Here is a 453,689-nt window from a genome sequence, read left to right as displayed (position 1 = left end):
GCCCGGTGTAGGTCAGCTCGACGGCCGGGGAGCGGCCGTAGGTCCGCAGGACGCTCACACCGTCGGCCTTGAGCCGCTTCTCGTCCAGCACCCAGTCGACGCCGTCGGCCGTGACGCAGAGGTTGATGTTGGGCGGCAGCTCCTCGGCACCGCAGCGGAACACCGCCTTCTGGCCGCCCCAGGAGGCGACGCCGTCCCCGAGGGCCCAGTCGCGCGAGGCGCCGGGTATGTCGTCGGGGAGGCGGTCGACCACCTTGCCGCACTTGGCGTCGTCCGCGTGCGGGGCGGCGGAGACGCGGTGGCTGTCGACGTAGAGGAGCCCGCCGGTGACGGCGACGGCCGCGACGGCCGTCCAGATCCACATCCGGGTGGTGGGCTTCCGCATGTTCCGATCCGTTCCGTGCCGGCCCTGCCGGCCGTGCTGTCCGTCCGCCGCTGACACCGGCCAGCGTATCCGCCGTCCGAAAGCCGGTGGCCGGGGCCCCGAACGGGTCCCCGGCCACCGGTCTGCCTCCCGGTCCCCTACAGGAACGAGTTGATCTCGATCGTCTCGTCCCGGCCCGGGCCGACGCCGATCGCGGAGATCGGGGCGCCGGACATCTCCTCCAGCGCCTTGACGTACGCCTGGGCGTTCTTCGGCAGCTCGGAGAAGGACTTCGCCTTGCTGATGTCCTCGCTCCAGCCCGGCAGCATCTCGTAGACCGGCTTCGCGTGGTGGAAGTCGGACTGCGAGTACGGCAGCTCCTCGACGCGCTTGCCGTCGATCTCGTACGCCACACAGACCGGGATCTGCTCCCAGCCGGTGAGGACGTCGAGCTTGGTGAGGAAGAAGTCGGTGAGGCCGTTGACGCGGGTGGCGTAGCGGGCGATCACCGCGTCGAACCAGCCGCAGCGCCGGTCGCGGCCGGTGGTGACGCCGCGCTCGCCGCCGATGCGCCGCAGGGCCTCGCCGTCCTCGTCGAACAGCTCGGTCGGGAACGGGCCGGCGCCGACGCGGGTCGTGTACGCCTTGAGGATGCCGATGACCCGGCTGATCTTCGTCGGGCCCACGCCGGCGCCGGTGCAGGCGCCGCCCGCGGTCGGGTTCGACGAGGTGACGAAGGGGTACGTGCCGTGGTCGATGTCGAGCAGCGTGCCCTGGCCGCCCTCGAAGAGGACCACCTTGTCGTCGTCGAGGGCCTGGTTGAGGACCAGGACGGTGTCGGCGACGTACGGGGCGAGCTTGTCCGCGTAGCCCAGCAGCTCCTCGACCACCTGGTCGACGGCGATCGCGCGCCGGTTGTAGAGCTTGGTGAGCATCTGGTTCTTGACGTCCAGCGCCGCTTCGACCTTCTGGGTGAGGATCGACTCGTCGTAGAGGTCCTGGACGCGGATGCCGACGCGGTTGATCTTGTCGGCGTAGGTCGGGCCGATGCCGCGACCGGTCGTGCCGATCTTGCGCTTGCCGAGGAAGCGTTCCGTCACCTTGTCGACGGTCACGTTGTACGGCGTGATGATGTGCGCGTTTCCGCTGATCAGGAGCTTGGACGTGTCGACGCCTCGCTCGTTCAGCCCGCTCAGCTCGGAGAACAGGACCGACGGGTCGACGACGACGCCGTTACCGATGACCGGCGTGCAGCCGGGGGAGAGAATCCCGGAAGGGAGCAGGTGGAGGGCGTACTTCTGATCGCCCACGACTACCGTGTGGCCGGCGTTGTTGCCGCCCTGGTAGCGCACCACATAGTCGACGGAGCCACCGAGCAGGTCCGTCGCCTTTCCCTTGCCTTCGTCACCCCACTGAGCACCGAGCAGCACAAGTGCGGGCACGCGCGTACACCCCTTCCGGGCGGGGCATGTCCATGGTCGAGGGCGTATGAGGTGGGTTTCCGCCACGTACACCGCGACCGTCGTTGGCCGCCAACCGTCGGACCGGATGCCCCGGAATAGACGAAGCCCCTGGCGCAATAGCGCAAGGGGCTCTTGCACAAAGATGCTACCCGAGGAAGCGAGGCATGGCCGAGGTGGCGACTTCCGCGAGCTCTTCCGCGAACTCTTCCGCGAGGTCCGATCAGCTTCTGGTGGTCGTCGATCCGGTCGCCCGGCGGACGGACGGGGAGTCCGTCCGGATCGCGAAAGACGTGCTCAGCGCGGGTGCGTCGAGCACCAAGGTGTGCCTGCCGGACGACGGGGAGGAGTTCGCGCGGGCGCTGCGGCGGCGGGGGTCGCGGCGGCCCGTGGTGGTCGGCGACGACCGTGCGCTGCTGCGCGCCGTGGGCCTGCTGCACCGGCACCGGGAGCTGGCGGAGTGCGCGCTGTCCGTGGTGCCGGTGGGGCCGGTGCTGGGTCTCACCCGGTCGCTGGGACTGCCGTCGGGGGCGGTGGCGGCGGCGCGTGCGGTGCTGGACGGGGCCGAGCGGCGGCTGGACCTGCTCGTCGACGACAGCGACGGGGTGGTGCTGGGGGCGGTGGGGATTCCGCCGGTCGCCGGGCACGGGGACGAGGGCGCTCCGGCGGGCGCGCACGGCGACGCCCCGCCCGGGGCGCCGCACCAAGCGTCCGCGGCGGTGAGGCCCTGGCTGCGGACCTGCAGGTCGCTCGTACGGACGCTGGCGTCCTCGCGGCCGGTGCGGGGCGCGGCGGCACCGGGGTCGGCCGGTCCCGCCCGGCTGCGGGTGGAGGTCGACGGGGTGACGCTGGTGGACCTGGACCGGCCGGTCCAGGGGGTCTCGGTGGTGCCGGGCGCCGGCGGGGTGGCGGAGGTGGAGGTGCGGCCGGTGCCGGTGGGCGTCGCGCAGGAGCCACCGCTGACGGCGCGGGGGCGGACGGTGACCGTGTCGGGGGCGCACTTCCGGTACCGGGCGGACGCGGTGGTGTCCGGGCCGGTGGGGACACGGACGTGGGTGGTGCGGGAGGGGGCCTGGGGGCTGACGCTGCCGGCCGGGTAGGGGACGGGGGGCGGGGTGGGCTCGGGTCCGGCGGCGGGGGGTGGGGGCGGGCTCGGGTCGGCTCGGCATCCGGCTGCACGGGGTGGGCTCGGGCCCGGCGGCGCGGGGCGGGGTCGGTGGCGCGGGTCGGCTCGGGCTCGGCGCGGGGCAGGGTCCGGCGGCGCGGGGTGGACTCGGCGGCTCGGGTCGGTTCGGTCGGGGGCGCGGGGTCAGCCGTGCCCGAACCGCTTCTCCCGGTGGATCCGCCAGCGTTCCATCATCGCGGCGATCTCCTCGTCGACGAACTCGAAGAAGGCCAGCGTCTCGGCCAGGCGGCGGCCCGCCGGGGTGTCCGCGCCGAGGCTGGTCACGCCCTCGCGCAGGGCGCTCTCCCACCGCTTGATGATCGCCTCCCGGTTGGTCAGCGCCTCGTACCACTGGTCGCTGTGCACCCGGTACCGCTCCCGGCGCGAGCCCGGCTCACGCTCGCGCGAGACCATGTGCTGCTGGGCGAGGTACCGCACGGCGCCGGAGACGGCGGCCGGGCTGACCTGGAGCCGTTCGCCGAGTTCGGCCGAGGTCAGGGCGCCCGAGTCGGAGGAGAGCAGCGCGGCGAAGACCCGGGCCGGCATGCGCTGCATCCCGGCCTCGACGAGCTGGGCGGCGAAGCCCTCCACGAACTTCGACACCGCCCGCGGGTCACGCTCCCGCTCCGTCGGCTCCGCGGCTTCCCTCATGCCTCGATCATCCCTCACATCCTGACGCTTTCTTAACTTCACAAATTTCTGAAAGTACCGTACGTTCCAAAGTATGACGAAGGCAATCAGCGTCTCGGGACTCCACAAGTCGTTCGGCCCCACGCGCGCGCTGGACGGCCTCGATCTGGCCGTCGAGGCCGGTGAGGTGCACGGGTTCCTCGGCCCCAACGGCGCCGGAAAGTCCACCACCATCCGCGTCCTGCTCGGCCTGCTGCGGGCCGACTCCGGCGCGGCCCAGGTCCTGGGCATGGACCCGTGGGCGCGGGCGGTCGAGCTGCACCGCCGTCTCGCCTACGTCCCCGGCGACGTCGAACTGTGGCCCAACCTGACCGGCGGCGAGGCCATCGACCTGCTGGCGCGGCTGCGCGGCGGGCTGGACGTGCGGCGCCGGGCCGAGCTGATCGAGCGCTTCGGCCTGGACCCGACGAAGAAGGGCCGGGCGTACTCCAAGGGCAACCGGCAGAAGGTCGCCATCGTGGCCGCGCTCGCCTCCGACGCCGAGCTGCTGCTCCTGGACGAGCCGACCGCGGGCCTGGACCCGCTGATGGAGGTCGTCTTCCAGGACGTCATCGGCGAGGCCAAGGCGGCGGGCAGGACGGTGCTGCTCTCCAGTCACATCCTGGCCCAGGTGGAGAAGCTCGCCGACCGGGTGAGCATCGTCCGGCGCGGGCGGATCGTCCAGTCCGGCACCCTCGGCGAGCTGCGCCACCTGACCCGCACCACCATCGAGGCGGAGACCGAACGCCCCGCCACCGGCCTGGACGCCCTGCCCGGCGTCCACGACGTGCGGACCGGGGACGGACGCGTGCACTTCGCGGTCGACGGCGGCGAGGTGGACGGCGCGGTCCGCAAGCTCACCGAGTTCGGCATCCGCAGCCTGGTCAGCCACCCGCCGACGCTGGAGGAGCTGATGCTCCGCCACTACGACGACGCCCTGCCGGCCGCCGACCGGCACGGCACGGGCGGCGAGCGCGATGCCCGCGGCGCGGGCGGCTCGGACGGCGTGGCGCGGGGAGGCGTGCGATGACCTCCGCGACCAAGACCGCCGGCGTCGGGGCCCCGGCGCGTCCCGGGACCACCGCGGGCGGCGGCGCGCTGGCCGGCACCGGCACGCTCGTCCGCTTCGCCCTGCGCCGCGACCGCGTCCGGCTCCCGGTGTGGATCCTCGCGCTGCTGCTGGGCACCCTGTCGACCGCGAACAGCTACGCCGAGCTGTACGGCACGCCCGAGGACCGGGCGAACGCCGTGGAGACCATGGGCAGCCCGGCCGGACTCGCCATGTCCGGCCCGCGTCACTACCTCGACGACTACACCTCCGGCGCCATGCTCGGCCACCAGATGCTCGGCTTCACGGTCGTCCTGGTCGGCCTGATGAGCGTCCTGGTGATCACCCGCCACACCCGCGCCGAGGAGGAGACCGGCAGGGCCGAACTGCTGCGCTCCACGGTCGTCGGCCGGCACGCCCACCTCGCCGCCGCCCTCTCGGTCGCGGCCCTGGCCAACCTCGTCCTCGGCCTGCTGCTGGCGCTCGGCCTGGGCGGCCTCGGCATCGACGGCGTCGACGCGGGCGGATCGCTGCTGTACGGCGCGGCCCATGCCGCCGCCGGCCTCGTCTTCGCCGGCGTGGCCGCCGTCACCGCCCAGCTCACCGCGCACGCCCGCGGCGCCACCGGCACGGCCCTCGCGGTCATCGGCGCCGCCTACGTGCTGCGCGCCGCCGGTGACAGCGGCGAGAGCGGCGCCCTGTCCTGGCTCTCCCCGATCGGCTGGGCGCAGCGCACCTACGTCTACGTCGACGACGACTGGTGGCCGCTGCTGCTCTGCCTCGCCCTGGCGGCGGGGTGCGCGGCGACGGGCTTCGCGCTCTCCACCCGGCGGGACGTGGGCGCGGGCATCCGGCCGCAGAAGCCGGGCCGGCCGGTCGCCTCCCCCGCGCTCGGCACCCCGCTCGGTCTCGCCCTGCGGCTGCACCGCGGCATGCTGGCCGGTTTCGGCGCGGGCCTGTTCCTGATGGGCGCGATGTACGGGTCGATCCTCGGACAGGCCGAGGACATGCTGAAGGACATCGACCAGCTCCAGGAGGCCCTGGAACGCATCGGCGGCACCGGCATCGCCGAGGCGTTCGCCTCGATGGTGATGGTGGTCGTCGCCGTGGTCGCCGCGGTGTACGTGGTCATGGCCGCGCTGCGGGCCCGCGCCGAGGAGACGGCGGGCCGGGCCGAACCGCTGCTCGCCACCGGACTGTCGCGTGGCCGCTGGGCCGGCAGTCATCTGGCCGTGGCCATGGGCGGCGGCACGCTCGCCCTGCTGGTGGCGGGCCTCGGCTTCGGCATCGCGGGCGCCGCCTCCACGGGCGACGGCGCCCTGGTGCCCAGGCTGGTCGGCGCCGCCCTCGCCTACGCACCCGCCCTGTGGGTCACGGTCGGGGTGGCCGCGGTGCTGTTCGGCTGGCTCCCGCGGGCGAGCGCGGCGGCCTGGATCGTGCCGGTGTACGCCTTCGTCGTCGGCTACCTCGGCCAGATCCTGCGGTTCCCCGGCTGGATGAACAACCTCTCCCCCTTCGGCCACGTCCCCCGGCTCCCCGCGGCCGACCTGGACTGGACCCCGCTGCTGGTGCTGACCCTCATCGCGGCCGGTCTGGTGTGGCTGGGGCTGGCGGGCTTGAGGCGCCGGGACCTGGAGACGAAGTAGGGCCCGGGCCGTGCGGTCAGGCCGTGCGGTCACGCCGTCCGGTCAGACCTCGACGGCCAGCCCCTTCAGGCCCCGGATGACGAAGTTCGGTGTGCGCTCCGGCTCGGCGGTGGGCCGGAGCGTCGGCGCGTGCTCCAGCAGGGCGGTCATGGACGCGGCCAGTTCGATGCGGGCCAGCGGCGCGCCGATGCAGTAGTGGATACCGGCGCTGAACGAGATGTGCGGGTTGTCGCGGCGGGCGAGGTCGAGGCGGTCCGGCGCGGTGAAGACCGCCGGGTCGTGGTTGGCGGAGCCGAAGAGCATCGCCACCTCCGCGCCCCGCGGGATCGTCGTCCCGTCGATCTCGATCTCGTCCAGCACCCAGCGTTCGAAGAGCTGGAGCGGGGTGTCGTAGCGCATCAGCTCCTCCACGGCGGTCGGGACCAGGGAGTGGTCCGCGCGCAGGGCGGCGAGCTGGGCCGGGTCGCGGAACAGCGCCCACCAGCCGTTGACCGTGGTGTTCACCGTGGCCTCGTGACCGGCGTTCAGCAGCAGGGCGCAGGTGGAGACCATCTCCTGCTCGGTGAGGCGGTCGTCCTCGTCGTGGGCGGCGATCAGGGCCGAGACCAGATCGTCGCCGGGCGTCTTCCGGCGGGCCGCGATCAGTGTGCGCAGATACTCCGAGAACTCGAGCGACGCGCGCACCGCCCGGGCCGCCGTCTCCTCGGACGGGTTCAGCTCGTACATCCCGCAGATGTCCGCCGACCAGGGCCGCAGCGGGGCGCGGTCGGACTCCGGGATGCCCAGCATCTCGGCGATCACGGCGACCGGCAGCGGTTCGGCGACGTCGGTCAGCAGGTCACCGCCGCCGGCCGCGACGAGATCGCCGACCAGCTCGTCGGCGAGGGAGCGGACGTACGGCTTCAGCCGCTCCACCGTCCGGGGCGTGAACGCCTTCGACACCAGGCGCCGGATGCGGGTGTGGTCCGGCGGCTCCAGGTCGAGCATCCCGTGGTCGTTGAGCGTGTGGAAGGGCTCGTGCTCCGGGGGCGGCGGGGTGCGGCCGAACTCCTCGTGCGTGAACCGGTGCACGTAGGTCCGGCCCAGGCGGCGGTCGCGCAGCAGCGCCGAGACGTCCGCGTGGTGCGGCACCAGCCACTGGTCGCTCGGCTCGTAGTAGAGCACGCGGCCCCGTGCCCGCAGCTCGGCGTAGGCGGGGTACGGGTCGGCGACGAACGCCGGGTCCCACGGGTCGAAGCTGTCGAAGACTGCCATGGACGGACGCTAGCCGGTGACGTCCCCGCTGAACAGGGGGGTGAGCGGGGACGGGACGCCGGCCCGCCGGGGGGGGCACGCGGAGCCGCTCCGAGCGCCGCGTCAGGCCCCTCCCTGCGGTCTCCTCACCCCGGCGTCACCAGCCGCGCCTCGTACGCGAACACCGCCGCCTGCGTACGGTCGCGCAGGCCGAGCTTCACCAGGATGCGACTGACGTGGGTCTTGATCGTCGACTCGGCGACCACCAGGCGCCCGGCGATCTCCGCGTTCGACAGGCCCTGCGCGATCAGCACCAGCACCTCCGTCTCCCGCTCGGTCAGATCGCCGTAGGCCGCCTGCGCCTGGGGCATCAGACGCGGGCCGTCGGACAGCTTCGAGAACTCGGTGATCAGACGTCGGGTGATCGAGGGGGCGAGCAGGGCCTCACCGGCGGCCACCACCCGGACGCCGTCGGCGAGCTGCCGGGCCGAGGCGTCCTTGAGCAGGAAGCCGGAGGCGCCCGCCCGCAGCGCCTGGTACACGTACTCGTCGAGGTCGAAGGTGGTGAGGACGAGCACCTTCGCCGTCCCGTCGGCGGCGACGATCTCCCGGGTCGCCTCGATACCGTTCAGCTCCGGCATGCGGATGTCCATCAGGACGACGTCGGGGCCGAGTTCGCGGACCTTGGCCACGGCCTCCCGGCCGTTGACCGCCTCACCGACGACCTCGATGTCCGGCATCGCGTTGAGCAGCACCGAGAAGCCCTCACGCACCATCATCTGGTCGTCGGCGATCAGTACGCGGATCGTGCGGTCGGTCATGCGTCACCCTCGCTCGGCGCGGTGACCGGCAGGAACACCGCGACCTCGTATCCCCCGTCGTCGGTGGGGCCGGCCGTCATCTCGCCGTTCAGCATCGACACCCGCTCGCGCATGCCGGTGATGCCGTGCCCGGCGCCGGGCGAGGGCTTCACCAGCGAGGGCTCGGGCATCGGCCCGTTGACGATTCTCAGGCCCAGTCCGCCCAGGACGTAGGAGACCTCGACGCGGGCCGTGGCGCCGGGCGCGTGCCGCAGGCTGTTGCTCAGCGCCTCCTGCACGATCCGGTACGCCGACAGCTCCACCCCCGGGGGCAGCTCGCGCACCGCGCCGGTCACCGCCTTGTCCACGCTCAGTCCGGCGTCGCGCACATTGCCGAGCAGGGCGTCCAGGTCGGCGAGGGTGGGCTGGGGGGCGTCCGGTGCCTCGTAGTCCTCGGCGCGGACGACGCCGAGGACGCGGCGCAGCTCGGTGAGGGCCGCCACCGCGTTCTCCCGGATGGTGGCGAAGGCGCGCTCCAGCTCCGGCGGCGGATTCTCCACCCGGTAGGGGGCGGCCTCGGCCTGGATGGCGACCACCGACATGTGGTGGGCGACCACATCGTGCAGCTCGCGGGCGATGGTGGTGCGCTCCTCCAGCAGGGTGCGCCGGGACCGCTCGTGCGCGGTGACCGTCTGCTGCGCGGTCACCTGCCGCCGGGCGTCGCGGCGGATGTGCCAGACGGAGACCACCAGCAGGGCGAGCGCGGCGAGGGTCAGCAGCGGCGCCGAGTTGGTGCTGAAGTGGCCGCCGCCGAACAGGGTCTCCGTGACGAAGGCGTAGGCCGCGGTCAGCGCCCACATCCACGCGGCCGTGCGGGGGCGGGTGCGTATCGCCACGAGGACCAGCACCGTCAGGTGGCACATGAAGGCGCCGGGCAGCCACGGCCAGTCGCCGAAGCTGCTGCCGAGGAACCCGGTCAGCGGGGTCGCCGCCATCGACATCCAGAAGGCACCGACCGGGCGGACCAGCGTGGCCAGCACCGGCAGGGCGCACGCGAGGCCGCTCAGCATGGCGAGGAGGCCCTCGCTCTGGCCGTTGGCCACCGAGCCGCCCCAGAAGCAGAGCAGCGCGGCGAAGCCCACCACCGCGTACGGGATGCGGGTCGCGTACTGCCGGAGCCGGGCCGGGAGACGACGCGTCACCGGGCCGTCCGGGGACACGCGGGGCAGGGGGCGGTAGGCGAACGCGTCGTGGAACAGGTCCTCGCGCAGGCCGCGCAGGGCGTCCATGGCCAGCCGGTACTCGGGGCTGCGGGACCCGCTTCCGTCTCCGGAGGGCACGGTCCGCGTCTGGGTCGTCTCGGTCACGTTGTCACGGTAGGCGCCGGCGGGGTGCCCGGTCGTCACCAGTGAGAGGGGTCCTTCGGCATCCGCCTCAGGTACTACATGGACGACGGACGAGACCGTGCCGGGGCGGCCGACCGAGGGCGCCCGGCCGAGGGTGGCCGGCCGAGGGTGGCCGGCCGAGGGTGGCCGCCCCTGGACGGTCGGCCCAGGGCGCCCTCACCGGACGATCGGCCCAGGACGCCCGCGCCGGACGCCGGCACCGGGTCAGTAACCCGACGGGCGGACCAGGCCGCACTCGTACGCGTACACCGCCGCCTGCGTGCGGTCGCGCAGGCCGAGCTTCACCAGGATGCGGCCCACGTGGGTCTTCACCGTCTGCTCGGCGACCACCAGGCGCCCGGCGATCTCCGCGTTCGACAGCCCCTGGGCGATCAGGGCGAGCACTTCCGTCTCCCGCTCGGTCAGGTCGCCGACGCGTTCCTTCAGCGGGGTGCGCGGTCTGTCCCGCATCCGGGAGAACTCGGTGATCAGCCGCCGGGTCACTCCGGGGGCCAGCAGCGCGTCCCCGGCCGCCACCACCCGGACCGCCTCGGCGAGTTGGTCGGCGGAGGCGTCCTTGAGCAGGAACCCGGAGGCACCGGCGACCAGCGCCTCGTACACGTACTCGTCGAGGTCGAAGGTGGTCAGCACCAGCACCCTGATGTCCGGGCTCGCCCCGACGATGCGGCGGGTGGCCTCGATCCCGCCCAGCTCCGGCATGCGGATGTCCATGAGGACCACGTCCGGGGAGAGTTCGGCGACCTTGGACACCGCGTCCAGGCCGTCCACCGCCTGCCCGATCACCTCGATGTCGGACTGGGTGTTGAGCAGCACGGTGAATCCCTGCCGGACCATCTGCTGGTCGTCGGCGATCACCACGCGGATCACACCGGGGCTGCCGCTCGTCATGCGCTGCCGTCCTTCGGGTAGTAGTGGATGTTCGGGTCGTCGGGGGGCGGCTGGTCGGTGCCGTCCGCGGGCAGGAAGGCGGAGACCTGGTAGCCGCCGTCCGGCAGCGAGTGCGCCGTCAGGGTGCCGCCGAGCATCGCCACCCGCTCCCGCATGCCGAGCAGTCCGTGACCGGCCCCCTGCGACGGCGAGGCGCGCCGCACCGGCGACGAGTTGACGACCTCCACCCGCACTCCGGTCGGCAGGTGGGTGAGGTGGACCCAGGCGCGGGCGCCCGGCGCGTGCCGCAGCACATTGCTCAGCGCCTCCTGCACGATCCGGTACGCCGACAGCTCCACGCCCGGTGGCAGCGCCCGGCGAATACCGCTGACCTCGACGCTCACCGTCAGGCCCGCCGCCCTGGTGTTCTCCACCAGCGCGTCGACCCGGTCGAGGGTCGGCTGCGGGGCGTGCGGCGCGGTGCCCGCGCCGGGCTTGCCGGGCGCGTCGAGCGGCGCGCCCGTCTCCGGGTCCTCGGACCGCAGCACGCCCAGGACCCGGCGCAGCTCGGTGAGTGCCTCCAGCGCGTTCTCCCGGATGCCCGCGAGATTCTCCTTCAGCTCGTCCGGCGGGTCCTGGACGAGGTGCGGGGCGACCTGCGCCTGGATGGAGATCACGGACATGTGGTGGGCGACCACGTCGTGCAGCTCGCGCGCGATGCGGCTGCGCTCCTCCAGCACGGTGCGGCGGGCCCGCTCCTCGGCGGTGAGCGACGTCTGCTGCACCAGCTCGGCACGCGCCTCGCGTCGGCCGCGCAGGGCGGTGCCGAGGACGACGACGACCGCGAACAGGATGACGGCGAGCTGCCCGGTCGGCTGGTAGTTCGAAGCGCCCACCACCCCCTGGACCAGGTAGGTGGCGAGCGCGGTCAGGCCCAGCGCCTCCATGGACACCCGGGTGCGGACCCGCAGGGAGAGCAGCAGCAGGACGAACATGTGGCCGATGATCCCGGCGGCCGGCCAGGGCCAGGTGAACTTCGCACCGTCCACGATCATCTCGGCCCGCACCGCGAAGGCGCCCACCAGCATGGCGGCCAGCGACAGCCACCACGACGCGACCGGCCGCCACAGCGCGCCCACCATCGCGCCGGCCTGGGAGAGGGCGATCACGAAACCCAGTCCCGGCTCGACCCCGCCGTTGTCACTGAGCTGGGCGGCGTCCCCGAGCAGCACGCCGAGCGCGGCCAGACAGACCACTCCGTGCGGGAACCAGCGCAGCCACACCGACGGCGGCAGCGGGTCCGCCCGCCAGGTCCACAGGTCGTCGTGGAGCACCGTCAGCAGGCGCCCGATCCGGCCCGTGCCCCGCGGCCGGCTCCCCCTTCGTCTCACCTGGCCCACCCTAGACATGACGAGGACCCTCCGTCGCGGCCGATTCCGATGGGCGGTGCGTGCGGACGACCCGGCCGCGACGCCGCCCGCCGCCGCGCTCGCAGGCGCGGAAGGCGGCCCAGCAGCCCGCCAGGGCGAGCGTGAACAGCGGGAGCCACATGAGCCGCGCGGCGACCCAGCCCAGGCCGTCGGGAAGGGTGTGCAGGCCGGGGAGCCGGCCCGCGAGGAGGCCGGTGGCCGTGGTCGCCATCAGTGCCGTCTGGTGCCAGAGGAAGATCGTCATCGCGGAGAGGTTGACCAGCGCGACCGCGGCCCACACCACGGGCCCGCGCATCGCCCGGCGCAGCCGCTCGCGCAGCAGCAGGGCGAGACCGCACTGGGCCAGGCCGAAGGTGACGGCGGCCAGCGTCGGCGGGTTCAGATTCGACACCTCGGCACCCGGAACGCCGACCATCGACGCCGGGTAGCCCGCCCAGGCGACGAGCGCCGAGGTCGCCGCCGCGCCGCCGACGAGCAGGAGCCGGCCGGCGCGGCGGTGGTCCAGCTCGCCGCGGGTCCAGGCGGCTCCGAGGGTGTAGGGGACCAGCCAGCCGGCGGCCAGGTTGACCCAGCCGAGCCAGGCGGGGGCGCCGAGCCCGAAGCGCAGCAGATCCACGTGGAGGACGACGGCCAGGGGCCACAGGGGGTGCAGCCGGGCCAGGAGCGGGGTCGCCGCGGTCAGCGCGGCGAAGACCAGGAGGAACCACAGCGGAGACAGCGCCAGCTTCACCAGGGTGTGGACGGTCCCGAACTCCGCCCCCGTCAGGAGCAGCAGTCCCGCCGTCACCGTCCACAGGGTGAGGACGGCCGCGACCGGGCGGAAGAGCCGGGCCAGGCGGGCGCCGAGCCAGCGGCCGTAGGACACGCCCCGGGCGCGGGCCGACTCATAGCCCCGGGTGGCCACATGGCCGCCCACCAGGAAGAAGACGGCGAGCGTCTGGAAGACCCAGGAGACCGGGGCCAGCCAGGGCATCTCCCCCAGCGGGCTGGCCGCGCGCAGGCTCGCGCCGTCGGCGACCAGAGCCGTGACGAGCCAGTGCCCGAGGACCACGCCGAGGACGGCGAGGGCGCGCAGGGCGTCCACGGCCCGGTCCCGCTCCGCGGGGGTGGCGGCGTCGATGCGCTCGGCGGTGCGACGGAGGGCTCGGGGGATGCGCGCGACGCCGGAGGAGGCGTCCCGTCGCGGTGCGTGTGGTGATGCCGGTGGCGGGGTGATCGTGGTCCGTGGTGCCCGTATCAGGTCAGTCATGCGTCACCTCCGCGGTCTCGCCCAGGGCGATCCGGGCCAGATTCGTCAGGGAGAGGGAGCCGGGGTCGAAGTAGTCGCTGTGGCCGCCGTCGCCGGCCGCGAAGACCCGGGCCCCGAAGTCCGGGGAGAGCGGGTCGGTGCCGAAACCGACGGTGGTGCCGAAGAGATCCGCGCTCAGGTGCGGGACGTGCTCGACCCAGTCCTCGGCACCGCGTGCCGCCCATATCCGGGCCGACGGGCGCAGCGCCGCGGCGGAGTCGGCGCCGGTGCCGGGGCTGCCGACCAGGGCGATGTCGGCGACGTCGAGACCGGCGGCGGCGCGGGCGCAGACCACCGAGCCGTAGGAGTGGCAGAGGAGGGAGAGACGGGCGTCGGGGCCGGTGATCCGGCGCAGGTCGGCGACCAGGGAGCGCAGCCTCGGGGCGGCGTCGTCGGCACGGTCGGTCGTGACGACCGCGCCGCTGACGGTGTCCGGCGTCTCGTACCCCAGCCAGGCCACGACCGCCGTGCCGGTGCCGGCGGGAGCCCCTGCGGCGAGCTGCCGGTGCAGGGCGAGGGCGGCGGCGCGGAATCTGCCGTAGGTGTCGAGGCTGGTGTCGGAGCCCGGGACGAGGACGGCGACGCGGTCGGCGCGGGCGAGGTCGCCGAAGACCTCCGTGGCCAGCCCGGCACCCCGGCCGTCGAAGGCGAGCAGCCGCCGGGACGGGTCGGCCAGCGCGCGGTCGGCCGCCGCGCGGTGGTGGTCGCCGTGGGCGGCGGCCATCCGGGACGCCTCGGCGGCATTGGCCCGGTGGGCGGAGTAGGTCTGCTCCAGCGTGCCGGCCGTCGGGGCCGCGAGCGCGGCGGGCGGCGGGGCGGGGATCTCGGGGCGGGCGGCACCGGACAGCGGGAGGACCACGGCACCGCAGATGAACGCGGCGAGGACGGTGCGGCGCCACCTGCTCGCGCGCCGCCGCCAACGGACCCTCGTCCCGGGCTCCATGGCCCCTCCCCTCCAGCGCGCCCGTCCATCGGGCGCCTCTGCAAGGGAAGTTATGAATCGTCGCGGGTAACCCGCGTCCCGCTCCGGAGCTCACCTGTCGGGTAGCTCTCAGGTACTACGGGTACGCCCCGGGACCCGGATCGACGGTCCGCCTCGACCCACCGGCCCACGAGACCGACCCACCAGGCCGGTTCACCAGACCGGCCCACCAGGCCAGCTCGCCAGACCGACTAACCGGGCCGACCCACCAGGCCGGCCCACCAAACCGACTCACCAGGCCAACTGCGCGATCTCCTCCGCCACCACCGCGCACGCGTCCGCCGCCGGATCGATCAGCGGGAAGTGGCCGACGTCCTCCAGCAGCGTCAGGCCCACCACTTCACCGGCCTTCGCCGCCGCGTCGGCGTACGCCTCGGCGACCGCCTGCGGGACGTCCACGTCGGCGCGCCCCTGGACGAGGGTCGTCGCGATACCGGTGGGCAGCAGCAGGGCGGGGTCGACATAGGGCCGCCGCTCCTCGAAGTGCTCCTCGCCGCCGAGCAGTTCGAGCGCGGCGCCGCCGCACACACGCAGCTCCCGGGCGACCTCGAGGTCGGCGATCGGCGCGAGGGCGACCACTCCGCGCAGGGGCGCCGGACGGTCCAGGCGCCAGGCGGCGTCGGCGGGCAGCAGGTGCCGAGCCGCCGCCCACAGGGCGAGATGGCCGCCCGCGGAGTGGCCGGTGAGCACCGTCCGCCGCGGGTCCGCCCCCGGGAGGTGCCGTCGTACGAGCGCGGGCAGCGCGTCGAGCGCGGCGGCCACGTCGGCGAAGGTGTCGGGCCAGCGCCCGGCGACCGGTCCGCCCCCGCCGCTGCCGCCGGTTCCCTCCTGCGCCCCGCGCCGGTACTCCACGCTCGCCACGGCGAACCCCCGGTGGGCCAGGAAGTCCGCGAACGGGCTGACGTGGCGACGGTCGTACGGCGCCCGCCACGACCCTCCGTGCAGCACCACCACCACGGGGACGGGACCCCCCGGGCCCCCGGCCCCCCGCGGCGCGTAGAAGTCGATCACCTGGTCGGGGTGGTCGCCGTACCCCGCGGTGGCGTCGGGGTCGACCGCCGGATGCGAGAGGGCCGATGTCTCCTCCGCGGCGGCCCGCCCGGCAGCGGTGCCCGGTTCTGCGGCGGCGTCCGGCATGCTCCAACCTCTCAGCGACGACACGGTGTTGGCGGACCGGGGATGGGGATTCGGCCGTTGGCGGGACGGTATCAGGCCGGTGACGTGCGCGAACACGGGGATGTGACGCTGGGTGAAGGAGAAACCGGTGCGGCGGGACCGGCCCTCGGCCACCCGGGACCGGCCCTGGGCCACCCACGGGACCAGCCCTGAGCCACCCGCGGAACCGGCCCTGAGCCACCCGGCACCGACCCCCGAGCCGCCCGGCACCTACCCCACGAACTCGGGCTGCTCGTACGGCGTCCACCAGGACGTCAGCCCCCACACCCCGAGCCCCAGCGCGGCCACCGCCACGAGCGCCGCCGCCCAGGCCCGGCCGCCCAGCAGACGCAGCCCCAGCAGCCACGCGAGGGCCGGCACCAGCGCGCCCCCGAAGGCGACCAGCGGCAGGTCGACGAAGAGCACGCTCAGGTCGCGGTGCTGCTGCTCGAAGCCGCCGGTCACGCTGACGCGGGCGTTCGGCGCCCAGGCGAGCAGCGCCGCCGGGGCGCCGACCACGCCGGCGGCCAGGCATCCGGCGCAGCCACGGGTCCGGTGATCCACATCGTCCATGCCCGCGTTCACGCGCCGGAGGCCGCCGGCGGTTCCTCAGCCGGCCTCGCCCAGGGTCCGCGCCAGCACCCGCGCCGCCCGCTCCACGTCCGCGAACCCGACGTACAGCGGGGTGAAGCCGAAGCGCAGGACGTCGGGCGCCCGGAAGTCCCCGACCACCCCGCGCTCGATCAGCCGCTTCATCACGTCCCCCGCGTCGTCGCAGCGCAGCGCCACCTGGCTGCCCCGCTCGGCGTGCGCCACCGGGGTCACCGACTCCACCCGGCCGTCCGGCACGTACTCCGCCACGCAGCGCAGGAAGAAGTCCGTCAGCGCGAGGGACTTCGCCCGCACCGCCTCCACCGAGACCGCGTCCTCGTCCCACACGTCCAGCGCCGCCTCCAGGGCGAGCAGGGAGAGGATGTCCGGCGTGCCGACCCGGCCGCGCGGCGCGCCGGACGCCGGCTCGTACCCCGGCCGCATGCCGAAGGGCTCGGCGTGCGAGTTCCAGCCCGGCAGCGGGGAGTCGAAACGCGGCTGGAGGTCGCGGCGCACGTACAGGTACGCGGGCGAGCCGGGGCCGCCGTTGAGGTACTTGTAGGTGCAGCCGACCGCCAGGTCCACGCCGTGCTCGTCCAGCCCGACCGGCAGGGCGCCCGCGCTGTGGCACAGGTCCCAGACGGCGTAGGCGCCCGCCGCGTGCACGGCGGCCGTGAGCCCGGGCAGGTCGTGCAGCCGTCCGGTGCGGTAGTCGACGTGGTTGAGGAGGACGGCGGCCGTGCGCTCCCCCAGTGCCGACGGCACCTCGGCCGGGGCGACCGGCCGCAGGGCGCACCCCGTCATCCGGGCCGCCGACTCGGCGATGTACCCGTCCGTCGGGAAGGTGGTGGCGTCCACGAGGATCTCGTCCCGCCCGGGACCGCCCGCCCCGTCCTCCGCCGCCATCCGCACCGCGGCCACCAGTGCCTTGAAGACGTTCACGCTCGTCGAGTCGCCCACGACGATCTGCCCGGCCGCCGCTCCCACCAGCGGGGCGATGCGGTCGCCGATCCGCTCGGGCGCGGTCCACCAGCCGCTCTCCTCCCAGGACCGGATGCGCAGCTCGCCCCACTGCCGGCGGACGACGTCCTGCACCCGCCCGGGGACGTGCGCCGGGAGGGCGCCCAGCGAGTTCCCGTCCAGGTAGACCACGTCGTCGAGGACGAAGCGTCCGCGCAGCGCCGCCAGCCCGTCCGCCGCGTCCAGTTCCTCCGCGGCACTCTTCAGTTCAGACATACGATCGCGCCGTCCACAGCTCGGGGAACACGTTGCCGCGGGCCCGCTTCTCCAGCCAGGCCACGCCGGCGGAGCCGCCCGTGCCCGTCTTCGAGCCCATCGCGCGGCGGGTGGCGACCAGATGGTCGTTGCGCCAGCGCCACACCAGCTCGGCGACGTCGGTGAGGGCCTCGCCGAGGCGGGCCAGGTCGCCGTTCTGGTCACCGGAGTAGACGGCCGTCCAGGCGGCCTCCACCTCGGGCGCCGGCTCGTACTTCCGGGTGACGTCGCGCTGGAGCACGGCGTCCGGGATGTCGTAGCCGCGCCGGGCGAGCAGCCGGACCACCTCGTCGTACAGGCTCGGCTCGTGCAGCGCCTTCTCCAGCTCGGCGTGGACGCGCGGGGAGCCGCGGTGCGGGACGAGCATGGACGCGGACTTGTCACCGAGCAGGAACTCCAGGCGGCGGTACATCGCCGACTGGAAGCCGGAGCCCTCGCCGAGGGCGCCGCGGTAGGAGTTGAACTGGGCGGGCGTGAGGCCCGCGAGCGGCGTCCAGGAGGCGTTCAGCGCCTCCAGCTCCCGCACGGAACGCTTCAGCGCGTCCCTCGCCACGTCGGTCCGGTCCTCGCGCAGGGCACGGGCCGCGGTCTCCCACTCGTGGACGATGACGGTGAACCACAGCTCCATGACCTGGGTCGTGACCAGGAAGACCATCTCTCCGGGATCGTCGGAGAGGGTGTGCTGGAGATGGGTGAGCACGTCCGCCTTGACATAGTCCTCGTACGGCGTACTGCCCGCGAAGTCGAGATTCGGGGCGTCGTGGGACATTTCTGTCTCCTGATGGCACTCCGGGTAGCGGTCCGCCCTGCCGTTACCGGCACGGGGCCCCGGTCCCCACTCGGCATCCTCCGCAATGGTCGCAGGAAACCGCAAGGCCCGCCCGCGCACGGCGGACGGGCCGGGGTACATACGGGACGTACCGGATCTCAGCCCAGCACCTCGGCCGCCTCCGGCGAGGAGTCCTTCAGGAACTGGCTGCAGCGCTCGTACTCCTCCTTCTCGCCGATCGCCTGGGCGGCGCGGGCGAGGGCGTGCAGGGCGCGCAGGAAGCCGCGGTTCGGCTCGTGCTCCCACGGCACCGGGCCGTGGCCCTTCCAGCCGTTGCGGCGCAGGGCGTCCAGGCCGCGGTGGTAGCCGGTGCGGGCGTACGCGTACGACTCCACGACGCTGCCCCGCTCGAACGCCTCGTCGGCCAGCCGGGCCCAGGCCAGCGAGGACGTCGGGTACTTGGCCGCGACGTCGGCGGCGGAGGTCCCGCCGGCCAGCAGCTCGCGCGGGCCCGGGTCGTCGGGGAGGTGGGTCGGGGGCGGTCCCCCGAGGAGGTTCTCGTGAATGGCCATGGCACAAGTCTGCGGCATGGGCCCCGGTACGCCTGCGGCACGGGCCCGGGTACACCGGCGGCATGGGCCCCGGTACGCCGGAGCGGGTCACGCGCCTTCCCGGTCGGGAACGTCCCGCTCCCCCTCCAGCGGGGGCACCGCCACCGAGCCGTGCGTGCGGCACTGGGGCCTGCGGCAGTCCGGGGCCGGGCGGCGCACGGTGGTGACGGCGACGAGGGACCCCGCCACCAGCACGCCCGCGCAGATCAGCATGGCCGGACCGAACGCGGCGTCGAACGCCTCCGGACTCCGGTACGCCTCCTCCCCCATGCCCGTGAGCAGCGGCAGCGCGGCCACCGCGACGAGCCCGGCCGCGCGGGCCGCCGCGTTGTTGATCCCGCTGGCCAGCCCCGCGCGGGCGGTGTCCACGGACGCCAGCACGGTCGCCGTCAGCGGCGCCACCAGCGTGACCATGCCCAGGCCCAGCACCAGCAGCGCCGGCAGCACGTCGGCCGTGTACGAGGCGCCCGGCCCGACCCGCAGCATCAGCAGCATCCCGGCCGCGCACAGCAGCGGGCCGACGCTGAGCTGGAGACGCGGGCCGATGCGCTCGCCGAGGTCGCCCGAGCGCGCGGACAGCAGCAGCATCAGCACGGTGGTCGGCAGCAGCGCCGTACCGGCGGCCAGGGCCGACCAGCCGACGACGACCTGGAACTGGAGGGCGGCCAGGAAGAAGAAGCCGCCGAAGGCCGCGTAGACGCACAGGGTGACCAGGTTGACCGCGGTGAACTGGCGGGAGGCGAAGATGTCCGGCGGCATCATCGGATCGGGCCGGCGCCGCTCGACGACGACGAAGGCCACCGCCGCGGCCACCCCGGCCACGGCACCGGCCGCCACCGTCCAGGACGCCGTGCGCGCCTCGATCAGCGCGTACGTGAGCAGCCCGAGGGCCGCCGCGCCGAGGACGGCGCCGAGCACGTCGAAGCGGCCGTGGGCGCGCTCGTCCGACGACTCGGGAACGTGGCGCACGGCGACCGGCGCGCAGAGCAGGGCCAGCGGCACGTTGAGGAGGAAGACCCAGCGCCAGCCCGGCCCGTCCACCAGCCAGCCCCCGACGAACGGCCCCACCGCCGCGCCCACTCCCCCGAGCCCCGACCACAGGCCCACCGCCCGGCCCCGGTCGTCCGGATGGAAGGACGCCTGGATGAGGGCCAGCGACCCGGGCGTGAGCAGGGCTCCCCCGATGCCCTGGAGGGCGCGGGCGGCGATCAGGACGCCGGCGTTCGGAGCTAGCCCGCACAGCAGGGACGCGGCGGCGAACCAGAACACGCCGAGCACGAAGATCCGGCGCCGCCCGAAGCGGTCGCCGAGCGCGCCGCCGAGGAGGATCAGACCGGCCAGCGTGACCATGTAGGCGTTGACGGTCCACTGGAGGGCGGCGAGGTCCGTGTCGAGGTCGCGGCCGATGCGGGGCAGCGCGACGTTGACGACGGTCGAGTCCAGCAGGGCCATGCCGGAGCCGAGGACGGTGGTCAGCAGGATCCACTTGCCTCGCGGCGAGGCCAGCCGGACGTCGGGCATGTCCCAGGTATACAGCGAGCCCGGCGCTCAGGGCGCCGGGCTCGTGCGTACGGCCGAATCGGCCGGCCGTGCCGACCGGACGGGGCCGGCTGTGCGGTGCAGGCCGGAGGGGCCGGCCACAGGGGGCCGGCCGGCCGGGTGTTACTTGATCTTCTGGCCCGCCGAGCGCAGGTGGCCGCAGGCCTCCACGACGCGCGCGGCCATGCCGGCCTCGGCCAGCTTGCCCCAGGTGCGCGGGTCGTAGGTCTTCTTGTTGCCGACCTCGCCGTCGACCTTCAGGACGCCGTCGTAGTTGCGGAACATGTGGTCGGCTACCGGACGCGTGAAGGCGTACTGGGTGTCGGTGTCGATGTTCATCTTGACCACGCCGTTCTCCAGCGCGGTCGCGATCTCCTCGGCCGTGGAGCCGGAGCCGCCGTGGAAGACGAAGTTGAACGGCTTGCTGCCGGCCGGCTGGCCGTACTTCGAGGCGACGCCCTCGTTCAGCTCCTTGAGCAGTTCGGGGCGGAGCACGACGTTGCCCGGCTTGTACACGCCGTGCACGTTGCCGAAGGAGGCGGCGAGCAGGTAGCGACCCTTCTCGCCCAGGCCCAGGGCCTCGACGGTGCGGACCGCGTCGTCGACCGTGGTGTAGAGGGAGTCGTTGATCTCGTGGGAGACGCCGTCCTCCTCACCGCCGGTCGGGGTGATCTCGACCTCCAGGATGATCCTGGCGGCGCGGGCGCGCTCCAGCAGCTCCTGGGCGATGGCGAGGTTGTCGGAGAGGGTCTCGGCGGAGCCGTCCCACATGTGCGACTGGAAGAGCGGGTTCCGGCCGGCCTTGACGCGCTCCTCGGAGACCGCGAGCAGCGGACGCACGTACCCGTCGAGCTTGTCCTTCGGGCAGTGGTCGGTGTGCAGGGCGACGGTCACGTCGTACTTCTCGGCGACGATGTGCGCGAACTCGGCGAGCGCGACGGCGCCGGTCACCATGTCCTTGTTGTGCTGGCCGCCCAGGAACTCGGCGCCGCCGGTGGAGATCTGGACGATGCCGTCGCTCTCCGCCTCCGCGAAACCGCGCAGGGCCGCGTGCAGCGTCTGGGAGGAGGTCACGTTGATGGCCGGGTAGGCGAACTTTCCTGCCTTCGCCCGGTCCAGCATCTCGTTGTAGACCTCGGGAGTTGCGATGGGCATCTGTCCGCTCCTTGTATGTGCGGGTGGGCGTGGTACGTGCTTAGGCCCTGACCTAGACCATGGGGGGCGACGTCATCGTCGGCCCCATCCTTCCAGACGAACCGGGATACTCCGAGTGGACGTCCGTCCCCCGGACCTCCCCCGTCCGGGCGGGGCCTCAGTCCAGGCCCAGCTCGTCCTTGTCGTACGCGTAGCGGTACGGCACCCCCGCGCCCTGCTCGATCTTCTCGGCGGCGCCCGTCGCCCGGTCGACGATCGTGGCCACGGCGACGACCTCGGCACCGGCCTCGCGCACGGCCTCGACGGCGGTGAGCGGGGAGCCGCCGGTGGTCGAGGTGTCCTCGACGACCAGGACGCGGCGGCCCTCGATGTCCGGGCCCTCGACGCGGCGCTGCAGCCCGTGCGCCTTGGCGGCCTTGCGGACGACGAACGCGTCCAGCTTCCGGCCGCGCGCGGCGGCGGCGTGCAGCATGCTCGCGGCGACCGGGTCGGCGCCCATGGTCAGCCCGCCCACCGCGTCGAACTCCAGGTCGGCCGTCAGGTCCAGCAGCACCTGCCCGACCAGCGGCGCGGCCTCGCCGTCCAGGGTGATGCGGCGCAGGTCCACGTAGTAGTCGGCCTCGAGACCCGAGGAGAGGGTCACCTTGCCGTGCACCACGGCCTTGTCCTTGATCTGCTGCAGCAGCGCCGCGCGTACGTCCGTCATGCCCCCCAGCTTAGAGGCGGGTCCAGCGCCAGGTCGTCGTGGCCTCCAGCGGCTCCAGGGGCGTGACCAGGCGCGGGAGGGTGTTCAGGCCGTCGGGCGGCCCGGTCTGCGGCTCCACGCAGACGGCGGCCTCCTGCTCGTCGTAGACGACGACCCACTCCTCCCGGCTGGTCACCTTCAGCTCCAGGCGCTCCGGCCAGGTGAGGGTGACGTCGACGCCGTCCGGCATGCCGAAGCAGTCGTCCCAGGGGCCCGGCTTCGGGTCGATCCGGTTGCCGGTGGGCAGGTGGTCGTCGCCGCGCTCCTCCTGCCAGGCGGGGTCGAAGGCGATCTCCACGGCGGTGCCGTCGAGGGTGCGGTTGAACCAGGGGTGCCAGCCGATCTGCGCCGGGAAGGACGACTCGTACGTCTCGACGGACATCGTCAGCGTCAGCGCGTCCCCGGTCAGCGCGATCACCTGGGTGACGCGGCCGGAGTAGGGCCACGGGTCGGTGAGGTCGTAGGTGAGGACGGCCTCGTCGGCGGTGGCCCGGGCGGTGCGCCAGGCGGCGTCGCGGGCGGTGCCGTGGATGGCGTGCGGCGGGGAGTTGAGCGGCATCCGGTGGACGACGGCGCCGTCCCGGAAACGGCCCTCGCGGATGCGGCCGCACCAGGGCACCATCGGGAAGCAGCCGTAGCGCTCGCCCTGGCGGAGCAGTTCCGTGCCGCCGACGCGCAGCCCGCCGATGCGGCCGCCGTTGCCCGGCAGCACGGTCGCCTCCGCGTCACCCGCGGTCAGCGTGATGGGTTCGTTGCTCACGCCATGACCCTACTGGGACGATCAAGGGCGCGCCGGTGCGGTGGCGGCACGGCGTACGGCGGGCGCGCGGTCGCCGTCCCGCTCCGGCTCAGCGGCGCCTGCGCAGGGCGCGGCCCACGACGATCGCCGACGCCACGACCAGTGCCGCCGCCGGCGCGGCCCAGCGCAGGGGGGCGCCGGCCGCGCCCCCCTGGGGTGCGGGGACGGGGGCGTACCGGCCGCGGGGCGGGGCGTGGTCCACCTCCTCGGCGCTGCGGCCGATCATCGTGCGGCGCGCGTGCGCGGCCTCGGCGGGCGGCTCCGGGAGGTCGGGGACCACCGGGACGTCCGGCTCGCCCGGTGCGCGGGGCTCGTCGCCGGTCCCCTCCTCCTCGTCCGCGAGGGAGGACGGGGGGACCTCGGTGTCGAAGACGGAGACGTGCTCGGCCCCGGGTTCCCGCGCGGGTCCGGTCTCGGACTCCGGCTCGGACTCGGCGCCCGGCTCGGTCTCGGTCTCGGCGCCCGGCCCGGTCTCGGACTCCGGCCCGGTCTCGGACCCCGGCGCGGTCTCGGGCCCTTGCCCGGCCTCCGACCCAGCCCCGGCGCCGGCCCCGGACCCAGCCCCGGGCTCCGCCCCCCGTTCCGCCGCCACGCCCAGGTTCTCCGCGAAGCGGGTCAGCAGCCGGGTCGCCGACGCCGTCACCGCGTCGGCCGGCAGTTCGCTGACGCGGCCGTCCGCCGTGGCGGTCCCGGAGATCACGAGGGTGCAGCCGCCGTCCGCGTCGACCACCCGGAGGGTCAGCGCCAGCGCGACCGTCCCGGTACCGCGCGACTCGGTCGCCTCGCCCTCGACGGCGTACGTGCCGTCGTCCCGGGCGGTCAGGCGCAGCGTGCCGCGGTAGGTGATGGAGTGGCTGCCGACGCGCACCTTCAGCCGCCCCGCGACGGGCTCGGCGCCGGCGTCCTGCTGGAGCCCCGGAACGGCCCGCGCGACCCGGACGGGGTCGGCCAGCACGTCCCCGAGCCGCTCGGCCGGAACCGGAACGAACACCTCATGCTCCATGTCACGGCACCCTACCCAGCGGGCGCCCCGCGCACCCCCCGTCGGCGCGAAGTCGTCCGCCGCCTCAGGCGGCCCCTCCCGCGCTCCCCGGCGTCACCAGTCCCGTCTCGTAGGCCACCACCACCGCCTGGGCCCGGCTGGTCAGGCCCAGCTTGGTCATCGTCCGGTTGAGGTGGGTCTTCACCGTGGCCTCGCTGATGAACAGGCGCTCGGCGGCCTCGGCGTTGCTCAGGCCGCGGGCGACCAGTCTCAGCACCTCGGCCTCGCGGCCGGTCAGCGCCGTCAGTCCGGGCGGTGGACCGGCCTCCGACCGGGCGGGCGCACCCGCGTCCGACGCCCGCGTGAACGCCTCCACCAGCCGCCGGGTGACCGCGGGCGCGAACAGCGCGTCGCCGCCGTGCACCGCGGTGACCGCGGCCAGCAGCCGCTCGGGGCCCGCGTCCTTGAGCAGGAAACCGGAGGCCCCGGCGCGCAGGGCACCGTACACGTACTCGTCGAGGTCGAAGGTGGTCAGGACCAGGACGCGGGGCGCGGGGTCCACCGCCTCGGCGAGGATGCGCTCGGTGGCCTGGATGCCGGTCATGCCGGGCATGCGGATGTCCATCAGGACGACGTCCGGCCGGGTCCGCGCGGCCAGCTCCACCGCCTCGGCCCCGTCGGACGCCTCGCCGACCACCTCCATGCCGGGGGCGGCGCGCAGCAGTGCGGCGAGCCCGCTGCGGACGAGGAACTGGTCGTCGACGACGAGCAGCCTGATCGGTCGTCCCGGCGCCGCGTCCGGCACGCGGTCGGCCGTGGGGTCCGGTTCGGTCATTCGCGGACGGCGTCTCCCCGGCGTGCGGTCTGTACCGGCGTCGGCAGGGTCAGGCGCACGCCGAATCCCCCCTCGCTGCGCGGGCCGACGGCGATCGTCCCGCCGTAGAGCTTGGCCCGCTCCCGCATCCCGATCAAGCCGTGGCCGCCGCGCTCGGGGATTGTGGCCGGATCCACCCCCTCCCGGCCGCCCGTGCCGTGCCCGTCGTCGGTCACCGACACCGTCACCTCCCCCGCGCGGTAGGCGAGTTCCACGGCGGCCCGCGCGCCCGGCGCGTGCTTGAGCACGTTGGTCAGGGCCTCCTGCACCACCCGGTAGACGCAGAGCTGGACGCCGGGCGGCAGCGGACGGGGCGTGCCGGTGATCCGCAGCTCCACGCCGACTCCGCCTCCGCGCACCCGGGCGACCATGTCGTCGAGCTGGTCGAGGCCGGGCGCGGGGGCGCCGTCCGCGCCCTGGACGCCGTCGGCGCGCAGCAGGCCCAGCATGCGGCGCAGTTCGGCCAGGGCCTCGCCGCTGGCGCCCTCGATGGTGTCGAGCGCGTCGCGCGCGGTGCGGGCGTCGGAGTCGAAGACGAAGCGGGCCAGTCCCGCCTGGACGTTGATGACGGCGATGTGGTGGGCGACCACGTCGTGGAGTTCCCGGGCGATGCGCACGCGTTCCCCGGCCACCTCGCGCCGGGCCCGTTCGGCCTGTTCGGCGCGGAGCTGCCGGGTGAGTTCCCCGGTGCGGCGGGCGACGTGGCCGAACCGCCACAGCACCAGCGGGAAACCGACCGCCTGTCCCACCACCGACGCCATCGCCTCGGCGTCGCTGACCACCCCGGCGTAGATCCAGACGCCGGCGAGCAGCGCGGCACAGGCGGCGGCGGTGCGGGTGGGGCGCAGGGAGGCGACGGTGTAGACGGCGAGCATGGGGCCGAAGGAGCCGACCACGGGCCAGTAGCCGAGGGTGACGTAGACCGTCCAGCAGGCGTGGACGGCGAGGCAGACGGTGACGGGGGCCCGGGTGCGCAGGGTCAGCGGGAGGTGCAGCAGGGCGACGAGCGTCCAGGCGAGCGGGTCGAGCGGGGGCCACCCCTGGGCGACGGCCTCGGTGCCGAGCAGTACGGCGACGGTCGTCAGCGCCGCGGCGATCAGGCCGTCGGCCGCCAGGGAGTGCGGACGCATTGCCGCAGGGTAAGTCCACCCGCACGGAGACGGCGTCATCCTTCCGCCGTACCGCGGAAGTTGTAGGAACCGGGCGTCTACCGCGCCGGGTTGGCTCCCGTCTCCACCCGCTGCGGGATTCCGGGCCGGGCGGGACGGCCGTAGGTTCTCGGTGCGAACGATCCGCCGGGGGATGCGGCGGTCCGCCCCGGGCGTGGGGGGAGGGCGGGCCGCCGCACGGCGGCGTTCGCGGGGCGGGGGATGCACCTCGGGGGGATGCACCACGGGGGGATGCACCACGGGGGGATGCCCCTGGGGCGTACGCGCCTCGGGGGGGCGATGCGCCTCGGGGGGGCGATGCGCCTCGGGGGGGGCGATGCGCCTCGGGGGCGCGCGGGGGGATCAGTAGCGCGGGTGCACCAGTGTGGACGGCGGCAGGCCGTCGATCCGGGTGCGGGCGGTGGCGCGCGCGTCCCGCTCCAGGGACCCGGCCGTGACGGTGCGCGGGCGGGGGCCCGCCGGGTCGAGACGGAGCGCTGGGGCACCGCGGGAGGCCAGGAGGAAACCCCAGTCGCGCGGCGCCCGCCCGGTGCCGGCGGCCGTCCGGTCCGGGCCGGGCGCACGGCCGGTGTCCCGGGCGCCGACGCGGTAGGGGACGGTGCGCAGCCCGGCCGCGCGCAGCGTCGCGTCCACCGTCCAGAAGGTCCGGGGCTGCGCGAGGACGGGCCCGGCGTGCACGACGAGCCGCCCTTCGGGGGCGAGCACCCGCCGCAGCAGCCCGTAGAACTCCTGGGAGTAGAACTTGGTACCGGCCGTGACGCCCGGGTCGGGCAGGTCCGAGATCACCACGTCGTACGCGCCGGTGGGCGTCGTGCGCAGCCGGCGGAAGGCGTCGTCCGCGACGACCCGGACGCGGGCGTCGCCGAAGGCGTGCTCGTTCAGCGCGGACAGGCCGGGGTCGTGCCGGGCTAGCCGGGTGAGCCCGGGGTCGGATTCGACGACGTCGACGCGGCGCACGTCCGGGTGGCGCAGCACCTCCCGCAGGGCGAGCCCGTCGCCGCCGCCGAGGATCAGGACGCGGGCGTGCGGGCCGCTCATGGCGGGGTGCACCAGCGCCTCGTGGCGACGCCGCTCGTCGTCGGCGCGGACCCGCAGGCGGCCGTCGAGGAACAGGGCGAGGGGACGGCCGTCGGTGTCACCGGTGAGGATCACCTCCTGCGCGCCGGTCCGGACGGCCACCCGGACGTCCTGGCCGTAGACGGCGTGCCGGGCGGCGCGCTCGAAGTCGTCGGCGAGGACGGTCGCCGTGGCGAGGAGCGCCAGCACGGCGGCGTTGGCGGCCAGCAGCAGCCGGCGGGCCCGGCGGGTCATGTCCCGCCGGAACAGGCCGAGGACCAGGGCGGCGCCGACCACCGCGTTGACGGTGCCGGTGAGCAGCGCGCCCGTCAACTGGCCGAGGAAGGGCAGCAGTACGAAGGGAAAGGCCAGGCCGCCGACGAGCGCGCCGACGTAGTCCGCGGCGAACAGGTCGGCGACCGCGCCGCCCGCGTCCTGCCGGCGGACCCGCTGGATCAGCTCCATCAGCAGCGGCACCTCGGCGCCGATCAGCACCCCGATGGCCAGGGAGAAGGCGACCAGCAGCAGCCGCGGACCGTCGGCCCCCAGGCCGCCCCAGCCGCCGGTCCAGGCGCCGGTCCAGGCGAAGACGGCGTACAGGACCATCGCGCTGGAGCCTCCGACCAGGGCCAGGACGGCCTCGACCGCGCCGAAGCCGGCCGCCGCGAACCGGCGCAGCCGCTTGGCGGCCAGCGAGCCGAGGCCCATGGCGAAGACCATGACGGACAGCACGACGGACGCCTGCGTGACCGAGTCGCCGATCAGGTACGAGGCGAGGGCGACGAGTTCGAGTTCGTACACGAGCCCGCAGGCGGCGCAGACGAACACGCCCGCCAGGACCAGGAACCGCCCGACGCCCGGCCGGACCGGCAGCCGCGCGGCGGTCCCCCGGCCGCCCGGCGGAGGCGTGCCGGAGCCGCCGGAACCGCCGGAACCGCCCCAGGACGGCCGGGAGCCGGGCGGGGCGGGCACGTGCGGTTCGATCACGGGGTGACGTTACGTCACTCCCGCACTGCGCTTCGTCACCCACACGTGTGAAACCAGTGCCCTCCGGGGCGCCACAGGTTTATCCCCGACGCCCGCCCGGCCCGTCGCCGCTCACCCCGGGGTCGGGCTGAGCCGGGCCGCCGGCACCCGCACGCCCACCCGGGTGCGGGTCGCCACCAGTTGTCCGTCCTGCGGGTACGCGTGCCAGGTCCGCCAGTGCACCTGCCCCTCGTGCTGGTGGGCCAGCAGCGCGGTGAAGGCGTGCGGGCTGCCGGGGAAGACCCCGGCCAGGCCGTGCGGATGGTCGGAGACCAGGGCCAGCAGCTCCTGGGCCCGCCCCGCGAAGGAGCCCGGCGTCAGCATCTCCACCCGGGCGGCGAACTCGTACTCCCAGTCGCCCACCCGCTTGGCGACGCCCAGCGGGAGGGGGGTGCTGCTGCCCGGAATGCACGCCACCGTCTCCGAGCAGCTGCCCCGCTCCTCCTCGAGCAGCACTTGGTGGGAGGCGCCCAGCAGTCTCAACTGCAGTTTCGCGCCCGTCAGTTCGAGGTCCAGACTGGCGAGCGCGGGCAGCGGTTCGCGCCCCAGGGCCCAGGCCAGGTCTGCGGCGCGCGTGTCGGTGTAGGCGGTTTTCAGGGTCGTGAGCATGGATCGGCTCCGCAAGCACACAAGGAGAGGAAGGTGTGGGGCCTGCGCATCCCGGTCATGGCCGGGTATGCGGCCCGCTCAGCCCAGTCGGCCGGTCAGGAGGGGGGTCAACAGGTCGTCCGAGGAGCTGCGTTGGTGAGGGAGAGCGAATCATGAACTGTGGCGCCGCCACAGCGTTTTTACCCAACTTCGTGGGGTTTCCATCCCTCAGGGGGCTCCTCAGCTCAACTGTTCAACCAGGGCGTACACCCCGCCCGCGCGGCGCGCGCCGGTGCGTGGGAGCGCCCGCCGGGTGTGTCACCCGGCGGGCGCTCGTGAGAGGGAGAGAAGGCGGGGCCCGGCCCAGGAGCGGGCCCCGTGGCGGGGATGCGGTTCCCCCTGCGGGAGCTCAGCTGCCCCGTGTCAGCTGCCTCCACCGCATCCGCCGCCGCCTCCTCCCCCGCCCCCGCAGGACGACCCGCCTCCGCAGGACGACCCGCCTCCGCAGGACGAGCCGCCACCGCAGGAGTGGCTCGGGTGGTGTCCGCTGGAGGACGAACCACCGTCCCCCGCCCACCAGCTGTTCCCGCCGCCCCCGTCGGACGACCGCGAACCGCGGCTCCGCGTCCGGCGGGCCGGCGAACCGCCGCGCGCTCCGGCCAGCAGTCCGCCGACCACCAGGGCGGCGAACACGATCAGGATGAGGCCGATGACCATGGCGTCACCCTCCTTCCGATGCCGGGCTCGCGCCCGGAAGGTCCCCCGAAGCAACCCCCCGTGGGTGCCTCGCTGTCTGCGCCCGCGACGTTCGAGAAGCGTCGTCGGCGTGAAGCTCTCGTTGCGTGTTCGGGAGATGCCCCTCGCCGCCACGCGCCAAAGCAGAGTTGAGGAAGCTCAGAGCTTCGGCGCAGGATGGCCGCCATGACCTCCACGCCGCCCCCGGGCTCCAGCGCCCGTCCCTTCCTCAATCGCCGGCTCGCCGAGTTCGGGACGACGATCTTCGCCGAGATGTCCGCCCTGGCCGTGCGGACCGGGGCGATCAATCTGGGCCAGGGCTTCCCGGACACCGACGGCCCCGAGGAGGTCCGGGAGGCCGCCGTGCGGGCGCTGCGCGACGGACGCGGCAACCAGTACCCGCCCGGCCCCGGCGTCCCGGAGCTGCGCACTGCGGTCGCCGCCCACCAGCACCGCCGGTACGGCCTGTCCTACGATCCCGACACCGAGGTCCTGGTCACCGCCGGCGCCACGGAGGCCATCGCCGCCTCGCTGCTGGCCCTGCTGGAGCCCGGCGACGAGGTCGTCGCGCTGGAGCCGTACTACGACTCGTACGCGGCCTGTGTCGCCATGGCGGGCGGCACCCGCGTACCGGTGACCCTGCGCCCGCACGAGGGCGCGTTCCGCCTGGACCTGGACGAGCTGCGCGGGGCGGTCACCGACCGCACCCGTCTGCTGCTGCTGAACACCCCGCACAACCCGACGGGCACGGTCCTCACCCGCGCGGAGCTGACGGCGATCGCGGAACTGGCCGTCGAACGGGACCTGCTGGTGGTGACCGACGAGGTCTACGAGCACCTGGTCTTCGACGAGGCCGAGCACGTCCCGCTCGCCTCCTTCCCGGGCATGCGCGAGCGCACGGTCACCATCGGGTCGGCCGGCAAGACCTTCTCGTTCACCGGCTGGAAGGTCGGCTGGATCACCGCGGCGCCCGCCCTGATCACGGCGGTCCGCTCGGCCAAGCAGTACCTGACGTACGTGTCCGCGGGCCCCTTCCAGTACGCCGTCGCCGAGGCGCTCGCCCTCCCCGACTCCTACTTCACCGCCTACCGGGAGGACATGCGGGCCAAGCGGGACCTGCTGGCGGCGGGGCTGGAGGAAGCGGGATTCGGCGTCTACCGTCCCGCCGGCACGTACTTCGTCACCACCGACATCCGCCCCCTCGGCGAGGAGGACGGCGTCGCCTTCTGCCGCGCCCTGCCCGAGCGCGCGGGCGTCGTCGCCGTCCCCAACGCCGTCTTCTACGACCACCGGGAGGCGGGCGCCCCCTTCGTGCGCTTCGCGTTCTGCAAGCGGATCACGGTGCTGGAGGAGGCGGTGGGCCGGCTGAAGGCGCTGGGGGGACGGGCGGCCGGCACCTCTTCCTGAACGGCGGGAGCCCGGCCCCGGACGTCACCGTCCGGGCCGGGCTCCGCTGGGGACGGGACGGACTACTCGTCGCCCTCGTCCTTGGGCTTCTCGGCCTCGTTGACCTCCTGCTCCAGGCCGAGCTGCTCCACCAGCCACCGGTCGAACTCGATGGCGGCGCGTACCCAGCTGACCGTCGAGGAGACGAAGTGCTCCAGGCTGACGCCCATGCCGATCAGCATCTGCGCCTCGCCGATCAGGCGGACGGTGCCGTCGTCGTGGGTGTGGGAGTACACCTTCGGCCACAGGGTGCGCCGGTTCCAGTCGTCGATCGACTCGAGCAGCTGCGGCTTCTCGTCGATCTGGTGGGGCCGGTCGTAGAACGTCCGCACCGAGAAGACCTGCTGGTCGCCCTCGCCGCGGAACATGAAGTACGTACGGAACTGCTCCCACGGCGCCGCGAGGTCACCCTCGTCGTCGACGACGTACTTCAGCTCCATCTGCTCGAGGAGCTGCTTCACAAGATCCTGATCCGGGACGACGGGGCCCGCCGGTCCTTGGGGCTGCGGCTCGGGCTGCTTGCCCCCGAAGTTCGGAATCGAGGACGGGTCGATGCTCACCGTGATTTTCCCTTCGTACGGATCCGGTCATCCTCCCCCATGCGGGGAGGGGGGTGGCAAGCCCGCCGGGGGCCTGTCAGCCGTGGGCTGACATGATCCGGCCGGTCGGGTGGACGGGTGGGTCGCGTGGCGGACGGAGGCGGGGAAATGAGACCGGCACGGGGCACGGCGGGGAACACCGGCGGGGGCGAGGAGGTGCCGCGCGGGCGGACCGGATGGTGGCCGACCGCGGTCCTCGTGGCCCTGGCCGCGCTGGTGCTGCTTCCCGTCCTCATCGTCCTCGTGTCATTCGTGGCGTCCGATTCCGAGTACCCGCTCGGCGGCGGCCCCGAACAGCGTCCCTGCGCGGAGGCGCTGGGCTTCGGCGGGGCGGCGCTGCCGGACGGCGCCGAGCCGGTGGGGGCCTGCACGATGCAGGGATGGCAGGACGTCCACTACAGCGCGGCCTTCCGGATGCCGCGCGCCGGGGTCGCCGAGTGGCTCGCGCACACCTACCCGGACGCCCCCGCGCCCGAGACGGAGTTCTGCGGAGACGCCGCCGTGGACCTGTGTCTGGATCTGGACTACGCGCAGGGCCTGCCGGACGGTGTGGACGCCCACGCCGTCCAGGTGAGCGTCGAGTACGAGGACACCGGCACCGCCTTGGTGCGGTTCGCCGCGTTCACCCTGTGACACGCGCGGCCCCGAGGGGGTGCGGGGCCGCGCGCATGGGGGCTACAGCGTCTTGCCACCCGCCGCCGGCCCCACGATCAGCTCGTCGCCGAAGCGGTCCACGCGGACCGTGTCGCCGTCCTTGATCTCGCCGGAGAGGATCTCCCGGGCGAGCCGGTCGCCGATCGCGGTCTGGACCAGGCGGCGCAGCGGCCGGGCTCCGTAGGCCGGGTCCATGCCCTCGTCGGCCAGCCAGGCCAGGGCGTCGTCGGTGACGTCCAGGGTGAGGCGGCGCTCGGCGAGGCGACGGGCGAGCGCGTCGATCTGGAGCCGCGCGATCCGGCTCAGCTCCTCCTTGCTCAGCGCCGAGAAGACCACGAGGTCGTCGAGCCGGTTCAGGAACTCCGGCTTGAAGGACGCCCGGACCACCTCCAGGACCTGCTCCTTCTTCTCGGTCTCGGTGGTCAGCGGGTCGACCAGGTACTGGCTGCCGAGGTTGGAGGTCAGCACCAGGATGGTGTTGCGGAAGTCGACGGTGCGGCCCTGCCCGTCGGTGAGGCGCCCGTCGTCCAGCACCTGGAGCAGGATGTCGAAGACCTCGGGGTGCGCCTTCTCCACCTCGTCCAGCAGCACGACGGAGTACGGCCGCCGCCGCACCGCCTCGGTGAGCTGGCCGCCCTCCTCGTACCCGACGTATCCGGGCGGGGCGCCGACCAGCCGCGCGACGCTGTGCTTCTCGCTGTACTCGCTCATGTCGATGCGGACCATCGCCCGCTCGTCGTCGAAGAGGAAGTCGGCGAGCGCCTTGGCCAGCTCGGTCTTGCCGACACCGGTGGGCCCCAGGAAGAGGAACGAACCGGTCGGCCGGTCCGGGTCGGCGATCCCGGCCCTGCTCCGCCGCACGGCGTCGGAGACGGCCCGTACGGCCTCGGTCTGCCCGATCAGCCGCCTGCCCAGCTCGTCCTCCATCCGCAGCAGCTTCTGGGTCTCGCCCTCCATCAGCCGCCCGGCGGGGATGCCGGTCCAGGAGGCGACGACGTCGGCGATGTCGTCGGCGCCGACCTCCTCCTTGACCATGGTGTCGCGGGCGACCTCCTCCTCCGCCTCGGAGGCGGCCTCCAGGTCGCGCTCCAGGGCCGGGATCTCCCCGTACAGCAGCTTGCTGGCGGTGTCGAAGTCGCCGTCGCGCTGGGCGCGCTCGGCCTGCCCGCGCAGCTCGTCCAGCTTCTCCTTCAGCTCACCGACGCGGTTGAGGGACTGCTTCTCCTTCTCCCAGCGGGCGGTGAGGCCGCGCAGCTCCTCCTCCTTGTCGGCGAGGTCGCGCCGCAGCCGCTCCAGACGCTCCAGGGAGGCGGCGTCGGTCTCCTTGCCGATCGCCAGCTCCTCCATCTTCAGCCGGTCGACGGCACGCTGGAGTTCGTCGATCTCGACGGGCGAGGAGTCGATCTCCATACGCAGCCGGGACGCGGCCTCGTCGACGAGGTCGATGGCCTTGTCGGGCAGGAAGCGGGAGGTGATGTACCGGTCGGACAGACTGGCGGCGGCCACCAGCGCGCTGTCCGCGATCTGCACCTTGTGGTGGGCCTCGTAGCGGCCCTTGAGCCCGCGCAGGATCGCGATGGAGTCCTCGACGGTCGGCTCGGCCACCAGCACCTGCTGGAAGCGCCGCTCCAGGGCGGGGTCCTTCTCGATCCGCTCCCGGTACTCGTCGAGGGTGGTCGCACCGACCATGCGCAGCTCACCGCGGGCGAGCATGGGCTTCAGCATGTTCCCGGCGTCCATGGCGGAGTCCCCGCCGGCGCCCGCCCCCACCACGGTGTGCAGCTCGTCGATGAAGGTGATGACCTGGCCGTCGGAGTCCTTGATCTCGGCGAGGACGGTCTTCAGCCGCTCCTCGAACTCACCCCGGTACTTGGCCCCGGCGACCATCGCCCCCAGGTCCAGCGCGACCAGCCGCTTGTCCTTCAGCGACTCGGGCACGTCCCCCTTGACGATCCGCTGGGCGAGCCCTTCGACCACGGCGGTCTTGCCGACACCCGGCTCGCCGATGAGGACGGGGTTGTTCTTGGTCCGCCGGCTGAGCACCTGCACGACGCGCCGGATCTCCTGGTCCCGCCCGATGACGGGGTCGAGCCTGCCCTCGCGGGCGGACGCGGTGAGGTCGGTGCCGAACTTCTCCAGCGCCTTGTACTGGCCCTCGGGGTCCGCGGTGGTCACGCGGCGCCCTCCCCTCGCCTTGCGGAAGGCCTCCTGCAGCTTCTTCGCACTGGCTCCCTGCCCCTCCAGTACCTCACCGGCCGCGCCGCCCTTCGCGGCGATGCCGAGGAGCAGGTGCTCGGTGGAGAGGTACTCGTCCCCGAGTTCCTTGGCGCGGGCCTGGGCGTCGGCGACCACGGCGAGCATCTCACGGTTGGGCTGCGGCGGTGCGACCGTGGCCCCGGTGACGCTGGGCAGCGCGGCGAGGATGCGCTCGGCGCCGGAGCGCACGGCGGCGAGGTCGGCCTCGACGGCGGCGAGCAGGTCGGTGATGTTCTCGTTGTCCTGTCCCTGGAGCAGGGCCAGGAGCAGGTGGGCGGGGGTGAGGTCGGCGTGCCCCTCGGTCACGGCCCGGTTGCTCGCCGCGTTGATCGCGTCCCGGCTCCGGTTGGTCAGCTCGGCGTCCACGTTCTGGCTCTCCTCCTAGCGTCGGCCGTGGCGGTCGGCCGTGTCTCCCAGTGCTGACTCATCCAACGTACACAAAGTTGAGTCTATTCCACTCAAGGGCAGCAGGAAGTTTCGGCCAGGCCGAGAGGGGGGCGACAGTGGCGGATACCAGGAAATGTCCCCGCACAACGACAGCGGCGTCACCGTGTTCAGGTCACGGTGACGCCGCTGCCGGGGGGAAGCACCTGAGGCGATCTGTTACGACGGGGGAATCGCGTCAGGCACTGCGGGGGGTGGCCGAGATGGTCCTCACTCCGGGATCCTCCGGCTGCGCGAGCCGGTGGTCCCTCTGGTCCAGGTTCACAAAGATCATTCCGTAGCGGATGGCACACCGCACGGGCTGCGGCGCCCCCCGAGGCCGCCGCAGACACCGGTACGCCCGTACGTCACCGTCCTCGTCCAGCGTGACGACGACCGGCTCACCGAAGACGGTCACCATCAGGGAGTCACCGGGGTGGGGGATCGCGGTGACCAGGTCGATGAAGTGCCAGCCGGATCGGTAGGCGGTGGCCATCTCCCGGCGGAAGGAGCGGTCGTCAGGTGGCGTCGACATCGCGATCAGTTCCAGGAGGTGTCGTCGGTACGGTCGACACCGACCGTCACCGCAGTCGCTCCGGCACCCGCACGCACGTCACTGGACTTGCCGGCCAGGCCGCTCGCGGCCCCAAACACCACAACGGCGGAAAGAGCAGCGGCAAGTACCGAGCGAAGCATTCTCTTACTCATAGTCGGCTTCGTCCTCACTCGATGGTCTCCTCTTCCCCCGTCGGATAAGACGATGGCTCATTCAGGCACGTCATGGCCACACAATCGGTGCATCATGTTCCTGCATGTTCAGGACCCTGGGGGGTGGAAAAATGGGGACAAATGAGACAGATGCGACACATCCCCACGCCATAACCGAACTGTGTGACGAAGGCAGTCGAATTTACTTCAGCGCGCTGCGCGCCGGCCGCATCGCACGGGCGGACGTCGAGTCGGCCCCCTGCCTGATGGAGTTCGCGCTCCTCCACCCCGACCCCGACGATGCCACGTGGTTGCGCCCCGTCCCGCCCACGGTGGCCCTCGCTCAACGACTCCATCCGATCGAACGGGAGATCACGGAGCGTCGGCGCCTGTCGGTCCAGTTGGCGGACGCCTTCGAGCCGTTCATGGCCGCGAGCTCCCAGGACACCGCGTCGACCCATGCCATCACCGTTCTGGAGGGCAGGGACCGCATCAACTCGGCGTTGAATCTCGCCACCTCCGAGTGCCGTACGGAAGTGCTCACCGTGCAGCCCGGTGGCCGACGGCTGGAAAGCAACCTCCTCAAGGGCCTTGAGCGGGACAGGCCACTGATCGAGCGAGGCGTCCGGTTCCGGACCCTGTACCAGCACACCGCCCGGCACAGTCCCGAGACCCTCGCCTACGTGGACCAGATCGCCAACGGCAAGGTGGAGGTCCGCACCATCGACGAACTGGTCGAACGGCTCATCATCTGCGACGAGTCCGTGGCCTTCATCCCCACCCGCGAAGACCGCCAAGTAGCTCTGGAACTGCGCCACCCCGGGCTGGTCAGGTATCTGATCAAAGTCTTCGAGTTCATGTGGTCCCGCGCGGTGCCGCTCAAGGTGGGTACGCCCTACGAAACCGCCCCCGACGGCATCACGGACATCCAGCACTCGATCGCCAAGCTCCTGGTGGAAGGACACGTCGACGAGGCCATCGCACGCCGTCTCGGCATGAACGTCCGGACCTGTCGAGCACACATCGCCAAATTGGCCTTGGCCTTGGGCAGCGGCAGCCGAGCCCAGCTCGGTTTCCTCATAGCCCAGTCCGGGATCCTGGAGAAGGATCACTGATCGCCAGCGATGAAGAGAGCCGCACGTGACCCCAAGAGCACATCACCATGGAGCGGAGGAACTGTGTGAGGCGGGTCTGAGTCTCTATGCCCGCGCACTGCGCGAGGGGCACCTCCCCGGCGTCGAGGCGACAGCAGCTCCTTGCCTGCTCGACAAGGGCATACTCCACCCGGCGATCGAGGACCCGAGCAGACTGGAGCCCGTTCCTCCAGCCGTCGCCCTGCAACGCCTGCTGCGTTCCTCGGAGGAGCGCATCACCGTCGAACGCCGCCGCGGACAGCGGCTCGCGGACGCCTTCGAACCTCTCATGCGCCTCGACCGGCGTGCCGTCGGCGGTGAGGACGCGTCGTCCCTCAGGCTCCTCAGCACCAAGGAGCGCGTGGGCCGGGCCATCGCCGAAGCCATGGCCGAGGGCACGGAGCAACTCCTCGCCATCCAGCCGCACGACGGCCTCGTCGCACCCCCCTTCCACTACCACGAGGCGGCGTTGGAGCGGGACCAGGCGTTCCTCGACCAGGGCGGGCGGGTCCGGGCCCTGTACCAGCACACCGTCCGCCACGCTCCGTTGGTCATCGGACGCTACGAACGCCTCAGAGGGGACGTCGAGGCACGCACCCTCGACCAGGTCACCGAACGCCTCATCATCGTCGATCACACCGTGGCCTTCATCCCCGCCAACGCCGACCGCTCACTCGCCCTCGAGGTCCGCCACCCGGCGCTGGTCGCCTACTTCGTCAACACCTTCGACCGCCTCTGGCACCTCGCCACCCCCATGCACCCCCGTGCCGTCCAGCAGCCCACCCTCAACGGCATCACCCCCCGGCAGCGGGCCATAGCCGCCCTCCTCATCGAGGGCCACACCGACAACGTCATCGCCGAACGCCTCGGCATGAACGTCCGCACCGCCCGGGTCCACATCGCCAAACTCGCCGCCACGCTCGGCAGTGAGAGCCGGGCGCAGCTCGGTTACCTCATCGGGCAGTCGGGGATCCTCGACCGGGACGGATGACGGGAGAGGCCACCGTGTGCCGGGAGCCGTCCAGGCCCGCCTGGGCGATGCGCACCCCCAACTGGGTGCGGCTCGCCGCGCCCAGGGTCTCCGAGAGGCGGGCGATGTGGGCGCGGGCCGTGCGGACGCTGATGCCGAGGCGCTCGGCGATCACCGCGTCCTGGTGGCCCTCCGCGAGCAGCGCCGCGATGGACTGCTCGCGGTGGGAGATGCCCTCGATGCCCGTGTCGGGGAGCGGTGCGGTCAACGGGATCGCGAGGCGCCAGAGGCGTTCGAAGACCGTGCCCAGATAGGCGACGAGGGCGGGGTGGCGCAGCTCCAGGGCCATCGTGCGGTCGGAGTTGGCGGGGATGAAGGCGACCGTGCGGTCGAAGAGGATGAGCCGGTCCACGACCTCGTCGAGGGTGCGGGCCTCCACCGCGTCGCCCATCAGCTCCAGGTAGTTGAGCAGCCCCTGCCCGTGCCGGGCGACGTGCGTGTACAGGTCCCGCATCCGCACCCCGCGCCCTCGCAGGGCCAGCGCCCGGTGCAGGCCCTCGGACAGCTCCGCCTCCCGCCGGATGCCGCCGGGCTGCACGGTCAGGACCTCCGTCGTGCAGACCTGCGTCGCCTCGTCCATGGCGGCCTGGATGCGGGCCAGGCCGTCGAGGACCCGGATCGCCGTGCCCTCGGTGCCGGCGGGCGGCGCGGTCCGCCCGCCCAGACCGGCGTACCACTCGAACGCTTCCACGGCCGAGCCCACCCGCCGCTGGCTCGCGCTGACCTCGTCGTACACCCCGCGCAGCAGCCGGGTCATGACCTCCTGCGGAGAGGTCGGCACCAGCCAGTCCATGTCGTCGGGGTCCGGGTGCAGCAGGGCCAGTTCGAGGAGGCAGGGGACGGGCTCGGCGTCCCGGCGCGGCACCCGCCCGCGCCGTACGGCCCTGGAGTACACGCGGTCCCCGGCCGCGCACAGCCGGTCGGCACCGTGTGGATGCTCCTCAGCCCCGTGCCCGGCCATCGCCCATCCCACCCCCGGTTCCGGCTCTTTCCGCAGCGCAACTATGCGCGGCCCGGACCCGGTCCGCAACACGGCTCGGGGCGGGACGGCGGCCCGGAAGGCGGGTCGGGGCCGGTGCGCCGAGAGGTGCGGCCGGCCCCGTACCGGGGGTTACTTCAGCCCGATCTCCGCACAGTCCGCCTCGTACTTGGCCGTGCAGATGTCGGAGACCTTGTAGAAGCCGTCCGCGACGACCGTCTCCTTGATGTTGTCCTGGGTCAGGGCGACGACGGGGACCAGCTGGGCGGGGATGGCCTTGGTGGTGGGGCTGTCGACCTTGTCGCGGGCGAGGGCGTCGAACTGGATGTCCCGGCCCTGGACCCGTGCCACGGCCATCTCCGCGGCGTGCTCCGCCTCCTGCGGGTAGGACTTGTACACGCTCATGTACTGCTCGCCGGTGACGATCCGCTGCACCGCCGCCAGTTCCGCGTCCTGGCCGGTGATGGGCGGCAGGTCGGTGACGCCCGCGCTCTCCAGGGCCTTGATGATGCCGCCGGCCATGCCGTCGTTGGCGGAGTAGACGCCCGCGATGTTGTTCTTGCCGATCTTCTCGATCGCCTCGGCCATGTTCGCCTGGGCGTTCTCCGGCTTCCAGTCCTCGGTGTCGAAGGACTCGGCGATCGTCACCTTGCCGTTCAGCTCGGACAGCGCACCGGCCTTGAACTGCTTGGCGTTGGGGTCGGTGGGCGAGCCGTTCATCATGACGATCTTGTCGGAGCTGTCGGCGCCGTCGCCGAGCGCCTCGACGAGGGAGCGGCCCTGGACCTCGCCGACCAGCTCGTTGTCGAAGGAGATGTACGCGTCGATGGGGCCCTCGGCCAGCCGGTCGTAGGCGATGACCGGAATGCCGGCGTCCTTGGCCTTCTGCACGCTGTCCCCGATCGCCTTGGCGTCGACCGCGTCCAGGACGATGACGTCGACCTTCTCGTCGATCATCTGCTGCATCTGTTCGGCCTGCTTGGACGAGCTGGCCTCCGCGTTGGCGTACTTGACGTTGCCCTGGTCCCGCGTGAGGTCGGCGACCTTCGCCTTGAAGAAGGGGTAGTCGAACTGCTCGTAGCGGGTGTTGGCCTTCTCCGGGAGGAGCAGCGCCACCGTGATGTCGTCGCCCTTCGTGGGGCTCGCCCCGTCGCTGCTCTCCGAGGCGCCGAGCATGCCGCAGCCGGCGAGCATGAGGGACATGGAGGCGGCGGCCACGGATATGGCGATACGACGACGCATGCGAGGGCTCACTTCATGTGCGAATCGGGACGTGGGCACAGCAGTGCGGCCCATGTGACTGAAAAGCCAACGCTTCCCCCGCCATCGGCGTCAAGGGATACCACTTAACGAGATGGGAACAGTACGCTCCGCCCATCTCGCGGACGTCCTGGGGAGCCGGTGCGGAGATCCCTTGGAGGCGTGCGCACGGGCCGGTCACGGATGTGTCCGGCCGCGTCTCCGGCCCACGCGGCGGGCGACGGTGACGATCGGTCAGCCGCCGCCGGCCGCGACGGCCGCGAGGATCTCCTCCAGGTCGTCGACGGCCGCGTGGACGCCCTCGGTGAGGAGGGTCGCCGTCGGGTTGAGCAGGATCTCGTCGACGCCGGCCGACCGGTAGCGGGCGAGGGTGGCGGCGATCTCGCCGGGGGTGCCGGTGACGACGACGTCGGCGCGCAGCAGCTCGGCGGCCGGGTCGGCCGCGTCCGGGTCCACGCCCGCGCGGCGCAGCATGTCGGCGTAGTGCGGAACGCGCAGATGGGTGCCGGCAGCGGCCTCGGCGAGGCGGCGCGGGTCGCGGCCCGGCCGGCGCACCGCCACGTGGACGGCGGTGGCGACGCGCGGGCGTGCGGCGCGGCCCGCCCCGGCGGCGCCGGCGGCCAGCCGCGGGACGAGGACGTCGCGTACGTAGGGCGGCGGGGTCATCCAGGTGATGGCCACGTCCGCGGTCGCGCCGGCCGTCCGGGCCATGCCCGGCCGCAGCACCCCGGCGCCGACCTCGACCGGAGCGTGCGGCCCGACCGGCGGCAGCGCGCCGTGCAACCGGTGGTAGGCGCCGTCGTGGGCGACGCTCCGGCCGTCCAGCAGGGCGCGTACCGACGTCACGTACTCCCCCACCGCCGTGCGGGGGCTGCGGTACGGCTCGGGCGCGAGCCCCTCGGCGAACTCGGGGGTGCCGATGCCGTACCCGGCGACCACCGGCCGGTCGGTGAGCAGGGCGAGGGAACGGGCCTGGAGCGCGGCCTCGTAGGGGTGGCGCAGCGGGAGGAGGGTGACCGCCGTGCCCACGGGGACGGTGTGGCCCATGCCGGCCAGGTGGGCCAGCACCTGGTGCGGTTCCGCCCGGAAGGACTGGCACAGCCACAGGCGCCGGGCGCCGGTGCGGGCCACCAGCGCGGCGAAGGGGGCGACGAGTTCGGGGTGGTCGGGCTGGAGGGGGTAGAGGACCGCCGGGAGGCCGGTGCCGGGCGGCTGGTCGGGGGCGGGCGGCTGCCCGGCGGGCGGCTGGTCGGGGGCGGGTGTCGTCACGGTCGGGCTCCTGGGGCTTTCGCGGCTTCGGACGCTTCCGCGGCTTCGGTCGCTTCCTTCGTGTCCTGGTCGGCCGCCGCCGTGACGTCCGTGGTGGCCGCGGGCGCGGGGCCGGGGCGGTCGAGGGTCGCCACCAGGGCGCGCTCCGGGTCCAGGAAGCGGGCGGCGGCCTCGGCGACCTGCCGGTGTGTCACCTCGGCGAGGGCGTGCGGGTACTCGGTCAGCCAGTGCGGGTCGAGGCCGGCCGCCGCGAAGCCCGCCAGCGCGCTCGCCTCCTCCGCGCGCGTGGCGAGGGCGAACCGGGTGAAGCCGGCGGCGTAGCGCCGGGCCCGCCGGGTCTCCTCGGGAGTGGGGCCGGTCGCGGCCAGTTCCGCGAGGCAGGCGGTGACCTCCTCGGCCAGCCGGTCGGCGGTGCCGGGGGCACCGGCGCAGTCGATCTCCAGCCAGCAGCCGGCCCGGTTCTGCCGGATGCGGGCGTCCACGGCGTACGCCAGTCCGTGGCGCTCCCTGAGCCGCCGGGTGAGCCGGGAGGAGGCGTGGCCGCCCAGCACCAGCTGGGCCAGGTGCAGCGCGGGGTGGCCGGGGCCGGGGGCCGGGACGGCGGGGCCCGCGGTCAGCAGCAGCGCCTGCTCGGCCGCCGGGTCGTGCAGGGCGAGGCGCCCGGGGGCGGGGGCGCTCCGGGGGAAGGGGGGCAGGGACAGCCCGGAGGGGCCGCCCGTCCAGGCCCCCAGCTCCGCGTGGACGCGGTCCAGGACCCGGTCCGGTTCCTCACCGGTCATCAGCAGGAGGACGGCGCCCCGCGGGACGACCGCCCGGTGGTGCAGGGCGAGCAGCTCCGCCGCGGTGGGGACGGTGCCGCCGGGGGCGTCGTCGGACAGCGGGTGGGGGCCGCCGAAGGCGTGGCGGAGCTGGGCGCGGCGCAGGCGGGCGCCGGGGCCGGGCGGGGGCGGGGGCAGCCGGGTGCCGGCGGCGGCCGGCCGGTCGTAGGCCGGGCGCAGCAGCAGGTCGGCCAGGAGTTCCAGCGCGGCCGGCAGCCCTTCCGCCAGCACGCCGGCCGACCAGACCAGGTGCTCGGCGGTGACCACGGTGCTCAGCTCGGCGCCGAGTCCGGCCGCCAGATCGGCCACGGACCGCCGGTCGCGGGTGGTCGAGGCGGTGCCGAGCCCGGTGGCGAGCAGTTCCTGGGCGACGGCGAGGGTGGGTTCGGTGCGGGCGTACGGCAGGACCAGGCGCAGCTCGGCCAGGGGCGCGCCTGGCACGGTGACGACGACGGTGTCCAGGCCGTTGGGGAGGACCGTGCGCAGGGTCTCCCGGCCGGTCGGTGCCGGGCGGCGCGGGGCGGTCGTGGCCTTCATGGGGTGGCCCTCTCCAGGGTCCGGACGGTGCTGGGTGCGGTGAGCAGGGCGCGCGCGGCGGCCGCCACCTCGGGGGCGGTCACGGCGGCCAGGTGCTCGGGGACGGTGTCGGGGCCGGTGCCGTCCAGGCCCGGGAAGAGCAGTGCGGCGCGGCCGTGGGTGACGGCACGGGCGGTGAGCGAGTCGGCCTGGCGGTGGCAGGCGGCTCGCAGCACGGCCAGCGCGGGCCGCAGCTCCTCCTGGCCGGGCGGTTCGGCGGCCAGCTCGGCCAGGGTGTCCCGCCACAGGCCGACCGCCTCGTCGGTGCCGGTGCCCGGCGCCCGGCCGAGCAGGACGAGCGCGAGGTCGGGGGCGGCGGAGGCGAGCCACTGGCCCTGGTAGCCGCAGCGCACGGTCGCCGCGTCCAGCCGGGCCGTCCGGGTGAGCAGCCCGGGGAGCCGGGAACGGCGCAGGACCTCGCACAGGACGGCCTGCGCGAAGTACGTGCCCCGGTCCCGGCGGGGGTCGGCCAGGGCGTGCCCGATGGCCACACCGTCGCGGTGGTAGGGCACGGGGGCCTGGTGCCGGGGCGTCGCACCGTGGGGCCGGGCGGACGGGGACGGGGACGAGGGCACGGACAAGGACGGGGACGGGGATGCGGAGGCAGGGGCGGGGGAGGGATCAGGGGCGGTCCGGTCGGCCGGGCACGGGACCGGCAGTGGTGTCCAGCCACCGAACTCCCGCTCCACCAGTTCCGCCGTCCGCCCCGCGTCCACGTCCCCGGCCACCGAGAGCACCGCCCGCTCGGGCCGGTAGTGGCGCCGGAAGAACGCCTCCGCCTCCTCCGGCGTCAGGTCGCGCAGCTCCGCCACCGTGCCGTAGGCGTCGCGCGCACCGGGGTGCAGGGCGGCGAGGACCGTGTCCCACAGCCGGGTCCCGGCGTCCGACGCGCGTATCTCCTCGGCGACGATCGCGTTCTCGGAGCGCACGGTCGCGGGCGCCGGGGCGAAGCGCCGCAGCCGCCGGGCCTCCCAGGCCAGGATCTCGGGGAGCGCGTCGGCGGGGGCGACGGTGTGGAAGACAGTGTGGTCGCGGTGGGTCTCCGCGTTGCACATGCCGCCCGCCTCCTCGACCAGGGCGACGTGGCCGGAGTCCTCCCCGGCGCCGCGCGGGAACATCAGGTGCTCGACGAGGTGGGCCGTCCCGTGCCGGCCCGGCGGATCGTCGTCGCCGCCCGCCCGCACCGTCAGCGCCACGGCCACGAGCCCCCGCCCCGGCACCTCCTCGACCGTCAGCGGGAGGGTCACGACAGCGGCCGGTACACGGAGACGCACATCTTGCGGCTGTCGCCGCCGTCGAAGGGCTGCTCGCGCCAGCCGGAGTAGCGGGCGGACAGCTCCAGACGGGCGATGCCGGCCAGCAGGTCGAGTTCGCTGGGCCACAGGTACCGCATCACCGTGGTCGCGGACTTCGGCGGCTCCCCGTCCAGGAACAGGGTGTTGTGGACCATCATGTTCTGCGAGGCGGGCAGCACGCCGATGGACTCGATCATGGCTCCGCGCCCGGGCACGGGGTAGGTGCTGATCTCGTTCTTCTTCTGGACGTGGTAGTCGCTGGGGTCGAAGGTCTCGACGACGACGTGCCCGTCGGGCGCGGTGTGCCGGGCCACCGCGTGCATCAGGGCGATCTGCTCGTCCGGGGCGACCGCGCAGCACAGCGAGTTGAAGGGCGCGAGGACCACGTCGAAGGTCCGGCCGAGGTCGAGGGCGGCGAAGTCGGCGTGCACGGGGGTGATCCGGCCCTCGGGGTCCTTCTCGGCGAGGCGGGCGAGCATGCCCTCGGAGGAGTCGACGCCGTGCACCCGGAAGCCCTTGTCGGCCAGCGGCAGCGCCACCCGGCCGGTACCGACGCCGAGTTCGAGCACGCTCGCGCCGGACGCGGTGAGGGTGAGCAGGAAGTCGGCGATGTCCTCGAGGTCCGGGGTGGCGGGGTAGATCTCGTCGTACACCTCGGCGAGGGCGTCGCTGTAGGCGGTGGTCAGGGCGGTGCCGAGACCGCCACCGGCGGCGGTCTCGGGGGTCTCGCCGGCCTCGGTGGTCTCGGGGATCTCGGCGGTCTCGTTGGTCTCGGTGGCGGGGGCCGTGGTCGTCATCGTGCCGCTCCCGGGCTGGGGTCGAGGTTGTTCTGGGGGTGCAGCGGGTCGATGCCCGCCTCGCGCAGGGCGCGTACGACGTGCTCCGCACTCCCGGGTCCGACGGGAGCGTCGGAGGGCCGGGGGGCGTCGGCTGCTTCGGTTGCTTCGGAGGCTCCGGACGCTTCGGAAGCGTCGGAGGCTTCCGAGCCGTCGGCCAGGGCGCAGTCGATCAGCCCGGACGCCAGCGCGAACGCGCGGTGCTGGCCGAAGCTCATGCCGCTCTGGCCGGGGCGCGGGTCCTGCGGGTCCCAGGCGGCGGCGACGCCCGGCGCCAACTCCTCGGTGAACACCGAGGTGTCGGGCCCGGTGAGCGTCCCCGCGTACCGGGAGACCGCCTCCGTGACGGCGCGTTCGCCGGGACGGTGGTCGCCGTGCAGGTAGAGGACGACGGCGTCCCGGCGCGGGAAGTCCTGCGGGTCGGAGAGCACCTTGGCGTGGTAGAGCGCGGCCGCCCCCTCCAGCGCGCCGAGCGCGGCGCCCCACAGCACGACCGCCGCGTCGGCGTCCCGCGCGTGCAGGAAGATCCGGCGTACGGCGCCGGCGGGGCGGGGCAGCGGGCGGGAGCCCATGACGTAGAAGAAGCCGGGCGACAGTGCGGGCCGGGCGGCCTCCAGGGCGAGTTCGACCGTCTCACCGGGCGCGGGCGGGACGGACGGGCTCAGCAGGCGGTCGGCGGGGACACGGGCAGTGACCTCCGGGAGGCGGACGACGAGCTGGTCGCCGTCGGGCCGGCGGAGCACCTCGACGAGGCGGCCCCGGGTGGGGGTGGTGCGGTGCGGCACGGCGGCCGCGAGCCGAGCCTCCAGGGCCGGATCGCGCAGGGTGCGGCGAGGGGGCGGCCCGTCGGGGACCGCACCGCCGCGGTGGCGGCCCGCGTGCAGTTCCTCGTACAGCGCGTTGGTGAGTCGGCCGCGCAGGTCGCGGGGGCTGTCGGCGGTGACCGTACGGCCGGCCACCGAGGCCCGGCGGGCACCCGGCGCGACGGAGACGGCGTCCAGCGCCTCGGCCAGCCGGGGAGCGAGCCCCCGGTGCCGGGCGACGGGGGAGGCGTCCGGCACCGGGGAGTTCAGCAGGGCGGTGGTCATCGGTGGTCGCTCCCGTTCGAGGCGTGCGGCGTGTGCGGGGTCCGTTCCGCGGACAGGCCGAGCGTGCGCGCGGCGGCGGACGGACCGAGCAGGACGGTGCGGCCGATGCCGGCGGCGGCGCGGGCGACCGGGTTGAGGGTGGCGTGCGACTCGGCGGTGGCGATCAGCCGGTCGTACATGTGCCACCCGGCGTACGCGGCGGCCCGCTCGGGCAGTCCGGCGTCGAGCGCCAGGGCCTGGGGGCGGCACTCCAGATAGCCCTGCCAGAAGGCGGCGATCCGGGGCAGGTGGCGGCGCAGGCTCGCCGAGCCGCGCGCGACGATCTCCTCGTGCGTCAGCCCGAAGCCGGCGGTGCTCTCCTCGGGCCGCCCGGCTCCCGCCTCCGTCGGCGCGAAGACCGAGTACGTGGCGTGGAAGAGCCACTCCCCGGCGAAGGCGCCCACGTCCCGCGCGGGGTCGGCGAGCCGGAACTCCTCCCAGTCGACGAGGTACAGCTCCCCCGCGCCCTCGTCGGCCCGGATGAACTGGTCGAAGCGCAGGTCGCAGTGGGCCGGGGCGAGCGGCACGGTCCGCTCCAGGTCACGCAGCCGGTGCAGGGCGTCGACCACCTCGGTGTCGTCCTGGACGAGCTGCCAGGCGGCGATCTGGGCCATGCTCCGCTCCTGGACGGCGCTCCACGGCAGGGCCTTCAGCCAGGACAGCGGAGGCAGCGGCGCCTCGCCGGTGTCGAGGCCGTCGACGGGCCCCAGGCCGTGCAGGGTGCCGACGGCCCGTCCGGCGCTCCGGCACAGGTCGTCGTCGAAGTCGCCGTCCAGCGCCAGTTCGGCACCGGAGCGGGCGCCGGGCACCAGCCGGTGGACCATGACGCCTGCGGCGGGGTCGGCGCCGAGCAGCCCGGGCGAGCGCAGCGGCGAGGCGGGCGTCAGGCGGACGGCCAGGTCCTCGAAGCTCAGCGACCGGTCGAGTTCGGGGCAGCCGGTGCCGTCCGGCAGCGGGGTGACCGTCTTGACGAAGACCTGCTCACCGGTGGTGGTGGGGCCCGCCCAGTTGTCGTTGCGCCCGCCGAACGCGGTGGTCGCCGCCGCGTCGAGCCGGCCCAGACCGAGCCGCCGCAGCAGGGCGTTCACGGCCGGGACGGTGTCCAGTTCGGTGGGCCGGTAGCGCTGCCGCGTGCGCGGCCGTTCGGCCGTGGTGGTGGTCATGGTGTGGCTCCCCCGAGGACCGCGCGGCGGCCCTCCTCGTCGATCAGGTCAGCGATGAAGGCGGTGTAGTCGGCGAGTTCGTCGCTCCAGCCGCAGTACGCGGCGAAGTCCCGCGTGTGCGCGGCGATCCGTACGACGGCGGCCCGGCCCGTCAGTTCCCGGTCCGCGCCGGAGCCGTAGGCGTCGAGCAGCACCCTCGGCAGCTCCGGGCCGTCCAGGTGCGCCGACACCGGTACCGCCCAGTCCAGTTCGGCCAGGTCCCCCAGCAGCCAGCCCAGGTCCAGTTCGGGCCGGGCGGCGCCGAGGTCCTCGCCGGTCAGCAGCGCCACCGGTCCCCGGCGCAGGGGCGGGATCAGCGCGCCGAGGGAGGCGAAGCCGTGGACGAGGACCGTGCCGCCGGGTTCCGTCAGCTCGGCGCACCAGGAGCGCAGCCGCTCCAGGCGGGCCGGGCCCCAGACGCGCGCGGCGTGCTCGCGCAGCCGCACGACGGCGGGGGCGTGCGGGGCTGCGGCGGGGACGTGCGGTGCCGTGGCGGGCGCGTACGACGCCGTGCGGGGGGTGTGCGGGCCGGCCACGCCGCCCTCGGCGCCCCGGTCGAGGAACGACCGCAGCCGGGCGAGGGCCGGGGGCACGCCCGCCCCGTCCGGCACGGCGCTCGCGTGCAGGTCGCGCAGCGCCTCTCCCGCACCGGCCAGCGCGTGCGCCAGCAGCAGCCGGACCGCGGGGCGGGGGTCGCGCAGCCAGGCGGCGGCGGAGTACGGGCCGTCGGCGAGGTAGGCGAGGCCGCCCTCGACGGGGCGCGGCACGACCAGGCGGGCGCCCGCGGTGTGCGCGGGAACGGCCGGCGCGAGCGGTGCGGCCGGCGGGTCGTGGCGGCCCGTGCCGGGCCCGTGCCACCACTCGTGACGCCCGTCGGGGGTCCGCCGTACGCGGGTGGTGCGCAGCCCGGTCGCGAACTCCTCGACCGGGCCCGCGGTGGCCGCCGTCACGCCTCCTCCTCGTCCCGCCGCGCCCTCGCGTACGCCCCGACGCACAGGCCCATCAGTTCGGACAGCGGGGCCGCGCCCCCGTCCTCGGTCTCGCCGGTGCTCGCGCTGACCGCGGGCACGGTCGGCGCGACGACGACGCCGGGGCGGGCCCGCAGGGTCTCCAGGTGCCCCTGGACCACGGGGCTGAGCTGGGCGCCGGGCGGCAGCGAGGGCGCCACGCCGACCAGCGCGGAGGTGGACTGCAGGGCGCACAGCAGCGGGGTGTCGGTCAGGCCCAGCGCGTAACGCGCGACGAAGTGCATCGTGGCCGGGTGGACGAGGACGAGGTCGGGCCAGCGGGCCAGTTCCACGTGCGGGGCGGCACCGGGGCCGGCCTCGTTCCAGTCGTCCGTGACGACGTCCTTTCCGCACAGCGCGGATATCGCGTCCGCCGAGACGAAGCGACGGGCGGAACGGGTCAGCACGACCCGTTTCTCCATTTCCGGAAAGGTGTTGCCCAGCCAGTTGGTCCAGAAGGGCAGGAATGCCACGCCGAGCGCTCCAGTACCGACGAGGAGAACCCGCCGGAATCCGGGGTCCGCGACGCCCGTGGGGTCCGGGGCCTCCATGACACTGTCCTCCTGGAAGTGACGGGAATCAGGTGGTGTGTTGCCCGGGGAGGGACCGGTGGCCGGCACCGGCCCCTCCCCGCGGGTCACTGAACGGGGAGCCCGGTCAGCACTTCTTCTCGATGGTCTTGGCGGTCAGCGAGCCCAGGGCCGCGGCGCACTGCTGCGAGGAGCGGGCCGTGATGATGGTCGCGCGGATCGCCCACGGGATGGTCGGGCTGAACGCCGGCGCGGCGTCCTTGCCGTCGTACAGGCCCAGCTCCTCGGCGGAGGTGTAGGCGGTGTAACCCTCGAACAGGTCCTTCTCGTTCTGCGTGGTCTGCATTTTTCTCTCCCTTGTGAAAGGTGTCCGCCGCCGTTCGCTGCGGACGAGAGAAATATGGCGCACCGGAAAAGGCGTCCGCCATTGGCAATTGCGGCATGACCGCGTCCGGCATGACCGCATCGGCATTACCGAACCGGCATTGCCGCATCGGCATTGCCGCAAGCGTCAATACCGCGGGCGCGCCCGCCCACGTAGAAAGAACAGGGTGAAGACACCTGACTCATCAACCACCCAGGCCCCGCGGCCCGCGCCCCGGCCGCCGCTGCGGGCCCTGCTCGCCCACGCGCGCCCGCACCGGCGCGTTCTCCTGCTGGTCCTGGTGCTGACCCTCGCGGGCAGCGCGGCGGGGCTGGCCCAGCCGATGGTCGTCGAGTCGGCGCTCACCGCGCTGATGACCGGCACCGGTCTGCGCGACGAGATGCTGCTGATGCTGGCCCTGCTGGCCGGCTCGATCCTGCTCACCTGGTCCCAGGCCCTGGTCAGCGAGCGCACCGCCGAGAAGGTCGTGCTGGACGTGCGCCGGGGCCTGATCCACCGTCTGATCCGGCTGCGCACCGGTGAGCTGGACAAGACCGAGCCCGGCGGGCTGACCACCCGGGTGACCTCGGACAGCACCCTGGTGCAGCACGCGGCCACCAGCGGTGTCATCCAGCTCGTCGACGGCGCGCTCCACCTGCTGGCCACCATCGTGATGATGGGCATCACCAGCCTGCCGTTGCTCGGCATCACCTCGGGCGTCCTGGTGACGGTCGGTGTCGCCATGGGCGTGGTGATGCCGCGCATCCGCAAGGTCACCACGCGCGCGCAGACCTCGGTCGGCGAGATCGGCGCCGCCCTGGACCGCTCGCTCGGCGCCGCCCGCACCGTGAAGGCGAACGGCGGCGAGGCGACGGAGACCGCGCGGGCGGTGGCCGCCGCCGAGGACGCCTACCGGGCCGGCCTGGCCGGCGCCCGCTACCACGCCACCATCGCGGTGCTCTCCGCGCTGGTGGTGCAGGCGTCCTTCCTGGCCGTCATCGGCTTCGGCGGCGCCCTGGTCGCCACCGGCACCCTGGACCTGGCGGCGCTGATCGCCTTCCTGCTCTACCTGTTCAACCTCGGCGGCCCGGTGCTCTCCCTGGTCGGCGGCACCACCTCCCTCCAGCAGGGTCTGGGCGCGCTCACCCGGATCGAGGAGGTCGAGCGGATGGAGATCGAGACGGACGTCGACGAGACCCCCGCCCGCCCCGTCGGCCCGCCGCCCCGGGTCACCCTGGAGCACGTCACCTTCGCCTACCCGGACCGCGCCACCACCCTCGACGACGTCAGCCTCACCGCCCCGGCCGGCGGCGTCACCGCGCTGGTCGGCCCGTCCGGCAGCGGCAAGACCACCGTCTTCTCCCTCCTCCAGCGGTTCTACGACGTCGACTCCGGCCGCGTGCTGCTGGACGACACCGACGTCTCCACCCTCAGCCGCGCCGAGGTCCGCCGCAGGATCGCGTACGTGGAGCAGGACACCCCGATGCTGGCCGGCACCCTGCGGGAGAACCTGCTGTACGCCGCGCCCGACGCGACCGACGAGGAGGTCGAGCGGGTGCTGCGGGACACCCTGCTGGACGCGCTGGCCGCCCGGCTCCCGCAGGGCCTGGACACCCAGGTCGGCGCCCGGGGCCTCGCGCTGTCCGGCGGCGAACGCCAGCGCCTGGCCATCGCCCGCGCACTGCTGCGCCGCCCGCAGGTGCTGCTGCTCGACGAGGCGACCGCACACCTGGACGGCCTGAGCGAGACCGCGCTGCGCCACACCGTCGAACGGGCCGCCGAGCACTGCACGGTGATCCTCATCGCCCACCGCCTGTCGACGGTGACCTCCGCCGACCACATGGTGCTGCTCGCCGGCGGGCGGGTGCGCGACCATGGACGCCACGGGGAACTCCTGGGCAGGGACGAGCTGTACCGGGACCTCGCGGCCACCCAACTGACGGCCGCGGGAGCCTGAGAGGACCCCGCACTGACGTACTGACCAACCGTCAGAACCGCACAGCAAAGGAAGACCGCATGGGGCAGGACCCGGCATCCGCGTACGACGACCACGACACCTACGACGGTGACGACGACGAGGAGACGGAGGGCAAGCCCGTCCTGGAGTCCGTCGCCGAGGACGACCGCTTCGGGACCATAACCGTCCGCCTGGACACCCGGCTGGGCGAGGTCACCGTGGAGGGCGACGCGGTGCCCCGCGTCGAGCTGTACCGCGAGGAGGGCACGGAGACCGACGACCACACCCCCGTCGGCACCCGCGACGGGGACCGGCTCACGCTGACCGTCGACGGCGAGGAGGCGGTGATCAGCCCGTCGAAGGGGCGGCTGACCCGGCGTTCGTTCGCCGTGGACGTCCGGTACGCGGACCGCAGCTGGCGTCTGGTGCCCGACTCGATCCCGGGCAGCCGCCTGCTGCGCGGCGAGGAGCACGTCGGGGACTTCTCCTCCGACGGCGACGGCCAGGTGCTGGCCGAGTGGCGCGAGGGCGTGGAACCCGAGGCGCTGGACGCGGCCCTCGGCTACGCGCTGGCCGCCGCGTTCGGCACCGGCGCCCAGCCCATGTGGATGCTGGCCATGGAGGCGGTCGGCGACATGCTCCCGGGCTGAGGCCCGCCCCGCCGCACCGCGCGCAGCCCCTCCGGTCCCGCACCGGAGGGGCTGCGCCGCGTCGTGGCCCCGGAGGTCAGCCGCGGGCCCCGCGGATGTCGTCCGCGTACAGGTGCGCGACGATCGCCGCCTCGAACCGCGTGGTGAGGCCGAGCTTGCGCACGATGCTCGCGGTGTGGGCCCGCACCGTGCGCTCCGCGATCCCCAGCCGCCGGGCGAGCCGGCGGTTCTGCTCCCCCGTGGCGAGCAGCAGCAGGACCTCCAGCTCCCGCCCGGTGAGCGCGGAGAAGTCGAGCCCGGAGAGGCGGGGTGCGGAGACGTCGAGCGCGGAGACGCCCGCGGAGGCTCCACTCGTGGAGATGTCGTGCGCCTTGTCCTGTACGGCAACAGCCATGTCGTTCCCCCTGATTGTGTTCGGACGTGTCGCATTCCGTCGGCTCTTGACCGGCGTAGGACGTCGGTTGATGTCCGACGGCTCTCAGCCTGCCAAGAGCCGGGGCCCGGGACACGCCCCGGACACAGCAGCTTGCTGCACCGGCACGGCACCATCCTGCCGACCCACGCGCCGGGTCTTGACCAACGCATTACTCTGGGTGGCGATCATTTCGGTGGATTCCGCTTCGCCGCGGGCCTGACCAACCGCACCCGGCGACGAGTCCACCGGCCCGGCCAGTACGCGACGATCACGGGGGAAGGATGAAGAATGAGGGCAGCATGGGCCTGTTGGGGCTCGACGCCATGGAGGAGCGGGTCTACCGCCACTTCCTGAGGTACCCGGGGACCACGGCCGAGGACATCCACCTGCTCTTCGACGCACCGCAGCAGGACGTGCGCGCGGTGCTGGACCACCTGATCGAGCTGAGCCTGCTCAGACCGAGCGCCGGGGACGACACCCTGACGGCGGCGGACCCGGAGATCGCGGTCGGTCTGCTCACCGACCGTCGGCTGAGCGAGCTGCACCACGAGTTGCAGCAGGTGACCAGACCACGCCACCTGGTCGACGAACTACGGGCGGAACAGGGCGCGCGCCCGCCGGCGGGCGGCGGCGTGGAACGGATGACGGACCTCGCGCAGATCCGGCACCGGATCGACGACCTCGCCTTCTTCGCCCGCCGGGAGATCCTCTCGGTCGAGCCCTACCAGGCGCTCACCCCCGAGAACATCGAGCACGCGCGTCCCCTGGACGCCCGCTGCCTGCGCCGGGGCGTACGCATCCGCAACGTCGTCCTGCGGGAGGCGCTCGACGACCCCGGCACGGCGGCCTACCTGCGCGAACTCGGCTCGCTCGGCGCCGAGATACGGGTCGCCCCGGACATAGCCGAACGCGTCCTCGTCTACGACCGGCACACCGCCCTGGTGCCGACCGATCCCGGGGACACCTCGCGCGGCGCCCTCATCGCCCGGGAACCGGGGCTGGTCGCCGGGCTGTTGTCCCTCTTCGAGAAGATCTGGGAGCAGGCCACGGACCTGGACCGGGTGCTCGGCGCCCCGCCCGAGGACGAGGTGACCCTCTCCCCGGTCGAACTGGACGTCCTGCGGTCCATGTGCCGGGTCACCAAGGACGAGATCGGCGCGCGCGAACTGGGCGTCTCCCTGCGCACCTACCGCCGGCACGTGGCCGACGTGCTGCGCGTCCTGGACGCCAGCAACCGCCCGCACGCGGCCCTGCTGGCCCGGGAGCGCGGCTGGGTCTGACCGCCGGCTCCGTCAGGTCGCCCCGCTCTCCTCGGCGCACCAGGCGCGCAGGGCGGGGTCCTGAAGGGCACCGTCCGCCCACGCCCGCACCGCGGCGGGGGGCGAACCGGCGGGGGGCCGGATCCGCAGCCGGATCCGGCCCCCCGTCTCATCGAGTCGCCAGGAACGCTCCCACTCCCCGGGCAACTTGCCCAGGAGTCTGACCACGGCGGTCGCGGCGGGCGCGGTGCCCGGTCGCCTGCACACCAGCACCAGGTCCTGGAACTCCGTCTGCGTCATCTCTTCCGTCTCACTGCCAGCCGTTGACCGACGCTCTGACCGAGGGCCCGCCGCCCGCGGTCAGCGACGTGCCCAGCGGCAGTGCCACGAGCAGAGCCAGCACGAAGGTCGTCAGTCCGGTTCCGAAGATCTTGCCCATGCGCGTTGTCCCCCTGTCGTTCATGCCCCCGACTCTGCCAGCGGACGGGCGTCCCCTCCAGACGGCTCGCTGTCAGGATGCTGCACGCCACCAGGCACTTGCTGTCAGCCCGGGCGCCGCGCACACGCACGGGGGCCCGGGAGTTCCTGAGAACTCCCGGGCCCCCGGCGACGCGTCGCCGTCAGTCGGCCTGCTGCCGCTTGGGACGCCACACCACCAGCGCGCTGGTCTGCTGGACCTCCTGGTACGGCACCAGGTCCCGGCGGTACGAGGCGTGCACCGCCGCCTCGCGCTGGCGCATCGCCGTGGCGGCGCCGTCGAGGGCGTCCTGCATCTCGGCCAGGCGCGCCTGGAGCGCGGCGACCTGGTTCTCCAGTTCGATGATGCGCTTGATGCCGGCCAGGTTGATGCCCTCGTCCTGCGACAACTGCTGCACCTGGCGGAGCAGTTCGATGTCGCGGGCCGAGTAGCGCCGGCCGCGCCCGGCCGTGCGGTCCGGGGAGACCAGGCCGAGGCGGTCGTACTGGCGCAGTGTCTGCGGGTGCAGACCGGAGAGCTGGGCCGCCACCGAGATGACGTAGACCGGGGTGTCCTCGGTCAGTTCGTACGGGTTGCGTCGACGACCGTCCATTCCCGTCAAGCTCCCTTCGCGGCCTTGAACAGCTCCGCCCGCGGATCCTCGTCCGCGGTCGCCTCGCGATACGCCTCGAGCGCGTCACGAGCCTTCCCCGTCAGGTCCTTCGGAACACTCACCTCGACGGTGACCAGGAGGTCGCCGCGGGTGCCGTCCTTGCGGACCGCGCCCTTGCCCCGGGCGCGCATGGTGCGCCCGTTGGGCGTGCCCGCCGGCAGCTTCAGCGTGACGGGCGGGCCGCCCAGGGTCGGGACCCGCACCTCGCCGCCGAGGGCCGCCTCGGCGTACGTCACCGGGACGGTGACGGTGAGGTTGTCGCCCCGGCGTCCGAAGACCGGGTGCTCCTTGACGTGCACGACCACGTACAGGTCGCCCGCCGGTCCGCCCCGCTCGCCCGGGGTGCCCTTGCCGCGCAGCCGGATGCGCTGCCCGTCGGAGACCCCGGCCGGGATGCGGACCTGCATGGTGCGGGACGACTTGGCGCGCCCGGAGCCCTTGCAGACGTCGCAGGGGTCCTCGGCGATCAGGCCGCGGCCCTTGCAGTCCGGGCACGGGTCGGTGAGCGAGAAGCCGCCGCCCGAGCCCCGGGCGACCTGCCCGGTGCCGACGCAGGTCGGGCACACGCGCGGCGTGCCGTTCTTGTCGCCGGTGCCCGAACAGGCCTTGCAGGGCGCCTGCGAGGACATCCTGAGCGGGACCGTGGCGCCCTCGATGGCCTCGGTGAAGCTGAGGGTGACCTCGGACTCGATGTCCTGGCCCCGGCGCGGCTGGGTGCGCGTGCCGGCGCCCGGCCCGCCACCGGTGCGGTTGAACAGGCCGCCGAAGACGTCGCCGAGGCCGCCGCCGAAGCCACCCTGTCCTCCGCCCTGGGCGCCGCCTCCGAAGAGGTCGCCCAGGTCGAAGTTGAAGGTGCCGCCGCCGCCCGCGCCCGGCCCCGGGCGGAAGCCGCCGTTGCCGAACAGCGCGCGGGCCTCGTCGTACTCCTTGCGCTTCTTGGGGTCACCGAGGATGTCGTTGGCCTCGGAGATCTCCTTGAAGCGCTCCTCCGCCTTGACGTTTCCCTTGTTGGCGTCCGGGTGGTTCTCGCGGGCGAGCTTCCGGTACGCCTTCTTGATCTCGGCCTCGGTGGCGTCCTTGGGGACGCCGAGAACCTTGTAGTAGTCCTTCTCGATGAAGTCCTTGGTACTCATCCCCGACGTCCCTCCTCTCGCGCCTTGTCCGTCACTTCGAGCTCAGCCCTCGTCCGGGCCACCGCTCTCCTTGGTGCCGCCGTCCCCGCCGGTGTCCGCGGGGTCGGAACCGTCCTTGGCCTCGGCGCCCTCCTCGGCCTGCTTGGCCGGCTGGGCGCCGGGCTGCGGCTCGGCCACCGCCACCCGCGCGGGGCGGATGGTGCGCTCGCCGATCCGGTACCCGGGCTGCAGGATCGCCACGCACGTCGTCTCCGTGACGTCCGGGGCATAGGAGTGCATCAGGGCCTCGTGGATCGTCGGGTCGAAGGGCTCGCCCTCCTTGCCGAACTGCTGGAGGCCCATCTTGGCGATGACCGACTCCAGCGACTCCGCGACGGACTTGAAGCCGCCCACGACCTCGCCGTGCTCACGGGCGCGGCCGATGTCGTCGAGCACGGGAAGCAGCTCGGACAGGAGGTTCGCCACGGCGATCTCCTTGACCGCGACGCGGTCCCGCTCCACCCGGCGGCGGTAGTTCTGGTACTCGGCCTGGAGGCGCTGGAGGTCGGCCGTGCGCTCGTTGAGCGCCGAGCGCGCCTGGTCCAGCTGGGCCACCAGGCCCACGTTCTCGCTCGCGTCCCCGGCCGGGGCCGCCCCCTCATCGGAGGCGGCCTGCGGCTCGGCGTCTTCGGGGGTGGCGCCGGAGGGGACGTCGGGCTTCTCGTCGAAACCCGGGGTCTCCTCCGTCACGCGGCACCGTCCTTGCGCTCGTCGTCCACGATCTCGGCGTCGACGACGTCGTCGTCGGCACCCTTGTCACCGGCCTGGGCGCCCGCGCCGGGGGCCTCGCCGCCGGCGGCCTGCGCGCCCTGGGCGTCGGCGTACATCGCCTGGCCCAGCTTCTGCGAGACGGCGGCGACCTTCTCGGTGGCGGTGCGGATCTCGGCGGTGTCCTCGCCCTTGAGCTTCTCCTTCAGCTCGGCGACGGCGGACTCGACCTCGGTCTTCACCTCGCCCGGGACCTTGTCCTCGTTGTCCTTGAGGAACTTCTCCGTCTGGTAGACGAGCTGCTCGCCCTGGTTGCGGGTCTCGGCGGCCTCGCGGCGGGCGTGGTCCTCCTCCGCGTACTTCTCGGCCTCCTGGCGCATCCGGTCGACCTCGTCCTTCGGCAGCGAGGAGCCGCCGGTGACGGTCATCTTCTGCTCCTTGCCGGTGCCGAGGTCCTTCGCCGTGACGTGCATGATGCCGTTGGCGTCGATGTCGAAGGAGACCTCGATCTGCGGGACGCCGCGGGGCGCCGGGGGCAGACCGGTCAGCTCGAACATACCGAGCTTCTTGTTGTACGCCGCGATCTCGCGCTCGCCCTGGTAGACCTGGATCTGCACGGAGGGCTGGTTGTCCTCGGCGGTGGTGAAGATCTCCGAGCGCTTGGTCGGGATCGTCGTGTTCCGCTCGATCAGCTTGGTCATGATGCCGCCCTTGGTCTCGATGCCGAGGGACAGCGGGGTGACGTCGAGCAGCAGGACGTCCTTGACCTCACCCTTGAGGACACCGGCCTGGAGCGAGGCGCCGATGGCGACGACCTCGTCCGGGTTGACGCCCTTGTTGGCCTCCTTGCCGCCGGTCAGCTCCTTGACCAGCTCGGCGACGGCGGGCATGCGGGTGGAGCCACCGACGAGGACGACGTGGTCGATCTCGGACAGCTGGATGCCGGCGTCCTTGATGACGTTGTGGAACGGCGTCTTGCAGCGCTCCAGCAGGTCGGCGGTCAGCTGCTGGAACTGGGCGCGGGTGAGCTTCTCGTCCAGGTGCAGCGGGCCCTCGGCGGAGGCCGTGATGTACGGGAGGTTGATCGAGGTCTCGGTGGACGAGGACAGCTCGATCTTCGCCTTCTCGGCGGCCTCGCGCAGGCGCTGGAGCGCCATCTTGTCCTTGGAGAGGTCCACACCGTGGCCGGACTGGAACTGCTTGACCAGGTAGTCGACGACGCGCTGGTCCCAGTCGTCACCACCGAGGTGGTTGTCACCGTTGGTGGCCTTCACCTCGACGACGCCGTCGCCGATCTCCAGCAGCGAGACGTCGAAGGTACCGCCACCGAGGTCGAAGACGAGGATGATCTGCTCGTCCTTGTCGAGGCCGTACGCCAGGGCGGCGGCCGTCGGCTCGTTGACGATGCGCAGGACGTTCAGGCCCGCGATCTCGCCGGCCTCCTTGGTGGCCTGGCGCTCGGCGTCGTTGAAGTACGCGGGGACGGTGATGACCGCGTCGGTCACCTTCTCGCCCAGGTAGGACTCGGCGTCCCGCTTCAGCTTCTGCAGCACGAAGGCGCTGATCTGCTGCGGGTTGAAGTCCTTGCCGTCCAGGTTGATCTTCCAGTCGGTGCCCATGTGGCGCTTGACCGACCGGATGGTCCTGTCGACGTTCGTGACCGCCTGGCGCTTGGCCACCTCGCCGACCAGCACCTCACCGTTCTTGGCGAAGGCGACGACGGACGGCGTGGTCCTGGCGCCCTCGGCGTTGGTGATGACGGTGGGCTCGCCGCCCTCCAGAACGCTGACGACGGAGTTAGTCGTGCCCAGGTCGATGCCGACCGCACGTGCCATGGTGAATAACCTCCAGCGACTTGAGTGGAACAGGCTCAAGTGTGCACGACGCCATCGGCTGGGTCAACAGAGGTGAGTCGAGCGGACTCAACTCTTATCCGTTCCTTACACGCAATGGCGCGCTGACCTGCACTTTTTCGCTGTTTCGAGTCTGGCGAACCGGAAAAATCGCCCCTCGGGAGGACGCCGCAGGCCCCACTTCGGTTGCCCTCGACGGCTCCCGGTCGACGGTCCGCGCCCGGCCCGCCGGCCCGTACACCCGCACCCGCGACAGCGCCGCCACCGCGACGACCACCCCGCCCGCCACCCACAGCACCGCCACCCGGCCGGCCCATCCGGTGTGCACGAGGACACCCACGAGTACCCCGCAGAACGAGGCCAGGCCGAGCGTCACCGCGGCGCCCGGCGGGGTCAGCCCGAGCCGCCGCAGCCGGTGGGCGAGATGGTCGGGACCGCTCCGCAGCGGGGGCCGCCGCGCCAGCCGGCGGGAGAGGAGGACGAGGACGGCGTCGGCGCCCGCCACCGCGGTCAGCGCGAACAGCACCCCCGCGCCCGTACCGGGCTCGTGCCCCGCCCGGGTGAAGACGGCCGCCCCCGCCAGCAGGAAGCCCGCGAAGAGCGACCCGCAGGCGCCCAGCGCGACCCGCGCGGGATGCCAGTTGTGCAGCAGGAACCCGGTCAGCGCGGCCGCCAGCACACTCAGCAGCACCGCGAGCGCGTCCATCACCTCGGCGGCGGCGCAGGCGGCGACCCCGAAGGCGGTCACCACCCCCACCGTGCCGGCCACCCCGTCGGCGTGGTCGAGCCCCTGGAAGGCGGCGGCGACCAGCGCGATCCAGACCACGGCCAGCCCGCCGGCCACCGGCCCGGTCACCTCGTACGGCACCACGCACGCCGCCGCGACGGCGCTGCCGGCCACCACCCAGCGCCGCCGCAGCCGCCACACGTCGGCGGCGAGGCCGAGCGCGCCCACGGCGGTGGCCGCCACCAGCAGCCGGCCCACCGCCGGACCGAGCGGCACCACCCCCGTCCCATCGCCCACCCATGCGACCAGCCCGGTCACCAGGACGACGGCGACCCCGCCGAGCAGGGGCACGGGCCGGCGGCGACGCCGGTCGAGGAGGGCGAGGCGCAGGGCCGGCGCCCTCAGCAGCCCGGCGAGCAGGGCGGCGAGGAGGAAGGAGGCGGTGGCGGCGGTGATCCCGTAGAGCACGGGCATAAACTATGCCGACTATCACGAATTGCTATGAATTGCCCGTTCGGTACGGCGTGGCGCCGGACGCCTGACCCGGCGGAGGGCACCCGCGCGGGACGCCGCACCGCCGGTCAGGGTTGCCTCAGCGACGCAGATCACCGCACGTCCGACTACAGTGCGGCGAAGGACGGGGGTAGTCTCAGACAGACTGATTAAGTTACCGCTTAGTAATACCGATACCGAGCGGTGCTGAACGCAATACCGCCCCTTCGCAACCTCGCAGGCCCGAGGAGCCCCCAAATGCAACTCGCCGCGATCATTGTGTCGCTGGTCCTGATCGTGGTCGGCGTGGCACTGTTCGGCCGCGCCGTCCTGCAGATCTACAACTCGATGCGGCTGGGCCAGTCCGTGCCTGCCGGGACGCGGACCGACGAACCCGTTCAGCGCACCCTCACCGTGGTCCGGGAGTTCCTCGGCCACACCCGGATGAACCGCTGGGGCATCGTCGGGGTGGCGCACTGGTTCGTGGCGGTGGGCTTCTTCTCCCTGCTGCTGACGATCGTCAACGCCATCGGCCAGCTCTTCCAGGCCGACTGGATCCTGCCGGTCATCGGCGACTGGGCGCCGTACAACGTCTTCGTCGAGTTCATCGGCACCATGACGGTGCTCGGCATCCTCGCGCTGATCGTGATCCGGCAGCTCAGCCACCCGCGCAAGCCGGGCCGCAAGTCCCGCTTCACGGGCTCCAACTTCGGCCAGGCGTACTTCGTCGAGGCCGTCATCCTCATCGTCGGCGTCTGCATCTTCATGCTGCACGCCCTCGAGGGCGCCCTGCACCACGTGGACGGCTACGAGGCGTCGTTCTTCATCTCGTACCCGGTCGTCTCCGCGCTCCAGGACCTGGACCCGTCGACGCTGCAGAACCTGGTCTACTTCTTCGCCGGCCTGAAGATCGCCACCTCCTTCATCTGGATGATCACGGTCGCCCTGAAGACCGACATGGGCGTGGCCTGGCACCGCTTCCTGGCCTTCCCGAACATCTGGTTCAAGCGCGACGCGAAGGGCGGCACCGCGCTCGGCGCGCTGCTGCCGATGACCTCGGGCGGCAAGCCGATCGACTTCACCGACCCCGGTGAGGACGACGTCTTCGGTGTCTCCCAGGTCGAGCACTTCTCCTGGAAGGGCCTGCTGGACTTCTCCACCTGCACCGAGTGCGGCCGCTGCCAGTCGCAGTGCCCCGCGTGGAACACCGGCAAGCCGCTCTCCCCCAAGCTCCTGATCATGTCCCTGCGCGACCACGCGCACGCCAAGGCCCCCTACCTGCTGGCCGGCGGCGGCAAGACCATGGAGGGCGAGGAGAAGGCGTCCGAGGAGCAGCTCAAGGGCGTTCCCGCCGCCGCCCTCGCCGAGGCCGAGCGGCCGCTGATCGGCACCCTCGAGGAGAACGGCGTCATCGACCCGGACGTCCTGTGGTCCTGCACCACCTGCGGCGCCTGCGTCGAGCAGTGCCCGGTCGACATCGAGCACATCGACCACATCGTCGACATGCGCCGCTACCAGGTCATGATCGAGTCCGCGTTCCCGTCCGAGGCGGGCACGATGCTCAAGAACCTGGAGAAGAAGGGCAACCCCTGGGGCCTGGCCAAGAAGCAGCGCCTGGAGTGGCTCAAGGAGGTCGACTTCGAGGTCCCGGTCGTCGGCAAGGACATCGAGGACCTCACCGAGGTCGAATACCTCTACTGGGTCGGCTGCGCCGGCGCCCTGGAGGACCGCGCCAAGAAGACCACCAAGGCCTTCGCCGAACTCCTCCACATGGCGGGCGTCAAGTTCGCCATCATGGGCGGCGACGAGAAGTGCACCGGTGACTCCGCCCGCCGCCTCGGCAACGAGCCCCTCTTCCAGGAGCTCGGCATGGAGAACGTCATGTCCCTCAACGCCGCCTTCGGCGAGGAGATGGACGACGACGGCAAGGTGACCGAGGAGTCCCGCAAGCCCAGGTCGGCGAAGAAGATCGTCGCCACCTGCCCGCACTGCCTCAACACCCTCGGCAACGAGTACCCGCAGCTCGGCGGCGACTACGAGGTCATCCACCACACCCAGCTGCTCCAGCACCTGGTGGACGAGGGCAAGCTGGTCCCGGTCACCCCGGTCGAGGGCATCATCACGTACCACGACCCCTGCTACCTGGGCCGCCACAACAAGATCTACACGCCCCCGCGCGAGATCATCGCCGCCGTCCCCGGCGTCCGCAACGAGGAGATGCACCGCCACAAGGAACGCGGCTTCTGCTGCGGCGCCGGCGGTGCCCGGATGTGGATGGAGGAGCGGATCGGCAAGCGCATCAACAACGAGCGCGTCGACGAAGCCCTCTCCGTCAACCCGGACATCGTCTCCACCGCCTGCCCCTTCTGCCTCGTCATGCTCACGGACTCCGTGAACGGCAAGAAGAACGACGGCAAGGCCAAGGAGTCCATCCAGGTCGTGGACGTCGCCCAGCTCCTGCTGGACTCCGTCAAGACCCCGGCCGACCCGGCCGGGGACGCGGAGCCGGAGACCGAGCCGACGCCGGAGCCGGTGAAGTAACCGCTCCTTCGGTCCGTGACCGACACCCCCGGGACCCGCACGGGCCCGGGGGTGTCGTCGTGCGAGGGGTCAGGGTGCCGTCGGGGAGCACCCGTAGGGGATGTCACAGCTCGGCCGCAAAGGTCACCCGTAAAGGCCGGGCCCCGCACGTCACTCTCCGGGAACAGGTACGTTCGAAGGCGTGGCTGGATTCAGGATCGGACGCGGCCGGGACAACGGCGCTCCACACGCGCGACCGCACAACCCACCGTACGGACAGCAGGCGCCCCAGGGACCGTCGTACGGCGGTCCCGCGACGCCTCAGCCGCCGTACCCGCAGCAGCAGTACGGAGGCGGCGCACCGGGCCCGGGCGGCGCACCGTGGCCGCAGCCGCAGCACGGCGGGCACGGCGGCGGGCACGGTGAGCCCGAGTACTTCGGCGACGGCGGCTACGGCCAAGGCGGCCACGCGGGCCACGTCCCGCACGACCCGTACGCGGCCAACAACCCGGGTCACACCCAGGCGTTCACGGTCGGCGAGGACCCCTACAACCAGGGCGAGACCTACCGCGCCGGCTCGGCCCCGCCGCCCGGCCCGATCGGCCCGCGCCTGCACTGGAAGGCACTGCTGAAGGGCGTGATCCTCGCCCCCAACCAGACCTTCCTCCAGATGCGGGACTACGCGATGTGGGCGCCGGCGCTCATCGTGACCTTCCTCTACGGCCTGTTGGCGGTCTTCGGCTTCGACAACGCCCGCGAGGAGGCGATCAACGCCACCCTCTCCAACGCGATCCCGATCGTCCTGACGACGGCCGTCGCGATGGTGCTGAGCGCCTTCGTCCTGGGCGTGGTCACCCACACCCTGGCCCGCCAGCTCGGCGGCGACGGCGCGTGGCAGCCCACGGTCGGCCTCTCCATGCTGATCATGTCGCTCACCGACGCCCCGCGCCTGGTCTTCGCGATGTTCCTCGGCGGCGACGCGTCCTTCGTCCAGGTCCTCGGCTGGGCCACCTGGGTGGCGGGCGGCGCCCTGCTGACCCTCATGGTCGGCCGCTCCCACGACCTGCCCTGGCCCAAGGCGCTCGGCGCGTCCGCGATCCAGCTGATCGCCCTGCTGTCGATCGTGAAGCTCGGCACGTTCTGACGCCGTCACACACGCACGAAGGGCCCCCGGCACGCCGCCGGGGGCCCTTCTCGTACCGCGCGCCGCGAAGCGCTCAGGCGTCGAGCACCTGCCCGTCCCGCCGCACCACCGGCGGCTCCACGCTCCACGGGAAGTTGATCCAGTCGTCGGTCCGCTTCCACACGTACTCGCACTTGACCAGCGAGTGGGACTTCTCATAGATCACGGCGCTGCGCACCTCGGCGACCGTGTCCAGGCAGAAGTCCCGGACCAGCTTGAGCGTCTTGCCGGTGTCGGCGACGTCGTCGGTGATCAGGACCTTCTTGTCGGAGAAGTCGATGACGTTGGGCACGGGCGCGAGCATGACCGGCATCTCGAGCGTGGTCCCCACGCCGGTGTAGAACTCCACGTTCACGAGGTGGATGTTCTTGCAGTCCAGCGCGTACGCCAGCCCACCCGCCACGAACACCCCGCCCCGCGCGATGGACAGCACTATGTCCGGCTCGTACCCGTCGTCGGCGACGGCCTGCGCGAGTTCGCGCACGGCGACCCCGAACCGCTCGTAGGTCAGATTCTCCCGAACATCACTCATGCGCGCGTCCTGCTCATACCTGGGTCCGATGGAAGTTGAGGAAGGACCGGGAGGCGGTCGGCCCCCGCTGGCCCTGGTAACGGGACCCGTACCGCTCGCTCCCGTAGGGGTGCTCGGCCGGCGAGGTGAGCCGGAACATGCACAGCTGCCCGATCTTCATCCCCGGCCACAGCTTGATGGGCAGCGTCGCGAGGTTGCTGAGTTCGAGCGTCACGTGTCCGGAGAACCCCGGGTCGATGAACCCCGCGGTGGAGTGCGTGACCAGCCCGAGCCGCCCGAGCGAGCTCTTCCCCTCCAGCCGCGAGGCGAGGTCGTCGGGCAGGGTGACGACCTCGTACGTGCTGGCCAGCACGAACTCGCCGGGGTGCAGGATGAACGGCTCGTCGCCCTCCGGCTCCACGAGGCGAGTCAGATCCGCCTGCTCCACGGAGGGGTCGATGTGCGGGTACCGGTGATTCTCGAACACCCGGAAGTAGCGGTCGAGGCGCACGTCGATGCTCGACGGCTGCACCATGGAGTCGTCGAAGGGATCGATGCGGACCCGCCCGGAGTCGATCTCGGCCCGGATGTCCTTGTCTGAGAGAAGCACGCACCGAGGATACGCAAGGCGCGCGGAGCAGCGACAACCGCCGCCACGCCGCGCGCCCGAACCGCTCTGCGTCTGTGCTACCGCTGCTCCGCTGCCGCTGCCGCGCTACTGCTTCTGCGCAACCACGGGCACGGCACTCCGCAGCCGCGCACACCGCGGACATCGGACGAGCCGGCCGGGGCCGAGTCGCTCGGCCTGCTGCATCGGGAACGAGGCGGCGGTGAACACGTGCCCATCGGCACAGCGGACGACGGTGCGCTCCATCAAGTCCTTCAAGTCCCTTCCCCAAGAGCCGCGTCTGGCTTGCTACTACCCTGACGACAAAAGCCACAGTACGGGATGAAAGAGACGACTCTCCAGGCGGCACTCCGGCCCCCCGCACACCCTCTTCGGGGCCCCCACGGTACGCCCCAACTCGACGCCCCCGCAGCCGCATCACCCCACCCGAACGACCACTGGCCCCACGGCGCGAACACCGGGGGCCAGCGATGAGGTAGAGTGACGAAGCATCCAGGCACCGACCTCGGTCGGCGTCTCGTGCGGGTGTAGTTTAATGGTAGAACATCAGCTTCCCAAGCTGAGAGCGCGAGTTCGATTCTCGTCACCCGCTCCACGAAGAAGGCCCAGGTCAGCGACCTGGGCCTTTCTGCTGTTCATGGTGATCACTCGTCGCGTGCCAGATCCGTGCCAGAACGCTTCTCGTCGGCCTCCCGGGCAGCCTCTTCGCGGACCTTCCGGACCGTCGCGTCGAGGCCGGCGGCGACCTCCTCCTGCCGCTCCTCGTCGGAGTGCTGGTAGATCAGCGCGGTCTTCTCGGAGGACTGCCCTGCGCGCACCATCGTGTCCTTGAGGATGGCCCCGGAGCGTGTCGAGAGCGTGTGTTCGGTGTGCCGGAGGTCGTAGAAGCGGAAGCCGTCGGGGAGACCGGCGACCGTACGCGCCCGCCGCCACTTCCGCCCGAACGAGTGCGCCGGAAGGGCGCCCCCCCTTCTCACCGACGAAGACCAACCCGTCCGGCCCTTCTCAGCAAACCAGGCGAGATGTTGCCGCACCTCCTTGCGGAGGAAAGCCGGGAGGACTACGGCCCGCACGCCCGCATCTGACTTCGTCTCGCCGGGAGCGCACTGACTCTTGTCGACGGCACATATAGCGTGGTTGAGGCCAGTGGGGGTGCAGCAAGGCATACGCGTGCGTGGTCGGTCGGCGCGCCCGCCGTCGTGGTTGACTGTCGTCGGCCGAGCCTCAGACGGGGTGCATCGAGGGGTGCCGGCCGTCAGTCGGGTGTGGCAGAGCTAGGCCGTCCCTGAGCCGTCCGAGGTCGCTAGAAAGTGGCCCATGACGACCACCAGGCGCACGGGTCCACGACTCCTAAGCAGCGAGAACCCAGCTCACCAAGATCCCCGGCGAGACCCAGGGCAAAAGGAAGTGGCCCGAGTGGATCAGACTCTGCTGTCTACCTGCATCCCTACAGATGAGGGACCTGATGCGCGCACGGTTCCCTATGTTCGCGATGATCGCTTGCGTGGGCGTGACCACCTGTGCCAGCGGCCTGTGAAGAGCCGCTCAACGATCATCATCAGTACCAAGCTCGTGCCCACCATGCCGCAGCCCTGAAAGAACAGGGTGCTGAATAGTGCCTCCCGGAGGGTCATAGCAACTATGAGGCAGCCCACTACAAACGCAAGTGTGCCCACGAGTTGAAGCAGAACGTAGAGCGATGTAAGCGTGTTGCGGACACTCCCATACGACTGAGGCCGTGATTGCTCCCCATGCACGTGCACTGTCAGATGCTGATCACGTCCAGCCTGGTACACACGCCCGTCGCCCTCGGCATGGCCATACATCTGCCGCCGAGAGCCTTCCTCGTCACGCTGGCCCGGGGCCATCATCATCGTCCCCACCTGGCGCTCATCACTCGCTGATGAACTGGTTCCCGCCTGCTTGGTACACCCGGCCGTGATCACGGGCCTCGGCGTTGAAGGTGATGTTCGTTCTGTGCGAGCCGGCTTCCGTGAATCTGGATAGCAAGCTTTCGAACTCTGTCGCAGCGGCCCGGTCCTCCAGGAAGAGTGTCAGCATGCGCCCCTGCCAGGCTGACTGAAGAGCCTGACGTATGGGTTGGATCTCCGTGTCAGGAGCGGCGAGCAGCGCAGAACGCGACGTATCAAGGTCTCGTTCCAGCTCGGCAGCGGAGTCTGGGCGGAATCGGCGCCACAGATCAACGACGCCTGATCGAAGTGTCTGCCAGCCGTCCGTCGCCATGGCCGATACGACGGCCGCACCGCCTGCGCTGGCCAAGGCGATCAGCGTCGGCTCCACCAGCTTTCCTCCCCGTTTGGGCCCAGTGAATCGATCTTAGCGAGCAACTCCGGCATGCTGCACGGTACTTCACGTGTGTCGCTAGTCGTAACTGACTACCGCACATCCTGGGCGACTCGGACGACTCCCGGGGTTAGGGCGGAGGAGCGTGCCATATGCGTGCCTGATCGTGCGGGAACCACGGGGAACACCGGGGACCAGCCCAGTGCCAAGCAAGCCCCGAGGGCGCGTCACGGCAGATCAGCCAAGCAACCGGGCGTAGATCACCTTAGCTGTCAAGCTGAGAGCGCGAGTTCGATTCTCGTCACCCGCTCCATAATGAAACTCCAGGTCAGTGGCCTGGGGTTTGTTGTCGTCTAGACCAATTAGGGGTGCCGTGCCCTGCACCGAAGAGCTGTCCATTCCCCGGACGGAGTGCAAGATCCCGGTGTACATTGTGTGCGGCGCTGCTGCGGCAACGTGTCTCGCTACATCCGGTCCCGGCGTCGGAGCGAGCAATGGGCTTTTGAGAGTCACCCGCAGTTAACAGTCAGTACGCCTTTGGGCATCCGATCTGTCTCTTCTTGTCGTCGCCGGGCGGCAAACAAGGAGGGCCGACGCATGTCCAGCTCAGGCAACACGAACCGTCTGGCCAAGAAGATCCGCAACCAGACGTCACTCAGACTCTCGACTGCTTCCAGGCTCGCTCGGCAGGCCAACATCTACCTTGGTTCCTTTGTCGCAGACGCCGCCGATCTTCATCAGCGTCGACTAGAAGCACACATGGCCCATGTGTTGGCAAGCAGCTTCAAGGACCGTCAACTCAACGGTGCTCTTCTTGGAGTGCGTGAAGCGCGGCCAGATGGTGAGAGCTTGGATCTGGCCCTGGAGTCCGACATGGCGGACGAGGTTCTGCGAGAGCTCCTGCCGCGGTTCGATCACATCTACGGAGGCATCCGCGGAGTCCCCGGGCTTCGCATCCGAGGGAACGAGGACCGCGTCGTTCTCCACGACGCCCGCGGCCCGGCGCAAGTCACCGTGACCCGCTCCGATCGCGGTCGCATGCGCCTGCCGTCTGCGCGCGAGGATGAAGTGCTTCTTTGGAAGCGTAGCCCTGACGACCTCTCTCGCGACGAAAGGCAGGAGGCCGAGGAGTGGGCCGACTCGGAAGGCAGCGCGAACCTACGGGTGCGCGATCTGTTGATGAGTCGAATTCTGCGTTGCCCACGGTTGGTGAACAGAACAGCCAAGCCGCACGGGTACGCCAACTGCTACACGCATCACTCCGGCGATCTTGTCATCGAGTGGTGCTGCGGCGACACCGTGGAGACACTCTGCGCAAACCTTTTAGCTCACGGCATCGCTGACGGCCTGCCACGGGAAAATGCTTTCGAGTTGCTCTCTCCTCACTCGGCTCACCTCGGCGATCGCACAGTGATCTTGAACCGTCACGGTTCATGCCTCTACGGCAACAAGGCTTGGGATGTCGTGGACTACATCAAGAAGGGCTACGACTCATGACCTTGTCTGCGTTGGTGCTGGTAGTGCCGGCTTGCGTGGTCCTGGGTGTGGTCGCACGTTGCGGGCGAGACCTGGCAGTGCTTCGCCGCCTGGAGCGACTTCTGGAGGGCTGCGACCAGGGGCAGCGAGCTGAGGTTTGTCGAGTCCTCGCCGCCTCGTTGCACACGGCTGGGACATCGAATCCGCCGGATGCCCCACCGACCGAGGGGTCTAGGTAAATCTCTGAAGGTAGAACGTGGCCGTGAGGTTATGAGGGATGTCACGATAGAGCCCTGTCGCAGGCAATGTGCTGAGGCCGTCCATCGCTGCTTCTGCCCCACTCCTCTGCCAGGTCGCGCAAATGGTCGGCGAACAGCAGGGCGTCGATAGGTCACCTCCTCTGTTGCGAATCCCAGCTTTGGCCATCCAGCAAATCGCTGAACTGCTGATTGGACTGGGCCCCTACCGGCTCTGGCCCGGCTCAACCTGCTCGGTGTCGAGCATGACGTGATGTACGCGGAAGCAGACGACAGGGAGTCCATGGCCGACCCTCCAGCATCCGCGCCAGTCCCCTGTTGGCCTCAGTACCACCGAGGTCGCCGCGGCCGGCCCACAGTCGGCGCGCCGCGTCAACCGGAGCCGCGACTTGCACAAGGTCGGCCGCAGTGACATCCAGGGCGCAACCACGCGTGAACTGCGCGACGCGCAGTGACTGAAGGATGCAGACATGTTCGGCCGAGAGCGGGCGCTCGGCAGACGAGAAGATCGAGTTCACGCCTGTTTCAACGCGACGGCGCTCGCCGCGTGACAGTGCCACGTCGGTGGCATCCCTAGCCCGGCCTATGTCAAGTGGCGGACTCCACCGTGCGTTCCTCGACCCAGCGGGCGACAACGCTCAGGGTCGCCAGTGCTCCAGCGCCTCCTGCTCGGACCACGCCACCTCGTCTTCGTGAGCAGCAACGTTGCGCAGCATCAGGAAGGCTTCGGCGGCAGAATACTTGGCACTACAGCACCCGTCAGGCAGGAGCATGCGCCTGCCTGGAGCGCGCCAGCGCCCCGCGCCAAGGCTGCCGCCCCAACCGGCCCGCCTGCGAGGCGCCAGGGCGGGTTACAGCTTCGCGTGCTTCAGCAAGATTTGGAGATCGCTGTCACGCACCAGGGGAATCCCTTGCGGGTGCTGGTTCGCCAACGCCGAGAGTGGTACCGGCGAGCGGTACAGAGCGCGCGTGGCGCCCAGGTTGAGCACCGCTGGGAACCGCCATGGGTACTTGGCATCTCCCAGCACCTCGTAGGGCTCGCCCACGACCTCCGCGACGGCGGCCACTTCCTTCACCGGAGTGGCGAAGTAGACCCAGATGCGATCACCGGGCGACATGTGGCGTCGCCTAGCCAGCCACCACTCCCGCCGGGGAGCGGTCTTGGCAAGGTCCAGCACTCGCTCCTTGCTGGAGTAGTCACCGTCCATGGTGGTGTCCGTCGGCTTCACGATGAACAACCAGTCGCGCATGATCCGCCTTCCCTACCGTTCCCACGACTGCGGCCGCGCCGAGACGGCTGCCGCACGGTCACGCCGTCTCGCCAGCTCCTGGGGGGAGCCCGGCCACGCACCCGGGGCACCAGCCGCCGCTGTCGCGCCACGGGCGTTCTTCGTTCTGTGTGGACAGCGCCTTGGCGTGTCGGTGCAGTGTGCAGGCCAGCGCATAGGTGCTCTCTTCCCTCCGGATGACCTGGGCGTGTTCCTCGGGGTGGTCGTAGACCAGGTCCCATCCCGGGATCACAGACGGACCGAGAGCATCGACACGGCGGCGGCCGTCACTGCTGACGTGGGTGGTGCGCTCCATGCGGTTGGTCTCCTCTGTGGTGTCCCGCCCCGGCCTTCGGCGTCGCCTGGCGCCCCAGGGCGAACGGCGTGCATCGGAAGGGTGAATGTACCCCTGAGCCGTATTCGTGCGAGGTGATGTCCGCATGCGCGAGCTGATGGAGCTGTTCCCGCTCGTGGTTTCGCGCGACCCTAGCCTTAAGCGTGTACATGTCGTGTCTCGCGCATATCGGCTGTTATGCCGCCTGCAGGTGCGCGCGGCACCGGGCTACGCGTCATTCCTGTGGTACCGCTAACGCTCAAGGCATAAGGGAGCCATCGACCGGACGGCCTCCCCACACTTTGGGCCACTGTCGGCTGTGGCGGGCATCCTGGACGTTCTGATCGTGACCTGTTCGGTGTTCGGGGTCGGCATAGTCCAGGGCCATCTGGCACCCCAAGCGCCGTCGCTTCCCAAGCTGAGAGCGCGAGTTCGATTCTCTTCACCCGCTCCACGAAGAAGGCCCAGGTTGTCGACCTGGGCCTTACTTGTCGTCCAGTCCACGGGTTCACCTCATCGACTCGGCAGTACGGTGAACCCGTGACCTCCTTACCGGAAGAATCGCCGTCACTGATCGGCGAAGACGACCGCGAGGCAGCCGTGCGACGCCTGCGGGAGGCGTACGCGGAAGGGCTCATCGCACACGAGGTGTTGGACGAGCACCTTCACCAGGTGCTCAGCGCAATGACGCAGAGCGAACTCGCGTCCGCGTTGGTCTCGCTCCCGGAGGAGCAACCGGGAAGCACGGCCACGATCGCCGCCGCCGGTGGACGGATCAAGCGGCGTGGCGCGTGGCGGGTGCCTCGGGTTCTCAAGGTCGGGTCAGCATATGGAAGGGTGCGCCTGGACCTGTCCCGGGCGATCATCGAGCACCCGGTCGTCGACATCGAGCTGCAACTGGGAACCGGCGGGGCCAGGATCACGGTGCCTCGTGACGCGGTGGTCGACGTCAAAGGCTTGAGCACGGGATGGAAGGACCTGCGCTACAAGGCCCCGCGGCACCCCCGGCCCGGCGGGCCGACGATTCGAATCTCCGGGGCCATGGGCTACGGGCGCCTGAAGATCCGCCACGCCCTGCGTTGAAGCCCCATCGGGTGCTCAGGTCGGTGACCTAGGTGGCGAGCGCCGTCTCCGCAAGGCGTCGCGGCTCAGACCTTCTCCGCGCTCAGGCGCGGGTGCTCGGCCGTGAGCAGTCCGATGTCCTCCACGTCCGAAGTCAGGATCGTCACCCGGCCGGGATGCTGCAAGGCGGTCGCGCACAGCATGGCGTCGATGGCGTACTTGTGGCCTTGCAGCCCTGCCGCACGCAGCAAGTCGGCAGCGGACTGCGCGACGGTTCGGGTCACCGGCTCCACGCTCAGCCGGGACAGGGTCCACTTCAGTGCGGCGTCATTGAGCTTCGGGTGGATCACCTCGACCAGCACAGCCGCCGAGGTGATCACGGGCAGGTCCGCGTCGCGAGCCGCCGTCAGCCACTCGTGGAGTTCCCGATCACGCCGTACGGCCTTTGCCAGATCCTCGCTGTCCAGGACCAGGGCACCGCTCACGCGGTCGCCCCGGCGTTCGGCGCGCCTCCGGTCAGCCGGGCACGCTTGGCCGCCACGGCCTCGGGATCGGCGGGACCGTGCACCTTGTCGAAGTCCGCGATCAGCTCGTCCAAGTTGTCGCGCTCGATCTGCCGCTGGGCGGCCTTCTCCAGGTAGGCCGAGACGCCTCGCTTGCCGACCCGTTCACGGATCGCCTGAAGCGTGCCGGCGGTGAGCGTGACGGAGATGCCGCTGGTGGGGCCGTCGCCGGGTGGGAAGTCAACGTCGTCATCAGTCACGTGTCGAGTATGCGATTTGTTATGGCACAGCGCGGTGGGTGTGGGCGGGCCGGGCCGTGAGCGGGTAGGGGGCCCGGAGCGGGGGGTGTCTCAGCAGGCACCCGAGGTGGGTGGGGCGGTGGGGCCGATCTGGAGTGTGGTCGGGGGTGTGCAGCAGCCGCCGCTGTCGTCGTTGCGCGCGGTGTCGGGGTCGTCGTAGAGGCCGGCGCCGCCGCAGACGCCGGTCTCGGGCAGGGTCAGCTCGACACGTTCGGCGGCCTCGTGGTCGCCGGCCAGGGCGGCGGCGATGGAGCGGACCTGCTCGTAGCCGGTCAGGGCGAGGAAGGTGGGGGCGCGGCCGTAGGACTTCATGCCGACCAGGTAGATGTCCTGCTCCGGGTGGGACAGTTCCTTGACGCCGTGCGGGTAGACCGTGCCGCAGGAGTGGACGTTCGGGTCGATCAGCGGGGCCAGTGCGGTGGGGGCCTGGAGGCGTTCGTCGAGGCCGAGGCGGAGTTCGGAGAGGAAGGAGAGGTCGGGGCGGAAGCCGGTCAAGGCGATGACCTCGTCGACCGGGTCCGAACGGCGGCCGTCCTCGGCGACGAGGACCAGCCGGTCGCCGTCCCGTTCGACGGCCTCGGTACGGAATCCGGTGACGGCACTGGCGTACCCCGCCTCCACCGCCGCCGTGGCGCGCAGGCCGAGGGCGCCGCGGGCCGGGAGCTGGTCGGCCTCGCCGCCGCCGTAGGTGGCGTCGCCGATGCCCCGGCGCAGGATCCACACCGCGTGCGTGTCCGCCTCCTTCCCGGCCAGGTCGGCGAGGAGGGCGAGGGCGGTGAAGGCGGAGGCGCCGGAGCCGACGACCGCCGTGCGCTTGCCGGCGTAGCGGGCTCGGACGGCCGGGTCGGTGAGGTCGGGGACGCGGTGGGTGATGCGGTCGGCCGCCCTCCTCTCGCCGAGGGCGGGGAGGCCGTCGGCACCCATCGGGCCGGGGGTGGACCAGGTGCCGGAGGCGTCGATGACGGCGCGGGCGGTGATTCGCTCCTCGCCGCCGTCGGCCGTCTCGAGGTGCACGGTGAAGGGCTGGTCCGCGCGGCCGGAGTCGACGATGCGGTCACGGCCGGCCCGGGCCACGCCGGTGACGGTGGCGCCGTAGCGGACCTTGTCGCCGAGGGCGTCGGCGAGCGGCTGGAGGTACCGCTCGGCCCAGTCGCGGCCGGTCGGGTACGTCGTGCCGTCGGGGCGCGTCCAGCCGGTCGGGGCCAGCAGCTTCTCGGCGGCGGGGTCGGTGACCTCGGCCCAGGGCGAGAAGAGGCGGACGTGCGCCCAGTCCCGTACGGCCGTCGCGGCCGACGGGCCGGCCTCCAGCACCAGCGGTTCGATACCGCGCTCCACGAGGTGGGCGGCGGCGGCCAGACCGACCGGGCCGGCTCCGACGATCACGACGGGCGGGTTCTGCTTCTCCATGGCGGCGCTTCCTTCGATCTTCGATCGGTTGCCCGGCCCGGGGGCGGGAGGGCGGCTCGGCGGGCACCGGCCGGGCGGGTGCTGTCGGGCAGGGCTTGTTTTCGGTTATTGATTCGACGTCTATGGATGAGCTGTGGCCAGCATGGACCTTGTTTTGATGAACGTCAAGATAGACACACTTCGAAGTAGGCCCCGGCGCCTTTGGTTCGATGTGTGTCAACATAGATGGATGTCGAACGTCAAGGCGCGTCCGGAGTCCGATGCCCCCGACGCCGTGGTGCCGTGCTGCCCGCCGTTGAGCGAGCGCCCCTTCACCGCCGAGGAGGCCGAGCGGACGGCGCGGATGTTCAAGGCGCTCGGGGACCCGGTACGGCTGCGGCTCTTCTCGGCCGTCGCCTCGCACGAGGGCGGCGAGGCGTGCGTGTGCGACATCTCCGACGTCGGCGTCTCCCAGCCGACCGTCTCCCACCATCTGAAGAAGCTCAAGGAAGCCGGCCTGCTGACCTCCGAGCGGCGCGGCACCTGGGTCTACTACCGGGTCGAGCCGTCGGTGCTGGCGGCGATGGGGCAGCTGCTGGCCGTCCGGTAGCCCGGTCCGGTAGCCCGCCCGGCCACGCCCGTCGTCGCCTCCTGTGATCTGCCGGTTCGCGCGGATGTCGGTACGGACGGCGGCGACCGGACTGCGCCTGACCGCGCTCTCGCCGGGCGGCCCCCGCCCGGCGCCGCGCAGGCGGGCACGGTGCTGCCGGCGCTCGCCTGCCGCTCCTGGCGGTCGGCCTGAGCTACCCGAGCGTCGTCGCCCGGCTCACCACCGGGCCGGGCTGGTCGCCGTGCCGGGTGATCCTCCCGTGTGACGTCCCGGTCGGTGTCCGCGCTGGGTAAGTGCGGTGATCACCGCCATCGACCTCCTCATGAAGGAAGCGAACGACCAGGTGCGTACAAGACAGTTCGTAGCAAGAGCCGCGCTCTCCGCCGCGGTGGGCCTCTCGCTCCTCGGCCTCCGAGCCGATCCGGCCGCCGCCGACACCGTGAGCCCGCTGCCGATCGGCTCGTACCGGGACATGGCCGTCGACGCCGTACACCAGCAGGTCTTCCTCAGCGACCCGTTCGGTGACAGCGTCCTGGTGACCGACTGGACGGGCCAGGTGGTGAAGCAGATCGGCGGAACGGACGGCGCCTGGGGATTCGCCCTGTCCGCCGATTCCGGGACGCTGTACGTGGCCCTCCGCGACGCCGGCGCGATCGCCGCGATCGACACCGCCACCCTCGAGGAGACCGCCCGGTACGACACGGGCACCGGCGCCGGCGCCTACGCCGGCCCGACCTCCCTGGCACTGGCCGGGGACAAGCTCTGGTTCGGTTACAGCCTCGACACCTGGCGGGGTGCCATCGGCTCCCTGGACCTCGGCGGCGCCCAGCCGGTCGTCACCCGCGACCAGGGCCTCGACACCTTCCGGGGCTCGCCCCACCTGACCGTCACGCCGCAGGCCCCGGACACCCTCGTGGCGGCCGAGTCCGACGGCAACACGGCCGCCGTGGCGGTGTACGACGTGAGTGCCGGACGGGCCGACGCCCAGGCGAGGCGCGTCGACCCCGGGCCCGACGGATGCTCCAGCCTCCAGGACCTCGCCTTGACCCCGGACGGCCGGCAGGTCGTCATCGCCTGCGCCGGGGCCCACCGCCACCAGGTGCTGCGCACGGCCGACCTGGCGGACGACGGCGTCCTGACCACCAGTTGGTCGCCCGACGCGGTGGCCGTCGACCCCGCCGGCACGGTGGCCGCGGGCGTCTACGGGCCGTCCGGGCCCGACGTGCGGCTGTTCGCGCAGGGCTCCCCCACCGCCTACACCGACTGGGACTTCCCGGCGCCCTCCGACTACGCCGACACCACCCTCGTCCCCGGCGGACTGGCCTGGTCGCCCGACGGCAGCCGGATCTTCGCGGTCACCGAGACCAGCGGCACCTCCACCCTCTCCCTGCGGGTCCTGGACCACCCGCGGGTCGCCACCGCCGTCACGGTGCGGGCGCCGGCCTCCTCGCCGCGCAACCAGGACCTCACCCTCACCGGGAAGCTCGAGGCGCCCGTGGGCTTCGGCGCCGGGAACACCGTCGACATCTGGCGGATCGACGACCCCACGGCCGGCGAGGGCATGCTCATCGGCTCCGCGAGCGTCGCCGCGGACGGCACGTTCACGTACACCGACCGGCCGCGGGCCAAGGGCCAGGTCCAGTACACCGTCCAGTACTACGGCGACGCGCGGCACGCGTACGCCTACGGCTCGGTCGTGGTCGACGTCGTCGCGGACTGAGCGTCCGGGCCTCGTCGGGGGTCTCGTCGGGGCCCGGGGCGGGGCTCAGTCGCCGGACGTCCGGGTGCGGTGGGACGTCTGGGGCGACTGGGCCGCCTCCGCCTCGGCCCTGGCGTCGTCCACCGCGGCGGCGGCCTGCTTCCCGGCCTCGTCGGCGGCCGTCGCCGCGTCCAGCGAGACCGACCGTCCCGCCGGACCGAGCTGCGGGGTCGGTGCGGCCGGGGCGGCCGTCCCCTCGCCGTCCCCGGCGCCCGTCTCCCCGGGGCGCTCCGGCTCGGGCGATGCGGCGGGCGACTCGTCCCCGAAGGCGCGCGTGACGGTCCGTACCGCCTCGGTCAGCTCGCCCGGGATCACCCAGAAGGTGTTGTTGTCGCTGCTCGCCAGGTGCGGGAGGGTCTCCAGGTACTTGTAGGCCAGGACCTTCGGGTCGGCGTTGTTGCGGTGGACGGCCTGGAAGACCAGCTCCACCGCCTTCGCCTCGCCGTCCGCCCGCAGGATCATGGCCTGCTGGGTGCCCTGGGCCTCCAGGATGTCCTTCTGCCGCGTGCCCTCCGCGGTGAGGATCTTGGCCTGCCGCTCGCCCTCGGCGTGCAGGATGGCCGCGCGCTTGTCGCGCTCGGCCCGCATCTGCTTCTCCATGGCCTCCTTGATGGTGTGCGGCGGGTCGATGGCCTTGATCTCGACGCGGTTGACCCGGATGCCCCACTTGCCGGTGGCGTCGTCGAGGACGGCGCGCAGCCGCGAGTTGATCTCCTCGCGGGAGGTGAGGGTCTCCTCCAGGTCCATGGAGCCGATGACGTTGCGCAGGGTCGTCACGGTGAGCTGGTCGATCGCCTGGAGGTAGTCGGCGACCTCGTAGGCCGCCGCCCGCGGGTCCGTGATCTGGTAGTAGAGCACCGTGTCGATGTTCACCACGAGGTTGTCCTCGGTGATCACCGGCCTGGGGTCGGACGAGTAGACCTGCTCGCGCACGTCGAGTTTGGTGTTGATGCGGTCCGCCACCGGCACGACCAGGTTCAGGCCGGGCTGCAGCGTCCGCCGGTAGCGGCCGAACCGCTCGACGTTGTAGCGGCGCGCCTGCGGGACGATCCGCACGGTGGAGGCCACGAGGAAGACGACGACCAGGGCCGCCACGAGGATGGGGATGACAAGCGGGTCCACAGTGCCTCCGTCGCTCTTCGTCAGTCGTGCACGGTGTCCGTGACGTTCGTGCGGTCGTGCGGTCGTGCGCTCATCGGGTCATGTGGTCAGGCGCTCATGCGGTCATGCGCTCATGCGGTCATCGGGCCTCACGGGAGGAGTTCGCGGGGGTAGACCACGGCCGTGGCGCCCTCGATCTCCATCACGTCCACCAGCGCGCCCACCGGTATCACCAGGCTCTCGTCGTAGGCGCGGGCGGACCACTCCTCGCCGGAGAGCTTGATCAGGCCGTGCGTCGCGGTCACCTCCCGCACGACCTCGGCCCGCCTGCCGATCAGCGCGTCGCTGCCCTCACGGGTCAGGGGCTGCTGGGCCATGTGCCGCAGCGCGACGGGGCGGACGAGGACGAGGCCGGCCGTCGCCACCGCCGTGAGGGCCAGGAGCTGGCCGAGGAGACCGACGCCCACCCCGGCGACCACGGCGGCGACCAGCGCGGCACCGGCCAGCAGACCGAGGACCAGGGTCAGGGTGAAGAACTCCGCGGCACCCAGTGCCGCGGCGGCGAGCAGCCATACGTACCACGGCATCGAATCGCCCTCCTTCAGGGGCCTTCACCACCAAAGTACCTTCTGCGGCGCCGGGCAGACAGACACCGGGAAGCGGTTGTCACCGTGACCGTGCCGGGCTCGGACGCCGTGACCGTTCGGGGCCCGATGCGCCCTCCCCCGGACGGCGTACGCGCGGTGGCCCGGAGCGGGCCGGCCGGTGAGAGTGGCAGCGGCCGCGGGCGACCGGCGGCCCGTGCACACCGCCTGCCGCGAGGACGCCGATGACCCACCCCGGCACCCTGGTCCTGATCATGGCCGCGGCCGTGCTGGCTCCGCTGCTGGTGCACGCCACCGGGGGCCGGGTCCGGGTGCCGCTGGTCGTCTTCGAGATCGTCCTGGGCATCGTGATCGGTCCTCAGGTGCTGGGCTGGGCGCACCCCGACGAGGTCGTCGACACGCTGGCCGACCTCGGGCTGTCGATGCTGATCTTCCTGGCCGGTTACGAGATCGAGTTCGCGGCGGTCCGCGGTGACACGCTGCGCCGGGCGCTGTGGGCCTGGCCGGTCTCGCTGCTGCTCGGCATCGGGGTGGGCCTCCTGTTCAGCGGGGGCGAGGTGTTCGAGGCGTTCGTCGTCGGTACGGCGCTGACCAGCACGGCGCTGGGGACCGTGCTGCCGATGCTGCGGGACCGGGGGGAGCTGCGCGGGCGGTTCGGGACGGTGGTGTCCGCGTTCGGCGCGGTCGGCGAGTTCGGTCCCGTGGTGGCGACGGCGCTGCTCCTCAGCGGTCGCCGCCCGGCCGAGTCGGCGGTCCTGCTCGTCGCCTTCGGGGTGGTCACCGCGGCGGCCGTGTTCTGGGCGCTGCGCCCGCGGCCGCCGTGGTTCGGCGAGCTGGCCGAGCGGACCCTGCACAGCAGCGGCCAGTTCGCGGTGCGGTTCGTCATGCTGCTGCTCGCCTGCATGCTCGGCCTCGCCGAGGTGTTCGGCCTGGACGTGCTGCTGGGCGCCTTCGCGGCCGGGGTGCTGACCCGGATCGTGCTGCACCGGGCCGTGCCGGCGGGCAGCGACGCCGTCCTCGGCAAGGTGGAGGCCATGGGCTTCGGCTTCCTGGTGCCGCTGTTCTACGTGGTCACCGGGATCGAGTTCGACCTGGACGCCCTGCTGGACTCCCCCGCCGCCCTGCTGCTGGTGCCGGTCTTCCTGGCGCTGTTCGTGCTGGTGCGCGGTGCCCCGGTGTACGTGCTCGCCCCGAAGGACCTGCGCCGCGCCGACCGGGGGGCGCTGGCCCTGTTCGCCTCGACGTGTCTGCCCCTCGTCGTGGCGATCACCACCATCGGTGTGGACCAGGAGCTGCTCGGCACGGAGCGGGCGGCGGCCCTGGTGGGCGCCGCGATGATCTCCGTACTGGTCCTGCCGCTGCTCGCGGGACGGCTGCGGTCCCCGCGCGGCGGGACGGGCGGGAGGTCGGACGGACGGACGGCGGGACGGACGGCCGACGACGCCGAGGCGTGGTGAACGCCCGCGCTGCCCGGCGTCGCGGCCGAGTTGCCGTGCCCGCCCGATGCGAGAAGGTGGGGACGAAGGCGCGCGAAGGGAGCTTGGCGTGACGGGCGGTCCGGTCGACGACGCTGCGGTGCTCAGCGCGCTGTTCGCCGACTCGCCCCAGGGCCTGTTCGTCTTCGACGCCGAACAGAAGGTCACCCGCTACAACCCCGCCGGGCGCGGGGTGCGGAACCTGCCGGCCGAGGAGGTCGTCGGGCACGGGGTCGAGGAGTTCGCACCCGGCTTCGAGGGGGGCGAGCTGAGGGCGCTGATCGACGAGGTCCTGGCGAGCGGCGAGCCGCTGCGCAGCCGCCTGGTCCGGGGCCGCTCGCCCTCGGAGCCGCACCGGACCCTCGCCGTCGAGGTGTCCCTGTTCCCGCTGCGCGGCCCGGGGGACGGCGTCCCCGGCCTGGTCGGCGTGGTCGAGGACGTGACCGAGCGGCAGGCCGCCGCGGACCGCCTCGCCGTGCTCAGCGCCGTGCACGCGACCGTCGGGTCCACGCTGGAGGCCAGGACCACGGCGGACGAGCTGGTGCGGGCCCTGGTGCCCGGCTTCGCCGACGTGGCCTGCGTGGACCTGCTCGACGACGGTCCGGACGGGGCCGTGCGCCGCACCGGGCCCGTGCCCTCGGCGGTGCCGCTGCGCCGGGTGTCCTCCGCCCCCGCCGACGCCCGGCTGAGCCGGAAGAACGGCGACAGCCGTCCCTTCCCCTTCCCCACCCCCTTCACGCAGGCGCTCAACGACGGACAGGCCCGGCTCGTGCCCGTCTCCCCGGACGAGTCGTGGCTGGCGGCCGACCCGGACGGGTTCGCGCCGCTGCTCGCCGAGCACGTCCACTCGATGATCGTCGCGCCGCTCACGGCCCGGGACTCCGTACTCGGTCTGCTGACCCTCTACCGCGACCGGCCCGACCCCTTCGAGGAGGCCGATCTGGACGTCGCCCGGCAGGCGGCCACCACCGCGGCGGCCCACCTGGACAACGCGAACAGCTACTGTCGCGAGCACACCGTGGCCGCCGCGCTGCAGCGCCGGCTGCAACCCGGCGTGACCCCGCGCCTGTCGGCGGTGGAGACCGCCCACGTGTACCTGCCCGAGGGGGCGGGCGGCGGCTGGTTCGACGTCGTGCCCCTGTCCGGCACCCGGGTCGCGCTCGTCGTCGGGGACGTCGCCGGACACGGCATCGAGGCCGCCGCGACGATGGGCCAGCTGCGCGTCGCCCTGCGCACACTGGCCCTGCAGGACCTGGAGACCGACGAGCTGCTGACCCATCTGGACGAGGTCGCCGCCCAGCTCACGGCGGCCGGCGCGCCGACCGCCACGACGCACGTGGCGACCTGCGCGATCACCGTCTACGACCCCGTCTCCCGGCAGTGCACCGCGATCCGGGCGGGGCACCCCGCCCCGGTGGTCGTCGATCCCGAGGGTTCGCCGCTCACCGTGGACGTCCCCGAGGGCCCGCCCCTGGGCACGGGCGGCGGACGGGCCTTCACCCCGGCCGTGTTCGAGGTGGAGCCGGGCAGCCTGCTCGCCCACTTCACCAGCGGTCTCCTCGCCGCCGCCGGCGAGGACGGGGCGGCTGCCCGGCTCCACCTGGAGCACGTCCTCGCGCCCGCCGGCCGGCCCCTGCAGGAGCTGTGCGACACCGCCGTGTACCGCATGGCGCCCTCCCCCCGCGACGACGCCGTCCTCCTCCTCGCGCGCACCCACGCCCTGGCACCGGAGCAGGTCGCGGACTGGACGCTGCCCGCCGACCCCTCCGTGGTGGGCACGGCCCGCCGGCTCGTCGGCCAGCAACTCGCCGTGTGGGAACTGGACGAAGCGGTCCCCACGACCGAACTGATCGTCAGCGAGCTGGTCACCAACGCCATCCGCTACGGCCGGGGGCCGGTCCGGCTGCGGCTCGTCCGCGACCGGGGGCGGCTGCTGTGCGAGGTCACGGACACCAACAGCGCCAGCCCGCACCTGCGTCACGCCCGCGCGAGCGACGAGGGCGGCCGGGGCCTGTTCATCGTGATGCGGCTCAGCTCCCACTGGGGGGTGCGGCACGGGCGCCGGGACAAGACGATCTGGTCCGAGCAGCGCCTGGACGGTGAACGCCCGGACGCGACGGACCTGTTCGACGTCGCGGACCTCGCCGACGAGTGACGCCGTGACGGACGCCGCCCGTCCCCCGAGCACCGGGGGCGGCCCCCCGGCCCTTCAGCCGGCGCGCAGAACCCGGAACCGGCCGGGTGCCGCCGGGTCCCGGTCCACGACCTGGAGCGGCGGCCGGTCCCACTGCCACACCCCGGTGCCGGGCGGGCGACGGAAGCGGATGGGGCCGCGGGTGCCGTCTACGGCGACCTGCGGCCAGGCCGCGGCGAGGCGCGCCCGGTCGGCTCCGTGGGCGCGCAGCAGGCCGGCCAGGACCGTGACGGTGTCGTAGCCCTCGAAGGCGACGAAGGAGGGCTCCTCGCCCAACCGGTCCCGCAGGGCCGCCGCGACCCGTGTGCCGAGCGGGCCGAGTCGCCCGGGCAGGTAGCGCAGGAACGGGACCCCGGCTCCGTCGTCGCCCAGCAGCGCCGCCCACCCGGCGAACTCCGGCTGCCCGGCCGGTGCGCCGATCAGCAGTCCGGCCAGGCGCGCGTCACCGCGGACGGCGCGGACCAGCGGCACGGCCGGGTCCGGGAAGCCGGTCAGCACGAGGAGGGCGCTCGCGCCGTCGGCGGCGAGCGCGTCGCAGACGCCCGCGGGGGTGAGCGCGCGGACGTCGAGCACGGTCACGGTGGCGCCGCGCGGTGCGAGACGCTCCCGCAGGACGCGGGTTCCGGCGGTCCAGTACGCGCTCGGTTCGGCCGCCACCGCGACCCGGGTGTGGCCCGCGTCGAGGAGGAAGTCGGCGTAGACCCGCCAGCCGTGCGACTGGGGCGGCGGGATGCGCGCGACCCATGCGGTCGGCCCGTCGGTGAGGTCGTCGAGCACCGCCGAGGAGCAGAGGTACGGCAGACCGAGGGCGTCGGCCCTGGTGGCGACGGCGCGGGCGACGACGCTGTGGTACTCGCCGGCCAGCGCGGCCACCCCGAGGCCGGCCAGCTCGTCCACGGCCGCCGTCGCCCGCACCGGATCGGCGGCGGTGTCCCGGACCACCAGCTCCAGCGGCCGTCCGTCGACGCCGCCGGCCTCCTCGACCTCGGCGGCGGCCAGTTCGAGCCCGGCGAGCAGATGCCGGCCCGCCTCGGTCCAGCCGGGCCGGGTCAGCGGTGCGAGGGCGCCTATCCGGAGGGGCGCCGGTGCGGGCCGGGGCTCCGCGGGGCGCGGTGGTGGTGTCGTCATGCGCCGCAGTCTCCCCCGAACCGGGCCCGTCCTCCCCGGCTTTTCGCACCGACTCGACTTCTACAACTATGTAGAAGTTAAGCTGTCCGGGCACCGCCCCCGCACGGGCGGTGCGCTCGGACGTACAGGGAAGGGAGCACGGGGACGATGGGTGTCATCGCCTGGCTGGTACTGGGTCTGCTCGCCGGAGCGATCGCCAAGGCGATCCTGCCCGGACGGGACCCCGGGGGCTGCGTCGGCACGACGGTGATCGGCATCGCCGGCGCCTTCCTGGGCGGCTGGCTGTCGGCCGAGTTCCTCGACCGCCCGGTGCAACGGGAGTTCTTCGACGCCGCGACCTGGGCGTCCGCCGTCGTCGGCGCCCTCGTCCTGCTGATCGGCTACCGCCTGCTGTTCGGCAACTCCCGGCGCTGACCGCCCGTCCGGGCGAGCGACCGCGATCCGCGCCCCGGCCGTGTCCGGCACGACATCAAGGAAGAGCGACACATGATCACGCTGACGAAGGAAGACGGCCCGGCGGACCTGGACGGGGTGACCCACCTGTCCATCGGCGTCTCCTGGGACCCGACCGCCGGCAGCAGCGGCGGGGTGCTCGGCAAGCTGCGCCGCAGGACCGGCACCGACCTCGACCTGATCGCCGTCGCCCTGCAGGGCGGGGACCCGGTGCGCCTCGCCGGTCTGGACTCCCTCGACCCGATGGGCAACGGCTCGCTCGTGCACAGCGGCGACAACCAGACCGGGCACGGGGACGGGGACGACGAGACGGTGACCGTCGAGTTCGCCCGGCTGCCCGCCCCCATCACGTCGATCGTGTTCGTCGCCGCCGCCTACAAGAAGGGCAGTTCCTTCCAGAAGGCCCGCAACATCAGCTTCAAGGTGTACGACGCCACCGGCGGCAGCACCCAGCAGGTCGCCGACATCTGGCCCAGCCTGCTCAGCCAGGACAACGGCTGTGCCGTGGCCAAGGCCGTGCGGGTGGGCGGCTCCTGGAAGCTGGAGGTCGTCAACGAGACGGGGAAGATCAAGCAGGGCGACGAGCACGCCCTGATGCGGTTCGCGGTCAGCAAGTAGCCCTGAGGTCAGGGCCGGCGGGGCACGCCCCCTTCCCGTCGGCCGGGCCCGGCGGGGACCATGCGGCATGCGAACCGACGACTGGCGGCTCACCGAGGACGTCGACGACTTCATGGACCGTGCCGGGGACTTCCTGCGCTCGCGCCCCGGCCTGCACATCGCGGCGCTGACGGCCCTCGCGCGGCTGCGGGCCCGCGGAGCGGCCGCGTACGGGCCCGAGGCACCGCTCTTCGGCCGGCTGGAGGACGGCGGCGGGGTACGCGCCGCCTTCCACCGCCTCCCGTCGCGCGGCCTGGCCCCGACCCCCCTCACCGAGGGGCAGGCGGACGTCCTGGCCGCGCGCCTGGCGGACCTCGGCCACCGCCTCCCCTACGTCAGCGCGGAGGCCCGTACCGCCGCCGCCTTCGCCGAGGCGTGGCAGCGGCGCACCGGGGCCGTGCCCACCACGCGCGTGCGGATGCGCCTGCACCGCCTCGGCACGCTCACCCCGCCGCGGCCCGTCCCCGCGGGCCGGGAGCGGGCGGTGGGCGAGGAGGACCGGGAGCAGCTGGTGCGCTGGTGCGCGGAGTTCGCCGCGGACGTGGGCGAGGACGTCACCGTCGACGCCGGCTCCTGGGCCGGCACCCGCTTCGCCGACAAGGGCTACACCTTCTGGGAGACCCCGGACGGCACGCCCGTCTCGATGGCCGGCGCCAACCCGATGATCGCGGGGGTGGTCCAGGTGGACCCCGTCTACACCCCCGCCCGGCTGCGCGGCCGCGGCTACGCCGGTGCCGTGACGGTCGCGGTGAGCCGGGCCGCGCGGGCCGCGGGCGCCGAGGAGGTGGTGCTGTACACGAACGCGGCCAACCCGACCAGCAACGCCCTCTACCAGCGCCTCGGTTACCGTCCGGTCGCGGAGTGGACCGTCGTCGACTTCACGCCGACGGGCCCCTGAGCCGCAGGGGTTCAGGCGGGTTCGAGCCGGGGTTCCGCCTGCGGGGCCGGTGCCGCCGGGGCCGGCTCCCACCGCCGGGTGGCGCGCACGTAGCCGTGGACCACCGAGGCCGTGGCGAGCAGGAGCAGCGGACCGAAGACCCACGGGTCGCGGGCCATCTCCAGCGACAGGTAGCGGGACGACGCCAGGATCGCCGCGAACACCGCCGTCCCGTGGGCGACCAGCACGGTCCCCGACCGGTCCCAGCCGCGGTCGAACGAGCGCAGCGCCGCCTCGATGGTGACGGCGAACACCACGCCGGCGAGGAGGTCGATACCGTAGTGGTAGCCGAACCCGAGGGTCGCGGTCAGCGTGGCGACCAGCCAAAACGTTCCTGCGTAGCGCAGGAGACGCGGGCTGCGGCGGGTGTGGATGAAGATGGTGACGGCCCACGCCGTGTGCAGGCTCGGCATGCAGTTGCGGGGCGTGACCCCGTCGTAGGTCACCGGGTGGGGCGGGGCGAGCGGCGGCAGGGCGTCCGGCCAGATGGTGGCCACCGCCCACTCCTCGCCGCCGGTGCCGAAGGCGCCGGTGCCGTAGAGGAAGACCGGCCCGACCACCGGGAAGATCATGTAGACGGCCGGACCGAGCAGGCCGATCAGCAAGAAGGTGCGCACCAGGTGGTGCCGGGGGAAGCGGCGCTCGTCGGCCACGTTGCGCAGCTGGTACAGGGCGGCCACGGCCGCGGCCACCGCGAGCTGGGCGTAGACCCAGTCGAGCAGGTGGGGGCCGACCGGTGCGGTGGCCTCGACCAGGCGTCCCATCACCCAGGACGGGTTGCCGAGCGCGCGGTCGGCGGTCGCCACGTAGGGGTCGAGGACGTCCGGGCGGGTCCTGGAGGTGATCAGCAGCCAGGCGTCGCCCGTCTTGCGGCCGGCCACCAGCAGCAGCCCCAGTCCGACGCCCTTCAGCAGCAGCACCCGGTCCGGGCCGGTGCGGCGGGTGAGGGCGACCACCGCGCACCCCAGGATCACCCACAGCGCGCCGTTGCCGAAGGAGTGCCCCTCGGTCACCGTCGCTCCGGCCGCCCACCGCACCAGCGCGAAGGCGAGGTCGATGCCGATCGCGGCGCCGGCCGCCACGAACCGCTGCCGCCAGGTGAGCACCACCATCGTCAGGGCCAGACCCGCGTACAGCAGGGGCCCCGACGCGGGGGCGAACACCGCCTCCCTCGCCTGGTTGGTGAGCGGTCCCCGCTCGCCGTAGCGGCGCGCGGCGATCTCCAGCACGACGAGGAATGCGAGAGCCGCCACACCCGCCACGGCCCAGAGTCTCGCCCGTGGTTGGCGGCATATTCGTGAAAACACCCGCGGTGGCATGAATCTCAATCTTTATTCTGTTTGCTATCAATACGGCTCAATAGCAAGGAATCCGGCGAAAACGACGGGCGGTGAGCTGGGGCTGTCGTCTTCCTGTCGAAGGGAAATGTACGGGCCCGCCGACAGAAGAAGACGGGGGGATGACGAATCGGGTTCCGCGGCGGGTGCGGCGCGGAACGCGAAGCACGTCACGCCCTGGCCGGCTCCGTCTCCCAGACGAATCCGTCGGGGTCGTTGAACGGCCGGCCGGCGCCGGAGAGGACGAGCCGGTGCGAGCCGGAGCCGTCGGCGGGGACACCGGCGACCTTGGCCAGCCCGCGCCGCTTGTACAGGGACAGCTTGACGGCGCCGGCACCGGTGTCGAACTCCACGTACTTGCCGCCGAAGCTCTTGGCGACGGTGAAGCCCTGGCCGGCGTAGAAGCGCTTGCTGGCCCTGACGTCCTCGACGCCCAGCAGCAGCACGAGTTCGTCGAAGGCCCGGGTGACCGGGGCGGTGTCCTTCTTCGCGGACGTGGCGAGCTGCCAGATCGTGCCGTCGGGCGCCCGCACCACGCCGCCGTAGCCCCACAGCGACTTGGCGGCGGGCTTGAGGACGGTCGCCCCGGCGTCCACGGCGGCGGTGAACAGCGCGTCGACGTCGCCCGGCTGGGACGCCACGAGCGACAGCGTGAAGCCGCGGAAACCGGCCGTCGGGGCGTCACCGGCGCGCAGGCGCACCGTCGACGGGTCCAGCGCGAAGGCCTCGGAGTAGAACCGGGCGGCCGCCTCGGGGTCGGCCACTTCCAGGGTGAGGGAGTCGATGGCGTTCATGTCGTCGACCGTACGGACCGCCGGGTCGCCGGTGCTTCTCGAAAACTGACCGGTCCGCGCGGCCCGTGCCGGGGCGGCGGCCACCGCGTCCACGCGGCCCGGACCGGGGCCGGGCGAGGGCGGCCCGCCCCCGAAATATTCCCGGATCGGGTCACCGGAACGGCCTTTTTCGCCACAGCCCCGGCGAAGGCGGCGTGCTACTGTCGTAGGAAGTTGCAGTTGTGGTTGCCTGAAGGTTTTTTCCGACGGGGTGATCATCACGGCGACCGGAGTCCGCACAGGGTGGACTCCGAGCACCGTACCGAAGGAGAAAAAATGGCTTCCGGCACCGTCAAGTGGTTCAACTCGGAAAAGGGCTTCGGCTTCATCGAGCAGGACGGCGGCGGCCCCGACGTGTTCGCCCACTACTCGAACATCGCCGCCCAGGGCTTCCGTGAGCTGCTCGAGGGCCAGAAGGTGACGTTCGACATCGCGCAGGGTCAGAAGGGCCCGACCGCCGAGAACATCGTCGTCGCCTGACGAACTCGCAGACATCGCAGCCGGGGCCCGCACCGTGGGGTGCGGGCCCCCGCTCGCGTTTCGTTTCGCATTTCCTCGCCGCGGGACCCCGCGATGCGCTTCGCACCCCTCCGAAGCTCTCGGATCACCCGGATCGCTTCGGAGCACCTCGATGCGTTTCCCTCCGTTCCGCCGCGTTCCGCTTCATTCTCTGTTTCTCGTTTCCCGGTCCGCGTCCGCGTGAAGTACGCGCCGACAGCGGCCGAGGCCGGCTCGTTCTTGCGATTCACCGCGCGGTCCACTCGCTGCGGGACTCCCTTGATACGTGCCGTATCAAGGAAGGTTCCCCATGAACCGTGTACGCACCCATGACCGCCGGCGCTCCGGCGGCGGTCCCCGCCGCTCCCAGTCCACCGGTCGCCGGCCCGCCGCCCCGCAGGGGGAGTTCGCGCTGCCGAAGACCGTCACCCCGGCACTGCCCCCCGTCGAGTCCTTCGCCGAACTCGACCTCCCGGCGCGGCTGCTGACCGCCCTCGGCGACGAGGGCGTCACCGTGCCCTTCCCGATCCAGGCGGCGACCCTGCCGAACTCCCTGGCCGGCCGCGACGTGCTCGGCCGGGGCCGTACCGGCTCGGGCAAGACCCTCGCCTTCGGCCTCGCCCTGCTGGCCCGCACGGCGGGCCGGCGCGCCGAGTCCAAGCGCCCGCTCGGTCTCGTCCTGGTCCCCACCCGGGAACTCGCCCAGCAGGTCACCGACGCGCTGGCGCCCTACGCCCGCTCCGTGGGCCTGCGCTCGGCGACCGTCGTCGGCGGCATGTCGATCGGCCGGCAGGCCGGTGCGCTGCGGGGCGGCGCGGAGATCGTGGTCGCGACGCCCGGACGGCTCAAGGACCTCATCGACCGGGGCGACTGCCTGCTGGACGACGTCACGATCACCGTCCTGGACGAGGCCGACCAGATGACCGACATGGGCTTCATGCCGCAGGTCACCGCGCTCCTGGACCAGGTGCGCCCGGACGGGCAGCGGATGCTGTTCTCGGCCACCCTGGACCGCAACGTCGACCGGCTGGTCCGCCGCTACCTGACCGACCCGGTCGTCCACTCCGTCGACCCCTCGGCCGGTGCCGTGACCACGATGGAGCACCACGTGCTGCACGTCCACGAGGAGGACAAGCAGCGCACGACCGTCGAGATCGCGGCGCGCGACGGCCGGGTGATCATGTTCCTCGACACCAAGCACCGGGTGGACCGGCTGGTGAAGCAGCTGCTGAAGAGCGGCGTGCGCGCGGCGGGCCTGCACGGCGGCAAGTCCCAGCCGCAGCGCACCCGCACGCTCGCCCAGTTCAAGGACGGGCACGTGACGGCGCTGGTCGCGACCAACGTCGCGGCGCGCGGCATCCACGTCGACAACCTCGACCTCGTCGTCAACGTGGACCCGCCCGGCGACCACAAGGACTACCTGCACCGGGGCGGCCGTACGGCACGCGCGGGCGAGTCCGGCAGCGTCGTCACCCTGGTGACGCCGGACCAGCGGCGCGACATGGCCCGTCTCATGGCCTCGGCCGGCATCACGCCCCTGGTCACGCCGGTGCGCTCGGGCGAGGCGGAACTGTCCCGCATCACCGGCGCGCAGACCCCGTCCGGTGTTCCGGTCGTCATCACCGTGCCCGTCGCCGAGCCCGCGCGCCGCACGGCGTCGGGCGGTTCCGCCCCGTCCCGGGGCCGCGGTCGCCGCCGTGGTGGCGGTGGCGGCGCGGGCGCTCAGGACCGCACCGGGCAGAAGACCGGCGGTCAGGGCGGCGCCACCGGGCAGAGCCGCACCCGGCAGGAGGCCGCCGGCCGGCGCCGCGGCGCTCAGGCTCCCGGCGGCCAGGCCACCGGTGCCCAGGGTCGCGGCGGCCAGGGTCGGCCCGCCGGTGACGCCCCGCGCCGCGGGCCCCGGCGCCGTCCCTCCGGAGGCGCGTCGGCCTAGGGTCCGGACGCCGGAGTGTGGGGGGAATCGACAACCGACCACAACGCCGCGGACGGGCGGACCGGCTCGCGTCCGCGGCACGATCACGCCGGACGGGCCCCATGGGGCCCGGACCGTCCGCCGGCCCGGGTCGGCGAACCCGCCCGCCCCGTCCCTCTCGTGGAGGCATCATGCGCTGTGTCATCGCCCGGTACCCGTTCGACCTCACCAAGGACGGGGTGGTGGCCACGATGAAGGGCGTCAAGCCCGAAACCGTCACCGGGGAGTCCGTCACCATCGGCCGCCGCCGCTACCCCGTCAAGCAGGTGGGCGAGGTCGTCACCCGGCAGGACCGCCGCGACTTCTCCGCCGGTGAGGTCGTCCGGGCCATGGCCCGCCTCGGCTTCACCTGCCACGCCGCCCCGGGCGCCACGCCCGCGCCGTCGCCCGACGCCACGCCGGTGCAGACGGCCTCGGCGCTGCTCGGCGGCGCCGACGTCCACTACGGACAGGACCGGTCCCCGGCCGCGCCGGCTCACTCCGACGGCGTGGGCACGGCGCTCGGCCGGGCCGACGGCTCGGCCCCGGGTTCGCTCGGCGACGCCTGACGCCCGGCGGGCGGTTCGCTCGGCACGGCCGCCGACGGCGCCCGCGTCGCCGCGTCCGTCGAGGCCCCGGGCATCGAGACCCCGGGTGTCGACACCTCGGGCGTGGGCCCCTCCGCAGGGGCGTCCGAGGGTGCCCGCGACGGGGCCGGAGCGGACGGCACCGGAGCGGGATCGGCGGGCGCCGGGGCCAGCGGCACCGTCGGGCGGGCGGGCGGTGACGGGGCCGCGCGGTTCAGCGGCAGCACGATCAGCGCCGCGGCGGCTGCGGTCGCGGCGGCGCCCACCGCCGTGCGCAGCAGACGCCGGCGGGACGCCGCCCGGCGGATCGCCTCGTAGCGGCCGGGCGGCGGACCCAGGTAGTCGGCGCCGGGGCGCAGCACGACCAGCAGCGGATCGGCGTCGTCCCGCGCGAACCCCGGGTCGTCCCGGTGGTCCGGACCGTCCTGTCCGTCGTCAAGACGTGTGGTCAACGCTTCTCCTCAGGTGGACGCGGAGCAGTTCACGGGCCGCGTGCAGGTCGGCCTTGACGGTCCCCTCCTTGCGCCCGGTCAGCACGGACACCTCCCGGATCGGCATGTCGGCGTAGTAGTGCAGCAGGATCGGCACGCGCAGCCGCTCCGGCAAGGACTGTACGAGCAGCCGCACCGAGGGGTCGGCCTGCTCCGGGTGCGGGCGGACGGCGACCTCCGCCGTCACCCGGCGCACCGCCCGGCGCTCGCGCTCCAGCTTGCGCCAGTGGTCGCGGACGAGGTTGGCGGCGGTGACGTAGAGGAAGCCCCGGGGCTCCTCCACGGCCGTCCAGCGGGCCCAGAGCCGGGTGAACGCCTCCGAGGCGATCTCGTGGGCCGTCTCGTCGTCGTCGACGAGCCGGCGGCACCAGCCGGCGAGGCGCGGATACAGGGCGGCGAACAGCTCGGACGCCGCCCTGTCACGGGACCGTTTCAACGCTCTCCACTCGTGGTCGCGGTCGCGGTCGCGATCAGCTCGGCGAAGACGATCACGTTGTCCCGGTACTCCTCGCCGCTGCGCGGCCCGCCGCAGGTGATGAGCCGCAGCTCCGGACGGTCCACGTCTCCGTACACGTCGTCGGTCGGGAAGTCCGCCTTGGCCACCGTCCGCACCTCGGTGACGGCGAACCCGGCCACCGTGCCGTTCGCCAGACGCGCCTCGACCCGGTCGCCCCGGTGCAGGCGCGCGAGCCGGCGGAAGACGCCGTCCCCGTGGCTGCCGACGGTGACGTGGCCGAGGAGGACTGACGGCCCGGTCCGGCCCGGGGTCGGCGAGTGCCGGTACCAGCCCGCGACGTCGTCCTCGGTGACCGGCGGGACCTCCACCGTGCCGTCGGCCGCCAGCCCCAGCCGCATCACCGGGGTGTCCACGCCGATGGCCGGGATGCGCAGGCCGACCGGCACCGAACGGGCCAGGGGCCGCACCGCGCCGCCCGCACCCTCGGCGGGCGGCGCGGTCGTCGCGGACCGGGCGGGGGCGCCGGCGCCACGCTCCCGGCCACCGTCCGCGCCGCTCCCGGCGCCGCAGCCCGCGAGAAGCGCGGCCAGCACGACGGCGGCGAGGGCGCGCCCGGTGAGCGGGGTCATGCCCCGGTCGCCGCCCGCCGACGGCGTACGACGAAGAGGACCGCGCCGCCCGCGAGGAGCCCGGCACCGGTCCCCGCGCCGACGAGCCCGGCGCCGCCGGAGGAGGACGGCGCGTCCGCCACCCCGGTGTCGGGCGCGCCCTCGGGCACGACGGAGACCTGGCCGTCGGCGGGCGCCTCGGAGGGATCGGCCGCCGGGGCCGGCACGCTGACGGAGGGGGCCGGCGCCTCGGACGGCACGGTGCCGGGGCTCGGCGCCCGGGACGGTTCCGCGCTGGGGGTGGGGGTGGCGGTGGCCGGGGCGGCGGGGGCCGGGGTGGGGTCGTCGGCGAACGCGGGCGCGGTGCCCGCCAGGACGGCGGTGCAGGCCAGGGCCACGGCACTGAGGATGGTGCGGCGCATCGGGTCGCTCTCTCTCGTCGTTCGGCACGGGTGTCGCGTGTGTGCGGATCGGTCGGAGAGACGAGGCGGCGAAGGGGCGGGTTGTAAAGAGACGGCAAAGTCGCCGGGGAGGGGGCGGGACGACGCCGACCACGGGCCGCCCGGGCGATGTCGCCGGTGCGGCCCGTGGTCGGCGGGGGGACCACGAACGGGGACCGGTCCCGGGGGGACCGGTCCCAGAGGGTCAGGACACCGGCGCCGGGCCCACCAGCTCCGTCAGGACGTCCTCCATCGTCACGAAGCCCAGGACCGCGCCCGTCTCGCCGGTGACGGCGGCCAGGTGGCTGCCCTCGGCGCGCAGGGCGGTGAGGGTGTCGTCCAGCGGGGTGTCGATGCGGACCCGGGTCACCCGGTGGAGCGCCGAGCGCGGGAAGGGGGCGTCGCGCTCGGTGAGGCCCAGGGTGTCCTTGATGTGCAGGTAGCCGAGGACGGTGCCCCCGGGGCCGGTGACCGGGAAGCGGGAGTAGCCCGCCTCGGCGGCCAGGCGCTCCAGCTGGGCCGGGGTGACCGTGTGGCCGACGGTGCGCATCTTCGGGACCGGGACCAGGATCTCGCCGACCGGGCGGGTGCCCAGCTCCAGGGCGTCGCGCAGCCGCTCGCCGTCGGCCGGGGTGAGCAGTCCGGCCTCGCTGGCGTCCACCACCATGCGGGCCAGCTGGTCGTCGGTGAAGACGGCCTCGACCTCGTCCTTCGGCTCCACCCGCAGCAGCTTGAGGAGCGTGTTGGCGAAGGCGTTGATGCCGAAGACGACCGGCTTCAGCGCCCGGGTGAGGGCGACCAGCGGCGGGCCGAGGACCAGCGCGGTGGTCGCCGGGGCGGCCAGCGCGATGTTCTTCGGGATCATCTCGCCGATCAGCATGTGCAGATACGTGGCGAGGGTCAGGGCGATCGCGAAGGCGACCGGGTGGACCAGCGCGTGCGGCATGTGGACCGCCTCGAACGCCGGCTCCATCAGGTGCGCGATGGCGGGCTCCGCCACGGCGCCGAGCACCAGGGAGGAGACGGTGATGCCGAGCTGGGCCGTGGCCATCATCTGGGAGATGTGCTCCAGGCCCCACAGGGTCATCCGGGCGCGCTTGTCGCCCGCCTTCGCGCGCGGCTCGATCTGGCTGCGGCGCACCGAGATCAGGGCGAACTCGGCGCCGACGAAGAAGGCGTTGGTCAGCAGCGTCAGGGCGCCGATCAGAAGCTGTACGACGGTCATCGGGCGGCCTCCGGCTCCCGGTCGGCCGACGTGACCGGCGCGGGCGCGGTGATCCGCAGGCGGTCGGCACGGTGGTGGTCGACGTCCAGGACGTCGACGCGCCAGCCGTCGAGGTCGACGACGTCCCCCTTGGCGGGGATGCGGGCCAGGTGGGTGGCGACCAGGCCGGCCAGGGTCTCGTACGGGCCCTCGGGGGCGGTCAGGCCGATGCGCTCCAGGTGGTCCAGGCGCAGCGAGCCGTCGGCCTCCCAGGCGGCGCGGCCGTCGGACTCGGCGGGGGCGGGGAGCAGGTCCGGTATCTCGACCGGGTCGTGCTCGTCGCGCACCTCGCCGACGACCTCCTCCACGATGTCCTCGACCGTGGCCACGCCCGCCGTGCCGCCGTACTCGTCGATGACGACGGCCATGGTGCGGGTGGAGCGCATGCGCTCCAGGAGGCGGTCGGCGGGCAGGCTGTCCGGCACCAGCAGCGGCGCGGTGGCCAGCTCGGTGACGGGGGTGGCCCGGCGCCGGTCCGGCTCCAGGGCCAGCACGTCGCGGATGTGGACGGTGCCGATGACCTCGTCCAGGCTGTCCCGGTAGACCGGGAAGCGGGACAGGCCGGTGGCGTGCGAGAGGTTCGCGGCGTCGGCGGCGGTGGCGTGGGCCTCCAGGGCCTTGACGTCCACGCGCGGGGTCATGACGTTCTCCGCGGTCAGCTCGCTCAGGTGCAGGGTGCGCACGAACAGCTCGGCCGAGTCCGCCTCCAGGGCGCCCTCGGCGGCCGAGTGCTGGGCCAGGGCGACCAGTTCCTCGGCGCTGCGGGCGGAGGCCAGCTCCTCGGCCGGTTCCAGGCCGAAGCGGCGCACGAAGCGGTTGGCCGTGTTGTTCAGGTGGCGGATGAAGGGGCCGAAGGCGGTGGTGAAGCCGCGCTGCGGGCCCGCGACGACCTTCGCGACGGCCAGCGGCCGGGAGATCGCCCAGTTCTTGGGGACCAGCTCGCCGACGACCATCAGGACGACGGTGGAGACGACCACGCCGAGCACGGTCGCCACCGTCGAGGCGGCACCGCCCAGGCCGATCGCCGTCAGCGGGCCGCGCAGCAGCACGGCGACCGACGGCTCGGCCAGCATGCCGATGACCAGGGAGGTCACGGTGATGCCGAGCTGGGCTCCGGAGAGCTGGAGGGTCAGCGACCGTACCGCCTTCAGGGCGCCGTCGGCGCCGCGCTCACCGGACTCGGCGGCACGCTCCAGGTCGGAGCGCTCGACGGTGGTGAGGGAGAACTCGGCCGCGACGAAGAGGGCGCAGGCCAGGGTGAGGAGGAGGGCCAGCAGGAGCAGCAGGACCTCGGTCACCGTGCCACCCCGCTTCCCTCACGCGCATTCGGGGGGACTGGCGGGCCGGCCGTGGCACGGCCGGTACTGGGAGGCTCCATTACGGAACGGGACTCCTTAACGGGGTCGACGGGCGCCGGTGCCTGCCGGCCGCCCTGGGGTCACACCTCATGGTAAAGGACGAGCAAAGACAAGGGGAGTCCTGCGGCCCCTATGCTTCTACTCGCCTGTAGAGAACGGCCGGACGACTCCGGTTGTTCCCCGCACGGTCCCGTTCCCCGCACGGATTCGTTCCCCGCACGGGATTCCCGTACCGAGTTCCCCGTACGCACGTAAGGAGTGGACGCCTCGATGGTGTTCAAGCGGCAGCCAGGTTCCCTCGGCGTGGGCGGGCCCACGGTGGACACGGTGCTGGACGCGGGGGCCGTGCGGCCCGGGGGCACGCTGTCCGGCCGCGTGGAGCTGGCCGGCGGCACCGCCGGCCACGACGTCGAGCAGGTGGTGCTGGAGCTGGTGGCCCGCGTGGAGACCGCGCCCGGGGAGCCCGGGGACGGGGAGCCGGGGAGCGGGGAGCCAGGGGACGGCGCGGGTGTCGTCGCCTTCGGCCGGTACCCCGTCGGCGGTGCCTTCCGGCTGGCGGCGGGGGAACGGCGCGAGGTGCCCTTCTCGGTGCGGCTGCCCTGGGAGACACCGGTGACCGAGCTGCGGGGACGGCCGCTGGGCCTCACGCTCGGCGTGCGCGCCGAGCCGGCGGCGGGCGGCGACGGGGACCGGAGCGACCCGGCCCCGCTGAGGGTGGCGCCGCTGCCCGCGCAGGAGGCCGTGCTGGAGGCGTTCGAGCAGCTCGGCTTCGGCCTGCGCTCCGCCGCTCTGGAGCACGGTCGCATCGGCGGCACCGGACAGCGGCTCCCCTTCCGCCAGGAGATCGGACTGACCCCGTCCGCGCGCTACGCCCACCAGCTCGACGAGATCGAGCTGACCTTCCTGGCCGTCCCGGACGCCCTGGAGGTGGTGCTGGAGACCGACAAGCGCGGCGGCCCGTCCGCCGGGGGCGGCCACGACGCCCTCAGCCGCTTCACCGTGCCCCACACGGGACCGGCCGGGCCGCAGGACTGGGACGACCTCGTCGACGGCTGGATCAGGGAGTCGGTCGAGCACCGGGAGTCGTACGACTGCCACGCGGTGTTCGGCCACGAGTCTCCCGCGCCTTCCCCGCCGTCCACCCCCTCCGCGTCTTCTACAGAAGTGTAGAAGTTTTCGGCCGGTACGGCCCCGCCGCGGGCCGTCCATGCCGTAGATTCCGTGCGGACCCCCACCTCGGGTCCGCACCGCCGTACGTCACCAGGGGAGCGCCGTGTTCGGACTGAGCGAACTCGCGATCATTCTCATCGTCGTCATAGCCGTCCTCGCCGCGAAGAAGCTCCCCGAGCTGACCCGCTCGGCGGGCAAGTCGGCGCGCATCCTCAAGGCCGAGGCCCGTGCGATGAAGGACGAGGAGCGGACACCGGCCGAGGAGCGCGGGGCACCCCGCGTGATCCAGGGCGAGGCGGTCCGGCGCGAGGAGACCGACGGCACCGCGGGCGGCCGGGGCGGCGGCGACCGGGGCTGACCGGTCGGTCCCGGCTTGCCCCTCCCCGGAACGGCCGGACCTGGCCTGAGCCCCTGCCGGACCCCTGCCGGGGCTCAGTACGGGGTTCAGGCCGGACCTCAGGACGGGTCCTCCGGCACGGCGGACAGCAGGCTGTGCAGGATCGGCCCGGCCGATCCGCCGCCGGTGACGCCCTCCTCGACGACCACGGCGACCGCCACATTGCCGCGGTGGGCGACCATCCAGCCGTTGTTGTCCTGGTCGTCGGAGACCTCGGCGGTGCCGGTCTTGGCGCCGATCTCACCGGGCAGGTCGGCCAGGACGTGCGCGGTGCCGTCGGTGACGGTGGCCCGCATCAGCTCCCGCAGCTGGGTGACGACCTCGTCGGGCAGCGGCTCGGTGCGGGTGCCGTCCTCGTTCCCGGCGGTGATCGACGGCTGGTGGAACTCGCCGGAGACCGCCGTGGCCGTCACCGACGCCATGATCAGCGGGTTGGCCTGGATCCGCCCCTGCCCGATCATCGACGCGGCCTTCTCCGTCTCGTCCTTGGGCACCGGCACCGACCCGTCGTAGGTCGGGATGCCGATGTGCCACTCCTGGCCGACCCCGAAGTACGTGCGCGCGACCTCGCCCAGCTCCCCCTCGTCGAGCTTGCCGCGCAGGCTGATGAAGGCGGTGTTGCAGGACTCGGTGAAGTCCTTGCGGAAGGTGGCACCGGGGAACTCGGAGGTCTCCACGTTGTGGAACTCCTTGCCCACGGTCAGGTACTTGGGGCAGTCCACGACGTCGTCGGGCTTCACCGCGCCCTTGAGCAGCAGGGCGCTGCTGGTGACGATCTTCCAGGTGGAGCCGGGGGCGTAGGTGCCGGAGGCGGCGCGGTTGAAGCCGGCCGAGGGGGAGTTGGCGAGGGCGAGGATCTCGCCGTTGTCGACGCGCAGGGCGACGAGCGCGGCGTTCTTGCCGTCGGCCCGGCCGAGGGCCTTCTCGGCCGCCGCCTGCCAGGTGGCGTCCAGGGTGGTGCGCACGGGCTCGTCGGCGGTCGCCGGGTCGGGCTCCTTGCCGAAGGACGCCTCGGTCCGCACGGTCTCGCCGGTGGCCCGGTCGACGAGTTCCACGGTGCCGCGCGGTCCGCCGCCGTCACCGCCGGCGAGCCGGCCCAGGAGCGGGGTCACGGACGGGTACGAGCCGTCCGCGACCGAGGTCCCGTGCCGGTCGGTGACCCGCGGCGGGGTCGTCTCCTCGCGTTCCAGGCGGAACTTCTCCGCGTCGCTCAGCCGCGGGTGCACCAGCGACAGCCGCCAGTCGACCTTCCAGTCGCCGTCCTCCTGCTCGCGCAGCGGCAGCTCGGACTCGTACGTCCAGGTGCCGAGGCCGGTGATCGGCATCTTCGCGGTGAAGGGCACGGCGAGGGTGCCGTCCTCGGCCTCCCGGGCGTCCCCGGCCGCCGTCAGCCGGGGCTTGTCGATGTCCAGGCCCGCCGTGAAGCTCTGCAGCACCTTCTGGGCCGTGCCGGGGCTGGTGGTGCGGCCGGCGGCGCTGGGCAGGCGCCCGGCGGCCCAGTCGGCCAGGAAGGCCCGCGCCTGCTTCATCGCGGCGGGGTCGGGGCCGTCGTCGCCGCGCGCGAAGGGGCCGAACCCGGCGGCGTAGCAGCCGCCCGCGACGAGGGCGAGCACGACCCCGGCCGCGGCGACCGCGCGCACGCCCTTGCGGGGCCCGCGGCGGGACGGGGCGGGAGGGACGAGGTGGTCGGTGTCCGGCATCAGGGTCTCTTCCTGTCGTGGGCCGAGGTCGCCGCCGCGCCGGTCAGCCGGCGGCGAAGAAGTCGAGGATCGTGTCGGTGGCGTCCAGGGCGTCGCTGGTGGGGCCGAGCCGCTTGTCCGGGACGAAGGAGGAACCCGGCCAGGTGTGGCCGCCGCCGTGGACGACGAGGAGCTGGACGGCACCGGCACCGGCACCCGGGCCGGAGGCGTTCCGCGGACGCCAGACCGTGCGGTCGTACCCCTTCTCCTTCTCCGTGACCGGTGCGCCCGCGCCGCCCGCCTCGGCGAACGCCTGCGCCGTCTCCCGGGCCGACCGGCTCGGCAGGATCGGCTCCTTCGGGTCCGGCGGCGGCGAGGGCCAGCCCCCGATCGGGCGCACGGGGTCGTCGGCGCCGTAGACGACCATCACCGGGACGGCGCCGGTGGGCTCCACGGCGGCCGCGCCGGTGGGCAGCTGACCGGCGACCGAGGCCGCCGCGGCCACCAGGCCGGGCCGCTCGGCGGCCATGCGCAGGGCCATGGAGCCGCCGTTGGAGAAGCCGGCCACGTAGACGCGCTCGGGATCGGCCTGTTCGGTGCGGACCAGGTGCTCGATCAGCGCCTCGGTGAACCGCACGTCGAGGCCGGGGTCGGGACGCCGCGGGGTCTTCGCCGTGCCGGCGCCCCACCCGGCGTCGATGCCCTCCGGATAGACGACCAGCATGCCGCGCGCACCGGCGGCCTTCTCCAGCGCGCTCTGTTCGCGCAGTTCGGCGGCGTGCGAACCGCGGCCGTGGAAGGCGATGACGAGGGGCCTGGGCCCGTCGGCGGAGGCGGGCCGGTGCAGCAGGTACGTGCGGCTGCGGCCGTCCACGCGCAGTTCGGCGCGGACGTCCGCGGCCGCCGAGGCGGTGCCGCCGGCCCGGGTCGGGGCGCCCGCCGGGGGCGACGCGTCCGGTTGCCCGTCCCCGGTGGCACAGCCGGCCAGCGGGAGGACGAGGGCGAGCGCGAGCGCGCGGGACCACCGGCGGGGACGCAGGGTGAGGTCGTGGAGGGAGCGCATGCCCCGAGGAGAGCAACCGCACGGTCCGCCTGTCCAAGATTGATATGGATGTCGGATCGATCAATCCCCGATATGATTACTGGTCGTGGACCTGGTGCGGCACCTGGAGTGCTTCGTGGCTGTTGCAGAAGAGTCACACTTCGGGCGTGCCGCGGCCCGGCTCGGCATGGCCCAGCCGCCCCTGTCGCAGCGCATCGCGCGGCTGGAGAAGGAACTGGGCGTGCGGCTCTTCGAGCGTTCCAGCCGCCGGGTGACGATCACCGAGGCGGGCACCCTGCTCCTCGCCGAGGCCCGCGAGCTGCTGGCCCGCTCCGATGCGCTGCTGGCCACCGCGCGCCGCATCCGGGACGGCGAGACGGGCCTGCTGCGCGCCGCGCTCTCCCCCGAGTTCTCCGGCCGGACCGTCGCCGCGCTGTTGTCGGACTTCCGGCGCCGGCACTCCGGCCTGGAGCTGGAGCTGCACGAGCTGTCCACGGCGGAGCAGCTGGCCGCCTTCGCCGCCCACCGGCTGGACGTCGGCGTCATCCACCACCCCTGTGACGTCACCGGCCTGGAACTGGGCCCGGTGCTGCGCCGGGACCTCGGCGTGCTGCTGCCGCGCGGGTCCGCGCAGGCGGCGCGCGCGGAGGTGCCGCTGGCCTCGCTCACCGGATACGACCTGGTGCTCTTCCCGCGCGCCCACGCGCCCGCGGTCTACGACGACCTGCTCACCGCCTGCGCCCGGGGCGGCTACACCCCCGCCGCCGTGCGGCACGGCCAGGGCGCCAGCTTCGTACGCGGTCTGGTGCTGTCGTCCGGGGCCGTCGCCCTCGGTCCGCGCGACACCCAGCTCGCGGACCCGGCCGACCCGGACCTGGTCTGGCGTCCGCTGGCCGGGGCCCCGCTGGCCTGGCGGCACTCCGTGGCCTGGCCCAAGGGGCGCGGTGACGCCGCCGTCGACGCCTTCGCCGAGGCCGCCACCCACGCGCTGCGCACCACCGCCGACGCCCGCGCCGAGACGGCCGCCCGGCCCCTGCACCTTCGTCCGGCATCGGAGTTCTGGCTGTGAGCGACACGACCACCGCCGGGCGGCTGCACGCCGCCTTCGCCGACGCCGGGGTCACCGGCCTGCTGCACGCCGTGGACATCGACTCCGGTGCGCAGGTCGGGGCCGGGGCGGACCAGCCGGTGTGCACGGCCAGCGTCCACAAGGTGTGCGTGCTGGTGACGCTGCACGAGCTGGCGGCGGCCGGGGAGATCGACCTGACCGAGCAGGTGGAGTGCCCGCCCGCCGGGCGCACCCCCGGGCCCACGGGGCTGGCGGCCATGCTGGACCCGGTGCGGCTGTCGCTGCGCGACGCGGCGCTGCTGATGATGTCCGTCAGCGACAACACCGCCGCCGACCTGCTGCTGCGCCGGGTGGGACTGGACGCCGTCAACCGCACCACGGCCCGGCTCGGCCTCACCCGCACGCGGGCGGTGTACGGCTTCGGGGAGATGCTGGCCACCATGCGGGAGGACGCCGGACCGGCCGGCACCCGGGCGCTGACCGACCCGCACGTCCTCACCCGGCTCCGGGCCCTGGACCCGGCCCGCACCAACCGCAGCACCCCGCGGGACATGACGCGCCTGCTCACCGCCCTGTGGCGGGACGAGGCGTGCCCGCCGCAGTACGGCGCCGCGATGCGCCGGGTCATGGGCCTCCAGGTCTGGCCGCACCGCCTGGCCTCGGGGTTCCCCTTCGACGACGTCCACGTGGCCGGCAAGACCGGCACCCTGCCCACCCTGCGCAACGAGGTCGGCGTCGTCGAGTACCCCGACGGCGGGCGCTACGCCGTGGCCGTCTTCACCCGCACCGCCAACCCGGCGGCCACGCTCCCGGCGGCGGACGCGGTGATCGGCACGGCGGCGCGGATCGCGGTGGACGCGCTGCGGGCGCCCTGAGACGGCGGGCCGCGTCAGCCGTCGTTGTCCCGCCAACGTCCGCCGCTCGGTGCCGTGTCGAAGCGGGTGGCCGCCGAGGCGTTGCCGCTGAAGTCGTTGCCGGAGACCCGGCCGGCGGTCCAGGTGGCCTCGTGCGCGAGCCACAGGGCGTGGGTCTGGGTGCGCGGGTGCCCGTCGTCCCGGATCCGGTTGCCGTGGACGTAGGGGTGGGTGACGGCCGCGGCGGCGGTGAGGCCGGTGCGCGGCGTCGGGGCGTCCGGCAGGCGGTAGGCGGTGCCGGGCGCGGGGACGGCGTCGTGGGGCCAGGCGGTCCGCGCGCCGGGGCGCCGGGGGGCGAGGGTGAGCCGGGTCGCGGTGTTGTCGGTGACGACGGCGGTGACCTCGGTGTCCCCGGTGCCGGCCGTCAGCGTCTTGCCCCGGTGGCCGCCGGGGAGCCAGTCGGCGTGCGGGTCGGTCAGGGACAGCGGCCCGCAGGTCACGTCCTGGCCGCCGCGGGCCCCGGGCGCCGCGCGCCGGCCGTTGCCGCGTATCCGGTTGCCGAAGATCGCCGGCTCGTGCAGCGGGGCGTCGAGGCGGATGCCGTCCAGGCCGTTGTCGTGGATGTCGTTGGACTCCAGGACGATGTCGACGGCGGGCTCCTGGTCGCCGCCGGCCAGGTTGTGCTGCCAGTAGCCGTACCGGCCGTTGCCGCCGATCCGGTTGCCGCGGAAGGCGTACGGCCCCGGCGTGTTGCCGAGGGCGACGCCGTCGCGCGCGTTGCCGTCGATCAGGCACCCGGTGACGATGCCGCCGCGTCCGCCGACGCTGGTCGTGCCCTGCGCCGACACGTCGAATCCGGCGACGTGGTTGCCGATCATCGTGCAGGCGGTGACCAGGAGGCCGTCGGCGCCCCAGTCGGAGATGCCGTAGCGGTTGTCCTCGGTGTGGCAGGCGGTGAGGCGGATGCCGCGGGGCGGGGCCCAGTGGTCCTGCTGGAGTTCGAGGAAGATGCCGTTGGTGCCGTTGCCGTTGGCCGTGCAGTCCGTCACCGCCAGCCGTTCGACGGGTCCCCAGCCGCCGATCCCGATGCCGATGCCGGCGCCGCCCATCTCCTCGCCGGGGTCCTGCCGTCCGCACCGCTCGGCGAGCACGCCCTCGACGACGGTGTCCTGGAGGAAGTCGCAGCCGAAACCGGTGGCGGCGGTGTCGTGGATGTACAGGTCGCTGAAGCGCCCGCGCAGCACGTACTGGAGGCCGAGCCCCTTGGCCAGCACCTCGTACTCCTCGGTCCGCACCCCCGAGCCGTCGATCTCGAAGTGCGCGAAGGTGACGTCGGCGATGTGGTGGTCCCGCCCGGCACCGTGCTGGGCGGTGGTGAACCAGGCCAGCGGCACCGGCCGGTCGGGGGCGCCCGGGTTGGCGAGGGCGAAGCAGGTGGCGCCGCGTCCGGCGCCGATCAGCGAGACGCCGCTGCGCCAGAGCACCGGGCGGTCCCGGATCACGTACCGCCCGGCGGGCACCCGCACGGTGCGCGGCCGTCCGTCCTCGGCGGTGGCGTCGCCGAGCGTGTCCACCAGCTTCTGCAGCGCCGGCCCGTCGTCGGCGGTGCCGTCCCCGACCAGGCCGTACGCGTGGGCGTCGGCCGTCAGCGGCACGGTCATGGGGCACTCCTTCCACCGGCTGCGCGGTGCGGCGCCTCCGGTCCGGACACCGCCGCGCCGCCGCCCGGGTACCAGCCCGCGGCGGTCCTCAATCACGACGGGGCGGGCTGCCGTACCGCCCACCGGCGCATTCGGACATTCCTGGCGCTTTATCTCATTTGGGGGTACATAATCAGAACATGAGTACGGCAACGTATGAACTGCTGGCCGCGTCCTCGCACGCGCTCAACCTGACCATCGCCTTCATCGGCGGGCTGGTGATCGCCGGCGCGCTGATCTGGGCCGTACGCATGGGCCTGCGGGTCATGGAACGGGAATCCGAGCGCCCGCACGCCGACGAGCACGGCAAGCTCCCCGCCACCGGACCCGTCCACGAGGAACGGGAGATGCGGGAGCCCGACGAGATTCCGCTGGCGGCGGACGGCAGCCCACGGCTCATGCCGTACGAGCTGCACCACTCCGGCAGCCGCCGGGGCACGGACCAGAACCGGCGCCGCTGGCTGCCGGGGTCGAGCGGCTCCTTCGGCGGCGGAGGCCCGGGACACGTCTGACGGCGCGCACGCCGGCGGCAGGGCGGGCGCGCCCCGGCCGCCGGCGCCCCCGCCCGTGAGCGGCCGTCCCCACCCGTGAGGGAACGGCCGCTCGCGGGTGGGGGCACGCTCGTCCGTCGAGCCCGGCACCGGCCTCCACGCACCGGCCCCCCGGGACGGTGCGTCCCGCGCGCGGTGATCCGGCCGGGTCCGCGTAGGGTCACCGGCACCGGCACCCCCACGCAGCCCGAGGAGCCCCGCCGTGACGCACGCCCCCGCCCCGCAGGCCCCCGTCCCGGTGATCATCGACTGCGACACCGGCATCGACGACGCCCTGGCCCTGCTGCTGGCGGTCCGTCACCCGGGGCTCGACCTGCGGGCGGTCACCTGCGTGGCCGGCAACACCGACGTGGCGGGGGTCGTCCGCAACACCCTGACCGTGCTGGAGCGGGCCGGCGCCCCCGACGTCCCCGTCGCCCGGGGCGCCGAGCGCCCGCTGATCGAGGCCGTCCGCACCGCCCGTCACGTCCACGGTCACGACGGCATGGGCGACCTGGGCCTGCCCGCGCCCTCCCGCCGCCCCGTCGACGTGGACGCCGTGACGCTGCTGCGCCGGGAGATCCTGGCCTCCCCGCGCCCGGTCACCCTGATCCCCACCGCACCCGCGACCAACATCGCCCTGCTGCTGCGCACCCACCCCGAGGTCACCGGCAACATCGAGCGGATCGTCTTCATGGGCGGCGCGGTGGCCACCGGGAACGCGACGCCGGTCGCCGAGTTCAACGTCTGGCACGACCCGGAGGCCGCCGCGATCCTGCTGAGCGCGGGGGTGCCGATCACGATGTACGGGCTGGACGTGTTCCAGCGGGTGATCGTGCCCGGCCCGGACGTACGGCGGCTGCGCGCGAGCGACGAGCCCGGCACCCGGCTCGCCGGCGAGCTGCTCGCCCACCGCGGCCCGGCCACCGACGAGAGAGACCCCGGCGGCGGTCTCGGCGACGCGGGCGCGGTCTGCGCGGTGATCGACCCGGCGGGCCTGACCACGCACCGGCTGCCCGTGGAAGTCTGCCTGGCCCCCGGCCCGGCCCGCGGCCAGACCCTCGTCGACCGCCGGGCCCGCGTCGGCGAGGCCGAACTCCACGGCGACACCCGCGAACAGCCGCTGATCGACGTGGGACTGGACGTGGACGTACCCCGGTACGTGGACCTGTACCTGAGCGCGGTCGAACACAAGGGCGCATACACGGACGCATAGGAAACGGCGCGTCGACCGCCCCGCGGGTTCGCTTTTCGGGTGATGTGGACAGATCTATGTCATGTCGCCCGCACGCACCGCGAAGGAGACCGCGTGACCGTACGCAGCACCGCCAGCGCGCCCGACCTGTCGTCCAAGGACCCCAACTGGTGGCGGCAGGCCGTCATCTACCAGATCTACCCCCGCAGCTTCGCCGACGCCGACGGCGACGGGCTCGGTGACCTGCGCGGCATCACCCAGCGCCTGACCCACCTGGCCGCCCTGGGCGTCGACGCCCTGTGGCTCAGCCCGTTCTACCCCTCCGAACTGGCCGACGGCGGCTACGACGTCGAGGACTACCGCGACGTCGACCCGCGCCTGGGGACCCTGGACGACTTCGACGCCATGGCCGCCGAGGCCCACCGCCTGGGCCTGAAGGTGATCGTCGACCTGGTCCCCAACCACACCTCGCACCGGCACCCGTGGTTCCGCGAGGCCCTGGAGGCGGGCCCGGGTTCGGCCGCCCGCGACCGCTACGTCTTCCGCGACGGCCGCGGCGCGCGGGGCGAACTGCCGCCCACCGACTGGCAGTCCGTCTTCGGCGGCAGCGCCTGGGAGCGGGTGCCGGACGGGCAGTGGTACCTCCACCTGTTCGCGCCCCAGCAGCCCGACCTGAACTGGGAGAACGAGCAGGTCCGCGCCGACTTCCGCACCACGCTCAAGTTCTGGTCCGACCGCGGCGTCGACGGCTTCCGGATCGACGTGGCGCACGCGCTGGTCAAGGACCTGACCGAGCCGTTGCGCGACCTCGGCGCGCCCGAGCTGAGCAGCGAGGCGGCGCTCGCGGACTTCGCCCCCGGCACCCACCCCTTCTACGACCGGGACGACGTCCACGAGGTCTACCGGGACTGGCGGAAGATCTTCGACACCTACACGCCGCCCCGGATGGCGGTCGCCGAGGCGTGGGTCCCGGGCGCCCGGCGCGCGCTGTACGCCCGCCCGGACGAACTGGGCCAGGCGTTCAACTTCGAGTACCTCCAGGCCGGCTGGGACGCGGCGGAGCTGCGCGAGATCATCACCGGTTCGCTGGCCGACGCCCGCGCCGCGGGCGCCTCGGCGACCTGGGTGCTCTCCAACCACGACGTGGTCCGCCACGCCTCCCGCCTGGTGCTGCCCCCGGGCACCGACACCGACGCCTGGCTGCTGTCCGGCGGACGGGCCCCGGCCCTCGACGAGGCGGCGGGACTGCGCCGGGCCCGCGCGGCGACGCTGCTGATGCTGGCGCTGCCCGGCTCCGCCTACCTCTACCAGGGCGAGGAGCTGGGGCTGCCCGAGGTGGCCGACCTGCCCACCGAGGTGCTCCAGGACCCGATCTGGGAGCAGACCGGGCACGTCCGCAAGGGCCGCGACGGGTGCCGGGTGCCGCTGCCCTGGACGACGGACGGGCCGTCGTACGGCTTCGGCGCGGGCGCGGCCTGGCTGCCGCAGCCGCCCGGCTTCGCGGCGTACGCCGTCCAGGCCCAGGACGGGGTCGAGGGCTCGACCCTGGAGCTGTACCGCACGGCCCTGCGCCTGCGCCGCAAGCTGATCGACGGGGAGGCGCTGACCTGGGCGGAGGACGCCCCGGAGGGGGTGCTCCTCTTCGACCGCTCGCCCGGCTGGCGCTGCGTCACCAACCTCTCCGGCCGGACGGTGGACCGGCCCGCCGGTGAGGTGCTGCTGAGCAGCGCGCCGCTGGAGGGCGGCCGGCTGGGTCCCGACACGACGGTGTGGCTGGCGCTGTAGCCCGCGCACACCCCGCTCCGCGCCGGCTCACCCGGACGGCCCCGCACGCTGGTGGCGGGACGGGGGCGGTGGTGCCGTGGAGGGTGCGACCGGCCCTGAACGGCGCCGTTCGCCCCGGCCCCCAGGAGGCACCCCGATGCAGCACGCCGCGCCCGCCCGCCCCCTGCCCGCCGCCGCGCTCTCGGCGCTGCTGGCGCTGACGGCGGCCGCCTGCTCCACCGGCGGGCGGGAGGCGGACCGGCCGGCCGCGACCGCACCGGCCACCGTCCGGTCCCCGGCCGCGCTGCCGCAGGCCACCGCGGGGCCCCTGCTGACCCGGGCACAGGCGCGGGCGGCCCTGATCACGGAGGCCGACCTGGGAGCGGGGTGGGAACCGACCCGGGGCGCGGCGACCTGGCGCGACGGGCTGCTGAAGGCCGGCGCGGAGCCGCCCGACTGCGGTCGGCTGCTGGACGTCCTCTACACCGAGGACCTGTTCGGCGCCGAGACCGCGCCGCGCGCCGCCACCGCCCTCGACGAGGTGGCCGGCGGCGCCCAGATCCACTACCGGATCACCTCCCACCGCCCCGCCGACATCGACACCGCGCTGGCCTGGCTCGGCACCCTGCCGGACGCGTGCGGCCGGTTCACGGCGCGGGCCGACCGCGGTGCCGTCCGGGACGTCCGGGTCACCGGCCTGACGCTGCCGGAGGCGGGGGACGCCCGGCAGGGCCTGCGGGTGACGGTGCGGGCCGAGGACGCCGTCCTCACCGTGGACCTCGTCGCCGTACGCCTCGGCGACGACGCGATCAGCCTCACCAACGGCACCCTCGCCGAACCCGCCGACGACGCCACCCGGACGGCCGTCGGGACGGGCGCCGAGCGCCTGGCGGAGGTGCGGCGACAGGGGCGGGCCCAGGTCTAAGACCGGCCCGGCGACGCGTCCGCGGCAGGCCCGGAGTCAGCGCTCGGGTCAGCGGCCGGGGCCGGCGGTCGGGCTCAGCGGTCGGGGTCGAAGCGCCGGCGGTGGGCGAGGACGTCGCGGGCGACGGCGTAGGCACTGCGGCCGTGGGCGAAGGCGTCGGCGCGCAGACGGGCCAGGGCCTCGTCGGCGCCCACGCCCAGCTGGGCCATGATCATGCCGACGGCGCGGTACACCTCGTCGTGACCGCCGGCCAGCTCGTCCAGCCAGGCGTCCCCACCGTGGGGCAGCTCCATCAGCGCGCGCGTCATCACCCCGGCCACCAGCCGGGCCGTGCGCAACTGCGGGCCGGTCAGGCCGCCGGGCGTATCGCGGTAGAGGTCGAGGGTGCCCAGGCACACCGCGCCGCTGCCCAGCGGCAGCGCGTACACCGCCCGTACGCCGACCGCCGTCGCCTGCTGGGCGAAGACGGGCCACCGTCCGGCGTCCGCGCCGGAGGTCAGGTCGCGCGCGAGCACGACGGCACCCGCCTCGGCGGCGCTCACACACGGGCCGTCGCCCAGGGTGGCCTGGATCTCGGCCAGGTACGAAGCCCGGTCCCCGCCCGCGCACAGCGGCACCGGCACGCCGTCGCCGCGCAGGGACGCCCCCGCGTCCGCCACCGGCAGCAGCCGCACCGCCAGCCGGCACAGGCGGCCCGGCACCTCGCCGGGCGCCACGCCGCGCACCTCGGCGGCGATCGCCTCGGCGGCACCTCTCGCCTCCGGTGGCCCCCCGGGGTCTTCGCTGGGCCGCACCCGTACCGCCTCCTTCTCCGACGCGGCCGCAGGTCGGCTACCCGAGCCCGACGTGGGGAAACCCGGGCCCAGGTCCTGTCGTCACCCTCCCGCCGTCCGCCCGGAGGGCGGGCCTCGCGGCGTCAGGTGCGTGCTCTCGGCGCGCGGGGCAGACGGGAGTGTGACGACAGGACCTAGAGGGGCGGCTGGGCGGGCGCCGGGCCCAGGGTGGTGGTGCCGGGCGCCGTCCGGTGCCCCAGCCCGGTGCGGTACGCGTCCAGGGCCGCCTCCACCCGGCCGGTGCGGCGCAGCAGGTCGCCCAGGAGCCGGCAGAGGTCGGCCAGGTCCCCGGCGGCGCCCGCCCGCTCCAGCAGGCTCAGCGCACGGACGTAGTGCTCCTCGGCCGCCTCGGTGTCGCGGGCGTCCTCGGCGATGATGCCGAGCAGCCGGTGCGCGCCCGCGGCATGCACGGCGCCGCGTTCGGAGGAGAGGTCGTCCAGCACCCCGTGCAGCAGTTCGGCGGCCTCGGCCGACTTGCCGCGCCGGTGCAGCACGTCAGCCAGTTCCACGGCGACCTGGCTGCTGTAGAGGGCGGCGCGGGTGGCCGAGAGCATGTCCAGGGCCTGGCGCATCTCCGCCTCGGCGCGGGGGAGTTCGCCGTTCTGGGCGCAGACGTAGCCGCGCATCCAGTGGCAGTTGGCCAGCTCGGTGCGCAGTTGCAGCGTGCGGTACAGCTCGGCCGCCTTGGCGAGGGAGGCGTCCGCCTCGGCGAGACGGCCCTCGGCGAGCAGGGTGCGGGCCACCGAACGGTGCATGCGGGCGACCAGCGCGGGGTCGCCGACGCCGGGCGCCAGGGAGAGGGCGATCTCGGCGGCCTGCGCGGCGCGCGCGTGTGCTCCCATGTCCATGTAGGGGCCGATGGCGCTGGCGTAGAGCAGCAGCAGCGCGTCCGGGTCGTGCAGGCCGCCGCGGTTCAGCTCGTCGAGGGTGGTCTCCAGGAGGTAGACGGCGTAGCGGAGTTCCCCGGCGAGATAGTGGGCCAGGGCGCGACCGCGCAGGGCGGGGACGCGGGCGGGCAACGGGGCGCCCGCGTCGGCGAGACACCGTTCGGCCCGCTCGAAACAGTCGCGGCCGCGGGCGAGTTCGCCGGTCTCCACCGCGCACTCGCCGAGCCCGAGCAGGGCGGCGGCCCGCTCCTCGGGCAGGTCGTGCGCCTCGGCCTCGGCGAGCAGCGCGGTGTACTGCCCGGCCGCCTCCTCGGCGCCCTCGACGGCGAGCGCGCGCCGCGCCTCGGTGAGCCGGAGCCGCAGGTCGGTGGCGAGGCGTGCCGGGCGTCCGGTGGCCAGCTCCTCGTACCCCACGCCGAGCCGTCCGGCCAGGTGCCGCAGGGCCTCCTCGGAGGGACGGACCCGGCCCGCCTCCAGGGTGGATATGTAGGCGGGGGTGTACGCCGGCTCCGCGAGCTGGCGCTGGGTCATCCCGCGCTCGGTCCGCAGGCGCTGCACCCGGCGCCCGATGGTCCCCCGGTCGTCTCGGTCGCCCACTGCCAACTCCCCCTGCGGCCCTTGCCGTTCTGCCCCGGCGGCTCTAGGTTAAACCGCGGATTAAGCGCGCTTAACCGCACTGGACACGCTCGGCAGAGGACACCGTGCTCGTACGTATCCGCACCGCCCTGGGCGCACCTCCCAGGCTCTCCCGGCACTGGGAGAGGCACACCAGGGCCGTGGCCGCCGCCTTCGCCGCCGCGGCCTGCCTGCTGCTGGCCGCGAACGCGGGCCCGGCACGGCCCCCGGCCCCCGCCGTGGAGCAGGAGGTCGCGCCGGTCGCGGAACCGGTCCCGGAATCCGGCCCCGAGTCCGTGGTCACCGTGGGCCACTGACCGGCCCGCCGGGAGCCGCCTGCGGGGCCGCGCCCGTGGGCCGCGCCCGCCCCACCGCTCCGCAGCTCCACCGCCCCGCAGCTCCACCGCCCCGCAGCTCCACCGCCCCGCCGCTCCGCAGCTCCACCGCCCCACCGCCCCACCGCCCCACCGCCCCGCCGGTCAGTCCGGCAGGGCGCGCCGCAGCGCCTCGTCCAGCCGTCGCGCCAGCTCCGCGTCGCCCGGCGGATTCTCGGAGAACAGCGCCCCCAGCTCGGTGGTGAAGGTCTGGGTGAAGGCGCCGTAGAGCGGGGTGCGCGGACGGTGCACCGCCTCCCGGAGCGCGGGCAGCAGGACGTCGCGGGCGTACCGCGGGCGCCCGGCGGCGTCGCGGGGCACGGTGTCGGCGCCCTCGCCGGTCGGGGCCGCCGACGGCGTCGCGGCGGCCACCGCGCAGGTCACCGAGTCGTCCGTGTACGCCGAGGCGCGCGTCGCCGCGAAACCGGCGTCCAGCAGGCAGCGTTCGCTCTGTCTGCCGGTCAGGAACCTGATCAGGTCGGTCGCCTTGGTCGCGCGCGGGGACCCGGCCGTCACGGCGAGGTTCTGGCCGCCGAGCACGGCCCGCCCCGGCAGCGCGGTCACGCCCAGCCGGTCGTCGCCGGGGAACGACTGGTGCAGCGCGGGGTACACGTACGGCCAGTGCCGCAGGAAGGCGGTGCGGCCGGCCGCGAAGTCGCCGAGCGAGGCCGCCTCGTCGGAGATGAAGGCGCCCGGCAGGACGGTGGCCGCCTCGGTGCGGCGGCGCAGCTCGGTGATGCCCTCGGTCAGCTCCTCGACGGTGGCGTCGTAGCGGCCGTCCTCGTCGGTGAGCGCGAAGCCGTCCCCCGCGGCGGACGCGAACGCCTCCACGGCGTTGACCGTACGCCCCTCGTACCCGGCGAGCTGGGTCGTCCAGCCCTTCTCGTACCCCGGGGGCTTGTGGTCGTTCAGGGTGGCGATCAGCCGCTTCAGCTGCGGCCAGTCCAGCCCGCCCGTCAGGTCGTAGCGCTCGACGCCCGCCTGCCGCAGGTGGTCGCGCCGGTAGTAGAGCAGGCCGACGTCGCTGTTGAAGGGCGCCGCGTACACCTCGCCCCGCCAGCGGGCCGTACTGGCCACGGCCGGGATGACGTCCTCGTCGAGCAGCGACTCGGGCAGCGGGCTGATCAGGTCCGCAGCGGCGAACTCCGGGACCCAGGTGACGTCGAGGTTGACCACGTCGTAGGCGGCGCTGCCGGACTGGAGCGCGCCGAGCAATTGGCTGCGCTGCTCGTCGGCGTTGCCGGGCAGCTCGACCAGCCGGGCATGGTAGCCGGTGCCGGCCTTCTCCTGCTCCGCGTTCCAGGCGTCGATGAGGCGCTGGCGGATGCCGTTCTTGCCGGTGACGTCCCGGCCGCTGGCGACCACGATGTCGCCGGGCACCCCGGCGGTGGGGGTCGCCGCGTCCCGTCCGCTCCCGCCGCCCGCGCCGTCGCCGCCGGCGCAGGCGGTCGGCAGCAGCAGGAGCAGCGCGGCGGGGAGCACGGCGAGCCACCGGGACCCCCGTCCGCGCGCCCACCGTGCCCGCCCCGCCGGCCCCGCCCGCCCGGACCCGAGCCTCCGCTGCCGTACGACCATCAGCCCTCCCCCGTGCCGATCCGCGCGACCTCGTCGTGCAGGGCGGTGCCGAGATCGTCGTCGGCGTCCACGCAGCGGCCGCCGCTCGCCCCCGAGACCCGCGCGTCCGGTTTGCCGTCGTCGCAGGCGCCGCCCTTGAGGGAGACCATCGTGACCGGCACGTCCACCGCGCGGGCGAGGGCCAGCAGGTCGTCGAAGCGTTCGCCGCTCAGCGCGCCCGCGTCCTCGTCGTCCGTGACGAAGACGATCAGCCCCGGACGCTCGTCGCCGGCCCCCCGCTGCTCCATGGCCTCGAGCGCGTCCAGCAGCGCGTCGAGCGGGTCGGCCTCGGCGTCCCGGACCCGGACCTCGCGGTCGATGACGCGCTCGGCCTCCCGGCGGGTGTGCGGGCCGAAGCGGAGCACGGTGTCGTGGGTGTCCCCGCCGGTGCCCGAGACCTCCCACACCTCGTACTCGTCCCGGTCGCCGAGGCCGCTCAGGGACTGCTTCAGCAGGCCGGGGCCGCCGCTGGGCCCTTCCCACTGGCCGGCCATCGAGCCGGAGGCGTCCAGCAGGAACAGCACCCGGCCGGGGCCGTTGGCTCCCTTGTAGCCCTCCAGGGCCGCCTCCATGGCGTCCCGTCCGGCGGACTCGGTCAGCGGCGACGGCGCGTGCAGCGCTCCGTCGGCCTTGTCGCCGTCCAGCAGGGCCCGGTCGCCGGTGGCGGAGCGGAAGCCGTCCCGGGCGAACGCCTGCCGTCCCCCCTCGCCGGTGAGCCAGCGCCGGAATCCGTCCGCCGCGCGGTCCCGGTCCGCCGCGTCGCGGTCGGCGCCCTGCCAGCGGACGCGGACGAAGAGGGGCTCCAGGCCCGGCACGTCACCGGGGTACTGCGCCATGCGCGGGGTGCGGCGGGCGCTGTCGCAGCCCACCCCGCTCTTCAGCAGGAACTCGGGGACGAGGGCCGCGGTGCGGCTGTCGACGCCGTCGTCGTCGGGCAGCGTGCACAGCAGCTCGGCGGCGGTCGGCGAGGGCGGGCCGGGCTGGGCGACCCGGTCCTCGGCGCGGCGCAGCTCCGAGGGGGTGGCGTCGCCGGCGTCGCGGTACAGGCCGATCGTCGCGAGCAGCCCCGTGCCGGTGTGCTCGGGGTCGGGGCGGCGCACCCCGGCGGCCGGGTGCCGGGCGCGCAGGGCGTCGATCATGCGGGTGAGCGCCGGGCCGGAGCGCTCGTCGCGGGCGTCGGCGGCCAGCTCCTGGGGGACGGCGAGCACGACCGGGGAGTACGCCAGGGGCTCCTCGTCGGCGTCGAGTTCGGCGACGGCGTCGGTGTCCTGACCGGCGGTGACCCGGGCGGCGTCGGCGGGGGAGGCGGGTATCCACACGTCGGGCTGCGGGCCGACGTCCCGCTGCGGGTTGGTGTCGTCGTCCGGGGGCTCCTGCCAGGCACGGGTCTGCTTGCGCAGCGCGGTGACCGCGTCGGCGGCGCCCGCGCTGTAGACGGTGATGCCGCTGCGCCGGCAGCCGTCGTCGGTGGTGTTCCCGGCGGAGGTCAGATAGGCGTCGGCGGCGGCCCGCACGGTCGGCTCCAGGTCGGGGTCGGTGAGGACGCGCAACTCCAGGGGCGGGGCGCAGGAGGACGGGTCGCCGGCGCTCCCGGCGAATCGGTGGAAGCCGAAGCCGATCCCGGTCACGGCCACGATCAGCAGCGCCGTGCCCGCGACGACCAGCCGCCGGGTCCTGCCGCCGGGACCCGACCCCGGCAGCAGGGGGGCGAGGGCGCGGCGGACGCCGCGGGCCAGCGCTCCACGGGCCCGGCCCACCCGGCCCGGCAGCCCGGCCAGCGCCGCCCGGATCAGGGCCGTCAGCTCCCGCCCCGGCGGGGGCGGCGGTGGCGGGGGCGGTGGTGGCGGGGGCGGCGGGGTGTGCGCCGGGCGGGCGGCGAGGAGCACGTCCTCCCCGGGTTCCGCACGGCTCTCCGGCTCCCAGGCGTCGCCCCGCACGGTCCGGTGACCGGCGGCGGCCATCCGGGCCCGCAGGTCGTCCGCGAGGGTGCGGAACGACACGTCGCCGCCCGCCTCCAGCGACCGGACCAGCTCGGCGGTGAACGGCGTCGGGCTGTCGGGACCGCCCGCGTCGATGCGGTGGTTGGCCTGCACGCTCATCAGCAGCAGCAACCGCTTGTCGCGGGGCTCGGGACGGATCCAGGCGGCGTTCCCGGCGAAGCAGCAGTCGAGGACGATCACGATCCGCCGGGCCTTGCCGGCGACCAGCATCGCCTGCGCGACGCTGAACATCTGCGCGCCCGGGAAGACCGCGTGCCCGCCCGCGACCACGCGTGCGTCGCGCATCTGGAGGAACAGCTCGTCGCCCGCGTTCGGTATCGCCCCGTGCCCGGCGAAGTACAGCAGCAGGACGCCCTCGGCCTCCTGGGCGGCCTTCCACAGCTCCCGGTTGAAGGCGCCCTGGTCGGGAGAGCGGCAGACCGTGATCTCGTGCTCGCCGAAGACGCCGCCGTGCCGCAGCGCCTCCGCCAGCCGGCTCAGGTTGTGCTTGACCGCCGGCAGGTCGCCGGGCACGCCGTCCGGCGGCGCCGTGTTGTCGTACTCGGACACCCCGACCAACAGCGCCCGGTTCGCCTTCCCCCGCGGGTCGTCACCGGTCACCGGCCGCCTACCTGTCGTCGGGACGCACCGGCTCGACGTCCGCCTCGGGCGGCTCGCCGTCCTCCACCTGGCGGCGGTTGGCCCGCCAGGCGTCCACGGACCGCCTGACCTGGTCCACCACCCCCTGGAAGATCGCGCCCGCCGCTCCCCCGGTCACCGCCACGACGATGTCCATGCCGATGCCCATCGGCGCGCCGGCCTCGTCGGTCCGGCTCCGCTCATCGATGCGGAGCTGGTCGGTCCGGATCAGCTCGGCGAGCGGTTTCTCCCGTTCGAGCCATTTGTGCAGGGCCCCGATGTCGCTCTCGCGCGCGGCCTGACCCAGCCGGATCCGGATACCACGCGTCACCACCCCGTCCCCCTCAGCCATAACTCACCATCATGGCACCGCTGTTGCGCGCAGGGGAGGGTCCGTACGCCGCTCTCGTGCCGCGCACGCGGGCGCGCGCGGGGCCGACGGCGCGTCCGCTCGCGCCCGACCCGGGCCGCCACCGACGGCCCGCCGTGCCCGGCCGGCGTCAGCCTTGCGTCTGCAACCGGCTCAGCTCCCGCTGCACATGGTCCAGCGCGCCCTCGCGCCGGCCCGGCACCCGGCCCCGCAACGCGGCCAGCGCCGTGCCCAGTTCACGGGCGGCGTCGGCGTCGCGGACCCGCCCCCACTGGTGGTGGGCCCGGTCGACGGCCGCCTCCACGGCCGGTGCGCCGGGCGGCTGGCCGGCGCCCAGGCGGGTCTGGGCGACCGTCAGCCAGGCCCGGCAGCTGCGCGCCGGGTCGCCCGCGAACATCGCCAGGTCGGCCCGGACCTCGGCCCAGTGCAGCGCCTCCTCGGAGGCGGGCCCGCCCGCCTGGGCGGCGGCCCGTTCGTGCCGGGCGGCGAGCGCGTCGGCGTCCGCGTGCCGCCCCGAGCGCACGGCGTCGGCGATGACGGCGTGCGGGTCGCCCGCGACCGGTCCGGGCGCCGTCAGCACCAGATCGGCGCCGGCCGGGGTGCCGTTCGCCGCGGCCTCGGCGGCGAGCCGGGCCAGCGCCTGCTGGTGCAGCTGGTCGGCCGGCGGCCGGTGCCCGCTGCGCAGGATCGTGGCCACGGCGCGCATGTACGCCGGGGCGGCCACCGTCCGCCGCGCGGGCGGCGGCGCGACGCGCCCGAGCACGGCGTTGTTGCGCCCGCAGTCCAGCGGGTTGGCCCGCAGCCACTGCCAGGTCTCCTGGTCGGCGTGCAGATCGAGGAGCAGCGTCGTCGCGCCGCTCGGCCGCAGCCGCAGTTCCTCCTTGATCCAGTGCCAGGGCAGGGCGGTGTAGCGGACGGTCGCCGGGGTGGTGCGGGCCAGCGCGAGGTGCGGCAGCCGCTGGCGCCGGTCCAGCTGGAGCTGCCCGGCGACGTAGACGGTCAGCGGTCCCGGGGCCGCGGCGGCGGCGCGCAGCCGGGTGAGGACGGCCTGCGGCTCCAGCGGGTCGGCGAGTTCGACGACGTTCGCCGTGTCGGTGCCGGAGAGCACGGCGGGCGGCACCGCCGCCAGCACCGGGAGCACGGAGGCGGCGTCCACCAGGCACCCCTTGCCCACGGGCGACGCCGCGAGCAGCAGCACGGTTCCGGGCATGTCCCCTCCCCCTGTCGATCAGTACGGCAGCACGTTAACCGCTGCGGCTGCGAAGCGGGGCACTCAGCCGTACGCCGGCCCGGGCAGGCGCCGTACCGCGAAGACCGTGGTGTCGTCCGACAGCCGTCCCCGGCAGTGCCGCAGCGTGCCGTCCCGCACGAGCGCCACCAGCCGGGACGGAGCGGCGTTCGAGGCGTCGGCGGTGACGGCGCGGGCGACGTCGTCGGCGTGTCGGTAGAAGCGGCCCTCGGCGTCCCGCGCCTCGGTCACCCCGTCGGTGACCACGAGCAGCGTCTCCTCCGGGGCGAGGGTGTGCCGGGTGACCGGCGGCGCCTGCGGACCGGGCACGAGGTCGCCCATGCCCAGCGGCAGCCCGCCGGTGACCGGCAGGTACCGCACGCCGCCGGGTCCGGCGGCCAGCGGCGGTTCGTGGCCGAAGACGACGGCCTCGACCACGTCCGGCCGGTCGGGGGGAAACCCGATCAGCACCGCGGTGGCGAAGCGGTCGCCGTCGGCCCGGCCGAGGGCCGCGGTGTGCCCGCGGTGGCGCCGGATGCGGACCTCCAGGCGTTCGGCGACCGTGGCGAGGTCCGCCTCGTGGTAGGCGGCCTCGCGGAACGTGCCGAGCAGCGCGGCGGCCGTCTCCACCGCGCCCAGCCCCTTGCCCTGCACGTCGCCGACGAGGACCCGGGTGCCGTGCGGTCCGGGCTGGACGTCGTAGAAGTCGCCGCCGACCCGGGCCTCGCTGTCCGAGGAGAGGTAGACGGCGGCGTGGTCGAGGCCGCCCCAACCCTCCGGGATCGGACGGAGCACGGTGCGCCGGGTGGTCTCGGCGATGTCCCGCATGTGCAGCATCCGCCGCTCGCCGCCGACCCGGACCCCGGCGGCCACCACGGCGATGGCCCCGCCGAGGGAGACCAGGATCAGACCGGGCAGCCCGGTCTGATCGCGGTGCTGCCAGGTGGTGTCGGCGAGCACGTAGACGGCGACGGCGGCCACCGCGAACACGGCGGTGGCCCGGACCCCGCAGATCGCCGCGGCCACGCCGGGCACCAGGACGGTCCAGGAGACGATGTGGAACGCGCCGGTGGCGACGTCGATCGCCGCGATGGCGACGAGCATCAGCAGCGGGAACAGCCAGGCCACGCTGCGGCCGCGCACGCTGAGCAGCTCGTGCCGGGACACGGCGTCGCCCCGGCCGGCGGCCTGGACGAGCCGGCCGAGCAGCCGCCACCGGCCACGCACCGGCCTGCGGACGCGACCCCTCACGCGTGTCAGCGAAGCACGCCCCCACGCGGCCCGCATCCTGACTTGCCAGTCGGCGCGGGCAGGTGTGCGCTGGTAGGCGGGGGCGAGGCGAGAGGAGTGCTCTCATGGCTCACGCGGTACCCACACGCAAGACCTCCGCCGGAGCGGAACGGCGCGGCCGGGCGCCGGACGCCCTGCCCGACGTGTTCGGCGAGCGCACCCATCTGGTGGCGAAGTGGGCGGTACCCGTCCTGGCCGGACTGCTCTACGGGTACTGGGCGGCGTCCATCAGCCGCCGAGGCGGCCCCGTCACCGGCTGGAACCTGCTGTTCGGCTTCATGACGGCGCTCGCGTTCGTCGTCCTGTACGCCGTGGTCCGCGCCGTGGCGCAGCGGCTGCCCCGCGAGGGCCACGCGGTGCTCTGGGGCGCGTTCACGGGCAGCGCGGTCGGCTTCCTGTACTCCCGCAGCGGTGTGGCCATGTTCACCTGCGTCCTGGTGTCCTTGCTGGTCGCGGCGGCGGTGACCGGCGCGAACTTCTACCGCCATTACACCTGCGAGGACGCGGAGGGCCACCGCGTCCTCTGAGCGACCGCCCGGGACCGGGGGCGGTGGAGGGCGCGCCACGCGCCACGGGTGAACCGGGCGCAGGCACGGCGCGCGTCCGGTGCGCCGGTGCGACGCGCTCTCGGTGCGCCGGTGCGACGCGCGGGCAAGGCGCCGCCACCGCGCACGTTCGGGGCGCCGGGGGCGCCCGAATGCAGTCACCCGGCTCGCTCCCGCCGCCCCCGCGGCCTTGCCTGGAAGGGTGTCCCCACGTCCTCGCACCGCGCTGTCGGCCGTCCTGATCGTCCTCGCCTGCCTGCTCGCGCCGTGCGGCACGCTGGCCGGCTGGGCGGCGTACGGGCTGGCCGACACCGGGCGGTACGTCGCCGTCATGGCGCCGCTCGCCGGTGACCCGGACGTGCGCGAGGCGGTCGCCGACGCGGTGGGCGACGGCGTGGCCGGCGAGGTCGCGGCCGGGCCGCTGCACGGGACCGTCCGGGACTTCGTGCGGGACGCGGCACGGTCGTTCACGCGGACCGATGCCTTCCGCGAGGGCTGGAACGAGGCGAACCGGACCGTCCACCGGGCCCTGGTGCGCGCCCTGCGCGACGACCGGGCCGCCGGACGTCCGGTCACCGCCGACCTCGCCCCCGTCACCGCCCGCGTCAAGGAACGGCTCACCGAGGACCACGTGCCCTTCGCACGGCGCATCCCGGTCCGGCACACCGCGGTCACCGTGCTCCCGGCCCACGAGGCGGACCGGCTCAGGAAGGGCTACCGGGTGCTCGACGTCGCGGCCTTCTGGCTGCCGCTCGCGTCCGTCGTCTTCGCGCTCACCGGCATCGCCGTCGCCGCGTGCCGCCGGCGCGCCGTCACGGCCGTCGGGATCGGCACCGCGCTCGGCGGGGCGCTGCTGGCCCTCGCGGTCGTGGCGGGCCGCCGGGCCACCCTCGCCGAACTGCCCGGCGCGGTGGACGGCCCGGCCGCGCTCGCCGTCTACGACGCCCTCACCGAGACCCTGCGCACCGCCGCCTGGCTGCTGGTCGGCCTCGGCCTCACGGTCGCCCTGGCCTCCTGGCTCGGCGGCCGCTACGCGCACCTGCTGCGCCGCCGGCGGCCCCCCGCCCGGGCCACGGCGGACCCGGCGCCGACCCGGCCGAGCCGCGCCCGGCTCTGAACGGCGGGGCGCAACTTTCCGCCCGCCGTCGCCGTCTTCGAGTGCGAGAGAGGGTTCCCCCGCCTCCGGGGACCCGACAGCGCGCGAAGAGAACGGGCAGGCACCGCACCCTCGAGCGAAGGGCCGGACTTGGACACCGACACGGCGACCGGCGAGTGGACGGACCCCCGCGACCGGACGGCGGCCCGCCGCACCGGCGGACGGCGGTTCGGGGCCTGGTGCGCGGGTCTGCTGTTCGCCGCGGTGAGCGTGGTGGCCGGCTGCCGCGCCGCCGACACCGACGGCGTCACCCCCGTGCCGCAGCTGCTCGCCTTCCTGCCCTGGCTGCTGCTGCCGACCGGTGCCGGACTGCTGCTGACCCTGCTCGCCCGGTGGTGGACCGGCGCGGTGTGGGGGGTGGCGCTGCTCGGGCTGCTGGCCTGGTTCATCGAGCCCTACGGCAAGACCGCCGACCCCTCCGGACCGCCGCTCGCCGAGCTGCGGGTGCTCACGTCCAACGTGGAGTTCGGCCGGGGCACCGACGAACTGATCTCCGCCGTCCGGCGCGAGAGGCCCGACCTCGTGTTCGTCCAGGAGTGCGAGTACACGTGCGACGCGGCGCTGCGGCGCGAACTCGCCGCCGACTACCCCCACCGGCAGGCCGTGGAGGGCGGCGGCTCCGAGGGCTCCGTCATCCTGAGCGCCTTCCCCCTGGAACCCGCGCCGGGCGTCCGGGCCACCATGGGCATGCCCGGCGCCGTCGCCGACGTCCGCGGCCACGCCGTACGGCTCCAGCTGGCCCACCCGATGCCGCCGCTGCCGGACCAGGTCGGCCTGTGGCGCGAGGAGCTGGACGCGCTGCGCGACGCCGTCGCCGAGGACCGCGGCACCCCCACCGTCCTCGCCGGGGACTTCAACGCCTCCCAGGACCACGCCGCCTTCCGCCGCATCCTCGACACGGGGCTGAGCGACGCGGCCCGGCTGGCCGGGGCCGACCGTACGGTCACCTGGCCGGCCCGGACCGCCCCGGCGTTCGGCGTGCAGATCGACCACGTCCTGGTCTCCCAGGAGTTCGCCGCGCACCGCGCCCGGTTCCTGGACCTGGCCGACACCGACCACCGGGCGCTGGTCGTCGACCTGACGCTGCACGGGGCCGGCTGACACCGGCCCCGTACCGCTCCGGCCGGCTCAGACGCCGATGCCGCGGCCGTCCGCGCGCCACACCGCCACGACCGCCGGGCGCACGTAGGTGCCGGGTCCGTCGGGCCAGGTGCTGGCCGGCTGCTCCACGGAGGCGCCGTCGACCTCGCCCGGGTGCTGCACGGCGACCAGCACCCGCCGGTCCTGGATCAGCGGACCGCAGGTCTCCGCGCCGGTCGGCACGGTCAGGAACTGCTTCAGCTCGCCGCGCCGGTCGCCCTTGGTGGCCACGCCGAAGAGGCCGTCGTGGCTGCCGAGGGCGTTGCCGTCGGTGGACAGCCACAGGTTGCCGTGGTCGTCGAAGGCGACGTTGTCCGGGCAGGAGATCGGGCTGACCCGGTCCTTGGGGAAGCCCGCGAAGTACGTCGCCGGGTCCTCCGGGTCACCGGCGACCAGGAACAGCGACCAGGCGAAGCGGGTGGCGTCGGCCCGGTTCCAGCGCTCGGTCAGCTCCAGCACGTGGCCGTGCTTGTTGGAGTTGCGCGGGTTCGCCTCGTCGGGACCGGCGTAACCGGCCTTGCCGCGGTTGGAGTTGTTGGTGAGGGCGACGTAGACCTTGCCGGTCTTCGGCGACGGCTCGATGTCCTCGGGCCGGTCCATCTTCGTCGCGCCGACCTTGTCACCGGCGAGCCGCGTGAACACGCACACCTCTTCGGCGGTCATCCCCTCGACGTGCGAGACGGCGCCGTCCTCGGTGGCGGTGACCAGCGGGATCCAGGTGCCGCTGCCGTCGAACTCGCCGTCGCCCGGCAGCTTGCCCGTGCCGTCGATCTCGATCTCCGGGGAGTCGCCGGAGAGCTTGGCGACGTAGAGCGTGCCCTCGTCGAGCAGCGACAGGTTGTGCTCGCGCGCCCAGCGGGAGTTCCCGTGCCGCATCCGCTTGCTGCCGACGAACTTGTAGAAGTAGTCGAAGCGCTCGTCGTCGCCGGTGTAGACGACCGGGCGCCCGTCGTGGGTCAGCCGCACGGTCGCGGCCTCGTGCTTGAAGCGGCCGAGCAGCGTGTGCTTGCGCGGGGTGGAGTCGGGGTCGTACGGGTCCAGCTCGACGACGTACCCGAAGCGGTGCGGCTCGTTCGGCTCCTGGGCGACGTCGAACCGCTTGTCGAAACGCTCCCACTTGCGCTCGGTGGCGCCGGTGCCGAGGCCGTAACGCTTGTCGGTGGCCCGGCTGCCGTTGGCGAAGTACTGGTTGAAGTTCTCCTCGCCGTGCAGCGTGGTGCCCCACGGGGTGGTGCCGCCGGAGCAGTTGTTGAGGGTGCCGAGGACCTTGCGGCCGGTGCGGTCGGCGGAGGTCTTGACCAGGTCGGAGCCGGCGGCCGGGCCGGTCAGCCGGAACTCGGTGGTCGCGGTGACCCGCCGGTTGAGCCGGTGCCGCGTGACGGGCTTCAGCCGGCCGCTCCCGCGCTCCTCCTCCACGACCACGGCGGACAGGCCGTGCGCCGCCCAGGCGATCTCGACCTGCTCGCGGGTCGGGTTCTCGGGGTCGTAGTCGCGGAACATGAGCACCTCGTCGGTGTACTCGTGGTTGGCGACGAGGACCTGGCGGCCGTGCTCACCGCGCAGCGGCAGCAGCGCGAGGAAGTCGTTGTTGTAGCCGAACTGCCCGGCCTGCGCCTTCGCGCTCTGCTTCTCCGGGTCGAAGGCGGGCGCGCCGCGCAGGATCGGCTCGCCCCAGCGGATCACCACGTCCTGCCGGTACCCCTCCGGGACGGTCACGACGTCGTCGGTGTTGGGCGCGACGGGCGTGAACCGCAGCCCGCGCGCACCGTCCGCCCTCGACGGTTTCCCGTGCCCGTGTCCCTTCCCGGCCGCCGGCGCGGCCTGCGCCGACGGCGCCCCCGCCACGCCCACGGCCCCGGCGCCCGCGGCGGCCACGGTGACGACGGCGGCGGCACGCATCATGGAACGGCGGCTGAGCGCGCCGGCGATGACGTCACCGACGTACTCGTTGGAGCTGGTGTTGGGCACCTCGTGGAAGCAGGCGTCACCACACCGGAAACGGCAGGTCATGGCGGACCGGCCGCCGGGGTGCGAACCGGACGGCGTTCCGATCAACGGCAGCAGCTTGCGCACTGTGTTCTCCCCTTGAGAATCCCTGGATGCCCTGGTGTCAGCGTGACCGTAGGTGCACATACGTGCGGGAGACGGGCGCCGCGGTGAACGGCGGGTGAACCCGTGGAAGCCGGAAGGGAATTGCCGCGGCGTCTCGATCCCTCCTTGACGCGCCCGCCCTTCCGTGGCAGACCCTGCACAAGATCACAAGTCGGGGCCGCTAACCTTACGTGTCCGTCCTGGCCAGGGATCTACGGGCATCAACTCACGCGAAGGGTTGCGCACATGGGCATTCTCACTCTCCTGCGGAACGCGTTCGGCCGGTCACGCAAAGAACGGGCCGCCCAGGCGGAGGGTGCGGCTCAGGAGACGGCACCGTCGGCGATCGCGGCGGAGCCGAAGCTCCCGTCCCAGCCCACCGCACCCGCGGAACCGGCCGCGCCGGAGGCCGCCCAGGTCCCCGAGCCGCGCCAGGAGCCGGCACCGGCCGCCCCCGACGAGCACGAACTCGTCAAGGCCGCCTTCGCCAACGTCACGGTCCCGAAACCGACGGAGCCCCCGACCTCCGACTCCCGGACCGAGCCGACCCCCGCCCGCGAGCCGGCCACCGAGCCGACCCCGGAACCGAAGCCGGAACCCGAGCCGACCCCGGAACCGGAACCGAAGCCGGAACCGACACCGCAGGCCGCGACCGAGCCGGAGCCCTCGCGGAAGCCGGAAGCGACACCACAGCCCGAGCCCCCGCAGGAACCGCAGGCCGCAGCCGAGACCGCGGCCGAGCCCAGGCCGGAACCGGAACCCGAAGCCGCCACGAAGCCGGACACCGAGCCGAACGCGGAGCCCGAGGCACACCCGAACCCGAACGCCGAAACCCAGCCGGACCCCCGGCCGGAGCCGGAGCCCGAACCGACCCCGGAGCCGAAGCCGGAACCGGAGTCCGTAGCGACGCCGGAAGCGAAGCCGGAGCCTGAGCCGGAGGCCGAAGCGACCCCGGAGCCGGAGCCAAACCCGGAACCGGAGGCCGAAGCGACCCCGGAGCCGGAGACGAAGCCGGCGCCGGAGTCCGTAGCGGCCCCGGAGGCCAAGCCGGAGCCTGAGCCGCAAGGCGAAGCGGCGTCGGAGGCCGAGGCGGAGCCGAAGACCCTGCCGAAGCCGGAGGCCAAGCCGGAAGCCGAACCGGCACCGGCACCGGCACCGGCACCGGCGCCGGAAGCCGAGGCGAAGCCGGAACCGGAAGCTGCCCCCGCCCCTGCTCCCGCCCCCGTCCCTGCCACCCCCGAGCCCGCGGCCGCCGACGGCGGGCAGCCCCCGCAGGGGCCACCCGCACCCGACGACGAAAGCAGCACGGGTGGTGCGGGTGGGACCACGAAGGCCGAAGGCGAAGCCGAGGCCCCCAAGCCCGCCACCCCCGCGGCCCGCATCCGCACCCACGCCCCCGGCCTCACCTCCGCCTACAAGGCCGCCGCCGCCGCCCTCAAGAAGCACGACCTCACCGGCGCCCGCGCCAAGGTCCACCTCGTCCTCGACCGCTCCGCCTCCATGCGCCCGTACTACAAGGACGGCTCCGCCCAGGCCCTCGCCGAGCAGACCCTCGCCCTCGCCGCCCACCTGGACCCCGAGGCCACGGTCCACGTCACCTTCTTCTCCACGGAAGTGGACGGCACCGGCGACCTCACCCTCACCGACCACGAGAACAAGATCGACGAGCTGCACGCAGCGCTCGGCCGCATGGGCCGCACCAGCTACCACGCCGCCGTCGAGGCCGTCCTCGCCCACCACGCCGAGGAGGCGGACCCCGGCACCCCCGCCCTGGTGGTCTTCCAGACCGACGGCGCCCCGGACGCCAAGACCCCGGCCACCCGGGCCCTCACCGACGCGGCGGAGAACCACCCGCACGTCCACTTCTCCTTCGTCGCGTTCGGCGACCCCGAGAACAAGGCGTTCGACTACCTCCGCAAGCTCAAGACCGGCAACGCCTCCCACTTCCTGGCCGGCGAGACCCCGAAGGAGCTGACCGACAAGGAGCTCTACGAGGGCGTACTGGCCGCCTGGCGACCGTAGGGCCCACGGCGGCGGACAGGGACGCCCACCCGGCCGGGCCCCCTGTCCGCCCGCCGAAACGCGTGTGAGCCGACCTCCACCGGACCAGTAGGATTTCGCCCATGGCGGCCACTGGAACCGAGAAGCAGGGGGCGAAGGCGTACTACGTCTCGACCCCCATCTACTACGTCAACGACGCTCCTCACCTGGGCCACGCCTATACGACCGTCGCAGGCGACGTGCTCACCCGCTGGCACCGCCAGCGCGGCGAGAAGGTGTGGTACCTCACCGGCACGGACGAGCACGGTCAGAAGATCATGCGTACGGCCGAGGCGAACGGGGTCACTCCCCAGGCCTGGGCCGACAAGCTCGTCACGGAGGCATGGAAGCCCCTGTGGGAGCACCTCGACATCGCCAACGACGATTTCATCCGCACCACGCAGAAGCGGCACACCGACCGCGTCCAGGAGTTCGTGCAGGACCTGTACGACAAGGGCGAGATCTACAAGGGCGGCTACGAGGGCCCGTACTGCGTGGGCTGCGAGGAGTACAAGCTCCCCGGTGAGCTGCTCGACGGCGAGGGCGAGTACGCGGGCCAGAAGCTCTGCCCGATCCACAAGAAGCCGGTGGAGATCCTCAGCGAGGAGAACTACTTCTTCAAGCTGAGCGAGTACAGCGAGAAGCTGCTCGCCCACTACGAGGCCAACCCGGGCTTCATCCAGCCCGAGTCCGCGCGCAACGAGGTCGTGAACTTCGTCCGCCAGGGCCTCCAGGACCTCTCCATCTCCCGCTCGACCTTCGACTGGGGCGTGCCCGTCCCGTGGGACGAGAAGCACGTCATCTACGTGTGGGTCGACGCTCTGCTGAACTACGCCACGGCGGTCGGCTACAACGAGAACCCGGAGAAGTTCGAGGCCACCTTCCCCGCCGACGTCCACCTCGTCGGCAAGGACATCCTCCGCTTCCACGCGATCATCTGGCCGGCCATGCTGATGGCGCAGGGCCTGCCCCTGCCCGGCAAGATCGCCGCGAACGGCTGGCTGATGGTCGGCGGCGAGAAGATGTCGAAGTCCAACCTGACCGGCATCAAGCCGCAGGACCTGACCTCGCACTTCGGCGTGGACGCGTACCGCTGGTACTTCCTGCGGGCCATCGCCTTCGGCCAGGACGGCTCCTTCTCCTGGGAGGACTTCTCCGCCCGCTACACCAGCGAGCTGGCCAACGACTACGGCAACCTCGCCTCCCGCGTGGCGGCCATGGTCAACAAGTACTTCGGCGGCGAGCTGCCGGCCTCGGCGGCCGACGGCGAGGCGGAGCGGGCCGTCCACGAGGGCCTGGCCAAGGCGGTCGCGGAGGCGGACCGGAAGATCGGCGAGGAGCTGGACTTCCAGGGCGGCATCCTGGCCGTCTTCGACTTCGTCAAGCAGGTCAACGGCTACATCACCGAGCAGGAGCCCTGGAAGGTCGCCAAGGACACCTCCGACGAGGGCAAGGCCCGTCTGGCGACGATCCTCTACACGGCCGCGGAATCCCTCCGTGCCATGGCCGTCCTGCTCAACCCGATCATGCCGGACACCTCCCAGAAGCTCTGGGACTCCCTCGGCGCCGAAGCCTCCCTGGGCGCCCTCGCGGACCAGCGGGTCCAGGAGGCGGCGGACTGGGGCCGGCTGCCGGCCGGTTCGACCATCACCAAGGGCGCGGTGCTCTTCCCGCGTCTCGAGGAGAAGCCGACCGCGTAGAAGCGGCCCGCGTAGAAGCGAGCAGCGGACACCGCACGTCCACAGGCCCGGGAACGTCCACGTTCCCGGGCCTGTGTGCTGCGCCTTCGCCGGCTCCCCCGGCCCGGCCACCGTCGCGTTCCCGGCCGGGTGGATCGATCGGCGGGTGGGTATAGGTCCGTGGACGGCATGCCTACGGGTGGGGGCAATGGGGGAATCGGAACAGACGCGGCCGGACACGGCCACGGACGCCGCCACGATCCGTGACGAGTTCGCGCTGGAGCGTTATCGGTACCTCCTGCAGCAGATCCAGACGGTGAACGAGAACGCGCACCGTTTCCTCGCCATCTACCAGACCCTCGCCACCGCCCTCGTCACCGCGGCGCTCGCCCTCTTCGTCGGTTACCGCAAGTGGGAGCTGGCGGCGTCCACCGCCCGGGGCGGAGTGATCGGCCTGCTGACGCTGGCCACGGTCGTCGCCGCCTTCACGGGCACGCTGATCGTGGTCGGGGCACTCGCCTGGCTCGACTACCGCAACGAGGAGTGCGACATCACCGACGAGATCGTCGGGCCCGGCTTCCGCACGCGTCCCCGCCCCGGCAACTTCTTCCGCTGGTACGAGACGTATGTGGTGCTCTTCATCCTCGTGTCGGTGATCACCATGTGGGTGCTCGCTGCCGTGTTCCTCCTACCAGCGATGAGGTGACCGTCCCCCGTGACCGAGCACGCCCACACGAGCACGCCTCTGTGGCGGAACACCCTGGCCGCGCGTCCGGGCCTGGACCCGCACGCCGGAGAGCGGGAGCGGTTGCGCACGTCGTACACGGAGTTGCGGAGGAAGGCGGGCGTCCTCCTGGAGGAGAACGCCCGGAGCATGCCCGACTTCACCGTGCACGACATCAGCCACGTGGACGCGTTGTGGGAGACGGCCGACCTCGTCTGCGGCGACGAGGTCACCCTGAATCCGGCCGAGGCCTACGTCCTGGGCTGCGCGTTCGTGCTGCACGACGCGGCGATGGGGGCGGCCGCCTACGGGACGACCGTGCCCGAGGCACTGGGTGAGCGGCGCTGGCACGATCTGGTGTCGCTGGCCCACTACGAACGAGAGGGGTGCTGGCCGGACCGGGAGGAGCTGGACGCCCCGTCCGCGGAGATCGCCGAAGCCTGCGTGGCGACCGCCATCCGCGAGACCCACGCGGAACAGGCGAAGCGGCTGGTGGACCAGCCCTGGCGGTCGAGCGCGGGCAACGAGATCTTCCTCATCGAGGAAGTCCAGCTCCGGGAGTGGTACGGGCCGCTGATCGGCGAACTCGCGGCCAGTCACTGGTGGCCCGTGGACCGCCTCGCCGGAGAGTTCCGGCACCCGATCGGGTCCCTGCCCTGGCAGCCCAGCGAATGGATCATCGAACCGCTCCGGCTGGCCTGCATCCTGCGGCTCGCCGACGCCACCCAGGTCGACAGCCGGCGAGCGCCCAGCTATCTGTTCTCCCTGCGACGGCCCCGTGGTGTCTCCCGCGAGCACTGGCGGTTCCAGGAACACATCAGCCGCCCCTACCGGAAGGGCGACCGGGTCACGTACAGCTCACTGCGTCCCTTCCCTCCGCAGGACGCCACCGCCTGGTGGCTGGCGCTGGAGTATCTGCGCGGCATCGACCGCGAGCTGAAGGCCGTCGACGCCCTTCTGCACGACCTCGGCAGGGACAGGCTCGCGGCGCGCGCCGTCGCCGGTGTCGACTCCCCGGAACGCTTCGCGGAACTGTTCCGCGCGCAGGACTGGCGCCCCATCGACGCCTCCGTCAAGGTCTCCGACATCCCCGCGCTGGTCGGCACGCTCGGCGGGCAGCAGCTGTACGGGGACGAGCCCGAGGTCGCCCTGCGGGAGCTGATCCAGAACGCCCAGGACGCCGTGCTGGCCCGGCAGACGCTGCAGCCCGACTTCCCGCTCGGGCGGGTGGAGATCCGTCTGACCAGGACCGACGGGGACTGGTTCCTGGAGGTGCGTGACTACGGCACCGGCATGGACGAGGACACGTTGGTCCACGGGCTGCTCGACTTCGGCACCAGCGGCTGGAGTGCCACGAGCGTCCGCAACCGGCTCCCCGGGCTGGCCGACGGCGGTTTCCGGCCCAGCGGCCGTTTCGGTATCGGCTTCTTCTCCGTCTTCCTCCTCGGTGACCAGGTGGAACTGATCACCCGCCGCTACGACGCCTCGCTCGCGGACGCCCGTCGCCTCACCTTCGACGGCCCCTCCCACCGCCCCCTGCTCACCCCCGTCACCGGACAGGGCTGGGTGCCCGAAGGCACCACGGTGCGGGTCAGGCTCAGGATCAGCCCCTACGCGTTCAAGGGCTTGTTCAACCGGACCGACGACGAACGGCTGGCCCAGCTCGCCCAGCGTCTGGTCCTGGAGAACGCGGTGCCGATCCACACCTGGGAGCCGGGGGCGGCCGAGCCCGAGATCCTTCCGCCGTTCTCCCTGGCGACCGGGTCACCGGAGGAGGTGTTCGACCGCCTCTACCCGCCCCAGGCGGCGAAGGGGCGCGCCGGGGAGGAGAAGTTCCGCCTGCGGATGCGGGACGACTTCGTCAGCAGGGCCACGGAAGTGCGGGACGACAAGGGGCGGCGCATCGGGCTCGCCATGCTGTGGAGCAGCATGCTGCACCAGGGCCAGCGTGACTTCCCGGGCACGGTGACGGTCAACGGTTTCCTCTCCGACATCTCGGTCTCCTTCGCCGGTTACCTCGCCGGACAGCCCAGCCGGGCCTCGCGGGACAAGGCCGTGCTGGTCGCCGGCCGGGACCAGATGCGGGAGTGGATGCGCACCCAGGAACAGCGGCTGCGCGACGCCGGGCTCTTCGACGACTCGCTCCAGCTGGAACTCGCCTACACCCTGCACTGCGCCTGCCATCCGCTGGCCGACGACATCGCCTTCGCGCTGACGTCGCAGGGGGTCCTGCGCCTGCCGGAGGTGCGCGAGTGGGCGAGGCAGCGCGACGAGGTCTTCGTGGGGTTCGGCTGGCCCCTCACCTGGCGGACACGTCCGCCCGAGCTGAACCACCGGCTGTCCGGGGAACGGGTCCGGATTCCCGACAACTGCGTCTTCATCTGCCAGTACGGCTTCGCCTCACCGCTGTCGGAGGTGTTTCCCTCCACCGTCCACCGGGACACCGCCTACGAGTTCGCCCGCGACCACACCACGCTCACCTGGCAGAAGCACTGGTGGCGCATGTCGGACGACCTGTACGGACTGTTCGTGCGCGCCCTGTGCGAGACCTGGTCCTGCTCGCTGGAGTCCCTCCTGGCTCCGCTGGAACGGCGCGACTGGTCGGACAGCATCGACGTGGACGACGAGAGCCTCGGCCCCGTCCCCGGCTACCGCTTCCGCCGACCGCCGACCAGCTGAGGCCCGCCGCGTAACACGGTCGCTACAGCACGGGACCGGGAGTGTACGGCCCCCTCCCGGGGCTCGTCGCTCTGCGAGGATCGCGGTAAAAGCGGGCGGAGGGCCCGGCCGCCACACGTGGGGGGATCATCCATGGCACTCTTCGGCAACGCGCACACCGTCGACCCGGCCAAGGCGCAGCAGGACTACGCCCGGCTGCTGGGGCACGGCGAGCAGATCCACGCCGCCTACCTGCTGATCCGCGACACCATCCTGTTCACCGACCGGCGTCTGATCCTGGTCGACAAGCAGGGCATCACGGGCAAGAAGACCGAGTACCACTCGATCCCGTACCGCAGCATCACGCACTTCTCGGTCGAGACGGCCGGCCACTTCGACCTCGACGCCGAACTGAAGATCTGGCTCTCCGGCACCCAGATGCCGATCCAGAAGACCTTCACCAAGGGCGTGGACATCTACGAGGTCCAGGCGATCCTGACCCAGTTCGTGGCCCGCTAGGCGTCAGCTCCCGGACGCGTACGTCACGAAGCCCGCCCACGCCTCCGGCGCCAGCATGAGGCGCGGGCCGGCATCGCGGTACTTGGAGTCACGGACGTGGACGGTGCCGGGGGTGGTGGCGACCTCGACGCAGGAGTTCCCGTCGCCGCTGCTGCTGTAGCTGCTCTTGAACCAGGCCAGCGTGGAACCGTCCCTGGTGGGGTTGCCGCTCATGTCTCTCCCAGCCTCTGCTCAATGAAGGCCCGCGACTCCCGGGGCGTGAGCGCCTGGGCCCGGATCATGCTATAGCGCAGGTCAAGAATCCGGATCTGCTTCGGATCGGTCACGGGCCGACCGTTGAACGCTCCCTCAGAGCGTCCTACAGCCGTACCGTCCGAGAACTTCAGCACCTCGATCGAGCCACCCGTGCCGAAGTGTTCCTCGACGTCTGTCGGCATCACCTGGATCGACACGCCCCGCAACTCTCCCAGCTCCAGCAGACGTTCGAGCTGGCGACGCCACACCATTCTGCCTCCGGTCGGCCGCCTGAGCGTCGCCTCTTCCTGAACGAAGCTGAGCGTCGGCGCGGGCGACCGCTCGAACACGGAGCGGCGGGCCATGCGCGCCGCCACCATGCGCTCCGTCTCCTCGTCGGAGTAGGCGGGGAGCCACACGCCGAAGAGCGCCCTCATGTGCTCCTCGGTCTGCAACAGACCGGCGATGTTGCTGTTCTCGTACACCCCGATCTCGACCGCCCGCGCCTCCATCTGCGCCAGGTCCCGCACCTTCTTCGGATACCGGACCTTGGCCACGTCCTCCTTCATCGCCGCGAGCAGTCCCCCCGCCCCCAGCACCTCGTCCGCCCGCTCCAGGTACTCCGGACGGGGAATCCGCTTGCCGCCCTCGATCTTGTAGACGAGGTCCTCGCCGTACCCCACGGCCTTCCCGAAGTCACCGGCCCGCATCCCCACCGCCTCGCGCCGCAGTTTCAACTGCCGCCCCACGGTGGCGATCACCGCCACGCCCCACTCGTCGTCCGGGTCCACCTCCCACCCCGGCTCGTCGGCCTCGGTCCTGAGCTGGCGAACCTCGCCGTCCACCGACATACGCGCGCCCCTCCGTCGTACCGCCTCGTACCAGCCACGCCCTACCCGTGCACAACGCCCTGACAAGCCTGGACACCACCGGACAGATCCCGCCCCGCCCCCTGGGACAGTCCCCGCCGCAGCCGGCGTCCCAGCCCCCTGGGGACGGCGAAGGGCCCGCCGGGGGAGTCGCTCCTCCGGCGGGCCCTGCGTCGGTCCTGCCTACTTCGGCTGCGGCTTGCGCACCGTCAGGTGCAGCTCCCGCAGCCGGGACTCGTCCAGCTCGGTCGGCGCGCCCATCATCAGGTCCTGGGCGTTGCCGTTGAGCGGGAAGGCGATGGTCTCGCGGATGTTGGGCTCGTCGGCCAGCAGCATCACGATGCGGTCGACGCCGGGGGCGATGCCGCCGTGCGGCGGAGCGCCGAAGCGGAACGCGCGCAGCATGCCCGCGAACTCGCGCTCCACGGTCTCCGCGTCGTAGCCCGCGATCTCGAAGGCCTTGAGCATGATGTCCGGCTCGTGGTTCCGGATGGCGCCGGAGGACAGCTCCACACCGTTGCAGACGATGTCGTACTGCCAGGCGAGGATGTCCAGCGGGTCCTGGTTCTGCAGCGCGTCCATGCCGCCCTGCGGCATCGAGAAGGGGTTGTGGGAGAAGTCGATCTTCCCCGTCTCCTCGTCCTTCTCGTACATCGGGAAGTCCACGATCCAGCAGAACCGGAAGACGTTCTCCTCGAAGTGCCCGGCGCGCCGGGCGGCCTCGACCCGCACCGCGCCCATGATCTTCGAGACCTCGTCGAACTCGCCGGCGCCGAAGAACACCGCGTGACCGGGGGCCAGGGAGAGCCGCTTGGTCAGCTCCGCGACGTTCTCCTCGGTGAGGAACTTCGCGATCGGGCCGGAGAGCGTGCCGTCCTCGCCGACGCGGACCCAGGCCAGGCCCTTGGCGCCCTGCGAGACGGCGTAGTCGCCGAGCTGGTCGAAGAACTTGCGGGGCTGGGCGGAGACGTCCGGTACCGGCAGCGCGCGCACGTGCTTGCCGGCGAAGGCCTTGAACTCCGAGCCCTCGAAGACGTCGGTGATGTCGACGAGCTCCAGCTTGGCGCGCAGGTCCGGCTTGTCGGAGCCGTACTTCAGCATCGCCTCGCGGAACGGGATGCGCGGGAACGGGGAGGTGACCTCACGGCCGTTGCCGAACTCCGTGAACAGCTCCGTCATCAGCTGCTCGATCGGGCGGAAGACGTCCTCCTGCTCGACGAAGCTCATCTCGACGTCGAGCTGGTAGAACTCGCCCGGCGAACGGTCGGCGCGGGCGTCCTCGTCGCGGAAGCAGGGCGCGATCTGGAAGTACCGGTCGAAGCCGGAGATCATCAGCAGCTGCTTGAACTGCTGCGGCGCCTGCGGGAGGGCGTAGAACCGGCCCGCGTGGAGGCGCGAGGGGACGACGAAGTCGCGGGCGCCCTCGGGGGACGTCGCGGTGAGGATGGGCGTCGCCATCTCGTTGAAGCCGAGGGCCACCATCTTGCTGCGGATGGCGGAGATGACCGAGGTGCGCAGCATGATGTTGCGGTGCATGCGCTCGCGGCGCAGGTCGAGGAAGCGGTACTCCAGGCGCCGCTCCTCGTTGACCCCGTCCTCGGTGTTGATGGTGAAGGGCAGCGGCTGGGCGGCACCGAGCAGCTCGACCTCGCCCACCTCGACCTCGACCTCGCCGGTCGGCAGGTCGGGGTTGATGTTCTCGGCGCCGCGGGAGACGACCTTGCCGTCGACCCGAACGGTCGACTCCTTGGTCAGCTTGTCGAGCGCCTCGTACGCCTCCGTGCCCGGACGGGCGACCAGCTGCGTGATGCCGTAGTGATCGCGCAGATCGATGAAGAGGATGCCGCCCAGGTCGCGCCGATTGTGCAGCCAGCCACTCAGCCGGACGTCGCTGCCGACGTCAGTGGAGCGGAGCTCGCCGCAGGTGTGGGACCTGTACCGATGCATCGTCGTTCATCCAGCCTTCGCGGATCGGGAGTGGTGTTTCACGTGAAACGACCCCAGCGTTGAAACAACCCCAGCGTACCGGGCGGCCACCCCTGCGCTCCTCCCCCTTGTCTCCGGGCGAGCGGTGGCAGCGTGCGATCAGATCTTCTTAAAGTGGGGCAATGCGCACTGGTGACCCCCTGCCCGAGGTGGGGGACGTCCTCACCGCCCTGGCGACCGGCCTGTGGCACTGGAACACCGCCACCGGAGAGGTCAGGGTGGACGCGGAGGCGGCCCGGCTGCTCGGGCTGCCCGCCGAGCGCGCGCTGCTCACCGAGGCCCAGGTACGGGCCCGGCTGCACCCCGTGGACTGGAACGAGATCACCGGTGTGGTCCAGCTCGCCGTCGCCGAGGGCACCCTCGCCGAGGTCCGCATCCGGATCATGGACGAGCAGGGCCACCTGGTCCGCGTGGTGCGCAGCCGCTCCAAGCCGTCCTTCGACCCCGTACGCAAGACCTACGAGCTGACCGGCACGCTCCAGGAGGTCGCCGAGCCCACCCCGGGGACACCCGCCGGACGCAGCGCGGTCACCGGCGAGTGGCGCCGCTCGCGCGAGGCGTTCCTGCTGGACGCGGGCCGGGCGCTGGCCGAGGCGCGGTCCACGGAGGAGGTCCTGCGCGTCGCCGCGGGCCTGTCGATGCCGGGCTTCTCCCCCGACGGACTGGCGGTCTTCGGCGTCTCGGGGGACCGTCTGACGGTCGTCGGCCACCACGGTCAGCCGCACAGCGACATGAACTCGTTCGTGAACATGCCGCTGGACACGGACTACCCGGCCGCCGAGGTGGTCCGCACCGGCCGCGCCGTCTATCTGTCCTCCCCCGAGCAGTACCGGTCCCGCTATCCCCTCACCTGGCCGCTCGCCGAGCGCTACGGCCGCCGCTCCTGGGCCTTCCTGCCGCTGACGGTGGCCGGCCGCCCGATGGGCGCGTGGATGGCCGCCTTCGCCTACCCGGTGGCCTTCACCCCGGACGAGCGCTCGGTGCTGACCACCGTGGCGCGAATGCTGGCCCAGGCCCTCTCCCGGGCGGGCGCCGCCGAGACCCAGCGGGAGCTGACCGACGGGCTCCAGCGCAGCATGCTGCCCGTGCTCGGCCCGGAGATCCCCGGCATGGGCATCGCCGCCCGCTACGTCCCCACCGGCGGCGGCCTCCAGGTCGGCGGCGACTGGTACGACATGATCCCGCTGCCCGGAGGGCGCTTCGCCCTGGTCATCGGTGACGTCCAGGGGCACGACGTACGCGCCGCCGGGCTGATGGGCCAGCTGCGCATCGCGCTGCGCGCCTACGCCGCCGAGGGGCACCGGCCGGACGCGGTGCTGGCCCGTGCCTCCCACTTCTTCCACGGCCTCACCGCCTCCGAGGACGACCCCGGCGCGATGCGCTTCGCGACCTGCTACTACGCCGAGGTGGACCCGACGACCGGCACCGTGGAGAGCGCCCGCGCCGGACACCTCGACCCCGTCGTCCGGATGGCGGACGGGACGGCGCTGATCCGGGCCACCGCGGGCGGGCTGCCGCTGGGCATCGACCCGGACTCCGACTACCCGACCACCCGGCTGGCCCTGGAGCCCGGGGACACCCTGATGCTGTGCACGGACGGCCTGGTCGAGACCGGGGGCCACGACCTGCACTCCGGCTGGGACCGCCTCCGCGTGATCCTGGAGCGGCACGAGGGCGATCTGGAGGAGCTGGCCGACGCACTGGTGCAGGCCGTCCACGGGCCCTCCTCGCACCACACCACCGGCCCGCTGGCCGATCGGCGGGAGGACGACATCGCCCTGCTCCTGCTGTGCCGGCAGGGCGAGGGCTGCGGCTGCGGCGACAGCCCGGTGATCCGGACGCCGGTGCGCCGCACCATGCTGACCGTCGCCCAGGCCGAACCGGAGCGGATCGCCACCGCCCGGCAGCACCTGCGCGACCTGCTGCACGACTGGCCCAGCGCGGACCAGCTGGACGCGGCGGTGCTCCTGCTCTCCGAGATGCTGACGAACGTCCTGGTCCACACCGACGCCGACGCCCTGCTGGTCGCCGAGGTCACCGGGGAGCCGGGCGAGCGCCGCATCCGGGTGGAGGTCACCGACAGCGGCGACGACCTGCCGCACAAGCGCCGGCCGGGCGAGATGGCCTCCTCGGGGCGCGGACTGATGCTGGTCGAGATGCTCGCCGACGCCTGGGGCGTCGCCCCGCGCGGCGAGGGCAAGAGCATCTGGTACGAGGTCTACGAGTCCACGGACCCGGACCCGGACGCGGGCCGCGGCGGCGCGCCGGAGGGCGACTTCGAGCCCGCGTAGCGCCCCTGGAGTTCGTGCACGATGCCGAAGGCCGCCGCGGTCAGCGGGACGGCGAGGAGCATCCCCAGGATGCCCGCCACCGACGCCCCCGCGGTGAGCGCCAGCAGCACGATCGCCGGATGCATCTGGACGGTCCGGCTCTGGATCATCGGCTGGAGCACATGCCCCTCCAGCACCTGCACGGCCAGCACCACCCCGAGCGCCCACAGCGCGATGGCGAATCCCCGGTCGGCGAGCGCGACCAGCACGGCGACCGCCCCCGAGATGAAGGCGCCGAGGTAGGGGATGTAGGCGCCGACGAAGACCAGCGCGCCGAGTCCGACCGCGCCGGGCACCCGCAGGACCAGCAGCCCCACCGTGATGCAGACGGCGTCGATCAGGGCGATGAGGGTGGTGCCCCGCATGAACCCCTCGACGGCGCCGAAGGCCCGCCGCGCCATCGCCTCGGCCATGTCCGCCCCGGTGCGCGGGGCGAGGGCGCGCACCGTGCCCACGGCCCGGTCGGAGTCGCGCAGGAAGAAGAAGACGAGCAGCAGGGCGAGCACGGCCATGGCCAGCATCTCCCCGACGACGCTGATCCCGGTGACCACCCCGGAGGCGGCGGTGCCGCCGAACTTGCCCAGCAGCTCACGCGCGTTGGAAGCCAGGTCGTCCAGCGAGGTCCCGGCGGCGCCGAAGTGGTCGGCGATGTCCCGTGCCGCGTTCCGCAGCGAGGCGACGATCTGGTCCCCGGTCTCGATCAGCGCGGACACCACGATGTACACGGCCCCGCCGACCACGGCCACCACGGCGACACAGGTGAGGCCGGCCGCCAGCGACCGCTGCACGTGCGCCTTGACCAGCCGCCGGTGGAGCGGCCGCAGCAGCGCGGTGCCGAGCAGCGCGAGCAGCGCCGGCGTCACCGCGGTGCGGAACTCGACGCACAGCCGGATGGCGACGTAGACGACACCGCTGGCGAGCAGGATGACGACGCACCAGGCGGCGAACCGGCGCACCGGGGCGGGGAGCAGCTGCACGCCTCCCAGCCGATCACGCGCCGGGCGGGCTGTCCTGCGTGGACGGCCCGCCCGGGTGACGGATCACCGGTGCCGGTCCGCGGGGGCGGGCGTCCCCCGCGGCCGGCGTCAGGCGTCAGGCGTCCGGTCCCGCCTCCGACATGCCGTGCACGGCCGGGACGGTGCCCAGGCGGCCCTTCTGGAAGTCCTCGAAGGCCTGCATCAACTCGTCCTTGGTGTTCATGACGAACGGGCCGTAGTGGGCCATGGGCTCCCGGATCGGCCGGCCGCCCAGCAGCACGATCTCCAGGTCCGGCGTGTGCGAGTCCTGCTTCTCGTCCGCGCGGACGGTCAGCGAGCCTCCCGCTCCGAAGACGGCCGTCTGGCCCAGGCGGACCGGACGCCGCTCGGCGCCCACCGATCCGCGCCCGGCCATCACGTACGCCAGGCCGTTGAAGTCCTCCCGCCAGGGCAGGGTGACCTCGGCGCCCGGCGCGAGGGTCGCGTGGACCATCGTGATCGGCGTGTGCGTGATGCCGGGGCCCTCGTGACCGCCCAGCTCACCGGCGATGACGCGCAGCAGCGCGCCGCCGTCCGGGGAGGTGAGCAGCTGGACGCTGCCACTGCGGATGTCCTGGTAGCGGGGGGCCATCATCTTGTCCTTGGCCGGCAGGTTCACCCACAGCTGGAGGCCGTGGAAGAGCCCGCCGGACATGACCAGCTGCTCCGGCGGCGCCTCGATGTGCAGCAGGCCGGAGCCCGCCGTCATCCACTGGGTGTCGCCGTTGGTGATGGTGCCGCCACCGCCGTTGGAGTCCTGGTGGTCGAAGATCCCGTCGATGATGTAGGTGACGGTCTCGAAGCCGCGGTGCGGGTGCCAGGGCGTGCCCTTGGGCTCCCCGGGCGCGTACTCCACCTCGCCCATCTGGTCCATCATGATGAACGGGTCCAGGTGACGGTAGTTGATCCCGGCGAACGCGCGGCGCACCGGGAAGCCCTCCCCCTCGAAACCGCTGGGCGCGGTCGTGACGGTGAGCACGGGACGTGCGACGGCGTCGGCGGACGCGGATACGCGGGGCAGCGTCAGCGGGTTCTCGACGGTCACGGCAGGCATGTCGACCTCCTCGGGCGGCGTGCGCCCCACTTTAGTTGAGCGTTGAACTTCTTGCCACCCAGAACCGAGAAAGCCCGGAGGGCATTCCCTCCGGGCTCGCACGGCGCCGTCGGCGCCGCCTAGCCGTACATCCGGCGCATCGCAAAATCGACCATCTGTTCGACAGCCTTGGCGTCGAAGACCATCCGGTGCTCGCCCTCCATGTCCAGCACGAAGCCGTAGCCGGTCGGCAGCAGGTCGATCACCTCGGCGCCGGTGATCACGAAGTACTTGGACTCCTTGCCCGCGTACCGGCGCAACTCCTTGAGGCCGGTGAACATCGGGATCACCGGCTGCTGGGTGTTGTGCAGCGCCAGGAAGCCGGGGTTGTCGCCGCGGGGGCAGTAGACCTTCGACGTCGCGAAGATCTGCTGGAAGTCCTCGGCGGACATCTGACCGGTGGTGAAGGCGCGCACCGCGTCCGCGAGCGAGGGCGGGGACGGCTCGGGGTACAGCGGCGGCTGCTGTCCGTACCCACCGGACATCCCGCCGGACATCGGCTGCTGCGGCGGGGCGTACTGCTGCTGCTGTTGGCCAGCGGTCTGGTCGTAGCCGTACATGCCGCAAAGACTAGCGAGTGACGGGTCACAGATGACCGGCTCGGGGTTGCTTCTTATTACCGACGGGTAGCATCATCGTAGCTACTGCTTGGTACGCGCAGTCGGTATGTGTACAGATGCGAGGATTCAGTGCCTCGCCGATCTCTCAACGGAGCCGTCGCCATGGGGCACTACAAGCCGAATCTCCGGGACATCGAGTTCAACCTCTTCGAGGTGCTCGGCCGTGACAAGGTGTACGGCACGGGCCCGTTCGCGGAGATGGACACGGACACCGCCAAGAGCGTGCTGGAGGAGCTGACCCGCCTCTCGGAGAACGAGCTGGCCGAGTCCTTCGCCGACGCCGACCGCAACCCGCCGGTCTTCGACCCGGAGACCAACACCGCGCCGGTCCCCGCGTCCTTCAAGAAGAGCTACCAGGCCTTCATGGACTCCGAGTACTGGCGGCTCGGCCTGCCCGAGGAGATCGGCGGCACCACCTCGCCGCGCTCCCTCATCTGGGCCTACGCGGAGCTGATCCTCGGCGCCAACCCGGCCGTGTGGATGTACTCCTCCGGCCCGGCCTTCGCGGGCATCCTCTTCGAGGAGGGCAACGAGGTCCAGAAGCACATCGCCAAGATCGCCGTCGAGAAGCAGTGGGGCTCGACGATGGTCCTCACCGAGCCGGACGCCGGCTCGGACGTCGGCGCCGGCCGCACCAAGGCCGTGCAGCAGGAGGACGGCTCCTGGCACATCGAGGGCGTGAAGCGCTTCATCACGTCCGGCGAGCACGACATGTCGGAGAACATCCTCCACTACGTCCTCGCCCGCCCCGAGGGCGCCGGCCCCGGCACCAAGGGCCTGTCCCTCTTCCTGGTCCCGAAGTACGAGTTCGACTTCGAGACCGGCGAGCTGGGCGAGCGCAACGGCGTCTACGCCACCAACGTCGAGCACAAGATGGGCCTGAAGGCCTCCAACACCTGCGAGATGACCTTCGGCGACCGCCACCCCGCCAAGGGCTGGCTGATCGGCGACAAGCACGACGGCATCCGCCAGATGTTCCGCATCATCGAGTTCGCCCGCATGATGGTCGGCACGAAGGCGATCTCCACCCTCTCCACGGGCTACCTCAACGCCCTGGAGTACGCCAAGGAGCGCGTCCAGGGTCCCGACCTGGCCAACTTCATGGACAAGACGGCCCCCAAGGTCACCATCACGCACCACCCGGACGTCCGCCGCTCCCTGATGACGCAGAAGGCGTACGCCGAGGGCATGCGCGCCCTCGTCATGTACACCGCCTCCGTCCAGGACGAGATCCAGGTCAAGGAGGCGAACGGCGAGGACGCCTCGGCCGACCACGCCCTCAACGACCTGCTCCTGCCGATCGTCAAGGGCTACGGCTCGGAGAAGGCCTACGAGCAGCTCGCCCAGTCCCTGCAGACCTTCGGCGGCTCCGGGTTCCTCCAGGAGTACCCGATCGAGCAGTACATCCGGGACGCCAAGATCGACACCCTCTACGAGGGCACCACGGCGATTCAGGGCCAGGACTACTTCTTCCGGAAGATCGTCCGCAACCAGGGCGCCGCGCTGAACTCGCTCGCCGAGGACATCAAGAAGTTCCTCGCCCTCGGCACCGGCGGCGAGGAGCTGGCCGGCGCCCGCGAGCACCTGGCCAAGGCGGCCGTCGAGCTGGAGGCCATCGTCGGCGTCATGCTGACCGACCTCGCCGCCACCGAGCAGGACGTCAAGAACATCTACAAGGTGGGCCTCAACACCACCCGCCTGCTGCTCGCCTCCGGCGACGTGATCGTCGGCTACCTGCTCCTCAAGGGCGCCGCCGTCGCCGCCGAGAAGCTGCCGACCGCGTCCGCCAAGGACAAGGCGTTCTACACCGGCAAGATCGCCGCCGCGAAGTTCTTCGCCGCGAACGTCCTGCCCGGTCTCACCCTGGCCCGCAAGGTCGCGCAGGGCGTCGAGCTGGACCTGATGGAGCTGGACGAGGCCGCCTTCTAGGTCCGGCCCGGCACCTCCACCGTTTCCACACACCCTGACGAGGGCCCGCTCCCGCTCCACGGGAAGCGGGCCCTCGCACGTCGTTAAGGTGAACCCATGAGCGCACCTTCCCGCTTCGACCGCGGCCACACCGACGACCTCATGACCTTCCTGGCGGCGAGCCCCACGCCGTACCACGCCGTGGCGAACGCCGCCGAGCGGCTGGAGAAGGCGGGCTTCCGGCAGGTCGCGGAGACGGACGCCTGGGACGGGACGGCGGGCGGCAAGTACGTGCTGCGCGGCGGCGCGATCGTGGCCTGGTACGTCCCCGAGGGCGCCGAGCCGCACACCCCCTTCCGCATCGTCGGCGCCCACACCGACTCCCCCAACCTGCGGGTGAAGCCCCGCCCGGACACCGGCGCGCACGGCTGGCGCCAGGTCGCCGTGGAGATCTACGGCGGACCGCTGATGAACTCCTGGCTCGACCGCGACCTGGGCCTGGCCGGCCGCCTCACCCTGCGCGACGGCTCGACCCGGCTGGTGAACGTCGACCGCCCCCTGCTGCGCGTCCCCCAGCTCGCCATCCACATGGACCGCAACGTCTCGGCGGAGGGCCTCAAGCTCGACAAGCAGCGCCACCTCCAGCCCGTCTGGGGACTAGGCGACCCGGTCCGCGACGGCGACCTGATCGCCTTCCTGGAGGACGAGGCCGGCCTGACCCGCGGCGAGGTCACCGGCTGGGACCTGATGACCCACTCCGTGGAGGCCCCGGCGTACCTGGGCCGCGACGAGGAGCTGGTGGCCGGGCCCCGCATGGACAACCTGCTGTCCGTGCACGCCGGTACGGCCGCCCTGGCCGCCGTCGCCGCCTCCGGCGCCGGCCTGTCGTACATCCCCGTGCTGGCCGCCTTCGACCACGAGGAGACCGGCTCCCAGTCGGACACGGGCGCCGACGGCCCGCTCCTCGGCGGCGTCCTGGAGCGCTCGGTGTTCGCGCGCGGCGGCACGTACGAGGACCGGGCCCGCGCCTTCGCCGGCACCGTCTGCCTGTCCTCCGACACCGGCCACGCCGTCCACCCCAACTACGCCGAACGGCACGACCCCACCCACCACCCGCGCGTCAACGGCGGCCCCATCCTCAAGGTCAACGTCAACAACCGCTACGCCACGGACGGTTCGGGCCGCGCGGTGTTCGCCGCCGCCTGCGAGAAGGCGGACGTCCCCTTCCAGACCTTCGTCTCCAACAACGCCATGCCCTGCGGCACCACCATCGGCCCGATCACCGCCGCCCGGCACGGCATCAGCACCGTCGACATCGGCGCGGCGATCCTCTCCATGCACAGCGCACGGGAGTTGTGCGGCGCCGAGGACCCGCACCTGCTGGCCAACGCACTGGTGGCGTTCCTCCAGCCGTAGACCGCGGGCCGAAGACCGCCCCACGGCATGGGGGTTGAGGCCCGGGGTACCCGAACGGAACCGGATCGACCGGAAACCCGGAACCGACCGGATCTGACAGGGAGGCAACACTCATGGGCCTCGGCGGGTGCATCATCCTCATCGCCGTGGGAGCCATCCTCACGTTCGCGACCGACTGGGACATGCAGGGCGTCAACCTCGACCTGGTGGGTGTCATCTTCATGATCGTCGGCCTGATCGGTGTCGCGACGTTCAGCAGCATCGCCCGGCGCCGCCGCGTCGTGATGCCGCCGACCACACCGGTCGTCGAGGAACGGCCCCACACCCACACGCGGGACGGCTACCACAACGGCTACGGCGCCTGATCCCCGGGCACACCGCCCGCCGGGCGCCGGCCGCCGTCGTCCTGTCGGCCTACCGGCCGCGTCCGACGGCGCCCGGCGGGGAAGCGGTCACAGCATGAGATTCCTCGTGTACGACCGGCTCCTCGGCTTCGGCGACGACTACTGGATCGAGGACGACGACGGCAACAAGGTGTTCCTGGTCGACGGCAAGGCCATGCGGCTGCGGGACACCTGGGAGCTGAAGGACGCCCAGGGGCAGGTCCTCGTCGACATCCACCAGAAGATGCTCGCCCTGCGCGACACGATGGTGATCGAGCGGGACGGCGAGCCGCTGGCACGCATCAAGCGCAAACGGCTGTCCCTGCTGCGCAACCACTACCGGGTCTCGCTGGCCGACGGCAACGAGCTGGACGTCAGCGGCAAGATCCTCGACCGGGAGTTCGCCATCGAGTACGACGGCGAGCTGCTGGCCGTGGTCTCCCGGCGGTGGCTCACCCTCCGCGACACCTACGGCGTGGACGTCGTCCGGGACGACGCCGACCCGGCGCTGCTGATCGCGCTGACGGTGTGCGTGATCCACCTGGCGGAGAAGGAGCGGGAAGAGGAGTAGCGGGCCCGCGGTGCCCGGCCGGCGAGAACTCACCCCATGCGGCGCACGGCACGGGTGAGGAGCACCGGCACCGCCAGGTGGTGCACCGGCGCGGCCAGGGACCACAGCGCCCGGCCGGCCGGTCGCTCGTAGCGCGCGTACGTCGCCCAGAGCAGCCGCGTGTCGTCGAGGGTGACGACGTTGCGCAGGGTCAGCGACGGCGCGCGCGCCTCCAGGACGATCCGGCGCGGCCCGGCCTCCACCCTGCGCCACCCCACCACGTGCCGGGGCGAGGCGCGCGGTCCCAGCCGCAGCCCCAGCACGCCCGCCCAGCCCGTCCGGATCAGCTCGCGCAGGGCCACCGGGACGTCCTCGTAGCTGGCGCGCACCCACTCCTCGGGCGTCAGCCGGGGCAGCCCGGCGGCCGGCAGCTCGAACGCCGTCGCGAAGGGGAAGCCGGCGGGATCGACCCGGACGCGGCGGACGGCGGGGGTACCGGTACCGGTCGGTGCCATGGGCGGGATTCTAGGACGCCCCCGCGGCGGCCCGGTGACGGAACGTCACCCCCGTCCCCCGGTCGTGTCCTGCCCGTCAGCGCCGGGGGACCTCCACCCCCAGCACGCGGTCCTTCAGCGCCGGGAACTGCTCCCGGGTCCGCGCCACCTTCGCCGGGTCGAACTCCACCGTGAGCACCTCCTCGTCCGCACCGGCCCGCGCCAGCACCTCGCCCCAGGGGTCGACCACGATCGAGTGACCCGCCTGTGGCACCCCGGCGTGCGTGCCGGCCGTCGCGCAGGCGAGGACGAACGCCTGGTTCTCCACCGCCCGCGCCCGGGCCAGGAGCGTCCAGTGGGACCGGCGGCGCTCCGGCCAGCCCGCCGGGACGACGAAGGTCTCGGCACCGGCGTCGACCAGGCCGCGGAAGAGTTCGGGGAAACGGAGGTCGTAGCAGGTCGCCACGCCGAGCGTGGTCTCCGGCAGCCGGACCGTCACCAGGTCACGCCCCGCGCCCATCAGCACGGCCTCGCCCTTGTCGAAGCCGAAGCGGTGGATCTTGCGGTAGGCGGCGGCCAGGTCGCCGTCGGGGGAGAAGACGAGGGAGGTGTTGTAGAGCGTCCCGTCCCGGTCCCGTTCCGGCACCGAGCCCGCGTGCAGCCACACGCCCGCGTCGCTCGCCGCCTTCGCCATCGCCTCGTACGTCGGGCCCCGAAGCGGCTCGGCCGCCGTACCGAACTCCTCGAAGGCGAACGCGCCCGTGGTCCACAACTCGGGCAGCACGACCAGATCGGCGGCTCCCGCCCGATCCCGTACCAAAGACGCCGCGCGCCGACGGCGCGCTTCCACCGATTCGCCCTCGTTCACGGCGATTTGGATCAATGAGGCGCGCACACTACCACCGTCCTGGCATTCGAGCCGTCCACACGGGCCTACGATCGTCACACGAAAGCACTGCCGGGGTGCCGCACAGCAGCGTAACTTGGGGGTCCCTCCCGGCTCGAGCGCAGCCGAGAGCCGGGGGAGCCAAGACGCCCGCCGACCGCAGCCACCTCCCACTGGCACCGCCGCCACAACCTGCCCGTGTACCGACCGCCGAGGGGTCCCGTTCCGTGAGTCTGCATCCCACCCTCCAGCCCTACGCCGACGCCTGGACTCACTCCATCGAGGCGATATCCGAGCTGGTACAGCCGCTTGTGGAAGCAGAGTGGAACCGTCGCACACCCTGCCCGGCCTGGTCGGTGCGCGACGTGGTCTCCCACGTGATGGGCCTGGACTCCGAGATGCTGGGCGACCCGCGCCCCATCCACACCCTGCCGCGCGACCTCTTCCACGTCACCAACGACCACCAGCGTTACATGGAGATGCAGGTCGACGTCCGCCGCCACCACACGGCGCCGGAGATGACCTCCGAGCTGGAGTACATGATCATCCGGCGCAACCGCCAGCTGCGGAACGAGTCGCGGGACCCCGGTACGAAGGTGCGCGGACCGCTCGGCTCCGAGCTGACCCTGGCCGAGTCCATGCGCCGGCACGCCTTCGACGTGTGGGTGCACGAGCAGGACCTGCGCACGGCCCTCGGCCGCCCCGGCAACCTGGACTCCCCCGGCGCGCACGTCACCCGTGACGTGCTGCTCGCCGAACTGCCCGCCGTGGTCGCCGAGCGCGCGGACGCGCCGCGCAGCTCCGCCGTCGTCTTCGACGTCCACGGGCCGGTCGAGTTCCTGCGCACCGTCCGCGTCGACATCCAGGGCCGCGGCACCCTGGAGACGGCCCCCGCGCTCGGCCCCGCCGCCACCCTCGCCCTCGACTGGGAGACGTACGTCCGCCTGGCCTGCGGCCGTGTGACGCCGGAGGCGGCGGCGGACCGCATCAAGGCGGAGGGCGACCCGGACCTGACGGCGGCGATCCTGCGCAACTTCGTGGTGACGCCGTAGGTCCGCGGCCCGTCCGGCGCCCGAGGACGAGGCCGTCCGGCCGAAGCGGGGGCCGGGGGCGGCAGCTCCCGTCCCCGGCCCACTCCGCCCCGGGTGCCTACACGGGCACGTGCACCGTCTCCACCCGGCTGGCCACCAGCCGCTCCCGCTCCCGCAGCGCGGCCCGCCTGCGCAACCGCAGGATCTGCGACACCCCGACCGCCTGGAGCACGAACACCGAGGAGAACGCGACGGCGTAGTCGTCCCCGGTGGCGTCCAGCAGCACCCCCACCGCGAACAACGTCGTCATCGACGCCACGAAGCCGCCCATGTTGGTGATGCCGGACGCCGTCCCCTGCCGCTCCGGCGGATTCGCCGGCCGCGCGAAGTCGAAGCCGATCATCGACGCCGGCCCGCAGGCGCCCAGCACCGCGCACAGCACGACCAGCAGCCACATGGGCGCCCGGTCGGCCGGATAGGCCAGCGTCGCCGCCCACAGGACCGCCGTCGCCCCCACCGTGCCGAGCGCCAGCGGCAGCCGCGCCGCGTGGTGCCGGGCGATGATCTGGCCGTAGACCAGGCCGACGGCCATGTTGGAGAGCACGACCAGGGTGAGCAGTCCGCCCGCCGTGCCCCGGGACAGGCCCTGCGCCTCCACCAGGAAGGGCATGCCCCACAGCAGCAGGAACACCATCGCCGGGAACTGGGTCGTGAAGTGCACCCACAGCCCGAGGCGCGTCCCCGGCTCGCGCCAGGACAGGGCGATCTGCCGCCGTACGTACGCGGCGCCCTGATGCGGTGCCGGCTCCGGCTCGTGCCCCTCGGGGTGATCCTTGAGGAACAGCAGCAACAGCACGAAGACGACCACCCCGGCCAGCGCGCTGCCCGCGAACGCCGCCGTCCAGCCGATGCCGTGCAGCAGCCGGGCCAGGACCAGGGTGGAGACCAGATTGCCCGCCATGCCGACCAGTCCGGCGAGCTGGGCGACCATCGGCCCGCGCCGGGCCGGGAACCAGCGGTTGCCCAGCCGCAGCACGCTGATGAAGGTCATCGCGTCACCGCAGCCGAGCAGCGCCCGGGAGGCGAGCGCCATGCCGTACGACGGGGAGAAGGCGAAGCCCAGCTGCCCGACCGTGAAGAGCACGACGCCGATGCCCAGCACCTTCTTGGTGCCGAGCCGGTCCACCAGCAGGCCCACGGGTATCTGCATGCCGGCGTAGACGAGCAGCTGGAGGATGGAGAAGGTGGACAGCGCGGAGGCGTTGACGTGGAAGCGGTCGACGGCGTCGAGGCCGGCCACGCCCAGCGAGGTACGGAAGATGACGGCGACGAAGTAGACGGCGACGCCGATGCTCCAGACGGCGACCGCGCGCCGGCCGCCCGGCGGATCGCCCGGCAGGATCTTCCCGGCCGAGGTGGCCGAACTCATCGGACCTCCCCCCGGGCCAGGTGGGAGAACCAGCCCACGTGCCGGTGGACCACGCCGACCGCCGCCTCCGCGTCGCCGGAGCGCAGCGCGTCCAGGATCTCCTCGTGCTCGGCGAGGGTCTTGGCGATCCGGTCGGGGTGGGAGTGCATGACGGCGACGCCCATGCGCAGCTGCCGGTCGCGGAGCTGGTCGTAGAGGCGGGAGAGGATCTCGTTGCCGCCGCTGCGGACGATCTCGGCGTGGAAGCAGCGGTCGGTGACCGAGGCGGCGGCGAAGTCGCCGGCGGCGGCCTGCTCCTTCTGCCGGGCGAGCAGTTCCTCCAGCCGTTCCACCAGCCCCGGCGGCGCGGGCACGGCCTTGCGCGCGGCGTGCTCCTCGACCAGCAGCCGGGTCTCCACCACGTCGGCGATCTCCTGCGCGGAGACGGGCAGCACCAGGGCGCCCTTCTTCGGGTAGAGCCGGATCAGGCCCTCGACCTCCAGCCGCAGCAGCGCCTCGCGCACCGGTGTGCGGGAGACGCCGACCGCCTCCGCCAGCTCCCCCTCGGTGAGCAGGGTCCCGCCCTCGTAGCGGCGCTCCAGGACGGCTTGCTTGACGTGGGTGTAGACGCGGTCGGCCGCCGGGGGCCGCTTCACTGCCGTGGTCATGCCGACAGGATAGATACAACAGGGACGCAAGGGGGACGCCGTCCACCATGCGGACGCCGGCCACCCTTCGGGGGGACCCGGCGGTCCCGCCCCTCCGCAGGGCAACCATCCGTGCTATTCACAAGTCGCACAGATGCGGCCGTTCCCGCACCGACCACAACTCGGCCGCGTCTCAGGGGAATCAGGGATTTCACCACAATCGGGGTAGTCAACTTGATAAACGTCATTCCGGGCGCCCGCCTTCGCAGGGCCGCGGCCGTCGCACTGACCAGCGGCGCCGTCCTCGCGACCGGCGCCCTCTCCACCACGTCCGCGCAGGCGTCACCCGCACAGGCGGCACCCGCACAGGTCCCGCTCGTCCGGGAGGCGTCCGCGCGGGCGCCGCTCGCGCCGGCCGCCGCCACGCCGTCGATCGCCGCCAAGGGCGGCTTCGTCATGAACGACGCGAGCGGCGGGGCGCTCTACACCAAGGCCGCGGACACCAAGCGCTCCACCGGGTCGACGACCAAGATCATGACGGCCAAGGTGGTGCTCGCCCAGCCCAAGCTGAACCTGGACGCCAAGGTCACGATCCAGATGGCGTACAGCGACTACATCGTGTCGAAGAACGCGTCGTCCGCGCGGCTCATCGTCGGTGACAAGGTGACGGTGCGGCAGCTGCTGTACGGCCTGATGCTGCCCTCGGGCTGCGACGCGGCGTACGCGCTCGCCGACCGGTTCGGCTCGGGGAAGACGCGGGCGGCCCGGGTGAAGTCCTTCATCGGCAAGATGAACGCCGAGGCGAGGAAACTGGGGCTGAAGAACACCCACTTCGACTCGTTCGACGGCATCGGCAACGGCAAGAACTACTCCACGCCGCGCGACCTGACGAAGCTCACGAGCAGCGCGATGAAGAGTTCGACCTTCCGCACGATCGTGAAGACGAAGAAGTACACCGCCAGAACGGTCACCAGGAAGGGCGGCACCCGCACGATGGCGCCCTGGGTCAACACCAACACGCTGCTGAGCAGTTACAGCGGCGCGATCGGCGTGAAGACCGGGTCCGGGCCGGAGGCCAAGTACTGCCTGGTCTTCGCCGCGACGCGGAAGGGGAAGACCGTCGTGGGCACCGTCCTGGCGTCCACCTCCTCCGACCAGCGCGCCAAGGACGCGACGAAGCTGATGAACTACGGCTTCGCCAGGCTGAGCTGAGCCGGTCCGCCCGCCTCCGGGGCCCGTCGCACCACGCGGCGGGCCCCTTCCCGTTTCCCGCCCCGCCCTTTTGGAGCTGATGGTGATAGTGTCATTAGCACCATGCTGCTGAGTCTGGACAAGAGCGACACCCGCCCGCTGCACGAACAGGTCGCCGGCGCCGTCCGACGCGCCATCGCCGAGGGGGAGTGCGGTCCCGGGGACCGCCTGCCCTCCGCACGCGACCTCTCCGCGGCGCTGGACGTCAACGTCAACACCGTGCTGCGCGCCCTGCGCGGACTGCGGGACGAAGGACTGCTGGAGTTCCGCCGAGGGCGGGGAGTGACCGTGGCGGAGGGGGCCGGGCCCCACTCGGGGCTGCAGATCCGCGTGCGGGAGCTGGTCGCCGAGGCGGCCCGGCTGGGCTACAGCAGGACCGATGTCATCGACATGATCAGGGGGTTGCCGTGAGAGACGCGACGGTGGCGGTACGGACGACGGCGGTGCTCTGGACGGTCGGCGTCACGGCCGTACTGGCCGGGATGCCGTTCGTGGTGCGGGAGCGGCTGCCCGACCGGCTGGCGACCCACTGGGGACTCGGCTCCGAGGTGGCGGACGGGTCGATGCCGTTGTGGGCGGCGTCCCTGGTCCCGGCGCTGCTCTGGCTGGTCACGGCGGCCGGGGCCACCGTCCCGCTGCTGCGGGCCCGCGCGACGGCGGCCCGTCCGTGGACCGCCGCGGTGCTGCTGCCCACCGGCATCGTCCTGGCCGGCTCCCAGGCCGCCGTCGTCCGCGCCAACCTGGACCGCGCGGACTGGCGCGAGGCCCGGCAGCCCGGCGCGTGGATCGTCGTGGTCCTCGTCGCGGCCGTGCTCGCCGCGGTGGCCGCCTGGTTCGTCGCCACCCGGCGCGCGGCGGCCGAGGGCGGCACCGGCTCGCCCGATTCCGGTGCCCCGGCCCTGCGCATCCCCGACGACCGGCGGGTGGCCTGGTTCTCCCGGACCGTCAACCCGTGGATGCAGCTGGTGGCCGCCGTGACCGGCCTGGTGGCCGTGGGCATCCTCGTCGCCGTCGTCGGCGGCCTCGCCGACCCCGGCGGGCTGTGGGCGGCGTTCGCCGCCTGCGCCGTCGCCTCCCTGTCCTGCGCCCTGTTCTCGTCGGTGCAGGCCCGCGTCTCGGAGCGGGGCCTGGAGGTGTCCTTCGGCCCGCTCGGCTGGCCCACCCGGCGCTGGGCACCCGGCGACATCGACACCGCGCGCGCCGAGACCCGCGGACCCGCCCAGGTCGGCGGCTGGGGCTACCGCGTCAGCGGCCTCGGCACCACCGTCATGCTGCGCGCCGGGGAGTGCCTGGTGATACGCCCCCGCGGTCGCCGCACGGACTTCGCGGTGAGCGTCGACGACGCGGGGCGGGGCGCGGCCCTGCTCAACGCACTGCGCACGGACCGGAGCGCCTAGGGCTGCCTTGGGGAACGACGGAGCCGCGCGTCCCGGGTGGGACGCGCGGCTCCGTTCCTCCGTGTCGCCTGGTGCCGGCGGGGTGTCAGGCCCAGGTGAGCAGTCGCTTCGGCTGTTCCAGGATCGCCGCGACGTCGGCGAGGACCTTGGAGCCCAGCTCGCCGTCGACCAGGCGGTGGTCGAAGCTGAGCGCCAGGGTGGTCACCTGACGCGGCTTCACCTTGCCCTTGTGCACCCACGGCTGGAGCTTGATCGCGCCGACCGCGAGGATCGCCGACTCGCCCGGGTTGAGGATCGGGGTGCCGGTGTCGACGCCGAAGACGCCGACGTTGGTGATGGTCACCGTGCCGCCCTGCATGGCGGCCGGGGAGGTCTTGCCCTCCCGGGCCGTCGAGACCAGCTCGCCCAGGGACTCGGCCAGTTGCGGCAGCGTCTTGGCGTGGGCGTCCTTGATGTTCGGGACGATCAGGCCACGCGGCGTCGCGGCGGCGATGCCCAGGTTGACGTAGTGCTTGACCACGATCTCCTGCGCCGCCTCGTCCCAGGAGGCGTTGATGTCGGGGTTGCGCCTGATCGCCACCAGCAGCGCCTTGGCGATCAGGAGCAGCGGATTCACCCGCAGCCCCGCGAACTCCTTGTCCTGCTTCAGTTCCTCGACCAGCTTCATCGTGCGCGTCACGTCGACGGTCACGAACTCCGTCACGTGCGGCGCGGTGAACGCCGAGCCGACCATCGCCGCCGCCGTCGCCTTGCGCACGCCCTTGACCGGGACGCGGGTCTCGCGCGCCGTGTCGTACGACACCGGTGCCGAGGACGGCGCGGCGGGGGCGGGGGCGGGCGCCTGGGCCGCCGGCGCCGCCGACGGCTCGGGGGCCTGCGCGGCGGTCACGGCCGCGTGCACGTCCTCGCGGGTGATGATGCCGTCCGGGCCGGTCGGGGTGACCGTGGCCAGGTCGACGCCGAGGTCCTTGGCCAGCTTGCGCACCGGGGGCTTGGCGAGCGGACGCTCACGGGTGACCGGTGCGGCCGGCCCGTGGCCGTTCATCTCGGCCTGGATCGCGGCGGCCGCCGGCGGTGCCGCCTGGGCCGGGGCCTGGGCGCCCTTGCGGGGGCGGCGGCGGGTCGAGGAGGTGGCGACCCCGTACCCGACCAGGACCGGCTGGCGGCCCTCGGCTGCGGCTTCCGCCTCCGGTGCGGCCGGGGCCTCGGCCTCGCGCACCGGCTCCGCCGCGGCGCCGTCCCCGACGGCCACCGCGATGATCGACGTGCCCACGTCGACCGTGGTGCCCTCGGGGAAGTGCAGCTCGCGCACCACACCGTCGTAGGGGATGGGCAGTTCGACGGCGGCCTTCGCCGTCTCGACCTCGCACACCACCTGGCCGTCGGTGACCGTGTCACCGGGCTGCACGTACCACTTGAGGATCTCGGCCTCGGTGAGTCCCTCGCCCACGTCGGGCATCTTGAACTCGCGCACGGACGCTTCCGTCATCGTCGTCACGACCCTCTCCTCAGTACGCCAGCGAGCGGTCGACGGCGTCCAGCACCCGGTCCAGGTCGGGCAGGTACTCCTCCTCCAGCCGCGCCGGCGGGTACGGCGCGTGGTAGCCGCCGACCCTCAGCACCGGGGCCTCCAGGTGGTAGAAGCAGCGCTCCGTGATCCGGGCCGCGATCTCCGCGCCCGACCCCAGGAACACCGGCGCCTCGTGGACCACGACCAGACGGCGGGTCTTCTCCACCGAGGTCTGGATCGTGTCGAAGTCGACCGGGGAGAGGGACCGCAGGTCGACGACCTCCAGCGAGCGGCCCTCCTCGGCCGCCGCGTCGGCGACCTCCTGGCAGAGCTTGACCATCGGGCCGTACGCGGCCAGCGTGAGGTCGGTCCCCTCGCGCACCACGCGCGCCCCGTGCAGCGGGCCCGGGATCGCCTCGGTGTCGACCTCGGCCTTGTCCCAGTACCGGCGCTTGGGCTCGAAGTAGATCACCGGGTCGTCGCTCTGGATGGCCTGCTGCATCATCCAGTACGCGTCCGCCGCGTTCGACGGGGAGACCACCTTGAGGCCCGCCACGTGCGCGAACAGCGCCTCCGGGGACTCGGAGTGGTGCTCGACCGCGCCGATGCCGCCGCCGTAGGGGATGCGGATGACGACCGGCAGCTTGACCTTGCCCAGCGAGCGGGCGTGCATCTTGGCCAGCTGCGTGACGATCTGGTCGTAGGCCGGGAAGACGAACCCGTCGAACTGGATCTCCACCACCGGCCGGTACCCGCGCAGGGCGAGGCCGATGGCGGTGCCGACGATGCCGGACTCGGCCAGCGGGGTGTCGATGACCCGGTCCTCGCCGAAGTCCTTGTGCAGGCCGTCGGTGACCCGGAAGACGCCGCCGAGCTTGCCGACGTCCTCGCCCATGATCAGGACCTTGGGGTCCGACTCCAGCGCGCGGCGCAGCGACTCGTTGATCGCCTTGGCCAGCGCCATCTTTTCGGCTGCCATGTCAGACCCCCTCGGCCTCTGCGAACGACGCCTGGTAGGCGGCGAACTGGGCCCGCTCCTCGTCGACGAGCGCGTGCCCGTCCGCGTACACGTTCTCGAAGATGGCGAACCGGTCCGGGTCCGGCATGGCACGGACCACTTCGCGCACTCGTTTGCCCAACGCCTCGCTCTCCGCCTCCAGTTCCGCGAAGAATCCCTCGTCCGCGTGGTGTGCGGACTCCAGGAAGCGGCGAAGGCGCAGGATCGGGTCCTTCGCCTCCCAGGCGGCGCGCTCGTCGTCGTGCCGGTAGCGGGAGGGGTCGTCCGAGGTGGTGTGGGCGCCCATCCGGTAGGTGTACGCCTCGATCAGCGCCGGGCCCTCACCGCGCCGGGCGCGGTCCAGGGCCCAGCGGGTGACCGCGAGGGAGGCGAGGACGTCGTTGCCGTCGACGCGCACGCCGGGGAAGCCGAAGCCCTGGGCGCGCTGGTAGAGCGGCACCCGGGTCTGCTTCTCGTTGGACTCGGAGATCGCCCACTGGTTGTTCTGGCAGAAGAACACCACCGGGGCGTTGTAGACGGCCGCGAAGTTGAACGCCTCGCTCACGTCGCCCTGGCTGGAGGCGCCGTCGCCGAAGTAGGCGATCACGCCCGAGTCCGCGCCGTCCTTGGCCACGCCCATCGCGTAGCCCGTGGCGTGCAGCGCCTGCGAGCCGATGACGATGGTGTAGAGGTGGAAGTTGTTGCCGTTGGGGTCCCAGCCGCCGTTGTTCACGCCGCGGAACATGCCGAGGAGGTTGGTCGGGTCGACCCCGCGGCACCAGGCGACGCCGTGCTCCCGGTAGGTGGGGAAGACGTAGTCGTCCTCGCGGGTGGCCCGGCCGGAGCCGATCTGGGCGGCCTCCTGGCCCAGCAGCGAGGCCCACAGGCCCAGCTCGCCCTGGCGCTGCAGGGCGGTGGCCTCGGCGTCGAAGCGCCGGGTGAGCACCATGTCGCGGTACAGGCCGCGCAGCTCGTCGGGGGTGATGTCGGCGACGTACCGGGCGTACTCGGCGTAGGCGGAGTCCGCGGCGGGCTCGATCCGTTCGCCCTCGGGCGTCAGCAGCTGCACCAGCTCCGTCTCGGAGCCCTTCGCGGCAGTGGTGCTGGTCTTGCGAGTGGTGCGCTTGGCGCCGGTGGTGCCGGCCTTGCCGCCGGTCGTACCGGCCGCCTTGCTTCCGGCGCTGCGTCGCGGCTTGCGCGCGGCAGTGCTCTCGGTCACGTGTGCTCCTCCGTCGGTCCGGCCCCCGGGTTCGCCGGAAGCCAGTGCGGCTCACCTGCGGCCCGGCGGACGCACAAGGGTGGGTGCGGCCCGTTCGGGAACAGGCGTGACAGGTGCCCCGGCGAGCGCCCTGCGAACAGCACGTTACCCAGTGCTCCACATTTCTGTGAAACCCCTCCTGACCTGCGTTTTTACTCGGATTTCCAAGTAAATCGGCGAAGTGCGGGAGTTTTACTGGTCACAGCCTCGCAGGGGGCCGGAACAACGGCACGTTATCCCGGCCACCCCGGGCACGGGAAGAGTCGGTGTGTGACACTGAGCGCGTGCGCGAAGACGGAAAAATCCGGGTATTCCTGCTCGACGACCACGAGGTCGTCCGCCGCGGTGTGCACGATCTGCTCTCGGGCGAGCCCGACATCGAGGTGGTGGGCGAGGCCGGCACGGCGGCCGACGCGCTGGCCCGGGTCCCGGCCGCCCGGCCCGACGTCGCGGTGCTGGACGTGCGGCTGCCGGACGGCAGCGGCGTGGAGGTGTGCCGCGAGATCCGCTCCCGGGACGAGTCCGTCCGCTGCCTGATGCTGACCTCCTTCGCCGACGACGAGGCCCTCTTCGACGCGATCATGGCGGGTGCCTCCGGATACGTGCTCAAGGACATCCGGGGCGCCGAGCTGCTGGGCGCCGTCCGGGAGGTGGCCGCGGGCAAGTCGCTGCTCGACCCGGCGGCCACCGCGCGGGTGCTGGAGCGGCTGCGCGACGGCGGCACCCGGACGGACGACCGGCTGGCCGGCCTCACCGAGCAGGAGCGGCGCATCCTGGATCTGATCGGCGAGGGAATGACCAACCGCGCGATCGGTGAACGGCTGCACCTCGCCGAAAAGACGATCAAGAATTACGTGTCGAGCCTGCTCGCCAAACTCGGAATGCAGCGGCGTTCCCAGGCGGCGGCTTTCGTGGCCCGGCTGCAGGCCGAGAACCGCTGAGGCCACGCGGACCGGGAGGCGGACTCTTATTCGGGACTTACGTCCCCTCCTGCCGGGGCGGCCGACTCTGTCCCTCGCCCGTCCGCCCGCGCACAGTGGGGGCATGCCCTCCGACGCACAGCTCGCCGTCGGCCTGCTCGGCCGCACCGCCTACGGCCGGGCGGCCACCACCCTGCGCGCCCTGCCCTTCCTCGCCTTCGCGCGCCACATCGTGGCCGACGGCCGGGTCCTGCTGCGCATGCCGAGGAGCTGCGGGTACCACCGGGTGTGCGCGGGGAGCGTCGTCGCGTACGGCGCGGACAACCTCGCCTCCGCGGCGCCCGGGGAGAGCCTGTGGACGGTGCAGGTCGTGGGCCGGTGCGAGACGTACGAACCCAGTCCCGCCGAGATCGACCGGTTCGGCCCGGCACCGGGCCGGGTGGACGGTGAGCCGTTCGAGCCGGTCTATCTGCGGATCGAGCCGCGGTTCGGGTCGGTGTCCATGACGGAGGAGGGCGCGGGCGCGCTGTGACGGCCGGCGGGGCGGTGTGAAACGCCGCGCGCGCGTGAGGCCCCCTGCGGGGCCGCACGCGCGCGCGGGGAGTGGTTCCGGTCAGCCGCCGCCTTCGCCGCCCGGTGCGGTGGCGCCACCGGTCGGCTCGCCGCCACCGGCGCCGCCGGTCGGCTCACCACCGCCGGTGCCGCCGGTCGGCTCACCGCCGTCCGTGGGCTCACCACCGTCCGTCGGCTCACCGCCGTCGGTCGGCGTGGACGGGTCCGTCTGGCCGTCGGTCGGCTCGCCGGTCGGCTCGTCCGTCGCCGTGTAGGAGGGCGTGTACGACGGCGTGTACGGCTGGTCCCAGTCCCCGCCGGTCCCGCCGTTGCCGTTGTTCTGGCCCGTGCCCGGGTCGGTCGTCTCCTGCGTCTCCTCGTCGCTGGGCGAGGAGCTGGGCGACTCGGAACCGGGGCTCTGCGAGGTCGTCGCCGTCGGACTCTTGTCCGTGTCGGGGCCGCCCTTGCCGCCGTCGTCGTTGTTCATGGCCAGCGCCACACCGGCGGCGATGGCGATCACCGCGAGGACGGCCAGTATCCACAGCTTGCCCCGGCCGCTGCCCTTGTTGCCGTGGTTCTCGAAGCCGCCGTCGTCGCCCGCGCGGTAGCCGCCCGGCAGGATCGGCTGGGGGATCTGCTGGGTGCCGGAGGCGCCGTGCTCGGGGTGCGGCATCACCGTCGTGCCCGCGAGACCGGCGGCGGGCGTGTGCCGGCCGTCGTGCGCGGCGACCGGGCCGGTGTTCCAGGTGCCGGTGTGGCCGCCCTGCTCGTAGAGCATCTGGAGCCCGTACTGGACCAGCCCGCGCATCTCCTCGGCGGTCTGGAAGCGGTCGTCGGGCTCCTTGGCCAGCGAGCGCATCACCAGGCCGTCCAGCTCCGGCGGGCAGGCGTCGGAGGCCTCGGACGGCGGGGTCGGGATGTCCTGGACGTGCTGGTAGACCACCGACAGCGGGGTCTCGCCGGTGAAGGGCGGGCGCAGCGCGAGCAGTTCGTAGAGCAGGCAGCCCGTCGCGTACAGGTCGGAGCGGTGGTCGACGGCCTTGCCGAGGGCCTGCTCCGGGGAGAGGTACTGCGGGGTGCCCATGACCATGCCGGTCTGCGTCATCGTGGTCGACGCGCCGTGCAGGGCGCGGGCGATGCCGAAGTCCATCACCTTCACGGCGCCGTTGTTGGTGATGATGACGTTGGCCGGCTTGATGTCGCGGTGCACGATGCCGTGCTGGTGCGAGTAGGCCAGCGCCTCCAGGACGCCGGAGACGATGATCAGCGCCTGCTCGGGGCCGGGCGCCTCCGCGTTGAGGAGGAGGTCGCGGATGGTGCGGCCCTCGACGATCTCCATCACGATGTACGGCACGGACTGACCGCCGACGAAGTCCTCGCCGGAGTCGTACACGGCCACGATGGCGTGGTGGTTGAGCCCGGCCACCGACTGGGCCTCGCGCGTGAAGCGGGCCTTGGAGACCGGGTCCTCGGCGAGGTCGGCGCGCAGCAGCTTGACCGCCACGGTGCGTCCGAGCCGGACGTCCTCGGCGGCGAACACCTCGGCCATGCCGCCCCGCCCGAGTCTGCGGGTCAGCCGGTACCGGCCGTCGCCGACCAGGCCGCCGTTGCCCCAGTTCTCCGGCGCGTCAGACATACCGCCGCCAGATGCCTCGGGTTCGGACGGGCCCTGGGCGCGCTGCTGCTGTGCCATCAGTCCTCGCCGTCGTTTCTGCCCGCGGTACGCGCGGTGTTGTTACGGTCTCCGTCGGCCACGCTACAGCCTCCGCGCAAGCCTCCGGTCCGAGATGGGCTGCCGGGACCGGCATCGAGACGGACCGGTCATGAAACCCTGGTTCCGTACTGCCGTGCAAATTCCGTGTACCGGCGGTACGCCGGCTGTAACGCTTCCGCGACGCTTCTTTCGCGTACGGTCACGGAACGGGCACCGCGCTTGACGTGTCGGTGCCCTGGGGCAGACTTGGCCGGGAATAGCACTTTCGATCACGAGCGTGCGTGCCGCCGCCAACGGCGCCGACGCCAATGGGGGACGCGGAGACATGAGCCAGGACGCCGGACAGGGCCGGTACGCGGGGCAGGCACTAGCCGGCGGCCGCTACCAGCTGCGCGACTTGCTCGGCGAGGGCGGCATGGCCTCGGTGCACCTGGCGTACGACTCGGTGCTGGACCGGCAGGTCGCGATCAAGACGCTCCACACCGAGCTGGGCCGCGAGCAGGCCTTCCGCGAGCGTTTCCGCCGCGAGGCCCAGGCAGTGGCCAAGCTCACGCACACCAACATCGTCTCGGTCTTCGACACCGGCGAGGACGACCTCGGCGGCATGACGACGCCGTACATCGTCATGGAGTACGTCGAGGGACGGCCGCTCGGCTCGGTGCTCGACGAGGACGTCCGGCAGCAGGGCGCGATGCCCGCCGACAAGGCGCTGAAGATCACCGCGGACGTGCTGGCGGCGCTGGAGATCAGCCACGAGATGGGCCTGGTCCACCGCGACATCAAGCCGGGCAACGTGATGATGACCAAGCGCGGCGTGGTCAAGGTCATGGACTTCGGCATCGCCCGCGCCATGCAGTCCGGCGTGACCTCGATGACGCAGACCGGCATGGTCGTCGGCACCCCGCAGTACCTGTCGCCGGAGCAGGCCCTCGGCCGCGGTGTGGACGCCCGCTCCGACCTGTACTCGGTCGGCATCATGCTGTTCCAACTGACCACCGGGCGCCTCCCGTTCGACGCGGACTCCCCGCTGGCCATCGCGTACGCGCACGTCCAGGAGGAGCCGGTGGCTCCTTCGTCGGTCAACCGCTCGCTGCCCCCGGCCGTCGACGCGCTGGTGGCCCGCGCGCTGAAGAAGAACCCCAACGAGCGCTTCCCGAGCGCCGAGGCCATGCGCGACGAGTGCCTGCGGGTGGCGGCCTCCTTCCAGGCGGCCCCGCCGAGCATCGTGCCCGGCGCGCAGACCTCCAGCGGCGCGGGCGTCGGCTCCGCGGTGTTCCCGCCGGTCGACCAGAGCGCCCCGGCGCCCACCGGCCCGGTCCAGACGCCCTACCAGCCGACGCCGAACCCGTACGGCAGCCCCACCCCCGCGCCCTCGCCGGCGTACGGGTACCCGCAGCAGGGCGGCTACCCGACGCCCGCCGCCTCGCCCTACGCGTCGCAGCACCAGGGCGCGCAGACACCGCCGCCGTACAACCTCACGCCCTCCGCCCCCGCCGGCGGTTCCGGGGGCGGCCGCAAGTCCGGCAAGGCGCTGGTCATCGGCGCGATCACGGTCGCCGTCCTGGTCGTCGGCGGCCTGATCGGCGCGCTGACCATGAACGACGGCGGGGACGACCCCAAGGGCGGGGACCCCACCGCCGGCGGGTCGGCGTCGCCGTCGAAGGCGGCGGGCTACCGCGGGCCGGACACGACGAAGACGATCGAGAAGGACGAGTGCACGGAGCCCCAGGAGTCGTACAACGACCCTGACAAGATCAAGGTGCCGGACTTCACCTTCAAGTACATCGGCTCGGTCAAGGAGTGCTTCCAGGCCGCCGGCTGGACGATGGAGGTCGTCGACGTCGACGAGAACACCTACGGCGAGGGCTCGGTCCGGGACCAGTTCCCGGTGGCCGGCACGGACGTCGACCCCGACAAGATGCCGACGATCCAGCTCAAGGTGTCGACGGGCAACCCGCCGTCCTCCTGATCACGCGCCACGACGAAGGGCCCGGCGGCCGATGCCGCCGGGCCCTTCGTGTCGTCCGGGACGTCGAGGGACGCGTCAGCGGTCCCTAGGTTCTAGAGGTAGGGGCCGCCGGAGCGGCCGCCCGGGTGCGGCTCCTCGCCCTCCTGGCCGACGCCCGGCGGCAGCGCCCGGCGCATCTGCTCCAGCTGGGCCCGTGCGGCCATCTGCTGGGCGAACAGCGTGGTCTGGATGCCGTGGAACAGGCCCTCCAGCCAGCCGACCAGCTGCGCCTGGGCGATCCGCAGCTCCGCGTCGGTCGGGGTCACGTCGTCCGTGAAGGGCAGCGAGAGCCGCTCCAGCTCCTCGACCAGCTCGGGGGCCAGCCCGTCCTCCAGCTCCTTCACCGAACTGGCGTGGATCTCCTTGAGCCGGGCCCGGCTCGCCTCGTCCAGGGGCGCGACGCGCACCTCCTCCAGCAGCTGCTTGATCATGCTGCCGATCCGCATGACCTTGGCGGGCTGCTCCACCTGCTCGGTCACCGGAATCTCCCGGGAGTCGTCGTCTCCCCCGCCGCCGCTGAGCGCCATTCCGTCCTGGCCGACGACCAGGATCTGGGGGTTCTCCGGCGACCTGTCGTTCCTCGGCATCTCCATGCCGCCATTCTCTCGTACCCGTGGGCCTTCCCGTGGTGGTGCCCCCGCCGGGTGTTGATCCACCCTCCGGAAGTTCTCCCGCCTCTGCCGTCCCACCGCTTTCGGCGGCGCCCGGAATGCCGGGAGGATCAGTTGATGTGAGGCTTGTTCCGTCGATTTCCGCGACTGGCGATACTGCGACCGGTCCTCACCGGGAGGGGGTCACGCGCGTGACTCCATGGCTGCGCACCCTGCGAGCGACGGGGCTGGCGGGAGTAATGGGGGCGGGACTGCTGGCGGGGGTTCCGGCGGCGGCGTACGGGGCGAGTGCGGCGTACGGAGCCGGACACGCGGCGGGGTCCGCCGTGGCGCCTCTCCCCTCGGGGCCGGCCGCCGCCTCGGGGAGGCCGTCCGGCCCGGACGGCTCCGGGGACCACGGCTCCGGGGACCACGGTTCCGGGGACTCCGAGGACGACGGCCCCGGGGGAAACGGGTCGAAGAAGGGCGAGGCCGAGGAGGGCGGGCCCCGGGACGACGGGGCGAAGGGGCAGACGCGGCCCCGGGGAGAGGGCGACGGCGGCGGTCCGGGCGCCGACGGCCCCGAGGACCCACGGCCCGGCGACCGGCCGTCCCCCGCCCCGACGGGCAGCGCCGGGCGCGGTACCGCTACACCCTCCGCGTCGCCCTCGGCGTCCGGCGAGGGCACGGCCGACCCGGAGCCCTCCCGGGCCGGCAGCAGGCCGGGGGAGGGACGGCAACGGCCGGGACGGGCCGAAGAGCCCGGCGCCGAGCACGACGAGACGGCCGGGAACGCCGCTCACCGGGCCGGGGACGAGGGCGGGGACCCGGCCGACGAGCCGGCCGGCGCCGTGCCGTCCCGGAACACCGCCCCGGCACCCTCCGCCACCCCGTCCCGGCCGCAGGCCGGCACGCACGCCGAGCAGACCGCCGGCGTGCCGCAGGTGCTGCCGCTCGGCACCGGCCTGGTCCTGGTCGGCCTGGGACTGGCCCTGGCCTTCGTCGGTCTCCGGCTGCGGCGCGGCTGAGCCGGCCGCCCTACGGGGTGACCAGCAGGACCTTTCCGATGTGCCCGCTCTCCTCCACGACCCGGTGGGCGTCGGGGGCCTCGCTCATCGGCAGCTCACGGTCCACGATCGGGCGGACATGACCCCCGGCCAGCAGCGGCCAGACGTGCTCGCGGACGGCCGCCACGATCGCCGCCTTCTCCTCCAGGGGGCGGGCACGCAGCGAGGTCGCGCTGACGGCGGCGCGCTTGGCGAGGAGCGCGCCGATGTTCAGCTCGCCCTTCCGGCCGCCCTGCATCCCGATGATCGCGAGCCGGCCGTTGACGGCGAGGGCCTGGACGTTGCGGTCCAGGTACTTGGCGCCCATGTTGTCGAGGATGACGTCCGCGCCCGCGCCCGCGGTGGCGTCCTTGATCTCGGCGACGAAGTCCTGTTCGCGGTAGTTGATCAGGATGTCGGCGCCCAGTTCGGCGCAGCGCGCCAGCTTCTCCCCGGTGCCCGCCGTCACGGCGACCTTCGCGCCGACGGCCTTGGCCAGCTGGATCGCCATGGTGCCGATGCCGCTGGAGCCGCCGTGCACGAGGAGCGTCTCGCCCGGACGGAGGTGGGAGACCATGAAGACGTTGGACCAGACGGTGCAGACCACCTCGGGCAGCGCCGCCGCCTCCCGCAGGCCGACGCCTTCCGGCACCGGCAGCAGCTGACCGGCCGGCACGGCGACCTTCTCCGCGTAACCGCCGCCGGACAGCAGCGCGCAGACCTCGTCGCCGACGGACCAGCCGGAGACGCCGGGACCGAGCGCGGCGACGCGCCCCGAGCACTCCAGACCGGGGTAGGGGGAGGCGCCCGGCGGGGGGTCGTAGAAGCCCTGGCGCTGCATGATGTCGGCGCGGTTGACGGCGCTGGCCGCCACCTCGACCAGGACCTCGCCCTCGCCGGGCACCGGGTCGGGGACCTCGGCCCAGGCCAGTGCCTCGGGGCCGCCGGGTTCGGAAATCGTGATCGCATGCATGGGGGCGACGCTACTCCCCGGCCGTGGTTCCGGCCCCCGCACCCGGCCGGACCCGGGTCCCGGGACCGAGCCCTCTCCGCCTCTCGGCCGGGACGCCCTCGGACTTCGGGACCATCCGCTCGAAATGCGCGTGCGTCACCGATGAGTTTGCGCGACGGTAAAGGTCTCCCCATGCGTAGCCCAAGAACGCGCAGTCGAAGAACGTCGAAGAACGCGGAAGGACCTCCACGCATGAGTACGCACACGTCCGGACTCGCGATCGAGACGGCGGGGCTGGTGAAGACGTTCGGCGAGACCAGGGCCGTGGACGGTGTCGACCTCGCCGTGCCCGCCGGCACGGTCTACGGCGTCCTCGGCCCCAACGGCGCCGGCAAGACCACCACGGTGAAGATGCTCGCCACCCTCCTGCGGCCGGACGGCGGCCAGGCCCATGTCTTCGGCCACGACGTCGTGCGCGAGGCGGACGAGGTGCGCGGCCGGGTGAGCCTCACCGGGCAGTACGCCTCCGTGGACGAGGACCTCACGGGCGCCGAGAACCTGATCCTGCTGGGCCGGCTCCTCGGTCACGGCAAGACGGCCGCGCGGCAGCGGGGCGATCAGCTGCTGGAGGCCTTCGGACTGACGGAGGCGGCGGCCAAGCAGGTCAAGCACTACTCCGGCGGGATGCGGCGGCGCATCGACATCGCCGCCTCCATCCTGAACACCCCGGACCTGCTCTTCCTCGACGAGCCGACCACCGGACTCGACCCGCGCAGCCGCAACCAGGTGTGGGACATCGTGCGCGCGGTCGTCGCCCAGGGCACGACCGTGCTGCTGACCACGCAGTACCTGGACGAGGCCGACCAGTTGGCCTCGCGGATCGCCGTCATCGACAAGGGCCGGGTGATCGCCGAGGGCACCAAGGGCGAGCTGAAGGCGTCCGTCGGGGCCGGCTCCGTGCATCTGCGGTTGCGGGACGCGGACCAGCGGCCCGAGGCCGAGCGGCTGCTGCGGGACCTGCTGATCGCCGAGGTGCAGCCGGAGCACGACCCGGTGGCGCTGACCGCCCGGCTCGGGGTGGCGGCGAGCGACACGGCCGCCGACCAGGCCGCCAAGGCCCTCGGCGAGCTGGCCCGGGCCGGCATCACCGTCGACAGCTTCTCCCTGGGGCAGCCCAGCCTGGACGAGGTCTTCCTGGCCCTGACCGGACACGACACCGGCCAGGGCACCGGCTCCGGCTCCGGGCCCGACACCGACAGCGACACGAAGGACGAGGTGGCGGCATGAGCACGGCCACGAGCACCGAGAGCAAGGAGCTGTCCGCGGTCAGCACCGAGTCGCTGGCGGCCCTGCTGGTCGCCAAGGAGCGGCCGCCGCGGCCCAGTGCCCTGTCCACGTCGCTGACGTTCGGCTGGCGCGCGATCCTCAAGATCAAGCACGTGCCGGAGCAGCTCTTCGACGTCACCGCCTTCCCGATCATGAACCTGCTGATGTTCACGTACCTCTTCGGCGGTGCGCTGGCGGGCTCGCCCGGCGACTACATCCAGTTCGTGCTGCCGGGCATCCTCGTGATGTCGGTGGTGATGATCACGATGTACACCGGGGTGTCGGTGAACATCGACATCGAGAAGGGCGTCTTCGACCGCTTCCGCTCCCTGCCCATCTGGCGGCCCTCGGCGATGGTCGGGTACCTGCTCGGCGACGCGCTGCGCTACACGATCGCGTCCGTGGTCATGCTGGTCGTCGGACTGCTCCTCGGCTACCGGCCGGACGGCGGCTTCGGCGGGGTGGTCGCCGGGATCGCGCTGCTGCTGGTCTTCTCGTTCGCGTTCTCGTGGATCTGGACGATGTTCGGGCTGATGCTGCGCACCGAGAAGTCGGTGATGAGCGTCAGCATGATGGTGATCTTCCCGCTCACCTTCCTGTCCAATGTCTTCGTCGACCCGAAGACGATGCCGGGCTGGCTGCAGGCGTTCGTCAACAACAGCCCGATCACCCACCTGGCGTCCGCCGTGCGCGGGCTGATGGCGGGCGACTGGCCCGGCACCGAGATCGCCTGGACGCTGGGCTGGGCCGGTGCCCTGCTGCTGGTCTTCGGCCCCGTCACCATGCGGCTGTACAACCGCAAGTAGCCACCGTGAGCAGCCCGTCCGGTACGACGTCGGCGCCCCGCGAGCCCGGTGGCTCGCGGGGCGCCGCGCACCTGGGGTCCTGTCAGTCGCGGGGCAGCGGACGGGCGTCCGGGGCCACGTGGGTGGCCGGCGTCGCCCGCACGATGGTGATCAGACGGTCGGTCAGCTGCAGTTCGCCGACGGCCGGGTCGTCGTAGCCGAGCACCCGGTGCCCGCGCAGGACGCTGACGACCAGATCGGCCACGTCCCGCGGTTTCTTGCCCGCCTCGGACTTTATGACCGGCCGCTCGACGAGGTCGAGGCCGCTGCCCTGGCTGATCAGGTCCTCCATGACCATGCCGGCGGCGGGGCTGAGCACCGAGAGACCGAGGAGGCGGCCCGCGGCGCTGGCGCTGGTGATCACGGCGTCGGCGCCGGACTGCTTCAGCAGCGGCGCGTTCTCCTCCTCACGGACCGCGACCACGATCTTCGCGGCGCGGTTGAGCTGCCGGGCGGTGAGCGTGACCAGGACGGCCGTGTCGTCGCGCTGTGTGGCGATGATGACCTGCTTGGCCCGGTACAGCTCCGCCCGGTTGAGCACGTCACTGCGCGTGGCGTCGCCGACCACGCCCGCGTAGCCGTGGGCCGTCGCGGCCTCGATGGCCTTGCCGCTGGGGTCGACCACGACGACCTGCTCCTTGCGCAGCCCGGTCGCGCAGACGGTCTGGATGGCCGACCGTCCCTTGGTCCCGAAGCCGACGACGACGGTGTGATCGCGCAAGGTGGACCTCCAGCGGTTCAGGCGCCACTCCTCCCGAGTGCGCTCGGTGAGGGCTTCCAGCGTGGTGCCGACCAGGATGATCAGGAACAGCACGCGCAGGGGCGTGATGACGAAGATGTTGGTCAGCCGGGCGGCGTCGCTGACGGGGGTGATGTCGCCGTAGCCCGTGGTGGAGAGGGTGACGGTGGCGTAGTAGAAGGAGTCGAGGAGGTCGACGGAACCGTCGGAGTTGTCGTTGTAGCCGTCGGCGTCGGCGTAGACGATGAAGGCCGTCACCACCAGGACCACCAGGGCCAGGGAGAGCCGCTTGCCGACCTGGCGGATCGGGTGCTCGACCAGCTTCCTCGGGAGTTTCACCCGGTGGGTCACGAGGTGTTCGTCCGCCTGGCGGGCGATCGCGTCCTGGCCCGGAAGTTTCACGTGAAACACACTCCGATTCCGCCGGTGGTCCAGGGCAGGTCGAGCACTTCGGTCTCCTGGCCGCTCCGCGCACCGCCCGGGGGCACGACGGCCAGGGCGTCGGCGGCGGCCATGCCGCGCAGCATGGCCGGGCCGTTGTAGTGCAGGGGCGCGGCCCGGTCACCGCGCAGGACCACGGGGACGAGCCGCGTGTCGTGCGGGTGCCCGTGCACGCCGTCGTCCAGCGGCAGCGTGTAGGGCTCGGGCGCCGGGCGGGCGGCGAGGGTGCGCAGCAGCGGCTCGGCGAGGGTGAGCAGTCCGGAGACCGCGGCGAGGGGGTTGCCGGGCAGGCCGACGAGGTGCTGGTCCTCCTTGAGGCGCGCCAGCAGCATGGGGTGGCCGGGGCGCACCTTGACGCCGTCCACCAGGAGGTCGGCTCCGACGCGCTCCAGGACGGGGTGCACATGGTCGACGGGGCCCGCGGCGGTGCCGCCGGTGGTGACGATCAGGTCGGCGTCGGAGGCCGTGACGGCGCGGTGCAGGGCCCCGGCGTCGTCCCCGATCCGGCAGACCGTGCGGACGTCGGCGCCCAGGGCGCGCAGCCAGGGCGGCAGCATCGGGCCGAGCGCGTCCCGGATGAGGCCGTCGTGCGGCAGCCCCCCGGTGAGCAGCTCGTCGCCGAGGACCAGGACGTCGACGCGGGGCCGGGGGACCGCGGTGAGGGTGTCGTACCCGGCGGCCGCCGCGAGGCCCAGCACGGCGGGCGTCACCACGGTGCCGACGGGCAGCAGGTGGTCGCCGCCGCGGCACTCCTGGGCGCGCGGGCGGATGTCCTGGCCGTGCACCACCTCGCGGGTCGGGTGCAGACGTCCTCGTTCGTCGGTGCGGCCGTGCTCGCTGCGCAGCACCGCGGTGGTCTCCGCGGGGACACGGGCGCCGGTGGCGATGCGGACGGCCTCTCCGTCGGTCAGGGGGTCGGGCTCGGCGTGGCCCGCCAAGGCGCCCTCGTCACGCACCGTCCAGGGGGCGGGACCGGAGACCGCCCAGCCGTCCATCGCGGAGGTGTCGAAGGAAGGCAGGTCGGTCAGGGCGGTGAGCGGGGCGGCCAGGGTGAGGCCGAGGGCCGCGTCGAGGGGCGCGTGGACGGGGTCGCGGCGGGCGGCCCGGACGGCGGCGCGGCCCGCCCGCTCGGCGATCGCGCGGGCTTGTGGCCACGGGGTCGCGCGGTGGCGGGAGTCGCCGGTGCGGTGGGGGGCACCGGAGTCGCGGGGACTTTGGCGGCGCGGGTCGCCCGAGGGCGGGGTCTGCGCGGGCGCGGCCGGCCCGTCGGGGGCGCCGCGCGCGGGGCCGCCGTTCTCCTTCACGAGGGCGAGCGCCTCCTCGACGTCGAGGTCTTCGGCTTCCTCGCCGGTCCGGGTGCCGGGGGAGGACATCAGGCGTCCGGGCGGGTGTCGGGGGTGGCGTCGGGAGCCACGTCGGGCTCGCCCGCCGGGCTTTCGGCGGCCGCCGCCTCCTGCGCCCAGCGCTGGGCGAGGGCGGCCGCCTTGCGGGCGGTCTCGGCGACGGCCTCGGTGCCGCCCCCGGCGCGGCCGGCCGCATAGCCGACGAGGAAGGTGGTCAGCGGTGCCGCGGGCCTGGCCACCCCGTGCGCGGCGTCCCGGGCGAGGTCGAGCAGGAGGCGGGTGTCGACGTCGAGGTCGATGCCCAACTCGTCCTTGGCTGCGGAGATCCATTCATCCAACACGTGACCATGCTCCCTGATGCGTGCCCTTGCGGCGGCGATGTCGTCCCAGGTGTCGCAGTCGAAGGAGGCGACGGCGTCGGGGACCCGGACGATGCGGAGTGCGCCGGTGAGCCGGCGCAGGGGCAGCCCGGCGAGGTCCGCCCGGCTCGCCCCGTCTGCCCGCTCCCGGGTGAGCGCGGCCAGTGCGCGGCGCAGCGCGGTCGCGCGGTAGGCGGCGACGAGGGGCTGGTCCCGGCCGTCGGCGTCGGTGACCAGCGCGCCGTCGGCGTCGCTCGCGGCGAGGGCCGACAGCAGGCGGCCGACGGTGGTCCCGGCCAGGAACGGAAGGTCGGCGGAGAGGACCACGACGTGCTCGGCCGTGGTGCGGGCGAGGCCGGCGGCGAGGGCGGCCAGCGGTCCGCCGCCGGGCGGGTCCTCTCGCGCCCAGGTCACCGGGCGGGCGGTGGACCGCGGGTCGGACACGACGACGGTGGTGCGCGCTCCGGCGCAGGCGGCGAGCACCCGGTCCAGCAGCGCCCGCCCGCCCACGCTCAGGCCGGGTTTGTCGGCACCGCCGAGCCGCCGGGCGGCGCCACCGGCGAGCACGACGGCGTCGTACCCGGCGCCGTGGGCGCCCGGCGCGGGCTCGGTGCCGGCGCCGGGGGCACCGGAGGGCTCGTACGCGGTCACCCCCCGAGTATGCGTCCCTGCGCGATCACAGGGAACGTGGGGGAGCCCGCGCGATCAGTGTGGGGGCGGCGGCACCACCGACGGCGCCGCTGCCACCGGCGTCACAGTGTCCGCAGGAGCACCGCCGGTTGTTCCACGCAGTCCGCCACGTACCGCAGGAAACCGCCCGCGGTGCCGCCGTCGCACACCCGGTGGTCGAAGGTCAACGACAGCTGCACGACCTGACGCACCGCCAGCTCGCCCTCGTGCACCCAGGGTTTGGGGACGATGCGGCCGACGCCGAGCATGGCGGCCTCGGGGTGGTTGACGATCGGTGTGGAGCCGTCGACGCCGAAGACCCCGTAGTTGTTCAGGGTGAAGGTGCCGCCGGTCAGTTCGCCGGGGGTCAGCCGTCCCGCGCGGGCGGCCTCGGTCAGCCGGGCGAACTCCGAGGTCAGTGCCTCGGCGTCCCGCGCGTGCGCGTCCCGCACCACCGGGACGACCAGTCCCCGGTCCGTCTGCGCCGCGAAGCCGAGGTGGACGTGGTCGAACCGGACGATCTCCCGGGCCTGGGTGTCGACCGTGGAGTTCAGCTCGGGGAAGCGGGCCAGGGCGGCCGTGCAGATGCGGGCCAGCAGGGCGACCAGGGAGATCTTCGGTCCGCTCGCCGCGTTCATGGCGGCGCGGGCACGCATCAGCTCGGTCGCGTCGGCGTCCACCCAGCAGGTGGCGTCCGGGATCTCGCGCCGGCTGCGCGCGAGCTTGTCGGCGACGGCGCCGCGCACCCCCTTGAGCGGGATGCGGACGTCACCCGGCGGCACCGCGGACCCGGCTGACCCGGTGGCCCCGGTGGCCACGGCACCCGCGGTGGCCGCGAGGGCCTGCTCGCGGACCGTTCCGTCCGGGTGCGCGCCGGCCTCCCGCGCCGCACGGCCGCCCTGGGCCGCGGCGGCGCGCAGGGCGTACTCCACGTCCGCCCGCAGGATCAGTCCGTCCGGTCCGGAGCCGGTCAGCTCACGCAGATCCAGGTCGTTCTCCCGGGCGAGCCTGCGCACCAGCGGGGAGATCACCGGAACCGGTCCGTCCACCGGCTCGGCGGCACGCACCCGGCCGTTGGCCCGCCCGGGCACCCCCGCACCGGACGACCCCGCGCCCGCCGTCCCCGAACCGGCCGTCCCCGAACCCGCCGTCCCCGACCCGGCCGTCGCCCCGGACGCGCGCCCCTGCGGACGCACCCGGCGCCGACGGGCGGGTGCCTCCGAGGTGCCGTACCCGACCAGGACGTTGCCCGAGCCCTCGGACCGCCGCTCCCCCGCGCCGGGCTGTTCCCCGGCCCGCGCCGCACCGCCGTCGGTGCCCGGGTCCGCCGCCGGGCGGTGGCCCTCGGCGCCCTCGCCCACCGCCACCGTCAGCAGCGGCGCCCCGACCGGCAGCTCCGCGCCCTCCTCGCCGAAGCGGGCGGTGACCACGCCGCCGTAGGGACAGGGCACCTCCACCATCGCCTTGGCCGTCTCGACCTCGACGACCGGCTGGTCGACGGCGACGACGTCGCCGACCTGGACCAGCCAGCGCACGATCTCGGCCTCGGTGAGCCCCTCACCGAGGTCCGGGAGCTTGAACTCCAGCACCTGTGCCATCAGCTTTCGGCCTCCCACTGCAGGCGCCCCACGGCGTCCAGGATCCGGTCCACACCGGGCAGGTGGTGACGCTCCAGCATGGGCGGCGGATACGGGACGTCGAACCCGGCCACCCGCAGCACCGGCGCCTCCAGATGGTGGAAGCAGCGCTCCGTGACCCGGGCCGCGATCTCCCCGCCCGGGCCCCCGAAGGAACCCGACTCGTGGACGACGACCGCGCGTCCCGTCCGCCGCACCGAGGCGCACACCGTCTCGTCGTCGAACGGCACCAGGGAGCGCAGATCGACGACTTCGAGGTCCCAGCCCTCGGCCCGGGCCGCCTCGGCCGCCTCCATGCAGACGGCCAGCGACGGCCCGTACGTGATGAGTGTGGCGCTCCGGCCGGAGCGACGCACCACCGCGCGGCCTGTCGGTTCAACGGGCGTCGGCTCCTCGGGGTTCCAGGCGTCCTTCGACCAGTACAGCCGCTTGGGTTCCAGGAAGACCACCGGGTCGTCGGAGGCGATGGACTCGCGCAGCAGCCCGTAGGCGTCGGCGACGGTCGCGGGCGTGACGACATGGAGCCCCGGAGTCGCCATGTAGTACGCCTCGGACGAGTCGCTGTGGTGCTCGACGCCGCCGATGCCGCCGCCGTAGGGGACGCGGATGGTCAGCGGCAGGGGCATCCTGCCGCGCGTGCGGTTGCGCATCTTGGTGACATGGCTGACGACCTGCTCGAACGCCGGGTAGGCGAAGGCGTCGAACTGCATCTCCACGACCGGCCGCAGCCCGTACATCGCCATGCCCACGGCGGTGCCGAGGATGCCGGCCTCGGCGAGCGGGGTGTCGGTGCAGCGGTCGTCGCCGAACTCCTTGGCGAGTCCGTCGGTGACCCGGAAGACGCCGCCGAGGGTGCCCACGTCCTCGCCCATGACGTGGACGCTCGGGTCGGCGGCCATGGCGTCGCGCAGCGCGCGGGTGAGGGCCTGCGCCATGGTGGCCGGCTTGACGGCGACGGTGGTCATCGGTGTCCCCCTTCGGGCGCCCCGGACGCGGCGCCGGTCTCCGCCTCGGCCTCCGCCGCCAGCTCCGCCCGCAGCAGCTCCCGCTGCTCGCGCAGTTGCGGGGTGGGCTCGGCGTAGACGTGGTCGAACAGGTCCATCGGGTCCAGCTCGGGGTCCTGGTTCATGCGGGCGCGCAGGTCGGCGGCCATCGCCTCGGCGCCCTCGCGGACGGCGGCGACGCCCTCCTCGTCGAGCAGGCCGCGCTCGGTCAGCTCCCGCTCCAGCAGCTCGATCGGGTCGTGCCGGCGCCAGGTCTCCACCTCGGCGTCGCCCCGGTAGCGCGTCGCGTCGTCGGCGTTGGTGTGGGCCTCCACGCGGTACGTGATCGCCTCGACCAGCGTGGGGCCGCCGCCCGCGCGGGCGCGCCGCACGGCGTCGGACAGGACCTCGTGCACCGCGGCCGCGTCGTTGCCGTCGACCAGGCGGCCCGGCATCCCGTAGCCGACGGCCTTGTGGGCCAGCGACGGGGCGGCGGTCTGCTTGGCGAGCGGGACGGAGATCGCGAAGCCGTTGTTCTGCACCAGGAAGACGACCGGCGCCTGCCAGACGGCGGCGAAGTTCAGCGCCTCGTGGAAGTCGCCCTCGCTGGTGCCGCCGTCGCCGACCATGGCCAGCGCGACCACGTCGTCGCCCTTGAGGCGGGCGGCGTGGGCGAGGCCCACGGCGTGCGGCAGCTGGGTGGCCAGCGGCGTGGACAGCGGCGCGACCCGGTGCTCGTAGGGGTCGTAGCCGGTGTGCCAGTCGCCGCGCAGCAGGGTGAGGGCCTCGACGGGGTCGACGCCGCGGGAGACGACGGCGAGCGTGTCGCGGTAGCTCGGGAAGAGCCAGTCGCGCTCCTCGAGGGCCAGCGCGGCGGCGACCTCGCATGCCTCCTGACCGGTGCTGGAGGGGTAGACGGCCAGCCGGCCCTGCTTGGTCAGCGCCGTGGCCTGCGCGTTGTAGCGGCGGCCGTGGACCAGCCGGGCGTACAGCGTGCGCAGCAGCTCGGGGTCGGCCTGCTCGGCGGCCTTCGTGCCGAGGACGCGGTACGGCTCCGCGTCGGGCAGCAGCGGCGCGGGGTCGGTACGGGGCTGCCAGGCGGGCGGCGGTGTGGGCCGGTACGCGCCCCGCTGCTCCATGACCGTCATGACGGCACCTCCTCGTGGGAGCGGCTTCGGACTCGCCACGGGTGTGACGGGCCTCACCTACCGATTGTTCGGTCGCCGGCACATTTTGGCTACACGCGACCCCAGGCTGTGGACAAACGGTTCTCCACAGCCTGAGATGGACGCAGTACGTCCATCGTGGGAAGGCGGGGGGACATGGCAGCTGAACAAATGGCCGAACGCCCGGACGGCGACGGCGCCCCCGAGGACCCGGCCGCCCCGCCCCCGCGCCCGCTGGACGCCATCGACCAGGACATCCTGCGCATGCTCCAGGCGGACGGCCGCGCCTCGATACGGTCGGTCGCCGAGCGGGTCCACGTCTCGCGCGCCAACGCCTACGCCCGCATCAACCGCCTCGTCGAGGACGGCGTCATCCGAGGCTTCGGCGCCCGCGTCGACCACGAGCGGGCGGGGCACGGCACCTCGGCGTACATCACCCTGAAGATCGTCCAGAACACCTGGCGCACGGTCCGCGCCGAGCTGCGGCAGCTCCCCGGCGCCTCCCACATCGCCCTGGTGGGGGGCGACTTCGACGTCCTGCTCCTGGTGCACACCCCCGACAACCGGGCCCTGCGCGAGCTGGTGCTCACCCGCCTCCAGGCCATCCCGGAGGTGCTCAGCACCCGCACCCTGCTGGTGTTCGAGACCGAGGACCTGGAGCCGCAGGGCTGACCGTCGCGGCCACGGACGGGTGGCCGCCTCAGGTCGCCTTGCGCAGCCCCCCGAACACCAGCCGCGCCACCGCGTCGACCACCTCGCGCTCGCCCGCGCCGCCGCTGCCGCCCCGGCCGTCGGGACCGTCGGGCCGGTACCACTCGACGATCGAGTTGATCATGCCGAAGACCAGGCGGGTCGCCAGCCGCACCTCCACGTCGGCGCGCACGTCCCCCTCGGCCGCCGCCGCCCTCAGCAGATCGGCCACCCGGTGGTCGAACTCGCGCCGCCGCTCCAGCGCCCACCGCTCGGTGCCGGTGTTGCCCCGCACCCGCAGCAGCAGCGTCACGTACGGCAGTTCGGCCATCAGCACCTCGACCATGCGCCGCACGACGTACTCCAGCCGCTCGGCGGCGGGCCCCACGCGCGCCTGCTCCTCGTCGAGGATGCCGAAAAGCTCGTCCAGGGCCCGGCTCACGGCCCGGCGCAGCAGCTCCTCCTTGCCGGTGACGTGGTGGTAGATCGACGACTTGGAGATGCCGGCCGCCTTGGACAGGTGCTCCATGGAGGTGCCGTCGTAGCCGCGTTCGATGAAGACCTGCACGGCGACGGAGAGCAGCGTCTCGGGCGTGTAGGTGTCGCGCTTGGCGGTGGTCATGAGGTGCCGCCCTCCTGCTTGTCGCAGGCGTACGCGTGACGGTAGAGCGCCAGGGAGGGCGCGTACCGGCCCGTGGGCGCGCACGCGTGCAGGTTGTCGAGGAGTTCGCAGGCCCAGCCGCCGCCGAGTCTGCGGCTCCATTCCAGCGGGCCGAGCGGGTAGTTGACGCCCAGGCGCATCGCGGTGTCGATGTCCTCCTCGGTGGCCACGCCCTTGGCGACCGCCTCCACGGCGAGGTCGATGATCCGCGCCACCGTGCGCGCCACGATCATCCCGGGTACGTCGCCGATGACGCTGACCTTCTTGCCGAGCGCCTGGAACAGGCCGGTGGCCTGGGCGACGGTCTCCGGTGAGGTGGAGTGCGCGGCGGACAGGGCGACGCGGGTCGCCGCGCGGTAGTCCAGCGCCAGGTCGAAGTAGACGACGTCCCGGAACTCGACGGAGGTCTGCCCGTCGGCGAGCACCAGCTGTCCCCCGCTCGGCAGGACGAAGCGGGTGCCCTTGTCCTCGTCCTCGTGGCGCACCTCGATCCCCGCCTCGCGGACCATCGCGACCAGCTCGGCGGCCGGCCCCAGGCCGCCCTCGACGACGACGTACGCGGGCGGGTCGGCGGGCTCGGCGGTGTGCGGCTCGGGCCGCCGGGCGCCGTCGCGGTAGTCGTACCAGCCCTGTCCGCTCTTGCGGCCGAGCCTGCCGGACTCCACCAGGCGCCGCTGGGCCAGCGACGGCGTGAAGCGCACGTCCTGGAAGAACGCCTGCCACACGGAGTGGGTGACGGACTCGTTGACGTCCTGCCCGATGAGGTCGGTCAGCTCGAAGGCGCCCATCCGGAAGCCGCCCGACTCGCGCAGCACGGCGTCGATGGTGGCCGGGTCGGCGCCCTGGTCCTCGTGGATCGCGAAGGCCTCGGCGTAGAAGGGGCGGGCGACGCGGTTGACGATGAAGCCGGGGGTGTCGGCGCAGGCGACCGGGGTCTTGCCCCAGGCGCGGGCCGTCTCGTACGCGCGGGTGGCGCAGGCGACGTCGGTGGCGAAGCCGGAGACCACCTCCACCAGCGGCAGCAGGGGAGCCGGGTTGAAGAAGTGCAGGCCGACGAAGCGGCCCGGGACGCGGAGCGCGCCGCCGATGGCGGTGACGGACAGGGAGGAGGTGTTGGTGGCGAGCAGGCAGTCGTCGCCGACGACGTCCTCCAGCGCCCGGAACAGCTCCTGCTTGACGTCCAGCCGCTCCAGCACCGCCTCGACGACCAGGGCGCAGTCGGCCAGCTCGGCCAGGTCCTCGGCGGGCCGGAGCCGGGCGCGGGCCGCGTCCCGCTCGGCGCCGGTCAGGCGTTCCTTCTCCACGAGCCGGTCGAGCCGGGCGCCGATCGCGTCGGCCGCCTCCCGGGCCCGGCCGGCAGCGGCGTCGTACAACCGCACGGGGTGGCCCGCGACCAGCGCCACCTGGGCGATGCCCTGACCCATGGTGCCGGTGCCGACGACGGCGACGGGGCTGCTGAGGTCGAGTGCTGTCATGTGCGCGATCCTCCCGCACGGGGTTTTCCACAGATGCGGCGGTCCCCCTTGTCCCGACCGATCGTTCGGTTACTCTAGCCGTGTCCGCCTGTTTCCGCCCAGGTTTCCCCCAGGTCCCGGACATTCGACACGGAGTCGACAGCGCGTCCGGAAGAGACGAGGAGTTGGTCCCGCATGGCCGCCGAACTCACCGCGCACCAGCTGATCGACCGGCACCGGCCGACCCTGGACCAGGCGCTGGAGACGATCCGCACCCGCGCGTACTGGTCCCCCCACCCCGAGCACCCCAAGGCCTACGGGGAGAACGGCAGCCTGGACACGGCCGCGGGCAAGGCGGCCTTCGACGCCCTGCTCGGCACCCGCCTCGACCTCGGCCAGCCCGGCACCGACGGCTGGGTCGGCGGCGAGGTCTCCCCGTACGGGATCGAGCTGGGCGTGGAGTACCCGCACGCGGACCTCGACGTGCTGCTGCCCGCGATGAGGGCCGGGCAGCGGGCGTGGCGGGACGCGGGAGCGGAGGCCCGCGCGATGGTCTGCCTGGAGATCCTGAAGCGGATCGCGGACCGCACGATGGAGTTCGCCCAGGCGGTCATGCACACCTCCGGGCAGGCGTTCATGATGGCGTTCCAGGCGGGCGGCCCGCACGCCCAGGACCGCGGCCTGGAGGCCGTGGCGTACGCGTACGCGGAGCAGTCCCGCACGCCCGACACGGCCGAGTGGACCAAGCCGCAGGGCAAGCGCGACCCGCTGGCGCTGACCAAGCGGTTCACGCCGGTCCCGCGCGGTATCGGCCTGGTGATCGGCTGCAACACCTTCCCGACGTGGAACGGCTACCCGGGCCTGTTCGCCTCCCTCGCCACCGGCAACGCGGTCCTGGTCAAGCCGCACCCCCGCGCGGTGCTGCCGCTCGCGCTCACCGTCCAGGTCGCCCGCGACGTGCTCGCCGAGGCCGGCTTCGACCCGAATCTGGTCGCGCTGGCCGCCGAGCGCCCCGGTGAGGGCATCGCCAAGACCCTGGCCACCCGCCCCGAGATCCGGATCATCGACTACACCGGCTCCACCTCCTTCGGCGACTGGCTGGAGGCCAACGCCCGCCAGGCCCAGGTCTTCACCGAGAAGGCCGGCGTCAACACGGTGATCATCGAGTCGACCGACGACTACCGGGGCATGCTCGCCAACCTGGCGTTCTCGCTCTCCCTCTACAGCGGCCAGATGTGCACCACCCCGCAGAACCTGCTGATCCCCCGCGACGGCATCCGCACCGACCAGGGGGCCAAGACCTACGACGAGGTGACCGCCGACCTCGCCCGCGCCGTCGACGGCCTCCTCGGCGACGACGCCCGCGCGAACGCGCTGCTCGGCGCCCTCGTCAACCCGGACGTCAAGGCCCGCCTGGAGGCCGCCGCCGGACTCGGCGAGGTCGCCCTCGCCTCCCGCGAGGTGGCCAACCCGGAGTTCCCGGACGCGGTCGTGCGCACCCCGGTGATCGTCAAGCTGGACGGCGCCAAGCCCGCCGACGAGGCCGCCTGGACCAGCGAGTGCTTCGGCCCCGTCTCCTTCGCCGTCGCCGTCGACTCCGCCGCCCACGCCGTGGAGATGCTGCGCCACAGCGTCCGCGAGAAGGGCGCGATGACGGTGGGCGCGTACACGACCGACCCGGAGGTCGAGGAGTCCGTGCGGGAGGCCTGCCTGGAGGAGGCGGCCCAGCTCTCCCTCAACCTCACCGGCGGGGTGTACGTCAACCAGACGGCCGCCTTCTCCGACTTCCACGGCTCGGGCGGCAACCCGGCGGCCAACGCCGCCCTGTGCGACGGCGCGTTCGTCGCGAGCCGCTTCCGGGTGGTGGAGGTCCGCCGGCCCGCCTAGGACCGCCGGTCAGGACACACGCGGTGCGCCCTCCTGGGCGCTCCAGTGGTACAGCGTCATGGCGACACTGGTCGCCAGGTTGTAACTGGAGACCTGGGGGCGCATCGGCAGCGCCACCAGGTGGTCCGCCCGCGCGCGCAGCTCCCGCGACAGCCCGCTGCGCTCGGAGCCGAAGGCGAGCAGCGCGTCGTCCGGCAGCTTCAGCCCGCGGAGGTCCTCGCCCTCGGGGTCCAGCGCGAACAGCGGCCCGGACGGCAGCTCGGCCACCTCCAGTCGCTCCACGGCGGTCGCGAAGTGCAGCCCCGCCCCGCCGCGCACCACGGTGGGGTGCCACGGGTCGAGCGTCCCGGTCGTGACGACACCGGTGACCCCGAAGCCGGCGGCCAGCCGGATCACCGCCCCGGCGTTGCCCAGGTTGCGCGGCTGGTCCAGCACCACGACGGGCGACCGGCGGGGCGTGTGCGCCAGCGCCCGCAGTCCCGCCTCTCGCGGGGGCCGTACGGCGAGGGCGGCCACCGCGGTGGGGTGCGGGCGCGGCACGAGCGAGGCGTACGCCTCCCGCGTCACCTCGGTCAGCAGCCCGTCCAGGACGCCCCGCACGTCGGGCGCCAGTTCGTCGGCGAGGGCCAGGGCCGCCGTGCGGTCGGCCGTGACGGCCACGGGGACCTCCGCGCCGAAGCGCAGCGCGTGCTTGAGGGCGTGGAAGCCGTCGAGCAGCACGCACGGGCCGGCGTACCGGCGCCAGACGGCGAGCGGATCGGGATCGGTCATGCCCGGAAGCCTACGTGCGCGCGCCGGGGGTCCCCCTCGTCCCCGGCCCCCGCACCGGCGGCCCCGTCGGAGCCGGCCCGCGGACCGGGCACCGCGGCCGCGCCGCCGGCTCCGTCCTGCTTCCCCCGCGCCCGCCGGCCCGCCAGGCGGCCCGGCAGCCGGTCCCGCCCGCGTGCCGCCCAGCCGCCCAGCCGGCGCAGGAAGGAGGTCGGCAGGAAGACCGCGTCGGCGGCGATCATCGCCAGTGAGAAGAACGGCAGCCCCAGCACCACGGCGATCACCGCGTGCTCGGTCATCATCACGGCCAGCAGCACGTTCTTGACCCGCCGGTTGAACAGCGTGAACGGGAAGGCGACCTGCACGACGACCGTGCCGTAGGTGATGAGCATGACCATCGTGCCGCTGGACGACAGGGCGTCGGAGAGCGCGGGCCACGGCGAGAAGTAGTCCAGGTGCAGCGGGTAATAGACCGCGGTGCCGTCCTGCCAGCGCGAGCCCTGGATCTTGTACCAGCCCGCCGTCGCGTAGATCAGACAGGCCTCGGCCATGATCACGACCAGGGCGCCGTTGTGCACCACGTTGGCGACCACGTCGAGGAGGATGCGCGGCTGGCCGTCGCCCACACCGTTCCCGGTGCCGCGCCCCACGGCCCACCACAGGCCCTGCGCCACCCACACCGTCCACAGCAGCGCCGGGACGAACCAGTCTCCGTCCAGCCCGCCCGCCAGGGTCACCGTGAGCAGCAGGAACCCGAACACGCACCACAGCACCGGCCCCACCCGGTCGGCGACCCGCTCGCCGCGCGCCCGGGCCTCGTCCGCGCGCCGCGCCCGGCGGGCGTCCAGCGACCAGACCCGGCCGCAGCGGGTGAGGACGAGGTAGATGCTCATCAGGTGCAGGACGTTGTCGCCGCCGTCCCCCATGAAGACGCTGCGGTTCTGCAGCGAGAGCACGCCGACCATGAAGAGGACGGACATCGTCCGGGTGCGCCAGCCCAGCAGGAGCAGCACGCTGCTGAGGACGGCCAGCGCGTAGACGATCTCGAACCAGGCCCGCCCGTCCGACCACATCAGCGCCGTGAAGGCGCCGTTGTCCGCGATCAGCTGCTCGGCGAGGTCGTGGCCCCAGGGGCTCTCCGGGCCGTACAGCTCGTGCCGGTGGGGCAGTTCGCGCAGCAGGAACAGCAGCCAGGTGGCGCTGAAGCCGATGCGGATCACGGCCGTCTGGAAGGGACCGAGGGCCGCGCCGGTGACGCGGGCGATGCCGCGGGTGACGGCCGGGAGAACGCGGTTCACGCGGCGCCCTCCCGCGGGTCGCCGGAGCCGGACACCGTCCACCAGGGCAGCTCGCGCACGGTGGGCCGGTCGGAGACCTTCTCGCCGCTCCACGAGGGCGGCTCCACGTTGGTGGTCCGGGAGCGGTACTGGACGCGCTCGACCACTCCGCCGGGTCCGGCGGCGTCGTTGCGTTCCAGGCGCAGGACCGCGATGCGCCGCAGATAGGACTCGGAGAGCGTGCCGCGCAGGCCCACCGCGCGGTCGTCGGAGTCGTGGGTGGCGACGAAGAAGTCCCAGGCGCGCCGCAGTTCGTTCTGCTGGGTGTGGCTGGGCACCGGATTGCCGTCGATGGCCCGGCCGTCCTCGGCGGACAGGTCGTACCAGCCGGTCGTGCGTATCTCGCCGTCCGCCGTGCTCACCTCGGCGCGGACCTGGACGGAGATGTTCTGCTGGAGGGGGTTGGGGGCGAAGAGCTTCCAGTTCTGCTCGAACTCCGGGAAGACCCACTCGTCCACCGCGGCGCCGTGCTGCTTGGTGAGGGTGTTCGACGGCGCCACGTGCAGGAAGACCAGCCCCAGGTGGGCGCAGACGGCGACGGCGACGACCGCGAGGGCGACCAGGGCACCGACCTGGTAGCGCGGGGAGAGCGCGGCGACACCGGTCGGGAGTTCCACCGGCTCCACGGGCTTCACCTGCTCCGCGGTGGCGGCCGTGGCCGGCGCGGTCCCGGACGCGGACGCGGGCTCCGCGGTCCCCGCCGAGGGACCGGACTCGGCCGCGTCCCGCACCGGACCGGACTCGGCCGGTCCGCTCACGGGAGGGGGCTCGGCCGTCTCGCTCGGGGAACGGGGGCCGGCCGGCCCGCTCGCGGGAGGGGGCTCGGCGGTCTCCCCGGAGGCACCGCGCACGGCTCCCGGTCCCGCCGCCTCCTCGGGCGCCCCGGAGGCCCCACCGGTGCCGTCCCCGGTGCCCCCGCCGCCCGGTCCGGCCGGGTGCTCCCGCCCGCCCGGCCCCTGCCGGGCGCCCGAGCCTGTGTCGTACGCGTCCATTCCGCCCCGTTCCGGTCCCGATCCTCAATCCGCCCGCCCCGCCGGGGCGTCCGCGCACCACTCGTGCGGCTGCCCGGCGACGTTCGAACGGGAACGGTACTCAGGACCGGCCGCCCGCACAGCCCCCGGCGGACCGGCCGCACCGTGGCCGTCGCCACACCGGCGGGACAGGCCGGGACTCGTCCTAGAGGACGTGCCCCGGCTCGCCCTTGCCGTCGACGACGGGGCGTCCGGACGCGGCCCACACCTGCATGCCGCCGTCGACGTTCACCGCGTCGACGCCCTGCTGGACCAGATACATGGTGACCTGCGCCGAGCGGCCGCCGGAGCGGCAGATGACGTGGACCCGGCCGTCCTGCGGCGCGGCTTCGGTCAGCTCACCGTACCGGGCCACGAAATCGCTGAGGGGAATGTGCAGCGCCCCGGCGGCATGGCCCGCCTGCCACTCGTCGTCCTCGCGGACGTCCAGCAGGAAGTCGTCGTCCTTGAGATCCGCGACCTCGACCGTGGGCACACCAGCTCCGAAACTCATGTCCCAGACGCTACCGGAACCGGTGCGCCCGGCCGGTCGGTCCGCGACCCCCTGGGACCCCGCTACTGCCCCAGCAGCCCCGCCAGCTCGGTCTCCCGCTCCCGCACCTGGGTCGCCAGCTGCTCGGCGATCTCCTCCAGCAAGCGGTCGGGGTCCTCCGGGGCCAGCCGGAGCATGGCGCCGATCGCGCTCTCCTCCAGCTCCTTGGCGAGCAGCGTGAGCATCTCCTTGCGCCGGTCGAGCCATTCGAGGCGGGCGTACAGCTCCTCGGCCGGGCTCGGGCGCCGCTGGGGCACGGGGCCCGCGGCCCACTCCTCGGCCAGCTCGCGCAACTGGGCCTCGTCGCCGCGCGCGTAGGCGGCGTTGACGCGGGTGAGGAACGCCTCGCGCCGCACCCGCTCGTCCTCCTCCTGCGCCAGGTCCGGGTGGGCCTTGCGGGCCAGGTCGCGGTAGAGCCTGCGGGCCTCCTCGCCGGGCCGCACCCGCTGCGGCGGGCGCACCGGCTGGTCCGTGAGCATCGCCGTGGCCTCCGGGAACAGGCCGTCCCCGTCCATCCAGCCGTTCAGCAGCTCCTCGACGCCCGGGATCGGCATCAGCCGGGCCCGCGCCTCGTCGGCCCGCCGCCGGTCCTCGGCGTCGCCCGTGCGGGCCGCCCGCGCCTCCAGGATCTGCGCCTCCAGCTCCTCCAGGCGGGCGTACACCGGGCCGAGGCGCTGTTCGTGCAGGCGCGAGAAGTTCTCGACCTCCACCCGGAAGGTCTCCAGCGCGATCTCGTACTCGATGAGTGCCTGCTCGGCGGCCCGTACGGCCTTCTCCAGCCGTTCCTCGGGACGCGGCGCACCCCCCTGCTCGGGCTCAGCTTCCGGCGTCGTCACCCGTCCAGCCTAGGGCCTGCGGGCACCGGGGGCCGCCCGCGCGCCCCCGGCCCCTTCGCTCACACCCCGAGTTCCGCCGCGACCCGGCCCGTCCGCACCGCGGCGACCAGCGCGGCGTGGTCGGCCTCGGTGCGGTCGGCGTAGGCCACGGCGAAGGCGGCCACCGCCTCGTCCAGTTCGCCGTTCTTGCCGCAGTAGCCGGCGATCAGCCGCGGGTCGGCGCTGTGCGCGTGGGCACGGGCCAGCAGGGCTCCGGTCATGCGGCCGTAGTCGTCCATCTGGTCGGCGGCCAGGGCGGTGGCGTCGACGCTGCCCTTGCGGTTGCGGAACTGCCGGACCTGGAAGGGCCGCCCGTCGACCGTGGTCCAGCCCAGCAGGATGTCGCTCACGACCTGCATCCGCTTCTGCCCCATGACCACCCGGCGGCCCTCGTGCGCGACCTCGGGGGCGTCGAACCCGGCGGTCGCCAGATGGGGCAGCAGCGCGGAGGGCCGGGCCTCCTTCACCTGGAGCACCAGCGGTTCGCCCCGGTGGTCCAGCAGCAGCACGACGTACGACCGCGTGCCGACGCTGCCGGTGCCGACGACCCGGAAGGCGACGTCGTGCACGGCGTACCGGGCCAGCAGCGGGAGCCGGTCCTCGGAGAGGGTCGCCAGGTAGGGCTCCAGGGCGCCGGCGACGGTGGCGGCCTCCTCGTCCGGCACCCGGCGCAGCACCGGCGGGGCGTCCACGAAGCGCCGCCCGCCGTCCTCGGTGGGCTCGGTCGACCTGGCGGCGAAGCGTCCGCTGGTGTTGGCGCGGGCCTTCTCCGAGACCCGCTCCAGGGTGCCGAGCAGGTCGTGGGCGTCGGTGTGGGAGACCAGTTCCTCGTCGGCGATGGCGTTCCAGGCGTCCAGCGCGGGGAGCCTGGCCAGCAGCCGCATGGTGCGGCGGTAGGCGCCGGCCGCGTCGTGGGCGGCGGCGCGGCAGGTGTCCTCGTCGGCGCCGGCCTCCCGGCCCGCCAGGACGAGCGAGGCGGCGAGCCGCTTGAGGTCCCACTCCCAGGGGCCGTGGACGGTCTCGTCGAAGTCGTTCAGGTCGATGACGAGTCCGCCGCGGGCGTCGCCGTAGAGGCCGAAGTTGGCGGCGTGCGCGTCACCGCAGATCTGGGCGCCGATGCCGGTCGCCGGCGTGCGGGCCAGGTCGTACGCCATCAGCCCGGCCGAGCCGCGCAGGAAGGCGAACGGTGTGGCCGCCATCCGCCCGGCCCGGATCGGGGCGAGGCCGGGTATCCGGCCCCGGTTGGACTCCTCCACGGCGGTCACCGCGTCCGGGCGGGAGCCGTCCAGGTCGAGCGCGGCGTGCGCGGAGCGCGGGACGCGGGTGCGCAGCGCCTTGCCCTCCGCCTTCGGCGAACCGCCGACGGGCCACCGCGCGAACCCGGGCACGACCGGTACCCGGGCGGTGCCCGGGCGCCCTTCCACCGCACCGGCCCCTTCCGCCGCACCGGCCCCGTCCACCGCGTCCCCCGCGTCCCCCGCGTACGCCGCCCCGCGCGTCCCCGTCATCACCTCGGCCATCCCGGCCACCCTCCCCGTCCTCGTACCTGAGCCATCCCGCCCGCCCGAACCACGACCACGCCGCACCCCGGGCACACACCCGAACCACGACCACGCCGCACCCCGAGCGCACACCCGAGCCACACCCGCCGCCGCACCCCGGGCCACGTCCACGCCCGCGCCTCGCGCCGCCCACCGGCACGGCTGCGCGGGGCCCGACCGCGCCCGGAACCGACCGCGCCGGAAGCCCGGCGCGACCGGGCCCGGCGCCGCCCGGCCCGGTCCGCCCGGCGTCGACGCGCCACGACCGTACTCCGGTACGAACCGCCCGTACACGCCGCCTCCCCGGCGGGACGCGGCCCCTGGAAAGGCCGCTCGTGCGGGCCGCCCGCCCCGCATAACGCCGAGGAGAGGGCGAAACAGGAGGTGCCCCGGCACCCACCTCGGCGCCTACGGTTTCCAGCGATCACCACGGAGCGCGCCCGCCGGAGCAACGACAACAGCCTGCCCCGCGCCGGCGGGCGCCCCCGTCCCCGACGTCCCGGATTCCGCACGTCCCCGTCGGCACCTCCCGGGGACGCCCCACCGAGGAGACCGAGGAACCGCCATGACCTCCGACACCCCCACCTCCCCCGCCGCCCCGGACGGGCCCGGCCCCGCCCCCGAGCACGGCGTCAGCCGCAAGACGCTGCTGCGGGCGGCCGTGGCCGCCGGCGCCGCCGTCCCGCTGATCGCCACCGGCTCGATCGCGCTGGCCCGGGACGCCGCCCGCACCTCGGCCGGCCGCACCCTGCCGCCGACCCCGTTCTGCGACGACGGCGACGATCCGACGCCCGACCAGATGGAGGGCCCCTACTTCAAACCGAACTCCCCGCTGCGCACCGATCTGGTGCCCGCGGGAGCCCCCGGCACGAGGCTGACCGTCAGCGGCTACGTCTTCGGCCGCAACTGCGTCCCGCTGTCCGGCGTGCTCCTCGACTTCTGGCAGGCCGACGACGCCGGCGCCTACGACATGGCCGGGTACCGCTTCCGCGGCCACCAGTTCACCGGCGCCACCGGCGCCTTCACCCTGCGCACGATCGTCCCGGGCCTCTACCCGGGCCGCACCCGGCACATCCACGTCAAGGCGCAGGCCCCCGGCGAACCCGTGCTGACCACCCAGCTCTACTTCCCCGGCGAGCCCCGCAACAGCACGGACGCCCTCTTCGACCCCGCGCTGCTGATGAACGTCCGCGGCGCCGGCGGCGGCAAGGAGGCCACCTTCGACTTCGTCCTGAACGTGGACGGCGGCCCGGGCCCCGACCCGACCGACCCGCCCACCGAGCCGCCGGGCGGCACCTGGACGGCCGGCCGCTCCTACACGGCGGGCGACCGCGTGACGTACGGCGGGAGCGCCTACCTCTGCCTCCAGGCGCACACCTCGATGGCGGGCTGGGAGCCGCCCCACGTGCCCGCCCTGTGGCGCCGCGAGCCCTGAGACCTTCCTCACAGCACGGCGCACCACACCGCACCGAGCGCGCCCGAGCATGCGGAAGCCCCCCAGGTCCGAGACCTGGGGGGCTTCCGGCTGGTGCGCGAGGGGGGAGTTGAACCCCCACGCCCTTGCGGGCACTGGAACCTGAATCCAGCGCGTCTGCCTATTCCGCCACCCGCGCATTGGGTGTGTCTTCCGGGCCTTTCCTTGCGGTCCGGCGCCTTCCGACACGAGAACATTAGCACGCTGTACGGGGTGGATTCACATCCCTTCCCCCGCGGGACGACCGGGGGGAACCGGGACGCCCGCCCTCCTTCGGGCACTCGTCCCGGCCCCGGTCCGTTCACGTATCAACCTCGTACCGGTCCGGCGCATCTCCCCAGGAGCCGGTGGGGGTCCACGGTCCGGTGCGGGACACTGGTCCGCGGCCGCCTCTACGATCCTGGGCATGAGTACCGGGAGGCGTCGACACCCGTCGACCGGGCCGACAGGGGGAACCAGCCGATCGACCGGCGCGTGGATACGATCAGTAAGCAGTACCAGGTGGACAGTGCGCGCGTGAGCGATGCGCACGCGGGAAGTACGCAGGAAAGCAGTACGCAAGGCAGCGGACAGGACGGCAGCGACGGAGGAGGTGCCCCATGGGAGTCCTGAAGAAGTTCGAGCAGCGTCTCGAAGGTCTGGTCAACGGCACCTTCGCGAAGGTGTTCAAGTCCGAGGTGCAGCCCGTGGAGATCGCGGGAGCACTGCAGCGCGAGTGCGACAACAACGCGACCATCTGGAACCGGGACCGCACCGTCGTCCCCAACGACTTCATCGTGGAGCTGAGCACGCCCGACTTCGAGCGGCTCAGCCCCTACTCCGGCCAGCTCGGCGACGAGCTCGCCGGCATGGTCCGCGACTACGCCAAGCAGCAGCGCTACACCTTCATGGGGCCGATCAAGGTCCACCTGGAGAAGGCGGACGACCTCGACACCGGCCTGTACCGGGTCCGCAGCCGCACGCTCGCCTCCTCCAGCAGCCACCAGGGCGGACCGGCCCCGGCCGGCCCCGCCGCGCCTCCCGCCCCGACCGGACGTCCCGGCGCACCCGGCGGCGGCTACGGCTACCCGCCGGCCGCGCCCGCGGGCGCCCCGCCCATGCCCTCCGCGCCGCCGCCCGGCGGCCGCCCCGGCGGTTACGGCTACCCGCAGCCCGCGGGCGGCCAGCAGCCCCCGGCCGCACCCGCGGCCGGCGGACGCACCCGCCACTGGATCGAGATCAACGGCACCCGCCATCAGATCTCCCGCGCGACGCTCGTCCTCGGCCGCAGCACCGAGGCCGACGTGCGGATCGACGACCCCGGCGTCTCCCGCCGGCACTGCGAGATCCGGACCGGAACGCCCTCGACGATCCAGGATCTCGGGTCCACCAACGGCATCGTGGTGGACGGGCAGCACACCACCCGCGCTACGCTCCGCGACGGCTCGCGGATCGTCGTGGGCAGCACCACCGTTATCTACAGGCAAGCCGAAGGGTGATCCGGGGGCAATGTCAGAGCTGACCCTCACGGTCATGCGGCTGGGTTTTCTCGCCGTACTGTGGCTGTTCGTGATCGTGGCCGTGCAGGTCATCCGCAGCGACCTGTTCGGTACGCGGGTCACCCAGCGCGGAGCACGACGCGGCGCCGACCGGCCGCAGCAGACCGCCGCACGCCAGGGACAGGCGCCTCCGCCGCAGCGCCAGCAGCAGAGCGGCGGCCGGGGACGCCGGGGCGCCCCCACCAAGCTGGTCGTCACGGAGGGCACCCTCACCGGCACCACCGTTGCCCTCCAGGGCCAGACCATCACGCTCGGCCGGGCACACGACTCGACGATCGTGCTGGACGACGACTACGCCTCCAGCCGCCATGCCAGGATCTACCCGGACCAGAACGGCCAGTGGATCGTCGAGGACCTGGGCTCCACCAACGGCACGTACCTGGACCGGTCCCGGCTGACGACCCCCACACCGATTTCGCTGGGTGCGCCGATCCGCATCGGCAAGACCGTCATCGAGCTGCGGAAGTAGTGCTACACCAATGATTGAGCGCGAGCGGAGCGAGCACGCAGCGGCGGCCGGCACCCCGGGCCCCGGCGCGCTCCCGACCGGAGGGTGGGCAGTGTGGCTCGACACGACCGGCTGTACCCGGAGCAGCCGACGGGCGAGGTGGGCATGAGTCTGTCACTGCGCTTCGCCGCCGGATCGCACAAGGGCATGATCCGGGAGGGCAACGAGGACTCCGGTTACGCCGGCCCCCGCCTGCTCGCCATCGCCGACGGCATGGGCGGCCAGGCCGCCGGTGAGGTCGCCTCCTCCGAGGTGATCTCCACCATCGTCGCCCTCGACGACGACGTGCCCGGCTCCGACGTGCTCACCTCCCTCGGCCACGCCGTCCAGCGCGCCAACGACCAGCTGCGGCAGATGGTCGAGGAGGACCCGGCCCTGGAGGGCATGGGCACCACCCTCACCGCCCTGCTGTGGACCGGCCAGCGCCTCGGCCTCGTCCACGTCGGCGACTCCCGCGCCTACCTGCTGCGCGACGGCGTCCTGACCCAGATCACCCAGGACCACACCTGGGTGCAGCGCCTCGTCGACGAAGGCCGGATCACCGAGGAGGAGGCGGGCACCCACCCGCAGCGCTCCCTGCTGATGCGGGCGCTCGGCAGCGGCGACCACGTCGAACCCGACCTGTCCATCCGCGAGGTGCGGGCCGGCGACCGCTACCTGATCTGCTCCGACGGGCTCTCCGGCGTCGTCTCCCACCAGACGATGGAGGACACCCTCGCCAGCTACCAGGGGCCGCAGGAGACCGTGCAGGAGCTGATCCAGCTCGCGCTGCGCGGCGGCGGCCCCGACAACATCACCGTCATCGTCGCCGACGTCCTCGACCTGGACACCGGCGACACCCTCGCCGGGCAGCTGTCCGACACCCCGGTCGTGGTCGGCGCCGTCGCCGAGAACCAGGCGCAGTTCGGCGACAACGGCATCATGCAGACCCCGGCCGGCCGCGCCGCCGGCCTCGGCCGCCAGGGCGGCCGGCACGGCGGCGGGGAGTTCGGCCCGCCCGGCAGCGGCGACACCACCGGCTTCGTCCCGGTCGGCGACTTCGACGAGTACGGCCCCGACGACTTCACCAAGCCCCGCAAGAACCGCAGGTGGCTGAAGAGATCCCTCTACACCGCCCTCGCCCTCGCCGTGATCGGCGGCGGCGTGTACGGCGGCTGGCGCTGGACCCAGACCCAGTACTACGTGGGCACCAAGGGCGACCACCTCGCGCTGTACCGGGGCATCAGCCAGGACCTCGCCTGGGTCTCCCTGTCGAAGGTCCAGAAGGAACACCCCGAGATCGAACTCAAGTACCTGCCGCCCTACCAGCAGAAACTGGTCGAGGACACCATCGTCGAGGGCGACCTCGCCGATGCCCGGGCCAAGATCGAGGAGCTGGCGGTCCAGGCCTCGGCCTGCAAGAAGCAGGCCGAGCGACGCTCGGCGCAGACCGAGAGCGACGCCAAGACGGGCGACGAGGGCCAGGCCGGAGGGACCACGGGGGCGAGCCCCGCGGCCTTCACCAGGGCCACACCGAGCCCGAGCACGTCGGGTACGCCCAAGTCGCCCGAATCGTCCGAGTCCCCGTCCACCACCGCACCCACCCCAGGCCCCGGCCCGACCCTCTCGGAGGAAGAGCAGAAGGTCGTCTCGCTGTGCGGTAAGCAGTAGGCAAGCAGTGAGAGGCCCTGTCACACGATGAGCAGCACTAGCAACTCGCCGACGCACCACACGTCAACGATCGGCGCCATCGGCGCGCCGAGCCGGCGCAACACCGAACTGGCACTCCTGGTCTTCGCCGTCCTCATCCCGGTCTTCGCCTACGCCAACGTGGGGCTGGCCATCAACGACGAGGTGCCCGCGGGCCTGCTGAGCTACGGCCTCGGCCTCGGCCTGCTGGCCGGCGTCGGCCACCTGGTCGTGCGCAAGTTCGCGCCGTACGCGGACCCGCTGCTGCTGCCGCTGGCCACCCTGCTCAACGGACTCGGCCTGGTCGCCATCTGGCGCCTGGACCAGTCCGAACTCCTCCAGAGCATCAAGCAGGCCGGCACCGCGGCGCCCCGCCAGCTGATGTACACCGCGATGGGCATCGCCCTGTTCGTCGCCGTGATGATCTTCCTCAAGGACCACCGCGTCCTGCAGCGCTACACCTACATCTCCATGGTCACCGCGCTGTTCCTGCTGCTGCTCCCGCTGGTGCCGGGCCTCGGCAAGAACATCTACGGCGCCAAGATCTGGATCCAGGTCGGCTCCTTCTCCATCCAGCCCGGCGAGTTCGCCAAGATCGTCCTCGCGATCTTCTTCGCCGGCTACCTGATGGTGAAACGCGACGCGCTGGCCCTCGCCAGCCGCCGCTTCATGGGCCTCTACCTGCCCCGCGGACGCGACCTCGGCCCGATCCTGGTCGTGTGGATGGTCTCCATCCTCATCCTGGTCTTCGAGACCGACCTCGGCACCTCGCTGCTGTTCTTCGGCATGTTCGTGATCATGCTGTACGTGGCCACCGAGCGGACCAGCTGGATCGTCTTCGGTCTGCTGATGTCCGCCGTCGGCGCCGTCGGCGTGGCCACCTTCGAGCCGCACATCCAGCAGCGCGTCGACGCCTGGCTCGACCCGATGCGCGAGTACACGCTCTCCCGCGCGGGCCAGGTCGGCCACTCCGAGCAGGCGATGCAGGCCCTGTGGGCCTTCGGGTCCGGCGGCACCCTCGGCACCGGCTGGGGCCAGGGCCACTCCGAGCTGATCCGGTTCGCCGCCAACTCCGACTTCATCCTCGCCACCTTCGGCGAGGAGCTGGGCCTGGCCGGCCTCATGGCGCTGCTCCTGCTCTACGCGCTGATCGTCGAGCGCGGCGTGCGCACCGCCCTCGCCGCCCGCGACCCCTTCGGCAAGCTGCTCGCCATCGGTCTGTCCGGCGCCTTCGCCCTCCAGGTGTTCGTCGTCGCCGGCGGTGTGATGGGGCTCATCCCGCTCACCGGTATGACGATGCCGTTCCTGGCGTACGGCGGTTCGTCCGTCATCGCCAACTGGGCGCTGATCGGCATCCTGCTGCGCATCAGCGACACGGCCCGCAGACCCGCACCCTCGGCCCCCGCGAACCCTGACGCCGAGATGACCCAGGTGGTCCGCCCGTGAACAAGCCGCTGCGCCGCATCGCGATCTTCTGCGGCCTCCTCGTCCTCACCCTGCTCGTCCGGGACAACTGGCTCCAGTACGTGCAGGCGGACGACCTCAAGGAGGACGAGCACAACCGCCGTGTCGCCATCGAGCGGTACGCGACCCCCCGCGGCGACATCATCGTCGACGGCAAGGCCATCACCGGACACGCCACCACCGAGGGCGACTTCAAGTACAAGCGCACCTACAAGGACGGCGCCATGTGGGCGCCCGTCACCGGCTACGTCTCCCAGGCCTACGGCGCCACCCAGCTCGAGGCGATCGACGACGGCATCCTCACCGGCAACGACGACCGGCTCTTCTTCCGCAACACCCTCGACATGATCACCGGCAAGAAGCGCGAGGGCGGCAACGTCGTCACCACCCTCAACGCCGCCGCCCAGAAGGCCGCCTACGACGGCCTGAAGAAGCAGGGCGGCAAGGGAGCCGTCGTCGCGATCGAGCCGTCCACCGGCAAGATCCTGTCGATGGCCTCCTACCCCTCGTACGACCCCTCCGCGATCGCCGGCGGCGGCGAGGCGGACGGCGAGGCCTGGAACAGGCTGCAGAAGAAGAACAACCCCGACGACCCGATGCTCAACCGGGCCCTGCGCGAGGTCTACCCGCCCGGCTCCACCTTCAAGGTGCTCACCGCGGCGGCGGCCCTGGAGCACGGCCTGTACGACTCGGCCGACGGGAAGACCGACTCCCCGCTGCCGTGGACCATGCCCGGCACCACCACCGAGCTGCCCAACGAGGGCGACCTCCCGTGCGAGGACGCCAGTCTGCGCGAGGCGCTGCGGGTCTCCTGCAACACCGTCTTCGGCAAGATCGGCGCCGACCTCGGCAACGACGAGATGCTGGAGACGGCGAAGAAGTTCGGCTTCACCGAGGAGCAGTTCGTCCCCGTCCGCTCCAGCGCCTCGGTCTTCTCCGACGACATGAACGCGTCCCAGACCGCGCTGTCGGCGATCGGCCAGTACAACACCGCCGCCACCCCGCTGCAGATGGCCATGGTCACCTCCGCCATCGCCAACAACGGCACCCTGATGAAGCCGTACATGGTCGACGAGCTCCAGGCGCCCAACCTCGACACCATCGAGAAGACCGACCCGGAGAAGATGAGCGAGCCGCTGTCCGCGGACAACGCCCAGATCCTCCAGGACATGATGGAGACCGTCGTCGAGGACGGCACGGGAACCAACGCGAAGATCGACGGCGTCACCGTAGGCGGCAAGACCGGCACCGCACAGCACGGCGTCGACAACAGCGAGAACCCCTACGCCTGGTTCATCTCCTACGCCAAGGGCGAGGACGGCAGCTCGCCCGTCGCCGTCGCCGTGGTCGTCGAGGACGAGAACGCCAACCGCGACGACATCTCCGGTGGCGGACTCGCGGCGCCGATCGCGCGGAACGTGATGGAGGCCGTGCTGGAGAGCAAGAAGTGACGACGGGTTGAACACGACGTGACTCCGGTCACGTCCCCTTCACATTGGCGCACGTTGCGATACCGGTCCTGTATCGGGTATCGGGCTTGGCCAGGTCACCCGGAGTGAGCCGGGTACGGTAGGCCGGACGGCAGCCACCGACCGTACAAGCATGCCGGTCGGGACCGACGGAGAGGGCTGGTAGGTAACCATGGAAGAGCCGCGTCGCCTCGGCGGCCGGTACGAGCTGGGCCCAGTGCTCGGCCGTGGTGGCATGGCGGAGGTTTACCACGCTCATGACACCCGGCTCGGACGCCAGGTGGCGGTGAAGACACTGCGCGCGGACCTCGCGCGCGACCCGTCCTTCCAGGCCCGCTTCCGCCGGGAGGCCCAGTCGGCCGCCTCGCTCAACCATCCCGCGATCGTGGCGGTCTACGACACGGGCGAGGACTACATCGACAACGTGTCGATCCCGTACATCGTCATGGAGTACGTCGACGGCTCCACGCTCCGTGAGCTGCTCCACTCCGGCCGCAAGCTGCTGCCGGAGCGGACGCTGGAGATGACCATCGGCATCCTCCAGGCGCTGGAGTACTCGCACCGCGCAGGCATCGTCCACCGCGACATCAAGCCCGCCAACGTCATGCTGACCCGCAACGGCCAGGTCAAGGTCATGGACTTCGGCATCGCCCGCGCCATGGGCGATTCCGGCATGACCATGACGCAGACGGCCGCGGTCATCGGCACCGCCCAGTACCTCTCCCCCGAGCAGGCCAAGGGCGAGCAGGTCGACGCGCGTTCCGACCTGTACTCCACCGGCTGCCTGCTCTACGAGCTGCTGACGGTGCGGCCGCCGTTCGTCGGCGACTCCCCGGTGGCGGTCGCCTACCAGCATGTGCGCGAGGAACCGCAGGCGCCGAGCGTCTTCGACCCCGAGATCACGCCCGAGATGGACGCGATCGTGCTGAAGGCGCTGGTCAAGGACCCCGACTACCGCTACCAGTCGGCCGACGAGATGCGCGCCGACATCGAGGCCTGCCTCGACGGCCAGCCCGTCGGCGCCACCGCCGCGATGGGCGCCATGGCCGCCGGCGGCTACGGCGCCTACCCCGACGACCAGCCGACGACCGCCCTGCGCTCCGACGCGGGCGCGGGCGCCACGACCATGCTGCCGCCGACGAACCCGGACGACGGCGGCTACGGCTACGACGAGCGCCCCGACCGGCGGCGCCAGCAGCCCCGCAAGTCCAACGCCTCCACGATCTTCCTGGTCCTGGCCGGCGTCCTGGTCCTGGTCGGCGCGATCCTCATCGGCATGCAGCTCTTCGGCGAGGACGGGGGGCCGAGCAACGACAAGGTCGAGGTGCCCGCCTTCGTCGGCCAGACCAAGGCGGACGCCCAGCAACTGGCGGACAACGCCGACCTGGAACTGTCCTTCAAGCAGCAGCCCTGCGAGGACCAGCCCAAGGGCAACGTCTGCTCGCAGAACCCGACGCAGGGCACCTCCGTGCAGAAGCAGTCCAGCGTCGAACTGGTGGTCTCCACCGGCGCGCCGAAGATCGCCGTGCCGAACGTGATCGACAAGAACGTCGACGAGGCCAAGCAGCAGCTGGAGGAGAAGGGCTTCGAGGTCGAGACCAAGCAGACCGAGTCCTCGCAGGACGAGGGCACGGTCCTCAGCCAGGACCCCGACCCGGGCAGTGAGCTGGAGAAGGGCTCCACGGTGACCCTGGAGGTCGCCAAGGCCGAGGAGCGGGCGACGGTGCCGGACGTCGTGGGCCGGTCCTGCGACGAGGCCACGTCGCAGATGGAGAACAACGACCTCCAGGCCACCTGCACCGAGCAGCCGACCAACGACCCCAACCAGGTCGGCAAGGTGATCTCCACCACGCCGCAGGGCGGGCAGCAGGTCGACAAGGGCTCGCAGGTGACGATCGTCGTGGGCAAGGCCGTGGAGAAGACCAAGGTGCCGGAGGTCCGCGGCGGTACGCTCGCCCAGGCCCGGCAGACCCTCCAGCAGGCCGGCTTCACGAACGTCCAGGTCCAGCCGGGCGCGCCCGGTGACGACAACGCGACGGTCGTCGCCATGAACCCGCAGCCCGGCACCGAGGTCGACGACCCGGCCGCCACGCAGATCACGCTCACCACGTTGGGCGGCGGCGGCAACAACGGCGGCAACAACGGCGGTGGCGACAACGGCGGCTTCATCGGCGGCCTGCGCGGCGACGACTGACCCGCCCGCGGGACCACGAACGCCGGAGCCCCGGGCCCTCGAGGGAGGGACCGGGGCTCCGGCGTTCTCGCTGCGGCGGTACGGCGCCTATCGCAGTTCCTTCGGCGGGGTCCGCTCCCCGTCCACCTTCTCCGTGCGGACCAGCTCGCCCCACACCACGTACCGGTACCGGCTCGTGTAGACCGGCGTGCAGGTCGTCAGGGTGATGTAGTGGCCGGCCTTCTCCTTGCCGGACTCCTTGGGGATCGGGTCGAGGACCCTGACGTTGTACTTCGAGGTCTCCGGCAGGACCGCGTAGGTCTTGTAGACGTACCAGGTGTCCTTCGTCTCGAAGACGATCGGGTCACCCTTCTCGATCTTGTGAATGTTGTGGAACTTGGCGCCGTGGCCGTCCCGGTGCGCCGCCAGGGAGAAGTTGCCCTTCTCGCCGGAGGTGGGGAGCGCGGACTTCACCGGGTCGGTGTAGTAGCCGGCGACGCCGTCGTTGAGGACCTTCATCGACGTGCCCTTCTCCACCAGGATGTCGCCGTCGCCCATGGCGGGGACGTGCAGGAAGCCGATGCCCGCCTTGGTGTCCAGGGCCCCCGGGCCGTCCGCGCCGACCCGGTCCTGGGCCCAGTCGTCCCTGACCCGGTCGGCCTGCTTGTCCGCGGCGCGGTCGGCGACCACGTTCGTCCACCACAGGGAGTAGACGACGAACAGGCCCAGCACCAGGCCCGCGGTGATGAGGAGTTCGCCGAAGACGCTGACGGTCCGGGCGACGATCCGCCCGGCGCGTCCGCGGCGGCGTGCCGCGGGCTCCGGTGGGCCGTCCGTGCCGGACTGCTCTTCGTGCTCGGTGTCGGTGGTCGCTGCCACTGGTCATCCGCCCTTAACTGACGAGCGCATCCGGCTTGCCCTTGCTGCGCGGCCGTTCCTCGACCATCTTGCCCCAGACGATCATCCGGTACTTGCTCGTGAACTCCGGCGTGCAGGTCGTGAGGGTGATGTAGCGGCCGGGACCGGTGAAACCGGACTGCTTCGGGACCGGGTCGAGGACGCTGATGTTGCTCGGGGACGTCACCGGCAGGATCGACGCCATCTTGTAGACGAAGTACTCGTCCTGCGTCTCCACGACGATCGGGTCGCCCGGCTGGAGCCTGTTGATGTACCGGAAGGGCTCGCCGTGTGTGTTGCGGTGGCCGGCCAGGCCGAAGTTGCCCGTCTTCGCGTCCGGCATCGCGGTCTTCAGCGCGCCCTCGGCGTAGTGCCCGACCATGCCCCGGTCCAGGACCTTCTTCTCGTCGATGCCCTCCGCGATCGGCACCACGACGTCCAGCTTGGGGATGTGCAGCAGCGCGAAGCCCTGCCCCGGCTCGAAGGCGCCCGGGCTGCGCTTGCCGTTCGCCCAGTCCTCCTGGAGGTTGCTGGCCGCCTTGTCCGCCTGCGCCTGGGCACGGACGTTGGTCCACCACAGCTGGTACGTGACGAACAGCAGCATCAGCACGCCGGTGGTGATGAACAGCTCTCCCATCACCCGGCTGGCGATCACCGCGGCGCTCGGTCTGCGGGCCCGGGCCCGGCGGCGCGCCTCCACGCGCGACAGAGGGGCCTTCGGCGCCTCGTCCGTCCCGGGAGCCACTCCCGTGCCCCGCGGGGCGGCACGGCGCCCGTGACGCCGTTTGGCGGCCTTTCTGCGGGCCGCGCGCCCGCCGGTCGGCGGTGGCACGGCGGAGGCGCCCGCCGGTGTCGGGTCGGACGACGGTGCCGGGTCCGGTGCCGTCGCCGGAGGCGGAACCCGCAGCGCCACCGTCTCGTCGTCCAGCGGCGGCCGGGGCGTCGGGCCGGGAGCCGGGCCCGGGCCCTCGTACCAGCCGTCCCAACCGCCCCCGAACGCACCGGAATCCCCGTACGGCTGCCCGTACGAGGATCCCTGGTCACCGGCCCTGCCGGAGTCGCGCTCGGGGCGCAGCGCGGTCACGCCGTGGCCCTGCCCACCACCGGGGCGAGCCCCGCCGACCTCGCCACCGCGTCCTGGTCGCCGCACTCCGCCAGCCAGTTGGCCAGCATCCGGTGCCCGTGCTCGGTGAGCACCGACTCCGGGTGGAACTGCACGCCCTCGACGGGGAGTTCCCGGTGACGCAGGCCCATCACGATGCCGTCGTGGGTGCGGGCCGTCACCTCCAGCTCCGCCGGGACCGTGGCCGGCTCGGCCGCCAGCGAGTGGTATCGGGTCGCCGTGAAGGGCGAGGGCAGGCCGGCGAAGACGCCCTTGCCCGCGTGCTCGACCGGCGAGGTCTTGCCGTGCAGCAGCTCCGGCGCCCGGTCCACCACACCGCCGTAGGCCACCTGCATCGACTGCATGCCGAGGCAGACGCCGAAGACGGGGACGCCGGTCGCCGCGCAGTGCCGGACCATGTCGACGCAGACCCCGGCCTGCTCGGGCGCGCCCGGCCCGGGGGACAGCAGCACGCCGTCGAAACCGTCCTGGGCGTGGGCCGTCGACACCTCGTCGTTGCGCAGCACCTCGCACTCGGCACCGAGCTGGTAGAGGTACTGGACCAGATTGAAGACGAAGCTGTCGTAGTTGTCGACGACGAGGATGCGCGCGCTCACTGGTTGTCCACCGTCACATCGTTGAAGGGAAGCAGCGGTTCGGCCCACGGGAAGACGTACTGGAAGAGGACGTAGACCACGGCCACCACCAGGACGAGCGAGAGCAGCGCCTTCACCCACGCGTTCCCCGGCAGATGCCGCCAGATCCAGCCGTACATGCCGTCCCTTCCGTCGCACCGCGGCACCGCACTCACGCCGCACCGCACCAGACTAACGGCGCGGGGCCCTCCGGAAAGGCGTCAATCCACAGGCTGGGCGTAGTGCAGGTCCGCCGTGCCCGAGTAGCCCGGCAGCGTCGCCGTCCCGTCGTCCTCGACCTTCCAGCCGAGCCCGTAGACGTTGACGTAGACCATGTAGTTCTGGATCGCGGGGGACGCGGCCAGCGCCTTCTTCAGCTTCTCCGGGTCGCCGACCGCCTGGATCTTGTACGGCGGCGAGTAGACGCGGCCCTGGAGGATCAGGGTGTTGCCCACGCACCGCACCGCGCTGGTGGAGATCAGCCGCTGGTCCATGACCTTGATGCCCTCGGCGCCGCCCTGCCACAGGGCGTTCACCACCGCCTGGAGGTCCTGCTGGTGGATCACCAGGTAGTCCGGCTGGGGCTCCGGGTAACCCGGGAGCTTGGCGGTGGCGTCCGGCGGGGCGTCGTCGAGCGTGACGGATATCGCCTCGCCCTTCAGTTCCTGTGTGCCCGCCTTCTTCTCCAGCGCCGCGAGTTCGTCGTCCTGCGACTTCGTGCGTCCGTCGTCGCGTTCGGCGAGCGATTCGATGTCCTCGCGCAGGGCGGCGTTGGACTCCTCCAGTGCGCCGTTGTCCCGGCTGCGCTCGTGGATGAGATCGGACAACTTGAGCAAAGAGGCATCCGTACGGATATTGGTGCCCTTCGCGGTATCGAAGCTGGTGAAGAAAATAAGGCCCGCGAGCGCGAAGACGGCCGCCGTCAAGACCCGCACGGGCCGGAAACGCGGCCTGCGGGCGGGGCTGGATCCCGCCTGGGGGGAGTCGGCAGAATTGCTCAACGTACCCTTATCTCCTTCGGCGCCACGGAAGCACTACGCTAACGGACGCCCGGGGGAGCGCTCCAAGTCCCCGACCCCGTTCCCTGCGCGGCCACGCAGCGCATCGACAGGAGAGACCCTCGTGCCGAAGTCACGTATCCGCAAGAAGGCCGATTACACGCCGCCGCCCTCGAAGCAGGCGACCAGCATCAAACTGACGAACCGCAGCTGGGTCGCCCCGGTCATGCTGGCCATGTTCGTCATCGGTCTCGCCTGGATCGTCGTCTTCTACGTCACCGACGGTTCACTGCCGATCGACTCCCTGGGCAACTGGAACATCGTGGTGGGCTTCGGTTTCATCGCCGCCGGATTCGGTGTCTCCACGCAGTGGAAGTAGTCCGCGACCCGCGCGGAACAGCTCTCCCCAGGGCTATCCACTGAGTTATCCACAGGCGCTGTCCACACGGTGGGGAAAAGAAAGACGATCTGTGGATAACCCCCTGGGCATTGACGCCGGTGTGACGGAAGTACCGGCACCCGAAAACACGTTCGCCCCCTGCCTGACCTGCGGAAACACGGGTCAGTGACAGGGGGCACACCTGTTCCCGCACACTGTGCACAAGATCCGCCACCGACTGTGGACAACTGGCGCTCAGGTGAGCTGGGCGGTCCTCAACAGGGTCAGTCCGACGACGACCACCAGGACCAGCGCACAGGTGCCGTACTGCACCAGCGTCCGCCGCTCGCGCGGGGCGTGGAGCATGGCGAAGCCGATCGCGGCGCCGGCGACCAGACCGCCGACGTGGGCCTCCCAGGCGATGTCGGCCCAGGTGAAGGTGAAGACCAGGTTGATCGCCAGCAGGATGACGACCGGGCGCATGTCCGCGTTGAGACGGCGGACCAGTGCGGCGGTGGCACCGAAGAGCCCGAAGATCGCGCCGGAGGCACCGAGCGACGGCTGGTTCGGCTCGGCGATCAGGTAGGTCAGGGCGCTGCCCGCCAGTCCGGAGCAGAAGTAGAGGGCGAGGTAGCGGGCCCGCCCCAGGGCGCCTTCGAGGGGGCCGCCCAGCCACCAGAGGCTGAGCATGTTGAACAGGATGTGCATAGAGCTGCCGTGCAGGAACATCGCGGTCAGCAGCCGGTACCACTGGCCCTCGGCGACGCCCTCCACCGGGCCCGGGAACGTGATGTAGGCCCGTCCGAGCATCTCGAACTGCTGGGTGAAGCGATCGCCGACGGAGAGCTGGACCAGGAAGAGGGCCAGATTGACGCCGATGAGGATCTTGGTGAGAAGGCGCGGGTCGGCGGCGATGGTGCCGCCGGCCAGGGTGCGCGGCCGGGACGCGGCCGGCGCCGGTCCACCGCCGGTGCGCCCGCTCGCGCAGTCCGGGCAGTGGAAGCCGACCGAGGCGTTGACCATGCAGTCCGTGCAGATGGGGCGTTCGCAGCGGGTGCAGCGGATGCCCGTCTCGCGGTCCGGGTGGCGGTAGCAGCCCGGCAGGCTCCGCGCTTCCGGTGGGCCGGCTGCCGCGTGGTCCATGGCTTCCCCTCGGTCGTCCTGCGAGCGGTGTCCCGTCGCTGCCCTGTCGCTGTGCGGCAACGCACCGCCCCGCCCATCTTTACGGATGAGCGGGGCGTTTGGTTCCTTCCGGCCGGGCCGGTCAGCCCTCGCGGGTCTCGATCACGACCGACTCGATGACCACGTCGTTGACGGGTCGGTCGGTGCGGGGGTTGGTCGGGGTGGCGGCGATCGCGTCGACGACCTTCTGGCTCGCCGCGTCGGCCACCTCACCGAAGATCGTGTGCTTGCGGTTCAGCCACGTCGTGGGGGCGACGGTGACGAAGAACTGCGAGCCGTTGGTGCCCGGGCCCGCGTTGGCCATGGCCAGCAGGTAGGGCCTGTCGAAGGCGAGGTCGGGGTGGAACTCGTCCTCGAACTGGTAGCCGGGGCCGCCGGTGCCGTTGCCCAGCGGGTCGCCGCCCTGGATCATGAAGCCGCTGATCACCCGGTGGAAGACCGTGCCGTCGTAGAGCCGGTTCGTGGACTTCTCACCGGTCTCGGGGTTGGTCCACTCCCGCTCGCCCTGGGCGAGCTCGACGAAGTTCCTGACCGTCTTCGGGGCGTGGTTCGGCAGGAGCCGGACCTGGATGTCGCCCTGGTTGGTCTTCAGGGTGGCGTAGAGCTGCTCGGCCACGATGTGCCTTCCGTCGTCTTGTCGTGCGCCCCGATCCTCGCACGGCGACGGCCGTGGACGCCGTCGGGCGGGTGGTTCCTGCTCCGATTCGGCGATACCGGTTGCGGGAACCCGGGCGGGCACTCCGGCGAGTGTTCCCGGGTCGCGCGCGCGGGGCGCCGATTCGTGGCATTGTCGTCGGCAGGCTCATGTTGCCCGGTATTCATCCGTTATTGAGGTTGATCGACGCTTGTCGGCAACTTCATCACCACGCGCTCCGGACGTCACGAAGACACCGCCCGTGACCCGGATGCCCGCCCTCACATGCCCGGCGGTGCGGGCGCAGGCATGATCCGTAAAAGGGTGGAAAGTCGAATTACCGTACGCCACCGAGGAGGAGGAACCCGTGACCCGCATCGACAGCGTGCGCGCCGCGACCGGTTCGGCGAAGGACAGCGTGCTGCACGCCGCGGAAGTGGTGGCGCCCTACGCCGACACGGCCAAGGACAGGGCCGCCCACTACGCACAGGAGGCGCGCGTACGGCTGGCGCCCAAGGTGTCGCAGGCCGCGTGCCAGGCGCGACTTCAGTACGGCACGCATGTCGCGCCGCGGCTGGAGCAGGCCCGCACGCATGTGCCGCCGAAGGTGGACGCGGCCGCGCAGGAAGCCGCCGTCCGTACGCGTCTCGCCGCCCGGCAGGCGGCGGACTATTCCAGGCCCAGGATCGAGCAGGCGGTGGCCGCGGCCGGGCCCGTCCGGGACGAGGCCGCCGCGCGGGGTGCCGCCGCGCTCGCCGCGCTGCGGGGCCAGGTGACGGCCAAGGAGATCCAGAAGCTGACGCGCAAGCACCAGCGCCGCGCTCGGGCCGGCCGCGTCGCCAAGGTCCTGGCGGTGGTGGGGGTCGTCGCCGGCGGCGCCTTCGCCGCGTGGAAGTGGTGGGACAAGCAGGCCAACCCCGACTGGCTGGTGGAGCCGCCGGAGGCGACCGAGGTCGCCGAGTCGGGACGGCTGACCTCCGTGGACGGCACCGGTGACACCGTCCTCGACCCCGAGGTCCAGGCCAAGCAGGCGCAGGACGAGGCGGAGGAGGGCGGGGAGACCCGCTGACGTTCGCCGGACGGTCCCGGCGCGGACCGACATCGCCGCGGGGCGGGGAACTTCATGGTCTCCCGCCCCGCGGCGATGTTTCACGTGAAACGGCGACTCAGCGGCCGTAGCGGCGTTCCCTCAGGGAGTAGGAACGCAGGGCCCGCAGGAAGTCGATCTCGCGGAAGTCCGGCCAGTAGGTCTCGCAGAAGTGGACCTCCGCGTAGGCGGACTGCCAGAGCAGGAAGCCGGAGAGGCGCTGCTCGCCGGAGGTGCGGATGATGAGGTCGGACTCGGACCGCGTCTTGGAGTACAGGTGCTTGGAGATGTGCTCCATGGTGAAGGTCTCGATGAACTCGTCGATGTCCCCGCCCTGGGCGCTGTGCTCCGTGAGCGCGGACCGTACGGCGTCGACGATCTCCCGGCGGCCGCCGTACCCCACGGCGACGTCGACCTTGGTGCCGCCCTTGCGGCCCTGGGTGGCGGCGGTGGCGGTCTTGAGGCGGCTCGCGGACTCAGCGGGCAGCAGGTCCAGGGCACCGACCGCCTCGACGGGCCAGGGGTTGCCGGGTGCGGCCAGCCGCTCGACGACCTCGGCGATGATGTCGATGAGCGGGGTCAGCTGCTCCTCGGGCCGGTGCAGGTTGTCGTCGGAGAGCATGAACAGAGTGACGTGCTCGATCTGCGCGGAGTCGCACCAGCGCAGGAAGTCCAGCACCTTCGCGGCGCCGGCGCGGTAGCCCTCGCGCGGGTCGTCGATGCCCGACATCTTGGCCCAGCGGCGGTTGCCGTCGAGCATGATGCCGATGTGCTGGGGGCGTGGGCGGCCCTCCAGCTCTCTGACCAGCCGCTTCATATAGAGCGCGTCGAGAGCGGCCCGTACCTTCGCCCGCATGGTCTACCCCTTCCACCTCGTCGGCAGCGACCGGACAGCTGCGACGGCGATGAGCCACGTGGCACCGCCCCGCAGGGGTGTGGCGCTGGTGCCCTGTGGGGTGACGATATCAAGAGCAGACAGCGCCCCCGGGTGCTCGGCGGGGCGCCGGGAGGTCGGTGCGGGTTTCCGGACCGCGTCCGTTCCGCGCACGGGCCCCGGCGGGGCCGGTCGACCAACTGCGGTACCCGGCAAGGAGGTTGCCGACCTGCGCCGCGCCGGGGCGACGGCGCGTGCGGGCGGGTGTCCCCCGTCACTGCCCGAAGTCGTACCGTCACGGGCGGCGGCCGGTTATCTTCCCTTGGTGGCGAGCCCTACCAGGGCTTTTGCGTGACATGAGCCAGGGGGAGCTCGTATGACGACGACCGCGCCGCACACGGTGCGCTGCAACATTCTCGGGACACTGGAGATCTGGGCCGACCGGCACCGGATACGGCTCGGGGGGCCCATCCAGGAACGCGTTCTGGTCACTCTGCTGCTGGAGCCCGGGCGGGTGGTGCCGGTCACCCGGCTCGTCCAGACCGTCTGGGACGACGATCCGCCGGCGACGGCCGTCCACCAGATCCGCAAGGCCGTCGCCGATCTGCGCCGCCGCATCCCGGAGGGGGCCTCCCTGGTCGTCACCGACGGCCCCGGTTACCGCGCCGTCGTGGACGACGACCAGCTCGACCTGAGCCGCTTCCACCGGCTGACCGCCCAGGCCCGGCGGGACGTCGCCGCCGGTCTGACGGACCAGGCGGCCGACCGGCTGTGCGAGGCGCTCGCCCTGTGGCGGGGCTCCGTCATGGCGGGACGCGGGGGCACGGCGCTCACGGCGGCGGCCACCGCCCTGGACGAGCGGCGGCTGACCGCGACCGAGCAGCTCTACCAACTGCGGCTGGACCGGGGCGAGGCCGGTGAACTCATCGGCGACCTGCGCGCCCTGGTCGCGGAGCACCCGCTCTGCGAGAACCTGCGGGGCCAGCTGATGCTCGCCCTGTACCGCTCCGGGCGGGCCGCGGAGGCGCTGGAGGAGTACGGCAGGGCCCGCGCCCTGCTCGTCGAGGAGCTGGGCATGGACCCGGGGCCGCGCCTGACCAGGCTGTACGAGGCGATCCTGCGCGACGCCGAGGAGCTGGCCGCCCCCGAGCAGCCCGCCGCCCCGGCGCCCGCGCCGCCCGCCGCGCCGCAGCCGCCGGCGCCGCTGTCCCCGTCCACGCTCCCGTACGACCTGACCGACTTCACCGGTCGGGAGCGGGAGCTGGGGCAACTGCTCGCGGGCGCGCAACGGCCCTCGGACGGGACCCGGATCGTGGCCCTGGACGGCATGGGCGGCAGCGGCAAGACCTCCCTGGCGGTGCGGGCCTCGCACCAGCTGGCGGAGGCGTATCCGGACGGGCGGCTCTTCATCAACCTGCGCGGCTACTCGCCGGTCGAGAAGCCCGTGCAGCCGTCCGCCGCGCTCGGCGCGCTGCTGCGCACACTGGGCGTGCCGGACCAGCGCGTGCCGGAGGACGAGTCCGGCCGCACCGCCCTGTGGCGGGCCACCCTGGCCGAGCGGCGGGTCCTGCTCCTGCTCGACAACGCGCTCGACGCCGCGCAGGTGCTGCCGCTGCTGCCGGCCTCACCGGGGTGCCTGGTCATCGTCACCAGCCGGGCCCGGCTGGTGGAGCTGGACGGCGCGGAGTGGATCCACATCGGGGTGATGCGGCCGGAGGACAGCACGACGCTGCTCGCGGAGACGCTGGGCGACGAGCGGGCGGCGGCCGAGCCGGAGGCCGTCGCCGAACTGGCCGAGCTGTGCGGGCAACTGCCGCTGGCGCTGCGGATCGCCAGCGCCCGGCTGTGCAACCGCTCCCGCTGGACCGTGCAGTACCTGGTGGACCGGCTGCGGGACGAGCGGCGGCGGCTGGGCGAGCTGAGCGCCGGGGACCGGAGCGTGGCGGCCACGATCCAGCTGTCGTACCAGATGATGGAGGAGCGGCACCGCACGGCGTTCCGGCTGATCGGGCTGCACCCGGGCACGGACGTGGACGTGCAGTCGGTGGCCGCCCTCCTGGGCACGGACCGGTGGGACGCGGAGGACATCCTGGAGCGGCTGCTCGACGTGCACCTGGTGCAGCAGCAGAAGATGGGGCGCTACGGCCTGCACGACCTGGTGCGCAGCTTCGCGCAGACGCTGCGCACGGAGGGCACCGCCGAGGCCGACCGGGCCGCGGTCGAGCGGGTCGTCGACTACTACGTCGCCGCCTCCGAGCAGGCCTGCACCGTGCTGTTCCCGGGCCGGGCCCGGCACGCCCCGGGGCTGCCGCCGACGACGGCCGAGCTGCCCGCGCCGAAGGACGCGGCCGAGGCACGGGCGTGGTTCGCGCGGGAGCACCGGGCGCTGCTGTCGGCGGTGGGGCTCTGCCACGAGCGGGGACTGGACCGGCAGACCGGGTTCCTGGCCCGCAATGTCCTCTTCCATCTGCATCTGCGCAGCTACTTCGAGGAGTACGAGACGGTCGCCCGGTACGCGGTGGAGTCCGCGCGGCGGCTGGGCGAGCCGTGGGCGCTGCGGGCCGGGCTGTCCAATCTGGTGTCCTCGCACTGGAAGACCGGCCGCTTCCGGGACGGTCTGGCGGCGGCCGAGGAGGCGCTGGGGCTCGCGCGTTCCTGCGGCGACCGGCACGGGGAGGCCGTCAGCCTCGACCAGCTGGGGCTGCTGCACAGCAGCCTCGGTCATCTGGCCGAGGGGCGGGACCACCTGATCCGCAGCATCGCCCTGCACGAGAACGCGATGCGCAAGGAGATGGCGCTGTGCAATCTGAGCACCGTGTACGCGTGGCTCGGGCAGTACGAGAAGGCGGCCGAGGTGGCCGAGGAGGCCATTTCCCTGCACCGCTCGGACGGTGATCCGGCCGTGCACGTCATGGCCCTCAACGACCTGGCCGTCGCCCACCTCGGGCTGGGCGCGCCCGAGGCGGCCGCCCGCTGTGTGGAGCGGGCGCTCGACCGCGGTGACGAGTCGGCGCTGCCCGAGGAGATCGCGCTGTCGCTGGCGCTGGCCGCCGACGCCGGGCAGCGTCTGGGCCGGGCCACGCCCGCGTACGAGGAGCGGGCCCTGGCCCTGGTGCGGACCCGGGGCACGACGCTGCGGCGCTGCCAGATCGAGAACATCGTCGGCCGGCTGCACCGCCATCGAGGCGCGTACGCGCAGGCCCTGGCCCTGCACGAGCACGCCGCGCACTGGGCGGAGGCCATCGAGTACCGGGTGGAACTGGCGCGGGCCTTCGACGGCATGGCCAGGACCATGAAGGCGCTCGGTGACGCGGCCGGGGCGGCGCGTCACCGTGAGCGGGCGGACCTGCTGTTCGACGAGATGGGGATGCCGGAGCCGGCGCGTTAGTCGATCGGCGCGACGGGGGCCGGGGCGTCCGGACCGTTGTGGTTGGTGGCCTGGACCGTGCGCGGCGCGGAGCCGTCGCGGACGTCCTGGTGGGCCTGGCCCTGGGCGAGTATGACGGCGAAAAGCGCCGCGCCGATGGCGATGAGGGCGGCCGGCTTGCTGCGCATGTGCGTGACTCCCTGTGGCGGCTGACGTGCGAGGTCGCGTCCCCGGCGGGCTCCGTTCCCGGCCCCGTCGGCGACATGACCATGGTGGCGAGCGCCGCTCCCGAACCGATACCGAGCGGATACCGCCCGAACACGCTGCGTGTCCGCCCCGGTCCCGGCCGCGCTCCCCGACCCGCCGGTCAGGTGATGACGATCTCCCGCTCGAAGCGCCGGCCGACCGCCCGCAGGCGTTCCTCGCACACCGCGCGGGTGTCCCCGGTCAGCACGGCGGCGGCCAGGAAGTCGGAGGAGATCTCGGCGGGACCGAGGCGCTGGCCGGGCCGCGCGAAGACCCCGTAGAACTCCACGTACGGCTCGCTCGGGGGCCGCGGTACGGCGCGGACCTCGCCCGGCCGCTTCATGATCAGGGCCTGGCCGGCCATGCGCAGCGGGCGGAGCAGCGCGCCGGGCGGGAGCCCGTCCAGGGCGGGCAGCGGCAGCCCGGCCTCGGCGCGGGCCGCGTACTCCACGGGGTGGACCTCGTACACGGCCTTCAGTACGTCGCGGATGCGGCCGCCGGGGGGCCGGCAGGCGATCTCGCACAGGACCAGCCGGTCGTCCGGGGTGTGGAAGATCTCGGCGTGGAAGGCGGTGTCGGCGGGTGCGCCGAGCACGCGCAGCAGTCGGTCGGTCAGGGCGACGAGCCGCGTGGCGACCGGGTCGTCCGGGTCGAGGGTCAGGTCGATGCGGGCGCCCCGGTCGGTCCGGTAGGACGCGAGGTCGTACTGGTACTGCGAGGGGCAGGACAGCACCGTGCGCCCGCCCGCGACCAGGCCGTCCACATGGCACATCCGGCCCGGCACGTACGCCTCCAGGAGCACGTCCTCGCGCGGTGCCGCGCCGGCCGGGAACTCCCGCCGGAGGTGGTCGGCCAGTTCCTCCTCGGTGCGCACGATGCGCAGGCCGATCGAGCCGAAGCCGTCACGGGCCTTGAAGACCAGGGGCAGGCCGTGGAGGCGGGCGAAGGCGCGGACGTCGTCCGCGGTGCCGGGCACGGTGTGCGCGGCCACCTCGATGCCGGCCTCGGCGGCCAGGCGCTTCATCAGCACCTTGTCGCGGAAGGGCAGCACGTCCTCGCGGCGCGGCCCCGGCAGGCCCAGCCGCTCGCGCAGCAGGGCGGCGCGCAGCAGCTCGGCCTCGTGGTGGGCGATGACCCGGGTGACCCCGTGCCGCCGGGCGAGGGCGAGGGCGCGGCGGGTGATGTCCTCGTCGTCGTCGAAGCTGTCGACGATCTCCAGGTGCCGGTAGCCGCCGTGTCCTTCCGGCACCTGTTCGCCGCCGCGTTCGACGCAGTCCCGGGCGGCGATCATCACGACGCCGCCGTCGTGGTCGGCGAGCCAGCGGTCGTAGGGGAAGGGGTCGAGCGGGAACCGGTGCAGTACGAGGACGCTCACGCGTCACCTCCGGGGTGCTGGGGGCGTGCGGGGCCCGTCGGGGCGGGCGGGGTGCGGGGGCGGGGCGGGTCGCCGTCGGGCGCGGGGGCGGGGTGCGGGGGCGGGGCGGGTCGCCGTCGGGCGCGGGGGCGGCCGGTTCTCAGGGGACCGCCGCCGGGGACCGCCGGGGCGGGAGGCGGTGGGCGATGGTGGCCGTGCGCCAGGGCTCCGGGCGGGTGACCCGCTCTCCGGCGAGCGCGCGGAACAGCCAGGTCTCCGGGTCGAAACCGGCCGCCGCCCGCAGGAGTTCGCCGCCGTGGCGGCCGGTGCCGGTGCCGGACCCCACGATGCGGGGCCCGTCCGCGCCGAGCACCAGCGTGACGTGGGCGAGGCCGCACTGGAAGTCGGCCAGGTCGAGCAGCGCGCCGGCGGCCGAACGGAGTTCGGCGACCTGCCGGTTGCCCACGGGCGCCGGGCAGACCTCGGTGACGAGGGCGCCGGCGGACCGGCGGTTGGTGACGGCGAGCATGTGGTGGAGGCCGTCGACCGTGAGGGCGTACACGACGAAGAGCGGGCCCTCGACGAACTCCTCGACCAGGAAGGGACCGTCCCCGTCGCGGGTGGCGGCCCGCCACTCCGTCAGGTCGCCGGGTTCCGACAGCAGGGCGGTGCGGCCGTCCGGGGAGCCGCAGTGCCGTACGACCGCCGGGAGTCCCGTCTCCCGTACGGCTTCGGCGGCCTGGGCGGCCGACGCCGTCTCCCTGCTGCGGGCGGCGAACCGGCCGTCCTCCCGCAGCAGCCGGCGCAGCGCGACCGGGTCCGTCAGCCGCCGCACGGACCGCGCGCTGGTCAGGGCGAGTCCGGTCGCGTCGGCGTCCTCCAGCGCCGCCAGCCGGGCCCGGCCGTCCCCGGTGTGCAGGACCCGGCCGATGCGGTGGCGGTGGGTCAGGCTCCGCACCTCGGCGGCGGGGTCGGCCGGGTGGCCGGAGGCGGAGTCCGGCAGCCGCCAGACACGGAATCCGGCGGCCCGGGCCTTGGCCGCCGTCTCGGCTCGGGCGCCGACGAGGAGCAGCCGCCGGGAGTCACCGGGACGTTGCATGGGAGCGCCCGTCTGTGAGGTGGGGAGGGTGGGAAAGTCGAGGGTCCTTATCGGGTGCCGGCGGGCCGGTCGGCCGGTTCGTCCGCGAGGACGCCGCCGGTGGCCCAGTGGCCGCGTGGCACGTCCCGCACGAGGACGGTGACGGCCTCCCGCGGGCAGCCGGCGACGCGGGCGGTGGTCCGGGTCAGTTCGGCCACCAGCTCGGCGCGGGCGGCGCGGTCGTTGCCCTGCCACCAGTCGACGGTGATCACCGGCATGGCGTTTCTCCTTGTTCCACGGGGGCGGACGGTGGTGCGGGGGCGGGGGAGCCCCACTCGCTGAGGTAGCGCTCGCCGGTGTCGGGCAGCACCGTCACGAGGGTCTTCCCGGCGTACTCGGGCTTGGCGGCCAGCTCCGCGCAGGCGTGCACGGCGGCGCCGGAGGACACCCCGGCGAGGACGCCCTGGCGGCGCGCGAGGGCGCGGGCCGCCGCCATCGCGTCCTCGTCGGAGACGGTGACGATCCGGTCGATGAGCGACACGTCGGTGGCGGCGGCGACGAAACCGCCGTTGAGGCCGGGGATGCGGTGCTGTCCGGCCGTGCCGCGCGAGAGCACCGGCGAGTTCTCCGGCTCCACGGCGACGATCCGCACCGCGGGGTCGCGTTCCTTGAGGTACCGGGCGATGCCGGTCAGCGTGCCGCCGGTGCCGACGCCGCAGACCAGGACGTCGATCTCGCCCGCGGTGGCCGCCCAGATCTCCGGGCCGGTGGACGCGTAGTGGGCCCGCACGTTGTCCGGGTTCTCGTGCTGGCGGCAGAACCAGGAGCCGGGGGTGGCCGCGTGGATCTCCTCGGCCCTGGCGATCGCGCCGGGGTAGCCCGCGTCCCGCGGCGTGCGCACCACCTCGGCGCCGAGCGCGCCGAGCAGGGCGATCCGCTCGGCGGTGGCGCTGTCGGGCAGCACGATCACACAGCGGTAGCCGCGCGCGGCGGACAGCGCGGCCAGCGCGATGCCGGTGTTGCCGGAGGTCGCCTCGACGACCGTCCCGCCGGGCGGCAGCTCCCCGCGCTCCTCGGCGGCACGCAGCATGAACAGGGCCGCCCGGTCCTTGATGCTGGAGAGCGGATTGGCCGACTCCAGCTTCGCCAGCACCCGTACGTCGTCGGGGACACCGGCCGGCCGCAGCCGCACCAGCGGCGTCGAGCCGACCAGATCGTCGATGCCGTCCGCGACGGCCGGGCGCCCGGCGGGCACGGTCCGCGTGGCGCTCACCGGTCCCCCTCCATCCGCACGGTCAGCCGGGTGGCGACCAGCTCCTCGCAGAGCAGGACCGCCTTGGCGGTGTCCTCGGCGGTCACGGCGACCATCCCGAGGCGGTCCCAGTTGTCCCGCGCCGCCCGGACCACGGAGCCCTTGCGCGCCGCGATGTCCACGACCAGCACGTCGGGGTGGGCGCGCAGTTCGGCGACGCCCGTGACCTCGGCGACGGTGCCGGGCCGGCCGGTGACGCCGCGCGCGCAACCGGCGGCGCGGGCCTCGGGCCGCCCGTCGAGCGGGTCGACGAGCCCGAACGGCCAGGCGATCGCGTACCGCGTGAGGTCGATGCCGTACGCGGCCTCGACGAGGGTCTGGATGTGGCCGCCGCCGTTGCGGTTGTGGCCCTCGATGACGAGCGGCCCGCGCGGGGAGAGCCGTATCTCGGTGTGGCCGGGCCCGTCCTGGACGCCCATCGCGTCGAGGAACGCGGCGACGGCCTCCTCGACGGCCCGCTCGTCGTCCGGGTCGAGCCGGGCCGGCAGGGCGTGGCCGAGTTCGGCGAAGTGCGTCTCGTCGACCAGTTTCTCGGTGATGGCGACGACGACGTGGCGGCCGGCGAAGCTGAAGGTCTCGACGCTGAACTCGGGGCCCGGGATGTACTCCTCGATGAGGTAGTCGTGGACCTCGTAGAGCGTGGTGCCCCGGTCGACGCCCGCGTCGCGCACGGCGCCCACCCGCTCCCACACCGCGTCCACGTCCTCGGGCCCGGACACCTTGAAGATCCCGAAGCCCGCCGTGAGGTCGACCGGCTTGACCACGAAGGGGTAGCCGTGCGCGCGGCCGAAGGCGGCGAGGCTGTCCCGGCCGGTCAGCGGCTCGGCGCCGATGGCGAACCGCGGCGCGACCGCCGCCAGGTGACGGCGCATCGCCAGCTTGTCCCGCAGCAGCCGGGCCGTCTCGTACCCGGTGCCGCCGAGGCCGAACAGGTCGTTGACCCGTCCGGCGATCTCCAGACCCGGTTCGGTCAGCGAGATCGCGGCGCTGAAGTTCCACAGCTGGTGGGCGGCCCTGGCCAGCGGCTCCACGACCGTCCAGTCGGTGAAGTCGGCGATGAAGGTGACGTCGGCGAGACGGACCTGCTCGGGGTCGAACTTGTCCTTGTGCTGGATGAGGATCACGTTCAGGCCGAGGTCCCTGGCGATGCGCAGGGGTTCGGTGAGGTGGCCGAGGACCAGCAGCGTCCGCTCGGGCACCATCGGCCGGTCGGGCTCCTTGTGCACGGCGTTGACCAGCTCCGACCGGCGCGTCACCCGCAGGAGGGCCTGGGCCTCGCGGGCCCGCCGCCGGGCCTGGTCCGCGTCGGCGCCCGTGACGACGACGAAGCCGTGCCTGCTGCCGGAGTGCACCGTGACGGGGAGTTCGTCGCCGGGACCGAACGGGAAGTGCAGGTCGTGGACGTGGTCCAGCTCCTCGACGGCGTCCAGTCCCTCGACCCGCTCGACCGTCCCCGGCTCCAGCTGGAAGAAGGAGATCGCGCCGGTCCGCCCGGCGGGGCGGGGTGCGCAGGGCCGGCCGGCCAGGGCCTCGAAGACGGCCGCCTCGATGTCGTAGCCGGTGGCGAGGCGGATCAGGTGGGGGATGCGGTCGCCGCCCAGCCGGGCCTGGGACTCGACGACGCGGGGTCCGTCGGCGGTGAGGATGATCTCGGTGTGGGCCGGTCCGAAGCGGTGCCCGGCGGCGTCCAGGAGCGAGGTGACCAGCTCTGCGGCCGCGCGGGCCGTCTCCGCCGGCAGCGGCGCCGGGAAGAGCTGCCCGGTCTCCACGAACAGCGGTCCCTCGGTGACCTGCTTCTCGGTGATGCCGACCACGTGGTGGACGCCGTCGGCGCTGAGCGTCTCCACGCTGAACTCCGGACCGGACAGGAACTCCTCGACGATCACCGGACCGTCGTAGCCGAAGGCGGCCAGCTCCCGCCGCCACTGCTCCAGCTCCCGCGGGCCGGACAGCCGGCGCACGCCCGCGCTGCCCTGGAGCCGGGTCGGCTTGGCGACGGCCGGGTAACCGAAGCCGTCGAGGATGCCGGGCACCTCGTCCGGGTGTCCGGCGACGGCGGTGCGGACCGGGGAGAGCCCGTGCTCGGCGAGCAGGCGGCGCATGGCCGCCTTGTCGTTGAGCGCGCGCACGGCGTCGGGCGGGTTGAGGGCGAGCCCGAGGGCGTGCGCCTCCTCGGCGGCGGGCAGCATCGTGGACTCGCGGCCCAGGTGCAGCACGTGCGCCACGTCGTGGGCGAGGGCGGTCTCGCGGACCAGGGCGCGCAGGGCGGCCTCGTCGTCGAAGTCGGTCAGGAGCAGCTCGGCGGAGTGCCGGGCCACGTCCCGCAGGTAGTCCTCCGACTGGAGCGCCGGGTCCCAGACGGACCACACCTCGAATCCCGCGGCGACGGCCTTCTCCACCAGCTGCCGGTAGGGCTGGACCATGAGGATCCGGCGGTTCTCGGTCACTGTGCGTTGTCCTTTTCCGGGAGTTCGGGGATCGCGGCGGCCGCGGCCCGGGCGTCCTGGGCCCGGAACAGCGACCGGTAGAGCACGATGGCGCCGGCACCGAAGACGCCGAAGAGGCCGGCCATCCCCCAGTCGGGGACGACGGCGCTGACCGTCACGCACAGCGAGCCGACCAGCAGTCCGAGGCGGACCTGGAGGCCGTACGCCGCCATGTACTTGGTGCGCGACTCGTCGGGCACCGAGTTGGCCAGCAGGGTCTGCTTGACCGGGGCGCTCATCAGCTCGCCCGCCGTCACCACGAAGGTCGCGGCGATCAGCGTCCAGGCGTCGCCGCTGACCGCCCAGACCATGTAGCCCGCCGTGAACACGGCGACGCCGGTCACCAGGCGCCGCCGCTCGTCGGTCCTGCCCAGCAGCCGCCCCACCCACAGGGCGCAGCAGACGATCAGCAGGGTGTTGACGGCCCGCATGATGCCGAGCATGTTCACGCCGTTGACGTCCACCCGCCAGGAGCCGACGTGGAACAGCTCCTGCGGCGTGAAGTCCTCGCCGAGCCGCACCGCGATGGACGACGAGATCTGCACCTCCACGGAGCGGACCAGCAGCGCGGCCAGGGCCAGGCGCAGGAAGAGCCGGTCGCGTACGACCGAGACGTAGCCGGTCAGAGCGGACTTCACGCCCCGGGGGTGGGCGACGCCGCCGGCGGGCGCCGTCTCCGAGACGCCGAACCAGGTCACCGCGGTGACCGCGCACAGCATCACGGCGGCGGCGGTCAGGAGGTGGAAGAAGTAGCCGTGGTAGAGGAAGCCGCCGACGAGCGAACCGAGCATGAAGGCGACGTTGGTGCACCAGTAGTTGATGGTGTAGACGCCGGTGCGGGTCTCGGGGGTGGTGAGGTCGACCAGCATGGCGTCGTTCGCGGGCAGCGCCACGCCCGCGCAGGAGGCGGCGGCCAGGTACAGGACGTACATGACGACGCCGTCGCCGTTCCCCACGGGGGAGGCGACGAGGGCGAGGCCCGCGTAGGACAGGCCCGCGCCCAGCTCGCCGGCGAGCAGGACGGGGCGGCGGCCGTAGGTGTCGGAGAGGTGACCGCCGACGAGGTTGCAGGTGATGGCCGCGGCGGAGACGGCCAGGGTCATCAGACCGGCCGTGGCGACGCCGTACAGCTTCGCGAAGTGGATCACCATCAGCGGGACCAGCATGATGTCGAAGAACCGCTGGACGAACGCGATGACGATGCGCAGCCGCAGCGTGCGGTGCAGCTCCCTGAACCTCACCGCTCGGCCTCCTCGTCCGCCGCGTCGGGCCACCAGCTCAGGTAGCGCTCGCCGGTGTCGGGGAAGACGGCCACGACGGTGGCGCCCGCGAGGTCGTGCCGGCGGGCCAGCACGGCGCAGGCGTGGGCGGCGGCGCCGGAGGAGACGCCGACCAGCAGTCCGCTGCGGGCGGCGATGTCCCGGGTGGCGGCCGCGGCGTCCGCGTCGTCGACGGCGACGACCTCGTCGATCAGGGCGGTGTCGGTGACGGGGCTGATGAAGCCGCCGTTGAGACCGGGGATGCGGTGCGGGCCGGGCTCGCCGCCGGACAGCAGTGCCGAACCGGACGGCTCCACGGCGACGATCCGGAGGTCCGGGTTGTGTTCCCGCAGGTGGTGGCCGATGCCGGTGAGGGTGCCGCCGGTCCCGACCGAGCAGACCAGGACGTCGACGCGGCCGCCGGTGTCCCGCCAGATCTCGGGGCCGGTCGTCGTGCGGTGGGCGCGGACGTTGTCGGCGTTGGTGTGCTGGCTCGCGTACCAGGCGCCCGGCGTCCGGGCGGCCAGCCGCTCGGCGTGCTCGACGCAGCCCGCGAAGCCGAGGGTGTGGTCGGTGAACTCGACGCGGGCGCCCAGCAGGCGCAGGGTGGCGACCCGTTCCCGGGTGGCGTTGTCCGGCAGCACGATCACACAGCGGTAACCGCGCGCGGCGGACAGCGCGGCCAGCGCGATGCCGGTGTTGCCGGACGTGGACTCGACGACCGTCCCGCCCGGCCCCAGCTCCCCGCGCTCCTCGGCGGCCCGCAGCATGAACAGGGCCGCCCGGTCCTTGATGCTGGAGAGCGGATTGGCCGACTCCAGCTTCGCCAGCACCCGTACGTCGTCGGGGACACCGGCCGGCCGCAACCGCACCAGCGGCGTCGAGCCGACCAGCCCTTCGATGCCGTCCGCGATGTTCTCGGCCGGGCCGGCGGCGGGGCTGTCGGTGGAGCGGTCGGTGGCGTTCTCGGCGATGGCCGCGGTCACGGTGTCGTCCTCGGGGTCGGGGCATGGGGCGGTACGGAGGGGGTGCGCCGGGGCGCGGTGGGACGTCCGGGCGCCCTCGGGAGCCGGGGCGCGGCGCCGCTCGGCACCGGCACGGGAGCCGGTCCGGACGTGGCCGGTCCGGACGGGGCCGGTCCGGGTGCCGGTCCGGACGGAGCCGGCACGGGTGCCGGTCCGGGCGGGGCATCGCCCGGGGGACGGCGCCCGCTCACCACGACCCCGCCGAGGCCGTGGCCGCGAACAGGTCCTCGTCGAGGAGCGGGGGGCTGCCCGCCGGACGCACCCGCGCGGTGGGCGCCAGGACCTTCGCGTACGCGGGCACGTCCCTGACCACCAGGGCCTGGGCGCCGACGACCGCGTGGTCGGCGACGGTCACCGGGCCGAGCACGGTGGCGCCCGTGCCGAGGACGACGCCGTCGCCCACCCGGGGGTGCCTGCGCTCCCCCGCGGGGCGCCGTACGTCGGTCCACCAGCCGACGGCGCCGAGGGTCACCTGGTGGTAGATCGTCACGTCGGCACCGACCTGCGCGGTCTCGCCGATGACCACGGCCGCACCGTGGTCGATGAAGACCCGGCGGCCCAGTTCGGCGCCGGGGTGGATCTCGACCCCGGTGGCGCGCCGGGCGGCGCGGGCGAGCAGACGGGCCGTCAGACGCCGGCCGCGACGGTGCAGCCGGTGCGCGACGCGGTGCGTCCACAGGGCGGGCAGCGCCGGGTGCAGCAGCGCTTCGCGGCGGTTGCGGACGGACGGGTCACGCTCGACGACCACACCGAGGTCCTCGCGCATCGTGCGCAGGAGGCCCGGCTGTTCTCGTTCCGGCATGAGGGCTCCGTAGTCGTTGCGGGGGCGAGGGCTGGTCGGTGGGCGAGTGCGGATCGGTGCGCGGGCGGGTCGGTGCGCGGACGCGTCGGTGCGCGGGCGGCGGCTCAGGCGGGCACGTCGACCGGCTGCCGCACCGCGGCGAAGACCGCGTCGAGCAGGCCGCCGAGCGCCCCGACGGCGGCCGGATCGGTGAACTCCCCGTCGGTCACGGGCAGCTCGCCCGCCCGGCCGAGCGCGACCGGCTCGTGGTCCACCACGAGGGCTCCGCAGCGGCTCAGCACACCCCGCAGCGCGGGCTGCGCGTCCACCCCGCCGCGCGCGCCGGGCGAGGCGCTGAGCAGGGCGACGACCCTGCCGGTGAGCGGGCTGGCGCCACCGGGCCGCGACAGCCAGTCCAGGGCGTTCTTCAGGGCGCCGGACATCTCGCCGTTGTACGAGGGGGTGCTGACGATCAGCGCGTCCGCGCCGCGCACCAGCTCCTTGGCCTCCCGTACGGCGGCCGAGCCGTCGCACCGCTCGACGTCACCGTCGTACAGCGGCAGCAGCCCCACGGAGAGCATCGCCACCTCGTGCGGCCCGTCGGGGCCGGCGGGCCGCTCCCGCACCAGGCGTCGCACGGTGCGCAGGGCGGTGGTGTTCAGGGAGTCCCGGCGCAGACTCCCCGATACGAGAACGATCTTGGTCACGGCGGCTCATCCTCTGCGGGTCTCGACTGCCGCCAGCGTGACCGCCCGCGATACCGCTCCGGTCCCGGCCCGGTCCCGTGCCGGTGCGGAACAGGACCGGAAGGAATCGGGTACGCCCCCGCACCACAGTCGGTGATCTCGGACGCACGACTTTCCTGGTCCGCCACCCATTGATCACCACATTGCGGGGGGCAATGCACATGAACACCGAGAGTGCGCTCATACCGGGCCCGGAGCCGGTCCCGGAGGCCGCGGACACCGGCCTGCCCGGACTCCTGGCCCACCAGGCCCGGCTGCGGCCCGGGGAGACGGCCGTCGCCTTCGGTGCCGAACGGCTCTCCTACCGCGACCTGTTCGACGCGAGCCGGCGTCTGGCCGCCCGGCTGGCCGGCCTCGGGGTCGGCGCCGAGGACCGCGTCGGCCTGTTCACGGAGCCGTCCACCGAGCTGATGACCGGGGTCTGGGGCATCCTCACCGCGGGCGCCGCCTACCTGCCGCTCTCCCCCGACTATCCGGAGGACCGGCTCCGCTACATGATCGAGGACTCCGGTACGAGGGTGATCGTGACCCAGGACCGGCTGCGGGACCGGCTCGCCGCCCTGGCCCCCGCGGGCACCGTCATCGTCACCCCGGCCGACGCCCCGGTGACCGGGACCGCCGCCGCGCACCCCACCGCGGCCACCGCGGCCCTCGCCGGTCCCGCCGCCCCGTCGCCCGACCACCTGGCGTACGTCATCTACACCTCGGGCAGCACCGGCAGGCCCAAGGGGGTGCTGATCGAGCACCGGTCGGTCGTGAACCAGCTGCGCTGGCTCGCCGCCGAGGGCCACCTCGGCCCGGACGTCACCGTGCTCCAGAAGACGCCGATGAGCTTCGACGCCGCCCAGTGGGAGATCCTCGCCCCGGCGACCGGCGCCCGTGTCGTCATGGGCGCTCCCGGCACGTACCGCGACCCGGAGGCGATCACCGAGGCGGTCAGGACGCACGGCGTCACCGCCCTGCAGTGCGTGCCGACGCTGCTCCAGGCCCTCCTCGACACCGAGGGCTTCTCCTCCTGCACCTCCCTGACCAGGGTCTACTCCGGCGGCGAGGCCCTCACCCACCGCCTGGCCCGCGCCTTTTGCGAGCAGCTGCCCGGCGTCGCCCTCGTCAACCTCTACGGCCCGACCGAGACCACCATCAACGCCACCGCCCACCGGGTCGACCCGGCCCGGCTCGGCAACGGCGACGACTGCACCGTCCCCATCGGGCTCCCCGTCGACGGCGTCACCGCGTACGTCCTGGACGAGGAGATGGCCCCGGTCGGCGTCGGCGAGACCGGCGAGCTGTACCTGGGCGGCGTCCAGGTGGCCCGGGGCTATCTGGACCGCCCCGACCAGACCGCCCGCGCCTTCGTGCGCTCCCCCCTCGAACCGGGCGGGCGGCTGTACCGCACCGGTGACGTGTGCCGGTGGAACCCGGACGGCACCCTGCAGTTCGCGGGCCGCACCGACAGCCAGGTGAAGCTGCGGGGCCACCGCATCGAGCTGGAGGAGGTCGCCTCCCGCGTCGAGGAGCACACCTGGGTGCGCCGGGCCGCCGCGGTCGTCACCGACGACCCCCGCACCGGCCGTCCCTCCCTGGTCGCCTGCGTCGAGCTGAACCCGAGGACGGCGGCGGTCATGGACCAGGACGTACGCGGCGAGCGCGGCGCCCACCACCAGTCGAAGGCGTCGAAGCTCCAGGTCAAGGCGCAGCTGTCCAACCCGGGGCTGCGTCCCGCCGACCGCCTCGCCGGCCGCCCCGTCGTCAAGCTGCCCGGCCGCACCCCGACGCCCGAGCAGCGGCGCGAGGTCTTCGCCCGCAAGACCTACCGCTTCTACGAGGGCGGCCCGGTCACCCGCGACGACCTCCTGGCCCTGCTCGCGCCCCGCCCCCGGCACGGGCGCTCCCGCCCCCTGGCCGACCTGACCCTGACCGAACTGGGGGTGCTGCTGCGCTGGTTCGGCCAGTACCGCAGCGAGGAGCGACTGCTGCCCAAGTACGCGTACGCCTCACCGGGCGCCCTCTACGCGACCCAGCTGTACGTGGAGTCGGGCGGCGCCGCGGGCCTCGCGGCCGGCGTGTACTACCACCACCCCGTCGACCACACCCTGGTGCGCGTCGGCGAGGGCACCGGCCACTGCCCGGCGGACGGTCTCCTGGTGCACTTCCTCGGCCGGACCCGGGCCATCGAGCCCGTCTACAAGAACAACATCCGGGAGGTCCTGGAGTTCGAGGCCGGTCACATGCTGGGCGTCTTCGAGGAGATGCTCCCCGGTCACGGCCTGGCCATCGCGCCGCTCGGCCACTTCCCCGCCGTCCACTCGGCCCTGGACGTCGCCGAGGAGGACCACTACCTCGGCACCTTCACGATCACCGCCGCCGACGGCCGCCCGCCCCAGGACCCGACCGAGCTGTACGTGCAGGCGCACGGGGACCGCGTGGCGGGGCTGCCGCACGGCCTGTACCGGTACGCGGACGGCACGCTGGAACGCCTCGGCGACGAGGTGGTCGAGGCCCGGCACGTCATCGCGATCAACCAGGGCGTGTACGGGCGGGCGGCGTTCGGCATCAGCGCCGTCAGCCGCGCCGCCGAGCCCTGGCTGGAGTACATCGCCCTCGGCACCCGCCTGCACCACCTCCAGCGCGTCCCGGGCTTCGGCCTCATGTCCTCCGGCTACTCCTCCCGGTCCGGTCACCCGCTGCCGGCCGCCCGCCGCCTCGACGACCTGCTCGCCGCCGCGGGCCGGGCGGGCGGGGCCTCGTACTTCTTCGTCGGCGGCCGGGTCAGCGAGCGGCAGGCCGCGAGCGAGGGCATGTACGAGGACTCCGTGCACACCAAGGGCCCGGCCGAGATGATCCGCGACGAACTGGCCCGCTTCCTGCCGGACTTCATGGTCCCGGGCCGGGTCCTCGTGCTGGACTCCCTGCCGCTGACGGCCAACGGCAAGGTCGACACCAAGGCCCTCGCCGCCTCGCCCGAGGTGGCCGCCGCCCGGCCCGCCGGTCCGTACGTGGCTCCCGCCGGACCGACCGAGGAGTGGCTGGCCGAGGCGTGGGGCACGGCACTGAAGTACCCGGACGTGTCGCAGGTGTCGGCGGAGGACGACTTCTTCGCCTGCGGCGGCAACTCCCTGGTCTCGGTGGCGCTGATCAACAGGATCAACCGGCACTTCGGCACCCGCCTCGCCCTCCAGGTGATCTTCGAGGCGCCGCGGCTCAGGGATCTGGCGGCCCGCATCGACGACGACGCGCCGGCCCCCGCCTCCCGTCTCGTCCCGCTCGCCCGCGAGGGCGGCTTCAGCCCCGTCTTCTGCTGGCCCGGCCTCGGCGGCTACCCGATGAACCTGCGGCTGCTGGGCCGCACGGCGGGCGTCGACCGCCCCGTCCTCGGCATCCAGGCGCACGGCATCAACGCGGACGAGACCCCGTACGGCACGATCCGGGAGACGGCGCGGGCCGACATCGCCGAGATCCGCCGGGTCCAGCCCTACGGCCCGTACACGCTGTGGGGGTACTCCTTCGGCGCCCGCGTCGCCTTCGAGGCGGCCTGGCAGCTGGAGGAGGCGGGGGAGAAGGTGGAGAACCTGCTCCTCATCTGCCCGGGCAACCCGAAGGTGCGCGGCGGGACCGCCCGCGGCCGGGAGGTCTCCTACACCGACCCGGCGTACGTGACGATCCTCTTCTCCGTCTTCACCGGCACCATCGAGGGCCCGGACCTCGACGCCTGCCTCGCCGCCACCCGCGACGAGGACGGTTTCGTGGCGTACGTCCACCGGCTCGTGCCCGCGCTGGACGAGGCGACGATCCGCCGCATCACCCGCATCGTCGCCACGACGTACGAGTTCGACTACACCTTCCGCGAGCTGGCCGAGCGCACCGTCTCCGCGCCGGTGACCGTCTTCAAGGCACGCGGCGACGACTACTCCTTCCTGGAGGGCAGCTCCGGCTACTCGACGGCGCCCCCGACCGTCGTCGACCTCGCCGGCGACCACTACGGAGTGCTGAAGGAGGAGGGTGTGGGGGAGTTGGCGGCGCGCGTCCGCGAGGTGATGCTGCCGACGCTCTGAGCCGGGCCCCGCACGACGAAACGCCCTCCGGGAGGATGTCCCGGAGGGCGTTCGGCCTGCTGTGGAGCCTAGGGGAGTCGAACCCCTGACATCTGCCATGCAAAGACAGCGCTCTACCAACTGAGCTAAGGCCCCTGGAGCGGCTTCCGACCGGAACGCGCACGCACCGGTGGGTGCCGCAGACAAGAGTACCGGGTCGCCCCCCGTATCTCACAAATGATTGGGGGTCCCCGGAAACGACCACGCTCCGTAAGATGCTCGGCGTGGTTCGCTGGAGCGAACTGCGGTTTTTGGGGAAGCGATGGGGAGACGCAATGGACGCCGCACAGCAGGAAGCCACCGCAAGAGCGCGGGAACTGCAGCGGAACTGGTACGGGGAGCCACTGGGGGCGCTCTTCCGTAGGCTCATCGACGATCTTGGCCTCAACCAGGCTCGTCTCGCGGGGGTTCTGGGACTGTCCGCGCCGATGCTGTCGCAGCTGATGAGCGGCCAGCGGGCGAAGATCGGGAATCCCGCGGTGGTCCAGCGGGTGCAGCTGCTGCAGGACCTGGCGGGGCAGGTCGCGGACGGCAGCGTGAGCGCGGCCGAGGCGACGGAGCGGATGGACGAGATCAAGAAGTCGCAGGGGGGGTCGGTGCTGAACAACACCACGCAGACGACGAGCGGTTCGGGGGCGCCCACGGTCAAGCGGGTGGTGCGCGAGATCCAGTCGCTGCTGCGCTCGGTGGCGGCGGCCGGGGACATCATCGAGGCGGCGGACGCGCTCACGCCGACCCACCCCGAGCTGGCGGAGTTCCTGCGGGTGTACGGCGCGGGCCGCACCTCGGATGCGGTCGCGCACTACCAGTCCCACCAGAACTGACCCCGGGTCCCGGCCGCCGCTCGGGGGTGCGGCGGCCGGGCCGGGGAGTGGCGGCGACAGGTCCCAGGGGAGGAGCGGCGCACGGCCATGGGTGAGGTCTTCGCGGGCCGGTACGAGCTGGTCGATCCGGTCGGCCGGGGCGGGGTGGGCGCCGTCTGGCGTGCCTGGGACCACCGGCGCCGGCGGTACGTTGCCGCAAAGGTGCTCCAGCAGCGGGACGCGCACGCGCTGCTGAGGTTCGTGCGGGAACAGGCCCTGCGGATCGATCACCCCAACGTGCTCGCGCCCGCGAGCTGGGCCGCCGACGACGACCAGGTCCTGTTCACCATGGACCTGGTGGCGGGCGGTTCGCTGGTCCACCTGGTCGGGGACTACGGCCCCCTGCCGCCGGCGTTCGTGTGCACGCTCCTCGACCAGCTCCTGGCGGGTCTGGCCGCCGTGCACGCCGAGGGCGTCGTGCACCGGGACATCAAACCGGCCAACCTGCTGCTGGAGGCGACCGGGACCGGCCGGCCCCGGCTGCGGCTGTCCGACTTCGGCATCGCGATGCGGCTGGGCGAGCCCCGGCTGACCGAGACCAACCTCGTGGTGGGGACGCCGGGTTACCTGGCCCCGGAGCAGATGATGGGCGCGGAGCCGGACTTCCCGGCCGACCTGTTCGCGGTGGGGCTGGTCGCGCTGTACCTGCTGGAGGGGGCCAAGCCGGACGCCAAGGCGCTGGTGCAGTATTTCGCCGAACACGGGACGCCGCCGGCGCCGCAGGGGATTCCCGAGCCGCTGTGGCAGGTCGTGGCGGCGCTGGTGCAGCCGGACCCGGCGGCGCGGTTCCGTACGGCGACGGGGGCGCGCAAGGCGCTGGCCGCGGCGGCGGAACTGCTGCCGGAGCCCGGCCCCGACGACGAGCTGATCGAGATCTTCGACCAAGTCGGCCCGCTGCCCCCCGGGTTCACCGCCGACGGCCCCCTCGTCCGGGCCACCGGCCTGAACCGCACGCCACCCTCCGCCCACGGCCCGGCCACGCCGCCCTCCCCCCACGGCCCGGCCACGCCACCCTCCCCCCTCGGTCCGGTCACGCCGCCCTCCGCCCACGGTCCGGGCACGCCACCGGCGCCCCGTTCCGACTCCCCGCCCCTCGCGGCCCCTCCGCCGGCTCCCCCTTCCGGCCGCCGATCGGCACCCGGGGACGGCGACCCGTCCGGTACCGCCCCACCGGCCACAGACCGCGCCCCCGAGCCGTCGACCGGCTCGGCCCACACCCCGACACCGCCACCCGGCACGCCGTCGCCCTCACCCACCCCCCTCACACCCTCCTCCGACGGGCGGCCGGCACCCCCACCCGGCAACCCGACCGGCCCCGGCACCCCATCACCGGGCACAGACCCCGCCCCCGAGCCTCCGAACAGCCCGGCACACACCGGAACACCGCCACCCGGCACGCCATGGTCCTCGCCGGGCCCCCTCGCACCCCCCTCCTCGGCGTCCGTACCGTCCCCGGGCGGCCTCCCCCCTTCCCCGGTCCCGACCGGGACGCCACCGCTGTCCGACCGGGAGCCGGTCACCCCGCGGGCCGTACGCGCCACCCCGCCGCCCCCGCCGAGCACAGCGCCCGGCGTCGACGCCGCACCGCCCGCCTCCGGTGGCGCGGCCCCTCCCCCCGCCCGCACCCCGGCGCCCCCGGACCCCACGCCATCGACTCGGGCGCACCCGCCGCACACACCGGCAGCGGACCAGGGCGCCCCCAGCGCCCTCGGCGGCGGACCCTCACCCCGGCGGCCCGGCACACCGGGCGCCCCGCACCCCGCCGCCACGCCTTCGTCCTCGCCGGACTCCCCGGCCCGGCCCGCCGAGGCCGCCATGTCGGAGACGGGCAGCTTCCGGCTGCCGCCCCCGCGGGCCTCGGCCGCCGCCCCGCCCGCGCCTCCGCACCACGGCGCGCCGCTCGCGGACCCGCACCCGCCGCACCCGCCCGCACGTCAGCGCGACCTCGACCCCGCACCGCAGCGCGACCCCGACACCGTGACCGCCCCGTACACCGCCCGGAACCCCCGGGAGACCGCGCCGGTGTCCACGCCCCCACCGGCACACGCCCCTGCCCCGACCCCCGTCCCCGCGCGACCGCAGCACCGAGCCGCCCGGCGTCGGCGCCGCCGGAGCGGCGGGCCGCCGACCCGCGTCGCGGTGCCCGTGCTGCTGCTCGCGCTGGTCTGTTACGCCGTGGGCTTCTGGGCCCTGGCCCGGCTCTGACCCGGCCCGCCTACGCCCCGCCGGGCCCGCGGACCCCGCGGGCCCCGCGCCGGGCCACCGCCGTCCACACCCCGAGGCCCAGCAGCAGGGCGCTGCCCGTGCCGATCCCGCCCACGGCGACCGCCTTCAGGGCGAGGTCGTCGTCCGTGCCCCCGGCCCCCGGTGCCGCCGCCCGCTCCGTCACCGGGACCTCGAAGACGCCCCGGGGCCGCGGCTCCCCCGCGTACTCGGGCCCGGTCCGCGAGGCTCCCTCCAGCCGTACGCGCAGGGTCAGGGCGAAGGGGCCCTCGCCGAAGTCGTCGGCCACCTGGGCGGCGAGGTGCACCACCAGGTAGTACGCCCCGGCGAACCGCATCGCGGCGACCTGTCCGTCGGCCGCGTACCGGTTGGCGTAGGCGACCGGCGGCAGGGGAGCGAGGCCGACCGCGGTCTCCCGGCCGGTGTAGCCCTTGGCGGCGTCGTCGACCTCGCCGCGCACGGGATTGTGGAGGGCCAGGCGCAGGGCGGCCGTGGCATAGCCGGAACGGTCGCCGGAACCGCCGAGTTCGGCCGTGGCGTGCAGCCGGCGGCCCCAGTCGACCGGCACCCGGTAGAAGAGGGTCTGTCCGGGACGGATGTCGTCGCGCCAGGCGCCCGGTCCCATCGGGGTCGCGTCGGCGAAGCCGTCACCGCCCGCCCGGCGTTCCGCTTCACCGGCCACGGGTTCGGGGGAGGCGGAGTCCCAGGACTCCGGCGCCTCGCTCGCGCCGGCCTCGCGGGGGCGGGGCTCGGTGACGGCGCTCAGCTCCAGGTCCCAGTCCTGCGGCGGCGAGTCCTCGGGCCGGCTCCGCTCGACGGTCACGTAGTACGTCCCGGGCTCCTGGCACCGGGTCCCGCCGGGATCGGTCTCGCGCACCGCCCAGGCGGTGACCGGCCGGGGACTGCGGGCCGCGCCGAAGGTCGCGCTGTCCGAGGAGCAGGAGGTGCCGTCGGCGTCCTGGACCGACACCCGGACGCCGTCGACCGCGGTGACCTCACCGGTGCCGGGTACGGCGGTGACGGCGACATAGGCGTCCGAGGCGGCGTCCAGGTCGAGCCGGTAGTAGAGGGTGCCGTCGCGCGGCAGGGAACTGCGGTACGTGGCCCCCGGTTCCAGCGGTACGGCGTCCGAGGGGCCGCTCGCGCCCTCGACGCGCCGGGCGTCGCCGTCGAAGGCGTATCCGGCGGGGGCACCGGCCGCCGACGCCGTGGAGCCGGGCAGTACGGCCGTGGTGAGCAGGGCGGCGGTCGTGGCCAGGACGGCGGAGACCGCGGTCACCCGCGTCGTCCGCCCGCTCCGCGCCCCCGCACGCTGCCGCCGTCGGCCACCGCACCGCCGTCCCCTCACCCGCCACCCCTCGCGCTCGTCGGCGCTGTCGCCGCCGCTTCGGACCGGACCGGAGTCCATCCTGCCGCGCGCGCCCGTACTCCCGCGCCCCCGCCGGGAATTCGGGGAGTTCCGGGCAACACAAAACCCCGACCGCTGGACGGCCGGGGTCTGTTCAGAACCGGATGTCGGTCGTACTCACGAACCCGTGGGCACGGAGTCAGTCGCCTCCGTCCACAGATCCTGCTCGGCGCGATCCGCCTGGATCTGGCGGTACACGAGGAGCCCGCCGATGGCGGCCAGTGCGACCAGGAGAAGCTTCTTCACCGCGCGACCTCGTCTTTCCTTGACGTAGGGGACCTCTGGCGCCCGACTATACACACCGGCCGATACCGATCGGTTACCTGCGTCGGCGGCCGACTCCGGGTCTCCGGAGCCTCGGAGAAGCGGGCGGAGACGGCCCGGCGGAACATGATCACGTCCTCACGGACAGCCACATCCGCCCCCTTTCCTCCCGGTTTTCGACCTTTTCAGCCTCTTTGCGGCCATCCGGGTGGTGTTCATCAGAACATCGCCGCGCCACGGGCGTCGGTCCATCACTTCGCGGGGCTCATACACATCATGAGGAAAGTACGCAAATCGCCCAACCCGAAAGTGAGGGGTTATGGCCCGGAACAAGGTCATGACGCTGTGGACCACCATCGTCACCGCCTTCCTCGCGCTGTGCACGGCGCTCGGATTCGTCACGACGACGGCCTCGGCCGCCGTACCGCAGAGCGGCACGCACAGCAACACGGAGAGCGCCTCGCCCGAGACGGCACCCACGGTGGCGATCCCACGGCCCCGGTCCCGCACCGGCTCCCTGCCCCCCACGATGAAACAGCGCATCCGCGCCGAGGCCCACGGCAAGGCCCCCAGTTGCCGCCACCGCCCCGCCGGCGACGCCACGGCCACCGCCACCGGTCTCCTCTGCGACGACGACACCGCCGAGTCCGAGACCCGGCACCCCGCCCTCCAGCACACCGCCCCGATCCAACGCTGATCCGCCCCGCGCACCACCGAACCGACCGGCGATCTGCGTACCGCACCACACGCCAGAAACGGCCCGGCCGCTCCTCGGAGCAGCCGGGCCGCCGCCGTTCCGGGCGACGGCCACCGGGAGAGACCCGGCTCACGACCCCGACTCATCAAGTCCTCTTGAGGAGTCGTACGCTGGGCGGCACCAACCCCGCACCCGGAACCGGTGAGTGCCCGTGCCCAAGGCGTACGAAGTCATCGCGGACGACCTGCGGCGCTCCCTCCGCGAGGGAGAGCGGAAGCCCGGCGACCGCCTGCCCTCGGAGACGGACCTCGCCCGGCACTACGGGCGCAGCGTGCCGACCGTGCAGAACGCGCTGCGGCTGCTGAGCGACGAGGGCCTGATCGACAAGCACCACGGCCGGGGCACCTTCGTGCGCCGCCCCCGCACCCCGGCGGTCCGGGACAACAGCCGGCACCAGTGGGAGAAGGACCGCGCCCGCACCCCCCTCGCCACCCGGGCCGCGACCGGCGCCACCGAACGCGACACCGGCCTGCACCCCGACGACCTCGTCTTCCACGCGGAGTACCGGGAGATCGGGGCGTCCGCCGAACTGGCCGGGGCCTTCGGCGTCCCCGAGGGGACCGTGCTGCTGCGGCGCACCTACCGGACGCGCTACGCGGCCGAGTCCGCCCCCTTCAGCCTCGTGACCTCCTACCTGGTCCGCGACATGATCGCCGCCAACCCCGACCTGCTGGACGAGTCCAGGGAACCCTGGCCGGGCGGCACCCAGAACCAGCTCCACACCGTGGGCATCGAAGTGGACCGTGTCGAGGAGCGCTTCACCGCCCGCCCGCCCACGCCGGAGGAGGCCGCGGCCCTGGACCTGCCGCCGGGGACCTCGGTGATCCTGCTCCGCAAGACCTCGTACGACGTCGACGGCCGCGTGGTGGACGTCTCCTACGTCACGCTGCCCGGCGACCGCACGGAACTTCTGTTCACCACTCGACTGGAAAGGTGGTGAGTGCCGCCGTGAGCAGGCGCGTCATCATCGTCACCGCCGTCCACGGCCCCTCGGCCCCCTTCCTCCCCGAGGCCCACCGCTCCCTGTGCGCACAGGAGTTGCCCGAGGGCTGGGAATGGCGCTGGGTGATCCAGGAGGACGGGCGGACCGACGACGTACGGCCGCACGTGCCCGACGACCCGCGCGTCGTCTTCCGGCAGGGCAGGGCGGGCATGCAGGGCGGCCCCGGTGTGGCGCGCACCCTCGCCCTGTCCCACGCGGACGGGCCGTACGTGAAGATCCTGGACGCTGACGACCAGCTCCCTCCGGGGGCCCTGGCCCGCGACCTGGCCGCCCTGCAGGCCGACCCGACGCTCGGGTGGGCCACGTCCCGGGTGCTGGACCTGCTGCCCGACGGCTCGACGGCCGGCTTCCCGGGCGATCCCGAGCACGGGCCGATCGAACGCGGGGAGGTCCTCGACTTCTGGAAGGCCAACGGCTACCGCGCCCAGGTCCACCCGGCGACGCTCCTGGTACGGCGCGACCTGCTGCTCGCGCTGGGGGGCTGGATGGCCCTGCCGGCCTCCGAGGACACCGGCCTGCTGCTGGCGCTCAACTGCGTGAGCCGGGGATGGTTCTCCCAGGAGGTGGGCCTCCTCTACCGCAAGTGGGAGGGCCAGGTGACCGGCCAGGCGGCCCACGTCGCCCCGGACGAGCGTGACGCCCGCATGGCGGTGGTCGAAGCCAGGGCCCGGGCCCTGGCCTCCCTCAGCTGGCACTTCCCCCCGGACATCCCCGCCGCGCGGTAACCGACCGCGCCCCTGATCAGGGAAGCGTCTCCGCGTCGACCCGGGAGAAGACCAGATCGCTCTCCTCCACCACCGGCCCCCGCCACCGCACCGGGACGCCCAGGGCGGTGCCGCGGGCCGAGGGGTAGCTCTCGGGGGCGTAGTCGTTGGCCAGCCGGTACACGTGGAAGCCCGCGTCGCGCATCACCGCCAGCAGGTCGTCGACGCGGTCCCCGAGCCGGGCCATGCGCTCGGGCGTCACCTCGACGCAGATCTCCGCGTCCGGCCGCAGTCCCCGCAGCATCGGCGCCAGCCCGCGCACGACGCCGCCCTCCGCCCCCTCGACGTCGATCTTGATCACCCGGGCGCTCGCGATCTCCGCCGGATCGAGCAGCTCCGGCAGCGGACGGGCCCCGATCTCGAACGTGGACTCGGCCGGACCGTCGTACGGAACGATGCTGTTCGCCCCCGTGTTGCGGGAGCTGGCCAGGACGAAGGTGAGGGTCCCGCGGCTGTCGGAGACGGCGGCGTTGACCGCCCGCACGTTCGCGCAGTCGTTCAGCCGGACGTGCTGCGCCAACCGCCGGTGGAGGACGGGGGACGCCTCGATCGCCACGACCCGGCCCGCGTCGCCGACCAGCCGTGACGCGAGGACGCTGAAGACGCCGATGTTGGCCCCCACGTCGACGAAGGCGTCCCCCGGCCGCAGCCGGCGCCGCAGCCACGCCGTCAGGTGCGGTTCCCAGACGCCGAAGAGATAGAGGTACCGCTGGATCAGGTCCTGCGTGTCCACGGCGAACCGGTCACCGGAACGCACCCGGACCACGCGCCGGCGCGGATGCTCGCGCAACCACGGGTTCAGCACCCGTCCGGCGAGCACCGCCTTCCCGACCGTGCCGGGGGCGCCGCGCACGTACCGGCTGCCCAGGGTGACCAGCGTCCGGGAGACGATGTTCCCCGGGCCACCCGGCCCACCCGGCCCGCCCGCGGTGATCAGTCCTCCCGCACGACGGTGATCGCGGCGGCGGGGCACCCCTCGACCGCCTCGCGCACCCGCGGCACGTCGAGGGCGCGCTCCCGCCCCGGTATCACGGCACCGAGCCCGTCCACCTGGGTGAACACGGACGGGGCCCGGTGGACGCAGTCGCCGGAGCCGTAACACTGCTCGGGATCGACGGAAATCCTCATACGCCCTCCAGCGGCGGTCGGATGCGAAGCCAACACGACGTGCCTGCCCGCCCGCCGGCCTTCCGAATCCGCCTGCCTCGCTTGCCTGTTGAGCAGGGGATCATAAGATCGACCGGCAATCCCGTGACACGGCGACTGGGGGACGGTGTGGGGACCGGCGGGCAACTCGTGACGATCGCGGCCGTGCTGGTCGGCGCGCTGACCACGCACCTCACCAACCACCTGATGGAGCGGAGCAGGAACCGCCACCGGCTGCTGACCCGCTGGGACGACAAGAAGGTCGACGCCTACGGGGAGTACGTGGACGCCGCCAAGATGCGGATCGCCGCGTCCGTACGGCTGTACGAGGCCAGGGAGAACCTGCGCGAGGACCACCGCCCGGAGGAGGAACTCCGCGAGGACCTGGCCGAGGCCGGCCGGCGCTGGGGATCGGCCTTCGAGCGGGTCATGCTGCTCGGCGGTGACGAGGCCATCGAAGCCGGGCACGAGCTGAACAAGCTGGTCGCCGAGATCGACTGGCAGGCCACCGGCCGCATCACCGGCACCCTGGAGGAGTGGCGGGAGCGGCACCGGGCCGCGTTCCGGGCGATCAACGCCTTCCACGAGGAGGCCCGCACCGACCTCGGCATCCGGGGCAGCGTCACCGGCGACCGGCACCCCGAGCGCGACCTGCTGCTGCCGTCCGCCCGCCAGGTGCCCGCCCGGCGCACTTCCGACCGGCAGGCGTCCGCCGGGGACTGACCGCAGCCGCCCGGACCGCGCGACCACCGGCATGCTTCGGCACCGGTCCCTCCCCTCGTGGGGACCGGTGCCCAACCATGCCGGCGGCGTGCTGAACGCCGTACCGAACGGAATGGGCAGGGCCGTCGAAAGCTGACCGAGAACGTGCGGCGGTACGCAACGGCTCCGGGAACCGCGGGCCGCTGACCTGTCCTGGTGCCGGCCGATCGCCTCGCCACTGCGACGCGATCCTGCCAGTTGAGGTCGCCCACGAGGAGGGTCCGGAGCCGTGACAGTGACGTAGCCGCAGGTCAGGCGTATAGAGTGAGTTTTCCGGTCCGGACGTCCAGGTGCGGGGGAAGTAAGGAGTGGAGACCTTGAGTTTCGACTCAGGGGCACGCACGGCCTTCGCCGAACGTCTCGCACTGCTGTACAGGGAGGCCGGCAACCCTCCCCTCAAACGCGTCTCCGAAGCGGTCGTCCGGCTCCAGCGCGTCGACGAGCGCGGGCGGCCGGTCCGGGTCTCCGCCCAGCGGATCAGCGACTGGCGGCGGGCCAAGAACGTCCCCGCCCAGTTCCCCGCCCTCGCCGCGGTGCTGCACGTCCTCATCCCCCAGGCCCGGCGCGCGCGGCCCGATCCGATCACCCCGGGGCTGTACGACCTGGCCCAGTGGCAGCGCCTGTGGGAGCGGGCGGTGGCCGACCCGACCGGCGAGCGCGCGACGCCGGCTCCCGGCGAGGAGGAGCACCCGCCGGACCGGGCCCCGGGCGGCGTCTGCCCCTACCGGGGACTGGCCGCCTACCGGCAGCAGGACGCCGGCTGGTTCTTCGGGCGGGAGCGGAGCACGGCCGCCTTCGTCGCCCAGCTGCGCGCGGCCGAGAACACCGGCGGCCTGGTGATGCTCGTGGGCGCCTCGGGAGCGGGGAAGTCCTCCCTGCTCAACGCCGGACTGGTGCCCGCCCTGCGCGACCGTTCGCCGGACGGGGGCACGGGACCGCCGAGGACGGTGCTCCCACTGGTCCCGGGCGCCGATCCGCTCGGGGAGCTGTCCGGCCGCATACCCGGGCTCGCGTCCGTGGTCGCCGCCGGCCGCAGGGACGGGGCGGAGCCGGGCGGCGCGGAGTTCGAGCGCGCGGTCCGCGCGGCGTTCACGGCCTGGGCCCGGGACACGACGGCGGCCCCGGTCCCCGCCGCTTCCCCACCTCCCGGCCCCGCTGCCCCGTCTCCCGGCCCCGCGTCGCCTTCGCCCGGTCCGTCCACGTCACCTCCGCCCGGCCCCTCCGCGTCACCGCCCGCGGAACCCGCCGAGGCCACCGAGGTCACCGAGGTCACCGAGGTCACCGAGGTCACCGAGGTCACCGAGGCCATCGCGGCGGCCCGGCCGGTCCTGATCGTGGACCAGTTCGAGGAGGTCTTCACCCTCTGCGCGGACGAGTGGGCCCGGCGCGCGTTCATCCGCGTCCTCCAGGCCGCCTGCACACCCGGCGCCGACCCCGACGACCCGGCGCCCGTCCAGATCGCCCTCGGCCTGCGCGCCGACTTCTACGAACAGTGTCTGCGCCACCCCGAACTGGCCGACGCCCTGCAGCACCGGCACATGGTGCTCGGGCCGCTGACCGCCGCGGAACTGCGCGAGGCGGTGACCGGCCCGGCCAGGGCCGTGGGCATGGAGCTGGAACCGGGACTGGCGGAACTGATCGTCCGGGAGGTCGGTACCGACGGCCCGCACGGCACCCACGACGCGGGCGTCCTGCCGCTGCTGTCCCACGCCCTGCTCGCCACCTGGCAGCGCCGCAAGGCGGGCCGGCTGACGCTGGCCGGCTACCGCGCGGCCGGCGGCATCCAGGGCGCGGTGGCCGCCACCGCCGAGCGGGCCTGGTCGGGCCTGGACCCGGCGGCCCGCGACGCCGCCCGGCTGCTGCTGCTGCGGCTGGTCCGGGTGAGCGAGGACACCCAGGCCACCCGCAGGCGGGGCACCCGGCGCCGGCTGGCGGAGGAGTCCCGGGACCCGGCCAAGACCGAGGAGTCCCTGGAGGCACTGGTCCGCGCCCGGCTGGTGACCCTGGACGCGGACACCGTGGAGATCACCCACGAGGCACTGCTGCACGCCTGGCCGCGGCTGCGCGACTGGATCGAGGAGGACCGCGCCGGCAACCTGCTGCGGCAGCGGCTGGAGGAGGACGGCCGGGCCTGGGAGGAGTCGGGCCGCGACTCCTCACTGCTCTACCGGGGCTCCCGGCTGGAGCAGGCCCGCGGCTGGGCGGAATCCGCCGCCGGCACCTTCCTGACCCGCGGCGCGGTGGACTTCCTGGCCGCCGCGGGCAGGCTGCGCCGGCGCACCGTCCTGATCAGGCGGGCCGCGGTCGCGTCCCTGGTCGTCCTCGCGCTGCTCGCGGTCGGTTCGGCGGTGCTCGCCTGGCAGCAGCGCAACGACGCGGTGTTCGAACAGGTGGTCGCCGAGGCGGACCGCGTCCAGTACACCGACCCGTCGCTGTCCGCCCAGCTCGACCTGGCGGCGCACCGCCTGCGGCCCGACGACGAGGACGTGCGCAACCGGCTGATCTCGATCGTGAACGCGCCCCTGGCCACGCCGCTCCTCGGCCACTCGGGAGCCGTCTACCTGACCACCTTCAGCCCGGACGGCCGGACCCTGGCGACGGCCAGCTACGACCGGACCGTCCGGCTGTGGGACGTCTCGGACCCCGCCCGCCCCGAACCGCTGGGCAAGCCCCTCACCGGTCACACCAGCTGGGTGAGCACCGCGGTGTTCAGCCCCGACGGCCGCACCCTGGCCAGTGCCTCGGACGACGGCACGATCCGGCTGTGGGACGTGTCGGATCCCGCCGCCCCGCGCCCGCTCGGTGATCCCCTGCCCGGTCACGGCGGCACCGTCTACCTGCTCGCGTTCAGCCCGGACGGGCGCACCCTCGCCTCCGCCCACGACGATCACGCCGTACGCCTGTGGGACGTGGCCGCCCCGGACCGGCCCCGGGAGCTGGGTGCCCTGACGGGTGCCACCGCGGCGGTGCGTTCGGTGGCCTTCAGCCCCGACGGGCGGACGCTGGCGGCCGGCGGCGACGACGAGACGGTCCGGCTCTGGGACGTCACCGACCGGGACCGGCCGCGGACCGTCGGCGATCCGCTGACCGGCCACACCGGACTGATCCACTCCGTCGCCTTCAGCCCCGACGGCCGCACCCTCGCCAGCGGCGCCGCCGACGACACCGTACGGCTGTGGGACGTCACCGACCCGCACGACGCCTCGCGGATCGGCTCGCCGCTCACCGGCCACACCGGTCCCGTCTGGTCCGTGGCCTTCAGCCCCGACGGCGACATGCTCGCCGCGAGCAGCGCGGACAGCACGGCGAGCCTGTGGAACGTCAGCGACCCGGCCTACCCCTCGCAGATCGGCGTGGAGCTGGCCGGCAGCAGCGGGGAGATGTACGCGCTGGGATTCAGCCCGGACGGCCGCACCCTCGCCACCGGCAGCGGGGACAGCAAGGTCCGCCTGTGGTCCCTGCCGACCTCGGACATGATCGGCCGCATCGGCGCGTTCCGCCCGGACGGTCACGTGCTGGCCACCGCCGCCCGCGACGGGCGGGTGCGGCTGTGGAACGTCGCCGACCCCACGCGGCCCGTGCCGCTGGGCGAACCCTTCAGGCCGGGGGAGGGCGACATCCGGTCGCTGGTGTTCTCCCCGGACGGCGCCACCCTCGCCGTGCTGGCGGGCAGCCGCGCGATGCAGCTGTGGGACGTCACGGACCCGGCCCGGCCCACCGCCCACGGCCCCCCGGTGGAACTGCGCACCCGGTACGCGGGCCCCGACACCCTGGCCTTCAGCCCCGACGGCCGCACGGTGGCCACCGCCCAGGACGACCGCAGCGTCCAGCTCTGGGACACCGCGGACCCGGCCCGCCCCCGCCCTCTCGGCGAGCCGCTCACCGGCCACACCGGCTACGTCAACACCCTCGCCTTCAGCCCCGACGGCCGCACCCTCGCCAGCGGCGCCGCCGACGACACCGTACGGCTGTGGGACGTCACCGACCCGGCCCACGCCACCGGTTCCGACACCGTGGGCACGGGCCACCTCGGACCCGTCAACACCCTCGCCTTCAGCCCGGACGGCACCACCCTGGCCAGCGGCAGCGACGACGGCACCGTCCGGCTGTGGACCCTCGCCGGACCGGGCCGCCCCTCGCCGACCGGCGAGCCGCTGACGGGGCACACCGACTCGGTCGTGTCACTGACGTTCAGCCGGGACGGAGCCACCCTCGCCAGCGGCGCCAACGACAACACCGTGCGCCTGTGGGACGTCAGCGCGCCCGCCGACGCCTCCCCGATCGGCGAGGCGATGAGCCCCAACGCCAAGGCGGGCGGCTTCCTCTCCTTCAGCCCCGTGCGGCACATGCTCGGGGTGTCCAGCGGCACGGACAGCGTCCGCCTGTGGAACCTGGACGTGGACGACGCCATCGACCGCATCTGCTCGGCGACCCGGGGCGTACTGACCGAGGAGAAGTGGCACGAGTACCTGCCGCGCCTGTCGTACGAGCCACCGTGCGACCCGTGACTCCTTCCCGCCCTCCACCCGTCCTTGTTAGCCTGGCCACAGCCCGGTCGCCGGTGCATCCCCCGTCGCCGGCGGCCGGGCGCACACGAAGAAGACCCCCAGCCGTTTCCGACTGGGGGTCTTCTCGCTGGTGGGGCTAACAGGATTTGAACCTGTGGCCTCATCCTTATCAGGGATGCGCTCTAACCAACTGAGCTATAGCCCCGCCGCGCTCTGCGGTGTGTGTCCCGCGCGCTGACTCCTGAAGATTAGCGCACGAGGCGGGCAGTCCCAAAATCGGTTGGCGCGGGGCCGGTGGGCGAGGATCACTCGTCCTCGGCGAGCGTCAGCTCCACACCGCCGACGAAGCCGGCCGACAGGTTGTAGATGAACGCGCCGAGGGTCGCCAGGGCGGTGGCGAGGACGACGTCGATGACGGCGATGACCGTGGTGAAGAGCAGCACGTTGGGCAGCGACAGGAAGGACTGCAGGTCGAAGCCGTTGGACTCGTTGGAGCCGGTCGCCTCGGAGATGGTGCCGCCGACGGTCGAGAAGACGCCCATGGCGTCCATGACCATCCACAGCACGGCCGCGGCGACGATGGTGCAGATGCCGAGGGCGATGGAGAGCAGGAAGCTGACCTTCATCACCGACCACGGGTCGGCCTTGGCCACCCGCAGGCGCGCCTTGCGGACGCGGGGCGTGGTGCGGGCGCCGGTGCGCGGGCGGCGCACGGCGGCGGCGTTGCCGCCCTGGGTCTGGTAGGCCTGCGGCGGGTGGTACGGCCCGCCGGGCTGCTGGGGCTGCCGCTCCCCCGGCAGCGGCGAGGCCGCCTGCTGGGTCTGCCGGCCCCGGGTGTCCGTCACATTTCCCCCCTGGGAATGCGTCTGGGACGAGCTGCCCGAGTGCGAGTCGGCCGCTCCGTCTTCGATCTTGCGCAGTTGAGTCGTGTGCGGATCCGCCGCACGCGTGGCGGAGCCACGGCCGCCCCCGTCCGTTTCCGTACCCCTGGAGGTACCGGCCGATCCGGCGCCCGTGGCTCCGCTCACGATGACTCTCTCCTCGTGCTACTCGGCCGAGGGCGCCTCACCCTCGTCCGTGCCGGTGGTCGCGGCACCCTCGGCGGACTCGTCGACGGCCACGTCGCCGTCGACCTCCTCCGCCTCGCGTCCCGCCTCGGCGTTGCGTGCGATGCCCACGACGGCATCGCGCTTGCCCAGATTGATCAGTTGGACGCCCATGGTGTCACGGCCCGTCTCCCTGACCCCGCTGACTCGCGTGCGAATCACACCGCCCGAGAGTGTGATGGCGAGGATCTCGTCGTGCTCCTCGACCACCAGCGCCCCCACGAGCGATCCGCGGTCCTCGACGATCTTGGCAGCCTTGATGCCGAGGCCGCCGCGACCCTGGACGCGGTACTCGTCGACGGAGGTCCGCTTCGCGTAACCGCCGTCGGTGGCAGTGAACACGAACGTACCGGCTCGAACAACATTCATCGAGAGCAGCTCGTCCCCTTCGCGGAAACTCATGCCCTTGACGCCCGAGGTGGCACGTCCCATCGGACGCAGCGTGTCGTCCGAGGCGGTGAACCGGATCGACTGTGCCTTCTTGCTGATCAGCAGCAGATCGTCCTCGGCCGAGACGAGTTCGGCGCCGATCAGTTCGTCATCGGTTCCGTCCTCCTGCTCGCGCAGGTTGATGGCGATGACACCGCCGGAGCGCGGCGAGTCGTAGTCCTTCAGCGGCGTCTTCTTCACCAGACCCGCCTTGGTGGCCAGGACCAGGTAGGGCATCGCCTCGTAGTCGCGGATCGCGAGGATCTCGGCGATGGACTCGTCCGGCTGGAAGGCCAGCAGGTTGGCCACGTGCTGACCGCGCGCGTCCCGGCCGGCGTCGGGCAGCTCGTACGCCTTCGCCCGGTAGACGCGGCCCTTGTTGGTGAAGAACAGCAGCCAGTGGTGCGTGGTCGACACGAAGAAGTGGTTGACGATGTCGTCTTCCTTGAGCTTCGCGCCGCGCACGCCCTTGCCGCCGCGCTTCTGGGCGCGGTAGTCGTCGGTCTTGGTGCGCTTGATGTAGCCGCCCCGGGTGACCGTGACGACGATGTCCTCCTCGGCGATCAGGTCCTCGATGGACATGTCGCCCTCGTACGGCACCAGCTTGGTCTTGCGGTCGTCGCCGTACTTCTCGACCAGCGCCGCCAGCTCCGCGCTGACGATGCCGCGCTGGCGGACCGGGGAGGCCAGGATCTCGTTGTACTCGTTGATCTTCGCCTGGAGTTCGTCGTGCTCCTGGACGATCTTCTGCCGCTCCAGGGCCGCCAGGCGCCGCAGCTGCATCTCGAGGATCGCGTTGGCCTGGATCTCGTCGATCTCCAGGAGGTCCATCAGGCCGCCGCGGGCGATCTCGACGGTGTCGCTGCGCCGGATCAGCGCGATGACCTCGTCGATGGCGTCCAGGGCCTTCAGCAGACCGCGCAGGATGTGCGCGCGCTCCTCCGCCTTGCGCAGCCGGAAGCGCGTGCGGCGGACGATGACCTCGATCTGGTGGTTCACCCAGTGGCGGATGAACGCGTCCAGGGAGAGGGTGCGCGGCACGCCGTCGACCAGGGCCAGCATGTTGGCGCCGAAGTTGGTCTGCAGGTCGGTGTGCTTGTACAGGTTGTTCAGGACGACCTTGGCGACCGCGTCCCGCTTGAGGACGATCACCAGACGCTGGCCGGTGCGCGAGGAGGTCTCGTCGCGGACGTCGGCGATGCCGCCGATCTTGCCGTCCTTCACCAGGTCGGCGATCTTCTGCGCGAGGTTGTCCGGGTTGGTCTGGTAGGGCAGCTCGGTGACCACCAGGCACTGGCGGTTCTGGATCTCCTCGACCTCGACGACCGCCCGCATGGTGATGGAGCCGCGCCCGGTGCGGTAGGCCTCCTCGATGCCCTTGCGGCCCACCACCAGGGCGCCGGTCGGGAAGTCGGGGCCCTTGATGCGCTCGATCAGCGCGTCCAGCAGCTCCTCGTGCGAGGACTCGTAGTGGTCCAGGTACCACTGGGCGCCGGCCGCGACCTCGCGCAGGTTGTGCGGCGGGATGTTGGTCGCCATGCCGACCGCGATACCGGCCGAGCCGTTGATCAGCAGGTTCGGGAAGCGGGCCGGCAGGACGGTCGGCTCCTGGGAGCGGCCGTCGTAGTTGTCCGTGAAGTCGACGGTCTCCTCGTCGATGTCGCGGACCATCTCCATCGACAGCGGCGCCATCTTGCACTCGGTGTAGCGCATGGCCGCCGCCGGGTCGTTGCCCGGCGAGCCGAAGTTGCCGTTGGAGTCGACGAGCGGCATCCGCATCGACCACGGCTGGGCCAGGCGGACCAGGGCGTCGTAGATGGAGGAGTCACCGTGCGGGTGGTAGTTGCCCATGACGTCGCCGACGACGCGGGCGCACTTGTAGAAGCCGCGCTCGGGCCGGTAGCCGCCGTCGTACATCGCGTACAGCACCCGGCGGTGGACGGGCTTGAGGCCGTCGCGGACGTCGGGCAGCGCGCGCGAGACGATGACGGACATCGCGTAGTCGAGGTACGAGCGCTGCATCTCCGTCTCGAGCCCGACGGGCTCGACACGCATGGCGAGGGCGTCACCCTCGGGCGTCGTCACAGGGGTGTTCTCGTCGGTCATTGCTGGTGAAGGTCCTTCCTGGTGCGGTCAGCTGAGACCGACTCAGATGTCGAGGAAGCGGACGTCCTTGGCGTTGCGCTGGATGAACGCGCGCCGGGCCTCGACGTCCTCGCCCATCAGCACCGAGAACAGGTCGTCGGCCTGCGCGGCGTCGTCGAGGGTGACCTGGCCGAGGACGCGGTGCTCCTGGTCCATGGTCGTGATGCGCAGCTCCTCGGCGTTCATCTCGCCGAGACCCTTGAAGCGCTGCACGGAGTCCTCGCGGATGCGCTTGCCGGCGTTGCGGCCCATCTCGATCAGCGCGTCGCGCTCGCGGTCGGAGTACGCGTACTCGAAGTCGTCCCGGCCCCACTTGATCTTGTAGAGCGGCGGGCGGGACAGGTACACGTGCCCGGCCTCGACCAGCGGCCGCATGAAGCGGAAGAGGAAGGTCAGCAGCAGGGTGTTGATGTGCTGGCCGTCGACGTCGGCGTCCGCCATCAGGATGATCTTGTGATAGCGGAGCTTCTCGATGTCGAAGTCCTCGTGCACGCCCGTGCCGAACGCGGAGATCATCGCCTGGATCTCCTGGTTCTGCAGGATGCGGTCGATGCGCGCCTTCTCGACGTTGAGGATCTTGCCGCGGATCGGGAGGATCGCCTGGTACTGCGGGTTGCGGCCAGACTTGGCCGAGCCGCCGGCGGAGTCGCCCTCGACGATGAAGATCTCGCACTTGGTCGGGTCGTTCGACTGGCAGTCGGACAGCTTGCCCGGCAGCGACGCCGTCTCCAGCAGGCCCTTGCGGCGCGTCAGGTCGCGGGCCTTGCGGGCCGCCACGCGCGCGTGGGCCGCCTGGATGCCCTTGCGGATGATGTCCGCGGCCTCGTTCGGATTGCGGTCGAGCCAGTCGGTCAGGTGCTCGTAGACGACCTTCTGGACGAAGGTCTTCACCTCGGTGTTGCCGAGCTTCGTCTTGGTCTGGCCCTCGAACTGGGGCTCGCTCAGCTTCACCGAGATGATCGCGGTCAGACCCTCGCGGATGTCGTCGCCCGTGAGGTTGTCGTCCTTCTCGCGCAGCAGCTTCTTGTCGCGCGCGTACTTGTTGATCAGCGAGGTGAGCGCCGCGCGGAAGCCCTCCTCGTGGGTGCCGCCCTCGTGGGTGTGGATGATGTTGGCGAAGGAGTAGACACCCTCGGTGTAGCCGCCGTTCCACTGCATGGCGACCTCGAGGGACAGGTTCTTGTCCTTGTCCTCGGCCTCGAGGTCGATCACGGTGGGGTGCACCAGCTCTCCCTTGCGGGAGTTGAGGTACTTCACGAAGTCGACGATGCCGCCCTCGTAGTGGTACGAGACGCTCTTGACCTCGTGCTTCTCGTCCTCACCGGCCTCGTCCGCACCGGCGGTGGCCTTGGCCGACTCGCGCTCGTCGGTGAGGTTGATCCTCAGGCCCTTGTTGAGGAAGGCCATCTCCTGGAAGCGCCGGGAGAGCGTCTCGAAGGAGTAGTCGGTGGTCTCGAAGATGTCGCCGTCGGCCCAGAAGGTGACCGACGTGCCGGTCTCCTCGGTGGCCTCGTGCCGGGCGAGCGACGCCGTGGGGACACCCAGCTTGTAGTCCTGGGTCCAGCGGTAGCCGTCGGTCTTGACCTCCACCGCGACCCTCGTGGAGAGGGCGTTGACGACGGAGACGCCCACACCGTGCAGACCACCGGAGACCGCGTAGCCGCCGCCGCCGAACTTGCCGCCCGCGTGCAGCACGGTCAGCACGACCTCGACGGCGGGCTTGCCCTCGGAGGGGACGATGCCCACCGGGATGCCGCGGCCGTTGTCGACGACGCGGACACCGCCGTCGGCGAGGATCGTGACGTCGATCGTGTCCGCGTGACCGGCCAGCGCCTCGTCGACGGAGTTGTCCACGACCTCCTGCACCAGGTGGTGCAGGCCGCGTTCACCGGTCGAGCCGATGTACATACCGGGTCGCTTGCGGACCGCGTCCAATCCCTCGAGGACGGTGATGGCACTGGCGTCGTACGAGGCGGCGGCCTCGTCGCCCGAGGCGCTCACCACGTCGTTCACGCCGGTGTCGGTGGACGGGTTGTTCTCGTTGGGGTTGCCGGAATCGGCCACGAAGCGCCCTTTCTGGCACAGCACGAGCCAGGCTCGTCGGCGGGTTGCCGGAGCGGCTGCGGCATGTTGCGTTGGTAAGCCTTGATCAGCGTTGCTCAGCTAGTCCCGGACGGTCCCCACGGTCGGGGCGGGATTGTCTTCCATTCTACCGGTAGCACTGACACTGATGGGGGTTTGCCGGTACCTGAGTCCGCATGTGCCGCCCTCAACCGGCCTCGTCCGACTCCCGATATGCGGATGGGGGCCCCAGGAGGCTCACGACGGCACTCAGCGCTTCCGGGCGTCAACCCTTTGCTACTTGGGAGTCAGGACCCGATTCGCAACCGCGTGCGGTGGTACGACGAAGCGGGCGCCAACGGCTCACACCGGCCGTTGACGCCCATTTATGTGAGGTACATCACTGCCGCGTCACCCGCTTCTGACGGGCCGCCAGACCGCTGGCCGGCCCCCGGCGTCACCCGTAGGTGTCGCCCGGTCCCTGGCTGCCGGGCGCGCGCAGCGGGCCGTACCGGCGGGCGGCACCGCCCGGGCCACCGGGTCCGAGCACCTTGATCAGCCGTACCGACCCGTGGCCGAGGTCCTCGTTGAGGCGGGCCACCAGCGTCGGCGCGAGCAGCCGCAGGTTCGTCGCCCAGGCCGTCGAGTCGCAGCGGATGACCAGCACCCGCTCGTCCTCGTCGTACCGCTCCGGCACACAGTGCTTGGCGACGTCCTCGCCGACGATCTGCGGCCAGCGGCCCATGACCCCGCCCACCGCGGCCGGCGTCTCCCAGCCTCGCTCGGTGATCAGGCGGTTGATCGCCGAACCCAGCGCCATCGGGTCACGGCCGTCGGCGCGCGCCCCCGAGCGCAGCCCGCCGCGGCGGGCCTGCTTCTTCTGCTGCGCCGCGTCCCCGCGCGCGCGTGCCGCCTCGCGCGCCGCCCGCAGCGCGACGCGCGCGAGGTCGACGCCGGACGGCTCGGCGCCACCGCCCCGGCCCGGGCCGCCGGGCGGCTGTCCGGGGCCCTGCCCGGAAGGCGAAGGCTCCGCCGGGGTCGGTCCGTCCGCGCTCATGCGCGCTCCACCGTGCCCTCCGCCACCGAGAACCGCGCGCCCGCCAGTACGTCCGGCACGTCGTCGTCGACCGCGGCCGTCACCAGCACCTGTTCGCCCGGCGCCACCAGCTCGGCCAACCGTTCCCGGCGCCGCGCGTCCAGCTCGGCGAAGACGTCGTCCAGGACCAGGACCGGCTCGTTGCCCTCCGCCCGCAGCAGGTCGAAGGAGGCCAGCCGGAGCGCCAGCGCGTAGGACCACGACTCGCCGTGGGACGCGTAGCCCTTGGCGGGCAGCGACCCGAGCTTCAGCAGCAGGTCGTCCCGGTGCGGCCCGACCAGCGTGACGCCCCGCTCGATCTCCTGCTTGCGGGCCTCGCCGAGCGCGGTCATCAGCTGCGCGTACAGGTCCTCGCGGGTGTGCGCCTCGCCGGGCGCCGACGGCTTGTACTCCAGGGCGAGGGGTCCGCCGCCGGGGGCCAGCTGCTCGTACGCCTTGTCGGCCAGCGGCTGCACGGCGGCGATCAGGTCGAGGCGCTGGGCGAGCAGTTCGGCGCCGGCGCGCGCGAGGTGCTGGTCCCAGACGTCCAGGGTGGACAGGTCCATCGTGCGGCCGCCGTGCCGGCGGGCCAGCGCGGCCGACTTCAGCAGGGTGTTGCGCTGCTTGAGGACGCGGTCGTAGTCGGAGCGCACGCCCGCCATGCGCGGGGAGCGGGCGGTGATCAGCTCGTCCAGGAAGCGGCGCCGCTCCCCGGGGTCGCCCTTCACCAGGGCGAGGTCCTCGGGCGCGAACAGGACGGTGCGGACGATGCCGAGCACGTCGCGTGGTCTGACCTGCGAGGACCTGTTGATGCGGGCGCGGTTGGCCTTGCCCGGGTTCAGCTCCAGCTCGATCAGCTGCTGCCGCTCGCCCTGTCTGACCTGCGCGCGGATCACGGCGCGCTCGGCGCCCATGCGCACCAGGGGGGCGTCGGAGGAGACCCGGTGGCTGCCGAGGGTGGCCAGGTAGCCGACGGCCTCGACGAGGTTGGTCTTGCCCTGCCCGTTGGGGCCGACGAAGGCGGTGACGCCCGGGTCCAGCGGGACCTCGACCCGGGCGTACGAACGGAAGTCGGCCAGCGACAGGTGCGTGACGTGCATGAGCGTGCGCCGACCTCCCTACCTTCGGATACCGTCCCTCGGGCGGTGGCCCTCGGGACTCCTGCCTACTTCTTCTCGACCGCGTGGCCGCCGAACTGGTTGCGCAGCGCGGCGATCATCTTCATCTGCGGCGAGTCGTCCTGCCGGGACGCGAACCGCGCGAAGAGCGAGGCCGTGATCGCGGGCAGCGGCACGGCGTTGTCGATCGCCGCCTCCACAGTCCAGCGTCCCTCACCGGAGTCCTGTGCATAACCCCGGAGCCCGTCCAGGTGCTCGTCGTCGTCGAGGGCGTTGACGGCCAGGTCGAGCAGCCAGGAGCGGATCACGGTGCCCTCCTGCCAGGAGCGGAAGACCTCGCGGACGTTGTCCACGGAGTCGACCTTCTCCAGCAGCTCCCAGCCCTCCGCGTAGGCCTGCATCATGGCGTACTCGATGCCGTTGTGGACCATCTTGGCGAAGTGGCCCGCGCCGACCTTGCCGGCGTGCACGGCGCCGAAGTCGCCCTCCGGCTTGAGGGCGTCGAAGACCGGCTGCACCCGGGCGACGTGCTCCGCGTCGCCGCCGTACATCAGCGCGTAGCCGTTCTCCAGGCCCCACACGCCGCCGGAGACGCCGCAGTCGACGAAGCCTATGCCCTTGGCGGCCAGCTCCTCGGCGTGCTTCTCGTCGTCCGTCCAGCGGGAGTTGCCGCCGTCCACGACGATGTCGCCGGGCTCCAGCAGCTCGCCGAGCCGGTCGATGGTGGCCTGGGTGGCCTCACCGGCCGGGACCATCACCCAGACCACGCGCGGGCCCTCGAGCTTGCCCACCAGCTCTTCCAGGCTGTGGACGTCGGCGAGGTCGGGGTTGCGGTCGTATCCGACGACGGTGTGGCCCGCGCGGCGGATCCGCTCGCGCATGTTGCCGCCCATCTTGCCGAGGCCGACGAGACCGAGCTCCATCAGTTGCGTTCCTTAGGTGTGCGAGGTGGCGGGGCGGCACCCTCCGGACCGGCCGGATGCGTGCCGCGGCACTTTCGTACCCGCCCCGAGCCTAAACCCGGACGTCCGTGCACAGCTGTGGGCATACGCGCTCATGCGTACGCCCTCACCTGCGGGTTTGTCCTCGGGTTGTCCTCAGCCTGTGGACAACCGGGCGTCGGCCCCTTGCCGTCGCCGAGGGATCAGCCGCTCAGCCGCACCGGCATGATCAGGTACTTGTACGCCTCGTCCGCCTCGGCGTCCAGGGCCGGCTTGCCGCTGAGCAGCGCCGGCTTCGTGGACGTCGTGAAGGAGAGCTGGGCCACCGGCGAGTCGATCGCGCTGAGGCCGTCCAGCAGGAACGTCGGGTTGAAGGCGATCGAGATGTCGTCGCCCTCCAGCTGGGCGTCGACCCTTTCCACAGCCTGTGCGTCGTCGCTGGAGCCGGCCTCCAGGATCAGCACGCCCTGCTCGAAGCTGAGCCGCACCGGGGTGTTGCGCTCCGCGACCAGGGCCACGCGCTTGACGGCCTCCACGAAGGGGGCGGTCTCGATCACGGCGACGCTGTTGAACTCCGTCGGGAAGAGCGTCTTGTACTTCGGGAGGTCGCCCTCCAGCAGGCGCGTGGTCGTCCGGCGGCCCGCGCCCTCGAAACCGATCAGGCCCTCGCCCGCGCCCGAGCCGGACAGCGCCAGGATCACCTGGTCACCGCTGGTCAGCGCCTTGGCGGTGTCCTGGAGGGTCTTGGCGGGCACCAGGGCGACCGCGGAGACCTCCGGGTTCTCCGGCTTCCACAGGAACTCGCGGACCGCGAAGCGGTAGCGGTCGGTGGAGGCCAGGGTGACCGAGTCGCCCTCGATCTCGATGCGCACACCGGTGAGCACGGGCAGCGTGTCGTCGCGGCCCGCGGCGATGGCGACCTGCTGCACGGCCGCGGCGAAGACCTCGCCGGGGACCGTGCCGGTGGCCTCCGGCATCTGCGGCAGCGCCGGGTACTCCTCCACCGGCAGGGTGTGGAGGGTGAACCGCGAGGAGCCGCAGACCACCGTCGCCCGTACACCGTCTGTGGAAATCTCCACCGGCCGGTTGGGGAGGGCGCGGGAGATGTCGGCGAGCAGCCGGCCGGAGACGAGGACCGTGCCCTCCTCCTCGATCTCGGCCTCCACCGACACTCGCGCGGAGACCTCGTAGTCGAAGCTGGACAGGCTCAGCTGCCCCTCCTCGGCCTTCAGCAGCAGGCCCGCGAGGACCGGCGCCGGCGGACGGGCCGGGAGGCTGCGAGCCGCCCAGGCCACTGCCTCCGCGAGTACGTCGCGTTCCACCCGGATCTTCACTGTTGCCGCCTCCTGCTGTTGCCGGCGCTTCTCGCCCTGCCTGGCTTTCGTCGTCTGACTCGGTGTCGTCGGCCCCTCTGCGGGGCAGGACACCGGAGAACAGTCTGACGCACCCCACTGACAGTAGGTGCCCTTCGGGGTCAAGTCGTGACGAGGGGCGGTCGGGCTCGAGAGGGCGAGTTGTGCACAGGACCCGCTTCGAAACGAATTCCGCTCTCTCTCTAGTCGGGAGTAGTAGTAGGGCCTGTGGATACCGTGGATAACCTCGTTTTCCCAGGTCAGAGCACGAATTTTGTCCACCGGGCCTGTGGGCGGCGCCCGTGGACAACCGGGCGTATCTGTGGAGAACAGAAAGTTCTGCACACTCCGTGCACAGGGAGGGCCGACTTCTCCCCAGGGCCGTCCCCAGCTTTGCCCGTCTTTCCCACAGCCCCCTGCGGCACCTCTGTGTGACGCCTTTCACTCGACGCGGTGAGAGGGCGCGTCGCGTTGCCGAACAGTGGACAGCCATGTGGAGAAGCTGGGGATCACTGGGGACAACCGGCTCCAGCCTGTGGGTTGTTCGTGGACAACTCGATGCACAGCTTGTGGAAGACCGCTTCGTCCACAGGCTGTGGAGATCGTTCGTCCACGAATCCACAGGCGGTTGACCTGCCCTGATGGTTCCTCACCACCCTGGCCTGTGGACAGGATCGGGACAACTTCCCAGTCCCCAAGGTGTGGACGGAAAAAAGTCACCGAATCTGTGGAGGGCGGCCGTAACCCGGCAGGTAATCGAACAGCGGGCGGCCGGGTCGGGTGGCCGTCGCACGGCCGTCGCGCGTCCGTCACGCGTCCGTGGGGCGGCGGTGGCCGTCGCGGAGGCCGGTACGGAGGGCGTTGCGGGCGCCGGAGCACGACGCGGGCACGGGGCCGGCGCGGGCACGGCGGGCCGATGCGAGCACGGAGGCCCTGGCGCGGCACGGCGGGCCACGCCGCGCACAGCGGGCGGCCGCGGGCACGGGAAAGGCGCCCCAGGGGTCCTGGGGCGCCTAGGGGGCCAGGGGCCGGTGCCGGAGGTGCTCAGCCGTTCTTGATGCGGTTGGTCAGCTCGGTCACCTGGTTGTAGATGGAGCGCCGCTCGGCCATCAGATTGCGGATCTTGCGGTCGGCGTGCATCACCGTCGTGTGGTCCCGGCCGCCGAACAGCGCGCCGATCTTCGGCAGGGACAGGTCCGTCAGCTCACGGCACAGGTACATGGCGATCTGCCGCGCCGTCACCAGCTGGCGGCCGCGCGAGCTGCCGCACAGGTCCTCCACCGTGAGGCCGAAGTAGTCGGCCGTCTCGCTCATGATGGCCGTCGAGGTGATCTCCGGCGTCGAGTCCTCACCGCCGGGGATCAGGTCCTTGAGGACGATCTCCGTCAGTCCGAGGTCGACCGGCTGCCGGTTGAGCGACGCGAAGGCCGTCACCCGGATCAGCGCGCCCTCCAGCTCGCGGATGTTGCGCGAGATCCGCGAGGCGATGAACTCCAGGACCTCGGGTGGGGCGTTGAGCTGCTCCTGCACCGCCTTCTTACGCAGGATCGCGATGCGCGTCTCCAGCTCGGGCGGCTGGACGTCGGTGATCAGGCCCCACTCGAAACGGTTCCGCAGCCGGTCCTCCAGCGTGACCAGCTGCTTCGGCGGCCGGTCGCTGGAGAGCACGATCTGCTTGTTGGCGTTGTGGAGGGTGTTGAAGGTGTGGAAGAACTCCTCCTGCGTCGACTCCTTGTCCGCGAGGAACTGGATGTCGTCGACGAGCAGGATGTCCATCTCGCGGTAGCGCTTGCGGAAGCTGTCGCCCTTGCCGTCGCGGATGGAGTTGATGAACTCGTTGGTGAACTCCTCGGAGCTCACGTACCGCACGCGCGTGCCGGGGTAGAGGCTGCGGGCGTAGTGCCCGATCGCGTGCAGGAGGTGCGTCTTGCCGAGCCCGGACTCGCCGTAGATGAAGAGCGGGTTGTACGCCTTCGCGGGGGCCTCGGCGACGGCGACGGCCGCCGCGTGCGCGAAGCGGTTGGAGGCACCGATGACGAAGGTGTCGAAGAGGTACTTCGGGTTCAGCCGTGCCGTCGGCTCGCCCGGACCGGTCGCCGGCGCGGGCTGCGCGGCCAGCGGGCCGGGGGCGCCGGTGGCCGGGCCGGGGCCGACCGGACCGCCGCGGTGCACGTGGCCGGAGCCGGACGGCGGCTCGGGCAGGTCCCGGCGGGGGCCGCGCTGGTCGTAGTCGCCCCGCTGCGGCTCGTAGTCGCCGCGCGGCTTGTCGTAGTCCGGCCGGGGCTGGCCGTGGTCGCCGCGCGACTGTTCGTAGTCGCGGGCCTCGTACTCGCCGCCGCGGTCGTACTCGCTCCGCTTGTAGTCACCGTGCTGCGAGTCGTACGACGGGCGTTCCGAGGGGCGCTCCGGCGACTGCGGGCGGTAGTTCTGCCCGTACGAGTCCTGCGGGTACGGCTCCTGGTCGTAGCCCTCCTGGGGCGGCGAGGCGTACGGGTCCCGCTCCGGGAAACCGAGGCGCTGCTGCTGCCAGCCGTAGTCGTCCTGCTGCGCCGGCCGCGGCCAGGAGCCGGGCTCGGGGCGCTGGTACTCCTGCGGATAGGCGGGGCGCGCGGTGGGGAGCTGCTCGGCGCGGTGGCGGCCGTACCCCTCGTAGTCGTCCCGGCCGCCCTGGCCGCCCTGGCCCTGGCCCGGAGCGGGGAGCTCGGGCTCCTCGTAGCGGGGCTGGGGGCGGGCGGGCGGCGCCTGCGGTGCGGGAGCGGGGGGCGCGGGCTCGCCGGCGGTGTCGTCGACGGTGATCGCGATGCGGATGGGGCGGCCGCACTCGCGGCTCAGGGTCTCGCTGACGACCGGGGCCAGGCGGCCCTCCAGTACGCCCTTCGCGAATTCGTTCGGCACGGCGAGCAGCGCGGTGTCGGCGACCAGCGCGAGGGGCTGGCAGCGCCGGATCCAGTGCTCGTCCTTCGACTCGACGCCCTGGCCGCGCCCCTCCCCGAGGAGTTGCTCCAATACGCGTGGCCACACTGCGGCAAGATCGGCAGGTACGTCAGCCACAGGGCACGCTCTCTCACGAGTCCCTCGAAGGTGTGATTCGGGGACGGGTCGGGATGAAACTCGGGTGGGGCAGGGATAAGGGAACGAATCGGAGTCCAGTCACGGTAGTCAGCGTGGCCGGTAGGGTTCAAGTTGTTGTCCCCAGCCTGTGGACAAGTGTCTCCCGGTCACCGTTGGTTTGACCGAATGGCGCAGTCCCACGTACCGTAACCAGGTCGAGTTGTCGATGGCTGCTGCCGCCTGCCTCCGATGGGCACAGGTCACGTCCAAGGTGATCGAAAAGCGGTGCACTCGGGCGTAACGCGAGCTACTCGTGGGCGCACGGTGACAGCCAGGACGGCACCCCGCCAACCACGATTCTTTCTGGAGCCCCCGAGTGAGCAAGCGCACCTTCCAGCCGAACAACCGCCGTCGCGCCAAGACCCACGGCTTCCGGCTGCGGATGCGCACCCGTGCCGGCCGCGCGATTCTCGCGTCCCGCCGCAGCAAGGGTCGCGCCCGTCTGTCCGCCTGATCCGGTCAGGTCATGACATCGTGCTGCCCACCGAGAACCGGCTGAGGCGGCGCGAGGACTTCGCGACCGCGGTACGACGAGGTCGCCGGGCCGGACGCCCGGCCCTGGTCGTCCACCTTCGAAGCGGTGCCACGGACCCGCACGCGCCTGGGGAGAGCGCTCCCCCGACACGTGCGGGTTTCGTCGTGAGCAAAGCCGTGGGTGGCGCGGTGGTCCGCAACAAGGTGAAGCGCAGGCTTCGCCATCTGATGCGCGACCGGATCGACCTGTTTCCCCCCGGTAGCCTGGTAGTCGTACGAGCGCTGCCCGGTGCGGGTGACGCCGACCATGTACATCTGGCCCGAGACCTGGACGCCGCCCTCGCGCGGCTGATGGGAGGGGGCGCGCGATGAAGTACCCGCTGCTGGCTCTGATCAAGCTGTACCAGTGGACGATCAGTCCTCTGCTGGGGCCGGTGTGCAAGTACTACCCGTCGTGTTCCCACTACGGCTACACGGCCATCGACCGGCACGGTGCTCTCAAAGGCACGGCGCTCACCGCTTGGCGCATCCTGCGATGCAATCCGTGGTCGCTGGGTGGCGTGGACCATGTTCCGCCGCGCAAACGCCCGCGGTGGCACGAAATGCTGCGTGACGCATGGCGTGCACGCAGGGGCGGGACCTCCGCCGCCGAACCGGCCAACGAGGGGCAGGCTTCTCCCGCGAGTCAGCCCAGTCCCTCGAGTCCGGCCGCAGAGACACCGTCCCATGCCCAAGGAGCATGATTAGTGGACACGATTGCCAGCCTCTTCAGTTTCATCACCTGGCCCGTCTCCTGGGTCATCGTCCAGTTCCACAAGGTGTACGGCGCCATCTTCGGCCCTGACACCGGATGGGCCTGGGGCCTGTCCATCGTGTCCCTGGTGATCCTCATCCGCATCTGCCTGATCCCGCTCTTCGTGAAGCAGATCAAGGCGACGCGTGGGATGCAGACGCTCCAGCCGGAGATGAAGAAGATCCAGGAGCGCTACAAGAACGACAAGCAGCGTCAGTCCGAAGAGATGATGAAGCTGTACAAGGAGACGGGCACCAACCCGCTCTCCTCGTGCCTTCCCATCCTGGCGCAGTCCCCGTTCTTCTTCGCCCTGTACCACGTCCTCAACTCGATCGCGTCGAACGACACCATCGGCGTGATCAACAAGGACCTGCTGCAGAGCGCCCAGCAGGCGCACATCTTCGGGGCCCCGCTGGCCTCCAAGTTCTTCAGCAGCGAGAGCGAGGTCGCCGCTCTCAACGCCTCGCTGACCGACGTCCGGGTCGTCACCGCGATCATGATCGTGCTGATGTCCGCGTCGCAGTTCTTCACCCAGCGCCAGCTGATGACGAAGAACGTCGACACCACGGTGAAGACGCCGTTCATGCAGCAGCAGAAGATGCTGATGTACGTCTTCCCCATCATGTTCGCCGTCTTCGGTGTGAACTTCCCCGTCGGTGTCCTCGTCTACTGGCTGACCACCAACGTGTGGACCATGGGTCAGCAGATGTACGTCATCCGCAACAATCCGACGCCGGGTTCCAAGGCCCAGTCCGCCTACCTGGAGCGCCTGCTCAAGCACGTCACGGCCACCGGCAAGACCCGCGGCCGCGGTCAGCGGTCCATCGTCAAGGCCATCGTCGCCAAGGGCCGGGACCGCAACGAGTTCGAGCGCAAGTTCATCAACGGTCTGAACAAGGCGGGCCTCGCCGCCCAGAACGACGGCACCGTGGTGAAGAGCGAGGCCGCCGTCGCCGCCCAGAGCACGGACGGCGGCACCCCCGGCACCGCCGGCGCACCCAAGCGCCAGCAGCCCAAGCGGCAGAGCAAGGCACAGCGCCAGTCCGCGAAGCCGGCCGGTGAGTCCGCCGGTGACGCGGAGGCCAAGACCTCCCTCAGCAAGTCCGACGAGCCGGAGGGCGGCCAGCAGGGCGCCAAGCCCGCCGGTTCCGCCAACAAGAAGCCCGCGCAGAAGCCCGGCGGCGGTGGCCGCAGCAAGGCCCAGTCCGGACAGCGCAAGGGCCCGCAGCGGCCCAAGTCCCCGTCGAAGAAGTAAGAAGGAGTCCATCCCGTGACGGAAGGCACCACCTCCGCCGCTGCCGAGGGCGCAGACACCCTGACCCGCCTCGAGCAGGAGGGCGAGATCGCCGCGGACTACCTGGAGGGTCTGCTCGACATCGCCGACCTCGACGGCGACATCGACATGGACGTCGAGGCCGACCGCGCCTCCGTCTCGATCATCAGTGACACCAACAGCCGGGACCTGCAGAAGCTGGTCGGCCGGGACGGTGAGGTGCTGGAGGCTCTGCAGGAGCTCACGCGTCTGGCCGTGCACCGGGAGACCGGCGACCGCAGCCGGCTGATGCTCGACATCGCGGATTACCGGGCCAAGAAGCGCACCGAGCTCTCCGAGCTGGGTGCCAAGGCCGCCGCCGAGGCCAAGAGCAGCGGCGAGCCCGTGCGGATGAAGCCGATGACCCCGTTCGAGCGCAAGGTCGTGCACGACGCGGTCAAGGCCGCGGGGCTGCGCAGCGAGTCCGAGGGCGAGGAGCCGGAGCGCTTCGTCGTCGTGCTTCCCGCCTGATCGGCCCCCACGTTCTCCGGCCCCGTCTGTTGCGCAGACGGGGCCGAATTTTGTCAGCCTGATAGTTCTGGTGGTTCTGGCAGCGGCGCACAGCGCGCCGGTGCCGTACGGAAGGACGGTCCCCTCGTGACGGAGGCAGCGGAGCTTCCCCCTGTGCCCGAGCAGGCACGCGACGTGTTCGGGGCTCGGTACGCGGACGCGATCCGCTACGCGGAGCTGCTCGCCGAAGCGGGTGTGAAGCGCGGCCTGATCGGCCCACGTGAGGTTCCCCGCCTGTGGGAGCGGCACCTGCTGAACTGCGCGGTGCTCTCGGAGGTCGTGCCCGAGGGGGTGACGGTGTGCGACGTCGGGTCCGGCGCGGGACTGCCCGGAATCCCGCTGGCGCTCGTCCGGGACGACCTGAAGATCACCCTGCTGGAGCCCCTCCTGCGGCGCACCAACTTCCTGACCGAGGTCGTGGAGCTTCTGGGCCTGGACCATGTGACCGTGGTGCGCGGCCGGGCCGAGGAAGTCATGGGCAAGCTGCCGCCGGTCCATGTGGTGACGGCCCGCGCCGTTGCTCCGCTGGACCGCCTGGCCACCTGGGGCATTCCCCTGCTGCGCCCGTACGGCGAGATGCTCGCCCTCAAGGGCGACACGGCCGAGGAGGAGCTGAAAGCCTCGGCCACGGCGCTCAGCAAGCTGGGCGCCGTGGAAACCTCGATCCTGCACGTGGGCGAGGGAGTCGTGGATCCCATGTCCACCGTGGTGCGTGTCGAGGTCGGTGAGAGCCCGGGTGGCGTGCGTTTCGCCGCCAAGCGCGCCAAGGCGGCGCGGACCGGTCGAGCACGGCGACGTCGCGGGTAGCGGTACTCCACACAAGCTGCCCTCCCTGCGCGATCCGGAGTGTCGCGGCTGATCGGCTTCGGCGGCGCTGCATCGTGTTTCACGTGAAACGTCGCTCACTGCTGCACGGCATCATCAGTCGCGGCCGCGCTGCGGCCGACCCTCGCGACCGAAAGCCTCTCGGGTCGCTCGGAGAGGGCACGGAGTTGTCCACAGAGGTGGATTTCTCCACAGAACAACAGGCCTCACTGGTTCATGGCACCGAAGACATGGGAGGCTCTGTTCATTGCGAGCCTGAAGTCGAGGAGAGTGAATCCTTGCGGTCCGACGCCAATATCGCGGGACCGATGACCGATCCGGTCCCCGGTCCCCGTGTCGAGTCGACGGGGGCGGATGTTTCACGTGAAACACCGCCGCCGATGGACGACACTCCGATCGGTCGTGCTGCCCAATTGGCGGTGGAGGCTCTGGGCCGCGCCGGCGAGGGACTGCCGCGGCCTGAGCAGACCAGGGTCATGGTGGTCGCCAACCAGAAGGGCGGTGTGGGCAAGACGACGACGACCGTCAATCTTGCCGCGTCGCTCGCGCTGCATGGGGCTCGGGTCCTGGTCGTGGACCTCGACCCGCAGGGCAATGCCTCCACCGCCCTCGGCATCGATCACCACGCCGAGGTTCCGTCCATCTATGACGTCCTGGTCGAGAGCAGGCCGCTCTCGGAAGTGGTTCAGCCGGTCCCCGACGTCGAGGGACTCTTCTGTGCGCCCGCCACGATCGATCTCGCCGGTGCGGAGATCGAGCTGGTGTCCCTGGTGGCACGTGAGAGCCGGCTCCAGCGGGCGATCCAGGCGTACGAGCAGCCGCTGGACTACATCCTGATCGACTGCCCGCCGTCGCTCGGTCTGCTGACGGTCAATGCGCTGGTCGCAGGGCAGGAAGTCCTGATCCCGATCCAGTGTGAGTACTACGCGCTCGAAGGACTGGGCCAGCTGCTGCGCAACGTCGACCTGGTCCGGGGGCACCTCAACCCCACCCTGCACGTGTCGACGATCCTGCTCACCATGTACGACGGCCGGACGCGGCTCGCGTCCCAGGTCGCCGACGAGGTGCGCAGCCACTTCGGCGATGAGGTGCTCCGGACGAGCATTCCCCGCTCGGTCCGCATTTCCGAGGCCCCCAGCTATGGACAGACGGTCCTGACCTACGATCCAGGATCGAGTGGTGCCCTCTCCTATCTGGAGGCGGCGCGAGAGATCGCGCTCAAGGGGGTGGGCGTCGGCTATGACGCGACGCACGCCCACATCGGCGCACAGAATGACCCGAACATGGTGGAGGGGATCCAGTGAGTGAGCGACGGAGGGGGCTGGGCCGTGGTCTGGGCGCACTGATCCCCAATGCTCCGACGGAGAAGTCGGTGGCGTCGGCAGCGCTGGGGAACGCGGGTCTCGCGTCCCCGGCCGCGATGCCCCTGGTGCCGAACGACCGGGGAGTCGCCGCGGCGAAGGTGACCACCCTGCCGCCGGTTTCACGTGAAACAGACGGGGCAGCGGCGGCCGGTTCGGAGCCGGGCGGAGGAGACGGGCTCAGGGTGCCCGTGGGGGCTCACTTCGCGGAGGTCCCTCTCGACGCCATCACGCCGAACCCGAAGCAGCCGCGTAAGGACTTCGACGACGACGCGCTGTCCGAGCTCGTCACCTCCATCAGGGAGGTCGGTCTCCTTCAGCCGGTCGTGGTACGTCAGACCGGCCCCAGCCGCTACGAGCTCATCATGGGTGAGCGGCGCTTCCGGGCCTGTCGCGAGCTGGAGATGGAGAGCATCCCGGCCATCGTCCGTGCCACGGACGACGAGAAGCTTCTCCTGGACGCCCTGCTGGAGAACCTGCACCGGGCTCAGCTGAATCCCCTCGAAGAGGCTGCCGCCTACGACCAGCTCCTCAAGGACTTCAACTGCACCCACGATCAGCTGGCCGACCGCATCGGGCGCTCCCGCCCCCAGGTCTCGAACACCCTGCGTCTGCTGAAGCTGTCTCCGAAGGTGCAGAACCGGGTGGCCGCCGGGGTGCTCTCGGCCGGTCATGCCCGGGCGCTGCTCTCCGTGGAGGACCCCGAGGAGCAGGACCGGCTGGCCCACCGGATCGTCGCCGAGGGGCTTTCGGTGCGCTCGGTCGAGGAGATCGTTACCCTGATGGGCTCCCGCCCGCAGAAGCCCCAGCGGGCCAAGGGGCCGCGGGCCGGCTCGCTGGTCTCCCCGGCGCTCTCGGAGCTGGCGACCAGGCTTTCGGACCGCTTCGAGACCCGTGTGAAGGTCGATCTCGGGCAGAAGAAGGGCAAGATCACCGTCGAGTTCGCCTCCATGGAGGACCTGGAGCGGATTCTCGGAAGTCTCGCTCCCGGTGAGGGGCCCGTGCTGCAGAAGGGCCTCGAGGACGACGAAGCCGAAGAGTCCGGCTCCTGAGTCATCGGTGAGTGGCGCGCCGCGTGGTGCTCCACTCACCCACAGGGCGGGTCGTGTCCCGGTGCAGACCGGAACACGACCCGCCCTTTGCGGTCCGCCCGTGCCGAGCGCAGCCCTTCGTGGATACGATGCGAACGGGATGGCGCAAGCACCGGGCAGCACCTCTGAGAGGAAGGCAGGGGCCATGCGAACCATGGGCCGGACCGGACTGGTGAGCGCGGGCTTGGGGCTGGGCGCGGTCGGTGGGTTCATCGGCAGCCTGCTCAGGGAACGGAGCGCTTTGACAGCCGCCCGCGACGCGGCGGGCGAAGGAAGCGAGGAACAGCCTTCATGGGGCGCCGGCTCGTACCGCTCACGCTGGACAACCTTCAGGACCTCCCCCAGCGCTGTCGCTCGTGCGTCTTCTGGGAGCTGGACCCCGTCAGCGGCGAAGCCGCGGTAAAGGCGGGCACGCCCGGTCTGGAGAAGGAGTCCTGGATCTCCGCCGTCCTGCTGGACTGGGGGTCATGCGGTCGCGTGGTCTATGTCGACGATGTGCCGGTGGGCTTCGTCCTCTATGCGCCGCCTGCTTATGTGCCGCGTTCCATGGCTTTCCCCACCAGTCCCGTCTCGCCGGACGCGGTGCAGCTGATGACCGCCTTCGTGATGCCCGGCTATCAGGGTCAGGGGCTGGGCCGCGTGATGGTGCAGACGGTCGCCAAGGATCTGTTGCGTCGAGGCTTCAAGGCGATCGAGGCGTTCGGCGACGCCCGCTGGAAGGAGCCGGCCTGCCTCCTGCCCGCAGACCATCTGCTGGCCGTGGGCTTCAAGACCGTACGCCCGCATCCCAGCCATCCGCGGCTACGACTGGATCTGCGCTCCACGCTCTCCTGGAAGGAAGACGTGGAGCTGGCTCTCGACCGTCTTCTGGGGGCCGTACAGAAGGAACCGGCGCTGCGGCCGCTGTGACAGAGGCGCAGTGCCGGGCGCGCAGGCACAGCGAAGGGGCCGACCCGCACGGGTCGGCCCCTTGGTGTTTCACGTGAAACGTTACTCGGCGATGAAGTCCTCGAGGTCGCGGACGATCGCGGCCTTCGGCTTGGCGCCGACGATGGTCTTGGCGACCTCGCCACCCTGGTAGACGTTCAGCGTCGGGATGGACATGACGCCGTACTTGGCCGCCGTACCCGGGTTCTCGTCGATGTTGAGCTTGACGACCTCGATCTTGTCGCCGTACTCGGCGGCGATCGCCTCGAGGGACGGCGCGATCTGGCGGCACGGACCGCACCAGGCGGCCCAGAAGTCCACCAGGACGGGCTTGTCGCTCTTGAGGACGTCCTGCTCGAAGGAGTCGTCGGTCACTTGCTTCAGGGTGCCGGCCACGGCGGGCTCCTTAACTGGTTGGTGCGTGGGGTGGGTGGGTCAGACGGCGGCGGTCTTCTCGGGCTCGGCCTTGTCCTCGTCGGTGAGCGCGGCGAGGAAGCGCTCGGCGTCGAGGGCGGCGGAGCAGCCGGTGCCTGCGGCGGTGATCGCCTGGCGGTAGGTGTGGTCGACCACGTCACCGGCGGCGAAGACACCGGTGAGGTTGGTGCGGGTCGACGGGGAGTCGACCTTGAGGTAGCCCTCCGGGTCCAGGTCCAGCTGGCCCTTGAAGAGCTCGGTGCGCGGGTCGTGGCCGATCGCGATGAACAGACCGGTCACGGGCAGGTCCGACAGCTCGCCGGTCTTCACATTGCGCAGCTTCAGGCCGGACAGCTTCTGGTCGCCCTGGACCTCGGCGACCTCGCTGTCCCAGACGAAGGTGATCTTGGGGTCGGCGAAGGCGCGCTCCTGCATCGCCTTGGAGGCGCGCAGGGTGTCACGGCGGTGGACGATCGTCACGGACTTGGCGAAACGGGAGAGGAACGTGGCCTCCTCCATCGCGGTGTCACCGCCACCGATCACGGCGATGTCCTGGTCCTTGAAGAAGAAGCCGTCGCAGGTCGCGCACCACGAGACGCCGCGTCCGGAGAGCGCGTCCTCGTTCGGTAGACCGAGCTTGCGGTGCTGGGAGCCGGTGGTGACGATGACGGCCTTGGCCCGGTGGACCGTCCCCGCGGTGTCGGTGACGGTCTTGATCTCGCCGGTCAGGTCGACGGCGACGACGTCGTCCGGCACCAGCTCGGCGCCGAAGCGCTCCGCCTGGGCGCGCATGTTGTCCATGAGCTCGGGGCCCATGATGCCGTCCTGGAAGCCCGGGAAGTTCTCCACCTCGGTGGTGTTCATCAGCGCGCCGCCCGCGGTGACGGCGCCCTCGAACACCAGCGGCTTCAGCGACGCGCGCGCGGTGTAGAGCGCCGCCGTGTAGCCGGCGGGCCCGGAGCCGATGATGATCACGTTTCGGACGTCGCTCACGGCTTCATTCCTCGTCTCTGGACTGCGTCTTCAGGGCCGGGTGGAGCCCTCTCGGTGCTCTCACCCCACCCAACGGATCCTAAGGGGCGCGCATTCCCGCTGTGTCCGGGCACACGGCATCACACGAGAGACGAGGACCGAGCGCGTGTTCAGGAACGGGTGTAGGACTGCTTCAGCAGCACCTTGGCCTTGCCGACCGCGGGCTGGTCCACACACGCCGACTCGACGATGTAGGCGGTGACCCGGCTGTCGTTCGTGGCGTCCGGCACCACCACGAGCAGCGCTTCCTTGCCCTTGTAGACGCCTTCCTGGGTGGCGATCGCCGCGTCGTCCCGGCCGATTCCCCGCTGGACGCACTCGGGAACCGTCGGCTGTGTGAAGACGTGGTTCTCGGCGCCGGTCTCGGACTCCATGCCGAAGCTGCGCGGAGTGCGCGGACCGTTGCGGGTGCTCGGGTCGTCGGAGACGAGTCCGGCGACCTGCTCCTTGAGTTTCGCCTCGGAGAAGGTGTCCGCGAGCGCGGTCTGCTGTCCGTGGGCCGTGTCGTCGGCCGGGTCGCCGGCGGTGAGGGACGAGACGATGACGGAGCCGAGTCCGAGCGTGGCAGCGGCGGCCACGGCGCCGAGTACGGCGACCCTGCGGCGTCCCCCTCGCCGCCGTTCCTTGCGCCCGGGTCCGGTGGTGGAGGGACGGGCGCTGCCGGTCGGACGGTCCGCGGGGGGCGGTGTTTCACGTGAAACATGCGCGCCGCCGCTGTCGTCGCCCGGCACGATCGGCGGTGCTTCGGCGGCGAGGGCGGCGTCGATCCGGGCGACCACGTCGTCGGGCATCCGCGACGGCACCGGCAGTGTGCCGAGCAGTCCCTGGATCTCCTCCAGGGACGCGTACACCTCCGCGCACTGCTCGCAGCTCTCCAGGTGCCGTCGCAGGCCCGTGGTCCGGGACGGTGGGAGCAGGCCCTCGGCGAGGTCGGAGATCTCCGCGACGTCCGGGTGCCCGGTCATATCTGTCGTCGACGACGTCACGCTCGTCCACCTCCGCCCTTCACTGCGGCTGAATCGCTCGGTCCCGTGTCCTGCGTGCCCGCCCGGTGCGGCCCCGCTGCCGGTGGGACGGATGGCCCCGGAGTCCGGTTCCGTTCGTCGTCGGCTTTCCCGCCCCGGCCGGCCTTCCCGGCCCCGCCACTGCCGTCCGGGCGCAGGTGGGTCAGCAGCGGGAGGAGTCTGGCTCTGCCGCGGGCGCAGCGGCTCTTGACCGTGCCGGTGGGCACGTCGAGGATGCGGGCCGCCTCCGCGACGGGATAACCCTGCATGTCCACCAGGACGAGAGCAGCCCGCTGGTCGGCCGGCAGGGTGCCCAGCGCCTCCAGCAGCTGACGGTGCAGGTCGTTGCGTTCGGCCGGGGCGGATGCCGATTCGTGCGGCTCCAGGAGCTGGTCGAGCCGTTCGGTGTCGTCGACGGGAGCGGTTTTGCGCGAGGCGGCCTTGCGGGCGCGGTCCAGACAGGCGTTGACGGTGATCCGGTGCAGCCAGGTGGTGACGGCCGCCTGGCCGCGGAAGGTGTGGGCGGCCCGGTAGGCGGAGACGAGCGCGTCCTGGACGGCGTCGGCGGCCTCCTCGCGGTCTCCCAGCGTCCGCAGGGCCACGGCCCACAGACGGTCGCGGTGACGGCGGACGATCTCCCCGAAGGCGTCGGGGTCCCCGGCGACATGGCGAGCCAGGAGGTCCTGATCGCTGACGTCGTCATGGTTCGCGCTGTCCGCCATCACACCCCCCTTCGCACGGCAGGCCCCTCAGCTGGTCACCTTGATGTCCGCCAGGCGGCCGCGCCACTGACCGTCCGATTGCATCGGCAGGTCGGTGAGCCACACCAGGAGGTACCGGCTCTGCAGAGCCTTGCCCGGCTTGAGTTCCACCGTCGTCCCCGAGCCTTCGGCGACCTTGCTGTACGCGTCGAAGGAGGCCGGCTCCGTGGTGGCGTCCTTGCCCGCGCTGCGCAGCTCGACGGACGTGCTCCCGACGAAGGAGACGGTCACCTTCCCGACCTGCTGGACCTTGCCGAGGTCCACGATCACGCCGACCCCTGACTTGAGGCGGCCGAAGTCGGAGCTGTAGTAGTAGTCGGTCTGCCAATAGGTCGACGGACTGTCGTCGTAGACGTTCTTTATCTGGGACGGCTTCTCGGACTGATCGCCGAAGGGGTCGAAGTCGCGGGCGCCGACGATGGAGACCGGCTTGCCGGCCACCGGTGCCTTGGGTCCCTTGTCGCCGCCGTCCGTCGTCTGCGTCTGGTTCTGGTCGTCGGCCTTGCCGCCCCGCTCCATGAGCGCGTCCGCCAGCTGCCAGCTGCCCAGACCGAGCGCGGCGATCAGCAGGGCCGAGACGCTCCACTTCAGCGCCTTGCCTGTACGGCTCTGCAGCGGGGGCGGCGGGGTCGGAACCGGCTGGGTGGCACCGGGACGCGGCGCCGGACGTCCGTAGGCGCCCTGCTGGTACGCGGTGCGCTGGTACTCGGGCGGGGTGGTGTACACGGGCTCCGGCGGCCGGATGCGGGGCATCTCGCCGATCGCCTTCACCAGCTCCTCCGGCGTGGTGCACGGGGACTCGTGGCGGGAGGCGGTGGCGCCGTCGTTGGCGAGCGCCCGCATGGCCAGCTCGGACAGCCCGCGGTGGACGCCCGCGCGTACCTGGTCCGGCGGGATGAGCCCGATGTCCTTGGGCAGCCCCGCGAGACCGTGGGCGTCGCTCTCGTACGGCCAGCGCTGGGTGAGCGCGGCGTACAGCAGGGCACCGATGGCCTCGGTGTCGGTGCGCTGAGGGGTGTCGGAACTGATGCCGCGCAGTGCGGCGTTGACGGCGAGCCCGCGGATCCGCCACTGGCCCGTCGACGTCCGCAGGACCGCGTTGGGGCTCAGGCGCAGATGGGCGAGGCCCTCGCGGTGGGCCGCCGCCATGGCCGACGCGACCTGACTGACCATCTGGTAGGCGTCGTACACCTCCAGCGGGCCGGAGGCGAGCAGCGCGGTCAGCTCGGTGGCGTCGGGGAGCCACTCGTGGACCACGTAGACGAGGTCGTTCTCCTCGACGGCGTCGAGGACCTGGACGAAGCGGGGATCGCCGAGCAGCGCGGAGGAACGCGCCGCGGCCAGCACGGAGCGGGCGCGCGTGTGGTCCGAGGGGAGGATGTGGACCCCGACGGCGCGGCGGAGCTTCTCGTCGACGGCCCGCCAACTGCTGAAGCCGTCCAGACGGGTGACGCACTCCTCGAGGCGGTAGCGTCTGGCGAGCTTGTGCCCGCTGTGCAGTTCGGGAGGCGAGGCCTTGCCGGGTTCCTCGCTCGTCGGGTTCCCCTGTGCCTCGTCGCTGTCCGTGTCCCGCTCCCGGTTGTTGGCCACCCCGTCGGCCGTGGACTGGTCCGCCTGTGCGGTCAGCGGCTCGTCACCGCTGTTGTCTGCCACGTCGACGGCAGCTGTGCTCCGTTCCGCCACCGTCGTTCTGCCTCCCCATTCGCTGCGCGCCGACCGGCTCCCGATGCGCGCGGTCCGACGCCGAACCCAATTGTGCCCACAGTCCGCCGCTATGCACGACACACGGGGGCGAACGATGGTTGTGCGCCTACCCCCGCTCTCAACGTCCCAGGCGGCCGCGCACCATGCCGACCAGCGAGTTGACTTCCTCGATCCGCATGCGCCGGGCCGCGACGAAGAAGACGCCGAAGAGCAGCACACCGCCGGCCAGCAGCGCGGCGAACGATCCCAGCACGCCCAGGCCGAGCGTACGGCTGATCCCGTAGCAGGCCGCGCCGCTGATCAGGGCGGCCGGCACGGACGCGATGCACAGCCGGGCGTAGGTCCGCAGCACCCGTGCGCCGTCCAGGTCCCCGCCGAGCCGCTTGCGCAGCCTGCGCCAGGCGACGCCCACGCCGATCACGTAGGCGAGGCCGTAGGAGGCGGCCATGCCGACGACGGCCCAGCGCGAGGGCAGCAGCAGGTAACAGAGTCCGGAGGCGGCGGCGTTGACCACGGCCACGATGACGGTGTTGTAGAAGGGCGTCCGGGTGTCCTCGTAGGCGTAGAAGGCGCGCAGGACGACGTACTGGACGGAGTACGGGATGAGGCCGAGGCCGAAGGCCATCAGCATGTACCCCATGTTGGTGGCGGCGCCCGTGCCCGAGGAACCGAAGATCAGGGTGCACATCGGGATGCCGAGGGCGACGAAGCCGAAGGAGACCGGGACGATCGCGACGGCCGTCGTGCGCAGACCCTGGGAGATGTCGTCCCGTACCGCGCCGCCGTCCTCCTCGGCCGCCGAGCGGGAGATGCGGGGCAGCAGGGCGGCCATCAGGGACACGGTGATGATGGCCTGCGGCAGGCCCCAGATCAGCTGGGCGTTGGCGTAGGCGCTGTAGCCGGTGCCGGCGAGGTCGGTGTCCGTCACCGAGGCCGTGGCCAGCTGGATGACGACGAGGGCGCCCGCCTGGTTGGCGAGGACGAAGAGGATCGTCCACTTGGCGAGCATCGCGGCCTTGCCGAGGCCGTGGCCCTTCCAGTCGAAGCGCAGCCGCAGCTTGAAACCGGTCTCGCGCAGGTACGGGATCATCGCCAGGGCTTGGACCACGAGGCCGAGGAGGATACCGATGCCGAGGAGGCGCTCGCCCTCCGGCGGGATGGACTCGACGGTCATGCCGGAGTCGGCGGCGGTGCCGTAGACCCAGAGGAACATGCCGAGCGTGACGATGATGACGATGTTGTTCAGGACCGGGGTCCACATCATCGCGCCGAACCGGCCGCGGGCGTTGAGGATCTGCCCCATCACCACATGGACGCCCATGAAGAAGATGGACGGCAGGAAGTAACGGGTGAAGGTGACGGCCGTCTCGTTGGCCGCGGCGTTCGAGGCGACCGGGTTGGACAGGGCGCGCACCAGCAGGGGAGCCGCGAGCATGCCGAGCGCGGTCAGGAGCCCCAGGGCGACCATGACGAGGGTCAGGAGCCGGTTGGCGTAGGCCTCGCCGCCGTCGTCGTCCTCCTTCATGGCACGGACGAGCTGGGGGACGAAGACCGAGTTGAGTCCGCCGCCGACCGTCAGGATGTAGATCATCGTCGGCAGCTGGTAGGCGATCTGGAACGACTCACCCAGCAGCGCGAGGCCCAGAGCCGAGACGATCATCGCCGACCGGATGAACCCGGTCAGCCGCGACACCATGGTGCCCGCCGCCATCACGGCGCTCGACTTCAGCAGGCCCCCCGCGCGTCCGCCCTTCTTGGGCGCCGCGGCCGGCGGGGGCGCCGGGGCGGGCTCGGGCTCCTGGAGAGGAGCCTCGGCCGCTTCCGGGGTGGGCGCCACCGCGTACTGGCCCGGCGCGGGCGCCGCGTGCTGCTGCCCGTACACCGGTGGCTGTCCGCCGTACTGGCCGGGTGCCGGGGCGTTCCCGTACGGGGCGGGCCCCTGCGGGGTGCCGTACTGGCCGGGCTGCTGGGGCGCACCGCCGTACTGGCCCGGTGCGGGCGCCGGCGCGGGTACGGAGGCGTGGTCGTCGTACGACGGGTGGCCGCCGCCCTGCTGCTGGTCGCGGAAGAGGTGGGCGAAGGCGTCCGGCTCGTGGCGCTGCTCGCCTGCCTGGGTGACCAGGTCGTCGACACCGACGAACTGGGTGGTGCGCGGGTCGTCCCCGTACGGCAGGTACTGCGTCGGGCCCTCCGGCTCGGGGGCCGGGGTCTGGGCCCAGACGCGGGGGTCGGGGGCGTAGGGCGACTGGGCGGGCTGGGAGTACAGCGGCTGCTGCGGGTGGGCGCCCGGCGGCGGTGGAGGGTGTGCAGCGCGGTCGTAGAGTGCCTCGGAGACCGGGTCCTGGGCGGAGAGGTCCTGCGCCCGGTAGGGATCCTGGTCGTAGGCGTCCTGGAGGTACATGTCCGCGTGCGGCTGCGGCGGTGTCTGTCCGGGGTCGGAAGGCGGACCCTCGGGGTGACCCGAGCCGTCCGCGGTCCGACCGCGGTCACCGTCGTACGGCGCGTTCATGGTTACCCCACCTCATCGTCCCGGGCCGGCCGGCCACGACATCCTCAACGGTCCACTCTCTCACCCGTGCCGGACGGGTCGGCGCTTTCCGCTGGGGTGTCCGGTGTCGGGTCACTCGGCTGCTCCGGGTCGCCTGCCCGGGAGCGTGCCCCGGACTCCTCCTCGGGACGCCCGTCGGTGCCCTCCTGGTTCTCCGGCCCGTCCTCGGAGTCTTCGGGGGCCTCGGCCGCCGCGTCCGAGCCGTCGCTTCCGTTGTTCTCAGCCTTCTCAGCCTTCTCAGCCTTCTCGGCGTTCTCGGCCTCGCGGGCAGCGGCCCGCTTGCGCTGGGTGTACATCCGGAAACCGGCGAGGACAAGCAGCAGGACACCGCCGCCGATGACGAGCATCACGGTGGCCGTGATCTCGGTGACCTTCACGTCGAAGGTGACGGGATCGCCGTACTTGCGCCCGTCCGCCGTGTACAGCTGGGCGATCACCGTCGCCCGTCCGTTGGCGTTGGCCGACGTGGTGAACTTCACCGACTGGCTGTGGCCGCCGGAGACCGAGATCGGCTGCTCCTCGTAGTCGGCGCCGTCGATCTCCAGACGGGTGGGGTTCGTGGAAGTGAGCCGAAGGACCAGCGGTCCGACATCCTGCACCAGGTTGTTCTGAACCGTCACGGGAATCGTGGCGCTGCGGCCGGAGAGCTTCGTCTCCGACTTGTCGATCAGTCTGACCCGGCCGGTCAGCCCGTCGAGGTAGGACTTCACCCCCGAGCGGAAGGACGCCGCCTCGTCGGCCCGGCCGCGCCAGGAAGCCGACATCTCCCGGTTGAGCGCGCGTCCGAAGGGGGTCGCCACCCGGGACGGGTCCGACAGGACGACCTTGAAGTTGTCGAGGGTGTCCTGGGTCCGCGCGATCTGCACGAACGCCGACCGGGGAAGCTCCTTCCTGCGCAGGGCCGAGGGGTAGGAGGAGGCCGACGGGACCTTGGTGGTCGCCTCCGGGTCCGGCTTGGCCGCGGCGGCCGCCGACAGCTTCTGGGACTCGGACCAGGTGCCGCCCTGCAGTGCCCGCAGCGCCTCGGCCATCGCGCGGGCCTGGCTGCCGGAGGGCATCCGCTGCGGGGCGACGACGACGCTGCGCTGCTCGCTCGTCTGGTGGTTCAGCGCGAGGCTCTGGGCGAGGAAGCGCTGGACCGCGAGCGTGGAGGAGGACGCCTTGGCCAGGTCGCCCTCGAACGCCGTGGACAGCCGGTCGTCCGCGACGACGGCCGTCGTGCCACCGCCGATGGGCCGGGCCGCCGAGGGCGTGTACGGCAGACCGCTGGTCTCCTGGAGGCTGTCACTGCGGGCGATCACCTTGTCGGCTCCCGCGGAGGTGGCGACCTTGACGATCGAGCGGTCGATCGCGCCGTCCACGGGCCAGGCGAAGTCGGTGCTCGGCTTCACGTGGAGGATCGGGTCGACCGTGTTGTGGATGACGTCCGTGGCGCTCTTGAGCTGATTCAGGGAGCCGGTCACGTCGGTGCCGTTGTGCGCCAGTGACGCCAGATCCGGGTCGGCGAACGGGAGGGAGACCACCTCCTTGTCCGCCACCGCGTCCTGCAGGTCCGCGAGCCACTGCTTGGCCACGTCCTGGTGGGTGCCGGCGACCGTCCTGTCGCCGTCGCGGACGCTGTAGTTCCCCGTCATCGCGTCGACGGACGCCAGCAGGTCGGGATCGACGACCCAAGTCACGTCGAGGTCCTTGCCGAGCGTCACCATCTGGTTGAGGCGACCCCCCGGGGAGATCTCCTTGGCCAGGTCGTCGTTGAGGAAGACGGGTGTCTGTTCCTCGTTCGCGCCGGTCTCGGCGGCCATGTGTGTGGTCGAGACGAGCGGCCACAGAGCGGTCGTCTTCGTCGTGGTGCCGGCCTCGTCGGGCTGCCAGGGGAGGAAGGTCCGCTGGATGCCGAGGATCTGCTCCCACGGCTGCGAGGAGGTCTGTCCGGAGAGGGACACGGCGAACTCGTAGACGCCGTCGTCTCCGAGGTCGAGGTCGTCGACCGGCACGGAGATGTTGAAGTGCTCGGCGACACCGGGGGTGAGCTTGGAGAACTTCTCGGAGTACTTGTCGTCGATCTCCGGCGCGACGGTGCCCTGGAGGTCGTCGCCGTCCCTGGCGATCGCGTCGATGGAGGAGCGGGTGTTGATCTCGGCACCCAGGCGCAGGCCCACATGGGCGTCGGTGACGGTCTGCTTGCCGTTGTTGGTCACGGTGCCGGACACGGTCACCGTGTCGCCGTCGGTGGGCGCCGAAGGGGTGAGCGAGTCGACGGCGACGGCCACGGAGCCCGCGTCGCCGTCGGCCTTCGCGGTGGGCTGCCCGTCTGCGTGCGCCGGGCCCGCGGTCGGCAGCTGGACCAGGCCGGCCAGCAGTGGCGCACCCGCGACCAGCGCCGTGGTGCGCCGTAGCCACCGGCGGGCAGGTGAGGGACCGCTCCCCTGGAAGTCTGCCGCCTCGGCCACGCGCTCGCCCGTCCCTCGTCGTCGTCAGTGGTCGTCGGAATGTGCGTCCACGCATGGTAACGATGCGCGCTGAGGGTAAGTGCCGCGGCGTACGCCACAAGATCGGCGGCGGAGCACGGCCGTCCTGTATATGCGCGTATGGAGGGAGGGGCGCTGAGGAGCGGGGTTCGGTGCGCGCTCCATGGGGGCGCGGCGGTCCGCGCGAGCCACGTACCCTGTTCTGTTGTGCCGAACGCCAACGAAGCCAACCTCAGTGCCCCCGCCCAGGAGCAGCGCCGCGCGGTCAGCGAGCTGCTGCGGGTCGCGCCAGTCGCCGACGAGCTCGCCCGCCGTTTCCAGGAGGCCGGGTTCTCCCTCGCCCTGGTCGGCGGCTCGGTCCGGGACGCGTTGCTCGGCCGGCTCGGCAACGATCTGGACTTCACGACCGACGCCCGCCCACAGGACGTGCTGAAGATCGTGCGGCCCTGGGCGGACGCGCTCTGGGAGGTGGGGATCGCCTTCGGCACGGTCGGCGCGCAGAAGGACGGTTACCAGATCGAGGTGACCACGTACCGGTCGGAGGCGTACGACCGCACCTCGCGCAAGCCGGAGGTGTCGTACGGCGACTCGATCGAGGACGATCTGGTCCGCCGGGACTTCACGGTGAACGCGATGGCCGTCGCGCTGCCGGAGAAGAAGTTCATCGACCCGCACGGTGGCCTGGACGACCTCGCCGCCCGTGTCCTGCGCACCCCCGGCACGCCCGAGGAGTCCTTCTCGGACGATCCGCTCCGGATGATGCGGGCCGCCCGCTTCGCCGCGCAGCTCGACTTCGAGGTGGCGCCGGAGGTCGTGAAGGCCATGACGGACATGGCCGGGCGCATCGACATCGTCTCCGCCGAGCGGGTCCGGGACGAGCTGAACAAACTGATCCTCTCCCCCCACCCGCGCAAGGGACTGTCCCTGCTGGTGGAGACCGGGTTGGCCGAGCGCGTCCTTCCCGAGCTGCCGGCCCTGCGACTGGAGCGGGACGAGCACCACCGGCACAAGGACGTCTACGACCACACGCTGATCGTCCTGGAGCAGGCGATGGCGCTGGAGGAGGAGGGACCCGACCTCACCCTGCGGCTGGCCGCGCTGCTGCACGACATCGGCAAGCCCCGCACGCGTCGCTTCGAGAAGGACGGCCGGGTCTCGTTCCACCACACGAGGTGGTCGGGGCGAAGATGACGAAGAAGCGCATGACCGCGCTCAAGTACTCCAACGAGCTGGTGAAGGACGTCTCGCGCCTGGTCGAGCTGCACCTGCGCTTCCACGGTTACGGCACCGGCGAGTGGACGGACTCCGCGGTCCGCCGGTACGTCCGGGACGCCGGTCCGCTGCTGGACCGGCTGCACAAACTGACCCGCTCGGACTGCACGACCCGCAACAAGCGCAAGGCCTCGGCGCTCTCGCGTGCCTACGACGGACTGGAGGAGCGGATCGCGCAGCTCCAGGAGCAGGAGGAGCTGGACGCGATCCGTCCGGACCTGGACGGCAACCAGATCATGGAGATCCTCGGCATCCGACCCGGGCCGGCCGTGGGACAGGCGTACAAGCACCTGCTGGAGCTGCGCCTGGAGAACGGGCCGATGGAGCACGACGCCGCGGTGGCCGCACTCAGGGAATGGTGGGACACCCAGCAGCGGTGAGTATGCGAAGAAACGGAAGAGGGGTCATGTTTCACGTGAAACATGACCCCTCTTCCGTTTGTGCGCCCGGTGACGGACCTACTTCACTTCCTTGAGGCAGAGAACCACCCGGTGGCTGCTGCTACCCGTCTGGTAGTAGGAGATCGTCGCCTCCTTGACCGCCTTGCACTTGCTGTCGTCGCTGGTGTTGTCGAACTTCTCGACCACCTCGAACTCGGCGTCACTCGAGGAGCAGTCGACGGTCTTGAGGTCCGGGCTGATCTGCGTGCCCTCGTTGTGCATGCAGTCGCCCACCGCGGTGGTCTCGGCGTCCGACTGCCCCAGGTACCACTTGACCCCGCCGATCGCGAGCGCCACCACGATGACGCCGACGATGCTCAGCAGCTTCTTCTTGAACCCGTTGGAGCGGGAGGGCGGCGGCACGGGCGCGCCGGGCGGGGGGAAACCCGGCTGGCCGGCCTGCTGCGGGAAGCCCTGCTGGCCCTGCGCGTAGGGGTTCATGCCCTGCGTCTGCTGCGGAGCGGTCGGCTGGCCCTGTGCGAACGGGTTGCCCTGGGGCGGCGGAGTGGTCACTGGGTTCCCCCTGAAGAGATAGGTGCGTGTCGCGAACATGTCGCGAATAAGACGCACGTAAGCTATCGCTCCCCACTGACATCTCCGTAGCCCAGTGGGGCTTCGTGGCACTGATGTGACACTTACTGGCGATCAAAGCGGGTCATAGCCGCAGCAACCGCTCCGTAGATCACGGTGACTGTCACGATCAGCGTGACCGAGCGGCCGTCCGGGGGCAGCATCAGGGCGGCCACCCCGGCGGCGCCGACGAAGGCGACGTTGAACAGGACGTCGTAGACGGAAAAGATCCGGCCACGGAAGGCGTCGTCGACCGAGGACTGCACCACCGTGTCCGTGGCGATCTTCGCCCCCTGGGTCGTCAGCCCGAGGACGAACGCCGCGACGAGCAGGGGCGCGGTGGCGAACGGCAGGCCGAGCGCCGGCACCAGCACCGTGGCGATACCCGCGCACACGGCCATCCAGCGGCCGGGCCCGAGCCGCCCCGCGGCCCAGGGAGTGATCACGGCGGCAGCGAAGAATCCCGCGCCGGAGACACCCAGCGCGAGCCCGAGCAGGGCCAGCCCGTCGTCCGTGTCCGAGGTCAGGGCGTACCGGCACAGCATCAGCAGCATGACCAGCAGGGCGCCGTAGCAGAACCGCATCAGCGTCATGCCCGCGAGCGACCAGGCGGCCTCCCGGCGCGCGGGCGCGGCGAGATGACGTACCCCGGCCACCAGATCGCGGGCGGTGACGGCGAGCGCCGACGCCAGGCGCGGCGCCCGCGTACGGTCGGGGCCCAGCAACTCCACGGCGATGCTGAGCGACGCCAGGGCGCCGCAGAGGTACAGGGCGGCCCCGAGCAGCACCACGGCGGCGTCGGAGTCCGCCACCACCAGGCGCACGACGAAGGCGAGGCCGCCGCCCGCCGTGGCGGCCAGGGTGCCGGCGGTCGGGGAGAGCGAGTTGGCGATCACCAGACGTTCGGCGTCGACCACCCGCGGCAGCGCCGCGGACAGGCCCGCGAGGACGAAGCGGTTGACGGCGGTGACGCAGAGCGCGGAGACGTAGAAGAGCCAGTCGGGCACGGAGGCGACCATCAGGACGGCCGTCGCCGAGGCCAGTACGGCGCGCAGCAGGTTGCCGTAGAGGAAGACCTGCCGGCGGCGCCAGCGGTCCAGGAGGGCGCCGGCGAAGGGGCCCACCAGGGAGTAGGGCAGGAGCAGGACCGCCATGGCCGAGGCGATCGCGGCGGGCGAGGTCTGCTTCTCCGGGGAGAAGACGACATAGGTGGCGAGCGCGACCTGATAGACGCCGTCGGCGCCCTGGGAGAGCAGGCGCACGGCGAGCAGGCGCCGGAAGCCCTTCAGGCGCAGCAGGACGCGCAGGTCACGGACGACGGCCATGGGGCACAGCCTCACATACGGGAAAGGTCCCCGGGTCACGCGACCCGGGGACCTCCGACGTGCCGGAGCCGGCGCTCGTCAGCGCTCGACCTCGCCGGCGATGAACTTCTCGACGTTGGCGCGGGCCTCGTCGTCGAAGTACTGGACCGGCGGGGACTTCATGAAGTAGCTCGACGCCGACAGGATCGGGCCGCCGATGCCGCGGTCCTTGGCGATCTTCGCGGCGCGCAGGGCGTCGATGATGACACCCGCGGAGTTCGGGGAGTCCCAGACCTCGAGCTTGTACTCCAGGTTCAGCGGGACGTCACCGAAGGCGCGGCCCTCGAGGCGGACGTAGGCCCACTTGCGGTCGTCGAGCCACGCGACGTAGTCGGACGGGCCGATGTGGACGTTCTTCTCGCCGAGGTCCCGGTCGGGGATCTGCGAGGTGACGGCCTGCGTCTTGGAGATCTTCTTCGACTCGAGGCGGTCGCGCTCGAGCATGTTCTTGAAGTCCATGTTGCCGCCGACGTTCAGCTGCATCGTGCGGTCCAGGATGACACCCCGGTCCTCGAACAGCTTCGCCATGACGCGGTGCGTGATGGTGGCGCCGACCTGCGACTTGATGTCGTCGCCGACGATCGGGACGCCCGCCTCGGTGAACTTGTCCGCCCACTCCTTGGTGCCGGCGATGAAGACCGGGAGGGCGTTGACGAAGGCGACCTTGGCGTCGATGGCGCACTGGGCGTAGTACTTCGCCGCGTCCTCGGAGCCGACGGGCAGGTAGCAGACGAGGACGTCGACCTGCTTGTCCTTGAGGACCTGGACGATGTCGACCGGCTCCTCGGCGGACTCCTCGATGGTCTCGCGGTAGTACTTGCCGAGACCGTCGAGGGTGTGGCCGCGCTGGACCTGGACGCCGCTGTTCGGCACGTCGCAGATCTTGATCGTGTTGTTCTCGGAGGCGCCGATGGCGTCCGCCAGGTCCAGGCCGACCTTCTTGGCGTCCACGTCGAAGGCGGCGACGAACTCGATGTCACGGACGTGGTAGTCGCCGAACTGGACGTGCATCAGGCCCGGGACCTTGGACGCCGGGTCGGCGTCCTTGTAGTACTCGACGCCCTGCACCAGCGATGCGGCGCAGTTGCCCACACCGACGATGGCTACGCGAACCGAACCCATTCCGGTTGCTCCCTGTGTGTACGAGTGAGGCCCTGACTGGGCGCTCACGTGGCGGTGTCGCCGGGCGTATCCGGCCGGGGGTCGTCCCCGGGCCGGGGCAGGCCGCCCGTCGCTCCAGATGTCGTGTCCTGTTGAGCGGTCCCCTCCGCGGCGGAACCCCTCAGGTCCCGCCCCGCCCGCTCGCTCTCGATGAGCTCGTTCAGCCAGCGCACCTCGCGCTCCACGGACTCCATTCCGTGGCGCTGGAGCTCGAGCGTGTAGTCGTCGAGTCGCTCCCGGGTGCGGGCCAAGGAGGCCCGCATCTTCTCCAGGCGCTCCTCCAGCCGGCTGCGCCGGCCCTCGAGAACGCGCATGCGCACGTCACGCGACGTCTGGCCGAAGAACGCGAAGCGAGCGGCGAAGGTCTCGTCCTCGTACGCGTCCGGGCCCGTCTGTGACAGGAGCTGCTCGAAGTGTTCCTTGCCGTCGGCCGTCAACCGGTAGACGATCTTGGCGCGCCGCCCCGTGAGGGAGGCCGCGGCCTCGCCGACGTTCCCCGGCTCCTCGATCAACCAGCCGTTGGCGACCAGCGTCTTGAGGCAGGGGTAGAGCGTCCCGTAGCTGAACGCCCGGAACACACCCAGTGATGTGTTGAGTCGTTTGCGCAGCTCATAGCCGTGCATCGGGGATTCGCGGAGCAGGCCGAGTACGGCGAACTCGAGGATGCCGGAACGCCGGCTCATCGTCGCCTCCTCTCGCCCTTATGCCGCGCTGATGTATCGACTCGATACATCAGCACGATAGAACGAGCTTCCGTGCGCGACAAGAGGGGGATCGGTGAACGGGATCACATCAGGGTTTCATCACGAGCAAGTTGCCTGATTTGAGATGAACTTCGGGGCTCGGGGGTTTTGACGGTGCGTAGTCTGTGCGCCATGCAGACCACCGGGAACCGAGTGACGCCTGGGGGCGTCCCTGTCCCTGGTGCAGTACGGGTGAATGCGGAAGGGACCGCATCCGTACTTCGGGGGGACCGGAAACCAGCCGCCTTTACCAGGCGCGCAAAGGTGCGCCTGCCCGAGGAGTAGTCGTTCGATGAGCGAGCACCGTCGCAAACCGCCGCAGCCGCAGGGAGGCGGACGTGCCGCGGCCCGACGCGGCCAGTCCGGCTCGTCCTCCGGCCGCCGCGCGGCACCGCGGGGCGCCACAGGGTCTCCGTCCGGCTCGTACGGTCAGGACGGCGAGGAGCGTCCGTACGGCAGCCGTGCCGAGGCCCGGCGCGCGGCACAGCGGAGCGGAGGCGGCCGACGCAGAGCGGCCGAGCCCGGTCGAGGTGGCCGGCGGGCCGCTCCCGGCGGCGCGGGCCCCGGGCGGGGCCGGGCGGCCGCGAGCGGCAAGAAGCGGTTGATCGACTACCCGCGCCACGACAAGGACGGGTGGCGCCGCTGGATGCCCTCCTGGAAGCTCGTCGCCGGGCTGTGCATCGGCTTCTTCGGCGCCGGGGTGGCCGCCGCGGGGCTCGCCTACGCCATGGTGCAGGTTCCCGACCTGGCCAAGACAGCCACGGCGCAGAACAACGTCTACTACTGGGCCGACGGCTCGCAGATGGTCGCCACGGGCGGTGAACGGAACCGCCAGATCGTGAGTCTCCCGCAGATTCCCGAGGCGATGCGCAACGCCGTCATCTCCCAGGAGAACAAGACCTTCTACTCCGACAGCGGCATCGATCCCAAGGGCATCGCCCGGGCCGTGTTCAACATGGCCAAGGGCGGCGACACGCAGGGTGGCTCCACCATCACCCAGCAGTACGTGAAGAACGCGATGCTGAACGACCAGTCGCAGACCATCTCCCGCAAGGTCAAGGAGATCTTCGTCTCGATCAAGGTCGGCGCCGAGGAGCCGAAGGACACCATCCTCGAGGGCTACCTGAACTCGGCGTACTACGGCCGCGGCGCCTACGGTATCCAGGCGGCGGCCCGTGCCTACTTCAACGTGGACGCGGTCGACCTCAATCCCGGCCAGTGCGCCTTCCTGGCGGCGACCCTCAAGGGCGCCACCTACTACGACCCCGCGGGAGCGACCGCGATCGACCCGGCCGCGACTCCGGAGGCCAACCGCGGGCGGGCTCAGCGGCAGATGCAGGACACGCTCGACAAGATGGTTGAGTACGGGCATCTGAGCCAGGAGGAGCGGGCGAAGTACCCCGACCTCCCCGAGGTCAAGAACCCGCAGTCGAACTCGCAGCTGGGCGGCCAGATCGGCTATCTCGTCAGGCTCGCCAAGTCCTCCGTGGTCAAGAACGGCGTGGTCACGGAGCAGCAGCTGGAGAAGGGCGGCTACTCGATCTACACGACCTTCGACAAGAAGAAGGTCGAGGACCTCGAGAAGGCGGTCCAGAAGGTCTACAAGGAGAACATCGACCCCGAGAAGCGGCCTGAGAAGGACACCCACGTCCAGTTCGGCGGGGCCTCCGTCGACCCCGAGACCGGGGCCATCCGGGCCATCTACGGCGGTGAGGACGCGACCAAGCACTTCACCAACAACGCGGACGTGACCGGTGCCCAGGTCGGTTCGACGTTCAAGCCCTATGTGCTCGCGGCGGCGATGAAGTGGGGCGTGCGGGACCCCGAAGGCCCCCCGACCCAGGCGCAGGACGAACGAACCGTCGTCTCCCCGCGGAGCCTCTACAGCGGCGAGAACGACTTCAAGGTCAAGGAATACGACGGGACGGTCTGGAAGAACGAGAAGGGCGAGCAGTGGCTCCAGGAGAATGACGGCGAGCTGTCGGTCGGTGAGGCGCCCGACTACATGATCGACCTCAGGGAGGCCATGCGGGAGTCGGTCAACTCGGCCTACGTGCAGCTCGGCATGGATGTCGGCCTCGACAAGGTCGAGGAGGCGGCTGTCGACTCCGGACTTCTCAAGGACAGCCTGGCGGGTACGTCCTACCCGTCCTTCTCCCTCGGTATCTCCGACCCCAGCGCGATCCGCATGGCGGGCTCGTACGCCACCTTCGCGGACAGCGGCAAGCAGCGTGATCCCTTCTCGGTCACCAAGGTGACGAGCAAGGACGGCACGATCTACACGCACAAGGTCGAGACCAAGCAGGCCTTCACCGCGCAGGTCGCGGACAACGTGACCGACGTTCTGAAGACCGTCGTCGAGGACGGTACGGGTACGAACGCCCAGCTGCCCGGTCGTGAGGTGGCCGGCAAGACCGGTACCACCGACGGAAACAAGTCCGCGTGGTTCGTCGGCTACACCCCGCAGCTGTCGACCGCCATCAGCATGTTCCGTTACCCGGACGACGAGACCATCAAGAACCGCACGTTCCTGGAGATGTACGGAACGGGCGGCCAGAAGCAGATCCACGGTGCCTCGTTCCCCTCCATCATCTGGAAGGACTACATGGAGGACGCGCTGAAGGGCACCAAGCCGCTGAAGTTCCCGAAGCCGGAGCCCATCGGAGAGGTCGTCAACGACGCCCCGCCGCCGAGTCCGTCTCCCTCGCCCTCTCAGAGCGAGGAAGAGACGAGCCCGTCGCCGTCTCCGTCGCCGAGCCAGAGCGAGACCACCAGTCCCTCGCCCTCACCGAGTGACACCTGTGGCGTCTGGGATTGGAATTGCGACAACGGGAACAACGGTGGCAATGACAGTGCCGGGAACGATTCGGGTGGCTCGGAGACCAGTCCGTCCCCCTCGCCCTCGTCCAGTCCTACAGGAGGTGAAGAGGACGACAGCAGAGGCAATCAGAACGGCGGACTCTTCGCCGGGCCGAACGGCTAGGCGCAGAAAAGCACCGCATGGGCGTTTCACGTGAAACACCCGCATGTTTCACGTGAAACAGGGGCCGCCGCACCCGCGAGGGTGCGGCGGCCCCGGCCTTTTCCCAGACGCGTACGGCAGGATGTGCCCCATGCCCAGTGCAGAATCGACGCCAGCGAGCGTGCGCGAGCCGGATTCGGTGTGGCCGACCAGGGAGGATGCGGTCGCCGCAGCCGGTAGTGAGCTGATCGGCGGTCCCCTCGGCCGCCGGGCCCTCCTCGGGACGTCCTGGTGGACGCCTGTGCGGGTGATCGCGCTCGTGGCGATCGGCATGTTCGCCCTCGGCCTGGTCCAGAAGGCGCCCTGCTACAACGGCGCCTGGTTCTTCGGCGCCAGTTCCCAGTACACGCACGCGTGCTACTCGGACATCCCGCACCTGTACCAGGGGCGGGGGTTCGTCGATGACCTGGTGCCGTACTTCGACAAGCTCCCCGGTGACATGGAGTACCTCGAATACCCGGTGCTGACCGGTGTGTTCATGGAGGTCGCGTCCTGGCTCACGACCGGCAGCGGCAGCATCCAGCACCAGGAGCAGTGGTACTGGATGGTCAATGCCGGGATGCTCATGGTGTGCGCGGTCGTCATCGCCGTCTGTGTGACCCGCACCCATGCGCGGCGCCCCTGGGACGGCCTCCTGGTCGCCCTCGCCCCCGCCTTCGCGTTGACCGCCACCATCAACTGGGACCTGCTGGCGGTCGCCCTGACGTCCGCCGCCGTCCTGATGTGGTCGCGGATGCGTCCGGTGGCCTTCGGCGTCCTCCTGGGCCTGGCCACGGCGGCCAAGCTCTATCCCTTCCTGATCCTGGGACCACTGCTGGTGCTGTGCTGGCGGGCCGGCAGATGGCGAGAGTTCGGGAAGGCGCTGGGAGGCGCGGCGGTCGCCTGGCTGGTGGTGAATCTGCCGGTGATGCTCTTCGCCTTCGACGGCTGGTCGAAGTTCTACACCTTCAGCCAGGAACGGGGCGTCGACTTCGGGTCCTTCTGGCTGATCCTGGTCCACAACACCGACAACCCGCCCAGCACGGAGACCGTCAACACCCTCGCCACGCTGCTGATGCTGCTGTGCTGCGGCGCCATCGCCGCACTCACCCTCATCGCACCGCGCCGGCCGCGGTTCGCCCAGCTCGCCTTCCTGATCATCGCGGCCTTCATCCTCACCAACAAGGTCTACTCACCGCAGTACGTGCTCTGGCTGGTGCCGTTGGCCGTGCTGGCCCGGCCGAAGTGGCGTGACTTCCTGATCTGGCAGGCGTGCGAGGTCGCGTACTTCCTCGGCATCTGGATGTACCTCGCCTACACGACCAGCGGCGACGCCCACAAGGGGCTGCCGACGGACGGCTACCACTGGGCCATCGGCGTGCATCTGCTGGGCACGCTGTTCCTGTGCGTGATGGTCGTGCGGGACATCCTGATGCCGGACCGGGACCCGGTCCGCCAGACCGGCGACGACGACCCCTCCGGAGGGGTGCTCGACGGCGCGCGGGACGTGTTCGTCCTGGGCCCCGCGGCTCGAACCGGACAGCACTCGGCCCACTTCGAGGGGCCGCTGGTGCGATGGGGCGCGGGCCGACAGACGGGCGGTTCGCTCTCGGCGAACGAGTAACCGCCGACGGACGGGCAGGACGCTAAAAGGCCGTGCACGGGAGCCCCCGTGCACGGCCTTTTCGCTCTTCCCGCTAGCGGTCGAGGATGCGGTCGAACTGCGTGGTGGTGTGGCGCAGGTGGGCCACCAGTTCGTCGCCGACCGTCGGCTCGGGCGCGTCCGAGGGAACGAACAGGATGGAGACCTGCATGTGCGGCGGCTCCGCGAACCAGCGCTGCTTGCCGCCCCAGACGAACGGCGAGAGATTCCGGTTGACCGTCGCCAGGCCGGCCCGGGCGACGCCCTTGGCCCGCGGCATGACGCCGTGCAGCGCCTTCGGAGCCTCCAGGCCCACGCCGTGCGAGGTACCGCCCGCCACGACCACCAGGAATCCGTCGGAGGCCGCCTTCTGCTGCCGGTAGCCGAAGCGCTCCCCCTTGGCGACGCGCGTGACGTCGAGGACGGCGCCCCGGTACTCGGTGGCCTCGTGGTCCCCCAGCCACAGCCGGGTGCCGATCCGGGCCCGGAAGCGGGTCTGCGGGAACTGCTGCTGGAGGCGCGCCAGCTCGTCCGCCTTGAGGTGGCTGACGAACATCGTGTGCAGCGGGAGCCGCGCCGCACGCAGCCGGTCCATCCAGCCGATGACCTCCTCGACGGCGTCCGAGCCGTCGGTGCGGTCCAGGGGCAGGTGGATGGCGAAACCCTCCAGCCGGACGTTCTCTATGGCGGCGTGCAGCTGCGGCAGGTCCTGCTCGCTGATGCCGTGCCGCTTCATCGAGGACATCACCTCGATGACCACACGTGCGCCCACGAGGCCGTACACGCCGTCCACGGACGACACCGAGCGCACGACCCGGTCGGGCAGCGGCACCGGCTCCTCGCCCCGCCGGTAGGGCGTGAGCACCAGCAGATCGCCGCCGAAGAAGTCCTTGATCCGGGCTGCCTCGTACGTGGTGCCCACGGCCAGTACGTCCGAGCCCAGCCGCGTGGCCTCCTCCGCCAGCCGCTCGTGCCCGAAGCCGTAGCCGTTGCCCTTGCAGACCGGGACCAGCCCGGGGAACTGCTCCTGCACGTGCTTGTGGTGCGCCCGCCAGCGCGCGGTGTCGACGTAGAGGGTGAGCGCCATGGCCGGACCTGGAACCTTTCTCGTGGCTGTCAGAGGTGCGGGTGGGGATGTGCGGTGGATCAGCGGCGCGACATGTAGATGTCGAGCGCCTTGTGGAGCAGCTTGTTCAGCGGGAAGTCCCACTCACCGAGGTACTCGGCCGCCTGCCCGCCCGTGCCGACCTTGAACTGGATCAGGCCGAAGAGGTGGTCGCTCTCGTCGAGCGAGTCGGAGATGCCGCGCAGGTCGTAGACGGTGGCGCCGAGCGCGTAGGCGTCGCGGAGCATCGCCCACTGCATGGCGTTCGACGGGCGGACCTCGCGGCCGATGTTGTCGGAGGCGCCGTAGGAGTACCAGACGTGCCCGCCGACGACCAGCATGGTCGCCGCCGACAGGTTCACCCCGTTGTGCCGGGCGAAGTACAACCGCATGCGGTTGGGGTCCTCGTTGTTGAGGGCCGCCCACATGCGCTGGAAGTACGACAGCGGACGCGGCCGGAAGCGGTCGCGCACGGCCGTGATCTCGTACAGGCGCTGCCATTCCTCGAGGTCGTGGTAGCCGCCCTGGACCACCTCGACACCGGCCTTCTCGGCCTTCTTGATGTTGCGGCGCCACAGCTGGTTGAAGTTCTTGTGGACCTCTTCCAGGGAGCGGTTGGCCAGCGGCACCTGGAAGACGTAGCGGGGCTGGACGTCGCCGAAGCCGGCGCCGCCGTCCTCGCCCTGCTGCCAGCCCATGCGGCGCAGCTTGTCGGCCACCTCGAACGCGCGGGGCTCGATGTGGTCGGCCTCTATGTCACGCAGGCGCTTGACGTCCGGGTCCTGGATGCCCTTCTTGATGGAGGCCGCGTCCCAGCGCCGGATGATCACCGGCGGTCCCATCTTCACCGAGAAGGCGCCCTGCTGCTTCAGGTGCGCCAGCATCGGCTCCATCCACTCCTGGAGGTTCGGCGCGTACCAGTTGATGACCGGTCCCTCGGGGAGGTAGGCGAGGTAGCGCTTGATCTTGGGGAGCTGCCGGTAGAGGACCAGGCCGACACCGACCAGCTGACCGGTCCGGTCGTCGAACCAGCCGAGGTTCTCCGAGCGCCATTCCGCCTTCACGTCTGCCCAGGCCGGGACCTGCATGTGACTCGCCGCCGGAAGGCTCTGGATGTACGCCAGATGCTGCTCGCGGCTGATGGTCCTCAGGGTCAGGCTCATTCGGGGCGCTCCTCGGGCTGGTGTGTCCCCATGGGTACAGGGGCTCCGGCTCTCGCGCGAAGCCTACTGCGCCCTGTGAGCGCCCCGTCCGGCGTACGGGTGTCGGAGGGTCTTCGGTGGACGGGCCGAGACGGGCTCAGCCGAAGAAGCCACCGTGGTTGATGCCGAAGAACAGACCGAGCGCGGAGCCTCCCAGTGCCAGGACCAGGCCGAAGCGCTCACGCGTCGTCACCGAGATGAGCTGCCCGTACCCCGCGGTCAGGACGCCCAGCAGTCCTGCCCAGGAGGTCAGGACGTGGAGCCCGCGGAAGCTCGCGGTGGCCAGGGCGAGCACGGCCAGGACCAGGCCCACGGCCAGCAGGGTGTCCTGGAGGGGGTGCGGTTTGCCGTCGGTGGCCAGCAGGCCGGTCCGGGGCTTGGCGGGTCGCATGATCTGTGCCATGGGGAACCTCCTGCCGAAGGCAGTGTGTTTTCGCCCTCACATCCGCTGAGTACCGATTGTGTCCCCTCACCGCCGGATTTCAACCGCAGGCGGGTGGGCGGGTACTCTGTACCTTCTGCACTGGTGTCTTCTGCCGTCCACGGCCGGGCGCCTCCTCGGAGGAAGCCCGATTGTCAGTGGGTACTGGTTTACTCGTTGATGCCGGTGCCAACGCATCGCAACCCTCCTGCCACGGAACGACCGTGGCCGCTGAGTCCAAAGGAGGTGGGTTCCACATGCGTCACTACGAGGTGATGGTCATCCTCGACCCCGATCTCGAGGAGCGCTCTGTCTCCCCGCTGATCGAGAACTTCCTCTCCGTCGTCCGTGACGGCGGCGGAAAGGTCGAGAAGGTCGACACCTGGGGCCGTCGTCGTCTCTCGTACGAGATCAAGAAGAAGCCCGAGGGCATCTACTCGGTCATCGACCTGCAGGCCGAGCCTGCGGTCGTCAAGGAGCTCGACCGCCAGATGAACCTGAACGAGTCGGTCCTCCGGACCAAGGTCCTCCGTCCCGAGACCCACTGAGCCCTCGGCTCAGCTGATCCCGGGATCCGAGTAGCAGCAACCAAGCAGCCAGAGCAAACCCGCCGAGAGGTTCCCCCATGGCAGGCGAGACCGTCATCACGGTCGTCGGCAATCTTGTCGACGACCCCGAGCTGCGCTTCACCCCGTCCGGTGCGGCCGTCGCGAAGTTCCGTGTCGCGTCGACCCCCCGCACCTTCGACCGCCAGACCAACGAGTGGAAGGACGGCGAGAGCCTCTTCCTGACCTGCTCGGTCTGGCGCCAGGCGGCGGAGAACGTCGCCGAGTCGCTCCAGCGAGGCATGCGCGTCATCGTGCAGGGCCGGCTGAAGCAGCGGTCCTACGAGGACCGCGAGGGCGTCAAGCGCACGGTCTATGAGCTGGACGTCGACGAGGTCGGCGCCAGCCTGCGCAACGCCACGGCCAAGGTCACCAAGACCTCCGGCCAGGGCCGGGGCGGCCAGGGCGGTTACGGCGGCGGTGGCGGCCAGGGTGGCGGCGGCTGGGGCGGCGGCCCCGGCGGCGGCCAGCAGGGCGGCGGCGCTCCGGCCGACGACCCCTGGGCGACCGGCGCTCCCGCCGGCGGCCCGCAGGGCGGCGGCCAGGGTGGCGGCGGCTGGGGCGGTGGCTCCGGCGGCGGTGGCGGCTACTCGGACGAGCCCCCCTTCTAGGGGCTCCACCCACACTTCTTGATCACACAGGAGAAACATCATGGCTAAGCCGCCTGTGCGCAAGCCGAAGAAGAAGGTCTGCGCGTTCTGCAAGGACAAGGTCACGTACGTGGACTACAAGGACACGAACATGCTGCGGAAGTTCATTTCCGACCGCGGCAAGATCCGTGCCCGCCGCGTGACCGGCAACTGCACCCAGCACCAGCGTGACGTCGCCACGGCCGTGAAGAACAGCCGTGAGATGGCGCTGCTGCCCTACACCTCCACCGCGCGATAAGGGAAGGGTGACCGACTCATGAAGATCATCCTCACCCACGAGGTCTCCGGCCTCGGTGCCGCGGGCGACGTCGTCGACGTCAAGGACGGTTACGCTCGCAACTACCTGATCCCGCGGAAGTTCGCCATCCGCTGGACCAAGGGTGGCGAGAAGGACGTCGAGCAGATCCGTCGTGCTCGCAAGATCCACGAGATCCAGACCATCGAGCAGGCCAACCAGGTCAAGGCCCAGCTCGAGGGTGTGAAGGTCCGTCTGGCCGTCCGCTCCGGCGACGCCGGTCGTCTCTTCGGTTCCGTCACCCCGGCCGACGTCGCTTCGGCGATCAAGGCCGCCGGTGGTCCCGAGGTCGACAAGCGCCGCATCGAGCTGGGCTCGCCGATCAAGACCCTGGGCGCTCACGAGACGTCCGTGCGTCTGCACCCCGAGGTTGACGCCAAGGTCAGCATCGAGGTCGTCGCTGCCTGAGCTTCGCTCACGCTGACGCGATGAGATGGGGCCGCACCCCCGGTCGGGGGTGCGGCCCCATCTTTGTTCGGGCGCGTTTCACAGGCAGCCATGTTTCACGTGAAACGGTCGCTGCCGCACAAGGAAACGCTCAGCGCGTCGCACCTGTGACGACCCAGCGGCCCGAGCGGGTCCGCAGCCAGAGGGTGACCAGGCGCATCGCCATCATGAGCGTCATGGCGGCCCACAACGCGGTGAGCCCACCGCCGAGGGCCGGAACGAGCAGGGCCGCAGGAGTGAAGACCGCCAGGGTGAGCAGCATGGCCCAGGCGAGGTAGGGGCCGTCTCCGGCGCCCATCAGGACACCGTCCAGGACGTACACCACTCCGCAGATCGGTTGGGAGACGGCCACGATCACCAGCGCGGGCAGGGCGGCGTCCTTGACCGCCGCGTCGCCCGTGAAAAGGGGCAGGAACGCGGGACGGGACAGCACCACCAGCAGTCCGAGCGCCAGGCCGACCGCGACACCCCACTCGACCATCCGTCGGCAGGCATCGCGGGCGCCCTGGGCGTCACCCGCTCCCAGGTAGCGCCCGATGATGGCCTGTCCCGCGATCGCGATGGCGTCGAGAGCGAAGGCGAGCAGGCTCCACAGCGACAGGATGATCTGGTGGGCCGCGATGTCCGCGTCGCCGAGGCGAGCCGCGACGGCCGTGGCGATCATCAGGATCGCCCGCAGGGAGAGGGTACGCACGAGCAACGGCACCCCGGCCTGAGCGGAGGCCCTGATCCCGGCGATGTCGGGACGCAGGGAGGCTCCGTGCCGGTGCGCGCCGCGGACCACCACCCAGAGGTAGACCGCCGCCATACCGCACTGGGCGATGACCGTGCCCCACGCGGAGCCGGCGATTCCCAGGTCGGCACCGTAGACGAGCACGACGTTGAGGACGGCGTTGGCCATGAATCCGGCTACGGCCACATAGAGCGGGGTCCGGGTGTTCTGCAGCCCGCGCAGGACACCGGTGGCGGCCAGCACCACGAGCATGGCGGGGATGCCGAGGGCGGAGATCCGCAGATAGGTGATGGCGTACGGGGCCGCCGTGTCGGAGGCGCCGAAGAGATCCACGAGCCAGGGTGCGGTGGGCAGGACGACGGCGATGACCGCGGCGCCGAGCAGCAGTGCCAGCCAGATACCGTCCATGCCCTGTCGGATGGCGGACTGCAGGTCGCCCGCGCCGACACGGCGGGAGACTGCCGCCGTGGTGGCGTAGGCGAGGAAGACGAAGACGCTGACGGCCGTGGTCAGCAGGGCGGAGGCGATGCCGAGTCCGGCGAGTTGTGCGGTGCCGAGGTGGCCGACGATCGCACTGTCGGCGAGCACGAAGAGGGGTTCGGCGACGAGCGCGCCGAAGGCCGGCACGGCCAACGCGATGATCTCTCGGTCGTGCCGGCGCCGGGCGGTTCGGGAGCGCTCGGGTGCCTGTGTCATGAGCACCAATCTAATCGTCCACAGGTAAGACATGCAAAGCTTTTGAGACCCTTACTTACCCTCTCGTCGCGCGCACGTCCGGACACAGTTCGAAGTGATCTTGGCCCGACCGGAAAAGTTTTTCTTCTGCACAGGGCGTGGACGACAAAAGAGCAGATCAGAGCGGTTTCTTGGATCGACGCGAGGGCTTGTTCACAGGGCTGTCCACCGGGTCGTGCACAGGTTTCGGCGAGTTCTCCACAGCATCTGGCCCGTCGTCCACATGGCCTGTGGATAACCAGATTGGCTGACGGTGCCCGCGGGCCTACGGTTGTCCGGCGCCTGCTCCGTCCGCCGGCTTGTGAACCCTCACAAAACCGACGCGCCAGAACCGGAGTTGGGCGTCTTATTTGTCAGTGTCGTGCCGTAGAAATGAGAGGCACGGCGAGGTCCGCTCGGCGGACGGGAGGAGGTGGCTCGGTGAGCATTTCCGAGCCCTTGGACGACCCGTGGGCCGACAGCGGTCCCAGCGATCGTCTGCCCGCTTCCCGCCGTCGCGGTGACAGTGGACGCGGCCGCGACGAGCAGCACGAGCGCGGTCCGGACAGCGGTGGGTGGGACGGCGGCGGGCCGTCGTTCGAGCGGGTGCCGCCGCAGGACCTGGACGCCGAACAGTCCGTGCTCGGTGGCATGCTCCTGTCCAAGGACGCCATCGCCGACGTCGTCGAGATCCTCAAAGGCCACGACTTCTACAAGCCGGCTCACGAGACGGTCTACCAGGCCATCCTCGACGTCTACGCCAAGGGCGAGCCCGCCGACCCCATCACGATCGCGGCCGAACTCACCAAACGCGGTGAGATCAACAAGGTCGGCGGCGCCTCGTACCTGCACACTCTCGTCCAGACCGTACCGACGGCGGCGAACGCCGCGTACTACGCGGAGATCGTGCACGAGCGTGCCGTGCTGCGCCGCCTGGTCGAGGCCGGTACCCGGATCACCCAGATGGGATACGCGGCCGACGACGATGTCGACGAGATCGTCAACCGTGCCCAGGCCGAGATCTACGCCGTCACCGAGCAGCGCACCAGCGAGGACTACCTGCCCCTCGGCGACATCATGGAGGGCGCGCTCGACGAGATCGAGGCGATCGGCTCGCGCAGCGGCGAGATGACCGGCGTACCGACGGGCTTCACGGACTTCGACTCCCTGACCAACGGTCTGCACCCGGGCCAGATGATCGTCATCGCCGCGCGTCCCGCGATGGGAAAGTCGACCCTGGCGCTGGACTTCGCACGGGCCGCGTCGATCAAGAACAACCTGCCGAGCGTGATCTTCTCGCTCGAGATGGGGCGCAACGAGATCGCGATGCGTCTGCTGTCCGCCGAGGCCCGCGTCGCCCTTCACCACATGCGCTCCGGCACCATGACGGACGACGATTGGACCCGTCTGGCCCGCCGGATGCCCGATGTGTCGGCCGCCCCGCTCTACATCGACGACTCGCCGAACCTGTCGATGATGGAGATCCGCGCCAAGTGCCGTCGGCTCAAGCAGCGCAACGACCTCAAGCTGGTCGTCATCGACTACCTCCAGCTGATGCAGTCCGGTGGATCCAAGCGCGCCGAGAGCCGTCAGCAAGAGGTCTCGGACATGTCCCGGAACCTCAAGCTCCTGGCCAAGGAGCTGGAGATCCCGGTCATCGCGCTCTCCCAGCTGAACCGTGGACCCGAGCAGCGCACCGACAAGAAGCCGATGGTCTCCGACCTGCGTGAGTCCGGTTCCATCGAGCAGGACGCCGACATGGTCATCCTGCTTCACCGTGAGGACGCCTACGAGAAGGAGTCGCCGCGGGCCGGCGAAGCCGACCTGATCGTGGCGAAGCACCGTAACGGTCCGACGGCGACGATCACGGTCGCCTTCCAGGGCCACTACTCACGTTTCGTGGACATGGCCCAGACCTGATCCCCGCGGCGGCCGGGGGAAATCAGCTCGACGCGGGGAGCGTCGGCCGCTGGACTGGGGGCATGACGACATCTCAGGAAACGCTGCTCCCCGCCACGCGCCGGGCCCTGCTGCACCGGATCGCCGTGGCCCAGACGGAAGGACGGGCGCCGTCGCTCGTCGCGGCGGTCGTGCGTGACGGCCGGGCCGTCTGGCACGGTGCGCGGACCTCGGTGGAGGGTCACGGACCGGACGAGCACGTGCAGTACCGGATCGGCTCGATCACCAAGACGTTCACCGCCGTGCTGGTGCTCCGGCTGCGCGACGAGGGCGCGATCGACCTCGGCGACCCGCTGGAGAAGCACCTGCCGGGTACGGGGGCGGGGGAGGCCACCATCGCCGAGTTGTTGGCCCACTCCGGCGGTCTGGCCGCGGAGTCGCCCGCGCCGTGGTGGGAGCGGACGCCGGGGTCGCTGCGGCCCGAGCTGGCCGACGTGCTGGGCAAGCAGCCGCTCCTCCACCCGGTGGGGCGTCGCCACCACTACTCGAACCCCGGCTACACCGTGCTCGGGGCGCTGGTCGAGAAGGTGCGCGGCGCGGCCTGGGAGGACGTGCTGCGGCAGGAGGTGCTGGACCCGCTGGGCCTGGACCGTACGTCCGGGCAACCGCGGTCACCGCACGCCGGCGGCTGGGCGGTGCACCCCTGGGCCGACGTGATGCTGCCCGAGCCGATCGAGGACCTCGGGCGGATGGCCCCGGCCGGTCAGCTCTGGTCCACCACGGGGGACCTGGCCCGGTTCGCCGTCTTCCTGACGCAGGGGGACGACAGGGTGCTGAGTGCCGCGTCCGTACGGGAGATGCGGGCGCCGGCGGCGGCCATGGAGGCAGCGGACATCGCCGACGGATCGGCGTACGGGCTGGGGCTGCAGATCCAGCACCGGGACGGCCGGCTGCTCGTGGGTCACTCCGGATCGCTGCCCGGTTTCCTGGCCAACCTCACGATCAGCGTGGAGGACGACGTCGCCGCCGTAGTGCTGGCCAACTGCACGTCCGGTCCGCTGCTGGCGGGCGTCGGCGCCGACCTCGTCCGGATCGTCGCCGAGGCGGAACCCAGAATCCCCGCGCCGTGGACTCCGCTGACGGAGGCCGATCCCTCCTGCCTGGAGCTGACCGGTCAGTGGTACTGGGGCACCCACGCCTTCGCGCTGCGGCTGACGGCCGACCAAGGGGTTTCGCTGGAGCCGCTGTCCGGTGCCGGTCGCCGCTCGCGGTTCCGGGCGAACGGCGACGGCACATGGACCGGGTTGGAGGGCTACTACGCCGGGGAACTGCTGCAAGCCGTGCGGCGCCCGGACGGAGCCGTGAGCCATCTGGACCTGGGGTCCTTCGTGTTCACACGACAGCCGTACGACGAGGGCGCTCCCGTGCCGGGCGGGGTGGACCCGCAGGGATGGCGCGGGATCGGCTAGGTCTCTCGTCCAGCCGGGGAACCGGGCCCTGTTTCACGTGAAACAGGGCCCGGTGTCTCCTCACAGTTGAAGCTTGAAGCCCGTGTGCGAGGCAGAGAAGCCAAGACGCTCGTAGAAGCGGTGAGCATCGCTGCGTGTCTTGTCGGAGGTGAGCTGCACCAGGTGGCATCCCTGTCGACGTGACTCGTCGACCGCCCACTCGATGAGCTGGGTGCCCAGACCACTGCCGCGCTCGTCGGCGTGGATGCGCACCCCTTCGATGATCGACCGGACGGCTCCGCGCCGGGACAGTCCGGGCACGATCGTCAGTTGGAGGGTGCCGACCACACGGCTGCCGCGGACGGCGACGACGAGGTGCTGGTTCGGGTCACCGCTGAGCCGTTCCAAGGCGGCCAGGTATGGACTCAGATCGTCCGGGGACTCGCGCTGGGCTCCCAGAGGATCGTCGGCGAGCATCGCGACCACCGCGGGGAGGTCGTTCTCCGTGAGGGGCCGTATCTCAAGATCTGTCATGGCCGCACCCTATGCAGGGAGGTTCACGCGGGCACCGGCGTCTTGAGGGTCTCGACGACCCGGACCAGCGGAGCCAGGTCAGGATTGGCGGCGGCTTCGTCGAGGGCCTCGCGCAGGGCGGCCTCATTGGTGGGCCGGGCCTCGTCCAGCAGCTTGAGGCCGGCCGCGGTGACGTTGGTGTAGATGCCGCGGCGGTCGGTGGGGCACAGGTACCGCTCGAGCAGCCCCCGGTCCTCGAGGCGGGTGACCAGGCGCGTGGTGGCGCTCTGGCTGAGGACGACGGCGTCCGCGACCTGCTTCATCTGCAGATGCCCGCCGTCGCCGTCGTGCTGGCGGCTGAGCACGTCGAGCAGGGAGTACTCGCGCACGCTCAGATCGTGGCCGGCCTGCAGGGCCCGCTCGATGTGGGCCTCGATCCTCCCGTGCAGCAGGGAGAGGGCGCACCAGCCCTGGGAGAGGGCGGTGAGCGCGGGATCCGTCGCTGTCATGTGTTCCTCCGTCCCGGAGCGGCTGACACCAGGGTAGACCAAGGCCGCAATTGCCCCCGGTTGCAATTAGCCCGCGCATGCAACTATTGTGAACGCACGCAAAGCGCTCCTGCAATCGTCTGGGAAGGTGTCCCCCTCCATGCCTCTCGCGCTTCTGGCCCTCGCGATCGGGGCCTTCGGTATCGGAACCACCGAATTCGTGATCATGGGCTTGCTGCCCGAGGTCGCGAACGACTACGGGGTCTCCATCCCCACCGCCGGCTTCCTGGTGACCGGGTACGCCCTCGGCGTGATGTTCGGCGCCCCACTGATGACCGTTCTCGGCACCAAGGTCCCGCGCAAGCGGATGCTGATGCTGCTGATGGGCCTCTTCATCGTCGGCAACCTGCTCTCCGCCCTGGCACCCGCCTTCGCCGTCATGCTGGCCGGCCGCGTCGTCGCCTCCCTGGCGCACGGAGCCTTCTTCGGCATCGGCTCGGTCGTCGCGGCCGATCTGGTCGCCCCGCACAAGCGGGCCGGAGCGATCGCGATGATGTTCACGGGCCTGACCGTCGCCAACGTCGTCGGTGTGCCCCTGGGCACGCTCGTCGGGCAGTCCGTCGGCTGGCGCGTCACCTTCGCCGTCGTCGCCGCGATCGGTGTCGTCGGCCTGGCCGGTGTCGCCAAGCTGGTCCCCGACCTCCCCAAGGCGGAGGGCGTGCGGCTGCGCCACGAACTGGCCGCGTTCAAGAACGTCCAGGTGCTGCTCGCGATGGCCATGACCGTTCTCGGCTTCGGCGGTGTCTTCGCGGCCATCACCTACATCGCGCCGATGATGACCCACGTCGCGGGATTCGCCGACGGTTCGGTCACCTGGCTGCTGGTCCTCTTCGGCCTCGGTATGGTCGGCGGCAACCTGGTGGGCGGCAAGTTCGCCGACCGGGCTCTGATGCCCATGCTGTACGTCTCCCTGGGCGCCCTCGCCGTCGTCCTCGCGCTCTTCACGCTCACCGCGCACGACAAGATCGCCTCGGCCGTGACCGTCTTCCTGATCGGCGCCCTCGGTTTCGCCACCGTCCCGCCGCTGCAGAAGCGGGTCCTGGACCACGCCCACGGCGCCCCGACGCTGGCGTCGGCCGTGAACATCGGCGCCTTCAACCTCGGCAACGCGCTCGCCGCCTGGCTCGGGGGCGTCGTCATCGGCGCCGGCTTCGGCTACACCGCCCCGAACTGGGTCGGTGCCGTGCTCGCCGCCGCCGCTCTGGTTCTCGCCTTCCTCTCGGCCGCCCTCGAACGGCGCGAGACCGCCGCGAGCAGGACCGTCGCGGGCTCCCTGCCCGTCGAACGGCCGACCACCACCGTCCACCACTGAACGACCCGGCCGCCGGGCCGGGGCCAGGGCCGTCCCCGTGCCCCTGCGGTCGATCCCGCCTCGACCTCACCGAGGCATCGCACCAGCTCAGCACCAGCCAAGGAGAACCCCTCATGACCACCACCGCTGTCGCCCCCCTGACCGTCCAGGACGCCGAAGCCCTCGTCACCACCGCCCACCGTGCCGCCGAGGCCGCCGGGGTCGCGGTCAGCGTCACCGTCCTGGACGCCGGCGGCCACCTGCTGGCCTTCCGGCGCGACGACCGGGCGGTGCTGATCTCCGGGGAGACCAGCACCCGCAAGGCCTACACGGCGCTCCAGCTGGACGCCCCCACCGCCGACCTCGTCGACGCCGTGCAGCCTGGAGGGCTTTTCCACACCCTGCCCACCGCGCTCGACCGGCCGTTGCTGTTCATCGCGGGCGGCGTGCCCGTACACCGCGACGGCCGGCTGATCGGCGCGATCGGGGTCGGTGGCGGCGCGCCCGAGCAGGACCACGCCTTCGCCACGACCGCCGTGGAGAAGCTCGGCTGACGGCAGCCCGCGCACACGAGGCCGGTTCCCCGGGACGTCACCGGGAACCGGCCTCACGCGTGTCGCGACGTACGGGACGGGTCAGCCCGCTGCCACCGTCAGCGGAGCGAACCGCCGCTGCCAGTCGCCCGGCAGCTCCGTGGTGCCGTACGTCATGACCGCGTTGGTGGCGACGGAGGACAGCCCACGCTCCCGCACCCAGGCCAGCAGCTCCTCGTGCCGTACGTCGATGTCCGTGCGGAGCGGCCGGTCGGTGCGGTCGGCCAGGGAGGCGACGAGCGCCTTGGCCGTCGTGGTGTCACGGGCGATGAGAGGGCCCACGACATGGGTGTCCATGTTGGGCCAGGCAGCGGCGTACCCGATGATCTCCCCGCCTTCCTCGGCGACCCGGAGCTGATCGGCGAACGCGGGCAGCCGTGTGATGACGTGGGTGCGGTCGGTGCCGAACACCTCCTCGTCGAGCCGGAGGATCGCGGTGAGGTCCTCCGCCGTGGCCGGGCGGGTGGCGACCGCGGGCTCCCGCCCGTCGGGGACGAAACGACCGCGCACCATCTCGGCCCGGCCGGTGGTCTTGAACCCCAGCTCCTCGTAGAGGGGCTGGCCGTACGGGGTGGCGTGCAGGGTGAGCGGAGTGGGACCCAGCGCACCGACGATGTGGCGCATCAGCCGGCGTCCCACACCCCGGCGGGCGTGTCGCTCGGCGACCAGCACCATGCCGATGGCGGCGAGGGAGGGACGGCCGTGCGGTCCGTACTCCGTGACGGTGCACGCGGTGACGAGTCCGCCGTCGGGGTCGTCGATGCCGTAGCCCTTTCCGGCGGTGAGGAGGAAGCCCCACTTGTGCTCCTCACGAGGCCACCCACGGTCCTCGGACAGGTCGGCGCAGGCGGTGAGGTCGCGGAGCGTCAGACGGCGGATCGGCAGCGAGGCGAGGGAAGGTGTCGACACGCAGGTCAGGCTGTCCGACGCCGGCCCCCGGCGTCCACCGCTTTCCGCGGAACGCGCGAGCTTTTGGCCACCGCGGGCGACGGCCGGGTCAGCCCAGGTCGGGTGCGTGCATCGCTCGCACGCCCTCGATGTTGCCGTCCAGATAGTGCCGCAGGGAGAGCGGCACGAGGTGGACCGAGGCGATCCCGACGCGAGTGAAGGGCACCCGGACGATCTCGTACTCACCGGCGGGTTCCTCGACTTCGGGGCCGTGCCGCAGGGACGGGTCCATGGACTCCAGGCGGCAGACGAAGAAGTGCTGCACCTTCACGCCGGTGGCCCCGCCGTCCTCACCGATGTGCTCCACCGTGTCCACGAAGCAGGGGACCACATCAGTGATCTTGGCGCCGAGTTCCTCGTACACCTCGCGGTGCAGGGCGTCCACGACGGTGGCATCGTCCGGCTCGACCCCGCCTCCGGGCGTGACCCAGTAAGGATCGACACCCGGCTTGGTGCGCTTGATCAGGATCAGGTGGGCACCGTCCAGGAGAACGGCGCGGGCGGTGCGCTTGACCACGGGTCGGACGGTCATGGGAGAAATGTGGCCCGGCTGGTTCCACGTGAAACATCACGGGTGCCAGGTGTTCCAAGGGGCGCTCAGCCCCAGTCCGCGGCCGCGCGCAGCAGCCATTCGTGGGCTCGGGCGATGTGCGGCATCGCCAGCGTGCCGGTGCGGACCACCAGGAAGTACGTCCGCAGCGGTGGCACCGCGGGGTCGTGAAGGGCGACGACTTCGCCCCGCGCCAGCGCCTCGGCGCACAGATACCGGGGCAGCACGGCGAGCCCGGCGCCCGCGACGGTGCAGGCGAGCACCGCGCGCAGGTCGGAGGCCACGACCGTGCCCGAGGCCGCCGGGCGGGCGTCGAAGACGGTCGCCCAGTAACGGGCGACGAAGGGCAGCGACTCGTGCACCTCGACCACGGGGATGTGCTCCAGGTCGGGTGCGCCGGTGCGGTGGGGCCGTACGGCGCCGGTCCCCTCCGCCCAGTGGGGCGCGGCGACCAGGATGTGCTCCTCGTCGCAGAGCGGGGTCGCCGTGAGCAGTGCGCCGCGCGGCCGGGCCGTCCCGATGGCCAGATCGTGATGCCCGGCCGCCAGGCCCTCCAGCGTCTCCTCGGCGGTCCCGAACGAGGCGCGCAGGGCGAAGCCCTGCCCGTCCTCACCGGTGAGCCTCGTGAGCGCGGGCAGCGCCCGCTCGGCGGTGAACTCCGGAGGCCCGGCCAGATGCAGGGTGCGCAGCGAGGAGCCGTCGTCCAGCCCGGTCTCGGTGATCTCGACCAGCGCGTCGAGATGCGGGGCGGCCTTGTGGGCGAGTTCGTCGCCGATGGTCGTCGGGGTCACACCGCGGGCCTGGCGGAGGAACAAAGGGCGCCCGAGCTGCCGCTCCAAGGTGCGGATCTGAGAGGTGACCGCCGGCTGGGAGAGGCCGAGCAGGGCCGCGGCGCGCGTGAAGGAACCGGCCCGGTGCACGGTCACGAACGTGCGAAGCAAGGCCAGATCCACCAGAGCCCCCCTCTTCTGTTCTCCGGCGACCCCCCGGCCGCGCTCAACTATAAATATGTCGATAGGTCGCTGTCGCTACTGTGATTGGACACTGACAGACAGTCAACTAGCCTGAATCGCGCGGTTCTTCGCGCGCGAGAACCGGAGGACGGTCCGAGCCACGAGGGGGGAGGCTCGGACCGTCCGTCGCGTCCGCCCGTCGGCGGGCCGCGATGCGGTCAGCCGGCCGATTCCTCGAGCGCGCGCAGCAGGTCGGACACCAGGTCCTCGGGGTCCTCGGCGCCCACCGAGAGCCGGACGAAGCCCTCCGGCACCGCGTCGCCGCCCCAGCGCCCGCGCCGCTCGGCCGTGGAGCGCACCCCGCCGAAGCTCGTCGCGCCCTCGACGAGCCGCAGCGCGTCGAGGAAGCGATCGGCACGCTCACGCGTCGGCAGCGTGAAGGAGACGACGCACCCGAAGCGCCGCATCTGCTGCGAGGCGACCTTGTGCGAGGGGTCGTCGGGCAGCCCCGGGTAGCGCAGGCCGCTGATCTCGGGCCGCGCACGCAGCGCCTCGGCCACCTTGAGCGCGGTCGCGTTCTGCCGGTCCGCACGCAGCTGGAGGGTGGCGATCGAGCGGTGCGCGAGCCACGCCTCCATCGGCCCCGGGATCGCGCCGACGATCTTGCGCCAGCGCCGTACGGCTGCCATCGCTCCGGCGTCGCGACCGGCGACGTAGCCCAGCAGGACGTCGCCGTGCCCGGTGAGCTGCTTGGTGCCGCTGGCCACCGAGAAGTCCGCCCCCAGGTCCAGGGGGCGCTGCCCGAGGGGCGTGGCGAGCGTGTTGTCGACGGCCACCAGGGCGCCGCGCGCGTGCGCCGCCTCGGCGAGCCGCCGGACGTCGCAGACGTCCAGCCCGGGGTTGGACGGTGTCTCGATCCACAGCAGCCTCGCCCCGTCCAGCACGTCGAGCTGGGCGTCCTCGGCGGTGGGGGCGGTGCGCACCTCGATGCCGTACGCCTCCAGCTGGGCGCGGACCAGGGGCAGCGCCTGGTAGCCGTCGTCGGGCAGGACGACCGCGTCCCCGGTACGAAGCTGTGAGAAGAGCACCGAGGAGATCGCGGCCATGCCGGAGGCGAACACCAGCGTCTCGACGTCGTCCTGCCCGGGTGCCTCCAGTTCCCCGATGGCACGCTCGAGATGGGTCCAGGTCGGGTTCTCGTCGCGTCCGTAGGTGTACGGGCCGGTCGGCTCCCCCGGCAGGTGGAAGTGGGCGGCGAAGACGGGACCGGGCAGCGTCGGCTCGTGCTTGACGGGTTCCGGCAGCCCGGCCCGCACCGCGCGGGTGCCGTCGCCGACGCCCGGGTGGCTTCCGTCCGTGTCCGCCACGTTCTGGTCGCTGGTCGCGGAATCGCTCATGCCGCTCGTCCTCTCACCTGCTCGCGCACTGCGGCGAGCAGTCCGGCGCTCGCCGCCTCCACCATCTCAAGGCACTCCTCGAAGCCGTCCGCGCCCCCGTAGTACGGATCCGGCACGTCGAGGTCGCCGTGGTCGGCGGCCGGGTCGTAGGAGCGCAGCAGCCGCACCTTGTCCGCGTCCCGCTCGGTCGGCGCCAGGCGGCGCAGCGTCCGCAGATGACCCGCGTCCAGGGCGATGACGAGATCGAGCCGGGCGAACCAGGAGGGATCGAACCGGCGGGCCGTGTGGTCCAGGGAGTGACCGTTCTCCTCGAGGACGGCCATGGTGCGAGGGTCGGCGCCCTCGCCGTCGTGCCAGCCGTCGGTGCCCGCGCTGTCGACCTGGACCAGGCCGTCCAGCCCTGCCTCCGCCACGTGGGCGCGGAAGACGGCCTCGGCCATCGGGGAGCGGCAGATGTTGCCCGTGCACACGAAGCAGACGCGGTAGGTCATGGGATCAGTCCTTGTCGGGCAGGAACGCGTTGAGGGCCCAGGAGACGACCGAGACGATCAGTCCGCCGAGGACGGCGGTCCAGAACCCGTCGACGTGGAAGCTCAGGTCGAGCTTGTCGGCCAGCCACGAGGTGAGCAACAGCATCAGCGCGTTGACCACGAGGGTGAACAGGCCGAGGGTCAGGATGAACAGGGGGAAGGTCAGCACCTGCACGATGGGCTTGACCAGCATGTTGACCAGGCCGAACACGAGGGCGACGACGATCAGGGTGAGGGTCTTCTCGCCGGTGCTGCCCCCGGTCAGCGTGATCTTGTCGAGCAGCCACACGGCGACCGCCAGGGCCGCCGCGTTGGCGATCGTCTTGACTAGGAAATTCTTCATGTGTCTGATCGTGGCAGACGCGATCGGAAACGAACGGTGAGGCAGGGGCGGACGAGGCGATGAAGGCATTCCGGCTGGACGAACTGGAGGCGGAGCGCGCCGCCAACGACGGTGCCTACCTGCAGTTCCTGCGTGAGCGGAACATGTCGGTCGGTCTGTACGCCCTCGACGCGGGCACGTCCGACCCCCAGCAGCCGCACAACCAGGACGAGGTGTACTTCGTGGTGAGCGGCCGGGCCGCGATCACCGTGGGCATGGAGACCACCCAGGTCGCCCGCGGCAGTGTGGTCTACGTGCCGGCCGGCGTCGCCCACAAGTTCCATCACATCAGCGAGGACCTGCGGGTTCTGGTGGTGTTCTCTCCGCCCGAGAGCTGAGCGGCGTCTCCGGGATCCCTAGGGGATCGGTCAGGGGGAGACAAGGGGCGCGGGCACCCTGCCGGGGCCCGCGCGGCCCTAGCATCGGGTGCAGGACATTCAGGTGCTTCCCGGCGGACCCCGGGCTCCCCGGCAGCCGAGGGGCCCGCACCCGATCGGGCGGAGAGGTAAGGACGAGGGCGATGCGAGAGATCTTCACAGGACTGCCGTGGTGGGTGAAGTGGATCGCGGTGCCGGTCATCGCCCTGGTGGTGTTCGGCGGATTGATCGCCAGCGTGGTCGGCTTCGTGATCGGACTGCTGTTCAAGCTGCTGCTCTTCGTCGCGCTCGTCGGCGGACTGATCTACGTCGTACGCAAGTTCATGTCGAATTCATCGTCCCGCAGCGACTGGTGAGGTCTGTGGGACACCGGTGGCGGTAACAGGAATCGCCGGTTCCCTCGCGCGAGGGAAGTTTGCCGCGGGGACCGTCTGCGGGCGGTGACCGGCGATTAGAGTCCGGATCTCGACGCGGGGGCGACCCCGCGAGCGGCGTACCCCCCCACCCGTGTTCCCCGCACGGGGCTGCCCCCTCGCGTTCCGGGAGTGACCCTTGGCCACGGCTGACACCGCATTTGTCCCGCTGCACGCCTTGCCCGCGCAGCCCCGAGCGACGCCCCGGGCGCCGTCCCCACCCGCCTCCGCGGACCCTCCCTCGGCCACGCTCATCGGATCCGTGCAGCGGGCGATGCGCCTGCTGGAGTGCGTCGCCGGCCACGAGTACGGAGCCCCGGCCAAACAGCTGGCCCGGGAGACCGGGCTGGCGCTGCCCACGGCGTACCACCTGCTGCGCACCCTGGTGCACGAGGGCTACCTGCGCCGGGAGAAGGGGCTGTTCTTCCTCGGCGAGGCCGCCGAACGGCTGAGCAGCAGAGGGGCCCAGCAGAAACGTCGCAGCACGGTGGTCGACGCGTTGGCCCGCTGGCGCGACGCGATCGGCGTTCCCGTGTACTACGCCATGTACCGCGACGGCGAGATCGAGGTCATGTGCGTCTCCGACACCCCGGGCAATCCGGCCGTGGAGGAGTGGGCGGACTTCCGCGAGACCGGACACGCGCACGCCATCGGGCAGTGCCTGCTCTCGCAGCTGGACGAGGAGGCCCGCCGCGATCACCTGGACCGCTACCCGGTGCGCCCCGTCACGCCGTACACGGTGCGTGATGGCAATGCCCTGCTGAAACGGCTGGAACGCATGCGCCGGATGGCTCCGGTGATCGAACGCCAGGAGTACGCCCTGGGGACGGTCTGCGCGGCGATCCCCCTCACGGTCGGCACCACGGCCGCCACCATGGCCATTTCCCTGCCCCTCCACCAGGCCGATCGGCTGCTGCCCGCGGCGCAGCGGTTGCAGGACGAAGTGGGACGGCTCCTGGGATCGCTGACGCTCTCTATCAGTATCTGAAAACTCACTCCTTGTGATCTGGTGTGTACGTTGAGCAAGATGCCACCAGTGTTAGAGGTTTGATTCCCGGACAGTCGACGGCGAATGACGGGTGTGCGATGGGCGAGTCCGTACAGGCAGAGGTCATGATGAGCTTTCTCGTGTCCGAGGAGCTCTCGTTCCGCATCCCCGTGGAGCTGCGTTACGAGACCTGTGATCCCTATGCCGTGCGACTGACCTTCCATCTGCCCGGGGACGCGCCGGTGACCTGGGCCTTCGGTCGAGAGCTGCTGGTCGACGGGGTGGGCCGGCCGTGCGGTGACGGTGATGTCCGCATCGCGCCCGTCGACCCGGAGCCGCTCGCCGAGGTGCTGATCCGCCTTCAGGTCGGCCACGACCAGGCGCTGTTCCGCTCCTCGGCGGCTCCCCTGGTGGCGTTCCTCGACCGCACCGACAAGCTGGTGCCACTGGGGCAGGAGGGGGCACTCGCCGACTTCGACACCCACCTCGACGAGGCTCTGGACCGCATCCTGGCGGAAGAGCAGAGCGCGGGCTGAACCGTTACGGCAGCAGCTCCTGTGCGTGCCGTAACGCTTCACCGCTGCGGGCGCCGCTGGTTCAGCGCTTGCGGCGCCGGCCCCGCCCGCCGCGTGCGGGCGCCACGCCCGTCGGCTGTGCTGCCGGGCGGTCCGCGGGCCGGTCGGCCGACACGACCAGCGCCGCGAGCGCGGTGGTGACCGGGACGGAGGCCACCAGGCCGATCGACCCCACCAGAGTGCGGACGATCTCCTCCGCGACCAGCTCGCTGTTGGCCACCGTCCCGACGCCGCTCTGCGCGATGGAGAACAGGAGCAGCAGCGGCAGGGCGGCGCCCGCGTAGGCGAGCACCAGGGTGTTGACGACCGAGGCGATGTGGTCGCGGCCGATACGGATGCCGGCGCGGTACAGCCCCCGTCGGCCCAGCGTGGGGTTGGCCTCGTGCAGTTCCCAGACCGCCGACGTCTGGGTGACGGTCACGTCGTCGAGCACGCCGAGCGAACCGATGATGACTCCGGCCAGCAGCAGACCGCTCATGTCGATCGTCGGATACAGACCGTGGATGAGGCCGGTGTTGTCGTCCGTGTTGCCGGTCAGCGCGGCCCAGCCGATGAACAGCGACCCGAGCACGCCGATCAGCACCAGGGAGATGAGCGTGCCCAGTACGGCCACCGATGTGCGGGCCGACAGACCATGGCACAGATACAGCGCGATCAGCATGATGGCGCTGGACCCGATCACCGCCACCAGCAGCGGGTTGGAGCCCTGCAGGATGGCGGGCAGGATGAAGAAGTTCAGCAGCAGGAAGCTGACGGCCAGCGAGATCAGGGCCATGAGACCCCGCAGCCGCCCGACGACCACGACCGCGAGGGCGAAGATGCCGGCGAGCAGCGCCATGGGGACCCGGCGGTTGATGTCGGTCACCGAGTACTGCAGGTCCTCGGGTGCGGAGGGCTCGTAGGCGACGACGACCTTCTGCCCCTCGCTCAGTTGCCGTGACTGGTCCGGCTGCACGATCTCGTCGAACGTGCGGCCCTTGTCCTTGCCGCTGTCGACCCGGATCGTCGCCCGCTTGCACTCGCCGTTCGCCTGCTGCACCGCGGAGGAGCCCTCGGCGGTGGACGTGTCGCCGGTCGGCGGTACGCCGGAGGCGTTGACGGACTGGCAGCTCAGCTCGACCACCTTGGTGACCGTGCCCTGTTGGGTCTGCCGGTCGAAACCGACCCCCGTGCGTTCGTGCGGCGGGGCTCCGCCCGGCCACAACACCGCGAGCCCGACCAGCACGGCCGCCGCGAACGGGATGAGGACCGCGGCGATGACCTTCCGCAGATGGCGGGAGACGGGTGCCGCCGGGCCGTGGCTGTGCGCGTGCGCGTGTCCGTGACCGCCGGCGCCCGTGCCGTGAGCACCGGGTGAGGCCGGGCCGGATTCACGGCCGTCGCCGTGCCCGGTGCCCGCTCCTCGGCGGGGATCGTGCGGGGGGAAGGGGGGCTGCTGCGGTGTGGTCACCGGCCGATCATCGCAAGAACCAGGGGGGCCCTCTGTTCACCGCGCCCGAATTGACGCTAGCGTGGAGGCACCTTTGTACACGCGGGAGCTCGGAGCACCGGGCTGAGAGGGCGCTGACCTCCGTCCCAGCAATGTTTCACGGGAAACATCACCGAAGCCGAGTGATGTTCCCCACGAAGCGTTCGCAGACGGAAGCCGCTGCGTCGACCGCCGAACCTGTTACCGGGTAATGCCGGCGTAGGGAGTAGGTCTCATGACCATCAAGGACACACGCACGCCTGCCTCCACGCAGAACTCCGCCCAGGAGGAGACCGCTGAGGTCGGGAAGTCCATCGGCTGGCACAAGGCGTACGTCGAGGGCTCACGCCCCGACCTGCGCGTGCCGGTCCGTCAGGTGCACCTCACCAACGGGCGGTCGGTCACGCTGTACGACACCTCGGGCCCGTACACCGACCCGCACGTCGACACCGACGTCCGCCGGGGACTGCCGCCGCTGCGGGAGAACTGGATCATCGCCCGCGGCGACACCGAGGAGTACGCGGGCCGTCCCGTCCGCCCCGAGGACGACGGGATCAAGCACACCTCGCCGCGTGGCGGCCTGCGCAATCTCGACGCGGTCTTCCCCGGCCGCCCCCGCCAGCCGCGCCGCGGGCGCGGCGGCACCGCGGTCACGCAGCTCGCGTACGCGCGCCGCGGAGAGATCACGCCGGAGATGGAGTACGTCGCCCTCCGGGAGAACGTGGCGCCGGAGGTGGTCCGCGAGGAGATCGCGGCGGGCCGTGCCGTGCTGCCGGCCAACGTCAACCACCCGGAGATCGAGCCGATGATCATCGGCAAGCGGTTCCTGGTGAAGGTCAACGCCAACATCGGCAACTCGGCGGTGACCTCCTCCATCGAGGAGGAGGTCGAGAAGATGACCTGGGCGACCCGCTGGGGCGCCGACACGGTGATGGATCTGTCCACCGGCCGCAACATCCACACCACGCGCGAGTGGGTGCTGCGCAACTCCCCCGTCCCCATCGGCACGGTGCCGCTCTACCAGGCACTGGAAAAAGTCGACGGCCGGGCCGAGGAGCTGACCTGGGAGATCTACAAGGACACGGTCATCGAGCAGGCCGAGCAGGGTGTGGACTACATGACGGTCCACGCCGGGGTGCGTCTGGCGTACGTACCGCTGACCGCGAACCGCAAGACGGGCATCGTCTCGCGCGGTGGTTCGATCATGGCGGCGTGGTGCCTGGCGCACCACAAGGAGTCCTTCCTGTACGAGAACTTCGAGGAACTCTGCGAGATCCTCGCCTCCTACGACGTCACCTACTCGCTCGGTGACGGACTGCGGCCGGGCTCCATCGCGGACGCCAACGACCAGGCGCAGTTCGCGGAGTTGCGCACGCTCGGGGAACTCAACACGATCGCCAAGCGCCACAACGTGCAGACCATGATCGAGGGCCCGGGCCACGTCCCGATGCACAAGATCAAGGAGAACATCGACCTCCAGCAGGAGATCTGCGAGGAGGCTCCGTTCTACACGCTCGGTCCGTTGACGACCGACATCGCGCCCGCCTACGACCACATCACCTCCGGCATCGGCGCCGCGATGATCGCCTGGTGGGGCACGGCCATGCTCTGCTACGTCACGCCCAAGGAGCACCTGGGCCTGCCCAACCGCGACGACGTCAAGACCGGCGTCATCACCTACAAGATCGCCGCCCATGCCGCCGACCTCGCCAAGGGGCATCCGGGTGCCCAGGAGTGGGATGACGCGCTGTCGGACGCCCGGTTCGAGTTCCGGTGGGAGGACCAGTTCAACCTGGCCCTCGACCCGGACACGGCAAGGGAGTTCCACGACGAGACGCTGCCGGCCGAGCCTGCCAAGACGGCCCACTTCTGCTCCATGTGCGGGCCGAAGTTCTGCTCGATGAAGATCAGCCAGAGCATCACGGAGCGGTTCGGCGGCGCGGCCGCCGAAGGAGCCTCGCCCGAGGAGGTCGCCGAGGGGATGCTCCAGAAGTCGCGGGAGTTCGCGGCGAGCGGCAACCGGGTGTACCTGCCGATCGCCGACTGACCTCGACCGGCGCGATCCCCGTGCCCACGGCACGGGACATCGCGCCCGGCAGGCGTCCGCGCCGCCGCGCAGCCGTGGCGCGGACCACTGCCGCCGCGCGGGCGGGCGCCCGTTGCCGTCGCCCGCCCGGAGGCGGCTACTCGGGCCGGTGCTCCGGGCCGCCGAAGTCCGGGCTGCTGTAGTCCGGACTCGAGTAGCTCGGCCGCGGTCCCGTCGCGGGGCCTTCGCCGGGACTCGTGAACCCCGGACGGCCGTAGCCGAGGTGCGGCATCCGGCTCGTCGGTGCCGACGGTCCCGTCGGATGCAGCGCCGTGGCGCCCGGATCGGCCAGTGCCTCCCGCAGGAACGGCAGGATGCCGCGCTCCAGCAGGGCGTTGTGCCAGGCGTCCCGCGCCCGGGCCACCTCCTCGTCGAGTTCGCCGTAGAAGGCGGATTCGGCGAAGGGGCGGTTGCGCAGTGCGGTGAGCAGCAGGCCGACGGCGGCGACGAGGATCGCCACCGCGGTCACGGCGCCGAACACCCACCCGGTGGTGAGCATGGTCTGCGCGAAGGTCTGCCCCGGGTCGAGCATCTTCAGGAGGTAACCGACGAGCAGGAAGATCGCCGCGGCGGTGCCGGCCAGGACGGGTGCCAGGACGGCGACGACGGCGACGGCCCCCGCGCCGGTCGCCTCGGCGACCTCGCCCATGGTGGCGGCGAGGCCCGTCCCGCCCGTGCCCTGCTCCTCGGAGCCGGACCCGCGCGCGGCCGGTGCCCGGTCGGACGGCGCCGGGTGGCGCAGTTCCTCGCGGACCTTGACGTAGTGCTGGTACTCGGTGGCGGCCGCCCCGGTGATCAGAGCGGTGGCGTTGAGCGCCATGGTGCGCAGTTGTTCGGAGTTGAGCCGCCGTCCGACGGCGGCCAGCTCCGGGCGGTGTGGTGCGGAGCGCAGCGCCTCGTCGAGGAGCCGCTCGTACTCCTGGCGGTCCTCGTGCGGCAGGTGCTGCGGAACGCTGTTCATGTGCATCCCCCGATGCTCCGTAGGGCTTGGGGCTCGCATGCCAACGAGCCGTCGGGCAGAAACGGAGGGGAGCCTGCTACGGATAAGCCGATGGTAGAGCGGTGACGGTGCGCGGTGACAGGGGGTTTCCAGAAATTGGGTGCCGACCTGTACGGACACCGCCGCCGAAAGAAGCGTCCGGCGAACGGTCAGGCGTCCAGCGGCAGTTGCTGGACCAGCAGCTTTCCGGCCATGGTCACGCCGCCGTCCATCGCGATGGCCAGCCCGTCCGCGTAGACGTGCGGTCCTTCGACCACGGTGCGGGTGTCGTCCTCGCCGTCCTCGGAGCCGACCTCGCCCAGCAGGTAGGGGATGGGGCTGTGGCCGTGCACGATCCGGGTGCCGCCGTAGGTGTCCAGCAGGTGCCGGACGGCGTCGGCGCCGCCCTCGTCGCGGAAGGAGAAGCGCTTGGTGAACTTGCGGAACAGGTCCCACACCTCTTCCGCGTCGTTGCGCGTGAGCGTCTCGCGGACGGTGTCGTTGACCTCTTCGATGGAGCGGCCGTAGTCGAGGTAGGTGGTGGCGTCCGAGTGGACCAGGAGGTGGTCGTCGACCTCTTCCATGGCGTCGAGCCGGGCCATCCACTGCAGATGGTGGTCCTGCAGGCGGTCCATGTCGGTCTTCTGGCCGCCGTTCAGCAGCCAGGCGGCCTGGAAGGTGGCGGTGCCCGCGCCGGAGTTGACCGGCGTGTCGCCGAACCGCTTGGCGCCGAGGAGCAGCAGCTCGTGGTTGCCCATCAGGGCCTTGCAGTAGCCGCCGGCCGCGGCCGCCTCGGCGGACAGCCGCATCACCAGGTCGATGACGCCGATGCCGTCGGGGCCGCGGTCCGTGAAGTCGCCGAGGAACCACAGCCGCGTGGTGCCGGCGCACCACTGGCCGTTCGCGTCGATGAGGCCCTTCTCCTGCAGGGCGGCCACCAGCTCGTCGAGGTATCCGTGCACGTCGCCGACCACGAAGAGCGGGCCCTGGCCCGTGGCGGACTGCGTCACCTGGACCGGGCCGGGATCGACGCTCACCTGGACCGTGTCACCCCGACGGATGACGGGAAGGTCGCGCTGAGTGGGCGTGTACCCCTCCGGAAGGGCCTCGTCGTACCCCTCCTCGGACGGCGGTACGGTCTCGCTCGCCTGCGGCCCGGGGGCGGCGTACGGAGCGGCCTCATGGACGTACGCGGGTACCCGGAAGTCGCGCACCGTCGCCGTCCGCTGCACCTCGGGTCCCTGACCGGCCCCCTGAGTCATCGACCCCTCCACCATCGCGCCGCATCTGCACCGCTTCGGACTGCCTGGTCGCAGCGGCCCGCGGTGTGTGGGCCCATCATAGGAATGCGGATCGCGCTGTGTGATGACCCAGGGGTGGTGAATCAGAACAGGACTCCGGTTCACCGCGGCTTTCGCCCCGATTGGGCCCGGCTTCGCCCGTCCGCAACGGTGGCACGGCCGTCCTCCGGACGCGCCGGACGGCGACCTACTCGCGCTCGGGAGAACGCGGCGGGCTGACCGTCGTCCGAGGCGGACGGCGCTGCGAGGACGTACGCACGATCAACTCGGTCGGTATCACCTGCTCGACCGGCTGGTCCGGGCCGAGCCCCTCGATGGCGTCGATCAGTACCTGGATCACCGCCGTACCGATACGGCGGGGCTTCAGTGAGAGCGTGGTGATGGGCGGCTCGGTGCTGGCGTACACGGTGGACTCGCTGCAGCAGACCAGCAGCAGGTCCTCCGGGACGCGCAGTCCGTAGCGACGGGCGGCGGCGAGCAGGTCGGTGCCGTTCGGGTCGAAGAGGCCGTAGACGGCGTCGGGCCGGTCGGGGCGGGCGAGCAGCCGGTCGGCGGCGACGGCTCCGGCGCACGGGTCATGGGCCGGATAGGCCTCGTAGACGGGGTCCTGGCCGACGCGTTCGCACCAGCGCAGGTAGGCGGTGGTCGACAGATGGGTGTACGTGTCGGTGGTGGTGCCGGTGAGCAGGCCGATCCGGCGGGCGCCCGCGTCGGCGAGGTGGTCGAGGATGCCCAGGACGGCGGCCTCGTGGTCGTTGTCGACCCAGGCGGTGACGGGGAGGGTGCCGGCCGGACGGCCGTCGGAGACCACCGGTAAGCCCTGGCGCACCAGCTCGCTGACGACCGGGTCGTGGTCCGAGGGGTCGATGACGACCGTGCCGTCGAGGGCGACGTTGGACCACACGTCGTGACGGGAGGTCGCCGGGAGGATGACGAGGGCGTAGCCCCGGGCGAGCGCGGCGGACGTGGCGGCGCGCGCCATCTCGGCGAAGTACGCGAACTCGGTGAAGGTGAAAGGTTCATCCCCGTACGTCGTCACGGTCAGGCCGATGAGTCCGGACTTGCCGGTGCGGAGCGTGCGGGCGGCGGCCGAGGGCCGGTAGCCCAGTCGGTCCGCGACCTCGCGCACATGGCGCCGGGTGGCATCCGGGAGTCGGCCCTTGCCGTTGAGGGCGTCGGAGACGGTCGTGATGGATACGCCGGCGGCGGCGGCCACGTCCCTGATGCCCGCCCGGCCCGGCCGGCTGCCTCGACGTGAGGTTTCCGCGCGGCTCACCTGATGCTTCCCTGCTGCTGTCATGGCGAGCCGATAGTAGGGCTCATGGGGTGGGGTAGTGCGGACGCATATGCACGCGTTGACAGTCACGTTTCTGCAAGATCATTAAGCGGTAATAGCCTCTGATTGCAAGCCAGTTGGCGACTGACACCCCAGTATCTGACGTGTCGACCTGTGAGGGCCTGCCGCGTGGTCGATGTTGCGAAGAGGTCTCAACTCACCTGCACGAGGGATGCGCGCCACGGCGCGAGCCACCGGCGCGTAGATATATGTGCGGCGCGCCCCCCGAAACGTGCGCCTTCGTGTCCTGATGCCCTTGTTGCCAGTGTGACGGATGAGGTCTGGCCTCACCTATACGCAGCGGCGCCCAATCCTCTTAAGGTGAGAAGTATTCGATGCCGGTGGTGGACATGAGGAGGACTGCGGTGAGCGAGACGAGCCCCAAGCTGCGCGCCGAGCTGGAGGGTATTCCCACCTACAAGCCGGGCAAGCCCGCCGCGGCCGGTGGGCCGGTGGCCTACAAGCTCTCCTCCAACGAGAATCCGTACCCGCCCTTGCCGGGTGTGATGGAGACGGTGACGGCGGCGGCCTCGTCCTTCAACCGGTACCCGGACATGGCCTGCACCTCCTTGATGAGCGAGCTGTCGGACCGGTTCGGAGTCCCCCTCTCGCACCTGGCCACCGGCACCGGATCGGTCGGTGTGGCCCAGCAGCTGATCCAGGCGACCTCCGGCCCGGGCGACGAGGTGATCTACGCCTGGCGTTCGTTCGAGGCGTACCCGATCATCACGCAGATCAGTGGCGCGACCTCCGTGAAGGTGCCGCTGACGCCGGGCGACGTGCACGACCTGGACGCGATGGCGGCCGCGATCACCGACCGCACCCGGCTGATCTTCGTCTGCAACCCCAACAACCCGACGGGCACGGTGGTGCGGCGGGCCGAACTGGAGCGGTTCCTGGACCGGGTGCCCAGCGATGTCCTGGTGGTCCTCGACGAGGCGTACCGCGAGTTCATCCGCGATCCCGAGGTGCCGGACGGCTGCGAGCTGTACCGCGAGCGTCCCAACGTCTGCGTGCTGCGGACCTTCTCCAAGGCGTACGGCCTCGCCGGCCTGCGCGTGGGATTCGCCATCGCCCACGAGCCGGTGGCGGCTGCGCTGCGGAAGACGGCGGTGCCCTTCGGAGTGAGCCAGATCGCCCAGGAAGCGGCCATCGCGTCGCTGCGTGCCGAGGACGAGCTGATCGGGCGGGTCGGTTCGCTCGTGTGCGAGCGCACGCGCGTGGTCGGCGCGCTGCGCTCGCAGGGCTGGACCGTGCCGGAGACCCAGGCGAACTTCGTGTGGCTGCGGCTGGGGGAGCGCACGGTCGCCTTCGCGGAGGCGTGCGAGCAGGCCGGTGCGGTCATCCGGCCGTTCCCGGGCGAGGGTGTGCGGGTGACGGTCGGGGAGAGCGAGGCGAACGACATCTTCCTGAAGGTCGCGGAGGAGTTCCGCAAGGAGCTGTAGGACGGCTGTGGCGCGTCCGTCACAGCGGCGGCCGGCGCGCGTCGTTCCGGCCTTACTGGCCTACGTGGTCGATGACTTCGACGCGTATCGGGTCGCCGTCGCGCACCGTAGCCAGGAGGCGGGGATCGCCATCGAGGCGGCCCAGGACGTTGCAAGGACTCGCGAGGCGGCATTCGTCGCCTCGCGAGAGGGGCGTGGGCCCGTACGGCAGGGCCAGGGCGTCGCCGTCGGTCCAGAAGGCGACCGTGCCGGGATCGACGACCTGCCGGGCGTCCGTTTCACGTGAAACCGACACACCTGTGTCGAAGTACACCTCCTCACCCCAGGTGTGGGCGGAGGCGGTGAGCGGCAGGGCCTCGAGGAGTGCCTGCGCCGTCGGGGTGTCGTCGAGGGCCGCGGTGAGGTGACCCGCAGGCCATGAGATCCGTATGTCCATGAGGGCGAATTCAACAAGATGTTGAAGTTCCCGCCAAGGGGTTGACGTCACAGGGGACCCCCCTTCCGGTGTCGAAAAGCTGTACGTCATAATTGCTTGTGAATGTGAACGCGTTCACAAGCGTGTCCCGGTTGCGCCCGAGTTAGGTGTGACATACACGCACAAACTGCCGCCGACCACGGCGAGTGGCGATGCAAGGAGAGTGACGACGTGGACATGGCTCTGGCGCCGGAGACGCTGGCGCGCTGGCAGTTCGGCATCACGACCGTCTACCACTTCCTGTTCGTCCCCCTGACGATCTCGCTGGCCGCTCTGACGGCCGGACTGCAGACCGCCTGGGTGCGTACCGAGAAGGAGAAGTACCTCAGAGCGACCAAGTTCTGGGGCAAGCTCTTTCTGATCAACATCGCCATGGGTGTCGTCACCGGCATCGTGCAGGAGTTCCAGTTCGGCATGAACTGGTCCGACTACTCCCGCTTCGTCGGCGATGTCTTCGGCGCTCCGCTCGCCTTCGAGGCGCTGATCGCCTTCTTCTTCGAGTCGACCTTCATCGGCCTGTGGATCTTCGGCTGGGACAAGCTGCCCAAGAAGATCCATCTGGCGTGCATCTGGATGGTCTCGATCGGCACCCTGCTGTCGGCGTACTTCATCCTGGCGGCCAACTCCTGGATGCAGCACCCGGTCGGCTACCGGATCAACGAGGAGAAGGGCCGGGCCGAGCTCACCGACTTCTGGGCCGTCCTGACCCAGAACACCACCCTCAACCAGGTCTTCCACAGCTTCTCCGCGGCCTTCCTGACGGGCGGCGCCTTCATGGTGGGCATCGCCGCCTTCCACCTGATGCGTAAGAAGCACATCCCGGTGATGCGGACCTCGCTCCGCCTCGGCCTCGTCACCCTGGCGGTCGGTGGAATCCTCACCGCGGTCAGCGGCGACACCCTCGGCAAGGTCATGTACGAGCAGCAGCCGATGAAGATGGCCGCCGCCGAGGCGCTGTGGGACGGCGAGGAGCCGGCGCCCTTCTCCGTCTTCGCCTATGGGGACGTCGACGAGGGGCACAACAAGGTCGCCCTGGAGATTCCCGGGTTGCTGTCCTTCCTCGCCCACAGTGACTTCGACTCGTACGTGCCCGGCATCAACGACACCAACAAGGCCCTCCAGGAGCAGTTCGGCCCCGGGGACTACAAGCCCATCGTCCCCGTCGCCTACTGGGGCTTCCGCTGGATGATCGGCTTCGGCATGGCCTCCTTCTCCCTCGGCCTGCTGGGCCTGTGGCTGACGCGGAAGAGGTTCCTGCTGCCGGACGCCCTGCGGACGGGGGAGGACGAGGTGCCGCATCTGGTCCTGCTGCGCAAGCCGCTCGGCACCAGGCTCAGCCGGATGTACTGGCTCCTGGCGCTGTGGACGATGGCGTTCCCGCTGATCGCCAACTCCTGGGGCTGGATCTTCACCGAGATGGGCCGTCAGCCCTGGGTGGTCTACGGCGTCATGCAGACCCGCGACGCGGTCTCCCCCGGTGTCTCCACGGCCGAGGTCATCACGTCGATGTCCGTCTTCACCCTCCTGTACGCCATCCTCGCCGTCATCGAGGTCAAGCTGCTCGCCAAGTACGTCAAGGCCGGCCCGCCGGAGCTCACCGAGGCCGACCTCAACCCGCCCACGAAGATCGGCGGCGACCTCCGTGACGCCGACAAGCCGATGGCCTTCTCGTACTAGGCCGAGGGAGCCGCACTGTCATGGAACTGCACGACGTCTGGTTCGTTCTCATCGCGGTCCTGTGGACCGGCTACTTCTTCCTGGAGGGCTTCGACTTCGGGGTCGGCGTGCTCACCAGGCTGCTCGCCCGGAACCGGGCCGAGAAGCGGGTGCTGATCAACACCATCGGTCCCGTCTGGGACGGCAACGAGGTGTGGCTGCTCACGGCCGGCGGCGCGACCTTCGCCGCCTTCCCGGAGTGGTACGCCACGCTCTTCTCCGGCTTCTACCTCCCCTTGCTGGCCATCCTGGTCTGTCTGATCGTCCGGGGCGTCGCCTTCGAGTACCGGGTGAAGCGCCCCGAGGAGCGCTGGCAGCGGAACTGGGAGACCGCCATCTTCTGGACCTCGCTGATCCCGGCGTTCCTCTGGGGCGTCGCCTTCGGCAACATCGTCCGCGGCGTGAAGATCGACCGGGAGCTGGAGTACGTCGGGTCGGTGTGGGACCTGCTCAACCCGTACGCGCTCCTCGGCGGTCTGGTCACCCTGACCCTGTTCACCTTCCACGGAACGGTGTTCACGGCGCTCAAGACCGTCGGTGAGATCCGGGAGCGGGCCCGCACCCTGGCCCTGCGCGTCGGTGTCGTCACGGCCGTGCTCGCTCTCGCCTTCCTGCTCTGGACGCAGTTCGCCAGCGGGGACGGCAAGAGCCTGGTGGCGCTCGTGGTGGCCGTGGCCGCCCTGGTCGTCGCGCTGTCGGCGACTCAGGCCGGGCGAGAGGGCTGGGCGTTCACCCTGTCGGGCGTCACCATCGTGGCGACCGTGGCGATGTTCTTCCTGACGCTCTTCCCGAACGTCATGCCGTCCACGCTCGACGCGGACTGGAGCCTCACCGTCACCAACGCGTCGTCCAGCCCCTACACCCTGAAGATCATGACCTGGCTCGCCGCGGTCGCCACGCCTCTCGTTCTGCTCTACCAGGGCTGGACGTACTGGGTGTTCCGCAAGCGGATCGGCACCCAGCACATCGCCGAACCCGCGCACTGAGTCCGAGGGGTGTTTCACGTGACACGGTGTCCCGTTCCACGTGAAACACCCCCTCCGGACGGGAGGGCATGTTTCACGTGAAACCCATCGATCCACGTCTGCTGCGCTACGCCCGCGCCACCCGCCTCTTCCTGTTGGCGGTCGTCGCGCTGGGCGCCCTCGGGGCGGGCCTGCTCGTCGCCCAGGCGATGCTCATCGCCGAGGTGGTGGTGGGCGCCTTCCAGCGGGACATGTCGGCAGCCGAACTCCGCACCCCTCTGCTGCTCCTGGTGGTCGTGGCCTGCGGTCGCGCACTGGTCGGCTGGCTCACCGAACTGGCGGCGCACCGGGCGAGCGCCGCGGTGAAGTCCGAGCTGCGCGGCCGACTGCTGGAGCGGGCCACCGCGCTCGGCCCGGGATGGCTGGGCGGACAGCGGACGGGGTCGCTGGTCGCCCTGGCCACGCGTGGAGTCGACGCCCTCGACGACTACTTCTCGCGCTACCTCCCCCAGCTGGGACTCGCGGTGGTCGTCCCCGTCGCGGTGCTCGCCCGCATCGTCACGGAGGACTGGGTCTCGGCGGCCATCATCGTCGGCACCCTGCCCCTCATTCCGATCTTCATGGTGCTGATCGGCTGGGCGACGCAGTCCCGGATGGACCGCCAGTGGCGGCTGCTGTCCCGGCTGTCCGGGCACTTCCTGGACGTGGTCGCCGGACTGCCGACGCTGAAGGTCTTCGGCCGGGCCAAGGCGCAGGCCGAGTCGATCAGGCGCATCACCGGTGAGTACCGGCAGGCGACCATGCGGACCCTGCGGATCGCCTTCCTGTCGTCGTTCGCGCTCGAACTGCTGGCCACACTCTCCGTGGCGCTCGTCGCCGTCACCATCGGCATGCGGCTCGTCCACGGCGACATGGCCCTATACGACGGCTTGGTCGTGCTGGTGCTCGCGCCCGAGGCATATCTGCCACTGCGGCAGGTGGGCGCCCAGTACCACGCGGCGGCCGAGGGACTCGCCGCCGCGGAGGAGATCTTCTCCGTGCTGGAGCGGCCGGTACCGGCCACGGGGACCGGCACCGTGCCGACCGGCGGCGCCCTGGCGTACGAAGGCGTGACTGTCCGCTATCCCGGACGTGCCACGGATGCCGTGACGGACGTGAGCTTCACCGTCGAACCCGGGGAGACGGTCGCCCTGGTCGGTCCGAGCGGAGCGGGCAAGTCCACGCTTCTCAACACCCTGCTCGGATTCGTGAGCCCCACCGGGGGACGCGTCCGCGTCGGGGGCCGCGACCTCCACGACCTCGACCTGGAGCAGTGGCACGCCCGTGTCGCCTGGGTGCCGCAGCATCCGCACCTGTACGCCGGCACCATCGCCGAGAACGTACGGCTGGCGCGGCCCGAAGCCGACGACGAGGCCGTACGGCGGGCGCTGCGGGACGCGGGCGCGCTGGCGTTCGTGGAGGCGCTGCCCGAGGGTACGGCGACCGTGCTCGGGGAGGGCGGCAGTGGTCTGTCCGCCGGTCAGCGTCAGCGGCTGGCCCTGGCCCGGGCGTTCCTCGCCGACCGGCCCGTGCTGCTGCTGGACGAGCCGACGGCCGCCCTGGACGGTGCCACCGAGGCCGAGGTCGTGACCGCCGTGCGCCGGCTGGCGGAGGGCCGGACGGTGCTGCTGGTCGTGCACCGGCCGGCTCTGCTGGAGGTGGCCGACCGAGTGGTGCGGCTGGAAGAGCCCACCGGCTCCGCAACGGTCCGCGGCGTCCCCGACGTGTCACCGGTCTCGCTGCCTCGGACCGAGACCGCTCACGCGCCTGCGGGGGCGGTGCCGGGTGATCCGTCCGACGGTGCGGAGAGCGGGGGCGGCGTCCTCGCCAGGGTGCGCGCCATGTCGGCGGCCCGGCGCGGGCGGCTGGGGCTCGCGTTGCTGCTCAGCAGCCTGGCCCTGGGCAGCGCCGTCGGTCTGATGGCCACCTCCGGCTACCTGATCTCGCGGGCGTCCGAACAGCCACCGGTGCTGTACCTGATGGTGGCCGTGACGGCGACGCGTGCCTTCGGGATCGGGCGCGCCGTGTTCCGTTACGCGGAGCGTCTCGTGTCCCACGACGCGGTGCTGCGGATGTTGGCCGACACCCGCGTCGCCGTGTACCGGCGACTGGAGCGGCTGGCCCCCGCCGGTCTGCGTCTTACCCGCCGTGGCGACCTGCTCTCCCGGCTGGTCTCCGATGTCGACGCCCTGCAGGACTACTGGCTGCGCTGGCTGCTGCCCGCCGGCTCCGCCGTGGTGGTCTCCGCCGCCTCCGTCGGCTTCACCGCCTGGCTGCTGCCGGAGGCGGGCGCCGTGCTCGCCGTCGGCCTGCTGGCGGCCGGGGCCGGGGTCCCGCTGCTCACCGGAGCCGTGGCGCGACGGGCCGAGCACAGGCTGGCGCCCGCCCGCGGGGTGCTCGCCACCCGGGTGACCGACCTGCTGACCGGCACCGCCGAACTGACCGTCGCCGGTGCTCTGCCCGCACGCGCCGCCGAGGCGCGCCGGGCCGACGGCGTGCTCACCCGGATCGCCTCGCGCGCCGCCACCGCCACGGCTCTGGGCGACGGCCTCACCGCGCTGATCTCCGGCCTGACCGTCGCCGGCGCCGCCCTCGTCGGCGTCCAGGCGGTCGCCGACGGCAGGCTCACCGGCGTGGCCGTGGCCGTCGTGGTGCTCACTCCGCTGGCCGCCTTCGAGGCCGTACTCGGACTGCCGCTGGCCGTGCAGTACCGCCAGCGCGTCCGCAGGAGCGCGGAGCGCGTGTACGAGGTGCTCGACGCCCCCGAGCCCGTGCGGGAGCCGGAGACGCCCCGGCAGGCACCCGCGTCGCCGTTCCCGGTCGTCCTCGAGGGACTGGCCGCCCGGCACGCCGGGCAGGGCCGGGACGCGCTGGCAGGCTTCGACCTGACCCTGGCGCAGGGCCGCCGTGTCGCCGTGGTCGGCCCGTCCGGGTCCGGCAAGACGACGCTGGCCCAGGTCCTGCTGAGGTTCCTCGACGCGGACGCCGGTTCCTACTCCCTGGCCGGTGTGGACGCCTACGCCCTGGCCGGTGACGACGTGCGGCGGCTCGTCGGGCTGTGCGCCCAGGACGCGCACCTCTTCGACAGTTCGGTGCGGGAGAACCTGCTCCTGGCCAGGAGGGAAGCCACCGACGGCGAACTGCGCGACGCGCTGGAACGGGCCCGGCTGCTGGAGTGGGCCGACGGCCTCCCCGACGGGCTGGACACCCTGGTCGGCGAACACGGGGCCCGGCTCTCCGGCGGCCAGCGCCAGCGGCTCGCTCTCGCCCGGGCGCTGCTCGCCGACTTCCCGGTTCTGGTGCTGGACGAGCCCGCCGAGCACCTGGACCTGCCGACCGCCGACGCGCTCACCGCCGATCTGCTGGCCGCCACCGAGGGCCGTACGACTCTGCTGATCACGCACCGGCTGGCGGGTCTCGAGGCCGTGGACGAAGTGATCGTGCTGGACGAGGGCCGGGTCGTGCAGCGGGGGACCTACGCGGAACTGGCCGCCGTGCCGGGTCCGCTGCGGGCCATGGCCGAACGGGAGAAGGCGTCGGAGCTGCTGGTGGGGGCCCGATGACCGGCAGACCGGCCCCGACTCACCGGGATGCCGCGGGACCGGGGCCCGAGATCGCCGAAGATCTTGAATTCCGACTTTCCTGTTCAAAAGGGTCTCATTAGGCTCGGGCCATGCCCCCAGTACCGCCGTCCGGACCACCGCCGCCCCGCCGGGGAGCCTCGGCCGAGCTCCTGGCCCGGGTGCCGAAGCTGCTGGACGCGATGCGTTCCGTCGGCAGCGGACTGGAGCTGCGCGACACGCTGAACCGGATCTGCCGGACGGCGGCCGACCTCGCGCACGCCCGGTACGCGGCCATCGGCGTGATCGACGCGGAGGGCGACGGCCTCGCCGAGTTCGTGCACCACGGCGTCGACGAGGCGACCGCCCGCCGGATCGGGCACCTGCCCGACGGACGCAAGGGGCTGCTGGGCTCCCTCGTCCGGGACCCGGGGCCGGTCCGCCTCACGGATCTGACCGAGGACCCGCGGTCCTGCGGCTTCCCCGAGCACCACCCGCCGATGCGGAGCTTCCTCGGCGTCCCCATCCACGTACAGGGGGAGGTCTTCGGCAACCTCTACCTGACCGACAAGCGCGCCGGGGAACCGTTCGACGAGTACGACCTCGCGATGGTCCGGGTGCTGGCCACCGAGGCCGGTATCGCGATCGGCAACGCGCGGCTGTACGAGGCCGCCCAGCAGCGCGAGCGCTGGATCGACGGGTCGGTCGCCGTCACCACGGCGCTGCTCTCCGGCGGTGACATGGACGAGGCGCTCCAAGTCGTCGCCGAACAGGCCCGCCGGCTCTCCGGGGCGAGAGCGGGCATCGTGCTGCTGCCGGCCGAGGGAGGCGGCCTGGAGATCGTGGCCGTCGCCGCCCACCACCCCACCGGCGCCCTCGGCAAGGTCATCCCGTCGGACAACGGCATCGTCGCCGAACTGCTGGCGGGGCGAGCGGTGTTCGTGGACGACGCCGCCACCGATCCGCGCATGGAGGCCGGGCCGGTGCGCGGCTACGGGCCGATCATGCTGCTGCCCCTGTGCCGGGACGGACGCGTCCTCGGAGGTCTCGTCATGCCCCGCGCACGCGGTGATCGCCCGTTCACCCGGGCGGAGCGCGCGCTCGGCGACCGGTTCGCCTCGCAGGCCGCGCTGGCCCTGATGATGGCCGACGCCCAGCGGGACCGGGAGCGGCTCGCGGTGTACGAGGATCGCGACCGCATCGCCCGGGACCTGCACGACCTCGTCATCCAGCGGCTCTTCGCCACGGGGATGATGCTGGAGAGCGCCCAGCGCAGGACCTCGGTGCCCGAGGTGCGGGACGGCGTGGGCGGCGCGGTCGACGAACTCGACGTCACCATCCAGGAGATCCGCTCCGCGATCTTCGCGCTGCGCCGGCCCGACGAGGCGCCCGAAGGGCTGCGCACCCGCGTGCTGCGCGAGATCACCATGGCGGCCGTCCCTCTCGGGTTCACGCCCTCGCACCGCTTCGTCGGCCCCGTCGACACCGCCGTCGGCGACCTGACCGGCAAGAATCTCATCGCCGCGCTGCGCGAGACCCTCTCCAACGCCTTCCGGCACGCCCACGCCACCCGGATCGAGGTGGTCGTCGATGCCACGGTGACGCTCGCGGACGGTCGTCCGGGCGTGCGGCTGACCGTCGCGGACGACGGTGTGGGCCTTCCTCGGGGCGGTCGGCGCAGCGGACTGCGCAACCTGGAGCGCCGGGCCGAGACCGTCGGCGGCACCAGCGGTACCGGGCCGGGCATCGGGGCGGACGGCGGCGGCACGACGGTGCTGTGGGAGGCCCCGTACTGACTCCCGTACCGGCTCCCGTACCGACCCCCGTCACCGCCGTGTTGCCCCATGTGCAGCAGCGGCACTGCGCCGTGTGCAGCAACCGGTCCCCCAGTCGTACGACGTGAACGAGACCCCGCGCCCCTGTCCGGTCCACGATCGCTGCCATGCGCTCACCTCGCCGCCGTCCTCTGCTGATTCCGGTGCTGTTGTGCGCGCTGGCCGTGCTGGCCGCCCGCCCCACGGACACCACCGACGAGAACGGCGGTGCCGGCGCCGGCACCGATGTGGCGCGGCTGTACGCGGAGGCGGCCAAGGCCACCCGGCAGTACGAGGACGGGCGGCGCGCGGCCGAGGCGCAGCGGTCGAAGGCCCTGGACTACGAGAAGCGGCTCGACCGGCAGCGACAGAAGATCGACGCCATGCACGAGGACCTGGGCCGGATCGCGAGCGCGCAGTATCGGGGCGCGGGAGGTCTGCCGCTCACCGCGCAGATGATCCTGGCCGACGACCCCGAGGAACTGATGCGCGGTCAGCGAGCGCTCGCCCGGGCGGACCTGGCCGTGAACAACGCCATCGGCCGGAGCCTGCGGGCCGAGGCCCGGCTCGCCGCCGACGAGGCGAAGGCGCAGGCCGCCTGGCGGGCGCTGGAGGAACGCAACGACCGTCTGGCCGCGCTGAAGAAGGAGATCGAGGCCAAGCTCGAGTCCGCGCGGTCACGCCTGGAGGGGGAAGCGGACGCCTCGGTCGCGGCCGGCTCCTGCCCCGGCGCGGTCCGCCTGGACCGATCCGACGAGGGTCTCGACCGGTCCTGGGTCGCACCGGTGCAGACGTACGACCTCTCGGCGGCCTTCGGCAGTGGCGGCAGCCGGTGGGCGAACGGGCACACCGGTCAGGATTTCGCGGTGCCGGTGGGGACGCCGGTGCGGTCGGTCGGGTCGGGGCGAGTGGTGAAGGTGTCCTGCGGTGGGGCGTTCGGCATCCAGGTCGTGGTCCAGCACGCCGGCGGCTACTACACGCAGTACGCCCATCTCGCGGCGGTCGCCGTCGACCAGGGCGACCGGGTCCGTGCCGGTCAGTGGGTCGGACAGTCGGGGAGCACCGGCAACTCCACCGGTCCGCACCTGCATTTCGAGGTGCGGGTGACACCGGAGATGGGCTCGGCCCTGGATCCGGTCCGGTGGCTGTCCGAGCGCGGTGTGTCGCTCTGACGGCGCCGGGTGCGCGCGGGCGGAGCGCTAGGGCAGCTCCGCCAGGATCCGCTCGATGACCACGGCCACCCCGTCGTCGTTGTTGGCGACCGTCCGCCCGGAGGCGGCGGCGATCACGTCCGGATGCGCGTTGCCCATGGCGTACGACCGTCCCGCCCAGGTGAGCATCTCGACGTCGTTGGGCATGTCACCGAAGGCGACGACCTCCTCGCGCGAGATGCCCCGCTCGGCGCAGCACAGCGCCAGGGTGCTGGCCTTGGAGACGTCCGGACCGCTGATCTCCAGGAGGGCGCTGGGGCTGGACCGGGTGACGTTGGCGCGGTCGCCGATGGCGAGGCGGGCGACGGCGAGGAAGCCGTCGGGGTCCAGCTCGGGGTGGAAGGCCAGGATCTTGAGGATGGGCTCGGTGGCGGCACGACCACCCGGCGCCAGGATCTCCTCGGCGGGCAGGAGGTCGTCGGGGACCTCCATGTGCAGCTTGGGATAGGCCGGCTCCTGGTGGAAGCCGTACGTCTGCTCGACCGCGTACACGGTGCCGGGGGCCGCCTCGCGCAGCAGCCGTACGGCGTCCAGCGCGTTCTCCGGGGCCAGCTCCCGGACCTTCACGAACCGGTGCGCACCGGGCCCGCCGTGGAGGTCGACCACGGCGGCGCCGTTCCCGCAGATGGCGAGCCCGTGCCCATGGACATGGGCACTCACGACGTCCATCCAGCGGGCGGGCCGGCCGGTGACGAAGAAGACCTCGATCCCCGCCTTCTCCGCGGCGGCCAGCGCCGCGACCGTGCGAGGGGAGACCGACTTGTCGTCCCGCAGCAGGGTGCCGTCGAGGTCGGTGGCGATCAGCCGCGGACGGAGCACGGCGGCAGGGGGCTCGGGCTGTCGGGTCGCTGAGGTCACCCGGTCATTGTTCCGCATATGCCTGCACGCCCGTGCGCGACTCCGCACATATGTGAGCCACGGCTCTCATGCCCGCAGCTGTGCCAGGGCCTCCATGGCGATCCGCTCGAAGACCTTCTCGTCGGCCGTGAAGTCCGAGTCCGGGATCGGCCAGTGGACGACGAGTTCGTCGAAGCCCAGATCACGGTGGCGTCCGGCGAAGTCGACGAAGGCGTCCACGGACTCGAGCGGCCGGCTGCGGTCCGGCGTGAAGCCGGTGAGCAGCACCCTGTGCAGCTCGCTCACGTCCCGGCCGATCGCGGCACAGGCGTCCGCGAGCTTGTCGGCCTGTGCCCGCAGGGCCCGGTCCGACTGCTCGGGGGTGCCGTGCTCGAAGAGCTTCGGGTCACCGGTGGTCACCCAGGCCTGCCCGTACTGCGCGGCGAGCCGCAGCCCGCGGGGCCCGGTCGCGGCCACCGCGAACGGCAGTCGGGGCCGCTGCACACACCCCGGAATGTTCCGGGCTTCATGAGCCGAGTAGAAGTCGCCCTCGTAGGACACGGCGTCCTCGGTGAGCAACCGGTCCAACAGCGGAAGGAACTCGGCGAACCGGTCGGCCCGCTCGCGCGGCGTCCACGGCTCCTGGCCGAGCGCGGTGGCGTCGAAACCGGTGCCGCCCGCTCCTATGCCGAGCGTGATCCGGCCGCCGGAGATGTCGTCCAGGGAGATCAGCTCCTTGGCGAGCGTGACCGGGTGCCGGAAGTTCGGCGAGGTGACCAGGGTGCCGAGCCGCAGTCGCTCCGTGACGGCCGCGGCGGCGGTGAGGGTGGGGACCGCGCCGAACCACGGGCCGTCCCGGAAGCTCCGCCAGGAGAGGTGGTCGTAGGTGTACGCGGTGTGGAAGCCGAGCTGCTCGGCACGCGTCCAGGCCGAACGGCCACCCTCGTGCCAGCGGCGGTACGGCAGGATCACGGTGCTCAGGCGCAGACTCATGCCTTCGAGCCTATGCGCCCGGACCGCGTTTCACGTGAAACCTCCGCGGGCGTCACCGTACGCGGCTGCTCAACCACGGGGTGAGAAGGAAGATCGGTACGAACTCCTTGTGTGCGCGGTCGCCCGGCAGCGGCACGATCAGTCGATAGCCGGGCGGGAAGCGGCGCGCCCGGACGTGGGCGAGGCCGCCGAACACGGAGTGCAGGAAAGCCGGAACGTCCTCGCGAGGGATGTCGGGGCACTCCACACCCTCGACATCGATCAGGGCATCGCCCTCGTGGAAGAGCCGCACGCTCACCCGGGGCCCTCCGCCGAATTCGACGAAGGCCTCGTGGGGGAGGGAGCCGTCGGCGTCGACGACCACACCGACGCCCGCGGCGCTGTGGCGGGAAGTCTGGTCCGCGCCGATGTCGTCGGTGACCTCGATCTCCAGCGCGTACTCCTCGGCGATGGCGCGGAGGGCGGTGACGGCGGCCTGCGTGGTGGGCAACTGCTCCATGCCACCGATCTTGAGGGAGGGACGCCGTGGGGGAAAACGCAGGTGCGGCGGGCGCCTGCCCGGGCCGCCGACTCGCGGACCGCCGATTCGGAGTCCGCCGACTCGGGATACACCGACTCGGGGTCCCCGACTCGCGGTCCACCGAGAGACGCGCATCACGCGAAAGATTGCGTTCCGTAGGTTTGATCCACAGTCAAGTGCGGTTATCCACAGGCGGATTGGGCCTCCCTGTGGAAACTAGAGCGGCGGCTTCACCCGCGCGAGCCTCCTCAACGCCCCTGGGAGGACACGGGAGATGAAGTGGGCGCCGCGTGCCTCCGGAGTCACCGGCACCACGGGCCGGTTGTGCACCACCGCCTCCAGGACGGCGGCGGCGACCTTCTCCGGCGGGTAGTTGCGCAGCCCGTAGAGTCGTGCCGCGCGCCGCTGCCGCCGCTTCTCCTCGTCGGCGTCCACGCCGGCGAAGTGCGCCGTCGACGTGATGCCGGTGTTGACGAGACCCGGGCAGATCGCCGTGACCCCGATCCCCTGCTCGGCCAGCTCGGCGCGCAGGCACTCGCTCAGCATCAGCACGGCCGCCTTGGAGGTGCCGTAGGCGGGCAGCGCCCGGGAGGGCTGGAACGCCGCCGCCGACGCGATGTTGACGATGTGGCCGCCCTGCCCGCGAGCGACCATCCGGCCGCCGAACAGCCGGCAGCCGTGGATCACGCCCCAGAGATTGACGTCGAGGACCTTCTTCCAGTCCTGCGGGGTGGTGTCGAAGAAGGACCCGGACAGACCGATCCCGGCGTTGTTCACCAGGACGTCCACCACGCCGTACTCGGCGTCGACCCTGGCGGCGAGCTTCTCCATGGCCTGTTCGTCGGAGACGTCGGTCGTCTCCGCCCAGGCGGCCGTCGCACCGACCAGCCGGGCCAGCTCCGCGGTGTGAGCGGCCGCACCGGCGTCCCGGTCGACCGCCACCACGCGCGCGCCGGCCTCGGCGAACGCCAGCGCCGTCGCCCGTCCGATGCCGCCGCCCGCACCCGTGACCAGCACCAGCTGCCCGGTGAAGCGGTCGGCGTGTCTGCCGCTTGCCGCGGTTCCGGGGCGACCGCGGTCGACGGCGGTGACGAACTCCGCGATCCAGTCCGCCAGCCGGTCCGGCCGGGTCCTCGGCACCCAGTGCTTGGCGGGCAGCGTGCGACGGGTCAGCCGCGGCGCCCACTGTTCCAGTCCGTCGTAGAGCCGCTCGGAGAGGAAAGCGTCCTCCAGCGGGGTGATGAGCTGCACGGGGGCGTGTGCGTGTGCGTCCCCGCGCGGGCGGCGCAGCCGGCGCCGGACGTTGTCCCGGTACAGCCACGCCCCGTGTGCCGCGTCCGTGGGCAGCGAGGAGGTCGGGTAGTCGTCGCCGGGTACCTTCTCGACGCGCCGCAGGATGCCCGGCCAGCGCTTGCCGAGCGGACCGCGCCAGGCCAGTTCGGGCAGGACCGGCGTGTGCAGCAGGTACACGTACCAGGACTTGGCGCCCTGTCCGAGGAGCTGGCCGACCCGGAGCGGGGTGGGGCGCCTCAGGCGCTTGTCGATCCAGTGCCCGAAGTGGTCCAGCGACGGCCCGGACATCGAGGTGAAGGACGCGATGCGGCCACGGGTCCGTTCGACCGTGACGAACTCCCAGGACTGCACCGATCCCCAGTCGTGGCCCACCAGGTGCACGGGCCGGTCGGGACTGACGGTGTCCGCGACGGCCAGGAAGTCGTCCGTCAGCTTCTCCAGGGTGAACCCGCCGCGCAGCGGGCTCGGCGCGGTGGACCGGCCGTGGCCCCGCACGTCGTAGAGGACCACGTGGAAGCGGTCGACGAGGCGGGCGGCCACCTCGGACCAGACCTCCTTGCTGTCCGGATAACCGTGCACCAGGACGACCGTGGGGCGCAGCGGGTCCCCCAGTTCGGCCACACACAGTTCGACCCCGCCCGAGCGCACCCAGCGCTCCCGCGCACCGTCCAGCACCGTGAACTCCCCTCGCCCGCCGACGTCGCCGAATCTCCCAGTTGTTAGACCCAGCGTCAATAGGTCGTGCCGGGCGGGGCCCGGCCCTGCGTTCCGTAGCTCTCAGGCACGGCATCCCCTACGGGCCCGTACTACTCGAGTCTGACGCGAAGACGGCTCTCCGGTCTGACGACCGCAGTGGCGCCCGTCACTACTGTCGTGGATGTGACTGTGATCGCGACCGAAAGCCTGAGCAAGCGGTTCCCCCGGGTGACCGCGCTCGACCGGCTGTCCGTGGACGTCGGACCCGGTGTGACCGGACTCGTCGGTGCCAACGGCGCCGGCAAGTCCACCCTGATCAAGATCCTGCTGGGTCTGTCCCCCGCCACCGAGGGCCGGGCGGAAGTGCTCGGACTCGACGTGGCCACCAAGGGCGCCGACATCCGCGAGCGGGTCGGCTACATGCCGGAACACGACTGCCTGCCGCCCGACGTCTCCGCCACCGAGTTCGTCGTCCACATGGCACGCATGTCCGGCCTGCCGCCCACCGCCGCCCGCGAGCGCACCGCCGACACCCTGCGACACGTCGGACTGTACGAGGAGCGGTACCGGCCCATCGGTGGCTACTCGACCGGCATGAAGCAGCGCGTGAAGCTCGCGCAGGCCCTCGTCCACGACCCCCAGCTGGTCTTCCTCGACGAGCCGACCAACGGCCTCGACCCGGTCGGCCGCGACGAGATGCTCGGCCTCATCCGCCGTATCCACACCGACTTCGGCATCTCGGTCCTGGTCACCTCGCACCTGCTGGGCGAGCTGGAACGCACCTGCGACCACGTCGTGGTCGTGGACGGCGGCAAGCTGCTGCGCTCCAGCTCCACCACGGACTTCACCCAGACCACGACCACCCTCGCGATCGAGGTCACCGACACCGACGCGCACCCCGACGGCACCCGCGCGGTCCGCGACGCGCTCCACGCCCGGGGCGTGACGGTCCAGGACGGCAGCGGCCTGCCCGGCGCCGGCCACGTCCTGCTGCTCACCGCGGAGGGCGAGGAGACCTACGACCTGGTCCGGGACGTCATCGCCGACCTCGGCCTCGGCCTGGTGCGCATGGAGCAGCGGCGGCACCACATCTCGGAGGTCTTCAAGGACAGCGACGCGGAACGGAAGGAGGCGGTCGGCCATGGCAACTGAGCAGTCCGTAGCCCCTGCGGCGGGTGACCAGACCCGCATCCACAACATCGGCTACCGAAACTACGACGGCCCCCGCCTCGGCCGGGCCTACGCCCGCCGCTCGCTGTACTCGCAGTCCCTGCGCGGTGCCTACGGCCTCGGCCGCTCGGCCAAGTCCAAGGTCCTGCCGATGCTGCTGTTCGTGGTGATGTGCCTGCCCGCGGCCATCATGGTCGCCGTGGCCGTCGCCACCAAGGCGAAGGAGCTGCCGCTGGACTACACGCGCTACGCCATCGTCCTCCAGGCCGTCATCAGTCTCTACGTCGCCTCGCAGGCCCCCCAGTCCGTCTCCCGCGACCTGCGCTTCAAGACCGTGCCGCTGTACTTCTCGCGGCCCATCGAGACCACCGACTACGTCCGCGCCAAGTACGCCTCGCTGGCGTCGGCCCTGTTCATCCTCACCGCGGCACCGCTCGTGGTGCTGTACGTGGGCGCGCTGCTCGCCAAGCTCGACTTCACGGACCAGACCAAGGGATTCGCACAGGGACTCGTCTCCGTGGCACTGCTCTCGCTCCTCTTCGCCGGCCTCGGCCTGGTCGTCGCGTCGGTGACCCCGCGCCGCGGCTTCGGCATCGCGGCCGTCATCGCCGTCCTGACCATCACCTACGGCGCGGTCTCCACGCTCCAGGCCATCGCGGACGTCCAGGGCAGCACGGGCGCCGTCGCCTGGATCGGGCTCTTCTCGCCGATCACCCTCATCGACGGCGTGCAGTCCGCCTTCCTGGGCGCCACCTCGGCCTTCCCCGGCGGGATCGGCCCGAGCAACGCCGAGGGCGCGGTCTACGTCCTCGTCACCCTGGGCCTGATCGCCGGCGCCTACGGCCTGCTGGTGCGCCGCTACAAGAAGGTGGGACTGTGAGCACCCTCAGCATCGACCACGTCTCCCGCTGGTTCGGCAACGTGGTCGCCGTCAACGACATCACCATGACGATCGGCCCCGGGGTCACCGGCCTCCTCGGTCCCAACGGCGCGGGGAAGTCCACTCTCATCAACATGATGGGCGGCTTCCTCGCCCCGTCCACCGGCACCGTCACACTCGACGGACAGCCGGTCTGGCGCAACGAGGCCATCTACCGGCACATCGGGATCGTCCCCGAGCGTGAGGCGATGTACGACTTCCTCACCGGCCGCGAGTTCGTCCTCGCCAACGCCGAGCTGCACGGCCTCGGGGCGAAGGCGGCCCAGGAGGCACTCGCCACCGTGCAGATGGAGTACGCGCAGGACCGGAAGATCGCCACGTACTCCAAGGGCATGCGGCAGCGCGTGAAGATGGCCAGCGCTCTCGTGCACAACCCCTCCCTGCTGCTGCTCGACGAGCCGTTCAACGGCATGGACCCGCGCCAGCGGATGCAGCTGATGGACCTGTTGCGGCGCATGGGTGACGAGGGCCGCACGGTGCTGTTCTCCTCGCACATCCTCGAAGAGGTCGAACAGCTCGCCTGGCACATCGAGGTGATCGTCGCCGGCCGGCACGCGGCCAGTGGCGACTTCCGCAAGATCCGCCGCCTGATGACGGACCGGCCGCACCGCTACCTGGTGCGCTCCAGCGACGACCGGGCACTCGCCGCGGCGCTGATCGCCGACCCGTCGACGTCCGGCATCGAGGTCGACCTGTCCGAGGGTGCCCTGCGCATCCAGGCCGTCGACTTCGGCCGGTTCACGGCGCTGCTGCCGAGGGTCGCGCGCGACCACGGCATCCGGCTGCTGACGGTCTCGCCGTCCGACGAGTCCCTCGAGTCCGTCTTCTCGTATCTCGTCGCGGCGTAGGAGGCCGAAGAATGTACGACCCCACAGTCGCCCGGCTCACCTACCGGGCCCTGCTCGGCCGACGCCGGGCCCTCATCCTGGGCGCCCTGCCGCTGCTGCTCCTCGTCATCGCCGTGGCGGTGCGCGCCCTGGCCGGAGCCGACGACCAGACCACGGCCGACGTGCTGGGCGGGTTCGCGCTCGCCACCATGGTGCCGATCATCGGCGTCATCGCCGGCACCGGAGCCATCGGTCCGGAGATCGACGACGGCTCGGTGGTGTATCTGCTGTCCAAGCCCATCAAGCGGCCGACGATCATCTTCACCAAGCTGATCGTCGCCGTCGCGGTGACGATGGTCTTCTCCGCCGTGCCCACCCTCCTCGCCGGCCTGATCCTCAACGGCAACGGCCAGCAGGTGGCCGTCGCCTACACCATCGCCGCGCTCGTCGCCTCGATCGCCTACGCGGCGCTCTTCCTGCTGCTGGGCACCGTCTCCCGGCACGCCGTGGTGTTCGGGCTGGTCTACGCCCTCGTCTGGGAGGCCCTGTTCGGTTCGCTGGTCCCCGGGGCCCGCACGCTGAGCGTCCAGCAGTGGTCGCTGGCGGTGGCGCAGAAGGTGGCCGAGGGCAACCTGGTCACCTCCGACGTCGGTCTGCCGACCGCGACGGTGCTGCTGGTCGCGGTCACCGTGGCCGCCACCTGGTACGCCGGTCAGAAGCTGCGGTCGTTGACGCTCGCCGGGGAGGAGTGATCGGCCGACGGCCCTGACGGTGCCTTGTCCTCGGCCCGGGCGCAGGGGCCGGGGCGAGGAGAGGCGGGAGCGGGGGCGAGCCGGGGGACACGGCGTCGGCGGTAAGGCGCCGTACGTCCGCTTTTAATAGGTGGCGCCCGGCTTTCCGTACCGGCACTGTGGTGCGTGCACGAGGCCGGACGGCGCCGACGAACCGGGTGGCCGCTTCGAGCACGCCAGCCGTCTCACGGGAGACCTGGCGTGGGCCGCCCGGACGGGGACGCCGGCGCCGTCCGGACCGTGTGCCTGGCTGCTCGCCGCACGCGGGGCCGCCCACCGCACACCGCGAGACCCCTGCCGCCACCGCCGGCGAAGTACTCGGAGACGGCGGCCCGGCCGCCGACCGGCCCGACCGCGGTCGAGACAGGGCCGGGAAGCGAGCCGGGCACCGAGCCGGAGACCACCGACGGCCACGTCAGGCCGACAGCCGCTCCAGCACCGCCGCGATGCCGTCCTCGTCGTTGGAGGACGTCACCTCGTCGGCCACCGCCTTCAGCTCCTCGTGGGCGTTGGCCATCGCCACGCCCCGGGCGGCCCAGCCGAACATGGGGACGTCGTTGGGCATGTCACCGAAGGCGATCGTGTCCGCGGCCTTCAGACCGAGCCGACGGGCGGCCAGCGACAGCCCGGTGGCCTTGGACAGCCCCAGGGGGAGCAGCTCGACGATGCCGGCGCCCGCCATGGTCACCGTGACGAAGCCGCCCGCGGTGCGCCGGGCGGCCTCGGCCAGCTCGTCGTCCGACAGGGTCGGGTGCTGGATGTAGATCTTGTTGAGCGGCGCCGACCACAGGTCCGAGGCGTCGGTGAAGGGCACCGCCGGGAGGTTGCCCCCGACCGAGTAGCCCGGGCCGACCAGGACGTCGCCGTCCAGGCCGTCACGGCTCGCCGCCAGGTAGAGCGGACCGGTCTCCGCCTCGATCTTGGCCAGCGCCACCCCGGCCAGCTGACGGTCCAGGGTGACCGAGGTGAGCAGGCGGTGCTCCCCGGCGTGGTAGACCTGTGCGCCCTGACCGCAGACGGCCAGTCCGTCGTAGCCGAGGTCGTCGAGGATGTGCCGGGTCCACGGGACGGCGCGGCCGGTGACCACGATGTGGGCGGCGCCCGCCGCGGTGGCCGCGGCGAGCGCGTCCCGGGTGCGCCGCGAGACGGTGTCGTCACTGCGCAGCAGGGTGCCGTCGAGGTCGGTGGCGATCAGCCGGTACGGGAAACCCGCCGGGGTGCCGCTGCCGGAAGCCGCCGTGACGGAGCCGGTGTCGCTCACTTGGCCACCGGTTCCAGGACCTCCCGGCCGCCCAGGTACGGGCGCAGCACCTCGGGTACGCGCACCGAACCGTCGGCCTGCTGGTGGTTCTCCAGGATCGCCACGATGGTGCGCGGCACGGCGCACAGGGTGCCGTTGAGCGTGGCCAGCGGGCGCACCTTCTTGTCCTCGCGGACGCGGATCGACAGCCGGCGGGACTGGAACTCGGTGCAGTCCGAGGTCGAGGTCAGCTCGCGGTACTTGCCCTGGGTCGGGATCCACGCCTCGCAGTCGTACTTGCGCGAGGCCGAGGCGCCCAGGTCGGCGGAGGCCACGTCGATGACCCGGAAGGGCAGCTCGAGGGAGGTCAGCCACTGCTTCTCCCACTCCAGCAGGCGCTGGTGCTCGGCCTGCGAGTCCTCGGGGAGGACGTAGGAGAACATCTCGACCTTGTCGAACTGGTGCACACGGAAGATGCCGCGGGTGTCCTTGCCGTGCGAGCCCGCCTCGCGGCGGAAGCAGGGCGAGAAGCCGGCGTAGCGCAGCGGCAGGCGCTCGGCGTCGATGATCTCGTCCATGTGGTACGCCGCCAGCGGGACCTCGGACGTGCCCACCAGATACAGGTCGTCCTTGTCGAGGTGGTAGACGTCCTGCGCCGCCTGGCCGAGGAAGCCGGTGCCGGCCATCGACTGGGGGCGGACCAGAGCCGGGGTCAGCATCGGCGTGAAGCCGGCCGCCGTGGCCTGCGCGATCGCCGCGTTCACCAGGGCCAGCTCCAGGAGCGCGCCGACACCGGTGAGGAAGTAGAAGCGGGAGCCGGAGACCTTGGCGCCGCGCTCGACGTCGATGGCGCCGAGCAGCTGGCCCAGCTCCAGGTGGTCCCGGGGCTCGAAGCCCTCGGCCGCGAAGTCGCGGTGCGTGCCGTGCGTCTCCAGGGTGACGAAGTCCTCCTCGCCGCCGACGGGGACGTCGGGGTGGACGAGGTTGCCGAGCCGCTGGAGCAGCTCCTGGGTCTCGGCGTCGGCCTTGTCGCGCTCGGCGTCGGCGGTCTTGACGTCGGCCGCGAGCTGGCTCGCGCGCTTCAGCAGCTCGGCCTTCTCGTCCCCGGTGGCTTTGCCGATGAGCTTGCCGAGGCCCTTCTGCTCGGCGCGCAGCTCGTCGAAGCGCACGCCGGACGACCTGCGCCGCTCGTCGGCAGAGAGGAGGGAGTCGACGAGCGCGACGTCCTCTCCACGGGCGCGCTGGGACGCGCGCACACGGTCGGGGTCCTCACGGAGCAGGCGAAGGTCAATCACGCGGTCAAGGCTACCGGTGTGCGGTGACGGGTCTCGACTCACTCTTGCCGATCGCGGGCCCCGCGTTCCCTTATGCGGGTATTGCCCGGTGTGTACGCGCCTCGCGCCCCGTGGGGCCGCGAGTCAATAAAAGGTGCGGCCCTCCCTGGAAAGTGCCATGCGAGGGACGGCTGGTTGACTGGATTTCCTTGTGGAGAACGGGACTTGGGGACTCGGTGTCCACCGCGATCCACAGCCCGGGAAAGTTATCCACAGGCTGTGCGAAAGATCTGTGGATGCTCGGAATTGATCATTCCAAATTCCGGGAAGGCGTTGGTCCAAACCCTCTCCGGGCCCACTTTCGAGTGGAAACCGGGCGCACGGTGTCACTCCGGAGGATGGCGGGCAAGAAACAGGTGGACGAAGGGTGACCTGCGGCTCTGTGGACGAGGTAGGGGGCTGTAGGGGGATTTGTCGACTGCGTGGTGGTTCGTTGTCGACTTGTCCCCAGGTCGAGAAGCGGACCTGTGGATAACTCCTGTGGATAACGAAAATCAGCAGGTACGACGTTCGGCTGACCGATTCTCGCCGGTCAGAAACGGCCGTCCTGGCAGCGCGCCACCCAGTCGGCCGCCGCGACGAACTCCTCGTCCGACGTACCGGGCCGCAGCGGGTCCACGTCCGCCGGCGTGACCTCCGCACGGGGATACGACCCGAGGTACCGCACCTGGAGGCAGGACCGCTTGAGACCCATCAGGGCATCGGCGACCCGACGGTCGGAGATGTGCCCCTCGGCGTCGATGCAGAAGCAGTAGTTGCCGATGCCGGCACCGGTGGGGCGGGACTGGAGCAGCATCAGGTTGATGCCCCGGGTGGCGAACTCGCCCAGCAGATCGCGCAGGCCACCGGGGTGGTCGTCACGCTGCCACAGCACGACGGACGTCTTGTCGGCGCCGGTCGGTGCCGCGGGCCGGGCCGGACGGCCGACCAGTACGAAGCGCGTCTGGGCGTTCTCCGCGTCGTGGATGTCGGACTCCAGCACCTCCAGGCCGTAGGGGCCCGCGGCGAACTCGCCGGCGAAGGCCGCGTCGTACCGGCCCTCCTGCACCAGGCGGGCGCCGTCCGCGTTGGACGCGGCGGACTCCCAGGCGGCGTCCGGGAGGTGGGCCTTGAGCCAGTTGCGCACCTGGGGCTGGGCCGCCGGGTGGGCGGTGACCGTCTTGATGTCGGAGAGCTTGGTGCCGGGCCGGACCAGCAGCGCGAAGGTGATGGAGAGCAGCACCTCGCGGTAGATCATCAGCGGCTGGCCGGCGACCAGCTCGTCGAGGGTCGTGGTGATGCCGCCCTCGACGGAGTTCTCGATCGGCACGAACGCGGCCTCGGCCTCACCGGTGCGCACCGCGTCGAGTGCGGACTGGACGGACACGTACGGGACCAGCTCGCGGGTGGCCGTCTCCGGGAGTGTGCGCAGGGCGACTTCGGTGAAGGTGCCTTCGGGACCGAGATACGCGTAACTGGCTGGCATGTCCTCACCCTAATGGGCCCCGGGAGAGGCGGCTCACCCGTCTCGTACAAGCCCCTCCCCGGGGTGAAGCGCCCCCGGTTTCACCCCTCCAGCAGCCGCTGGCCCACGTACTCTCCCTCCGCGGCCCCGCCCGGCACCGCGAACAGGCCGCTCGCCTCGTGCCGGATGAACTGCGATAGGGCGTCCCCCCGGTCCAGCTTGCGCTGCACCGGCACGAAGCCGCGCAGCGGGTCGGCCTGCCAGCAGATGAAGAGCAGACCGGCGTCCGGGACGCCGTCCGCGTCGAAACCGTCGTGGTAGGAGAAGGGGCGCCGGACCATGGCCGCGCCACCGTTCTGGTCGGGGCGGGTGATCCGGGCGTGGGCGTTGATCGGGACGACCAGCTTCCCCGCGGCGTCCGTCTTCTCCAGGTCCATCTCGGTCGTCTCGGTGCCCCCGGTCAGCGGAGCCCCGTCGGACTTGCGGCGCCCGATGACCTCCTCCTGCGCCTGGAGCGAGAGCTTCTCCCAGTCGTCGAGGAGCATGCGGATGCGGCGTACGACGGCGTAGGAGCCGTTCGCCATCCAGGCCGGCTGGTTCCCGCCGTCCGCACCGGGGTCGCCGGGGACGAAAACGCGCTTCTCGAAGTCGGTGTCGGACGGCTTCGGGTTGCGGGTGCCGTCGACCTGGCCCATGAGGTTGCGGGCCGTCATGGGGTGGGCGGTGGCTCCCGGCGAGCGGTTGAAGCCGTTCATCTGCCAGCGGACGCGGGCGACCGACCCGGCGTCCTTCTGGATCGCGCGCAGGGCGTGGAAGGCGACCAGGGCGTCGTCGGCGCCGATCTGCACCCAGAGGTCGCCGTTGCTGCGGTTCTTGTCGAGGTGGTCGGAGGAGAAGTCGGGGAGCGGGTCGAGGGCCACCGGGCGCTGCTTCTCCAGGCCGGTCCGTGCGAAGAAGCTGTGCCCGAAACCGAAGGTGACCGTCAGCGAGGAGGGCCCCGCGTCCCGGGCCACGTCCGTGTCGCCCGACCCGGCCGGTTCCCCCGCCATCAGCCGCCGCGCGGTGTCCGACCAGCGACGCAGCAGCGCCGCGGCCTCCTTGCGGTCGGCGCCCGCCGCCAGGTCGAACGCGATCAGATGGCCACGGGCCTGCATCGGCGTGGTGATGCCGGGCTGATGTTTCCCGTGAAACATCACCTGCTCGCTGCCCACCGAGGTGAGGGGGGTGGCCGCGGAGGAGGGAGCGGCGGCGTATCCGGCGGCGGCACCCGCCGTGCCCAGCACCAGCCCGGTGGCGCCGGCGGTGCCGAGCAGCCGTCGTCGTGAGATGCCCTCGCGGGTGGTGTCCTGGAGGTCGGTGGGCCCGGTCCCGCCGGACGTCCCACGGGGGGCGCCGGAGACACGGGCCTCCGGCTTGGACTTGTCAGCCATGGTGCGGTTCAGCCGATCTGCGCGTTCTTGGAGACGGTCACCTGGTCGATGTCGGAGGTCCGTACGGTCACGGTGACCTCCCAGTCACCGGCGATCGGGATCTGTACTCCGCTCGCCGACCAGTGTCCGGTGGTGATGTGGTCGGGGACGACGGGCAGCGGCCCGATGTCCTTGGCCTGCTGGGTGAAGGCGACCTTCACCTCGGGGACGTCGAAGGCGCTGCCGTCGGGACGCTCCACGTAGAGGTGCAGGGCGTTGGCGCCGACGCGGGCGGGGTCGAGTTCCACGCGTACGACGCCCTTGCCGTTCCGGCCGCCGGTGTCGAAGGGCATGTCCAGGGTCACCGCACCGGTGGAAGGGGCGGCGGGGGCGGTGGAGGAGGCGCCGGCGGCCTTGGCCTCCTGCTCCGTCCGGCCCGGTTCGGTCTGGGTCAGTACGGTGGTCACGGCGAGCAGGACGACGGCGACCCCGGCCTCGGCGAGTACGGAGCGCCGCAGTCCGGAGCGCTGGGGGTCGGCGTCGCGTTCCTTCTTCTGCCGGGCCGCGTCCATGGCGGCACGCTGCCGGGCGAGCTGGGCGGCACGCCGGGAGTCACCCGCCTCGGCCGTCCCGGTTGTCCCGACGGTCGCCGCGGATGCCTTCGCCGTGCCGGAGGTCCCCCCGACGGCGGCCTTCCGCGCCGACTGCCCCCGCTCGTCCTTCCGGGCCCCCTCCCGCTGACGGACCACCGCCGGCCCGGCCTCCGCCAGCCGCGCCGTCCAGCGCCGCGAGAGGTACGCGATGCCTACCAGTACGACCACCAGCCCGATCTTGGCGAGGAGCCACTGCCCGTACCGGGTGTCGGTGAAGGCGCTCCAGGAGCCGAGCTGGCGCCAGGACTGGTAGGTGCCGGTCGCGACCAGCGCCACCACACTGCCGAAGGCCACCCGGGAGAACCGGCGTACGGCGCCGGCCGGGACCGGTGACTCGGCGGACGCCCGGTACAGGGCGACCAGCAGGGAGACGAGGCCGCCGAGCCAGGCGGCGACCGCGAGCAGGTGGACGACGTCGACCGGCATGGCGATGCCCGCCTGGAGGCCGACGGAGGCGTGCTCGGACATGGCCCACGTCGCCGCGAGGCCCGCCGCCACCACGGTCCCGCCGACCGCGAGCCCGAAGGTGAGGTCCCGCTTCTCCTCGTCCTCCCGCTTGTCGTAGGCCCCGAAGAGCACCGCGACGAACAGGGCGGCCGCCGCGAGCAGCAGCAGCCTGGAGACCAGCGCCGCGCCGGACTTGGTCTGCAGCACCTCGCCGAGCAGGCCCAGGTCGAAGACGTCGCCGAACGTCCCGGAGCCGGTGTAGGAGCCGCGCAGCAGGAGCAGCAGCAGGGTGGCGGAGGTGAGCGCCAGCCATCCGGAGACGACGAGCCGTTGCACGGCCCGTACTCCCGAGGCGCGCGGCCAGCAGGCGAGGACGAAGGCGGCACCGCCCACCAGCACCACGAAACCGGCGTACGACACGTACCGGCCGAGCCCGTACAGCCAGCCGACGGCCCCACCGCCCGGGTCCGTGCCGTAGACGGAGACGGAGGTGTCGGACGGGGCGCCGATGGAGAAGGTGTAGGCCCCGGCGACGGGATGGCTGTCCGCGGAGACGACCTGGTAGGTCACCGTGTACGTGCCGTCGGGGAGCCCGGAGTGCAGCCTCACGGAGTACGTGGTGCCGCCCGTGCCGGACGGCCTGCCCTCGTCGACGCGCTTGCCCTTGGGGTCCAGGACGCGCAGTGAGTCGTCGTCCAGGGAGACCGACTCGGAGAACGTCAGCGACACCTGGGCCGGCGCCGTGTCGACCACCGCCCCCTGCTGGGGATCGCTGCCGGTGAGCGCGGCGTGCGCGGAGGCCGGCCCGGCGGCGGCGAGCAGCGCGCAGGCCGCGGCCAGGAGCAGCAGCACCACGGTCCGGACGCGCGGGGCGATGGTCTGCGTCAAGGTGGTCCCTCCCTCAGTGTCCGGCGTGTTCGGATGGTGCGGAGTGCTCGGAGCCCTCGGAGTGCCCTGAGCCCTCGGTGTGCTCGGAGTGTGCGCTGGTGGGCCGGTACGTGGCCGCCTTCACGGGGACCTCGACCGTCACGGGGTCGGAGTGGGCGAAGTGCAGTTCGACGGAGACCGTCTCACCCTCTTCGAGCCGCTGCGTCAGCTTCTCGAACATCAGGTGGTTGCCGCCGCTCTCCAGCACGAGTTCGCCGTGGGCGGGGACGGGGAGGCGGTCGACCTCCTTCATCGTCCCGTCGACGGTCTCGTGCACGGTGACGTCACCGGCTTCGCTCGTCACGGAGGTCAGTTGGTCCTCGGTGTCACCGTCGTTGGCGATGGTGAGGAAGCCCGCCGCCATCGAGTCCGAGACCGGCTGAGGTATGTAGGCGGCGCCGACGGAGAGTTCGGCGCCCGACGAACCCGAGTCGGAACCGCCGCAGCCCGCCAGGACCAGCGCGCCGATCACCGTGGCGGCGGCGAGGCCGGGGCGGCCCCCTCGTCCCCTCGCGGCCCTGACGCGCCTCACGGGTTCTCCCCCTTGATGAGCTTGGGGAGGTCCTTGGTGTAGTCCTCGACGGTGGCGTCCTCGCCGTAGAGCACATAGCCCGCGTCGGACTTCGGGGAGAAGGCGACGACCTGGGTGCCGTGCGTCGAGACGATCTTGCCGTCCTTGTCCTTGGTCGGCGGGTCGATGGAGATGCCGAGGGTGCGGGCGCCGGCCTGGACGGTGTCGAAGTCACCGGTGAGGCCGACGATCTGCGGGTCGATGCCCTTGAGCCACTTGCCGAGTGCGGCCGGGGTGTCCCGCTCCGGGTCGGTGGTGACGAACACGACGCGGAGCTTGTCCTGCTCGGCCTGGGGCAGCTGCTTCTTGGCGACCGCGATGTTGTTCATGGTCAGCGGGCAGACGTCGGGGCAGTGGGTGTAGCCGAAGTAGATCAGGGTGGGGCTGCCGGCGGTCCGCTCGCGGAGGTCGTACTCCTTGCCCTGGGTGTCGGTGAGGACCAGGTCGGGCTTCTCGAACGGCTTGTCGAGGACGGTGGCGGCCTGCCGGCTGCTGTCCTCGGACACCATGGTGACCGGCTTGTCGCTCTCGGCGCCGCTGCCGCACGCGGACAGGGTCAGGGCGGTGGCGGCGAGCAGGGCGGCCGCGGCGAACTTCTTCTTGCGCATAGGAAAATGTCCCAGATGTGAGGTGCTCGGATGCGCGCCGGGCCCGTCGCGGTGACGGGTGCCCGGCGCGCACCGGACGAGAGGATGTGCCGGCGCGGTCACGTCGGCACACCGGTGCGGGCGTGGTTACGCCGCGGCACCGCTGTCGCGCCGGCGGCCCGCCAGCACGCCGTAGGCGACGCCCGCGGCGCCGACGACGATGCCGACGATGCCCAGGACGCGGGCGGTGGTGTCACTGCTGTCGCCCGAGCCGGAGCCGGACGCGGCGGAGTCGGCGGCCGTGTTCTGCGCGGCCGCCTCGGTGTCGTCGCCGGCCTTGGCGTCCGACGCGCCGTGGGCGTCGTCCTCGGCGGCGGACAGTTCGAGGACGGGAGCCGGGGTCTCGGGCTCCTCCTGGCCCTCCTGCGGCACCTCGATCCAGCGCACGACCTCCTTGTTGGAGTACGTCTGGATCGCCTTGAACACCAGCTGGTCGGTGTTCTCGGGCAGCGCGCCGAGGGAGACGGAGAACTTCTGGAAGTAGCCGGGCTCGATGCCCTTGCCCTCGGCCGTCCAGGTCACCTTGGTGACGACCTCGGTGAGCTGCTTGCCGTGCGACTCCAGGGGCTTGTCGAGCTTGGACTTGGTGACCTCGGCCTTCCAGCCGGGCACCGGCTGCGGCATCACGGACGCCAGCGGGTGGTCGGCGGGGAAGTTGATCTCCAGCTTGGTGGTGGAGGCGTTGTCGCGCTCGTTGGGGACCTTGAAGCCGACGGTCGCGTAGCCGCCCTTGGCGGCCGTGCCCTCCGGCTGCACGCTGACGTGCGCGAAGGCGGGGGCGGACAGGGCGAGGACGGCGATGCCGGAGACGGCGCCGGCGGCGGCGATACGGGAAGCCTTCATGGACGGGTACTCCGCTTCGAATGGGCCACCGCTACGGAGGCGGTGACGGATGTCGGACCACGGGAGGACGCGCGCACGCGCGTGTGTGCCGCACGACGGCGGCCCCTCCGTGCTCCGGCCGACGGGCGGAGACCCGTGGGGGCGCGGCCCGCGAGGTGAAGACCCCTCCGGGCGGCGGCCCGCGGCGGCGAGCGGTGGCGGTGGTCGCGTCGTGTCAGGCGGCGAGGGCGAACACGCCGCTCGGCGGACCGCGCCTGATCACCGTGTGCTGGAGCGCGGCGGTACGCGGTCGCGGCGGCTCGGACCGGGCGGAGCGCGCCGGGCGCGGGCCCGTCCCCGGGGCCGCGGCGAGTCCGGTGTGCAGGGCGCGCACCAGACGGAGCGCCGCGCGCAGGGCGCGGACGAACGCCGCCTCGGCCATGGAGTGGGCGGACTGCGCCGACAGTTCGACCAGTCGCGCCAGCGCCAGGTCGCCGCGGCGCAGCAGCCATCCGGCGGCCAGGGCGGCGAGGAGGTGACCCAGCAGCATCGGCAGGGACGGCAGCAGGGAGGCCGACGAGCCGGACAGGGCGTCGGCGGGGTGAGCGCCGCCCGCGTGCGCGTCGGCGACCGGGGCGACCCGGGCGTCGGTGAGGATGCGCTGGGCCTCGGCCGGGCTGATGGCCGCCGCGGTGGTCCCGCAGACCAGCCGTGCGGCCTGCTGGACGAGAGAGGCGTCGGACAGCGCACCGGTACCGCCCGCGGCCGTGCCGGCCGTCGTCGTCGCGGCGGTGCCGTGCTGGCCCAGCCCGAAGAGGCTGTGCAGGGCGGTCTGGCCGACGGCGAGCAGTACGGCGATGCCGGGCAGTGAGCGTTCGCGTCCGGCGAGGGGTACGGCGACCACGACCACCCCGAGGAATCCCGCGGCCAGCGACCACAGCGGCACGCCGGCGCAGGAGGCCAGGGTGTGCCCCGCCGCGGCCAGCACGACGCAGACCGCGGCGAACACCGCGGCCCGCAGGAACCGGAGATCGTTTCCGGAGCGCGCCGTTGGCGGGTGGGGGGCAGTCATGGCGGCCTCATCATCGCACTGGTGCCCCCCGCTCCGTACGGCAGGTCCACAAGATGCCGTACGACCTGAAGGGGCCGGAAGCGACCTGAAGCGACCGGGAAGATCACTCTTGGGTGCGATGTCGCCCCACATACACCGATCGGCGGGGGTGACGCATCCGCCGTACGGGCGGTCCGGCGTGTACACCGCGCTTACGGCCGGGTACCCGGGGCAATACGTAACGGTATGTCGAGCCGCGGCCGGGAGGCTGGAGCATGAGCATCTGGTGGTCACTCCATCTGCGGCGCGAGGCTGCGAGCGTGCCCCTGGCCCGCCGCCTGCTGATCGGCACCATGGAGACCGCGGGCGTCGACCCGGACATCTCCTTCGACCTGTCCGTCGCGCTGAGCGAGGCCTGCGCCAACGCCGTGGAGCACGGCGGTGCCGAGGAGCCGGGCGGCCCCTGCGAGGCGTACCGCGTCACGGCCTACCTGGACGGCGAACGCTGCCGCATCGAGGTCTCCGACACCGGCCCGGGCTTTCCCGCCGGCGGCGCCGGGGCGGGCGGGCTGCCTCCGGCGCCGCCGGAGGAGGCGGAGAGCGGACGGGGACTGTGCCTCATCCGGGAACTCGCCGACCACGTCCACATCGGGAGCACGCCGGGCCGGTCGGGGTCCGTGGTGAGCTTCGACAAGGTCCTCAAGTGGCGGGAGGACGCGCCTCTGGTGGCGGTATGACCTCGTCCGCACGACCGACGGCCGGGCACCTCAGGGGTGCCCGGCCGTCGGTCGTGTGCGGCTCGCCTCAGCCCTTCAGGGCCGCCATCCACTCCTCGACCTCGTCCGACCGGCGCGGCAGCCCGGCGGACAGGTTCCGGTTGCCGTCCTCGGTGACGAGGATGTCGTCCTCGATGCGGACGCCGATGCCCCGGTACTCCTCGGGCACGGTCAGGTCGTCGGCCTGGAAGTACAGGCCCGGCTCGACGGTGAGGACCATGCCGGGCTCCAGCGTGCCGTCGACGTAGGTCTCCACGCGCGCGGCGGCGCAGTCGTGGACGTCCATGCCGAGCATGTGACCGGTGCCGTGCAGCGTCCAGCGGCGCTGCAGACCCAGCTCCAGCACGCGCTCGACCGGGCCCTCGACCAGACCCCACTCGACGAGCCGCTCGGCGAGCACCCGCTGGGCGGCGTCGTGGAAGTCGCGGTACTTGGCGCCCGGCTTGACCGCCGCGATGCCCGCCTCCTGGGCGTCGTACACGGCGTCGTAGATCTTCTTCTGCAGCTCGCTGTAGCGGCCGTTGATCGGCAGCGTGCGGGTGACGTCGGCCGTGTAGTACGTGTGCGTCTCCACGCCGGCGTCGAGCAGCAGCAGGTCGCCGGAGCGGACCGGGCCGTCGTTGCGCACCCAGTGCAGGGTGCAGGCGTGCGGGCCGGCGGCGCAGATGGAGCCGTAGCCGACGTCGTTGCCCTCGACGCGGGCGCGGAGGAAGAAGGTGCCCTCGATGTAACGCTCGCTGGTCGCCTCCGCCTTGTCGAGGACCTTCACGACGTCCTCGAAGCCGCGCACGGTGGAGTCGACGGCCTTCTGCAGCTCGCCGATCTCGAACTCGTCCTTGACCAGGCGGGCCTCGGAGAGGAAGACGCGCAGCTCCTCGTCGCGCTCGGCGGTGACCTTGTCGGTCAGCGCGGCCTCGATGCCGGCGTCGTGGCCGCGCACGACCCGCACGGGGCCGGTGGCCTCGCGCAGGGCGCCGGCCAGCTCGCGCACGTCGGAGGCGGGGATGCCGTACAGCTTCTCGGCCTCGGTGAGGGAGTGGCGGCGGCCGACCCACAGCTCGCCCTGGCCGTCCAGCCAGAACTCGCCGTTCTCGCGGTCCGAGCGGGGCAGGAGGTAGATCGTGGCCCGGTGGCCGTCGCCCTCGGGCTCCAGGACCAGGACGCCGTCCTCGGTCTGGTTGCCCGTGAGGTACGCGTACTCGACCGAGGCGCGGAAGGCGTACTCCGTGTCGTTGGAGCGGGTCTTCAGATTGCCCGCGGGGATCACCAGGCGCTCGCCGGGGAAGCGGGCGGACAGCGCGGCGCGGCGGGCGGCGGTCTCGGCGGCCTGGGGGATCGGCTCCAGGTCGCGCAGCTCGGTGTCGGCCCAGCCGGACTTCATGTTCTCGGCCAGCTCGTCGGACACGCCCGGGTACAGGCCGTTCTTGCGCTGCTTGATCGGCTCCTCGGTCTCGTCCGGGTTCTCCGGGTTCTCCGGGTTCTCCGGGGTGAGCTCCTCCGCCACGGTCATCCTCCTAGATACGGCACTGGACCATCCCCCATCGTACGGTCGTACGGAAGGGGGCCCAGGGCCGAAGGGCCTGTTACACGGAGGCGCTACCGTCCGTTATGCGTGACGGACCCGGCGTAGGTGTCCGTTAATCGAACCGTGTTCGTCAATCGAACCGCACCGCGAGCAGGACCACGTCCTCCGCGGACTCCGCCTCGGCCTTCCCGTCCGGCAGCACGGTGCGCAGGACGTGTTCGGCCACGGCGTCCGGGTCCTGCCGCGCGGCCCGGGGGACCCCGGCCGCCGCCGCGTGCAGGCGGGCGAACGCGCGGTCGGCCGTGTCGCCGGTGCGGCGCAGCAGTCCGTCGGTGTACAGCAGAACCGTCTCTCCGGGCTCGGCCTGCACCTCCACGCTCGGCGCCTCCCAGCAGGCGAGCATGCCCAGCGGCGCGGAGACGGAGGTCTCGACGTACTCGGTGCGCCGTTCCCCGATCAGCAGCGGCGGGCTGTGTCCGGCGCCGGCCAGGGTGATCCGGCGCAGCGCGGGCTCGCAGTAGCCGAACAGGGCGGTGGCCGAACGGGCGGGCTCGGTGAGCCGCAGCAGCAGCTCCAGGTCGGAGAGGACCGCGACCGGGTCCTCGCCCTCCATCACGGCGTACGCCCGCAGGGAGGCGCGCAGCCGGCCCATCGCGGCGACGGCGCTGGGCCCGGACCCGGTGACGGACCCGACGGCGAGTCCGAGGGCGGCGTCCGGCAGCGGCAGGGCGTCGTACCAGTCGCCGCCGCCGCGCGGCCCGGTGCGGTGCCGGGCGGCGAGCCGCACACCGGGCACCCTCGGGAGGCGGGAGGGGAGCAACTCCTCGGCCAGGGTCGCCATGGAGGCCCTGGTGCGCTCGACCTCCAGGAGCCGGGTCAGGTGCGGGACGGCGCTGCGGGTGTAGAGGCCGGCGAGATGGCGCTGCCGGTCGTCCGGCTCGGCCGGCTCGTCGTAGAGCCATACGGCCGCGCCCAGGCGGCCGGCGTCGGCGCTCCCGGAGCCCTCGGCGCGCCGAACGGCCTCGGTGCCTCCGGCGCCGTCCCCGGCCTCGGAGGTCAGGGCCAGCGCGTAACTGGCGGCGTAGCCGAGGCGGGCGGCGACCTCGCGGTGGCGGGGGTCGAGATTCTCCTCGGCGAACAGGTCGGGCCGGGCGAGTCCTTCCTCGCCGACCGGCAGCCCGTCCAGGATCCGCCCGTGGGACAGGGCGCTGCGGGGCACCGTCTCGATGTGGCCGAGGTCGGCGCGGGCGAGCCCGAGCCCGACGGTGGTCTCCGGGCCGAGTCCGTCGGCCGGTTCCAGCGCGACGAGTCCGCGCCGGGCGCCCACCAGGGCGGCTCCGGCGCGCAGCAGTTCCTGGAGTCCGTCGGCCAGGGAGTCCGTACGGATCAGTCGTTCGGTCAGTTCGTGCAGGGTGGTGAGGTCCGAGACCCAGCCGGCGAGCCGGTCCTGGAGCAGCATGCCGGGGGCGCAGGGGGTGCCCGGGGCGTCCGTGACGTCGGCCGCGTCCGGGGCGTTGTGCGGCGCGGTCGGCGACGTGCTCGCGGCGGCGGACGCGACAGTGTGTGCGGGGGACGGAACCGTTGAATCGATTCCGGCCACTTTCGCAGGGTGCGGGGCGTTCATGGCGTCCGGCTTTCCGACCGGCGCTTACTGCTCAAAAGCATCGCAAACCCCCATGTCATTCTGCGCCGCCAGCAGTGTCTCCACATGTACACGCACTCGTAAGGAGATGTCCAGCATTGTCCTGCTGGGATTCCTGGTGTCCGTGGGGCGGGAGTGTCCTCCTGTCCGACCTCTTGCGGAAATGTGAAATTGGCTTGAAACTGCCCCAGAGGACGCCTTGTTGCGGTCGACTGGGGGTGCTTTACGGAGCGTCACAGCGGTCGTGATGGGTACGTACTCCGGGAAGGCCAGGGGTGGTTGGGACCACCCGGAACCTGGCGACGGACCCGGGCGTCCTATCCACCGACGACCGTGCCCCATCCTCCCGTGGCGGAGGCGGAGAGAAATACGCGCGACGGCAAAACGCCAGACTTCGCCACCCCCGCGCCACGCCCATGCTTTTGATGGACGCAGTGCGGACGTACCGTCCCGGACGCAGTCAGTGCTCGGCCCTCAGGGCTTCTCCTTGCCCTCGGCGGAGACGTCGTCGGCGGAAGATGGCCCCTCGACAGGGGTGTGATGCGCCACCAGCTACGCACAGCGAAGAGATCGACACATGGTGATGTGACCTCGGTGTTGCCAGGCGTGCAACGGAAAGGAACGAGCGCTCATGCGCGAGATCCTCGGAAGGCGACGCAGGCTCTTGTCCCAGCACGACGACGGGCGGCCTGAGCTCATCGAAGCGGCCCTGACCTACGCGACGCGATGGCGATGGCCCGTGCTCCCGGGCGTGGCGGCGGACCCACGGGCGCGCTCGCGCTGCGGCTGTCCCGACCCCGAGTGCACGGTGCCGGGCGCGCACCCCTTCGACCCCGGGCTGCTCGCGGCCACCACCGACGCGCGCATGGTGCGCTGGTGGTGGGCCAACCGGCCGGCCGCGCCGATCGTCCTGGCCACCGGGGGCAGCGCCCCGTGCGCCGTCTCCCTGCCCGCCCTGCCGGCCGCCCGGGCGCTGGCCGCGCTCGACCGCGCCGGCATCCGGCTCGGTCCGGTCGTCGCCTCGCCCACCCGCTGGTCGCTGCTGGTGCGGCCGTACACCATGGAGCAGCTCGGCGAGCTGCTGTACGCCAAGGACTTCGTCCCCGGCTCCCTGAGGTTCCACGGGGAGGGCGGCTACATCGCGCTGCCGCCCTCCGAGACCGGCCCGGGCGCCGTCCGCTGGGAGCGGGCGCCGCTGCCCGGCTCTTCCTCGCCCTGGGTGCCCGATGTGGAGGCCGTGGTCGACGCGGTGGTCGACGCCCTCACTCGTACGGGTGTGAGCGCGCCCGAGTTGTAGGGGTGTCCGGCGCGCGCGGAGGGCCGGGCCCGCTCGCCGTCGCTATCGTCCGCCCATGCCGCTTCACGCAGGGGAGCACCGCGCCGGCCGGCGACGCGTGCCGGACCGGAGGTACCGCGCCGCCGGTCCGTACCGCTTCGCCGGGCGACGGCGCGCCGGCGGGCGGCACCGGCCGGCCGGGGCCCACCGCCCGTGGGCGGGCCGGGGCGCGCCGGACCGTCTGCGACTGCGGTTGTACGGACTCGTCGGTGTCGTGGTGTGCGCGGTCGTACTGCCGTTCGCGGTGGCGTCCGCGGGCCCCTCGGACGACGCGGCGGAAGCACCGGCGGCGGTACCCCTCCTCGCGCGCGGCGGCGACGGCGAGGCGCCCGACGAGGACCGTGCGGCCGGAGCCGCCGGGGCCGGGCGGCGCGGGACGGACGCGCACACCGGTCCGGCGTCCGACGGGGCCGAACCCCACCGCTCCCCGTTGCCCGCGGGACCGGCCACCGCGGTGCGCTGCGGACCCGAACTGACCTCCCCCGAGGGCGTCGAGGCCCAGACCTGTGTCCTCACCCAGGGCACCCGCACCGGCACACGGACCTGGGCGCGGACCTACTACCGCAACGCGACCGGAGACCCCCTGGAGGCCGTGCTCAGCCTCTTGGCGCCCGACGGGGGCAGTGTGCGGATGCGCTGCGCGGTCGGTGCGGAGGACGCGCCGGGCACCTGCGAGACGCCCAGGAAACCGGTGCGGGGCCGTCCCGCGGCGTACGCGGCGGTCGCCGAGTTCGCGGGCCGGGCCGGGTACGGGCCGCTGCTGCTGCGTACCGGGAGTAACGGGGGCGGCGGGGCGGCCGACGGCGGTGCCGGTACCCGTACCGGAGCCGGTGACGCCGACGGCGGTCCGGGCAACTGACCGTACGGAACGGGGAGTTGGCGGGCGGTCGCGGTGCGTGTGCGGCCGGCCGCATGGAAAGACCCGGTTGCTGGCGACGGGGGATGCACCAGCAACCGGGCTACTCGAACGGTAACAAGAGATCGGCGGTTAGCAAATTCGATCTCCTGTTTTCCGGTCATCGACTGGCCTGTTCGCGGCGGGAGTTGTGACCGGAGTCACGCGCCGGTCGGGCCGGGACCCCGGCTGACCGGTCGGTCAGCCGGGCGGACCGGGGCGCGAGCGGGTCAGCTGAGGGTGACCTGCCGGTTGGTCAGGCCGCCGCGTGCCCGGCGCTCGTCGGCGCTGAGCGGGGCGTCCGTCGCCAGGGCCTCGGCGAGGCGCTCGGCGAACTCGGCCGCCGGCTTCTCGATGTCCTGCGCCGTGACCTCGCTGGGCAGGTCCCACACCGGGACGGTGAGCCCGTGCGCCCGGAAGGAGCCGACGAGACGGGTGCCCTCGCCGAGCGACGACCGGCCGGCCGCGTGCAGCCGGGCGAGAGCGTCCAGAAGCCGCTCCTCCTCGTGCGGCATGACCCAGCGCAGGTGGTTCTTCTCCGGCGTCTCGCACCAGTAGGCGCTGTCCACGCCCTGGAGCCGGACGGTCGGGATGGCCGCGGCGTTGGCCCGCTCCAGGGAGGCGGTCACCTCCGGGGTGGCGTTCTCCGGGTCCGGCACCCAGAACTCGAAGCCCGCGTGCACCTCCGGCCGGAACGCGCCCTCGGGATCGAGCAGGTCCTGCAGCCGGGGACCGTCGGCCGGCGCGCGACGCCCCTGCACCGGGGTGCCCGGCTGGGCCGTCAGCGCCCGCCGGAGGGTGTCGGCGAGGTCGCGGCTGAGGTCGCCGGACGCCGTGTCGTTCTGCAGGCCGAGCAGGACGGAGCCGTCGTCGCGGCGCAGGGCCGGCCAGGCCATCGGCAGCACCGTGGCCAGGGTGACGGAGGGGACGCCCTCGGGCAGGCCGTCCTTCAGGGTCAGCTCGACGGTGGCCGCCGGGACCAGCTCGCGCAGGGCCACCCAGTCGCACTCGCCGGGAAGCCCTTCGAACGGGCGCTGCACCAGCTCGGTGGTGGCCTGTGCGGCGGCACGGCCGTGGCAGGCCTTGTAGCGGCGGCCACTGCCGCACGGGCAGGGCTCGCGGGCGCCGACCACCGGGAGTTCACCGTCGGTGAGCTGCGGCCGCCTGGCCTTCGTCTGGGGTCGCTTCTTGGCCATCGTGGGTGTCTCCCGGTTGCGGCTCCATCTCGTACGGGCGCGAGCCTAGCCGTTCCCGCCGCGGCTCACGGGACCCTGTGGACAAGGGGCCGACTGTGGAGGGCGCGGGCGGCGCCGGGCTTCGGGCGACGGCCCCGGATGGCCCCGGAGGGGGGTCCCGGGGGCCCGTGCGCGCCGGGGCGCGGCCCGGCGGGGCCCCAGGGCGGTCACCGGCACCGGCGTACGCCGAGGCCGGCGCGCGGACGGCGGCGACCCCGCGACGGCCCAGCGGTGGCCCCACGGCGACCCCGCGACGGCCCCACGGCGGCCCCACGGCGACCCCGCGACGGCCGCCGGTCAGCCCACGTCGTCGAAGGCGTCCGCGAAGTCCAGCCCGGGGATCTCCGACACCGCCGGTGCCGCGATCCGGGAGGCGAAGTCGTCCCGCCGGTGCCCGGCGTCGGGGTCGTACACGTCCTCGTGGACGACGACCCAGACCGTCACCTCTCCGCGGGCGTCGTCCCGCACACCCCAGTCGTCGGCCAGCGCGGTGATGATGTTCAGCCCGCGTCCGCCGTGCGCGGTGACCGAGGGGGTCGCCGGCGCGGGACGGGTCGGCCCGCCGCCGTCCGTGACCTCCACGAGGAGCCGCCCGGCGGCGTCCACCTGCCAGGCGGCGCGCACGTCGCCGTCCCCGGCCAGGGCGTCGCCCAGCGGCCGGCCGTGCTTGCACGCGTTGCTCAAAAGCTCCGAAAGGACCAGTACGGCGTCGTCGATGACCGATTCCGCCACACCGCCGCCGCGCAACTGCTCGCGCATCCGGCGCCGTGCCTTCCCCACGCCCGCAGGGCCATGGGGAACGGCCATGCTCGACGACGTGGGCACTTCCTGTGCCACCACCAACGCCACCCCCGAGACCTCCTTCGCCCCACGCCACGGTGTGGATGCCCTTCTGGCCTGAACCGGAAACCGGCCGGTCGCCGTCCAGTGACGCATTCGACACGGTCGAACACGCACCGAACGCGCCGGAGCACTCCCCGTAATCGTGTGGCTGGATTTCGTCGGTGTGGCCGACACCGGAGGATGGGGCAGCGGGGGCGCCGGGTCAAGGTTCCCGGACGAATCAGCGGCCGAGGTGGTCCAGCACCGCGCGCGGCCGGTTGGTGATGATGGCGTCGACTCCCAGGTCGGCGCAGAGATCGACGTCCTCGGGCTCGTTCACGGTCCACACGTGCACCTGATGGCCGGCTCGTTTCAGGCGCTCCACGTAGGCGGGGTGATTGCGCACGATGCGGATCGAGGGGCCCGCGATCCGGACACCGGCGGGCAGCCGGCCGTCGCGCAGCCGGGGCGAGACGAACTGCATCAGGTAGACGGTCGGCAGCGTCGGCGACGCTGCCCGCACCCGGTGCAGCGAGCGGGCCGAGAAACTCATCACGCGCACCGGGGACTCGGCGGCCGAGGCGGGGGCGTCCAGCCCGAACCGCTTCAGGAGCAGCAGCAGCCGCTCCTCCACCTGACCCGCCCAGCGCGTGGGGTGCTTGGTCTCGATGGCCAGCTCCACGCGCCGCCCGGCGTCGGCCACCAGCTGGAGCAGCCGCTCCAGGGTCAGCACGGAGGTCTCCTCCCGGTCCTCGGGCCGGTGTTCCCAGTCGGGCTGCTCGTCGCGCGTGCGCCAGAACTCCCGGGTCCGGCGGGCGCCGAAGTCGAGGGCGGCCAGGTCGGCGAGCTCCAGCGCGGAGACCGCGCCGCGTCCGTTGGACGTACGGTTGACGCGCCAGTCGTGCACGCAGACCAGATGGCCGTCCGCGGTCAGGCGGACATCGCACTCGAGGGCGTCCGCTCCGTCCTCGATCGCCTTCCGGTAGGCGGCCAGGGTGTGCTCGGGAGCATCCTCGGAGGCGCCCCGGTGGGCGACGACCTGAATCCGGTGCTGTCGTGCGTGGGTCACCGCGTCATGGTGCCACCGCGCGCGGGTATACGTGCCACGGAGCCGTCGAGGTCATCGCCACCACATCCGTTTAGTCTGAGATGTCTGACATAAAGGCCGTCCCCGGACCCACAGCAACCGCTTATGGTGCTCTGACGGCCCGTGGGAAAAGCTGATGGCATACGAAAACACCGCACATCCGCGCTGCTCCGGTCGGGAAGCAGCCGTGGGCCGGAAGACCGCCGTGGAACGAGGAGAGAAGCTGTGAGCACCGAGAACGAGGGCACCGCGGTACCCCCGGCCCCGTCCGCGCCTCCCGTGCCGGTGGACTCTCCCGCAGCCTCCCCGCAGCCGCCCGCGCACCACCCGGACGCCCGGCCGCCGTCGGCCCCGGCCTCCCCGGCGCCGCAGGACGGTCAGGCGTCCACCGCCGACGCCGGGGCGCCGCACCCGCCCCACCCGTCGTCCGCTGCCGCCCACGATCCGGCGGCTCCCCAGGGGCCCGGCGTGACGCACAGCGCCCCGGACGCCTCCTGGCCGCCGCCCCCGCCGCCGGGCACTCCCTCCTACGGCGACGGCGGTCACGGCGGCGCTCAGTACGGTGACGGCCAGTACGGCGGTGGTCAGTACGGCGGCAGCGGGGGTCAGTACGGCGGCGGTGGCTGGGGCGCCTCGTACCAGCCGCCCGCTCCGAAGGCGGGCCGCGGCCGCGGCGGACTGGTCGCCGCGCTCCTGATCGCCGCGCTGGTGGCGGGCGGGCTCGGCGGCGGCCTCGGGTACACGCTGGCGAAGAACAACGACGAGTCCGGCTCCACCACGGTCTCCGCCTCCGACACCGGCGGCTCCGTCAAGCGCGACGCGGGCACGGTGGCCGGCGTGGCCGCCGGGGCGCTGCCCAGCACGGTCACCATCCAGGCCGAGGGCAGCAACGGCGAGGGCGGCACCGGCACCGGCTTCGTCTTCGACAAGCAGGGCCACATCGTCACCAACAACCACGTGGTGGCGGAGGCGGTCGACGGCGGCAAGCTCAGCGCGACCTTCCCGGACGGCAAGAAGTACGAGGCGAAGGTCGTCGGTCACGCCCAGGGCTACGACGTGGCGGTCATCAAGCTCGAGAGCGCCCCCTCGGACCTCAAGCCCCTCCCCCTCGGCAACTCCGACAAGGTGGCCGTCGGCGACTCCACGATCGCCATCGGCGCCCCCTTCGGGCTGTCCAACACGGTGACCACGGGCATCATCAGCGCCAAGAACCGCCCCGTGGCCTCCAGCGACGGCAGCGGCAGCAGCAAGGCCTCCTACATGAGCGCCCTGCAGACCGACGCGTCGATCAACCCGGGCAACTCCGGCGGCCCGCTCCTCGACGCCCAGGGCAACGTCATCGGCATCAACTCCGCCATCCAGTCCACGAGCAACGGCGGCTTCGGCACCGGCCAGGCCGGTTCGATCGGCCTGGGCTTCGCCATCCCCATCAACCAGGCCGAGTTCGTCGCCAAGCAGCTGATCAAGACCGGCAAGCCGGTGTATGCCAAGATCGGCGCCTCCGTCTCCCTGGAGGAGACGGCGAACGGCGCCAAGCTCACCGAGCAGGGCGTGAACGGCTCGGAGCCCGTCGAGCCGGGCGGCCCCGCCGCCGACGCCGGCCTCAAGCCCGGCGACGTCATCACCAAGCTCGACGACCGCGTGATCGACAGCGGCCCGACCCTGATCGGCGAGATCTGGACCCACAAGCCCGGCGACGAGGTCACCGTCACCTACGAGCGCGGCGGCAAGGAACGCACCACCCAACTCACCCTGGGCTCCAAGGTCGGCGACGACTGACCCCACCCCCCACGCGCCGACCCGCTACCCTGGTCCCGCGCCGCCGATCACGAGCGGCGCGGGGTGGGTTGCCCGAGCGGCCTAAGGGAACGGTCTTGAAAACCGTCGTGGCGCAAGTCACCGTGGGTTCAAATCCCACACCCACCGCAGTGAGTTGACGGCCCCCGACCAGGTACGACGGTCGGGGGCCGTCGGTGTGTCCGGGTCGGGCGGGGCGGGGGCCGTCAGGGGCGGTGGCCGGTGAGGCGGGCCGCGGAGGCGATGGTGGCGCGGGCCTCGCGTTCGGTCAGGCCGGTGTCGAGGGCCGCCTCGACCAGGGGGTCGACCAGGGCCGCCCCGAGGCCGTCCTCGTAGGCGCGGCAGGCCGCCCAGAACAGGCGGGTGTTGCGCTGGCCCTCGTGGGCGGAGCGGACGAACTGGACAAGTCCGCGACCGTGCGCGTCGGTCGCGGTGTGGGCGGGGGCGGGCCGGTGCGGGCGGCGTGGCGGCGGGAGCAGCAGGCGCAGGAGGGCGGGCGGGCAGGCCGCGGGGGCGAGGTGGTCCGTGCCGGGGGCGGCGGTGTACGCGCCGTGCCGGGTGCGTGAGCCCGGACCGACCAGGTAGCCGCCGGCGCCGCGGATGTCGATGCCGGGGGCCAGGCGGCCCGCGGAGTTCGGGACGACGACGTCGGGCGGGCCACTCAGCCACAGGTGGCGGCCGCCGCTCGGGGTGAGGACGACGACCGTGGGCGGGATGGTGAACAGGTGGCGCAGGGCCAGTTCGCGCAGGGCGGTCGGGGAGTCCGTCTCCGACGTGGTGTCGAGGTCCACGCCGATGAGGTGGTGCGGGGGCAGACCGCAGGCGATGCCGTAGCCGGTGGCCCAGGGGGCGGCGGCGAACAGCTCGCGGATGCGGGCCGGGTCGGTGGAGGCGTCGTAGACCCCGTGGCCGGGGCGGCCGCACTCGCCGTGGCAGGGGGCCGGGGCCGGGGCGTCGCGGTGGGGGGAGCGGAGGGCCGGGAGCTTCGTCCGGGACAGGGGGATGACGGCCAGACCGCGTTCGGCGGCTGACAGGGCGTGTGCGAGGGCCAGCGTCGTGGCCTGCCGGTCGGTGGTGGCCATGGGTCTAGTTTCGTACGTGCGTTCGAAAAAGGGAAGGGTGGGCGGGAGCGACGCGCCGGAGGGCCGGGCGTGGGCGGAAAAAGTGCCGGAACGCTTCACCTCTTGCGGCGCTTGGGGTGGAGATGTCCGTAGCTGCCCTGGCCTGGGAGGGAAGGGAAGCAAAGGGGTTTATCGACTTGTCATCACGCTTGAGAGCGAATCGGATCTTCCGGGGTGGTTCGCCGGGGTTCGGTGGGCAATTCTGATCACGCGACGTCGTGCACAGCGTCGAGGCGGTCGGCCAACTGCCTCGGCACCGGATCGAGTTCAGAACCGCTTCACGCAACTTCACGCAGGTCCAGGCAGCTTCACGTACTTATCGCGCCTTCGGCTGACAGCCGGTGCGCACGTGTTCTGGAGGAAAAACATGGCAAGCATCCGTACCGCCCGCGTCGTCGCCGCCGTCGCCGCCCTCCCGCTCGCCGCCGCTCTCTTCGGTGGCATCGCGACGGCGGACAACGGCGCCCTCGCGGACGACGGATCGAACGCGACCGCTTCGGAGGCCTTCGCCGGCATCCTCGGCAGCGGCGTCGGTGGGGACAACAACGGCAACTCGTCCACCACCCAGCAGCAGGCGGTCGGCTCGGGGGCCTCGAACCAGAGCAACACCGCGCAGGTCGACGGTTCCGCGTTCACGGCGATCAACCAGGGCAACGAGAACGTGGCCGTCAGCTTCTCCCCGCTGTGGTGGTGAGCTGAGGGGCCGGGAGCGGGTGCGCTCCCGAGCCCGGCCCCTCAGTGACCGTGCGGGTGTGCTTCATGGGGTCGCAAGGCGTCTGGGCGGCGGTGGACCGGTTCTTCCGGTACCGCCGCCCAGGCGTTTTCACGTGTGCGGGGTCCTCGGACGGCCCGGGGCGGCGGGGCTCCCCCAGGGGTGAACCCGCAGTACCCCTCCTCCCCTCGTCCACCTACAGGAGGTGCACCCGGCACCACCCCTACAACCTGAGGCGGACGCGGCTTCGGGACCTGCGGCCGATCCGCGGGGCGGCCCCTCGCTCATAGCGTTGAGTCATGACCACACCCGTCTGCACCAGCGCTTCGAACGCCGCCACCGCCACGGCCCCGGCCAGGGTTCCGGCCAGGGCCACGGCACGGACGCAGACCTTCCCGTACCCGTCCTTCTCGTCGTACGTGAAGGCCCGCCGGCCGGTGCTGCTGCGCACCGCCCGGTCGCTCACCGCGAACCCGAGCGACGCGGAGGACCTGCTGCAGACCGCGCTGACCAAGACCTACGTGGCCTGGGAGCGCATCGAGGACCACCGCGCCCTCGACGGCTATGTGCGCCGGGCGCTGGTGAACACCCGGACGTCGCAGTGGCGCAAGCGCAAGGTCGACGAGTTCGCCTGCGACGAGCTGCCCGAGCCGGAGCCCGTGCCGGCCGGGGACGACCAGGCCGAGCGCCAGGCCCTGCACGACGCGATGTGGCGGGCGATCATGAAGCTGCCCGCCCGGCAGCGCGCGATGGTCGTCCTCAGGTACTACGAGGACCTCAGCGAGGCCCGGACGGCCGAAGTGCTCGGTGTCTCGGTGGGCACGGTGAAGTCGGCGGTGTCCCGGGCGCTGGGCAAGCTGCGCGAGGACCCCGAGCTGGGTTTCGTCCGGTCCTGAGCGCTCCGCGGGACGACCCCCGCGGAGCGGCGCCCACTGATCGATCACCCGGGAGTAGTGACATACCGCGTGGTATGTGCGCAGAATCAGCGCAACCCTTGCCGCCGCGTAGGCAATGTCGCCCCGGGAGGACACCGTGCTGAGCACGATGCAGGACGTACCGCTGCTGATTTCCAGGATCCTGGCCCACGGGTCGACCATCCACGGCAGCTCTCAGGTGACCACCTGGACCGGTGAGGGCGAGCCGCACCGCCGCTCCTTCGCCGAGATCGGCGCGCGTGCCGCACAGCTGGCGCACGCCCTGCGCGAGGACCTCGCCGTCGGCGACGACGAGCGCGTGGCGACCCTCATGTGGAACAACGCCGAGCACGTCGAGGCGTACTTCGCGATCCCCTCGATGGGCGCGATCCTGCACACCCTCAATCTGCGCCTCCCGCCCGAGCAGCTGGCCTGGATCGTCAACCACGCCGCCGACCGCGTCGTGATCGCCAACGGCTCCCTGCTCCCGCTGCTGGCCCCGCTGCTCCCGCACCTGAAGACGGTCGAGCACGTCGTCGTCAGCGGCCCGGGCGACCGCTCCCTGCTGGAGGGGGCCTCGGTCCGGGTGCACGAGTACGAAGACCTGATCGCCGGGAAGCCGACGGCCTACGACTGGCCCGAGCTGGACGAGCGGGCCGCCGCCGCCATGTGCTACACCTCCGGCACCACCGGCGACCCCAAGGGCGTCGTCTACAGCCACCGTTCCATCTACCTGCACTCCATGCAGGTCAACATGGCCCAGTCGATGGGCCTGACCGACGAGGACACCTCGCTGGTCGTGGTCCCGCAGTTCCACGTCAACGCCTGGGGACTGCCGCACGCCACCTTCATGACCGGCGTGAACATGCTGATGCCGGACCGCTTCCTGCAGCCCGCCCCGCTCGCCGAGATGATCGAGGGCGAGAAGCCGACCCACGCCGCCGCCGTCCCCACCATCTGGCAGGGACTGCTCGCCGAGCTGACCGCCAAGCCGCAGGACGTGTCCTCGCTCACCCAGGTCACCATCGGCGGCTCCGCGTGCCCGCCCTCCCTGATGGAGGCGTTCGACGCGCTGGGCATGCGGGTCTGTCACGCCTGGGGCATGACGGAGACCTCCCCGCTCGGCACGGTCGCCCGCCCGCCGGCCCACGCGATCGGCACCGACGAGGAGTTCGCCTACCGCCTCACCCAGGGCCGCTTCCCGGCCGGCGTCGAGGCCCGCCTCACCGGCCCCGGCGGCGAGCGCCTGCCCTGGGACGGCGAGTCCGCCGGTGAGCTGGAGGTGCGCGGCAACTGGATCGCCGGCGCCTACTACAACGGCCCGGGCGCCGAGCCGCTGCGTCCGGACGACAAGTTCAGCGAGGACGGCTGGCTGAAGACCGGCGACGTCGGCACCATCTCCCCCGACGGCTTCCTCACCCTCACCGACCGCGCCAAGGACGTCATCAAGTCCGGCGGCGAGTGGATCTCGTCCGTCGAGCTGGAGAACGCGCTGATGTCCCACCCGGACGTCGCCGAGGCCGCCGTCGTCGCCGTCCCCGACGACAAGTGGGGCGAGCGTCCGCTGGCCACCGTGGTCCTCAAGGAGGGCGCGCGCGTCGGCTTCGAGGAGCTGCGCGCCTTCCTCGCCGAGGACGGCAAGATCGCCAAGTGGCAGCTCCCGGAGCGCTGGACGGTGATCGAGGCGGTGCCGAAGACCAGCGTCGGCAAGTTCGACAAGAAGGTGCTGCGCAGGCAGTACGCCGAGGGCGGGCTGGACGTCACCCGGCTCTGACCGGCGCGGACGGCTTCACGCCGGGGGCGGCCGCCGGGGGCGGCCGCCGGGGGCGCCCCCGGCGCGAGGCCGGCGGGCTGCCGTGCGTCTCCCGGCCGCCCGTCGCCCGCCGGCCGCCGTTCGCCGCTCGCCGGCCGCGCGTCTCCCGGCCCGCTGCTGGGCCGGGGGCTCCCGCCGCCTGCCGGGCCGCGCGGCTCCCGCTCCCTGCCGGGTCGCGGGCCTCCCACCCGTCGCCGGGCCGCGGGCCTCCACGCGCTGCCGGGCCGCAGGTCTCTCTCCCCGCCCGGCGGTCACACCTCACCGCTCACGCCGGACCGCCGTCACCGCCCACCCCAGCACCAGCCAGACCCCCGCCACCGCGCAGACCCCGCCCCAGCCCCAGTGGCCGTACGCGGGGCCCGCGAGGGCCGAGGCGAGGGCGCCGCCCGCGAAGCCGGAGACGACGTACGCGGTGTTGGCGGTGGCCGGGGCGGAGGTGGTGGTCAGGGCGAGGGTCTGGTTGGCGACGTGGGAGGCGACCAGCGCGGCGTGCACCAGGACCGCCGCCGCGCACAGGGCCGCCATCACCTGCCCGCCCAGCCAGAACAACGGCACCGACACGGCCGCGACCAAATACGCGGACCGCACGACCTTGGCGGCCCCGAACCGGTCGACCAGGCCGCCCGCGAGCGGTGCGACGACGCTCGCCGCCAGCCCGAACAGGCCGAACAGCCCGGCCGCCGCCGTGGTCATGCCGTACCCGTCGTCACCGGCGAGGAGCAGCGCCAGCGAGGTCCACAGAGCGCTCCACGCGCCGTACATCCCCGCCTGCCGCACACACGCCCGCCACAGGTCCGGCGAGTGCCGCACCACCCCGGGCAGCGCGGCCAGACCCGCGAACAGCGGGCCCCGTCGCCGCGGGCGCTCCACGGGCAGGACGTACGCGGTCGCCAGTCCCAGGACGGCCGTCAGGACGGCGGCGCCCACGAACACCGAGCGCCAGCCGAAGGCCTGCCCGGCCAGTCCGCCCAGCACCCGGGCCGCCACGACGCCGGTGAACAGGCCCGCGACGACGGCCGCGACGTGGCGGGCCCGCCGGTCCGCGGGGGCGCGCTCGGCGACCAGCGGCACCAGGAGCTGCGGTACGACGGTCGCCGCCGAGGCGACCAGGACCGCCGCCGCGAGCGCGCCGGTCCCGGCCGACGCGGCACCGGCGACCAGGGCGGCCGCCGCCACCAGCGCCAGGACGCCGACCAGACGGCGCCGGTTCACGCTGTCCCCGAGCGGGGCGAAGAACAGCAGCCCGGCGGCGTACCCGAGCTGCGCGACGGAGGCCAGCCAGGCCACCGCCGAGGGGGTGGAGCCGAAGTCGTGGGCGATGAGGGGGAGCAGCGGTGCCGCGAGGTAGATGTTGGCGGCCGTGACGGCGGTGCACACCGCGATCAGGGGGAGGAAGAGACGGGAGACGCGGGCGGCGGGTCCCTCCGGTGCGCCGCGGGTCGTGCTCTGCGGCGTGGTCCCGGTGGCGGCTGACGGTGACGACATGAGCGGAGCTACTCCCTAGAGCGTGCGCCAAGTAATAACCAACTAGTTGGTTGCAGACAACTCGTGGAGTCTGCTCGACATTCCCGCATGCTGTCAACCAAACGGTTGGTTATGGCTCGAGCCCCGCTACCCTGTCCCTATGGCAGCAAGGGACCCCGAGGCGACCAAGGCCCGGATCTTCGAGGCGGCGGTCGCCGAGTTCGCCCGCCACGGCATCGCCGGCGCCCGCGTCGACCGCATCGCGGCCGAGGCCAAGGCCAACAAGCAGCTGATCTACGCCTACTACGGCAACAAGGCCGAGCTGTTCGCGTCCGTCCTCGAGAAGAAGATGGTCGACCTCGCGATCTCGGTCCCCGTCGACCCGGACGACATCGAGGGCTGGATCGACCGGCTGCTGGACTACCACGCCGCCCACCCCGAGCTGCTGCGCCTCCTGTTCTGGGAGGGCATGGAGTACGGCACCGCCGAGCTGCCCCACGAGGCCGAACGCCAGGACCACTACGCCCGCAAGGTCGCCGCCGTGCGGGACGGGCAGCGGCGCGGCGTGGTCACCGACGCCGTCCCGGCGCCCGACCTGCTCTTCCTGCTGGTCGCGATGGCCAACTGGGCCTCGGTGATGCCGCAGATGAAACGCATCCTGGTCGGCGGGGAGGACGCCGACGCCGACCGCCTGCGCTCCTCGATCAAGAGGGCGGCCCGCCTGATCGTCGACGGCTAGGGCGGCCCTCCCGCGCGAACGGGCCGGGACCGGGGGCCTCAGTTGGTCCCGATCCGCGCCAGCAGCTCGACGATCCGGGACTGCACCTCTCCGCTGGTGGAGCGCTCCGCCAGGAACAGCACGGTCTCGCCCGAGGCCAGCCGCGGCAGGTCGGCCTGGTCGACGGCCGCGGTGTAGACGACGAGCGGGGTGCGGTTGAGCTGCCCGTTCGCGCGCAGCCAGTCGATGATCCCGGCGTGTCCCTCCTGGCGCCGCTCGATCTGCATCAGGTCCATCACGACGAGGTTGGGCCGGAACTGTCCCGCCAGCGCCACCGCGTCGGCGTCGCTCGCCGCCCGCGCCACCTGCATCCCGCGCCGCTCCAGCGTCGAGGTCAGCGCCAGCGCGATCTCCGCGTGCTCCTCGATCAGCAGGACGCGCGGCGGGTGCTGCTCGCTGTCGCGCGGGGCGAGCGCCTTCAGCAGTACGGCGGGGTCGGCGCCGTAGGCCGCGTCGCGCGAGGCCTGTCCGAGCCCGGCCGTGACCAGCACCGGCACCTCGGCGGCCACCGCGGCCTGGCGCAGCGACTGGAGCGCCGTACGGGTGATCGGCCCGGTCAGCGGGTCCACGAACAGCGCGGCGGGGAACGCCGCGATCTGCGCGTCGACCTCCTCGCGCGAGTTCACGATCACCGGCCGGTAGCCGCGGTCGCTGAGCGCCTGCTGCGTGGAGACGTCCGGTGCGGGCCACACCAGCAGCCGGCGCGGGTTGTCCAGCGGCTCCGGGGGCAGCTCGTCGTCCATCGGCTGCGGACGCGGCGGGTCGGCGACCTCCACGGCGCCGCCGGGACCGTCCAGCGGCTCGGGGCCCTCGGCGGCGTTCCGGTCCGGGGCGCCTATGGCGTAGGACCGTCCGACGCCCTCCGTCCCCGGCGCCCGCCGCGGCTGACCACCGGTCAGGGTCGGCTGCTCCTGGGGCTGGGGGCGTCCCGCGCCCGGGGACTGCTCCGGGCCCTGCGGCTGGGGCTGGGGCTCCGGCCGGTTCGGCGACTGCGCGGCGGCGGGCTGGTCGGGGGACGGGTGGGGCCGGGCCGTCTGGTCCGCGCGGGCGGCCGCCGGTTCGGGCGGCGTACCCAGCTTGCGGCGCCGGCCGGAGCCGCCCGGCTGGTGCGGGGCGGGGGTGGCCGAGGGCTGCTGCACCTGGACGGCCTGCCGGTTGAAGGGCACGCCCTGGCCCAGCGTCCGCACGCTGATCGCCCGTCCCTGGGTCGAGTTCGGGTCGACCGGGGCGGACGCCTCGGCGGGCAGCGGTTGTGCGGTGCGCGGGGCGGGAGGGTTCTCGGGCGGCAGCGGGGTGCCCCGGCTCGGCGTGGACACCGGGACGTCCTGCGTCGGCGTCGGCGCCGGTGCCGGGGGCACGGGGGGAGTCCCGGGGCCGGTGGCGCCGTCGGACGGTGCGGGCGTGCTCGCGCCCGGCGCGGCAGGGGACGGCACGGGGGTGCCGGGTGCCGGCGCGGCGGCGTTCGCACCGGCGCCCGGCACGTCCGCGGCGGCCGCGGGCCAGGGCTGCGGGGCCGGCGGGGCAGGGATCGGCTGGGCGGGGTGGGGCTGCCCGGGGGCGGGGTGACCGGCGGGGGTCTGCCCGGGGGCGGGCGGCCCGGGGACGGGAGGGGCACCCTCGGCACGCGCGCCGGCGGTCCCGGGCACCCCGGCACGGGCGGCGTCGGCCGATGCGGGGGTCCCCTGACCGGGGGCGTCCTGCGCAAGCGGGGGCGCGCTCTGGACACCCTGGGCGGCAGCCGTCGGCGCCGGGCCGCCCTGCGGAACCTGCGTCGGGGGTCCGGTCTGCGGAACCTGCGGAGGGGGCCCGGCCTGCGGAAGCGGGTGCCCCGCCTGGGCGGGAGCCGCCGGCGCCGGACCGCCCTGTACCGGGCCGCCCTGTACCGGACCGCTCTGCGTCGGACCCCCCTGTACTGGCCCGCCCTGCGGCGCCCCGCTCATCGTCGCCTCCGTCTGCGCGGCAGCCCCGGCCCGGCGGCGCCGTCCGGTGGGCGCCTCGGCCGGGTGCGGCTGCGGCGGAGTGTGGTCGTCGGCCTGGTCGTGCGGCACGGCGTCGTGCCGGCCGTCGTCGACGAGGGCGTCACCGGCCGGCGCCGGTGCGGGCCCGTGCCCAGGGACCTGCGCGGGCACCCGGACCTGCCCCTCCGGTGCCGGTGCCGAGGCAGGTGCCGACGACGCCGGCGGCGGCGCCGTGGCGCCCACGGGCTCCGTCGCTCCCGTCACGCCGTGCGGCTGGGCCGGGGCGTCGGACGGGCGGTCGGCGTCGGCGGGCGGCAGGGCGAACACCTGGCGCGGTGCCGCCTCCTGCGCGGCGGCGCGCTCGTTGGCGGAGGCCAGGGCACGCCGCCGACGCCCGGTCGGCCGGTCCTCGCCGGGCGGGTCCGTCTCACCGGCCTGCGCGGGCAGGGCCGGGGGCAACGCCTGCTGCGCGGCACCGTCGCGCCGGGCACGCCGCCCGGACGGCGCGGGCACGCCCTGCGGCGGTACGGTCCCGCCCAGACCGGTGTTGGAGGCGGCGGCCCCTCCACCGTGTTCGCCGGCCATGACGACGGCGCCCTCGGAGACCCCGGCGGGCGGCACCGGCCGCTGCGCGACGTCCGCGTCGGCTCCCGCGTCCTCCGCCGGGCGACCGCGTCGGCGCCCCGTGCCGCCGGACCCCTCACCGGGACCGGCCTGTGCCGGGACCGGCAGCGGCGCGGAGGAGACCTGGGCGGCCGGCTCCTGTCCCGCCGGTGCCGAGGACGGCTGCGCGCCCTGGTCCGGCGCCTGGGCCGCACGCCGCCTGCGCCGTCCCGTGGGAGCGGTCGCCGTGCCCTCGGGACCGGCACCCGGCCCGGCGTCCTCGGGCGCCGCGCCCGTGACCTCGCTCTCCAGGAACGCGTCGACGGACGACCGCCGCGCACGCCGTCGTCCGCCACCGGAAGCCGCTTCGGCACCCGCGCCCTCGGGGCCCGGCGCCGGCGCCGGCTCGGACGCCGGACCCGGGTCCGTGACGGCCCCCGCCCCGCCCCCGATCGGCACCTCCAGCACGTACGCGCTGCCGCTCATCCCCGGCACCTCGTGGGTCTGCAGCACACCGCCGTGCGCCCGCACGATCCCGCGCACGATCGGCTCGTGCACCGGGTCTCCCCCGGAGTACGGCCCGCGCACCTCGATGCGTACGACCTCGCCGCGCTGCGCCGCCGCGACCACGACGGTGTTGTCCAGGTAGCCGCCGGTCGCCGACACGGGCGAGTTGCCGGTGGCGTCGACGCCCGCGACGTCCGCGACGAGGTGCGCGAGGGCGATGGCGAGCAGCCGGTGGTCGACCTCCGCCTCGATGGGCGGCGCGTGCACGGCGAACTGCACCCGGCCCGGACCGATCAGTTCGACGGCGCCGTCGACACCGGAGGCGACGACCGCGTCGAGCATGACCTTGGTGCGGGCGACGTTCTCGTTGCCCACGTCGAGGCGCTGGTAGCCGAGGACGTTGTCGATGAGCGTGGTGATGCGCGAGTAACCGGCCGACAGGTGGTGCAGCACCTGATTGGCCTCCGGCCACAACTGCCCGGCGTCGTCCGCCGCCAGCGCGGCCAGCTCCCGGCGCAGTTCGTCCAGGGGGCCGCGCAGCGAGCCGCCGAGGAGGGTGAGCAGCTGCTCGTGCCGGGCGGCGAGGGCCTCGTAGCGGTCCTTCTCCCGTTCACCGAGCGCGGCGTAGCGGTCCGCGTCGGCGGCCACCTCCTCCGCGTGCTTCTCCCGCAGCTCCTCCAGCTCCGTGACGTGCTGCTGGCGCAGCGCGGTCAGCTCGGAGGCGTGCTCCTCGGCGAGGCGCTCCAGTTCCTCGGCGTGCCGCCGCTCCGCCTCCTCGTGCTCCTTGACGAGCGCGTCGTAGGGGCGCCGGTCGGTGAAGGTCATCACGGCGCCGACGAGCTGGTCGCCGTCGCGCACGGGAGCGGTCGTCAGGTCGACCGGCACCTGGTCGCCGCTCTTGGAGAACAGCACCTGCCCGCGCACCCGGTGCTTGCGCCCGGAGCGCAGCGTGTCGGCGAGCGGCGACTCGTCGTACGGGAAGGGGGAGCCGTCGGCCCGCGAGTGCAGGACGAGGGTGTGCAGCTCGCGGCCGCCGAGGTCACTGGCGCGGTAGCCGAGTATCTGGGCGGCGGCCGGGTTGACGAGGACGATCCGCCCGTCGGTGTCGGTGCCGACGACGCCCTCGGCGGCGGCCCGCAGGATCATCTCGGTCTGCCGCTGCGAACGGGCGAGTTCGGCCTCGGTGTCGACGGTGCCGGAGAGGTCGCGGACGACGAGCATCAGCAGTTCGTCGCCGGTGTAGCCGTAGTTGTCGTAGGCCTGCTGGCCGGTCTCCAGGTTGGCGCTGGTGACCTCGACCGGGAACTCGGAGCCGTCGGTGCGGCGGGCGATCATGCGCCGGGGCTTGGTGCGGGCCCGCGGGTCGATGTGGTCCGGCCGGCGCATCGACCCGGGGATGAGCCGGGAGTCGAACTCCGGCAGGAGGTCCAGCAGCCCGCGCCCGACCAGCGCGGTGCCCGGCGTCTCGAACGCCTCCAGCGCGATGGTGTTGGCGTTGACCACGGTGCCGTTGGCGTTGACCAGGACCAACGCGTCGGGCAGCGCGTCCAGTATGGCTGCGAGGCGAGCAGCGCCTCGGGATGGCCTGCTGCTCACGAGACGCTTCCCTCCTGTTACCGCACCTTGCCGACCGCCTGGGCCATCTTGCCAACCGGCCCGCGACGTGTCACGCGAGGGAGTCTAAGGGTTGGGGCCCGGCGGGCGGTGCGGGACGGGACGGAGGTCGCACGCGGGACTGACGTAGAACGTGTGACCGAGGTCCCCGCGCTCCGCCCTCGTCCGTCGCCCGGGGCGGGGCCGGCTACGACCCTCCCGGCGCCGTCACCTCGGGCAGCAGCGGCACCATGCGGTCCCAGCGGGAGATCTCGCAGCCGTCGCGGCGGTCGTAGGTGACGTCGACCGGGCGGCCGGCCCAGGTGCCCGTGACGTGCGCGGTGGCCGGGCCGCCGTACTGCATGGTGCAGACGCTGCCCTCGGGCACCGGCGCGAAGGCGTCCTGTCCCCAGCGGGTGTCCCGCTCGACGACGGCACACGCGCCGGCCGGGTCGGGGTGGGTGCCGCCGGCGGGGGCGCAGGACAGCTCGTACGTCCCGTCCAGGTCCGCGCCGGCGTCCCGGACGGTGACGGTCAGGTGGTCCGTGGCCGGGGCGCCCGGGCCGACGGCCGGTGCCGGGGACGGGAGGTGCGGGCCGGCTGCCGCGGCCGGGTGCGCGGACAGGGCGGCGAGGCTCGCGACGGACAGGGCGGCGGCGCCGAGGAGGCGCGCGGCGGGGAGTCGGGTGACCTGCAACATGACCTGACTAACGCGCCGGCCCGCCGGACGTTGCGCGGCCGGCCGGCCGGGCGCCCGCGCACACGCCGTGAGGCGTCGTAAGGCTTTGCCCTGCGGCCCGCCCGCCTAGTACCGTAGGGGTCGATTGGTGACAGCGCGCTCTACTGTGTCATCATCGGCACGCACCACTCGCGCTCGCACGCGAGGGGTGAGGTTGTCTGGAGGCGTCGCCTAGTCCGGTCTATGGCGCCGCACTGCTAATGCGGTTTGGGTTTTAAAGCCCATCGAGGGTTCAAATCCCTCCGCCTCCGCACCGAACACCGAAGCCCCGGCCCACTCGGCCGGGGCTTCGGTGTTTTCGCAGGTCACAAGGGGTGTGGCCAATGGATTTCACATGACGGCGGCAGTCATGTAATGTTCTTCCTGTCGCCGCGAGCGGGCCGGAAGGGCCGGGAGCGGCGGTAGAACTGAAAAGACAAGCACTCGTAGCTTAACGGATAGAGCATCTGACTACGGATCAGAAGGTTGCAGGTTCGAATCCTGCCGAGTGCACAGTGAGCCAGAGGCCCCGGAGAAATCCGGGGCCTCTGGCGTTCCCGTGACAGGTGTTCCGATGGCCGCCGACGACGGCGCCCGGACCGGGCGCACCTGCGGTGGCTCGGTCCGGGCGATCAGCAGCCAACGGTCAGCGGTCTGCAGTCATGCGGCGGCGTGCGGCGAGGACCGCGCCCGCGCCCAGTGCCACGGCCACGGCGCTCGCGGCGCCGAGCGGGGCCAGCGCCGGGGAGGTGCCGGTCTGGGCGAGGGTGCCCCCGGTGGCGGCGGTGGTGCCGTAGGTGCCGGTGCCGGCCGTCCGGGTCGTCGGTGTCGTCGGCGTCGTCCGTGCCGTCGTCACCGGCTGTCCGGCGGCGCCGCCCTGGGGGGTGGTGCCCGGCCCGGCGGTGGCCGGTCGCTGGTCGTCGTCCTTGCCGGTCTGCCCGGGGTCGGCGTCGTCGACCGGGCCGGGGTCGCTGCCGGCGGGCAGGAGTTCGAAGTCGTAGCGCTTCATCGGGCCCAGGACGCAGGGCCGGTACGCGCTGGAGGCGTCGGCGGCGAACAGGGCGAAGGCGCCGGCGGACGCGGCATCGGGGGCGACGGTCATGCGCAGCTTCACGTCGCTGCGCTCGCCCGGCGCCATGGTGTCGATGTGGGCGATGTGCTCCGGCTCGTCGCCGTTCAGGGCGTGCCAGCCCGAGCCGTTGGACCACTCGACCGCCAGCCGGCTCTTCTCGCCGCCGCGCTCGCCGTCCACGTGGACGAAGGCCAGCGGGTCCACGGTCAACGTGCGCTCGGTCCCGTTGGTGACGCGCAGGGTGAAGTCGACGGTCGTACCGGCGACGACCTCGGACGGCAGTCCCACCGCCAGTGAGGTCAGCCCGGTCTCGCGGACGCACTCCTCGGCGGTGCCCAGCGCTTCCTCGGCGGCCTCCTTGGCCGCGAGCGCGTCGTCGAGGGCCTTCTTGAGCACGCTGTACTCGCGCACCGCCGCCACCCTGGCGTCGTCCAGCGCGGTCCGGGCCGCCTCGGCCGCGGCGTCGGCCTTCTCCTTGGCCTCGACCGCCTTCGCGAGGTCGGCCTCGGCCGTCTCGAGGGCCTTCTCGGCCTCGGCCTTCTCGGTCTCGCCCTGGGCGGCCTCGACCGCGGCCTCGGCGTCCCGGACGGCCTTCTCGGCGGCGGTCTCGGCGGCGGCGGCCTCCTCGGCCGCCTTGTCGGCGGTGATCGTCGCCGCCTTGAGCGGGTGGGTGTCGGAGTCCAGCGCCTCCAGCGTGGCCTTGACCTTCTCCTGGCCCTCCTCCTTGGCGGCCAGGGCCTTCTCGTACGCCTTCTGCGCGTCGGCGGCGGCCTTCTTCAACTCCGCGTACGTCGGCTGGTTCTGCGTCTGGGCTGCGGGTGCCCCGGCGGCGAGTGCCGGAGCGGCGGTGAACAGGGCGACGGGCGTGGTCACCGCGACGGCGACGGCCACGGCGAGGGAACGGCGGAGCCTCACGGATTGCCTTTCATGGGGCAGTGACAGTGGGGGCCGGCTGCCGGAGGAAATGTGCAGAGGGCAGCCTGAACATGTGACGAGTCTATGATCAACAGGCGTGCGCGTGCCGGGGAATACGGCGGCACAGGTCTGTTGCAGGCTCGTCGCAAGGCCGCACCGCGCGGTGATGTCCGCCCCGACTGTGTCTAGGGTGTGCCCATGTTGCGACGACGCGTCTCCATATCCGACAGGCCGACCGCCACCCGGCCGAGCCTCGACGGAGGCATCCGGTGAACAAGCCGCTGAGGGCCGTGGCGATCTTCTGCGGGCTGCTGGTGCTCGGCCTGCTGATCCGCGCGAACTGGCTGCAGTACGTCCGGGCGCCGGAACTCGCCTCCGACACCAAGAACCGGCGGGTGCAGATCGAGCAGTTCTCCACCCCGCGCGGCGACATCATCGTCGGCGGACGGGCCGTCACGGGCTCCACCGAGACCGAGGGCGACCTCAAGTACAAGCGCACCTACGTCAACGGGCCGATGTACGCGCCGGTGACCGGATACGCCTCGCAGGCCCAGGGCATGACGCTGCTGGAGAAGACCTACGACGGCATCCTGACCGGCAAGGACGACCGGCTGGCGTTCCAGCGGTTCGCCGACATCGTCAGCGGCGAGGGCCGGCGGGCCGGTTCCGTGGTCACCACCATCGACCCGAAGGCGCAGAAGGCCGCCTGGGACGGGCTGACCGACCTGAAGGGCGCGCGGGGAGCGGTCGTCGCGCTGGACCCCCGTACGGGCAAGGTGCTGGCGCTGGTGTCGGCGCCCTCCTACGACGCGTCGACGTTCTCCGGCGGCACCTTCAACGAGTCCGACCGCTTCGTCGCGCTCGGCAAGGACAAGAGCAAGCCGCTCGCCAACCGCGCCCTGCGCGAGACCTACCCGCCGGGCTCCACCTTCAAGATCCTCACCGCGGCGGCCGCGCTGGAGCACGGCGTGGTCAGCGACGTCGACGCGCGCTCGGACGCCGAATCGCCGTACAAGCTGCCGCAGTCGACCAACAAGATCGGCAGCGAGGCCGGTGACGCGGTCTGCAACAAGGCCTCGATGAAGGTCGCGATGCAGCACTCCTGCAACAACGTCTTCCTCGACGCCGCGGCCGAGCTGGGCCAGGACAAGATGCGCGAGACGGCCGAGAAGTTCGGCTTCAACGAGGACGTCTACTCCGAGGAGTTCGGCGACCTGCTCGCCACCAAGAGCCTCTACCCCGAGGACCTCGACAAGCCGGGCACCGCGCTCACCGGCATGGGACAGGGCAGCCTGACCAGCACGCCGATGCAGATGGCGATGGTCACCGCCGCGCTGGCCAACGACGGCAAGCTGATGCAGCCCTACATCGTCGACGAGGTCAAGGGACCGGACCTCGGCACGCTGGAGAAGACCGAGCCCGCGGTGATGAGCGAGGCGGTGTCCGCCGAGACCGCGCAGAAGGTCCAGCAGATGATGGAGTTCACCGCCAAGGAGGGCAGCGCCAAGCGCGCCCTGATCGACGGCATCACGGTCGGCGGCAAGACGGGTACCGCGCAGCGCGGTGTCGACGTGGACGACGAGGTGCCGTACGGCTGGTTCGTCTCCTACGGCAAGAAGGACGACGGGTCCTCCGTCGCCGTGGCCGTCTTCATCGACCCGACCGACATGGACATCTCCCGTGCGGACATCTCCGGTGGCCGCCTCGGCGCGCCCATCGCCCGCAAGGTGATGGAGGCGGTCCTGAAGCCGTGAGGCGGGAAGGCGGGGCGGTCAGGACCGGGCGGCGTCGTACGCCTCGCGTGACCGCTCCACCGCCGCCATCCGGCGCTCCGTCCAGCGGGCGAGGCCGCGGACCTGTTCGGCGGCCTCCCGGCCGAGGCCGGTGAGGGAGTAGTCCACGCGGGGCGGGATGACGGGCCGGGCGTCCCGGTGGACCAGGCCGTCGCGCTCCAGGGTCCGCAGGGTCTGCGCCAGCATCTTCTCGCTGACCCCGCCGATCTCCCGGCGCAGCGCGCCGAACCGGTAGGGCCGGTCCAGCAGGGCGATCAGGACCAGGGTGCCCCAGCGGCTGGTCACATGCTCCATGACCAGGCGCTCCGGGCAGGCCGCGTCGCTTCCCATCATGCTCATACCGTACGTCGAGGCGGGCACTGACCTCTGGTGAGTGCCCGCCTCGGCGTCGCCCGGGGGCGCCCGGGTGCGTCCGGGCTCGGCCGTGTTGTCAGTGGTGCCCCCTACGCTCGGCAGGGATGGCACAGACGTGGAAGTGCTCGGGGCTGCGGTGGGCGGCGGACGGCCCCGTGCTGACGTGGGTCGGGGGGCGGCACAGCGCGCTCGTCCGGGGCGGGAGGGTGGCCTTCGGCGTCGCCGAGGGGGGTGTGCGCACCTGTGTGGGGGCGCGGGGGCACCCGTGTCCGCTGCGGGCCGGCGTGTCGGGGCGGAGCACCGGGGCGCGGTGCGAGGAGTGCGCGCGGCTGGACCGGGCGCACTCCGTGGCCGCCGACACCAGGGCGGACGATCCGCGGCCGTACCGCGTCTATCTGGCGTGGTTCGGCCCGGGCCTCGTCAAGGTCGGGATCACCGCGTACGAGCGGGGTGCCGCCCGGCTGCTGGAGCAGGGTGCCGTCTGCTTCAGCTGGCTGGGTCACGGGCCGCTGATGGCCGCCCGGCGGACCGAGGAGCTGCTGCGGGCCGCGCTGGGGGTGCCGGACCGCATCCCGTACGCGCACAAGCGGGCGGTGCGGGCCGGGCTGCCCCGGTCGCCGCGGGAGCGGGCGGCCGAGATCGCGGAGCTGCACGCGCGGGCGGTGGCGCTCGGCGGCCGGCCGGAGTCGTTGACGCCGGCGCCGTTCCGGGGCGTGGACCACGCGGCCGTCTTCGGCCTGGCGGAGGAGGGGGCAGGCGGCCCGGGCGCCGTCGGGGAGGTGACCGGGCTGGTGGCGGGCGGTGCGATCGGGGGCGAGCTGGTGGCCGCCGCGGGGCCCGATCTGCACCTGGCGACGGAGCGCGGGGTGGTCGTGCTCGACACGCGGCTGATGACCGGGTGGGAGCTGGTGCCGACCGAGGGGGAGCCGTGCGCCGTGCCCGTGCGGGAGTTCAGGGACGCGGCGGCCGGGGTGCAGGACGGTCTGTTCTGACCCCTTGTCCCCGGGGCGCGCCGGGCGCGATCGTGGCGTCATGAGTGATCACGAGGCCGGGCGGGTCCGCCGGTTCTGGGAGGGGCTCGGGCTGCCCGGGCTGGTCGACGTGCACACGCATTTCATGCCCGAGCGGGTGCTGCGCAAGGTCTGGGCCTACTTCGACGCGCTCGGGCCGCTGACCGGCGGCGTCGCATGGCCGATCACCTACCGGCAGGAGGAGGACGAACGCGCCGGGCTGCTCCGGGAGTTCGGGGTACGGGCCTTCACGGCCATGCTCTACCCGCACAAGGCGGGCATGGCCCGGTGGCTGAACGACTGGGCGGTGGACTTCGCCCGCCGGACACCCGACTGCCTGCACACCTCCACCCTCTTCCCCGAGCCGGGCGTCGAGTCGTACGTCCGCGAGGCCGTCGAGGCGGGGGCGCGGGTCTTCAAGGCGCATGTGCAGGTGGGGGCGTACGACCCGGCCGACGAGCTGCTCGACCCGGCGTGGGGCGTGCTCGCCGAGGCGGGGACACCGGTGGTGATCCACTGCGGTTCGGGACCGGCGCCCGGCAAGCACACCGGGCCCGAGCCCGTCGCCCGCGTCCTGGCCCGCCACCCCCGGCTGCGGCTGGTCGTCGCGCACCTCGGCATGCCCGAGTACGAGGACTTCCTGGACCTCGCCGAGCGGTACGGCGAGGTGCGGCTGGACACGACCATGGCGTTCACGGACTTCAGCGAGCGGCTCGCCCCCTTCCCCCGCCGGGCGCTGCCCCGGCTGGCGGACCTCGGCGACCGCGTCCTGCTCGGCTCCGACTTCCCCAACATCCCCTATCCCTATCTGCACCAGCTGCACGCCCTGGAACGGCTGGAGCTGGGGGACGAATGGCTGCGCGGGGTGTGCCACGACAACGCGGCCCGGCTGTTCGGCCTGCCCGGGCGCTGACGGCGGCCGCCGGGTGATGACGGCGCCCCGGGTGCCGACGGCGGCCCCGGGTGCCGACGGCGGCCGGCCGTGCCCGTGAGGCCGCTGTGGGTTTCTCAGAGAAATCACAGCTTGGGGAAAGGACCCTCTCAGAGCGCCCCGCCAGGGTGTCCGGTATGACCACGACCTCGCCCCAGGGGCGCACCGAACTGCTGAGGCCGGACGGGAGCCCCGTCCGGGTGCTTGTAGTGGACGACGAGCTGTCCATCACCGAACTGCTGTCCATGGCCCTGCGCTACGAGGGCTGGCAGATCCGCAGCGCCGGGGACGGGCACGGCGCCCTCCGGACCGCCCGCGAGTTCCGGCCCGACGCCGTCGTGCTGGACATGATGCTGCCGGACATGGACGGGCTGAGCGTGCTGGGGCGGCTGCGCCGCGACCTGCCGGACGTGCCGGTGCTGTTCCTGACCGCGAAGGACGCGGTCGAGGACCGCATCGCGGGGCTGACGGCCGGCGGGGACGACTACGTCACCAAGCCGTTCAGCCTGGAGGAGGTCGTCGCCCGGCTGCGCGGACTCATCCGCCGCACCGGTGCCGCCGACCGGCGCTCCGACTCCGTCCTGGTCGTCGGCGACCTCACCCTCGACGAGGACAGCCACGAGGTGACGCGGGGCGGCGACGGCATCCACCTCACCGCCACCGAGTTCGAGCTGCTGCGCTTCCTGATGCGCAACCCGCGGCGCGTGCTGAGCAAGGCGCAGATCCTGGACCGCGTGTGGTCGTACGACTTCGGCGGGCAGGCCAACGTGGTCGAGCTGTACATCTCCTACCTGCGCCGGAAGATCGACGCCGGACGCGAGCCGATGATCCACACCCGGCGCGGCGCCGGCTACCTGATCAAGCCCGCCGCGTCATGAGCGGACGGCGACGACCGCGGCCGCGGACCCTGCGGACGCGGCTCGTCGTCGCCTCCGTGGCACTGATCGCGGTGGTGTGCGCGGTGATCGGCACGGTGACGACGGTGGCGCTGCGCTCGCATCTGTACGACCAGTTGGACAAGCAGCTGCACGAGGTCGCGATGCGGGTGTCCGGCTTCGGGCCGCCGGGCGAGCCCGAGGTGGGCGGCGGGGGCCCGCAGCGGATGGACCTGGACGAGTTCGTCACGCACGGACCGCAGCCGCGCCGCACGATCGTCGCCGAGGTGCGCGACGGCGCCGTCCTCGACGCCAAGTACGGCATGAAGGACGACGAGAGCACCGACTTCAGCGGCACCACCGCGGTCTCCCTCACCGAGGCGGAGCGCGCCGCGCTGGCCTCCGTCCCGCGCGACGGCGACCCGCACACCGTCGAGATCGGCGACCTCGGCGACTACCGTGTGGAGTACCGGGACGGCTACTACGCCGCGGTCCCGACCTCCGAGGTCACCGGCACCATCAGCACCCTGATCATCGTCGAGGCCAGCGTCACCGCCGCCGGCCTCGTCGCCGCCTCCCTCGCCGGGACGGTCATCGTCGGCGTCGCCACCCGCCCCCTGCGCAGGGTCGCCGCCACCGCCACCCGGGTCTCGGAACTCCCCCTGCACACCGGCGAGGTGAACCTCGACGAACGCGTCCCGGAGTCCGAGTGCGACCCGCACACCGAGGTCGGCCGGGTCGGGGCCGCGCTCAACCGGATGCTCAACCACGTGCACGGGGCCCTGCACGCCCGCCAGGAGAGCGAGACGCGGGTACGGCGGTTCGTCGCCGACGCCAGCCACGAACTGCGCACGCCCCTCGCCTCCATCCGCGGCTACGCCGAACTCACCCGCAGGGGGCGGGAGCAGGTCGGCCCCGACACCCGGCACGCGCTGGGCCGCATCGAGTCCGAGGCCGGGCGGATGACCCTGCTGGTCGAGGACCTGCTCCTGCTGGCCCGCCTGGACGCCGGACGGCCGCTGGAGTTCGGGCAGACCGACCTCGTACCGCTCGTCGTGGACACCGTCAGCGACGCCCGCGCGGCCGGGCTCGACCACCTCTGGCGCCTGGACCTGCCCGACGAACCGGCGATCGTCTCGGCGGACGCCGCCCGGCTCCAGCAGGTGCTGGTCAACCTGCTGGCCAACGCCCGCACCCACACCCCGCCCGGCACCACCGTCACCGCGCGTGTACGACGCGACGGCGCCTGGCTGTGCGTGGACGTGGAGGACAACGGGCAGGGCATCCCCGCCGAGTTGCTGCCGCACGTCTTCGAACGGTTCGCGCGCGGTGATTCCGCGCGGTCCCGCGCGACCGGGTCGACCGGCCTCGGCCTGGCCATCGTGCAGGCCGTGGCGGCCGCGCACGGCGGCGCCGTGACCGTCGGCAGCGTGCCCGGACGCACCGTCTTCACCCTGCACCTGCCGGCCCCGGCGAGCGCCCCGGCGCCCTCACAGGCACAGCACAGCGTCACCACACGGGCGCGACAGGGGAGTTGAGAAGAGTCGGTCGCATGCGAACCGACTCTTCTCCCGGCTCCCTGCCGGCGCGGGAGCATCTCCCGGCCGCAGGAGCCGGTACGCCTGTCCTGGACGTAGTGATCCCCGTCTACAACGAGGAGAAGGACCTCCGGCCGTGCGTGCTGCGGCTGCACGACCACCTCACCCGGACCTTCCCGTACGGGTTCCGCATCACCGTCGCGGACAACGCCTCCACCGACGCCACCCCGCACGTGGCCGCCCGGCTGGCGGCGGAACTGCCCCGGGTCGTCTCGCGCCGACTGGAGCAGAAGGGCCGGGGCCGGGCCCTGCGCACCGTCTGGTCGGCCTCGGACGCCCCCGTCCTCGCCTACATGGACGTCGACCTGTCCACCGACCTCAACGCCCTGCTGCCGCTGGTGGCACCGTTGATATCCGGTCACTCGGACCTGGCGATCGGCTCCCGGCTCGCCCGCAGCTCACGCGTGGTGCGCGGGGCCAAGCGGGAGTTCATCTCCCGCTCCTACAACCTCATCCTGCGCGGCTCCCTCCAGGCCCGCTTCTCCGACGCCCAGTGCGGCTTCAAGGCGATCCGCCGGGACGTGGCCCGGGTGCTGCTGCCGCTGGTGGAGGACACCGGGTGGTTCTTCGACACCGAGATGCTGGTGCTCGCCGAACGCGCCGGGTGCCGCATCCACGAGGTGCCGGTCGACTGGGTCGACGACCCCGACTCGACCGTGCACATCGTGAGGACGGCGACCGAGGACCTCAAGGGCGTGTGGCGGGTCGGCAAGGCGCTGGCCACCGGTTCGCTGCCGCTGGACCGGCTGGCCCGGCCGTTCGGTGACGACCCGCGCGACCGGGAGCTGACCGGCGTACCGCAGGGCCTGGCCCGGCAACTCGTCGGCTTCTGCGTCGTCGGCGCCCTGTCCACCCTCTTCTACCTGCTGCTCTACAGCGGCTTCCGTCTCTTCGCCGGCGCGCAGCTCGCCAACGCGCTCGCCCTGCTGGTCTCGGCGGTCGCCAACACCGCGGCCAACCGGCGGCTAACCTTCGGCGTGCGCGGTCGGGGCGGTGCCGTGCGGCACCAGGCGCAGGGACTGGTGGTGTTCGGCATCGGCCTCGTGCTGACCAGCGGTTCGCTGGCCGCCCTGAACGCGGCGACCGCCGACCCGGACCACTCCACCGAGCTGGCGGTGCTGATCGCCGCCAACCTCGCGGCCACCGTGCTGCGCTTCCTGCTCTTCCGCGCCTGGGTGTTCCCGGACACCGCGCCCTCGGCGCCGGCGACGGCCGGACCCCGGCGGCATCCGGACGTCCACCGCACCCGCGGTGACGAGACGGTACGGCTCCAGCCGGTGAGCCCCGCCGACGGCGAACCGGGGAACGGACGATGACCGGACCCCGTCTGTGGCGCGGCCGTCCCGAGGACCCCCGCTGGGTGCGCCCGGCCTTCCTCGGCCTGCTGCTCGCCACCGCCGTGCTCTACCTGTACAACCTGAGCGCCTCCGGATACGCCAACTCCTTCTACTCGGCGGCCGTGCAGGCGGGCAGCCAGTCCTGGAAGGCGTTCTTCTTCGGCTCGCTCGACGCGGCGAACGCCATCACCGTCGACAAGCCCCCGGCCGCGCTGTGGCCGATGGCGCTGGCAGTGCGGATCTTCGGGCTCAGCTCGTGGTCGATCCTCGTCCCCGAGGTGCTGATGGGGGTCGCGACGGTCGCCGTCGTGTACGCGGCCGTACGCCGCCGCTTCAGCCCCGCGGCCGGCCTGATCGCCGGTGCGGTGCTGGCCCTGACGCCCGTCGCCGCGCTGATGTTCCGGTTCAACAACCCGGACGCGCTGCTGGCGCTGCTGATGTCCGTGGCCTGCTACCTGGTCGGGCGCGCGCTGGAGGACGGCCGGACCAAGTGGCTGGTGTGGGCGGGCGTCGCGATCGGCTTCGCCTTCCTGGCCAAGACCCTCCAGGCCTTCCTGATCCTGCCCGCCCTGGCCGCCGTCCACGGCGTCTGCGCGCCGGTGCGGCTGAGGAAGCGGCTCGGGCAGCTCGCGCTGGCCACCGTCGCCCTCGTGGTCTCCGGCGGCTGGTGGGTGGCGGTCGTGGAGCTGTGGCCGGCGTCGTCCCGCCCGTACATCGGCGGCTCGCAGAACAACAGCTTCCTGGAGCTGACCTTCGGCTACAACGGCCTCGGCCGGCTCAACGGCGAGGAGACCGGCAGCGTCGGCGGGGGCGGCCCCGGCGGCGGGAGCGGTGGCCAGTGGGGCGAGACCGGCTGGGACCGGATGTTCAACTCCGAGATCGGCGGCCAGATCTCCTGGCTGCTCCCGGCGGCCCTGATCCTGCTGGTCGCGGCACTGGTCGCGGTGCGCCGCGGCGGCCGTACCGACGCCGCCCGTGCGTCCCTCCTGGTCTGGGGCGGCTCGCTGCTGATGACCACGGTCGTCTTCAGCTACATGGCGGGCATCTTCCACCAGTACTACACGGTGGCGCTCGCGCCGTACCTGGCGGCCGTGGTCGGCATGGGCGCGGCCACGCTGTGGGAGCGGCGGGAGCGGGCCTGGGCCTGCCTCGCCCTCGCCGCGGCCGTCACGGCGACCGCGGCCTGGGGATACGTGCTGCTGAACCGCACGCCCGACTATCTGCCCTGGCTGAAGTGGCCGGTCCTCGTCGGCGGCCTGGTCGCCGCGCTCGGGCTGGTCTTCGCCGGGCGGCTGGGACGGCGGGCCGCGCTCGCGGCGGCGGGGCTCGGAGTCCTGGCGTCGCTGGCCGCGCCGACGGCCTACACGCTGAGCACCGTGCGGGAGGGCCACAGCGGCTCCATCGTCACAGCCGGTCCGTCCGGCGCGAGCATGATGGGCGGTCCGGGCGGAGGCGGCGGCCGGGGAGGCGGCTTCCCCGGCGGCGGGAACGCTCCCGGTCAGGGCCAAGGCGGCCCCGCCACCGGCGGATTCCCCGGCGGCGCACCGGGCGGCAACGGTCAGGCACCACCCGACGGCCGGACAGCCCCCGACGGCCAGAACGGCCAGGACGGTCAGGACGGCCAGAACGGTCGCCCCGGCCAGAACGGCCTGACCGGCGAGGGCGGCCCCGGCGCAGGGCCCGGCGCAGGCGCCGGCATGGGCGGGCTGCTCAACGGTGCCCAGGTCGGCTCCGAGGCGAAGAAGCTGCTGGAGACCGACGCCGACGACTACACCTGGGCCGCCGCCGCGGTCGGCGCCCAGAACGCCGCGAGCTACCAGCTCAGCACCGGGGAGCCCGTGATGGCGATCGGCGGCTTCAACGGCACCGACCCCGCCCCGACGCTCGCCCGGTTCAAGGAGTACGTGGCGGACGGCCGCATCCACTACTTCATCGGTGGAGGAACGGGAGGCGGCATGGGCGGCGACTCCGGCACCGCGTCCCGGATCTCCTCCTGGGTCGAGGCCAACTTCGAGAAGGTCACGGTCGGTTCGGCCACCTTCTACGACCTGACCCGGCCGACCACCTGACCCCCCGACCACCTGACCGACCGACCACCCGACCGACCGGAACAACGTCCGCTGTACAGCGTATAGGGCTGCCTATACGCTGTACAGCATGACGACGTCCTCACCCGAACAGGGACAGGAGCAGGAGCCGGGCGCGGCGCGGACCGAGCCCACCGTCCAGGGCCACCCCCAGCGCTGGCTGATCCTCGCTGTGATCAGCCTCGCCCAGCTGACCGTGGTGCTGGACAACACCGTGCTGAACGTGGCCATCCCCTCCCTCACCGACGAACTGGGAGCGGCCACCTCCGACATCCAGTGGATGATCAACGCCTACTCGCTGGTGCAGTCCGGCCTGCTGCTCACGGCGGGCAGCGCGGCCGACCGCTACGGCCGCAAGAAGATGCTGACGGCGGGACTGGCGCTGTTCGGTCTGGGCTCGCTGGCGGCCGGCCTCGCGGACAGCACGGGCCAGTTGATCGCGGCGCGGGCCGGCATGGGGGTCGGCGGCGCGCTGCTGCTGACGACCACGCTCGCCGTGGTGATGCAGATCTTCGCGCCGGAGGAGCACGCCAAGGCGATCGGCATCTGGAGCGCCGTGAGCGCGCTCGGCTTCGCCTGCGGGCCGCTGATCGGCGGCTTCATGCTCGACCACTTCTGGTGGGGCGCCATCTTCCTGATCAACCTGCCGGTCGTCGCGCTGGGCCTGGTCGCGGTCGTGACCCTGGTCCCCGAGTCGAAGAACCGGCAGGGCGACCGCCCCGACCTGCTGGGCGCCCTGCTCTCCACGATCGGCATGGCCGCGCTGGTCTACGCGATCATCTCCGGTCCCGAGCACGGCTGGACCTCGGGCCGGGTCCTGGCCACGGCGGCCGTCGCGGTCGGCGTGCTCGCGCTCTTCGCCTACTGGGAGAGCCGCGTCCCGTATCCCATGCTCGACCTCTCCTTCTTCCGTAACCAGCGGTTCACGGGCGCGGTCGCCGGGCTGATGCTGATCACCTTCGGCATGGGCGGTGCGCTGTTCCTGCTCACCCAGCACCTGCAGTTCGTGCTCGGCTACGACCCGCTGCGGGCGGGGCTGGCGACCGCGCCGCTCGCCGGGACCGTGGTGGTCCTGAACTTCTCCGGCATCGCGGCGAAATGGCTGGTCAAGCTCGGTACGCCGGTGGCGGTGATGCTGAGCATGGTGTTGATGTCGGCGGGCCTGGTGGCCATCGCCACCCTGACCGGCACGGGCTACCCGGGCACGCTGCTGGGGCTGCTGCTGATCGGCGTGGGATGCGCCCTCGGCAACCCGGCCATGGCGCACGCCATCATGAGCTCGATCCCGCCGGCCAAGGCCGGGGTCGGCGCGGGGATCAACGGGACGCTGGCGGAGTTCGGCAACGGTCTCGGCGTGGCCGTGCTGGGCGCAGTCCTGAACTCGCGGTTCGCGGCGCTGGTGCCGGTCGCGGCGACCTCGCTGCCGGCCGCGCTGGCCTCGGCGGACGGGGCGGCCGAGCGTGAGCGGGTGATCGGGGCGTTCTCCTCCGGGCTGGAGAGCAGCCAGTTGGTGGGGGCGGTGGCCGTACTGGCTGGCGGGGCCGTCGCCGCGCTGCTGCTGCGCAGGGCGGAACGGGCGGGCGTGTGAGGGCCCGGGGGCCGGGCGCCCGCGCGGTCGCCGGCGCGTGCCGGCCGGGTGCGTCCGCACGGCCGGGCCGGGCGTCGACCCTGCCGTGCGCCCCCGCACGGGCGCCTAGCATGACCGGCATCGGTGAGCGAGGTAGGTGCGTATGACGAAGGCGGGCCGGGGGGCGCGGGCCAGCGTGTGGCTGGTCGACGAGGGGCGGCGCGGTGGTCGGCGCGGTGGGCAGCCGTCCGGGCTGGACCGGGAGCGGATCACCGAGGCCACGGTCCGGCTGCTGGACGCCGAGGGCCTGGCCAAGTTCTCCATGCGCCGCCTGGCCGCCGAGCTGAACGTCACTGCCATGTCCGTCTACTGGTACGTGGACACCAAGGACGAACTGCTCGAACTCGCCCTGGACGCCGTCTTCGGCGAGCTGCGCCGCCCCGACCCGGACACCGGTGACTGGCGGGAGCAACTGCGCGCCCTGGCCCGGGAGCACCGCTCGCTGCTGGTGCGCCACCCCTGGATGTCCCCGCTGGTCGGCACCTACCTCAACATCGGGCCGCGCTCGATGGAGTTCTCCCGTGCGGTGCAGCGCGTGATGCGGCGCAGCGGACTGCCCGCGTACCGGCTGACCGGCGCCATCTCCGCGGTCTTCCAGTTCGTGTACGGCTACGGCACGATCGAGGGCCATCTCTTCGCGCGGGCGGCCGGGAGCGGGATGAGCCCGGACGAGTACTTCCAGGACTCCATGAGGGCGGTGGCCGAGTCGTCGGACACCGCACCGGACGTCATCGCGGAGTCCCGGGCCATCATGTCGGCCCGCGGCGGTGAGACGGTCGCCGAGATGCTGGACCGGGACTTCGAGTTCGCCCTGGACCTGCTGGTGGCGGGCATCGAGGCGATGGTGGCACGGGACTGACCCGGCCCCCGGTCCCGCCTCCGGGCGTCAGTCGTCCGACGCCAGCCGGGCCGGGAAGCCGCCCGTCGCCACCGGACCCCACCGCTCCGGTGTCACGCGGATGATCGACTTGCCCTGCGTGACCATGGCCTGCCGGTACTCGTCCCAGTCGGGGTGCTCACCGGCGATGTTGCGGTAGTACTCCACGAGCGGCTCCACCGAGTCGGGGCTGTCGACGACCTCCGCCGTGCCGTCGACCTGGACCCAGGGGCCGTTCCACTCGTCGCTGAGCACGATGAGGCTGACCCGCGGGTCGCGCCGCGCGTTGCGGGTCTTGGCCCGTTCGGGGTACGTGGAGACCACGATCCGGCCCGAGTCGTCGACCCCGCAGGTCAGCGGTGACCCCTGAGGGCTGCCGTCGGCCCGGCGGGTCAGCAGGACCGCCCGGTGCCGGGGGCGCACGAAGTCCAACAACTCGTCCAGGGAGACACGGGTGTTCGTCGCGATGTTCGGTGCCATGCGGCCAGCCTAGGTCCTGTTGCCACACTCCCGTCTGCCTCGCGGGCGGACGACGGGAGTGTGACGACAGGACCTAGGCCGCCGCCTCGCCGCCCGCCCCGCCGCCGGGTCCGGTCGCCGTACCGCTCTCCTCCCGCAGCGCCTCCGCCAGGTCGTCGTAGACCGGCACGTCCCGGCGCAGGCCGGACAGTTCCAGGACGCGACTGGCCACGCCGTGCGGCGCGGCCACCACCCGCAGCCGGGCGTGGCCGGGCAGGCGGCGGCGCACCTCGTCGAGCAGGCGGACGCCCTGGGAGTCCATGAAGCGGGTCCCGGACAGGTCCAGGACGAGGAAGCGCAGGCCGCTCGCGTGGTGGTCCACGGCGGTCATGATCAGCGGGAGCAGCCCCGCGGCATTGCAGAAGTCGATCTCCTGGGGCAGCGCGAGTACGGCGTAGCCGGGTGGATCACACGGCTCGCACGGTCGGGGAAGGAAGGTCAAGGCTCTCACCTGGCAGACGTCCGTCCGGCTTCCGGCAAGGCCGCTTCCTGACCCGTCCCTATTCCACCACGCCCGCGTCCGGATGCGGAAGGCGGCCGGTCGGTGCGTCGACCGGGCGTCACCGGGGCGCAACCGAGCAGCTAGAGTTCTGTACGTCCTGTGCTCGCAGTCAGGAATGTGCTGCGGAGCTCTCCTGCGCACGGCCGCCCGGTCGTGCACGCCGAAGAGGTTCGTGGTGGCTGCGTCCGAATTTACTGATTTGCCGCGTTTTCCGGCGGGCTTCGAGCTGGCCGAGGCCCTGACGTCGGCGGCTCGGCAACTGCACGGAACCGGCTCCCCGCACGACGCCATGAACGCGGCCGTCCAGCTCGCGGTACGACTGCTGCCCGAGGCCGAGCACGCCGCCATCTCCGAGATCCAGCGCGGCCGGCTGCGCACCCTCGCCTGGACCGACGAGGTCGTACGCTTCGACGCCGACTCCCGGCACGGGAGCCGCGAGCCGATCCCGGACCGGGACCGCCTGTGGACCACCCCCGTGGTGCGGACGGACGACAGCGAGGCCGACGGCGGCGCCGACGCCCTGTCCGGACTCGGCCTGCGCTCGGCCCTGTCGCTGAGGCTGCGCGCCGACCGGCGGCGCCTGACCGTGCTGACGGTCTACGCCCGCAAACCGCAGGCGTTCGACGACGAGGCCACCCGCATCGGCAGGCTGTTCACCGCGCACGTCAGCCTCGCGCTCGACTCGGCGACCGTACGGGAGCAGCTGACCGAGGCGATGCGCACCCGGGACCTGATCGGCCAGGCCACCGGCATCCTCATGGAGCGCCTGAACATCGACGCGGCCGGCGCCTTCGACTCCCTGGTGAAGGCGTCCCAGCGGGAGAACGTGAAACTGCGCGATCTCGCCCGCCGCATCGTCGACGCGAACAGCGGTGCGAGCGGCCGAGGCGTGGGAGAGCGGTGACGGGTTATCCGTACGGGCATGACCTCGGAGACCTCTGAGACGCTCGACCAGGCGATGGCCCGTAGCCAGGGGCTCGACACCCTGCTGCGGGACCTGACCGACCGCGCTGTCGGCCGGGTCCCGGGAGCCGCCGCATGTTCGGTCACCGTGCGCCGCGCCGACCGGCTGATGACCCTGGCCGGCAGCTCCGGGCTCCCCAGCGGCCTGGACCTCAGGCAGTACGAGAACGGCTCGGGGCCCTGTGTGGACGCCGCCGAGACGGGGAGCCCCCGGTACTCCGCGGACCTGGCGGAGGAGACCCGCTGGCCCGCGTACACGGAGTACGCGCTGGCCACCGGCGTGCGCTGCGTGCTGGCCCTGCCGCTGGCCATCGACGGCGAGACGGGCGCCGCGCTCAACTTCTACGGTCTGCGGCCGCACTGCCTGGCCGACGGGCGGGAGGAAGCCCGCGTCTTCGCCGAGCGGGCCGCGGACGCGGTGAACGAGGCCCTGCGCGTGGAACGGCGGCAGGCGTCGGCCGCCGACGTGCGTACCGCGCTGCTCTCCCGCAGCGTCATCGACCAGGCGGTGGGCATCCTCATGGCCCGGGAGCGGATCGACGCCCACCTGGCCATGGAGCGGCTGCGCCGGGCCTCGCAGCACACCAACGTCAAGCTCCGCGACCTGTGCGACGAACTGGTCGCCCGGGCCTCCGGCGGTGCCTCACGCCGCCGGCAGTGACTCCCCCTGCACCGCCTGGATGTCCAGCTCGACCCTGAGGGTCGTGCCGATCGCGGCGATGCCGGCCTGGAGGACCTGGTTGTAGTTCATGGCGAAGTCCTCGCGCCGCAGCTCCGTGGTGGCGCGGAACGCGGCCCGGGTGCCGCCCCACGGGTCGGCGCCGGTGCCGAGGTAGGACAGGTCCAGGTCGACCGCGCGGACCACGCCGTGCAGGCCCAGCTCGCCGTGGACGGTCCAGCGGTCGGGGCCGGCCTCGGTGACGCCGGTGGAGCGGTAGGTGATCTCCGGGAACCGCTCGGTGTCCAGGAAGTCGGCGGAGCGCAGGTGGGTGTCGCGCATGCCGTTGCCGGTATCGATGGAGGCCGCCCTGATCACCGCCTCCACCCGGGACTTGGTCACGTCGTCCGGAGCGATCTCGACCGTGCCGGCGAAGTCCGTGAAGCGGCCGTGCACGCTGGAGATGCCCAGGTGCTGGGCGACCGCGGCGACGCTGGAGTGCGCCGGGTCGATGGTCCACGGCCCCGGCGGCGGCAGTTCGGTACCGCCCTGGCGGGCCAGCGTCACCGTGCCGACCTCGGCCCGGCCGCTCGCGGTGACGATCGCGCTGGAGGCGGCCGGCGCGTAGCCGACGGCGGTGACGATCACGGTGTACGCCCCGGGCGCCAGCGCGGTGGTGTCCCGCACGGTGCCCTCGGTGTCCGCCTCGGCGCGCAGCACCTGCGTGCCGGTCATGTCGGTCACCGTGACGACCGCGTGCGACACGGCCCATCCGTCCCGCGTTCGGATCCTCGCGGTCAGTCCCATCCCGTTTTCTCCCTGCAAAGGCTCAGAAAGTGGTCATGAAGAAACCGGCCCGTGGTGGGCGGGCGCACCTCCGCTCAGAGCGCGCACGCCACCACGGGCCGGGGTCGGGTCACTCGCCGGGGTGGGCGAGTTCGATGTCGTGGCCGTCGGCACCGGGGCCGGCGACCGTCAGGGACGTCGCCACCGGCGGGTAGCCGGTTGCGATCACGGTGTACTCACCGGCGTCCAGGTCGGTGAAGGCGTACGCCCCGTCCGCGCCGGTGGTGGCCGTGCCGACCACGTTGCCCGCCGCGTCGACCAGCGTGACGCGGGCGTCGGCCAGCGGACCGTGCGGCGCCCGCACGACGCCCTGGACCTGCGCTCCGGCCTGGAGGTCGACCTCCACGCGGGTGACACCGGCGCCGCCCACCTCGACGGGCAGGGCGCGCGGCCGGTAACCGGCGGCGTTCACCGCGACGGTCACCGTGCCCGGCACCAGCTCGGTGAAGGCGAAGTCGCCCGCCTCGCCGGTGGCGGCGGTGGCCAGCAGGTCACCGCGCACGTCGGTGACGATCACCATCGCGTCCTTGACCGGCAGCCCGCTCTCCACGGCCCGCACCAGGCCGGTGAGCCCGCTGGTGCCGCTGAGCAGGATGTCGTACGCCACCGGCTCGTCGTTGACGACGATCGTCGACGCCTGCGGCTGGAAGCCGTCGGCGGAGGCGATCAGGACGTACGAGCCCGCGCCGGGTGCGTCGACCGCGTAGGAGCCGTCGGCCTGGGCGACCGAGCGGCCCAGCTGCCGGCCGCCCAGCGAGATCAGGGTCACCGCGGCCTGCGGGACCGGCGCGGACTCGGCGCCGCGGACGAAGCCGCGGACCGGGACGCCGCCCGAGACGGGTGCCGTGGGCTCACCGGTGCCGGCCGCGGTGGCGACGGCGGCGAGCCGCTGCGTGGCCTCGGGCTGGGCGCCGGAGTCGGTGGCGGACGTGCCCGGGGCGGCGGCCGCGACACCGGCCGGGACCGGCTCGGCGGTGGCCCGGGCGGCCTCGGCCGGGGCCGGGGCGGCGGGGGACGCGGTCTCTGCGGTGGCCTCCGCCGCCTGCGCCAGGGCGCCGGACGTGCGCAACGGGACCTCCTTGATGAAGAGGGTGATGAGGAACGCGATCAGGGCGATCGGCGCGACGATCAGGAAGATGTCGGCGATGCCGTGCCCGTAGGCGCTCTCCAGCCACTCGCGGATGCCGGGGGGCAGCAGGTCCATGTCGGGGATCGAGCTGCCGCCCGCGGCCTTGGCGGCCGCCGCCTGCTCCTGCGGGCTGAGCGAACCGATGGTGTCCGAGGCGTAGTGGCTGATCCGGGTCGACATCACGGAGCCGAGCACCGAGACGCCCACCGCGCCGCCGAGGGACCGGAAGAAGGTGACGACGGAGGACGCGGCACCCAGGTCGCTCGGGGCCACCTGGTTCTGCGTGCAGAGCACCAGGTTCTGCATCATCATGCCGACGCCGAGGCCCATCAGCGCCATGTAGACGGCGATGTGCCAGTAGGGGGTGTCGTACCGCATGGTGCCCAGCAGGCCCAGGCCCGCCGTCAGCAGCACACCGCCGGCCAGCAGCCAGCCCTTCCACTTGCCGGTCTTGGTGATGATCTGACCGGAGACGGTGGAGGAGACGAACAGGCCGCCGATCATCGGGATGGTCATGACGCCCGACATGGTCGGGGACTTGTCCCGGGCCAGCTGGAAGTACTGGCTGAAGTAGACGGTGCCCGCGAACATCGCGATACCGACGAACAGCGAGGCCAGCGAGGCCAGGGTGATGGTGCGGTTGCGGAACAGGCGCAGCGGGATGATCGGCTCGCTGGCCTTGGACTCGACGAACAGGAAGATCAGCGTCAGCACGATCGCGCCGCCGACCATGGCGCCGGTCTGCCACGACATCCAGTCGTACTTGTCGTCCGCGAAGGTGACCCAGACGAGCAGCAGGCAGACGGCCGCGGTGACGAAGAAGGCGCCGGCCCAGTCGACCTTGACCTTCCGCTTGACCACGGGCAGGTGCAGCGTCTTCTGCAGCACGATCAGCGCGAGGATCGCGAAGGGCACGCCGACGTAGAGGCACCAGCGCCAGCCGAGCCAGCTGGTGTCGGTGATGACGCCGCCGAGCAGCGGACCGCCGACGGTCGCTACGGCGAAGGTGGCGCCCAGGTAGCCGGAGTAGCGCCCGCGCTCACGCGGGGAGATCATCGCGGCCATGATGATCTGCGCCAGGGCGGACAGACCGCCGGCGCCCAGGCCCTGGATGGCCCGCGCGGTGATCAGCATCGCGGGGTTCTGCGACAGACCGGCCACGACGGAGCCGACGACGTAGACGATCAGGGCTATCTGGACCAGGGCCTTCTTGCTGACCAGGTCCGCGAGCTTGCCCCACAGGGGAGTGGAGGCGGTCATCGTCAGCAGCGAGGCGGTGACCACCCAGGTGTAGGCGCTCTGACCGCCGCCCAGGTCACCGATGATCTCGGGCAGGGCGTTGGTGACGATGGTCGAGGACAGGATGGCGCAGAACATGCCGAGCAGCAGCCCGGACAGCGCCTCCATGATCTGCCGGTGCGACATCGGAGCGTCTCCGGCGGAGCCTCCCCCGTGCTTGGCATGAGCCCGCACACCGGCTGGTGTGGTCGTTGCCATGGACTTCCTTTGCTTACTTGGTGGTGGTCGCGGGTGTACGGGTGGTCTGTTCGACCTCGGGTGGTGCGGGGGGCCGGGCCGGTGCGGACCGGCAGTCGTCGAAGCTCGCCCTGAGCCTGGTCATCAGCCGGGTGAGCTGACCGACCTCGTCGTCGGTCCAGTCGCTCAGCCGGTGGGCCAGCAGCTGGGTCGTCCGCTCCGACAGCTCGTCGAGCTGCGCCTGGCCCGCGGGCGTCAGGCGCAGGATGCGCGAGCGCTTGTCCGCGGGGTCGGGGGAGCGTTCGATCCAGCCCCGGTCGGCGATGTGCGCGACGTGGCGGCTGGTCACCGACATGTCCACGGCCAGCAGCTCGGCGAGCTTGCTGATGCGCATGTCCCCGTGGCGGCCGAGGAGGGTCAGTACGGCGGCGGATCCGCCGGGGCAGTCGGCCGGCAGGATGCGGCCCATCTCCCGTTTGACGGCGCCGAAGGCGCTGAACTGTCGGATCAGCTCCTCGTACTGCGCCCTCTCGGCCATGCGCACCTCCCGCATTTGTTGCTTAGGGCAACCATAGAAGCGGTTGGTTGCTACAGGCAAACAAAAACGGTCATGCCGCCATAAAAAGTTGGCAAAGGCAAGTATTGCGAAAGTAAACGTGCAGGTGGCGGGCGGTGCGCGGGGTCAAAGGGTGTGTGGAGCCCCGCACTTGGGCCTCGCCGACGCATTCGCTAGTGTCTCGGGCCATGGCTAACAACCAGGGCCCCCAGGGCAACCACGACCCCGCCGGCAGCACTCAGATGTTCCGCGCGTTCGTCGACGACGCCCCCCAGTCCCGGCAGGCGGCCGCCGCAGCCTCCTCCGGCCCCCGCATCGGCCTGATCGTCGGTGTCGTGGTCGCCGTGGCGGTCGTCGCGGCCGTGGCCTGGCTGGCGCTGGCGTAGCGCCCGGAGCACAACCGGCGCCCCGGGCGGGCGCGCACACAGGACGGCGACCGCCGCGCACCCCCCGAGGGGACGCGGCGGTCGCCGGAGTGTCCGGGGTCCGCCCCGGCAGCCGAAGCGCGCCGGAGGGGACTCAGTCGGAGATGAGGCCCTCGCGCAGCTGGGCGAGGGTGCGCGTCAGCAGCCGGGAGACGTGCATCTGCGAGATGCCGACCTCCTCGCCGATCTGCGACTGGGTCATGTTGGCGAAGAAGCGCAGCATGATGATCCGCCGCTCCCGGGGCGGCAGCTTGGCCAGCAGCGGCTTGAGGGACTCGCGGTACTCCACGCCCTCCAGCGCCGTGTCCTCGTAGCCGAGGCGGTCGGCCAGCGAGCCCTCGCCGCCGTCGTCCTCAGGGGCCGGGGAGTCCAGCGAGGAGGCGGTGTAGGCGTTGCCCACCGCGAGGCCGTCGACGACGTCCTCCTCGGAGACGCCGAGCACCGCGGCCAGCTCGCCGACGGTCGGGGAGCGGTCCAGCTTCTGCGACAGCTCGTCGCTGGCCTTCGTCAGGGCCAGGCGCAGCTCCTGGAGCCGGCGCGGGACGCGCACCGACCACGAGGTGTCCCGGAAGAACCGCTTGATCTCGCCGACGACGGTCGGCATGGCGAAGGTCGGGAACTCCACGCCCCGCTCGCAGTCGAAGCGGTCGATCGCCTTGATCAGGCCGATGGTGCCGACCTGGACGATGTCCTCCATCGGCTCGTTGCGCGAGCGGAAGCGGGCCGCCGCGTAGCGCACCAGCGGGAGGTTGAGTTCGATCAGGGTGTCCCGGACGTAGGCACGCTCGGGGCTGTCCTCGTCGAGGGCGGCGAGCCGCAGGAACAGGGAGCGGGACAGGGTGCGGGTGTCGATGGCCTCCGGGGCCGCGAGGGCCTGGGCCGGCACGGCGTCGAGCGTCGGTACGGCGTCGACGGCCTGACCATCGTCGATCGAGTCGATGGAGCCGACGGGGCCGAGCGCCTCGAGCGTGTCGGGCGCGGTCTCGCTCTCCGCGAGCGCGAGCACCTTCGAGCTGCCCTGGTCTGCGGACATGCCACCCCCTTTGGGTCGCGGGACGGTCACGGCGCACGCTCCCGGGACGGGAACGCAGCCTTCACCTGAATACCGGAGCCCGAGCCCCGGCAAACGCGTCTCCGGCAGAATGTCACATGTCGGCAACGCGCTGTAGTGACATGTCGACATCCGAGACGCGAATTCCCCCTGGAAACAGGGGGTCTGACGGGCTTTCGGCCCGATTCCGCCCGCAACGGCCCTGCTGGGCGATTCGCTCGCCCCGGTGACTGTTCGCTCGCGCCTTCGAATGCTTCCCGCGCTGTCGGGAGACTACGCCTCGATGCGGTTGGCAGACCTCAACCGCTGGAAACTGCGCGCCAGCAGCCGCGAGACGTGCATCTGCGAGACGCCGAGTTCCGCGCTGATCTGGGACTGGGTCAGATTGCTGTAGTAGCGCAGCAGCAGGATCCGCTGCTCCCGTTCCGGGAGCTGGACGAGCAGGTGTCGGACCAGATCGCGGTGCTCGACCCCGTCCAGGGCGGGGTCCTCGTACCCGAGCCGGTCGAGCAGCCCGGGCAGCCCGTCGCCCTCCTGGGCCGCCTCCAGCGAGGTGGCGTGGTACGACCGTCCCGCCTCGATGCAGGACAGCACCTCCTCCTCGGTGATGCGCAGCCGTTCGGCGATCTCGGCGGTGGTCGGGGAGCGCCCGAAGGCGGTCGTCAGGTCCTCGGTGGCGCTGTTGACCTGCACCCACAGCTCGTGCAGCCGACGCGGTACGTGCACCGTGCGGACGTTGTCCCGGAAGTACCGCTTGATCTCGCCGACGACGGTCGGCATGGCGAAGGTCGGGAACTGCACGCCGCGTTCGGGGTCGAAGCGGTCGATGGCGTTGATGAGCCCGATGGTGCCGACCTGGACCACGTCCTCCATCGGCTCGTTGCGGGAGCGGAAGCGGGCGGCGGCGTAGCGCACCAGCGGCAGATTCGCCTCGATGAGCGCCGCGCGCACCCGGTCGTGCTCCGGTGAGCCCGGCGTGAGCCCCTTCAGCTGGCCGAAGAGCACCTGGGTCAGGGCCCGGGTGTCGGCGCCCCGGCTGCGCTGCTGCGTGGTCTCCCGCGCGGGCGCCTCCGTGGCCTGGGCGGGCGGCGCGGGCGGTGCTTGAGGCGCAGTACTGGCCGGCACGGTCAACTCCACCTCGTGATCGTCAACTCTTCCGTCACTCATCCGTCAAAAGCGGTCATAGCATCACAAGACATGTGCACTGTGTGCAAGCACCTCATAACGTCGTGTTGAGTGAACGAACGCAGATCGGCCCCGCACCGAACAGGTGCGGGGCCGATCTGCGCGACAGGATCTAGAACTCGTAGTCGGCGATCACCCAGGTGGCGAACTCCCGCCACAGCGCGACGCCCGCCTGGTGCGCGGGGTGCTCCAGGTAGCGCTTGAGGGCGTCGGCGTCGTCCACGGCCGAGTTGATGGCGAAGTCGTAGGCGATGGGCCGGTCGCTGATGTTCCAGGCGCACTCCCAGAAACGCAGCTCCTCGATCCGGTCGCCGAGCGCGCGGAACGCCTCGACGCCCTCCACGACGCGCGGGTCGTCGCGCTCCACGCCGTCGTCGAGCTTGAACAGCACCAGGTGGCGGATCATCACTTTCCTCCGTTGGCGGCCCAGGTCATGAAGTCGCCCACGGCGCCCGCCGCGTCGGAGATGCCCTGGAAACCTATCTGGACGTAGTCGGCGGCCTTGGCCGGATCCGTGATGATCACATACAGCACGAAAACCACGAGTGCGTAGACGGCGATCTTCTTCGCGTTCACCGCCACCGCGGCCTCCCCTGTCCCTTGTTGCACGCCTTTCGATCGCACATGATCGCACGAAGGGTCCCGTCTTTCGACGGGTCCGGGCAGTGCGCGGGCGGCGGGACGGCTAGCCGAAGAGGATCTCGCCCACGGTCTCGCACCAGTGCCGCACCTGGTGCCGCCGTCGGCAGAACCGCTTCGGGCGCCTCCACCGGCGCCTGTCCAGCGGTCGGTTGCACTGCAAGCACCGCCTCGTACGGATCACGTCCCCCACCCCCGCCGGACACCGTAGCGGCCTCTGTCGCGGCCCGGCGTGCGGAACGCCCCGAGGGGCCCGGTCCATTGGACCGGGCCCCTCGGGAACCAGCGGTAGCGGAGGGATTTGAACCCTCGGTGACTTGCGCCACACTCGCTTTCGAGGCGAGCTCCTTCGGCCGCTCGGACACGCTACCGAGACAGACCTTACAGCACAGTGGCGCATGGTTCGAAATCGGTATTCGGGGCGGTCAGCGGTCGCGGAAGAACTCGGTGAGCAGCCGGGCGCAGTCGTCCGCGAGGACGCCCTCGATCACCTCGGGCCGGTGGTTGAGCCGCCGGTCGCGCACGACGTCCCACAGGGAGCCGGCGGCGCCCGCCTTGTCGTCGCGGGCGCCGTAGACGACGCGGTCCACCCGGGACTGCACCAGGGCGCCCGCGCACATCGTGCAGGGCTCCAGGGTGACGACGAGGGTGCACCCGGCCAGCCGCCACTCCCCGAGCGCTTCGGCCGCCCGGCGAATGGCGAGCACCTCGGCGTGGGCCGTGGGATCACCGCCGGCCTCGCGCTCGTTGTGCCCGGCGGCCAGCACCGTCCGTCCGTCCGGCGCCAGCACGACCGCGCCGACGGGCACGTCACCGCCGCGTGCCGCCCGCCCGGCCTCGGCCAGGGCGAGCCGCATCGCCGCCTGCCACGGATCGCGCACCGGGTCGGGCGGCCCGGGGAGCCCCGCCCGTTCCTCTTCCACGTCCCGTCCCGTCAGCGCACGGTCTCCAGCACCTCGGAGGCGCCCAGCGCCTCGGCGATCTCACCGACCGCGTCCCCGGACATCGAGCGCAGCTCCTTCTCGCTCAGGCCCAGGTCGTCCAGCACCTCGGCGTCGCCGACCGGTCCGTGCGGCACGGCCTCGCCGGCACCGGCGGCCGCGTCACCGCCGTCGGCGGCGTCCTCGTCGTCGTCGGCATCGCCGTCCTCGGTGCCGTCGAGGTCGAGGGCGTCGAGGACGTCGTCGTCACCGGGTTCCCGGCCGAGCAGCTCGTCGGTGAGCAGGATCTCGCCGTAGCTGCTGCGGGCGGCAGCGGCGGCGTCCGACACATAGATACGGGGGTCGTCCTCGCCGTCCACCCGGACGACTCCGAACCACGCGTCCTCCTGCTCGATCAGCACGAGCACCGTGTCCTCGTCGGGAGAGGCTTCCCGGGCCAGGTCGGCCAGATCCGACAGGGTCTCCACATCGTCGAGCTCCGTGTCGCTCGCTACCCATCCGTCTTCGGTGCGCGCGAGCAGTGCGGCGAAGTACACCGTGACTCTCCCACTGGTCATAGGCGTGCCGGTTGGGGGTCCCCCCGGCGGAGGCTGTGGGCGGGGGAGCGGTGCTCCGAGCCCCACCCACTCGGAATCGTGGCAGAAACGCGGCCGTCAGGGGACGTCTTCGACGCCCTGTGTCCGGCTGTTTTGACCGGGGACCCCGGCTGGTCGCCACCACGTGCGGATCGTACGCGGATTTCTCCCGTCACCCGCGTACGCCCATCCGGCCAACACCGGCGCGGCGCGCGATCTTCCCCCGCCGGGCGGCGGATCTACCAGCGGAAGGTGCGCATGCGCATCGCGTGGCGCAGCCGGGCGGTCTTGGCGCGGCGCGGCTGCACGCGGTCCCGCAGCTCCCGGGCCTCCGCCAGGTCCCGCAGGAACTGGGCCCGCCGTCGTCGGCGCTCGCCCTCCCGCTCCAGCTCCGCACTCCGCTCCGTACCCCGTCCCGTCCCCGGCTCCTCGCCGCGGGACGGTGTCTCGTGGAAGTTCCGGTCAGGCACAGTCTCACCACCCAGCGTCCGTCCCTCCCACCTTCCCCCGACCGGCCGGTTTGACTCCAGCGAGCGAGTGACGCGCCCGCCCGGGGGCCCGGTTACTGTGGTGGACATGCGTCTCCACGTCGTCGACCACCCCCTGGTCGCCCACAAGCTCACCACGCTGCGCGACCAGCGCACCGACTCCGCGACCTTCCGCCGCCTCGCCGACGAACTGGTCACCCTGCTCGCCTACGAGGCCACGCGGGACGTGCGCACCGAACAGGTCGACATCCACACGCCGGTCGCGCAGACCACCGGCGTCAAGCTCTCCCACCCGCGCCCGCTGGTGGTGCCGATCCTGCGCGCCGGTCTCGGCATGCTGGACGGCATGGTCCGGCTGCTGCCGACCGCCGAGGTCGGCTTCCTGGGCATGGTGCGCAACGAGGAGACGCTGCAGGCCTCCACCTACGCCACCCGCATGCCGGACGACCTCTCCGGCCGTCAGGTGTACGTCCTGGACCCGATGCTGGCCACGGGCGGCACCCTGGTCGCGTCGATCCAGGAGCTGATCAAGCGCGGCGCCGACGACGTGACGGCCGTGGTGCTGCTCGCCGCTCCCGAGGGCGTCGAGCTGATGGAGCGCGAGCTGGCCGGCACCCCGGTGACGGTGGTGACGGCCTCGGTCGACGAGCGTCTCAACGAGTTGGGCTACATCGTCCCGGGCCTCGGCGACGCGGGCGACCGCATGTACGGCGCGGCCGAATAAGCCGTCCCTCAGCAGCCCTTCTTCTCCGCGGCGGGCGTCGGCTGCGGCGCGGCCAGTGCGGTCAGCGCCGCGTCGGCGTCCGCGGGCTTCGCGAGCCCCTTGAAGCCGTCGCCGATCAGCAGATCGACCTCGGCGCCCTCGCGCGCCGCCTCGGTACGGCGTTCGGCGCCGGGCAGCTGGGTGCCGAGCACGGCCAGCGAGCCCTTCGCGGAGGCGGCCGGGCCGAGCAGGAGCCCGGCCCCCTTGATCTTCTTGTCGTACTCCTTGGGCGCGTTGCTCACCTCGCCGACGCGGAAGCCGCGCTTCTTCAGCTCGTCGGCGGTCTTCTGGGCGAGGCCGCCGCGGGTCGTCGCGTTGAACACGTTGACCGTCACCTGGGCCGGCTTCGGCGGCTTCACGGCCGCGGGCACGGCGCTCGCCCTGGCGGTGGGACAGTCCGCGGCGGCGCCGACGGCGGTGGCCTTGTCCCCGCCGGTGAAGACGTCGATCAGCTGGAGCGTGCCCCAGCCGAGCACCCCGAGGACGGTGACACAGGCGACGGCGACGACCGCGAGCCGGCCGCGACGCCGGGCCGGTCGCATCCGTGGGTACCGGTCCCCCGTGATCTTGTACTGGCCGCCCATGCCAGGGGGAGTGAGCATGCTCATGGGCGCAGCGTAGTGCGCTGCGGCGGCGATGCCTATTAGATGATCAGTCGACGTTCCGCCGTTCGGCGCGATGCAACCCGAAAGGGTCAAACCGCGGCGGCACGGGGCCCGTCAGTCGAGTTCCAGCACCCGCGCGTGCAGCACCTGACGCTGCTGGAGCGCCGCGCGCACCGCGCGGTGCAGCCCGTCCTCCAGGTACAGGTCGCCCTGCCACTTCACGACGTGCGCGAAGAGGTCGCCGTAGAAGGTGGAGTCCTCGGCGAGGAGCGTTTCCAGGTCGAGCTGGCCCTTGGTCGTCACGAGCTGATCGAGGCGGACCGGGCGCGGCGCGACGTCCGCCCACTGCCGGGTGCTCTCCCGGCCGTGGTCGGGGTACGGCCGGCCGTTTCCGATGCGCTTGAAGATCACACGGAAAGCCTACCGGCCGGAACGTCGAGGGCGCAGCCATGGCGGCGGAGTGCGGCGCTGGAAATGACGCCGTAAACAGGGTCAAAGGGTGCCGGGCGGAGACGGCGGAGCCGCCTCCGCCCCTCTCGGCGGGCCCTGGGTCAGTCCCGCCTCCCCTCACGGGCCGGTGGCCGGGGTTCCCCCGGGGCCTGCGGTCTGCCGGTGTCGGACTTCGGGGAGCGGCGGGCGCCCTCGGCGCGCAGAAGGGCGCGCAGGACGGCGTAGGGGTCGTGGGGCATGGGTGTTCCCTCGTTCCGTGGGTCGGTGGTTCCTGCGGTGGGTGCGGCCGGGTCGGCTCAGCAGCGCAGGACGACGGAACGGCGGGAGGGCGGGGGCCCGCTCGCCACGGCGGGCACGAGCACGGGAGCGCGCGGACCGGTCACCGGCGCCGCCGCACCCTGCGGACCGACGGCGCGGTGGGCACCGCGCACAGGGGTGCGGGACACGGTGTCGAGGTGGTCGTACTCGCCGCCGGCGCCACCGCTCACGCCCGCCGTCGGCGCGGGGAGTGCCGTCCGGGCCGTGGCGTGGGCGCAGGGCACGACGAGGACGAGCAGCAGGACGAGGACCCGCAGCCACGCGCCACGGCGCCCGACGGCGTGCCGTGCGGCGCTCACGCCGGTCCGTCCCTCCGCACGGTCACAGCTCGTGCGGGACCCGGCGGGCGCGCCGGCGCAGGCCCACGGCCGTGACGATCTCGACCACGCCGACGACCACCAGCCACCAGCCGCCGACCAGCATCAGGACGGTGGCCGACTCGACCGGGGAGTCGATCAGCACGATGCCGGCGACGACGGTGACGACACCGAGGAAGACGTGCCAGCCGCGCGCGGGCATCGCGGGGTCGTGGACGGCGGCGACGATCTGCGTGACGCCCCGGAACAGCCAGCCGATGCCGATCCACAGCGCGAGCAGCAGCACCGACTGCAGGGGTCCGCGGAAGCAGAACAGACCGAGCAGGATCGACACGGCACCGCTGATGAAGGCCAGGACCCGCAGGGAGGTCGTGCGGTGTGTGCCGAAGGCGGCGGCCAGCTGGAGCACGCCGCTGATGACGAGGTAGAGGCCGAAGAGCACGCCGGCGGCGAGCAGGGAGGCGCCCGGCCAGACCAGGACCAGCACGCCCAGGACCAGGGAGGCGGCTCCCGTCAGCAGCACGGTCTGCCAGGCGGTGCGGGACAGCAGGTGCAGGGGGCCCTCGAAGGGCGGCTCCGGCTCGTGGTCGCGCTCGTGCCGGCCGGCGGTGCGGGTGTGCACCCCGCGATCGTCGTACGGCTGGCTACCGGGAGCGCCGCTCGGTGGCTCGGTCATGCTCCATGCTGGGAACGGCCACGCGAGCCGTGCCACTCGAGCGGGGCTGACAGGCTGACGGCACGGGCGTCCGCCGGGGACCGGCGTCTTCTTCGCGCCCGGCGCGGGTGTGGGCCGGGGGTGGGTGCGCAGCCCGGCGCTACGGGGTGCCTCCCCCACTCTCGGCTTCGCTCGAGCGGGAGGTGCCCCCACCGCCCACCCGTGCCGCCCCAGCGGCACGACTGCCCGCAGCTCAGCGTGGACAGTCGGCTCAGGCTGCACGGCGGGGTAGCCGCGTACGGCGGGGAGGGGACGTGTCGGGGGGTGTCCGCCCGCAGCGGTTGGCGCGTCAACGCCCCCGGCTTCTGTGGCCGACCGATTTCGCGCCGTTCCGAGGACGGACACCCCCCGGCGCGGCCCCGTCCCACCCCCCAACGGATCGCGCTACGCGCACCCCCACCGAACCCGCAGCGGCGCCGCAGGCATCCCACCCACACACCCGCACAGGCCGCCGCAGGCACCCCACCCGCTCAACCGCCGGAGGCCTTCGCCTTCGCCGCAGCCTTGGCCTCCTGCTTGTACGCCCGCACCTTCGTCAGCGACTCCGGCCCGGTGATGTCGGCCACCGACCGGAAGGAGTCCGCCTCCCCGTACGCCCCCGCGGCCTCGCGCCAGCCCTCCGGCCGGACACCGAGCTGCTTGCCCAGCAGGGCGAGGAAGATCTGGGCCTTCTGCTTGCCGAAGCCCGGCAGCTCCTGGAGCCGCTTCAGCAGCTCCTTGCCGCTGTCGACGCCCCGCCACACCGCCTCGGCGTCACCGTCGTACGTGTCGACGAGGTACCGGCACAGCTGCTGCACCCGGCCCGCCATCGACCCGGGGTAGCGGTGCACCGCCGGCTTCTCCGAGAGCAGCGCCGCGAAGGCGTCCGGGTCGTACGCGGCGATGTCGTGCGCGTCCAGGTCCTCCGCGCCCATGCGCCGGGCGATGGTCGACGGCCCCTTGAACGCCCACTCCATGGGCACTTGCTGATCGAGCAGCATGCCCACCAGCGCGGCGAGCGGACTGCGGCCGAGCAGCTCGTCGGCCTCCGGGTCCTGGGCGAGGTGCAGTGTGACGTCCATGCCCCCGATGATCGCAAGCAACGCCTCAGGTCGCGCGCCAGTACCCCAGCGCGTTCACCCGCTGCTTGGGCACACCCAGCTCCTTACGGGCGTACGCGGACAGCGCCCGGGTCGTCACCGTGTCGCAGGCGATCCACACGTACGGCTCGGGGGTGGCCCGCAGCAGCTCCGGCAGCTCCTCCTTCACCCGCGCGACCAGATGCGCGCCCGCCTCCCGGCGCGGCACCGTGCGGACGTCGTGCCGGCCGGGGTCGGTGCGCATCGGCAGGCCGTCCTCCGCGCCGCCGCCCTCGAACCAGACGGTCGCGGGCGTGTCCCCCATCGCGTCGAGCAGCGAGTTGAGCGCGGGCAGCGAGGCCGGGTCCGCGACCGCGAAGACCCGGGAGGGAAGGGGCCGCGGGACCTCGAACCCCGTGCCCTGGACCGTCGCCTCGACGGTGTCCCCCGGCTTCGCCGCCCGCGCCCAGTCACTCGCGCACCCCTCGTGCAGCGCGAACTCCATGCCGAAGGTGCCGGCCACCGGGTCCGGGTCGACCAGCGTGTACGCCCGCTGGTGCGGCTTGCCCGCGTTGTCGAACCACAGCCGCACCCACATCGTCGGGTGCACACCGGTCGCCGCCAGCATGCCGCCGTCACTCAGGCGCAGCCGCCGGTAGTCCGGCGTCACGTCCTCCACGTCGGTCACGGTGAACTCGAAGTCCTTGCCGCGCATCAGCTTGAGGACCGCGCCCTCCCAACCCCGCCCCTGCCCCATCGTTTCTTCACCCTTCACGTACTATTCGGCCACGACGACAGACTTAGGTGAGCCTAACCTAAAGGAAAGTAGAGGCACAGGGGTGAGCGCCGAGACCTACCGCGACGCCTGGGGAATCCCGCATCTGCGCGCGGCCACCGCGGGCGAACTCGCCCGTGCCCAGGGCCGGGTGACCGCCCGCGACCGCGCCTGGCAGCTGGAGGTCGAGCGCCACCGCGCCCAGGGCACCTCCGCGTCCTTCCTCGGCCCCGGGGCCCTGTCCTGGGACCGCCTCGCCCGCCGTGCCCGCCTCGCCGACACCGCCCGCCGCTGCTTCGCCGCCCTGGAGGACAAGGACCCGGAGACCGCCGCCTGGGTACGGGAGTACACCGACGGCGTCAACGAGGGACTCGCCGCCTGCGACGCCCCCGAGTTCGCGCGGACGGGCCTCGCCCCCGGCCGCTGGGAGCCCTGGACCCCGCTCGCCGTCTGGCTCGCCACGCACATCCTCTTCGCCGGCTTCCCGGCCAAGCTCTGGCGCGAGCACATCACCGCCCACCTCGGCCCGGACGCCGTGGCCCTCTTCGCCACCGACGGCCCCGGCACCGCCGGCAGCAACGGCTGGCTGGTCTCCGGCGAACGCACCGTCACCGGACACGCGATCGTCGCCGGCGACCCGCACCGCTTCATCGAGGACCCCGGCGTCTACCAGCAGATCCACCTGTCCTGCCCGGAGTTCGACGTCGTCGGCCTCGCCGTGCCCGGCGTCCCCGGCATCGCCCACTTCGGCCACACCGGCACCGTCGCCTGGGCCATCACCAACGCCATGGCCGACTACCAGGACCTCTACCGGGAACGGCTGCGCCGCACCGGCGCCGGCGTCGAGGCGCTCGGCCCCGACGGCACCTGGCACCGCGCCGCCCGGCACACGGAGACCATCCACGTCGCGGGTGAGGACTCCGTGGAGGTCGAGGTCATCGAGACCGACCGCGGCCCGGTGATCGCCGGCGGCCCCGAGGGCCTCGACGACGGCACCCCGGCCGCCCTCAGCCTGCGCTACCCGCCCCGCGTCACCGCCGACCTCGGCTTCGGCGCCCTGCTGCCGCTGCTGCGGGCCCGCCGGGTCGCCGACGTGGACCGCGCCCTGGACGCGTGGGCCGAACCGGTCAACGTGGTGCAGGCCGCCGACACCGAGGGCGGGCTGCTGCACCGGGTCGCGGGCCGCGTCCCGGTGCGGGCGACCGCGAACCGCCTGCGTCCGGTGCCCGCCTGGGAACCCGGCCACGAGTGGACCGGCTGGCACACCCCGCCCCGCGCCGGCCTCACCGACGGCGTCGCCGTGATGGCCAACCAGCGCGGCCCGGCCACCCCGCTCGGCGTCGAGTTCGCCCCGCCGCACCGCGCCGACCGCATCGCCGCCCTGCTCGCCGGCAAGGAGCGCTGGTCGGCGGCGGACATGCCCGCGCTCCACACGGACACCCACCTCGCCTCGGCCGGCCCGCTCCTGGACCTCGTCACCGCCCTGGACGGCCTGAGCCCCGGAGCCGCCGCCCTGCGCGACCGTCTCCTCGCCTGGGACCGGCACATGGACGCCGACAGCGCGGACGCGGCGGCGTACGCGGCGGTCCGCGGGGCCGTCGTACGACACCTCGCGGCCCACCCGGCCCTCGCCCCCGCGGCCGTGCCGCCCGCCTACCCCGAGGTGCTCCAGCCGTGGCTCGCGCTCGTGCCGCGCATCGCGTACGCCCTCGAACACCTGCTGCGCGCGGAGGACCCGTACGGCATCGACCGCGCCGAAGCCGTCCGCGCCGCGCTGGAGGAGGTGGCCGCCGAGCCCCCCGCCGGCACCTGGGGCGACACCCACCGCCTCGCCCCCTGGCGGGCCCTGCCGGACACCTCCGGCAGCCCGGAGCCCGGCCTCTCCGGCGACCACGACTGCGTGCTGTGCACCTCCGCGGTGCCCGGACTCACCGACCGTGCCGCCCGCGGCCCGGCCGCCCGCTACGTCTGGGACCTGGCCGACCGGCGGCGCAGCGGCTGGGTGGTGCCCCACGGCGCCTCCGGCGTCCCCGGCTCACCCCACCACCGTGACCAGCAGCCCCTGTGGCTCGGCGGCGAACTCGCCCCGGTGGTCACCGACTTCGACCGGCTCACGAAGGAAACCGATGACTGACCCGCACCCGGCCCCCGCCCCGTCGCCGTACACCGCGCGCACCGCCGTCCACGAGCAGGGACTCGACGGCTTCGGGACCGTCCGCGTCCTCCCCCTCGACCCCGCCGCGGACGCCGGGGTGATCCACCGCTGGGTGAGCGAGGAACGCGCGGCCTTCTGGGGCATGACCGGCCTCACGCCCGGTCAGGTCGCCGACGTCTACGCCCACATGGACACGCTCGACACCCACCACGCCTACCTGGTGGTGAAGGACGGCGATCCGGTCGCGCTGTTCCAGACCTACGAACCCGAGGCCGACCGGGTGAGCGAGTGCTACCCGGTCCAGCCCGGCGACATCGGCGTCCACCTGCTGCTCGCGCCGGCGGGTCCGGAGGGCGCGCGTCCCGGCTGGACGGCCGCGCTCGCCTCAGCCCTCATGGCGTACGTCCTGGTGGGCCTGGACCGGCAGCGGATCGTGGTCGACCCCGACGTGGACAACGAGAAGGCCATCGCCCGCTTCCTCAAGCAGGGCTTCACCGCCGGCCCGGCCGTCGTGCTGCCCGAGGTGGACCTGCCGGAGGTGTACCTGCCGGAGAAGAAGGCGCAACTGGCCTTCCTCCGCCGGGAGGTAGCCTTCCCGGCGTGACGCCCCCGCCGACCGCCGAGGATCTGATCACGCACTACGGGCTGGAGCCCATCCCCCGGGAGGGCGGCCTGTTCCGCCGCACCTGGGCCGGCCCCGAACGCCCGGACGGGCGCCCCGCCGGCACCGCCATCGTCGCGCTGCTGACCGCCCGCCCGGGCGACTTCTCCGCGCTGCACCGCCTGCCGTCCGACGAGACCTGGCACTTCTACCTCGGCGACCCGCTGGAACTGCTGCTCCTCGGCCCGGACGGCGGCACCCGCACGGTGGTGCTCGGGCCGGACGTGCTGGGCGGACAGCACGTGCAGTTCACCGTGGAGGCCGGGACCTGGATGGGCGGCCGGGTGGGGGCGGGCGGCGCGTGGTCGTTGTTCGGCTGCACGATGGCTCCTGGTTTCACCTACGGGGACTACGAGCACGGCGACGCGGCCGACCTGACGGCGCGCTACCCGGCCGAGGCCGGGCGGATCGTGGCACTGTGCCGCCCATGACGCCCTCCACCCCTCTCCTCGACGGTCAGGTCGCCCTGGTCACCGGTGCGGGCGGCGGCATCGGCCGGGGGATCGCGCTGCGCCTCGCCGAGGAGGGCGCGGCGGTGGCGGTGCACTGCCGTACCTCCGTGGCGGCGGCGCGGGACGTGGCGGAACGCGTCCGGGAGCGCGGCGGACGCGCCGTCGTCCTGCGCGCCGACCTCACCGACGAGGACGCTTGCCGGCGCCTGGTCGAGGAAGCCGCCGACTGGGGCGGCGGGCGGCTCACCGCGCTGGTCAACAACGCGGGCGTGCAGCCGCTGCGGGAACTGCCCGGCATGACGGCCGCCGAGTGGCGGGAGGTCGTCGACACCAACCTCACCGGCGTCTTCGCGTGCACCCAGGCCGCCGCCGGGATCATGCGGGGCCAGGACGGCGGCGGCTCCGTCACTCACATCGCGTCCATCGAGGCGGGCGCCCCCGCCCCCTCCCACGCGCACTACAGCGCCTCCAAGGCGGCGGTCGTGATGCACGCCCGTTCGGCGGCCCTGGAGTACGGGCCGTGGGGGATCAGGGTCAACTCCGTCTCGCCCGGCCTCGTCGACCGGGACGGTCTCGCCGAGTCCTGGCCGGAGGGCGTGCGGCGGTGGCGGCGGGCGGCGCCGACGGGACGGCTGGGCCGACCCGAGGACGTGGGCGACGCGTGCGTGTTCCTCGCGTCACGGCTGGCGTCGTGGATCACCGGCCACGACCTCGTGGTGGACGGCGGGGTGACGGCACGTCCGTCGTGGTGAGGAACTGGCCCACGACGCGCTGAGGCCACCGGTACGTCGGCGAGGTGCGGGCCGGGCCCGGGCGAGCGGGCCCGCACGTCGCCGAACGGTCGGGCGTCCGCTGAGCGGCACGGCCGCCGCGTCCGTACGTATCCCCGAGGCAGTGGGTCCCGACGACGGAGATGCGACGTGAGGCGTGGCGGCGGAGCGCGTACCGGACACCGGCTACGGCGACGGTGGGCAGCACGGGGCCCGCACCGGACACGGGACCCGTGGACGCGGCGCGGGGCGTGGGCGAGGCGCGGGGCGTGGGCGTGGGCCCGGCGCGCGGCGTGGACCCGGCGCCGGGCGTGGGGATCTCGAGCGCCGCGCCGCGCGGCGCTCCCGGGCCTCCTCGCGCTCCTGTTCGTCCTCGGCGTCGCCGGCGCCGGACCGGCGTCCGCGCACGCCGCCCTCCGCTCCACGGACCCCGGGGACGGCAGCATCTTCCGGTCGGCCCCGCGCCACGTCACCCTGACCTTCACCGAGTCGGTCGGCCTGCGCGACGACTCCTTCCGCGTCCTCGACCCCGGCGGCCACCGGGTGCGCACGGGAGCGGCCGGCCGCGCGGAGGGCCGTTCCGACACGGCCCGCGTCACGTTGGCGGGCGACCTCGGCGAGGGTACGTACACCGTGGCCTGGCGGGTGGTGTCGGCCGACAGCCACCCCGTCTCCGGCGCCTTCACCTTCTCGGTCGGCAAGCCCTCCGCGACGTCCGCGGCGGTGGACCCCGGCCCCGCCGAGGACCCCGCGACCGCGGCCCTCCACCACCTCGCCCGCTATCTCGCCTACCTCGCCGCCGCCCTGCTCATCGGCGCAGCCGCCTTCGTCGCCCTGTGCCGCCCGCCGGACCCCGCCGCGCTGCGCCGTCCGCTGGTGGCGTCCTGGTGGACCCTGCTGGCCTCCACCACCGCCCTGCTGCTGCTCAGGGCCCCGTACGAGGCGGGGACGGGACCGTCGGCGGCCCTCGACGTCCGGGCCCTCGGCGACACGGTGTCGACCCGGCCGGGCGCGCTGCTGCTGGCCAGACTGGCGCTGCTGGTGGCCGTGGCGTTCTTCCTCACCCGGACCGTCCGCGCGGGCCGGCACCGCGAACGCTCCCCCGGTTCCGTCGCGGTGGGCGCCGCGCTCGCCGCCGGTCTCGCCCTGACCTGGGCCGCGGCCGAGCACGCCTCCACCGGCCTCCAGGTCCCGGTCGCGATGACCTCGTCCGTGCTGCACCTGCTGGCCACCGCCGTCTGGCTCGGCGGCCTCGTCGCCCTCCTGCTGACCCTGCGCTGCGCCGCCGACGCCGCCACGGTCGCCCGCTTCTCCCGCGTCGCCCTCACCGCCGTCACCGTCCTGGTCGTCACCGGCGTCTACCAGTCCTGGCGCGGCCTCGGCTCGTGGCAGGCGCTCACCGGATCGCCGTACGGCAGGCTGCTGCTGGCCAAGCTGGCGGCGGTCGCGGTGCTGCTGACCGCGGCGGCGGTCTCGCGACGGTGGACGGCGGCACTGGCGGCCTCCGGGACGGCCGTACGGGAACGGGAGCGCGCGCCCGAGAGGGTGCCGGAACCAGTGGGCGGGCCGCCCGGAGTCGGGGGCCCCGGCTTTCCCGACCCCGGGACCCCGGAGGCCGGGGTCGGGGAGCCCGCCCCGGAGCCGTCCGGGCCGGTGCCACCGCCAGGAACCGCCGGGGACGCACACCGCCGGGGCCTGCGCAGGTCCGTCCTCGTCGAGGCCGGCGTCGCGGCGGTCGTGCTGGGCCTCACCACCGTGCTCACCAGCACCGTGCCGGGCCGCGCGGCGGCCGAGGCGGCGCGCACCGCACCGGCGGGCGGGGTGCTGCCCGCGTCCGTCACCACGATCCCGTTCGAGATCGGCGCCTCGGGCCGGGGCTCCGTCCAGATCACCCTGGACCCCGGCCGCACCGGCGACAACGCGGTGCAGGCCGTCGTCTTCGGGCCGGACGGCAGCCTGGCCGCCGTACCCGAACTGCGCCTCTCCTTCACTCTGCCCGACCAGGACGTCGGGCCGATCGACGCCCGGCTCGTCGACCGGGGCGGCTACTGGAGCGCCAACTCCCTCACCCTCCCGCTCCCCGGCACCTGGACGATGAGGACGACGGTCCGGGTGTCGGAGATCGACCAGGTGAGCGAGTCGAGGCGGATACGCATCGAGAGATAGACCTCCTCTCCATCGCGGCGGCCCTCGGCGTGATCACCCTGGTCTTCCAGCACGGCTGGTTCGGGGTGCAGCCCGGCCCGGTGGAGGCGGTCATCCCGGTCATGATCGTCGTCTTCGCCGCCTTCGTCCTCAGTCCGAGCCGGATGCTCCAGCAGTTCGGCCCGGGCCTGGCGACGGCGATCCTCCTGGACGCCGCGCTGATCCGCTGCCTGGTGGTCCCCGCGGTCATGCACCTCCTGGGCGACCGCGCCTGGTGGCTCCCGTCGCCCCTGGCCCGGCACCTGCCGAAGGTACGGCTTGAGTCGGAGTCCGGTTCGGAGCCGGCGCCGGCGCGGTGAAGGGGGAGGGGGCGCCCCTCACGAGGGCCGGGATGAACGACGGCCGCGAACGGCTTCTTCCCTCCAGGGACGACGACCGGGCGGGCCACGGCCCGCGGGAGAGGAGAGGAGAACCGATGAGCCTTCGTCAGTTCGAGTACGCCCTGGCCGTGGCCGAGAAGGGCTCGGTGACCGCGGCGGCGGAGGCGCTGCGCGTCGCCCAGCCCTCGGTGTCCCAGCAGATCCGCGGACTGGAGCGGGAGCTGGGTGTGGAACTGTTCGCCCGTACGCCGACCGGGCTGGTGCCCACCGCCGTCGGCCGGGCGTTCCTGCGGGACGCCGAGGCCGCGGTGAGCGCCGCCCGGCGGGCCCGGGCCACGGCACGGGCCGGGGCCGAGGAACTGGTGGGCGAGCTGGTGGTCTCCGCACAGCTGGGCCTGGGCACGCGGCAGCTGCCGGGTGCGCTGGGCGCCCTGCGCCGCCGCTTCCCACGCCTCGAGGTCACCGTCTTCGAGGAACCGAACTCCGCCGAGCTGGAGCGCCTGTGCCGCCGGGGCGTCCTGGACCTCGCCCTGATGGCGGCGTGCGAGCGGAGCCCCGCCGACGCCCACCACCTCGGCGACGAGGAGTTCGTCGCGGTGCTGGGCGCCGGACACCCGCAGCTCGCCGCGGACCGGGTCGAGCTGAGCGCGCTGAAGGGGGAACCGTGGGTGCGGTTCGACCGCGACAGCGTCCTGGACGGCGTACTGCTGAACGTGCTGCGCGACACCGACCCGGCGCCCGTCACGGCCGCCCGCGTCTCCCAGACGGCGACGGCCGTGCGCTGGGCCGCCCACGGACTGGGGGTGGCGCTGGTGCCCGCCTCGGTGGTGCCCCGTGACCACCGGCACCTCGTCCGCCCGGTCCTCCCGGCCGTGTCCCAGCCCGTCATCGCCGTGCTCCGCCAGGGCGCGGGCCCGGCGGAACAGGCCCTGCTCACCTTCCTGCCGACGCCGTTCCCTTCCCGTCCTTTCCCTGACAACCGAGGCGAGCACAGACATCACCCACGCATTAATTCCGCGAAACCACTTCTCGAAATCACTGCATGAAATTCTCGACGGAGATCCGGTGTCAGCCCCTGGGGAATTCTCCGCCGTCCACGAAGATGTTGCTTCCGGTGAGCCAGCCCGCCCGGTCGGACGCGAGGAACAGCACCGCGTCGGCGATGTCGCCGGGCCGGCCGTCGCGCCCCAGCGGTGTGGTGGTGCCCGGTCCCGGGCCCTCGGACAGCCGCGCCCACTGCGCACGCGTCGCCTCGCCCCCGGGCGTGGTGACCCGGCCGGGGCTCACCGTGTTGACCCGGACGCCGGCCGGGGCCAGCTCCGCGGCCATGCCCCGGCTGTAGTTCTCCAGCGCCGCCTTCGCCGCCTCGTAGTGCAGGAACGGCGGCAGCGCGGCGGGGACCGCGGCCGAGGAGACGTGCACGATCACGCCCGAACGCCGCTCCCGCATCCCCGGTGCCAGCAGCGCGTCCAAGCGCACCGCCGCCAGGAAGTTCAGCTCCAGCGCCGCCCGCCACTCCTCGTCGGGGATGTCCAGCGCGCTCCGGTACGGCTGGGCACCGCCCGCGTTGTGGACCAGGACGTCCACGCCTCCGAGCACGTCCCGCGCCGCCTGCGCGAGCACCTCCGCGCCGGCCGGGGTCCCCACGTCGGCCGTGACGAACGCGGCCCCCTCCGGCGCCGTGCCCGCCGCCGACCTGGCGGCCGTCAGCACCTTCGCGCCCGCGTCGAGGAACTGCCGCACGACGGCCGCCCCGATCCCCCGGGTGCCACCCGTGACCAGCACTCGCTTCCCCGCGAATTCTTTCTCTCCATATCCGGTCCCGCTCGGGTTCTCGTTCTCGGCCATGCCGCATTCCCTACCGTCGTGAGCGTGAATCGAGGCGATCACCTCGTCGGTCGGCTTCACGCTACGACCGAAAAAGAAAGGGAGGCAAAGACGAAATGTGAGCGGGGGGCATAGGAAATCCCTATACCGGCGCTGTCGCTGTCGCTGTCGCTGTCGCTGTCGCTGTCGCTGCCGCGTGCTGTCGCTGTCGCCGTCCGTCGGTGGTCGCTGGGGCCACTGCGCTGTGCCGGTGCCACCGGGGAGGTCACCCGAGACGCGCGGGCGCCGGCACCACACACGTCGAAGGGCCCCACCGCGAACGGTGGGGCCCTTCGACATCGTGCCCGGTGAGGCACTGGCGGAGGATACGAGATTCGAACTCGTGAGGGGTTGCCCCCAACACGCTTTCCAAGCGTGCGCCCTAGGCCTCTAGGCGAATCCTCCGCCGAGAACATTACATGACGTCGGGGAGTGCTCGCGAACTCGTTCTCCGGCGCCCGGATCGGGTAACCTGTGGCACAGCCCCTCACGCGGCGCTATCTGACTGAACTCCCCCAGGGCCGGAAGGCAGCAAGGGTAGGTTGGCTCTGGCGGGTGCGTGGGGGGCGCTTGCGTTCGCGGGGGTGGCCGGGGTCACCGGGGCGGCGGCTTCGCGGGCGGTCCGGTTGTCGGTGGGCGCCTATAACCTCGTATGCGTGTCGTCTCTCGCGCTCTACCGCCGTTACCGCCCGGAGTCCTTCGCCGAGGTCATCGGTCAGGGGCATGTCACCGACCCGCTGCAGCAGGCGCTGCGGAACAACCGGGTCAATCACGCGTACCTCTTCAGTGGTCCGCGCGGCTGCGGCAAGACGACCAGCGCCCGCATCCTGGCGCGCTGTCTGAACTGCGAGCAGGGCCCCACCCCGACCCCGTGCGGCGAGTGCCAGTCCTGCCGGGACCTGGCGAGGAACGGGCCGGGCTCCATCGACGTCATCGAGATCGACGCCGCCTCCCACGGAGGTGTGGACGACGCCCGTGACCTGCGCGAGAAGGCGTTCTTCGGGCCCGCCTCCAGCCGGTACAAGATCTACATCATCGACGAGGCCCACATGGTCTCGCCGCAGGGCTTCAACGCTCTGCTGAAGGTCGTCGAGGAGCCCCCGGAGCACCTCAAGTTCATCTTCGCGACCACCGAGCCCGAGAAGGTCATCGGCACCATCCGTTCGCGGACCCACCACTACCCCTTCCGCCTGGTGCCGCCCGGCACCCTGCGCGACTACCTCGGCGAGGTCTGCGGCAAGGAGGGGATCGCGATCGAGGACGGCGTGCTTCCCCTGGTGGTGCGGGCCGGCGCGGGTTCCGTCCGTGACTCCATGTCGGTCATGGACCAGCTGCTCGCGGGCGCCGGCGCCGACGGTGTGACGTACGACATGACGACCGCCCTGCTCGGCTACACGGACGGCTCGCTGCTGGACTCCGTCGTCGAGGCGTTCGTCACAGGGGACGGCTCGGCCGCCTTCGAGGTCGTGGACCGGGTGATCGAGAGCGGCAACGACCCGCGGCGCTTCGTCACCGACCTGCTGGAGCGCCTGCGTGACCTGGTGATCCTCGCCGCCGTGCCCGACGCCGCCGAGAAGGGGCTGATCGACGCCCCCGCCGACGTCGTCGAGCGGATGCAGGAGCAGGCGCGGTCGTTCGGCGCCGCCGAGCTGAGCCGCGCCGCCGACATCGTCAACGAGGGGCTCACCGAGATGCGGGGCGCCCACTCGCCCCGCCTCCAGCTGGAGCTGATCTGCGCGCGCGTGCTCCTGCCCGCCGCGTACGGAGACGAGCGTGCGGTGATGGCGCGCCTCGACCGGATCGAGCGTGGTGTGCAGTTCTCGGCGGGTGCGGGCGCGCCCGCCATGGGATACGTCCCCGGGCCCGAGACGCATGCCGGCGCCGCGGCTCCGGCTCCCTCGTCCGCCGCTCCGGTTCCGCCGGGCGGCGGGCCCGCCGCCGCGCGGGCGGCGGTACGGGGGCCCGGGGCCGGTGGCGCCCCCACGCCGGCCGGCCGGGGTGGTGCGGCTCCGGAGTCGGCTCCCGGTGCCGGTGCCGGTGCCGGCGTCGGTGCTGGTTCCGGTTCCGGTTCCGGTCTCGGGGAGGGCGGTGGCCAGGTCGGTGGGGGCTCGCCTCAGACCCCGCCCGCGCCCGTCACCCCTGCGGCGCCTCCCACCGCCCCCGCCCCCGCGGCCACGCCCGCTCCCGTGCCCGACGCGGCTCCGGCCGCCTCGGCGCCCGCGCCCGGTGCCTGGCCGACCGCGACCCCCGCCGGCGGCGGGCGGCGGCCCGGAGGGTGGCCCACGGCGGCGCCCGCGGGCAGCGGACAGCCCCGTAACCCGGCCGCCTCCGGTCCGGCGGCCGGTCCCGCCGCGCCTCCGGCCGCCGCTCCCGCTCCCGCGCCTGCCGCCGCCGCACCCGCCGGTCCGCCGCCTGGGTCCGGAGTCGACCCCCGTCAGCTGTGGCCCAACATCCTGGAGGCGGTGAAGAACCGCCGCCGGTTCACCTGGATCCTGCTCAGCCAGAACGCGCAGGTGACCGGCTTCGACGGCACCACCCTGCAGATCGGCTTCGTCAACGGCGGCGCCCGGGACAACTTCCTGAGCAGCGGCAGCGAGGACGTGCTGCGGCAGGCCCTGGCCGAGCAGTTCAACGTGCAGTGGAAGATCGAGGCGGTCGTCGACCCCTCCGGCGGCTCGGCCCCGCCCCCGGCCGGCCCCGCCGGTGGTTACGGCGGCCCCGGTGGCGGACCGGGCGGCCAGGGGAACGGCGGCTTCGGCGGAGGCGGCGGCTTCGGCGGTGGCGCGCCCGCGCAGCGCCCGTCGGCACCCGCACCCGCCGCCCACCCTCCGGCCTCCGGCCCTGCCCCCGCCTCCAGCGCCGCCGCGCCCGCACCCGCCGCCCCCGCACCCGCGCCCAGACCCCCGGCCCCGGAGCCGCGCCCGGTCTCCCCGGAGGACGACATCCCCGAGGACGACGACCCGGACCTGGACGAGTCGGCACTCTCCGGCAAGGAGCTGCTGGTACGGGAGCTGGGTGCGACCGTGCTCGAGGAGATCGCGAACGAGTAGCGGGACCGGGGAGCGGGACACGAGAGCGGGACCGGGGAGCGGGCGACGAACGGCCCGGGTCCTGCGGGCGGTGCCTGGAGGAACACACAAGGGCTCGCGTCCCGCCCCTTCGGAAGCCCGCACAAAGCGCACCCGCGCGTTCCCATTAGGCTGACCCCGTGAAGGTCCTTGTCATCGGCGGCGGCGCCCGCGAACACGCCCTGTGCCGTTCCCTGTCCCTCGACCCCGACGTCACCGCGCTGCACTGCGCACCCGGCAACGCCGGCATCGCCGAGGTCGCCGAACTGCACCAGGTCGACGCCCTCGACGGCGCGGCCGTCACCGCGCTGGCCACCCGGCTCGGCGCCGAACTGGTCGTCGTAGGCCCCGAGGCGCCCCTCGTCGCCGGGGTCGCCGACGCCGTGCGCGACGCGGGCATCCCGGTCTTCGGCCCGTCCGGGGAGGCCGCGCAGCTGGAAGGCTCCAAGGCCTTCGCCAAGGACGTCATGGCCGCCGCCGGCGTACCCACCGCCCGTTCGTACGTCTGCACGAACGCGGACGAGGTCGACGCGGCCCTCGACGCCTTCGGCGCCCCCTACGTCGTCAAGGACGACGGACTGGCCGCCGGCAAGGGCGTCGTCGTCACCGACGACCTGGAGGCGGCCCGCGCCCACGCGGCGGCCTGCGACCGCGTCGTCATCGAGGAGTACCTGGACGGCCCCGAGGTCTCCCTCTTCGCCATCACCGACGGCGAGAACGTCCGCCCGCTCCAGCCCGCCCAGGACTTCAAGCGCGCCCTCGACGGCGACCAGGGCCCCAACACCGGCGGCATGGGCGCGTACTCGCCCCTGCCGTGGGCCGACCCCAAGCTGGTCGACGAGGTCGTGGAGAGCGTCCTCCAGCCGACCGTCGACGAGATGCGCCGCCGCGGCACCCCGTTCTCCGGGCTCCTGTACGCGGGTCTGGCGATCACGTCCCGCGGTGTCCGCGTGATCGAGTTCAACGCCCGTTTCGGCGACCCCGAGACCCAGGTCGTACTGGCCCGGCTCCGGACGCCGCTGGCCGGCCTGCTGATGGCCGCCGCCACCGGCAACCTCGCGGACCTGGAGCCGCTGCGCTGGAGCGACGACGCGGCCGTCACCGTGGTCGTCGCCTCCCACAACTACCCCGGCACCCCGCGCACCGGTGACCCGATCACCGGCCTCGACGAGGTCGCCGCCCAGGACGCCCCGCACGCCTACGTCCTGCACGCCGGCACCCGGCGCGAGGGCGACGCCGTGGTCAGCGCCGGCGGCCGCGTCCTGTCCGTCACCGCCACCGGGACCGACCTCACCGAGGCCCGCGACCGCGCCTACCGGGCCGTCGCCCGCATCGGCCTCGACGGCTCCCAGCACCGCACGGACATCGCGGCGAAGGCGGCGGACGCGTAACCGGGGAGACCCGCGCGACACACCGCAGCCGCCACCGCACCCCCACCGCGCCCGCACCGCACTCGCACGAACCCGACAGGCCCCGGCTCCGTCCCAGAAGCCGGGGCCTGATCCTTGCTGTCCGTCATCCACCTTTCCCCAAAGCCATTCCATCGAGTGACCGATGGGCCATACGGCTGACGGGTGCCCCGCCCCCAACTAGGGTGCCGCGCAAGCGTTCCGGCACTTGGCCCACCGGCATTGCGATGTCAGTGGCGGGTGCCACAGTGGGGTGGGTGAGCAAGAGCGGGAGAGCAGCAGGACAGCCCTGGACGGACAGACCAGCGAGGAGGGGGTGAGGTCCGGCCGTGACCGGTATCGGTGGTGGAGTGGAGCTGGGCGCGCAGGCCGCGCGTTCCCGGGCGCTCGCCGTGCTGCGCGTCCGCAGCCGGGCGCTCGCCGTCGCCCTGTTGCCCGCCGCCGCCGCCGTGATCCTGCTCGCGGGCGGCTCGACCGGGCACCTGGTGGGCGGGGGCTGGGACGCCGCCCGCTGGGCCGTGTCCGTGCTCGCGCTCCTGGTCCTGGCGGCCACCGCCGCGGTCGCCCTGGTGGTCGCCCGCGCCCGGCCCGCGGTCACCCCGACGGTCGCGGTCGCCGAGGAGTCCGCCCCGGATCTCTACCGGATGGTCCGTGACCTGGCCGACCGGCTCGACGTCCCCGCTCCCTCCGCGATAGCCCTCACGCCGGACTGCGACAGCTGGCTGGAGGACCGCACCCATCCGGCGCACGGCCCGCCGCCCGCCCGGGACGACGACGACCTGTCCGACCCGGTCGGACCCGCCCGGCGCCGCAGCGCCGCCGCGCCGGTCCTAGTCATCGGATCGCCCTTCCTGTGGTGGATGCGGGTCGGGGAGCTGCGCGCCGTCCTCGCCCCGGTCGTCGCGGGCACGGGACCCGCCGCGCACCCCGACATAGCCGCGGCCCGTCGCTTCATACGCGGCCTGGACGCCGCGGTGGCGGCGACCTCGACGGACGGGCGCGGGCCGCTGGCCCGCGCGGCGCGCGGAGGCATCGGCGGGGTGTCCCGGCTCCTGCTGCGCGGCTGCCGCGTGCACGCCGCCGAGATGGAGCGCGGGGTCGCGGCGGCCGCCGCCGAGCGTGCACAGGCTGTGGACTACGGTCTGCGGATCGTCGCGCAGGAACAGGTGGGGCTCGCCTACGCGGGCTGGGACCGGCTGCTGACCCGGGTGGCCCTGCCCGCCTGGCGGATGGGCCGGTGGCCCTCCCGGCTGGACGTGGGCGTCGTCGCCGCGCTCACGGAGCTGTCCCGCCGCGACCGCCTGGCCGAGGGCTTCGCCTCCCGGCTGGGTGAGCGTCCCGCGTGCGACCTGCTGGAGGAGCCCGGGCTGATGGACGAGGCGGTCTCGCTCCTCGCCGCGCGTCTCTTCCACGGTGGGCCCGCCGAGACCGGCCCGGACTGGGCGCCGGTCGGGTGGGAGGAGTATCCCGAGGAGGTCGTCGACCGCGCCTGGCGCACGGACGCGGCCCGTCTCCACCGGGTCCTGGACACCCTGGGCGTCCGCCGTGCCGCCGAGGGCGCCGCGCCCGGCACGGACGGCCCGACCCTGTCCCGGGTCCTCGACCACCTCACGACCACGCCCGCCGAAGCCCCCGTCCCCGCCCGCGACCCGGCAGCCGACGCGGACCCCGACGCCACCCCGGACACCGACGCCACCCCGGGCACCGCCCACCACGCCACCCCGGGCACCGGTACCGCCACCCCTGACGACCAGGCCACCTCCCACCCCCAGGCCGCCACCGCCTCGGACCCCCAGGCCGCCACCGCCTCGGACCCCCAGGCAGCCACTGCCCCCGACCCCCAGGCCGCCACCACCCCAGACCCCCAGCCCCTCACCACCCCCGACGACCAGCCCGCCGACGCCCCCGCCACCCCCGGCAGCGCTGACCACAGCAACGACGGGAACGGCACCGAGGATGACGACGACGACGACCTAGCCGGCACCACCCCCCGGGGCGCCGCCCTCGCCGCCGGCCTCAGTGCCCAGCTGGCCCGCGAGGAGGCGCGGACGCAGGCCCTGGCCTCCGGGACCGCGCCCCCGCCCCCCGGGACGGCGAGCGGACCGGCCGCCACCGGCACCGCCCTCTGGGACGACCGGGCCCTCCCCCTCCTCCCGCTGCAGCCCCCGCGCACCGGCCGCGAGATCCTCACCGCCCACATCACCGCGATGGTGTGCTGCGCGGCGATGGACACTGCCGGCGCGACCCCCGGCCTCGACTGGCTCGACGGACCGACCCTCCTGGTCGACGGCGCCCGCCGCGCCGACCTGGCCCCGCACGTCCGCAGCCTGGTGGAGACCGGCGACCCGGCCCCGCTGCGCGCCTGGCTGTCCGACCTCGGCGTGCGCCCCGAGAAGCCGGTGCGTCTCGTCTGACCCGAGGGCGGACACCGAGCCGCACCGGGGACCGTACCGCCCCACCATGAAGCGGAGGTCTGAATTCCACTTTCGGCCACTTCGCGACGAACAGTGACAGCACGCGCGCGAAATGTGATGTGCTGGGACCGATCGCGCACATGGCAAAGGCGTTCGTCATACGCACGACCACGGGGGCACGAGGGAGGGGACTGTCCCATGGGGCCCGAGCAGATTCGCCGCTGGGAGTCGGGCGCACTCGCGCACGCCGTGACGGATCCCTTCGGCCAGGGGCCCGTCCCCTGGCTGCGCGGCGGTGAGACCTACTTCGGCGACACCGGCCAGGTCGTCGCCTGGTACGCGGACCCGGACGCGGCCGACCCGGACGGCACCCCGGGCACCCGCCGCGGCGGCGCCCCCGGGGCGCGGACCCGCGACCGGCGCACCGACGTCGTCGGCCCCCGCGCCGCCGACGACGTCCGCCGCCAGATCAAGGGCTTCACCGCCACCGGAGCCGCCGCCCCCGGCGAGGCCATCGACTTCCACATCACCGTCGACCCACCGCAGGAGTTCAGCGTCGACGTCTACCGCATCGGCCACTACGGCGGTGACGGCGCCGCCAAGATCACCACCAGCCCCCGGCTGTCCGGCATCGTCCAGCCCCCGCCCCTGACCGCCGACCGCACCGTCTCCTGCCACCACTGGTGGCTCTCCTGGCGGCTGCAGATCCCGTCGTACTGGAACATCGGCGCGTACGTCGCCGTCCTCACCACCGCCGACGGCTACCGCTCCCACGTCCCCTTCACGGTCCGCGACGACCACCCCGCCGACCTGCTCCTCCTCCTGCCGGACGTGACCTGGCAGGCGTACAACCTGTACCCGGAGGACGGCCGCACCGGCGCCAGCCTCTACCACGCCTGGGACGAGGAGGGCCGCCTGCTCGGCGAGGCGGACGCCGCGACGACCGTCTCCTTCGACCGGCCGTACGCGGGCGCCGGCCTGCCCCTGCACGTCGGGCACGCCTACGACTTCATCCGCTTCGCCGAGCGCTACGGCTACGACCTGGCCTACGCCGACGCCCGCGACCTGCACTCCGGCCGCATCGACCCCACCCGCTACCGCGGCCTGGTCTTCCCCGGCCACGACGAGTACTGGTCGGTCCCCATGCGCCGCACCACGGAACTCGCCCGCGAGCACGGCACCTCCCTGGTCTTCCTCTCCGCCAACACCATGTACTGGCAGGTCGAGCTGGGCCCGTCCCCCTCCGGGACCCCCGACCGCCTCCTGACCTGCCGCAAGCGCAAAGGCCCCGGCAAGCCGGTGCTGTGGCGGGAGATCGACCGCCCCGAGCAGCAGCTCCTCGGCATCCAGTACGCGGGACGCGTCCCCGAACCGCACCCGCTGATCGTCCGCAACGCTGGCCACTGGCTGTGGGAGGCCACCGGAGCCCACGAGGGCGACGAGATCGAGGACCTGGTGGCGGGCGAGGCCGACCGCTACTTCCCGCGCACCGCGCTCCCCGCGCACGACGAACGGGTCCTGCTCGCGCACAGCCCGTACACCGACGCGGACGGCGCCCGCCGCCACCAGGAGACGTCGCTGTACCGGGCGCCGTCGGGCGCGTGGGTCTTCGCGTCCGGCACGTTCGCCTGGTCCCCGGCCCTGGACCGTCCGGGCCACGTCGACCCGCGCGTCCAGCGGGCCACCGCCAACCTCCTGGACCGCATCTGCAAACGGGACTGACCCGCGCACGGACCCGCACCCCGGCCCGACCCGCCGTCCCCGACGACCCGCCCGTACGGGACAATCGGAGCATTGGACCAAACCACGGGGAGGAACCGTGTCCGGATTCGTCGAAAAGCCCGAGCCGATCCAGGTTCCGGGCCTGGTGCATCTGCACACCGGCAAGGTGCGCGAGCTGTACCGGAACGAGGCGGGCGACCTCGTGATGGTCGCCAGTGACCGCATCTCCGCCTACGACTGGGTGCTGCCGACCGAGATCCCCGACAAGGGCCGGGTCCTCACCCAGCTCTCCCTGTGGTGGTTCGACCAGCTCGCCGACCTGGCCCCCAACCACGTGCTCAGCACCGAGCTGCCCCCCGGCGCCCCCGCCGACTGGGAGGGCCGCGCCCTGGTCTGCAAGTCCCTGCGGATGGTCCCCGTCGAGTGCGTGGCCCGCGGCTACCTCACCGGCTCGGGGCTGGCCGAGTACGACCGGAGCCGTACCGTCTGCGGCCTCGCCCTGCCCGAGGGCCTGGTCGACGGCTCGGAGCTGCCCGCCCCGATCTTCACCCCGGCCACCAAGGCCGAGGTCGGCGAGCACGACGAGAACGTCTCCTACGAGGAGGTCGCCCGCCAGGTCGGCGCGGACACCGCCGCCCGCCTGCGCCAGGCCACCCTCGCCGTCTACTCCCGGGCCCGGGACGTCGCCCGCGACCGCGGCATCGTGCTGGCCGACACCAAGTTCGAGTTCGGCTTCGACGGCGACGACCTGGTCCTCGCCGACGAGGTGCTCACCCCGGACTCCTCCCGCTTCTGGCCGGCCGACCAGTGGGAGCCGGGACGCGCCCAGCCGTCGTACGACAAGCAGTTCGTCCGGGACTGGCTGACCTCGGCGGAGTCCGGCTGGGACCGGAAGAGCGAGCAGCCCCCGCCCCCGCTGCCCCAGCACGTCGTGGACGCCACCCGCGCCAAGTACATCGAGGCGTACGAGCGTCTGACCGGCCTGAGCTGGTCCTAGACCAGCGCGGACACGAAGAAGCCCCCGGCCGGAACCGGGGGCTTCCTCATATGGAGCGAACGACGAGGTTCGAACTCGCGACCTCAACCTTGGCAAGGTTGCGCTCTACCAACTGAGCTACGTTCGCACTCCGCGCCGTGGATTTCTCCGTGGCGCGACAGCCACTATACCCAACCGCGCTCCCTCGCGAGCCGCACCGCCGCGTGCCGGTTCTCCGCGCCGAGCTTGGTCGCGGCCGACGACAGGTAGTTCCGCACGGTTCCCTCGGCGAGCGCGGCCCGCTCGGCGATCTCCGCCACGGGCGCCCCGTCGGCCGCGTGCTCCAGCACCTCGGCCTCCCGCGCGGTCAGCGGCGAGTCCCCGGCGGAGATCGCGTCGGCCGCCAACTCCGGGTCGACATAGCGGTTTCCGGCGTGCACGGTGCGGATCAGCTCGGCGAGCCGCTGGGCGCTGACCGTCTTGGGCACGAACCCGCGCACCCCCGCCGCGAGCGCCCGCTTCAGATGGCCGGGCCGCCCGTGACTGGTCACGATCAGCACCTTGCAGCCGGGCAGCTCGGTCCGCAGCGATGTGGCGACCTTCACACCGTCCGCGCCGGGCATCTGCAGATCCAGCACGGCGACGTCCGGCGCGTGCGCGCGTGCCATCGCCAGCGCCTCCGGTCCGGTGGCCGCCTCGGCGACCACGACGAGGTCCTCCTCCAGGGACAGCAGGGCGGCGAGCGCTCCCCGGATCAGATGCTCGTCGTCGGCGAGCAGGACCCGTACGGCCGTCGTCACGAGGCGACCTCCAGGCCGTCCCGGGCGGGCGACGGCAGCGGCACCTCGGCCCTGAGCCGGAACAGGCCCTTGCCGGCGGCCCCCGCCTCCAGCGTCCCGCCCACCGCGGAGAGCCGCTCCCGCAGCCCCGCGAGCCCGGAGCCCCCGGTCGCCGGGGCGGGCGCCTGCGCGCCGGCCGAGGGGCCGGCCGCCTCGGCGACCCCGTCGTTCTCCACCGTCAGCACCACATGTCCTTCCGCCATCAGCACCTGTACGGCGACCCTCTTCGCGTCCCCGTGCCGCAGCACGTTCGTGGTCGCCTCCCGCACCACCCAGCCGAGCGCCGACTGCACCTCGGCGGGCAGTCCCGCCGTCTCGTCGCGGACCTCCGCGGCGATGCCCGCCGCCGACAGCACGCCACGGGCGCCGGCCAGTTCCACCTCGAGCGCGGCCTCCCGGTAGCCGCGTACGACGTCGCGCACCTCCCGCTGCGACTCCTGCGCGATGCGCTGCACCTCGATCATCTGCTCCACCGCCTCGGGCCGTCCGCGCCGGGACAGCTGGACGGCCAGTTCGCTCTTGAGGGCGATCACGGCCAGGTTGCGCCCCATCACGTCGTGCAGGTCCCGGCCGAAGCGCAGCCGTTCCTCGGCGACGGCGAGCCGGGCCCGGGTCTCCTTCGCCTCGTCGAGCGTGTAGACCACGTTGAGGAGCCAGACGGAGAGCACGGCGGTGAAGGAGAGGAAGCCCCCGGCCGCCAACAGGACGCAGGCCACGATCAGCGCGGCGAGCCACTCCATGCCCACGAGGTACGACACGACCCCCGCGCCGACCGCGAAACCGCAGACCAGGCCGGTGACCCGGCGCCTTCGGTGGGGCACGCACAGGGTCATGACGCCGATGCCGAAGCCGTGGATGCCCACGAAGACGCCGAGGGCGGCGGCGTCGACGTCCGCGCCGCCCGGGCCGTGCTCCGCGACGGCGACCGCGGGGACCCCGAGGACCGCCGTGACGGTGACGAGCGTCCACAGCTCCCGCACGGGCTGCGCACGGCGTCCGCGCACCCAGTCCAGCGCCCGGGAGGCGGTCACCATGCACACCACGGCATGCGTGACCACCATGAGGGACAGCACCGTCGCCAGCCGCGGCCCGACCTGGCCGTAGGTCGACAGCCCGATGCCGGCGATCTCGCTCAACGCGAAGAAGTGGAACGACCACCGGGTGTACGTCTCCACCTTCTCCGGCGTGTCCTTCCGCCGCCACCATCCGCCTGGCCTGCGCATCTGCCCGCCGTCCCCGCTCGCCCCGCTCGTCAGTGCCGTGGCTCCCAGCGGAACCACCGCCGTACAGCAAACACCGCGACCACGGTCCAGGCCACCGCCGTCATCATGGCACCGAGCGCCTCGTACGCCGACAGGTCGCCGGTCCAGCCGCCGCGCACGAGCGTGACGACGGGCGTGAGCGGCAGCAGCTCGCAGACGGAGGCCAGCCGGTCGGGGAAGAGGTCCAGCGGCACGAACATCCCGGAGCCGAGCATCGAGACGAACGTGAACGGCAGGGGCGTGATCTGGGCGCTCTCCCCGGTGCGGGTGAAGCCGGCGGTGACCGCGGCGAGCGCGGCGCACATCACGAGGCCCAGCAGCAGGCCGACGACGGCGAGGTGGGGTGCGGACGGCACGGACAGGTCCAGCAGCACGGCGCAGCCCACGGCGAGGACCACGCTCTGCACGAGCCCGCTGAGCACCGCCGGGAACGCGGAGCCGCTCAGGATCTCGGCGTCCCGCAGCTCACCGGTGCGCAGCCGCTTGAGGACGAGTTCCTCGCGCCGCACGACGAAGACGCCGACGAGGGCGGAGTAGACGGCGAACAGCAGCGAGAAGCCGATCGCGGCGGGCAGGACCATCGTCCCGGTGGTCAGTCCGGCCTCGGCGAGGTCCATCTCCTGGGACGCCGAGTAGACGCTGAACGGCAGCACCAGCGGCACGAACAGCGCCGCGAAGACGGTGCCCTTGTTCCGTCCCAGCAGGGTCAGTTCGGCACGGGCGAGGGCGGCCATCCGGCTCATCGGTGTGGTGACCGTGCCCTTGGCGGTGCCCGCCGTGCGGGCCGGGGATCCGGTGGCGCTCATGCCGCGTGCTCCTTGTTCGTCGTCGCCTCGTCCGCACCGGCCGAAGCCCGCCCGGCCGAAGCCCGCCCGGCGGCACCGGGGCCGGCGGTCGCTTCCTTCGCGGACGCCTCCTTCGCGATCCCCAGGAACGCCTCCTCCAGGGACGCCGACCGCACGTCCAGGCGGCGCAGTTCCACCCCGGCCTGCGCGGCCCACACCAGCAGTCCGGTGGCGGCGCGCTGGAGATCGCGGGTGCGGAGCCGGACCAGCCGCCCGTCGACCTCGTGGTCGCCGACGCCCAGTTCGTCGAGCGGCGGCAGATCACCCACGAAGTAGCCCTCGGGCAGCTCGAAGGTGATCCGGGAGGGCTGGGCGGCGGTCACCTCGGCCGGGGTCCCGGTGGCGGCGATCCGGCCCTCGTGCATGATCGCGAGCCGGTCGGCGAGGTTCTCGGCCTCCTCCAGGTAGTGCGTGGTCAGCAGCACCGTCGTGCCACCGTCGCGCAGCGCGCTCACCAACTCCCAGGTGTCCCGGCGCCCTTCGGCGTCCAGGCCGGTGCTGGGCTCGTCCAGGAAGAGCACCTCGGGGTCGCCGAGCAGCGCGAGCGCCAGGTCCAGGCGGCGCCGCTGGCCCCCGGACAGCTGTTTCACGCGGACACCGGCCTTCGCCTCCAGCCCGACCAGGGCCAGTACCTCGGCCGGCGGGCGGGCCCCGCTCACACAGCCGGCCCACATCCGCGCCGTCTCCGCCACGGTCAGCTCGGACGGGAAGCCGCCCTCCTGGAGCATGACCCCGGTGCGGGGGCGTACGGCGGCCCGCTCGGTGTACGGGTCGTGCCCGAGGACGCGCACCCGCCCGCCGGCCGGAGCGGCGAGGCCCTCCAGCAGTTCGACCGTGGACGTCTTGCCGGCGCCGTTGGTGCCGAGCAGGGCGAAGATCTCTCCGCGGCGCACCGAGAAGTCGATCCCCCGCACGGCCTCGAACCCGCCCCCGTACACACGTCGCAGGTCGGTGACCTCAATCACGTGTTCGTGTCCGTTCGATTGCATGCCCCCAGCATTCCGGTGTTCCGGACCGGGGAACAGTGCGGGCCGTCATCACCGGCCATGACAAATGTCAGACGGGGCCGGCCCGCGGCGGCATCGGACGGAGACCGCCGGGGCGCACGAAAAGACCCCGGTCCGTGGAGGACCGGGGTCTGATTCCCGAGCGGACGACGAGGCTCGAACTCGCGACCTCAACCTTGGCAAGGTTGCGCTCTACCAACTGAGCTACGTCCGCATTGCCGCCGACCGGCCTTCACCGATCGGTGCGAGCACCAGCCTACCTGATCCAATCGAGTGGTCGGTACGGCGGTGCAGAGCGGGTGACAGGAATTGCACACTGCGCCTTCCCCCTGGAAGGGGGATGTTCTACTACTGAACTACACCCGCATGTTCCGTGAGCTGGGCTTTTCGGCCTCGCCCCTCGGCGTGCTCCAGACTTTAGCTGATCACCCGGGGTGTCGCGCAAGTCGGTTGCCGGGAGGGGCGGCTGAGCGTCCGTCGGTCCCTCCCGGACCGGGACGCGGCTCACTGCGCCGCGGCGAACGCCTCGTACACCTTCTTCGGGATGCGGCCCCGCGCGGGCACGTCCATCTTGTTCGCCTGGGCCCACGCGCGGACCGCCGCCGGGTCGGGGGCGACCTCCGTCTGCCGGTACGCCTTGCCGGACCGCGACCGCTTGCGGCCGGCCGACACGTACGGCTCGAGGGCCTTGCGCAGTTTCCGCGCGTTGGCTTCGTTCAGGTCGATCTCGTACATCCGTCCGTCGACTCCGAAGGCGATCGTCTCCGCCGCTTCCGAGCCGTCGATGTCGTCAAAGAGAGTGACCACGACACGCTGCGCCACGAATATCGGTCCCTTCGTGCGGCATCTCCGCGATGACGTGCCGAGACGCCTCGATGATGCCGACTGTTCGTCTGTAATTGGGCAAAGTATCGGCTAATGACATTTCATTTGTACAGTGCCCGGCATTGCAATGGGAAGACCGACTAAATCTGCCCGCGTGTCCGCGCGCAATAGGAGGTGGGGGTTGATCCGGGATCTTTCCCGAAGCTTTTCGCAGTCACCTCCTTCCGATGCCCGATCGTGACAGGGCTCACGTAGTTTCCTCCAAGGCTACGCGCGTAGAAATTTTGTACGGGTAGTCTGAAGGAACCTGCTCAGCACCACACACCGGGAGTGCCAGTGGCACGCGTCGTAGTCGACGTCATGCTCAAGCCGGAGATCCTCGACCCCCAGGGCCAGGCGGTGCAGCGCGCACTGCCGCGGCTGGGTTTCGAAGGGATCTCGGACGTCCGTCAGGGAAAGCGATTCGAACTGGAAGTGGACGGGCCGGTCGACGACGCCGCCCTCGCCCGCATCCATGATCTTGCGGAATCCTTCCTCGCCAACACCGTGATCGAGGACTTCACCGTCAAGGTCGAGTCCGAGGACGTGGTCGCGGGGGCCGCGAAGTGACCGCTCGTATTGGCGTCGTCACTTTCCCCGGCTCTCTCGACGACCGCGACACCCAGCGCGCGATCCGCGTCGCCGGCGCGGAACCCGTCGCCCTCTGGCACAAGGACAAGGACCTCAAGCAGGTCGACGCCGTGGTGCTCTGCGGCGGTTTCTCCTACGGCGACTATCTGCGGGCCGGTGCCATCGCGCGCTTCTCGCCGGTGATGGACACCGTCATCGACCAGGCCAAGGCCGGGCTCCCGGTCCTCGGTATCTGCAACGGCTTCCAGATCCTCACCGAGGCGCACCTGCTCCCCGGCGGCATGCTGGGCAACGACCACCTGCACTTCATCTGCCGCGACCAGAAGCTGCGGGTGGAGAACGCGGACACCGCCTGGACCGGCGACTACACCGCCGGCCAGGAGATCCACATCCCGCTGAAGAACATGGACGGCCGCTACGTCGCCGACCGGCGGACGCTGGACGAGCTGGAGGGCGAGGGCCGGGTCGCCTTCCGCTACCTGGACGTCAACCCCAACGGTTCGCTCAACGACATCGCCGGCATCACCAACGCCGCCGGCAACGTCGTCGGCCTGATGCCGCACCCCGAGCACGCCGTCGAGCCGCTGATCGGCACCGGCCGCACCGACGGCCTCCCGTTCTTCACCTCGATCCTCAAGAAGCTGGTCAACGCATGAGCCGGACGCCTCTGGACACGGTCGAGCACGCGGCCGCGACCCCCGACGTCGAGCTGCCCTGGGCCGAGCTGGGCCTGAAGAAGGACGAGTACGAGAGGGTCGTGGAGATCCTCGGCCGCCGCCCCACCGGCGCGGAGCTGGCCATGTACTCGGTGATGTGGTCCGAGCACTGCTCGTACAAGAGCAGCAAGGTCCATCTGCGCCAGTTCGGCGAGAAGGCCCCCGAGTCCGACGCGATGCTCGTCGGCATCGGCGAGAACGCCGGTGTCGTCGACGTCGGCCAGGGCTACGCGGTCACCTTCAAGGTCGAGTCGCACAACCACCCCTCGTACGTCGAGCCCTACCAGGGCGCGGCCACGGGCGTCGGCGGCATCGTCCGCGACATCATCGCGATGGGCGCCCGTCCCGTCGCCGTCGTGGACCCCCTGCGCTTCGGCGCCGCCGACCACCCCGACACCAAGCGCGTCCTGCCCGGCGTCGTCGCCGGCATCGGCGGCTACGGCAACTGCCTGGGCCTGCCCAACATCGGCGGCGAGGTCGTCTTCGACGCCTGCTACCAGGGCAACCCGCTGGTCAACGCCGGTGCCATCGGCGTGATGCGGCACGAGGACATCCACCTCGCCAAGGCGTCCGGCGCCGGCAACAAGGTCATCCTCTACGGCGCCCGCACCGGCGGCGACGGCATCGGCGGCGCGTCGATCCTCGCCTCCGAGACCTTCGACGACGCCAAGCCCTCCAAGCGCCCCGCCGTCCAGGTCGGCGACCCCTTCCAGGAGAAGCTCCTCATCGAGTGCACCCTGGAGGCGTTCGCCGAGAAGCTGGTCGTCGGCATCCAGGACCTGGGCGCCGCGGGCCTGTCCTGCGCCACCAGCGAGCTGGCCTCCAACGGCTCCGGCGGCATGCGCGTCACCCTGGACGACGTCCCCCTGCGCGACTCCACGCTCTCGCCGGAGGAAATCCTCATGAGCGAGTCGCAGGAGCGCATGTGCGCGGTGGTCGAGCCCGGCAAGGTCGACCGCTTCCTGGAGATCTGCGAGAAGTGGGACGTCATCGCCACCGTCATCGGTGAGGTGACCGACGGCGACCGCCTGGAGATCTACTGGCACGGCGGCAAGATCGTCGACGTCGACCCGCGCACGGTCGCGCACGAGGGCCCGGTCTACGAGCGCCCTTACGCGCGCCCCGAGTGGCAGGACGCCCTCCAGGCCGACGACGCGAACAAGCTGCCCCGGCCGGAGACGGGCGAGCAGCTCAAGGAGCAGGTCCTGAAGCTGGTCGGGTCCCCGAACCAGGCGTCCAAGCAGTGGATCACCCAGCAGTACGACCACTTCGTGCAGGGCAACACCGTGCTCGCCCAGCCCGAGGACTCGGGCATGATCCGCATCGACGAGGAGTCCGGCCTCGGCGTCGCCATCGCCACCGACGGCAACGGCCGCTACGCCAAGCTCGACCCGTACACGGGCGCGCAGCTGGCCCTGGCGGAGGCCTACCGCAACGTGGCGACGACCGGCGCGAAGCCGCTGGCCGTCTCCGACTGCCTGAACTTCGGCTCGCCGGAGGACCCGGCGGTCATGTGGCAGTTCGCGGAGGCCGTGCGCGGCCTGGCCGACGGCTGTCAGCAGCTCGGCACCCCGGTCACGGGCGGCAACGTCTCGCTCTACAACCAGACCGGCGAGGCCGCCATCCACCCGACCCCGGTGGTCGCGGTCCTCGGCGTCATCGACGACGTGGCCCGCCGCACGCCGGTCGCCTTCCAGGAGGAGGGCCAGCTGCTGTACCTCCTCGGCGACACCCGCGAGGAGTTCGGCGGTTCGGCCTGGTCCCAGGTGATCCACGACCACCTCGGCGGACTGCCCCCGAAGGTCGACCTGGAGCGCGAGCGCCTGCTGGGCGAGATCCTGATCTCCGCTTCTCGCGACGGCATGATCGACTCCGCGCACGACCTGTCCGACGGCGGCCTGGTCCAGGCGGTCGTCGAGTCGGCGCTGCTGGGCGGCAAGGGCGCGCGTCTGGTCGTACCGGACGGGCTGGACGCCTTCACCTTCCTGTTCTCGGAGTCGGCGGGCCGCGCGGTCGTCGCCGTCCCGCGCTCGGAGGAGGTCCGCTTCAACGACATGTGCGGTGCGCGGGGCCTGCCGGCCACCCGCATCGGTGTCGTGGACGGCGACGCGGTCGAGGTCCAGGGCGAGTTCACGCTGCCCCTGACCGAGCTGCGCGAGGCCCACGAGGCGACGATCCCGGGGCTGCTGGCGTAGTCGCAGGTCCCCGAGAGCCCGAGGTCCCGTCCGGTTCCGGGCGGGACCTCGGCGTTCCCGGCGCTTCAGCGCACGTAGCTCTTGAGGATCTCGGTGTCGAGTTCGATGCCGACCGGGTCCGGGAGCACCAACGTCTCGCCGAACTTCGTGACGCGGGCGTCCCGGTAGCCGCCGACCCGCCGGTCGGGGCTGCTGTGCACGGTGACGGTGCCGTTGTCCCGGTCGATCAGCAGGTACAGGGGGATGCCGGCCTGCCCGTACGCCGCCGGCTTCTCGTGCCGGTCCCGTCGGTCGGTGTCCGAGTCGTACGAGGTGACCTCGACGACCATCAGTGCCCCGTCCGGCTCGGCCCACTCGCCGTGTCCCGCGAAGTGGGCCTCGGGCGCGAGCACGGCGTCCGGCCGTGCCCTGCTCTGCCGGTACGCGTCGACCCGCAGGCCTTGTGTGGCGTACAGATCCAAGTCGGGCCGGGCCTGCATACAGCGCTTGGCCAGCCAGGACACGATGGTGTTGTGGTCCCCGTCCGTCACCGGCTTGACCTCGATCCGTCCGTCGATGAACTCCAACGTGACGGTCTCGGGGGCGGCGGAAGCGATCGTTTCGAACTCATCCACCGACATCTGAGACGTGTGCTCGGCCATAACCGTCATGTTGCACCCCCTTCCAGGTGCGGACCAGTGTTTCCGGGGCTGCGGCGTCCCGGACTGCCTTTCGCAGCCAGACACACGTACGGGTGACTCTTGCGCGAGATTACGTAGCTACGTAATCTCGTACGCGTGGAGCGACTGGAACAACGCGTGGCCGACCTCGAACGGCGCCTCGCCGCCCTGGAGGCCGCCGGCCGGCCCGTACCCCGCACCGAGGAGGGTGACCTCTGGGCCCTGGAAGGGCTGAAGGAGCAGCTCACCGAGCTGGGGGCGGAGGCAGGCGGCGTCCTGTTCACCGGCTCGGTACGCCTGCCGTCCGGCGAGCAGTACGCCTGGCAGCACGGCGCGCTCACCGACGGCCTGATGGACGCCGACTGGGCCGAGTCCGCCGACGTGTTCGCCGCGCTCGGGCACCCCGTCCGGCTGCGGCTGCTGCGCGAGATCCTCGGCGGCCGGCGCACCGCCACCGAGCTGGCCGAGCTGGAGGGGATGGGCACGACCGGCCAGATCTACCACCACCTCCGCCAGCTCACCGGCGCCGGCTGGCTGCACACCACCGGCCGGGGCCGCCACGAGGTGCCGGCGGGGCGGGTCGTGCCGCTGCTGGTGGCGCTGTCGCTCGCGCGGAACTGACCGGGACCGTCACGAGCAAGGGGGAACGATGTCCGTACGCAAGATCGCCATGACCGCCTTCCGGGTGCTGCAACTCGCCTTCCTGGCCCTGGTGGCCGCCGATGTCGTCCTCGACCTGACCCATCCGTTCTGGCTGAACTTCCTGCCGCTGGTCCTGGCGTACGTCCTGGTCGCCGTGGTCAACCGCTGGGGCGGCGGCGCACCCGACGCCCCGGGCGTCGCCCGCGAACCCGTCGAGACCGGCCCGCCCGTCACCGGCCGCTGGTCCGCGCTGAACAGCCCCGCCGACCGCACCCCGAGCCACGGCGTCCACGCCTACGGCCAGACCTTCGCCATCGACCTCGTCGCCGAGCCGGAGCCCGGCGCCCGCCCCGGCTTTCGCGCCCTGTGGCCGCTCGCCCGGCGCAACCACCACTTCCCGGCGTTCGGGGCCCCGCTCCTCGCGGTCGCCGACGGCACGGTGGTACGGGCCGACGACGGCCAGCGCGACCACCTGAGCCGCACCTCGCTGCCCGCACTGCTGTACCTGATGCTCGTCGAGGGCTCGGCGCGCGAGCTGGCCGGTGCCCGGCGCATCGTCGGCAACCACCTCGTCCTCGACCTCGGCGGCGGCACGTACGCGATGTACGCCCATGTGCGGCGGGGTTCGTTCGCCGTCCGCGAAGGCGACCGGGTCCGCGCCGGCCAGCTGCTCGCCCGGTGCGGCAACTCGGGCAACTCCACCGAGCCGCACGTCCACTTCCAGCTGATGGACGGTCCCGACCCGGACACCGCCCGGGGCGTCCCCTTCACCTGGCGCGGCGTCGGCGTCCCGCGCAACGGCGAGGTCTTCGACGTGCCGGAACCGGCGGCCACCGCGCCCTCCGGCTCCCCGGCGTCGCCGGTGTCCCGGCCTTCCGGCGCCTAGGCACCTGTTAGTTTCGTCGGCGGTCGCGGCGGCGACGGGGCCGACGGGGGACGGGGACGGGGGAAACGGGTGCGAATACCGGACGGGGTGCGCAGGACGGTCAACGTCGTGCTCTGCCTGGCCGCCGTGGTGGCCGTCGGCTGGAGCGGCCGGGAGATCTGGCTGGTGTGGGACGGCCGCCGGCAGATCGACGCGGCCTGCGCCGGGCTCGTCCCGGCGGGCCGGGTGCTGGCCCTCTCCGAAGCGGGCGGCACCATAACCCACCGCGCCCTGGACGAGGACAGCTTCGACCCGGACACCGGGATCGCGCACGACTGCGAGATCTTCAGCACGGAGGCGGGCGAACGGGCGGGCACCGACACCGGTATCCGCTGGTTCTTCACCGCCCGGATGGGCGTCCTGCCGGCCGACCGGCCCCAGGTCGCCGACTCCCCGCACGAGAACCTGCTCGACCTGCTCGGCGGGACCACCTACCCACCGCAGCCCCTGGGCGGCGGCATCGCCGGCCGGGTGACCGGTTCCTCGGTCACCGTGCAGCTGCCGTGCGAGGAGGGGAAGGCCGGGGACCGGCCCGTGCGGGCCCTGTGGGCGCGGGCCGAACTCAACACGCGCGGCGGAAGCCGGGCGGGCGGTCGGGACCGCGGCATCCTCGCCGAGACGGCCGTGCTCACCGCCAACAACCTCGCCGACCGGCTCGGCTGCGCCGACCGCCTGCCGGACGCTCCGGACGACGTGCCCGCCCCGCCCGCGGGGCCCGTCCCGGCGACGCGGGCCGAGGGCACGTGCGCCTGGTACGGGAAGAGCGGCCTCGCCGACCGGTCGCCGTACCCGGACGAGGTCCTGGAGAGCCGTACGGACGACCGGGTGTGGGACGAGCACTGCGGCCTCGTCCTCGGCTTCGGCCGCGCGGACGCGGTCTACTACGACGAAGCCGACGAAGCCGACGAAGCCGACGAGGACGGCGAGGACGGCGAGCACCGCCGGGTCAGCAGCCCGGACACACCGGGCGAGTGGTTCGTCTCCCTCCACACCTACGCCGGTCCGGTCGCCGAGGACCTCCGTCTCACCGCCACCGACGACGGCGAGCCCGTGGAGCCGGCCACCCCCGGGAAGGCGGGCCGCAGCGCCACGGACCCGGTCTGGTGGGCTTCCTCCGTCTGCGACGGCCGCCCCCAGATCCACACCATGACCCTCGCCCGCGGCTACGCCGAGCTGGTGGAACCCCGGACGGAGGACCTCTTCCGCGCCTACGTCGACGACGTGACCACCCGCCGTGGCTGCACGGACGTCGTCCTCCCCGACCACTCCACGTTCCGCGCCGACCGGGACCAGGCGTAGGGCCTGCTGACCGGACCCCCGGCGGCCCGCGCGGGGTCGCTAGGCTCACCGCCATGCCGCCCGCCAGGAAACGCCCCCGCGCCTACGACCCCGCCCGCACGCGCACCGCCGTACTGGCCCAGTTCGGCAACGTACGGGCCGCCGTCCGCACCCTCACGCCCGAACAGCTCGCCCTGCCGACCCGGCTCGGCGACTGGACCGTGCGGGAGCTGGTCGCGCACGTCGGGATGGCCCTGACGGCCGTGGACCGGCTGCTCGGCGAGCCCGAGCCCGCGCGGCAGGACGGGCGGCTGCTCGACTGGCCGTTCGCGATCGCCGCCGACGCGGACGCCATCGCCGCCACCGCCCGGCGTCTGGCGGCCGAGCACCCCGACCTCGACGCCCACCTCGCCGAGGTCGAGCGGCGCTTCACCGACCGCCTCGACGCCCACCCCGGCACCCGCCTGCTGCCCACCAGCGCCGGCGCCCTCCCGCTGGCCGACTACATCGTCACCCGCACCGTCGAACTGGTCGTCCACACCGACGACCTGAACGCCGCCGTGCCCGGCCTCGACATCCCCTGCGACCGGCAGGCGCTGGCGGCCGCGACCCGGCTGCTGGCCGACGCCCTCGCCGTGAAGGCGCCCGGCGGTTCGACGGAGGTGCGCGTCCCGCCGTACGCCGTGGTGCAGTGCGTCGAGGGGCCCCGGCACACCCGGGGCACCCCGCCCAACGTCGTCGAGACCGACCCGCTGACCTGGGTCCGGCTGGCGGCCGGACGGCTGGCCTGGAAGGACGCCGTGGCCGAGGCGAAGGTGAGCGCGAGCGGCGAACGGGCCGACCTCGGGGGCCTGCTGCCGCTGCTCGGCTGAGCGGGCGGGGGAAAAAGAAAAGGGCGGCAAGGGGGAAGGGAGGGGGGCGGGAGGGGAGGTGCGGAGGAGGGGAACCAGATGCTCCGCACCTCCGTCGAATCGGCATGTACAGGCAGAAGCAGCAGCGAAGCGTTCCCCCGACCGGACACCGGACCGGCCGCGTGAGGCCCCTGGCCCTCGTCGCCGTCGCCGCGCTGGCGCCGCTCGCCGCGGCCTGCGGCACCGAGAAGGCCGACGGCGGCAGCGGCTCCGTCGGCGCCGGTGAACCCGTCACCGGCGTGCCGTGGAGCATCGACTCCGTCACCGTGGACGGCACCACCCACAAGGCGCCCGGCTCCGCCCGGGTCGTGATCCACGAGAGCGGGGAGGCGTCCGGCAGCACCGGGTGCAACACCTTCAGCGCCCGCGCCGAGGTCGACGGCGAACGCGTCCGGCTCAGCGACCCCATGTTCACCGAGAAGGGCTGCGCGGACACGCCCCCGGACTTCGAGAAGTCCCTGGGGCGGACCCTCGCCACCTCGCTCACCGCCAGGACCGAGGGCGACCGCCTCACCCTCACCACCTCCGACGGCGACACCGTCGAACTCAGCAAGCCGAAGGACGCCTCCTTGTACGGCACGGAGTGGACCATCACGCAGGCCGAGGGCAAGGCCCGCGCCCGGCTCACCTTCGACAAGGACGCGAAGACGGTCACGGGCCGCCTCCCCTGCAACCACGTCAACGCGAAGGCCACGGTCGGCGACGGCCACCTCACCCTGGGCACCCCGGCGACGACCCGAATGATGTGCGAAGGCTCACTCATGGACGTCGAGAAGCGGATGCTGGGCTTCTTCGAGGGCCGGGTCAACTACCGCATCGATCATGAAACCCTCACGCTGACCAGCGAAGACGGCGAGACCCTGCGGGCCTACGCCGATCGGTGACCCGCGGGTGAGCCGTTGTCCCCAATTCGGACCAGTGGTCGACCTCGCCTACACTCGGAGGCGTGCCACGTGGTGACGGTCGACTCAATCACGATCTGCTTCCCGGCGAGAAGGGCCCCCAGGACGCTTGCGGCGTCTTCGGTGTCTGGGCCCCGGGCGAAGAGGTCGCAAAGCTCACGTACTTCGGGCTCTACGCCCTCCAGCATCGGGGTCAGGAATCCGCGGGAATCGCGGTCAGCAACGGCTCCCAGATCCTCGTCTTCAAGGACATGGGCCTCGTTTCCCAGGTCTTCGACGAGACCTCGCTCGGTTCGCTCCAGGGTCACATCGCGGTCGGACACGCCCGCTACTCGACCACCGGCGCCTCCGTGTGGGAGAACGCCCAGCCGACGTTCCGTGCCACCGCGCAGGGCTCCATCGCGCTCGGGCACAACGGCAACCTCGTCAACACCGCCCAGCTCGCCGAGCTGGTCGCCGACCTGCCCAAGCAGGACGGCCGCTCCACGCGGGTCGCGGCGACCAACGACACCGACCTGGTCACCGCGCTGCTCGCGGGCCAGGTCGACGAGGACGGCAAGCCGCTGACCATCGAGGAGGCGGCCGGCAAGGTGCTGCCCCAGGTGCGCGGTGCCTTCTCCCTCGTCTTCATGGACGAGCACACCCTCTACGCGGCCCGTGACCCGCAGGGCATCCGCCCGCTGGTCCTCGGCCGCCTGGAGCGCGGCTGGGTGGTCGCCTCCGAGTCCGCCGCCCTCGACATCTGCGGCGCCTCCTACGTCCGCGAGATCGAGCCGGGCGAGTTCGTCGCCATCGACGAGAACGGCCTGCGCACTTCCCGATTCGCGGAAGCGAAGCCCAAGGGCTGTGTCTTCGAGTACGTGTACCTGGCCCGCCCGGACACCGACATCGCCGGCCGGAACGTGTACCTCTCGCGCGTCGAGATGGGCCGCAAGCTGGCAAAGGAAGCCCCCGCCGACGCCGATCTGGTCATAGCGACCCCGGAGTCCGGCACGCCCGCCGCGATCGGGTACGCCGAGGCCTCCGGCATCCCCTTCGGCAACGGCCTGGTGAAGAACGCCTACGTCGGCCGGACCTTCATCCAGCCCTCGCAGACCATCCGCCAGCTCGGCATCCGCCTGAAGCTGAACCCGCTGAAGGAAGTCATCAAGGGCAAGCGGCTGGTCGTCGTCGACGACTCCATCGTCCGCGGCAACACCCAGCGGGCCCTGGTCCGCATGCTCCGCGAGGCCGGCGCCGCCGAGGTCCACATCCGGATCTCCTCCCCGCCGGTGAAGTGGCCCTGCTTCTTCGGCATCGACTTCGCCACCCGCGCCGAGCTCATCGCCAACGGCATGAGCATCGACGAGATCGGCACCTCGCTCGGCGCCGACTCCCTGGCGTACATCTCCATCGACGGCATGATCGAGGCGACCACCATCGCCAAGCCGAACCTGTGCCGCGCCTGCTTCGACGGCGAGTACCCGATGGAGCTCCCCGACCCCGAGCTGCTCGGCAAGCAGCTCCTGGAGACCGAGCTGGCCGCCGGGCCCGCCGCGACGGCCGCCGCCGACGCCATCCGTCGCCCGTAGCGCCGCCCGCACCACCTGCCGTACGACACAAAGGTTCTCATCGTCATGTCTGACACAACTGGTGCCAGCTACGCAGCCGCGGGCGTCGACATCGAGGCGGGCGACCGCGCCGTCGAGCTCATGAAGGAGTGGGTGAAGAAGACGCGCCGCCCCGAGGTCCTCGGCGGCCTCGGCGGCTTCGCCGGCCTCTTCGACGCCTCCGCCCTCAAGAACTACGAGCGTCCCCTGCTCGCCTCCGCCACCGACGGCGTCGGCACCAAGGTCGACATCGCCCGGCAGCTGGGCGTCTACGACACCATCGGCCACGACCTGGTCGCCATGGTCATGGACGACATCGTGGTCTGCGGCGCCGAGCCGCTGTTCATGACCGACTACATCTGCGTCGGCAAGGTCCACCCCGAGCGCGTCGCCGCGATCGTGAAGGGCATCGCCGAGGGCTGCGTGCTGGCCGGGTGCGCCCTGGTCGGCGGCGAGACGGCCGAGCACCCGGGCCTGCTGGGCGCGGACGACTTCGACGTCGCCGGCGCCGGTACGGGCGTCGTGGAGGCCGACCGGCTGCTGGGCCCCGACCGTATCCGCAAGGGTGACGCGGTCGTCGCCATGGCCGCCTCCGGTCTTCACTCGAACGGGTACTCGCTCGTCCGCCACGTCCTGCTGAACGAGGCCGGCCTGTCGCTCGACGCCCACCTGGACGGCCTCGGCCGCACCCTGGGCGAGGAGCTGCTGGAGCCGACCAAGATCTACTCCCTGGACTGCCTGGCCCTCACCCGCACCACCGAGGTCCACGCCTTCAGCCACGTCACCGGCGGCGGCCTCGCGGCCAACCTGGCCCGCGTGATCCCCGACGGCCTGCACGCGACCGTCGACCGCTCCACCTGGACCCCGGGCGCGATCTTCGACCTCGTCGGTACGACGGGCAACGTGGAGCGCCTGGAGCTGGAGAAGACCCTGAACATGGGTGTGGGCATGATCGCGATCGTGCCCGAGGAGTCGACGGACGTGGCGCTGGCGACCCTGGCCGACCGCGGTGTGGACGCCTGGGTGGCCGGTGAGATCACCGACCGTGGCGACCACGGGACCGGCGCCGCCCTCGTCGGCGACTACGCCGCCTGAGCGACCGCGGTACCCGCGGGTAGCACAGAACCCGGTCGGTGACATGAGTCACCGACCGGGCGGGTGTTCAGTGCGAGGTCAAGCGCCGCGACGTTGTTGCGGGGACTGGCCGTCCTCGTCCTCGTCGTCGTCCTCGTAAAGGTCGGCGTACCGTGCGTACACGTCGTCGTCCTGCTCATCGTCTTCGAACCGCTCGCCGTTAGGCGGTTGCGGACTCGACGTCGATGCGCCCAGCTCCTCGGCCAGGCGGGAGAGATCAGTCCCACCGCTGTTGTACTTCAGCTGGCGGGCGACCTTCGTCTGCTTGGCCTTGGCCCGGCCGCGCCCCATGGCTCGACCCCCTCAACGACGGGGCTCGACGGCCCCAGAGTCTTGACACGCGTTCATGGTCCGGAACGGGCTCTCCGTGGAGAGACCGGTCCGTAGGGCTCCCACGGTACCTGAGCCCACGCCCATACGGTACGTCGCCCGCAGGACGTGGACACTTCCGAGACCGTCGAGGCGCCCCGTCCTCGCTGGTCAAAGGCGATTTTAACCACCTTTCGACGGTCGACCCGCCGGGATAAGTGAGAGTTCTCTCCAACCGCCCCCCGGCGGGTACCGCTCAAACCTTCGAAGGCGTCCGCCGAAGACCTCGGCGGCGGCACGGATCACCGCCGGGCGCGTGCCTCCGCCATCCGCTGCTCGGCGATCCGGTCGGCCGCGGCGGCCGGCGGGATACCGTCCTCCTTCGCACGTGCGAATATGGCCAGCGTGGTGTCGTAGATCTTCGCGGCCTTCGCCTTGCACCGGTCGAAGTCGAAGCCGTGCAGCTCGTCGGCGACCTGGATGACCCCGCCGGCGTTCACCACGTAGTCCGGCGCGTAGAGGATGCCGCGGTCGGCGAGGTCCTTCTCCACGCCCGGGTGGGCGAGCTGGTTGTTGGCCGCGCCGCAGACCACCTTGGCGGTCAGCACCGGCACGGTCTCGTCGTTCAGGGCGCCGCCGAGCGCGCACGGGGCGTAGATGTCCAGGTTCTCCACCCGGATCAGCGCGTCCGTGTCGGCGACCGCGACCACCGACGGGTGGCGCTCGGTGAGGGAGCGCACCACGTCCTTGCGCACATCGGTGACGACGACGTGGGCGCCCTCGGCGAGCAGGTGCTCGACCAGGTGGTGGCCGACCTTGCCGACGCCCGCGATGCCGACGGTGCGGTCGCGCAGCGTCGGGTCGCCCCACAGGTGCTGGGCGGCGGCCCGCATGCCCTGGTAGACGCCGAAGGAGGTGAGGACGGAGGAGTCGCCGGCGCCGCCGTTCTCGGGGGAGCGGCCGGTCGTCCAGCGGCACTCGCGGGCCACGACGTCCATGTCGGCGACGTAGGTGCCGACGTCGCAGGCGGTGACGTACCGGCCGCCGAGGGAGGCGACGAACCGGCCGTAGGCGAGCAGCAGCTCCTCGCTCTTGATCTGCTCCGGGTCGCCGATGATCACGGCCTTGCCGCCGCCGTGCTCGAGGCCGGCCATGGCGTTCTTGTACGACATGCCGCGCGCGAGGTTCAGCGCGTCGGCGACCGCTTCCGCCTCGTTCGCGTACGGGTAGAAGCGCGTACCGCCGAGCGCGGGGCCCAGGGCGGTGGAGTGGAGGGCGATGACGGCCTTGAGACCGCTGGCCCGGTCCTGGCAGAGCACGACTTGCTCATGACCCCCCTGGTCCGAGTGGAACAGGGTGTGCAGTACATCAGCAGGTGCGCCGGTTACGTCGGTCACGGTGGTGACTCCTGTGTAGGTGCGGCGGGTGGAGACCTGTCCCCAAGGGGTGGCGGGGACTGTGGCACGAGATTAGAGCCTGTCGGCGTCCCCCCGCCGCACAGTGCTCAGGATCACCTCCGCACGGAGTACGGGCGTGCGACGATTTGCCGAGGTTCCCGCGCGTTTGTGATCGGTTCCGGCAGGTTTTCGGGGCGGTGCGCGGGGGAGGGAGCAGGCGTGCCCAAGGTGTCCTCGGTGATCGTCCCCTACGCGGCGTACCTGCGCGTGTACGAGCCGCTGGCCGCGTTCCCCGACGACGAGCGCGCCCACTGGACCCGTTACGCGCGCCGCACCGACCTGCCCTCCTACCAGGACGAGCTGCGGCGTTCCCTGGCCGACCTGCTGCCCACCCCGCCCGTGGCGGTCCCGGTGCACGAGAGCGCCGACGCCTTCGTGACCGAGGTGGACGGCGTGGTCTGCGTCTGCCCCTGGCGGACCCGGCTGCGCGGCTGGCAGGCCCTGGGCGAGCTGGCCGAGGACTTCCCGGAGCCGGTGCTGGACGCCCTGATCCCCCCGGTCGTCCGCCGCCAGAGCGCGCTCGACTACGAACGGTGGCGGGAGCGCAACCCGGACGCCCGGCCCTGGATCCGCACCGCGACCTGGCAGGTGCCGATCAACTGGTTCGTGCTGGTCTCCGACGGCGAGCGGGAGTACGACCGGGGCGGCGACGGCGAGGGGACCGCAGCGCCGATGCTGCGCTACCGGACGCCGATGGTGCAGGCGCGCCGACGGGTGGCGCGGGGCCTGAGGGCGCTCAAGGAGGCCGTGGACGAGGGGCCGCTCATCGACGGCCTGGTGGACGTGGGGCGCTGGCTGGAGGAGTTCCATCCGCGCTCCCTGGTCGAACTCGACTACGGCGGGCTCGTGCACGCCCTGCCCGCCGGCGAGTTGGAGGACGACCACTCCGCGGCGGACGTGGCCGAGGGGATCGAGGCGCTGCGGCACGGGGACGGGGCCGCGGCGGGGGCGGCGTACGGGCGGCTGGTGGAGCGCTGGCGGGCGGTCCGGGACCGCCGGTCGGCGAACTGACGTTTGACGTACCGCCCGATGTGAGGTTTCGTCTTCCGATCCGACACGCGCCCGGTGTGGGCTGATGTTTCGTCAACAAGGGACGTAGGTCCCGATCCGGGCGTAAGTGTCAAGCGTGACGGACCGCACGTACATCACTCTTGCGCCCGTTCCCCCTCCTCATGCCAAAATAGGACAAGGAGCCCGGGGAGGGCTCGTTCCGTCCCGTTGTGATGCACTGTGGGCGGAATCCTGGGTTTGCACGCTTTGGGGGGTCTGGTGACGCCTGATCGTCCTGTGACTGATCGTCACAGTGGCGTGACTGTCCGCTATGGCATGGTCCATCGGCTTCCGTCGCTGATGAACACCTGGGAGGGCAATTCCATCGGTTTGGCCGACGCGGCTGGACAGATGGTGTAGTTGTAGTGCCGAGGACAAGCCGTTCGTCCTATAACCGACTCGACTCGCGTCCGCCATTTCGGGCAACGCGGGTCAAGGTGCAGAATTTAGAGGAAAGAACCGAGAAGGTTCGGTTCTCCCGAGGAGGCCGCTCATGACCGCTCGCACCCCTGATGCCGAGCCGCTGCTGACCCCGGCTGAGGTCGCCACCATGTTCCGCGTCGACCCGAAGACGGTCACGCGCTGGGCGAAGGCCGGCAAGCTCACGTCGATCCGCACGCTCGGCGGGCATCGCCGCTACCGCGAGGCCGAGGTCCGCGCTCTGCTCGCGGGCATTCCGCAGCAGCGCAGCGAGGCCTGAACAACCGCATAACCGGGCAGAACGGCTGGTCCCCCAACCCGCCGAGCCGCTCGTGATCACAGCTCCACACGGCGCCGTTCCTGCCCCAACAGGGTGCGTCGTCGATCGCGCTGGACTCCGCCGGGTCCAGCGCGATCTTTTTTGTGTGCGGTCCTGTGCCTGGTGAGGGGCCCTGGGCGGCCCTCTGTGCGCGGCCTTGTCGGACTCTGGGGAGGGGTGTCGGAACGGCTGTGCGCAGGCTGGGGGACCCCTGGGGAAGCTGGTGCAATTGCACATATTAAATTGACCAGTTGTAGGGGAGCCGTAAGTGCCACTGTTTCAAAAACTCATGCGGTGACACCCGTCACAGGACGCGGCGCTTGTTGGGCGCGGCACGGGTGCGCTAATGGAGGGTCGCGTTCCAGGAGGCCCTCGATGCAAGGGCGTTGAGGCCGGCGGGGTTCACGCGGGGGACGCGGTCTCCTCCTCGACGTCCTCTTGACGGTCCGCCGGGAACTGCGGGGCGGGTGAGTCCAGCGCCAGTCGCAGCAGCCGGTGGCAGATCGGACAGTGGCGGGTCAGATGACGGTACGACGACGCGGCCGCCAGGTGCGCGCGGAGCAGCGCGCGCGTCTCGTGCCTGACCGATGCCGCCATACGCCACCTCCGGGGCCGTACAGGGACGTTCCCTGTCTTTGGAGTACCGAGCGAATGTGACGCCGTCAAGGCCGCGAGAGAGGCGCTGAGAGCTTTCCGGGGCGCAGGGGACGGAAGAGCGTGGAGGGAGCACGAGAAGAGGCCCGCACCGATCGGTGCGAGCCTCTTTTTCTGCGGTCCTGACGGGATTTGAACCCGCGGCCTCCACCTTGACAGGGTGGCGAGCACTCCAAACTGCTCCACAGGACCAGGTTTCGCGGCGCCCACGCGACAAAGTCGCTCAGGGATTCTGCTGCGTTGCGCTGCGAGAAGAGACTTTACAGGAGGGTGGCCCCCGGGTCGAACTCACCCTCCGTGCACCTCTCGTCACCGGTGGCGGCCTACGGTGCCAGCGCGTCGATCGCCTTCACGATCCGCTTGTCGGAGACGGGGTACGCCGTGCCCAGCGCGTGCGCGAAGTAGCTGACCCGCAGCTCCTCGATCATCCAGCGCACGTCCAGGACCTGCTGCGGAACGGGCCGGCCCTGCGGCATCTGCTCCAGCAGCCAGGCGTACTCGTCCCGCATCTCGTGGACCTTCTCCATCCGGGACGTGTCCCGCTGGACGGCCGTCGGCATCTGCTGCAACCGCCGGTCGGCGGCGACCAGATAGCGCATCAGGTCCGGCAGCCGCCTGATCCCCGCCTCCGTGACGAAGCCCGGCTTCACCAGCGCGTCCAGCTGCCCCCGCACGTCCTGGAGGTTAGCCAGCAGCGCGGGGCTCCGTACGGCCTTCAGACGGCGCTCACAGGCCTGCCAGGCGGCCAGCACCTGCTGCACCTGCCCCACGGCGCGGACGGTCGTGTCGACGATCTCCGCGCGGACCTTGTCGTAGAGCTTGCGGTAGGACTCCTCGTCCCACGCCGGACCGCCGAAGTCGGCGATCAGCTTGTCGGCCGCGGCCATGGCGCAGTCGTCGAACAGCGCCTGGACGGAACCGTGGGGATTGGCGGACAGGTTCAGCTTCTGCTGGTTGGTCAGCTTCTCGGACGCGAACTTCGCCGGGTTGACCGGGATGTTGCGCAAGATCAGCCGGCGTGTGCCCTTCCACATCGCCTGGGCCTGCTCGGCCTCGGTGTCGAAGAGCCGTACGGACACCGTGTCGCCGTCGTCGACCAGCGCCGGATACGCCTTCACCGGCTGGCCCGCCCGGCGCGTCTCGAAGACCCGGGACAGCGTGCCGATCGTCCAGTCCGTCAGACCGGAGCGCTCCAGCGACTCGCCGCCGCTGCGTACGGCGGTGGCCGCCGCGGCCTGCGACAGCGCCTTGCGCGCCTTCGGCCGCAGCCGCAGCCGCAGCGCCTCCAGGTCCTTGTCCTCGGCCAGCTTGCGGCGCCGCTCGTCGACGATCCGGAACGTGATCTTGAGGTGGTCCGGGACCTTGGCCCAGTCGAAGTCCTCCGCCTCGAACGGCACCCCCACCATGCGCTTCAGCTCCCGCGCCATGGTCACCGTCAGTGGTTCCTGCAGCGGCACCGCCCGCTCCAGGAACTTCTGCGCGAAGTTCGGGGCCGGTACGTAGTTGCGGCGGATCGGCTTGGGCAGGGACCGGATCAGCTCCGTGACCACCTGCTCCCTGAGGCCCGGGATCTGCCAGTCGAAGCCCTCGTCCGTGACCTGGTTGAGCACCTGGAGCGGAATGTGGACGGTCACGCCGTCCGCGTCCGCGCCCGGCTCGAACTGGTACGTCACCCGGAACTTCAGCGGCCCCTGGCGCCAGGAGTCCGGATAGTCGTCCTTGGTGACCGCCCCCGCCTTCTCGTTGATGAGCATCTCGCGCTCGAAGTCGAGGAAGTCGGGCTGCTCGTGCCGCTTGTGCTTCCACCACGAGTCGAAGTGGGCGCCCGAGACGACGTGTTCGGGCACCCGCTGGTCGTAGAAGTCGTACAGCGTCTCGTCGTCGACCAGGATGTCCCGGCGCCGGGCGCGGTGCTCCAGCTCCTCGACCTCGGTCAGCAGCTTGCGGTTGTCCGCGAAGAACTTGTGGTGCGTGCGCCAGTCGCCCTCCACCAGGGCGTTGCGGATGAACAGCTCGCGGCTGACCTCCGGGTCGATCCGCCCGTAGTTCACCTTGCGCTGCGCCACGATCGGCACGCCGTACAGCGTGACCTTCTCGTACGCCATCACGGCCGCCTGGTCCTTCTCCCAGTGCGGCTCGCTGTAGGTGCGCTTGAGCAGGTGCCCGGCGAGCGGCTCGACCCACTCGGGCTCGATTTTCGCGTTGACGCGGGCCCAGAGCCGCGAGGTCTCCACCAGCTCGGCGGACATCACGAACCGCGGGGGCTTCTTGAAGAGCGCCGAGCCCGGGAAGATCGCGAACTTGGCGTTCCGCGCGCCCAGGTACTCGTTCTTCGCGCCCTCCTTCACGTCCTTCATGCCGACGTGGGAGAGCAGGCCCGCCAGCAGCGACACATGGACGCGGTCCTCGGGGGCGTCCTCGTCGTTGAGGTGGATGCCCATCTGCTTGGCGACCGTGCGCAGCTGCGTGTAGATGTCCTGCCACTCGCGGATGCGCAGGAAGTTGAGGTACTCCTGCTTGCACATCCGGCGGAAGGACGACGAACCGCGCTCCTTCTGCTGCTCGCGGACGTACCGCCACAAGTTGAGGAAGGCGAGGAAGTCGCTGGTCTCGTCCTTGAAGCGGGCGTGCTGCTGGTCCGCCTGCGCCTGCTTCTCGGCCGGCCGCTCGCGCGGGTCCTGGATGGACAGGGCCGCCGCTATGACCATGACCTCGCGGACACAGCCGTTCTTGTCGGCCTCCAGCACCATCCGGGCCAGCCTCGGGTCCACGGGCAGCTGCGCCAGCTTGCGCCCGGTCTCCGTGAGCCGCTTGCGTACGTCCTTCTGCGCGGGGTCGAGCGCGCCCAGCTCCTGGAGGAGCTGCACACCGTCACGGATGTTGCGGTGGTCCGGCGGGTCGATGAAGGGGAACTTCTCGATGTCGCCGAGGCCGGCCGCGGTCATCTGCAGGATGACGGAGGCGAGGTTGGTGCGGAGGATCTCCGCGTCCGTGAACTCCGGGCGGGCGTGGAAGTCGTCCTCGCTGTACAGCCGGATGCAGATGCCGTCGGAGGTTCGTCCGCAGCGGCCCTTGCGCTGGTTGGCGCTGGCCTGCGAGATCGGCTCGATCGGCAGCCGCTGCACCTTGGTGCGGTGGCTGTACCGGGAGATCCGGGCGAAGCCGGGGTCGATGACGTACTTGATGCCCGGCACGGTCAGCGAGGTCTCGGCGACGTTGGTCGCCAGAACGATCCTGCGGCCGGTGTGCTGCTGGAAGACGCGGTGCTGCTCGGCGTGCGAGAGCCGCGCGTACAGGGGCAGCACCTCGGTGAATCTGTACTTCTTCTTCTCCAGCGCGTCGGCCGTGTCCCGGATCTCCCGCTCGCCGGAGAGGAAGACGAGGATGTCGCCCTTGCCCTCCGCCATCAGCTCCTCGACGGCATCGGTGATCGCGGTGATCTGGTCCCGGTCGGCGTCGTCGCCGTCCTCCTCCAGTAGCGGCCGGTACCGCACCTCCACGGGGTAGGTCCGCCCGCTGACCTCGATGATCGGGGCGTCGCCGAAGTGCCGGGAGAAGCGCTCGGGGTCGATGGTCGCCGAGGTGATGACGACCTTGAGGTCCGGGCGCTTGGGCAGGAGCTGCGCCAGGTACCCGAGCAGGAAGTCGATGTTGAGGGACCGCTCGTGCGCCTCGTCGATGATGATCGTGTCGTAGGCGCGCAGCTCGCGATCGGTCTGGATCTCGGCGAGCAGGATGCCGTCCGTCATCAGCTTGATGAAGGTGGCGTCCGGGTTCACCTGATCGGTGAACCGCACCTTCCAGCCCACGGCCTCACCCAGCGGGGTGTCCAGCTCGTCCGCGACCCGCTCGGCGACGGTGCGAGCGGCGATCCGCCGGGGCTGGGTGTGCCCGATCATGCCGCGCACGCCGCGTCCCAGCTCCACGCAGATCTTCGGGATCTGCGTGGTCTTCCCGGACCCGGTCTCGCCGGCGACGATGACGACCTGATGATCACGGATGGCGGCCGCGATCTCGTCCTTCTTCTGGCTGACGGGCAGCTGCTCGGGGTAGGTGACGGCGGGCACGCGCGCCCGGCGCTCACCGATGCGCTGCTCGGCCTTGGCCACCTCCGCCTCGATCTCGGCGAGAACGGCGGCCCGGGCCTCCGGCTTACGGATCTTCCGTGCACCCTCCAGCCTCCGACCGAGCCGATGCGCGTCGCGCAGCGACAGCTCGGTCAGCCGGGGGGCGAGAGTGCCGAGAGTGGGGGCGGGATGCGTAGACATACGGGTTCCAGGATCTCATCACACGGAAAAACCTGGCGAACGCTTTTGTCCGCCGGACGCAACGCCGGGCGCGGGCCGGTACGGGCAGGGCTCGGGCCGGACACGGCAGACCGGACACAACAAGGCCCCGATCCGAAGATCGGGGCCTTTGCTGTGGCTGGGGCCGGGGTCGAACCGGCGACCTATCGCTTTTCAGGCGATCGCTCGTACCAACTGAGCTACCCAGCCGCGAGGTTTCACGTGAAACCTCAGCGGTCCTGACGGGATTTGAACCCGCGGCCTCCACCTTGACAGGGTGGCGAGCACTCCAAACTGCTCCACAGGACCAAGCTTCGTACGACAGTGTCGCACATGTACTGCGTGCCCCCAACGGGATTCGAACCCGTGCTACCGCCTTGAAAGGGCGGCGTCCTAGGCCGCTAGACGATGAGGGCTATCGGCCCGCCTGGGCGCTTCGCAGCGCGTCGGGGACGTGAGAAGCATATGGGATGGCGGGAGCTATCGCCAAAACGGTTTACGGAGAGGCCGGGGAAGGGGCCGCGGGCGTGCGGCTCCTCCCGGTGGGCGAGGGCCCGGTTCCGGTCGGGGACGGGGTCGCTCCGGGCTGGTTCTCCTTGGGGAGGTGGCGGCTGACCTCGGCCGTCGTCAGCCCCAGACCGCCGAGCTTGATCTCGTCCCAGGCCTGGAGGCGCCGGCTGTCGCGGTCGAAGTAGAGGATCGACGCCTGGATGGGGTCGGGGTACTCGCCCTCGACCGCGCGCAGGCCGCTGCCGCCGGTGGAGCCCTCGATGCGCAACCGGGTGCCGTACTTCATGACCTCCATGTCCTCGCGGTGCAGGTGGCCGGCGAGCACCAGCGGCACCTCGCCGTCGACCTCCCGGGCGGCCGACGGCTCGTGGGCGACGGCGACGTCGACGGGGGTGCCGGCCGCGTGCTGGTCGCGCAGGGCGGAGGCGAGGCGGGCACCGGCCAGTTCCTGGGACGCCTCGGCGCCGTCCGACTGGGAGCGGTCGGGGGTGTACTGCGGGTCGCCGATGCCGGCGAAGCGCAGGCCGGCGACGGTCCGGGCGCGGCCGTCGTCCAGCACGTGCACGTTCTTCAGGCCCTCGAGGTACTTCTGGGTGACGCGGGAGTCGTGGTTGCCGCGGACCCAGACGTAGGGGGCGTCGAGGTCCTCGATGGGGTCCAGGAAGCCGTTCTCGGCGGCCGTGCCGTGGTCCATGGTGTCGCCGGAGTCGACGATCACATCGACCTTGTACTGCTCCACCAGCGAGGCGATGATCTTCCAGCTCGCCGGGTTCAGATGGATGTCGGAGACGTGCAGGACGCGGATCGTGGTCGGGTCGGGCTGGTAGGCGGGGAGCGTCGAGGTGACGTCGTAGAGCTTGGTCACGTTCGTCACCAGGCGGGCCAGTTCCTTCTGGTAGACGTCGAACTCGGTGACGATGCTGCGCGCGTCGCCGACCAGGGAGGGCGCGGAGGAGAGCAGGCCGGAGAACCTGGGCTCCAGGACCGAGTCGGGGTTCCAGGTCGCGTAGGCGGTGCCGCCGGAGGCGACCAGGAGGGTGAGGGCGAGCCCGCCGGCGGCCAGGGCGCGCCGGGGGCGGCGGTAGACGACGAGGCCGAGGGCGGTGGCGCCGCTGACGACGGCGACGCAGGAGCGGACGGCGAGGTCGAGCGTGCCGTGCTCGACGTCCTGGGCGACCTCGTCCTGGAGGCCGGAGAGGCGCTCGGGGTGGTCGACCAGGGCCTGGGCGCGGTCGGGGTCGAGCTGGTCGACGTTGACGTCGAGACGGACGGGGGCGACGTGGCTGTCGAGTTGCAGGGCGCCCAACGGTGAGACGTTGATCTTCGTGCCGCCGCTGATGGAGGGGCGCAGCGTCATCGTGGTGTTCATGGGGCCGACGGGTACGCGGACGTCGCCCACGACCAGCAGGCCCAGCCAGGCGCCCAGCAGGACGACGGCGACGAGGCCGACGGCACGGGTCCAGGGGCGGGACCGCGGGGTGAGCCCGGGCGTCGCGGCCGCCCGGCGGCGGGCGCGGTGGCGGCGGACGAGGGCGCGCGGCGCGTTGCGGATGCTGTTCATCACCTCGGCCAGGACGTGCGGGACTGCGGCGGAGACGCGAGCCATTGGTCCCGTATGCCCAAGGCCCGGCGCGGGTATGCGGGCGGGCGCCGCGGCGCGGGGCACCGGCGGCGCCCGGCGTGCGGCTTCGGGGTGGCCCGTGTCGTACCTCACGGTCGTACCCGACAATGGGCCTGTGCTGGAGATGACGCGCGAGGAGTTCGAGGAACTGGTCGCCGAGGCGCTGGACCGGATTCCGCCGGAGCTGACGCGGCTGATGGACAACGTCGCGGTGTTCGTCGAGGACGAGCCGCCGGCCGACGATCCCGAGCTGCTCGGGCTGTACGAGGGGACGCCGCTGACGGAGCGCGGGGAGTGGTACGCGGGCGTGCTGCCGGACCGGATCACCATCTACCGGGGGCCGACCCTGCGGTTCTGCGAGACGCGGGACGACGTCGTCGCGGAGACCGAGGTCACCGTGGTGCACGAGATCGCGCACCACTTCGGGATCGACGACGCGCGGCTGCACGCGCTCGGGTACGGGTGAGCGGGTCCGTGGGGGCGTGACGCGTCCGGGTACGGGGAGCGCATCCGTGCGGGTGTGACGCGTCCGGGTACGGGGGGTGCCCCCGTGCCGGTGTGACGCGCTCGGGTCAAGTCCGACTCGCCGGACGCGTGTCCTCTTGTGGGTGAGGGGAGTTGGGCACGGCGACTCCTTGACCCCCGGAGGTGGCCGCCCGTGCGCCCCTTGTACGTACCCGTTCGTCTGGCCGCCACCGCCGTGGCCGTCGTCGCCGCCGCCGGCTGCATGAGCGTCGGCGACGACGCGTCCGGCGGGGGCGCCACGCCGTCGCACTCCGCCGGTGAGCGTGGCGGTGCGGCCCCGGACGGCGCTTCCGCGGTGGGCGGCAACGCCGGGTACGGCGCGGCCGCGGCCGACGAGGGGCGCGGGCGCGGCAAGGACAAGACGGGCGGGGGCAAGGGCAAGGGCAAGGGCGGGGACGACGAGGGCCGGGGCGACCGCGAGGACGGCGCGGGTCCGGACGCGTCGCCGTCCGTCGGGCCGCCCGCCGGCGCGACCCGGACGCCGCCGGCGCAGGGCGGGGGCGGCGAACCCGCGCCGACCCGGACACCGCCCCCGCAGCAGCCGACGCGGACGGCCGAGCCGGAGCCGACGCCGACCGAGGAGCCACCCCCCACGCCGACGCCGGAGCCGACGACCGCGGAGCCCTCCTCGTCGGCGCACGAGCCCCCGGGCACACAACTGGCCTGGCGGGAGCCGGCGCCGACGGCCGGGGCGCCGGTGTAGGCGATCACCGGACAATGGCGCTGAGCTGGGCATGTGCCGGCCGTGCGTCGCTCGGTTTGCCTTCCGGGGTGTGGGGTGCGTATGGTGGTAGATCGTTTGATCCCATTTGCCCGGCGCCACCGCAGAGCGCGCCGTGTGGCGCGTACTCTCCTTTGCCGTGGTGGACCGCATCGAGGCGGTCGTATTGCGAATCGCGATTCACGGAGTTGACGGGCGCGTGCCGACGAGAGACTCCGGAAGGTTTCGCATTCGCATGTCCATCATCAGTACTGATCACGTCGTCGTGCCCGAGAACGCCGACATCCCCGAGGCCGTCGAGAACGCCGGGACCGAGGCCGTCGAGGCCGCTCCCGAGACGACCTTCGCCGACCTGGGCCTGCCCGAGGGCATCGTGCGCAAGCTCGCGCAGAACGGCGTGACCACCCCCTTCCCGATCCAGGCCGCGACCATCCCGGACGCCCTGGCCGGCAAGGACATCCTCGGCCGGGGTCGCACCGGCTCCGGCAAGACCCTCTCCTTCGGTCTGCCGACCCTGGCGCAGCTGGCCGGCGGCCGCACCGAGAAGCACAAGCCCCGCGCCGTCATCCTCACCCCGACCCGCGAGCTGGCCATGCAGGTGGCCGACGCGCTCCAGCCGTACGGCGACGTCGTCGGCCTGCGGATGAAGGTCGTCTGCGGCGGCACCTCGATGGGCAACCAGATCTACGCCCTGGAGAAGGGCGTCGACATCCTGGTCGCCACCCCGGGCCGGCTGCGCGACATCATCAACCGCGGCGCCTGCTCCCTGGAGAACGTGGAGATCGCGGTCCTCGACGAGGCCGACCAGATGTCCGACCTGGGCTTCCTGCCCGAGGTCACCGAGCTGCTCGACCAGGTCCCGGCGGGCGGTCAGCGGATGCTGTTCTCCGCGACCATGGAGAACGAGATCAAGACCCTGGTCGACCGGTACCTGAAGGACCCGGCCCTCCACGAGGTCGACGCCGCCCAGGGCGCCGTGACGACCATGTCGCACCACATCCTGGTCGTGAAGCCCAAGGACAAGGCGCCGGTCACCGCGGCCATCGCCTCCCGCAAGGGCCGCACCATCATCTTCGTCCGCACCCAGCTGGGCGCCGACCGCGTCGCCGACCAGCTGCGCGAGTCCGGCGTGAAGGCGGACGCCCTGCACGGCGGCATGACCCAGGGCGCGCGCACCCGCACGCTGGCCGACTTCAAGGACGGTTACGTCAACGTCCTGGTCGCCACCGACGTCGCCGCCCGCGGCATCCACGTCGACGGCATCGACCTGGTCCTGAACGTGGACCCGGCCGGCGACCACAAGGACTACCTGCACCGCGCCGGCCGTACGGCGCGCGCGGGCCGCACCGGCACCGTCGTCTCCCTCTCCCTGCCGCACCAGCGCCGTCAGATCTTCCGGCTGATGGAGGACGCGGGCGTCGACGCCACGCGCCACATCATCCAGGGCGGCGCGGCCTTCGACCCGGAGGTCGCCGAGATCACCGGCGCCCGGTCGATGACCGAGGTCCAGGCCGAGTCCGCGGGCAACGCGGCCCAGCAGGCCGAGCGCGAGGTCGCCCAGCTCACCAAGGAGCTGGAGCGGGCCCAGCGCCGCGCCGGCGAGCTGCGTGAGGAGGCGGACCGACTGGTCGCCAGGGTCGCGCGCGAGCGGGGCGAGGACCCCGAGGCGGTGCTGGCCGAGGTCGCCGCCGCCGCGACCGAGGCTCAGGCCGAGGTCGTGGTGCCCGAGCAGCCCGGCGCCCGGGACGTGGAGAAGGCCGAGCGGAGCGGCGGCCGGGACCGTTCCTTCGACCGCCGTGACGACCGCAACGAGCGCCGTGACGACCGTGGCGGCCGTTCCTTCGAGCGCCGTGACGACCGTGGCGGTTTCCGCCGCGATGACCGTCGTGACGACCGCGGTGACCGTGGCGGCTTCCGCCGTGACGACCGCAACGACCGTCGTGACGACCGTGGCGGCCGTTCGTTCGAGCGCCGTGACGACCGCGGTGGCTTCCGTCGGGACGACCGTCGTGACGACCGCGGTGGCCGTTCGTTCGAGCGCCGTGACGACCGTGGCGGCCGTTCGTTCGAGCGCCGTGACGACCGCGGTGGCTTCCGCCGCGATGACCGTCGTGACGACCGCGGTGACCGTGGCGGCTTCCGCCGTGACGACCGCAACGACCGCCGTGACGACCGTGGCGGCCGTTCCTTCGAGCGCCGCGACGACCGTGGCGGCCGCTCCTTCGAGCGTCGTGACGACCGCGGTGGCCACCGCGGCAGCGACCGTCCGTTCAACCGTGACCGCCAGGGCGACCGTCCCGGCTTCCGCTCCGGCGGTCACGACCGCCCGTACGGTCGCCGCGACGACCACCGTGGCTCGTCCTTCGGTCGTCGTGACGACAAGCCGCGCTGGAAGCGCAACGGCTGATCCTCCGGCCGACGCCGAGCGGTAGTACCGAGCGCCGTGGCCCCCACCCTCACCGGGTGGGGGCCACGGCGCTTCCGTCTGCCCGTGCGTCGCACCGATTTCCGGCCACAGAGTGACGCATGTCACGTCGACTCTCTGGGAATTGCTGGGGGCATGACAGATGACGCCAAGGCGAGCGGGCTCTCGGACGAGGAACGGCTGGCCCAGCTCGGCTACACCCAGGTTCTGGCCCGCCGCATGTCGGCGTTCTCCAACTACGCGGTCTCCTTCACCATCATCTCGGTGCTCTCGGGCTGCCTGACCCTCTATCTCTTCGGCATGAACACGGGCGGTCCCGCCGTCATCACCTGGGGCTGGGTCGCCGTGGGCCTGATGACCCTCTTCGTCGGCCTGGCGATGGCCGAGATCTGCTCGGCGTACCCGACCTCGGCGGGCCTGTACTTCTGGGCCCACCGCCTGGCACCGGCCCGGACGGCCGCCGCCTGGGCCTGGTTCACGGGCTGGTTCAACGTGCTGGGCCAGGTCGCGGTCACCGCCGGCATCGACTTCGGCGCCGCGTCCTTCCTCGGCGCCTACCTGAACCTCCAGTTCGGCTTCGAGGTCACCCCGGGCCGCACGATCCTGCTCTTCGCGGCCATCCTGGTCCTGCACGGCTTGCTGAACACCTTCGGCGTCCGCATCGTCGGCCTCCTCAACAGCATCAGCGTCTGGTGGCACGTGGTCGGCGTCGCGGTGATCGTCGGCGCGCTGACCTTCGCGCCGGACCACCACCAGTCGGCGTCCTTCGTCTTCGGCGAGTTCGTCAACAACACCGGCTGGGGCAGCGGCGTCTACGTGGTCCTCATCGGGCTCCTGATGGCCCAGTACACCTTCACCGGCTACGACGCGTCCGCCCACATGACCGAGGAGACGCACGACGCGTCCACGGCCGGCCCCCAGGGAATCGTCCGCTCCATCTGGACCTCCTGGATCGCCGGCTTCGTCCTCCTCCTCGGTTTCACCTTCGCCATCCAGTCCTACGAGGGCGCCCTGACGTCGCCCACCGGCGCGCCGCCCGCGCAGATCCTGCTCGACGCGCTCGGCGCCACCGCCGGCAAGCTGCTCCTCCTCGTCGTCATCGGAGCCCAGCTGTTCTGCGGGATGGCGTCGGTGACGGCCAACAGCCGCATGATCTACGCCTTCTCCCGCGACGGCGCGCTGCCCTTCTCGCACGTCTGGCACACCGTGAACCCGCGCACCCGCACCCCGGTCGCCGCCGTCTGGCTGGCCGCACTCGGCGCACTCGCCCTGGGCCTGCCCTACCTGATCAACGTCACCGCGTACGCGGCGGTGACCTCGATCGCCGTCATCGGCCTCTACATCGCCTACGTCATCCCGACCCTGCTGCGGGTGCGCAAGGGGGCCGCCTTCGAGCGGGGACCGTGGCACCTGGGCCGCTGGTCGCAGCCGGTGGGCGTGATCGCGGTCAGCTGGGTCTGCGTCATCACGGTCCTGTTCATACTGCCGCAGGTCTCCCCGGTCACCCCGGAGACCTTCAACTACGCCCCCGTCGCCGTCCTCGTCGTCCTCGGCTTCGCGGCGACCTGGTGGCTGGCCTCGGCCCGCCACTGGTTCCTCAACCCCGACCACGAACGCACCCGGGCCCGCGCGGCGGCCCGCGCGAACGCCCCCGAGCCGGTGGACCCGTAGCACCGCCGGCCGACGCGTCCACGACGCGGCCGTGACCCGGATACCCGATCGGCGTCCCGGCCGCGTCGGGCTATGCTCGGTGTGGCAACATCACGCAACACCGCGCAACACCCCCTGGGCCCTTAGCTCAATTGGCAGAGCAGTGGACTTTTAATCCATTGGTTGTGGGTTCGAGTCCCACAGGGCCTACCCGTGCGGACGGGACCGTCGGACGGCGGTCCCGTCGTCGTTTCCGGGGGCGCGCCGACCTGCCGCCCGCCCGCCTCAGCGGAGTTCGCCCATGCCCCTGCCGTACGTCCTCCTCTCCGCCGCCGTCTCCCTCGACGGGTACCTGGACGACACCGGCCCCGAACGGCTCCTGCTCTCCTCCCCGGCCGACTTCGACCGCGTCGACGAGGTGCGCGCGTCCGTCGACGCGATCCTCGTCGGTGCCGGCACGATCCGCGCCGACAACCCGCGGCTGCTGGTGAACTCCGCCGAGCGGCGGGCCGCCCGGGTCGCGGCGGGGCGGACGGAGTACCCCCTCAAGGTCACCGTCAGCGCCACCGGCGAGCTGGACCCGGCGGCACGGTTCTGGCACACGGGCGGGGACAAGGTGCTGCTCACCACGGACGAGGGCGCCCGGCGGGCCCGGACCCTCGGTCTCGCCGCCGACGTCGTGCCGCTCGGAGCGGCGTTCGACTGGCGCGCGGCGCTGGAGCACCTGCACGACCGGCGGGGCGTGCGGCGGCTGATGGTCGAGGGCGGGGGGACCGTGCACACCCAGCTGCTGCGCCGGGGACTCGCCGACGAACTGCAGCTCGTCCTCGCGCCGCTGCTCGTGGGCGACCCGGACGCGCCCCGGCTGTTCGGGCCCGGCGGGTACCAGAGCGGCCGGCTCAGGCTGGTGGAGTCGCGGCGCATCGAGGACGTCGTACTGGCGCGGTACCTGCCGACGGCGCCCGGCACCGGCGACCGGGTGGCCGCCGCCGACCGGCACTGGCTGGCGCTCGCCTGCGAGCTGGCCGAGCTGTGCCCGCCCTCGCGGACCGCCTTCAGCGTGGGGGCGGTCGTGGTCGCCGCCGACGGGACGGAGCTGGCGCGCGGGTACTCCCGGGAGGGCGGCGACCCCGCCGTGCACGCGGAGGAGGCCGCGCTCGCCAAGATCACCCCGGACGACCCCCGGCTCGCCGGGGCCACCGTGTACTCCAGCCTGGAGCCGTGCGCCCGCCGCGCCTCCCGGCCGGTCCCGTGCGCCCGGCTGATCCTCGACGCGGGGGCGCGCCGCGTGGTCACGGCCTGGCGCGAGCCGGACACCTTCGTGCCGGGGGCGAACGGCAGCGGAGTGCTCGCCGCGGGGGGTGCCGTCGTCGTCGTACTGCCGGAGTACGAGGAGCGGGCGAAGGCGCCGAACCGCCATCTGGAGGGGTAGGCGCATACGCGTGTGCGCCGGACCCCCGGGATGACGTACACTGGAGACACAACGACGCGGGGTGGAGCAGCTCGGTAGCTCGCTGGGCTCATAACCCAGAGGTCGCAGGTTCAAATCCTGTCCCCGCTACTGAAGGCCGAAGGCCGGAATCCGAAAGGGTTCCGGCCTTCGGTGCGTCCGCGTCCCCTCCCGTGTCCTCACCTCCGTGCGTTCACCCGTTCGGTCCGCACGGCTCGCCGCCCCCGAGCGCCCCGGGAAACCTGGAGCACGGGACGACAGGCGGCGTGGACGTGCGGGGTGGCGGGAGACGAGTGGTGCGGCCAGGTGACGTGGACGGCGAGGGAGCGCACGCCAGGGCCGGCGGCCGGCTCCCCGGCGATCCCGTGCCCGACCCCGGCCTGGGCGACGCCTCGGAGGTCCCGCCGGCCGCGGCCGGACGGCGCCGCCGGAACCGGTACGGGCGCGTCCTGGTGCGCCTGCTGCCGGCGCTGCTGATCGTCATCGCCGTCCTGTACGACAGCTTCACCCCCCGGTACTTCACCGCCGGTCCCCTCTACACGGCGGCGCCACTGGTCGCCGCGGCCGTCTACTCCCGGCGTGGGACGGTCCTCACCGGGATCACCGTGGTCGCCGTCGTCGTCGGACTCCAGCTGCGCAAGGAGGTCATCCACTACGTCGACTCCCTCACGGAGCTGATCACCATCGCGACGGTGGCCGTGCTCGCCGTCTTCGTCAACGCCTTCGTCCGCCGCGCCGGCGAGCAGCTCGTCTCCGTCCGCGAGATCGCCGAGGCCGCCCAGCGGGCGGTGCTGCCCGAACCCGCCGAGCGGATCGGCGGGTTCGAGATCGCCGCCTGCTACGAGGCCGCGCAGGCCGACGCGTTCATCGGCGGCGACCTCTACGCGGTGCAGGACAGCCCGCGCGGGGTCCGGCTCGTCGTCGGTGACGTGCGGGGCAAGGGCATGGGCGCGGTGGCCGCCGTCGCCGTCGTGATCGGCGCGTTCCGGGAGGCCGCCGAGCAGGAGGCGACGCTGGAGGCGGTGGCGCAGCGCCTGGAGCGGGCGCTGGCCCGTGAGGGCACCCGGCGCGACGGCCTGGACGCCTTCGAGGGCTTCACCACCGCCGTGCTCGCCGAACTCCCGCACGGCGACGGGGTGGTGCGCATCCTCAACCGGGGACATCCGCCGCCCCTTCTGCTGTACGCCGACGGCACCCTGCACCCGCTGCCCGCCCGGGAGTCCGCGCTGCCGCTCGGGATGGGGGAACTGGGCGTGTGGCCCGACCGGGCGGAGCAGGCGCCGTTCCCCGCCGGGGCGACGCTGCTGCTCTACACCGACGGGCTGTCGGAAGCCCGGGACGCCGAGGGCGAGTTCTACGATCCGCACGAGCGGCTGGCCGGCCACGTGTTCCGGCATCCGGCGGACCTGCTCGACGCGCTCGCCGAGGACGTGCGCCGGCATTCCGGCGGCGGCATGGCCGACGACATGGCGCTGCTCGCCGTACGGCGCCCCTGATCACGCCCGGTGACGGAGCAAGCGCCCTCCGCATAACAACTGACACACCGTCAGGTGGGGCGGATGCGGAAAGTGATGCTGAAGGTCGGTCAACTCGCCCGGTTTTCACCGTGCGTGAGGCGTGTGTCCGCCCGGATTTCGTTAATGATCAAGCGGAACGGCTTGGAATCCGAGCCCCGCGTCTATTAACGTTCGATAACGCAGCGCGGTCGTCCCAGCCGTCACAGAAGGCGGCTCCGTGCGCACGCGCCGAATCCCGTAAGGGAACCGGGGAACCACCACTTGGGGTGAATCGGGCGTGACCCGCCGTGTCTCCACGGCTGATCACGCGCGTAGGAGACCTTCCTGCTCCGAACCCGTCAGCTAACCCGGTAGGCGAAAGGAAGGAAAGGAGTACGCCCACGTGGCGTCCAACCGGCCTGCCCCCGAGGCCCCGTTCGTGCCCAGCCGGCACGACACCGACACCTTCGGCTACGACGTCCACCGCGCCGAAGAGGGCCCCTGGGAGGAGTGGAACCCCACCGCGGAGTCCATCCGCCCCGTGCGCGGCCGGCACCGCGTCGCCAAGCAGCGCGGCGGACTCGCCCGCAGCTCCACCGTCCTCGGCGTCGGTGTCATAGCCGCCGTCGGCGCGGGCGGGATGGCCAGCGCGCAGACCGGCAAGCCGCCGGTGTCGATCTCCATGCCGGACCTGCCCAACGTCGGCTCGCTCATCTCCGACGAGGAGCCCGAGCCCGAGGGGTCCGCCACCCCGCTCAGCGGCATCGCCGCGGCCTCCGCCGGCACCGGGCAGGAGAGCGGCGCCGACGCCGGCGAGTCGCTGCGCGCCCGCATCATGGCGCAGGCCGAGCAGCAGCAGGCCCAGGTCGAGAGCAAGGCCGCCGCCCAGGCGCAGGCCGCCGCCGAGAAGGCCGCCGCGGAAGCGGCCGCCAAGGCGGAGAAGGAGGCCAAGGCCAAGGCCGCCGCCGCCAAGAAGAAGGCGGAGGAGGAGGCCGCGAAGAAGGCCGAGGCCGAGCGTCTCGCGAAGCTGGCCAAGCAGTTCACGCTGCCGACCTCCTCGTACACGATCTCCTCGACCTTCGGCCAGGCAGGCCCCTACTGGGCCTCCGGCCACCACACCGGCCTCGACTTCGCCGCCCCCACGGGCACGCTGCTCAAGGCGGTGCACAGCGGCACCATCACGTCGGCCGGCTACGAGGGCTCCTACGGCTACAAGACCGTGCTCACCCTCGACGACGGCACCGAGATCTGGTACGCCCACCAGTCCTCCATCAACGTCAGCGTCGGCCAGAAGGTCACCACCGGCGACGTCATCGGCCGCGTCGGCGCCACCGGCAACGTCACCGGCGCCCACCTCCACATGGAGGTCCACACGGCCGGCGGCGGCAGCCTCGACCCGTTGGCATGGCTGCAGAGCAAGGGCCTCACCCCCTGAGCCACGCCGCACACGCCGATCGCCCCTCCTGATCCCCGGCGGTCCTGACGGCGACCCCCCGACGTCAGGGCTGCCGGTTTACGGGAACTTTGCCCCGCTTACGGAATCGCGGGGTCCGCCGGGCTCGTTGACGCGGTACATGACTTCTCTGCGCAAGCTCGGCTCCTCCGACCTGGAGGTCTTCCCCCTCGCCCTCGGCGGCAACGTCTTCGGATGGACCGCGGACCAGGACACCTCCTTCGCCGTCCTGGACGCCTACACGGCGGCGGGCGGCAACTTCATCGACACCGCCGACTCCTACTCCGCCTGGGTCGACGGCAACAGCGGCGGCGAGTCCGAGACCGTCCTCGGCAAGTGGCTCGCGGCCCGCGGCAACCGGGATGACGTCGTCCTCGCCACCAAGGTCAGCCAGCACCCCGAGTACCCCGGGCTGAGCGCCGCGAACATCAAGGCCGCCGCCGACGCCTCGCTGCGCCGCCTGGGCACCGACCACATCGACCTCTACTACACCCACTTCGACAAGCCCGAGGTGCCGGTCGAGGAGATCGTCGGCGCGCTCGACGAGCTGGTGCGGGCGGGCAAGGTCCGGCACATCGCCGCCTCCAACATCTCCGCCGAGCGGCTCGCCGCCTCCCTGGACTTCTCCGACCGTGAGGGCCTCGCCCGGTACGTGGCGATCCAGCCGCACTACAACCTGGTCTCGCGGGACACCTACGAGGGCGGGCTGCGCGACCTCGCCGAGCGGGCCGGGCTGGCCGCCGTGCCCTACTACGCCCTCGCGGCCGGCTTCCTCACCGGCAAGTACCGGCCCGGTGCCACCGTCGACAGCCCGCGCGCGGGCGGTGCCGCCCGGCACCTGGAGACCGAGCGGGGCCGCCGGGTCCTCGCCGCCCTGGACGAGATCGCCGGGGCCCACGACGCCCCCGTCGCCACGGTCGCCCTGGCCTGGCTGGCCGCTCAGCCGACGGTGGCCGCGCCGATCGCGTCCGCGCGCACGGTGGAGCAGCTGCCGGCGCTGCTCGGGGTGGCGGAACTGACCCTGTCGGAGGACGAGGTCCGGCGGCTGACGCAGGCCTCGGCCTGAGGACCCGCCGTCGGCCCCCGGCGGGCCGGGGCCGGTGAGGTCACGGCCGGCGGGGCAGCGGCTGGCGGTGGGCCGGGTGAGCCGACGGGTACGCGGGCCGGTTACGGACGTGAGCGGGGAAGGGCGCCGGTACCCAGGCCGGGGTGAACGCCGGGGCCGCGGGAGCCGGGTGGCCGTGGCCGTACCCGCCGTACGGGGCCACGGGTGCGAATCCGCCCGGCCGGGCCGCGTACCCGTATCCGGCGTACGCGGCCGCCGCGTACCCGTACCCGTATCCGTACCCGGCGTGGGAGCCGGGCGTCCCGTACCCCGGCCAGGGGGTGACGGGCGGTGGTGCCGTCGCCCGTGCGGCGTGGTCCAGCGCCGGGCGGGCCACGTCGCGGCGGTGCCACAGCGCGTCCAGCAACTCCCGCTCCCGTACGGCGAAGTCGGGGCCCGCCCGGCCCTTGCGACCCCGCTGCCGCAGGAACGCCAGTGAGGTCGCGTACGCCTCGTACTGCGCCACCGCCCGCGCCGCCTGCTTCCCGGCGTGCCGGCGGGCGTACTGCCGGGCGAGGCGGCGGGCGTGCATCGAGGCGAGCGTGTGCGGCTCCGCCGGTGCCAGCCAGCCGGCCATGACGTAGGCGGGAAGCTCCTCGCGCACGGTGCGCAGTTCGCGCTGCCGCGTCCAGATCACCAGCCAGGTCAGCAGGCCGAAGCAGGGCACCATGAACGCGCCGTACACGGCGAGGAAGCCGTACTCGCCGAACGCGGCCGAACCGTTCCACAGCGCGTGCATGCCCATCGCGAGCAGCAGGCCGGCCAGCGGGAGCAGGGCGCGCCGCAGGTGGTGCCGGCCGGTGGACAGCGCGGCGATGCCGAAGCCGATGCCGGTGAGCACGGTGAAGAGCGGGTGGGCGAAGGGTGACATGACGACGCGGACGAAGAAGGTCGCCGCGGTCACGGAGGCGAAGCCGCTGTCCCCGGTGAGCTGGTCGGTGCCGAAAGCGTTGCCCAGGTAGAGGATGTTCTCGGTGAAGGCGAAGCCGGTGGCGGTGACGCCCGCCGTGACGACGCCGTCGACGATGCCGGTGAAGTCCCGCCGGCGGAAGAGGAAGACCAGGAGGACGGCGGCGGCCTTCGCGGACTCCTCGACGACCGGCGCTATCACCGTGGCGCCCAGGGTGTCCGCGCCGGCCGGGTCGGCGGTGGCCGTGGCTATCCAGCGCGTCGCGAAGCTGTTGGCGATGATCGCTATCAGGGCGGCGGCGCAGGCGCCCCAGGCGAAGCAGAAGACCAGGTTCCGCCAGGGGCCCGGCTCCACCCGGTCGAGCCAGCGGAACGCGGCTATGAGCAGCGGCACGGGCAGCACCGCGAGGCCGAGTCCCACCAGGAAGCCCTGGGTGCCGGTCTGTTCGCGCACCAGGGCCAGGATCACCAGGCCGGAGATGGCCAGCAGCGTGGTCAGGGCCCCGTAACGCACCCAGCCGCGCTGCCACCAGTGCGGACGCGGTGGATTCGTCGGATACGGGGGACAGGTGGCCACGGCATGGACCCTAACCGGTGGGGGGCTGCTCCTGATGACGATCGCCGTGCTGTACGCGGCGGAAGAGCAAGTCGTTCACCACATGACCCTTGTCCAGTCCCTGGCCCTCGAAACGGGTCAGCGGGCGGTGGGCCGGGCGCGGCGCGAATCCGCCGCCGGGCACGGTGTTCTCGAAGTCGGGGTGCGCGGTGAGCACCTCGAGCATCTGCTCGGCGTACGGCTCCCAGTCGGTGGCGCAGTGCAGGACGGCCCCCGGAGCGAGCCGGGTCGCGGCCAGGGTGAGGAACTCCGGCTGGATGAGGCGGCGCTTGTGGTGCCGCTTCTTGGGCCAGGGGTCGGGGAAGTAGACGCGCAGTCCGGCGAGGGAGTCGGGGGCGAGCATCTCCCGCAGGAGGATGATCGCGTCGCCGTTGCCCACCCGGATGTTGGACAGCCCGTTCCGCTCCGCGAGACCGAGCAGGTTGCCCTGGCCGGGGGTGTGGACGTCCACGGCGAGGATGTTGGTCTCCGGGTCGGCGGCGGCCATCTGGGCGGTGGCCTCGCCCATGCCGAAGCCGATCTCCAGGACGACGGGGCGGCCGTTGCCGAACAGCTCGCCGAGGTCGATGACCCGCTGCCCGTCGATGTCCAGTCCCCACAGCGGCCACAACCGCTGCAGGGCGTCCGCCTGCCCGGTGGTCACCCGGCTCCGGCGGGGCTGGAAACTCCGGATCCGCCGCTCGAAGTGCGAGCCGGCGGGATCGGCCTTCGGGCCGTCGGGGAACCGGGGCTCGCCCTTGGCGCGGGCGTGCCTCAGGGAGTCACCGGGGTCACCGGGATGCGGGGCTGGCTGGGGAGCGTCGGAGGCGCTGCGGAAATCAGACACAGTGCTCCCGATTTTACGGCCGCACGGTCTCCTCCAGCATGGCCAGGGCCCGCCGGCCCACCTCCCGGCCGATGGGGAGGGAGGCCGTCGCGGCGGGCGACGGGGCGTTCAGGACGTGCACCGTGTGGGCGGCCTCGCGGATCAGGAAGTCGTCCACCAGCGTCCCGTCCGCCAGCACCGCCTGCGCCCGCACCCCGGCGGGCGCCGCCACCAGGTCGTCCTCCGTCACCGCGGGCAGCAGCCGGCGCACGGCCGTGGTGAACGCGGCCTTGGACAGCGATCGCCGCAGCTCGCCCGCCCCGTACCTCCAGTGCCGCCGCGCGATCCGCCACGAACCCGGCCAGGCCAGCGTCCCGCCCAGCTCGCGGGGCCGCACCACGCCCCAGCCGTACCCCTCCCGGGCGAGGGCCGGCACCGCGTTGGGCCCGATGTGCACGCCCCCGTCGATCCCCCGGGTCAGATGCACCCCGAGGAAGGGGAACGCCGGGTCCGGCACCGGGTACACCAGGCCCCGGACCAGCTCCGGTCGCGCCAGCTCGTAGTACTCGCCCCGGAAGGGGACGATCCGCATGCCGGGGTCGTCGCCGGTGAGGCGGGCGATCTCGTCGCAGTGCAGCCCGGCGCAGTTGACCATGACGCGGGCGCGGAGCACGTCCCCGGAGCGGGTGCGGACGGCGACCCCGAGGCCGGGGCGGCGGTCGACGTGCCGCACCTCGGCGCCGTAGCGGATCTCCGCGCCGGAGGCGTGCGCCAGCTGCCGGGCCACGGCCACGTAGTCGCAGACGCCGGTGGTGCCGACGTGGATGGCGGCCAGGCCCCTGACCTCCGGCTCGTGCTCCGGGATCTGGGCGGCGCCCAGCTCGCGCACCGGTATGCCGTTCTCCCGGGCGCGCTGGACCAGGGCGTGCAGGCGGGGCAGCTCGGCCCGCTCGGTGGCGACGATCAGCTTGCCGGTGACGGCGTGGGGGATGCCGTACTCGGCGCAGAACTTCACCATCTCCGCCGCGCCCCGCACCGCGTACCGCGCCTTGAGGGAGCCCGGCCGGTAGTAGACGCCGCTGTGGATGACGCCGCTGTTGCGGCCGGTCTGGTGACGGGCCGGACCCGGCTCCTTCTCCAGCACCGTCACCCTGGTGCCCGGAGCGGCGCGCGTGATCGCGTACGCCGTCGACAGGCCGACGATCCCGCCGCCCACCACCAGCACGTCGCAGTCGTGTCCGGCGCCGCGCGCGCTCGCGGTCCTCACCTGTGCCATCTCCCGGCCCACCTCCCGGTTCCGATAGTGCACTGCGCCACTGACAATGCCTTCAAACCCGGGAGCGGCGTCTCGGAACGCGGTCGCTCACGCCGTGGTCATCAGCAGCGGTCGGGCGCGCTCGCGCAGCTCGGCCACGCGCGGCTCGTCGCCGTACGGCTCCAGGCGGTGCAGGAGGTCCCTGACGTACTCGGTGGTGCGGGCCGAGGAGATGCGGCCGGCGACCTCCACCGCCCGCACGCCCTGCTCGCAGGCCGCGTCCAGGTTGCCGGACTCCAGCTCGGCCACCGCCGAGACGACGAGCCTGAGGCCGTGCGAGCGGACGAACTCCTCCGTCGGCTTCGACAGGGCCTGCTCGGTGAAGCGGCGGACCTGGCGCGGGGCCTTCAGGTCGCGGTAGCACTCGGCCGCGTCGGCGGCGAACCGGTCGTAGGAGTAGAAACCCAGCCACGTCGGGTCGCTGTCGCCGGGACGGGCGCGCTCCAGCCAGCTCTCGGCGGCCTTCAGGGCGGCGCCCGCCGCCGGGGCGTCGCCCGCGCGCGCGTGCGCGCGCGCCTCGACCAGGCGGAAGAAGCTCATGGTGCGGGCCGTGGCCAGTCCGCGGTTGCGTTCGAGTGCGGCCTGGGCGAGGTCGACGCCCTCGTCGCCGAAGCCGCGGTAGGTCGCCTGGAGCGACATGGAGGCGAGCACATAGCCGCCGAGCGGCACGTCGGCCGCGGCGCGGGCCAGGCGCAGCGCCTGGATGTAGTACCGCTGGGCCGCCTCCTGCTGGCCGGTGTCGAAGGCCATCCAGCCCGCCAGGCGCGTCAGTTCGGCCGAGGCGCCGAACAGGGCGCGGCCCACCTCGTCGGAGTAGGAGCCGAGGAGCAGGGGCGCCGCCTCGACGCGTAAGCACTCGGGGACCATCGACGAACGCCAGTCGCCGCCCCCGTACTTGGAGTCCCAGCGCCGCGCGTCCTCGGCGGCCTCCCGCAGTTTCTGCACATCGCTGTGGCCGACTTTGAGCGGTGCGCCGGAGCCCTCGGCCGGGCTCGCCTCGCGCGCCACCGAGCTGTCGGCCGGGGTTATCAGCCATCGGGAGGCGGGCGTCGCGTACGCGCTCACGGCGAACGAGCCGGCCAGGGACTGCCAGATGCCGCCGCCGGCCCGGCGTCCGGCGAGGTCGAGCCGGTACAGCTCGGTGGCGGACCGGACCGCCTGGCCGACGTCCCGGGGGAAGGCGAGGCCCACCTCGGGGGCGGGGTCCGCGTCAGCCAGGCCGATCTCGTGCAGCGGCACCGGGCGGCCGAGCTTCTGGCCGATGGCCGCGGCGATGAGGTGCGGAGCCGCACCCTGCGGCACCATGCCCTTCGACACCCAGCGCGCCACCGACGTCTTGTCGTAGCGGAGCGTCAGACCGCGCTGAGCACCTAGGTCGTTGACCCGCCGGGCGAGGCCGGCGTTGCTGATTCCCGCGAGGGCGAGAACGGCGCCGAGTTTTTCGTTCGGCCCGCGTTGCTCCCTGGACATGCGCCACCCCTCGACACAGACGGCTGCCGCGCTGGCATAACCACGCGGCATTCGTAAACCCAGCGTAGTTCGCCGCATCCCATGCGTTAAGAGGCATTGTTCCGGATGGCGGGATTGTGGTCCGTACTCAAGTGCGGTGTCTGTACTGTCCGTTGCCGCGTGCTCCCGGTGTGTGGCCGTGCGCCCGGCCGTGCGCTCTTCTCCGGCCACACCGGGAGCGGTTCCATGGGCGGTGCGTGGGTCGGCCCGCTGTACTGGATCCAGTGGGCTGGGGGAACACCGCCGCCTACATCCCCGCGGGCGGCGGACCGGTCCGGGGGGTGTGCCTCGCCTCCCGGGCCGCGCGCCGCGGGTCGGTGCGCAAAGCCTGTACGGAGCGTGTTCGAGCGTGTTCTCGTAACGTCGAATTGGCTGAAAATCGTCCCCGGTGTTTCCGGGTGCCGACGCCCTCACCATGGGAGTTGAGGGCGCGTTGGGTGGCCAAGGGGCGCGTTGCGGGGGCGCATTCGCGTCGACTTCACGCCTGCCGGGCAGGCAGTCGGCCTTCGCGGGTGAACACCCGCGGGGGCGCATTCATGGGAGCACATGCGGCTCCGCCGCTGCTCCGCGGCGCGCCCTTCATGGCAGCATGGGACCAGTTCGTACGGTGCACTGGTTGTCCCCAGCCTGTGGAGGCGTCGATGCGGTGGTTGGTGGGGTGGAGCAGCGCCGCCGTGGGGGCAGCCGGGATCGCCGGCGCGGCCGGCGCGGCCGGCTCCGCCGGCGCCACCGGGTACGACGGCGAGACCGTGCAGCCGGTCGGATCCCAGCTGTTGTGGGGCGATCCCGACCCCCTGTGGGCGGTCGGCGACTGGCGCCCCGACGAGGTGCGCGTCGTCACGGCGGACCCCCAGACCCGGATCGCGGTCCTCGGCATCTGCGGTGCGAGCGACGAGCAGTTGCGGGTAGGGCTGTTCGCGGCGCGCGGGGGCGCGTTGCGGCATCTGACGGCGTGGCCGGGGAGTTACACGGCCGTCGTCCAGGTCGGTCGGCGGATCACCGTCTGCGGTGACCTCGCGGGCGCCCGGCCGGTCTTCCACGCCCCGTGGGCGGGCGGCACCGCGTACGCGACGGCGGCGCTGCCGCTGGCCGACCTCGTCGAGGCCAACCTCGACTTCGGGCACCTGGCCGCGCTGCTGGCCGCGCCCGACGTGCCCGCCGCGCTGGACGACTCCACCCCGTACGACGGCGTGAAGCGCGTACCGCCCGGGCACGCCCTGATCCTGCGCGCCGGGTCGCGCGAGGTCGCCGGGTACGAGCCGGTGGCCTCGCTCGCCGTGGCCGCGCCCGCCGCCGACCCGGACCGTGCGGTGGACGCCGTGCGGGACGCCCTGGTGGAGGCGGTGCGCACCCGTCTCGCCGCGCCCCGACACGTCCCCGGCGACGGCATCGATCCCGGCCCGGTCCCGGGCATGGGGCCCGCGGAACGGCGTGCCGCGCGCGGGATGCCGGTGCCGGGGATCGGCGCCGACCTGTCCGGCGGACCGGCCTCGGGGACGCTGGCGCTGCTGGCCGCCGGGCTGCCCGGGATGCCCGGGACCGTGCTGGGGCACGGCACCGGCGCGGGGGAGCGGCTGCTGGCCGTCACCTTCAACGACCTCGCGGTGGGCGGACAGGAGGCCGAGGTGGCGCGGGCCGGGGCGCTCGCGGCCAACCCGCGGCTGCACCACGTCGTCGTCACCGGCGGCGAGGAGACGCTGCCGTACGGCGTGCTCGACGGGCCGCTGACCGACGAACCCGGCTCCTCCCTGGTCGCCGCGGCCCGGCACCGGGCGCGGCTCGCCGCGGGCAGCGCGGACCACTTCACGGGGTACGGGGCGCGGCAGGTGCTGGACGCGCACCCGGCGCGCCTCGCCGACCTGCTCATGGACCGCAAGCGGCGCCATCTCGTACGGCCGGTCGCCGCGATGGCCAAGGCGGACGGTTCGGTGCTGGTCCCCGCGCGCGTGTACGCCGCGGCGCGCCGGCTGGCCCGGACGCCGTACCGGACCGGTCTCGAGGTGCTCTCCGAGCGGCTGCTGCGGCGTCGCTTCGACGAGCCCGGCGACGGGGCCACCGACGCGTCGCTGGCCGTGCTGACCTGGGCGGGGCCCGGGCCGGCCGCGCGGTGGCTGACGGGAGAGGCACTGGCTGAAGTATCGGTTCGCCTGCAGACGTCCTCGCAGCGGTCCGGGGTGGGGCCGGGGCAGCGGCCGGGTGACTTCCGCGCCCGGGCGGCGCTGGCGCGGCTGGCGGCGGACGTGCGGGTGCTGGAGCAGGCGGCCGAGATCCGCTTCCAGCGGCTGCACACGCCGTTCCTCGACAACCAGGTGGTCCGCGCGTGCCGGGCCCTGCCGGAGGCGCTGCGGGTGCAGCCGGGGGCGCGGGCGTCGATCCTGCGGACGGTGCTGGAGGGCGCCGGGGTCAGCGAACTGCCCGGCGGGTGGGGGGCGCCGACGCAGGCGGTGGCCGCGTCGGCGGCGCGGGCGGGGCTGCGGGTCGCGGCGGACTCCCTGATGAGCCTGTTCGACACGCCGCTGCTCGCGGAGGCGGGGCTGGTGGAGGCGCGGGTCGTGCGCAAGGCGGTGCGGTCGGCCGCGGCGGGTGAGGCGCTGCCGTTGGACGGGCTGGCCGATCTGGTCTCGCTGGAGCTGTGGCTCCGTCGTCTGCTCGCCCGCCGCGGGACCTGTTGGACGGGGACGCCGGCCCGGCAGCGGGCGGTGCCGGCGGGTATCGCGCCGCAGCGGGGGGCGTTGGGTGGGGCGGGGGCCGTGGTGCGGCGGGGGTGACGGGGCCTCCGGCGGGTTCGTGGGGGGCCTGCGGTGGTCTGTGCGGTGCGTGGTGCGGGTGCGTGGGTGCGTGCGGGTGTGTGGGTGGGGTGCCTGCGGCGGCCTGTGCGGGTTCGTGGTGGGGTGCCTGCGGCGCCGCTGCGGGTTCGGTGGGGGTGCGCGTAGCGCGTGCGGTGGGTGGTGGTGCGGGGCCGCGTCGGGGGGTGTCCGTCCTCGGAACGGCGCGGAATCGGTGGGCTACGGGGGTGATCGGCGCGGACGCGCCAACCGCTGCGGGCGGACACCCCCCGACACGTCCCCTTCCCGCCGTACGCGGCTACCCGTCCGCGGTGCTACGCGCAGGTGAACCGTGACTCCGCCCAGTCGGCGAGGGCGATGTCGTCGAGGTGGTTGTGGGGTTCCACGACCAGCGACACGCTGTCGCGTCCCGTGAGGTCGACGTGGACGGGCACGGCCGGGTCCCCGCCCTTGACCATGTCGGACTTCCACAGCAGGTCGCCGTCGGCGTACACGGAGAAGTAGACCTTGCCGAGCTTCAGGGTCACGTCGTCGATGCCGGCCAGCGCGTCGTAGGACGAGCAGGAGCGGTTCAGGTCGATGACGGCGGTGGAGCGGCCGTGCACCGTGACGCCGTGCGCGTACTGCTCACCGCCGATCGAGAGCGCCGAGCGCTGCCATACCCAGGTGCTGTCGGACAGCCGCATCTCGGGGCCGGTGCCGTCGCCGGTGACGTCGTACGCCAGCTCGCTCCACTGGTAGACGGCCGGGGCGGGCGGTGGGGTCGGTGTCGGCGTCGGTGTCGGGCTGGGAGTCGGCGTGGGGGTGGGGGTCGGCGTGGGGGTCGGTTCCGGTGTCGGGGTGGGGGTCGGTGTGGGGGACTTGGGCTCGGGGGTGGGGGTCGGGGGTGGCTCGGGAGCGGCCACGGGTGGGCGTGGGCGCGGTGGAGGTGCAGGGGTGGGGGTGTCCGGGGCCGGCTGGGCCACCGGGGAGGAGGCGGGCGGGGCCGCCTTCGGGGGCTGTTCGGCCGGGGTGTCGTCGCCGACCAGGGCGAAGACCAGCGCCGCCGCGGCGGCCACCGCCACCACACCGGCCGCTATGCCGGCCTTCACCGGTGCGCCCAGCCCCTCGGAGGCGGCGGTACCGCCCCCCGCTCCCGAACCCGACGCGGCCGCCGCGCCCGCGGCACCCGCGCCCGCGCCGCCGGCGATGAGCCCCGCTGCCTTGGCGTACCCGGCGGCGCCGAACCAGCCGATGACGGCGACGGGCACCACGGCCGGGATGCCGCTCGCGACTTCCTGAATCTGACTGGCCGCCAGCCGGCACCGGGCGCACTCCTCGAGGTGCTTGCGCAGCCCTCGTTCGGCCCGGATGCGCAGACGGCCGCGCGCGTAGGTGCCGAGCTGGTCGGCATAGCGGGCGCACTCCTCGTCGGAGGCGAGCGTCTCGCTCACGTGGGCCTGGAGGTACGCCTGCTTCAGGCCCTCCCGGGCGCGGCTGGCGAGCACCCGGGTGCCGTTGGCGTCCAGCCCGAAGAGCACGGCCACCTCGCTCGGCGACTCGTCCTCGACCTCGGTGTGCCACAGCACGGCCTGCCACCGCTCCGGCAGCGACCGGAAGGCCCGCATGGCCATGGACCGCTCGGCGTCGTGCATCGCCCGGACGTCGGCGCCCAGCTCCAGCGTGTCGTCGTCCGGCACCTTGGCGGTCTGCGCGGCCTGCGCGGCGAACACCGCGAAGTCGTCGACCAGCTGCTCCCGCCCGGCCGACCGGGTCCAGCCGGCGGCGACCCGGCGGACGGCGGTGAGCAGGTAGGCGCGTACGGCGTGCTCCGGGCCCGAGCCGCCGCGCACCGCCTGGAGCATGCGGGCGAAGACCTCGGCCGTGAGGTCGTCCGCGGTGTGGGCGTCGCGGCAGCAGGTACGCGCGTACCGGCGCACCGCGTCCGCGTGGCGCCGGTACAGCTCCTCGTAGGCCGAGTCGTCGCCCGAGCGCATCCGCCCGATCAGCTCCGCGTCGGACTCCGGCAGCTCACGCGGTGGAGGAAGGATTCCCCCGTCGTCCGCGTCGAGCCGTGGCGGCAGGGCGCTGTCCTCGTGCAGCCCGCGCTGTAGGGGGACGGCGCCCTCGGCGGGGACGGCGCGGTCGCCGGGGCCGCCCTGGCCCGGCACCTGCGGTGGATCACCGCGGCCCGTGCCGTCCTCGCCGAGTGATCCGTCCCGCTCGTCAACGCTCATCGCGGATAGCCCCCGCCACCTGCCCGGCCAGTCTCGAACACCGGGTCAGCGTGCCACAGGGGCTTTTGGTGAGGACAGCAGCGTGCGCACCATCACTCGTCTGTGCGGACTTCCCGGCTCCCGGCAATAACGCTCAGCCGTTCGGGGAAGGAGAAGGCGTCGCCCCGAGCCGAGCGGGTCACGCGGAAAGCCCGCGCGCACCGCCCGACCGCCCGCAGGCCCCCTCACGTGGCCGGGCGGGACCGCAGTCCTTCCAGCAGGATGTCCAGCAGCCGGGCCGAGGCCGCCGCCTGATGCGCCGCGTCCGGCAGCGAGGGCGCCGCCGTCGCGATCACCAGCAGCACGTCCGACACCGAGACGTCCGGCCGCAGCTCACCCGCCGCCCGTGCCCGCTCGACGAGCCGGCCCACGACCTCCAGCAGCGCCGCGACGCCGTCGTCGTCCGTCACGGACACCGGCGCGCCGACGGACCCGGCGCCCGCGGGACCGGTGGCCTCGGACACCAGCCGCAGCTCGCCGACGCCCGGCTGGACCCGCTGCTGCGGCACCCTCGCTTCGCCCGCGACCGTCTCGCCCCCCACGGCCTCGTCGTCACCGCCGTCGGACACCCCGACGCGCAGCACCTGCGGCGGCAGCAGCCGGCCGGCGCCCGAGGCCACCGACGTCCGCAGGAAGCGCGACAGCGCCGACCACGGCTCGTCCTCCTGACCGAGCGCGGCCCTGGCCTGATCGGTGAGCCGGGCCGTCTCCTCCTCGGCTATTCGCCGCACCAGCACGTCCTTGCTGGGGAAGCGCCGGTACACGGTGCCGACACCGACCCGCGCGCGCCGGGCCACGTCCTCCATCGGCGCGCCGTACCCCAGCTCGCCGAAGACCTCGCGCGCCGCGCGCAGCACGTGCTCCAGATTGCGCTGGGCGTCCACGCGCAGCGGCGCGGTCCGCGCTCCGTCCCCGCGTGCGCCGCCCGGTGCCGCGCTCATCGCGCCACCGGGCGCGACGGTGGACGCGGACGACCAATGAGAGCCCTGAACATGCATAGACAATCCCCCGGTAATGACGTCTCCCCCCGGAGACTCTCCCCGCCATCGAAAGCCGGAGTGCGCGGAACAGACCCGGTCCCGGTCCGTCTGTCGCGGACCCGGTGAGCACATCCCCCTACGCTCCGTGGGGAAGAACATAGTTGAGAGGGGGTCAATTCAGAAGGGGCAGGTTCCGCACGCTGCGCCCCTCGATCGGAGTACGGATCGTATACGCCCGGAATGTGCCGCCCTCCGGCTCCGCCGCCACCCCCACTGACCTGCGGGTCCACCCCGCGCCGCGGCGCCCGGGCGCACCGCCCGCCGCCGCCCTCCGCGGTCACACAAATCGCCGAGCCTGTGGACAAACGCAAGCGGCGGGTGCGTCATGGGATGGTGAAGGAACGTGCGCGCATTCTCGTTGTCGGCGGCGGCTACGTCGGGATGTACACGGCCCTGCGCCTCCAGCGGAACCTCAGAGGCGAACTGCGGCGCGGCGACGCGGAGATCACCGTCGTCACCCCCGACCCCTACATGACGTACCAGCCGTTCCTCCCGGAAGCCGCGGCCGGCTCCATCTCCCCGCGGCACGTCGTCGTGCCGCTGCGCCGCGTCCTCGACCAGTGCGACGTCGTCATCGGCGAGGTCCGCTCCATCGACCATGCGGCGCGCACCGCCACCGTCACCACCCTCGCCACCGAGGAGGGCGCGGGCGCCCGCGGACTGACGTACGACGAACTCGTCCTCGCGCCCGGCTCGGTCTCGCGCACCCTGCCCGTCCCCGGCCTCGCCGACCACGGCGTCGGCTTCAAGACCGTCGAGGAGGCCATCGGCCTGCGCAACCACGTCCTCGAACAGATGGACATCGCCTCCTCCACCCGCGATCCCGCCCTGCGCGACGCCGCCCTCACCTTCGTCTTCGTCGGCGGCGGCTACGCGGGCGTCGAGGCGCTCGGCGAGCTGGAGGACATGGCCCGCTACGCCGCGCGGTACTACCACAACGTCACTCCCGACGACATGAAGTGGATCCTCGTCGAGGCATCCGGGCGCATCCTCCCCGAGGTCGGCGAGGAACTGGGCCGCTACACGGTCACCGAGCTGCGCCGCCGCAACATCGACGTACGCCTGCACACCCGCCTGGAGTCCTGCGCGGACCGCGTCGCCGTCCTCAGCGACGGCTCCCGTTTCCCCACCCGTACGGTCGTGTGGACGGCCGGGGTCAAACCCCACCCGGTCCTCGCCGCCACCGACCTGCCCCGCACCGAGCGCGGACGGCTCAGGTGCACCGCCCAGCTGTCCGTCGACGGCGTCCCGCACGCGTGGGCCGCGGGGGACGCCGCCGCCGTCCCCGACGTCACCGCCGCCGCGCCCGGCGCGGAGTGCGCCCCCAACGCCCAGCACGCCGTCCGCCAGGCCAGGGTCCTCGGCGACAACGTCACCCACGCCCTGCGCGGCGAGCCCCTGGAGACGTACGAGCACAAGTACGCCGGTTCCGTCGCCTCCCTCGGCTTCCACAAGGGCGTCGCCCACGTCTACGGGCGCCGGCTGAAGGGCTACCCCGCCTGGTTCATGCACCGCGCCTACCACCTCAGCCGCGTCCCCACCGTCAACCGCAAGGCGCGCGTGCTGGCCGAATGGGCCCTCGCCGGACTCTTCAAGCGGGAGATCGTCTCGCTGGGCTCACTCGAACATCCGCGAGCGGAGTTCGAACTCGCGGCCGGTGGAAAGCCTCCTCAGGAACCTCCGAAGAACCCGAAGGGGTAGTCCTGACCGGACTCAGGAACTCCCCCGGCAGGTCCGGCGTCTGACGGATGCCGGCCCGTCCGCACCCTGCCAGACTGGTCCACCACCGCGGGCGCGCCGCCGTTCGCGCGGTGCGGCCCCGGGACTCCGGCCGGTCCCGGTCCCTCCGGTCCTCGGGCCGCCGACAACTACACGAGGCAAGGACACGAGGCAAGGATTCGTGAACTTCACGCGCTGGAGCGCCCGGCTCCCCGGAACGCAGCGCCGCGCCGCAGCGCGGACCGACCCGCCGCTCACCCCGGACCGCCGGCCGGACGGCTCCGTACCCGCCGCCCGCGCCGAACAGCTGACCGACGAGGCCCCGCCCGTCCCCGCCGTCGACGACCTGCCCGTACGCGACGTCCTCGACCGCGTCCCGGCGCTCGTGGCCCTGGTCCACGGCCCCGACCACCGTCTCGCCTACGTCAACGACGCCTACGCCGGCGCCTTCGGCCCCCGCCCCCTGGGCGAACGGGCCCGCGAGGCCCTCCCGGAACTCGCCGAACTCGGCCTCTTCCCCCTCCTCGACCAGGTCCAGCGCAGCGGCAGACCCCGCACCCTGAAGTCCCGCAAGGCCCCCGACGGCCGCTCCTACACCTTCACCTGCACCCCGGTCACCGAGCCCCACGACGGCGACGGCGACCGCGGTGTCCTCGTCTTCGCCACCGACGTCACCGACCACGCCGAGGCCGCCGCCCGCCTGCGCGCCAGCGAACGCCGCCAGCGGGAGACCGCCGTCACCCTCCAGCGCTCCCTGCTCCCGCAGGAGCTGGAGGAGCCCGACGACCTGCGCGTCGCCGCCACCTACCACCCGGGCGGCACCGAGGCCGCCGTCGGCGGCGACTGGTACGACGTGATCACCCTCGGCGGCGGCCGCACCGCCCTCGTCATCGGCGACGTCATGGGACGCGGCGTCCGCGCGGCGGCCGTCATGGGCCAGCTCCGTACGGCGGTGAGGGCCTACGCCCGTCTCGACCTGCCCCCGCACGAGGTGCTCCAGCTCCTCGACGGCCTCGCCACCGAGATCGACGCCAACCAGATCGCCACCTGCGTCTACGCCATCCACGACCCCAACGAGGGCCGGCTGGTCTACGCGTCCGCGGGCCATCTGCCCATCCTGGTCCGCGACCACGAGGGCACCGTCCAGCGCGCCGACGAACCCACCGGCCCCCCGCTCGGCACCGGCGGCTGGATCCACACCTCCGGCTCGATCGCCCTGGCCCCCGGTTCCACCGCCGTCCTCTACACCGACGGCCTGGTGGAGCGCCGCGACGAGGACCTGGACGAGGGCATCGCCGCCCTGGAACGCGCCCTGTCCGGCGCCACCGGCAGCCCCCAGGTGATCTGCGACCGCCTGGTCCGCTCGGCCGGCGTCACCCCGGACCACGACGACGACGTCGCCGTCCTCGTCCTCCAGCACCCCGCCCGCAAGGGCGCCGAGGCCGAGCGCTTCCGCAACGCCGCCCTGGAGCTGCTCGGCGGCGTCGAAGCGGCCCCCCGCGCGCGTGCCTTCGCCTCGGGCGTCCTCACCAGCTGGCGCTTCCCCACCGACCTGCACGACCTGGGCGTCCTCGCCACCAGCGAACTGGTCGCCAACTCCCTCCAGCACGGCACGCCCCCCATGCGGCTGCGGCTGCGCCGCACCGACCGCCGCCTGATCATCGAGGTCACCGACGGCGACGACCACCTGCCCAGACGCCGCCGCGCGGAACCGGGCGACGAGTCGGGCCGGGGCATCGCCATCGTCGCGACGATCGCCTCCAACTGGGGCTCCCGGCGCACACCCGGCGGCGGCAAGGCGGTCTGGTGCGAATTCCTCCTGCCCAAGCCGTGAGGCCGTGACGGGGCACCTGCCCGCCACGGCCTCACGACCACGACCTCACGCTCCGGCCCGGGTCACGCCTCCGCCGCCGCCACCGCGTCGGCGGGCGTCCCGCCCTGGGTGACCACCCGGCTGCGCGCGAGCGACGGCTGGTTCTGTACGTCCGTGAGCTGCCGCCCCAGCCGCACCGCCAGCACCGTGATCCCCAGCGAGAAGAGCGTGAACACCACGATGTACGGCGCGTGCAGCGAGGCCCCGAGCGGCCCGCCCACCGCCGGGCCGATGGCCAGCGCGAGCTGCTTCACCAGGGCGAAGGCGGAGTTGTACTGCCCGGCGAGACCGGTCGGCGCCAGGTCGGCGACCAGCGGCGCCAGCGTCGGCGACAGCATGGCCTCACCCAGCCCGAACAGGGCGTACGTCGAGATGAACGCGGCCGTCGCCATCGCCTGACTGCCGTGCCCCAGCCCGGCGTATCCGGCCACGGCCCATGCCACGGCCCAGATCAGTCCCACGGCCGCGATCACGCGCGACCGCTTGCGGCGCTCCACGAACTTCAGCACCGCGAACTGCGCGATCACGATCATCAGCGTGTTCGCCGCCAGCGCGGTCCCCAGCGCGGAGGTGGAGATGCCCGCCGCCTCGACACCGTAGGCGCTCAGCCCCGACTCGAACTGGCCGTAGCAGGCGAAGAAGAGGACGAAGCCCAGCACGCACAGCTGCACCATGGCCCGGTTGCCGAGCAGCTGCTTCCAGCTGCCCCCGGCGGACTGCCCGGGCGCCTCCCCGACGTGCGGCGCCCGCGGCGTCCGCACCGTCGCCATCACCGCGACCAGCACCAGGAACATCGCCGCCTCGATCGCGAAGAGCAGCGTGAACGAGGACGCCTTCGTGGTGTCGACCAGATGACCGCCGATGAGCCCGCCGACACCGAGCCCCAGGTTCTGCAGGAAGAACTGCATCGCGAACGCCCGCGACCGCGTCTCGGCCGTGGAGCAGTCCACGATCATCGTCGCCAGCGCCGGCTGCATCACGGCCTGCCCGGCGCCCAGCGCGGCGGCGGACAGCAGCACGGTGGCCGCCGAGGCCGACAGCCCGAGGCTCAGCGCTCCGAGCGCGGCGGTGACCAGGGCGACCAGCAGAACCGGCAGCGGGCCGCGCCGGACGATGGCCCGCCCGGCGAACGGCAGCACGATCAGCGCGGCCACGGCGAAGACGGCGAGCACGAGACCCGCCGTCACAGAACCCAGTCCCCGTACCTGCGCCACATAGACGTACAGGTAGGGGACCGTGAAGCCGAGCCCGAACGCGCTGAGTGCGTTGCCCACATGAATCCGGCGCATCGCTGCGCCCATCGCCCTGGTCACGTTCACCCTCTCCGGATCGATCGCCCCAGCCGTTAAGGCTGAAGACTTAGAAGCTAAAGTTCGAAGGTAAAGAGTACACAGCGAAGGACTTCAAGGCAAAGCAGTGCCATGCCATACTGCGGCCATGGGCGACACCTCCGGCGCCGGCGAGCCGACACTCGAAGAACAGATCGCCGCCTATCAGCGCGAGTTCCAGGACCTCGACCCCCAGGTCGAGAAGATCGTCTCGGCGCTCTCCCGGCTGAACCGCCGTATGAACGTCGCGTACGGCCGGCAGACCGCCGAGCTGGGCATCAGCA

General features: G+C 72.5%; 392 protein-coding genes, 18 tRNA genes, 1 other RNA gene, 3 pseudogenes and 2 riboswitches (2 of these 416 cut by a window edge). Of the genes and pseudogenes, 175 read left to right on the top strand and 239 right to left on the bottom strand.

Annotated features, from left to right (window positions below; genetic code table 11):
• Together ACFZP7_RS18705 and ACFZP7_RS18700 are read right to left on the bottom strand one after the other, a co-directional pair.
• On the bottom strand, window positions 1-385 hold the 5' portion of the coding sequence (locus ACFZP7_RS18705; RefSeq protein ID WP_019324938.1) for a DUF3515 family protein. The gene continues 107 nt to the left of window position 1, outside the view; 385 of the gene's 492 nt are visible here — the first part of the coding sequence; the start codon lies at window positions 383-385; its stop codon lies beyond the left edge, outside the window.
• Between the two features lie 137 nt (window positions 386-522).
• On the bottom strand, window positions 523-1,806 hold the full coding sequence (locus tag ACFZP7_RS18700) for an adenylosuccinate synthase (protein WP_030972881.1): 1,284 nt from the start codon (window positions 1,804-1,806) through the stop codon (window positions 523-525).
• Window positions 1,807-1,991: 185 nt separating this feature from the next.
• Here ACFZP7_RS18700 and ACFZP7_RS18695 point away from each other — a divergent pair, with 185 nt between their 5' ends.
• Window positions 1,992-2,924 (top strand): diacylglycerol kinase family protein, encoded by a 933-nt coding sequence (locus tag ACFZP7_RS18695; protein ID WP_385634892.1) that lies wholly within the window; start codon window positions 1,992-1,994, stop codon window positions 2,922-2,924.
• Between the two features lie 209 nt (window positions 2,925-3,133).
• On the opposite strand, the gene ACFZP7_RS18690 is transcribed toward ACFZP7_RS18695, so the two are convergent.
• A complete protein-coding gene (locus ACFZP7_RS18690) occupies window positions 3,134-3,640 on the bottom strand; it encodes a GbsR/MarR family transcriptional regulator (RefSeq protein WP_019324935.1) in 507 nt (168 codons plus the stop codon).
• A gap of 73 nt (window positions 3,641-3,713) precedes the next feature.
• On the opposite strand from ACFZP7_RS18690, the gene ACFZP7_RS18685 reads away from it, so the two are divergent.
• A complete protein-coding gene (locus ACFZP7_RS18685) occupies window positions 3,714-4,688 on the top strand; it encodes an ATP-binding cassette domain-containing protein (protein ID WP_385634890.1) in 975 nt (324 codons plus the stop codon).
• Window positions 4,685-6,352: an ABC transporter permease gene (locus ACFZP7_RS18680; protein ID WP_385634888.1), complete on the top strand. Its 1,668-nt coding sequence runs from the start codon at window positions 4,685-4,687 to the stop codon at window positions 6,350-6,352. Before ACFZP7_RS18685 ends, ACFZP7_RS18680 begins: the two co-directional genes overlap by 4 nt.
• Window positions 6,353-6,394: 42 nt before the next feature.
• Here ACFZP7_RS18680 and ACFZP7_RS18675 read toward each other — a convergent pair whose 3' ends face one another.
• The 21 genes from ACFZP7_RS18675 to ACFZP7_RS18575 all read right to left on the bottom strand — a co-directional run bounded on the left by ACFZP7_RS18675 (window position 6,395) and on the right by ACFZP7_RS18575 (window position 28,713).
• Window positions 6,395-7,606: a cytochrome P450 gene (locus ACFZP7_RS18675; protein ID WP_127435816.1), complete on the bottom strand. Its 1,212-nt coding sequence runs from the start codon at window positions 7,604-7,606 to the stop codon at window positions 6,395-6,397.
• A 125-nt stretch (window positions 7,607-7,731) separates the two neighbouring features.
• On the bottom strand, window positions 7,732-8,406 hold the full coding sequence (locus ACFZP7_RS18670; protein ID WP_019324931.1) for a response regulator transcription factor: 675 nt from the start codon (window positions 8,404-8,406) through the stop codon (window positions 7,732-7,734).
• Window positions 8,403-9,752 carry a sensor histidine kinase gene (locus ACFZP7_RS18665; protein WP_239471353.1) on the bottom strand — a complete coding sequence of 450 codons (1,350 nt, stop codon included), beginning with the start codon at window positions 9,750-9,752 and terminating at the stop codon, window positions 8,403-8,405. Before ACFZP7_RS18665 ends, ACFZP7_RS18670 begins: the two co-directional genes overlap by 4 nt.
• Window positions 9,753-9,995: 243 nt before the next feature.
• Window positions 9,996-10,679, bottom strand: coding sequence for a response regulator transcription factor (locus ACFZP7_RS18660; protein WP_019324929.1), 684 nt, complete (start codon window positions 10,677-10,679; stop codon window positions 9,996-9,998).
• Entirely contained in the window at window positions 10,676-12,067 is a 1,392-nt protein-coding gene (locus ACFZP7_RS18655; protein ID WP_385634886.1) for a sensor histidine kinase, read from the bottom strand. Before ACFZP7_RS18655 ends, ACFZP7_RS18660 begins: the two co-directional genes overlap by 4 nt.
• Window positions 12,060-13,337, bottom strand: a complete 1,278-nt coding sequence (locus ACFZP7_RS18650) for an acyltransferase (RefSeq protein ID WP_385634884.1) — start codon at window positions 13,335-13,337, stop codon at window positions 12,060-12,062. The genes ACFZP7_RS18655 and ACFZP7_RS18650 overlap by 8 nt, the downstream gene beginning before the upstream one ends.
• Window positions 13,330-14,319, bottom strand: coding sequence for an alpha/beta hydrolase (locus ACFZP7_RS18645; RefSeq protein WP_355162320.1), 990 nt, complete (start codon window positions 14,317-14,319; stop codon window positions 13,330-13,332). Before ACFZP7_RS18645 ends, ACFZP7_RS18650 begins: the two co-directional genes overlap by 8 nt.
• Before the next feature lie 270 nt (window positions 14,320-14,589).
• Window positions 14,590-15,495, bottom strand: a complete 906-nt coding sequence (locus tag ACFZP7_RS18640; RefSeq protein WP_385634882.1) for an alpha/beta hydrolase family protein — start codon at window positions 15,493-15,495, stop codon at window positions 14,590-14,592.
• Between the two features lie 249 nt (window positions 15,496-15,744).
• Window positions 15,745-16,086 (bottom strand): hypothetical protein, encoded by a 342-nt coding sequence (locus ACFZP7_RS18635; RefSeq protein WP_125537931.1) that lies wholly within the window; start codon window positions 16,084-16,086, stop codon window positions 15,745-15,747.
• Between the two features lie 36 nt (window positions 16,087-16,122).
• Window positions 16,123-17,340 (bottom strand): kynureninase, encoded by a 1,218-nt coding sequence (gene kynU / locus ACFZP7_RS18630; protein WP_125771414.1) that lies wholly within the window; start codon window positions 17,338-17,340, stop codon window positions 16,123-16,125.
• Window positions 17,333-18,148: a tryptophan 2,3-dioxygenase family protein gene (locus ACFZP7_RS18625; RefSeq protein ID WP_019324921.1), complete on the bottom strand. Its 816-nt coding sequence runs from the start codon at window positions 18,146-18,148 to the stop codon at window positions 17,333-17,335. Before ACFZP7_RS18625 ends, kynU begins: the two co-directional genes overlap by 8 nt.
• A gap of 158 nt (window positions 18,149-18,306) precedes the next feature.
• Entirely contained in the window at window positions 18,307-18,720 is a 414-nt protein-coding gene (locus ACFZP7_RS18620) for a DUF3151 domain-containing protein (RefSeq protein ID WP_019324920.1), read from the bottom strand.
• Window positions 18,721-18,807: 87 nt separating this feature from the next.
• On the bottom strand, window positions 18,808-20,280 hold the full coding sequence (locus ACFZP7_RS18615; RefSeq protein ID WP_385634879.1) for an MFS transporter: 1,473 nt from the start codon (window positions 20,278-20,280) through the stop codon (window positions 18,808-18,810).
• A gap of 141 nt (window positions 20,281-20,421) precedes the next feature.
• Window positions 20,422-21,453, bottom strand: coding sequence for a class II fructose-bisphosphate aldolase (gene fbaA / locus ACFZP7_RS18610; RefSeq protein ID WP_030972854.1), 1,032 nt, complete (start codon window positions 21,451-21,453; stop codon window positions 20,422-20,424).
• 157 nt (window positions 21,454-21,610) lie between these two features.
• A complete protein-coding gene (gene pyrE / locus ACFZP7_RS18605) occupies window positions 21,611-22,159 on the bottom strand; it encodes an orotate phosphoribosyltransferase (protein WP_019324917.1) in 549 nt (182 codons plus the stop codon).
• Window positions 22,160-22,169: 10 nt separating this feature from the next.
• Complete coding sequence (locus tag ACFZP7_RS18600) at window positions 22,170-22,958, bottom strand: aldose 1-epimerase (protein WP_385634877.1); 789 nt, start codon at window positions 22,956-22,958, stop codon at window positions 22,170-22,172.
• A gap of 88 nt (window positions 22,959-23,046) precedes the next feature.
• A complete protein-coding gene (locus tag ACFZP7_RS18595) occupies window positions 23,047-24,000 on the bottom strand; it encodes an SRPBCC family protein (RefSeq protein ID WP_385634875.1) in 954 nt (317 codons plus the stop codon).
• A 64-nt stretch (window positions 24,001-24,064) separates the two neighbouring features.
• Entirely contained in the window at window positions 24,065-24,814 is a 750-nt protein-coding gene (locus tag ACFZP7_RS18590; protein ID WP_210903754.1) for a response regulator transcription factor, read from the bottom strand.
• Window positions 24,811-25,983, bottom strand: a complete 1,173-nt coding sequence (locus tag ACFZP7_RS18585; RefSeq protein WP_371847759.1) for a sensor histidine kinase — start codon at window positions 25,981-25,983, stop codon at window positions 24,811-24,813. The genes ACFZP7_RS18590 and ACFZP7_RS18585 overlap by 4 nt, the downstream gene beginning before the upstream one ends.
• A gap of 381 nt (window positions 25,984-26,364) precedes the next feature.
• Window positions 26,365-28,065 (bottom strand): polyamine aminopropyltransferase, encoded by a 1,701-nt coding sequence (locus ACFZP7_RS18580; RefSeq protein WP_385634873.1) that lies wholly within the window; start codon window positions 28,063-28,065, stop codon window positions 26,365-26,367.
• 111 nt (window positions 28,066-28,176) lie between these two features.
• The gene (locus ACFZP7_RS18575; protein WP_019324910.1) at window positions 28,177-28,713 is read right to left on the bottom strand and encodes a DUF2617 family protein; all 537 of its coding nucleotides are present in this window, start codon (window positions 28,711-28,713) and stop codon (window positions 28,177-28,179) included.
• Between the two features lie 891 nt (window positions 28,714-29,604).
• Here ACFZP7_RS18575 and ACFZP7_RS18570 point away from each other — a divergent pair.
• Window positions 29,605-30,834, top strand: a complete 1,230-nt coding sequence (locus ACFZP7_RS18570; RefSeq protein WP_019324908.1) for a pyridoxal phosphate-dependent aminotransferase — start codon at window positions 29,605-29,607, stop codon at window positions 30,832-30,834.
• Between the two features lie 62 nt (window positions 30,835-30,896).
• Here ACFZP7_RS18570 and ACFZP7_RS18565 read toward each other — a convergent pair whose 3' ends face one another.
• A complete protein-coding gene (locus ACFZP7_RS18565; RefSeq protein WP_031017283.1) occupies window positions 30,897-31,433 on the bottom strand; it encodes a YbjN domain-containing protein in 537 nt (178 codons plus the stop codon).
• 147 nt (window positions 31,434-31,580) lie between these two features.
• Between ACFZP7_RS18565 and ACFZP7_RS18560 the strand changes: the two genes are divergently transcribed.
• Window positions 31,581-32,105 carry a hypothetical protein gene (locus ACFZP7_RS18560; protein ID WP_193449339.1) on the top strand — a complete coding sequence of 175 codons (525 nt, stop codon included), beginning with the start codon at window positions 31,581-31,583 and terminating at the stop codon, window positions 32,103-32,105.
• Window positions 32,106-32,147: 42 nt separating this feature from the next.
• Here the strand turns inward: ACFZP7_RS18560 and clpB are convergent, their stop codons facing one another.
• Entirely contained in the window at window positions 32,148-34,748 is a 2,601-nt protein-coding gene (gene clpB / locus ACFZP7_RS18555) for an ATP-dependent chaperone ClpB (protein ID WP_031017288.1), read from the bottom strand.
• Window positions 34,749-35,004: 256 nt separating this feature from the next.
• The gene (locus ACFZP7_RS18550; RefSeq protein ID WP_019324905.1) at window positions 35,005-35,340 is read right to left on the bottom strand and encodes a hypothetical protein; all 336 of its coding nucleotides are present in this window, start codon (window positions 35,338-35,340) and stop codon (window positions 35,005-35,007) included.
• 304 nt (window positions 35,341-35,644) lie between these two features.
• Between ACFZP7_RS18550 and ACFZP7_RS18545 the strand changes: the two genes are divergently transcribed.
• Window positions 35,645-36,628, top strand: a complete 984-nt coding sequence (locus ACFZP7_RS18545) for a helix-turn-helix transcriptional regulator (RefSeq protein ID WP_078855373.1) — start codon at window positions 35,645-35,647, stop codon at window positions 36,626-36,628.
• A 25-nt stretch (window positions 36,629-36,653) separates the two neighbouring features.
• Window positions 36,654-37,637 (top strand): LuxR C-terminal-related transcriptional regulator, encoded by a 984-nt coding sequence (locus ACFZP7_RS18540; RefSeq protein WP_030972834.1) that lies wholly within the window; start codon window positions 36,654-36,656, stop codon window positions 37,635-37,637.
• Here the strand turns inward: ACFZP7_RS18540 and ACFZP7_RS18535 are convergent.
• From ACFZP7_RS18535 to lxmA, 11 genes are all read right to left on the bottom strand, one after another.
• On the bottom strand, window positions 37,600-38,637 hold the full coding sequence (locus tag ACFZP7_RS18535) for a helix-turn-helix transcriptional regulator (protein ID WP_030972832.1): 1,038 nt from the start codon (window positions 38,635-38,637) through the stop codon (window positions 37,600-37,602). The two genes, ACFZP7_RS18540 and ACFZP7_RS18535, sit on opposite strands and share 38 nt — an antisense overlap.
• A 150-nt stretch (window positions 38,638-38,787) precedes the next feature.
• A complete protein-coding gene (locus ACFZP7_RS18530; protein ID WP_203612801.1) occupies window positions 38,788-39,897 on the bottom strand; it encodes a sugar ABC transporter substrate-binding protein in 1,110 nt (369 codons plus the stop codon).
• Between the two features lie 252 nt (window positions 39,898-40,149).
• Entirely contained in the window at window positions 40,150-41,184 is a 1,035-nt protein-coding gene (gene lxmJ / locus ACFZP7_RS18525; protein WP_192341984.1) for a F420-dependent peptide dehydroalanine reductase LxmJ, read from the bottom strand.
• On the bottom strand, window positions 41,181-42,539 hold the full coding sequence (locus ACFZP7_RS18520; RefSeq protein ID WP_385634870.1) for a M16 family metallopeptidase: 1,359 nt from the start codon (window positions 42,537-42,539) through the stop codon (window positions 41,181-41,183). The genes lxmJ and ACFZP7_RS18520 overlap by 4 nt, the downstream gene beginning before the upstream one ends.
• Window positions 42,536-43,825 carry a M16 family metallopeptidase gene (locus ACFZP7_RS18515; protein ID WP_385634868.1) on the bottom strand — a complete coding sequence of 430 codons (1,290 nt, stop codon included), beginning with the start codon at window positions 43,823-43,825 and terminating at the stop codon, window positions 42,536-42,538. The genes ACFZP7_RS18520 and ACFZP7_RS18515 overlap by 4 nt, the downstream gene beginning before the upstream one ends.
• Window positions 43,822-44,670, bottom strand: a complete 849-nt coding sequence (locus ACFZP7_RS18510; protein ID WP_137961283.1) for a bifunctional 2-polyprenyl-6-hydroxyphenol methylase/3-demethylubiquinol 3-O-methyltransferase UbiG — start codon at window positions 44,668-44,670, stop codon at window positions 43,822-43,824. The genes ACFZP7_RS18515 and ACFZP7_RS18510 overlap by 4 nt, the downstream gene beginning before the upstream one ends.
• On the bottom strand, window positions 44,667-45,797 hold the full coding sequence (locus ACFZP7_RS18505) for a T3SS effector HopA1 family protein (protein WP_385634866.1): 1,131 nt from the start codon (window positions 45,795-45,797) through the stop codon (window positions 44,667-44,669). Before ACFZP7_RS18505 ends, ACFZP7_RS18510 begins: the two co-directional genes overlap by 4 nt.
• Window positions 45,794-46,999, bottom strand: coding sequence for a class V lanthionine synthetase subunit LxmK (gene lxmK, locus ACFZP7_RS18500; RefSeq protein WP_385634864.1), 1,206 nt, complete (start codon window positions 46,997-46,999; stop codon window positions 45,794-45,796). The genes ACFZP7_RS18505 and lxmK overlap by 4 nt, the downstream gene beginning before the upstream one ends.
• On the bottom strand, window positions 46,996-47,988 hold the full coding sequence (locus ACFZP7_RS18495) for a hypothetical protein (RefSeq protein ID WP_385634862.1): 993 nt from the start codon (window positions 47,986-47,988) through the stop codon (window positions 46,996-46,998). The genes lxmK and ACFZP7_RS18495 overlap by 4 nt, the downstream gene beginning before the upstream one ends.
• The gene (gene lxmD / locus ACFZP7_RS18490) at window positions 47,985-48,596 is read right to left on the bottom strand and encodes a peptide terminal cysteine decarboxylase LxmD (protein ID WP_031017315.1); all 612 of its coding nucleotides are present in this window, start codon (window positions 48,594-48,596) and stop codon (window positions 47,985-47,987) included. Before lxmD ends, ACFZP7_RS18495 begins: the two co-directional genes overlap by 4 nt.
• A gap of 106 nt (window positions 48,597-48,702) precedes the next feature.
• Window positions 48,703-48,921 carry a lexapeptide family class V lantibiotic gene (gene lxmA, locus ACFZP7_RS18485; RefSeq protein ID WP_019324892.1) on the bottom strand — a complete coding sequence of 73 codons (219 nt, stop codon included), beginning with the start codon at window positions 48,919-48,921 and terminating at the stop codon, window positions 48,703-48,705.
• Window positions 48,922-49,126: 205 nt separating this feature from the next.
• Between lxmA and ACFZP7_RS18480 the strand changes: the two genes are divergently transcribed.
• Both ACFZP7_RS18480 and ACFZP7_RS18475 read left to right on the top strand, forming a co-directional pair.
• Window positions 49,127-50,896, top strand: coding sequence for an ABC transporter ATP-binding protein (locus ACFZP7_RS18480; protein ID WP_136235867.1), 1,770 nt, complete (start codon window positions 49,127-49,129; stop codon window positions 50,894-50,896).
• A gap of 59 nt (window positions 50,897-50,955) precedes the next feature.
• Window positions 50,956-51,546: a hypothetical protein gene (locus ACFZP7_RS18475; protein WP_355514963.1), complete on the top strand. Its 591-nt coding sequence runs from the start codon at window positions 50,956-50,958 to the stop codon at window positions 51,544-51,546.
• A 76-nt stretch (window positions 51,547-51,622) separates the two neighbouring features.
• Here ACFZP7_RS18475 and ACFZP7_RS18470 read toward each other — a convergent pair whose 3' ends face one another.
• On the bottom strand, window positions 51,623-51,940 hold the full coding sequence (locus ACFZP7_RS18470; protein WP_078855243.1) for a response regulator transcription factor: 318 nt from the start codon (window positions 51,938-51,940) through the stop codon (window positions 51,623-51,625).
• Window positions 51,941-52,260: 320 nt separating this feature from the next.
• Here ACFZP7_RS18470 and ACFZP7_RS18465 point away from each other — a divergent pair, with 320 nt between their 5' ends.
• Window positions 52,261-53,241 (top strand): LuxR family transcriptional regulator, encoded by a 981-nt coding sequence (locus ACFZP7_RS18465; protein ID WP_031017318.1) that lies wholly within the window; start codon window positions 52,261-52,263, stop codon window positions 53,239-53,241.
• A gap of 12 nt (window positions 53,242-53,253) precedes the next feature.
• On the opposite strand, the gene ACFZP7_RS18460 is transcribed toward ACFZP7_RS18465, so the two are convergent.
• The 7 genes from ACFZP7_RS18460 to ACFZP7_RS18430 form a co-directional block, all read right to left on the bottom strand.
• Window positions 53,254-53,520, bottom strand: a complete 267-nt coding sequence (locus ACFZP7_RS18460) for a hypothetical protein (protein ID WP_019324887.1) — start codon at window positions 53,518-53,520, stop codon at window positions 53,254-53,256.
• A gap of 10 nt (window positions 53,521-53,530) precedes the next feature.
• The gene (locus ACFZP7_RS18455; RefSeq protein WP_158101628.1) at window positions 53,531-53,683 is read right to left on the bottom strand and encodes a hypothetical protein; all 153 of its coding nucleotides are present in this window, start codon (window positions 53,681-53,683) and stop codon (window positions 53,531-53,533) included.
• Window positions 53,684-53,840: 157 nt separating this feature from the next.
• Window positions 53,841-54,290 carry a heat shock protein transcriptional repressor HspR gene (locus ACFZP7_RS18450; protein ID WP_019324885.1) on the bottom strand — a complete coding sequence of 150 codons (450 nt, stop codon included), beginning with the start codon at window positions 54,288-54,290 and terminating at the stop codon, window positions 53,841-53,843.
• 5 nt (window positions 54,291-54,295) lie between these two features.
• On the bottom strand, window positions 54,296-55,483 hold the full coding sequence (gene dnaJ / locus ACFZP7_RS18445; protein WP_019324884.1) for a molecular chaperone DnaJ: 1,188 nt from the start codon (window positions 55,481-55,483) through the stop codon (window positions 54,296-54,298).
• Between the two features lie 42 nt (window positions 55,484-55,525).
• Window positions 55,526-56,212 (bottom strand): nucleotide exchange factor GrpE, encoded by a 687-nt coding sequence (grpE, locus tag ACFZP7_RS18440; RefSeq protein ID WP_220671826.1) that lies wholly within the window; start codon window positions 56,210-56,212, stop codon window positions 55,526-55,528.
• Window positions 56,209-58,065: a molecular chaperone DnaK gene (gene dnaK, locus ACFZP7_RS18435; protein ID WP_019324882.1), complete on the bottom strand. Its 1,857-nt coding sequence runs from the start codon at window positions 58,063-58,065 to the stop codon at window positions 56,209-56,211. The genes grpE and dnaK overlap by 4 nt, the downstream gene beginning before the upstream one ends.
• Window positions 58,066-58,159: 94 nt before the next feature.
• Window positions 58,160-59,278: an MraY family glycosyltransferase gene (locus ACFZP7_RS18430; protein WP_385634859.1), complete on the bottom strand. Its 1,119-nt coding sequence runs from the start codon at window positions 59,276-59,278 to the stop codon at window positions 58,160-58,162.
• 282 nt (window positions 59,279-59,560) lie between these two features.
• On the opposite strand from ACFZP7_RS18430, the gene ACFZP7_RS18425 reads away from it, so the two are divergent.
• Both ACFZP7_RS18425 and ACFZP7_RS18420 read left to right on the top strand, forming a co-directional pair.
• A complete protein-coding gene (locus tag ACFZP7_RS18425) occupies window positions 59,561-61,843 on the top strand; it encodes a (Fe-S)-binding protein (RefSeq protein ID WP_385634856.1) in 2,283 nt (760 codons plus the stop codon).
• A gap of 181 nt (window positions 61,844-62,024) precedes the next feature.
• Entirely contained in the window at window positions 62,025-62,966 is a 942-nt protein-coding gene (locus ACFZP7_RS18420; RefSeq protein WP_031017326.1) for a Yip1 family protein, read from the top strand.
• Between the two features lie 73 nt (window positions 62,967-63,039).
• On the opposite strand, the gene ACFZP7_RS18415 is transcribed toward ACFZP7_RS18420, so the two are convergent.
• Together ACFZP7_RS18415 and dcd are read right to left on the bottom strand one after the other, a co-directional pair.
• A complete protein-coding gene (locus ACFZP7_RS18415; RefSeq protein ID WP_019324878.1) occupies window positions 63,040-63,537 on the bottom strand; it encodes a phosphoribosyltransferase in 498 nt (165 codons plus the stop codon).
• 13 nt (window positions 63,538-63,550) lie between these two features.
• Window positions 63,551-64,126: a dCTP deaminase gene (gene dcd / locus ACFZP7_RS18410; protein WP_019324877.1), complete on the bottom strand. Its 576-nt coding sequence runs from the start codon at window positions 64,124-64,126 to the stop codon at window positions 63,551-63,553.
• Between the two features lie 539 nt (window positions 64,127-64,665).
• Here dcd and ACFZP7_RS18405 point away from each other — a divergent pair.
• A tRNA-Gly gene (locus tag ACFZP7_RS18405) sits at window positions 64,666-64,739 on the top strand.
• A gap of 49 nt (window positions 64,740-64,788) precedes the next feature.
• Here ACFZP7_RS18405 and ACFZP7_RS18400 read toward each other — a convergent pair.
• Together ACFZP7_RS18400 and ACFZP7_RS18395 are read right to left on the bottom strand one after the other, a co-directional pair.
• Window positions 64,789-65,247: pseudogene (locus ACFZP7_RS18400) on the bottom strand (site-specific integrase); the annotation flags it as partial.
• Window positions 65,248-66,037: 790 nt separating this feature from the next.
• A complete protein-coding gene (locus ACFZP7_RS18395; protein WP_385634854.1) occupies window positions 66,038-66,445 on the bottom strand; it encodes a hypothetical protein in 408 nt (135 codons plus the stop codon).
• Between the two features lie 600 nt (window positions 66,446-67,045).
• On the opposite strand from ACFZP7_RS18395, the gene ACFZP7_RS18390 reads away from it, so the two are divergent.
• Window positions 67,046-67,945 (top strand): hypothetical protein, encoded by a 900-nt coding sequence (locus ACFZP7_RS18390; RefSeq protein WP_385634853.1) that lies wholly within the window; start codon window positions 67,046-67,048, stop codon window positions 67,943-67,945.
• Between the two features lie 1,087 nt (window positions 67,946-69,032).
• Here the strand turns inward: ACFZP7_RS18390 and ACFZP7_RS18385 are convergent.
• Window positions 69,033-69,431, bottom strand: a complete 399-nt coding sequence (locus tag ACFZP7_RS18385) for a hypothetical protein (RefSeq protein ID WP_385634851.1) — start codon at window positions 69,429-69,431, stop codon at window positions 69,033-69,035.
• A gap of 58 nt (window positions 69,432-69,489) precedes the next feature.
• Window positions 69,490-69,765, bottom strand: a complete 276-nt coding sequence (locus tag ACFZP7_RS18380; protein ID WP_109204673.1) for a hypothetical protein — start codon at window positions 69,763-69,765, stop codon at window positions 69,490-69,492.
• Between the two features lie 558 nt (window positions 69,766-70,323).
• Here ACFZP7_RS18380 and ACFZP7_RS18375 point away from each other — a divergent pair.
• The gene (locus ACFZP7_RS18375) at window positions 70,324-70,866 is read left to right on the top strand and encodes a DUF1707 domain-containing protein (protein ID WP_109204851.1); all 543 of its coding nucleotides are present in this window, start codon (window positions 70,324-70,326) and stop codon (window positions 70,864-70,866) included.
• Between the two features lie 65 nt (window positions 70,867-70,931).
• Here ACFZP7_RS18375 and ACFZP7_RS18370 read toward each other — a convergent pair whose 3' ends face one another.
• The 3 genes from ACFZP7_RS18370 to ACFZP7_RS18360 form a co-directional block, all read right to left on the bottom strand.
• Window positions 70,932-71,330, bottom strand: coding sequence for a type II toxin-antitoxin system VapC family toxin (locus tag ACFZP7_RS18370; protein ID WP_385634849.1), 399 nt, complete (start codon window positions 71,328-71,330; stop codon window positions 70,932-70,934).
• Complete coding sequence (locus ACFZP7_RS18365; protein WP_385634847.1) at window positions 71,327-71,608, bottom strand: hypothetical protein; 282 nt, start codon at window positions 71,606-71,608, stop codon at window positions 71,327-71,329. The genes ACFZP7_RS18370 and ACFZP7_RS18365 overlap by 4 nt, the downstream gene beginning before the upstream one ends.
• Before the next feature lie 90 nt (window positions 71,609-71,698).
• Entirely contained in the window at window positions 71,699-73,054 is a 1,356-nt protein-coding gene (locus ACFZP7_RS18360; protein ID WP_385634845.1) for an NAD(P)-binding domain-containing protein, read from the bottom strand.
• A gap of 229 nt (window positions 73,055-73,283) precedes the next feature.
• Between ACFZP7_RS18360 and ACFZP7_RS18355 the strand changes: the two genes are divergently transcribed.
• Both ACFZP7_RS18355 and ACFZP7_RS18350 read left to right on the top strand, forming a co-directional pair.
• Window positions 73,284-73,643: a helix-turn-helix transcriptional regulator gene (locus ACFZP7_RS18355; protein ID WP_216882262.1), complete on the top strand. Its 360-nt coding sequence runs from the start codon at window positions 73,284-73,286 to the stop codon at window positions 73,641-73,643.
• A 298-nt stretch (window positions 73,644-73,941) separates the two neighbouring features.
• Window positions 73,942-75,363 carry a YncE family protein gene (locus ACFZP7_RS18350; RefSeq protein WP_385634843.1) on the top strand — a complete coding sequence of 474 codons (1,422 nt, stop codon included), beginning with the start codon at window positions 73,942-73,944 and terminating at the stop codon, window positions 75,361-75,363.
• 45 nt (window positions 75,364-75,408) lie between these two features.
• Here the strand turns inward: ACFZP7_RS18350 and ACFZP7_RS18345 are convergent, their stop codons facing one another.
• A complete protein-coding gene (locus ACFZP7_RS18345) occupies window positions 75,409-76,524 on the bottom strand; it encodes an SPFH domain-containing protein (protein WP_109204668.1) in 1,116 nt (371 codons plus the stop codon).
• Between the two features lie 128 nt (window positions 76,525-76,652).
• Window positions 76,653-77,090, bottom strand: coding sequence for an NfeD family protein (locus ACFZP7_RS18340; protein ID WP_019324843.1), 438 nt, complete (start codon window positions 77,088-77,090; stop codon window positions 76,653-76,655).
• Between the two features lie 242 nt (window positions 77,091-77,332).
• Here ACFZP7_RS18340 and ACFZP7_RS18335 point away from each other — a divergent pair, with 242 nt between their 5' ends.
• Together ACFZP7_RS18335 and ACFZP7_RS18330 are read left to right on the top strand one after the other, a co-directional pair.
• Window positions 77,333-78,565 carry a cation:proton antiporter gene (locus ACFZP7_RS18335; RefSeq protein WP_385634841.1) on the top strand — a complete coding sequence of 411 codons (1,233 nt, stop codon included), beginning with the start codon at window positions 77,333-77,335 and terminating at the stop codon, window positions 78,563-78,565.
• Between the two features lie 88 nt (window positions 78,566-78,653).
• A complete protein-coding gene (locus tag ACFZP7_RS18330) occupies window positions 78,654-80,738 on the top strand; it encodes a SpoIIE family protein phosphatase (protein ID WP_385634839.1) in 2,085 nt (694 codons plus the stop codon).
• A gap of 54 nt (window positions 80,739-80,792) precedes the next feature.
• On the opposite strand, the gene ACFZP7_RS18325 is transcribed toward ACFZP7_RS18330, so the two are convergent.
• Window positions 80,793-81,905 carry an ABC transporter substrate-binding protein gene (locus ACFZP7_RS18325; RefSeq protein WP_385634837.1) on the bottom strand — a complete coding sequence of 371 codons (1,113 nt, stop codon included), beginning with the start codon at window positions 81,903-81,905 and terminating at the stop codon, window positions 80,793-80,795.
• A gap of 147 nt (window positions 81,906-82,052) precedes the next feature.
• Between ACFZP7_RS18325 and ACFZP7_RS18320 the strand changes: the two genes are divergently transcribed.
• From ACFZP7_RS18320 to ACFZP7_RS18310, 3 genes are all read left to right on the top strand, one after another.
• Window positions 82,053-82,319: a GlsB/YeaQ/YmgE family stress response membrane protein gene (locus ACFZP7_RS18320; RefSeq protein WP_019324839.1), complete on the top strand. Its 267-nt coding sequence runs from the start codon at window positions 82,053-82,055 to the stop codon at window positions 82,317-82,319.
• Between the two features lie 72 nt (window positions 82,320-82,391).
• The gene (locus ACFZP7_RS18315) at window positions 82,392-82,976 is read left to right on the top strand and encodes a TerD family protein (protein ID WP_062131009.1); all 585 of its coding nucleotides are present in this window, start codon (window positions 82,392-82,394) and stop codon (window positions 82,974-82,976) included.
• Between the two features lie 67 nt (window positions 82,977-83,043).
• Window positions 83,044-83,913: a GNAT family N-acetyltransferase gene (locus ACFZP7_RS18310; protein WP_385634835.1), complete on the top strand. Its 870-nt coding sequence runs from the start codon at window positions 83,044-83,046 to the stop codon at window positions 83,911-83,913.
• Window positions 83,914-83,924: 11 nt separating this feature from the next.
• Here ACFZP7_RS18310 and ACFZP7_RS18305 read toward each other — a convergent pair whose 3' ends face one another.
• Both ACFZP7_RS18305 and ACFZP7_RS18300 read right to left on the bottom strand, forming a co-directional pair.
• Window positions 83,925-85,271, bottom strand: coding sequence for a phosphatase PAP2 family protein (locus tag ACFZP7_RS18305; protein ID WP_247693870.1), 1,347 nt, complete (start codon window positions 85,269-85,271; stop codon window positions 83,925-83,927).
• A gap of 188 nt (window positions 85,272-85,459) precedes the next feature.
• Window positions 85,460-86,083: a glyoxalase gene (locus ACFZP7_RS18300; protein ID WP_029393100.1), complete on the bottom strand. Its 624-nt coding sequence runs from the start codon at window positions 86,081-86,083 to the stop codon at window positions 85,460-85,462.
• A 315-nt stretch (window positions 86,084-86,398) separates the two neighbouring features.
• Between ACFZP7_RS18300 and ACFZP7_RS18295 the strand changes: the two genes are divergently transcribed.
• The 3 genes from ACFZP7_RS18295 to ACFZP7_RS18285 all read left to right on the top strand — a co-directional run bounded on the left by ACFZP7_RS18295 (window position 86,399) and on the right by ACFZP7_RS18285 (window position 89,140).
• Window positions 86,399-86,602 (top strand): cold-shock protein, encoded by a 204-nt coding sequence (locus tag ACFZP7_RS18295; protein WP_019324834.1) that lies wholly within the window; start codon window positions 86,399-86,401, stop codon window positions 86,600-86,602.
• Between the two features lie 328 nt (window positions 86,603-86,930).
• Entirely contained in the window at window positions 86,931-88,553 is a 1,623-nt protein-coding gene (locus ACFZP7_RS18290) for a DEAD/DEAH box helicase (RefSeq protein ID WP_019324833.1), read from the top strand.
• 170 nt (window positions 88,554-88,723) lie between these two features.
• Complete coding sequence (locus tag ACFZP7_RS18285; protein ID WP_030972687.1) at window positions 88,724-89,140, top strand: SCO5918 family protein; 417 nt, start codon at window positions 88,724-88,726, stop codon at window positions 89,138-89,140.
• Here the strand turns inward: ACFZP7_RS18285 and ACFZP7_RS18280 are convergent.
• The 6 genes from ACFZP7_RS18280 to ACFZP7_RS18255 all read right to left on the bottom strand — a co-directional run bounded on the left by ACFZP7_RS18280 (window position 89,068) and on the right by ACFZP7_RS18255 (window position 93,716).
• Complete coding sequence (locus ACFZP7_RS18280) at window positions 89,068-89,610, bottom strand: hypothetical protein (protein ID WP_385634832.1); 543 nt, start codon at window positions 89,608-89,610, stop codon at window positions 89,068-89,070. The two genes, ACFZP7_RS18285 and ACFZP7_RS18280, sit on opposite strands and share 73 nt — an antisense overlap.
• The gene (locus ACFZP7_RS18275; RefSeq protein ID WP_019324830.1) at window positions 89,594-90,085 is read right to left on the bottom strand and encodes an RNA polymerase sigma factor; all 492 of its coding nucleotides are present in this window, start codon (window positions 90,083-90,085) and stop codon (window positions 89,594-89,596) included. The genes ACFZP7_RS18280 and ACFZP7_RS18275 overlap by 17 nt, the downstream gene beginning before the upstream one ends.
• Complete coding sequence (locus ACFZP7_RS18270) at window positions 90,082-90,735, bottom strand: class F sortase (RefSeq protein WP_109204660.1); 654 nt, start codon at window positions 90,733-90,735, stop codon at window positions 90,082-90,084. The genes ACFZP7_RS18275 and ACFZP7_RS18270 overlap by 4 nt, the downstream gene beginning before the upstream one ends.
• Complete coding sequence (locus tag ACFZP7_RS18265) at window positions 90,732-91,136, bottom strand: hypothetical protein (RefSeq protein WP_031017386.1); 405 nt, start codon at window positions 91,134-91,136, stop codon at window positions 90,732-90,734. The genes ACFZP7_RS18270 and ACFZP7_RS18265 overlap by 4 nt, the downstream gene beginning before the upstream one ends.
• 223 nt (window positions 91,137-91,359) lie before the next feature.
• Window positions 91,360-92,379: a hemolysin family protein gene (locus tag ACFZP7_RS18260; RefSeq protein ID WP_019324827.1), complete on the bottom strand. Its 1,020-nt coding sequence runs from the start codon at window positions 92,377-92,379 to the stop codon at window positions 91,360-91,362.
• Window positions 92,376-93,716, bottom strand: a complete 1,341-nt coding sequence (locus ACFZP7_RS18255; RefSeq protein WP_030972678.1) for a hemolysin family protein — start codon at window positions 93,714-93,716, stop codon at window positions 92,376-92,378. The genes ACFZP7_RS18260 and ACFZP7_RS18255 overlap by 4 nt, the downstream gene beginning before the upstream one ends.
• 330 nt (window positions 93,717-94,046) lie before the next feature.
• Between ACFZP7_RS18255 and ACFZP7_RS18250 the strand changes: the two genes are divergently transcribed.
• Both ACFZP7_RS18250 and ACFZP7_RS18245 read left to right on the top strand, forming a co-directional pair.
• Complete coding sequence (locus tag ACFZP7_RS18250; protein WP_385634830.1) at window positions 94,047-94,946, top strand: sporulation protein; 900 nt, start codon at window positions 94,047-94,049, stop codon at window positions 94,944-94,946.
• A gap of 103 nt (window positions 94,947-95,049) precedes the next feature.
• Entirely contained in the window at window positions 95,050-95,304 is a 255-nt protein-coding gene (locus tag ACFZP7_RS18245) for a twin-arginine translocase TatA/TatE family subunit (RefSeq protein WP_019324824.1), read from the top strand.
• Window positions 95,305-95,402: 98 nt separating this feature from the next.
• On the opposite strand, the gene ACFZP7_RS18240 is transcribed toward ACFZP7_RS18245, so the two are convergent.
• Window positions 95,403-97,043 carry a penicillin-binding transpeptidase domain-containing protein gene (locus tag ACFZP7_RS18240; protein ID WP_385634828.1) on the bottom strand — a complete coding sequence of 547 codons (1,641 nt, stop codon included), beginning with the start codon at window positions 97,041-97,043 and terminating at the stop codon, window positions 95,403-95,405.
• A 43-nt stretch (window positions 97,044-97,086) separates the two neighbouring features.
• Window positions 97,087-98,085, bottom strand: a complete 999-nt coding sequence (locus ACFZP7_RS18235; protein WP_385634826.1) for an alpha/beta hydrolase family esterase — start codon at window positions 98,083-98,085, stop codon at window positions 97,087-97,089.
• Between the two features lie 115 nt (window positions 98,086-98,200).
• On the opposite strand from ACFZP7_RS18235, the gene ACFZP7_RS18230 reads away from it, so the two are divergent.
• Complete coding sequence (locus ACFZP7_RS18230; RefSeq protein WP_260612036.1) at window positions 98,201-99,133, top strand: LysR family transcriptional regulator; 933 nt, start codon at window positions 98,201-98,203, stop codon at window positions 99,131-99,133.
• On the top strand, window positions 99,130-100,008 hold the full coding sequence (locus ACFZP7_RS18225) for a serine hydrolase (protein ID WP_019324820.1): 879 nt from the start codon (window positions 99,130-99,132) through the stop codon (window positions 100,006-100,008). The genes ACFZP7_RS18230 and ACFZP7_RS18225 overlap by 4 nt, the downstream gene beginning before the upstream one ends.
• Before the next feature lie 14 nt (window positions 100,009-100,022).
• Here ACFZP7_RS18225 and ACFZP7_RS18220 read toward each other — a convergent pair whose 3' ends face one another.
• Complete coding sequence (locus tag ACFZP7_RS18220) at window positions 100,023-101,648, bottom strand: right-handed parallel beta-helix repeat-containing protein (RefSeq protein ID WP_385634824.1); 1,626 nt, start codon at window positions 101,646-101,648, stop codon at window positions 100,023-100,025.
• Window positions 101,649-101,827: 179 nt separating this feature from the next.
• Between ACFZP7_RS18220 and ACFZP7_RS18215 the strand changes: the two genes are divergently transcribed.
• The 4 genes from ACFZP7_RS18215 to ACFZP7_RS18200 all read left to right on the top strand — a co-directional run bounded on the left by ACFZP7_RS18215 (window position 101,828) and on the right by ACFZP7_RS18200 (window position 106,101).
• A complete protein-coding gene (locus ACFZP7_RS18215) occupies window positions 101,828-102,199 on the top strand; it encodes a DUF6479 family protein (RefSeq protein ID WP_164286999.1) in 372 nt (123 codons plus the stop codon).
• 241 nt (window positions 102,200-102,440) lie between these two features.
• Complete coding sequence (locus ACFZP7_RS18210; RefSeq protein ID WP_355514783.1) at window positions 102,441-103,433, top strand: nucleoside hydrolase; 993 nt, start codon at window positions 102,441-102,443, stop codon at window positions 103,431-103,433.
• A gap of 93 nt (window positions 103,434-103,526) precedes the next feature.
• The gene (locus ACFZP7_RS18205; protein WP_385634822.1) at window positions 103,527-105,197 is read left to right on the top strand and encodes a glycoside hydrolase family 13 protein; all 1,671 of its coding nucleotides are present in this window, start codon (window positions 103,527-103,529) and stop codon (window positions 105,195-105,197) included.
• A 136-nt stretch (window positions 105,198-105,333) separates the two neighbouring features.
• Complete coding sequence (locus ACFZP7_RS18200) at window positions 105,334-106,101, top strand: hypothetical protein (protein WP_385634820.1); 768 nt, start codon at window positions 105,334-105,336, stop codon at window positions 106,099-106,101.
• Window positions 106,102-106,175: 74 nt separating this feature from the next.
• On the opposite strand, the gene ACFZP7_RS18195 is transcribed toward ACFZP7_RS18200, so the two are convergent.
• Window positions 106,176-106,895 carry a GAF and ANTAR domain-containing protein gene (locus ACFZP7_RS18195; protein ID WP_031017408.1) on the bottom strand — a complete coding sequence of 240 codons (720 nt, stop codon included), beginning with the start codon at window positions 106,893-106,895 and terminating at the stop codon, window positions 106,176-106,178.
• A 173-nt stretch (window positions 106,896-107,068) separates the two neighbouring features.
• Window positions 107,069-108,418 carry a tetratricopeptide repeat protein gene (locus ACFZP7_RS18190; protein WP_385634818.1) on the bottom strand — a complete coding sequence of 450 codons (1,350 nt, stop codon included), beginning with the start codon at window positions 108,416-108,418 and terminating at the stop codon, window positions 107,069-107,071.
• A 104-nt stretch (window positions 108,419-108,522) separates the two neighbouring features.
• Here ACFZP7_RS18190 and ACFZP7_RS18185 point away from each other — a divergent pair, with 104 nt between their 5' ends.
• Complete coding sequence (locus ACFZP7_RS18185; RefSeq protein WP_107053310.1) at window positions 108,523-108,753, top strand: hypothetical protein; 231 nt, start codon at window positions 108,523-108,525, stop codon at window positions 108,751-108,753.
• A 162-nt stretch (window positions 108,754-108,915) separates the two neighbouring features.
• Here ACFZP7_RS18185 and ACFZP7_RS18180 read toward each other — a convergent pair whose 3' ends face one another.
• The 5 genes from ACFZP7_RS18180 to ACFZP7_RS18160 all read right to left on the bottom strand — a co-directional run bounded on the left by ACFZP7_RS18180 (window position 108,916) and on the right by ACFZP7_RS18160 (window position 115,927).
• Window positions 108,916-110,292, bottom strand: coding sequence for an extracellular solute-binding protein (locus tag ACFZP7_RS18180; protein ID WP_385634816.1), 1,377 nt, complete (start codon window positions 110,290-110,292; stop codon window positions 108,916-108,918).
• Window positions 110,293-110,384: 92 nt separating this feature from the next.
• Complete coding sequence (locus tag ACFZP7_RS18175; RefSeq protein ID WP_385634815.1) at window positions 110,385-113,024, bottom strand: substrate-binding domain-containing protein; 2,640 nt, start codon at window positions 113,022-113,024, stop codon at window positions 110,385-110,387.
• A 7-nt stretch (window positions 113,025-113,031) separates the two neighbouring features.
• Window positions 113,032-113,394 (bottom strand): hypothetical protein, encoded by a 363-nt coding sequence (locus ACFZP7_RS18170; RefSeq protein WP_062131080.1) that lies wholly within the window; start codon window positions 113,392-113,394, stop codon window positions 113,032-113,034.
• A 148-nt stretch (window positions 113,395-113,542) separates the two neighbouring features.
• Window positions 113,543-114,622, bottom strand: coding sequence for a hypothetical protein (locus ACFZP7_RS18165; RefSeq protein WP_385634813.1), 1,080 nt, complete (start codon window positions 114,620-114,622; stop codon window positions 113,543-113,545).
• Between the two features lie 63 nt (window positions 114,623-114,685).
• Window positions 114,686-115,927: a PP2C family protein-serine/threonine phosphatase gene (locus ACFZP7_RS18160; protein WP_385634811.1), complete on the bottom strand. Its 1,242-nt coding sequence runs from the start codon at window positions 115,925-115,927 to the stop codon at window positions 114,686-114,688.
• Window positions 115,928-115,995: 68 nt separating this feature from the next.
• Here ACFZP7_RS18160 and ACFZP7_RS18155 point away from each other — a divergent pair, with 68 nt between their 5' ends.
• The 3 genes from ACFZP7_RS18155 (at window position 115,996) to ACFZP7_RS18145 (ending at window position 118,732) form a co-directional block, all read left to right on the top strand.
• On the top strand, window positions 115,996-116,457 hold the full coding sequence (locus ACFZP7_RS18155; RefSeq protein WP_030977737.1) for a hypothetical protein: 462 nt from the start codon (window positions 115,996-115,998) through the stop codon (window positions 116,455-116,457).
• Window positions 116,458-116,677: 220 nt separating this feature from the next.
• On the top strand, window positions 116,678-117,592 hold the full coding sequence (locus ACFZP7_RS18150; RefSeq protein ID WP_385634809.1) for a hypothetical protein: 915 nt from the start codon (window positions 116,678-116,680) through the stop codon (window positions 117,590-117,592).
• Between the two features lie 129 nt (window positions 117,593-117,721).
• Window positions 117,722-118,732, top strand: a complete 1,011-nt coding sequence (locus ACFZP7_RS18145; RefSeq protein ID WP_031017423.1) for an endonuclease/exonuclease/phosphatase family protein — start codon at window positions 117,722-117,724, stop codon at window positions 118,730-118,732.
• 27 nt (window positions 118,733-118,759) lie between these two features.
• On the opposite strand, the gene ACFZP7_RS18140 is transcribed toward ACFZP7_RS18145, so the two are convergent.
• Window positions 118,760-120,844: a PhoX family protein gene (locus ACFZP7_RS18140; protein WP_385634807.1), complete on the bottom strand. Its 2,085-nt coding sequence runs from the start codon at window positions 120,842-120,844 to the stop codon at window positions 118,760-118,762.
• Between the two features lie 264 nt (window positions 120,845-121,108).
• On the opposite strand from ACFZP7_RS18140, the gene ACFZP7_RS18135 reads away from it, so the two are divergent.
• The 5 genes from ACFZP7_RS18135 to ACFZP7_RS18115 all read left to right on the top strand — a co-directional run bounded on the left by ACFZP7_RS18135 (window position 121,109) and on the right by ACFZP7_RS18115 (window position 128,482).
• The gene (locus tag ACFZP7_RS18135; RefSeq protein WP_385634805.1) at window positions 121,109-122,884 is read left to right on the top strand and encodes a VWA domain-containing protein; all 1,776 of its coding nucleotides are present in this window, start codon (window positions 121,109-121,111) and stop codon (window positions 122,882-122,884) included.
• 101 nt (window positions 122,885-122,985) lie between these two features.
• Window positions 122,986-124,602, top strand: coding sequence for a methionine--tRNA ligase (gene metG, locus ACFZP7_RS18130; protein WP_385634803.1), 1,617 nt, complete (start codon window positions 122,986-122,988; stop codon window positions 124,600-124,602).
• Window positions 124,603-124,789: 187 nt separating this feature from the next.
• Window positions 124,790-125,287 carry a hypothetical protein gene (locus ACFZP7_RS18125; protein WP_385630014.1) on the top strand — a complete coding sequence of 166 codons (498 nt, stop codon included), beginning with the start codon at window positions 124,790-124,792 and terminating at the stop codon, window positions 125,285-125,287.
• A 9-nt stretch (window positions 125,288-125,296) separates the two neighbouring features.
• Window positions 125,297-127,984 (top strand): ATP-binding protein, encoded by a 2,688-nt coding sequence (locus tag ACFZP7_RS18120; RefSeq protein WP_164287761.1) that lies wholly within the window; start codon window positions 125,297-125,299, stop codon window positions 127,982-127,984.
• 132 nt (window positions 127,985-128,116) lie between these two features.
• Window positions 128,117-128,482 carry a PH domain-containing protein gene (locus ACFZP7_RS18115; RefSeq protein WP_019324799.1) on the top strand — a complete coding sequence of 122 codons (366 nt, stop codon included), beginning with the start codon at window positions 128,117-128,119 and terminating at the stop codon, window positions 128,480-128,482.
• A gap of 3 nt (window positions 128,483-128,485) precedes the next feature.
• Here the strand turns inward: ACFZP7_RS18115 and ACFZP7_RS18110 are convergent, their stop codons facing one another.
• The 3 genes from ACFZP7_RS18110 to aspS all read right to left on the bottom strand — a co-directional run bounded on the left by ACFZP7_RS18110 (window position 128,486) and on the right by aspS (window position 131,532).
• Window positions 128,486-128,695 carry a DUF397 domain-containing protein gene (locus ACFZP7_RS18110; RefSeq protein ID WP_031017433.1) on the bottom strand — a complete coding sequence of 70 codons (210 nt, stop codon included), beginning with the start codon at window positions 128,693-128,695 and terminating at the stop codon, window positions 128,486-128,488.
• Window positions 128,692-129,567: a helix-turn-helix transcriptional regulator gene (locus ACFZP7_RS18105; protein WP_046249809.1), complete on the bottom strand. Its 876-nt coding sequence runs from the start codon at window positions 129,565-129,567 to the stop codon at window positions 128,692-128,694. The genes ACFZP7_RS18110 and ACFZP7_RS18105 overlap by 4 nt, the downstream gene beginning before the upstream one ends.
• Before the next feature lie 201 nt (window positions 129,568-129,768).
• Window positions 129,769-131,532 (bottom strand): aspartate--tRNA ligase, encoded by a 1,764-nt coding sequence (gene aspS, locus ACFZP7_RS18100; protein WP_019324796.1) that lies wholly within the window; start codon window positions 131,530-131,532, stop codon window positions 129,769-129,771.
• 161 nt (window positions 131,533-131,693) lie between these two features.
• On the opposite strand from aspS, the gene ACFZP7_RS18095 reads away from it, so the two are divergent.
• Window positions 131,694-133,862, top strand: coding sequence for a SpoIIE family protein phosphatase (locus ACFZP7_RS18095; protein WP_019324795.1), 2,169 nt, complete (start codon window positions 131,694-131,696; stop codon window positions 133,860-133,862).
• Here ACFZP7_RS18095 and ACFZP7_RS18090 read toward each other — a convergent pair.
• The 3 genes from ACFZP7_RS18090 to ACFZP7_RS18080 form a co-directional block, all read right to left on the bottom strand.
• A complete protein-coding gene (locus ACFZP7_RS18090; protein WP_030973903.1) occupies window positions 133,790-134,878 on the bottom strand; it encodes an AI-2E family transporter in 1,089 nt (362 codons plus the stop codon). The genes ACFZP7_RS18095 and ACFZP7_RS18090 overlap by 73 nt on opposite strands.
• A gap of 115 nt (window positions 134,879-134,993) precedes the next feature.
• Window positions 134,994-135,971 carry a pirin family protein gene (locus ACFZP7_RS18085; RefSeq protein WP_385634800.1) on the bottom strand — a complete coding sequence of 326 codons (978 nt, stop codon included), beginning with the start codon at window positions 135,969-135,971 and terminating at the stop codon, window positions 134,994-134,996.
• Between the two features lie 119 nt (window positions 135,972-136,090).
• Window positions 136,091-136,570, bottom strand: a complete 480-nt coding sequence (locus ACFZP7_RS18080) for an SseB family protein (RefSeq protein ID WP_019324792.1) — start codon at window positions 136,568-136,570, stop codon at window positions 136,091-136,093.
• Window positions 136,571-136,732: 162 nt separating this feature from the next.
• On the opposite strand from ACFZP7_RS18080, the gene ACFZP7_RS18075 reads away from it, so the two are divergent.
• From ACFZP7_RS18075 to ACFZP7_RS18060, 4 genes are all read left to right on the top strand, one after another.
• Window positions 136,733-138,559 (top strand): acyl-CoA dehydrogenase, encoded by a 1,827-nt coding sequence (locus ACFZP7_RS18075; protein ID WP_019324791.1) that lies wholly within the window; start codon window positions 136,733-136,735, stop codon window positions 138,557-138,559.
• Window positions 138,560-138,655: 96 nt separating this feature from the next.
• The gene (locus ACFZP7_RS18070; protein WP_086876395.1) at window positions 138,656-139,954 is read left to right on the top strand and encodes a M18 family aminopeptidase; all 1,299 of its coding nucleotides are present in this window, start codon (window positions 138,656-138,658) and stop codon (window positions 139,952-139,954) included.
• A gap of 113 nt (window positions 139,955-140,067) precedes the next feature.
• On the top strand, window positions 140,068-140,319 hold the full coding sequence (locus ACFZP7_RS18065) for a DUF6458 family protein (RefSeq protein ID WP_019324789.1): 252 nt from the start codon (window positions 140,068-140,070) through the stop codon (window positions 140,317-140,319).
• Window positions 140,320-140,413: 94 nt separating this feature from the next.
• On the top strand, window positions 140,414-140,908 hold the full coding sequence (locus tag ACFZP7_RS18060) for an LURP-one-related/scramblase family protein (protein WP_385634798.1): 495 nt from the start codon (window positions 140,414-140,416) through the stop codon (window positions 140,906-140,908).
• A gap of 29 nt (window positions 140,909-140,937) precedes the next feature.
• Here ACFZP7_RS18060 and ACFZP7_RS18055 read toward each other — a convergent pair whose 3' ends face one another.
• Together ACFZP7_RS18055 and ACFZP7_RS18050 are read right to left on the bottom strand one after the other, a co-directional pair.
• Complete coding sequence (locus ACFZP7_RS18055) at window positions 140,938-141,402, bottom strand: hypothetical protein (protein ID WP_031017444.1); 465 nt, start codon at window positions 141,400-141,402, stop codon at window positions 140,938-140,940.
• Between the two features lie 76 nt (window positions 141,403-141,478).
• Entirely contained in the window at window positions 141,479-142,276 is a 798-nt protein-coding gene (locus tag ACFZP7_RS18050) for a carbon-nitrogen family hydrolase (protein WP_385634796.1), read from the bottom strand.
• Window positions 142,277-142,494: 218 nt separating this feature from the next.
• Here ACFZP7_RS18050 and ACFZP7_RS18045 point away from each other — a divergent pair, with 218 nt between their 5' ends.
• Window positions 142,495-143,319: a maleylpyruvate isomerase family mycothiol-dependent enzyme gene (locus ACFZP7_RS18045; RefSeq protein ID WP_029393089.1), complete on the top strand. Its 825-nt coding sequence runs from the start codon at window positions 142,495-142,497 to the stop codon at window positions 143,317-143,319.
• 97 nt (window positions 143,320-143,416) lie between these two features.
• Here the strand turns inward: ACFZP7_RS18045 and ACFZP7_RS18040 are convergent, their stop codons facing one another.
• Both ACFZP7_RS18040 and ACFZP7_RS18035 read right to left on the bottom strand, forming a co-directional pair.
• Window positions 143,417-144,727, bottom strand: a complete 1,311-nt coding sequence (locus ACFZP7_RS18040) for a nitrate/nitrite transporter (RefSeq protein ID WP_136235843.1) — start codon at window positions 144,725-144,727, stop codon at window positions 143,417-143,419.
• Window positions 144,724-145,374: a GntR family transcriptional regulator gene (locus tag ACFZP7_RS18035; protein WP_029393088.1), complete on the bottom strand. Its 651-nt coding sequence runs from the start codon at window positions 145,372-145,374 to the stop codon at window positions 144,724-144,726. The genes ACFZP7_RS18040 and ACFZP7_RS18035 overlap by 4 nt, the downstream gene beginning before the upstream one ends.
• Before the next feature lie 213 nt (window positions 145,375-145,587).
• Between ACFZP7_RS18035 and ACFZP7_RS18030 the strand changes: the two genes are divergently transcribed.
• From ACFZP7_RS18030 to ACFZP7_RS18020, 3 genes are all read left to right on the top strand, one after another.
• Window positions 145,588-146,565 carry a D-alanyl-D-alanine carboxypeptidase family protein gene (locus ACFZP7_RS18030; RefSeq protein ID WP_164287769.1) on the top strand — a complete coding sequence of 326 codons (978 nt, stop codon included), beginning with the start codon at window positions 145,588-145,590 and terminating at the stop codon, window positions 146,563-146,565.
• A gap of 102 nt (window positions 146,566-146,667) precedes the next feature.
• Window positions 146,668-147,015 carry a GntR family transcriptional regulator gene (locus tag ACFZP7_RS18025; RefSeq protein WP_019324781.1) on the top strand — a complete coding sequence of 116 codons (348 nt, stop codon included), beginning with the start codon at window positions 146,668-146,670 and terminating at the stop codon, window positions 147,013-147,015.
• Entirely contained in the window at window positions 147,012-148,001 is a 990-nt protein-coding gene (locus tag ACFZP7_RS18020; protein WP_385634794.1) for a DUF1648 domain-containing protein, read from the top strand. The genes ACFZP7_RS18025 and ACFZP7_RS18020 overlap by 4 nt, the downstream gene beginning before the upstream one ends.
• Before the next feature lie 85 nt (window positions 148,002-148,086).
• Here ACFZP7_RS18020 and ACFZP7_RS18015 read toward each other — a convergent pair whose 3' ends face one another.
• Genes ACFZP7_RS18015 through pdhA (ACFZP7_RS18005) form a run of 3 tightly spaced genes read right to left on the bottom strand, consistent with a single transcriptional unit; the run spans window position 148,087 to window position 151,727 of the window.
• Window positions 148,087-149,490, bottom strand: a complete 1,404-nt coding sequence (locus ACFZP7_RS18015) for a dihydrolipoamide acetyltransferase family protein (RefSeq protein WP_385638477.1) — start codon at window positions 149,488-149,490, stop codon at window positions 148,087-148,089.
• A gap of 19 nt (window positions 149,491-149,509) precedes the next feature.
• Window positions 149,510-150,490, bottom strand: a complete 981-nt coding sequence (locus ACFZP7_RS18010; RefSeq protein ID WP_078494794.1) for an alpha-ketoacid dehydrogenase subunit beta — start codon at window positions 150,488-150,490, stop codon at window positions 149,510-149,512.
• A gap of 1 nt (window position 150,491) precedes the next feature.
• On the bottom strand, window positions 150,492-151,727 hold the full coding sequence (gene pdhA / locus ACFZP7_RS18005; protein WP_031017458.1) for a pyruvate dehydrogenase (acetyl-transferring) E1 component subunit alpha: 1,236 nt from the start codon (window positions 151,725-151,727) through the stop codon (window positions 150,492-150,494).
• Between the two features lie 323 nt (window positions 151,728-152,050).
• On the opposite strand from pdhA (ACFZP7_RS18005), the gene ACFZP7_RS18000 reads away from it, so the two are divergent.
• Both ACFZP7_RS18000 and ACFZP7_RS17995 read left to right on the top strand, forming a co-directional pair.
• Window positions 152,051-152,707, top strand: coding sequence for a response regulator transcription factor (locus tag ACFZP7_RS18000; RefSeq protein ID WP_019324776.1), 657 nt, complete (start codon window positions 152,051-152,053; stop codon window positions 152,705-152,707).
• Between the two features lie 103 nt (window positions 152,708-152,810).
• Window positions 152,811-153,218 (top strand): hypothetical protein, encoded by a 408-nt coding sequence (locus tag ACFZP7_RS17995; RefSeq protein ID WP_109204639.1) that lies wholly within the window; start codon window positions 152,811-152,813, stop codon window positions 153,216-153,218.
• 81 nt (window positions 153,219-153,299) lie between these two features.
• On the opposite strand, the gene ACFZP7_RS17990 is transcribed toward ACFZP7_RS17995, so the two are convergent.
• The gene (locus tag ACFZP7_RS17990; protein ID WP_037899713.1) at window positions 153,300-154,931 is read right to left on the bottom strand and encodes a protein kinase domain-containing protein; all 1,632 of its coding nucleotides are present in this window, start codon (window positions 154,929-154,931) and stop codon (window positions 153,300-153,302) included.
• A 346-nt stretch (window positions 154,932-155,277) separates the two neighbouring features.
• Between ACFZP7_RS17990 and ACFZP7_RS17985 the strand changes: the two genes are divergently transcribed.
• The gene (locus ACFZP7_RS17985; RefSeq protein ID WP_031017462.1) at window positions 155,278-156,921 is read left to right on the top strand and encodes a protein kinase domain-containing protein; all 1,644 of its coding nucleotides are present in this window, start codon (window positions 155,278-155,280) and stop codon (window positions 156,919-156,921) included.
• A 92-nt stretch (window positions 156,922-157,013) separates the two neighbouring features.
• On the opposite strand, the gene ACFZP7_RS17980 is transcribed toward ACFZP7_RS17985, so the two are convergent.
• The gene (locus tag ACFZP7_RS17980) at window positions 157,014-157,553 is read right to left on the bottom strand and encodes a bacterial proteasome activator family protein (RefSeq protein ID WP_030973930.1); all 540 of its coding nucleotides are present in this window, start codon (window positions 157,551-157,553) and stop codon (window positions 157,014-157,016) included.
• A 344-nt stretch (window positions 157,554-157,897) separates the two neighbouring features.
• Here ACFZP7_RS17980 and ACFZP7_RS17975 point away from each other — a divergent pair, with 344 nt between their 5' ends.
• The gene (locus ACFZP7_RS17975) at window positions 157,898-158,578 is read left to right on the top strand and encodes a hypothetical protein (protein ID WP_385634793.1); all 681 of its coding nucleotides are present in this window, start codon (window positions 157,898-157,900) and stop codon (window positions 158,576-158,578) included.
• Between the two features lie 10 nt (window positions 158,579-158,588).
• Here the strand turns inward: ACFZP7_RS17975 and ACFZP7_RS17970 are convergent, their stop codons facing one another.
• Entirely contained in the window at window positions 158,589-159,569 is a 981-nt protein-coding gene (locus ACFZP7_RS17970; protein WP_385634792.1) for an NAD(P)H-quinone oxidoreductase, read from the bottom strand.
• A 231-nt stretch (window positions 159,570-159,800) separates the two neighbouring features.
• On the opposite strand from ACFZP7_RS17970, the gene ACFZP7_RS17965 reads away from it, so the two are divergent.
• A complete protein-coding gene (locus ACFZP7_RS17965) occupies window positions 159,801-160,835 on the top strand; it encodes an ATP-binding cassette domain-containing protein (protein ID WP_385634791.1) in 1,035 nt (344 codons plus the stop codon).
• The gene (locus ACFZP7_RS17960; RefSeq protein WP_019324769.1) at window positions 160,832-161,680 is read left to right on the top strand and encodes an ABC transporter permease; all 849 of its coding nucleotides are present in this window, start codon (window positions 160,832-160,834) and stop codon (window positions 161,678-161,680) included. Before ACFZP7_RS17965 ends, ACFZP7_RS17960 begins: the two co-directional genes overlap by 4 nt.
• 82 nt (window positions 161,681-161,762) lie before the next feature.
• On the opposite strand, the gene ACFZP7_RS17955 is transcribed toward ACFZP7_RS17960, so the two are convergent.
• The 6 genes from ACFZP7_RS17955 to pdhA (ACFZP7_RS17930) all read right to left on the bottom strand — a co-directional run bounded on the left by ACFZP7_RS17955 (window position 161,763) and on the right by pdhA (ACFZP7_RS17930) (window position 169,038).
• The gene (locus ACFZP7_RS17955) at window positions 161,763-162,860 is read right to left on the bottom strand and encodes a TrkA family potassium uptake protein (RefSeq protein WP_031017469.1); all 1,098 of its coding nucleotides are present in this window, start codon (window positions 162,858-162,860) and stop codon (window positions 161,763-161,765) included.
• Entirely contained in the window at window positions 162,857-164,272 is a 1,416-nt protein-coding gene (locus ACFZP7_RS17950) for a molybdopterin molybdotransferase MoeA (RefSeq protein WP_109204636.1), read from the bottom strand. Before ACFZP7_RS17950 ends, ACFZP7_RS17955 begins: the two co-directional genes overlap by 4 nt.
• The gene (locus tag ACFZP7_RS17945) at window positions 164,272-165,252 is read right to left on the bottom strand and encodes an NTP transferase domain-containing protein (protein WP_210903394.1); all 981 of its coding nucleotides are present in this window, start codon (window positions 165,250-165,252) and stop codon (window positions 164,272-164,274) included. The genes ACFZP7_RS17950 and ACFZP7_RS17945 overlap by 1 nt, the downstream gene beginning before the upstream one ends.
• Before the next feature lie 101 nt (window positions 165,253-165,353).
• The gene (locus ACFZP7_RS17940) at window positions 165,354-166,868 is read right to left on the bottom strand and encodes a dihydrolipoamide acetyltransferase family protein (protein ID WP_385634790.1); all 1,515 of its coding nucleotides are present in this window, start codon (window positions 166,866-166,868) and stop codon (window positions 165,354-165,356) included.
• Window positions 166,868-167,872 carry an alpha-ketoacid dehydrogenase subunit beta gene (locus ACFZP7_RS17935; RefSeq protein WP_031017477.1) on the bottom strand — a complete coding sequence of 335 codons (1,005 nt, stop codon included), beginning with the start codon at window positions 167,870-167,872 and terminating at the stop codon, window positions 166,868-166,870. The genes ACFZP7_RS17940 and ACFZP7_RS17935 overlap by 1 nt, the downstream gene beginning before the upstream one ends.
• The gene (gene pdhA / locus ACFZP7_RS17930; protein WP_109204634.1) at window positions 167,869-169,038 is read right to left on the bottom strand and encodes a pyruvate dehydrogenase (acetyl-transferring) E1 component subunit alpha; all 1,170 of its coding nucleotides are present in this window, start codon (window positions 169,036-169,038) and stop codon (window positions 167,869-167,871) included. The genes ACFZP7_RS17935 and pdhA (ACFZP7_RS17930) overlap by 4 nt, the downstream gene beginning before the upstream one ends.
• A gap of 189 nt (window positions 169,039-169,227) precedes the next feature.
• On the opposite strand from pdhA (ACFZP7_RS17930), the gene ACFZP7_RS17925 reads away from it, so the two are divergent.
• Window positions 169,228-169,728, top strand: a complete 501-nt coding sequence (locus ACFZP7_RS17925) for an Lrp/AsnC family transcriptional regulator (RefSeq protein WP_031017480.1) — start codon at window positions 169,228-169,230, stop codon at window positions 169,726-169,728.
• A 28-nt stretch (window positions 169,729-169,756) separates the two neighbouring features.
• Here ACFZP7_RS17925 and ACFZP7_RS17920 read toward each other — a convergent pair whose 3' ends face one another.
• Both ACFZP7_RS17920 and ACFZP7_RS17915 read right to left on the bottom strand, forming a co-directional pair.
• Window positions 169,757-170,368: a TetR/AcrR family transcriptional regulator gene (locus ACFZP7_RS17920; protein WP_385634789.1), complete on the bottom strand. Its 612-nt coding sequence runs from the start codon at window positions 170,366-170,368 to the stop codon at window positions 169,757-169,759.
• Window positions 170,365-171,882 carry a 3-hydroxyacyl-CoA dehydrogenase gene (locus tag ACFZP7_RS17915; RefSeq protein WP_355514715.1) on the bottom strand — a complete coding sequence of 506 codons (1,518 nt, stop codon included), beginning with the start codon at window positions 171,880-171,882 and terminating at the stop codon, window positions 170,365-170,367. Before ACFZP7_RS17915 ends, ACFZP7_RS17920 begins: the two co-directional genes overlap by 4 nt.
• 174 nt (window positions 171,883-172,056) lie before the next feature.
• Here ACFZP7_RS17915 and paaN point away from each other — a divergent pair, with 174 nt between their 5' ends.
• The gene (gene paaN, locus ACFZP7_RS17910; RefSeq protein ID WP_385634788.1) at window positions 172,057-173,748 is read left to right on the top strand and encodes a phenylacetic acid degradation protein PaaN; all 1,692 of its coding nucleotides are present in this window, start codon (window positions 172,057-172,059) and stop codon (window positions 173,746-173,748) included.
• A 9-nt stretch (window positions 173,749-173,757) separates the two neighbouring features.
• Here paaN and ACFZP7_RS17905 read toward each other — a convergent pair whose 3' ends face one another.
• The 6 genes from ACFZP7_RS17905 to ACFZP7_RS17880 all read right to left on the bottom strand — a co-directional run bounded on the left by ACFZP7_RS17905 (window position 173,758) and on the right by ACFZP7_RS17880 (window position 179,811).
• A complete protein-coding gene (locus ACFZP7_RS17905; protein WP_127444064.1) occupies window positions 173,758-174,519 on the bottom strand; it encodes an RNA methyltransferase in 762 nt (253 codons plus the stop codon).
• On the bottom strand, window positions 174,516-175,814 hold the full coding sequence (locus ACFZP7_RS17900; RefSeq protein WP_385634787.1) for an HTTM domain-containing protein: 1,299 nt from the start codon (window positions 175,812-175,814) through the stop codon (window positions 174,516-174,518). Before ACFZP7_RS17900 ends, ACFZP7_RS17905 begins: the two co-directional genes overlap by 4 nt.
• The gene (locus ACFZP7_RS17895) at window positions 175,811-176,845 is read right to left on the bottom strand and encodes a DUF5819 family protein (RefSeq protein ID WP_385634786.1); all 1,035 of its coding nucleotides are present in this window, start codon (window positions 176,843-176,845) and stop codon (window positions 175,811-175,813) included. Before ACFZP7_RS17895 ends, ACFZP7_RS17900 begins: the two co-directional genes overlap by 4 nt.
• 184 nt (window positions 176,846-177,029) lie before the next feature.
• Window positions 177,030-177,359 carry a rhodanese-like domain-containing protein gene (locus ACFZP7_RS17890; RefSeq protein ID WP_019324755.1) on the bottom strand — a complete coding sequence of 110 codons (330 nt, stop codon included), beginning with the start codon at window positions 177,357-177,359 and terminating at the stop codon, window positions 177,030-177,032.
• An 80-nt stretch (window positions 177,360-177,439) separates the two neighbouring features.
• Window positions 177,440-178,252 (bottom strand): hypothetical protein, encoded by an 813-nt coding sequence (locus ACFZP7_RS17885; RefSeq protein ID WP_019324754.1) that lies wholly within the window; start codon window positions 178,250-178,252, stop codon window positions 177,440-177,442.
• A gap of 59 nt (window positions 178,253-178,311) precedes the next feature.
• A complete protein-coding gene (locus tag ACFZP7_RS17880; protein ID WP_385634785.1) occupies window positions 178,312-179,811 on the bottom strand; it encodes a DUF2252 domain-containing protein in 1,500 nt (499 codons plus the stop codon).
• 586 nt (window positions 179,812-180,397) lie between these two features.
• Here ACFZP7_RS17880 and ACFZP7_RS17875 point away from each other — a divergent pair.
• Window positions 180,398-181,267: a carbohydrate-binding protein gene (locus tag ACFZP7_RS17875; protein WP_385634784.1), complete on the top strand. Its 870-nt coding sequence runs from the start codon at window positions 180,398-180,400 to the stop codon at window positions 181,265-181,267.
• A 91-nt stretch (window positions 181,268-181,358) separates the two neighbouring features.
• Here the strand turns inward: ACFZP7_RS17875 and ACFZP7_RS17870 are convergent.
• Window positions 181,359-181,445 (bottom strand) — tRNA-Leu (locus tag ACFZP7_RS17870).
• A 460-nt stretch (window positions 181,446-181,905) separates the two neighbouring features.
• Between ACFZP7_RS17870 and fhaA the strand changes: the two genes are divergently transcribed.
• From fhaA to pknB, 6 genes are all read left to right on the top strand, one after another.
• Window positions 181,906-182,784 carry an antibiotic biosynthesis regulator FhaA gene (fhaA, locus tag ACFZP7_RS17865; RefSeq protein WP_019324751.1) on the top strand — a complete coding sequence of 293 codons (879 nt, stop codon included), beginning with the start codon at window positions 181,906-181,908 and terminating at the stop codon, window positions 182,782-182,784.
• A gap of 10 nt (window positions 182,785-182,794) precedes the next feature.
• Window positions 182,795-183,313, top strand: coding sequence for an antibiotic biosynthesis regulator FhaB (gene fhaB / locus ACFZP7_RS17860; RefSeq protein WP_019324750.1), 519 nt, complete (start codon window positions 182,795-182,797; stop codon window positions 183,311-183,313).
• A gap of 144 nt (window positions 183,314-183,457) precedes the next feature.
• On the top strand, window positions 183,458-185,002 hold the full coding sequence (locus ACFZP7_RS17855; protein ID WP_030973969.1) for a Stp1/IreP family PP2C-type Ser/Thr phosphatase: 1,545 nt from the start codon (window positions 183,458-183,460) through the stop codon (window positions 185,000-185,002).
• A 27-nt stretch (window positions 185,003-185,029) separates the two neighbouring features.
• Window positions 185,030-186,466: an FtsW/RodA/SpoVE family cell cycle protein gene (locus ACFZP7_RS17850; RefSeq protein WP_029393084.1), complete on the top strand. Its 1,437-nt coding sequence runs from the start codon at window positions 185,030-185,032 to the stop codon at window positions 186,464-186,466.
• Window positions 186,463-187,935, top strand: a complete 1,473-nt coding sequence (locus ACFZP7_RS17845; RefSeq protein WP_019324747.1) for a penicillin-binding protein 2 — start codon at window positions 186,463-186,465, stop codon at window positions 187,933-187,935. The genes ACFZP7_RS17850 and ACFZP7_RS17845 overlap by 4 nt, the downstream gene beginning before the upstream one ends.
• A gap of 190 nt (window positions 187,936-188,125) precedes the next feature.
• The gene (gene pknB, locus ACFZP7_RS17840) at window positions 188,126-190,147 is read left to right on the top strand and encodes a Stk1 family PASTA domain-containing Ser/Thr kinase (RefSeq protein WP_125537874.1); all 2,022 of its coding nucleotides are present in this window, start codon (window positions 188,126-188,128) and stop codon (window positions 190,145-190,147) included.
• Between the two features lie 87 nt (window positions 190,148-190,234).
• On the opposite strand, the gene ACFZP7_RS17835 is transcribed toward pknB, so the two are convergent.
• The 5 genes from ACFZP7_RS17835 to ACFZP7_RS17815 all read right to left on the bottom strand — a co-directional run bounded on the left by ACFZP7_RS17835 (window position 190,235) and on the right by ACFZP7_RS17815 (window position 193,761).
• Window positions 190,235-191,005, bottom strand: coding sequence for a class E sortase (locus ACFZP7_RS17835; RefSeq protein WP_385634783.1), 771 nt, complete (start codon window positions 191,003-191,005; stop codon window positions 190,235-190,237).
• Window positions 191,006-191,018: 13 nt separating this feature from the next.
• Entirely contained in the window at window positions 191,019-192,107 is a 1,089-nt protein-coding gene (locus ACFZP7_RS17830) for a class E sortase (RefSeq protein WP_385634782.1), read from the bottom strand.
• Window positions 192,104-192,742, bottom strand: coding sequence for an aminodeoxychorismate/anthranilate synthase component II (locus ACFZP7_RS17825; protein WP_019324743.1), 639 nt, complete (start codon window positions 192,740-192,742; stop codon window positions 192,104-192,106). Before ACFZP7_RS17825 ends, ACFZP7_RS17830 begins: the two co-directional genes overlap by 4 nt.
• Window positions 192,739-192,900, bottom strand: a complete 162-nt coding sequence (locus ACFZP7_RS17820; RefSeq protein ID WP_019324742.1) for a hypothetical protein — start codon at window positions 192,898-192,900, stop codon at window positions 192,739-192,741. Before ACFZP7_RS17820 ends, ACFZP7_RS17825 begins: the two co-directional genes overlap by 4 nt.
• Window positions 192,901-192,981: 81 nt before the next feature.
• Window positions 192,982-193,761: a DUF881 domain-containing protein gene (locus ACFZP7_RS17815; RefSeq protein ID WP_210903410.1), complete on the bottom strand. Its 780-nt coding sequence runs from the start codon at window positions 193,759-193,761 to the stop codon at window positions 192,982-192,984.
• Window positions 193,762-193,882: 121 nt separating this feature from the next.
• On the opposite strand from ACFZP7_RS17815, the gene crgA reads away from it, so the two are divergent.
• Window positions 193,883-194,137: a cell division protein CrgA gene (crgA, locus tag ACFZP7_RS17810; protein ID WP_019324740.1), complete on the top strand. Its 255-nt coding sequence runs from the start codon at window positions 193,883-193,885 to the stop codon at window positions 194,135-194,137.
• Between the two features lie 255 nt (window positions 194,138-194,392).
• On the opposite strand, the gene ACFZP7_RS17805 is transcribed toward crgA, so the two are convergent.
• The gene (locus ACFZP7_RS17805; RefSeq protein ID WP_136235834.1) at window positions 194,393-195,280 is read right to left on the bottom strand and encodes a rhomboid family intramembrane serine protease; all 888 of its coding nucleotides are present in this window, start codon (window positions 195,278-195,280) and stop codon (window positions 194,393-194,395) included.
• A gap of 121 nt (window positions 195,281-195,401) precedes the next feature.
• A complete protein-coding gene (locus tag ACFZP7_RS17800) occupies window positions 195,402-195,935 on the bottom strand; it encodes a peptidylprolyl isomerase (protein WP_136235833.1) in 534 nt (177 codons plus the stop codon).
• 385 nt (window positions 195,936-196,320) lie between these two features.
• On the opposite strand from ACFZP7_RS17800, the gene ACFZP7_RS17795 reads away from it, so the two are divergent.
• Window positions 196,321-197,022, top strand: coding sequence for a DUF5324 family protein (locus tag ACFZP7_RS17795; protein ID WP_019324737.1), 702 nt, complete (start codon window positions 196,321-196,323; stop codon window positions 197,020-197,022).
• Between the two features lie 97 nt (window positions 197,023-197,119).
• Here ACFZP7_RS17795 and ACFZP7_RS17790 read toward each other — a convergent pair whose 3' ends face one another.
• The gene (locus ACFZP7_RS17790; protein ID WP_220672159.1) at window positions 197,120-197,896 is read right to left on the bottom strand and encodes an isoprenyl transferase; all 777 of its coding nucleotides are present in this window, start codon (window positions 197,894-197,896) and stop codon (window positions 197,120-197,122) included.
• A gap of 394 nt (window positions 197,897-198,290) precedes the next feature.
• On the opposite strand from ACFZP7_RS17790, the gene ACFZP7_RS17785 reads away from it, so the two are divergent.
• The gene (locus tag ACFZP7_RS17785) at window positions 198,291-201,302 is read left to right on the top strand and encodes a BTAD domain-containing putative transcriptional regulator (RefSeq protein ID WP_385634781.1); all 3,012 of its coding nucleotides are present in this window, start codon (window positions 198,291-198,293) and stop codon (window positions 201,300-201,302) included.
• Here the strand turns inward: ACFZP7_RS17785 and ACFZP7_RS17780 are convergent.
• The 10 genes from ACFZP7_RS17780 to ACFZP7_RS17735 all read right to left on the bottom strand — a co-directional run bounded on the left by ACFZP7_RS17780 (window position 201,299) and on the right by ACFZP7_RS17735 (window position 211,529).
• A complete protein-coding gene (locus ACFZP7_RS17780) occupies window positions 201,299-201,469 on the bottom strand; it encodes a hypothetical protein (RefSeq protein WP_019324734.1) in 171 nt (56 codons plus the stop codon). The genes ACFZP7_RS17785 and ACFZP7_RS17780 overlap by 4 nt on opposite strands.
• Window positions 201,470-201,648: 179 nt before the next feature.
• The gene (locus ACFZP7_RS17775) at window positions 201,649-202,902 is read right to left on the bottom strand and encodes a hypothetical protein (protein ID WP_031017517.1); all 1,254 of its coding nucleotides are present in this window, start codon (window positions 202,900-202,902) and stop codon (window positions 201,649-201,651) included.
• Window positions 202,903-203,041: 139 nt separating this feature from the next.
• Complete coding sequence (locus ACFZP7_RS17770; RefSeq protein WP_385634780.1) at window positions 203,042-203,980, bottom strand: hypothetical protein; 939 nt, start codon at window positions 203,978-203,980, stop codon at window positions 203,042-203,044.
• Between the two features lie 47 nt (window positions 203,981-204,027).
• On the bottom strand, window positions 204,028-204,237 hold the full coding sequence (locus ACFZP7_RS17765) for a 4-oxalocrotonate tautomerase family protein (protein WP_019324731.1): 210 nt from the start codon (window positions 204,235-204,237) through the stop codon (window positions 204,028-204,030).
• Entirely contained in the window at window positions 204,228-205,232 is a 1,005-nt protein-coding gene (gene cysK, locus ACFZP7_RS17760) for a cysteine synthase A (protein ID WP_385634779.1), read from the bottom strand. The genes ACFZP7_RS17765 and cysK overlap by 10 nt, the downstream gene beginning before the upstream one ends.
• Window positions 205,229-207,718 carry an ATP-grasp domain-containing protein gene (locus ACFZP7_RS17755; RefSeq protein ID WP_385634778.1) on the bottom strand — a complete coding sequence of 830 codons (2,490 nt, stop codon included), beginning with the start codon at window positions 207,716-207,718 and terminating at the stop codon, window positions 205,229-205,231. The genes cysK and ACFZP7_RS17755 overlap by 4 nt, the downstream gene beginning before the upstream one ends.
• Complete coding sequence (locus tag ACFZP7_RS17750; RefSeq protein WP_385634777.1) at window positions 207,715-208,998, bottom strand: MFS transporter; 1,284 nt, start codon at window positions 208,996-208,998, stop codon at window positions 207,715-207,717. Before ACFZP7_RS17750 ends, ACFZP7_RS17755 begins: the two co-directional genes overlap by 4 nt.
• Window positions 208,995-209,930: a PLP-dependent cysteine synthase family protein gene (locus ACFZP7_RS17745; RefSeq protein WP_175438192.1), complete on the bottom strand. Its 936-nt coding sequence runs from the start codon at window positions 209,928-209,930 to the stop codon at window positions 208,995-208,997. Before ACFZP7_RS17745 ends, ACFZP7_RS17750 begins: the two co-directional genes overlap by 4 nt.
• 298 nt (window positions 209,931-210,228) lie before the next feature.
• Window positions 210,229-210,843: a serine O-acetyltransferase EpsC gene (gene epsC / locus ACFZP7_RS17740; protein ID WP_030971351.1), complete on the bottom strand. Its 615-nt coding sequence runs from the start codon at window positions 210,841-210,843 to the stop codon at window positions 210,229-210,231.
• Window positions 210,844-210,947: 104 nt separating this feature from the next.
• Window positions 210,948-211,529, bottom strand: a complete 582-nt coding sequence (locus ACFZP7_RS17735) for an NADPH-dependent FMN reductase (protein WP_385634776.1) — start codon at window positions 211,527-211,529, stop codon at window positions 210,948-210,950.
• A 194-nt stretch (window positions 211,530-211,723) separates the two neighbouring features.
• On the opposite strand from ACFZP7_RS17735, the gene ACFZP7_RS17730 reads away from it, so the two are divergent.
• Complete coding sequence (locus ACFZP7_RS17730) at window positions 211,724-215,620, top strand: amino acid adenylation domain-containing protein (protein ID WP_385634775.1); 3,897 nt, start codon at window positions 211,724-211,726, stop codon at window positions 215,618-215,620.
• Between the two features lie 62 nt (window positions 215,621-215,682).
• On the opposite strand, the gene ACFZP7_RS17725 is transcribed toward ACFZP7_RS17730, so the two are convergent.
• Window positions 215,683-215,755 (bottom strand) — tRNA-Ala (locus tag ACFZP7_RS17725).
• Between the two features lie 179 nt (window positions 215,756-215,934).
• Here ACFZP7_RS17725 and ACFZP7_RS17720 point away from each other — a divergent pair.
• A complete protein-coding gene (locus ACFZP7_RS17720; RefSeq protein WP_030971354.1) occupies window positions 215,935-216,483 on the top strand; it encodes a DNA-binding protein in 549 nt (182 codons plus the stop codon).
• Between the two features lie 87 nt (window positions 216,484-216,570).
• The gene (locus ACFZP7_RS17715; RefSeq protein ID WP_385634774.1) at window positions 216,571-218,727 is read left to right on the top strand and encodes a protein kinase domain-containing protein; all 2,157 of its coding nucleotides are present in this window, start codon (window positions 216,571-216,573) and stop codon (window positions 218,725-218,727) included.
• A gap of 10 nt (window positions 218,728-218,737) precedes the next feature.
• Here the strand turns inward: ACFZP7_RS17715 and ACFZP7_RS17710 are convergent, their stop codons facing one another.
• Both ACFZP7_RS17710 and ACFZP7_RS17705 read right to left on the bottom strand, forming a co-directional pair.
• Window positions 218,738-220,024 (bottom strand): hypothetical protein, encoded by a 1,287-nt coding sequence (locus tag ACFZP7_RS17710; protein ID WP_385634773.1) that lies wholly within the window; start codon window positions 220,022-220,024, stop codon window positions 218,738-218,740.
• Window positions 220,025-220,270: 246 nt separating this feature from the next.
• The gene (locus tag ACFZP7_RS17705; protein WP_003999697.1) at window positions 220,271-220,399 is read right to left on the bottom strand and encodes a DLW-39 family protein; all 129 of its coding nucleotides are present in this window, start codon (window positions 220,397-220,399) and stop codon (window positions 220,271-220,273) included.
• A gap of 337 nt (window positions 220,400-220,736) precedes the next feature.
• On the opposite strand from ACFZP7_RS17705, the gene ACFZP7_RS17700 reads away from it, so the two are divergent.
• The 3 genes from ACFZP7_RS17700 to ACFZP7_RS17690 all read left to right on the top strand — a co-directional run bounded on the left by ACFZP7_RS17700 (window position 220,737) and on the right by ACFZP7_RS17690 (window position 222,902).
• Window positions 220,737-221,114, top strand: coding sequence for a DUF6344 domain-containing protein (locus ACFZP7_RS17700; protein ID WP_385634772.1), 378 nt, complete (start codon window positions 220,737-220,739; stop codon window positions 221,112-221,114).
• Window positions 221,115-221,325: 211 nt separating this feature from the next.
• Window positions 221,326-222,114 (top strand): GntR family transcriptional regulator, encoded by a 789-nt coding sequence (locus ACFZP7_RS17695; protein ID WP_385634771.1) that lies wholly within the window; start codon window positions 221,326-221,328, stop codon window positions 222,112-222,114.
• Between the two features lie 8 nt (window positions 222,115-222,122).
• The gene (locus tag ACFZP7_RS17690) at window positions 222,123-222,902 is read left to right on the top strand and encodes a glycosyltransferase family 2 protein (RefSeq protein ID WP_385634770.1); all 780 of its coding nucleotides are present in this window, start codon (window positions 222,123-222,125) and stop codon (window positions 222,900-222,902) included.
• A gap of 16 nt (window positions 222,903-222,918) precedes the next feature.
• Here ACFZP7_RS17690 and ACFZP7_RS17685 read toward each other — a convergent pair whose 3' ends face one another.
• Together ACFZP7_RS17685 and ACFZP7_RS17680 are read right to left on the bottom strand one after the other, a co-directional pair.
• Window positions 222,919-223,794 (bottom strand): FkbM family methyltransferase, encoded by an 876-nt coding sequence (locus ACFZP7_RS17685; RefSeq protein ID WP_385634769.1) that lies wholly within the window; start codon window positions 223,792-223,794, stop codon window positions 222,919-222,921.
• Window positions 223,795-223,874: 80 nt separating this feature from the next.
• Window positions 223,875-224,069, bottom strand: coding sequence for a ferredoxin (locus ACFZP7_RS17680; RefSeq protein ID WP_019324718.1), 195 nt, complete (start codon window positions 224,067-224,069; stop codon window positions 223,875-223,877).
• A gap of 168 nt (window positions 224,070-224,237) precedes the next feature.
• Between ACFZP7_RS17680 and ACFZP7_RS17675 the strand changes: the two genes are divergently transcribed.
• The gene (locus ACFZP7_RS17675; protein WP_046250570.1) at window positions 224,238-224,810 is read left to right on the top strand and encodes a hypothetical protein; all 573 of its coding nucleotides are present in this window, start codon (window positions 224,238-224,240) and stop codon (window positions 224,808-224,810) included.
• A gap of 347 nt (window positions 224,811-225,157) precedes the next feature.
• Window positions 225,158-229,357, top strand: a complete 4,200-nt coding sequence (locus ACFZP7_RS17670) for a hypothetical protein (RefSeq protein WP_385634768.1) — start codon at window positions 225,158-225,160, stop codon at window positions 229,355-229,357.
• A 128-nt stretch (window positions 229,358-229,485) separates the two neighbouring features.
• Here ACFZP7_RS17670 and ACFZP7_RS17665 read toward each other — a convergent pair.
• The 9 genes from ACFZP7_RS17665 to dnaA all read right to left on the bottom strand — a co-directional run bounded on the left by ACFZP7_RS17665 (window position 229,486) and on the right by dnaA (window position 242,635).
• Window positions 229,486-229,562: transfer RNA gene (locus ACFZP7_RS17665), tRNA-Ile, on the bottom strand.
• 100 nt (window positions 229,563-229,662) lie between these two features.
• Entirely contained in the window at window positions 229,663-230,385 is a 723-nt protein-coding gene (locus tag ACFZP7_RS17660; protein ID WP_086024753.1) for a DUF3566 domain-containing protein, read from the bottom strand.
• Between the two features lie 18 nt (window positions 230,386-230,403).
• Window positions 230,404-232,998 carry a DNA gyrase subunit A gene (gene gyrA, locus ACFZP7_RS17655; protein ID WP_019324714.1) on the bottom strand — a complete coding sequence of 865 codons (2,595 nt, stop codon included), beginning with the start codon at window positions 232,996-232,998 and terminating at the stop codon, window positions 230,404-230,406.
• Window positions 232,999-233,040: 42 nt separating this feature from the next.
• The gene (gyrB, locus tag ACFZP7_RS17650; RefSeq protein WP_176603948.1) at window positions 233,041-235,101 is read right to left on the bottom strand and encodes a DNA topoisomerase (ATP-hydrolyzing) subunit B; all 2,061 of its coding nucleotides are present in this window, start codon (window positions 235,099-235,101) and stop codon (window positions 233,041-233,043) included.
• Window positions 235,102-235,555: 454 nt separating this feature from the next.
• Window positions 235,556-236,155, bottom strand: coding sequence for a DUF721 domain-containing protein (locus ACFZP7_RS17645; RefSeq protein ID WP_385634767.1), 600 nt, complete (start codon window positions 236,153-236,155; stop codon window positions 235,556-235,558).
• Window positions 236,152-237,273 carry a DNA replication/repair protein RecF gene (gene recF / locus ACFZP7_RS17640; protein WP_031017576.1) on the bottom strand — a complete coding sequence of 374 codons (1,122 nt, stop codon included), beginning with the start codon at window positions 237,271-237,273 and terminating at the stop codon, window positions 236,152-236,154. The genes ACFZP7_RS17645 and recF overlap by 4 nt, the downstream gene beginning before the upstream one ends.
• A gap of 65 nt (window positions 237,274-237,338) precedes the next feature.
• Window positions 237,339-238,214 carry a phosphogluconate dehydrogenase (NAD(+)-dependent, decarboxylating) gene (gene gnd, locus ACFZP7_RS17635; protein WP_019324710.1) on the bottom strand — a complete coding sequence of 292 codons (876 nt, stop codon included), beginning with the start codon at window positions 238,212-238,214 and terminating at the stop codon, window positions 237,339-237,341.
• A gap of 221 nt (window positions 238,215-238,435) precedes the next feature.
• On the bottom strand, window positions 238,436-239,566 hold the full coding sequence (dnaN, locus tag ACFZP7_RS17630) for a DNA polymerase III subunit beta (RefSeq protein WP_030971386.1): 1,131 nt from the start codon (window positions 239,564-239,566) through the stop codon (window positions 238,436-238,438).
• Between the two features lie 1,062 nt (window positions 239,567-240,628).
• Window positions 240,629-242,635, bottom strand: a complete 2,007-nt coding sequence (gene dnaA / locus ACFZP7_RS17625) for a chromosomal replication initiator protein DnaA (protein ID WP_385634766.1) — start codon at window positions 242,633-242,635, stop codon at window positions 240,629-240,631.
• A gap of 376 nt (window positions 242,636-243,011) precedes the next feature.
• Between dnaA and rpmH the strand changes: the two genes are divergently transcribed.
• The 9 genes from rpmH to ACFZP7_RS17580 all read left to right on the top strand — a co-directional run bounded on the left by rpmH (window position 243,012) and on the right by ACFZP7_RS17580 (window position 249,970).
• Entirely contained in the window at window positions 243,012-243,149 is a 138-nt protein-coding gene (gene rpmH / locus ACFZP7_RS17620; RefSeq protein ID WP_003956500.1) for a 50S ribosomal protein L34, read from the top strand.
• Window positions 243,150-243,169: 20 nt separating this feature from the next.
• The gene (rnpA, locus tag ACFZP7_RS17615; RefSeq protein WP_078855569.1) at window positions 243,170-243,541 is read left to right on the top strand and encodes a ribonuclease P protein component; all 372 of its coding nucleotides are present in this window, start codon (window positions 243,170-243,172) and stop codon (window positions 243,539-243,541) included.
• Window positions 243,538-243,912, top strand: coding sequence for a membrane protein insertion efficiency factor YidD (gene yidD, locus ACFZP7_RS17610; RefSeq protein WP_078494784.1), 375 nt, complete (start codon window positions 243,538-243,540; stop codon window positions 243,910-243,912). Before rnpA ends, yidD begins: the two co-directional genes overlap by 4 nt.
• Window positions 243,913-243,915: 3 nt before the next feature.
• Window positions 243,916-245,217, top strand: coding sequence for a membrane protein insertase YidC (gene yidC, locus ACFZP7_RS17605; protein WP_019324706.1), 1,302 nt, complete (start codon window positions 243,916-243,918; stop codon window positions 245,215-245,217).
• 15 nt (window positions 245,218-245,232) lie between these two features.
• Complete coding sequence (locus ACFZP7_RS17600) at window positions 245,233-245,745, top strand: R3H domain-containing nucleic acid-binding protein (RefSeq protein WP_019324705.1); 513 nt, start codon at window positions 245,233-245,235, stop codon at window positions 245,743-245,745.
• Between the two features lie 126 nt (window positions 245,746-245,871).
• Window positions 245,872-246,591, top strand: coding sequence for a 16S rRNA (guanine(527)-N(7))-methyltransferase RsmG (gene rsmG / locus ACFZP7_RS17595; protein ID WP_029393070.1), 720 nt, complete (start codon window positions 245,872-245,874; stop codon window positions 246,589-246,591).
• Window positions 246,592-246,839: 248 nt separating this feature from the next.
• Window positions 246,840-247,913 carry a ParA family protein gene (locus ACFZP7_RS17590; RefSeq protein ID WP_385638474.1) on the top strand — a complete coding sequence of 358 codons (1,074 nt, stop codon included), beginning with the start codon at window positions 246,840-246,842 and terminating at the stop codon, window positions 247,911-247,913.
• A complete protein-coding gene (locus ACFZP7_RS17585; protein ID WP_385634765.1) occupies window positions 247,910-249,022 on the top strand; it encodes a ParB/RepB/Spo0J family partition protein in 1,113 nt (370 codons plus the stop codon). Before ACFZP7_RS17590 ends, ACFZP7_RS17585 begins: the two co-directional genes overlap by 4 nt.
• 330 nt (window positions 249,023-249,352) lie before the next feature.
• Window positions 249,353-249,970: a GNAT family N-acetyltransferase gene (locus tag ACFZP7_RS17580; RefSeq protein WP_019324701.1), complete on the top strand. Its 618-nt coding sequence runs from the start codon at window positions 249,353-249,355 to the stop codon at window positions 249,968-249,970.
• 81 nt (window positions 249,971-250,051) lie between these two features.
• Here ACFZP7_RS17580 and trxA read toward each other — a convergent pair whose 3' ends face one another.
• The 7 genes from trxA to ACFZP7_RS17545 form a co-directional block, all read right to left on the bottom strand.
• Window positions 250,052-250,384: a thioredoxin gene (gene trxA / locus ACFZP7_RS17575; protein WP_019324700.1), complete on the bottom strand. Its 333-nt coding sequence runs from the start codon at window positions 250,382-250,384 to the stop codon at window positions 250,052-250,054.
• A 39-nt stretch (window positions 250,385-250,423) separates the two neighbouring features.
• Complete coding sequence (gene trxB, locus ACFZP7_RS17570) at window positions 250,424-251,395, bottom strand: thioredoxin-disulfide reductase (protein ID WP_019324699.1); 972 nt, start codon at window positions 251,393-251,395, stop codon at window positions 250,424-250,426.
• Window positions 251,396-251,544: 149 nt separating this feature from the next.
• Window positions 251,545-252,399, bottom strand: a complete 855-nt coding sequence (locus ACFZP7_RS17565; protein ID WP_385634764.1) for an anti-sigma factor family protein — start codon at window positions 252,397-252,399, stop codon at window positions 251,545-251,547.
• A 17-nt stretch (window positions 252,400-252,416) separates the two neighbouring features.
• Window positions 252,417-253,160: an RNA polymerase sigma factor SigM gene (gene sigM / locus ACFZP7_RS17560; protein ID WP_030971399.1), complete on the bottom strand. Its 744-nt coding sequence runs from the start codon at window positions 253,158-253,160 to the stop codon at window positions 252,417-252,419.
• Window positions 253,161-253,187: 27 nt separating this feature from the next.
• Window positions 253,188-254,882, bottom strand: a complete 1,695-nt coding sequence (locus tag ACFZP7_RS17555; protein ID WP_270883342.1) for a protein kinase family protein — start codon at window positions 254,880-254,882, stop codon at window positions 253,188-253,190.
• A gap of 139 nt (window positions 254,883-255,021) precedes the next feature.
• Window positions 255,022-257,412 carry a murein biosynthesis integral membrane protein MurJ gene (gene murJ, locus ACFZP7_RS17550; RefSeq protein ID WP_046251751.1) on the bottom strand — a complete coding sequence of 797 codons (2,391 nt, stop codon included), beginning with the start codon at window positions 257,410-257,412 and terminating at the stop codon, window positions 255,022-255,024.
• Window positions 257,413-257,456: 44 nt separating this feature from the next.
• Window positions 257,457-259,901, bottom strand: a complete 2,445-nt coding sequence (locus ACFZP7_RS17545; RefSeq protein WP_385634763.1) for a DUF6049 family protein — start codon at window positions 259,899-259,901, stop codon at window positions 257,457-257,459.
• A 225-nt stretch (window positions 259,902-260,126) separates the two neighbouring features.
• Between ACFZP7_RS17545 and ACFZP7_RS17540 the strand changes: the two are divergent.
• A pseudogene (locus tag ACFZP7_RS17540) lies at window positions 260,127-261,571 on the top strand (CCA tRNA nucleotidyltransferase).
• Between the two features lie 78 nt (window positions 261,572-261,649).
• On the opposite strand, the gene ACFZP7_RS17535 reads toward ACFZP7_RS17540, so the two are convergent.
• The 4 genes from ACFZP7_RS17535 to ACFZP7_RS17520 all read right to left on the bottom strand — a co-directional run bounded on the left by ACFZP7_RS17535 (window position 261,650) and on the right by ACFZP7_RS17520 (window position 265,409).
• Window positions 261,650-262,144 carry a hypothetical protein gene (locus ACFZP7_RS17535; protein WP_062131315.1) on the bottom strand — a complete coding sequence of 165 codons (495 nt, stop codon included), beginning with the start codon at window positions 262,142-262,144 and terminating at the stop codon, window positions 261,650-261,652.
• Between the two features lie 122 nt (window positions 262,145-262,266).
• Window positions 262,267-263,526, bottom strand: coding sequence for an MFS transporter (locus ACFZP7_RS17530; RefSeq protein WP_385634762.1), 1,260 nt, complete (start codon window positions 263,524-263,526; stop codon window positions 262,267-262,269).
• A 78-nt stretch (window positions 263,527-263,604) separates the two neighbouring features.
• Complete coding sequence (locus ACFZP7_RS17525; protein WP_019324690.1) at window positions 263,605-264,687, bottom strand: inositol-3-phosphate synthase; 1,083 nt, start codon at window positions 264,685-264,687, stop codon at window positions 263,605-263,607.
• A gap of 44 nt (window positions 264,688-264,731) precedes the next feature.
• A complete protein-coding gene (locus tag ACFZP7_RS17520) occupies window positions 264,732-265,409 on the bottom strand; it encodes a PadR family transcriptional regulator (protein WP_019324689.1) in 678 nt (225 codons plus the stop codon).
• A gap of 352 nt (window positions 265,410-265,761) precedes the next feature.
• Between ACFZP7_RS17520 and ACFZP7_RS17515 the strand changes: the two genes are divergently transcribed.
• Window positions 265,762-268,452 carry a transglycosylase domain-containing protein gene (locus ACFZP7_RS17515; protein WP_385634761.1) on the top strand — a complete coding sequence of 897 codons (2,691 nt, stop codon included), beginning with the start codon at window positions 265,762-265,764 and terminating at the stop codon, window positions 268,450-268,452.
• A 121-nt stretch (window positions 268,453-268,573) separates the two neighbouring features.
• The gene (locus ACFZP7_RS17510; RefSeq protein WP_385634760.1) at window positions 268,574-270,094 is read left to right on the top strand and encodes a glycosyltransferase family 87 protein; all 1,521 of its coding nucleotides are present in this window, start codon (window positions 268,574-268,576) and stop codon (window positions 270,092-270,094) included.
• A gap of 73 nt (window positions 270,095-270,167) precedes the next feature.
• On the opposite strand, the gene ACFZP7_RS17505 is transcribed toward ACFZP7_RS17510, so the two are convergent.
• From ACFZP7_RS17505 to ACFZP7_RS17495, 3 genes are all read right to left on the bottom strand, one after another.
• Window positions 270,168-271,199 (bottom strand): alanine racemase, encoded by a 1,032-nt coding sequence (locus tag ACFZP7_RS17505; RefSeq protein WP_019324686.1) that lies wholly within the window; start codon window positions 271,197-271,199, stop codon window positions 270,168-270,170.
• Window positions 271,200-271,258: 59 nt separating this feature from the next.
• On the bottom strand, window positions 271,259-272,380 hold the full coding sequence (gene femX / locus ACFZP7_RS17500) for a peptidoglycan bridge formation glycyltransferase FemX (protein WP_019324685.1): 1,122 nt from the start codon (window positions 272,378-272,380) through the stop codon (window positions 271,259-271,261).
• Between the two features lie 136 nt (window positions 272,381-272,516).
• Window positions 272,517-272,822, bottom strand: coding sequence for a hypothetical protein (locus tag ACFZP7_RS17495; RefSeq protein ID WP_019324684.1), 306 nt, complete (start codon window positions 272,820-272,822; stop codon window positions 272,517-272,519).
• A 275-nt stretch (window positions 272,823-273,097) separates the two neighbouring features.
• On the opposite strand from ACFZP7_RS17495, the gene rpsF reads away from it, so the two are divergent.
• The 4 genes from rpsF (at window position 273,098) to rplI (ending at window position 274,798) form a co-directional block, all read left to right on the top strand.
• Window positions 273,098-273,388: a 30S ribosomal protein S6 gene (gene rpsF / locus ACFZP7_RS17490; RefSeq protein WP_019324683.1), complete on the top strand. Its 291-nt coding sequence runs from the start codon at window positions 273,098-273,100 to the stop codon at window positions 273,386-273,388.
• A 77-nt stretch (window positions 273,389-273,465) separates the two neighbouring features.
• Window positions 273,466-274,056, top strand: a complete 591-nt coding sequence (locus tag ACFZP7_RS17485; protein WP_030971419.1) for a single-stranded DNA-binding protein — start codon at window positions 273,466-273,468, stop codon at window positions 274,054-274,056.
• A gap of 40 nt (window positions 274,057-274,096) precedes the next feature.
• A complete protein-coding gene (gene rpsR, locus ACFZP7_RS17480; RefSeq protein ID WP_003949403.1) occupies window positions 274,097-274,333 on the top strand; it encodes a 30S ribosomal protein S18 in 237 nt (78 codons plus the stop codon).
• A gap of 18 nt (window positions 274,334-274,351) precedes the next feature.
• Window positions 274,352-274,798: a 50S ribosomal protein L9 gene (gene rplI, locus ACFZP7_RS17475; protein ID WP_003975023.1), complete on the top strand. Its 447-nt coding sequence runs from the start codon at window positions 274,352-274,354 to the stop codon at window positions 274,796-274,798.
• Window positions 274,799-274,928: 130 nt separating this feature from the next.
• Here rplI and ACFZP7_RS17470 read toward each other — a convergent pair whose 3' ends face one another.
• Window positions 274,929-276,266 (bottom strand): MATE family efflux transporter, encoded by a 1,338-nt coding sequence (locus tag ACFZP7_RS17470; RefSeq protein WP_030971421.1) that lies wholly within the window; start codon window positions 276,264-276,266, stop codon window positions 274,929-274,931.
• Between the two features lie 459 nt (window positions 276,267-276,725).
• Here ACFZP7_RS17470 and dnaB point away from each other — a divergent pair, with 459 nt between their 5' ends.
• Window positions 276,726-278,204: a replicative DNA helicase gene (gene dnaB, locus ACFZP7_RS17465; RefSeq protein WP_029393057.1), complete on the top strand. Its 1,479-nt coding sequence runs from the start codon at window positions 276,726-276,728 to the stop codon at window positions 278,202-278,204.
• A 62-nt stretch (window positions 278,205-278,266) separates the two neighbouring features.
• Complete coding sequence (locus ACFZP7_RS17460) at window positions 278,267-279,652, top strand: serine hydrolase domain-containing protein (RefSeq protein WP_385634759.1); 1,386 nt, start codon at window positions 278,267-278,269, stop codon at window positions 279,650-279,652.
• Between the two features lie 60 nt (window positions 279,653-279,712).
• Here ACFZP7_RS17460 and ACFZP7_RS17455 read toward each other — a convergent pair whose 3' ends face one another.
• Window positions 279,713-280,165, bottom strand: coding sequence for a GNAT family N-acetyltransferase (locus ACFZP7_RS17455; RefSeq protein ID WP_019324678.1), 453 nt, complete (start codon window positions 280,163-280,165; stop codon window positions 279,713-279,715).
• Window positions 280,166-280,188: 23 nt separating this feature from the next.
• Window positions 280,189-280,653, bottom strand: a complete 465-nt coding sequence (locus ACFZP7_RS17450; RefSeq protein WP_019324677.1) for a MarR family winged helix-turn-helix transcriptional regulator — start codon at window positions 280,651-280,653, stop codon at window positions 280,189-280,191.
• A 139-nt stretch (window positions 280,654-280,792) separates the two neighbouring features.
• Between ACFZP7_RS17450 and ACFZP7_RS17445 the strand changes: the two genes are divergently transcribed.
• Both ACFZP7_RS17445 and ACFZP7_RS17440 read left to right on the top strand, forming a co-directional pair.
• Window positions 280,793-282,004 carry an MFS transporter gene (locus ACFZP7_RS17445; protein ID WP_385634758.1) on the top strand — a complete coding sequence of 404 codons (1,212 nt, stop codon included), beginning with the start codon at window positions 280,793-280,795 and terminating at the stop codon, window positions 282,002-282,004.
• A gap of 113 nt (window positions 282,005-282,117) precedes the next feature.
• Window positions 282,118-282,537, top strand: coding sequence for a heme-binding protein (locus ACFZP7_RS17440; protein WP_062131345.1), 420 nt, complete (start codon window positions 282,118-282,120; stop codon window positions 282,535-282,537).
• Window positions 282,538-282,618: 81 nt separating this feature from the next.
• Here ACFZP7_RS17440 and ACFZP7_RS17435 read toward each other — a convergent pair whose 3' ends face one another.
• The 6 genes from ACFZP7_RS17435 to ACFZP7_RS17410 form a co-directional block, all read right to left on the bottom strand.
• Window positions 282,619-283,485, bottom strand: a complete 867-nt coding sequence (locus tag ACFZP7_RS17435; RefSeq protein WP_385634757.1) for a GNAT family N-acetyltransferase — start codon at window positions 283,483-283,485, stop codon at window positions 282,619-282,621.
• Window positions 283,486-283,573: 88 nt separating this feature from the next.
• Complete coding sequence (locus ACFZP7_RS17430) at window positions 283,574-284,056, bottom strand: NUDIX domain-containing protein (RefSeq protein WP_019324673.1); 483 nt, start codon at window positions 284,054-284,056, stop codon at window positions 283,574-283,576.
• A gap of 65 nt (window positions 284,057-284,121) precedes the next feature.
• Window positions 284,122-285,027 (bottom strand): LysR family transcriptional regulator, encoded by a 906-nt coding sequence (locus tag ACFZP7_RS17425; RefSeq protein WP_385634756.1) that lies wholly within the window; start codon window positions 285,025-285,027, stop codon window positions 284,122-284,124.
• A gap of 218 nt (window positions 285,028-285,245) precedes the next feature.
• Window positions 285,246-286,424: a cystathionine gamma-lyase gene (locus ACFZP7_RS17420; protein ID WP_220670775.1), complete on the bottom strand. Its 1,179-nt coding sequence runs from the start codon at window positions 286,422-286,424 to the stop codon at window positions 285,246-285,248.
• Entirely contained in the window at window positions 286,421-286,915 is a 495-nt protein-coding gene (locus ACFZP7_RS17415) for a low molecular weight protein-tyrosine-phosphatase (RefSeq protein WP_385634755.1), read from the bottom strand. The genes ACFZP7_RS17420 and ACFZP7_RS17415 overlap by 4 nt, the downstream gene beginning before the upstream one ends.
• A 4-nt stretch (window positions 286,916-286,919) precedes the next feature.
• Complete coding sequence (locus ACFZP7_RS17410) at window positions 286,920-287,297, bottom strand: phage holin family protein (RefSeq protein ID WP_019324669.1); 378 nt, start codon at window positions 287,295-287,297, stop codon at window positions 286,920-286,922.
• A 59-nt stretch (window positions 287,298-287,356) separates the two neighbouring features.
• Between ACFZP7_RS17410 and ACFZP7_RS17405 the strand changes: the two genes are divergently transcribed.
• The 4 genes from ACFZP7_RS17405 (at window position 287,357) to ACFZP7_RS17390 (ending at window position 289,650) form a co-directional block, all read left to right on the top strand.
• On the top strand, window positions 287,357-287,674 hold the full coding sequence (locus tag ACFZP7_RS17405) for a cupin domain-containing protein (protein WP_019324668.1): 318 nt from the start codon (window positions 287,357-287,359) through the stop codon (window positions 287,672-287,674).
• A 182-nt stretch (window positions 287,675-287,856) separates the two neighbouring features.
• A complete protein-coding gene (locus ACFZP7_RS17400; protein ID WP_019324667.1) occupies window positions 287,857-288,069 on the top strand; it encodes a DUF5326 family protein in 213 nt (70 codons plus the stop codon).
• Between the two features lie 319 nt (window positions 288,070-288,388).
• Window positions 288,389-289,114, top strand: a complete 726-nt coding sequence (locus ACFZP7_RS17395) for an IclR family transcriptional regulator (protein ID WP_019324666.1) — start codon at window positions 288,389-288,391, stop codon at window positions 289,112-289,114.
• A gap of 98 nt (window positions 289,115-289,212) precedes the next feature.
• Window positions 289,213-289,650, top strand: coding sequence for an SsgA family sporulation/cell division regulator (locus ACFZP7_RS17390; RefSeq protein WP_030971441.1), 438 nt, complete (start codon window positions 289,213-289,215; stop codon window positions 289,648-289,650).
• 61 nt (window positions 289,651-289,711) lie between these two features.
• Here the strand turns inward: ACFZP7_RS17390 and ACFZP7_RS17385 are convergent, their stop codons facing one another.
• A complete protein-coding gene (locus ACFZP7_RS17385) occupies window positions 289,712-291,139 on the bottom strand; it encodes a YibE/F family protein (protein ID WP_385634754.1) in 1,428 nt (475 codons plus the stop codon).
• A gap of 71 nt (window positions 291,140-291,210) precedes the next feature.
• Window positions 291,211-291,400, top strand: a riboswitch (TPP riboswitch).
• Between ACFZP7_RS17385 and thiC the strand changes: the two genes are divergently transcribed.
• Entirely contained in the window at window positions 291,393-293,204 is a 1,812-nt protein-coding gene (gene thiC, locus ACFZP7_RS17380; RefSeq protein ID WP_127444090.1) for a phosphomethylpyrimidine synthase ThiC, read from the top strand. Its footprint overlaps the riboswitch before it by 8 nt.
• Window positions 293,205-293,340: 136 nt before the next feature.
• Here the strand turns inward: thiC and ACFZP7_RS17375 are convergent, their stop codons facing one another.
• The 3 genes from ACFZP7_RS17375 to ACFZP7_RS17365 form a co-directional block, all read right to left on the bottom strand.
• Complete coding sequence (locus tag ACFZP7_RS17375) at window positions 293,341-294,210, bottom strand: hypothetical protein (RefSeq protein ID WP_030971445.1); 870 nt, start codon at window positions 294,208-294,210, stop codon at window positions 293,341-293,343.
• A gap of 182 nt (window positions 294,211-294,392) precedes the next feature.
• Window positions 294,393-295,499: a metallophosphoesterase family protein gene (locus ACFZP7_RS17370; RefSeq protein ID WP_385634753.1), complete on the bottom strand. Its 1,107-nt coding sequence runs from the start codon at window positions 295,497-295,499 to the stop codon at window positions 294,393-294,395.
• Between the two features lie 211 nt (window positions 295,500-295,710).
• The gene (locus ACFZP7_RS17365) at window positions 295,711-296,823 is read right to left on the bottom strand and encodes a LacI family DNA-binding transcriptional regulator (protein WP_078494782.1); all 1,113 of its coding nucleotides are present in this window, start codon (window positions 296,821-296,823) and stop codon (window positions 295,711-295,713) included.
• A 401-nt stretch (window positions 296,824-297,224) separates the two neighbouring features.
• Between ACFZP7_RS17365 and hisC the strand changes: the two genes are divergently transcribed.
• Window positions 297,225-298,304, top strand: coding sequence for a histidinol-phosphate transaminase (gene hisC, locus ACFZP7_RS17360; RefSeq protein WP_385634752.1), 1,080 nt, complete (start codon window positions 297,225-297,227; stop codon window positions 298,302-298,304).
• Window positions 298,305-298,356: 52 nt separating this feature from the next.
• On the opposite strand, the gene ACFZP7_RS17355 is transcribed toward hisC, so the two are convergent.
• Entirely contained in the window at window positions 298,357-298,740 is a 384-nt protein-coding gene (locus tag ACFZP7_RS17355; RefSeq protein WP_385634751.1) for a cyclophilin-like fold protein, read from the bottom strand.
• Window positions 298,741-298,950: 210 nt separating this feature from the next.
• Here ACFZP7_RS17355 and ACFZP7_RS17350 point away from each other — a divergent pair, with 210 nt between their 5' ends.
• The 5 genes from ACFZP7_RS17350 to ACFZP7_RS17330 all read left to right on the top strand — a co-directional run bounded on the left by ACFZP7_RS17350 (window position 298,951) and on the right by ACFZP7_RS17330 (window position 308,045).
• Window positions 298,951-300,456: a cytochrome ubiquinol oxidase subunit I gene (locus tag ACFZP7_RS17350; RefSeq protein WP_030971452.1), complete on the top strand. Its 1,506-nt coding sequence runs from the start codon at window positions 298,951-298,953 to the stop codon at window positions 300,454-300,456.
• 20 nt (window positions 300,457-300,476) lie between these two features.
• Complete coding sequence (cydB, locus tag ACFZP7_RS17345) at window positions 300,477-301,481, top strand: cytochrome d ubiquinol oxidase subunit II (protein ID WP_385634750.1); 1,005 nt, start codon at window positions 300,477-300,479, stop codon at window positions 301,479-301,481.
• Window positions 301,482-301,558: 77 nt separating this feature from the next.
• Entirely contained in the window at window positions 301,559-305,062 is a 3,504-nt protein-coding gene (cydD, locus tag ACFZP7_RS17340) for a thiol reductant ABC exporter subunit CydD (RefSeq protein WP_385634749.1), read from the top strand.
• A 110-nt stretch (window positions 305,063-305,172) separates the two neighbouring features.
• Window positions 305,173-306,855: a GAF domain-containing sensor histidine kinase gene (locus ACFZP7_RS17335; RefSeq protein WP_109204605.1), complete on the top strand. Its 1,683-nt coding sequence runs from the start codon at window positions 305,173-305,175 to the stop codon at window positions 306,853-306,855.
• Between the two features lie 146 nt (window positions 306,856-307,001).
• Complete coding sequence (locus ACFZP7_RS17330) at window positions 307,002-308,045, top strand: peptidoglycan DD-metalloendopeptidase family protein (protein WP_385634748.1); 1,044 nt, start codon at window positions 307,002-307,004, stop codon at window positions 308,043-308,045.
• A 27-nt stretch (window positions 308,046-308,072) separates the two neighbouring features.
• On the opposite strand, the gene ACFZP7_RS17325 is transcribed toward ACFZP7_RS17330, so the two are convergent.
• From ACFZP7_RS17325 to ACFZP7_RS17310, 4 genes are all read right to left on the bottom strand, one after another.
• Window positions 308,073-308,960 carry an HAD hydrolase family protein gene (locus tag ACFZP7_RS17325; RefSeq protein ID WP_029393052.1) on the bottom strand — a complete coding sequence of 296 codons (888 nt, stop codon included), beginning with the start codon at window positions 308,958-308,960 and terminating at the stop codon, window positions 308,073-308,075.
• A 48-nt stretch (window positions 308,961-309,008) separates the two neighbouring features.
• Window positions 309,009-309,914 (bottom strand): LLM class flavin-dependent oxidoreductase, encoded by a 906-nt coding sequence (locus ACFZP7_RS17320; protein ID WP_019324650.1) that lies wholly within the window; start codon window positions 309,912-309,914, stop codon window positions 309,009-309,011.
• 52 nt (window positions 309,915-309,966) lie between these two features.
• On the bottom strand, window positions 309,967-310,413 hold the full coding sequence (locus tag ACFZP7_RS17315; protein ID WP_385634747.1) for a hypothetical protein: 447 nt from the start codon (window positions 310,411-310,413) through the stop codon (window positions 309,967-309,969).
• 237 nt (window positions 310,414-310,650) lie between these two features.
• Complete coding sequence (locus ACFZP7_RS17310) at window positions 310,651-312,402, bottom strand: SDR family oxidoreductase (protein WP_385634746.1); 1,752 nt, start codon at window positions 312,400-312,402, stop codon at window positions 310,651-310,653.
• A 210-nt stretch (window positions 312,403-312,612) separates the two neighbouring features.
• Between ACFZP7_RS17310 and ACFZP7_RS17305 the strand changes: the two genes are divergently transcribed.
• From ACFZP7_RS17305 to ACFZP7_RS17290, 4 genes are read left to right on the top strand one after another with little or no spacing between them, the layout of a single operon-like run.
• Window positions 312,613-313,575: an ABC transporter ATP-binding protein gene (locus tag ACFZP7_RS17305; protein ID WP_019324647.1), complete on the top strand. Its 963-nt coding sequence runs from the start codon at window positions 312,613-312,615 to the stop codon at window positions 313,573-313,575.
• Window positions 313,565-314,473: a membrane protein gene (locus tag ACFZP7_RS17300; protein ID WP_019324646.1), complete on the top strand. Its 909-nt coding sequence runs from the start codon at window positions 313,565-313,567 to the stop codon at window positions 314,471-314,473. Before ACFZP7_RS17305 ends, ACFZP7_RS17300 begins: the two co-directional genes overlap by 11 nt.
• Window positions 314,470-315,381, top strand: coding sequence for an ABC transporter ATP-binding protein (locus ACFZP7_RS17295; RefSeq protein WP_030971470.1), 912 nt, complete (start codon window positions 314,470-314,472; stop codon window positions 315,379-315,381). The genes ACFZP7_RS17300 and ACFZP7_RS17295 overlap by 4 nt, the downstream gene beginning before the upstream one ends.
• A gap of 11 nt (window positions 315,382-315,392) precedes the next feature.
• Entirely contained in the window at window positions 315,393-316,112 is a 720-nt protein-coding gene (locus ACFZP7_RS17290; protein WP_019324644.1) for an ABC transporter permease, read from the top strand.
• 454 nt (window positions 316,113-316,566) lie between these two features.
• Here ACFZP7_RS17290 and ACFZP7_RS17285 read toward each other — a convergent pair whose 3' ends face one another.
• The 9 genes from ACFZP7_RS17285 to ACFZP7_RS17245 all read right to left on the bottom strand — a co-directional run bounded on the left by ACFZP7_RS17285 (window position 316,567) and on the right by ACFZP7_RS17245 (window position 326,717).
• Window positions 316,567-317,412, bottom strand: coding sequence for an HAD family hydrolase (locus ACFZP7_RS17285; RefSeq protein ID WP_030971473.1), 846 nt, complete (start codon window positions 317,410-317,412; stop codon window positions 316,567-316,569).
• Entirely contained in the window at window positions 317,409-318,686 is a 1,278-nt protein-coding gene (gene serS, locus ACFZP7_RS17280) for a serine--tRNA ligase (RefSeq protein WP_037822049.1), read from the bottom strand. Before serS ends, ACFZP7_RS17285 begins: the two co-directional genes overlap by 4 nt.
• Before the next feature lie 571 nt (window positions 318,687-319,257).
• Window positions 319,258-320,190 carry a prephenate dehydratase gene (gene pheA, locus ACFZP7_RS17275; protein WP_030971475.1) on the bottom strand — a complete coding sequence of 311 codons (933 nt, stop codon included), beginning with the start codon at window positions 320,188-320,190 and terminating at the stop codon, window positions 319,258-319,260.
• Between the two features lie 80 nt (window positions 320,191-320,270).
• Window positions 320,271-321,599, bottom strand: coding sequence for an iron uptake transporter deferrochelatase/peroxidase subunit (gene efeB / locus ACFZP7_RS17270; RefSeq protein WP_385634745.1), 1,329 nt, complete (start codon window positions 321,597-321,599; stop codon window positions 320,271-320,273).
• Between the two features lie 8 nt (window positions 321,600-321,607).
• Entirely contained in the window at window positions 321,608-323,566 is a 1,959-nt protein-coding gene (locus ACFZP7_RS17265) for a copper resistance CopC/CopD family protein (RefSeq protein WP_385634744.1), read from the bottom strand.
• A gap of 13 nt (window positions 323,567-323,579) precedes the next feature.
• On the bottom strand, window positions 323,580-324,137 hold the full coding sequence (locus tag ACFZP7_RS17260; protein ID WP_385634743.1) for a copper chaperone PCu(A)C: 558 nt from the start codon (window positions 324,135-324,137) through the stop codon (window positions 323,580-323,582).
• Complete coding sequence (locus ACFZP7_RS17255; protein WP_030971482.1) at window positions 324,134-324,784, bottom strand: SCO family protein; 651 nt, start codon at window positions 324,782-324,784, stop codon at window positions 324,134-324,136. Before ACFZP7_RS17255 ends, ACFZP7_RS17260 begins: the two co-directional genes overlap by 4 nt.
• A gap of 126 nt (window positions 324,785-324,910) precedes the next feature.
• Window positions 324,911-325,666 carry a YcnI family protein gene (locus ACFZP7_RS17250; protein ID WP_385634742.1) on the bottom strand — a complete coding sequence of 252 codons (756 nt, stop codon included), beginning with the start codon at window positions 325,664-325,666 and terminating at the stop codon, window positions 324,911-324,913.
• Between the two features lie 214 nt (window positions 325,667-325,880).
• Complete coding sequence (locus tag ACFZP7_RS17245; protein WP_046248310.1) at window positions 325,881-326,717, bottom strand: hypothetical protein; 837 nt, start codon at window positions 326,715-326,717, stop codon at window positions 325,881-325,883.
• Between the two features lie 254 nt (window positions 326,718-326,971).
• On the opposite strand from ACFZP7_RS17245, the gene ACFZP7_RS17240 reads away from it, so the two are divergent.
• Window positions 326,972-327,433 carry an ATP-binding protein gene (locus tag ACFZP7_RS17240; protein ID WP_385634741.1) on the top strand — a complete coding sequence of 154 codons (462 nt, stop codon included), beginning with the start codon at window positions 326,972-326,974 and terminating at the stop codon, window positions 327,431-327,433.
• A 67-nt stretch (window positions 327,434-327,500) separates the two neighbouring features.
• Here the strand turns inward: ACFZP7_RS17240 and ACFZP7_RS17235 are convergent, their stop codons facing one another.
• Both ACFZP7_RS17235 and ACFZP7_RS17230 read right to left on the bottom strand, forming a co-directional pair.
• Complete coding sequence (locus tag ACFZP7_RS17235; RefSeq protein WP_385634740.1) at window positions 327,501-328,976, bottom strand: aminopeptidase P family protein; 1,476 nt, start codon at window positions 328,974-328,976, stop codon at window positions 327,501-327,503.
• 151 nt (window positions 328,977-329,127) lie between these two features.
• Window positions 329,128-330,621 carry a PP2C family protein-serine/threonine phosphatase gene (locus tag ACFZP7_RS17230; RefSeq protein WP_385634739.1) on the bottom strand — a complete coding sequence of 498 codons (1,494 nt, stop codon included), beginning with the start codon at window positions 330,619-330,621 and terminating at the stop codon, window positions 329,128-329,130.
• 649 nt (window positions 330,622-331,270) lie between these two features.
• Here ACFZP7_RS17230 and ACFZP7_RS17225 point away from each other — a divergent pair.
• Both ACFZP7_RS17225 and ACFZP7_RS17220 read left to right on the top strand, forming a co-directional pair.
• The gene (locus tag ACFZP7_RS17225; protein WP_192341927.1) at window positions 331,271-331,936 is read left to right on the top strand and encodes a bifunctional DNA primase/polymerase; all 666 of its coding nucleotides are present in this window, start codon (window positions 331,271-331,273) and stop codon (window positions 331,934-331,936) included.
• Window positions 331,937-331,991: 55 nt separating this feature from the next.
• Window positions 331,992-332,834 carry a hypothetical protein gene (locus ACFZP7_RS17220; RefSeq protein ID WP_385634738.1) on the top strand — a complete coding sequence of 281 codons (843 nt, stop codon included), beginning with the start codon at window positions 331,992-331,994 and terminating at the stop codon, window positions 332,832-332,834.
• A gap of 266 nt (window positions 332,835-333,100) precedes the next feature.
• Here ACFZP7_RS17220 and ACFZP7_RS17215 read toward each other — a convergent pair whose 3' ends face one another.
• The 3 genes from ACFZP7_RS17215 to ACFZP7_RS17205 form a co-directional block, all read right to left on the bottom strand.
• Window positions 333,101-334,066: a DUF5926 family protein gene (locus ACFZP7_RS17215; RefSeq protein ID WP_385634737.1), complete on the bottom strand. Its 966-nt coding sequence runs from the start codon at window positions 334,064-334,066 to the stop codon at window positions 333,101-333,103.
• A gap of 336 nt (window positions 334,067-334,402) precedes the next feature.
• Window positions 334,403-335,041: an ATP-binding protein gene (locus ACFZP7_RS17210; RefSeq protein ID WP_037899749.1), complete on the bottom strand. Its 639-nt coding sequence runs from the start codon at window positions 335,039-335,041 to the stop codon at window positions 334,403-334,405.
• Window positions 335,042-335,168: 127 nt separating this feature from the next.
• Window positions 335,169-335,996: a glycerophosphodiester phosphodiesterase gene (locus ACFZP7_RS17205; protein ID WP_125773146.1), complete on the bottom strand. Its 828-nt coding sequence runs from the start codon at window positions 335,994-335,996 to the stop codon at window positions 335,169-335,171.
• A gap of 243 nt (window positions 335,997-336,239) precedes the next feature.
• Between ACFZP7_RS17205 and ACFZP7_RS17200 the strand changes: the two genes are divergently transcribed.
• Window positions 336,240-337,793: a S1C family serine protease gene (locus tag ACFZP7_RS17200; RefSeq protein WP_385634736.1), complete on the top strand. Its 1,554-nt coding sequence runs from the start codon at window positions 336,240-336,242 to the stop codon at window positions 337,791-337,793.
• A 62-nt stretch (window positions 337,794-337,855) separates the two neighbouring features.
• Window positions 337,856-337,940 (top strand) — tRNA-Ser (locus ACFZP7_RS17195).
• A 77-nt stretch (window positions 337,941-338,017) separates the two neighbouring features.
• Here ACFZP7_RS17195 and ACFZP7_RS17190 read toward each other — a convergent pair.
• Window positions 338,018-338,893 (bottom strand): bifunctional DNA primase/polymerase, encoded by an 876-nt coding sequence (locus tag ACFZP7_RS17190; RefSeq protein WP_385634735.1) that lies wholly within the window; start codon window positions 338,891-338,893, stop codon window positions 338,018-338,020.
• A 406-nt stretch (window positions 338,894-339,299) separates the two neighbouring features.
• Here ACFZP7_RS17190 and ACFZP7_RS17185 point away from each other — a divergent pair, with 406 nt between their 5' ends.
• The 3 genes from ACFZP7_RS17185 to ACFZP7_RS17175 all read left to right on the top strand — a co-directional run bounded on the left by ACFZP7_RS17185 (window position 339,300) and on the right by ACFZP7_RS17175 (window position 342,332).
• Complete coding sequence (locus ACFZP7_RS17185) at window positions 339,300-339,626, top strand: hypothetical protein (protein WP_086878792.1); 327 nt, start codon at window positions 339,300-339,302, stop codon at window positions 339,624-339,626.
• A 317-nt stretch (window positions 339,627-339,943) separates the two neighbouring features.
• A complete protein-coding gene (locus ACFZP7_RS17180) occupies window positions 339,944-340,540 on the top strand; it encodes a SigE family RNA polymerase sigma factor (RefSeq protein WP_019324622.1) in 597 nt (198 codons plus the stop codon).
• Window positions 340,541-340,655: 115 nt separating this feature from the next.
• Window positions 340,656-342,332, top strand: coding sequence for a long-chain fatty acid--CoA ligase (locus tag ACFZP7_RS17175; RefSeq protein WP_385634734.1), 1,677 nt, complete (start codon window positions 340,656-340,658; stop codon window positions 342,330-342,332).
• Between the two features lie 297 nt (window positions 342,333-342,629).
• Here ACFZP7_RS17175 and ACFZP7_RS17170 read toward each other — a convergent pair whose 3' ends face one another.
• Window positions 342,630-343,856 (bottom strand): MFS transporter, encoded by a 1,227-nt coding sequence (locus tag ACFZP7_RS17170; protein WP_125537830.1) that lies wholly within the window; start codon window positions 343,854-343,856, stop codon window positions 342,630-342,632.
• A 139-nt stretch (window positions 343,857-343,995) separates the two neighbouring features.
• On the opposite strand from ACFZP7_RS17170, the gene ACFZP7_RS17165 reads away from it, so the two are divergent.
• Window positions 343,996-344,574 carry a TetR family transcriptional regulator gene (locus ACFZP7_RS17165; protein WP_385634733.1) on the top strand — a complete coding sequence of 193 codons (579 nt, stop codon included), beginning with the start codon at window positions 343,996-343,998 and terminating at the stop codon, window positions 344,572-344,574.
• A 38-nt stretch (window positions 344,575-344,612) separates the two neighbouring features.
• Here the strand turns inward: ACFZP7_RS17165 and ACFZP7_RS17160 are convergent, their stop codons facing one another.
• Window positions 344,613-349,277 carry a PAS domain-containing protein gene (locus tag ACFZP7_RS17160; protein ID WP_385634732.1) on the bottom strand — a complete coding sequence of 1,555 codons (4,665 nt, stop codon included), beginning with the start codon at window positions 349,275-349,277 and terminating at the stop codon, window positions 344,613-344,615.
• 205 nt (window positions 349,278-349,482) lie between these two features.
• Entirely contained in the window at window positions 349,483-349,974 is a 492-nt protein-coding gene (locus ACFZP7_RS17155) for an SSI family serine proteinase inhibitor (protein ID WP_046250538.1), read from the bottom strand.
• A 199-nt stretch (window positions 349,975-350,173) separates the two neighbouring features.
• Between ACFZP7_RS17155 and ACFZP7_RS17150 the strand changes: the two genes are divergently transcribed.
• A tRNA-Ser gene (locus tag ACFZP7_RS17150) sits at window positions 350,174-350,264 on the top strand.
• A 168-nt stretch (window positions 350,265-350,432) separates the two neighbouring features.
• Window positions 350,433-350,505: transfer RNA gene (locus ACFZP7_RS17145), tRNA-Arg, on the top strand.
• 133 nt (window positions 350,506-350,638) lie between these two features.
• Here ACFZP7_RS17145 and ACFZP7_RS17140 read toward each other — a convergent pair.
• Window positions 350,639-351,979 (bottom strand): hypothetical protein, encoded by a 1,341-nt coding sequence (locus ACFZP7_RS17140; RefSeq protein WP_385634731.1) that lies wholly within the window; start codon window positions 351,977-351,979, stop codon window positions 350,639-350,641.
• 269 nt (window positions 351,980-352,248) lie between these two features.
• On the opposite strand from ACFZP7_RS17140, the gene ACFZP7_RS17135 reads away from it, so the two are divergent.
• A complete protein-coding gene (locus ACFZP7_RS17135) occupies window positions 352,249-353,733 on the top strand; it encodes a penicillin-binding protein 2 (RefSeq protein ID WP_019324595.1) in 1,485 nt (494 codons plus the stop codon).
• A gap of 18 nt (window positions 353,734-353,751) precedes the next feature.
• On the opposite strand, the gene ACFZP7_RS17130 is transcribed toward ACFZP7_RS17135, so the two are convergent.
• A complete protein-coding gene (locus tag ACFZP7_RS17130) occupies window positions 353,752-354,111 on the bottom strand; it encodes a helix-turn-helix domain-containing protein (RefSeq protein ID WP_029393043.1) in 360 nt (119 codons plus the stop codon).
• Window positions 354,112-354,230: 119 nt separating this feature from the next.
• Here ACFZP7_RS17130 and ACFZP7_RS17125 point away from each other — a divergent pair, with 119 nt between their 5' ends.
• The 8 genes from ACFZP7_RS17125 to ACFZP7_RS17090 all read left to right on the top strand — a co-directional run bounded on the left by ACFZP7_RS17125 (window position 354,231) and on the right by ACFZP7_RS17090 (window position 364,450).
• Window positions 354,231-355,118, top strand: coding sequence for a DUF2797 domain-containing protein (locus ACFZP7_RS17125; RefSeq protein ID WP_162602197.1), 888 nt, complete (start codon window positions 354,231-354,233; stop codon window positions 355,116-355,118).
• Window positions 355,119-355,158: 40 nt separating this feature from the next.
• Entirely contained in the window at window positions 355,159-356,049 is an 891-nt protein-coding gene (locus ACFZP7_RS17120) for an amidohydrolase family protein (protein ID WP_019324592.1), read from the top strand.
• Between the two features lie 155 nt (window positions 356,050-356,204).
• Window positions 356,205-356,945 carry a response regulator transcription factor gene (locus ACFZP7_RS17115; protein WP_019324591.1) on the top strand — a complete coding sequence of 247 codons (741 nt, stop codon included), beginning with the start codon at window positions 356,205-356,207 and terminating at the stop codon, window positions 356,943-356,945.
• Entirely contained in the window at window positions 356,942-358,480 is a 1,539-nt protein-coding gene (locus ACFZP7_RS17110) for a sensor histidine kinase (protein ID WP_385634730.1), read from the top strand. Before ACFZP7_RS17115 ends, ACFZP7_RS17110 begins: the two co-directional genes overlap by 4 nt.
• A gap of 14 nt (window positions 358,481-358,494) precedes the next feature.
• A complete protein-coding gene (locus ACFZP7_RS17105; protein WP_385634729.1) occupies window positions 358,495-359,856 on the top strand; it encodes a glycosyltransferase in 1,362 nt (453 codons plus the stop codon).
• Entirely contained in the window at window positions 359,853-361,946 is a 2,094-nt protein-coding gene (locus tag ACFZP7_RS17100; RefSeq protein WP_385634728.1) for a glycosyltransferase family 39 protein, read from the top strand. The genes ACFZP7_RS17105 and ACFZP7_RS17100 overlap by 4 nt, the downstream gene beginning before the upstream one ends.
• A gap of 88 nt (window positions 361,947-362,034) precedes the next feature.
• Window positions 362,035-363,552 carry an MFS transporter gene (locus ACFZP7_RS17095; RefSeq protein WP_125537824.1) on the top strand — a complete coding sequence of 506 codons (1,518 nt, stop codon included), beginning with the start codon at window positions 362,035-362,037 and terminating at the stop codon, window positions 363,550-363,552.
• Window positions 363,553-363,694: 142 nt separating this feature from the next.
• On the top strand, window positions 363,695-364,450 hold the full coding sequence (locus ACFZP7_RS17090; RefSeq protein ID WP_385634727.1) for a TetR/AcrR family transcriptional regulator: 756 nt from the start codon (window positions 363,695-363,697) through the stop codon (window positions 364,448-364,450).
• 27 nt (window positions 364,451-364,477) lie between these two features.
• Here ACFZP7_RS17090 and ACFZP7_RS17085 read toward each other — a convergent pair whose 3' ends face one another.
• Together ACFZP7_RS17085 and ACFZP7_RS17080 are read right to left on the bottom strand one after the other, a co-directional pair.
• Entirely contained in the window at window positions 364,478-364,948 is a 471-nt protein-coding gene (locus ACFZP7_RS17085; RefSeq protein WP_030979229.1) for a PPOX class F420-dependent oxidoreductase, read from the bottom strand.
• Between the two features lie 73 nt (window positions 364,949-365,021).
• Window positions 365,022-365,429, bottom strand: a complete 408-nt coding sequence (locus ACFZP7_RS17080) for an STAS domain-containing protein (protein WP_046250208.1) — start codon at window positions 365,427-365,429, stop codon at window positions 365,022-365,024.
• Between the two features lie 259 nt (window positions 365,430-365,688).
• Here ACFZP7_RS17080 and ACFZP7_RS17075 point away from each other — a divergent pair, with 259 nt between their 5' ends.
• Together ACFZP7_RS17075 and ACFZP7_RS17070 are read left to right on the top strand one after the other, a co-directional pair.
• A complete protein-coding gene (locus ACFZP7_RS17075; RefSeq protein WP_175462603.1) occupies window positions 365,689-366,393 on the top strand; it encodes an ANTAR domain-containing protein in 705 nt (234 codons plus the stop codon).
• Window positions 366,394-366,411: 18 nt separating this feature from the next.
• Window positions 366,412-367,113: a GAF and ANTAR domain-containing protein gene (locus ACFZP7_RS17070; protein ID WP_046250207.1), complete on the top strand. Its 702-nt coding sequence runs from the start codon at window positions 366,412-366,414 to the stop codon at window positions 367,111-367,113.
• Here ACFZP7_RS17070 and ACFZP7_RS17065 read toward each other — a convergent pair.
• The 3 genes from ACFZP7_RS17065 to ACFZP7_RS17055 form a co-directional block, all read right to left on the bottom strand.
• Window positions 367,096-367,917 (bottom strand): YceI family protein, encoded by an 822-nt coding sequence (locus ACFZP7_RS17065; protein WP_030979219.1) that lies wholly within the window; start codon window positions 367,915-367,917, stop codon window positions 367,096-367,098. The two genes, ACFZP7_RS17070 and ACFZP7_RS17065, sit on opposite strands and share 18 nt — an antisense overlap.
• 109 nt (window positions 367,918-368,026) lie before the next feature.
• On the bottom strand, window positions 368,027-370,582 hold the full coding sequence (locus ACFZP7_RS17060) for an MFS transporter (RefSeq protein ID WP_193516415.1): 2,556 nt from the start codon (window positions 370,580-370,582) through the stop codon (window positions 368,027-368,029).
• Window positions 370,583-370,595: 13 nt separating this feature from the next.
• Window positions 370,596-371,099, bottom strand: a complete 504-nt coding sequence (locus ACFZP7_RS17055; RefSeq protein ID WP_019324578.1) for a MarR family winged helix-turn-helix transcriptional regulator — start codon at window positions 371,097-371,099, stop codon at window positions 370,596-370,598.
• A gap of 206 nt (window positions 371,100-371,305) precedes the next feature.
• On the opposite strand from ACFZP7_RS17055, the gene ACFZP7_RS17050 reads away from it, so the two are divergent.
• The gene (locus ACFZP7_RS17050) at window positions 371,306-371,503 is read left to right on the top strand and encodes a hypothetical protein (RefSeq protein ID WP_029393039.1); all 198 of its coding nucleotides are present in this window, start codon (window positions 371,306-371,308) and stop codon (window positions 371,501-371,503) included.
• 133 nt (window positions 371,504-371,636) lie between these two features.
• On the opposite strand, the gene ACFZP7_RS17045 is transcribed toward ACFZP7_RS17050, so the two are convergent.
• From ACFZP7_RS17045 to ACFZP7_RS17010, 8 genes are all read right to left on the bottom strand, one after another.
• Window positions 371,637-372,575, bottom strand: coding sequence for an RNA polymerase sigma factor SigF (locus tag ACFZP7_RS17045; protein WP_019324576.1), 939 nt, complete (start codon window positions 372,573-372,575; stop codon window positions 371,637-371,639).
• 291 nt (window positions 372,576-372,866) lie between these two features.
• A complete protein-coding gene (locus ACFZP7_RS17040; protein ID WP_031017799.1) occupies window positions 372,867-373,760 on the bottom strand; it encodes an RNA polymerase sigma factor SigF in 894 nt (297 codons plus the stop codon).
• 130 nt (window positions 373,761-373,890) lie between these two features.
• On the bottom strand, window positions 373,891-374,184 hold the full coding sequence (locus ACFZP7_RS17035) for a Dabb family protein (protein WP_019324574.1): 294 nt from the start codon (window positions 374,182-374,184) through the stop codon (window positions 373,891-373,893).
• On the bottom strand, window positions 374,184-374,360 hold the full coding sequence (locus ACFZP7_RS17030) for a hypothetical protein (RefSeq protein WP_030979209.1): 177 nt from the start codon (window positions 374,358-374,360) through the stop codon (window positions 374,184-374,186). Before ACFZP7_RS17030 ends, ACFZP7_RS17035 begins: the two co-directional genes overlap by 1 nt.
• A 343-nt stretch (window positions 374,361-374,703) precedes the next feature.
• Window positions 374,704-374,788: transfer RNA gene (locus ACFZP7_RS17025), tRNA-Ser, on the bottom strand.
• A gap of 54 nt (window positions 374,789-374,842) precedes the next feature.
• Window positions 374,843-375,274, bottom strand: coding sequence for a tRNA adenosine(34) deaminase TadA (tadA, locus tag ACFZP7_RS17020; RefSeq protein WP_031017801.1), 432 nt, complete (start codon window positions 375,272-375,274; stop codon window positions 374,843-374,845).
• A 77-nt stretch (window positions 375,275-375,351) separates the two neighbouring features.
• Window positions 375,352-375,894 carry a hypothetical protein gene (locus ACFZP7_RS17015; RefSeq protein WP_019324571.1) on the bottom strand — a complete coding sequence of 181 codons (543 nt, stop codon included), beginning with the start codon at window positions 375,892-375,894 and terminating at the stop codon, window positions 375,352-375,354.
• Between the two features lie 278 nt (window positions 375,895-376,172).
• Window positions 376,173-376,403: a hypothetical protein gene (locus ACFZP7_RS17010; protein WP_385634726.1), complete on the bottom strand. Its 231-nt coding sequence runs from the start codon at window positions 376,401-376,403 to the stop codon at window positions 376,173-376,175.
• A gap of 106 nt (window positions 376,404-376,509) precedes the next feature.
• On the opposite strand from ACFZP7_RS17010, the gene upp reads away from it, so the two are divergent.
• On the top strand, window positions 376,510-377,145 hold the full coding sequence (gene upp, locus ACFZP7_RS17005) for a uracil phosphoribosyltransferase (RefSeq protein WP_029393037.1): 636 nt from the start codon (window positions 376,510-376,512) through the stop codon (window positions 377,143-377,145).
• An 8-nt stretch (window positions 377,146-377,153) separates the two neighbouring features.
• On the opposite strand, the gene ACFZP7_RS17000 is transcribed toward upp, so the two are convergent.
• The 7 genes from ACFZP7_RS17000 to ACFZP7_RS16970 form a co-directional block, all read right to left on the bottom strand.
• Window positions 377,154-377,768, bottom strand: a complete 615-nt coding sequence (locus tag ACFZP7_RS17000; protein ID WP_046250100.1) for a LytR C-terminal domain-containing protein — start codon at window positions 377,766-377,768, stop codon at window positions 377,154-377,156.
• A 135-nt stretch (window positions 377,769-377,903) separates the two neighbouring features.
• Complete coding sequence (locus ACFZP7_RS16995; protein WP_003999914.1) at window positions 377,904-378,200, bottom strand: type II toxin-antitoxin system VapB family antitoxin; 297 nt, start codon at window positions 378,198-378,200, stop codon at window positions 377,904-377,906.
• 140 nt (window positions 378,201-378,340) lie between these two features.
• Window positions 378,341-378,478, bottom strand: coding sequence for a hypothetical protein (locus tag ACFZP7_RS16990; protein ID WP_019324567.1), 138 nt, complete (start codon window positions 378,476-378,478; stop codon window positions 378,341-378,343).
• 57 nt (window positions 378,479-378,535) lie between these two features.
• Window positions 378,536-378,856, bottom strand: a complete 321-nt coding sequence (locus ACFZP7_RS16985; RefSeq protein WP_385634725.1) for a hypothetical protein — start codon at window positions 378,854-378,856, stop codon at window positions 378,536-378,538.
• A gap of 22 nt (window positions 378,857-378,878) precedes the next feature.
• Window positions 378,879-379,550, bottom strand: a complete 672-nt coding sequence (locus tag ACFZP7_RS16980; protein ID WP_031017807.1) for an HdeD family acid-resistance protein — start codon at window positions 379,548-379,550, stop codon at window positions 378,879-378,881.
• Between the two features lie 509 nt (window positions 379,551-380,059).
• Window positions 380,060-380,650, bottom strand: a complete 591-nt coding sequence (locus ACFZP7_RS16975; RefSeq protein WP_031022610.1) for an HhH-GPD-type base excision DNA repair protein — start codon at window positions 380,648-380,650, stop codon at window positions 380,060-380,062.
• 25 nt (window positions 380,651-380,675) lie between these two features.
• Complete coding sequence (locus ACFZP7_RS16970) at window positions 380,676-381,404, bottom strand: siderophore-interacting protein (RefSeq protein ID WP_019330635.1); 729 nt, start codon at window positions 381,402-381,404, stop codon at window positions 380,676-380,678.
• Window positions 381,405-381,486: 82 nt separating this feature from the next.
• Between ACFZP7_RS16970 and ACFZP7_RS16965 the strand changes: the two genes are divergently transcribed.
• The 7 genes and pseudogenes from ACFZP7_RS16965 to ACFZP7_RS16935 all read left to right on the top strand — a co-directional run bounded on the left by ACFZP7_RS16965 (window position 381,487) and on the right by ACFZP7_RS16935 (window position 389,031).
• Window positions 381,487-383,556, top strand: a complete 2,070-nt coding sequence (locus ACFZP7_RS16965; protein WP_385634724.1) for a penicillin acylase family protein — start codon at window positions 381,487-381,489, stop codon at window positions 383,554-383,556.
• Complete coding sequence (locus ACFZP7_RS16960; RefSeq protein ID WP_385634723.1) at window positions 383,549-384,181, top strand: GNAT family N-acetyltransferase; 633 nt, start codon at window positions 383,549-383,551, stop codon at window positions 384,179-384,181. Before ACFZP7_RS16965 ends, ACFZP7_RS16960 begins: the two co-directional genes overlap by 8 nt.
• Window positions 384,178-384,669: a cupin domain-containing protein gene (locus ACFZP7_RS16955; protein ID WP_019330638.1), complete on the top strand. Its 492-nt coding sequence runs from the start codon at window positions 384,178-384,180 to the stop codon at window positions 384,667-384,669. Before ACFZP7_RS16960 ends, ACFZP7_RS16955 begins: the two co-directional genes overlap by 4 nt.
• Window positions 384,666-385,442, top strand: a complete 777-nt coding sequence (locus ACFZP7_RS16950) for an SDR family NAD(P)-dependent oxidoreductase (RefSeq protein ID WP_125537817.1) — start codon at window positions 384,666-384,668, stop codon at window positions 385,440-385,442. Before ACFZP7_RS16955 ends, ACFZP7_RS16950 begins: the two co-directional genes overlap by 4 nt.
• Before the next feature lie 381 nt (window positions 385,443-385,823).
• Window positions 385,824-387,626, top strand: coding sequence for a copper resistance CopC/CopD family protein (locus tag ACFZP7_RS16945; RefSeq protein WP_385638471.1), 1,803 nt, complete (start codon window positions 385,824-385,826; stop codon window positions 387,624-387,626).
• Window positions 387,623-387,964: pseudogene (locus tag ACFZP7_RS16940) on the top strand (MMPL family transporter); the annotation flags it as partial. The gene ACFZP7_RS16945 and the pseudogene ACFZP7_RS16940, both read left to right, overlap by 4 nt.
• Before the next feature lie 116 nt (window positions 387,965-388,080).
• A complete protein-coding gene (locus ACFZP7_RS16935; RefSeq protein WP_385634722.1) occupies window positions 388,081-389,031 on the top strand; it encodes a LysR family transcriptional regulator in 951 nt (316 codons plus the stop codon).
• A gap of 22 nt (window positions 389,032-389,053) precedes the next feature.
• On the opposite strand, the gene ACFZP7_RS16930 is transcribed toward ACFZP7_RS16935, so the two are convergent.
• Entirely contained in the window at window positions 389,054-389,833 is a 780-nt protein-coding gene (locus ACFZP7_RS16930; protein ID WP_385634721.1) for an oxidoreductase, read from the bottom strand.
• A gap of 335 nt (window positions 389,834-390,168) precedes the next feature.
• Window positions 390,169-390,256, bottom strand: a tRNA-Ser gene (locus tag ACFZP7_RS16925).
• A gap of 73 nt (window positions 390,257-390,329) precedes the next feature.
• Between ACFZP7_RS16925 and ffs the strand changes: the two genes are divergently transcribed.
• From ffs to ACFZP7_RS16895, 6 genes are all read left to right on the top strand, one after another.
• Window positions 390,330-390,428, top strand: an RNA gene (gene ffs / locus ACFZP7_RS16920) — signal recognition particle sRNA small type.
• A gap of 79 nt (window positions 390,429-390,507) precedes the next feature.
• A complete protein-coding gene (locus ACFZP7_RS16915; protein WP_385634720.1) occupies window positions 390,508-392,901 on the top strand; it encodes a DNA polymerase III subunit gamma and tau in 2,394 nt (797 codons plus the stop codon).
• Between the two features lie 158 nt (window positions 392,902-393,059).
• The gene (gene purD, locus ACFZP7_RS16910; RefSeq protein WP_030977956.1) at window positions 393,060-394,310 is read left to right on the top strand and encodes a phosphoribosylamine--glycine ligase; all 1,251 of its coding nucleotides are present in this window, start codon (window positions 393,060-393,062) and stop codon (window positions 394,308-394,310) included.
• Window positions 394,311-394,657: 347 nt separating this feature from the next.
• Window positions 394,658-396,742, top strand: a complete 2,085-nt coding sequence (locus ACFZP7_RS16905) for a hypothetical protein (protein ID WP_385634719.1) — start codon at window positions 394,658-394,660, stop codon at window positions 396,740-396,742.
• 198 nt (window positions 396,743-396,940) lie between these two features.
• On the top strand, window positions 396,941-398,464 hold the full coding sequence (locus tag ACFZP7_RS16900; protein ID WP_355163202.1) for a N,N-dimethylformamidase beta subunit family domain-containing protein: 1,524 nt from the start codon (window positions 396,941-396,943) through the stop codon (window positions 398,462-398,464).
• Between the two features lie 97 nt (window positions 398,465-398,561).
• Window positions 398,562-399,461, top strand: a complete 900-nt coding sequence (locus ACFZP7_RS16895) for a phosphoribosylaminoimidazolesuccinocarboxamide synthase (protein ID WP_127443442.1) — start codon at window positions 398,562-398,564, stop codon at window positions 399,459-399,461.
• 51 nt (window positions 399,462-399,512) lie between these two features.
• On the opposite strand, the gene ACFZP7_RS16890 is transcribed toward ACFZP7_RS16895, so the two are convergent.
• The 8 genes from ACFZP7_RS16890 to ACFZP7_RS16855 form a co-directional block, all read right to left on the bottom strand.
• Window positions 399,513-399,588: transfer RNA gene (locus tag ACFZP7_RS16890), tRNA-Gly, on the bottom strand.
• Between the two features lie 37 nt (window positions 399,589-399,625).
• Entirely contained in the window at window positions 399,626-400,240 is a 615-nt protein-coding gene (locus tag ACFZP7_RS16885) for a response regulator transcription factor (RefSeq protein WP_019330654.1), read from the bottom strand.
• Window positions 400,237-401,502 (bottom strand): sensor histidine kinase, encoded by a 1,266-nt coding sequence (locus tag ACFZP7_RS16880; protein WP_385634718.1) that lies wholly within the window; start codon window positions 401,500-401,502, stop codon window positions 400,237-400,239. Before ACFZP7_RS16880 ends, ACFZP7_RS16885 begins: the two co-directional genes overlap by 4 nt.
• Window positions 401,503-401,531: 29 nt before the next feature.
• Window positions 401,532-402,347 carry an ABC transporter permease gene (locus ACFZP7_RS16875; RefSeq protein ID WP_385634717.1) on the bottom strand — a complete coding sequence of 272 codons (816 nt, stop codon included), beginning with the start codon at window positions 402,345-402,347 and terminating at the stop codon, window positions 401,532-401,534.
• The gene (locus tag ACFZP7_RS16870) at window positions 402,344-403,375 is read right to left on the bottom strand and encodes an ABC transporter ATP-binding protein (protein ID WP_385634716.1); all 1,032 of its coding nucleotides are present in this window, start codon (window positions 403,373-403,375) and stop codon (window positions 402,344-402,346) included. Before ACFZP7_RS16870 ends, ACFZP7_RS16875 begins: the two co-directional genes overlap by 4 nt.
• 159 nt (window positions 403,376-403,534) lie before the next feature.
• Window positions 403,535-403,607: transfer RNA gene (locus ACFZP7_RS16865), tRNA-Gly, on the bottom strand.
• Between the two features lie 80 nt (window positions 403,608-403,687).
• A tRNA-Gly gene (locus tag ACFZP7_RS16860) sits at window positions 403,688-403,759 on the bottom strand.
• 138 nt (window positions 403,760-403,897) lie between these two features.
• Window positions 403,898-404,215 carry an Lsr2 family protein gene (locus ACFZP7_RS16855; RefSeq protein WP_019330658.1) on the bottom strand — a complete coding sequence of 106 codons (318 nt, stop codon included), beginning with the start codon at window positions 404,213-404,215 and terminating at the stop codon, window positions 403,898-403,900.
• 339 nt (window positions 404,216-404,554) lie between these two features.
• Between ACFZP7_RS16855 and purS the strand changes: the two genes are divergently transcribed.
• From purS to purL, 3 genes are read left to right on the top strand one after another with little or no spacing between them, the layout of a single operon-like run.
• The gene (gene purS, locus ACFZP7_RS16850; protein ID WP_003974895.1) at window positions 404,555-404,827 is read left to right on the top strand and encodes a phosphoribosylformylglycinamidine synthase subunit PurS; all 273 of its coding nucleotides are present in this window, start codon (window positions 404,555-404,557) and stop codon (window positions 404,825-404,827) included.
• Window positions 404,824-405,504, top strand: coding sequence for a phosphoribosylformylglycinamidine synthase subunit PurQ (gene purQ, locus ACFZP7_RS16845; RefSeq protein ID WP_019330659.1), 681 nt, complete (start codon window positions 404,824-404,826; stop codon window positions 405,502-405,504). Before purS ends, purQ begins: the two co-directional genes overlap by 4 nt.
• A complete protein-coding gene (gene purL, locus ACFZP7_RS16840; protein WP_037823461.1) occupies window positions 405,501-407,759 on the top strand; it encodes a phosphoribosylformylglycinamidine synthase subunit PurL in 2,259 nt (752 codons plus the stop codon). Before purQ ends, purL begins: the two co-directional genes overlap by 4 nt.
• A gap of 65 nt (window positions 407,760-407,824) precedes the next feature.
• On the opposite strand, the gene ACFZP7_RS16835 is transcribed toward purL, so the two are convergent.
• On the bottom strand, window positions 407,825-408,409 hold the full coding sequence (locus tag ACFZP7_RS16835; RefSeq protein WP_385634715.1) for a Uma2 family endonuclease: 585 nt from the start codon (window positions 408,407-408,409) through the stop codon (window positions 407,825-407,827).
• 147 nt (window positions 408,410-408,556) lie between these two features.
• Between ACFZP7_RS16835 and ACFZP7_RS16830 the strand changes: the two genes are divergently transcribed.
• The 7 genes from ACFZP7_RS16830 to purM all read left to right on the top strand — a co-directional run bounded on the left by ACFZP7_RS16830 (window position 408,557) and on the right by purM (window position 415,760).
• The gene (locus ACFZP7_RS16830) at window positions 408,557-409,039 is read left to right on the top strand and encodes an ArsR/SmtB family transcription factor (RefSeq protein ID WP_385638468.1); all 483 of its coding nucleotides are present in this window, start codon (window positions 408,557-408,559) and stop codon (window positions 409,037-409,039) included.
• 28 nt (window positions 409,040-409,067) lie between these two features.
• Complete coding sequence (locus ACFZP7_RS16825; RefSeq protein ID WP_385634714.1) at window positions 409,068-409,946, top strand: M23 family metallopeptidase; 879 nt, start codon at window positions 409,068-409,070, stop codon at window positions 409,944-409,946.
• Window positions 409,947-410,015: 69 nt separating this feature from the next.
• Entirely contained in the window at window positions 410,016-411,284 is a 1,269-nt protein-coding gene (locus ACFZP7_RS16820; protein WP_385634713.1) for a hypothetical protein, read from the top strand.
• Window positions 411,285-411,337: 53 nt separating this feature from the next.
• A complete protein-coding gene (locus ACFZP7_RS16815; RefSeq protein WP_385634712.1) occupies window positions 411,338-412,135 on the top strand; it encodes a sterol carrier family protein in 798 nt (265 codons plus the stop codon).
• Window positions 412,136-412,239: 104 nt separating this feature from the next.
• Window positions 412,240-413,058, top strand: coding sequence for an META domain-containing protein (locus ACFZP7_RS16810; protein ID WP_385634711.1), 819 nt, complete (start codon window positions 412,240-412,242; stop codon window positions 413,056-413,058).
• A 62-nt stretch (window positions 413,059-413,120) separates the two neighbouring features.
• The gene (gene purF, locus ACFZP7_RS16805; RefSeq protein WP_031021890.1) at window positions 413,121-414,647 is read left to right on the top strand and encodes an amidophosphoribosyltransferase; all 1,527 of its coding nucleotides are present in this window, start codon (window positions 413,121-413,123) and stop codon (window positions 414,645-414,647) included.
• Between the two features lie 45 nt (window positions 414,648-414,692).
• A complete protein-coding gene (gene purM, locus ACFZP7_RS16800; protein WP_019330668.1) occupies window positions 414,693-415,760 on the top strand; it encodes a phosphoribosylformylglycinamidine cyclo-ligase in 1,068 nt (355 codons plus the stop codon).
• 78 nt (window positions 415,761-415,838) lie between these two features.
• Here purM and ACFZP7_RS16795 read toward each other — a convergent pair whose 3' ends face one another.
• A complete protein-coding gene (locus ACFZP7_RS16795; RefSeq protein WP_019330669.1) occupies window positions 415,839-416,090 on the bottom strand; it encodes a DUF3073 domain-containing protein in 252 nt (83 codons plus the stop codon).
• 320 nt (window positions 416,091-416,410) lie between these two features.
• Window positions 416,411-417,505 carry a Glu/Leu/Phe/Val dehydrogenase dimerization domain-containing protein gene (locus tag ACFZP7_RS16790; RefSeq protein WP_029394572.1) on the bottom strand — a complete coding sequence of 365 codons (1,095 nt, stop codon included), beginning with the start codon at window positions 417,503-417,505 and terminating at the stop codon, window positions 416,411-416,413.
• Window positions 417,506-417,724: 219 nt separating this feature from the next.
• On the opposite strand from ACFZP7_RS16790, the gene ACFZP7_RS16785 reads away from it, so the two are divergent.
• Complete coding sequence (locus tag ACFZP7_RS16785; RefSeq protein WP_385634710.1) at window positions 417,725-418,576, top strand: hypothetical protein; 852 nt, start codon at window positions 417,725-417,727, stop codon at window positions 418,574-418,576.
• Between the two features lie 532 nt (window positions 418,577-419,108).
• Window positions 419,109-419,315, top strand: a complete 207-nt coding sequence (gene bldC / locus ACFZP7_RS16780) for a developmental transcriptional regulator BldC (RefSeq protein ID WP_003949541.1) — start codon at window positions 419,109-419,111, stop codon at window positions 419,313-419,315.
• Window positions 419,316-419,756: 441 nt separating this feature from the next.
• On the opposite strand, the gene ACFZP7_RS16775 is transcribed toward bldC, so the two are convergent.
• From ACFZP7_RS16775 to ACFZP7_RS16745, 7 genes are all read right to left on the bottom strand, one after another.
• Complete coding sequence (locus tag ACFZP7_RS16775; protein ID WP_385634709.1) at window positions 419,757-419,951, bottom strand: DUF6274 family protein; 195 nt, start codon at window positions 419,949-419,951, stop codon at window positions 419,757-419,759.
• A gap of 174 nt (window positions 419,952-420,125) precedes the next feature.
• Window positions 420,126-420,200: transfer RNA gene (locus ACFZP7_RS16770), tRNA-Asp, on the bottom strand.
• Between the two features lie 131 nt (window positions 420,201-420,331).
• On the bottom strand, window positions 420,332-424,276 hold the full coding sequence (hrpA, locus tag ACFZP7_RS16765) for an ATP-dependent RNA helicase HrpA (protein ID WP_086875612.1): 3,945 nt from the start codon (window positions 424,274-424,276) through the stop codon (window positions 420,332-420,334).
• A 154-nt stretch (window positions 424,277-424,430) separates the two neighbouring features.
• A tRNA-Phe gene (locus tag ACFZP7_RS16760) sits at window positions 424,431-424,504 on the bottom strand.
• Between the two features lie 24 nt (window positions 424,505-424,528).
• Window positions 424,529-424,603: transfer RNA gene (locus tag ACFZP7_RS16755), tRNA-Asp, on the bottom strand.
• A gap of 34 nt (window positions 424,604-424,637) precedes the next feature.
• Window positions 424,638-424,710: transfer RNA gene (locus tag ACFZP7_RS16750), tRNA-Glu, on the bottom strand.
• An 80-nt stretch (window positions 424,711-424,790) separates the two neighbouring features.
• Window positions 424,791-426,410: a metallophosphoesterase gene (locus ACFZP7_RS16745; RefSeq protein WP_210904280.1), complete on the bottom strand. Its 1,620-nt coding sequence runs from the start codon at window positions 426,408-426,410 to the stop codon at window positions 424,791-424,793.
• Window positions 426,411-426,540: 130 nt separating this feature from the next.
• Between ACFZP7_RS16745 and ACFZP7_RS16740 the strand changes: the two genes are divergently transcribed.
• From ACFZP7_RS16740 to ACFZP7_RS16695, 10 genes are all read left to right on the top strand, one after another.
• Window positions 426,541-426,891: a metallopeptidase family protein gene (locus tag ACFZP7_RS16740; RefSeq protein ID WP_019330675.1), complete on the top strand. Its 351-nt coding sequence runs from the start codon at window positions 426,541-426,543 to the stop codon at window positions 426,889-426,891.
• A 192-nt stretch (window positions 426,892-427,083) separates the two neighbouring features.
• The gene (locus ACFZP7_RS16735; protein WP_127440852.1) at window positions 427,084-427,653 is read left to right on the top strand and encodes a hypothetical protein; all 570 of its coding nucleotides are present in this window, start codon (window positions 427,084-427,086) and stop codon (window positions 427,651-427,653) included.
• A gap of 253 nt (window positions 427,654-427,906) precedes the next feature.
• Window positions 427,907-430,078, top strand: coding sequence for a DEAD/DEAH box helicase (locus ACFZP7_RS16730; protein WP_365789946.1), 2,172 nt, complete (start codon window positions 427,907-427,909; stop codon window positions 430,076-430,078).
• A gap of 153 nt (window positions 430,079-430,231) precedes the next feature.
• Entirely contained in the window at window positions 430,232-431,767 is a 1,536-nt protein-coding gene (locus ACFZP7_RS16725) for an amino acid permease (RefSeq protein WP_385634708.1), read from the top strand.
• Window positions 431,768-431,883: 116 nt separating this feature from the next.
• Window positions 431,884-431,956 (top strand) — tRNA-Lys (locus ACFZP7_RS16720).
• A 91-nt stretch (window positions 431,957-432,047) separates the two neighbouring features.
• On the top strand, window positions 432,048-433,178 hold the full coding sequence (locus tag ACFZP7_RS16715; protein ID WP_385634707.1) for a dihydrofolate reductase family protein: 1,131 nt from the start codon (window positions 432,048-432,050) through the stop codon (window positions 433,176-433,178).
• 55 nt (window positions 433,179-433,233) lie between these two features.
• Window positions 433,234-433,307: transfer RNA gene (locus ACFZP7_RS16710), tRNA-Met, on the top strand.
• 200 nt (window positions 433,308-433,507) lie between these two features.
• Window positions 433,508-434,692, top strand: coding sequence for a PP2C family protein-serine/threonine phosphatase (locus ACFZP7_RS16705; RefSeq protein ID WP_322501085.1), 1,185 nt, complete (start codon window positions 433,508-433,510; stop codon window positions 434,690-434,692).
• Between the two features lie 237 nt (window positions 434,693-434,929).
• Window positions 434,930-435,084, top strand: a riboswitch (cyclic di-AMP (ydaO/yuaA leader).
• Window positions 435,085-435,095: 11 nt separating this feature from the next.
• The gene (locus ACFZP7_RS16700; protein ID WP_030978082.1) at window positions 435,096-436,127 is read left to right on the top strand and encodes a M23 family metallopeptidase; all 1,032 of its coding nucleotides are present in this window, start codon (window positions 435,096-435,098) and stop codon (window positions 436,125-436,127) included.
• Between the two features lie 139 nt (window positions 436,128-436,266).
• Window positions 436,267-437,211: an aldo/keto reductase gene (locus ACFZP7_RS16695; RefSeq protein ID WP_031021901.1), complete on the top strand. Its 945-nt coding sequence runs from the start codon at window positions 436,267-436,269 to the stop codon at window positions 437,209-437,211.
• A gap of 40 nt (window positions 437,212-437,251) precedes the next feature.
• On the opposite strand, the gene ACFZP7_RS16690 is transcribed toward ACFZP7_RS16695, so the two are convergent.
• The 4 genes from ACFZP7_RS16690 to ACFZP7_RS16675 all read right to left on the bottom strand — a co-directional run bounded on the left by ACFZP7_RS16690 (window position 437,252) and on the right by ACFZP7_RS16675 (window position 442,365).
• On the bottom strand, window positions 437,252-438,736 hold the full coding sequence (locus tag ACFZP7_RS16690) for a PrsW family intramembrane metalloprotease (protein ID WP_385634706.1): 1,485 nt from the start codon (window positions 438,734-438,736) through the stop codon (window positions 437,252-437,254).
• A gap of 10 nt (window positions 438,737-438,746) precedes the next feature.
• Window positions 438,747-439,532 (bottom strand): tRNA (guanosine(46)-N7)-methyltransferase TrmB, encoded by a 786-nt coding sequence (gene trmB / locus ACFZP7_RS16685; protein WP_086875621.1) that lies wholly within the window; start codon window positions 439,530-439,532, stop codon window positions 438,747-438,749.
• Window positions 439,533-439,614: 82 nt separating this feature from the next.
• Window positions 439,615-440,856 carry an L-2-hydroxyglutarate oxidase gene (lhgO, locus tag ACFZP7_RS16680; protein WP_385634705.1) on the bottom strand — a complete coding sequence of 414 codons (1,242 nt, stop codon included), beginning with the start codon at window positions 440,854-440,856 and terminating at the stop codon, window positions 439,615-439,617.
• 87 nt (window positions 440,857-440,943) lie between these two features.
• Entirely contained in the window at window positions 440,944-442,365 is a 1,422-nt protein-coding gene (locus tag ACFZP7_RS16675) for an MFS transporter (RefSeq protein WP_019330686.1), read from the bottom strand.
• 680 nt (window positions 442,366-443,045) lie between these two features.
• On the opposite strand from ACFZP7_RS16675, the gene ACFZP7_RS16670 reads away from it, so the two are divergent.
• The gene (locus tag ACFZP7_RS16670; protein ID WP_385634704.1) at window positions 443,046-445,172 is read left to right on the top strand and encodes an asparagine synthase-related protein; all 2,127 of its coding nucleotides are present in this window, start codon (window positions 443,046-443,048) and stop codon (window positions 445,170-445,172) included.
• Between the two features lie 332 nt (window positions 445,173-445,504).
• Here the strand turns inward: ACFZP7_RS16670 and ACFZP7_RS16665 are convergent, their stop codons facing one another.
• Complete coding sequence (locus tag ACFZP7_RS16665; RefSeq protein ID WP_385634703.1) at window positions 445,505-447,406, bottom strand: sigma-70 family RNA polymerase sigma factor; 1,902 nt, start codon at window positions 447,404-447,406, stop codon at window positions 445,505-445,507.
• A 224-nt stretch (window positions 447,407-447,630) separates the two neighbouring features.
• Window positions 447,631-448,443 carry a TetR/AcrR family transcriptional regulator gene (locus ACFZP7_RS16660; protein ID WP_086876093.1) on the bottom strand — a complete coding sequence of 271 codons (813 nt, stop codon included), beginning with the start codon at window positions 448,441-448,443 and terminating at the stop codon, window positions 447,631-447,633.
• A gap of 372 nt (window positions 448,444-448,815) precedes the next feature.
• Between ACFZP7_RS16660 and ACFZP7_RS16655 the strand changes: the two genes are divergently transcribed.
• Both ACFZP7_RS16655 and ACFZP7_RS16650 read left to right on the top strand, forming a co-directional pair.
• On the top strand, window positions 448,816-450,186 hold the full coding sequence (locus tag ACFZP7_RS16655) for an NAD(P)/FAD-dependent oxidoreductase (protein ID WP_385634702.1): 1,371 nt from the start codon (window positions 448,816-448,818) through the stop codon (window positions 450,184-450,186).
• 199 nt (window positions 450,187-450,385) lie between these two features.
• Complete coding sequence (locus ACFZP7_RS16650; RefSeq protein WP_046250297.1) at window positions 450,386-452,038, top strand: SpoIIE family protein phosphatase; 1,653 nt, start codon at window positions 450,386-450,388, stop codon at window positions 452,036-452,038.
• A gap of 62 nt (window positions 452,039-452,100) precedes the next feature.
• Here the strand turns inward: ACFZP7_RS16650 and ACFZP7_RS16645 are convergent, their stop codons facing one another.
• Entirely contained in the window at window positions 452,101-453,378 is a 1,278-nt protein-coding gene (locus ACFZP7_RS16645; protein WP_029394578.1) for an MFS transporter, read from the bottom strand.
• 136 nt (window positions 453,379-453,514) lie between these two features.
• Here ACFZP7_RS16645 and ACFZP7_RS16640 point away from each other — a divergent pair, with 136 nt between their 5' ends.
• Window positions 453,515-453,689 carry the 5' portion of a MarR family winged helix-turn-helix transcriptional regulator gene (locus ACFZP7_RS16640; RefSeq protein WP_385634701.1) on the top strand. 374 nt of this gene lie beyond the right edge of the window, so the window shows 175 of its 549 coding nt (coding positions 1-175); it begins with the start codon at window positions 453,515-453,517; its stop codon lies off the right edge, out of view.

This window comes from Streptomyces sp. SudanB5_2050, from assembly GCF_964272335.1.
GTDB classification, from domain to species: domain Bacteria; phylum Actinomycetota; class Actinomycetes; order Streptomycetales; family Streptomycetaceae; genus Streptomyces; species Streptomyces rochei.
The sequence above is the reverse complement of the archived record's forward strand: the minus strand, read 5'-3'. Positions and strand labels throughout refer to the sequence as shown.

What these genes read in the sequence shown, in the direction of transcription:
- ACFZP7_RS18695 (WP_385634892.1), top strand. Translation starts at nt 1,992, where the DNA reads ATGGCCGAGGTGGCGACTTCCGCGAGCTCTTCCGCGAACTCTTCCGCG.
- ACFZP7_RS18690 (WP_019324935.1), bottom strand. Translation starts at nt 3,640, where the DNA reads ATGAGGGAAGCCGCGGAGCCGACGGAGCGGGAGCGTGACCCGCGGGCG.
- ACFZP7_RS18685 (WP_385634890.1), top strand. Translation starts at nt 3,714, where the DNA reads ATGACGAAGGCAATCAGCGTCTCGGGACTCCACAAGTCGTTCGGCCCC.
- ACFZP7_RS18680 (WP_385634888.1), top strand. Translation starts at nt 4,685, where the DNA reads ATGACCTCCGCGACCAAGACCGCCGGCGTCGGGGCCCCGGCGCGTCCC.
- ACFZP7_RS18675 (WP_127435816.1), bottom strand. Translation starts at nt 7,606, where the DNA reads ATGGCAGTCTTCGACAGCTTCGACCCGTGGGACCCGGCGTTCGTCGCC.
- ACFZP7_RS18670 (WP_019324931.1), bottom strand. Translation starts at nt 8,406, where the DNA reads ATGACCGACCGCACGATCCGCGTACTGATCGCCGACGACCAGATGATG.
- ACFZP7_RS18660 (WP_019324929.1), bottom strand. Translation starts at nt 10,679, where the DNA reads ATGACGAGCGGCAGCCCCGGTGTGATCCGCGTGGTGATCGCCGACGAC.
- ACFZP7_RS18655 (WP_385634886.1), bottom strand. Translation starts at nt 12,067, where the DNA reads ATGTCTAGGGTGGGCCAGGTGAGACGAAGGGGGAGCCGGCCGCGGGGC.
- ACFZP7_RS18650 (WP_385634884.1), bottom strand. Translation starts at nt 13,337, where the DNA reads ATGACTGACCTGATACGGGCACCACGGACCACGATCACCCCGCCACCG.
- ACFZP7_RS18645 (WP_355162320.1), bottom strand. Translation starts at nt 14,319, where the DNA reads ATGGAGCCCGGGACGAGGGTCCGTTGGCGGCGGCGCGCGAGCAGGTGG.
- ACFZP7_RS18640 (WP_385634882.1), bottom strand. Translation starts at nt 15,495, where the DNA reads ATGCCGGACGCCGCCGCAGAACCGGGCACCGCTGCCGGGCGGGCCGCC.
- ACFZP7_RS18635 (WP_125537931.1), bottom strand. Translation starts at nt 16,086, where the DNA reads ATGGACGATGTGGATCACCGGACCCGTGGCTGCGCCGGATGCCTGGCC.
- kynU (WP_125771414.1), bottom strand. Translation starts at nt 17,340, where the DNA reads ATGTCTGAACTGAAGAGTGCCGCGGAGGAACTGGACGCGGCGGACGGG.
- ACFZP7_RS18625 (WP_019324921.1), bottom strand. Translation starts at nt 18,148, where the DNA reads ATGTCCCACGACGCCCCGAATCTCGACTTCGCGGGCAGTACGCCGTAC.
- ACFZP7_RS18620 (WP_019324920.1), bottom strand. Translation starts at nt 18,720, where the DNA reads ATGGCCATTCACGAGAACCTCCTCGGGGGACCGCCCCCGACCCACCTC.
- ACFZP7_RS18615 (WP_385634879.1), bottom strand. Translation starts at nt 20,280, where the DNA reads ATGCCCGACGTCCGGCTGGCCTCGCCGCGAGGCAAGTGGATCCTGCTG.
- fbaA (WP_030972854.1), bottom strand. Translation starts at nt 21,453, where the DNA reads ATGCCCATCGCAACTCCCGAGGTCTACAACGAGATGCTGGACCGGGCG.
- pyrE (WP_019324917.1), bottom strand. Translation starts at nt 22,159, where the DNA reads ATGACGGACGTACGCGCGGCGCTGCTGCAGCAGATCAAGGACAAGGCC.
- ACFZP7_RS18595 (WP_385634875.1), bottom strand. Translation starts at nt 24,000, where the DNA reads ATGGAGCATGAGGTGTTCGTTCCGGTTCCGGCCGAGCGGCTCGGGGAC.
- ACFZP7_RS18590 (WP_210903754.1), bottom strand. Translation starts at nt 24,814, where the DNA reads ATGACCGAACCGGACCCCACGGCCGACCGCGTGCCGGACGCGGCGCCG.
- ACFZP7_RS18585 (WP_371847759.1), bottom strand. Translation starts at nt 25,983, where the DNA reads ATGCGTCCGCACTCCCTGGCGGCCGACGGCCTGATCGCCGCGGCGCTG.
- ACFZP7_RS18575 (WP_019324910.1), bottom strand. Translation starts at nt 28,713, where the DNA reads ATGCTCACGACCCTGAAAACCGCCTACACCGACACGCGCGCCGCAGAC.
- ACFZP7_RS18570 (WP_019324908.1), top strand. Translation starts at nt 29,605, where the DNA reads ATGGCCGCCATGACCTCCACGCCGCCCCCGGGCTCCAGCGCCCGTCCC.
- ACFZP7_RS18560 (WP_193449339.1), top strand. Translation starts at nt 31,581, where the DNA reads ATGAGACCGGCACGGGGCACGGCGGGGAACACCGGCGGGGGCGAGGAG.
- ACFZP7_RS18550 (WP_019324905.1), bottom strand. Translation starts at nt 35,340, where the DNA reads ATGTCGACGCCACCTGACGACCGCTCCTTCCGCCGGGAGATGGCCACC.
- ACFZP7_RS18545 (WP_078855373.1), top strand. Translation starts at nt 35,645, where the DNA reads ATGGGGACAAATGAGACAGATGCGACACATCCCCACGCCATAACCGAA.
- ACFZP7_RS18535 (WP_030972832.1), bottom strand. Translation starts at nt 38,637, where the DNA reads ATGGCCGGGCACGGGGCTGAGGAGCATCCACACGGTGCCGACCGGCTG.
- ACFZP7_RS18530 (WP_203612801.1), bottom strand. Translation starts at nt 39,897, where the DNA reads ATGCGTCGTCGTATCGCCATATCCGTGGCCGCCGCCTCCATGTCCCTC.
- ACFZP7_RS18520 (WP_385634870.1), bottom strand. Translation starts at nt 42,539, where the DNA reads ATGAAGGCCACGACCGCCCCGCGCCGCCCGGCACCGACCGGCCGGGAG.
- ACFZP7_RS18510 (WP_137961283.1), bottom strand. Translation starts at nt 44,670, where the DNA reads ATGACGACCACGGCCCCCGCCACCGAGACCAACGAGACCGCCGAGATC.
- ACFZP7_RS18505 (WP_385634866.1), bottom strand. Translation starts at nt 45,797, where the DNA reads ATGACCACCGCCCTGCTGAACTCCCCGGTGCCGGACGCCTCCCCCGTC.
- lxmK (WP_385634864.1), bottom strand. Translation starts at nt 46,999, where the DNA reads ATGACCACCACCACGGCCGAACGGCCGCGCACGCGGCAGCGCTACCGG.
- lxmD (WP_031017315.1), bottom strand. Translation starts at nt 48,596, where the DNA reads ATGGAGGCCCCGGACCCCACGGGCGTCGCGGACCCCGGATTCCGGCGG.
- lxmA (WP_019324892.1), bottom strand. Translation starts at nt 48,921, where the DNA reads ATGCAGACCACGCAGAACGAGAAGGACCTGTTCGAGGGTTACACCGCC.
- ACFZP7_RS18475 (WP_355514963.1), top strand. Translation starts at nt 50,956, where the DNA reads ATGGGGCAGGACCCGGCATCCGCGTACGACGACCACGACACCTACGAC.
- ACFZP7_RS18470 (WP_078855243.1), bottom strand. Translation starts at nt 51,940, where the DNA reads ATGGCTGTTGCCGTACAGGACAAGGCGCACGACATCTCCACGAGTGGA.
- ACFZP7_RS18465 (WP_031017318.1), top strand. Translation starts at nt 52,261, where the DNA reads ATGGGCCTGTTGGGGCTCGACGCCATGGAGGAGCGGGTCTACCGCCAC.
- ACFZP7_RS18460 (WP_019324887.1), bottom strand. Translation starts at nt 53,520, where the DNA reads ATGACGCAGACGGAGTTCCAGGACCTGGTGCTGGTGTGCAGGCGACCG.
- ACFZP7_RS18455 (WP_158101628.1), bottom strand. Translation starts at nt 53,683, where the DNA reads ATGAACGACAGGGGGACAACGCGCATGGGCAAGATCTTCGGAACCGGA.
- ACFZP7_RS18450 (WP_019324885.1), bottom strand. Translation starts at nt 54,290, where the DNA reads ATGGACGGTCGTCGACGCAACCCGTACGAACTGACCGAGGACACCCCG.
- dnaJ (WP_019324884.1), bottom strand. Translation starts at nt 55,483, where the DNA reads ATGAGTACCAAGGACTTCATCGAGAAGGACTACTACAAGGTTCTCGGC.
- dnaK (WP_019324882.1), bottom strand. Translation starts at nt 58,065, where the DNA reads ATGGCACGTGCGGTCGGCATCGACCTGGGCACGACTAACTCCGTCGTC.
- ACFZP7_RS18425 (WP_385634856.1), top strand. Translation starts at nt 59,561, where the DNA reads ATGCAACTCGCCGCGATCATTGTGTCGCTGGTCCTGATCGTGGTCGGC.
- ACFZP7_RS18415 (WP_019324878.1), bottom strand. Translation starts at nt 63,537, where the DNA reads ATGAGTGATGTTCGGGAGAATCTGACCTACGAGCGGTTCGGGGTCGCC.
- ACFZP7_RS18390 (WP_385634853.1), top strand. Translation starts at nt 67,046, where the DNA reads ATGTCCAGCTCAGGCAACACGAACCGTCTGGCCAAGAAGATCCGCAAC.
- ACFZP7_RS18385 (WP_385634851.1), bottom strand. Translation starts at nt 69,431, where the DNA reads ATGCGCGACTGGTTGTTCATCGTGAAGCCGACGGACACCACCATGGAC.
- ACFZP7_RS18380 (WP_109204673.1), bottom strand. Translation starts at nt 69,765, where the DNA reads ATGGAGCGCACCACCCACGTCAGCAGTGACGGCCGCCGCCGTGTCGAT.
- ACFZP7_RS18360 (WP_385634845.1), bottom strand. Translation starts at nt 73,054, where the DNA reads ATGGAGAAGCAGAACCCGCCCGTCGTGATCGTCGGAGCCGGCCCGGTC.
- ACFZP7_RS18355 (WP_216882262.1), top strand. Translation starts at nt 73,284, where the DNA reads ATGTCGAACGTCAAGGCGCGTCCGGAGTCCGATGCCCCCGACGCCGTG.
- ACFZP7_RS18340 (WP_019324843.1), bottom strand. Translation starts at nt 77,090, where the DNA reads ATGCCGTGGTACGTATGGCTGCTCGCCGCCGCGGCACTGGGTGCCGCG.
- ACFZP7_RS18335 (WP_385634841.1), top strand. Translation starts at nt 77,333, where the DNA reads ATGACCCACCCCGGCACCCTGGTCCTGATCATGGCCGCGGCCGTGCTG.
- ACFZP7_RS18325 (WP_385634837.1), bottom strand. Translation starts at nt 81,905, where the DNA reads ATGACGACACCACCACCGCGCCCCGCGGAGCCCCGGCCCGCACCGGCG.
- ACFZP7_RS18320 (WP_019324839.1), top strand. Translation starts at nt 82,053, where the DNA reads ATGGGTGTCATCGCCTGGCTGGTACTGGGTCTGCTCGCCGGAGCGATC.
- ACFZP7_RS18315 (WP_062131009.1), top strand. Translation starts at nt 82,392, where the DNA reads ATGATCACGCTGACGAAGGAAGACGGCCCGGCGGACCTGGACGGGGTG.
- ACFZP7_RS18310 (WP_385634835.1), top strand. Translation starts at nt 83,044, where the DNA reads ATGCGAACCGACGACTGGCGGCTCACCGAGGACGTCGACGACTTCATG.
- ACFZP7_RS18305 (WP_247693870.1), bottom strand. Translation starts at nt 85,271, where the DNA reads ATGCCACCGCGGGTGTTTTCACGAATATGCCGCCAACCACGGGCGAGA.
- ACFZP7_RS18300 (WP_029393100.1), bottom strand. Translation starts at nt 86,083, where the DNA reads ATGAACGCCATCGACTCCCTCACCCTGGAAGTGGCCGACCCCGAGGCG.
- ACFZP7_RS18295 (WP_019324834.1), top strand. Translation starts at nt 86,399, where the DNA reads ATGGCTTCCGGCACCGTCAAGTGGTTCAACTCGGAAAAGGGCTTCGGC.
- ACFZP7_RS18290 (WP_019324833.1), top strand. Translation starts at nt 86,931, where the DNA reads ATGAACCGTGTACGCACCCATGACCGCCGGCGCTCCGGCGGCGGTCCC.
- ACFZP7_RS18285 (WP_030972687.1), top strand. Translation starts at nt 88,724, where the DNA reads ATGCGCTGTGTCATCGCCCGGTACCCGTTCGACCTCACCAAGGACGGG.
- ACFZP7_RS18270 (WP_109204660.1), bottom strand. Translation starts at nt 90,735, where the DNA reads ATGACCCCGCTCACCGGGCGCGCCCTCGCCGCCGTCGTGCTGGCCGCG.
- ACFZP7_RS18265 (WP_031017386.1), bottom strand. Translation starts at nt 91,136, where the DNA reads ATGCGCCGCACCATCCTCAGTGCCGTGGCCCTGGCCTGCACCGCCGTC.
- ACFZP7_RS18260 (WP_019324827.1), bottom strand. Translation starts at nt 92,379, where the DNA reads ATGACCGTCGTACAGCTTCTGATCGGCGCCCTGACGCTGCTGACCAAC.
- ACFZP7_RS18250 (WP_385634830.1), top strand. Translation starts at nt 94,047, where the DNA reads ATGGTGTTCAAGCGGCAGCCAGGTTCCCTCGGCGTGGGCGGGCCCACG.
- ACFZP7_RS18240 (WP_385634828.1), bottom strand. Translation starts at nt 97,043, where the DNA reads ATGCCGGACACCGACCACCTCGTCCCTCCCGCCCCGTCCCGCCGCGGG.
- ACFZP7_RS18235 (WP_385634826.1), bottom strand. Translation starts at nt 98,085, where the DNA reads ATGCGCTCCCTCCACGACCTCACCCTGCGTCCCCGCCGGTGGTCCCGC.
- ACFZP7_RS18220 (WP_385634824.1), bottom strand. Translation starts at nt 101,648, where the DNA reads ATGACCGTGCCGCTGACGGCCGACGCCCACGCGTACGGCCTGGTCGGG.
- ACFZP7_RS18215 (WP_164286999.1), top strand. Translation starts at nt 101,828, where the DNA reads ATGAGTACGGCAACGTATGAACTGCTGGCCGCGTCCTCGCACGCGCTC.
- ACFZP7_RS18200 (WP_385634820.1), top strand. Translation starts at nt 105,334, where the DNA reads ATGCAGCACGCCGCGCCCGCCCGCCCCCTGCCCGCCGCCGCGCTCTCG.
- ACFZP7_RS18170 (WP_062131080.1), bottom strand. Translation starts at nt 113,394, where the DNA reads ATGGCTGAGGGGGACGGGGTGGTGACGCGTGGTATCCGGATCCGGCTG.
- ACFZP7_RS18165 (WP_385634813.1), bottom strand. Translation starts at nt 114,622, where the DNA reads ATGCCCGGAACCGTGCTGCTGCTCGCGGCGTCGCCCGTGGGCAAGGGG.
- ACFZP7_RS18160 (WP_385634811.1), bottom strand. Translation starts at nt 115,927, where the DNA reads ATGCGGGCCGCGTGGGGGCGTGCTTCGCTGACACGCGTGAGGGGTCGC.
- ACFZP7_RS18155 (WP_030977737.1), top strand. Translation starts at nt 115,996, where the DNA reads ATGGCTCACGCGGTACCCACACGCAAGACCTCCGCCGGAGCGGAACGG.
- ACFZP7_RS18135 (WP_385634805.1), top strand. Translation starts at nt 121,109, where the DNA reads ATGGGCATTCTCACTCTCCTGCGGAACGCGTTCGGCCGGTCACGCAAA.
- metG (WP_385634803.1), top strand. Translation starts at nt 122,986, where the DNA reads ATGGCGGCCACTGGAACCGAGAAGCAGGGGGCGAAGGCGTACTACGTC.
- ACFZP7_RS18125 (WP_385630014.1), top strand. Translation starts at nt 124,790, where the DNA reads ATGGGGGAATCGGAACAGACGCGGCCGGACACGGCCACGGACGCCGCC.
- ACFZP7_RS18115 (WP_019324799.1), top strand. Translation starts at nt 128,117, where the DNA reads ATGGCACTCTTCGGCAACGCGCACACCGTCGACCCGGCCAAGGCGCAG.
- ACFZP7_RS18110 (WP_031017433.1), bottom strand. Translation starts at nt 128,695, where the DNA reads ATGAGCGGCAACCCCACCAGGGACGGTTCCACGCTGGCCTGGTTCAAG.
- ACFZP7_RS18105 (WP_046249809.1), bottom strand. Translation starts at nt 129,567, where the DNA reads ATGTCGGTGGACGGCGAGGTTCGCCAGCTCAGGACCGAGGCCGACGAG.
- aspS (WP_019324796.1), bottom strand. Translation starts at nt 131,532, where the DNA reads ATGCATCGGTACAGGTCCCACACCTGCGGCGAGCTCCGCTCCACTGAC.
- ACFZP7_RS18095 (WP_019324795.1), top strand. Translation starts at nt 131,694, where the DNA reads ATGCGCACTGGTGACCCCCTGCCCGAGGTGGGGGACGTCCTCACCGCC.
- ACFZP7_RS18085 (WP_385634800.1), bottom strand. Translation starts at nt 135,971, where the DNA reads ATGCCTGCCGTGACCGTCGAGAACCCGCTGACGCTGCCCCGCGTATCC.
- ACFZP7_RS18080 (WP_019324792.1), bottom strand. Translation starts at nt 136,570, where the DNA reads ATGTACGGCTACGACCAGACCGCTGGCCAACAGCAGCAGCAGTACGCC.
- ACFZP7_RS18075 (WP_019324791.1), top strand. Translation starts at nt 136,733, where the DNA reads ATGGGGCACTACAAGCCGAATCTCCGGGACATCGAGTTCAACCTCTTC.
- ACFZP7_RS18070 (WP_086876395.1), top strand. Translation starts at nt 138,656, where the DNA reads ATGAGCGCACCTTCCCGCTTCGACCGCGGCCACACCGACGACCTCATG.
- ACFZP7_RS18065 (WP_019324789.1), top strand. Translation starts at nt 140,068, where the DNA reads ATGGGCCTCGGCGGGTGCATCATCCTCATCGCCGTGGGAGCCATCCTC.
- ACFZP7_RS18060 (WP_385634798.1), top strand. Translation starts at nt 140,414, where the DNA reads ATGAGATTCCTCGTGTACGACCGGCTCCTCGGCTTCGGCGACGACTAC.
- ACFZP7_RS18055 (WP_031017444.1), bottom strand. Translation starts at nt 141,402, where the DNA reads ATGGCACCGACCGGTACCGGTACCCCCGCCGTCCGCCGCGTCCGGGTC.
- ACFZP7_RS18040 (WP_136235843.1), bottom strand. Translation starts at nt 144,727, where the DNA reads ATGAGTTCGGCCACCTCGGCCGGGAAGATCCTGCCGGGCGATCCGCCG.
- ACFZP7_RS18035 (WP_029393088.1), bottom strand. Translation starts at nt 145,374, where the DNA reads ATGACCACGGCAGTGAAGCGGCCCCCGGCGGCCGACCGCGTCTACACC.
- ACFZP7_RS18025 (WP_019324781.1), top strand. Translation starts at nt 146,668, where the DNA reads ATGCTGCTGAGTCTGGACAAGAGCGACACCCGCCCGCTGCACGAACAG.
- ACFZP7_RS18015 (WP_385638477.1), bottom strand. Translation starts at nt 149,490, where the DNA reads ATGACGGAAGCGTCCGTGCGCGAGTTCAAGATGCCCGACGTGGGCGAG.
- ACFZP7_RS18010 (WP_078494794.1), bottom strand. Translation starts at nt 150,490, where the DNA reads ATGGCAGCCGAAAAGATGGCGCTGGCCAAGGCGATCAACGAGTCGCTG.
- ACFZP7_RS17995 (WP_109204639.1), top strand. Translation starts at nt 152,811, where the DNA reads ATGCCCTCCGACGCACAGCTCGCCGTCGGCCTGCTCGGCCGCACCGCC.
- ACFZP7_RS17990 (WP_037899713.1), bottom strand. Translation starts at nt 154,931, where the DNA reads ATGGCACAGCAGCAGCGCGCCCAGGGCCCGTCCGAACCCGAGGCATCT.
- ACFZP7_RS17985 (WP_031017462.1), top strand. Translation starts at nt 155,278, where the DNA reads ATGAGCCAGGACGCCGGACAGGGCCGGTACGCGGGGCAGGCACTAGCC.
- ACFZP7_RS17980 (WP_030973930.1), bottom strand. Translation starts at nt 157,553, where the DNA reads ATGGAGATGCCGAGGAACGACAGGTCGCCGGAGAACCCCCAGATCCTG.
- ACFZP7_RS17970 (WP_385634792.1), bottom strand. Translation starts at nt 159,569, where the DNA reads ATGCATGCGATCACGATTTCCGAACCCGGCGGCCCCGAGGCACTGGCC.
- ACFZP7_RS17965 (WP_385634791.1), top strand. Translation starts at nt 159,801, where the DNA reads ATGAGTACGCACACGTCCGGACTCGCGATCGAGACGGCGGGGCTGGTG.
- ACFZP7_RS17960 (WP_019324769.1), top strand. Translation starts at nt 160,832, where the DNA reads ATGAGCACGGCCACGAGCACCGAGAGCAAGGAGCTGTCCGCGGTCAGC.
- ACFZP7_RS17950 (WP_109204636.1), bottom strand. Translation starts at nt 164,272, where the DNA reads ATGTCCTCCCCCGGCACCCGGACCGGCGAGGAAGCCGAAGACCTCGAC.
- ACFZP7_RS17940 (WP_385634790.1), bottom strand. Translation starts at nt 166,868, where the DNA reads ATGGCACAGGTGCTGGAGTTCAAGCTCCCGGACCTCGGTGAGGGGCTC.
- ACFZP7_RS17935 (WP_031017477.1), bottom strand. Translation starts at nt 167,872, where the DNA reads ATGACCACCGTCGCCGTCAAGCCGGCCACCATGGCGCAGGCCCTCACC.
- pdhA (WP_109204634.1), bottom strand. Translation starts at nt 169,038, where the DNA reads ATGACGGTCATGGAGCAGCGGGGCGCGTACCGGCCCACACCGCCGCCC.
- ACFZP7_RS17925 (WP_031017480.1), top strand. Translation starts at nt 169,228, where the DNA reads ATGGCCGAACGCCCGGACGGCGACGGCGCCCCCGAGGACCCGGCCGCC.
- ACFZP7_RS17920 (WP_385634789.1), bottom strand. Translation starts at nt 170,368, where the DNA reads ATGACCACCGCCAAGCGCGACACCTACACGCCCGAGACGCTGCTCTCC.
- ACFZP7_RS17915 (WP_355514715.1), bottom strand. Translation starts at nt 171,882, where the DNA reads ATGACAGCACTCGACCTCAGCAGCCCCGTCGCCGTCGTCGGCACCGGC.
- paaN (WP_385634788.1), top strand. Translation starts at nt 172,057, where the DNA reads ATGGCCGCCGAACTCACCGCGCACCAGCTGATCGACCGGCACCGGCCG.
- ACFZP7_RS17905 (WP_127444064.1), bottom strand. Translation starts at nt 174,519, where the DNA reads ATGACCGATCCCGATCCGCTCGCCGTCTGGCGCCGGTACGCCGGCCCG.
- ACFZP7_RS17895 (WP_385634786.1), bottom strand. Translation starts at nt 176,845, where the DNA reads ATGGACGCGTACGACACAGGCTCGGGCGCCCGGCAGGGGCCGGGCGGG.
- ACFZP7_RS17880 (WP_385634785.1), bottom strand. Translation starts at nt 179,811, where the DNA reads ATGGCCGAGGTGATGACGGGGACGCGCGGGGCGGCGTACGCGGGGGAC.
- ACFZP7_RS17875 (WP_385634784.1), top strand. Translation starts at nt 180,398, where the DNA reads ATGACCTCCGACACCCCCACCTCCCCCGCCGCCCCGGACGGGCCCGGC.
- fhaA (WP_019324751.1), top strand. Translation starts at nt 181,906, where the DNA reads ATGGGAGTCCTGAAGAAGTTCGAGCAGCGTCTCGAAGGTCTGGTCAAC.
- fhaB (WP_019324750.1), top strand. Translation starts at nt 182,795, where the DNA reads ATGTCAGAGCTGACCCTCACGGTCATGCGGCTGGGTTTTCTCGCCGTA.
- ACFZP7_RS17855 (WP_030973969.1), top strand. Translation starts at nt 183,458, where the DNA reads ATGAGTCTGTCACTGCGCTTCGCCGCCGGATCGCACAAGGGCATGATC.
- ACFZP7_RS17850 (WP_029393084.1), top strand. Translation starts at nt 185,030, where the DNA reads ATGAGCAGCACTAGCAACTCGCCGACGCACCACACGTCAACGATCGGC.
- pknB (WP_125537874.1), top strand. Translation starts at nt 188,126, where the DNA reads ATGGAAGAGCCGCGTCGCCTCGGCGGCCGGTACGAGCTGGGCCCAGTG.
- ACFZP7_RS17820 (WP_019324742.1), bottom strand. Translation starts at nt 192,900, where the DNA reads ATGTACGGCTGGATCTGGCGGCATCTGCCGGGGAACGCGTGGGTGAAG.
- ACFZP7_RS17805 (WP_136235834.1), bottom strand. Translation starts at nt 195,280, where the DNA reads ATGGACCACGCGGCAGCCGGCCCACCGGAAGCGCGGAGCCTGCCGGGC.
- ACFZP7_RS17790 (WP_220672159.1), bottom strand. Translation starts at nt 197,896, where the DNA reads ATGCGGGCGAAGGTACGGGCCGCTCTCGACGCGCTCTATATGAAGCGG.
- ACFZP7_RS17785 (WP_385634781.1), top strand. Translation starts at nt 198,291, where the DNA reads ATGACGACGACCGCGCCGCACACGGTGCGCTGCAACATTCTCGGGACA.
- ACFZP7_RS17780 (WP_019324734.1), bottom strand. Translation starts at nt 201,469, where the DNA reads ATGCGCAGCAAGCCGGCCGCCCTCATCGCCATCGGCGCGGCGCTTTTC.
- ACFZP7_RS17770 (WP_385634780.1), bottom strand. Translation starts at nt 203,980, where the DNA reads ATGCAACGTCCCGGTGACTCCCGGCGGCTGCTCCTCGTCGGCGCCCGA.
- ACFZP7_RS17765 (WP_019324731.1), bottom strand. Translation starts at nt 204,237, where the DNA reads ATGCCGGTGATCACCGTCGACTGGTGGCAGGGCAACGACCGCGCCGCC.
- epsC (WP_030971351.1), bottom strand. Translation starts at nt 210,843, where the DNA reads ATGCCGGAACGAGAACAGCCGGGCCTCCTGCGCACGATGCGCGAGGAC.
- ACFZP7_RS17730 (WP_385634775.1), top strand. Translation starts at nt 211,724, where the DNA reads ATGCACATGAACACCGAGAGTGCGCTCATACCGGGCCCGGAGCCGGTC.
- ACFZP7_RS17720 (WP_030971354.1), top strand. Translation starts at nt 215,935, where the DNA reads ATGGACGCCGCACAGCAGGAAGCCACCGCAAGAGCGCGGGAACTGCAG.
- ACFZP7_RS17715 (WP_385634774.1), top strand. Translation starts at nt 216,571, where the DNA reads ATGGGTGAGGTCTTCGCGGGCCGGTACGAGCTGGTCGATCCGGTCGGC.
- ACFZP7_RS17700 (WP_385634772.1), top strand. Translation starts at nt 220,737, where the DNA reads ATGGCCCGGAACAAGGTCATGACGCTGTGGACCACCATCGTCACCGCC.
- ACFZP7_RS17680 (WP_019324718.1), bottom strand. Translation starts at nt 224,069, where the DNA reads ATGAGGATTTCCGTCGATCCCGAGCAGTGTTACGGCTCCGGCGACTGC.
- gyrA (WP_019324714.1), bottom strand. Translation starts at nt 232,998, where the DNA reads ATGACCGACGAGAACACCCCTGTGACGACGCCCGAGGGTGACGCCCTC.
- ACFZP7_RS17645 (WP_385634767.1), bottom strand. Translation starts at nt 236,155, where the DNA reads ATGAGCGCGGACGGACCGACCCCGGCGGAGCCTTCGCCTTCCGGGCAG.
- recF (WP_031017576.1), bottom strand. Translation starts at nt 237,273, where the DNA reads ATGCACGTCACGCACCTGTCGCTGGCCGACTTCCGTTCGTACGCCCGG.
- gnd (WP_019324710.1), bottom strand. Translation starts at nt 238,214, where the DNA reads ATGGAGCTCGGTCTCGTCGGCCTCGGCAAGATGGGCGGCAACATGCGC.
- yidD (WP_078494784.1), top strand. Translation starts at nt 243,538, where the DNA reads ATGAAGTACCCGCTGCTGGCTCTGATCAAGCTGTACCAGTGGACGATC.
- ACFZP7_RS17590 (WP_385638474.1), top strand. Translation starts at nt 246,840, where the DNA reads ATGGGAGGCTCTGTTCATTGCGAGCCTGAAGTCGAGGAGAGTGAATCC.
- ACFZP7_RS17580 (WP_019324701.1), top strand. Translation starts at nt 249,353, where the DNA reads ATGGGGCGCCGGCTCGTACCGCTCACGCTGGACAACCTTCAGGACCTC.
- ACFZP7_RS17565 (WP_385634764.1), bottom strand. Translation starts at nt 252,399, where the DNA reads ATGACCGGGCACCCGGACGTCGCGGAGATCTCCGACCTCGCCGAGGGC.
- sigM (WP_030971399.1), bottom strand. Translation starts at nt 253,160, where the DNA reads ATGGCGGACAGCGCGAACCATGACGACGTCAGCGATCAGGACCTCCTG.
- murJ (WP_046251751.1), bottom strand. Translation starts at nt 257,412, where the DNA reads ATGAACGCGCCGTACGACGGTGACCGCGGTCGGACCGCGGACGGCTCG.
- ACFZP7_RS17530 (WP_385634762.1), bottom strand. Translation starts at nt 263,526, where the DNA reads ATGGCCGTCGTCCGTGACCTGCGCGTCCTGCTGCGCCTGAAGGGCTTC.
- ACFZP7_RS17525 (WP_019324690.1), bottom strand. Translation starts at nt 264,687, where the DNA reads ATGGGTTCGGTTCGCGTAGCCATCGTCGGTGTGGGCAACTGCGCCGCA.
- ACFZP7_RS17520 (WP_019324689.1), bottom strand. Translation starts at nt 265,409, where the DNA reads ATGAGCCGGCGTTCCGGCATCCTCGAGTTCGCCGTACTCGGCCTGCTC.
- ACFZP7_RS17515 (WP_385634761.1), top strand. Translation starts at nt 265,762, where the DNA reads ATGAGCGAGCACCGTCGCAAACCGCCGCAGCCGCAGGGAGGCGGACGT.
- ACFZP7_RS17510 (WP_385634760.1), top strand. Translation starts at nt 268,574, where the DNA reads ATGTGCCCCATGCCCAGTGCAGAATCGACGCCAGCGAGCGTGCGCGAG.
- ACFZP7_RS17505 (WP_019324686.1), bottom strand. Translation starts at nt 271,199, where the DNA reads ATGGCGCTCACCCTCTACGTCGACACCGCGCGCTGGCGGGCGCACCAC.
- femX (WP_019324685.1), bottom strand. Translation starts at nt 272,380, where the DNA reads ATGAGCCTGACCCTGAGGACCATCAGCCGCGAGCAGCATCTGGCGTAC.
- ACFZP7_RS17495 (WP_019324684.1), bottom strand. Translation starts at nt 272,822, where the DNA reads ATGGCACAGATCATGCGACCCGCCAAGCCCCGGACCGGCCTGCTGGCC.
- rpsF (WP_019324683.1), top strand. Translation starts at nt 273,098, where the DNA reads ATGCGTCACTACGAGGTGATGGTCATCCTCGACCCCGATCTCGAGGAG.
- ACFZP7_RS17485 (WP_030971419.1), top strand. Translation starts at nt 273,466, where the DNA reads ATGGCAGGCGAGACCGTCATCACGGTCGTCGGCAATCTTGTCGACGAC.
- rpsR (WP_003949403.1), top strand. Translation starts at nt 274,097, where the DNA reads ATGGCTAAGCCGCCTGTGCGCAAGCCGAAGAAGAAGGTCTGCGCGTTC.
- rplI (WP_003975023.1), top strand. Translation starts at nt 274,352, where the DNA reads ATGAAGATCATCCTCACCCACGAGGTCTCCGGCCTCGGTGCCGCGGGC.
- ACFZP7_RS17470 (WP_030971421.1), bottom strand. Translation starts at nt 276,266, where the DNA reads ATGACACAGGCACCCGAGCGCTCCCGAACCGCCCGGCGCCGGCACGAC.
- ACFZP7_RS17460 (WP_385634759.1), top strand. Translation starts at nt 278,267, where the DNA reads ATGACGACATCTCAGGAAACGCTGCTCCCCGCCACGCGCCGGGCCCTG.
- ACFZP7_RS17455 (WP_019324678.1), bottom strand. Translation starts at nt 280,165, where the DNA reads ATGACAGATCTTGAGATACGGCCCCTCACGGAGAACGACCTCCCCGCG.
- ACFZP7_RS17450 (WP_019324677.1), bottom strand. Translation starts at nt 280,653, where the DNA reads ATGACAGCGACGGATCCCGCGCTCACCGCCCTCTCCCAGGGCTGGTGC.
- ACFZP7_RS17445 (WP_385634758.1), top strand. Translation starts at nt 280,793, where the DNA reads ATGCCTCTCGCGCTTCTGGCCCTCGCGATCGGGGCCTTCGGTATCGGA.
- ACFZP7_RS17440 (WP_062131345.1), top strand. Translation starts at nt 282,118, where the DNA reads ATGACCACCACCGCTGTCGCCCCCCTGACCGTCCAGGACGCCGAAGCC.
- ACFZP7_RS17430 (WP_019324673.1), bottom strand. Translation starts at nt 284,056, where the DNA reads ATGACCGTCCGACCCGTGGTCAAGCGCACCGCCCGCGCCGTTCTCCTG.
- ACFZP7_RS17420 (WP_220670775.1), bottom strand. Translation starts at nt 286,424, where the DNA reads ATGAGCGATTCCGCGACCAGCGACCAGAACGTGGCGGACACGGACGGA.
- ACFZP7_RS17415 (WP_385634755.1), bottom strand. Translation starts at nt 286,915, where the DNA reads ATGACCTACCGCGTCTGCTTCGTGTGCACGGGCAACATCTGCCGCTCC.
- ACFZP7_RS17410 (WP_019324669.1), bottom strand. Translation starts at nt 287,297, where the DNA reads ATGAAGAATTTCCTAGTCAAGACGATCGCCAACGCGGCGGCCCTGGCG.
- ACFZP7_RS17405 (WP_019324668.1), top strand. Translation starts at nt 287,357, where the DNA reads ATGAAGGCATTCCGGCTGGACGAACTGGAGGCGGAGCGCGCCGCCAAC.
- ACFZP7_RS17400 (WP_019324667.1), top strand. Translation starts at nt 287,857, where the DNA reads ATGCGAGAGATCTTCACAGGACTGCCGTGGTGGGTGAAGTGGATCGCG.
- ACFZP7_RS17390 (WP_030971441.1), top strand. Translation starts at nt 289,213, where the DNA reads ATGGGCGAGTCCGTACAGGCAGAGGTCATGATGAGCTTTCTCGTGTCC.
- thiC (WP_127444090.1), top strand. Translation starts at nt 291,393, where the DNA reads ATGACCATCAAGGACACACGCACGCCTGCCTCCACGCAGAACTCCGCC.
- ACFZP7_RS17375 (WP_030971445.1), bottom strand. Translation starts at nt 294,210, where the DNA reads ATGCACATGAACAGCGTTCCGCAGCACCTGCCGCACGAGGACCGCCAG.
- ACFZP7_RS17370 (WP_385634753.1), bottom strand. Translation starts at nt 295,499, where the DNA reads ATGGTGGAGGGGTCGATGACTCAGGGGGCCGGTCAGGGACCCGAGGTG.
- ACFZP7_RS17365 (WP_078494782.1), bottom strand. Translation starts at nt 296,823, where the DNA reads ATGACAGCAGCAGGGAAGCATCAGGTGAGCCGCGCGGAAACCTCACGT.
- ACFZP7_RS17355 (WP_385634751.1), bottom strand. Translation starts at nt 298,740, where the DNA reads ATGGACATACGGATCTCATGGCCTGCGGGTCACCTCACCGCGGCCCTC.
- cydB (WP_385634750.1), top strand. Translation starts at nt 300,477, where the DNA reads ATGGAACTGCACGACGTCTGGTTCGTTCTCATCGCGGTCCTGTGGACC.
- ACFZP7_RS17335 (WP_109204605.1), top strand. Translation starts at nt 305,173, where the DNA reads ATGCCCCCAGTACCGCCGTCCGGACCACCGCCGCCCCGCCGGGGAGCC.
- ACFZP7_RS17330 (WP_385634748.1), top strand. Translation starts at nt 307,002, where the DNA reads ATGCGCTCACCTCGCCGCCGTCCTCTGCTGATTCCGGTGCTGTTGTGC.
- ACFZP7_RS17325 (WP_029393052.1), bottom strand. Translation starts at nt 308,960, where the DNA reads ATGCGGAACAATGACCGGGTGACCTCAGCGACCCGACAGCCCGAGCCC.
- ACFZP7_RS17320 (WP_019324650.1), bottom strand. Translation starts at nt 309,914, where the DNA reads ATGAGTCTGCGCCTGAGCACCGTGATCCTGCCGTACCGCCGCTGGCAC.
- ACFZP7_RS17315 (WP_385634747.1), bottom strand. Translation starts at nt 310,413, where the DNA reads ATGGAGCAGTTGCCCACCACGCAGGCCGCCGTCACCGCCCTCCGCGCC.
- ACFZP7_RS17300 (WP_019324646.1), top strand. Translation starts at nt 313,565, where the DNA reads ATGGCAACTGAGCAGTCCGTAGCCCCTGCGGCGGGTGACCAGACCCGC.
- ACFZP7_RS17290 (WP_019324644.1), top strand. Translation starts at nt 315,393, where the DNA reads ATGTACGACCCCACAGTCGCCCGGCTCACCTACCGGGCCCTGCTCGGC.
- pheA (WP_030971475.1), bottom strand. Translation starts at nt 320,190, where the DNA reads ATGCCAGCCAGTTACGCGTATCTCGGTCCCGAAGGCACCTTCACCGAA.
- efeB (WP_385634745.1), bottom strand. Translation starts at nt 321,599, where the DNA reads ATGGCTGACAAGTCCAAGCCGGAGGCCCGTGTCTCCGGCGCCCCCCGT.
- ACFZP7_RS17255 (WP_030971482.1), bottom strand. Translation starts at nt 324,784, where the DNA reads ATGCGCAAGAAGAAGTTCGCCGCGGCCGCCCTGCTCGCCGCCACCGCC.
- ACFZP7_RS17250 (WP_385634742.1), bottom strand. Translation starts at nt 325,666, where the DNA reads ATGAAGGCTTCCCGTATCGCCGCCGCCGGCGCCGTCTCCGGCATCGCC.
- ACFZP7_RS17245 (WP_046248310.1), bottom strand. Translation starts at nt 326,717, where the DNA reads ATGACTGCCCCCCACCCGCCAACGGCGCGCTCCGGAAACGATCTCCGG.
- ACFZP7_RS17240 (WP_385634741.1), top strand. Translation starts at nt 326,972, where the DNA reads ATGAGCATCTGGTGGTCACTCCATCTGCGGCGCGAGGCTGCGAGCGTG.
- ACFZP7_RS17230 (WP_385634739.1), bottom strand. Translation starts at nt 330,621, where the DNA reads ATGAACGCCCCGCACCCTGCGAAAGTGGCCGGAATCGATTCAACGGTT.
- ACFZP7_RS17225 (WP_192341927.1), top strand. Translation starts at nt 331,271, where the DNA reads ATGCGCGAGATCCTCGGAAGGCGACGCAGGCTCTTGTCCCAGCACGAC.
- ACFZP7_RS17220 (WP_385634738.1), top strand. Translation starts at nt 331,992, where the DNA reads ATGCCGCTTCACGCAGGGGAGCACCGCGCCGGCCGGCGACGCGTGCCG.
- ACFZP7_RS17215 (WP_385634737.1), bottom strand. Translation starts at nt 334,066, where the DNA reads ATGGCCAAGAAGCGACCCCAGACGAAGGCCAGGCGGCCGCAGCTCACC.
- ACFZP7_RS17210 (WP_037899749.1), bottom strand. Translation starts at nt 335,041, where the DNA reads ATGCGTCACTGGACGGCGACCGGCCGGTTTCCGGTTCAGGCCAGAAGG.
- ACFZP7_RS17190 (WP_385634735.1), bottom strand. Translation starts at nt 338,893, where the DNA reads ATGGCCACCACCGACCGGCAGGCCACGACGCTGGCCCTCGCACACGCC.
- ACFZP7_RS17185 (WP_086878792.1), top strand. Translation starts at nt 339,300, where the DNA reads ATGGCAAGCATCCGTACCGCCCGCGTCGTCGCCGCCGTCGCCGCCCTC.
- ACFZP7_RS17180 (WP_019324622.1), top strand. Translation starts at nt 339,944, where the DNA reads ATGACCACACCCGTCTGCACCAGCGCTTCGAACGCCGCCACCGCCACG.
- ACFZP7_RS17175 (WP_385634734.1), top strand. Translation starts at nt 340,656, where the DNA reads ATGTCGCCCCGGGAGGACACCGTGCTGAGCACGATGCAGGACGTACCG.
- ACFZP7_RS17170 (WP_125537830.1), bottom strand. Translation starts at nt 343,856, where the DNA reads ATGTCGTCACCGTCAGCCGCCACCGGGACCACGCCGCAGAGCACGACC.
- ACFZP7_RS17165 (WP_385634733.1), top strand. Translation starts at nt 343,996, where the DNA reads ATGGCAGCAAGGGACCCCGAGGCGACCAAGGCCCGGATCTTCGAGGCG.
- ACFZP7_RS17155 (WP_046250538.1), bottom strand. Translation starts at nt 349,974, where the DNA reads ATGTTGCAGGTCACCCGACTCCCCGCCGCGCGCCTCCTCGGCGCCGCC.
- ACFZP7_RS17130 (WP_029393043.1), bottom strand. Translation starts at nt 354,111, where the DNA reads ATGAGCATGATGGGAAGCGACGCGGCCTGCCCGGAGCGCCTGGTCATG.
- ACFZP7_RS17125 (WP_162602197.1), top strand. Translation starts at nt 354,231, where the DNA reads ATGGCACAGACGTGGAAGTGCTCGGGGCTGCGGTGGGCGGCGGACGGC.
- ACFZP7_RS17120 (WP_019324592.1), top strand. Translation starts at nt 355,159, where the DNA reads ATGAGTGATCACGAGGCCGGGCGGGTCCGCCGGTTCTGGGAGGGGCTC.
- ACFZP7_RS17115 (WP_019324591.1), top strand. Translation starts at nt 356,205, where the DNA reads ATGACCACGACCTCGCCCCAGGGGCGCACCGAACTGCTGAGGCCGGAC.
- ACFZP7_RS17110 (WP_385634730.1), top strand. Translation starts at nt 356,942, where the DNA reads ATGAGCGGACGGCGACGACCGCGGCCGCGGACCCTGCGGACGCGGCTC.
- ACFZP7_RS17105 (WP_385634729.1), top strand. Translation starts at nt 358,495, where the DNA reads ATGCGAACCGACTCTTCTCCCGGCTCCCTGCCGGCGCGGGAGCATCTC.
- ACFZP7_RS17100 (WP_385634728.1), top strand. Translation starts at nt 359,853, where the DNA reads ATGACCGGACCCCGTCTGTGGCGCGGCCGTCCCGAGGACCCCCGCTGG.
- ACFZP7_RS17095 (WP_125537824.1), top strand. Translation starts at nt 362,035, where the DNA reads ATGACGACGTCCTCACCCGAACAGGGACAGGAGCAGGAGCCGGGCGCG.
- ACFZP7_RS17090 (WP_385634727.1), top strand. Translation starts at nt 363,695, where the DNA reads ATGACGAAGGCGGGCCGGGGGGCGCGGGCCAGCGTGTGGCTGGTCGAC.
- ACFZP7_RS17085 (WP_030979229.1), bottom strand. Translation starts at nt 364,948, where the DNA reads ATGGCACCGAACATCGCGACGAACACCCGTGTCTCCCTGGACGAGTTG.
- ACFZP7_RS17070 (WP_046250207.1), top strand. Translation starts at nt 366,412, where the DNA reads ATGACCTCGGAGACCTCTGAGACGCTCGACCAGGCGATGGCCCGTAGC.
- ACFZP7_RS17065 (WP_030979219.1), bottom strand. Translation starts at nt 367,917, where the DNA reads ATGGGACTGACCGCGAGGATCCGAACGCGGGACGGATGGGCCGTGTCG.
- ACFZP7_RS17060 (WP_193516415.1), bottom strand. Translation starts at nt 370,582, where the DNA reads ATGGCAACGACCACACCAGCCGGTGTGCGGGCTCATGCCAAGCACGGG.
- ACFZP7_RS17055 (WP_019324578.1), bottom strand. Translation starts at nt 371,099, where the DNA reads ATGGCCGAGAGGGCGCAGTACGAGGAGCTGATCCGACAGTTCAGCGCC.
- ACFZP7_RS17050 (WP_029393039.1), top strand. Translation starts at nt 371,306, where the DNA reads ATGGCTAACAACCAGGGCCCCCAGGGCAACCACGACCCCGCCGGCAGC.
- ACFZP7_RS17045 (WP_019324576.1), bottom strand. Translation starts at nt 372,575, where the DNA reads ATGTCCGCAGACCAGGGCAGCTCGAAGGTGCTCGCGCTCGCGGAGAGC.
- ACFZP7_RS17040 (WP_031017799.1), bottom strand. Translation starts at nt 373,760, where the DNA reads ATGAGTGACGGAAGAGTTGACGATCACGAGGTGGAGTTGACCGTGCCG.
- ACFZP7_RS17035 (WP_019324574.1), bottom strand. Translation starts at nt 374,184, where the DNA reads ATGATCCGCCACCTGGTGCTGTTCAAGCTCGACGACGGCGTGGAGCGC.
- tadA (WP_031017801.1), bottom strand. Translation starts at nt 375,274, where the DNA reads ATGCGGCTCGCCCTGGCCGAGGCCGGGCGGGCGGCACGCGGCGGTGAC.
- upp (WP_029393037.1), top strand. Translation starts at nt 376,510, where the DNA reads ATGCGTCTCCACGTCGTCGACCACCCCCTGGTCGCCCACAAGCTCACC.
- ACFZP7_RS17000 (WP_046250100.1), bottom strand. Translation starts at nt 377,768, where the DNA reads ATGGGCGGCCAGTACAAGATCACGGGGGACCGGTACCCACGGATGCGA.
- ACFZP7_RS16990 (WP_019324567.1), bottom strand. Translation starts at nt 378,478, where the DNA reads ATGCCCCACGACCCCTACGCCGTCCTGCGCGCCCTTCTGCGCGCCGAG.
- ACFZP7_RS16980 (WP_031017807.1), bottom strand. Translation starts at nt 379,550, where the DNA reads ATGACCGAGCCACCGAGCGGCGCTCCCGGTAGCCAGCCGTACGACGAT.
- ACFZP7_RS16975 (WP_031022610.1), bottom strand. Translation starts at nt 380,650, where the DNA reads ATGGACGTCACACTGCACCTCGCCCAGGACCCGGAGGCCGACGAGCTG.
- ACFZP7_RS16970 (WP_019330635.1), bottom strand. Translation starts at nt 381,404, where the DNA reads ATGGGGCAGGGGCGGGGTTGGGAGGGCGCGGTCCTCAAGCTGATGCGC.
- ACFZP7_RS16960 (WP_385634723.1), top strand. Translation starts at nt 383,549, where the DNA reads ATGACTGACCCGCACCCGGCCCCCGCCCCGTCGCCGTACACCGCGCGC.
- ACFZP7_RS16950 (WP_125537817.1), top strand. Translation starts at nt 384,666, where the DNA reads ATGACGCCCTCCACCCCTCTCCTCGACGGTCAGGTCGCCCTGGTCACC.
- ACFZP7_RS16935 (WP_385634722.1), top strand. Translation starts at nt 388,081, where the DNA reads ATGAGCCTTCGTCAGTTCGAGTACGCCCTGGCCGTGGCCGAGAAGGGC.
- ACFZP7_RS16930 (WP_385634721.1), bottom strand. Translation starts at nt 389,833, where the DNA reads ATGGCCGAGAACGAGAACCCGAGCGGGACCGGATATGGAGAGAAAGAA.
- ACFZP7_RS16900 (WP_355163202.1), top strand. Translation starts at nt 396,941, where the DNA reads ATGGGGCCCGAGCAGATTCGCCGCTGGGAGTCGGGCGCACTCGCGCAC.
- ACFZP7_RS16880 (WP_385634718.1), bottom strand. Translation starts at nt 401,502, where the DNA reads ATGCGCAGGCCAGGCGGATGGTGGCGGCGGAAGGACACGCCGGAGAAG.
- ACFZP7_RS16875 (WP_385634717.1), bottom strand. Translation starts at nt 402,347, where the DNA reads ATGAGCGCCACCGGATCCCCGGCCCGCACGGCGGGCACCGCCAAGGGC.
- ACFZP7_RS16870 (WP_385634716.1), bottom strand. Translation starts at nt 403,375, where the DNA reads ATGCAATCGAACGGACACGAACACGTGATTGAGGTCACCGACCTGCGA.
- purL (WP_037823461.1), top strand. Translation starts at nt 405,501, where the DNA reads ATGAGCCGGACGCCTCTGGACACGGTCGAGCACGCGGCCGCGACCCCC.
- ACFZP7_RS16835 (WP_385634715.1), bottom strand. Translation starts at nt 408,409, where the DNA reads ATGACGGTTATGGCCGAGCACACGTCTCAGATGTCGGTGGATGAGTTC.
- ACFZP7_RS16825 (WP_385634714.1), top strand. Translation starts at nt 409,068, where the DNA reads ATGTCCGTACGCAAGATCGCCATGACCGCCTTCCGGGTGCTGCAACTC.
- ACFZP7_RS16815 (WP_385634712.1), top strand. Translation starts at nt 411,338, where the DNA reads ATGCCGCCCGCCAGGAAACGCCCCCGCGCCTACGACCCCGCCCGCACG.
- ACFZP7_RS16810 (WP_385634711.1), top strand. Translation starts at nt 412,240, where the DNA reads ATGTACAGGCAGAAGCAGCAGCGAAGCGTTCCCCCGACCGGACACCGG.
- purM (WP_019330668.1), top strand. Translation starts at nt 414,693, where the DNA reads ATGTCTGACACAACTGGTGCCAGCTACGCAGCCGCGGGCGTCGACATC.
- ACFZP7_RS16795 (WP_019330669.1), bottom strand. Translation starts at nt 416,090, where the DNA reads ATGGGGCGCGGCCGGGCCAAGGCCAAGCAGACGAAGGTCGCCCGCCAG.
- bldC (WP_003949541.1), top strand. Translation starts at nt 419,109, where the DNA reads ATGACCGCTCGCACCCCTGATGCCGAGCCGCTGCTGACCCCGGCTGAG.
- ACFZP7_RS16775 (WP_385634709.1), bottom strand. Translation starts at nt 419,951, where the DNA reads ATGGCGGCATCGGTCAGGCACGAGACGCGCGCGCTGCTCCGCGCGCAC.
- hrpA (WP_086875612.1), bottom strand. Translation starts at nt 424,276, where the DNA reads ATGTCTACGCATCCCGCCCCCACTCTCGGCACTCTCGCCCCCCGGCTG.
- ACFZP7_RS16745 (WP_210904280.1), bottom strand. Translation starts at nt 426,410, where the DNA reads ATGGCTCGCGTCTCCGCCGCAGTCCCGCACGTCCTGGCCGAGGTGATG.
- ACFZP7_RS16730 (WP_365789946.1), top strand. Translation starts at nt 427,907, where the DNA reads ATGTCCATCATCAGTACTGATCACGTCGTCGTGCCCGAGAACGCCGAC.
- ACFZP7_RS16725 (WP_385634708.1), top strand. Translation starts at nt 430,232, where the DNA reads ATGACAGATGACGCCAAGGCGAGCGGGCTCTCGGACGAGGAACGGCTG.
- ACFZP7_RS16715 (WP_385634707.1), top strand. Translation starts at nt 432,048, where the DNA reads ATGCCCCTGCCGTACGTCCTCCTCTCCGCCGCCGTCTCCCTCGACGGG.
- ACFZP7_RS16695 (WP_031021901.1), top strand. Translation starts at nt 436,267, where the DNA reads ATGACTTCTCTGCGCAAGCTCGGCTCCTCCGACCTGGAGGTCTTCCCC.
- lhgO (WP_385634705.1), bottom strand. Translation starts at nt 440,856, where the DNA reads ATGGCACAGGTGAGGACCGCGAGCGCGCGCGGCGCCGGACACGACTGC.
- ACFZP7_RS16675 (WP_019330686.1), bottom strand. Translation starts at nt 442,365, where the DNA reads ATGTCCAGGGAGCAACGCGGGCCGAACGAAAAACTCGGCGCCGTTCTC.
- ACFZP7_RS16670 (WP_385634704.1), top strand. Translation starts at nt 443,046, where the DNA reads ATGCGGTGGTTGGTGGGGTGGAGCAGCGCCGCCGTGGGGGCAGCCGGG.
- ACFZP7_RS16665 (WP_385634703.1), bottom strand. Translation starts at nt 447,406, where the DNA reads ATGAGCGTTGACGAGCGGGACGGATCACTCGGCGAGGACGGCACGGGC.
- ACFZP7_RS16660 (WP_086876093.1), bottom strand. Translation starts at nt 448,443, where the DNA reads ATGCATGTTCAGGGCTCTCATTGGTCGTCCGCGTCCACCGTCGCGCCC.
- ACFZP7_RS16655 (WP_385634702.1), top strand. Translation starts at nt 448,816, where the DNA reads ATGGTGAAGGAACGTGCGCGCATTCTCGTTGTCGGCGGCGGCTACGTC.
- ACFZP7_RS16645 (WP_029394578.1), bottom strand. Translation starts at nt 453,378, where the DNA reads ATGGGCGCAGCGATGCGCCGGATTCATGTGGGCAACGCACTCAGCGCG.